This is a genomic window from Pseudomonas viridiflava (assembly GCF_900184295.1).
Classification (GTDB): Bacteria; Pseudomonadota; Gammaproteobacteria; order Pseudomonadales; family Pseudomonadaceae; genus Aquipseudomonas; species Aquipseudomonas viridiflava.
This window is the reverse complement of the sequence record NZ_LT855380.1, coordinates 3,650,001-4,111,373: the sequence shown is the minus strand read 5'-3', so window position 1 is coordinate 4,111,373 and position 461,373 is coordinate 3,650,001. Positions and strand designations below refer to the sequence as shown.

Genomic DNA, 461,373 nt, shown 5'->3' with positions numbered 1-461,373 from the left:
TGAAGTCCCGGTCCTTCCAGTAATGCTGTGGCAGTACCGGCAGTTCACCCAGACGCAGGATCAGCAGCGGATTACCGGCCCGTTTGAACACGAAGCGGATGCGGTGCCGGTCGAGAATGTCGACGCGCTGCACTTCCTGCAGGGCGGTGCGGTATTGAGGGTGACCGTCCTTGAGCAGCGTGCGGTACGAGAACGCCACGTCGTAGGCAGTGATCGGCTTGCCATCGTGAAAGCGCGCCTGAGGGCGGATGTTGAACACCACCCAACTGCGGTCTTCGCTGTATTCGACAGACTGTGCAATCAGGCCGTAACTGGAGGTCGGCTCATCGCCGGAAGGGTCGTACTGACCGGTGCCGACCATCAGCGTCTCGTTGAGCTCGTTGACGCCGTATTGCAGGAAGTTGCCGGTCGATACCGGACTGGTGCCTTTGAAGGTGTAGGGGTTGAGCGTGTCGAACGTGCCGAAGGCCATCATTCTCAGGGTGCCACCCTTCGGCGCCTCGGGATTGACCCAGTCGAAGTGAGTGAAGCTTGCCGGGTACTTGAGGACGCCAAACTGCGCATAACCGTGACTTTCGGTAATGGCTGCATTGGCGCAGAAGCTCAAGGCCAGACTGACGATTAGCAGGAAGGGACGTATCACGATCCAGGCGACTTGGGCTTTCGGGTCGCTAACAGTAACAGCTTGTCCCGACAGGAAAAAGACTGGAGAAGAGCGCATGACTGGAGAACAACAGGGTGCAGGCGTTCAGGTCAATTTCGGGCGGTAATACGGAGGCTTTCCTGGACCATGCCAATGCAGGGCATCGGCATGATCCGGAGCAGTTCCATTAGTGTGGCAGATAGACCGTGAGGGTCTGGCCGGGCTTGAGTGCCTGGCCGGTACGCGGGTTCCAGCGCTTGAGATGTTGCATCTCGACGTTGAAGCGCTTGGCGACCAGATACATCGAGTCACCTTTCTGGATCTTGTACTGCATGGATTTCTTTTCGCCATCCTTGCTGCTGGCGCTGGCAACGGCCTTGCTGCTGGTTTTGCTGTTGTCCTGCATCACCAGAGTCTGACCGATCTTGAGCTTGTGACCGGACAACTTGTTCCAGCGCTGCAAATCCTCCACGTCGACCTTGTTGGCCTGTGCGATGGTGGTCAGGTTGTCGCCGTTCCTCACTTTGTAGGTGCGGCTGCGAACAGGCTTCTCACTGCTGGCCAGTGCTTCGAACACCGGCTGCGAGGTGTTCAGGCCCGGCTTGACCGGAATGCTCAACGACTGGCCGGCTTTCAGGCGATTGCCCGCCAGCTTGTTGTTGCTCTTGATCGAACTGACGGTGACCTGATAACGGCTTGCGAGGCTTTCAAGCGTGTCGCCCCGGCGAACGCGGTAAGGCTGCCAGGCGACCAGTTCTTCCTGCTTCATGGTCGACAGGCTGGCGGTCAACAGCTGCGCCTTGGACGTCGGCACCAGCAGATGCTGGGGGCCGTCGATGGTCAGGCGCTTCTTGAAAGCAGGGTTGAGCTGGATAAGCTCGTCTTCATCGATATCGGCGGCGCTCGCCACCTTGGACAGGTCGACGCGCTTGTTGAGCTCGACGACTTCGAAGTAGGGTTCGTTGGCAATCGGGTTCAGATTGACGCCATAAGCTTCCGGCGACAGCACCACCTGTGACAGCGCCAGCAACTTGGGCACGTAATCACGGGTTTCCTGCGGCAGCGGCAGGTTCCAGTAGTCAGTCGGCAGGTTGAGCTTGTCGTTACGTTCGATGGCGCGGCTGACCGTGCCTTCTCCGGCGTTATAGGCCGCGAGCGCCAGCAGCCAGTCACCGTTGAACATGTCGTGCAGACGTGTCAGATAATCCAGTGCAGCAACGGTCGACGCTTGAATGTCGCGGCGTCCGTCGTAGAAATTGGTCTGACGCAGATTGAAGTAGCGCCCCGTCGACGGAATGAACTGCCAGAGGCCTACGGCCTGGCTGCGCGAGACGGCCATCGGGTTGTAGGCGCTTTCGATCACGGGAAGCAGGGCCAGTTCGAGCGGCATGTTTCGCTCTTCCAGACGCTCGACGATGTAATGCATGTAAAGACTGCCGCGCTCGCCAGCGTTTTCCAGAAAGGAAGGGTTGTTGGCGAACCAGAGGCGTTGCTGATCGATGCGAGGGTTCTGATCGTTACCCTGCTGCAACTGGAAACCCTGACGCATACGCTCCCAGACATCCTGAGGCGGTGCCTGCGGGGTGGCAGTCTTGTTGGTCAGAAAGATGGGTTTTTGCTTGATGCCGGTGGCCAGATTCGGCGCGCGGTATGAGCTGGAAGAATCGACGTGGGCTGTGCTCTGACAGCCGACCAGAAGCGCACTCGCTGCTACAGCCACGGCCTGGGCCAACCGAGTCAATGCGTCCGAATTTACAGGCTTGCTAATAGATGACGACATTGTTCGGGGGGTACATCCAGACGAAAATGTCGGGCGATTCTAGAAAGCGTGCTGCCGCTGGTCAACCTTTCAGAATTTTATTGCGATTTGACGGTCGCTTCAGAACTTGTCTTTCCATGCCCTCAAGCGGGCAAAGACCGCACTCTGCGAGGTGTTTTCCACGCCGGCCCGTTCGTCCGCTTTTTCTTTAACGGATGTTTCATGGGTACGCAGGAAGGGGTTGGTGCGTCGTTCAAGCGCCAGATTGGAAGGCAGGGTGATACGATTTTTCTCACGCAACTGAATGACCTCGGCAAGACGCTCGGCGATATCCTTGTTGTCGGGCTCGACGGCCTGAGCGAACTTGAGGTTGCTCAGTGTGTACTCGTGGGCGCAATAGATCAGGGTGCTGTCCGGCAGGGCGGCCAGTCGGCCGAGCGATGTATGCATCTGCTCCGGTGTGCCTTCAAACAACCGGCCGCAGCCTGCTGCAAACAGGGTGTCGCCGCAGAACAGCAGCGGCCGGGTGGCGTCATCGTGGTAGAAGGCTATATGGCCGAGGGTATGTCCTGGAACTGCGTGAACGGTGAAGTCCAGACCCAGCACTGTAATGACGTCATGGTCGACAAGCGCAACGTCGCGCGCAGGAATGGTTTCCGCCTGCGGCCCCGACACCGTGGCATCCGTCACTTGCTTTAGCTGCGCGACACCGCCTACGTGATCGTTGTGGTGATGCGTGATCAGGATATCGGTGAGCTGATGATCCGGGTGATCGTTCAGCCAGGCCAGCACCGGGGCTGCGTCTCCCGGATCGACCACGGCGCAGCGTTTGGCCGAAAGGTCTTGTAACAACCAGATGTAGTTGTCATTGAAAGCGGGAAGGGCATGGATCTGTATCATGGCGCAGTTCGCATCGCAGGGAACAATCGTGCATCTTAGAGTCTGTTGCCGTTGTATGCGAGCACCTCTGGAGGAGAACTCATGACCGATGAAGCGTTCGCTCAGGCTGATCCTGAGTGGCTTGCCCTGATCAGCGCCGCTCGCCAATGGCTGTCCGGCCCGCTGGGCCAGCTTCTGCTCGAAGAGGAGCGCCGGGTTCTGGAAGAGGAGCTCGGCCGCTACTTTGGCGGCTATCTTGTGCATTACGGACCGTCGGCCGAAACCCCGCCGGTGGCGCATCAGGTGCAGCGCAATGTGCGGCTCGGCGCGCCATTGCCGGGGGTCGAAATCGTCTGTGAAGAACAGGCTTGGCCGTTGAGCGAGCACGCCGCCGACGTGGTGGTGCTGCAACATGGTCTGGATTTCTGCCTGTCGCCCCATGGCCTGCTGCGTGAAGCTGCCAGCAGCGTCCGGCCGGGTGGGCACTTGCTGATCATTGGCATCAATCCCTGGAGCGCCTGGGGCGTGCGCCATGTTTTTGCCCGCGATGCTTTGCGCAAGGCCCGTTGCATCTCGCCTTCACGCGTTGCCGACTGGCTCAACCTGCTGGGCTTCGCGCTGGAGAAACGCCGCTTCGGATGCTATCGTCCGCCCCTTGCTTCGGCGGCGTGGCAGGCACGGCTTCTAGGGCTGGAAAACCTTGGCGAAGGGCGACAGAGCCCCGGCGGCGGCTTCTATCTTCTGGTCGCACGCAAGCTGGTAGTGGGCCTCAGGCCATTGCGCCAGGTGCGTCGCGAACCGATGGGCAAGCTGATTCCGCTGCCCATGGCCAAGGTCAGCCGCACCACTCAGGACTCCTGAGTCCAGACCTGCCCACGCCCGCCATGAAGCCCATCATTCTGGAAAGGTTGTAATGAGCGATAGCGTAGAACTCTTCACTGACGGCGCCTGCAAAGGCAACCCCGGCCCCGGCGGCTGGGGCGCACTGCTGGTCTGCAAGGGCGTCGAAAAAGAGCTGTGGGGCGGCGAAGCCAACACCACCAACAACCGCATGGAACTGACCGGCGCCATCCGCGGCCTCGAAGAGCTCAAGCGTCCCTGCGAAGTCACGCTGGTCACCGACTCGCAATACGTGATGAAAGGCATCACCGAGTGGATGGTCAACTGGAAGAAACGCGGCTGGAAAACCGCAGCCAAGGAACCGGTCAAGAACGCCGATCTCTGGCAGCAACTGGACGAACAGGTCAGCCGACACACCGTGAAATGGCAATGGGTACGCGGTCATATCGGCCATCCCGGCAACGAACGTGCCGACCAGTTGGCCAACCGTGGCGTCGACGAGGTGCGTGGCATCAAGCACGGCTAGACTGACATCGTCCTGTCTGCCGCAGGGTGAGGCAGGGGAACAGGCTGGCAAGGGCTGCAACATGCTAATATCGCGGCCTGCAAACGAGGCATCAGTTCATGGCATTGCAAAACACAGACAACAGATCGATCGTACTCGACACCGAAACCACTGGTATGCCGGTGACCGACGGGCACCGCATCATCGAGATCGGTTGCGTCGAGCTGATCGGCCGTCGCCTGACCGGGCGGCATTTTCACGTTTACCTGCAACCTGATCGCGAGAGTGATGAAGGCGCCATCGGCGTGCACGGTATCACCAACGAATTTCTGGTCGGCAAGCCGCGCTTTGCCGAAGTCGCCGATGAATTCTTCGAGTTCATCAAGGGCGCTCAGCTGATCATCCACAACGCGGCGTTCGACGTTGGCTTCATCAACAACGAATTTGCGTTGATGGGCGCTCACGACAAGACCGACATCACCCAGCACTGTACGGTGCTCGACACCCTGATGATGGCCCGCGAGCGGCATCCGGGGCAGCGCAACAGCCTTGATGCACTCTGCAAGCGCTACGGCGTCGACAACTCGGGTCGTGAACTGCACGGCGCCTTGCTCGACTCCGAGATTCTGGCTGACGTCTATCTGGCAATGACCGGCGGACAGACCAGTCTGTCGCTGGCGGGCAATGCGTCCGATGGCAATGGTTCGGATGGCGGGTCGAGCAATCGTGGCAGCGAAATCCGCCGCCTGCCTGCCGATCGCACCCCGTGCCGAATCATTCATGCCAGCGAAAGTGAACTGGCCGAGCATGAAGTGCGTATGTCTACGATCGCCAAGGCATCCGGCGCGCCTGCGCTGTGGGTGCAACTGCTGGAGGCCCAGGCGCAGGCTTCATCCTGACAGCAACCGGCAAAGTGGTGACATGACTGTGGCAAACCCTGCTCTGAGTATCCGCGTCGCGGACGAGTGCTTCGAGGATTACATCCTCAACAGCGAATTCACGTTTACCGTTCGCGGTTACGCAACGCCGAAGGTCGGGGAAAGCGTCGAGTCCTGGCAGGTGGAGCCGGTAGAGCCTTACCGCAAGAATTACGGCATCGACTCACAGGAGTTCTGTGATTACCGGGATTCTGCCGGCAGCTCGGTGCTGGTTGCCTGGCTGGATGGTCGCGCCGTCGGGCACATGGTGCTCAGTACCCATTGGAGCGGCTACGCCTATGTCGATGAGTTGGCCGTCGACGAGTCGGCGCGACGTCATGGCGTCGCACGGTCACTGCTGGACGTCGCCCAGTTCTGGAGTCGCAAGCGCAACCTTCCCGGCATCATGCTGGAAACCCAGAACAACAATCTGGCGGCCTGCAAGCTGTATGAGCAGTGTGGATTCGTGGTCGGCGGTGTGGACCACATGCGCTACAGGGGCATCGATCCGCAGACCCGCGAATCGGCGATCTTCTGGTACTTGATCTTCCCCCAGCCCTGATTCGCGCATGAACAGGGCCTGATGGTCGGGGTTTACTTCGGCAGGCGGGTCATTTTCACGCCGGACTGCACCAGCTCGAAATCGTCCCCGCCCAGATGCTTGACGCGGTCACCGATAGCCAGGCGATAAGTGATCACGGGCTGACCCTGAGCCTCATCGGGCTGCGACTCATGAAATTCATGCACGGGATAAACGCGACCTTCCGCATCTCTGGCATGAAATTGTCCGACGAGAACTGAAGCCATTTGCTTTGAAACCTCTGAAACTGAATATAACTGCTGGTTTACGAATTCATCGAGGGGTGTAGACCACTGATTTATAGGGGAGTTTGCCGCCTGCAAAAAAATAGTCGGCGCTTGTGTCTGCCGGGGCAGGGAATGAAAGCGCCTTCGGTTCGTCTAAACCCCTTGCGTGATCTATACCTTACCCTTTCATGAATCAGATGACGGATATTTCCATGAGCCAGATTCATTCCATTGCCGTATTGGTCGGCAGTCTACGCAAAGCGTCCATCAACCGTAAGATCGCCCTTGCTTTGGCGGAGTTGGCCCCTGCGAATTTAAAGCTGAATATCGTCGAAATTGGTGATCTGCCGTTGTATAACGAAGACATCGATGGCGAATCTGCTCCGCCTGCCTACACCACGTTTCGCGAGCAACTCGCGGCCGCTGACGGGTTTCTTTTCGTGACGCCCGAGTACAACCGCTCGGTGCCAGGTGCTCTGAAAAACGCTATCGATGTAGGCTCGCGCCCTTACGGCAAAAGTGCGTTCAGCGGTAAGCCGGGTGCGGTCATCAGTGCGTCCCCCGGCGCGATCGGCGGCTTTGCTGCAAACCATCACTTGCGCCAGTCACTGGTATTTCTGGATGTGCCTTGCCTGCAGCAGCCGGAAGCCTATCTGGGCAATGCCGGCACATTTTTCGATGAGGCCGGTACGCTGTCCGAAAAGACACGACCCTTTCTGCAGAGCTTCATCAACGCGTTCGCCGCCTGGGTTGAAAAGAATCACAAGGCCTGAGTGCCGAGCGCTGACAGGTCCCAGGTCAGGCGAGCTGACGAATTGCCTTATGTAACGCAGCCCTTCGGCTGCAATCAATAAGCTGTTTCCTTTTGTCCCTGTGCACGCTGTCGAGCAGCGTGTACAGGGCACGATTTCAAGGAAACAGTACATGCCCGCGTCACCTCCCTATTTTTTCAGTGAATCACTCAGGTCGCAGTTTGCAAGCGATGTACAGGAAGCGGCTGACGCTTCTCGAATCACCGTGGCTCAACGCGACTGGCTAACGAGACTGGCAGACACCGAAGGCCCGACATTGCCTGAGTCGGCGTTGCCCAGAGTCGATAAACTCGTACTGAGCGGCACCAGAGTGCAGTTGGCCGAACTGGCCGGTGCGCTGTTGATCAGTGATCCTGCCGATTCCGATGCTCCGGTTTTCCTGAGCACGCTGCTGTTGGGTATCGAGTCGTTCGACAATCGCGTGTCACTCCTTATGGCGTTGAAGAAGCGATTCCCGGAGGTCGATTTCGAGTCGGTTGAAATCGACGCCGAGCATGTGCAGACCCCACTGTTCGAGACGCAATCGCGCCTGATCATGATTCAGCAGGCCGCACACCTCGAGAGCCTGTTCGGACAATTGCATGCGCTGCCCGATTTGCAGAGCGTGCTGGGGCATGGGCTCAGTGCAAGGTTGCAGGCGCTGAGCCCCGAATTCCATGTCGATGTCTTCTCCCATCCTGTGCAACTGGTCGACACGACCCAGTCAATGAGTGTCGTCGGTGTCCAGCGTCTGGATGAAGTCGTGCTGGATGAATATGTTTCCCGCACGCTGCCGACCGGCCTGAAACGCCAGTATCTGGATGCGCGTGGGCGGATGTTGTCCGACGGGCAGGCGCAACGCTGCACGAATGCCATTTCGCAGACGATCAAAAATGCTGTCGGAACCTATGAGCAATCGCTGACGGATTTCTGGGCATCCACACGAAGCGATGGCCAGGCCGTTCGCGACGTTTGCGTTCAGGCGCTGACGGAATCCTTTCGTCAGCATCTGCTGTCGAGTCGCAGCAACGGCTCGTTGAGCGTGGCTGAATTTCGCCGGTTGCGCTGCCTGATACCGTCGTGCGGTACGTCGCCGCAGTCCGAATCGATCAGGCTTCGACGGCTGTCGGTCGTCGTTGGCAGCAACGAGCCGGTCAAGCTGACCGGACTGTTCATGATCGATTTCGAGCAGGGGGAGCCGAGTGGCGTTTACCTTTACTCCTTTCTGAGAGGTTTCAGGCATTTTGCCGATTCGAATCAGGTCGAGGCGTATCTGTCCCATGGCCAGGGTCGTTCCGACCTGCTGCTCTTTTCGTCCTTGAACGATCAGCCGTTGATCGAGGCGCCCGGTCAGGTCGAGTTGCATACGGAGACACTGACGGCGTCGCTCTTTCCCCATTGTCTGGACCTGATCATTGCCCTGCAAAAGCGCAGTCTCCGGTACACCCTGGGGTTGGCGACGCTCGGACATGCGAGAACACCGGTCCGGGTCGATGATGCTCTGGATATCAGAGTTCTGCTGGACGCCCGTTTGATGGGGCTGCACGGCCCGGGTCGCTGGCGCTCGGGTGAGAGTGCGTTCGAGCGTATCTGGCAAACGAGTACTGCTGTTGTGCACGATGTCAGTTTCGAATCTGTGGGTACCTGGGCCGGCAAACTGGAAAAAATGGAGCTGCTGTTCCGAGAGGTGTCACTGCTGCACCCCGGCGTGGATGGCCGCATGCGCAGTGCACTCAATTTTTATCTGGCCCTTGTGGGTGACGCCAATCTGGATTCACGCGAACTCCGCGTGGCATCCCTTTCGGGTGATGGGGACTCGATGCCCTTGCTTTCATGGGCGCTCGGAAGGGTTTGCGGGCATTCAGGCGGGGCATTGACCGGTGCGCTCGTTGTGGGTGGCGAGCTTCCTCCATCGCCCCGTTCGCTGGCGCAGAGCCTGCCTGTGACGATAATCGAGGAGATGGTCAATTGCGTGCTGGCCGATTTTGCCTCGCGTTATGAATGTCAGATTGACGAGTTCTATACGCATCAGACGCGCTATCTGAATACGTATGTAAAACCCGGTGCAGTAATGAGGCTTGTCCGGGAGTACGGCCTGCGCCTGGAGCTGACCATGCAGAGGCGTCTTGGCAAGGTCTCTGAACCGGTGCTGGACAGTCTGGAGCAGGTCCTCAACAGGCCACTGCCTGCGTTGAGGCAGGAACTGGGTCAGGCTCGAGTCGAGGCTTATACCGTGTCTGCCCGGTACGGCAGCCCGGAGCGTCGCATCGCGCTTCCCAATGTGTTCGTCTTATGCAAAAAGCAGCAAGGCGATCATCCGGTCACATGGTCGCCGACTCATGGACTCAGGAGCTTCGAATCACTGACGGCATTGAAGGCACAGATCACGCTGGAGATGACATCCTTACCCGCCACCGAATTGAGAGGGCTGTTGTCGGAGCCGGACAGGCAGGCCATGCTGGAGTACCTGAGTGGTACGCGTGCGCCTGATGTCAGGATTGATCTGCATCTCATCAGCGGGCATTTTATCGAGGCGCTGCAGGGGCAGGAGATCGAACGGCAGCGCCACACGATCACCAGCCTTTACCAGCAGGCCGTCGAGCGACAATTGGCCCCGACTGTGTTCAGCCACCTCCTGGATTCGGTAGAGCGTGACGATACCAATCGCCATGCCCTGAACCATCTGGGTGTCATCATTCAGTCGGTTGTTTACCAGACCATCGTGCCCCAGTGGATCAGCGACGCCTCGACGCAGGAACAAGTCGTTCTTATCGATATCCTTCAGCGTTTCTATGTGACCTGCGTCGCGCAGAAGGATTTTCTGTTCGGTATCCCCAGCCTCTATGAGTATTCCCGCCGACAACTGATTCTCAGGTTGATGCATGATTTTCCAGAGCAGGCCATTGACCCTGACGACATTACGGTCACCCTGACGCATTACATTCCCGCGCCGGTGCCGCCCGGCCAGATCAACGCACTGCCAGCCGCGACCGAGCGGGTCAGCGAAAGTCTTGGTGAGTACGCCGTGAACCGATTCATGTCCCGACAGGATGGGGTTCTTACGCTTGCGGCAAACAAGGGTAAGACGCTCGATCCTTCCCTTACGGTGGCCTATGTCCGTGACATGGCAGACTCGCTCGATATTGCGAAAGGTTATCGGCGTTTGCTGGGGTCGAAGCTGGTCGAGAGTGACCCCGATTACCTCGCCCGGAAAAAACTGTTCTCCGAACAGATGCCGGCGACAGGGCTGCTCAGTGCTTTTACATCGACCTTGAAGAAGGAGATGTCTGAAGACGCATTCGTCTTTATCAACCACGTTCTGAACATGCCTGACGGTCTTGCCCGTCTGTCTGCCAAGGGGCGCGAGGTGATGATCAGTCCGCTCTATCTGCTGCCGTCCAGTGAGGGGTGGGCGCCCACCACGGTCATCAATACATACATCATCGGGCCTTCCAAGTCCTCGGATACCGGCTCTGGCCCCTGGATACTTTACGCCCCTTTGAACGGAGATTTCGTATTTCGCGAATATGCCGATCTTGATGGGCTTGTGCATGATATCCGTACTTCCGCGAGCCTTCAGGCATTCATCCTTGATCGCATCGAGCCGGACCAACGCAAGATTTATGACAACGGCGGTTTTATGGAGCCGCATCTGCCGTTCAGCGTCGAGTCTTCCTTCGATCTGCCTCTGGTGCGCCCGCAGCCGGTGACGCTGCAGGTGCGACCCTACAAAGGCAATGCGCTGGACCTGTTGTTCGAAGGCACGCTGCAATCTCTGACGCTTCAAGTGCAGCAACAGACAGTGACCAGCGATGAGTTGCGAAGCACGGCAACGCGATACCTTTTCGGACTGGCTGCCGAACAGGTCATGGCGCTATTGCCGGGTCGACTGGGGGCGCTGCTCGGGGTGTTGCAGGGGCAGAGCCTGTTGAGCAGATCGGCCGCTTCGGCCGGGGAGCAACACTGGGGCCAGGCCGTGGCGGAATTCATGGCGGCCCTCTGCATGCTGATTTCTTCCGGGCTGAACGTGCAGATGGACGGCACATCGCGTTTGGATGATGACGCAGGCGATCAGTCTGCGCAGTTAGAACCCGAGGCTGAGGAGGAAGAACCTGAAGAAGTGCCACCGTTTCCCGAGTTTTCCTGGTCGAATAATTCCCTGACCCAGCAGATCCGCACCCGGTTGCGTCAGTTCGAGGTTCACGATGTCGCGCTTGAATCCCTGCATAAGGATGAGCTGTTCAACACCTACAACGATCCGGTCAGCGGGAAGAAGTATGCCGCTATCGACGGCAACGCCTATGAGTTGCGCTCCGACCGGGATGGCTGGTTCATTGCCTCAAAGGACGTGGCCGGCCCGCCAGTGGTACTGGACAAGGATCAGCGCTGGAAGCTGGATCTGCAGATGGGCCTCAAGGGCGGCGGCGGTATCGTCACGCGTCTCAAGAACAGCCAGCTCGATATCAGCATTGATGAAGCACTGGCGGTGGACTCGAGCGGCATGCTGGATATTCGCCGTACCTTCCGGGGAATGGCGCTGGCCATTGAGGAGGGGCATGCACAGGCGCAACGCTATCTGGAAAACTGTCTGGACAACCTGCGCCTCAGACTGCCGGAAAATTCGGTGGATACTCGTGCGCATAAAATCATCGGAGAGTTTTTCGGAACCGGTTCGCCTGATGCCCGGACGTATGACGTTGTCAGGCAGTCGGTGACAAAGTTGTACAACGCGCTCATGGATCCGACTCTTTCGCCCATCGACTCGCCGCGCTTCGTGGTTGGCGTCAACAGGGTCGGGCGTGAGGAATGCAGTGCCTTCGTTTTCGAAGCGGACCCCCAAAAAAGGATTTTCCTGACCGAGCAGTTCTTCCGGCTTCCTGCCTATCGGTTCAAGGTAAGGGCGATGCGCTCAGGCAGTTTCCACTTTGGTGCCCATTATCGCGCAGCCATTCTGATTCATGAGTTGTCCCATCAGGTGCTCAACACCGAAGACATCGCTTACGTTGACTCTCAGGCGCCCTTTGCCGATCTGCTGGAAGACACGGCAGGTTACCGGTTGCGCATTCGTAATCAGCAGATAGCCCTGCAGCAAAAGGTCTTGTCCTATCAGACGGATCGCAGTCAATTGTTCAAGCAGCTGGAAGACGGGCTATGGCGGGATCTGAAGCGCGCCGATGGCGATGGCAAGAAGACGATCCTGCACATCACGGGCAAAAAGACACTGGATGAAGCGCGCGACGTTTTCTACGCCGATGTCGATAAGCGTACGGACATCATGCTCAGCAATGCCGATTCACTGACGTTGCTGGTGACCTTGCTCGGCAGGGAGCGGTTCGCTCGTTAAGCGGGCGGCTCTGATGATGTTCATCAGAGCCGCCATTTCAGTTCATTCAAACCGTACAGCTCAGACCCTTGCTTCAGACCAGATAGTGGCGCAATTCCCTGGCGATCAGCAGGCGCTGGATCTCGCTCGACCCCTCGTAGATCTGGGTGATGCGTGCGTCACGGTAATAGCGCTCGACCGGGTAGTCCTCGAGATAACCATAGCCACCGTGAATCTGTATGGCCTTGGAACAGACCCATTCGGCCATTTCCGAGGCGAACAGCTTGGCCTGCGATGCTTCTGACAGGCAGGGCTGACCGGCACTGCGCAGTCGGGCCGCGTGCAGGATCAACAGGCGAGTGGCGTTGATGCGGGTGTGCATGTCGGCCAGCAGGTTGGCGATGCTCTGGTGCTCGATGATGGGTTTGTCGAACTGCACGCGTTCGCGGGCGTAGGCCAAAGCGGCTTCGAACGCGGCGCGGGCGATGCCCAGGGCCTGCGCGGCTATGCCTATGCGTCCGCCTTCCAGGTTCGACAGTGCGATGGCCAGTCCCTTGCCGCGCTCACCGAGCAGGTTGGCGGCCGGAATACGGCAATTATTGAGCGTGACCGCGCAGGTGTCCGAGGCGCGTATGCCCATCTTGTGTTCACTGCGATCCACCACGAAACCGGAATTTTCGGTGGGCACCAGGAAGGCCGACAGGCCTTTCTTGCCCAGCTCGGGATCGGTCACGGCAAACACGATGGCCAGTTTTGCCCGTTTGCCGTTGCTCACGAACTGCTTGGCACCATTGATGACCCACTCATCGCCCTGCAATTCGGCACGGGTGCGCAGGTTGTGCGCTTCGGAACCTGCGTGGGGTTCGGTCAGGCAGAAACAGCCGATGGCCTGGCCGGTAGCAAGCTTTTCCAGCCAGGCATGTTTCTGCGCGTCGGTGCCGTAGTTGAGAATTGGCCCGCAGCCGACCGAGCTGTGGACGCTCATCAGGGTGCCGGTGGCTGCGTCGGCTGCAGAAATTTCTTCGACAGCCAGCGCATAGGCCACGTAATCAATATAAGTGCCGCCCCATTGCTCGGGCACCACCATGCCCAGCAGGCCTAGCTCGCCGAGCTTGCCGACCAGTGCATCGTCGATCCAGCCGGCCTTTTCCCAGGCCTGGGCGTGCGGGGCAATTTCGTTGCGGGCGAAGTCGCGCGCCATGTCGCGAATCATGATCTGTTCTTCGGTCAATTCCAGGTCGTGCATGACTCAGGTCTCCTGGCCGCTGAAAAAACTTTCGACGTGCGCTGCACTGACGTCCTGCGCACGGTCGTGTTTCCATCGCGGCTTCTTGTCTTTATCGATGATGAGGGCACGTATGCCTTCGATCAGGTCGCCGCGCTCGAACCACTGACGGTCCAGATGCAGCTCCATGGCGAAACAGGCGTGCAGGGAAAGGTGGCGTCCCCGGTTCAGCAGTTCCAGGGTCACGGCCATCGCCAACGGCGAGTGGCCTTGCATGCGTTTGACCGTGTCCAGCGCCCATTGGCGAGTGTCGGCGATGGTCACTTCCTGCAATTGCTCAAGAATGCTCTGGATATCCGGCAGGCCGAAAAAGTGGTCGATGGCAGGGCGCAGCAGTTCCAGAGGCGGGTAGGGCAGGCGCTGGGTGCCCAGCTTGGCCATGGCGCCCTGCAGGTCCTTGAGCGGGGTCGATTTCCATTTCAGGTGATCGAGCATGTGATCGAGGCGCGGCAGCATTTCGCTGTTCATCGACCAGTTGGCCAGACCGCAGTACAGCGCGTCGGCCGCACCGATCTGGCTGCCGGTCACGCCGAGCCAGGTGCCAATCTCGCCTGGCAGGCGGGACAGAAAGTAACTGCCGCCCACATCGGGGAAATAGCCGATCGCCACTTCAGGCATGCCCAGTCGGGTGCGTTCGGTGACCACGCGCAGATCCGCACCCTGAACCAGCCCCATGCCACCGCCCAGTACCAGACCGTCCATCAGTGCCATGACCGGCTTGCGATAGCCATGAATCGTCAGGTCCAGCGCGTATTCTTCGGCGAAGAATATTTGGTGCAAATCCAGTCCGTTGCGGTGGCTCTCGTAAAGCGAGCGAATATCGCCGCCCGCACAGAACGCCTTGCCGCCCGCTCCGCGCAGCACGACGGCATAGACACCCTCGTCATCGGCCCAGGCGTCGAGCTGTTGCCTGAGCGTGCGCACCATCTCCAGATCCAGAGCGTTCAGACCTGCAGGACGATTGAGTGTCAGGTGACCAATGTGATTGCGTACTTCGACCAGAATCGCCCCCCGATTGGCGGACCGTCTGACCGGCAGGGCGGATGAAGCCTGTGAACTCATTCTGAACTCCTTGTTCGTTTGCGCTTTCTTCTTGTACGTTCCCGGCGTCGCAGCCGATCGTAGCAGTGCAAATGTGCAAAGCAAAACTGCGTTTAAGCATAGCCCCAAGTTTCAAATTGCCATCATTTACGGCGCTGTTCGACGCCGTGAGCTTTAATCCATCTGCCTGCACATGAATCATCGCGGCGCTCATGAGTATTCTGGCTGCTGTGACTGTCACACATGGAATTCCTCAAGCCCTTCAACGAATGATTTCCATGAACGACCTGCCATGAACGATTTCTCTTGAGCGATAAATACGCCCCACGCGAATGGGCGCCCCATGAACGTCCGACCATGCCGGGTTCGCCGTCGACGCCCCTGCACTCCAACGCAAGGCGCTGGGCGTTCGCGCTGGTCGGCGTGATCGTGGCGCTGACCGGCGGCCTGGGCAATGCACTGGTCATCGCCAACCTGCCTTATCTGCAGGGCGCGCTCGGCGCGACCTCTCAGGACATAGCGTGGCTGCCCGCCGCCTACATCATGACCAACGTGTCGATGAACCTGCTGCTGGTGAAGTTTCGGCAGCAGTTCGGTCTGCGTGCCTTCACCGAACTGTTTCTGGTGCTGTATGCGCTGGTGACGCTGGCGCATCTGTTCGTCAACGACATTGATTCGGCCATCGCGGTGCGGGCAGCCCACGGGATGGTTGGTGCCGCGCTCAGCACGCTGGGCCTGTACTACATGATCCAGGCCTTCCCGCAGAAATGGCGCCTGAAAGCGCTGGTGCTCGGCCTGGGCACCGCGCAGTTGGCCACACCGCTGGCGCGTCTGGTTTCCGAGGACCTGCTGCAGATTGCCCAATGGCGCGGCCTGTATCTGTTCGAACTGGGCATGGCGATGCTGTCGCTGGGTTGCGTGCTGATGCTCAAACTGCCGCCGGGGGATCGTTTCAAGGCGTTCGAAAAACTCGACTTCCTGACCTTTGGCCTGCTCGCGCCGGGGTTCGCATTGCTGTGTGCGGTGTTGTCGCTCGGTCGCATCGAGTGGTGGCTGGAAGCGCCGTGGATCGGCATTGCGTCAGCAGCGTCCATCGCGCTGATCTGCGCAGGCCTTGCCATTGAACACAATCGCAGCAACCCGTTGCTGATCACTCGCTGGCTGGGCAGCGGCTCGATTCTGCGGCTGGGGCTTGCAGTGATCCTGTTTCGCATCGTGCTGTCGGAACAATCGGTGGGTGCAGTCGGCTTTCTTCAGGCCCTGAACATGGGCAGTCAGCAACTGCACACGCTTTATCTGGTGATGCTGCTGGGCAGTGTCGCGGGTCTCGCGGTCAGCGCCCTGACCATCAATCCGGCGCACCTGATCAAGCCGTTGCTGATCTCGCTGGCGATGATGGCGGTCGGGGCGTGGATGGACAGCCATTCGACCAACGTTACCCGCCAGTCGAACATGTACCTCAGCCAGTTCCTGCTGGCCTTCGGGGGTACGTTCTTTCTGGGGCCGACGCTGGTGCTGGGCATCAGCGGCGTGCTTGCCAATCCCCGCAACATGATCAGTTTTTCAGTGCTGTTCGGGATCACGCAGAACATTGGCGGCCTGATCGGGTCTGCTGCCTTGGGCACGTTCCAGATCGTGCGCGAAAAGTTTCACTCCAGCCACATCGTCGAGCACCTGACGTTGATCAACCCATTGGTGCAGTCACGGCTGCAAAGCTACGGCGCCAGTTACGGTTCGGTGATCGCCGACCCGTCGCAACGCAACGTTCAGGGCATCCGCGCCATGGCCACGGCGGCCACCCGCGAGGCCAACGTGCTGGCGTACAACGACGTGTTCATGTTGATCGCGTTGATTGCGGTACTGACCATGGTCTGGATTTCGTTCCGGGTCATCTGGCTGAAAATGACCACTCAACCTCAGGCGCTGGCCCCTGTTGCACCAGCTGCTCCGCCTTCCGTATCACCGACCGGCGCACAACCTTCATGACCGAACCCAACACTGCGAACCCCAATCCAGACGCCGAGCGCAGCGCTGCTGCGAGTGGCGAAACCGTGAAGCGTACTGACGGACCGGCTCCTGCACCGCTGAAATCACCGGTTACCAGCCGCCCGAGTTCGCGACGCAAGCGCATCATCTCCTCAGTGCTGTTTGGCGTCGTCGCGCTGGCCGGTGTGCTGATCGTCCTCTATGCGTGGCAATTGCCTCCGTTCACCAGCCCGATCCAGAGCACCGAAAATGCGCAGGTGCGAGGCCAGACCACGTTGATCAGCCCGCAACTGAGCGGCTACGTGTACGAGGTGCCGGTGCAGGACTTCCAGTTCGTCAAAACGGGCGACCTGCTGGTGAGGTTGGATGATCGCATTTACAAGCAGCGTCTGGATCAGGCGCTGGCCCAGTTGGACGTGCAGAAGGCCTCGCTGGCCAACAACCTGCAACAGCGGCGCAGCGCCGAGGCGACCATTGTTCAGCGTCAGGCCCAGTTGCAGAACACCATCGCCCAGAGCCGCAAGAGCGCCGCCGATCTGCGCCGCAATCAGGCGCTGGTGACCGATGGTTCGGTATCGAAAAGCGAGCTGGACGTGACCCGTGCCGCCGATGCCCAGGCAAGCGCCGCAGTGGCCGAAGCCAAGGCAACCTTGCAGATTGCCCGCGAGGACCTGCAGACGGTGATCGTCAACCGGGGTTCACTGGAGGCTTCGGTCGCCAACGCCGAGGCGGCGATTCAGCTGGCACGTATCGACCTGGACAACACCCGCATCGTGGCACCCCGTGACGGTCAACTGGGGCAGATCGGTGTGCGTCTGGGGGCGTATGTCAATTCCGGCGCGCAGTTGATGGCGCTGGTGCCGGAGCGGCGCTGGATCATCGCCAACATGAAAGAAACCCAGATGGCTGACGTGCGCTTGGGCCAATCCGTGAGTTTCACCGTCGATGCGCTGGATGACCAGACCATGCACGGCCGTGTGCAGCGTATATCGCCTGCCACAGGGTCCGAGTTCAGTCTGTTGCCTGCGGATAACGCCACCGGCAACTTCGTGAAGATCTCCCAGCGGATCCCGGTGCGCATTATCGTCGATGACAACCAGCCACTGCTCGAACGGCTCCGGCCGGGGATGTCGGTGGTGGTGAGTATCGACACCGGCACCGAAGGTGACGTGCCCCCGGATCCTTTTTGATGATCGTTCCCACGCTCTGCGCTCATCGTTATACACAAGTCATCTGGCCATCCAGTGAGGCAGCAGCACTGATGCGCTTTTGTACCGCGATGTCATGAACACCGCAGATCGCGACGTGGGTGAAGGCTGAGTCCTGGCGCTGATTCGGGGGGCAATCGGCATGGATGCCGATTGAGCTGCACTGGGCCATGGATGGCCCATTTGCAGCGACCCCCGAATCAGTGTCAGGACGAAGGAACCCCGGCGAAGCCGGGGCCGGAACCGGAGCAAAAGGCTTTGCTTACTTTGGCCTCTCAAAGTAAGTCGCCGAGGGGCGAAAAGGTGACTTGAGCCATGCGCTCGGCTCACTGAATCCGCAGTCTGTGCCATTTGTGACGCGGAGCGTCACGGGCGGCATACCCACGCAGAGCGTGGGCACGATCAGTGTAGAGACAGACTTGTGTATAACGATGAGCGCTCCGCGTGGGAATGCCTCCCAGCACGCTCCGCGTCCGCTCTTGAATGTGGCGCAAATGTGTGCTCAAGCTCCAGCGTTATCCACGTCATGCGCTCGGCTCACTGAATCCTCAGTCTGTGCCATTTGCGACGCAGAGCGTCACGGGATGCATGCCCACGCAGAGCGATGGGCACGATCAGTGGTGAGGCGGATTTATGTATAAGAATGAGCGCGCCAGATGCTCATTCAGAACAAATGACTGAACACCCAGTACAACGAGCCCGACAACAGAATCGCTGCAGGCAGTGTAAGCACCCAGGCCGTTGCCAGGTTACGCAAGGTGCGCATCTGCAATCCCGAGCCATTGGCGACCATCGAGCCCGCCACGCCGGAAGACAGTACATGCGTCGTTGAAACCGGCAGACCGTACATGTCCGCCGCGCCGATGGTGAACATCGCTACCACTTCGGCCGAGGCGCCCTGGGCGTAGGTCAGGTGGGTCTTGCCGATCCGCTCGCCTACCGTCACAACGATCCGTTTCCAGCCAACCATGGTGCCCAGACCCAGCGCAATCGCGACCACGATCTTGACCCAGGTCGGAATGAAGCGCGTGGCGTCATCGATCTGTTTCTTGAAAGCTTCCAGCTTGGTCTGAGTGTCTGCGTCGAAATTTCCGACCTTGTTCTTCTCCATCACACGGATGGTTTCCGAGGTCAGGTACATGTCGTTTCGCACGTTGGTGACCGCCTCGGCGGGCACCTTGGACAGCGAGCCGTAACTGCGCACTTCATTACCGATCTTGCCCGCCATTACCGCCAGCGCCGGGATGAGGTCAGGCGTCGCCTCCTTGCTGACCAGATAATCCGAGAGCGTCTGGCGCGAATCTGCCGGGGCAGGCAGCGGGGCGCTGCGTATCAGCGCCTGCTGCGTGACCTCGGCCACTGCCGCGAATTGCGTTGCCTGATCGGCAGGCATGGTGCGGTTCAGCGCGTATGCCATCGGCAGGGTGCCGACCAGAATCAGCATGATCAGGCCCATGCCTTTCTGTCCATCGTTGGAACCGTGGGCGAACGATACGCCGGTGCAGGTCACGATCAGCAGGCTGCGGATCCACCACGGCGGCGGGGCGTTGCCTTCCGGTGCCTTGTACAGCGCGCGGTTCTTGATGAACATGCGCATGGCCAGCAACAGCAGTGCGGCGCAGCCGAACCCCACCAGTGGCGAAAGCAGCAGTGAATAACCGATCTTGGTCGCCTGCGACCAGTCCACACCGCTGGTGCCGTCACGCCCGTGCATCAGCGCGTTGGCAATGCCGACGCCGATGATCGAGCCGATCAGGGTGTGCGAAGACGACGCGGGCAGCCCCAGCCACCAGGTACCCAGGTTCCAGATGATCGCCGCGATCAACAGGGCGAAGATCATCGCGAAACCGGCTGACGAACCGGTTTGCAGAATCAGCTCTACGGGGAGCAGGGCAATGATGCCAAAGGCGACCGCGCCGCTGGACAGCATTACACCCAGAAAATTGAAGAACCCTGACCACACCACCGCAAAGCCCGGCGGCAGCGAGTGGGTGTAGATCACGGTGGCCACGGCGTTGGCCGTGTCATGGAATCCGTTGACGAACTCGAAGCCCAGCGCGATCAACAGTGCAACGCCCAACAGGATGAACGGCGTCCAGGTGGTGACCACCGTGCCCATGTCATCGACGTCCTGCTTGAGGCTGTAACCGGTGAACGCCAGCCCGGCGATGAGGATGGCGAAGAAGATCGTCATGGTCAGGCGACCGGGTTTGCGCCCGAACTGGGTTGCCGACAGGCTCGCCCCGCCAGGGGCGTCGGGGGAAAGTGAGCTGATAGCCATGTGTGCAGTACCTGATTGAAAGATTACTGCCATGGTCATTGCAAAATGTGACAGAGATGCGACACAGGTCAATTCATCGGCTATTCAGACAGGTTTCCTGATCACCGGCATCGTCATCTCACTGAAGAAGCGTCAGTAATCGCCACGCTTGCGAAAGGCCCAACGGCCCGCCACCAGGGTGAAGGTCGCGACCAGGGCCACCAGAATCCAGAAGCCTTCCGGGTCAGTGGCAAGCGGCACGCCACCCACGTTCATGCCGAAGAAACCGGCGACGATATTGATCGGCAAGGCCAGCACCGTCACTACGGTCAGGGTGAAGAGGGTGCGGCTGCTCTGCTCGTTGAGGTTGGCGGCGATCTCTTCCTGCAGCAGCTTGATGCGTTCGCCCAGCGCCGTCAGGTCGTTGATGACCAAGGACGATTCCTCGATGGACTGGCGCAGCGCCTGCACATCCTGCTCGCGCAGCCATTGTGGCGGGCGGTGCAACAGGCGCATCAGCGAGCCCGGCTCCAGCGCCAGAAGACGTTGCAGGCGAACCAGTACCCGGCGCATGGCACCCAGCTCCGAGCGGTTGTTACTCAGGCGCTGGGACAGCAATTGGTCTTCGATACGGTCGACATTGACGCTGGTCTTGCGCAGAAACTGGGTCAGCACTTCGCCTTGATCGCTCAACAGGTGAGCCAGCAGCTCCAGCGGCGAGTCGAACTGCTCGCCGCGTTTGACGGACGAGCGCAGCTTGTCCACCGAACGCAACGGTTGCAGTCGGGCTGTGATGAGCAGGCGCTGGCGGGCGCAGACCCACAGGGTGGAAATGTCGGTCGAGAGCCGGTTGAAGTCGAACACCACATCGTTGACCACCGCCAGCAGCGTGGCGTCCACATGTTCGATACGGGTCGAGCGCGAGCCTTCGTGCAGGGCCTCGAAAAACTCTTCGGGCAGTTCCAGCTGTGTCTTCATCCAGCGCTCGCAGGCGGCGTGGGAGAGATTGAGGTGCAGCCAGATGAAGTCATTGCTGTCGGTCGGGTTCTGCAGGTAATCGAGCGCTGCGACCGAGCCGATTTCCTGACCACTTTCACCGGGGCGAAAGCGGAAGCCGTAAAGCAGGCCGAACAGATCCGAGTCCTGATGATGGTGCGCGATGCTGTTGTTCATGGCAGTCCACGTGCGGCCAGGCCCGGACGGGCAGGCGAGTGCGCATGATGACAAGCGGTTATTTCATATTTGTGACGTTTTGTTACTGGATCTTTCTTTTCTCGCGAAGCTGGAACCGGGTGGGCTTCGGGACCACTCAGTGCCGATGCTGCTGTCTCTTCAACCTGCAGGTACCCCCATGAGTGACCCGATCGCCCGCGCCTCACGCGAAATGAGTATGCCCGAGTTTTCTCCGTCAGCCGGGCGGTCCAGTCCTGTCGGTAGGCTGCCTCAGGTGAACGAAAAATCTGGATCGGCTGCGTCGGGAGTCGAGTATGGCAACCCCGGCACACTGACTCAGTTGCTGAGTAGCAACATCGCTCAGGAAGAAGGCAAGTCATTATTGAAACGGCTGCTGAGCGCCTTGAGCAGCCAGTTGGCAGAACAGAACCCGCCGACGGTTCAGAGCGGCTACAAGGACATCGATCAGTCAGGCTTCAACTCGCCAAAAGCGCTCGGAAAGTGGGATGCGCTGCTTGACGGTACGCCGCCTGCTGAACGGGATAAGGCTGCGCGAGAGTTGAACAGGCCAATTGTCGTGGCCCGTATGATTGCCGAGGGCGGCCCTCAGGCGGACAAGGCCTGGGCATTTCTTGACGCCAACCCCGATCTGAAAACTGCGATGGACACCGCTCAAGGCGGCAAGGCGGATGGAAAGATTACCAAAAAGGATGCCCGAACCTTTGCCCGCAACATGGAAAAACAGGTCGAGCGCGGCACCGACAGCCTGAACGACTACCGCAAGGACAATCCCGACGCCGGCCCGCAGTCCACCGAACTGGTGCGCTCCGCTGCCATGATGATCGCTTATGAGCCCATCACCGCAGCGTCCGATCCGTCCAACGATCAGGGGGCGCAAGGTCAGAAAAAAGTCAACGGACGGACCACGAGCGTCGGGCTGCAAGCCATGAGCGACGAAAACCCCGGCCTTTCCGATCTGGCCAGAAATGCTGCCAGCACCTGGTCCCAGCCGGGCATGTTCGACATGATGGATCAGGGCAACCGGCGCGGCAAAAAGCTGGCGACGCACGCGCCGGACGGGCTGATGGTCAAGAAAGACATCAGCGCCTGGATCAAGAACAAGGCGCCTACGGATGACGAAGGCTTTTCCCGGGTGATCTCGGACGCGGCAACAGTGGGTGCCGTGGCGAAGACCGACATCAGCAGCCTTGGCAAAGACGTGTTCGCCAACCCGCAGAATTACAGTGGCGAGCAGAAGTCGGCGGTTTTGGTGGAGTTGCAGCAGGTGAGCGAGTATGTGGTCGCCGGGCGCTCGATTCGCGGCACCGAGGCCACTGAAACCGCGTTGGGCGAGAAGATCACCCAGTTGCAGAATGATCCGGATGTACAGGCGTTTCTGGGCGACAACGTCGAAAAACAGGCGCAGATGATTGTGGGCAGCGACCCGGCGCTGGCCGGGGTGGTCAACCAGACGGCTTCTGCGAAAGCCGCGTCAGGGGCAACCGGCATGTCCGCAGCGTTCGTGCCGGGCGGCAACAACCGAAACACCAACGACACCAAAGGGGATGTGAAACTCGCCGCCAGTGCCTTTCAGGAAGTGGCTGATATCGGCGACAAGATTGGCGTCAAGCGCGCCGGTTCACAGGCCGCAGTGGGTATTGGAGGACGGGTCGCAGCAGCGGTGGGCGGCCGGATTGTAGGCGCAATTGCCGGTCAGGCCGCCGGTGCTGCCGCCGCGTCAGCGATTGGCGCGGCGGCAGGTCCGGTGGGCTGGGTGGTCAGCGGTGCCATCGGGCTGGGGATGGGCATCTCGGAGATCGTCAGCTCGATCAAGGAGCGCAAGGAACGCAAGGCCTTCAGCCGTACCGTAAACCCGGTACTGGATCAGTTCGACATTCCCCGTCCCAAGTGATCAGACCATCGCCAGTGGCATTTTCCGGGTTGGCGTCGGCCAGGCGCGGTCGATATCGGCCAGGTCCTGCTCAGTCAGCCTGATCTGTTCGGCTGCGACGTTCAGGCGAATGTGCTCGGGGTCAGTCGCTTTCGGAATGGCGATCATGTTGTCCTGGCGCAGCACCCATGCCAGCGATATCTGCGCAGGCGTGGCGCTGTGGCGATTGGCGATTTCATGCAGGGCAGGGTGGTACAGCAGATCACCCGCCTGGCCGATCGGGCAGTACGCCATCAGCGGCAAGTGACGATTGGCGCTCCACAGCATCAGGTCGAACTCGATGCCACGCTGCTCCGGGTTGTACAGCACCTGATTGGTGGCGCAACGCGGGTTGTCCAGCTCGATCATGTCCGGCACGTCGAAATTGGAAACGCCCCAGGCACCGATCTTGCCTTCCTCGCGCAGACGTTCGAACGCTTCGACGGTCTCGGTCAGCGGGTACTGGCCCGGCCAGTGCAGCAGATAAAGATCGATGTAATCGGTATTCATCCGACGAAGGCTGGCTTCGCAGGCTTTTGGAATTCCTGTGCGGCTGGCGTTGTGTGGATAGACCTTGCTGACGACGAACACCTTGTCGCGTTGCCCGGCAATGGCTTGCCCTACGATTTCCTCGGCGCCGCCGTCGGCATACATTTCAGCGGTGTCGATCAGGGTCAGGCCCTGTTCGATGCCGCGACACAGCCCGGCAATTTCGGCCGAGCGTAAATGACCTTTTTCACCCATGTGCCAGGTGCCTTGACCCAGCACTGGCACGGTGCTGCCTGCCAATTCCAGTGTGCGCATGTGACCCCCTGTAGTTAGTGAACAGGTCTCAGGCAACGGGGTCTGCTGGAGGTTCCCATGCAGACCTTCCAACCGATCAATTACACGCGGAATTGCTTCAGCAGGTCGTTCAACTGTTCGCTCAGCCTTCTCAGGTGCTGACTGGCCGTGGTGGACTGTTCGGCGGCCAGCGCGGTGCTCTGCGACAGTTGCGCAGCCTGGGTGACGTTCTGGTTGATGTCATCGACCACGTGGGATTGTTGCAGCGTGGCGCTGGCGATGGAGGCGTTCAGGCCGTTGAGGTTGCGCAAGGCCTGGCTGATCGAGCTCAGGCTCTGACCCGCCTGATTGGCCTGCTCGATGGTCAGCTGCGAGGAGCGACTGCTGTCGCCGATGACCTTGACTGCCGCGTCCGAGTGCCGCTGCAGACGTTCAATCATCGCCTGGATTTCGGCTGTGGATTTCTGGGTCCGTTGCGCCAGCAGGCGTACTTCGTCTGCCACCACGGCAAAGCCGCGACCCTGTTCGCCCGCGCGTGCCGCTTCGATGGCCGCGTTCAGAGCCAGCAGGTTGGTCTGCTCGGCAATCGAGCTGATCACCTCCAGCACACCGCCAATCTGGGTGCTTTCGCTGGACAGCGTGTGCATGACTTCCACCGCCTGGCCGATCGTGCCCGAGAGGTGTTCGATCTGGCGCAGGCTGTTGTCGATGTTGACCTGACCCTGTTGCGCCTGGGATTCGGCATTGCGCATTTCACTGGCAGCGTGTTCGGCATTCTTGGCCACGTCCTGCACGCCGTAGGTCACTTCGTTGACAGCGGTGGCCACCAGATCCATCTGCTCCGATTGCTGCTGGCTGCGGTTCTGCGCCTGTTCGGCGTTGCTGCCCAGATCGGTGGATGCCTGGCCAAGTGCCACGGCAGAGTTCTGCAACTGGCCTACCACGTTGCGCAGTTTGGCGATGAAGGCGTTGAAATGAGTACCCAGTTCAGTGATCTCGTCGCTGCCATGGGTTTCCAGGGTGCGGGTCAGATCGCTTTCGCCGCTGGCAATGTTGCCCATCGCGCTGACGGCCGCTCGGAGAGGACGAACGATGCTGCGCACGATCAGGGTCAGCATCAGGATCATGACGACTACGATGCCTGCGATGAAGATCCCGGCGTTCCACATCTGCGCCTTGAACTCTGCGGCCACATCGTCCACGTACACGCCGGAGCCGAGGATCCAGCCCCAGGGCTGAAACAGCTGGACGTAAGAAGTCTTTTTCACCGGATCGGTGGCGCCGGGCTTGGGCCAGCGATAGTTGACCAGACCGGCGCCCTTGCTTTTGACGACGGTGACCATTTCGTTGAACACCGCGAAACCGTCCGGGTCTCGGATGGCCGACAGGTTCTGGCCTTCGAGCTTGGGATTGGTGGGGTGCATGATCATCACGGGCTGCAGATCGTTGATCCAGAAATAGTCATTCTGGCTGTAACGCAACCCTTTGATTTCTTTCAAGGCCTGCTGCTGAGCGGCCTCGCGGGGCATGGTGCCAGCGGCTTCCAGGCCTTGATAGTAGGTAAGAATGCCACTGGCGGTCTGGACCACGTGCATGGTCTTCTCGGCCTTGGCCTGATACAGATCGTCGTGAATCTGCTTGAGCAGGGTGGCTGCGAGGACAAAGAGCATCAGCACAGAAACGATGAGAATCAGCCATAACCGGCGGCTGATGGAAAGACTGCGCATATTCATGATCTCGACCCCATACGTTATTTTTCTTTTTCTTCTTTGCAGCTGACAGACCGACCGGCGCTAACGCCTGATCTCAGGGCCTCTCCAGCTTCTCGGCGCATCATGACCAAACATGAGATAACCGTCACATTTATTTGCCGTGTTACGGAACTATTCGAGCACCATAGCGAAAGGCTTACACCAACAGGCGTCATTGGCTCTATCGGAGGACCCAGAGTGAATGTAGGATCCAATTCAACAACTGCAGCGAAGGAACGATGCAGCGATCACGGAGGATCGGCCATTGCCAGGAGGCTACTGACAGGATGTCGGGATGGACATGTGCAGGAACGACCCGCTTCGGCGGGTTTTTTGCGTTTTGGGGAAAGCGTTTTTCGCAGCGCTACCTGTCTGGCTCACAGCCCTTGAGCACCAGACGCAGGATGGTGCGGGTCGCCGCCTCGTAATCGCTGTCTTCCAGCGTGGCCTTGCCGGTCACGGTTGCGATCTGCCAGTCGAAATCGGCGTATGTCTGGGTCGCTGCCCAGATCGTGAACATCAGGTGGTGCGGGTCGAGCGGGGCAATCTGTCCGCTGTCGATCCACGCCTGAATGCATTCGATGTTGTGCCGGGCCTGGCCGTTGAGCTGTTCGATCTGCTCCGGCGTCAGGTGCGGCGCGCCGTGCATGATCTCGCTGGCAAATACTTTCGACGCAAACGGCAGGTCTCGGGAAATCTGGATCTTGGCGCGAATGTAGCGGCTGAGTACTTCGGCCGGCACACCTTCGGGATTGAAGGGCGTGGAGGCACGCAAGATCGGCTCGATGATGCTTTCCAGCACCTCGCGGTACAGATTTTCCTTGGACTTGAAGTAGTAATAGACGTTGGGCTTGGGGACACCGGCCTTGGCGGCAATATCGCTGGTCTTGCTGGCAGCGAAGCCCTTGTCGGCAAATTCCTCGCTGGCGGCGCGCAGGATGAGTTCTTTATTGCGCTCGCGAATGCTGCTCATGAACCGGATATTCCCTTGCCTGCATGGCGGTCGCGCATGGTAGCACCGGGTTTGTGAGAGGCTCAATATTGGTAGGAGGCGCCACCACGTCTTCGACGTAGCGGCGTCGCGCAGCAAAAACCGAGCTGTGGGAGGCGGCTTGCCGGCGATTTGTCGGGAATCGGGAGCAAGGCCTGCGCATGCGGTGTGTCAGATAGAACCTTGGGGCCGCCACGCAGCCCATCGCTGCCGTCGTAACCTGCGATAGCTCCCACGGCCTGCGGGCAGAAGCAGATGGCAGTGCTTCTTCAGCAGTCAGGGTTTTGTTAAAGGCGGGCGTATGCATTTAATAAATAAGGTAGGTTCCTGATCTACGAATTTCATTCACCCAGACAGTTCTTGCTACGCTGCTGGAGTGTAATTTTCAGGAAGGTACTTCAATTTGATCACTGACCCATTTCGTGTACCCACCGATGCTGAAATCGCCAAGGCCGAGCGCAGCTTGAATTTTCCTTTTCCTGCCGCTTACATAGATTTTCTCAAGAGCGGGAGTGACGTTGCGAATGCCAGTTTCGAACCGGCCGTGATCCTCCCCGGTTCCAGCCATGTCGATTTGTTCGAGATTGCACAAGTGGCATGGAATCAATTCAAACTTCCGAAAAAATGGCTGCCCTTTATTGAAGACAATGGCGACTATTTCTGTGTTTCACAGAAAGGTGAAGTCAAATACTGGTCTCACAACGGGCCTACCAATGAGAAATGGCCGGATTTCTCGTCCTGGTTCGAGCAGGTCTGCGTGCGGTGTGAGTAAGCATTTGCAGCTCTATAGCGAAAGACTTACACGCGTAGACGTCATTGGCTCTTTGCACTGCCCCCCGGCATAGGTAGGATCCAATTCAACAGCTGCAGCGAAGGAACGGTGCAGCGATCAGGGAGGATCGACCATTGCCAGGAGGCTACTGACAGGATGTCGGGATGGTCATGTTTCGCAAAACGACCCGCTTCGGCGGGTTTTTTGCGTTTTGGGCGAAGTGATTCCGCGATTTGCGGCCGTGTGTGCGACAACCCTTTACGCCTTTACGCCTTTACGCCTTTACGCCTTTACGCCTTTACGCCTTTACGCCTTTGCGTCGGAAACTTCTATCGGGATATATCGTCTTCTTAAGGGAAGATAATGGCTCGACTGATAAAACTCCGACACCCAGCAAGGACGGCATATGAATTTCTTCAAAAAGCTTTTTGGTTCGTCGAAAACGTCTGCGCCTCAAAACACTCAGAGCACAACGCAAACTGAAGAATCGTTCGAAACGTCTTCAGACGATGCCGAGTCGAACAATCAATCCGTCCGTCAGGCCAGCAGTGAGTGCCTGGACCGCCACTGGGCAACCGTAGGCAAGGTCGAGCAAGACGTCATTGCCTACCTCATCAGTCCGAGCTTCAATGGCGGGCCACACTGGCCTTCGACCCGGCAAGCCTATCGAGTGGTGCGCCGTGACCCCGCGATCATTCTTGCCACGGACGGGTTATCAGATCCTTTTGACGATGTTGAAGGCGCAGGCAACGGGTTCGAGATGGAGCTTTTTCTGGAAACCTCCGATATTCCCGATCATGCCCGCGGAGCAGCAGGAGACGTCGATCCTTTCAAGCGCAGCTGGGCATTCGAACTGCTTGAGCATGTAGCGAAGACGGTGGCGGACGCCGGCGGTGTCACTCATCAGCTCGCACAGCACGGCGTGTTATCGCTTGAACTGCCCGGCTTCAGTCAGTCCCATTCGATGAGCGACCAGATCCCTGATCTGTTCGTGACCGAGGACGACTGTGCGGGCGTGCTGCTCGGTGGTCCCGGGCCAGACTTCTGCGTGCGGATCGAAGACATGCCGCTGTCACCCGTGACAGTGGTGCCCATCGTGCTGATCACTGCTGCGGAACTTGACTATGTACGTTCGGGCGGACGAGCGGCGCGCGAGGATCTGGTCAGTCGTTTGCAGTCTGCAGGCGTCGGTCATAAAAGCAGTCTGCAGCGCGCCAGCGTCGTATGAGACTGACCTCTGTCGCAGTGGCAGCGACGACTTGACGCAATTCGTCGCTGCCTTGCCGGCCGGTGATAAGAAAGTTCAGAGACCTATGCTTCGTGAACCTGCAGCAGTACCTTGCCATGCACATGCTCATTGGCAAGGTAATCCAGCGCTTCCCTGGCGTGCTCCAACGCAAACGTCTGCGCGATCACGACCGAGACCTCGCCAGCGTCAACATACCCGGCCATCTCGGCAAGCTCCTGGCCGCGAGGATCGGCGATGAAACGTGTTCCGGTCTTGCCGCCAGCCTGCGGATGATTGGCGTCGGGCATTTCCAGTGTCGAGACCAGCCGTCCGCCTTCGCCTAGTACCTGCCATGAACGCGACTGGGTCTCGCCACCGATCAGGTCTATCACCAGATCAAAATCTTTGCAGATGTCTTCGAAGCGTTCGGCCTTGTAATCAATGGCGCGATCGACCCCCAGCGACTCAAGAAACTGCAGGCCCTCGGCCGATGCGGTTGCGTACACCTCGGCGCCTTTGACCTTGGCAAACTGAACCGCCAGATGACCGACGCCGCCACTGCCGCCGTGTATCAGCACCTTGTGGCCCTGTTCGATATGCCCGTGCTCGACCAATGCCTGCCAGGCGGTATGGCCCGCCAGCGGCAGGCCAGCCGCGGTCTGCCAGTCCAGTGCGTCGGGAATGCGCGCCAGATGCTCGGCGGGCACGCGGGCGTATTCAGCGTAGCCACCGTCTGCCCCGATCATGCCGAATACACGGTCACCCTCATTGAGCTCCAGCACACCGTCGCCTGTCTGCACGACCACCCCGGCCACCTCACGGCCAAGGGTCAACGGCAGGCGATCTGCTTTGACTTCGGGGTACTCACCTTCACGTATCTTGTAATCGACCGGGTTGATGCCGGCCATGATGACTTTCACCAGCACTTCGCCCGGTTGCGCCTGGGGTCTTTCCACGTCCTGCAGCGACATCACGTCAGGGCCGCCAAACGCTGCAATTCTGATGGCTTTCATTATTAATCACCTCGTTGATTCAATGATCAGATGAGGGTGTAGAAAAGACACGTGCCTGGTGGTTTAGTCGGATCCGGGCATCATCGACGAACGGTGGTGAATGGCTGCGTCCCAGTGCGATGCCTCAGGCCCGGTATCGTCGATGCACGACTGCCTGACGTCTGCTCTCAGTGCGTAATGTTGCCCGCCTGATTGGCAACTTCGCTCACCGCCATCACCGCACTCTGTGTGCCTTCTCGCACGCCTGCCATTGCATCGCCTGCCGCATTGGCCAGCTGGACCCCGCGTTCTGCCGCGCCTTTGGACAGGTTGATGCTGTCCACTGCCGTGCGCGTCTCCTGAAGGATCACGGCAATCATCTTGGCGATTTCCGTGGTGGACTGGCTGGTACGACTGGCCAGTTGCCTTACTTCGTCGGCCACCACCGCAAACCCCCGTCCTTGCTCGCCCGCACGCGCGGCTTCGATGGCGGCATTGAGTGCCAGCAGGTTGGTTTGGTCGGCAATGTTCTTTATCGTGTTGACGATCTTGGTGATGTGTTCGGAGCGGTTTCCCAACTGGGCGACGAGTTGTGCGGAATGTTCGATGCTCTGCGAGATTTTCTGCATCTCGCTGACGGTGTCGTTGATGATCGTCGACCCTGATTCCACCAGCGTCTCGGTCCTTCTGCTGATCAGATAGGCCTGGGATGCGCCTTGGGACTCTTTCTCCGCTTTCTGCACACGGGTGGTGACGTCGCTGGCGAATTTGACCACTTTGTAAAGTTCGCCGTCGGCGTTGAAGACCGGGGTGTAAGAAGCTTCCAGCCAGACGGTGTTGCCTTTTTTGTCGAGCCGCTTGTAGAGACCACTTGAAAAACGACCCGTCCGCAGTCTGTCCCAGAAATCTGTGTATTGAGGGCTGTCGACAAAGTCCCGGTCGCAGAACAGCCGATGATGCTTGCCGTTCAGGTCGCTGGCCGAATATCCCATAACTTTGAGGAAGTTTTCATTGGCTTCGAGAATGTTTCCCTGTGGATCGAATTCAATCATTGCCGTCGCCAGACTCAGCGCATTCATGATGCTGCGAGCCTTCAGTGCCTGCGAAACGGTGCTGGAGATATCAATGCCGTAGAAGATGACACCGTCGATCAATCCCTTTTCGTCGCGCAGCGGCGTATAGCTGCCCTCGAACCAGACAGAAACTCCTGTTTTTGCCACTCTTCTGAATGTGCCGAAAATACACTTGCCAAGTGCGAACGCCTCTCGAAATCCGGTGCAAGGTTGTTTTCGAACATGAAAGTCAGCTTCGCTCATGCTCACGACCTGTTCGACCGTGCAGGCCAGTGCACCTGCGAACTTTTCATTGGCGTGAGTGATAAAACCGTTGATGTCGATCCTTGCCATCGCCATGGTCTGGTTAATGGCCTGCGCAATGATTTCCCGGCCGGCTGCATCTTCAGGCGAGGGGGTGACCTTATTCTTGTTTTTCTTCATTAAAAACATGCTGCTCTCCGGCATAAATAGACTGAGTGATAAAACGATCGCTATTAAAAGACATGGCCACTGGTAGAACGCGTCAAGTGCATGTCCTGCAATCGTGCAACAGAAAAAAGTGTCAGGTGATCGCCGCGTTCACGAGTTCATGATCCAGCCGATTGAGCACGGCGATGCACTCCAGCAGCCTGGCTTGACGCTGTGTGTCCACCGCAATGTTTTCCGATCCCGACAGTTCGTCGAGTTGCTGTAGGGTCAATCGGATCGAGGCCCTTGCACTTTGAATCACCAGCGTCAGGTTGAGCCTCACCTTGTCTTTCAGAGCTTCCAGTGAAGTCAGGAATCGCCTCAGATCACGCCTTGCAATCAGTGCGGGCAGGTCTTGATCGTGCCTGCTCAGGGTTTCGATGGTTTGGGCTACGGACTGGCTGATCAACGAAAACCGGTTTTCCAGGGTGCGAACTGAAAAGAGGATAGCGCTGACTTCATTGATGATCTGGTCAGTAAACTGTCGGTATCGAATAGCAGCCTCATCGTCATAACAAGTGGACTTCATCATGAACGGCTCCAGTCATCAGTTAGTGGCCTTCTGATATCTACGCTATCCCGACGCCCTGTAAGACGCTATCCCTGGGAACAATTAAACCCGCGCTTTTCTTGAAAGCGTGCGCTTTTCTTGATGTCGGACTTTCGTTACAGCGGTCACATGATCGGGATGGTTTTCTGTCAGCGTTTCCGGCGTACACTGACGCGGGTCGAGAACGCAGGGGTCATGTGGGTAAGTGGATACGTATTATTTAACCGGGCTTGAAATTCGGGACGTCGAAAGAGCCTCCGAGCACTTCCGGATTTATGACAATTTTATGTCAATTAGTCCCGGCGAACAGGGCCGCTTCGATTACTGCAAACGTGTCTGCCTGCTGGGCAACTCCTTTGTTGCCAACTCGCTGAGTCAGTCTGGCTGGGGTTACCAGACGACCAATGTCATGGACGGTTTTCTGATGACCATTCCTCACGCAGGTTCGCTCAACTGGCAGACACGGACAGGCCGTTATAAAGTTGGACCCGGCTCGATAGCGTTAGTGGATCAGCGGGAGGTGTTCCAGGCCGCGTATGCGCCTGGCGTGCGCTACACCACCCTTTATTTTGCCCATTCAGACATGCTCAAGTACCTGACGTTACTCATCGGTGCCCCTCCTAAAACACGGATCTATTTCAGTCGGGGCGCCGCCAGTACCGCACAGATCACTATCATTCTGAAGTTGGTGGATACGCTGTTCGAGGTAATGACCCACTCGCGAACGCCATTGATCAATGTGGCAAACAGTTTGAAGGAAAGTCTGATCGGTTTCGTGTTGTCCAATTTCGACAACAATTACAGCCGGGCGATGACAGGCACGTCGGCCAACACCACACCCACGCCGCATTCGATAAAGCTGGCGATGGATTTCATGGAGCACAATACCGATCCTCATCTGACGGTCGGAGAAGTGGCGGTGCACGCCGGTCTCAGCGTGCGTTCATTACAGTCCGGGTTCAAACGCTACAGGAACACCACGCCTATCGCTTTTCTCAGGTCGGTCCGGATAAACAAGGCGCGGCGTCTGTTATCCGTTTCAAGTAACAATCAAAGCCCCAGACAGGTCGCCGAACTGTGCGGATTCACCAACTATCATGTGTTCTGCAAATACTACCTTGAGGCGTTTTTTGAACACCCCAGCGTGACGGGCGGTAGAAACAGGCTGATTGATGAATGCGGCTCATCTGTTCATGAGACAGGGGGCCGGTAGTCGCATGGTGGGCTCTCCACTAACGTGGTTATCGATTACCCGTTATCAGGAGCTTACCGATGAGAACACTCGCAGCGTTATCGACCATGGCCTCGGTCCTGATGTCTCCGTTGGGCGCAAACGCCGCCGATGCGTCCAGCGGGTCGACCATGAACATTGTCCGCAAGGGCGAGCATGCGTCCATCGCGGGCGCACCGGCAACGTTTGTCGGTGCAGCCCGTATCGATCCGTTGTTTTCCGCAAGCGCACCTTCACGCGTATCCGCCGCCTACGTGACGTTCCAGCCAGGCGCTCGATCCATGTGGCACACCCATCCGCTGGGACAGAACCTGGTCGTGACCGCAGGTACGGGCTGGATACAGCAGGAGGGTGGGGAGAAGCAGGTGATCCGGCCGGGCGATGTGATCTGGACACCGCCGGGTGTCAAGCACTGGCATGGGGCGACGTCCACCACCGGCATGACGCACATGGCCATTCAGGAAGCGCAGGACGGCAAGAACGTCGAATGGCTGGAGCCGGTCACGGATGCCCAGTACGAGGCGAAACGATGACGGCCGGCAGACTGATGCTCTCGACCTTTACCGTTCTGCTCACCGCCTGTGCCGCCACTGACAAAGGACTTTCCAGCATGAATTTACCTGCAGTTCCCACGCCCGATGACGCACGCGCCGTGTCTCCGGCGCTGGCCCATAATACCGACGCCTTGCTGCTGGGCGAGGTGTGGAAACGCCCCGGTCTGTCCCCGCGCGACAGAAGCCTGGTGACCGTGGCCGTGCTGATCTCGCGAGGTCAGACGGTCGAGATGGCCTACCACTTCAATCGGGCGCTGGATAATGGCGTCACGCCGTTGGAGCTTTCGGAAACCATCAATCACTTGGCGTATTACTCGGGCTGGGGTAATGCCACGGCGACACTTCTGATCGCGAAGGATGTGTTTGCTGCTCGCAACATCGGTGCCGATCAACTGGCTCCGGTCTCGCCGACCCGGTTGCCGCTCGACGAGGCCACTGAGCAGGCGCGTGTTGAGCAGGTGGACAAGAACGTCGGTTCAGTGGCGCCTGGACTTGTCGAATACACCACCAGGACGCTGTTTCGCGACCTATGGCTGCGGCCGGGTCTGGCGCCCAGGGACCGCAGCCTGATTACCGTCAGCTCGCTGGTCGCCAACGGGCAGGTTGCGCAGGTGACCTTTCACCTCAATCGCGCCATGGACAATGGCCTGAAGCAGAGCGAAGCGTCCGAAATGCTCACGCAGCTGGCGTTTTATGCGGGCTGGCCAAACACGTTCTCGGCGGTACCGGTGTTCAAGGACGTGTTCAGCAAGCGTCAGGAAGGGTAGGAAACCGATCAGGGCAGGGCGCCCATCGGTTGCAGTTCGCGGATAAGTTCGATCAGCAGACGCAGTCCGACGGGCACCTGCCTGAAGCTTGAATAGTAAGCGTGAAACCCCGGATCCACATGCGTCCAGTCTTCCAGCACGCGCTGCAACGAGCCGGCTGCGATGTAGGGTTCGACGATGGCAGCCGGCACGTACATCAGGCCCGCGCCACGGGTGACCAACGCAACGCCGATGCGTGTCTCGTCGATCGTGACAGTGCCCGGTACCTCAACCTCCAGTGCCTGGCCATCCTTCATGAACTGCCAGTCGTAAAGCCGGGCATTGCCCAGACGAATGCGCAGGCAGCGGTGCTGTTTCAAGTCCTCGGGATGCGTCGGTGTGCCGAAACGCTGCAGGTAATCGGGCGTGCCGACCACCGCCCAGGCAATGTCGGGCGACAACCGCTGGGCAATCATGTCTTCCGGGACGGTGCCGCCAAAACGGATGCCCGCGTCATGCCCATCGCCGATCACATCGACCATCTTGTTGGTCACGGTCAGGTCGATTTCGATGTCCGGGTAGCGTTCGATGAACACCGGCAGGACCGGCCCCAACAGCAATTCGGCCCCATCGCTCAGGACATTCAGGCGGATACGTCCGGCAGGTTCGTCACGCAGCCTATTCAGGGCTTCCAGCGCCTGCCCGATATCATGCACCGGGGTACTGATCAGTCCCTGCAGTTCTTCGCCTGCCACCGTCAGCGTCACGCTGCGGGTGGTGCGGTTGAGCAGACGCACACCCAGTCGCGCCTCAAGCCCTTTCATCGCATGACTGAGGGCCGAGGCACTGATGCCGACTTCAAGGCCCGCCTTGCTGAAGCTCTGATGGCGCGCAATGGCGAGGAAATAGACGATGTCTGCCAGATTTGCGCGGCTCAGTTGCATTCAGGACTCCATGGGCGGGGTGAGGGATCAGACGGTTTCGGGCAAATGATCGATGAGTTTGTCTAGGGTGATCGGGTAGTCCCGAACCCTCACGCCGGTCGCGTTGTAGATGGCATTGGCAATCGCTGCAGCAGCGCCGGAAATGCCCAGCTCGCCCACGCCCTTGGCTTTCAGCGGCGTTGCGTACACGTCCACTTCATCGAGAAAGATCACGTCCTGATGCGGGATATCGGCATGCACCGGCACTTCGTAGCCCGCCAGGTCGTGGTTGACGAAGAATCCCAGGCGGTGGTCCACGACCAAGTCTTCCATCAACGCAGCACCTGCGCCCATGGTCATCCCGCCGATGATCTGGCTGCGGGCGGTCTTGGGGTTCAGAATCCTGCCCGCTGCGCACACCGCCAGCTGGCGGCGAATCCGTACCTCGCCTGTCGCCGCGTTGACGCCGACTTCGACGAAGTGCGCACCGAAGGTCTGCTGAGCGTAGTCCTTGGCCAAGCTGCCGTATTCCATGAAGTCCTCGGCTTGAATTTCGCCCTGCGCCGCAGCCTGAGCCAGAGGCAGGCGCGTGTCGCCTTCGCGCACTTCACCCTCGGCAAACTCGGCTTTCTGCGGATCGAGTCCCAGTGTGCGGGCCACAGCTTCTCGAAGCTTGACGCAGGCGGCATAGACGCCCGCCGTTGATGAAGCAGCGCCCCATTGGCCGCCCGAGCCGGACGATTCCGGAAACCGTGAATCGCCCAGATGCACGACCACGCGGTCCAGGTCCACGCCCATCATCTCCGCTGCGGTCTGGGCGATGATGGTGTAGGTGCCCGTGCCGATGTCGGTCATGTCGGTCTCGACCGTCACGATACCCAGACGATCGAGCCGGACGCGGGCGGCTGATTTGGTGGTCGGCGCGCCCCTGATCGCCGACGCCACGCCGATGCCGATCAGCCAGCCGTCGTGCACTTCCTTGCCCGGTACAGGGTTGCGCTTGTTCCAGCCGAACTGCTCCGCACCGGTGTTCAGGCACTCGACAAGCTGGCGTTTGGAAAAGGGCCGCGTGGGCTGTTCGGGATCGACCTGAGTGTCGTTCATGACCCGAAACTTCACCGGATCGATGCCGAGCTTATCCGCCAGCTCGTCCATGGCGATTTCCAGCGCCATCATCCCTGGCGCTTCGCCCGGCGCACGCATGGCGCTGCCTTCAGCCAGATCCAGCACGGACAGATTCAGCCGGGTCATCCGGTTGGCGCCTGCATACAGCCCGCGGGTCGATGCGGTAGCCGCTTCGGGCCTGCCGCCTGGCAGGTTGCCGGACCAGCTTTCATGGCCTATCGCAGTGAGGGTGCCTTCCTTGTCCGCCCCGATGCGGATTCGCTGAATGGTCGCCGGTCGGTGGGTCAGGTTGTTGAACATCAGCGGGCGGGGCAGGGTGACCTTGACCGGGCATCTGGCCTCGCGTGCGGCCAGCGACGCCAGCACCGCGTCGCACAGAATGGTGCCTTTGCCGCCAAAACCGCCGCCGATGTAGGGCGAAATCATGTGGATGTCTTCCTTGCGAATACCCAGCGTTTTCGCAAGGTCCCGCACCCCCCAGTTCATTTGCTGGATGGAGGTCCAGAGCGTCAGTTTGCTGCCGTTCCATTGGGCGATGGTGGCGTGGGGTTCCATCATGGCGTGGGCATGGTCGGGCGTGGAATAACGCTCATCGACCGTACATGCGGCTGCGCTGAATGCCGCCTCGAAATCGCCGATGCGTGTCTGTGCCGGCGGCCCGAAACCTGAAGGCGGTGGCGGCTTGGCTGAGTCCAGCGTCGCCGCCAATTCGAACGAGCCTGGCTCGCGAACGTAATACACCCGAAGCAGTGCGGACGCGGCTCGCGCCTGCTCAAAGGTTTCTGCGACTACGACGGCGACGGCCTGATGGTAGTGATCTACCTGAGGGTCTGCCAGTGCTCGGTCGACGTAAAACTCACCCCGATCGAGCTTGCCAGCGTTTTCGTGAGTGACGATGGCGATCACGCCGGATGCCTTGCGCGCCTCGCTCGAATCAATCGAGGAAATCCGCCCCTTGCCGATGGCCGCGCCGACCACGTAGCCGTAAGCCGGATTGCTCACGGCCGCGTTCTGTTCGTAGGCGTAGGTCGCGGTTCCGGTGGTCTTCAGCTTGCCGTCGATGCGGTCCACAGGCGCGCCGATGACCTTGAGCTGATCGATGGGATTGGTGCTGGCAGGCGTATCAAATTTCATGGTCCGGCTTCCTGATCAAACGGACTGACGTCCAGCCGCTCATGCGGGCTGACGTTGCTGGCTGAATAACGGGTTGGCTTACGCAGAGGCTTGCGTCAGTGCCAGGCCGATCGTGCGTTCCGCCAGTTTTACCTTGAAGGCGTTTTGCAGCGTCGGCTGTGCGTTGGCCAGCAACCGGGCTGCCACGGCGCGTGCTCCCTTGGGCAGGAGTGCGTCGGCCTCTTCACTGCGCCAGGGCGTGTAGGCCACGCCACCCAGCGCGATCTGACCGGTCTTGTCCGGCTGCACAATCGCCGCCACCGAGATCAGCGCAAACGCGTAGGACGCCCTGTCACGTACCTTGTAGTAAATGTGCCTGCCACCCACCGGTTTTGGCAGCGTGACGGCGGTGATCAGCTCTCCCGGCATCAGTGTGTTTTCCAGATGAGGCGTGTCGCCCGGCGCCTTGTACAGTGCCTCGACCGGAAAGCTGCGAACCTGGCCATCAGCGCCGAGGGTTTCTACTGTCGCGCCCAGTACACGCATGCCGACCGCCATGTCGCTCGGATGGCTGGCGATGCAGGAGGTACTGACGCCAATGATTGCCTGCTGGCGACTGACCCCGCCCAGTGCCGCACAACCGGCGCCGGGGCGACGTTTGTTGCACGGCTGGTTCGTGTCGTGGAAGTAGGCGCAGCGTGTGCGTTGCAGCAGGTTGCCTGCAGTGGTCGCCTTGTTGCGCAATTGCCCGGAAGCGCCTGCCAGCAGTGATCGTGAGAGCACGCCATAGTCACGGCGGACCTCGGGCGCTGCGGCCAGATCCGTATTGCGCACCAGCGCGCCGATCCTCAGTCCGCCGTCAGCGGTTTTGGTGATAGTGTCAAAGCCCAACCCATTGACGTCGATCAGGTGCTGCGGTGTTTCGATCTCCAGTTTCATCAGGTCCAGCAGGTTGGTGCCGCCTGCGATGAATTTCGCGCCGGGCTGTCTGGCCGCCGCTGCGACCGCCTGTTCCGCCGAGGTTGCGCGCTCGTAGGTGAATGACTTCATGCCGACGCTCCCGCGACTTCCTCAATCGCCTCGATGATGTTGGAGTAGGCGCCGCAACGGCAGATGTTGCCGCTCATGCGCTCGCGCATCTCCGCAGTGGAAGCGATCAGCGGGGCGCTCAGGTCCTGGGTGACATGGCTCGGGATGCCCGCCTTGATTTCATCGAGCATGGCGACGGCTGAGCAGATCTGGCCGGGCGTGCAATAGCCGCACTGGTAGCCGTCATGCTTAACGAACGCCGATTGCATCGGGTGCAGACGTTCAGGGGTGCCAAGGCCTTCGATGGTGGTAATGGTGTCGCCTTCATGCATGACGGTCAGCGTCAGGCAGGCGTTGATCCGGCGCCCCTCGACGATCACCGTGCAGGCCCCGCATTGACCGTGGTCACAACCTTTCTTGGTGCCGGTCAGGTGCAGGCGCTCGCGCAGAACATCCAGAAGCGTGGCGCGATTGTCGACGTCCAGGCTGTAGCGTCTGCCGTTGAGCGTGAACGATACATGGCTGCTGGCGGACACGTCTGCTGACCCTGCAGAGGTGTCTTGAGCCGCTTGCGCGAACTCGGTCGATGCCAACGCTGCTGTCACGGCCGATCCTGCCGTACCGATCAGAACCTGTCGCCGCGACAGCCTGAGCCCGTCGCCGGATGGAGTTCGAGGATTCATCAACATCTCCTTTTTGCGCGTGTATTGGCTGCAGCCACCTTCTTGGTTGGGTTGGAAAAGCCGCCCATGCTGTGAACATGAGGCTATGGGATAGAGCGGCGGTTGATAATGCCAGTATCCAGAATGCACTTGTGAACAGCGCTCATGAATGCCTCAGGCGTCTTTCTCGCCGAGGCTGCGGGGGCTTCCCGCGCACAGTCCGATCATCACGAAGTCCATCAGGCGGGCGAGACGCGGGCGCCAGTCGCACTGCGAGTCTCGCTGTGAGTCGATCTGCCAGATGCCGGCAATCGCCAGAAAGAAGTCATCGGTCGTGATTCCGGCGCGAATCGTTCCGGCCGCTTCGTTGGCTTTCAGCAGAAGCTCGGCGGCGTTCTGCACCGGTGCGTACCCCGACTTGCCTGGAAACTCCCGCGTGGCGGCAGCCTGGCGGATGGCGGTGGCAAGCCCTGCCTTGGTCATCGCGTATTCGGCAAGGCTGTTCATCCAGTCGCGCAGGGCCTGCTCGGGTGGTCGGTCGGCCAGATACTGTTCCGCCAGCGCTGCCACTTGCTGCATCTCGAATTGATAGACCTCGAACACCAGGTCCTCGCGGCTGGCGAAGTGCCGATAGAACGTGCCTTGGCCGACGCCTGCCTTTTTCGCGATCACGCTCAGTGCAACCGCAGGGTCGAGCGTCAGTTCGGCCACGGCGACCTTCAATATGCGTTCCCGGTTTTTTCTGGCGTCGGAACGCATTGACGTGTCGTCACTCATGGACAATCCCTTTCTTCGTATTGCAAAGCGGACAACTGTCCGGTAGTTTGCTAAAGCGGACATTTGTCCGCTTATGGCGATGACGGAGTTTACTATGAACGGTACAGGTAACACGATTCTGGTCACAGGCAGTACGTCAGGTATTGGCCTGGGGCTGGCGCTTCGGCTGCACGAGGCGGGCAACAAGGTCATCGTTGCCGGGCGACGCAAAGAAATTCTCGACCAGATTACCTCGCAACATCCCGGCATCGATTCGGTGGTGCTGGACGTCAGCAGTCCCGAGTCGATTCAACAGGCTACCGACGTGCTCGCAAGCAGCCATCCGGACCTCAACGTGCTGATCAACAGCGCAGGTATCATGCACTGGGAAGACTTGACCGACCCTGCGTACCTCGGCACGGCCGAAAACATCGTGACCACCAACCTGCTCGGCACGATTCGCATGGTGTACGCACTGACGCCCCGGCTGCTCAAGCAACCTCACGCCACCATCATCAACGTCAGCTCGGCATTGGCCTTCGTACCGCTGCCAGCAACCGCGACCTACAGTGCAACCAAGGCGGCCGTTCATTCGTTCACGCAAAGCCTGCGCGTGCAACTGGCGGACTCTTCTGTGGAAGTCATCGAGCTGGCGCCACCGGGCGTGCGCACGTCGCTGCTCGGTCAGGAAAATGACGAACGCGCCATGCCGCTGGAAGAGTTTCTGGACGAGATATTCGGTCTGCTCGAGATCAAGCCAACGCCATCCGAGCTGGTTGTCGAGCGAGCCAAGGGGCTGCGGTTTGCCGAGGCGAACGGGTCGTTCGACGAGGTGCTGACGATGCTTGCGGGCATCAAGCCGCATTGATCTTAGTGACAGGCGAGGGGAGGTTATTGTGAACGGTGACAGTCTTCGAGCCGCTTGAACTCAAGCGGCCCGAAGCGTTGAGGGTTACTGGTTACGCGTCACTCGCCACACGGTGTTGGCCAGGTCGTCCGCAATGATCAGCGCACCTTTCGGGTCGACCGTCACACCGACCGGGCGGCCTCGGGTCTTGCCATCGTCGCCACGGAAACCCGTTGCGAAGTCCAGCGGTTCGCCCGAAGGCTTGCCATTGCTGAACGGTACGAAGATCACTTTGTAGCCGACCGGATTGTCGCGGTTCCAGCTGCCGTGTTCGCCAACAAAAACGCCATTGGCAAACTTGTCGCCCATTTCCGGGATGGAGAAATCCACGCCCAGTGCGGCTACGTGCGAGCCAAGGCTATAGTCCGGTTTGATCGCGGCGGCGACTTTCTCCGGATTTTGCGGCTGGGCGCGGGTATCGACATTCTGGCCCCAGTAGCTGTAAGGCCAGCCATAGAAGCCGCCTTCTTTCACCGAACTCAGATAGTCCGGCACCAGATCCGGACCCAGTTCGTCCCGCTCGTTGACCACGGCCCACAACTGTCCGGTTTCAGGCTGGATGGTCAGCGCTGTCGGGTTGCGAATGCCGGTGGCGTAAGGCTTGTGCGCGCCCGTCGCAGCATCGATCTGCCACACCATCGCACGATCGATCTCGACTTCCATGCCGCGTTCGGTGACGTTGCTGTTGGAGCCGATGCCGACGTACAGGAAACGGCCATCCGGGCTGACGGTCAGCGCCTTGGTCCAGTGATGGTTGATGGCTGAGGGCAGGTCGGTGACTTTGGTCGGCGCGCCGCTGGCCTGGGTCTGTCCTTCCTGATAATCGAAACGCACCAGCGCGTCCTGATTGGCCACGTACAACTTGCCATCGGCAAACGCGAGGCCGTAAGGCGCGTTGAGGTTTTCGGCGAACACGGTCTTGGTTTCGTAGGTGCCGTCGCCGTCAGCGTCACGCAGCAATGTCAGACGGTTGCCGCCTTTGACCTTGGTGTTGCCCTCGGCCTTGATCACGCTGGCGATAACATCCTTCGGCTTGAGCTTGGCAGCGCTGCCACCGCGGCCTTCGGCCACGATAATGTCACCGTTGGGCAGGACCAGGGTCTGACGCGGGATGCGCAAGTCGGTCGCAATCGCGGTGATCTTGAATCCTTCAGGTACGGTCGGCTTTTGGTCGCCCCAGGCCACGGGCTCGGCAATCTTCATGCTCGGCAGCAGGCCGCGTTGCGGTTCCGGCAGTTTAGGGTCCGGGCCGCGCGCCTGAGTGCTGTCCGGCTCACCGCCACAGGCGCTCAGAAGCAGCGCCATGCTCAAGGCTGTCAGTGCGATTTGAGGTTTCATTGCTCATCTCCCGAACGCAGGTTGGTCAGTCCGATCCAGGCGGCCACGACAGCCAGCAGGGTCACGATGACTGAAAGCACCAGGCCCGAAGGCATGACAGCCCAAGCGTCCTTGGCGTGCTCGAACGCATTGACCAGCCCCAGCACCCAAGTGATCAGCAACAGCAGGAAATACAGCACCGGACGCCCGGCTTTGTGCTCGGCGCGGACCAGATTCACCAGCGCGAACAACAGCGCAAAACCACAGAACACCAGCGCCCCGGCGATCAGCCAGGCGGCGAAATTGGCCCACTGGATCTGGAAGGTCTGGTAGTAGGCAATGTCACTCAACAATGCACCAAGAAACAACGGCACGGTCCCGGCCAGCAGGATCGCGTAAAGCGGGCCTGGTGTCCTTCGGTAAGCGGGATGGGCGGTAACGGTCATAGCGGCTCCTTATCGTTCAGCGATGCCCGGCCAGGTCACGGCACGAATTTACCGGCCGCCGGGGTCGCGTTGACTGCGCATAGGAAAGGATCGTGCCGCCAAAGCGATAGTTCAGTGAGTTTTCATGTCGAAATGTGTTGAAGGATCAATGGCACCGGAAATGGGTGGCAGCCTTGTGGTAGAGCGGTTGGTTGATGTCGAAGCATGAAGCGATATCCGTCACGCCGCTTTCCAGCAGCGAATACCCGTCTGTGGGAGGCGGCTTGCCGGCGATCTGCCGGGAACCGCCAGCAAAATCTGCACGCGCGGTGTGTCAGATGCAATCTGGGGCCGCTGCGCAGCCCATCGCTGCCGTCGTAACCTCCGAGAGCTCCCACGCCCTTTGGGCAGAAGCAGACGGGCGTGCATTTTCAGTAAATGACAAAGTGTTTGATTGGAGACAGCTTGTGCCTGTTGGCCATGCGGCATTTTTTGAAGTGTTGGAACGGCCACCCAAGACAGGATGAACTGTGCTTTGGTAACTATTCAAATAGAGTTTATCGGTTACAATAGCCGCCAGAATTTCAGGAGTACTGTAATGACCCCCTCCAGCTCGACCGCCCAGCTTCCGGCCCCTTTGATACTCGCCGACCACCCCGCGCTGGATCTGCTCAACACCCGAATGATGGTTGATGGGCAGCGCCGCGATCTGCTGACCAGTCACGCGTCTGCGACTCAATGGCTTGAACAGATTGGTCTGGGAAGTGATCCGTTTGATGAACGCTTGCTCGATGAGCTGCGAGAATTGCGCGAGAGCATCGAGCAGCTTGTTCAGGCGCGTCTGGAGAACAGCGTTGCGGATCCGTCACGGTTGAATGCCTTTCTGCTCAGGGCTGTTCCGCAGTTGGCGTGGGAGCCTTCAAAGGCGCCTGAGCTGGACCGTTTCTCTCAGCCGAATGCCACGGATCGTGTTGTAGCCGAGATCGCTTTCGGGGCCGCGCAATTGCTGGCTGAAGGGGACTCATCGCTGCTGCGCAAGTGTGAAAGTCATGAGTGCTCGCTCATGTTTTACGACCGCACCAAATCGCACAAACGTCGCTGGTGCAGCATGGCGCTGTGCGGCAATCGTCACAAGGTGGCCGAGTTTCGCAAGCGCAAGCAGGAAGCAAAAGGTTAGGTCGCGTTCAAGGTTTGCAGATACTGCCCGCTATCGCATCCAGCTCGCGGTCGTAGCTGGCGCGCTCTCCGGCACTGAGGAAGCCCTGGGTCTTCACGAAACCTGCGCTGTCGGAGCGGATTTTCTCGATGCGGTTGTACAACTGGTCAGCCTGCTTTTGCGGCAGATGTCCTGCTCTGTACAGGCTACCGATGTCCGCCTGCAACACACTGGCTCGTGTCGAAACATGTGCTTCGTTTTTGTCGGTGATCGAGCCACCGGTCCTGCCTTCAAGTGCACGCTGCTCGACAAGGTTGCAGCCTGACAGAGTCGGTACGGGTTGAGCTGCAAGAGCGCTCAGGCTCAGTGTCGCAAAGGCGGCGGCTACAAGCATTCTCATGAGGGTTACCTGTCAATGCGTGGGACCGGCCGGGTCATCCCGGCCGGCTCCGATTATGCGCGATGATTCAAGGAATCAAACGCTCGCGACGCAGTTTTTCAAACACTTCGAAAAACGCATCATCACTTGCCTTGAACGCTGTGAAGCCCAGTTTGCGGCTTTTCGACATGTCGGTAACGACTTCAATCGGACGACCCAAGTCGGCATCGGTGTGCCACGGTGAGATCAGGCGATTGATATCGCCTTCCTTGAGTTGGTGTTTGCCGACGATGTCGGTCCAGGCCTTCTGATCGTCAGCCATCTGCTCTTCCAGCGGCGCGGGCTGCGCAGGGAAGTCAGCTGCCTGCAGGCCGAAGTAGTCGGCGATCTGGCCCCACATCCAGCTCCAGCGGAACACGTCACCGTTGGTGATGTTGAACGCTTGATTGGCTGCTTCAGGCGTTGTCGCTGCCCACAACTGTTGCTGAGCGAGTTGGCGGGCGTCGGTCATGTCGGTGAGGCTGTCCCACTGGACGCGCGAGCCAGGGAACACGAACGGACGGCCTGTGGCCTTGCAGATGGTCGCGTAGACGGCGAGGGTGGTCGCCATGTTCATCGCGTTGCCGACTGCCACACCGGTCACGGTGTGCGGACGATGCACGCTCCAGGTGAAGCCGTCTTTTTTGGCAGCGGCGTAGACCTCATCTTCCTGCGCGTAATAGAAATTCTCGATATCGAGGCGCGGCTGGGTTTCCCTGAACGGTGTCTGGGGCAGCGTGCCTTTGCCATAGGCTTCGAACGGGCCGAGGTAGTGTTTGAGGCCGGTCACCAGCGCCACGTGCTGCACGCTTTTGGCCGGGCGGACGGCGTCCAGCACGTTACGCACCATGGCTGCGTTGACGCGGATGTTCTCGGCTTCGGTGGCCTGACGCGACCAGGTGGTGATGAATATGTGAGTTGGTTTGAGGTCTTTCAATGCTGCGTTCAGCGACGCCGGATCCTGAAGGTCGGCAGCCACCGGAATCACGCCGGGCACGGAAGAAGGGCTACGGGAGAGGGCGGCAACCTGCCAATTGTTTTCCAGCAACAATTGCGTGATTGCGCTGCCGACAATGCCACTTGCGCCAACAACCAGAGCGGTCTGGGTCATGGGGTTTCTCCTGTGAATGAATGATCAGTCATGGAGGTTCTGAACCACTTTGTACCAGACGGTTCAATCTGATCTTCATCAGTCCGTCGAGGCAGGTTTCGCTTTGTGCCGTCGACAGCGCTCCGAGCAGTAGCGCACCTCATCCCAACAGCGCGCCCATTTTTTCCGCCAAGTGAACGGCAGCCCGCACACGACGCAGGTCTTGATTGGAAGCTCGCTCTTTTTCAAATCGACTCCCCGGCGTCCAGTCTGGCGAGCAGCGTCTGGCCTCGATTCCAAAGGGCGTCCAGCTTGGCGTCGTTCATACGGTCGAGGTTTTTGTACACCATCCCCAGGCGTTGATTGCTGCGCAGCAGGTCGCCGTGGCGCATCAGGAAATGCCAGTACAGCGCGTTGAACGGGCAGGCGTCTTCGGTGGTGCTTTCGCTCACTTTATAGTGGCAGTCGCGGCAGTAATTGGACATGCGCTTGATGTACTGGCCGCTGGCGCAGTAGGGCTTGGAGCCCAGATACCCGCCGTCGGCGTGCATGACCATGCCCAGCGTGTTGGGCAGTTCGACCCAGTCGAAGGCGTCCATGTAGATCGCCAGATACCACTCGCAGATTTCAGTCGGTGCGATGCCGGCGAGCAGGGCGAAGTTGCCGGTCACCATCAAGCGTTGAATGTGGTGCGCGTAGGCGTATTCCAGGCTTTGGCCGATGGCCTGACGCATGCAGTTCATCTTCGTGTCACCGGTCCAGTAGAACTCTGGAAGCGGTCGGGTGTTGCCGAACCGGTTGCCGGTGGCGTATTCCGGCATTCTCAGCCAGTACACGCCGCGCACATACTCGCGCCAGCCGATCAACTGACGAATGAAGCCCTCGGCGGCATTCAGGGCAATCTGCCCCGACCAGTAAGCGGCTTCCACATCGCTGCACACCTGACGCAGATCCAGTAGACCGATGTTCAGGGCGGCGCTGATGCGGGCATGGAACAGGAACGGCTCGTTGCTGGCCATGGCATCCTGATAGTCACCGAAGGCGGCCAGACCGAAATCCAGAAAGTACGCCCAGAGCGCTTGGGCATCGGCGTGGGTGACCGGGTAATCGAACGTGTCCACAGCGCCGTAGTGGCTGGCGAAGCGCTCTTTCACCAGTGTCATGACCTGCCGGGTGATGACGTCTGGCGCGAAGCGTGCGGGGTAGGGGGCGGTGACGCCTTTGGGCAGCGCCTTGCGGTTTTCGACGTCGAAGTTCCAGGCGCCGCCCACCGGTGTGCCGTCGCCATTGAGCAGCAGCCCGCTCTTGCGGCGCATTTCGCGGTAAAAGAATTCCATGCGCAACTGCTTCTTGCCCTGCGCCCAGTTCGAGAATTCGTTGCGCGAACACAGGAAGCGGCCATCGGCATGCCACTGGATCGGCAGGTCCGTGTCCCTGATCGACTGCTCCAGACGCCAGTCGCCGCATTCGGTGATGTGCACTTCGTCAGCCTGCAACAGCGACTGCCAGCGGCGCAGCTCGCCGGGCACCGAGCCTGTGTTGTCCGGATCATCGAGGGCGACGTACTGCACCTGAAAGCCGCGTTCGCGCAGGCTGTCTGCGAAGTGGCGCATGGCGCTGAAGATCAGGATGATCTTTTGCGGGTGATGCGGCACATGGGTGGCTTCTTCCATCACTTCGACCAGCAGAACCGTGTCGCATTCTGCGTTCAGATCCTGCAGCGACGCCAGGTCGAAAGACAGCTGATCGCCGAGGACAAGGCGCAGATGTTGAGGTGCTTTCATTCAGGCAGGATCCGGAAATGCAGCGAAAGGGTAATCATCAGGTATCGGCGTGGCAGCTCAGCAGGGTCAAGGCTGACAGCGTGTGGCCATCGGTGATTTCGCCTCTGAGGATCATGTGCTGAACGTCTTTGAGGCTCTTGATCATGATGTTATCCACCTCTCCGTCGGTTTCTCCGCTGACGTCGCCCGACACCTCGACGATGCATACCGACACGGCGCTGGCCAGCAGTGAAGTGTTGCTGTGCAGCTTGCCGATCTCGGTGGTTTTCAGGGCCACCATGCCGGTCTCCTCAAGCAGCTCGCGTACGGCAGCTTCGACAGCCGTTTCTCCATCGTCGATCTTGCCGCGCGGGAACTCGATGGACATCTGGCCGATGGCGCGACGCATCAGCGACGCGAGCACCACACGGCCGTCCGGCAGAACGGGCACAACCACTACGCCGTTGATTGGATTGGGCTCTTTGATGATCTTGTAGCCCTGGCCTTCGGGCCGGGTTCCGTCATTGACGTCGATAACGTCGAAGAACCGGGTGCTCAACAGGGTGGTGACAACGGGTTCTTTCGTGGGTGCGCTCATGTGCATGTCCTTGGCTGGCTCATCATGTCTTTTCAGGCAAACGAACGATCAAAGTAGAAGATTCTGCCAGGCTTGAGGTTCTCGACCGTGGCCTGGGCCTTGATGCCTTCGCCGGACTTCTTGCGCCCGGTTTCCTTTATGTAGCCTTCTTCCGTCAGCTTGATCAGCCGCTGGCGCATGCTCGACTTGAGGACCGGTCGACCCAGTGCCACTGAGTAAATGGCGGTCGCTTCCGGCGCGCTGAATTCACTCCCCAGAAACAGCAGGGGTAGGCTGGAGTAGAGCGACTTCGAATACAAACGTTCAGCGGTCTGGTCGATGAGGTCGTTGTGGTCGAAGGGCAGCAGGCTTTCGCGGCTCAACAGCGCCTGAAGCGGCACGAATTTCTGTCGCTCGTTCAGATGGGCTTCCTGATCCAGAATGGCGAGGTAGAAGGTCGAAGACGACCAGCATCTGGGATCACGAAACGCATTGCCCACGGTGCCGACCTGCTCGATATAGCCAAGCTTGACGCCGATCTTTTCCGACTCGATCAGGCGCTTCACCCCGGCGTCCATCGACACATCGCGCACTTCGCCATTGAGTACCAGGCCTGGCAGCGCCCAGCTTTCCGCGAAAGGTTCGTTGGGGCGTTTGTGCAGCAAAACTTCGAGCGCCAGGGTCTTGCGACAGTAGCGTAGGACCACGAGGTCGATGGTGTGCAGATAGTCCATTTTCGGCGGGGTGTCGTGTTCGGTCTGGCTCATGTCAAACGGCACCTGATGCGTAAATATCGTAGTTTACCGGATCAAGACCCGGCGCAATCCAGTGAGTGGGGAGTGGGGCCCCATCAAGCAGTTGCTTGCGTAAGGCAGTGCTGCGTACGCCAATCTGTTCGGGGGCGATGATCACCGAGAAGGTTTCAAGCAGCTCGGGTCCCAGGTAAAAGCCGGGCAGGGCGTCAGCCACGTCCTGACCGACTACCAGTGCGATGCTTTTCGGCGCGCAGCCTGTAGTGTTCGCAAGGCAGGTCAGCAGGTTGAAACTGTAGACAGGTCCCGGGCTCTGGCTGAAGAGTTCGCGTTCGATATCGCTGACCGACAGCTCACCGCCGCATTGATTGCGGACGTTGTCTGTGATCAGGCGCAGCCACTGAAGACGAAGGTCGTAATCCACCATGACCTTGCCATAAGGATGCTGATAAGACGGCACCACCATCGTGAGCCTAGCCTGCCGGGAGGCGTGAATCATGACATTGGCATGGCCTGCGTGGGGTGGATTGAATGCTCCACCATAGACTGCGATCTCGAACATGGCGTTCTCCTTTGAGTCAAAAAGTACACTAGATGTACTTAATGATCAATCGGCTTTTTGCATGGCATGGACACGATCATCCTTCATGAAAAGATATGTGAGGCTCATTTGAAAACAGGTTCAAATTAGTGTTGACCGCAAAGTACATCAGGTGTACTTTGTGGTCATGCAAACGAGGAACACATCATGAATGCCAACAAGATCAAGACTGCTTCGTTCGATGTCGATGCCCAAAAAAGCTTCACGCCGTTGTGCCCTGACGAGCTGCCCGTCAGCGGGGGTGATCAGATTGGTGAGGCGCTCAACTTCATGGCGACCCTTGCCCGCCTGCGTCTGGGCAGCAAGGATGCCCACGCGGTGAATGCGCCCTGGATCGTTGAAACCCATGAAGGCATGCTCCAGCCAACCGGGCTGAAGCACGCCGACCTGACCTGGGTGAGTCACTGCATACCGGGCACCGAAGGCTTCAAGTTGCTGGATGTGTTGCCTCAACCGCTCGAATACGATTACTTCGTCTGGAAGGGCGTAGAGCCGGATCTGCATCCTTACGGAGCGGTTTGGCATGATCTGGATGAAAAACTGTCTACAGGCGTTATCGAATACCTGAAAGCCAACGGCATCGAGCGCGTGATCGTTGGCGGCCTTGCGCTGGACTTCTGCGTCAAGACCACCGCCCTGCAATTGGCCAGAGCCGGATTTGTCGTGGTGCTTTATGTACCTGCCTGCCGGGGCATCAGCGAAGAGGGTTCGCTGGCGGCGCTGTCCGAGATGGCGCAAGCCGGCATTCTGATTGCCAATAATCCGCAAGAATTGACCGAACTGGCCTGAGGCCTGGGAGACAGACATGGAAAGTGTTTACGACTTCAGCAAACCGATTGTTCGTTCGCCGACTGACGACGACATGTACAAGCTGTCGATGGGTCAGGCGATCTATCACGCCTATCCCAGCGCCGATACCGAATGGGCGCTGCGGGTTCGCTCCCAGGACGATCTGACGCCGTACATCAATGAAATCCGCGAGGCAGTCGATCAGCTTCAGGAGCTGGAAAGCAGTCAGGACATGCTGCGTCATCTGCGCGGCATTCCTTACATCAGCACCGACTACATCGACTATCTGGAGGACTTCCGGCTCAAGCCGCGCTTCGTGAAAGTCGGAGAGAAAGACGGTCAGCTGGAAATCCGTGCACGCGGTCCGTGGGTTGGCGTATCGCCGTTCGAGGTCAAGATTCTGGCCATCGTCAGCGAGATCCGTAACCGCCATGTCTACCCGGATCTGTCTCTGGAGCAGGTGCGTGAAAGTCTCTACAAGAAGTTCGACTGGTTGAAAGCCAACGCCACGACAGAAGAACTGGCGGCGTTCAAGGTGGCTGACTTCGGTACGCGTCGCAGGATTTCCTACCTGGCGCAGGAAGAAGTCGTGCGCACCATGATGCGCGACTTTCCCGGTGAGTTCGTCGGCACCAGCAACATTCAACTGGCCCGCGAATTCAATATCCGCGCCGTGGGCACGCAGGCTCACGAATGGTTTCAGGCGCACCAGCAACTGGGGCCGCGTCTGGTCGACAGCCAGAAGGCGGCGCTCGATGGCTGGATCAAGGAGTACCGCGGTGATCCGGGGCTGACCCTGGCCGACTGCATCAATCAGGACGCCTTCCTGCGCGATTTCGATTCGTACTACGCCAAGCTGTTCGACGGCTGCCGTCACGACTCGGGCGATCCGCTGGTGTGGGGCGACCGCATGATCGCGCACTACGAATCACTGCGCATCGACCCGCAGACCAAGACGCTGATCTTCAGCGACGGCCTGAATCTGGGCGACAAGGCGCTGCGGATCCTGCGTCACTTCCGGGGGCGCATCAACGTTTCGTTCGGCATCGGCACCGACCTCACCAACGGCGTCGAAGGCGTGAAGCCGCTGAGCATCGTGATGAAAATGGTCAACTGCCAGGGTCAACCGGTGGCGAAGATTTCCGATGCGCCGGGCAAGAGCCAGTGCGAATCGCCGGAGTTTCTGTCGTACCTCAAGCAGGTTTTTCAGGTCAAGGAGTGAAATCATGAATACGCAAACCCGTCTGCAAACCGAGATCCAGTCAGCCCTTGGCATTGACCGAGGCATCAACGACGCTGACAGCGTGAACGCCGAAATCGCCCGACGCATCGGCTTTATCAAAGGCGTGCTGCTCGAGTCCGGTGCGAAAGCGCTGGTGCTGGGCATCAGTGGCGGGGTGGACTCGTCCACGACCGGACGCCTTTGCCAGCTCGCCGTCAACGAACTGAAAGCAGCTGGGCACGCAGTAAAGTTCGTCGCCGTGCGGCTGCCTTACAAGACTCAGGCCGATGAACACGATGCTCAGGCGGCGCTCGGTTTCATCCAGCCAGACCTGATCACCAGCGTGAACATCGCCGGTGCGGTCGACAGCGTGATGGGCGAAATCTCCATAGAAGGTCTGAAGCCAAGCCCGGAGCTGACCGACTTCGCCAAGGGCAACGTCAAGGCCCGCACCCGAATGCTGGCGCAGTATGCGATTGCCAACTTTGTTGGAGGTCTGGTGGTCGGGACCGACCACGCCGCTGAAGCTGTAATGGGGTTCTTCACCAAGTTCGGGGACGGTGCCTGCGACCTGGCACCGCTGAGTGGCCTCACCAAAGGACAGGTCCGTCTGATCGCAGGCGCGCTGGGTGCTCCGGCCCACCTTGTCAGCAAAGCCCCGACGGCCGACCTTGAAGATCTGGCCCCGGGCAAGCTGGACGAAGTGGCCTACGGCTGCACCTACGACGACATCGACAACTACCTGCTGGGCAAGGACGTGTCGGCGTCGGCTGCGGCGATCATCGAAGCGGCTTACCGCAAGACCGCCCACAAGCGTGAGTTGCCGATCTCTCCTGTCTGAAGTCTTGCGCTGATCACCGATCCATCTGCGTCGCCAATCAGTTTGACGTGATCGTTCCTCACGCAGAGCGTAGGAACGATCATCGTCGTATTCCTCCAGGAGGACTTGTGTATAACGCCGACGCGGAGCGTGGACACGATCAGTTTGAGGTGATCGTTCCTCACGCTCCGCGTGGGAATGCCTCTCGGGACGCTCCGCGTCCAGCGTACTCAACGCTTCCGACTATATGCCGTATGTACGCTTGATTTGTGTTGGTAAGAAGTTGAGCATACGCAGTGTGTATACCTGACTCGGTCTTCCTCATGTCCCAACAAGTCTTCCTTCGCGACGCCATGCGCCGTCTCAATTTCACCCGCGACGGGCTTGCCCAGCGTCTTGGTGTCTCACGCCGTGCGCTGGACAGTTGGCTGCTGCCTGACGAATCCGCCGAAATGCGCAAGATGCCGGACATCGCGCAACGCTTTGTTCTGGAGATTCTGAAGGGCAGTGCAGTTGCCGCGCAGCACGCAGACTCACGGCCGCACGGCAACGAGGAAGTTGCCCGGCACCTGCTCTCGGTCGAGACCTACACCCGAGAGTCGGTGGAAGAACTGCTGCGAATCGCCGACATGATGCAGCCGGTTGCCCGCCGCCAGAAAACCACTCGCGTGCTTGAAGGGGCCGTGCTGGCGAATCTGTTTTTCGAGGCCAGCACTCGCACACGACTGAGTTTCGCCTCGGCGTTCGCCAGGTTGGGCGGGTCGGTCTGCGATACCACCGGATTCACCTTTTCATCAATGGCCAAAGGCGAGTCTGTCGCCGACACCAGCCGCGTCATCAGCGGCTACGCCGACATCATCGTCGTGCGCCATCCCGAACTGGGCGCGGTCGCCGAGTTCGCCGAAGCCACTCACGTTCCGGTGGTCAACGCGGGCGATGGTCCGGGCGAACATCCGAGTCAGGCACTGCTGGACCTCTACACCATCCAGCGCGAATTTTCACGGCTCGACAAACTGGTCGATGGCGCACATATCGCCTTCGTCGGTGACCTGAAATATGGGCGAACCGTACACTCGTTGAGCAAGCTGCTGGCGCTCTATCGCAACCTGACCTTTACCCTGGTTTCACCCACCACGCTGGCGCTACCAGAACATCTGCTGCACTACCTGGCGGACAAGGGGCATCGCGTCGAGCAAACCCAGGATCTCGCCAACGGCTTGAAAGGGGCCGACGTGGTTTACGCAACGCGCATTCAGAAAGAGCGTTTCGCCGAACAGGAAACGCTGGAAGGTTACAGTGCCGACTTTCAGGTCAATCAGGCGCTGGTCAACGCGGTATGCGGTGCCAATACCCTGATCATGCACCCGCTGCCAAGGGACTCCCGTCCCGATGCAAACGACCTGAGCACCGACCTGAATCTCGACTCACGGCTGGCCATCTTCAAGCAGACGGACAACGGCATTGCCGTGCGCATGGCGATCTTTGCGTCGCTCCTGGGGGTTGAAGATCAGGTCCAGCGGTCACTGCGTGATGTGGGGTGGCGTGTCCCAATCTATCTGGGGCCGGATGAGGTGGTGCCTTATCGCGAGCAGTGATGGGCCATCCATGGCCGCCCGGAACAGGGTGAATCAGAACGTGTATTTGGCCGTCAACGTGAAGTTGCGCGGATCGCCATAGGTGTCTGTTGAACCCCACACCGAACTGGTACCAATCGCCGCGTAGTAGACCCGGTCGAACACGTTGTTGGCGTTCAGTTGCAGGTCCAGATGCTTGTTGACCTGATAACCGGCCATCAGGTCGGCGACGGCGTAGCTGCCTTGTTCCAGACGATAGCTGCCGTCGGTGAGGGCGATGTCGTTGTACATGCGGCTCTGCCAGTAGACGTTGCCACCAACGCGCAGTCTCTCCAGAGGGCCTTGAAAGCGGTACATCGTCGACACCTTGAACAGGTGTTCAGGCGTATCGGTGTCGAAGCGCTGGTTCTTGTTCGCCGGGTCGGCATCCTTCACGTAATGGGCGCGGGTGAAGGTGTAGCCAGCGCCCACCTGCCAGTTCTCGGTCAGTGCGCCCTGCAGCTCCATGTCGATACCCTGACTGCGCACCAGGCCTGACGCGTCGTAGCAGGTGAGCACCGGGCAGCCTGCCTGAGTCGAGGTCTGGGTTCCGAGATTGGTCTGGTCAGTGCGGAACACCGCGAGGCTGGCGTTTAGGGCGCCGTTGAAGTACTCGCCCTTGATGCCGACTTCATAGTTCTCGCCGACGACGGGCTTGAGCTGCGCGCCGGACAAGTCCTGATAGCTCTGTGGCTGGAAGATGTCGGTGTAGCTGGCATACACCGAGTAGGTGTCGTCCAGTTTGTAGATCAGGCCGCCATACCGCGTCACGTTTTTGGTGACCTTGTAGTCGCCATCGCCGGTGCGATCATCGTAGTCGTACCAATCGAGGCGTCCGCCGAGAATCATCGTCAATGGATCGGCCAGACTCAGACGTGTGGTGAGATAGACGCCTTCCTGAGTGGCGACGCTGTGCAGGTTGCCGTCACGTACGAAGTTCGGCTTCGGCGCGGCAATCGGCAGGCCGGTGTCGTAGGGGCTGTATTCCTTGCTGTCCTTGTCATAGACGCGTCGACTGGCGCCAACGACCAGTTCGTGGGTGCGGCCCAGTGCCTGGAAGGGGCCGCTGGCGAAGGCATCGAAGGCGGTCTGTTTTTCTTCGGGGCGCGACTGATACGCCGTGGTTTCCAACGGACCGTTGTAGCGCGACAGGTAGGTGCCTGAGAACAGGGCGTCCAGTGAAGAGGCGGTGCCGGCCAGATGCAGTTTCCAGTCGTTGTCGAAGCGATGTTCCAGTTCGGCGAAGACCGTATCGATCTGCAGCTTCTTCTTTTCCCAGTCGGAGCCGGGGTAGGTGGAGCGGGGCAGGTCCAGGTGGTGACCATCGGTGCCCAGCGGCAGGCCGCCCCAGAAGAAGTTGGTCTCGTCTTCCTGACGCGAATAGCCCAGCGTGGCGGTCGTGGCGTCGCTCAGATCAGCTTCGACCACGCCGTAAAACAGACCGTGGTCACTCTCTTCCTTGTCGCGAAAGCTGTTGGCGTCCTGATAGGAGCCGACCACGCGGCCGCGCAGCGTACCGCTATCGTTCAGCTTGCTCGACGCATCGAACTCGCCGCGATAGTTGTCCCAGGTTCCGGCACTGCCGGTGAGCGTGACCTGTGGCTCTGCCGTCGGACGCTTGCGCACCATATTGATGGCTGCCGACGGATTGCCAGCGCCGGTGATCAGACCGGTGGCGCCGCGAATCACTTCGACGCGGTCGAACATCGCCAGATTCGGCTGCACGCCTGCCGTGAAGCCTGAGTAAGAGGCGGGGATGCCGTCGTACATGATGTTGTCGATGTCGAAGCCGCGGGACGTGTAGGTTTGTCGGCCCGGTCCGCTGGCCTGGCTGAGGAACAGACCGGGGGTATTTCTGACCACGTCGTTGACGCTGGTCATGGCCTGGTCGTCCATGCGCTGGCGGGTGATGACCGTCACCGCTTGTGGGGTTTCGCGCATGCTCAGGGGCAGTTTGGTAGCGGTCTGCATGACGCCGGTGGTGTAGGAGCCGGAGCCTTCCGTGGTCGTGCCCAGACGGTCATCGCTGATTTCGGTAGCGCCCAGTTCCAGCGTTCCGGTCGCTTGCGCAGGTTGAGTTTCTGCAGCGAAGACCACCTGAGAGGTCGCTATCCCGATGCCGATGGCCAACAGGCATGGCGTGAAACGAAAACGGCTTTGCAGTTGCTGGCCCGACATGACCTGACACTCCCTGAACGCCTTCCGTGGCTGCATGATAATGTTGATAAGAACGATTCGCGTTAGTGTGACAGATTGTTTCTGTGGGAAAAAGCCTACGCGGACAAATACTTAACAAAATTTTCACATCTTGGGGTGGGCTAATAATCAGGGCAGGCGGGTGTTTCGAGGAAAAGGAGGGAGGTAATGAGCAGCGGGTAAAATTCAGAGTGTGTGATGCATAGGCTGAGTTATCGCGGGTCGTGGGACGCGCCACGACCTCTCCGACGTAGCGCTATCGCGTGGCAAACACCGGACCGTGGGAGGCGGCTTGCCGGCGATGCAGTCGACGCGGTTTGTCAGAAAAATCGCGTCATCGTTCATCGCCGGCAAGCCGCCTCTTATCAAACAACCTGTAAGCCACTGAAGAAACGCGGTTTTGTGGGAGCGGACCGGGCGGCGTTCCGTTTGTCCGCGAAAAGGACGGTACATCCGACGCATATGCAGTGGCTGAATACTGCATTCGCGGACAAGTCCGCTCCCACCAAGTTTGCCGCGCGACAGCGCTACGTCGAAGAGGTCGTGGCGCCTCCCACGGAGGTAGCGTTGTTTCACAACCTCACGATGTGCCTCATGAGCCAGGCATCAATCAGAACTGCCAGTCCAGCGACAAGCCCACGCCATGAGTCTTGTCACGCGAACCCAGCAGGCCGTTGTAGTCCAGGTTGACCCGCGCATCCTTGCCCAGTGCAAGACTTGCGCGGGCACCGACGACCGCAGCGTCACGGTCCATCGAAACGCTTTGCACCGCGAAGGTGTTCACGCCACTGGCGAATGACAGATGTTGATCGGAGGAGGTGTCGCTCAGGTTGTGCTGCCAGCCCAGCGTTGCCGAGACGTCCAGCTTCTGCGTGTCGTTGAGGTTGAAGCGGTTGCCTGCGCGCACACCCAGCGTGGACAGCACGGTGTCGCGCGTATCGTCACCGCCCTTGAGCGCGGTGGCACCGCCTTTCTCGGTGAAGCTGTCGCTGTCCAGGTGCACATAAGCCAGGTTGGCGAACGGCTCCAGGGCCAGCGGTTGCAGGTTCAGACGATACGCCGCTTCGGTGAAGACCTGAGTGGACTGCGCATCACGCTTGACCTTCTGACGGTCCGAGAAAGGACCGAATTGCAGATCACGCTTCACGTCGATCCGGTGCCAGCTGTGGGACGCGCCCGCTGTCAGACGCATTGCACCCTGTTCGTGCCCGATATACGCACCCAGATGGTAGCTGTCAGCCGATGCCCGCGAATGGGTGTCATCGCCCAGGCTCAACGACGTATCGCTGTAACCGGCCATTGCGCCCAGTCGCGTGTGCTCGCTGATCAGACCGTCGACGCCCGCGAGCAAGCCGCCCAGTGATGACGTCGAGTTGGCACCGTCGCTGCTGCCGCTGTTCTTGCCCCAGGCACCCAGTGCCTTGACCCAGACATTGTTGTCATCGCTGCCCGGTGCCGGCTGGTCGTACAGGCCCGCGACCCGCAGACGATCACCCACGGCATCACGCAACTGACGACTGTCATTGATCAGTTGGGTCGCGATGGCCGGATGCACTTCACCCGACAGCTGCGTGAACGCGCGACGCGCCGTGGCCGTATCCGGGCTCAACGCCACACTCTCATACACCGCGTTACCAGCGCTCAATTGCTCGATGGCCGAGGCAACGCTGCGCTGATTGGACGTCTGTGCAACGCTGGCGAAGCTGTTGCCGTTACGCTCGACGGCCAGGGTGATCCCAGTGCCGGTATAGGCCAGGTTTCCGCTCAGAAACGCAGTGTTGGTCAGCACCGAACCAAACTGACCCTGAACGCCTCCCGCTGCTTGCAGCACATCGAACGGCCGGTTGAGGATGCTGTTGGTCTGGCTGCTGCTCAACAGCGACGGGTCGGTTTCCAGTGCCAACGCCATGGTTGCACCGGTGACCGTAGCCTGACCGCCGACCACGAGTCGGTCGCTGCCAGCCGGGGACAGTTCCACCGCGTAGGTGGAGCCCGGTGCCAGCAGCAGATCGCCCGCGACTCGCAGCGTGCCGATCGAGTTGCCCGGTGCGACCGTACCGCCACGATTTGCGGTCAGTGCGCCGACGCTGCCATTGCCGCCCAGTATGCCGCTGTCATTGACGGTCACCGCCGATGCCAGTGAGCCGTTGATGGCCAGGCGACCCTGATTGACCAGCGTTGGCCCGCTGTAGGTGTTGGCACCGGTCAGCATCAGCGTGCCGATACCTTGTTTGGTCAGGCCGCCATGCCCGGAAATGGCGTTACTCCAGACATCCAGCCCGCACTGCGGACCGCTGCAGGTGCGCTGGGTGGGTTTGCCCGCGTCGACCACGGCGCCGACGCCGGGAAGATCGACGACGAACTGACTGTCGCCGTAAGCGCCGTCGATACGGAACTCGGCTGGAATATCCGCCTCGGTGACCAGCATGCTCGGGCCGTTGATTGCCTTGCCCAGGTTGATCATGCCCCAACCGTACAGCGCGTCGATGCCCGGTGCGCCGAGGTCCGTGGCGGTGGTTTTCAGTACATCGGCCACTTGCGCGCCGGTCATGTAAGGGAAGCGCTCCATCAACACGGCCATGCTGCCCGCCACGTGCGGGGCCGCCATGGAGGTGCCGTTCTTGTTGGCCCAATCGGTGGTCAGGTTTTCAAGGCTGTTGCCGTTGATCACCGAACTGAAAATGCGCGTGCCCGGTGCCGATACGCAGAAGCTGGCGGTGTAGCCGCAGCGTGACGAGAAGGTGCTGAGCGTATAGGGCGTACTCACCGCAGCGGCGGCGTTCGGGTTCACCTGCAGCGCTGCGACCGTCAACCAGTTAGGCGCGATCTCCGGCACAAAGTAGCCAAGCCCGGCCATGGCGTCGGGGTTGTTCAGGTTGTAATCGTTGCCTGCTGCGAAGATCGTCACCACGCCGCTGCGTGCGGCATCGATTGCACCCTGATAGGCGCCGCCCGGACGCGTGCCGAGGATCTGACGGATCTGGTCGAACTGCAGCTGGGCGTCCTGCACGGTGAAATGCGGAAACGCGGGATCCTTGCCACCCTGGTCGAAGCGGTCAGTGATGCCGATGCCCCAGCTGTTGTTGATCACACGAGCGCCGCTGGCGACCAGCGCATTCCAGCCGGCCTGATAGACCGCGCCATCGTTACCGAGCACGATGCCGTCTTCTGGACCCGGGTCGCCATTGTCGGCGCTGATGATCTGTGCGTTGAAGGCTACGCCATGCATGGGCCCGCCATCGCGGCTACCGCCCGCAATTCCGCCGACGTGCGTGCCGTGGTTACCCAGTTTGCCTCCGGAGTCCAGGGTCGGTGCGCCGTCGTAACGAAACGCATCGCCAGCCTTCACCGGAATATACGGGTCGGTGTATTCGCGGATGCCGCTGGTGACCAGATTGATGACCTTACCGGTGCCTGAGAACTCCGGGTGAGCGGCGTACACCGGCTGGTCGAAAATGCCCAGCTTGATGTCCTTGCCGGTATAGCCCGCCGCATAGGCCTGATCGGCATTGATGGCTCCCAGCCCCCAGTCTGCGTTGAATTCGGCACTGCGCCAGCTGGCGGCATTGCCGGATTGTCCGGCCTCGACGTAAGGCGCAGCCTGCGCAACGCTCATGGTCGCGAGGTAGACCCCCAGTGCGCCGCAGGAGGCACGGTTGATCGCTCTGATGGACTGACGAAGAGAAGTGACAGAAACCTGTCGGGTGATAAACGCATCGTTCATGAAACTACCGTCCTTAGTTGACGCACACAAAACCCCGCGCGCATGCAGGTGCATGCGCGTTGTTCTTTTTTGAAGCGAGAGGCGTTACGGAATCAGAACTGCCAGTTGAGGCTCAGCCCGACACCGTGGTTTTTTTCACGACTGGCCAGTTGGCCGCTGTAATCCAGACTCACCCGGGCGTCCTTGCTCAACGCCAGACTGGCGTGGGCGCCGACCAGTGCCGCATCGCGCACCAGCGGTGAGCTTTCGAGACCGAAGCTTGCGCCGCCGGACGCGAACGCCAGGTGTTGCTGCGAGTCGGTGTCGCTCAGGTTGTGCTGCCAGCCGAGGCTGCCCGACAGCTCGAGTTTCTGCTGGTCAGTGAGGGAGATGGTTTTCAAAGCGCGTGCGCCGAGCGTGCTCAGTACGGCATCGCGTTTATCGCGGCCTGCCGACAAGGCGGCTGCGTCGCCTTTTTCGGTGAAGCCGTCAGTGGCCAGATGCACGTAGGCAAGGTTGGCGAAGGGTTCAATCGTCACTGGCTGCAGGCGGATGCGATACGCAGCTTCCGTGAACACCTGCGCAGTCTCTGCATCGTGTTTTGTCTTCTCACGGCCACTTGCGCCGCCGACCTGAACATCACGCTTGGCATCGATACGGTGCCAGCTGTAAGCGCTGCCCAGTGTCAGACGCAGCGCGCCGATTTCATGGCCGACATAAGCGCCCAGATGGTAGCTGTCGACCGAGGCACGTGAATGTGTGCCCGAACCCATGTTCAGCGAGCTGTCGCTGTAGCCTGCGACCAGACCCAGGCGGGTGTCGTCGGCCACGTTGCCATCGACACCGGCCAGCAGACCGACAATAGACGTCGTATAGCCAGCGGTGTCATCGCGTGAATCGGTCTTGCCCCAGGCGCCCAGCGCCTTGAGCCATACATTGTCCTGCGCCGTGGTATTGCCGTCAGTGCCGAACACGCTGGCGTTCAGACGCTCGCCAACCGCATCACGCACCTGGCGACTGTCGTTGATCAGCACCGTGGCGATCGCCGGGTAAATCTCGCCGGACAACTGCTGGAAGCTGTTGCGTGCCGACGCGGCAGTGGGGGAGAGCAGCAGGTTCTCGTAAACGGCGTTTCCGGCGCCCAGTAGCTCGGCAGCCGTGGCAACTGCGGCCTGATTGGGCGTCTGCGCGACGCTGTCGAACGCGGCGGTGCGTTCGATATTCAGAGCGATGCCGGTGGCGGCGTAATCGAGTCGGCCACCCAGAAACGCATAGCTGGACGACACACTGCCAAACTGGCCGCTGACGCCGTTGGCAGCCTGCAACACATTGAACTGACGACCTTCCAGCGTTTGGCCGGAGGTGGCGCTCAGAGCGATGGGCGTTTCATCCAGCGCCAGCGTCATGTTGGCGCCTGACACATTCGCACTGCCGGTGGCAACGATACGGTCGCTGGCTGTCGGCGAAAGCTCGACCGCGTAAGTCGATCCCTGCTCGAAAACCACGTCGCCGTTGACCTGCAAGGTGCCGATGGAATTGCCCGGCGCAACGCTGCCGCCGCTGCGAGCCGTCAGCCCGCCGATCTGACCGTTACCTCCCAATGTGCCGCCAGCATTGACCTGCACGGCAGAGGTCAACGAGCCGTTGACGGACAGCAGTCCGCCATTGACCAGCGTGTCACCCCGATACGTGTTGGCACCGTCGAGAATCAGTTGGCCCGCGCCGGACTTGATCAGGCTGCCCTGGTACTGGCGCTGTGCAGCGGCGGCCGCCCGTGCGGTGCCGACGGCATAATCGGTCTGATCCTGCTGACTGGCCGTGCTGGCCACGCCGTTCTGCCAGCCTTTACTGACCAGCGTCTGTTGCCATGTGGCTTGCTCGGTGCGGTCTTCGGCCTGACGCTGGATCAGCGCCTGATCGGAAATGTTGTTGCTCCAGGTATCGGTCTGGCCTGCGCCCAGCGTTGCATCGAAGGTGCCGAGCAACTGACCCGGCCCGCGCATGGCCCGCTCCAGATTTGCCGCGCCCCAGCCCACGTTGCCGTTGGGTGCCTGGGTGACCGAACCGTCCAGTTGGGTCGCTGTGGTCAACAGCACCTGCAGCGCCTGCTCGTTGTTCATGTAGGGGAAGCGTTCCATCACCAGCGCGAGCGCACCTGTGGCGTGCGGCGCAGACATCGACGTACCGGACTTGATCCCGTAACCACCGCCCGGCACGGTGCCGTTGATCAGACGTCCGGGCGTGGTGATACACCAGTATTTGGAGATGCCGCACTGGTTGTAACGTTGACCGTTGGTGTCGTCCAGGCCCGACACGGCGAGCCAGTGACCTTCAAGATCGGGTTGAAAATACGGTAGCGAGGCCCGCACGCTGGCATTGGCATACCCGCTGTTGCCCGCGCTGAACACATTGATGACGCCCTTGCGCGAGACGTTGGCCGCTTCGTCCAGCCAGGTTCCGCGGTTGTAGTGCTGGGCATAGGCGGCACGCATGCCATCGTAGGTGGCGTAGGTCACGTCGGAGGGCTGGCTGCCCCAGCTGTTGTTGATGACGCGCACACCGGCATCGGCCAGCGCGCCATACACCGCTCGGAAATAAAGCGGGTCCGGGCTCGGCCCGAACAGAAAGCTGTCGTTCTTGTTGGTGTTGCCGACGTAAACCTGCGCGTTGTACGCCACGCCATGCACGCCGACGCCATCGCGGGCTGCGCCCATGGTGCCGGTCACGTGGGTACCGTGTGTGTCGTTGTTCGGGTTGATGGCACCGGTAACGCTGAACGGCGAGCCATCGACATAGGTGCCGCTGGCGGTCACCGCATGAAAACGCGACGGACTGGCTTCAGGGTGGGAAGGGTCAAAACCAGAGTCCAGCGCACCGATCTTCACGCCTGCGCCGGTGATGCCTGTGGCATATGCCTGTTCGGCCTGAATACGGCCAAGTCCCCAGTCGCTCTGGAACTCGGCAGACCGCCAACTGGCAGCATCGCCCAACCTGCCTTGTTCGACGTAGTCGGCGTAGGCAGAACAGCCAAACGTGAAGGAAAGTGCGCAAAGAGCGCCTGTTGCAGCAGGTTTAATAGAACAACGGACAGCACTGACGGCTTTCGACTTTTGCATCCATGCACACCTTAAACTGATTAGCTCCCTATCGAGCGCCGTAAGAACATAGTCCCCACTTACTCGCTTGGCAACAGAATTGTTTCAGAATGGATACAAGTTTATTTATATATGAATAACGCATCAGGGATTATTTTTTATCGTGATAGGCCCTTGAATTATTGAACGAATTTCCACGTCTCGGATCAGGTGGAGAGGGTGGGGTGATGGCGTTTTAGTTGCACTTGCTTCCCGTAACTGGTTCGCTGCATGTTTGCAAATTGAACGGGCGTTAATGCAGGTCTCAGGCGTCTTGTCCTTTTGTTGGACAATATTGATGCGATGGTCTATGCGCTTTGCATCGCCTGAAGTTAAAACGAAGAATGATGAGGTGAGCCGCTCCAACGCACTTGACGGTGGTGTTGTGAAAGTGGATGAATCACGTAAGTCCGGGGCGTTTTGCCATCATTTTTCTGAACCGCTTAGTTCACTTAATCGCCACGCTTATGTCTGTTACCCATCTAACGGGTGATGTTGTGAAGACTTTCGAATTTGTCACTTTTTGTTTGCTTTCGCGTTTAAATCCATGGTTATTATCGCCAGCGCTCCGGGTCACGAACCCGGGCCAAGGATTGCCATGACTACAAGCCGGGCAATCTCAGCCGATCGGGACAACCCAGGCGCTGACACCCCTGCGCAGGCCATTCCCCGTCGTTGACCCTCAAACGAAAGATGAGGTTTCAAGTGGTCACGCGGTATGCATTCTCCAGCTTCAGGGCTCTCGCGACCAACCTCGCCATAGACCCTTCCCGTACCTCAGCTGCTCGCGAGCCACGCTTTCACGCGTCTCCTGCAGGTCTGCCCTCATTCGCCGTTCAATCTGTGTCCACGCACGACAGCACATTGATCCCGCGGGCACGCGCTGCACCTTCCCCCTGATCGCTTGATCCGAACCTCTGAACCCATCCCGGCCTGCTCGTCGGGATCTGGCACCTGCCTGAGTGATCGGTGCACGGCTGCCTTCACATAAAAAATGTAGTCATGGACGGTGATTTCCGATGCTCGACAGATCTTCCTCGCGTGGGAAAAACCCTGCGCAGTTCGCTGCGTTGTCCGTACCAAACAGTTCCGGCGAGGAACAGTTGGCGGATGCACTGCAGTGGCTGGAATTGCCGCTGGACCGTCCTCGCCCGCGTGTGCACGATTTGCGCTACGACGTGCATGTGCTGGAGCTGGACGAGTCGCGGGTTCAGCTAGCTGCAGGGCTCGGTTCCGCTCATGGCTGCAGCCTGTTCACGGTCGTACTGGCTGCGTGGGCAGCAGTGCTGGCGCGGTTGTCTGGTCAGCATGAAATCACGCTCGGTACCCGCACGCCGGGTTGTGAGGCGATGCGGCTGCTGCGGGTGTCGTACACCAGCGCCATGACCTTCAACCAACTGCTCGATCACGTGCATGGCGAGCTCAATACGGCAGTCGAACCTCAGCCTGCGCGCGCCGGAGATCCAGCCGTTCAGGTGCTGTGTGTCGGTGATCATCACCAGGGTTTGCCTGCCGGTTTCGACCTTGCCTTGAGCCTTGTCGGAACGGGCAGTCGCATCGACGGGCAGTTGCACTACGCAACGGCGCTGTTTGACGCGTCGACGGTCCAGCGTTTTGCCGGCTACCTGCGCCGCACATTGCAGCAGGTCGTCAAGCAGCCTGACCAACCCGTCCTTTCGATCGACATGATGGGCGACACTGAACGTCAGCAACTGCTCCATGACTGGAACTCGGCGCAGCAGCCGTTCGACGAGAATGGTTATGTGCATGAATTGTTCGAAACACAGGTGCGTCTTCAACCTGACGCCGTTGCGGTGCGGTTCGGACAGCTGGCGCTGAGTTACGAACAGCTGAACCTTCAGGCCAACCGTCTGGCGCATTACTTGCGCAGCCTCGGTGTCGGCCCGGACGTTCGGGTCGGTATCTGTGTGGAGCGTTCGCCGGACATGTTGGTCGGTGTGCTGGCGGTGCTCAAGGCAGGCGGCGCCTATGTGCCGCTCGATCCCGGTTATCCGCAGGCCCGGCTGGCCCACATGCTGGCTGACAGCGCGCCATGTGTAGTGCTCACACAGAGGTCGGCAGATGCGGCCTTGCAGCGGGCGCTTGAAGGTTGCGCGGTGCTGCCAGCGTTGCTGGATATGGCTGAAACCGCGCCATGGGCCGCGCAGCCTGTAGACAACCCTGATCCTCGTGCGGTCGGCCTCACCGCTCGCCATCTGGCGTATGTGATCTACACCTCCGGGTCCACCGGCACGCCCAAGGGCGTCATGGTCGAGCACCGCGGGCTGCGTGCAGTGAGTGCTGCGTGGGGCCATCTTTATGACCTGCGTGCGCCGCTCAACCATCTGCAAATGGCGGGGTTTTCCTTCGACGTTTTCAGCGCCGACCTGATCCGGTCGCTGGGCTTCGGCGGCACCCTGGTGCTGTGCCCGCGCGAAACCCTGATGGACCCGCCCGCGCTCTATCGCCTGCTCAGTGAGGCCCGTATCGGTTTCGCCGATTTCGTACCGGCCGTGCTCAACCCGCTGCTGGCCTGGATCGAAAACAATGGTCATGACCTGTCGTTCATGCGCACGGTGGTCTGCGGCTCGGATATCTGGACGGCTCACAGCGCCCGGCAATTGCGCAGGCTGTGTGGCGATCAGGTGCAGATCGTTCAGGCCTATGGCGTCACTGAAGCCAGCATCGACAGCAGCTGTTTCGAGTTCGACGCCTACAGCTCGCTCGAAGGCGTCCTGCCCATCGGCCGAGCGTTGGCCAACACCCGGATCTATCTGCTGGACACGCTCGGGGCGCCGGTGCCAACGGGTGTCACCGGCGAATTGCATATTGGTGGCGCAGGCGTTGCGAGAGGTTATCTGAACCTGCCGCAAATGACTGCCGAGCGCTTCATCGAAAGCCCGTTCGTGGCGGGCGAGCGTCTGTATCGCAGCGGCGACCTGGCTCGTTATGGCGCCGATGGAAACATCGAGTTCATTGGCCGCAACGACACTCAGACCAAACTGCGTGGCTTGCGCCTGGAGTTGGGTGAAATCGAAGCGCGGCTGGCGCAGGTGCCGGGGATACGAGACAGCCTGGTGCTTGTGCGCGAGGACGAACGGGGCATCAAGGCGCTGGTGGCCTGGTTTTGCGCCGACGACGGCACGGTCCTGACGCCGCGCACGCTCCGTGAACAGTTGCAGATTCATCTGCCCGATTACATGGTGCCCGCCGCGTTCGTACGCCTGGCTGCCTTGCCGCTGACCCCCAACGGAAAAATCGACCGCACGGCGTTGCCCGCGCCGGATGCAGACGCCTTTGATCAACGTGACTTTCAGCCTGCCCAAGGGCCGCTGGAAACCGCGCTCGCAGTCATCTGGAGCGACGTGCTGGCGGTTGAACGCGTCGGCCGTGACGATCACTTCTTCGCCCTCGGCGGTCACTCGTTGCTGGTCATGCGGGTGCTGGCTCAGGTCCGGCAGCACCTGGGTCTGGAGGCATCACCCGCTGCGCTGTTTGCGGCACCGGTGCTGCATCAGTTTGCCGAACGTCTGGGCGCCCTGCAGAGCGCGGCGCGTCCGGCGATAACGGTCGTCGATCGAAGCGACACGCAAACGTTGTCGTCCGCCCAGCAGCGTCTGTGGTTTCTGGCACAGATGGAAGGCGGCAACGCGGCCTATCACATGCCGCTGAACCTGCGTCTGCGTGGCACCTTGCACGTCGCGGCGCTGGAACGCAGCTTCAATCGACTGGTGGCGCGCCATGAAGCGTTGCGCACCACGTTCGTGGCGGTTGAAGGCGAAGGGCGGCAGCGAGTCGAGGCGCCGGACTCAGGCATGCCGCTGCCGTTGATCGATCTGCGCAGTCACGCTGACGCCGAGGCGCGGCTTGTCCAATTGATGGACGAGGAGGGTGCCAAGCCGTTCGACCTGACGCGTGGGCCGTTGATGCGCGTCAGCCTGATCAGGCTGGCAGACGACGATCACGCCCTGTTGCTGACCCAGCACCACATCGTCTCGGATGGCTGGTCGGTGGGCGTGCTCACCCGCGACCTCGCGCTGCTTTACGAAGCGGCTTTGCAGGATCGCGACGCAGATTTACCACTGCTACCTGTGCAATACGTCGATTACGCCGCATGGCAAAGGCAGTGGCTGGCCAGTGACACCATTGAAGCGCAGCGGGCCTACTGGCGCGAAACGCTCACCGGCGCCCCCGTACTGCTGGAGCTGCCGACCGATCACAAACGCCCGGCAGTCCAGGATTATCGTGGCGGGTTCGTACCGCTGACCTTCGACCGAGCGCTGACGGACCGGCTCAAGGCGTTGGGCAGGCAGCAGGGCACCACGTTGTTCATGACATTGCTTGCGGCCTGGTCGCTGGTGCTGATGCGCCTGTCCGGGCAGCGCGATGTGGTGATCGGCGTGCCTTCGGCGAACCGCAGTCAGCAGGAACTGGATGGCCTGATCGGCTTCTTCGTCAACACCCTCGCGCTGCGCATGACTCAGCCGGAAAACGCTCCAGCGGCGCAATCGGTGGCGGGCTGGCTGCAACAGGCACGTCGCGTCGCCCTGGATGCGCAGGAACATCAGGAGCTGCCGTTCGATCATGTGGTGGAACTGCTCAACCCGCCGCGCAGCCTGGCGCACGGTCCGCTGTTTCAGGTGTTGTTCGCCTGGGAGCAGGATCAGGATTCGGACCTGATCCTGCCAGGTCTGGACATCAGCCCGATCCACGCCCATCAACAGGTGGCCAAGTTCGACCTGCAACTGGCGCTCAGCGAACAGGATGGACAGATCGTCGGCGGCCTCGAGTATGCGTCGGGACTGTTCGAGCCCGAGACGGTGGCGCAGTTCGGGGAATACCTGCGCCGCGTGTTGACGCAGATGGCCGATGACAGCGAGCAGTCGTTGTCGACCCTCGATCTGCTCGGCCCACAACAGCGGCGGCAGATGATCGATGACTGGAACCGCACCGAACGTGACTTCCCGGCCGCCGACTGTGTGCAGCGCTTCGAAGCGATGGCTCGGCGTACACCCGACGCCGAGGCGCTGCGTACCGAGGGGCAGACGCTGACCTACGCCGAATTGAATCGCGCCGCCAACCGCCTGGCCCATTACCTGATCGACAAAGGCGTGGGTCCTGAACAGCGCGTCGGTTTGTGTCTGGAGCGTTCGCCACAGATGGTCATTGGTTTGCTGGCGATTCTCAAGACAGGCGCCGCTTACGTGCCGTTCGACCCGGCCTATCCGCCTGAGCGTCTGTCCTTCATGTTCAGCGACGCAAGCCCGAGCCTGCTGCTCACGCAGTCTTCGCTTGTCGACGCGCTGCCACTGCCCGACAGCCATCTGCCGGTCTGCTGCCTGGACGTCGACACGCAAGACTGGGCGCAGCGTTCGGACACGGATCCGCTGGTCAGCGTCAGCCCGGACAATCTGGCATACGTGCTCTACACCTCGGGTTCGACCGGGCGGCCCAAGGGCGTGGCGCACAGCCGGCGCGCGCTGGACAACCTGATTGCCTGGCAGCTTGACGACGCACACACGCCGCGCCGGGTACTGCAATTCGCCTCGCTGAATTTCGACGTCTCGTTTCAGGAAATCTGCAGCACGCTGTGCCAGGGTGGCAGCCTGTTGTTGATGAGCGAAGCCAGCCGCAAGGACCTGGCGTCGCTGCGCTCGACACTGGTTGCAGAGGGCGTGCAACGAGCGTTCCTGCCGTTCGCCGTGTTGCAGCAACTGGCGGGCCTGACCGAGGCCGATGCGCCGATGCCGGAGGGTGGTTGCGAAATCATCACCGCAGGCGAGGCGTTGCAGGTCAACGATGAACTGCGCGCCTTTGTTCGTGGGCTCGGCGGTACACGGCTGCACAACCAGTACGGCCCGACCGAGACCCATGTGGTCAGCCAGTTCAGCCTGGTGTGCAGCGATGCCGCACACTGGCCGGACGCGCCGCCCATCGGGCGTCCCATCGCCAACACTCGGCTCTACGTGCTGGACCGCGACCTGAATCCGCAGCCGGTCGGCGTGGCGGGAGAGTTGTACATCGCCGGTGCCTGTCTGGCGCGTGGTTACCTGAACCGGCCGGACCTGACCGCCGAACGTTTTCTACCCGATCCTTTCAGCCCGCAACCCGGTGCGCGCATGTACCGCAGTGGTGATCTGGCGCGCTTCCAGACTGACGGCAACGTGCAGTATCTGGGACGCATCGATCAGCAGGTGAAGCTGCGCGGGTTCCGCATCGAGTTGGGCGAGATCGACAGCCTGCTGCACCAGCAACCCGGTGTGCAGGAAGCGGCCGTGCTGTTGCGCGAAGATGTCCCGGACGACAAGCGTCTGGTGGCTTATGTGGTCGGCAGCGCTGCCCCTGAAGCCCTGCGCAGCGCGCTGCAGCGTCACTTGCCGGAACACATGATTCCGACGGCCTGGGTCTCGCTGGCGCAACTGCCGCTGACCCGCAATGGCAAGCTGGACCGCCAGGCCTTGCCTGCGCCCGAGCGTCAGTCCGCAGCCTGCTACGAGGCACCGCGCAACGAGATCGAGCAACAGATGGCGCTGATCTGGGCCGAAGTGCTCAAGTGCGAGCGTGTAGGCATTCACGACAACTTCTTTGAGCTGGGCGGGCATTCGCTGCTGGCCACCCGGATGATCTACGCGATCAATCAGCGGATGGGCGCGCAGTTGTCCCTGAGCAGTCTGTTCAAGACCCCGGTTCTGATGGATCTGGCCGCGCAGGTACAGATCACCCGCGAAGATGACTGCCAGCCACCAGCGGCCCCGCTGCGCATCGAGCCGGATCGTGCTGCGCGTTATGAGCCTTTTCCACTCACCGATATTCAGCAGGCGTACTGGTTTGGCCGCGAAGCCTCGGTCAGCCTCGGCGGCGTCAGCGCCCACGGCTACGAAGAACTGCGCATTCCAGACCTCGACGCAGCGCGCTTCGAGCAGGCGCTCAATCGCATGATCCAGCGTCACGACATGCTGCGCGTGGTATTTCTCAGCGACGGCACGCAGCAGGTGCTGGAAACCGTACCGACCTATCACATGCCGCGCAGTGACTTGCGCGGGCTATCCGCAGACGCTGCGCTACAGACCTTGCAAGTGACCCGCGAGCGCCAGTCGCATCAGGTGCTGGACGCCAGCCGTTGGCCGTTGTTCGAATTCAGTCTGTCGCTGCTCGATGACGGTATCAGCCATCTGCATATCAGCCTCGATGCGTTGATCGTCGATGCCGCGAGCACGCAGATTCTGGCGCGTGAGTTGATGGCGTTCTATGCCGATCCGAATCAGGTGCTGCCGGAGCCGGGCCTGACGTTCCGCGACTACGTCCTGGCTGAGCACGCACTGCGCAACGAAAGCCGCTACGCGCAGGCACTCGATTACTGGCGTGAACGGGTGGCTACGCTGGCGCCTGCGCCGGACCTGCCGCTGGTGTGTCAGCCGGACAGCATTGCCCGGCCGCACTTCACCCGTCGTGACCGCGAGCTGTCGGCTGGGCAATGGTCGCAACTCAAGGCCGTTGCCAAACAGTTTGCCGTGACCCCGTCGGTAATGCTCCTGACCGCGTTCAGCGAAGTGCTTGCGTTGTGGAGTCGCCAGCCGCGCTTCACCCTGAGCCTGCCGTTGTTCAACCGCATGCCGCTGCACCCCGACGTGGATGCGATCATCGGTGACTTCACCTCGCTGGTGTTGCTGGAAGTCAGCATCGACGGCAACGCGAGTTTTACCGACAAGGCCCGCTCGGTGCAGGCGCGATTGTGGCAGGACATCGATCATTCGGCAGTCAGCGGCGTGCGCGTGTTGCGTGAGCTGTCCCAGGCCCGTGGCGTGCAGCAGACCGCGATGCCCATTGTGTTCAACAGCACGCTCTCGGAAGCTGCGCCGGAACTGGCCGAGTTCAACCTGGCCGATGCGTTGAACGCCCGGCACATGCACAGCATTACCCAGACCCCACAGGTGTGGCTCGACCACACGTTGCTGGAGCTGGAAGGGCGTTTGTTGTTCAACTGGGACAGCATCGACGAGCTGTTTCCCGACGGCCTGATCGAGCAGATGTTCGTGGCCTACAACGCACTGCTCGATGCACTGCTCGAACCTTCTGCATGGAACGCCAGCACGCCGCAACTGCTGCCGGTGGCTCGCCTGCCCGCGCCAGTCGATCTCCCGGTCGAATCGCCTCTGATGCACGAACTGTTTGACCGGCAGGCGCTGGCGACACCCGATGCGCTGGCGGTGATCGGGGTGCAGCGGCAGTTGAGCTACCGGCAATTGCGTGCAGAAGCCCAGGCGCTGGGCGCGCGGTTGCAAGGTCTGGGCGTGGTGCCCAATCAACTGGTCGCCGTGGTCATGGAGCGCGGCTGGGAACAAGTGGTCGCGACGCTGGCGATTCACTATGCAGGCGGTGCCTACCTGCCCATCGACCCGACGCTGCCCGCCGAACGTCTTCGACACATTCTGGAGCGTGCCGAGGCGAGTCTGGCCTTGACCCAGCCTGCCTTGGTGACACGCATCGAATGGCCGTCGCAGATCAAGGTGCTGACCGTGACCGATGCGGTTCCGGCAGAACAGACCCCGTTGCAGCCAGTCAGTCGCGCAGCCACCGATCTGGCTTACGTGATCTACACCTCGGGCTCCACCGGCATGCCCAAGGGTGTCGTCATCGACCACCGCGGCGCGGTCAACACACTGCTCGACATCAATCGCCGCTATGCCGTCGGCCCGGCGGATCGGGTGCTGGCGATCTCGTCGCTGAGCTTCGATCTGTCGGTTTATGACTTCTTCGGCACGCTGGCCGCTGGTGCAGCGGTGGTGCTGCTCGATCCGCAACAGGCGCTCGATCCGGCGCACTGGATGACGCTGATTCGCGAGCATCGCATCAGCCTGTGGAACTCGGTGCCCGCGTTGTTCGGCATGCTGCTGGAATACGTGGAGAGCGAGCGCGGTGAACTGCCGGCGAGCCTGCGTGTGGCGATGCTGTCCGGCGACTGGATTCCCCTGACGCTGCCCGAACGCGCCTGGGCGCTGCAGCCAGGTTTGAGTCTGAACAGCCTGGGCGGTGCAACCGAGGCCTCCATCTGGTCAATTCACTATCCGGTGCAACAGGTCGAACCGCAGTGGCGCAGCATCCCCTATGGCAAGGCGCTGGATCATCAACGCTTTTACGTGCTCGACGAGGCGTTGCAGCTTCGGCCGACCTGGGTCACCGGGCAGCTGTATATCGGCGGCATCGGTCTGGCCAAAGGCTACTGGCGTGATGAGGTGTTGAGCGCAGGCAGCTTCTTCGCCCATCCATTGACCGGCGAGCGCCTGTACCGGACCGGTGATCTTGGACGTCTGCTGCCCGACGGCAACATCGAGTTTCTGGGCCGTGAAGACACGCAGGTCAAGGTTCAGGGCTATCGCATCGAGCTGGGCGAAATCGAAGCCGTGCTCAATCGACACCCCGGCGTACAGAGCGCCGTGGTGAGAATTCTCGGTGACACGCTGGGCGAAAAACGCCTTGCCGGTTATGTGCTCAAGGACGATCCGGCATTGCAGGTCGGCGACTTCACCCAGTACCTGGCCGACAAGTTGCCAGCCTACATGGTGCCGTCGTCGTTCACCTTCGTGCAGGAATGGCCGCTGTCGTCCAATGGCAAGGTCGATAAAAAGCGCCTGCCGGAACCCGAGGAAGCACCACTGTCAGGTCCGGTTCTAGAGGTTGAGGGTGCGCAGGAAGAACGTCTGGTCGCCATCGTGCAGGACGTGCTCAAACGCTCGGCGATCAGCGCCGATGCCAACCTGCTGAGCCTGGGCGCGACCTCCATCGACATCGTCCGAATCAGCAACGCGCTGTCCGGCGAACTGCACTTCCGTCCCAATGTCGCGCAATTGCTCGCGCAGCCCACGCTGCTGAATCTGCTCGCCCTGTATCGGCAGAGCGGGTCGCAGAGCACTGCGGCGAGCCACGCTGGGGAGCGAGTGGCCCAGCCTGAGCAAACAGTCGAGAAGGTCATCGAAGACCCCGATCAACGAGCGCGTTTCAAGGCCGACCAGCGCGGCCGTCGCGCCTTCGACCGGGATCTGCCGGAAGTGCGGCTGCAACGGCCCGACGACAGCTTCTACACGCAGCGTTTCAGTGATTACCGCTCGGTGCGTCAGTACGCGACGCAGCCGGTCGAGGTCGCGGCCTTTGCCGAGTTGCTGGCCAGTCTGGCGCAGGGGCAACTGGACGCTCAGGTCAAATACCAGTTCCCGTCCGCAGGCGGTTTGTACCCGATTCAGGCCTACCTTTACATCAAGCCGCAAAGGGTCAACGGCGTGCCCGGTGGCGCGTATTACTACGACCCTGTGCAGCATCGCTTGCTGGCGCTGGGCAGCGGTGTGCTGGACCCGGACACCTACGACTACTTCGTGAACCGGCCGGTGTATGAAAACGCCGCGTTCTCGCTGTTCTTCATCGCCGACATGGCCGCCATCGAGCCGTTGTACGGCGAGCGCAGCCGTGACTTCTGCCACATCGAAACCGGTGCGATGGCGCAGTTGCTGACCATGACGGCAGCCGACTACGGCCTCGGGCTGTGTGGCATGGGGTCGCTTGAGGAACACCAATTGCCTGCGTTGTTCGATCTGGGCGCGAGCCATCGGCTGATCTATTCGATGGTCGGCGGCGTGCGGGCTGTGGGTGAGCAGCGCAGGGATCACATCGAGGCGTTTGTGTCCGATCCACACGCTGAACTGCCCGACGACTACGACATGGAAGAGGTTGAAATATGAACGCCCGTCAATTGCTGGAACTGTTCGACCGCCATGCCGTTGCGCTCGAAGTGGATGGCGACAAACTGCGCTGCAAGGCGCCGCGTGGTTTTCTCACGGACGAAATGCTCCAGGCACTCAAGCTTCACAAGCTGGAGCTGATCGCCCGGCTGAACGGGGCCGATCCGGCCGCGATTCCCCGACGCAGCGATGGGCAGGCCGACGTGCCCCTGTCGTTCTCCCAACGCCAGCTGTGGTTCCTCGACCAGCTTGAACCGGGCAGTGCGTTCTACAACGTGCCGACGGCCGTCACTCTGAAAGGGCCGCTTGATGTGACGGTGCTGGAAAGCGCGCTGAACGGGCTGGTCGCACGCCATGAAATATTGCGCACCACGTTTCGCAGCATTGACGGCGAGCCGCGTCAGGTGGTGCACGCGGCCATGCCGCTGATGCTGTCCGTGACCGATCTGCGGAGTGCCGCAGATGCCGAGCGGGAGACGATCATCAGGGCGGCCGTCGAGCACGACGCCAAATCGCCGTTTGATCTTGCTCACGGCCCGTTGTTTCGCGCTTCGCTGCTGCGCCTGGCGGACGACGAATACCTGTGGTTGTACTGCGTGCATCACATCATTGCCGATGGCTGGTCCATGGGGGTCGTGTTGCATGAAGTCGCCGCGCTGTACGGCAACTTTCTGCGAGGACAGCCCTCAAGCCTGCCACCGCTTGCGGTGCAATACGCCGATTACGCCTGCTGGCAACGGCACCGTCTTGGCGGCGGGGCGCTGGAACAACAGCTCGATTTCTGGCGGCGCACGTTGCACGACGCTCCGCCATTGCTGACCCTGCCCACCGACCGGCCACGGCCCAGAGTGCAGCGCTATGCCGGGGCGACCTTCAGTTCGTCGCTGGACGCTACGACCTTGCGCGCACTCACTTCGCTGGGCCGTGAGACCCGTGGCACGTTGTTCAATGTGCTCACGGCGGCGCTGTCGGTGCTGCTGTGGCGCTACAGCGGTCAGCAGGATCTGTGCATCGGCACGCCGTTCGCCAACCGGACTCGTCCCGAGGTCGAGCCGCTGATCGGGCATTTCGTCAACACGCTGGTGATTCGTCAGCGCCTGGACCCGCAGCAGACCTTTGCCGAATTGCTACGTGAGGTGCGCACGACGCTGCTGGACGTGCACACCCATCAGGACGTGCCGTTCGACCGGGTCGTCGAAGCGGTCAACCCGCAGCGCGATACGGCTTACTCGCCGCTGTTCCAGGTCATGCTGGTGCTGCAGAACACCCCCGGCGCTGCCGTGCAGTTGCCGGGCGTCGAGATGGCGCCGTACATCACCGGCAGCGCAACGGCCAAATTCGATCTGGCTTTCGAGTGGGTCGAGCGCGACGGCAGGCTGAACCTGCTGGTCGAATACAACACCGACCTGTTCGACGTCACCACCATCGAGCGCCTCAGTGCTCATTACCGGCATCTGCTGGAGCAGATCGCGCAGGATGCCAAGCAGCCGATTGCAGCCCTGCAATTGCTCACTGAAACAGAGCGCGAGCAGATGCTGATCGAATGGAACCGCTCGGCTCCGCTGGGGCAGGTTGCCGAGTGCGTACACAGCCTGGTCGAGGCTCAGGCCGCTGCGCATCCCGACGCCTGTGCCGTGGTTTTCGAAGATCAGTCGCTGAGTTACGCCGAGCTCAATACCCGGGCCAACCGGCTGGCGCACTACCTGCGTGAGCAGGGCGTCGGTCCTGACGTTCGCGTAGCGGTGTGCATCGAGCGTTCGCTGGAACTGCCGGTGGCCCTGCTGGCCGTGCTCAAGGCGGGCGGCGCCTACGTGCCGCTGGACCCCGATTACCCGGTCGGTCGCCTCGGTCACATGCTCAGCGACTGCCGTCCGGCCGTGCTGCTGACCCTGGGCAACGCCCGTGCGATTCTGCGGCAGGCGCAGCAGGATGCCGGTTGGGAAGCGCCGGTGTTCGACGTTCAGGCCGACGCCGGGCTCTGGGCCGGTTGCGCCACACAGAACATTGATCCGCGCAGTATCGGGCTGACCGCTGATCATCTCGCCTACGTGATCTACACCTCGGGCACCACCGGGCTGCCCAAGGGCGTCATGGTGGCGCATCGTGGCCTGAGCAATCTGCTGCTGTGGTGCCTGCAGGTCTGCGGCGAATCCGGCGCGATGCTGCACAAGATTCCGTTCGGCTTCGACGCCTCGGCCTGGGAAACCTTCTGGCCGCTGGCCACGGGCGGGCGATTGGTCATTGCGCGTCCCGGCGGGCATTTCGAACCGGGCTATCTGGCACAGGTCGTCCGTGAACAGCGGGTCACGGCCATGGTGTTCGTGCCCGCCATGCTGCAGCTGTTTCTGGACGTCGATGAAGTGACCGCGTGCGACTCGCTGACGGACGTGTTCAGCGGTGGCGGCGAACTGTCACCTGCGCTGGCCCGACGTTTTCAGGAGCGCTTGCCCAATGCCCGCCTGCACAACGTGTATGGCCCCACCGAAACCACAGTCATCAACAGCATCTGGACCCTGGAGCCCGGCGCCGAAGTGCCGGCCCGTCAGTTACCGATTGGGCGGCCCATCGCCAATAACCGCCTGCACGTGCTGGATGAGCGCGATGCGCCGGTGCCGGTCGGTGTCACCGGCCAGTTGCACATTGGCGGCGTAGGTGTTGCGCGGGGCTATCTCGGGCTGGATACGCTGACGGCCGAGCGCTTCATCGACAGCCCGTTCGTGGCCGGGGATCGGTTGTACCGCAGCGGCGATCTGGCGCGCTATCGGGCGGACGGTCAGGTGGAGTTTCTCGGCCGCAACGATTTTCAGGTCAAGTTGCGCGGCGTGCGCCTTGAGCTGAGCGAGATCGAAGCACGACTGGACATGTTCCCGACCCTGCGTGCCTGCGTGGTGCTGATGGTCGGTGATACGGCACAGAATCAACGGCTGGTAGCGTGCTATGTGGCTGACGAACCGCTGGACGAAGCCACACTGCACGCGCATCTGGCCGTGACCCTGTCCAGCGCGGTGCTGCCCAGCGCCTACTTGTGGCTGGAAAAACTGCCGTTGACCGCCAACGGCAAGGTGGACCGTGACGCGCTGGCAGCCCTGGCCGATCAGGATCTGGCCGCGCGTCAGGTCAACCTCGGCAGCCCTCGGGATCACATCGAGCTGGCGCTCTATCAGATCTGGAAGAGCCTGTTGCTGGCGCCGCAGATTGGCATTCGCGACAACTTTTTCAACGTCGGCGGCACCTCGATTGCGGCCATCAAAATGGCGTATCAGATCGGTCAGACCTTTGCCGTTGACGTGCCGGTGCGGGTGATCATGGCTCACCCGACCATCGAAGCCCTGGGCGGCTGGCTGCGCACTGGCGCCGACCTTGCCGCTGCGCAAGGCAACCTGATCGAGTTTCGCCGGGGCGAGGGGCGACGCAATGTCGTGTGCATCCACCCGGCGGGCGGAACGGCGTTCTGTTACTTGTCGCTGGCCAAGGTTCTGCCGGAGCACGTCGGAGTCTATGGCGTGCAGTCGCCGGGCCTTAATTCCGGAGAAAGCACCGAGCCGACTGTCGAAGCCATGGCCGAGGCCTACCTGCGCCTGATCGAACCGATGACCGACCGGCCGCTGATTCTCACCGGCTTGTCGTTCGGTGGGCTGGTGGCCTATGAAATGGCCCGACGCCTGACCGCAGCGGGGCATCGTCAGGTGACCGTGGTGCTGCTCGACACCCAGGGTTCGGACGATCCGGGTTTCCGGCAGCAGATCGGCACCGTGGACATGGCCGAGTTTCGCGACAAGCTGGTGCGCTTCAACGGCATGTATCCGGGCATCGAAGACGCGCAGGTCGAGCGCTATTTCCATCTCTACAACCATAACCGGCTCGCCATGGCGGCTTACGACTGCGCGCCGCACGCCGGCCGGATCGTGCTGATTCAGGCCCGCGAAGGCTTCAGTCGTCGGCAACTGCATGAACTGCGCGGCTTCTGGCGCCGCCGTGCAGGCGACGGCTATCTGGCCAGGCTGGTGCATGGCGGGCACTGGGACATGCTGGAAAGCGCTGAAGTGCATCGCGTCTCTGAGGTTCTGGGGCTCGAGCTGCAACGTTTCGATACGCAGGAGGCGAATTGATGGACATTTACAAGAGCGGTGCGCAAACCCCGGCGACCTTGCTGGGTCGTTTTGCCGGGCAGGTCCGCCGCCAGCCGCAGGCACTGGCGGTGATCGACCAGCAGACTCATCTGAGCTACGCACAACTGGCCAGCGCCAGTGAACGTATCGCTTGCGGGCTCAAGGCTCGCGGCGTAGAACCCGGCCAGTCCCTCGCGCTGTGCATGCCGCGCAGCTGGCAGTGGCTGGCAGCGATGCTGGGTGCCCTGAAGGTCGGCGCCGTGGTGGTGCCACTGGACGCGGCCAGCCCGCTTGCGCGTCGGGAACTGATGCTGGCTGATGCCGGGTGTGTCGGTCTGGTGACCCTGACGAATGATCTGGACTGGACGCCGTCGGTCTGGCAGGTGGGCGTCGAGGCGTTGCTGGATCATCCCGATCATCCCGTCCAGCTGCTCGCCGAATACTTTGCCGAGGTGATGTTCCTGTTCTACACCTCCGGCACCACAGGTGTGCCAAAAGCGGTCGAGGTCGGCGAGCGTGGTCTGCTGCGGCTTGCCGAGCCTGAGGGTTATATCGAGATTCGTGCGACTGACCGGTTCGCCTGCCTGTCCAATCCGGCATTCGATGCGTGCAGTTTCGAGGTCTGGGCACCGCTGCTCAATGGCGGCTGCTGCGTGATCATCGCTGACGACGACCTGCACGATGCGCGACGCCTCGCCGAGGTGCTCGAAACGCAGCGGGTCGACAACCTGTTCATGACGGTTTCGCTGTTCAACACCTTAAGCGCCGATTTTCCGGCCTGCTTCGCCAGCCTGCGTCAGGTGCTGATCGGCGGCGAACAGGTCAGCGCTGCTGCTGTGCGCGCCTGGTACCACGTCAATCCCGGCAGCCAGTGCCGGATCTTCAACGCGTATGGCCCTACCGAATGCACCACGTTCGCGTTGACGTACCCGATTGCCCGGAATTTTCAGGGCGATTCAGTGCCGATCGGCCGACCGTTGCCAGACACCGGACTGTGCGTTCTGGATGCCCAACAATGCGCGGTCAAGCAGGGCGAAGCAGGCGAGCTGTATCTGAGCGGCAGCGGCGTCGCGCGTGGCTACCGCAATCGCCCGCACGACACGGCGCACAGTTTCGTGCAGTTGCGCGACCCCGAAGGTACAGAACGGCGCTATTACCGAACCGGCGATCAGGTGCGGCTCAACAGCGAAGGGTTGATCGATTACCTGGGCCGCATGGATCGTCAGGTCAAGGTTCGCGGCTTTCGTATCGAGCCGGGCGAGGTCGAGCAGCGTCTGCTGGAGCACTCAGATGTTGCTCAGGCCTACGTCTGCACGCGCCGACACGCTGCTGAAGACCATCAGTTGCTGGCGTTCATTGTGCCGCGACACCCGTTGGACTATCGCGAGTTCGACACGCATCTGCGTACGCAACTCGCACCGTGGATGCGCCCGCATCAGCTGTTCGTGGTGCAGCGTTTGCCGCTGACCGCCAACGGCAAGATCGACCGCGATGCACTGCTGGCCCAGCAGTTGGCACCCTGGCGCGCGGCTGTCGAACAGCCGGGTCACGAAGCGCCTGTTGCGCAAGCGCAGTCAGCGGCGCTGGATTGGCTGCTGAGTCAGGCCCGCACCTTACTGTCGCAACCTGCGTTGTGCGCTCAGGACGACTGGCTGGGCAGTGGCGGCGATTCGCTGAAAGCCATGCGCCTGCGTTCGATGATTCGCACCCGTTGGCAGCGGGACATCACCATGAGCGCGCTGCTCAGCGAGCCGTTCGCAGCGCTCGCCGAGCGCTTGAATGCCGAGCAGAACATCGCTTCCGGTTATCCCGTAGCACCCGCCATCAGCAACGACCGGCGTCAGCCTGCAACTGCCGAACAGAGCCGACTGTGGTTGCTGCAACAGCGCACGCCGGACTCGACCGCCTACAACGTGCCGATCATCCTGAACCTGGCGAACGGGGTTCGGACTCAGGCGCTGGCCGATGCTGTGGATCGCCTCGTGGCCCGGCATTCGGCGTTGCGCATGGCGTTCGAGTCCGGTCCTGACGGGCTGTATCAGGTGGTGGCCGAGCACGGCACGCCATGCAAAGTCTTTGCGCCCGGGCATTTCACGCAGGACACTTGGCGCAGCTTTGCGACGCTGGTCTTCGACACGCCGTTCGATCTGTCGATGCCGACCCTGTTTCGGGCCTGGCTGCTGCCGTTTGCCGATGGCAGCTGTCGGCTGTTGATGAACCTGCATCACATCACCACCGATGGCTGGTCAATGAACCTGCTGTTCGATGATCTGACGCAACTGTACGAAGATGCGGCGCAGGGCCGAACCACAACCGATGCAATGCCGAACCTGACCACCCTGGAATTCGCCCAATGGCAGCGTCAGTGGCGCGTGGCCCCGCAATACCGCGATCAGCGTCGGGCGCTGGCTGAACTGCACCGTCGTCAGGACACGCCTTCATCAGCGCTTTTGCCGGTGCGTGCTGTCAGCCCGCAGGCCCGTCTGTATCGGCAGCCGCTGGGCGAGTTGCGCAGCGCCGCACTGGATCGCTTCTGCAGCCGCCAGCGCTTTACCCGGTTCGACGTGCTGTTCAGTGTCTACGCCTGGAGCCTGTATGCCCTGACCGGTTGCGAGCGGCCACGGATCGCCAGTCCGGTATCGAACCGGCCGCTGGCAGAGTTCGAGCACGCGCCGGGCATGTTCGCCAACACCGTGCTGATTCCGGCTGCGTTCAATCATGAGGTGATCTTGTGCGAGCAACTGCGCATTCAGACTGACCTCGTGCGCGAGGTGCTGGCGTTGCAGGATGTGGCTCTGGCCGATCTGGTTGAAGACCTGCGGCTGTCATCCGGTTCGGCCCTGTTCGATTTCATGTTCGTGCTGGAAAACACCGACTACGCCAGCCTCAACGACGGGCCGCTGCAGGCCACGCTGGAATTCAACGAAACGTTGCAGGCCAAGTGTCCGCTGACGTTGCTGGTGGTGCAGGGCGGATCGCAGCTTGAATGCTGGTGGGAGTACCAGAGCAGTCACTTCGATGCGGCACAGATCGACGCCATCAACATACTGTTCCAGCGTGGTCTGGACGCTCTGCTGGAGCGCCCGACCGCGACGCTGCATGACGTACTTGTACCGCATCGTTTCGGCCTGCCACCGGCCAGTGTCGGCGACCGCACCGAACCGCCATTCACGACCCTGGCCGACTGGTTCGAACATCAGGCGCTGTGCACACCGCAGTCCATCGCGCTGGTCGCTGACCAGCGCGATGTGAGTTACGCCGAGCTGAATACATTGGCCGATACCCTGGCTGCGCTTCTGGTCGAGCAGTACCCGGCGAATGATCAAACAAAAGAGCCACTGCAAGTGGTGCTGTATCTGGACGCCTCGGTCGAGCACATCGTCGCCTTGCTGGCTCTGGCCAAACTCAACCTGACTGCCGTACCACTCGACCCCGGCTATCCGCTGGCCGTTCAGCGCCAGGTGTTGCAACAGGCGCAGCCGCACTGCCTGCTGTTCAGCACCGCGACCGAAGCGGCACTGAATGAACTGGCTGTCGAGCGCTTCGTCTGCCATCGCGTTGACCTTGATGCTGCGCCGCGATCGTTGCAGCGCCCGCGACACAACGGCGAACGCCCGCTGTACACCCTGTTTACCTCGGGCTCCACCGGCACGCCAAAAGGTGTGCAGGTGCCGGACCTGACACTCTGCAACCTGCTGCAATGGCAGCGTACCCAGGGTCAGCTCCCTGCACGATCCGTTACCCTGCAATTTTCCATGCTGTCCTTCGACGTCTCGTTTCAGGAGATTTTCAGCACCCTGTGCGGTGGCGGAACCTATCACCTGATCAAACCGAGCTGGCGTCAGGATGCGCAGGCATTGCTGGATTATTTGCTCGAAGCCCGTATCGAGCGATTGTTCCTGCCCTGTGTGGCCTTGCAGCATCTGGCGCAAACCGCGGTCGGCCAGAAGGTGTACCCGCAGGCCTTGCGCGAGGTGATCACGGCGGGCGAGCAACTGCTCTGCACCGATGCACTGCGCGACTGGTTTGACGGCATGCCCCAGGCGCGCCTGTTCAATCATTACGGCCCGACCGAAACCCATGTGGTCAGCGCCTGGCGCCTGCCCGAGTCCGTTCGCGACTGGCCGTTGCGAGCACCCATCGGGCGAGCGGTGAGCAACGCGCTGTTGCTGCTGGTGGATGACTTCGATCGTCCCGTTCCTGCTGGCAATCGGGGTTATCTGCTGGTGACCGGACCGATGATTTCCCGCTGCTACCTCGCAGATCCTGCGCTGAATGCCACGCGCTTCGTCGAGCTGCCACGGCCCGATGGCAGCACGGCGTTGTTCTATCGCACGGGCGATCTGGCCTGCGCCGATGCCGAGGGGCGTTTGCACTATCTGGGGCGTGACGATCAACAGGTCAAAATCAGCGGTCAGCGTCTGGAACTGGGGCAGATTGAAGCGGCGCTGATGCAGCACCCTTCGGTGATCAATGCAGTCGTGATCTTTCAGGACGAGCCGCAGCGCCTCACGGCCTGTCTGCACCTGGACGGCACGCCGCTCGATCTTCAGGCGCTGGATCGTCAGGTGGCGCTGCACCTGCCCGCCCATGTGCGCATCAATGAATACCGCCAGCTCGACGTCTGGCCGCGCACGCCCAGTGGTAAGATTGATCGCAAGGCATTGACCGGGCTGGGCGTGGTGCTGGAACGCTCGTTTACTGCGGCACCTGCCTCGCAGCTCAGCCCGCTGGAGCAGCAGTTGACCGAGCTGTTCGTGGCGGTGATCGGACGTCCCATCGAGCCGGATCAGACGTTTTTCGAGGCCGGTGCGACCAGTCTCGGCCTGATGCGGCTGCATGCGCGCTATGCCCAGGCATTGCCGCAGGCCGTTTCGATGTCCGACCTGTTCGAACACGTCACCGTGCGGCGTCTGGCGCACCATCTGGGCAGTTCGTCATCAGCGCCGGTCACGCGCGAGCAGGGCGTCGATGCTGTCGATACCCGTGAACAACCCATGGCAATCATCGGCATGACCGTCAACGTGGCCGGTGCTAAGAATCTGGCCGAATTCTGGACGATGATTCAGGGCAATCAGGTGGGCATCGAGCAGTTTGCCGCCGTCGAGGGGCAGGTGGGCGCTCGCAGTCAGCTGGCGGGTCTGCTGGATTTCGACCCTGAGTATTTCGGCATCAGCCGTCAGGAAGCCCGTCTGATGGACCCGCAGCAGCGGCACTTGCTGATGGCCTGTGTGCAAGCGTTGCAGCACGCGGGGATGGTCCCGAAAACCGACGGTCCGCGCATCGGGCTGATCGCCAGTTGCGGCGAGACCACGTACTTCCAGCAGATGCTGCGCGAGAGCGCTGACGGCGATCTGCCTGACGGCTTTCAGATGGCGTTGCATCACGACAAGGATTTTCTGGCCACCAAGGTCGCTTATCACCTGGACCTCACCGGCCCGGCCATGAGTGTTCAGGCCGCGTGCGGCAGTTCGCTGATCGCGGTCCATCTGGCCGGTGCCCTGCTGCGTCAGGGTGACAGCGACTTGATGCTGGCCGCTGGCGTGCTGGTCGATCCGACGCTGACCGATGGCTATCGCCACCGTTCCCAGCACATCTTTTCCCGCGATGGACTGTGTCGGCCGTTCAGCGAGGACGCCAGCGGCACCATCGGCGCCAGTGGTTATGGCGTCGTGGTGCTCAAACCGCTGGCTCGCGCCAGGGCTGACGGCGACCGGATCTACGCAGTGGTCGAGGCCACGGCGCTGAACAACGACGGTCGCAGCAAGATGAGCTACACCGCGCCTTCTGTGGCGGGGCAGACGGCGGTCATCCGCGATGCCATGCGCAAGGCAGGCGTGGGCGGAACCGACATGGGCTACATCGAAGCCCACGGCACCGGCACCTTGCTGGGTGATCCGGTGGAAGTCGCGGCGTTGAGCAAGGCGTTTGGCCCTGCGCCGGCTGCCAGTTGTGCGCTGGCCTCGGTGAAAAGCCAGATCGGTCACCTGGGCGCAGCGGCAGGCGTGGTCGGGCTGATCCGTGCAGCGCTTGCGGTCTTTCACAGCGTGATCCCACCCAACCTCGGCTTTTCCCGGATCAACCCGCAGATCGACCTGGAACACTCGCCGTTCTACATCCCGACCACGTCGCGGCCATGGCCGGAAGGGCGCCGACGGCTGGCCGGGATCAGCAGTTTCGGCATTGGCGGCACCAACGTCCACGTCATTATCGGCGCCGCGCCACAGGCCGAAATCGTCCCGCAGGACGACGTGCCGTGTCTGCTGCTGTCGGCGCACAGCCGTTCGGCGCTGGAGCAGGACATGGCGGTCATCGAAACCTGGCTCAACACCTTTCCCGAACAGCGGACCGCCGTGCTGCGGCATGTGCAAACCGGGCGCCGCGCCTTGCGCTGGCGCTTCGCGATGATCTGTCCACCGAATGAAACGGTGTGCCTGCAGCCGTCGTTGATCAGGGACGTCGTGCCATCGGAGGCCCGCGTGACGGCCAGCGAGCTGTCGCCGCACGCTTTGCTGGACGCCTGGTATGGCGGGGCGACGATGGACTGGCCGACACGTTCAGCGCCACCGCCGTGGGACCTGCCGCCGTCGGCCTTCGATCTGCAGACCTATCGGTTTCAGGCATCGTCTGCTCTTGAAAAAGTTACTGAGCGACAGCCCGTGGCCGACTGGTTTTATCAACGGCAATGGCAGCGGGTGCGGCGCTTGAGTTCACGCCCGCCGGCTCAACCTCGGGAATTGCTGGTGGTGTGCAACCACGAGGCCCTCGACGAAACACTGCGCAGTTGCCTTAAAGATGTCTATCGGCGAGTGGTCGAAGTCACGGCGGGCAATGGCTTTCAGCGACTCGCCACCGACCGCTTTGTGCTGGATCCGCTGGACACCCCGGCGCTCACGCGCCTGCTCGACATTCTGGCCGGAGCGGACGGGGATCAGTCGGCACCGCTTGAGCTGGACTGGCTGCACGCCTTGCCGTTGTCGGTCACCGGCAGGGTCAATGAGCAAAGCCTGGCCGCTGCACAGTGGGCGTGTCTGGACACCGTCAGTGCGCTGTTGCAGGGCTGGGGCCAGACGCCTCGTACTCCCGCGCTGAGGTTGTGGCTGGTGTCATGGCAAGCCTGCCCGGTGTACGGCGAGGTTAAACGTCCCGAGCTGGCAGCCTTGGCCGGGATCACCGAAGTGGTGCCGCAGGAATACCCGGTGCGTTGCCACTGGCTGGACCTGAACAGCGCGCAACTGGCCGCTCGACCCGAAGCACTTGCCGCGCTGCTGGCGGATCCTGCTGCGGCACCGAGACGCATGGCCATCCGCGACCATTACCTGTGGCAACCGCATCTGCAGGCCAGCCCGGTCATGGCGTCAACCGTCGATCCCTGCCTGCTGCCGCCGGATGGCGTGTTTCTGGTGATCGGCGGCAGCGGTGGCATCGGCCGTACCTTGTGCGAGCACCTGTTACGAAACAATGGCCAGCGGCGGGTGGTGCTGCTGTCGCGTCACGGAGAGTGCCCTGAAGCGTTGCAGGCTTACCGCTCGCGCATCGATCCGGTTCAGGCCGATATCGCCGACCGGACGGTCTGGCCTCAGGTGCTAGAGCAACTCGAACGACGTTATGGCCACTTTGATGGGGTGATTCACGCTGCAGGCGTCGGTGCTGGCAGCCTGATTCGTCATCGCGACGCCAGAACGCTGTCTGAAGCCATGGCCGCCAAGACCCTCGGCATGCTGGCGGTCGAAGAGCTGATCCAGCAGATGACGCCGAAGTTCGTGCTGTATTGCTCCTCGATGGCTGCGCTGTTCGGCGGTGCCGGTCATCTGGACTACGCTGCCGCCAGCGGCACTCTGGACGGCTTCACCCATTACCACCCGAACGCCGCCAGCGATTGTGTAAGGCTCGGCATCAACTGGGACATCTGGCGTGACATCGGCATGGCCACGGGCGCTGGAGCAGGGGATGCCGTGCATCAGCGGCACATGGCGGTGGGCATGTCGGCGCAGGAGGGCTGTCAGGTGTTCGATATGGCGCTCAGCGCTCAACTGCCGCAACTGCTGATCTCGACGACGTCCATCGAGACGGCGCGACAGTTCTATCCGGTTCGACATGGCGCGGGATCGGTAGCGGCGCAACCTGTTGCTCAGGTATCTGCTTCGACGGCGCCGGGTAAAGAAGAGCAGGGCGCAGACCTTCGGACTCGTCTGCATGACTGCCTGTGCAAATGGCTCGGCGTGACAGAACTGGACGAGGACGACTCGCTTTATGAGCTGGGCGCCGATTCACTGACCTTGCTGGACCTGATCGACGAGCTGCAGGCGGCGACGGGTGTGGTGGTCGAGCTGTCCCGGTTCAGTCACAAGGTCAGCCTGCGCGAGGTGCTTGCACTGGTGCAGACCGACAGCCCCGACGCCATTGAAGCCGCCGAGGATGCCTGGGCTGACGCCGTCCGCATCGATGAGTGGAACCCGGGTGCAGGCCGCGACTGGCTGTACCTGATTCACCCGGTGGGCGGGGATGTTCAGGCGTATCGGGAACTGGTCTCGGCGCTGCATCCTGATCTGGGCGTGCGAGTGATCGCCGATCCGGCGTTGCGTTTGCCCGAACTGCCAGCCATCAGTCTGGTTGAGCGTGCACAGCGGTATGTGCGGGCGGTGCAGAATGGTCATCCTGACGGCACACACTGGCGTCTGGCTGGCTGGTCGTTCGGCGCCTGGGTTGCGCAGGCGATGTGCAGCCTTGCGCAGACTTCGGATTTGTCGCAGCCGACGCTGTACCTGATCGACCCACCCGCACCGGACGCCGGAGCCGAGCTGGCGCAGATCGACGAGCAGCACATTCGAGAGGTCTTCCAGCGCGAGTTTTCCGCGCGTCGGCCCGGCGACATGGCCTCTGAGGACACGCCGCGCTACCTGCAACGCCTGATCGTCTGCTGTCAAAACAACATGGCAAGCATGGCGGATCATCGTCCCGTGCAACTGCCTGCGACGGCGACGCGCCTGTTCATTGCCACGCAGCCCAATCCCTACGGCATGGGCAGCAAGTGGCAACCGTCAGCGCTCCAGACCGCGTGGCAGGCCCTGGTGCCGAACATGCTGAGCTGGCAGCCGCTGGACACCGACCACTACGGCATCGTCGCCAGCCCGTCGGTGCAGACCATCGCCAAGATCATCAATAACGACCTGATCGAGCACACGCACGGAGAGCGACATGAACGAACCTGACTCGCAGTTCGAAGTGGTCACCAATGATGAAGGCCAGTATTCCATCTGGCCAGCGGGCAAGCCGATGGCTGTTGGCTGGAGCAAGGCGGGCGTGTGTGGCGAGCGGCAAACCTGTCTGGACTACATCGCCGAGCACTGGACCGACATGCGTCCGCGCTCGCTGCGCGAAGGGTGACCGGTCGCATTGATCGGCCCGGCAATCGGATCTGACAACAAGAGGATGAAGGAACATGGATCAACTGGCACTCAAGGCCATCGAGCGCATCGCGGGCGCGCCACGTGCGCCGTACCACAGCATCGGCATCGACAGGCTGACGCCTGTCATTGGTGCCGAGATCAGCGGCGTGGACCTGTCACAGCCGTTGAACGACGAGCAACTCGACGAAATCCGCCGGGCGCTTCTGGAGAACCATGTGCTGGTGTTTCGTGACCAGCACCTGAGCGTGGAGCAGCACAAGGCGTTCGGTCGACTGTTCGGTGAACTGCGTGCGTTACCGGTGGACAGCATCGATGGTGATGACCCGGAACTGGTGGTGGTCCGCGCCAACGCCCAGTCACGTTTCGTCGCGGGTGAAACCTGGCACACCGACGGCACCGCCGACCTCGAACCTTCGATGGGCTCGATGCTCTACGTCAAGGAAACCCCGGCCATCGGCACGGGCGGCGACACCCTGTTTTCCAACATGCACCTGGCGATCGACATGCTGTCCCCGGCCATGCAGCAGTTCCTCGGTGGCTTGACCGCCATTCACGATGGCGAGATTCCCTGGAAGGGCTTCACACCGCCCGAAGGCCTGCCCAAAAGCGAACACCCGGTCGTGGTTCGCCACCCGGAAACCGGCAGGCCGACGCTGTTCGTCAACTCGGGTTTCACCTCGCACATCGTGCAATTGTCAGACAGTGAAAGTCAGACGTTGCTGAACATGCTCTTCGATCTGGTGGCCCGCGAACCGATTCTCAGCTGCCGAGTCCGCTGGGCACCCAACACCCTCGTGTTCTGGGACAACCGCTCCACGCAGCACCACGCAGTCTGGGACTACTTTCCCCATTCACGCTACGGCGAGCGCGTTACGATCCTGGGAACGCGGCCGAGGGCGTGAGCGTCAACCAGTGTTGCTGCCGGTTCCCGGCAGATCGCCGGCAAGCCGCCTCTTATCAAACAACCTGTAAACCACTGAAGAGATTCAATTTGTGGGAGCGGACTTGTCCGCGAAAAGGCCGGTACATCCGATGCATATGCAGTGGCTGAAAAACTGCATTCGCGGACAAGTCCGCTCCCACCAAGTTTGCTGCGCGAAAGCGCTGCGTCAAAGACGTTGTGGTGCCTCCCACAGTCCGGTGTTTTTCTATCAAACACCGGACTTCTCAAGAAACGCTGAACGCTGCTTCTGCCCGGAGGGCGTGGGAGCTCTCGGAGGTTACGACGGCAGCGATGGGCTGCGCAGCGGCCCCAACTGCAACCCATAAACAAGATCATCAAACCACTGCTCACCAATCTGATACGCCTGTGGCACGCGACGCTCAAAGGTGAAGCCGCATTTCTCCTGCAGCTTGCAGGACGCGATGTTGCCATCGGTCACGGTTGCCTCCAGCGAGTCCAGCCCGATGGCGGCGGCATAGTCGATGACGGCGTGCCAGGACTCGGTGCCGTAACCCTGGCCCTGATGCTCCGGCAACAACAGACCACCAATCTCGGCATGCCCCTGCGACAGGATACGAAAGCCGCTCACGCCCAGCTCCTGCCCGCTCTGCCTGTCGATCACCACCAGACACAGCCAGTGGTCCGACTGCGGCGTCCATGCAGGCAATCGATGATCGAAGCCTCTGCGAATCATCTCTTCGTCAATGTCTCCGAACACATACTGCATGGTCTGTGGTTCACGGTGCAGCCTGAAAAACAGCGGCCAGTCCGCCTCGACCAGTGTCCGCAGGTACAGCCGTTCGGTGTTCAACTCCAGCATCCGGTGCTCCTTGCACGTTCAGAAAGGCACAGGGTTTTTTACCCGGCGCTGCCGCATTGATCAATCAATGAATACGTACATCAGCCCTTAACAATGCCCGAGGCAACATCGCATCGTCATTTCATGCAATGAACGCTGCCGCGACGCGCGACTCTATTCATGACCGCACCACACCATTCATCACGACGATCATCGGCCTGACAGGAGCGCAAGCATTTGGATAACAGACAGTCCATGTCTTTCAGCGAGCAGGAGCGTGCCGAGGCTCGCCAGCTAAACAGGAAGCTCGCGCGCTTTCCGCGTTTCAAGATACGCAACCGCGTCATGCCCGTGCTGATCCAGTCACTGTTGCGCGTCAGCCAGATTGGCGGCGGGGGCAAGCTCACTCGACACGGACTGCAGGCCGAAAAGAAAATCGTCAGCAGCAACGGTGTCCCCGTGTCTGTGCGCATCATCAGGCCCAAGGGCCAGCCCAAAGGCGTCGTGCTCGACTTTCATGGCGGCGGCTGGGTGATCGGCAATGCGCAGATGAACGATGACCTCAACGTCGCGATGGTCAACGAATGCGAGGTGGCCGTGGTGTCGGTCGATTACCGGCTCGCCGTGTCCACGCCCGTTGAAGGGGTGATGGACGACTGTTTCTCGGCCGCTTGCTGGCTGCTGGGAGAAAGCTGCCCTGAGTTCGCGGGCCTGCCGGTGATCGTCGTCGGTGAATCCGCCGGTGGCCACCTCGCGGCCACAACCCTGCTGAAACTGAAAGAAAAGCCCGAGCTGTTGCAACGCATCAAAGGCGCGCTGCTGTACTACGGCGTCTATGACCTCACCGGAACTCCCAGCGTGCGCAACGCCGGGCCTGAAACCCTCGTTCTCGACGGCCCAGGAATGGTCGAGGCCCTGCGCCTGCTCACGCCTGGCCTGACCGACGAACAGCGCCAGCAACCCACGCTGTCGCCCTTGTATGGCGATCTTTCCGGCATGCCGCCTGCGCTGATGTTCGTCGGCGACATCGATCCGTTGCTGGACGACACCCTGCAAATGGCCGAGCGCTGGAAAACCGTGGCGGAGGTTGAGATGCACCGGCTGCCGGACTTGCCGCACGGGTTCGTTCACTTTCCGACGGCGATGTCGGGGAGGGTGCTGGCACGCAGTCGAGAGTGGCTGAGCGAAATGATCAAGCGCGAGACCTGATCCACGCACCCGGCGAGACCGGGCACGAGGATCAGCGCAGATCACGGGGATTGCACCCCGTGTTGCCTCAGGACGCGACGGTGGAGTCTTCACCGCCCGGCCAGTCCTTGATTGGAATGTCGTCGATGGTGCCATCCTTCACACCGTCGATGGCATAGCGTCTGATGCTGTCGCCCAGCACCTGCGCGAAGTCATCGGCCTTGGCCTGTTGCTGTCCTTCCCTGACCAGACCGGGAATGATCGCCCCCAGAACCGCGACGCCGCCAGCCAGGAAACCCAGCGTACCCGCTGCGGCAGCCAGCGCCGGGATGAAGCGGGGCAGGTTAGCGCCCAGCAGGCCCAGTGTACCCTCAAGGGCCGAGGCTGAACCGGAAAGCACGCCCAGAGACCCGGCAGTCACGCCAAAGCCGCCAGTCAGGTTGTCGCCTCGACGGATCGCGTTCACGCCATCGAAAATCCCGTAGGCACCTGCCGCGATATTGGCCAGACCGCCCAGGCCTTTGGCTGCTTCCTCATACTGCTTGGAGACAGCGATCGCGTTCTTGCTGTCCTTGATGTTGTCCTTGAGCTTATCGAGCTGTTCCTGAGAAAGGTTGTCAGGGTTACCTGTCAGGGTCTTTTCCCTTTGCTTGATCGCCTCGTTCATCGAGACCTGATAAGCCTTCGTACCGCCCTCGGTGAACAGCGTGGCGGCCTGCACCGAGCCGGTGGTGATGTCGACGATGTTGCGATCCGTGAGCTTACCCGAGCCCTGTGTGCCCCGTGCGATGGTCATGCCCGCCATGAACAGACCGCTGACCCCGTGAAGCACGCCGCTGCCATAGGCACCTTTGGCGTCGCCGCCGGTGTCGAACCTGGTCAGCATGTCCATCTTGTCCAGTGCCTTGGTGCCCTGGCGGAACATGTCCCAGTTACCCCTGAAGCCCGAAAGCACCTGATCGGTCGTCGCGACAGTGCCATCCTTGTTCAGCAGCAATTCCGGGGATTCCTGGCGCATCTGGTCGATCAGCTTGCGGACCTTGTCCTCGTCAAGGTCCTTGCCGCCGTCCTTGCCGAAGGCTTTTTGCATGTCTTCGAAGGTGGCGTCCTTGAAGAGGTTTTCCTGGGATATAGTCGAGAAATTGTCGTTGAGCTGCTTGTCGAACTCACCGGTAAAGGTCGGGTCCAGCGTGGCGTTGTAGAGCGCGACTTCCATGCTGAACGCACTGGCAGCCGCTTCCGGTGCGTTGGTCTTGAGCAATTCGCGCAGACGCTCGCCGGACGCCAGAGAATCCTTGTAATAGGTCTTCAGGGCTTCGCTGTGAGAGGACTTGCCCACGCCAGCCTGGATCTCTGCAGCGTTATTGATGCCCAGCATCCCTTGAAAGCTCTGAGCGGTGGCGTAGAACTGGGTCAGCGCGGCGGTCTGATCGGTCTTGCCATCCTTGGTGTTCGCCTCCCACGCCTTGTCCAGCGCCTTGCCGGACTTGATCTCGTCTTCGTAGGTTTTGCTGACCGCATCCTTGAGGCCCGGACTGGCCTCGAACAGGTCCTTCATGCCCTTAGCGCTGCTGTCCTGAAGAAACGCTGCGGTGTCGGGATCGCTCTGCAGAATGGCGATGTGGTCGCCGATATCCTTGAGCAGCTTTTCCGGTTCCCAAAAAGCGCCCGATCCATTGGCGATGGCCACCTTGCCATAATCGTCGCCCCACATGCCGGCGTTGGCGCCGTCCACCACCAGCTTCTGGGACTTTTGCAAATCCAGCAGCACCGCGACCTTTTCCTCTGCCGTGTAGTGCTCAGGGTGTTCGAACACGTCTTTGCCCAGCTTGCCGGTGTCCACGTTGCTGGTCAAGTTCCCGGATACCACGCTGGACAGCAGGCTGCTCAACGTCATGGCATCCACCGGAGCGCCACTTTTCAGGAAGGCCTGAAGGTCGCCGCTGCTGACCTTGCCGTCGGCCGATTTCGCCAGATTGCCGCTGGCCGTGTCGAGCAGCTTGAAGGCGCCGGGCTGCGACCAGAAGCTCAAGGCGTCCTTCTCCAGGCCGCCCAGCTGCGGGTTGCTGTCTTTGTAATCCTTGATGTTCTGAGCGGTGAGGGTGCCGTCGGCGCCAGTCTTGCCACGGATCGAGTCGTACATCTGCTCCAGAATCGCCGTGTATTGCGCGATCTGTTTGGAGCCCTCATCGGCGTTCTTGTTGGTTTCAACGTAGGTTTTATACCCGGCGATATCCTGACTGGCCTGCGCCTTGGGCAGGGACGAGAAACCGTACTTGCCGAAGTCCTGCAGACGTCCGGCTTCGGTGCCGTGTTTGGCTTCGCCGCCTTTGGTGAAGCCATTGATCCGTGTGTCGGCCACATCCTTGCCGGTCAGCGGTTTACCACCCTCGTCGTAGCCAACGACACGATCCATCACCTGACCCGCACGGAAAGCCGCGTCGGGATCGTTTTCGAAATCGCCCACTTGTTCCTTGAGCATGTCCTTCACGCCGCTCTGGTTACCCAGGTTCTTGAGCAGCGGATTGTCGTCAATGATGTCCTGAGCCGAACGGGTATCGCCCTCCGGCCGCACCCACTGAATGCCCGCCGCTTCGGCCTGCTCCCGCGCCGCACTGCTGTCACCGGCGCTGTCCACGTGCTTGAGCTCGCCCTTGAGATTCTCCCAGCCGTACTTGCCGAAATCCTGCAAACGACCGGCTTCGGTGCCGTGTTTGGCGTCACCGCCCTTGGTGAACCCATCGACCCGGCCGTTGCCGTCATTGCCATTCACAATGCGCACGCCGTCCTCGTTCAGCAACTCCACATGATCCAGCACCTGAACGGCGCGATACGCAGCGTCGCGATCATGCTCGAAGTCACCGACACGCTCCTTGAGCTTGTCCTTCACGCCACTCTGATTGCCCAGATTCTTCAGCACCGGGCTGGCGTCGATAATCTCCTGGGCAGATCGCTTGTCATCGCCGGGCAGCTCCCACTCGATGCCCGCGTCTTTGGCTTTGGCGCGGTCAACCGAGTTGCTCCACTGACTCTGCGAATTGGATTCCGCCGTGCGGTTCTTGGATATGTTTTCTACGGAAACGGACATGTGCAGGCTCCTTGGTAATAAACCCCGCCAGCACAGCGCCCCGTGAAAGCGACGCCGAGCACTGACCGGCTGACTGGCAGGGTAGAAAGGGGTAAGGCTCGAACAGATCCGAGGGTAGGGAGCGCACATGAGGTGGATGTGACACGGGCTGTGAAATGTTGTGAATTTACATAGGGTGGGGAGGGGGCTGTCGGCTGGTCAAGGTGGTTTGACGAGTGCTTCTGTTGCCCGATGATGGGTTTGTGAAGAGGAGCATCGGTTCGGAATGTGAAGGGCGCGGTTTGAAAGACCACTTGCTTCGGGGGGGCGTGTCAGAGGGCTTCAGGATGTGGCCTTCACCAGCACTCCACTGGTGAACCTGGCTTCCAATATTGAGGAAAACTTATCGAAGTCGTGCGCGGACTCTGGAGCCACAAACATCAGGTCACCGAAAGGCTCGGCGTAATCACTGAGGTTACCTGGAATGACATGAATCAGCGAGTGTCATTCCATCGGGGACAGTTTGAAGACGCATTGTCAGCACTCGGACGGCCGACCGGACATGAGTGGTTCTGAGTGCCCGCTATCGGCCCAAAGTGAACGTTACTAACCGTTTATAGCGATGAAAACTCGATATTTCCGAACATGTCGCACCTGGGAAAGTTAAATCAAAATTTCCCAACCTCATTAGCACTACGCATGAAATCAACAAACGCACGCAGCTTGCCTGGCATATGTTTACGATGCGGATAGTAAAGGTGAAACGCATCGTCCATGCCGCTGTGCTGCTTCAATACCTGACGAAGCGTACCGTTTTCCAACTCTGGCCTTGCGAAGTCCTCGAAAACGAAACCAATGCCCTGGCCTTGTATTGCCGCATCAAGGACGGATCTCATTTCGTCAAAGATAAAACGCCCTTGAACATCGACTTGAACCATTTGCCCGCCATCTTCGAACTTCCATTCAAAGAATCGTCCACCCACTGAATACCGTTGGCGAATGCAGTTGTGCTTCAGCAGTTGCTCCAGTGTCTGGGGCTCAGCCAAGGTGCTGAAGTAATCCGGCGCTGCCACCATAATTCTTTTTTGTGTCGCTCCCAACTGTACCGCGACCATGTCGTTCTGCACTCTTTTTCCCATGCGCATGCCGATATCGAAACCGGCATTAACGATATCGCCAAGTTGGTTATCCAGCGATACCTCGACGTTGATCAGCGGGTATTTCTCCATGAAGGCGGTCAGATGCGGTTCGATCAGGATGCGGTATGCAACGTAAGACGAGTTGAGCCGCACTGTGCCAGAGGGTTGATCTGTCACGAGCGAGACTTGTGACAACGAGTCTCTGATCAAGGCAAGCGCGGGTGCCAATGCCGCGTTCAATGACGCGCCGGCCTCGGTCAGGCTGACACTGCGTGTTGTTCGATTGAACAGTCGCACATTGAGTTGCGCTTCCACGCTTTTGATCGTGCGTGATACCGCAGTGGGCGTAACACCGATTTCTGCGGCGGCGCGTGCGAAATTCAAATGCCTGGCGGCCGCCTCGAAGGTTAGAAGACCGGGTAAATGCACCGGTGGTAGAGGCATTGAATCGTCAACGCCCTCAGCACGCGTCGGGCTCTGTATTATGACTTTTTTGATCATACTGTATCCATGCTTATGGCTATTTACGTCATTATCATTAACCACCATAGTTGATGCAGCAAGGATTTTTATCCGGCAAAACAGTTATCACTAGGAATCACAATGACACCCAACAGCCCATCAACGGACCTTTTCACGCCAATGGATTTAGGCGCCTTATCACTGGCCAACCGCATTGTCATGGCCCCGTTAACGCGCAGCCGCATGGGGCCAGAAGGCGTACCTAACGAAATGCATGCTCGCTACTACGCACAACGTGCCAGCGCTGGTTTGATCATCAGTGAAGCGACCAATATTTCCCCGCAAGCGCGGGGGTATGCGTTGACGCCAGGCATCTGGACTGAAGAGCACGTAGCAGGCTGGAAGCGGGTAACAGATGCGGTGCATGCCGCTGGTGGACTTATTGTTTGCCAACTGTGGCATGTGGGGCGTTTCTCGCATGTGGACCTGCAACCCGACGGCACGGCACCGGTAGCGCCATCGGCGATTAAAGCCGAAGGCCAGACCTTTACTGAAGAGGGGATGATGGACGTCTCCATGCCGCGAGCGCTGGAAATATCCGAGATCCCAGGCATTATCGAGCAATACCGACACGCCGCCGCATGCGCAAAAGGTGCAGGCTTTGATGGTGTGGAAGTGCACTCTGCCAATAGCTATCTGCTTGATCAGTTCCTGCGCGACTCCACCAATCAGAGAACTGACCAATATGGTGGTTCGATTGAGAATCGCACACGACTCACGCTGGAAGTCACTGCTGCAGTCGTCGAGATCTGGGGTCATGACCGCGTTGGCATTCGTCTATCGCCCGTGACGCCAGATGCAGGCAACACTCCCTTGGACAGCCAGGTAATGCAAACCTATGGCTATCTGATCGAGCAACTGAATCGCTTCCAGCTCGCCTATATGCATTTTGTCGAGGGCGCTACCGCTACGTCACGCACTGTTCCCGAAAACGTGGATCTCGATGCGTTACGTGCACGGTTCAAAGGCCCCTATATCGGCAACAACAATTACGACATCGAACTCGCCGTTACTCGCCGTGCTGAAGGCAAGGTCGACGCAGTGGCTTTCGGTCGCCCGTTTATTGCCAATCCGGATTTGGTGCGCCGTTTGAAAGAAGGTGCAGAACTCACTGTTGCGCCACGTGAAACCTATTACGGTAACGGCGCTAAAGGTTACACCGACTGGCCGACGCTCGCTGAATAAACCAACTGGGCAACACTTCAAAAGCGAGACCTTGGGCCCCAGCGCTTGGCGTCGCTATGGGTGGTCGCAGGGGGCGATCTCAATACCCGCCAAAAGTAACCGGTCTTTTTAACACGACTCGAATTAACTACCAGGAGTACAAACATGAACAAGCCTACTTATGTGCAGGAATATCAGGCCATCACCGAGGTACTGAACAAATACAACGAAGGCTGCAAACAGGCCAAAAGCAGCATCATGAAGCCAGCTTTCAGCGAGCAGGCAACGATGTTCAGCGTCGATGGTGACGGCAAGCTGACCGGCGGCCCGATTCAGACACTGTTCGATGGCATTGACAGCGCGTTCCGTCCGTCTCCAGAAGCTCAAGGTGTAATCGTCAACATCGACATCGTAGGCACCGCTGCCAGCGCACGCATCGACACCAATGACGTATCGGGCTTTTGCTTTACGGATTTCTTTAACCTGCTGAAGGTCGACGGCGAGTGGACGGTGGTCAGCAAGATCTTCCACACCCATGTCGCGCCTTGAATATCTGACTTCCTTGGCCACGCGGCAGATGAGGCTTCAACCCTATCTGTCGTGTTTTTCTTTGCAGCCGAGCGGAGCTGCAACTATGCGTCCGGCACAGCGTCCGAAATCCGCTGACTTCGTTCGCCTGGCCGCAGGCGCAACAACGTAATTTAACAGGCCGCTATTTAATGACGCACACACTCAGGCGTTAAAAGGAAACATCATGAAGCCTCTAACCTCCGCTTTCGCCCTTTCCGTCGTTGCTCTGTCGCCTGGTAGCGCCTCCGCAGCCGAACGGCCTGGCGTAGAACACAACGTGGCAAAATTCCTGCAGTCCCTTGAGGGCGGCCAGACGCTCGACAGCATGTCGCCGACCGATGCCCGTGCCGCGCTGGCGGGTGCCCAGGCCGCCTCCAACGTTGCCTTGCCGGAAGCGGAGGTCAGCGAGAAGACGATTCGCGTCAATGACAGCGACCTGCAACTGACCATCGTGCGCCCGGTTGGCAGCCAACAGAAGACCCTGCCCGCATTCATGTACTTCCACGGCGGCGGCTGGGTGCTGGGCGACTTCCCAACGCACGAACGGCTGGTGCGTGACTTGGTGTCGGGCTCTGGCGCGGTGGCGGTATTCGTTAACTACAGCCTGTCGCCTGAGGCGGGATACGGCGTTGCCATCGAACAAGCCTATGCCGCAACCAAATGGGTGGCCGAGCATGGCCAGGAGATCAATGTCGACGGCAACCGCCTGGCCGTAGCGGGTAACAGCGCAGGTGGCAATCTGGCCGCAGCTGTAGCTCTGATGGCGAACGAGAAAGGCTTACCTGCACTGCGTTCGCAGCTATTGCTGTGCCCGGTAACGGATGCAAACTTCGACACGCCGTCGTACAAGGAATTTGCCAACGGCTACTTCCTGACCAAAGACCTCATGGCGTGGTTCTGGGACAACTACACAACCGACGCCGACGCACGCAAGCAGATTTACGCATCGCCGCTGCAGGCGACGCTAGAGCAATTGGAAGGCCTGCCGCCGACGCTGATCCAGACGGCTGAATTCGATGTCCTGCGCGATGAAGCCGAAGCTTACGGCCACAAGCTCAACGCTGCGGGTGTGCAAGTGACGTCGGTGCGCTACAACGGCATGATTCACGACTTTGGGCTATCGAACGCGTTCAACCATCTGCCGGCAGTGCAAAGCGCGATCGCTCAAGCCTCGCAAGAACTCAAGACGAACCTAAGCCAGTCATTGCAAAACCCATGAACGCGCAGGTGATGACAACGCTGCGTCATTCATGACAAAAAACTCAACATTCGTTTCATCGCGAGGCTACAGCTGCACACCTATCTGGTGATCTCCCTGCCTTTTTTGCAACTGAAAGTTAATAAGCGCATTCAACCCTTAATTAGAGCAACTAGTCGATACTCGTGGAAAGATTGCTTTCAGTCTGCCCAGCTATAGCTGATGAACTGCAAACATCTCGAGACCACGGCCCTCGCACCTAAGGTGTTCCGGTTTACATCCCTTGCCTGAGCCTTAAATTTCAGAAGTTTCCGATATATAATACGCGCTACTCGATAATGAGTTCAGGATAAATATGTCAAGCGAGGAAGTTGTGCAAATTCTTACCGTTTCAGACTTCGAAAAAATGGCCGTCAGGTACTCAGCATTATTCCACTTCCGCTCCCTCAAGGACGGTCCGAAAAATATCGCGTACTGGATATCGGTCGTTTTCTTTGCCCTCATGCTGCTTTTTATGTTCAGCAGCATCGGTGTTTCGATATCAGGAGGTGAGCCAAGTACAGGTCTGGCTATGATCGCTGTTCTTTTTGAGCTTCTCGGATTGGTCGTCTGGGTGGTTTTTTATGAGCCTGTGTACAGGTATGACAAGCTTAAAAGGTCGGGAATCCCTGATTCGCTCTGCCAAAAACAGGACAGGGAAACTGTCAAAAGCATCTGGCTCAAAAAGAACCTGCCTGTCTCGCCTGACAAGTATCTTGACGTGACGAAAACCTTCTACGAGGTCCAGGGAATGCTGGTTGAGTCCAGAAAGAACAGGCAGCTGGGTGATCGGTTCCTGATGGGATTCTTCAGCCTTAAGCCGCTTCAGAGCGTGCTTTCCATTCCTGTTATTTTGGCTTTGCTGAATTTTGTTTTGAGAGTTCCAGGCGTCGAGTTCACGACGGCGAACATTGATTTTTCAGAGCTTGCAGGCAATGCTGCAAAATATTCCCTCACCCTTTTCCTTATCGCAATTACCCTGGTTTTTTCTATTGGAATGTTGTTGACGATGGTTGTCGGTATATCGGAGTTAATCGGTGAGAGGTATCGAGGTAAATGTGCTGACCTGACCAAAAAAAGGTTTGTCAGGGCTTTGCTCGAGCGGGCGGACTTGGCAGGTTAGGTGCTACGCCGGGGGCCGATTGAATTCGACCCAAACCCAAGTGCCGCCACTTTTATGGGCGGCACGTGGCGTGGCACTCACCGATTGAGGTGTCCGCATACAGTCAACCACCGCATTGCGTCCACCCGCCGTATCATTAGTAACCTACTCAGCCTTTCGGCCTGCCGCTTTCAACCATCTCTTTCCACGTCTTCACACTCGGCCGTTCCTGCATCCGCACATGCCATTCGCGTAGTGCGGTGCATTCTTCAGGTACCGCGAGTTTCACCAGCGATGAAAAGATCATCCCACCCAGCACGGCGATATCCGCCATCGAGAACTTTTCACCTGCGACAAAGGGCTGATGCTTGAGCAGTTCATCGAAATAGCGCATGCCTCTGACGGCCTTGTCGCGCATGCAGTTGCCCCATTCGGCGTTCTGGTACAGCTCGACGTCTGGACCAAGTCCCGGGGTAGCGTGGTGGAAGTAGGTGCTGACGGCGTCGAGAAATTCGATTTCCGCGCGTTTGGTCATCATGTGGATGAGGCCTTTTTCGACAGGCGTTTCGCCGGTCAGGTCGGGGCTGCCCACCAAGGAGTCAAGGTACTGAGTGATGGCGGTGCATTCGGCGATGAGGGTGCCGTCGTTCAGTTCCAGTACGGGGAGGGTGCCTGAGTAGTTGACGGCTAGAAATTCCGGTTTCTTGTGTTCGCCTGTCCACAGGTTGACGGACACGAACTCGATTTTCGAGAGCAGGCCTTTTTCGGCCAGTGCGATGCGTACACGCGCCGGGTAAGGGCCGTCGTACCAGTCGTGGATTTTCATCATTGGGATGTTTGCATGGGTAGAAGGTGCAGTTGCATGTGTCATGGTCAGTTACCTGCCTGTCAGTTGGTAGGCAAAGATTGCGCGCTCGATTTGAAGCTGTCAACACCTGCCTACCAGTTGGCAGGTAAATACTTTTGCGAGTAGAATCGCTGGCAACGATCAGATGACTGCACAAGCGAGGAGCCACACGTGAGCGAGAATGCTCGGGAATCCATATTGGCCGCCGCGAAAGCTGCGGCTCAGGTACACGGCTACAGCGGGATCAATTTCCGCAGCATCGCCGATACCGTGGGGATCAAGAACGCTAGCATTTACTACCACTTTCCCAGCAAGGCCGACCTCGGGGCGGCGGTTGCCAGACGCTACTGGCAGGACACGGCTGCTGTGCTTGAGGCGATTCGTGACGAGAACACCGATCCGACACGCTGCCTGCAGCTGTATCCGTCGATCTTTCGCATGTCGCTGGAGAACGGCAACCGGCTGTGTCTTTCCAGTTTCATGGCGGCCGAATACGAAGACCTGCCTGAGGAAGTGAAGAGCGAGGTCAAGGCGTTTGCAGATGCCAACGTGGCATGGCTTGCCCGGGTGCTCGCTGACGCGGGACTGGGAAGCGCAGAAAAATGCGAACGCCGTGCGCGTGCCATTTTCACTGCTGTGGCCGGGGCGCAGTTGATCGCCCGAACTCACCAGGATGTCGGCGAGTTTGATGAACTGATGCTCAGTTATCAGGATGCAGGGCTTTTTTCTGTGTGATCGCTGGGCCTCTTATCAAACAACACGTAATCTGCTGAATGAACACGTTTTTGTGGGAGGCGGCTTGCCGGCGATGCAGTCGACGCGGTATGTCAGGAAAGTCGCTTCATCGTTCATCGCCGGCAAGCCGCCTCCCACGGTCCGGTGTTTGCCGCGCGACAGCGCTACGTCGAAGACGTGGTGGTGCCTCCCACGGAAAAATAGCGTTTCTTCAGTGACTTATGGGGCGTTTTATAAAAGTGCCCTCAGCGTTTCAGGCTGCGCTCGTAAGCAGCCAGTACCGTCCGCTCCGATTGCACCAGATACGACTCAAGCATCTTGGTGGCCTTTTCAGGCTCTCCCGCTTCAACGCATTCAAGAATCCCGGCGTTCATGTCGATGTACGGCACGTGCAGGAACTCCGGCGCGTTGAGCAACCCGAAGGCCAGCCGCAGCTCCGCCGAGATCTGTCCATAGAACACCACCAGCCGCGGGCTGTCGGCCAGTTCGACAATGCCCTGGTGGAACATCATGTTGGCGGTACCCACGGCCACCCAGTCCTTGGCTTCACGCGCCCGCACACTGGCGTCGACCGCTTCACGCATGCGCAGCGCTCCGGGGTGCTGCGGATAGCCTTGGGCGATGGCATTGCATTCGATGAAGCGGCGCACGCGGTAGATGTCGATGATCGAGGCCATGTCCGGCTCGGCAACTGTCACGCCGCGATTGGGTTCGTGCTTGAGCAGGCCTTCACGCGTCAGCACCCTGAACGCCTCTCTCAGCGTATTGCGCGAGATGTCCAGATTTTCGGCCAGTGCCGCTTCGGACAGGCGCTGACCTGGAACCAGCTCGCCTTCGACCAGCATCCTGCGAATTTCTTGAGTGATGGATTCTCCCAGCGTACGGGCGGGAGAAGGGGGTACTGCGTCGTTCATAAGGGGTCCAGGGTGGGAAAAGCCGCGACGATATTCCCTGAGAGCTTAGTGCGTGGCAAGAAAGAAGCGCGCTGTGTGCTTCATTAGGTAGCGCCTCTGGTTCCTGAAGTAACAAATTGGTGCAATTGAGTGATCAATGGCTATAGGATTGTTCAACAATAATTCCGCTTGGCACCTACATCTCAGGCTGATTGGTTGAGTCTTGGCATGCTCATTGCTCTGCTCAGGTATCACTCACCGTAGGAATGTTGCCGTGACACAGACCACTCAAGAGTTTACGAAAGCCCGGCGCGCTTCGTTGATCGCCGCAATATTCATGATGGCGACGTCCGCCATCGGTCCAGGCTTCCTCACTCAGACGGCGACCTTCACCGCCACGCTGGGTGCTGCGTTTGCGTTCGGCATTCTGGCGTCGATCCTGATCGACTTCGTCGTGCAGCTGAACGTGTGGCGTATCGTGTCGCTGACCAAAATGCGCGCGGCCGATCTGGCCAATGCTGCTATTCCGGGCAGTGGTTACTTGCTGACGGTGTTGGTGCTGTGTGGTGGCCTGGTGTTTATGCTGGGTAACATTGCCGGTGCAGGTCTGGGCTTGAATGCGCTGACCGGCCTTGATCCCAAGTGGGGAGGCGCCTTGAGTGCGCTGCTCGCCATTGCAATCTTCTCGTCTCATCGCGCAGGCGTGGCGATGGACCGAATCATGATGGGGCTGGGCATCCTGAAAATATGCCTGATCGTGTTCGCCTGCTTCGCGACCCATCCTCCGCTGGGCGAAGCCCTGCGTCAGTCGGTGTGGCCTGACTTCATCGACTTTGCCTCGATTACCACGATTGTGGGCGGCACGGTAGGCGGTTACATCACCTATGCAGGCGCTCACCGTCTGCTTGACCGCGGCACCGTTGGTGTAGAGAACATTCAGGCCGTATCCCGCGCAGCACTGACCGGTATTCTGGTCACTGGCATCGCTCGCTACATATTGTTTCTCGCTATTCTGGGTGTGGTGGCAAGCGGCGTGGTTATCGATGTGTCTGGTAAGGGCGCAAACCCTGCCGGTCAAGCCTTCCAGGCAGCAGCAGGTGACGTCGGCATGATGATGTTCGGTCTGGTGCTATGGGCAGCGGGGATCAGCAGTGTGATCGGCGCGTCTTATACGTCGATGTCCTTCATAACGGTGTTCTCCAAGAAGATCACTGAGCGCGCTCGTCACCTTGCCACCGTGGCTTTCATCGTCATCTGCATGGCGGTGTACCTGATGATCGGCAAGCCGCCAGCGGCATTGCTGGTGTTCGCAGGTGGTTTCAACGGCCTTATCCTGCCACTGGGGCTGAGCATTTTCATGTACGTGGGCTGGGCCCGGTCTGACCTGATGGATGGCTACCACTATCCACGCTGGTTGCTGGTGCTGGGTATTCTGACCTGTCTGCTGTCGTGGTTCATGGCCTACAAATCGGCAGGCGCCATCTTTGCCTTCATCGGCGCGGCCTGATCCAAAGGAGATTTTCTGATGCGTGCAATTGACCTTAACAGCGACCTGGGAGAAAGCTTCGGCGCCTGGAGCATGGGCGACGATGCGGCGATTCTCGAAGTGGTCAGCAGCGCCAACGTGGCGTGCGGATTTCATGCCGGCGATCCGGCCGGAATACTGCGCACGCTGGAAGCCGCCGCCGCGCGTGATGTGGCCGTCGGTGCCCACGTGGCCTACCCGGACCTCGTCGGCTTCGGTCGGCGCAACATGGATGTGCCGGCCGAGCAACTCACCGCCGATGTCATCTATCAGATCGGCGCGCTTCAGGGCCTGGCCCGCAGCGCCGGGACGACAGTGACCTACGTCAAGCCTCACGGCGCGCTCTACAACACCATTGCAGACGATCCGGTTCAGGCGGCTGCGGTGATTCAGGCGATTTTGCGTATCGACCCGCAGCTCAAGCTGGTCTGCCTCGCCAATTCGAAGCTGCTTGGCTGGGCGCGTGATGCGGGTCTGACCTGTGTGTCCGAAGCCTTTGCGGACCGGGCCTACACCGCTCAAGGCACGCTGGTATCCCGCTCGCGTCCTGGTGCTGTGCTGCACGATGTCGAGCTGATCACCGCGCGCATGTTGCGTCTTGTGCGCGATGGCGTCATCGAGGCAGAGGACGGCAGCCTGATCGAGCTTGAAGCCGATTCGATCTGCGTGCACGGCGACAGCCCGGGCGCAGTGAATATCGCCCACGCCCTCAAACAACGTCTGCTTGAAGCAGGGGTCAACATTCGTGCATTTACCCGAGGTCAGCCATGAATTCCTTGAACGACGCCCGTCAGTCAGCCATTGCCGCACGTGCCCGGTATCGCGAAGGCATGGTGTCTCCCACGGCGGGCCATGCACCGGGCCTGACCCAGGCGAACATGATCTGTCTGCCGCGTGAGTGGGCCTACGATTTTCTGCTGTTCGCCCAGCGCAACCCTCAGGCCTGTCCGATTCTGGACGTCACCGAGGCGGGCAGCTACAGCACCGTTCTGGCCGAGGGCGCTGACCTGCGCACCGACATTCCGCTGTATCGCGTCTGGCGCGACGGCAAGCTGGCCGATGAAGTGACCGATGTACGTGACCTCTGGGCCGAGCATACGGATCTGGTCACTTTTCTGATCGGGTGCAGCTTCACCTTCGAGACTCCGTTGCTGGAAGCCGGTATCGATGTGCGGCACATCAGCGAGGGCTGCAACGTGCCGATGTACCGCAGCAACCGCATCTGCCGTCCGGCCGGGCGCCTGAAAGGCGAGACGGTGGTGTCGATGCGACCCATCCCGGCCGATCGGGTGGCCGATGCCGTGAAGATCACCGCACGCTATCCCAATGTGCATGGCGCTCCGGTTCATATAGGCGAGCCTGGCTTGCTCGGTATCGCGGATATTTCGCGTCCTGACTTCGGCGATGCCGTTACCATCAAGCCTGGCGAAGTGCCGGTATTCTGGGCCTGTGGTGTGACACCGCAGGCTGTGGTCATGGCGTCCGGGGTACCTTTTGCGATTTCCCACGCGCCGGGCTACATGTTCATCACCGATGTGCCCGACAGCCGCTACCACGTATAGGAGAGGATCATGCGTTTCTACCCGGTCAGCCAGGACGCGCTCCTGGTTGAATTGGCGAACCTGGACGAGACCCTTGCCCTGTTCGACTCTTTGCAGCAACAGCCCATCCATGGCGTGGAGGAACTCGTTCCCGCAGCCCGGACGGTGCTGGTGCATTTTCGTCCCGGCGCGGTCAGCCGCGAAGCACTTGCTGCGCAGATCGTCACGCGTGACGTGCACGGCAAGGCTCGCGCAGCGGGCAAGCTGATCGAAATTCCCGTGCATTACAACGGCGAAGACCTGGAAGACGTCGCCCGCGAACTGGGCATCAGCCGTGAAGAAGTGATCCGCAGGCACACCGGCAGCGATTACAACGTGGCGTTCTGTGGCTTTGCGCCCGGCTTTGCGTACCTGAGCGGCGGCCCTGAGTTCGTGGTGCCGCGCCGCAGTACGCCGCGCACCCGCATCCCCGCCGGTGCAGTGGCGCTGGCGGGCGGTTTCAGCGGCGTCTATCCACAGGCGAGTCCCGGCGGCTGGCAGATCATCGGCCTCACCGACGCCCGCATGTGGGATCTGGAGCGCGACGAACCTGCGTTGCTGCAACCGGGTTATCGGGTGCGCTTTGTGGACGCTGGTCCTGTTACCGAATCCGTTTCTGTGGCCGCACCTGCGCGTCGTCAGGCGTCTCACGCCACTGAACATTATCTGGAAGTGCTGTCGCCGGGTTTGCAGACCCTGTTTCAGGACCTTGGACGTCCCGGTCGCGCAGGGCAGGGGGTTTCGGCTTCCGGTGCCATGGACCGGGGCGCGTTGCGCGCCGCCAACCGTGCGGTGGGCAACGACCCGGCGAGCGCCTGCCTTGAAGTGCTCATGGGCGGTCTGACCTTCACCTGTCACGGTCAGACGGTAGCAGCCGTCACTGGCGCAACGGCTGCTGTGGAAGTCCTCACTGCCGAAGGCCAGCGGCTGCGTCCGGCGCTTTACACGCCGTTCGCCTTGCAGGAGGGCGATCAGGTGAGCATCGACTCGCCGTCCGCCGGTCTGCGCAACTACGTGGCGATTCGCGGCGGCTTCACGCAGGAACCGGTGCTGGGCAGCCTGTCAACCGACACCTTGGCTCAGGTCGGACCTGCGCCACTGGCAACGGGAGATCGTCTGGGCTTTCACCACACACCGGGCGGCGCGTCGGTGTCGCTCAGCGAGCAACAACCGTTCGAGATGCCTCGTTCCGATCAAGTCATCGTGCTGGATGTGGTCATGGGGCCGCGCAGTGACTGGTTCACCGCAGACGCTCAGGCTGTTCTGGCCGGGCAGACCTGGCAGGTCACGCCGCAATCGAACCGCATCGGCGTGCGGCTGGCAGGCGATCAGGCACTGGAGCGTTCGGTTCACGGTGAGCTGCCCAGCGAGGGCACGGCCGTCGGCGCGATTCAGGTGCCGCCCAGTGGCCAGCCGGTGCTGTTTTTAGCAGATCATCCGTTGACCGGTGGCTATCCGGTCATTGCCGTCGTGGCGCCGCATCACCTGGACCTGGCCGGTCAGATTCCGATCAATTCCCGCATTCGCTTCAATCCGTTGGGCGCGTTCGAGCCCGTGTGCCCAGCTCTTTCAGACGAGACCAATAACCAATGAAAAAGGTTCTGATTGCCAACCGTGGCGAAATTGCCATCCGTATCGCCCGCGCCTGCCGCGACTACGGCGTGGCCTCGGTGGCGGTATACGCCGACGCCGACATCGATGCGCTGCACGTACGCCAGGCCGACGAGGCTTACGGGCTGAATGGCGAGCGGCCTGCCGACACTTACCTGAACATCGAAAAACTGCTCGCGGTGGCGGCTCGTGCCGGTGCCGATGCTGTTCACCCAGGCTACGGTTTTTTGTCCGAGCGAGCCGATTTCGCCCGTGCCGTGATCGATGCAGGCCTGACCTGGATCGGCCCGGACCCGAGCACCATTGATGCGCTGGGCGACAAGGTCCAGGCCAGACGCATCGCCCAGAAAGTCGGCGCGCCCTTGGTGGCCGGTACTGAAGGCCCGGTCAACGATGCCAGCGAAGTGGTCGCCTTTGCCGAACAGTTCGGTCTGCCGATTGCGATCAAGGCAGCCTTTGGCGGCGGTGGTCGCGGTCTGAAGGTGGCGTGGAAGCTTGATGAAGTCAGCGAATTGTATGAGTCGGCCGTGCGTGAAGCGGTGGTGGCGTTCGGGCGCGGTGAATGCTTCGTCGAGCGCTTTCTGGACAAGCCTCGGCACATCGAAGCGCAGATCATCGCTGATCGCCACGGCCGGGTTGTGGTCGCCGGCACCCGCGACTGCTCGTTGCAGCGCCGCAACCAGAAGCTGATTGAAGAAGCACCTGCGCCGTATCTGGATGACGCCCTGCGTCAGCGCATTCATGACTCGGCCCGCGACATCTGCGCCGAGGCGGGTTATGTCGGTGCGGGCACCGTGGAGTTTCTGCTCAGCGCCGATGGCACGCTGTCGTTCCTTGAGGTCAACACCCGCTTGCAGGTCGAGCACCCGGTTACCGAAGAGACCAGCGGCATCGACCTGGTGATCGAGCAACTGCGCGTGGCAGACGGATTACCGTTGTCGTTTGAAGGCACACCGGTTCCGCGTGGTCACAGCTTCGAATTTCGTATCAACGCCGAAGATGCAGGCAACGGCTTTCTACCGACGCCGGGCTCCATCGATCTGTTTCAGCCGCCGTCCGGTCCGGGCGTGCGTCTGGAAAGCGGCGTCGAGCAGGGCTCTCGCGTGTCGCCGAACTTCGATTCGATGATTGCGAAACTGATCGTCACTGGCGCTACCCGCGAACAGGCAATCCGTCGTGCCCGCCGTGCGCTGGCCGAGTTTCGTGTCGAGGGCGTGGCGACCGTGCTGCCGTTCCATCGTGCGGTCATGGACCATGATGATTTCACTGCGGCCGACACGTTCGACGTGCACACCCGCTGGATCGAGACAGACTTTGCCGAGCAGATCACCCTGGCTCCGCGCAGCGTTGAGTCGGCTGACCCAGGCGTGTTACGCACCTTCGTCGAGATCGATGGCAAACGCCATGAACTGGGTCTTCCTGCCGCGCTGCTGCGTGGCGTCAGCGTGGGCGCAAGTGATGCCGTAATCGCACCGGCATCGGCCGAAGCGGTTGATCCGCACGCTGTCGTGACACCGGTCGCAGGCAATCTGCACAGCTGGGTGGTCAGTGACGGGGAAGCGGTTGAGGCCGGTCAGGTCATTGCCGTGGTGGAAGCAATGAAAATGGAAACATCGGTTCTGGCGCCTTGTGCCGGTCAACTGCAGATTACCGAACAGCCGGGAAGTTATCTGAACGCAAAGTTCCAGATCGGGCGCATCAACACAGATAGCTGATCAGCAACACCTTCTTTCTGCACTAACACAGTCGGGTCAATGACCCGACTGCTGCGTCGTGCCGCCAGAAATTCGTTCTACGCGTCACCGCACTGCTTATAAAAATAAAACCAATCGATTCAATCTGCCCTTATCCGGAGCATGACGGGAATGTCGATCAATAAGGCTTTTTGCTTAATCAGTACTTGTGCACTTACGTATCCACTGTTGGCCTCGGCGGACTTCATTGCCGATAGCAAGGCCAGCATGGAATTGCGCAACTTCTATTTCAACCGGGACTTTCGTAACGGGCCGCCGACCGCTCAGCGGGACGCGGCGAAGGAGTGGGCGCAAGGGGCGCTGTTTCGGGTCGAGTCCGGTTACACCGCTGGTACAGTGGGATTCGGTCTCGATGCCCTTGGCATGCTGGGTCTGAAGCTGGACGGTGGGGAGGGCTCGGGCGGCACGGGGCTGCTTCCTGCTGACCTCAGCTCCAGAAACGGCCGTGGCTCGCAGGATGAATACTCGAAACTTGAGCTGACGGCCAAGGCGAAAGTCTCCGAGACGGTACTGAAAGTCGGCTCTCTGGCGTTTCGCAGCCCGGTGGTGTCGAGCAATGATACCCGCCTGTTACCTGCTACTTTCGAAGGCGCAATGCTGACGTCCAAAGATATCAGCAACCTCAGCCTGCAAGGCGGCAAGCTGGAGCAGATCAAGCTCAACAGCTCTTCCAACTACCAGGACTTCACCGGCAACCGCATTGGCGGTACCAGTGATGACTTCACCTTTGGCGGCGGCACTTACAGTTTCAGCAAAACGCTGAGCACCAGTCTGTATTACGGCAATCTGGAGAACGTTTACCGGCAGTACTACGGCGGCGTTGTTTACGAGGTCCCGCTTGCAGATCGCCAGTCACTGAAGTTCGACCTGCGGTATTCGAAAAGCACCGAGGACGGCAACTTCCGCAACCTCGACAACCGTGCCGCCAACGGGCAAGTGTCCTACACACTGGGCAGCAGCGTATTCATGGCCGCGTACCAGCGCATGAGCGGTGATGATCCCTTCCCGTACATCGCCAACTCCGATCCGTATCTGGTGAACTTCGTCCAGATCAACGACTTTGCCAACACGCAGGAGAAGTCCTGGCAGTTGCGCTACGACTACAATTTTGTCGCACTTGGCATTCCCGGACTGACCTTCATGTCCCGCTATGTCAGCGGCGATAACGCACTGGTCGCAGGCAGTAACACCGGCAAGGAATGGGAGCGTAATACCGATCTGGCTTACGTTATCCAGAGTGGCTCGTTGAAGAACGTAAGCCTCAGGCTCAGGAACGCCACGGTCCGGTCCAACTTCGGCAACGATCTGGATGAAACACGCTTTATCGTGAGTTACACACTGCCGTTGTGGTGACAGATTTTCGAGACGCTCACCTCATGTAACAAACATCAGGCTGTGGGAGACGCCACTAAGTCGAAGGCGTGGCGGCGCCTCCCACACGGTGAACAACCCGGCACCCTGGTGACAGAAACTGTCCGTCTGCCCATTTACCATGGCGCGGACAAGGCAAAATCCTGGACGAACGATTGGCGCAGCGGAGACTGTTTCTTGCCTTGGCAAATGAACCAGTAGCTGATCGAGGAAATCCATCATGTCCAGTGTCGAGCCGCTTGATCCGTCGTTTCCGTTGAGCCAACAGATGGGGATCGATGCCGCACCCATCGTGTTGGTCAATGTTTGCACCCTGTCACCTGAAGATGAAGCAGCCTTTCTGGTCGCATGGGCAGCAGACGCCGCTTTCATGAAACGCCAGCCCGGTTTTATCTCGACGCAACTTCATCGTGCATTGGGCGATAGCCCGACCTATCTCAACTACGCGGTTTTCGAGTCCGCAAAAGCCTGGCGCACTGCTTTCAAGCACCCGGAGTTCCGCGAGATCGCCAAGGCTCATCCGCCGTCTGCCGTGTTTCGTCCGCATCTGTTTCAAAAAGTCGCTGTAGCCAATTTGTGCACAGCCTAGCGATTGCAATCTGTTGCCGTTGAATGACAGCCCGGGTAGATCACTGTCCCGGCGGTTTTTTACGCTGTAAGAGGAATGCATATGAAAGCTGTTCAGTTCAATGAATACGGTGGCACCGAGGTATTGAAGATCGTCGACATAGAGCCACCTCGCCCAGGCGCAGGTGAAGTGCGAATCAAGGTGCTAGCCGTCGGGGTCAATCCCATTGATTGGAAGATACGATCGGGCTACATGCATGACTTCATGCCCGTGACCTTTCCCGCCGGTGTCGGCTCGGAAGCAGCAGGCGTGATTGACGAGGTCGGCGAGGGCGTTTCAGGATTTGCGGTCGGCGATACCGTCTTTGGTTACGGACGGAATACGTTGGCGGAGCAGGCCGTGTTGAGAAGCTGGGCGCATGTGCCGCGCAGCATGCCAATCGATGTGGCGGGTGGTTTACCGGTCATTGTTGAGACGGCGACTCGCATTCTCGACCACGTCAAAATCAAGGCCGGTGAAACACTACTGATAACGGGCGCTGCGGGCGGGGTCGGATCGGCTGCCATCCAGATCGCACTGCATCGCGGCGCAATCGTGATTGGCACGGCGAGCGCTCCAAAGCATCCGTACATTCGCAGTCTGGGCGCTGTTCCGACGAGCTACGAACCCGGCCTTACCGAAAGGCTGCGCATGTTGGCGCCCAACGGCGTAGACGCCGCACTCGACCTGGCAGGGGCCGGCACGATAGCCGAGCTGGTGGCGATTGTCGGCGATGCTGATCGTGTTGTTTCCATTTCTGATGTAACGGCCCCGCAGCATGGCGCGGCGTTCTCAGGGAAATCGCTCGATCATCCCGAGCAGGCGTTTGCAGAGGCGGCGCAACTGTACGAGGTTGGATCACTCGACCTGCGCATCGAGCAGACCTTTGCGATGGAACAAATCGCCACCGCGCAACAGATCAGCGCCGCCGGGCATGTCACCGGCAAGCTCGTCATAACGATTCCTTGATCGAATCATCGAATCATCGACTCGCGGCCTGCATACGCAGGCCGCGACAGGTGTCGTATCTTTCGAGTCGAGTCGAGTCGAGTCGAGTCGAGTCGAGTCGAGTCGAGTCGAGTCGAGTCGAGTCGCACGGAGCACGGATCACGACAATTGTGATTCTCTGCTCGTCCGGACGCAGAGAGTTGAAATCCACGTCATACCCCGACAGAATCGCGCCCCGATCCGGCCAGTGCGTGCGGACGTTTTGATGAAAGGGGTTGCCGTTGAACGAACAGACATTGTCCATGCGCCTGGAGCGCGTGGCGGCGCACGTGCCTGACGGCGCGCGGCTGGCCGACATCGGTTCTGATCACGGCTACCTGCCGGTGGCCCTTATGCGTCGTGGCGTAATTGACGTTGCGGTAGCGGGCGAGGTGGCCGTCACACCGTTTTGCGCGGCCCAGCGTGTGGTGCACGAAAACGGTTTCGAACAACGGATCACTGTTCGCCTGGCCAATGGTCTGGCAGCCATCGAGCCGCACGACGGCATCACCGCGATCAGCCTGTGCGGCATGGGCGGCGAGACCATTCGCGACATCCTCGAAGCGGGCAAAGCGCGCCTGAGCGGCACCGAACGCCTCATCATGCAGCCAAACGGGGGCGAGCAACCGCTGCGCCTATGGCTGATGGAAAACGGGTACCGTATCGTCTGCGAAGAAGTGCTGCGCGAGAACCGCTTCGACTATGAAATCATCATCGCCGAGCACACCGGCCCGGTGATCTATACCGCAGAAGAGCTGTACTTCGGCCCGCTACAACTGCAGACACGCAGCCCGGCGTTTCTGGCCAAGTGGCAGCGCTTGCTGCAGCAACGGCAGAAAACCCTGACCAGCTTCGCCAAGGCGAAACAGGGCGTGCCTGAAGAGAAGCTGCAGGAGATCGAGCGGCAGATTCGCTGGATTGAAACGATACTGAGGGTTGTCACGCCCAGATGACTTTGCTTCTTGGCCTGGGGGCGGTGGTTGATCTGCGGAGGCGAAGTGTTGGACTGGAGGCTTTCGACTCGGCAACAGGTCGTTGAAAGCGTCTATGGATCTCGGGTTTTACGCTTTACCTGCTCATTTGCTCCATCATCAGCGGGGCAGGAATGGATAGCGTGTTGGTGTAATAAGTCTTGTACCCGTAAGCGGTAATGCGCACCCTGCACGGTATCGTGTCTTGCTTCGCGATCAACGGCTTTATAGCTTCATAGTCGTTCTGATTGCGCTGATCACCTTCAGGGGTAGTGTAATAAAAGACAAGATCAGAAACGAAGCCGTATGAGGTTTTCGTCCGACGTGTCGCTTCTACTCTTCCCTCTGCTTTTATATTTAATGGACGTGCCGAGGAAACGTCAGTGCCGTGCTCCAGAGAACATATGAGCATAGGGGTAAGTTGGTTGGCCTTCTCATAAGTACTGAATGCGTTCAGTAGATCGATATTCGACGAGAAGTTAACGGCGTAAAGATTTTTTTGGCCGGGTCCATAAGAAGATAAAGTCAGGTTGGCGGGCGGAACATCAGCCGTCTTGGTGCAGGCAGTGCACAGCAGCGCTGCAAGAAATATGAAGTTGTGCTTTTTAGTCATTGGCCAAAAATACCGTTTATGGATTCAAAAACCAGGTCGCACGCCGATTTTTTCCCCTGAACGGGTTCGATGAACATCCTGTCTGCAGAGGCGTGATGAATATCAGCGGTTTTATTCAGCGTTGTTCCGCCGGATATAATCCAGCGCTCTCCAAATTCTGCAACGCCGTCGGAGGAGTCGGGAACACTGGCGTTTGCTAAAATATTGATCCAGGTTTCAGCAATGGGCTGGGGCTCGGATTTATAAATATCAGAGCCTAGCCACACCCAAAAACCTTCTCCTACGGGGTCGAGTGTTACCAAAAACTTTATTTTGTAACCGGCCTCCGACAATATGCGCGACACGTGCGCTCCGTTCCATCCTCCAAGACTGTGGCCAATGATGTAAATAGGGCAAGATTTGTCAGGGATTTTTTTAGTAAAATACGTTTGAATGTCCCCGGCGCCTTTTGCATCTTTGTAACTTCTGAGCCAGCTGGTGTACTTTGATGACAGCTTGCTGTTGGCGCTTATTCTCTGGTCCAGAATGTTTCTGGCGCCATCGATATTGTGGAACGCACCCTGAAAGTAATATTTTTCCTGATCTGCAGCTCCGCCGATAAAGAAAACAATCGCTTTCTTTGTCGCAATCGGAACAGTTTTTACCGTGCTGTCATTTGCGGCTGTCAAAGTGTGTGTTTTTGCCAGCGTTGCTGTTTTGCCGTTCGGAAGAATGACTTGTTCTGCCTCCATATCTCAGTCCTCCACAAAAAGCTTTATTTGTTCAGCGCAATGGGCGCTTATCATATGCGTAAAACCCATGGAGTCGCTTGCGCCATGTTCGAACCTGCCGTCCGCGCGCTGGATGGTGTAGCCATGATTAATCATCGGTTCACCGGTAGACTCGTTGATCAGTCTGATCTTGTCATTGAAGGGCACAGGCATTGGAACTAATCCACTGAACGGCACAGGGGTGTGCGTATCCCCAATGATGACCGTCCCCGATCCGCCTATGATGACATTGCCATGGCTACCGGTACTGCCCAGCGTAGCGGCGTTCAAGCCGTTTATGAATACGGTTGAGCTTACCGCTCCTGTAATCGGGCTTCCACACGCGGATTTATCGTTGAGGCGAGCGGCAGGAAGGCCATCGAAAAATACATTGGGGGAACCGCCCACTATCGGGTTGATGCCGTGACTAGGAAGCGGGCAGCTAGTAGGGTCTGTCGCGCGTGCTGCAGGTTTTCCACTCATAAGAAATCCGTTTCAAGGTGTCGAGAAAGTGTCTAGTTAGCTACCTTAAGTGAAAGGCTTTGGCTTCTCTACTACCGCGCTAAGCTACCTGTGGAACATTGGTTAGACAATGGATATTTCAGGTCTCTAGCGACTGCGGCTCAACATATGGAGCCGGGAGGTGTTCCGGGTTGAGGAGGGTCAATAAATTCAGTCATGGGCCATGCGCCCCCCACCCCGGCTGAAAAAATTTTTCGATGTTGCAGTTCTATGGATTTTGTGTGTTTACGTTAGGCCGAAGCTTAAATGTGGTCCTGCGCTTTAGCCCCAGGTTGCACATGAGCAGGCTTCTATCCGATGAGCACTAAGCTTCGACCGCGTTCGAAACGGCAAGGGCGTACAGGAAAGTTTTGGTTTTTGCATTGTCGCTTGAGTGACACCCGTTTTTTTGCGGTATTGGCCGCGACGTAGTTTTGGTCGATCAGGAAGATTGTAATTAAGTATGAGTATCTTTTGGAATCTCACAGCGCTAGAGCCCAAGACAAATAGCCCCAGCCGCCACCAGTCCGCAAACGGCCCAGCGCTTCGCGCTCATTTCTTCGCCCAGAAACATCTTACCGATCAGCGCCGCGAACACCACGCTGGTCTCGCGCAAGGCCGACACGCCGCCCATGGCGCCTGACTGCATGGCCCAGATCACGATGCCGTAGGCGGCGATGGACACCAGTCCACCGAGCGCCGAAGAGCTGACAGCGGCGGGATGCTTTTTCAAGGACGCGGCCAGTTCGTTGAGCCCACGGCTCGCTACAAACAGCAACGGCATGGCCCAGAACGACATGAACATCCAGGCGGTGTAGGCCAGCGCCTGCCCCTGCGATTGCCGCACGCCGATGCCGTCGATCACGGTGTAGAGCGCGATCAGCACGCCGGTGGCAAGTGCAGCCAGAACGCCGGAGCGGGAGACATGGCGGTCCAGGAAGGCGAGCGTGAGAATGCCGCCCGATATCATGACGATCCCCAAGACATGCACAGCGCTGAGGGTTTCGTTGGCAAACAACGCAGCACCGAGCGTTACGAGCAGCGGGGAAGAACCTCGTGCTATCGGATAAGCCACCGCCAGATCACTATTGCGATACGAGCGCACCAGACTGATGTTGTAGACGATGTGCACCAGCCCGGAGGCCAGCAGATAGGGCCATGCCCCGGCGGCTGGCAAGGGCAGCATTATGACGGCCACGGTCGCCACCGACGCGATCATGATGCCCATCCAGGCCATGGACAGATGGCGGTCGCGGTTGCCGTGCAGCATGGCATTCCAGCCTGCATGGAGCACGGCAGCGAGTAGAACCAGACCGCCTGCGTAACTGAGCATGGTGTTTTCCGAGTGGGCAGTGCGAAGGAGGCGCCAGAAGCAAAGGCAGTGTTTATCTGTTCGGCAAAATATCTATCTTAGTACGGCCTGACAAACCAGATAAATTGGCTGCTCACGTTAGCTTGGCTATTGCGAATGAAACGAGAATTGCCCCCGCTCAATGCCTTGCGCGCTTTCGAAGCGGCTGGCCGTCTGGGCAGCTTCAAGGAGGCCGCAGCCGAACTGCATGTCACGTCCGGAGCGATCAGTCAGAGCGTTCGTCTGCTTGAGGACTGGCTGGGCTCGGCGTTGTTTGAACGACACAACCGTCGGGTCGTTCTGACTGCGGCCGCCAGAGCGTATCTGGCTGAAATCGGGCCGTTGCTTGAACAGATCGCGCTGGCGACGGCGCGGTTCGGCTTGCCTGATCCGGCCCCGCGCACGCTGCTGGTGAATGCCCTTGCGACCTTCACGTTGCGCTGGCTGGTGCCGCGACTTGATGCGTTTCGCGCCAAGCATCCCGGCATCGATGTGCAGGTGCATACCTCGAACAAGGCCGTGGAAAGCCTGAAGGAGCCCTACGACATCATCATTCGCGGTGGGCCGGACACGCTTTATGGCTATCGGACCCGCGTATTCCTGCGTGAAGACAGAATTCCTGTGTGTAGCCCGGCGCTTCTGAAGCGACTGCCGTTGAATACCCCAGAGGACCTGAGACACCACACGCTGCTACATACCTCCAGCTTGCCAAGGTTGTGGCCTGACTGGCTGGCGAGCGCCGACGTTCCGGCATTGCAGCCAGCTGCGGGCGTGGTGTTCGATCACTTTTATCTGACCTTGCAGGCTGCCATCGACGGATTGGGCATCGCGATGGGGCCCGCGGCGCTGGTTGCCAGTGACCTGCAGGCTGGAAGGCTGGTGACGCCCTTTGCCGGGCCGCGCCTCAAGTCGCGCAGTTACTGCGCCTATGTGCCTGACGAAAAACTGGACGATGAAACGGTGCAGTTGTTCTGTGCGTGGCTGGAGGGGCAGGGTGACGGTTGAGTAAAGGGCTGCCCGTGTCAGCAGGTCTCACCCCGGACGTTGCAGGGCAGTATCTCCAGCGCACGCCACTCTTTGATCATCTGGCGACGATTGCGCGTGTAGCGTTCGGTCAGGACCTGCGCTTCTGCAATGTCGTCCATGTCGATAATCCGGTATTTGCTGTCACCTTCGCACCACGCCGCCAGATGACGCCTGGACTCGATGAAGCCGAGCATGATCGGCCAGATGGTCTGCGGATCCTTGGGCGCATGTTCGATTGAAAGCGTGATGCTCAGCTTGCACTGATCACGCAACGCACGGCGGATCTCGCTCAGGTCGATGGTGGATGAAGCGCTGAACGGCCTGCTGATGTAGAACGTCTCGTCCTCCAGCGTCGGCCGCATCTCCACCGGCAGAACGGCACTTATCTTGGCCAGGGCGTTTTTCACGGCGAAGGCGAATTTGTCGTCGGTCTGGCGGCTGACCCACTGCGCGCCAATCATCAAGGCTTGAATTTCCTCCTCCGTGAACGACAGCGGAGGAAGCAGAAAACCGGGCTTGAGGATATAGCCCAGGCCCGGTTCTCCCTCGATGTCGGCTCCCATGCCTTGCAGGGTTGCGACATCACGGCGGATGGTGCGCAGCGAAACGCCCAGCTCCTGCGCGAGGGACGCCCCCGAGACGGTTCTGCGATGTCGGCGAAGCGCTTGCATCAATTCAAACAAACGATGACTTCTGGCCATGCCTACTCCATCGCGATAACACCTTTGCCACCGAATTTGCGTCCTTGTTCAATGTCGGTGATCAGGTTGATCGCGCTACTCAAGGGAACGACTTCACCCACCGGGACCCTGAATCTGCCCTGGCTGGCGGCTTCGGCCAGCTTATCCAGAATCTCGGCGCGTGGCGAACCTATGATGGGCTTGAGCCTACGGTCGAAGAGGGCATGTATGAATTTGCCGGGGCTGGGGTTCAGGTCAAGGAATACGCCGCCGGGCCGTAACATCGCAAGGCCTTGAGATACGCTCAGGGTGGCCGCGGTGTCCAGCACCACATCAAAACGGGTGCTGATGGCTGAAACAGGCGTCGTCCGATAATCGTAAACCGTATCCACACCCAACGCCCTGGCCTTCTGGATATCCCTGGCGCTGCAGCTGCCTGAGACGGTGGCACCTAGATAACGCGCAATCTGCACCGCCGCTTCGCCGACCGCGCCCGAGCAGCCGTTGATGAACACGTGCTGGCCTGCCTGCAGCTTTGCCTTGTCGACCAGTCCGTTCCAGGCCGTGATGCCCGGCGTGCCGATGCAGGCGGCATCCTCGAACGAGAGCGACTCGGGTTTTATGGCCAGAAAGGCTTCCTTGGTCACGACTGCCTGAGCAAACGCGCCGCTTTCCTTGAAACGGGCCAGTCCCATTACTGCGTCGCCTACCTTGAGCCGAGTGACGTCCGCGCCAGCCCTGATAACCGTGCCCGAAAAATCCATGCCCATCGCCCGAGGAAAGGTCTTGCCGGTGACAATCTTCATGACCCCGCTGCGCAATTTCCAGTCAATCGGGTTGATGGCGGCGTACCTGACCTGCACCGCCACTTCGTCCTTTTCGGGGCTGGACAACTCGAAATCTTCGAGCCGCATCAACTCCGGACCGCCGTACTTGCTGTACTGAATGCGTTTCATGAGATGTCTTCCCCGTTGAGTGTGGGGATGACACTACACAGCGACAGGGACAGTTTTTGTCACCATGATGGGCGGGCTGTTGATGCGTTGATGATCGTTCCCATCGCTCGTGCGTGCTAACGACGAGCGCAGAGCGTGGGAACGATCATCGTCGCATTCCTCCAGTAGGATTTGTGTATGACGTTGAGCGCGGAGCATCGGCACGGATCAGTATTCAAACAGACTTGTGTATCACTGCAACGGCTGCTCATACCTCTGCTGAATACGCTCCAGTTCACCGGACTGACGCAGGGTTTCCAGAGCGCTGGCCCATGAGGCAACCAGTTCGTCTTCACTGTCCTGACTGAAGGCGATGTAGAGCGAGGAGCGATACAGCTCGATAGGAACCTGTCGCAGTGTTCCGGGGGCGATGTTCAGTTGTCGGCTCTGGTAGGCCACGCCCGCAGCGGTGTCGCCGATGATGATGCTGGTGCGACCGTTCAGCAGCATGCGGTAGAGCTGTACGCTTTCGGTGGCGCTTTTATCGAGGTTTCTAAAGCCCAGTGACTGCAGCATGTCGGGCAGCAGACCTGCGTGCCGGGTGGTGATCTGCGGCGCGTGCAGCAGTTGTTCGAGCGAGGTGACTGGCGGTGCCGTTGCCAGTTGATAAGGGTGTATCGACTCTTCCAGGATGGGGCCGACCCACTTGTACAAGTGCTCGCGCTCTGGAGTGCGAAACATGGAGTACATGATGGTCCTGGGCCGCATCTTCAATATGTGACTCGCCCTCATGCTGGGCGCCAGCACGATAGTGAATTCGTGCCCGGTGACCTTCATGATTGCGCGGACTATCTCGGTGGTCATGCCGGTAAGATGACCGTTCTCTGAATAATTGTAGGGCGCCCATTCTTCAGTCACGACCTGATAGTGATCGGCCCTGGCAGGCGCGCTGAGCAACAGACACAACAGTACTGAAATCAGTGTCGAATAATTCACATGGCCTGCCTGGTGGGCTGTTCGATCACTCAGGTCGGATCGACAGTCAAGACAAGCATAGACTCAAGCGAATGGCTTGGCAGCCCGGGTGGCAGGGAAAAATATGCATTTGGATTCAGTGCCCACCGAGTTCCGGTTTATTACGGCGGCTATCGAACCGCAACATCTGCCCCCGGCGCTTGCCAGCCACCCCCGAGTGCCTTGAAGGCAGCCACGGCGGCACGGGCGGTTTCGGTCTGGGCCAGGGCTCTGGCGTCCGATGTCTGAAGCATCGTTTCGTCGGCGCGCAACACGTCGATCAGGCTGGCTGCCCCGTTCTGATAGCCCGCGAAGGACGACTGTCTTGCTGCAGTCAGTGCCTTTTCACCCCGGCTGAGAATGGTCGTCTGACTCGTGCGATTGATCAGCGACGAGAACGCATTCTCGACATCTTCGGTGGCTCGCAAAACGGACTGTCGATAAGCGGCCAGGGCTTCTGCTTCTGCGCCCTTGGCCTGGTTGATCTGCGCGTTGACGCGGCCGAAATCGAACAGCCTCCAGCGCAGTCCCAGTACGCCTGCCGACTGGCTGGCACCGCTGCTGAACAGGTTGCCGCTCGACACCGCTGTCGCACTGCCGAGCAGGGCGCTCAGCGAAAGCTTGGGGTAGTACTCGCTGACTGCCACACCGATACGGGCGCTGGAAGCGGCAAGGCGGCGTTCAGCGACCATAAGGTCAGGTCTGCGGCGCAAAAGATCGGCAGGTGTGCCGGTTGCGATGAGTGGTGGGGCGCCCGGTATCGCTTTCGCTGCCGCCAGTTTCGTGCGGTGGGTGCCAGGAGGTACGCCCAGCATGACGTCGAGGGCATTCATGGCGGCATCCAGTCCTGACTGCAGAACAGGCACGGTCGCCTGAACCTGCGCGAGTTCGCCTTCGGTCTGGCGCAGTTCGTACTCGGGTGACAGACCTCTGTCGTACAGCATCTGCACTTTCTCCAGCAGATCCTGCCGGGTCTTGACCTGCCGTTGCGCGATGTCCAGTCGCGTTTGCAACCCGCGAATCATGATGTAGGTATCAGCCGTTTGCGCTGCAATCGCCAAGCGTGTGGCCGCAACGCCCGCCTCGGATGCCTGATAGTCAGCCAGTGCGGCTTCGCGGCCGCGCCTCAGTCCGCCAAATACGTCCAATTCCCAGGCGGCGTTGAGGTTGGCTTCGTATGCATTGCCGTAGCGATCAAAGCCCGGGGTTGAGTCCAGTACCTGTCCGAGCGGCGTTTCCACTGACTGATAGGCGCGCGAAGCCTGCCCGCTGACGTTACCCGATGGCAGCAGCGCAGCAGTGGCCGCGCTGAGCCCGGCGCGCGCTTGAGTCAGCTGCGCGCTGGCCTGAGCCAGTGTGAGGTTCTGCGCCAGCGCACTGGAAACGAACTCGTTCAACAGTGGGTCGGCAAAACTCTGCCACCAGGCCGCATTATCGAGCTTGAGCGCTGTAGAATCCGGCCTTGCGTCAGGTCGAGCCAGATAATGAGCCGACACAGGAGCGTCCGGACGCTGGTAATCCGGACCTACGGCGCAGCCCGCCATCAGGCTGGCACTCATCAGTAGTGCGTACGTGGAGAGCGGGCGCATTGAGATTTCCTTGGGATGAACAATTGTGACCATATTACAATTTGGTCACTTGTTGTCAATCAGGGCTTGCGGAGCTAAGCTGGAAACATGACTAAGCATATCGATACGACCCCATCACGCGGACCGTCCGACCACAGCGTTCGCGATCAGGTCGTGGAAGCGGCCACCGAACACTTCGGTCACTACGGTTTCGAGAAAACCACAGTGTCCGATCTTGCCAAGGCCATCGGTTTTTCCAAGGCCTACATCTACAAGTTCTTCGACTCCAAGCAGGCCATCGGCGAGGTGATCTGTTCCAATCGCCTGGCCATGATCATGACCATCGTCGATGCGGCAATCGCAGATGCGCCAACCGCCTCGGAGAAGCTGCGGCGCCTGTTCCGCGCGGTTGTCGAGGCCGGTAGCGATCTGTTCTTTCACGACCGCAAGCTGCACGACATTGCCGCCGTCGCCACCCGTGACAAGTGGCCGTCCGCGCTAGCGCACGATGCCCGTTTGCGCGAACTGATCCAGCAGATCGTTCTTGAAGGGCGTGAGTCCGGCGAGTTCGAGCGCAAGACGCCACTGGATGAAACCGTTCATGCCATTCATCTGGTGATGCGTCCCTACATCAGCCCGGTCCAGTTGCAGTACAACCTGGATATCGTGCCCACAGCCCCCGTGCATCTGTCCGCGCTGATACTGAGAAGCCTCGCCCCATAACGTTGTGACTATTGACTAAATTGGTCACTATCTAGAGAATCGGATTCCTGCTCACCTTAAAAGTTAGGGATCCCATGCTCCGGCTCATACCTGCAACGCTCGCCGTTTGTGCTCTGCCCTTCGTTCTGACCGCGTGTGGCGACTCGTCGAGCGTGCGCGATCCTCGTACGCAACCTCCGTTGGTGAGAAGCGCCGCGGTTGCGAGCGCCAGTGACGGCGCTCGTTCGTTCACAGGCGTGGTGGTCGCTCGCGTGCAGAGTGACCTCGGGTTCCGAGTCTCCGGGAAGGTTCTGGAACGTCTGGTGGACACGGGGCAGACCGTCAAGCGCGGCCAGCCGCTCATGCGTCTGGACCCGGTCGATCTTGGTCTTCAGGCGCAAGCCCAGCAGCAGGCTGTGGCAGCTGCCGTGGCGCGGGCAAAACAAACGGCAGACGACGAAGCCCGCAACCGGGATCTGGTCGCTGCCGGCGCCATTTCCGCATCCGCCTACGACCGGATCAAATCGCTGGCTGATACGGCCAAAGCCGATCTCAGTGCTGCGCAGGCGCAGGCTGCTGTCGCACGCAATGCCACCGGCTATGCGGTGTTGCTGGCCGATGCCGACGGCGTCGTGGTCGACACCCTCGCAGAGCCCGGACAGGTCGTCAGCGCAGGGCAGCCGGTGGTGAGACTCGCCAAGTCGGGTCAGCGTGAGGCCATTGTCCATTTGCCGGAAACGTTGCGGCCTGCAGTCGGTTCTGCAGCGCAGGCGCGGATGTACGGAAACAACGCCGAGGTGGTCCCCGCGAAACTACGGCTGCTGTCCGACTCGGCCGATCCACTGACCCGAACCTTTGAAGCCCGTTACGTACTCGACGGTGCCAACGCCGTCGCTCCGTTGGGTTCGACTGTCACGCTCGAGATTGATGATGGCAAGACCTCCATGCAAGCGCTCGCGGTGCCCATTGGCGCCCTTCATGACGCAGGCCAGGGGGCAGGCGTGTGGGTGATTGCCGGAACACCGACAAAAGTGTCATGGCGCGGCGTGCAGTTGCTGGGCCTGAGCGACGATTCAGCCCGAGTGACAGGTGGCTTGAAGCCCGGCGAACAGATCGTGGCGCTCGGTGCCCATCTGCTTCACGAGGGCGAAGAGGTGCTGGTGCTGCAACCGAGTACTGTCGTTGCCGGAGCGAAGCCATGAGCTCGGGCCGTTTCAACCTCTCGGCGCTGGCCGTTCGCGAACGGTCCATCACGTTGTTTCTGATCTTCCTGATCGGCGTCGCTGGTACGCTCTCCTTCTTCAAACTGGGGCGCGCCGAAGACCCGCCGTTCACGGTCAAGCAACTGACGATCATTTCGGCATGGCCCGGCGCAACCGCACAGGAAATGCAGGATCAGGTCGCTGAGCCGCTTGAGAAGCGCATGCAGGAACTGAAATGGTACGACCGCAGCGAGACCTACACTCGCGCCGGTCTGGCGTTCACCATGGTCTCGCTGCAGGACAAGACTCCGCCGTCCCAGGTGCAGGAAGAGTTCTATCAGGCGCGAAAGAAAGTTGGCGATGCAGCGAAGACTCTGCCGGCAGGCGTGATCGGTCCGATGGTCAACGACGAGTTCTCGGACGTGACCTTTGCGCTCTTTGCCTTGAAGGCCAAGGGCGAACCGCAACGCCTGCTGGTGCGCGATGCCGAAGCCCTTCGTCAGCGGTTGCTGCACGTACCCGGCGTGAAGAAGATCAACATCGTTGGAGAGAAGGCCGAGCGCATTTTCGTGTCGTTCTCCCACGAGCGGCTCGCTACGCTGGGTGTTTCGCCGCAGGACATCTTTGCTGCGCTCAATACCCAGAACGTATTGACGCCTGCGGGCTCCATCGAGACCGATGGGCCTCAGGTGTTTTTGCGTCTGGATGGCGCGTTCGACAAGCTCGAGAAAATCCGCAATACACCGATTGCCGTGCAGGGCAGAACCCTCAAGCTGACGGACGTCGCGACCGTCGAGCGCGGTTATGAGGATCCTGCCACGTTTATGGTCCGCAGCCAGGGTGAGCCCGCCTTGCTGCTGGGCGTCGTGATGCGCGATGGCTGGAACGGGCTTGACCTCGGCAAGGCACTGGATGCCGAGACCGCCAGCATCAACGCGGCCATGCCGTTGGGCATGACGCTTTCCAAAGTCACCGACCAGTCCGTGAACATCGCTTCATCGGTCGATGAGTTCATGATCAAGTTCTTCGTCGCGCTGTTGGTGGTGATGCTGGTCTGTTTCCTCAGCATGGGCTGGCGAGTGGGCGTGGTGGTGGCGGCTGCCGTACCGCTGACTCTGGCGATTGTGTTCGTGGTCATGGAAGCGACGGGCAAGAACTTCGACCGCATCACCCTGGGCTCGCTGATTCTGGCGCTGGGCCTGTTGGTGGATGACGCGATCATCGCCATCGAAATGATGGTGGTGAAAATGGAGGAGGGCTACGACCGCATCAAGGCCTCGGCCTACGCCTGGAGTCACACCGCAGCGCCCATGCTCGCCGGTACGCTGGTCACGGCGGTCGGTTTCATGCCCAACGGTTTTGCCCAGTCCACGGCGGGCGAATACACCAGCAACATGTTCTGGATCGTCGGCATCGCGCTGATTGCGTCCTGGGTCGTCGCCGTCGTGTTTACGCCTTACCTGGGCGTGAAGTTGCTGCCTGACATCAAGCCGGTCGAAGGCGGTCACGCCGCGATTTACGACACGCCACACTACAATCGTTTCCGCCGGATTCTGGCTCGGGTCATCGCTCGCAAATGGCTGGTCGCAATCGTGGTGATCGTGACCTTTGTCGTCGCGGTGCTGGGCATGGGGCTGGTCAAGAAACAGTTCTTCCCGACCTCGGATCGCCCGGAAGTGCTGATCGAAGTGCAGATGCCGTACGGCACCTCCAACGAGCAGACCAGCGCCACCACGGCCAAGGTCGAGGCGTGGCTGCATAAGCAGGACGCGGCGAAGATCGTGACGGCCTATATCGGCCAGGGCTCGCCGCGTTTTTATCTGGCGATGGCGCCTGAATTGCCCGATCCATCGTTTGCCAAGATCGTCGTGCTGACGGACAGCCAGGAATCGCGTGAAACGCTCAAGCACAGCATTCGCGAAGCAGTCGCGCAGGGGCTGGCACCCGAAGCGCGGGTGCGGGTGACACAACTGGTGTTCGGGCCGTATTCGCCGTTTCCGGTCGCGTACCGTGTTGCCGGTCCCGATCCTGACAAACTGCGCGAGATTGCGCAGCAGGTACAGACTGTCATGCAGGACAGCCCAATGATGCGCACCGTCAACACGGACTGGGGCTCGCGCGTACCGACGCTGCATTTCTCGCTGAATCAGGATCGCCTGCAGGCCGTCGGGCTGACGTCCAGCGCGGTCGCCCAACAATTGCAATTCCTGCTGTCCGGTGTGCCGATCACCTCGGTGCGCGAAGACATTCGCTCGGTCGAGGTCATGGGCAGGGCTGCCGGGGATATCCGTCTGGACCCGGCGAAAATCGCAGGCTTTACCCTCGTGGGTTCCGGTGGTCAGCGCATTCCGCTCTCGCAGATCGGCGAAGTCGGCGTGCGCATGGAAGACCCGATTCTGCGTCGTCGTGACCGTCTGCCCACCATCACCGTGCGCGGCGACATTGCCGAGCATCTGCAGCCGCCGGATGTGTCATCGAAGATCATCAAGGAGTTGCAGCCGATCATCGACAACCTGCCGGCCGGTTACCGCATTGATCAGGCCGGTTCGATCGAGGAGTCGGCCAAGGCGACCGTGGCATTGCTGCCGCTGTTCCCGATCATGATTGCGGTCACCTTGCTGATCATCATCCTGCAGGTGCGTTCGATGTCGGCGATGGTCATGGTGTTCATGACCGCGCCACTGGGGCTCATTGGTGTAGTACCGACCTTGCTGCTGTTCAATCAGCCATTCGGCATCAACGCGCTGGTGGGGCTTATCGCGCTGTCCGGCATTCTGATGCGCAACACGCTGATTCTGATCGGGCAGATCGACCAGAACGAAAAGGATGGGCTTGATCCTTTCCATGCCGTGGTGGAAGCCACCGTGCAGCGAGCGCGTCCGGTGCTGCTCACGGCACTCGCCGCGATCCTGGCGTTTATCCCGCTCACGCATTCGGTGTTCTGGGGCACGCTGGCGTACACACTGATCGGCGGCACGCTGGGCGGTACGGTCATGACCCTGGTGTTCCTGCCAGCCATGTATTCCATCTGGTACAAGATTCGCCCCGATCAAGAGCCGCAGGCTTCGCAACCCGTATCCACTGACGCACCTATGACGAGGACCTGAGCATGAACAATCACCAAGGACAAAAGCGCATTGTCGTCACCGGCTGCGGAGTGGTCGGGCCGTTGGGCTGCGGTGCAGAAGAAGTCTGGCGCAGGTTGCTGGAAGGACAGTCAGGTATCCGTGCGCTCGACGACGCGGTCAGTGACGGCACAGGCGTCTCGGTCGCAGGCCAGGTGCCGACGCTTGAACACGATCCGATCGCAGGTTACGACCCGGATCGCGTGATCGCGCCGAAAGAACGCAAGAAAATGGACCGCTTCATCGAATTCGCGCTGGTGGCTGCGCACGAGGCGTTGGAGCAGTCCGGTTGGCATCCTGAAACCGAGGCAGAGCAGCAACGCACGGCCACCATCATTGCCTCCGGCGTCGGCGGGTTCGGGGTGATTGCCGATGCCGTACGCACGACAGACACGCGTGGACCACGTCGCTTGTCGCCGTTCACTGCGCCGTCGTTTCTGGCCAACATGGCAGCGGGGCATGTCTCGATCCGCTACGGTTTCAAGGGGCCGCTGGGCGCGCCGGTGACGGCCTGCGCAGCCGGTGTGCAGGCGATTGGCGACGCAGCGCGGCTGATCAGAAGCGGCGAGGCGGATATTGCGATTTGCGGCGGGACCGAAGCGGCAATCGATCGCGTCACGCTGGGTTGTTTTGCCGCTGCGCGGGCACTGTCCACCGGGGTTGCCGACCGGCCTCAGGAGGTCTCGCGCCCGTTCGACCGGGACCGCGACGGGTTCGTCATGGCTGAAGGCGCAGGGCTGCTGGTCATCGAGTCGCTGGAGCACGCGTTGGCACGAGGCGCGATGCCGATTGCAAAACTGGTGGGATACGGCACCAGCGCCGACGCCCACCACCTGACCGCAGGCCCCGAAGACGGCAATGGCGCGCGCCGGGCCATGGAGCAGGCGCTGCGTCAGGGCAGCGTGGATCCTTCAGAGGTGCAGCATATCAACGCCCACGCCACCTCGACACAGGTCGGCGACAAAGGTGAGCTTGCTGCGATTCAGGCGGTGTTCGGTGCAGGCGCCAAGGTCGCGATCACCTCGACCAAGTCCGCCACCGGGCATCTGCTCGGTGCCGCAGGCGGGATCGAGGCAGTGTTCACTGTTCTGGCGCTGCGCGACCAGATCGTACCGCCGACACTGAACCTCATCCACCCGGATGAAGCGGCCGATGGCCTGGATCTGGTGGCGCTGACCGCCCGCAAGATGCCGATCACCCATGCGCTGTCGAACGGGTTTGGTTTTGGTGGCGTGAATGCCAGCGCGTTGTTTCGGCGGTGGTCGTAGCTACTGTATGGAACGTCGTGTTGATCCACAGCGAAACCTGACGGTGAGAAATGTCTTTGTGTCTGACACGGCTCGGTCTGGCAACGAACATCGGACTGTGCGAGGAGGGGCTTGCCCGCGATGAGCGGTAACGCGGCTTTCCTGATACACCGAGTCGACTGCATCGCCAGCAAGCCGCCTCTTATCAAAAAACCTGTAACTCATTGAAGAAAAATGATTTGTGGGAGCGGACTTGTCCGCGAATGCTGTAATTCAGCCGATGAATATTCATCGGATGTACAGGCCTTTTCGCGGACAAGTCCGCTCCCACCTAGTTTGCTGCGCGACAGCGCTACGTCGAAGAGGTCGTGGCGCCTCCCACACAGATCGCATTATTCAGCGTAGCAAGTCAGTTTTAACCAAGAGAGCCATCAATGAACAACGTGACGGATAACGATGTGAACGTGGCACCCACAGGCAAGGTGATTGCACTGCTGGCGGGCCTCTCGGCCCTCAGCATCCTGTCCACCAATATCATCCTGCCTGCCTTTCCCGAGATGGCAGCCCAACTGGGCGTGTCGTCACGCGAACTGGGGCTGACGTTTTCCAGCTTCTTCATCACCTTCGCTCTGGCCCAACTGGTCGTCGGCCCGTTGGCGGATCGCTACGGACGAAAGAAGCTGGTGCTGGGCGGTCTGTCGGTCTTCGTGATCGGCACGGCAGTGTGCGGCTTCGCCCAGTCGTTCGAGATACTGATCGTCGGACGCGTGATCCAGGCACTGGGGATATGCGCAGCCGCAGTACTGGCCCGAGCTATTGCGCGGGACCTGTTTCAAGGCGAAGCACTGGCGCGAGCGATGTCGCTGATCATGGTTGCGACCGCCGCAGCGCCTGGCTTCTCGCCATTGCTGGGTAGCGTGCTGACGACCGCGCTGGGATGGCGCGCGATCTTTGTCATCGTCGCAATTGCCGCGCTGTCGGTCGCGCTGATTTACAGCCGTACGCTGGGCGAAACGCTGCCAGCCTCCAGCCGCGTTTCGCGCTCGGTGCCTGAAGTGTTCGTCGCCTACGGCCAGCTGATGCGGGACCGTCGATTCATCTTGCCTGGTCTGTCGGTGAGCCTGTTGATGAGCGGGCTGTTTGCCTCTTTCGGCGCTGCACCAGCGATTTTGATGATCGGGATAGGGCTGACGTCTCTGGAGGCAGGGTTCTACTTCGCTGCCACCGTCTTCGTGGTCTTCACCGCAGGCATCGCAGCTCCCAGGCTGGCCCACCGATTCGGCATTCGGAACGTCACCGCGACAGGCTTCGCCATTGCACTGTTCGGCGGACTGTTGCTGTTGCTGGGGCCGGTGAACCCGAGCCTGGGCACCTACACCTTGTCGATGGTTATCTTTCTGTGGGGCATGGGCCTTGCCAATCCGCTGGGCACTGCCATCACCATGGGACCTTACGGCGCACAGGCAGGGCTCGCCTCAGCGCTGCTGGGCTTTCTGACCATGGGCTGCGCGGCGGTTACCACGTGGCTGGGATCGGCACTGACCTATCCGGCCGTGACCACACTGGGCGGGATTCAGGTGGTGGTGTGTGGTGTGGCGTTGGGGGTGTTTGTGGTGAGCGGCGCAAATACAAAGCAGACAACTTGAACGGCGGCTAATCGTAATAGTTGAAGACGCATGCAGTGGCTCTAGGTCATGGCCTTCCGTCAAGCCTGCCTAAAGTTTCCAGCGTTGAGTCGATAGCATGATGATGTGTCATTCATTCGACGGAAGACAGGAATCTAGCATGCGCTTAAGAAATCTCAACGTAGCTCCCCGAGCTGCCCTGTTTTTCGCACTGATCATCGCTCTGGTGTTCGTGCTGGGCGCATTCGCCGTGGTGCAAATGGGCAAGCTGAGGGACGCTGAAAAAGACGTCGAACTCAACTGGATGGCCAGTATCCGACAGACGGCCTTGATGAATGCTACGGTCCTTCGCCTGAGGCTTGAAACCCAGCGTGGTCTTGCTGATCCTCAATCCATTCAAAAGACCATCGAGAGCTTCCCTGGCTACCGCAAGGCGTTCAATGATGCGGTGACAAATTATGAGCCACTCATTGCAGACGAAAAGGAGCGGTCGGTTTATACACCGGTAAAAACCAGTGCCGATGCCTACTCCAAGCAATTGGAGCTTCTCGAACCTTTGATGAAACAGGGTGATATCCCGGCAGCGGTCAAGTTGGTCAGTACCGGCATTCGCCCGCTCACGAACGCGATGGAAGATCAGATCAAAGACCTCACCAACTACAACAACGAAGGCGCCGCTCAGGCCGGGCAAACCGCCACTGATCTTTATGAGAATGGGTTCTGGCTTGTTGTAGGACTCATCACGGCTGTCGTTATCCTGACGATTAGTTTTGCACTCCTGCTGACGAGAAGTATTACTTCACCCATCAACGATGCCTTGTCCGTCGCAGAGCGCATCGCAGCCAGTGACCTCTCCAAGGAAGTGCTGGTCAGCGGGACTGATGAAGCCGGGCGACTATTGAAAGCACTGGCGCAGATGCAGGCAAACCTTCGCACCACGATCATGCAGATATCCGATTCATCCAACCAACTGGCGTCCGCCTCGGAAGAGATGACAGCGGTTACCGAAGAATCCAGTCGTGGTCTTGTTGCCCAGAATGACGAGGTCAATCAGGCCGCAACGGCAGTCACCGAAATGAGCGCGGCGGTGGACGAGGTCGCTCGTAACGCCGAATCCGCTTCCGAAGAGTCGAAACGCACCCAGGGTTATACCGAAGAAGGCTCGGCTCGAGTGGCTCAGACATTGAAGTCGATTCAAAAGCTGAACGGTAACGTTGAAAACACCAGTGAACAGATTCAAGGCCTGTCGAATCGTGCCCAGAGCATTTCCAAGGTGGTCGAGGTGATTCGAGCGATTGCCGAGCAGACCAACCTGTTGGCATTGAACGCTGCCATCGAAGCCGCCCGTGCAGGCGAGCAGGGGCGTGGGTTTGCGGTGGTAGCGGATGAAGTAAGAGCGCTGGCCCATCGCACCCAGGTGTCGACACAGGAAATCGAACAGATGATCGCGGCGATTCAGACCGATTCCGATCTGGCAGTGAAAGCGATGAACACAAGCAAGGATCTGGCGACCGAATCGCTGGGCGTCGCTCAGGAAGCCAGTACTTCGCTGGACCAGATCGCCAAGGCCATTGTTCAGATCAACGAGCGCAACCTCATGATCGCAACAGCCTCCGAAGAGCAGTCCCATGTCGCCCGCGAAGTTGACCGCAACCTGGTCAGCATCCGCGAACTCGCCACCCAGAGCGCCGCAGGCGCCAGCCAGACGGCCAGCGCTTGTGGTGAAATGTCGAAACTGGCGGTTAATCTTAATCAGTTGGTGAACCGGTTCGTGGTGTGATCATTATTTCGCGGGGTTGGTTGTATGGACGCCCGGTCTGATTGAGTCTTAGAGATTTTCTGGAACAGGAGTGGGAATTTGCCATGAGGGTTTTTTGCCCTCCTGGCTGTCGAATGTGCGACGCGCCTTGCGGAAGTCGGCGACTTTTTCGACTACTCAGGTTCGGATAGGGGACATACGGAGCCGCGGCCGCATGCGTCACCCAGAAACAATCATGGGGTAGTATCGATGGTAGTGGCGTTGCTCAAAGCTTGGTAGACAAAGCGTCATTTGCCTGGCAAGTGCCCCAGACGGTATCGAGGAGCCACGGATGGATACGATATTGAGTGCCGAAGAGCTGGTCAGAATAGCAATGACCAATTCCGCAAATTCGGAAATCATGTCCCGTTTGCCTTCACTTGGCTTGAGTCAGTGCATGCTCACTGCGGGCTGTCTGTTCCAGGCTGTCTGGAATCATCAGGCGCAGTTGCCGCCAGACTGGGGGGTAAAGGACTACGACGTTTTCTACTTCGATACCGAACTGTCCTGGGAGGCGGAAAACGAGGTCATCACCTCAGCTAAACATCTCTTTCATGATCTGGGCGTCAATGTCGACATCAAGAATCAGGCACGCGTCCATCTTTGGTATCACCAGCGGTTTGGCAGGGATTGTCCTCAACTCCAGTCGACCCGGGACGGTATTGATCGCTACCTCATTGCAGGCACCTGTATCGGGCTGGATGTCGAAACGGGCGACGTTTACGCACCTTTTGGTCTGGACGATGTGGGGCAGGGGCTTCTCAGGATCAATCCCGGCAATGCCCATCCCGACCTGTTCGATCAGAAGGCGAAGAGTTACCAAACCCGCTGGCCTTTTCTTCGGATTATGGAAGCCGATTTGTCATGAGAGGTGTTGTATTTCAGTAGGCAAACACTCAGTCCCAATCGGATAGCACACGGTTGCGTAACCGTTCGGCCACGTCACCTATTCGTTCTCAAACAAACTGGCGTTCAGGTCGTTGCACCTCGCTATCTTAGCGACAGAAGCGATGTTATCCATGAGTGTTCAAGTGAACACCACCGTCTTTAATGCTTGGTTCGAGAGCATGACTTCTCCGGACACTAACGTTAATACCCGCACTGCAATCGTGTTGCGAGCGTATGCAAGAACACGCCTGCCACGTACTGATTCTCTTACGCTTGCATAAGCTCTCTCTCGTTGAATACCTCGTACTTTCTAATATCACCGTGCATCCGCCCCTGCCATTTTCTGATGAACTGAGCAGTATCGACGGAACCAAGGTGTGCGCTGAGTGCGCGTTGGTCAGTCCAACGTTCCAATAAGATCAAACGTCCGGCCCGCTGATCATCTATCCCCGCGTCATAAGAGATATTTCCCTCACGCTGCCGCGTGGCGAGGGAAAGAACATGAAAATCAGCCAGAAATTGGGACAGATCAGTTGGAGCGACGTAGAGGTTACCCGTAATTATTAGCATGTGGTTCCTTCAGCGACGGCCCCAACCCTGCAGAGAGTATTTGGTCGGGGCATCGGTTACTCAGATGACAAGCACGACCTTACCCTGAATGCTGCCCAGTGACGCTCGCAGGTGGGCAGCCGAGGCTTCGGCCAATGGGAATGTGCTGTCAATCACGACACGAATGCTACCGTCGTCGAGCAAGCGCCCGGCCTCTGCTAATTGGGCACCATTGGAGTGCACCTGTGTCGAGGAAACAGTGACCCCTGAATTAGCTGCTTGATCATGTCCCGAGAAGCCTAGAGGGTTGACCAGGAAGAGCGAGCCTCCCTGTTTGATAACGCTCAGAAAGCGTTCCATATTCCGGCCGCCGACAGCGTCAATGACGACATCAACATCACTTGCGACTGTTTCGGCCGCGACGTTGGTGTAGTCGATGAACTCATCGGCTCCCAGGTCGCGAACAAGTCTTTCATGCTTCCCTGAGGCGACTGCTATTACGCGCGCGCCTTTCCATTTGGCAATTTGCACTGCCAAGTGCCCAACCCCACCTCCAGCGCCATTAACCAAAACCGTTTTGCCTTCCAGTGAGACAGGTGTATGTCGGAACGATTGGAATGGGTTCGGCGAGTCATGACCAGGGTTAATCAAAAACTGCCAGGCAGTGAGCAGAGACATTGGCGCACCGGCTGCCTGTACATGATCTATACCATCGGGTTTCAAGGCCAGTTCGGATACGGCGACGCGGACGTATTCAGCATAGGCGCCACTGCCCTTCATCAGGTCTGCCGGGAAACGCACCATTGCGTAGACTTCATCACCCACGCTTAGCCCGGACACCTCGTTGCCAATCGCTGCAACAACGCCCGATATATCAGTGCCGAGGATCAGCGGGAAGGTTGGATCCGGCTGCCATTCAGGCGGCAGCGACCGAAAGCCATCTCGCAGGTAGAGATCTGGCGGGTTGAGACTTGCTGCGTTTATGCGAACCAAGACTTCACCGGGCCCCGCTGAGGGCCGAATAACATCTTCATAGCGCAAGACTTCGGGGCCGCCGAATTCGTGTAATTGCACCGCTTTCATCATGTCGATCATCATAATCTCGTTCAGAGAATCACTTGGATGACAGAGGTTATGATGATCCGGCGAGGTTGATAATAGGGCTCTGATTCGCTTTAATGTTGCCATGAAGGCACAAATTGGTCTCGAAAGCCTGACAGGCTTAATCGCGTTCGCCCGCGCTGGTTCTCTAGGTAGCTACACCGCCGCAGCTCGCTCGTTAGCGGTCTCTCCGTCCGCGATAAGCAAAAGCGTGCAGCGGTTGGAGCGTCATTTCGGCGTATCTCTCTTCACGCGTACGACACGTTCCTTGACGCTAACAGCGGAAGGCCGAGACCTGCATGAGCGTGCGCTACAGCTGCTGCGTCATGCAGAGGAGATCGAACAGGTCGCAAAGTCGGCACGTTCCGAACCATCAGGAACACTATGTATCGTGACATCACTCCCTATCGGTTTGCACATGATCGTCCCGGCTATTACACAGTTTCGCGAACGTCACCCTAAGGTGATAGTTGACTTGCGGCTGAGCGATCACTTCGTGGGCCTGGTTGAGGAGGGGGTTGATCTTGCGATCCGTATCGGTGACCTTGCGGATTCATCCCTCCTTTCCCGCCGACTCTCGCCATACAAGCTCTCCTGCTACGCCTCGCCAGATTATTTAGCGAGGTGCGGAACCCCTGGGCATCCGGATGAACTGGTGGCGCACGAAACGGTAAGTTTGCGTTATCAAAGCACGGGGCAAGTGTTTCGCTGGCCGATTCGAATCGGGGATAAGGAGATTGAGATATTGCCCTCATCGTCATTGATCGTTGATGCCAGTGAAGCAGTTATAGTGGCAATTGCAGCCGGCGCAGGCATTGGAATGGCAGCCAGCTTTATGGCTGCTCCTTGGGTGAAACGCAAAGAGTTAATCCCGATTCTGTCCGACTTTGCGATAGACCGGCACAACATCACGGCCTTATGGCCAGCGAGTCGCCGCACTAATCCGGCTGTGCGTGCTTTCCTGGATGTGCTGATCGAAACGCAATGAGCTACCGCACGTCGTTAGTCTTCGAGTGCGACGCTGGCACTTGCGGGGTTGGACAAATGACTTGGCCGGCCGTACACCACGGCTTTGCATCAAAGACGATCAATACTTCCCCCTGATATTCAAGGCCCAACCATTGGGTAGTGCTTGATGCGGCATGAATGGCTTTGACCGTCGCCTTTGCACACACCATCCAGATACCGGTAGTCGACGCGCACAGACTGCCCTTTTTTGGGCCACTGCCGACGCGGCAGCTCGTTCTGGTAGTCCCTGGTTTCTGGCGTAAACGTGAGGATGGTTCCTTCCATCGGGCACTCTACAGCGGGCGATGTCGTACGTGCCTTTAATACCTGTGCCTGTAATGTCGGATAAGGCTTTTTCAATTCATCGGTGATGCGAAGTTCCATACTGCAAATTTGCCACGTTGATGCCTGTGCAGATTCGCACAGCAAGAAGAGGGGCAAGAAAAACAACACGCTGCGTGTCGCATGACGATTCATCATTTACGCTGCCTTGAGCATCGATGTTCGGGGCATTATCAGGCTCGTGTCCATCGAATCATGGAATGGTTTTGACGGTGTGATTGAGTGCCAGTCGCTTGTTGGTACAAGACATACGCAGGCTGGCGGATCAATGAAGGACCCTGCGGCTTTCCCCGATCCTGATTCTATCGAGCGCTCGGTTCAAGGCATCCAGGGCGTCGAGCAGGGCTTTTGCCTCAGCCTCCCGGCCATCGCCCCACAGGCGTTCAGCCATCGTGTTCAGCGCCTGGATGGAGTGCTCGATATCAGCAGCAGTCGCTGCTTTGGTTTGAGATTTCTTTGGCATTGATTGACCTTACTCCGGCGCGTTGCTTCATCCGTCTCGGCGCGATTACATCACACACCAGAACATGAAGTTGAGGACAGACCAAAAGGTTGAGTTCGAGGGCATCAGTACGCTTCATAAGCGCGGCCTGCTCCTGGGCGCGAGGTCAGCCTTTACTGCGAGGCTATGGACAGGCAACACCCTCTCGAGTCTGCCGCTTGATCCATAGAGTATGACCTCTGATTGCTTCTGTTTCCCTGGACCATGACTCGGTGGCCCGGTAGCAACTGCCTTTGTAGTGAACAACGAACGTCCGTGGATAACCTTCAGGCTCATCTCCATCCAGACGCATGTCTGGATCTGGCGAGGTCACTGAGCTGTACGGCATGCAGGCTGCCAGCATGATCGATGAAAGTGCCAATGCTGCTTTTTTCATTTAGGTCCCAATCGATTCGTCGCTCAGCCTCTTCCCGCACATTCATCACCTTCAACTTCTACACACCGGAAGACAACCCTGGAACGGGATTTAGCACACTTACGGCCAGCGCTTGTTGATCATTGGTCATGGGCATTGGCGCTCAGGCTATCCCACAGCCCCATTATTTGAGTGACTGCAGCATCCAGCGTGTCATGCGAAACACCGTCGCGCGCCAGTGTCGACAAGCCCAGCATGAAACTGTCGAACACGGCAGCAAGTGTCTCCGGCATCACTGTTCTCGGCAATTCCCCCGCTTGGATAGCGCGTTCGACACAGGCAACCAAGGCTGCACGGTTCATGTCTCTCGCCCGTGCGAGGGGGGCGGAGATGGTCTTGCTCTCTTCCGAGCAAGCGCTCATCAAGCCGAGCGACACCAGACACCCCTTTGGATGATCGGGCTCGCATTGCATTTTTGCGGAGCGGCGAAGGGTGAATTCGATTGCTTCTCTGGGTGGCAAAGTCTGATCAAACAGGCTGTCGGTAACCCGACCGTGGGTGGTGAGGTATCGCTCCATCACCTCGGTGAACAAGGCCTGTTTCGAGCCGAACGCGGCGTAAAAGCTGGGCGCGGTGATGCCGCCACCGATGCTCGCCTTGAGCTGGCTTAGGGAGGTAGCGTCGTAGCCGTGTTCCCAGAATAAATGCATTGCCTGAGTGATTGCCGCGTCTCGGTCGAACGTACGCGGGCGGCCCATTTGTGCCATGTCGGATCTCCACCAAAGGGACTTAGATACTAATTGATACATAAGTCGTTGACCACCTGGATGCTTCTCCCTATATTTATACCGATCAGTATATTACTCGGAGGATGACATGGCGACAGATGAGCAGCAGGGCGGAAAACTTCCGTTGGGAGCATTACTGGCCTTGGCGATGACAGGTTTCATCTGCATCGTGACCGAGACTTTGCCTGCCGGATTACTGCCTGAGATCGGCAGTGGGTTGGGCGTCTCGCCGTCGTTTGCGGGGCAGATGGTGACGGTTTACGCACTCGGATCGTTGCTGGCGGCGATACCGCTGACCATCGCCACGCAAAGCTGGCGTCGCAGAACGGTGTTGCTGCTGCCGATTCTCGGCTTTCTGATATTCAATTCCGTCACGGCGCTGTCCTCGAACTACTGGCTGACGCTGGTCGCAAGGTTTTTCGCGGGCGCCTCTGCGGGCCTGGCCTGGAGCCTTATTGCGGGCTATGCACGACGCATGGTGGTGCCTCAATTGCAGGGCCGGGCCATGGCGATAGCGATGGTGGGAACACCCATCGCGTTGTCGCTCGGGGTGCCGTTGGGAACCTGGCTGGGTGGCTTCATGGGCTGGCGCATGGCGTTCGGGTTGATGTCAGGCATGACGCTGGTCTTGATCGCTTGGGTGCTGATCAAGGTGCCGGACTATCCGGGTCAGTCTTCCTCTGAGCGAATGGCATTGCGTCAGGTCTTTTTCACACCGGGCGTGCGCTCTGTGCTGGGCGTCGTTTTCACCTGGATGCTGGCGCACAACATTCTTTACACCTACGTCGCTCCTTTTGTTTCCGAGGCCGGATTGGCAAAAGACGTCGATGTGGTGCTGTTAGTATTTGGTATTGCTGCGCTGCTGGGCATCTGGGTGACGGGGCGTCTGGTTGATCGTCACCTGCGAACGACCGTATTGGCCAGTCTCGCGACCTTCGCTGCAGTGTCGATTTTCTTCGGTTTGTTTCCGGGCTCTGCCTTGGCTATTTACGTAGGGGTTTTCATCTGGGGCCTGACGTTTGGCGGCGCGGCGACGCTGCTGCAAACAGCTCTGGCCGACTCGGCAGCGGAGGGCGCTGACGTTGCGCTGTCGATGAATGTGGTCGTCTGGAACAGCGCTATTGCAGGCGGGGGAATAGTGGGTGGCGTGTTGCTCGACCAATGGGGCGCAGGATCATTTCCCTGGGTCCTGTTGGTGTTGCTGCTGGGTGGTCTGGTCATAACCTCGCGAGCGCGAGTGCATGGCTTCACCCAAGGTGTCAGGCAGTCCGGTCAAGTGGTGGCTGGCCACTGATGTGCAGGCAGCATTGCGCTGCCTGCCATAGCTTCCCTATTACCGAACGTTCTTGTCCAGAAACTCCCGAATCACAGGAATGATTTCCTTGCCGTGGGTTTCAAGGGCGAAGTGTCCGGTGTCATAGAAGCGAATGTCTGCCTTGGGAATATCACGCTTCCAGGCCTCCGCTCCGGCGGGAAGGAAGAACGGATCGTTCTTTCCCCAGACCGCCAGCAAAGGCGGCTGATACTTGCGGAAGTAATCCTGAAAGGTCGGGTACATCGCAACGTTCGAGGCGTAATCCAGTACCAGGTCGAGCTGAATATCGGCATTACCCGGCTTCGATATCTGGAGTCCTTCCAGCGTGTAGCCGTCCGGCGATACTAAACTCTTGTCAGCGACCCCTTCGAGGTATTGCCACTTGATCGATGCTGGTGTCGGGAAGTCATGCAAGGCTTCCCGGTTCTTTTGCGTTGGTTCGTGCCAGTACTTCTGGATCGGCGCCCAACTATCGCCCAGTCCTTCCTCATAGGCGTTGCCGTTTTGGGAAATGATGGCGGTCACTCGCTCAGGGTGAGCAACAGCCAGACGCCAGCCGACCGGGGCGCCATAGTCATGCACCATCAATGCGTATTTATCGAGCTTCAGCTGTTCAGTGAACTGGCCGATGGTCTTCGCCAGTTGGCTGAAAGTGTAGCTGTACTCGTTTTTCGCTGGCGCTTCGGTGAAGCCAAACGCTGGCAGATCCGGCGCAATCACGTGGTAATGATCGGCCAGTTCTGGAATCAGGTCGCGGAACATGAACGATGAACCCGCGAAGCCGTGGAGCAACAGAACCGTGGGCGCGCTGGGGTTGCCTGCTTCACGGTAGAACACCTTCACATTACCAACCTGTTCGTAGCGGTAATGAACCGAGTGGCTCGATTCGGCGGAATGGGCACCGCCAGCAAGCAGGGACGCGGCGAGTCCGGCTGCTGCGATCGATTTGGGAGAGGTCATGACGGCTTCCTGTGTAACCATTAAAGTTGAGTTTTTAGGTTACGACTAGGCATGTAACCTGTCAAATACAATTTATTGGTTACTGATCGTCATGGATTCCATCAGGGCTAGCTCAAGAGGGCGGAGATGCCCCCGAGCGTGCTCTACGCAAAGAGTCCTGGCTTTTCGAAAGCCACAGCAAGGCCTTACACTGAAAAAGTCCACTGAATAGGCAAGGAAGAACTGATGCTGGAGCAGACGTTTGAACATCTGCTGGAGACAGCCATGGCAGACCTGATGGCCAAGCAGGAGCAGCTCAGTCATGATTATGGGCTGGGTAACATGGCTCGCTGGTGGCTGGATCAGGAGGCTGCTACGGTCCAGTTTTTCGATGAAAACGACCGGCTGGCGGTTGAAGGGCAGATCATCAACATAGGCTCTTTTTCACCCAGGCACGGCAGTTGGCTGTGGGCCTGGAGTAATCCAACGGTGCTCACCGCACTTCGTGAAAAAGCCCTGCCGCTGAAGCAACTGCAAGCCATCTCTGGCGCTGAGTGTTTTGGTGCAGAACAGGCCATCCAGTTGGAAGATGAGTCCATGGCCTGGGAGCTGGCTGCCGTCGCGGTTCACCATTTGAACGCACTGGGTTGCTATCGAGCGCCAACGTCATCTGACGGCCCCGTTATCTTTCTGGCCATCACTCACTTGAGGCATATCAGCCACTGACCGATTGCGGCAAGGCATGCAGTGCCGCTTCGCTACGGCCCCTGTCCATCAGTCCTTACTGTCGACCTTGTAGCGGTCAAAATTCTGGATATGCTCGTCAAGATTGTCCTCAAGCATCATTCGATACTGCTCACAGAAGTACTTGACGATTTCCTCCCGCGCTTCGGCCATTTCAGTTCCGGATTTAAAGCTGCGTGAAGTCACCCATGCATTGAATCGCGTAGCGCCGAAGGTCATCGAAGCGCTTACCTTGCCGAGGTCTTCGGGCTTGTCGATCTGCTGGTTTGCCAGACTGATATGAGCATCAGCCCGGTCATAAAATACTTGGTCGGTTTTCTGCGTCATGGATAGTTGCCTGTCTGCGATGTTCGATCATTCAGTGGTGTGATGCAGCGTTTGATGCGTGCCCGAAACGGGGTACACAGTGCCATAAGTTGGTTTGTCAGGCGCGGTAGCCGACACTGCTGTATCGCCCGCCGCCGACACTTATAGGTCATGTAATTTCATCTGAATGCCTATGAGGGTCGTGCCGTGCTGCGTCGGCGGATCCATGCAGCCGAGTGATAGCCGCCGCCTGCGGTGAATACAATAGCGAACAACCCTGTTAACAGGGTCGCGCCCCATAACGCGCCGCGATCTTCAATGATTGCAGTACCGGACGGATTTTCGGGGCGGTAGCGTACGGTCACTGAATCTCCCGCCTCATAGCCGAATATAAGCCCGCTTTCGGGATAGCTGATCACCCTTCCAGTGGCGTCGGTGAACTCGATTTGCGGGTGGCTGCCGCCCGAGTTCAGAGCGCTGACATGACCTTCGGCGCGTTGCGCTTGGGCCAGAAAGCCAAGCCGGTCCTGGCCCAGCCATAGGGCGATGAAAAGCAGGCAAAGACCCAGCGGTATGAAAATCAGCGCCCTGAGCAGAGTGCTTTGGTTGGAAGGGGGTGTGGAGGTCATGGCAGGTCCCTTGCTTCATCCTTAACGGTGGGTATTACAATGAGGTCTCCGAAACCTGTCAACGAGATCCAGGGCGGAGGCCCCATCAATGAAGCCGCTCGAGATTCAACAGATCACGCAACTCCCGTCGCAAATCCACATGTTGGAGATGCAGGCAGCCGAGGAGGGCTTCAGATTTCTGACACGCTTGATTGTCGAGTGGGGCAGTGGCGCCAATCGTTTTGACGCGCCAGGCGAATGCCTCATGGCCGCCTCGCTGGACGGTTGCCTTATCGGCATTGGAGGCGTTTCAGTTGATCCTTACATGCAGAACGGCGTGGGCAGGCTCCGAAGGCTCTATGTTTCACCCGTAGCAAGGAGGCAAAACGTCGGACGAGTGTTGGTTGAAAGGCTTGTTGAGCATGCCGCTGGATACTTTCGTATCGTGCGGCTTTACACCGACACAACTGACGGGGATGCCTTTTATTTGCAATGTGGTTTCAGGAGAACGAATGAGGAGGGTGCCACCCATATCATGGAGCTTGGTCGTTAAGTTCTTCGATACAGTTCGTTGCGATCGGATGGGGCAAGCTTTCGGAGAACCTCTGGCTCGACCCCCACTCTTGAGTGGTTGAATCGAGCATTCATTTCAACAAGCCAGCCCTACGTCAAACCTTCGATTTCGCTTGACCCACATGTGAAATACCGTTGCATTATTGAGTCTGCCTCCCCGCCTCGAGGTTTACCAGAGTATCCATGATCCCAATCAACCCGCTGGCCATGATGGTCGGTTTCCTGATTTTTATCTTCTCTCAAGTCTTGCTCGGGTTACTGATTGCCTGCCTGCTGGCCTTCTTATTTCCGCGTTGCAGGCGCTACATGCTGGCGCGGCGTTGGCGTTTTGGTTTGATGATTTTGTTCCTGACGCTTGCCAGCGTGCCCTACGTCTGGAGCGAGGTTACTGAGTGGCGTGACTGGCGTGCACATAATCCGCGGCTTGAACATGAAGAGGTGTTGGGCGACCTCGTGCTGCCAGCGGGTACGCAGGTCCGGCTGGAGTATCTGGAGCCGTTCAACGACTTGAGTGGCAATCCGGTGCCTTATGGTCTGCGGAGCCTCAAGCAGGCGAACTTCGACCGTACGCCAGGCAACGTCATGGGGCTACGTGTACGTAGTCTTGAACTGTGGCAAGGCCAAGGTTCGGCGACGGTCGAGACAATGGCGGCCAACGATCTGCAAGGCTGGAAGTGCGCGCCGGGCGACGTCGAATTCCGCTTCCCGTTCGGGGCCCCTTTCAACTTTTCCGAGTGGCGCCTGTACGGTTGCACGCTGGCGCCAGGCAGCACGCTGGGCGGCATTGTCTGGACGGGACCCGTGAAGGTGTTTTCCACGGAGAACGATGGCTGGGAGGCAAGAGCCGAGGATACCTCTACCTCCATGCTGGGGATGGAACTGCGCTGGCTGAGCATGCGGCTGAACAGGCCTTATGGTGATGTGCTCGGATGGGACGGCGTATTGAATCGCGAGGCTGACTTCGGCCCTGTTCACTATCCCGTCGGCACTGAGGTTCGTCGCTATCGCCAGGCTTTACTCTTCAGTCCGCCACTGGAAACGTCAGCCCTGGATCGTCGTACGGGAACGTCCATCGAGGCCGACCATTCAGTCTTGCAGCGCGTTTCAGGTGAAGTGCTGGGTATACGCCCGAACACACAGGAGGGTTTACAGTCCTTCGAGAATATCGCGATTCCGTGAGGCACAACGTCGCTTTTCATGGCCTTTGCAGTGATTTCAAGCGCGGTGTATCAGGGGGCAGCATGGTAATTGGATACCGGTTCGAGCGTACCGGGCAGGGTGATCTACACATCCACACACGCAACAGACTGATGGATGGAATAGCGTCCGGGGCTGGATCAAGTCCAGTCCCTGAAAGGCGGGCGGCAAGAAGAGAGCAACCGCGCATGCAAACCTATTTCTTCAGCGCCCTGGCCTCTGCAGCGAGGCACTCCAGGGCAAACTGCTCTGTGTACGTCATCTGAATCGGAGTGGTTTCACCCTTGACGGTTCTTTCGCCTTCCAGGATGTACTTGATGCGCTTGTCAGTGACCCCGATACGTTTGGCGATCCACGACGGTGTCTGGCCGATGCGTGAAATCAGCTTGTCGGCGTATTCGGTGGAGGGGTTGTAGTGTTCTGCGTTGGGTGTCATGTGAAGTCCAGACAGGAAGGTTGGGCGATGTGCGTTGGAGTTGTGTGCAACACGGTGCGCTATTTGTTGGATTGTGTCTGCAACGCTGAACCAACTTCGTTATTCAAAAGCGTCCTGAGCGTTGGCGCTTTAGCCGCAATCGCTCTGGAATAGGATGGTTCACCCTAAACCCCGCCCGCCATCACCCCCAACGCCACCGACGTCGCGGCCGTCCGCGTCTCGACCCCCAGCTTGATGTAAATATGCTCCAGATGCTTGTTCACCGTCCGTGGACTCAGTTGCAGGATGTCGGCGATGTCCTTGTTGGTCTTGCCGCACGATACCCAGCGCAGGACTTCGATTTCGCGGTCGGTCAGTTGGAAGCGGCTTGAAAGTTTTCCGTAGGCGGGTTTGTCGTCGAAGCTGGCGGGTTGCGAGGCGTTGCGGGCCGATTGCAGGATGCGTGCGGTGCGCAGGTGAGAAGCGACGCGTGCCAGGACTTCAGTGCACTGTATGGGTTTGGTCACGTAGTCGATGGCGCCTGCTTCGAAGCCTTGCACCACATGTTCGCTGTCGGTGAGGGCGGTCATGAACAGCACCGGGATGTTGGCCGTGTCAGGTTGGGCCTTGATCTGGCGGCAGGTCTCGAACCCGTTCATGCCGGGCATCATGGCGTCGAGCAGGATCAGATCGGGTCGGCGGCGCTGGATGCGGGTCAGCGCGCTGTGGCCGTCCAGCGCGACCAGCACCATGTAGCCCGCTTCGTCCAGCGCATCGGAGAGCAGTGCCAGGTTGTCGGGCACGTCGTCGACGATGAGGATTATGCCGTTTTCAGCGGCTCGGGTCATTGCGTCCATGGAGCGCCTCTTTCAATTGGTGGCTGAGTTCATCCAGGCGAAAGCCTGAAGCCAGGGTGCGCAACTCGGCGACGAAGCCGCTACTGCCTGCGCCATCACGCTCGATTGCATCGAGTTTTTGCTGAATGCCCCGGACGTAGCCCAGGCCACACAATTCATAAAGTTCTTCGAGGTCCATCCGCGATGGCAGTACGCGGGGAGAGGGCGCAGGTGTCGGAGCGTTGTGCGCGCGACGCAGCCAGGTCAGTTGCAGATGATGTTGCAAGCGGTCCAGCAGTCGTTGCAGGTGCACAGGTTTGGGCAGGTAGTCGTTGCACACCTGCAGGTTGCGCTCCTTGTCGTCGGCGAACCCGCTGGCGTTGGCCGACAGCACAATGATCGGCGCCTGGGACAGGGCGTTGCGACGGATCAGACGGCTGGCGGCCCAGCCGTCCATGTCGGGCATGGAGAGGTCCATCAGGATCAGGTCAGGGTGCAGCAGCGAAACCTGTCTGATCGCCTCCTGCCCGTTGGCCGCCTGCGCGACGTCAAAACCGAGAGGCGCGAGCATGCCGCTGATGACCTTTCGGTGTTCGATGTGATCGTCCACCACCAGAATCAGCCGCCGTGGCCCTTCGTAGCCAATGAGGTCATGGTCCACGGCGACGACTGCCTTGGGCACGCGGACTTCAGAGAGGAACAGCCGCACCTGAAAACGTGTGCCCTCATCCGGCTGGCTGGTGACCGACAGCGCGCCGCCCATCAAAGCGGTGAGCATGCGAGTAATCGTGAGGCCCAGGCCGACGCCGTTGTCCTGACGCACCAGTCCGCCGCGCTCGAACGGCTGAAAGATCCGTTCCAGCTGTTCCGGGGCGATGCCGATGCCGGTGTCGATGACGTCGAAAATCGCGGTCTCCAGACGATAGCTGACCCGCAGGCAGACCTCGCCGCTGTCGGTGAAGTTGATCGCGTTGCCCAGCAGGTTGATCAGGATCTGGCGCACGCGCTTTTCATCGCCGCGCACCACATCCGGCATGCGTCCGACCAGCTCCATGCGCAGGGTCAGGCCTTTGTCCCGTGCCGGGCCGGTGAACATCTTCTGCAGGTCATCAAGGAATTCCCGAAAGAGGATTTCCGAAGGCTCCAGACGCAGTTTGCCAGCCTCGATCTTGGCCACGTCGAGCAGGCCGTCGATCAACGACAGCAGGTGCGAACTGCTGCGCATGATGGTCGCCAGTGAGTCCTGATGCTTGCTTGGCGTGGCGGCATCGCGTTGCAGAATCTGGGTGAAGCCGAGAATGCTGTTCAGCGGCGTGCGCAGCTCGTGGGACAGGCCGGTGACGTAGCGGCTCTTCGCCGCGTTGGCCGCTTCCGACGCCTCCTTGGCTTCCTGCAAGGCCTGATCGGTCTTGTGGTGGGCTTCGATTTCCTGCATCAGCAAAGCGGTCTGGCGTTCGGACTCTTCCAGCGCCACGCGACGGCTCTCCCGCGTCAGCACCACCCACCAGGCCAGCACACCGGCGAAGACGCAGCAGGTCAGAAAGGCCTTGAGGAACGCCAGCATCAGCGTGTGGTGAGCCTGTGGCGATTGGTCGGTGAGGCCGTGTGAAACCTGGCTGTAGATCAACGCCAGCGCGCCCGACAGGCCGAGCACCAGCACGCTCAGCAAACCCAGGTACTGCATGAGGCGGGTGTGCAGGTAGCGGCGGGGCAGGCGAGGCAGCAGGCGGCCGATCAGGTCTTCGAACTGCATGGACAGTCGCGAGCGGGTCTTGCACTGATCTCCGCAGCGGGCATCCAGCGAGCAGCACAACGAGCAGATCGGCGAGCCGTAGGCCGGGCACCAGGCCATGTCCGGGGATTCGAAAGCGTTGTTGCAGACGCCACATTGCAGGCTCGCCTGCCGACCTGTCGGGAAGAGCAGCAGCGGGTCGCTGTCACGCGCCAGGTAGTAGCGGCCCTTGGTCAGCCAGGCGATCAGCGGCGCGGCGATCATCGCGGTGGTCAGTGAAATCAGTGGCGGCGCGGCTCTCGCCAGTTCACCCAGCGCGCCGAAGTGAGCGCAGATGGACAGCAGCGACGCGATAAACATCGCACCGACGCCCACCGGATTGATGTCGTACAGGTGCGCACGCTTGAACTCGATGTGCCTGGGTGACAGGCCCAGTGGTTTGTTGATCACCAGATCGGCCACCAGCGCACCGATCCAGGCGATGGCGACGTTGGCGTACAGGCCCAGCACTTCTTCAATGGCGTCGAACACGCCCAGTTCCATGAGGATGAGCGCGATGGCGACGTTGAACACCAGCCAGATCACACGTCCGGGGTGGCTGTGGGTGACGCGGGCGAAGAAGTTCGACCAGGCCAGCGACCCGGCGTAGGCGTTGGTCATGTTGATCTTGATCTGGGAAATGATCACGAACAGCACCATGGCCGCGAGCGCCCATTCCGGTGACAGGAACACGTAGTTGAAGGCCACCAGATACATCTGTGTCGGCTCGGCTGCGCGTTCGATGGGCACCTGATGTTGCAGGGCGAGAAAGGCCAGAAACGCGCCGGCCATGATCTTCAGGCCTCCGGGGATCACCCAGCCGGGGCCGGCCATCAGCAGCGCGGCCCACCAGCGCTTGCGGTTGCGACGGGTTTTCTCCGGCAGGAAACGCAGGTAGTCGACCTGCTCCCCGATCTGCGTCACCAGCGAAAGGGCGACGCTGAAGGCTGCGCCAAACAGCAGCAGGTTGAAGGTGCCGCCTTCGCCTTCGCGACCGGCGAACGAGGTGAGGTCCGCGAGCGCGTCCGGGTTTTTCCAGATCACGAACACGTAGGGCACGATCAGCAGGGTCAGCCACAAGGGTTGCGACCACATCTGCAGGCGGCTGATCAGGGTGATGCCGTAGGCCACCAGCGGAATGACGATGATCGAGCAGATCACGTACGCCAGCGCCAGCGGAATGTGGAAATACAACTCCAGCGCCAAAGCCATGATCGCCGCTTCCAGGGCGAAGAACAGGAACGTGAAGCTGGCGTAGATCAGTGACGTGATGGTCGAGCCGATGTAGCCGAACCCTGCGCCGCGGGTCAGCAGGTCCATGTCCACGCCATAGCGCGCGGCGTAATAGCTGATGGGCAGACCGGTCAGGAAAATCACCACCGCCATGGCAATGATCGCCCACAAGGTGTTGGTAAAGCCGTAGCTCATCACCAGCGCGCCGCCGATGGCCTCCAGTGCCAGAAACGACACGGCCCCGACCGCGGTGTTGGCGATACGGAATTCCGACCATTTGCGAAACGATTTGGGCGTAAAACGCAGGGCGTAGTCTTCCATGGTCTCGTCGGCGACCAGCCGGTTGTAATCGCGGCGCACTTTGATGATGCGTTGAGAGCCAGAGGGGCGCACTGAGTGGATTCCTGAGGGTTAATGACTCACGCAAATCCCTGTACGTTGCCGACGTGGGTGGGAGGCAGCAACTTCTGTGCCTGTATGGCAGCAGCATTCGTGGGAGGCCCTACCACGTCTTCGACGCAGCGCGGTCTCGCAGCAGACACTGGACCACAGAAAAATAGCGTTTCTTCAGTGGGTTACAGGATGTTTGCCAGTAGGCGGCGTTTCGGCGATCTGTCAGGCATCGGCAGCAGAACCTGCACATGCGCTGTGTCAGCGGTAATCAGGGGCCGCTGCGCAGCCCATCGCTGCCGTCTTACGCATGTCTACTTTCAGCAAGATGACGCTCCGCACAGGCGCAATCATGCCCTTGATCCTGCCGCCACGCCCTACGTCAAATGACGTATGCCGATACGTCATGCTGCGTATACCCCGTTTTCGGCGTCACGCTCATTCTTGCTCCTACTCGCGACGGCTCTGACCGGCCTCGCCGCGACTCACCAGCACAGGAGCGGGAACATGGATTCACGACAGACAGGCCCCATACGCTTTTTTCCCCGACGCCTGGCGTTGGGTGCGGCAGCGCTCTCGCTGATTGCCGCCAGTGTGTTCAGCCAGGCGACCCTGGCCGATGAAGCCAATACCACCGGACTTGCCGTGACGGCCACCGAAGTGACCGTCGGCCAGTTGCACTCGGCCACTGGCACCATGGCGATCTCCGAGACCGGCTCGATCCAGGCCGAGCGGCTGGCCATCGACCAGATCAACGCGTCGGGCGGCATCCTAGGGCGACAGATCAGGATCGTTCAGGAAGACGGTGCGTCGGACTGGCCGACCTTCGCCGAAAAAGCCAAGAAGCTTCTGGTCGGCGACAAGGTGGCGGCCGTGTTCGGCTGCTGGACCTCGGCCTCACGTAAGGCCGTGCTGCCGGTGTTCGAGAAGGAAAACGGTCTGTTGTACTACCCGACCTTCTACGAAGGGCTGGAACAGTCGAAAAACGTGATTTACACCGGCCAGGAAGCCACCCAGCAGATTCTCGCCAGCCTCGACTGGATTGCCAAGGAGAAGGGCGCCAAGACCTTCTACCTGATCGGCTCGGATTACATCTGGCCGCGCACCTCCATGAAGATCGCCCGCAAGCACATCGAGAATGTCCTGCACGGCACGGTGGTCGGCGAAGACTATTACCCGCTGGGCAACACCCAGTTCGGTTCGCTGATCAACAAGGTCAAGTTGAAGAAGCCCGACGTGGTGTTCGCCGCTGTCGTGGGCGGCTCCAACGTGGCGTTCTACAAACAGCTCAAGGCCGCAGGCGTGACCTCGGCCAAACAAAACCTGCTGACCCTGTCGGTGACCGAGGATGAACTGCTGGGCATCGGCGGTGAAAACATGCAGGGCTTCTATGCCTCGATGAAGTACTTCCAGAGCCTCGACAACCCGAACAACAAAGCCTTCGTGGAAGCGTTCAAGGCCAAGTACGGCAAGGACTCGGTGATGGGTGACGTGACCCAGGCTGCCTATCTCGGACCCTGGTTGTGGAAGGCCGCCGTCGAGAAAGCCGGCAGTTTCGACGTCGACAAGGTGGTTGCAGCTTCGCCAGGCATCGAGCTGAAAACCGCACCGGAAGGTTACGTCAAGGTTCACGAGAACCATCACCTGTGGAGCAAGACCCGCATCGGCGAAGTCCAGGCTGACGGCCAGTTCAAGGTGATCTACGAGTCGGACCTGATCGAGCCCAATCCTTTCCCCAAGGGTTACCAGTAACAGCGGCTGCCTGAGCGCTGTGTACCGGAGCGGGGCTGTCTGCAGCGTCAAGCCGACAGCCTCGTGACCACCGTCATTCACCCTTGGAGACCACCATCATGGAATGGCTATCGGAATTTGGTGCCATCGCGGCCATGCAGGGGTTCAACGGTCTGTCCGTGTTCTGCGTACTGCTGTTGATGGCCTTGGGGCTGGCGATCATTTTTGGCCAGATGGGCGTGATCAACATGGCCCACGGTGAGTTTCTCACCATCGGCGCCTATACCACGTACGTGCTGTCGACGCTGGTGCAGACCTATCTGCCGTGGATGCAGCCGTACTACTTTTTCTTCGCCATTGCGCTGTCGTTCGTGGTGGCCGGATCGATTGGCTGGGTGGTGGAGCGGGTGATGATCAGCCGTCTCTACCATCGGCCGCTCGACACCCTGCTGGCGACCTGGGGTCTGTCGCTGGTCATGCAACAGGCTTTTCGCTCGATCTTCGGCGCGCGTGAAGTCAGCGCCACGCCGCCGGAATGGCTGATGGGCGCCGTGAACCTGACCGATGCCATCGAGATTCCGCGCAACGGCCTGTTCGTCATGGGCCTCAGCATCCTGATGACCGGTGGCATTTTCCTGATGCTCTACCGCACCCGCTGGGGCCTGCACGTTCGCGCCACTGTGCAAAACCGCATCATGAGCCGCGCCGTCGGTATCAATACCCGTCAGGTCGATCGCATGACTTTCGCGCTGGGCTGTGGGGTGGCCGGTGTTGCGGGGGCGGCGTTCACCACCATCGGTTCCACAGGGCCCACGGCCGGTTCGCTGTACATCGTCGACACCTTTCTGGTGGTGGTGTTCGGCGGCGCGCAGAGCCTGTTCGGCACCATCGCTTCGGCGTTCGCGATTGCCCAGGCGCAGTCGATTTCCGAGTTCTTCATGAGTGGCTCGATGGCCAAAGTGCTGACGTTGTCGGCCGTGATCCTGATCCTGCTGATGCGCCCGCAAGGCTTGTTTTCCAGCAAAGTCCGCAAATAGAGGCCGAACGATGAACGCGCTCAACAAAATGCTCGGTGGCCGTCAGGGTGTGATCGGCCTGCTGATCCTCGCTGCCCTGATTCTGGTGGTGTTTCCGCTGACCCTGGATGCCTTTCGCCTGAACATGGTCGGCAAGTACCTGACCTACGCCTTCGTCGCGGTCGGACTGGTCCTGTGCTGGGGCTACGGCGGCATTCTCAGCCTGGGGCAGGGGGTGTTTTTCGGGCTGGGCGGCTACTGCATGGCCATGTTTCTGAAGCTGGAAGCGTCGGACCCCGAGAGCACCAAAATCCAGTCCACTCCCGGCATTCCGGATTTCATGGACTGGAACCAGATCACCGAACTGCCGTGGCTGTGGGTGCCGTTTCACAGCTTCACCTTCACCGTGATCGCGGTGGTGCTGGTGCCGGTCATCCTCGCGCTGATCATCGGCGCCGCGTTGTTTCGGCGGCGGGTGGGCGATGTGTACTTCTCCATCGTGACCCAGGCCATCGCGCTGATCCTGACCGTGCTGATCATCGGTCAGCAGGGCCTGACCGGCGGGGTAAACGGCATTACCGACCTCAAGACGCTGTTGGGTTGGGACATCCGTGGTGACGGCGCGAAGCTGGCGCTGTACTTCATCAATGCCGCGCTGCTACTCGGCTGCATTCTGATAGGCAAATTCATCCTCTATTCCAAACTCGGTCGACTGCTGATGGCCATGCGCGACAAGGAAGAGCGGGTGCGCTTCTCGGGCTACGACGTGGCGGCGTTCAAGGTCTTCGTCTACTGCGTGGCGGCCGGGTTCTCCGCAATCGGCGGGGCGATGTTCGCGTTGCAGGTGGGCTTCATGTCGCCTTCGTTCGTCGGCATCGTGCCGTCCATCGAGATGGTCATCTTTGCCGCCGTCGGCGGGCGCATGTCGCTGCTGGGTGCGGTGTACGGCTCGCTGCTGGTGAATTACGGCAAGACCTACTTCTCCGAATCCTTCCCTGAGCTGTGGCTGTACCTCATGGGCGGCCTGTTCATCGCGGTGGTCATGTACTTCCCCAACGGCCTGGCGGGTCTTTGGGAAAGCCACGGTCGCAAATGGCTGGGCAGATTCGGGTCCAGAGCTGCGCCAGTCAGGAAGGCGTCCACACCCCCGGCCACCGAAAAACAACCCGCCCGCCCGTTGGAGACCCAGCCATGAGCAGCCCGACAGGCTTCCAGATGAACAAGCCGGTGCTGGCCATCGAAGGTCTTACCGTGTCATTCGACGGCTTCAAGGCGGTCGATGATCTCAACCTGTACATCGACCGCAACGAGGTGCGCGTGGTGATCGGCCCCAACGGTGCGGGCAAGACAACCGTACTCGACCTGATCTGCGGTAAGACCCGCGCTACCGGCGGCAGCATTCAGTTCAAGGACCGCGAACTGACCCGGATGAACGAGTACGACATCGTCCGTGCAGGCGTGGGGCGCAAGTTCCAGACCCCGTCGATCTACGACAACCTCAGCGTGTTCGAGAATCTGGAAATGTCCTTTCCCGCTGGCCGCAGTGTGTTCGGCGCGCTGTTCTTCAGGCGCTCCAGCGAAGTGCTGGAGCGGGTCCGGCAGGTGGCCGCCGACATTTTTCTCGGAGACCTGCTGCAACAGCAGGCCGGGCTTCTGTCCCACGGCCAGAAGCAGTGGCTGGAAATCGGCATGTTGCTGATGCAGGACCCGGAACTGCTGATGCTCGACGAGCCCGTCGCCGGCATGAGCGTCAGTGAACGTGCGCAGACCGCCGATCTGTTGAATCGCATCAGCCAGGGCCGCTCGGTGCTGGTGATCGAGCACGACATGGAATTCGTCAAGAGCATCGCCCACAAGGTCACGGTGCTGCACCAGGGCAAGGTGCTGGCCGAAGGCAGCATGGAGTCGGTGCAGAAGAACCCGAAAGTCATCGAAGTCTACCTGGGCCATTGAGGAGCACCGCATGTTCACGATTCAACAACTGAGCTGTGGCTATGGCCAGAGCCAGATTCTTCATGACCTGAACCTCAACGTCGAGAAACAGGAAATCGTCGCGGTCATGGGCCGCAACGGCATGGGCAAGACCACGCTGTTCAAGAGCCTGATGGGCATCCTGCCGCAATGGGGCGGGCAGGTGCAGGTGGATGGCGTGGACGTGTCGGCGATGGAAACCCATTCGCGGGTCGGACACGGCATGGCCTATGTGCCGCAGGGTCGCATGATCTTTCCGTCGATGAGCGTGCTGGAAAACATCCAGACCGGACTGCCCGCGTCAGCCAACGGCAAGGTGCCGGAGGACCTGTACGCACTGTTCCCGGTGCTGTTCGACATGCGCGCCCGCCGTGGCGGCAACCTGTCCGGCGGGCAGCAACAGCAATTGGCAATCGCCCGTGCGCTGGCGACCAACCCCAAGGTGCTGCTGCTCGACGAGCCGACTGAAGGCATTCAGCCGTCGATCATCAAGGACATCGCCCGCACCCTCAAGGAAATCCGCAGCCTGCGCAACCTGACCATCGTGGTCTCCGAGCAGGTGCTGTCGTTCACCCTGGAAATCGCCGACCGGTTCCTGGTGATCGAGAAGGGCCGCTTCGTGGTCGAGGAGGCCCGCGCCAATGTCGACGAAGCGACGATCAGTCGCTACCTGTCGGTGTAGCCCTTGAACCTTGTGCCCTCTTTTTAACTGCAGTGACTTTACCTAACGATCGAATTGAACCGAGACCGCAGGAGAACCGCCATGACCGAAACCCTGATCAAAGTCGACCTGAACCAGCCTGTCACCGAGAACGAGCAGATTCACAACCGCTGGCACCCGGACATTCCGATGGCCTGCTGGGTCAAGCCGGGTGACGACTTCATTCTCGAAACCTACGACTGGACCGCTGGTGCGATCAAGAACGATGACGATGCCAGCGACGTGCGCGACGTGGACCTGACCACCGTGCACTACCTGTCCGGCCCCGTAGGCGTGCATGGCGCCGAACCCGGCGACCTGCTGGTGGTGGACCTGCTGGATATTGGTGCCCGCGCGGATTCGCAATGGGGCTTCAACGGCTTCTTTTCCAAACAGAACGGTGGCGGCTTTCTGACCGAGCACTTCCCGTTGGCGCAGAAATCCATCTGGGATTTCAAGGGCATGATGACCAGCTCGCGGCACATCCCTGGCGTCGAGTTCGCCGGGCTGATCCACCCCGGTCTGATTGGCTGCCTGCCTGACCACAAGATGCTCGCCGAATGGAATCGCCGCGAGCAGGAACTGATCGACACCGACCCTGATCGCATTCCGGTGCTGGCCTGCCCGCCGTTTGCCGCGACTGCTCATCTGGGCAAGCTGAAGGGGCCGGCCCGTGACATGGCTGCCGCGACCGGAGCACGCACCGTGCCGCCTCGCGAGCATGGTGGCAACTGCGACATCAAGGACCTGTCCCGGGGTTCGAAAGTGTTCTTCCCGGTCTATGTCGACGGCGCGGGTCTGTCGGTGGGTGACTTGCACTTCAGCCAGGGCGACGGCGAAATCACCTTCTGCGGCGCCATCGAAATGGCCGGCTGGGTGCACATGCGGGTCGAATTGATCAAGGGCGGCATGGCCAAGTACGGGATCAAGAACCCGGTCTTCAAGCCCAGCCCCATCGTGCCGAATTACAACAACTACCTGATTTTCGAAGGTATCTCGGTCGACGAGGCGGGGCAGCAGCATTACCTGGACGTGAACGTCGCCTACCGGCAGGCGTGCCTGAACGCGATCAATTACATGACCAAGTTCGGCTATTCACCTGCGCAAGGTTATTCGCTGTTGGGTTCGGCGCCGGTTCAGGGCCATATCAGTGGCGTGGTGGACGTGCCAAACGCCTGCGCGACGCTGTGGCTGCCGACCGAGATCTTCAAGTTCGATATCAACCCGAATGCCAATGGCCCGACCAAGTTCATCGATGGCACTGTCGATTTGCCGATTGCTCAGGACAAGTAGGTTCCACGGTGCGCACCGCTCGTGAAAGACGAGCGGTGTTCTTCCGCACTGTGTCGATCTCAACTCAGAGGAATGCAGCATGCCCATGTACGAATACGACTGCCCCCACTGCGGCGACTTCACGTCACTGCGACCCATGGCCGAAAGCGCGCTGCCCTGTGAATGCCCGGCGTGCGGCGCGTCCAGCATGCGCGTGATCCTTTCGGCCCCCGGCTTGAGCACCATGGCAGGCAACACCCGCAACGCCATCGCCCGCAACGAGCGCAGCGCCCATGAACCGAAAACGCTCGATCAATACAAGGAAAGCCGTGGCCACCCGAGCGGTTGCAGTTGCTGCGGCCCTACGACCCGACCGGTCCCGACCAAGGCGAATCCACATGCGCTGAAAGGCAAACCAGCGGGGCGGCCTTGGATGATCAGTCATTGAGTGCCAGTTTCGAGTCGCGGGTATCGCCTGGTGCATGAATTTTTGATTGGAAAACTATTGTGGGAGATGCCCCTGTGTCTCTGACACAGCGCTGTCTTGCAGCAAACACTGGGTCGTGGGAGGCGGCTTGCCGGCGATGCAGTCGACGCGGTGTATCAGGAAAACCGCGTCATCGTTCATCGCCGGCAAGCCGCCTCCCACAGTTCCGTGTTTGCTGCGCGACAGTGCTACGTCGAAGACGTAGTGGCGCCTCCCACGGTCAGATCTCTGCTGCGTGAAACAACCTCATCGACATATTGAATTTCTGACACCGCACGCGAGTCATTGATGGGTAAGCGCCAGACCCTTATCCCTCTCAAGGACCGACGATGACCTTCTTCATTTTTCTTCTCGCCTGCGCAGCCGCCGCGAGCACCGGCATCATCTTCAAGCCCGGGCAATGGTACGAATCGCTGACCAAGCCGAGTTTCACGCCGCCGAACTGGCTGTTCCCGGTGGCCTGGACAACCATCTACCTGCTGCTGGCCTGGGCCGGTTATCGCCTGAGTCTGATGCCAGGAAGTCAGCAAGTGCTGGCGTTGTGGGCTGCGCAGATCGCGTTGAACACGCTCTGGACGCCGGTGTTCTTCGGTGCGCACAAGTTGTTGGCCGGGATGGTGATCATTACGCTGCTTTGGCTCGTTGTAGCGGCCATGTTGGTGATGGCGTTGCGTCTGGATGTGATCACTGGACTGATGCTGTTTCCCTATCTGGTCTGGCTCTGCGTGGCGGCTGCGCTGAATTTCTCGATCCTGCGCAACAATCGCTGAGACCTGCTGAACAGTCACCAGGCGTCACAGGACGCCTGGCTGACTCGCTCCCTTATTTTGCGAACGAATACTCGCCGCCTTTTTCCAGCGCCGCGCGATAGGCCGGTCTGGCCTGGAATTTCTCGACCCAGGCCGCTAGGTTCGGGTAAGTCTGCAGCTTGCCACGGGCCTTGGCGAGTTCGCCGATGAAGCTCATCTGAATGTCGGCACCGGTCAGCTCTTCGCCCACCAGATAAGGCGTCAGGCCCAGCGTGTCGTTCAGATAACCGAGGTAGTTGGCGACTTCCGATTCGATACGCGGATGCAGCGGCGCGCCTGCATCGCCCAGGCGTCCGACATACAGATCAAGCATGAGCGGCAGCATCGCCGAGCCTTCGGCGAAGTGCAGCCATTGCACGTACTCGTCATAGGTTGCACCGGCAGGGTCCGGTTGCAGACGGCCTTCGCCGTGACGACGGATCAGGTAGTCGATGATGGCGGCGGACTCGATCACCACATGAGGGCCGTCCTGAATCACCGGCGACTTGCCCAGCGGATGAATCTCCTTGAGCTCAGGTGGCGCCAGGTTGGTTTTGGCATCACGCTCGTAACGCTTGATCTCGTAGGGCAGGCCCAGCTCTTCCAGCAGCCAGAGAATGCGTTGCGAGCGCGAGTTGTTGAGGTGGTGAACAGTGATCATGAGGGCTCCGCTGTGCAATAGGGTGTAAGGAGCAGACTGCTGGGTTATCGCAGAGTGCCCTGAAATGATGCTTGTTCGGCGACACGGAGTCTCAGGCGTCGGCACAGGGCGGAACGAGCCAGTCCACGATGCCGAACATCCTGAAAGCGTTTTACGTGTCGATCAGTTCGCGCACTCTGGCTGCCAGCGTATCGATCGAAAAAGGCTTGGTGAGCACTTCCATTCCTGGCCCCAGACGGCCTCCGCCAATGACTGCGTTTTCGGCATAGCCCGTGATGAACAGGGTTTTCAGGTCCGGCCTTACTTCACGTCCCGCGTCGGCCATCTGCCGCCCGTTCATGCCGCCGGGCAGACCGACATCGGTAATGAGCAGGTCGATGTGCACATCGGACCGCAGTACTTTCAAGCCAGCGATACTGTCTCCTGCTTCGATCAGGCTGTAGTCCAGACCGCCCAGCACATCCATCAGCAACATACGCACGCTCGGTTCATCGTCCACGATCAGAATGGTTTCGCCGGACTGTGTCGGCGCTGCGGACGTGTTGTCGATCTCATATGCCTGCTTGTCCGCGCTACCGTGGTAGCGGGGCAGGTAGATGCATATCGATGTTCCCAGCCCGACGGCCGAGCATATGCGCGCCTGACCACCGGACTGTCTGGCGAACCCGTAAATCATGGACAGACCCAGTCCGGTGCCTTGACCGATGGGTTTGGTGGTGAAGAAGGGGTCGAATGCCTTGGCGATGATGTCCGGCGGCATGCCGGTGCCGGTGTCTGTCACGGTCAGCGACAGGTAGTCACCTTCCGACATCTCATGAGCCCTGGCCGTGTCAGGATCCATCCACACATTGGCGGTCTCGATGGTAATGCGTCCGCCGTTTGGCATGGCATCACGGGCATTGATGCAAAGGTTCAGAAGGGCGTTTTCGAGCTGGCTGGCATCGACCAGCGTCGGCCAGACATCGACTGCACCCACTGTCTCGACGGTAATGCTGGGCCCCACCGTACGCTGGATCAGCTCGCCCATGCCTTCCATCAGCATATTCACATCGGTGGGGCGCGGGTCCAGGGTCTGCCTGCGGGAAAATGCGAGCAGGCGGTGAGTCAGCGAGGCGGCTCGCCGGGCGGCGCCTTGCGCAGTCAGGATGTACTTTTCGGTTTCCTGCCATCGGCCCTGCGATGTTCTCAGCGCGATCAGTTCCAGAGCGCCCGAAATACCCGCCAGCAAATTGTTGAAGTCGTGGGCCAGGCCGCCGGTCAATTGCCCGACGGCTTCCATTTTCTGTGACTGGCGCAGTTTCTCTTCGGCCTGCATCAGCTCGACCGTTCGTTCTGCTACACGCTGCTCCAGGGTTTCATTGAGTGCGCGCAAGGCGGCGGTCGCGCGATCGCGTTCGGCTTCCACGGAGCGTCGTCCCTCGACATCAATGACGACCCCGGGCAGGCTTAGCGCAGTGCCGTCTTCGGCGAGATCCACGCGTCCGTTCGCTTCGATCCAGTAATACTTTCCGTCGGCGCGGCGTACACGGTACTGGTGAGCGTAGGCGCCGCCTGTCTTGATGGCCTCGTCGATGGCGGCCTTCAGCCTGGCTCGGTCTTCGGGGTGCACCGAGCCGATCACCTGCTCCATTGTGAGACCTTCATGCCCAAGCGCGGGGTCAAGGCCGAACGCACGCGAGAAGGCTTCATCAATGGTCAGGCTGTCTCCTGGCACGTCCCAGTGCCAGGTGCCTATGATCGCGCCTGCCGCCAGGGCAAGCTGCACACGCTCGACGTTCTGTCGCGCGACGGCTTCGCTGATGCGCAGACGGTCCTGAGCATTTCGCCGTTCGGTCACATCGCTGAAGATGATCGCGATCTGCCTGTCGGCGGGGTCTCCGACGCTGACCGCGCGGACATCGAACCAGCGCTTGAACGCTTCGGCGTAGTTCTCGAAGGTCGCGGGCTCTCCGGTCTTGGCAACGTGTCCATACGTCTCGAACCAGAAGCGCTCCAGGTCCGGCGCAAACTCGGTGACCCATTTCCCGCGCAGGTTGACGCCTGCCTGGCGCTCGAATGCCGGGTTGGCTTCCACGAAACGGTAATCGATCGGTCGGTCATCGTCATCGAACTTCACTTCCACAATGGCGAACGCGGATTCGATGGTCTCAAGAATGGTTCTGAAGCGTTGTTCGCTCTGACGCAGTGCGGTCTCGGCCTTGCGCATTCCCGACATATCCAGCATCGCGCCGATCATGCGAACCGCCTGGCCTTCGGTATTGCGCAGGACATGGCCCCGATCAAGGACATCGGCGTAAGTGCCGTCGTTGCGGCGGAAGCGGTACTCGTGCGACCACGCGGTATCGGTGCCGTCGATGACTTGATGAATCGACGCGTAGACGTGTGCACGTTCATCCGGATGGAGCTGGGAAAGCCACCATTCTCCCGTCACGTCCACCGAGGCGAGCGGGTGCCCGTACGCGTCTTCAAGCGCGTCATTCCATAGCACCTGATTGGCTTGCAGATCCCAGTCCCAGATGGCATCGCTGGTCGCTTTGGCGGCCAGTCGATAACGTTCCTGAGTATGTTCGGCGGTCTTGCCTGCAAGGTTCTTGAGCATGCCTTCGGGCGTCGACTCAAGACCTGCGTCCTCAATGACCCTGCGCAAGCGCGCGACTTCAGTCTCCAGCTCTTCATGAGTCAGATCTTTCAAACTTTACACTCTCGTTTCGTAATAACGGCCTTTGCTCAAAAACACCGGCGCTTTGAAAGGCCGTCGGCATTATCCGTGCTTTATGTCATTAATCATATAATCGTGCGGGAGAGATTTGCAGGGCTACCGGTCATCTGAAAAAGGTTCGTCCTGATAAGTTAAATAAAACTTAATACTTGCTCGGGGCCTGTAAACAAAGGCGTGCACGTCATACCTATCAATTGATCAGTTATATCGATCACGTTAGCCATCAAGTTAGCGAGTTGCGCGCCGATTCCTGTGCATTACGAAAAATCGAGGCACACAGGCTATGAGCGCTAAATGGTTGGACAATCTTAACGTCAGTAAAAAGCTCGCTTTGGGCTTTGCGGCGATTCTGCTGGGGGTGCTGACCGTTACGGCCATTGGTTACTCAAGCACCAATCTGCTGATCGAGCGCCTGGGCAAGAGCAGCAAGATCGCCGAAATCAAGGATGACGTCCTGAATGCACGTATTGCCGCGCAAGCCTATGCAACCGGACCCACCGCTGCCGGTGTGCAGGTCTATGGCACTGCGCTGGACACCCTGAGTCGCAGCGTCGAGCAGGGACTGAATGTGTTCGTCGTATCGAGCAACCTGCAGAAACTGAAAAGCATCAAGGAACAGGTCGGCGGTTTGAAGCAGACTTTCGATCAACTGGTCAGCATCAACCAGAAAGTCGATGACGCGCTCAAACCGCTGATCAAGGTGTCGGACGAGGTCAGTGCGACTTTCGAAAACCTGTTGCAGAAAACCATCGACGACACTTTGCGTGCGCCGAGTGAGACCGGTATCCAGCAGGTCAAGATCGCCGGTGATCTGCGCAACGGCATGACCAATTTCCGTCTGATCTTTCGCCGTTACCTGAGCATTCCGACTGCCGACAACCGTCAGGCAACCTACAACGCCGCCGATGCGTTGATCGCCCAAGTGGCCGCTGCACGCAGCCAGCTGCCGGTGGAAGCCAATGGCGCAGTAGACACCGCATTGAACGCCCTGAAGCAATACAAAGTGCTGATGGCGTCCATTTCCGAAATGCTGCAGCAGACCGATCAGATCCGCAGCACCCTGCAACAACAGTCCATCGCTACAGCGGCCAGTGCCGATGAGCTGGCCGCCGCGCAGGTGGTCAGTGCCAAGCGTGAACAGAACACCGCTGTCATGCAGCTCTTGAGCGTGGCCCTGGTGGTGTTGCTGATAGGCATCTTCGCGGCCTTCGTCATTACCCGTCAGATCACCGTGCCGTTGAACGACACCGTGATTGCCGCCCGTCGCATCGCTGAAGGCGACCTGACCCAAGACACCGCTACCACGCGTCAGGACGAACTGGGTCTGCTGCTGAACACCATGCAGCACATGACCGTCTCGCTGCGCGGGCTGATCGGTGGAATCGGCAACGGCATCACGCAGATCGCGACCGCTGCCGAAGAACTTTCGGCGGGCAGCGAACAGACCAGCGCTGGCGTGGCCCAGCAGAAGAACGAAGTCGACCAGGTCGCCACGGCCATGAACGAAATGGCGTCGACTGTCCAGGAAGTCGCCCGCAACACTGAAGACGCTTCGAAGGCTGCGAAACAGGCGAGCGAACGTGCGGCCCACGGCAGCAGCGTGGTGCAGCACGCCACACGCGAAATCGGTCAACTGGCGGGAGAGGTCAAGGAACTGGGCCAGGCCATGCAGCGCCTGACCGAAGACAGCGGCAAGATCGGCAGCGTGATCGACGTGATCAAGGCGGTCGCCGAACAGACCAACCTGCTTGCGCTCAACGCCGCCATCGAAGCGGCACGTGCAGGCGAACAGGGTCGCGGCTTTGCCGTCGTGGCCGATGAAGTACGTTCGCTGGCGCAGCGCACCCAGAACTCCACCACCGAAATCGAAGCGCTGATTCAGGCGCTGCAGCAGGGCACCGGCGCAGCCGCAGGTCTGATGGACGCCAGCCTGCAACGCACCGAAGGCACCGTGGTGCTGGCGCGTCAGGCCGAGCAGGCACTGGTGGAAATCAACCAGTCGATCAGCACTATCGAGCAGATGAGCCAGCAGATTTCGGCATCTGCCGAACAGCAGAGCGCTGTGACCGAAGAGATCAACCGCAGCGTGCTCAGTGTCCGCGACATCGCCGATCAGTCGGCAGCGGCCACCGAGCAAAGTGCAGCCTCGACTGTGGAACTGGCCCGTCTGGGCAGTGATCTGCAGAACATGGTTGCGCGGTTTCGTATCTGAGGTCTGAAGAGGGGGCTTGCGGCGAGATCGCAAGCCCCCTCTTATCAAACAAACTGCAACCCACTGAGTTTACTGCGCGACTGCATTACGTCGAAGACGTGGTGGCGCCTCCCACAGTCCTGTGTTCGCTTTGATACAGCACTGTGTCAGGGATAAAGGGCGGGACATCTACCCGGCCGCTTCAGCCTTATGCCTCTCAGCCCTGACCACTACCCATATACCCAGCCCCGACACCAGCATGCCTGACGCCATCCGCCATGACAGCGGTTCGTCGAACATCATCCAGGCCAGCAGCATGGTCACTGGCGGGCTGAGGTACAGGACGCTCGCGACCCGGGTTTCGGAAGCCCGGCGCAGGCAGACCCAGTAAAGCCCGTAGCCACCCAAAGTGGACAAACCTGCAGTCCACGCCACGCTCAGTGCAAACCCTGTGCTGGGTATCGGTGCCAGTCCGCCTTGTACGCCTTCGATAACGGCGAAGACGATGCCGGACACGCAACATTGCAGCCATAGATTCGGCAGCAGCCCCATGGTTTGCGAAGCGGTCAACCGCTTACGCCAGAGGGTTGCCACCGCCAGCGACAGCATGCCCAACAATGGCAGGCCATAAGCCCATAACGGCGCTTTACCCCAGGCCAGTGCACCTTGTGTTGCAATCACTACGCCCAGCAGACCGATCGCCAGTCCGACCCAGACTCCCCAGGCCAGTCGCTGGCCCAGAAACAGCGCTGCCAGCAGCGCCATCCCGATGGGCAGCAGGTCGGCGAACAGCGCCGCGAGCCCGGCCGGAACGCCTAGCGCGATGCCCTGGGTGATGCCCGCCAGATAGCCCGTCATGGCCAGCAGACCGATGCCTGCATTTTTCAGCAACACGGCAGGCGAGGTCTGCCGCAACTGCCGGAACACAAAGGGCAAAAGAATCAGGCAGACCAGCACGCAGCGCCAGAACACCACCAACAACGGCGGGGCGTAATCGATCGAGAAGCGGGCACCGATGAATCCGGAACTCCACGTCAGGATCAGTCCCGCTTCGAGCAGCGGCAACGGTAGGGATCGCCGACCATCAGGTCGCAGGGTTTCACTGTGTTTTATCGATAGGTGCTGGTTCATGCCCACAGACTACGAAACAGGCGTAATCTAATAAATCAAAATAAACGACATCAGTTATTCACGAAGATTGAATTATGACGCCGACGCTCGATATCGAACTGATCAGAACCTTTCATGCCGTTGCCCGGATCGGCAAATTCTCGGCTGCAGCTGATCAACTGCATAAAAGCCCGGCTGCTGTGAGCGTGCATGTCCAGCGTCTTGAGGCCGTCGCAGGCGGTCGCTTGCTCAATCGCGACAACCAGTCGGTTTCTCTCACTGCGCTGGGCAAACGGCTGTTGTTGTCCACGACCGAGCTTCTGGCGACTCACGACCGGGTGCTCGCCGACCTTCACGGCACCCGTCTGGCCGGACGCATCACCCTGGGCGTACCGGATGAATACGCCACTCATGTCATCCGCGACATCCTGCCGACGTTCATCGCAGCCTGGCCCAATGTGGTGCTGGAACTGAAAACCGCACCCAGCTACGCCCTGCGCGAGCAGGTACAGCGCGGCAAGCTTCAGGCGGCTGTGTTGGCGTTGCCCAAGGGCGAGGCGAGCGACGATGCGCAGATGCTGGTATCGACTCGCCCGGTGTGGGTCGGACCACAAGGGCAGTCTCTGCAGACGTCTGAAGTGCTCCCGCTGGCGGTGCATGCCGCGCAATGTCCGTATCGGCAAGCGATGCTCGAGTCACTCGGTGAATGTGGCCGCAAGGTGCGTATCGTGCTGGAAAGTCCTTCCAATCAGGCCGTCAAGGCCTGCGTGGAAGCAGGGTTGGGGATCAGTCTGATCGACCGTTCCCGAGTCACCGAGGGCATGCAGATACTGGAAGGGCTGCCCGAGATCGCCGAGCATGACGTGGTTTTTCTGAGGTCGCCGGGCTCGCGGATGGATGAAGCGGTAGACCTATTGGGCAATGCCATGCGCCAGTCTTTCCGGCTTTAGCGAGGCATGCCCTCAAGCACTGCCCTGGACAAGATTCGCCAGACGCGAAGCAATGTCCTGACGGCGGAAGGGCTTGGCCAGAACCTCGAAATCATCCGTCGGCACCGGCTTGGCATTGGTGTAGCCGGTGATGATGAGAATCGGCAGGTCGTTGATGCGCTGGCGTATCTGCCGCGCCAGTTGAACGCCGGTGATGTCGGCCATGACGTAATCGGTGACCAGCACATCGGGCCTCAGGCCTGCATCAAACAGGTCCAGCGCCACTGCGGCGGAGGGTGCTTCGGTGACCTGATAACCCAGATCCTGCAAAAGGTGCGCGGTGCTGTCCCTGACCAGGTCTTCGTCATCGACCAGCAGCACATGGACGGAACCCTTGAGCAGCGGAGTCTCCAGTGCCCTGGATTCTGCCTGCATGACCGGACTGCTGGCCACTGGGAGCCAGAGCGTCACTTCGGTGCCCTGACCGGGTTTGGAGCGAATGTCGAACTCGCCGCCCGATTGCAATGCCAGCCCCTGGACCATCGACAGGCCCAACCCGGTGCCTTTGCCAACGCCCTTGGTGGAATAGAAAGGCTCCACGCAGTGCTTGAGGGTGTCTTCGCTCATGCCACAGCCGTTGTCGCTGACAGTAAGCCGCACATGATTGCCGGTCCTGGTTTTCAGCGAATCGGCCCGCGCGCTGATCTTCACACGGCCACCTTCTTCCAGTGCGTCACGTGCGTTGACCGTCAGGTTGAGGATCGCCAGTTCCAGTTGGTGTGGGTCGACAAATACGGCCGGCAGACTGTCGGGAATATCGACTTCGACGACGATCATCGGCCCCAGCGAGCGCTCGATCAGGTCTTTCAGTTCTGCGACCAGGCCTTCAAGCCTGATCGCCTCCGGCACGAGCGTCTGGCGCCGCGCAAACGTCAGCAGCCTGCCGACCAGCGTGCGGGCGCGGTCGGCCGCCAGCATGGCGCTGTCGAGCAGCTTCGTGGAGCGTGGGTCTTCCACCCGGCGGCGAACCAGTTCCAGCGACGCCATGATCGGTGTCAGCAAATTGTTGAAGTCGTGCGCAACCCCGCCACTGAGCTGACCGACCATCTCCATCTTGCGAGACTCATGCAATTGGGCGAGGGCTTTTTCGCGCTGGGCGAGCATCGTTACCACGCGCTGTTCGAGGCTTTCGTTCAGGTCGCGCAGTGCGCGTTCGGCACGCGCCTGATTGATCCACAGCCAGGCCTGCTTCGCGGCTTCCTGGGCAAGATCCAGCTCGTGATCGCCGAAGGTACTCGTGATCGACGGCTGGATGGTCAGCACCGCCTCGAGTTTTCCGTGCAGCACCACTGGCACGTAGATTGTGCACGGCGGTTCGCTGACGGTGTAGCGAGCCATCCTTGTATTGGCAGGAATGATCGGGCTGGCCGCGATTTCATGCAGCACAGCGCGGTCAGCGCGCAGGTCCGCTGACATGCTGTCCGTCCATTCGGGCAGGTGCCGGATCTCGGACGATGAATCATTCGGGTCCGCCGGCAGTGTCTTCAGGTGAGAGCCGTCATCGTCAATCCCGATGAGTGCGATGTGCTGAACCGCCAGTTCACCCCTGAGGCGGCTCAGCACATGGCGCTCGATGGCGCAGGGATCGGAAGTTGAGGGCAATGTTCGGCCCAGCTCGATCAGGAACGCCTGACGCCGTTCGAATTGCACGCGCTCGGTGGTTTCCGTAACGATGCACAGCACGCCACCAATCGAACCGTCAGCCTCGCGAACAGCGGAGTAGGACACATTGAAGTAAACGGTTTCTCCGGCACCGAAGCGCTTTATATAGAACGGACGGTCCTTGGCCGAGAATGTTTTTCCCGTGTCACGAACACCCTGCAGCAGCGGTTCAAGGTCATCCCAGAGCTCGCCCCAGTTCTCGATGGCAGGACGGCCCAGCGCGCCGGGGTGTTTATCGCCAATGCTTGGCGCATACGCATCGTTGTACAGCGCGATGAACTGCGGCCCCCAGAACACCACAATCTGTGCGTGCACCGGCAGGGCGGTGGCGATCAGATTCTTGAGGCAGTCGGACCATTGCGAGGGGTGCCCCAGAGGCGACTGATTCATCACCGCCGTTTGCAGAAGCGCACCGATCTCTGCGCCCTCTTCGGGAAAGCACAGTGCTTCAGCGTTGTTTGACTGGGGTGAGTTGAGGTTATCCATCGACCTTGACGCTCTGGTAAATAGGCTGAGCTTGCGCGGTTAGAGCGTACAAGTGCGCCGAGCGTTCACTGGTTAGTTGAATTTTAGCGGTCGATGTTGCGGATCGGGTCGGAACTGATAGTTACTGCAAGCAAAGAATAGGTGCGTTCAGTCCTGGACACTTCCATATGAATGTATCGAATGAAAAACCCGCGATATTCGCGGGCTTTCGATAACGTCAAAACGCTCGCAGGCAGCCTTCAACCGTCCTTGAACAGAAAGCTGTAGGCGTTCAGCGCCGGGACGCCGCCCAGGTGGGCGTAAAGGACCTTCGAGCCTTCGGGGAATTCGCCGTTGCGGACCATGTCGATCATGCCGTGCATGGATTTGCCTTCGTAGACCGGATCGGTCAGCACGCCCTCAAGGCGCGCGCACAGGCGGATGGCTTCCAGCGTGCCGTCGTTGGGCAGGCCGTATTCGGGGTAGGCGTATCGGGTGTCGAGCACAACGTCGTCGGCGGTGATCTCACGGCCCAGCTCGACCAGCTTCGCAGTGTTCTGGGCGATGCGCAGCACCTGTTCGCGGGTCTTTTCCGGCTTGGCCGAGGCGTCGATACCGATGACCCGCTGCGAGCGTCCGTCGGCGGCAAAGCCCACCAGCATGCCCGCGTGGGTGCTGCCAGTCACTGAGCAGACCACGATGTAATCGAACTTGAAGCCCAGTTCTTCTTCCTGCTGACGCACTTCATCGGCAAAGCGTACGAACCCCAGACCGCCAAATGGGTGCTCCGAACAACCCGCTGGAATCGGGAAGGGCTTGCCGCCGCTCTCGACCACATCGGCCATGGCCTTTTCCCAGCTTGGACGGATACCGATGTCGAAACCTGCCGAATCCAGACGCACATCGGCGCCCATGATGCGGGACATCTCGATGTTGCCGACCCGGTCGTACAGCGCATCGGAATAATTGACCCAGTTTTCCTGAACCAACACGCACTTCATGCCCAGATGCGCTGCCACGGCCGCGACCTGACGGGTCTGGTTGGACTGGATGCCGCCAATCGATACCAGCGTGTCGTAGCCGCCCTCGATGGCTTCAGGCACCAGATATTCCAGCTTGCGCGTCTTGTTGCCGCCAAAGGCCAGCCCGCTGTTGCAGTCCTCTCGCTTGGCATACAGCTCGACCTTGCCACCCAGGTGTTCGCTCAGGCGTTTGAGTGGTGTGATGGGCGAGGGGCCGAATGTCAGAGGGTAGCGCTTGAACTTGCTCAGGTTCATATCGAGTCTCCGTTGAGAGGTGAGGCCAGGCATGAGGGGTTAACGCTGTGCCTGAAACAGGTCTTATCATAGGAAATAGCTGGATAACCGTGGTTGCAAAGAATTGTTCATTGACCGAATTAGCGTTAGTGTCAGTCCAGCAAAACTTTTATTTATTTCGTGGAAAGACACATGAAAGCAATAAATGAAACCGGCAAAACGCTCACGCCAGAGAAGACGCCGCCGCTGGACCGGATTGACCGCACCATTCTCAAGACCCTGCAGGTCGATGCCTCCATCTCCAACGTGGCGCTGGCGGAAAAGGTCAGGCTCAGCCCGCCGGCCTGTCTGCGGCGCGTGGAGCGGCTCAAGGAAAGTGGTGTTATCAAAGGTGTGGTGGCGCTGCTGAACGGTGAAGTGCTGGATGCCGGGATGGTGGTGCTGATCGGCGTGGTGCTGGACCGCTCGACGCCGGACTCGTTTGCGCAGTTCGAAGCGGCGGCGCAGAAGGTGTCCGGGTGCATGGAATTTCACGTCGTCACCGGCGAGTTCGACTACTTCATGCTGCTGCGCACCAGGGACAGCCAGAGCTTCAACCGCCTGCATGCCGAGCAGCTGCTGTATTTGCCGGGCGTGCGGCAGATCCGTTCGTTCATGGGCTTGCGTCAGGTATTGTCGACGACCCACATTCCGCTCTGAGGCCCGGCATGGCACGCATTGCCTGTTCAGGGGGGCGCTGATAATCTCGCCACTTGCGCAGGGACTGGACATCGCGTGCCGTTCAAGGAATGACAAACATGACGCCGATCATCGAAGCCTTATCGAAACAACCCTTTGCAGAATGCTCGCTGGTGTCGGCTCACGACGCCGAGTTTCCCCGCCATACCCATGAAGAATATGTGATCAGCGCCAACCTCTCCGGCAGCGAACGGATCTGGTATGACGGTCGATCACAGGATGTACAGCCGGGGCAGGTCACGCTCTACAACCCCATGACGGTCCAGTCTTCCCTGTTCGACTCGACAGGCGCACGCTTCATCAGCGTCCATCTCGACGCGGGACACGTTGCGTCGGTGTTCGGCGAGGTGCAGGGGCCACTGTTCGATGAAGGCGCGCTGAAGGACGATGCGCTGTTCAAGGCCATTGTCACGCTGCACGCAGCCAATGATCCTTCGCGGCGCGAGGAAGCGCCTTACGAACTGTTGGCCGAGCTTTCCAGGTTTCGCGGCGAGGCCCCGGTGATCGTGGAGCCCGATATGGCCGCCAGGGTCGTGGAATACATGCAGGACAACCTGTACGAAGACATTGATCTGCAGGACATCAGTGCCATGGCGGGCATCTCGAAGTTCCACCTGGTGCGCAGCTTCAAAATGACCAGGTCCCTGGCGCCGATGCAGTTCCTGAAACAGCTCAGGCTGATCGAAGTGCGCAAACGGCTGCGTCGGGGCGATGCAGCGGCCCGGGTCGCAACCGAGTTGTACTTCTACGACCAGGGACACATGTGCAATTCGTTTCGCAAGGTGATGGGCATTTCGCCGATGCGTTACGCCTCAATGCTCAAAGACGGGCTGCGGGCTGACAAACTCCATGTAGCCGGAAACCACAACGTATAACGTGAAATAGGCGAAAATCAGCGCCGATGCGATGTAGGTCCATCTCAGCATCTTCTCGCCCAGCAGTTGCCCGCCATGGTAGGCCAGGCCGCACAGCACCAGCGTCCAGAAGACCCCGGCGCTGAAAAAGCCCGAGAGGAACAGGATCGAACTGTTCATGTCGACGCCCTGTTTGGCGATGATCGCGCCACCGACTGCGGCGAACCACAGGATTGCGCTGGGTGACGACATGGCCAGCACGATTCCCTTGGAGAACAGCGCGAAGTTGGTGCGACCCCACTGCGTTTGCGAACCACTGACGCCGGCCTTTACCCGTATGGCGCTGGCGACCATCTTGAAGCACAGGTAGGCCAGTACCGCCGAACCGCCCAGCCACAGTGCCCAGCGCACTGCCTCGTACTGCAGCAACACCGCCATGCCTGCCAAGGCAAGAATCGCATAGACCATGTCGCCGATGCAGGTCCCGAAACCGAGCCACACACCTTGTCTGAAGCCGCGCTGCATCGACAGGGTGATCATGGCCATGTTGGCCAGGCCGATCTCCAGGCACAGCGACAGACTCAGTAAAAAACCGTTGTAAAACTCCACTTACTTGCTCTCCAGCAGGGACTGTTCATAAAAAAGGGATGTTTCGCACAGCGACAGTCCGAACAAGACATCCGTGTTTCTGGCGTGATGTACGCCATAGGTTCTCAGGAAACGCTCGAAGGTTTCCAGATTGTCGGACATGACGGCATCAAGCAATGTTTTGGCGATGCGCATCATGGCGGCCGGAAAGGCTGTGCAATCAATGTGGATCCTGCCTGGCGTAATCACCGACAGCACGCCTGCATCTTCAAGCATTTTCAGCTGCGCGTAGGCGGCGCCTGCATCTGGAAACTGTTCCGGGCCGCGCCGCAGGTAGCGGAACAACTCCAGAACATAGAACCGCACCATTTTGTCAGATTCCAGTTCAAGACAGTCGGCGATATCGGGCGTGAGGGCGAGCAGGAAACCGAACACGTCAGCCACCGTTTCCTGAGCGACCATCGAGCCCCAGCGATCATGACGGCTAAGGCGACGGTAATCGGTGGCGGGCAAGACGATGGAATGCCCCAGATCGTGGCCCCGGAACCAGCTCATCATGTAGCGCTCGATGTCCTGAGCTGCAGGGAGGTCATCATCGGTCCAGCCAAAGATGCCTTTTTGCTCCAGCGAAATCTGCTGGTAGAGACTCAGGTAGGTGTTGGCGAAGACTATGGTTCGTTTGACGGGCGAGTACTTGATGCCCTGATCTTCGGGCATGAAATAGGCGAAATGTTTGGGAAACGTGTCGGCCTCGCCGCCGATGGCGATCAGATCGATGATCTTGTACGAGCAGGCAGGTAGCTGTTGGAGCTCGGCGCCGAGCTGCCGGGAAAGCCTTGCGACGCTGCTGTCGAGGTAATGATCGACGATGTTGGAGACCGCCTGAAGCCTCAGGTTCGGCGTGCCGAAGAACGCCGAAAAACCGGTCTCCCGGGATTTTCCCAGCCAGGTCGACAAAGGGCCGACGTAGCTCACCAGTTCCTGCTCATCGAGCCCCGCCAGTTGGGCGCCGGTGTCCTTTATCCAGACCGAGCCCATCAAGCCCTCGGCGATCAGGCCCATCGCTTCACGGGACGCTTCGTCTGCCAGTTGCCCTGACGCCGTCGCCAGATGGTTGGCAATCGTCACCAGAATGGTCTGCACCAGCATCGAATCCTTCTCGCCTGCGCGCTCCAGTTCGCGAATCAGGTTGGCCTGCCGCACCAGTTGGCTCAATGCGCTGGTCAGCGTGGGGGAAAAGTTTTCAGGCTTCTCGAGCCGAACGGCCCGGATGATGTGTTGTTGTCGTTTGGGCCAGAAAATGCTGTTCATGATCGCTCCCTGTCAAGAACGGCAATCAGAACAGTCGGGACATGGCTGGGTATTGGAAATAATTGCTGTAAGGCACCAGACTTGAGCGTGTGCGACCAAACGTTCCCGCGCGCTGCGAGTCAGAGTGATGTGACTGACTGTAGCCTGTGATTCAATACGCGCCGTTTTGTTTTTCTACTTGCTCAAGGACTTTGATTTTGGCTGCTGGAAGCTTGCTTACCCTGCTTGACGATATTGCCACCCTGTTGGATGACGTGGCGCTGGCCACCAAGAAAACCGCAGGTGTGCTGGGTGATGATCTGGCGCTCAATGCGCAACAGGTGACTGGCGTGTCGGCCGACCGCGAATTGCCGGTGGTTTGGGCGGTTGCCAAGGGTTCATTGCTCAACAAGGCGATTCTGGTGCCTGCTGCGCTATTGATCAGCGCCTTCGCCCCTTGGGCGATCCTGCCGCTGTTGATGATCGGCGGTGCGTTTCTGTGCTTCGAAGGCTTTGAGAAAATCGCGCACAAATGGCTGCACAAGGAGGGCGCCGACGAACACGAACAGCGCAAACAGGCCACGACCGATGCGTCGGTGGACATGGTGGCGTTCGAGAAAGAGCGTATCAAAGGCGCGATTCGTACGGACTTCATCCTTTCGGCGGAAATCATCGTGCTGGCACTGGGCGTGGTGGCGGCGCGGCCGTTCATGGATCAGGTTGGGGTGCTGGTTATCGTGGCGGTGCTGATCACGGTCGGCGTCTACGGTCTGGTGGCCGGTATCGTGAAGCTGGATGACCTGGGTCTGTATCTGAAGAAAAGCGCCAGTTCGTTCGCGCAGAAACTCGGCGCTGGCCTGTTATGGCTGGCACCGGTGTTGATGAAACTGCTGTCGATTCTCGGCACGGCGGCCATGTTCATGGTCGGTGGCGGGATCCTGGTCCACGGCCTGCCATTCGCCCACCACTGGGTGGAAGGCGTGACGGCAAGCGCTGCGGGTGCAGTCGGTGGATTGTCAGTGATCATCCCAACGCTGATCGACGCCGTTGCAGGCATCATTGCCGGTGCTGTACTGGTAGTGATCGTCACGTTCGCGGGCAAGGCGTGGAAGGCTGCGCGGGCGTAGCATTGATCAGGGATGGAGTGCCAATGGGACGCGGAGCGTCCCGGCTGCATACCCACGCAGAGCGTAGGCACGATCGGCGCGTTGATCGTTCCCATGCTCTGCGCTCATCGTTATACACAAGTCATCTGGCCATCCAGTGAGGCAGCAGCACTGATGCGCTTTTGTAGCGCGATGGCATGAACACCGCAGATCGCGACGTGGGTGAAGGCTGAGTCCTGGCGCTGATTCGGGGGGCAATCGGCATGGATGCCGATTGAGCTGCACTGGGCCATGGATGGCCCATTTGCAGCGACCCCCGAATCAGTGTCAGGACGAAGGAACCCCGGCGAAGCCGGGGCCGGAACCGGAGCAAAGGACTTTGGCTACTTTGGTCCCTCAAAGTAGCGCGCCGTAAGGGCGCAAAGGTGACCTGAGCCGGGCGCTCGGCTCACTGAATCCGCAATCTGTGCCATTTGTGACGCGGAGCGTCACGGGCGGCATGCCCACGCGGAGCGATGGGCACGATCAGTGTCGAGGCGGACTTATGTATAACGATTGATCGTTCCCATGCTCCGCGTGGGAATGCCGCTCAGGACGCTCTGCGTCCCGGCGGGCTATCAGAAGAACACTTTCACCAGCAGGCTCGCGGTGTTCTGGTCGGTGTCGAACGAGCCGGTGTCCTTGATGCCGTATTTGTTGGTCCAGTAGTCATACTCGATACCGACGTACAACTGCCGCTCCGGGTAGTTGAGTGCCTTGCCCAAGTCGTATTTGATCTGTGGGTTGAAGTGCAGGTTGGAGTGGTAAGTGCCGCGCGACGTCTCGTCGTTATCCACCACCCAGTCCATGAAGCCGTCGATCAACACATCCGATTTGCCCACTGGAATGGTGTACGACCACACCGGCGTGATCTGCCATACGCCATCGCCCGGACGATTGCCTTCGGTGTGGCGCTGGTAGAAGTTGAGCTGGAAATAATCGAAGCCCGGGATCTTCAGGTCGAACGCAGGACCGATCAGGTAGGACTCGTTATCGCCTTCACCGAACTCGTAAGTGGCTGCCAGCAGCACATCGGTGATAGGTCCGAACTCGAACTTCTGTCCGAAGATCTTGCCCATCGACAGGCGCGGAGAAATCTCGCCGTAGTAGGTGTTATCGCCCGCGTTCGCATCTTTCTTGCCGTTGTAGAAGATCTTGTCGACGAATAGAAAGTTGTCGCCGTATTTCCAGCTGTCCGCATGTTCAAAGGTGAAGGTCTGTTGTATCTCAGGGTTGACGGTAAAGTCCCGTCCATTCAGATAGGTCAGGCTGTTGCTCTGCCACTGGAAGATATCCCCGGCCATTGCGGGTGCAGCGGCCAGCAGACTGCTGGCCAGTAACACGCTGGAAAGTGTGCGGTTCATTCGGTGTATCCCTTGAGTAAGATCATGATCGAGCAGACCGGCGCTCTGAGTGGCACCTTGTCCGGGGGTGTAATAATTTGTCTGTTTGGTCAACTTCCACTAGTTAGCAAGAGCTGCGCCAATCGCCGAAAAAAAGCCGACATAATACGAAAACCGCCACATTAATGTCGGTTTTGGTTGTTTTCTGGAATGCCAGACGCTGGAATGCACAGCCTGCTGGCAGGGATGTGCAATCGACTTGGATAAAGCAGGCCGTTATCGGCCTATTTTGCAGCGGCGGCGGAGGATACTGGCTCGCGCCATCCCGCTCAAGTGCTCCAGCGCAGGGCGGCTGGAGCGAAAACGGGGCGGCCGTCGCGCAGAGGGCCGCCCGGGTGAATCAATCCAGCTTCGCACCCTGATCGATCCAGGCACCGACCAGGTCGCGCTCCTGTTGGGTCATCTGCGTGATGTTGCCCAGCGGCATGATCGGTGAGCTGACGGCCTGGGCCTTGATTCGTTGCGCCTGCTGCTGAATCTGCTGCGGCGTATCGAACATCACCCCGGCAGGTGCGACGCTGAACAACTGGCTGGTGGGGCTGGCCGAGTGGCAGACAGTGCAGCGTTGCCGGATCACGTCGTGGACCTGACTGAAACCTGCACCCGCAACCTTGGCTGGTTCCGGCTGGGCAGGTGCTGCGACCGGTTCCGGCGGCTTCTCATCGGCGCGATGCCCACCCACGGCCGTTCCGGGCAACGGTTGGTAGACAATCTTCGTCGCCTGCGGCGGTTGCGCGGGGCCGGTGACGTACGCCAGGCAAAGCATGCCCAGCGCGGCCACCGGCAGTGTCCAGGCGAAGCGATGGCTGTCATGGCGGGTATTGAAATAATGGCGTACCAGCACCGCCAGCAGGGCGATGCCCGCCAGGATCAGCCAGTTGTATTCGCTGCCGTAAGTGCTCGGGAAGTGATTGCTGATCATGATGAACAGCACGGGCAGGGTGAAGTAATTATTGTGCCGTGAGCGCAGCAGCCCCTTGGCCGGCAGGCTCGGGTCCGGCGTGCGGTTTTCGGCGATGGCGGCGACCAGCGCACGTTGCGCCGGCATGATGATGCGGAATACGTTGCCGACCATGATGGTGCCCATGATCGCCCCGACATGCAGGTACGCGCCGCGGCCGCTGAACACCTTGCTGAACCCGTAGGCTGCCGCGACCAGCAGAATGAACAGGATCAGGCCCAGCAGGGCAGGGCGTTTGCCCAGCGCCGAGTCGCACAGAAAACTGTAGATGAACCAGCCGACGAACAACGAACCCAGCCCGATGTGCACGCCTTCCGCGCCCGACAGGCTGCTGCCCGGTGCCAGCAGGTACAACGTCGGGTTGGCATAAAACACCACGCACAACAGGGCCACGCCCGACAGCCAGGTCGAATAGGCTTCCCATTTGAACCAGTGCAGGTTCTCCGGCATGGTCGGCGGGGCGAGCTTGTATTTTTCCAGGTGATAGATGCCGCCACCATGGATGGCCCACAGATCACCCGAAAGCCCGTCGCGCGGGTTCTTGCGGTTGAGGTTGTTTTCCAGCCAGACGAAGTAGAACGATGCGCCGATCCAGGCAACGCCCACAATCATGTGAATCCAGCGTATGCCCAGATTCAGCCATTCCATCAAATGTGCAGCCACGGTGCTTACCTAAATACCTGTCACCACTTCACGGGTGCTCAGGCCCTTCCTGGGAGTCGGGATCGAGCACCAGCAACTGGTGCTCTGCAAAGTAATGCTCATCGCAGTTATTGCCGGTTCCACTGCGATCAACCACCAGGAAATCATCCCGCTTTTCGATCGTCAGCACCGGATGGTGCCAGACGCCGCGATGGTAATTGATACCCTGCCTGCCGTTGGAGACGAAGGCACGGGTCAGCTCTGATTCAGGTGCATCGCCAAGTGGCGCGACCACGATCAGAAAAGGGTTGCCGAGCAGCGGTATGAACGCCTGACTGCCCTGCGGATGACGCTCCAGCATGGTGATGGTCAACGGCATCGGCAGCGCCTCGGCGCGGAAGATGCTGATGATCGCCTTGTCGTCCGGCTGCGCGGTCTCAACCTCCGCCAGACGATGAAAGCGCATGGTCGAACCGTTGTTGATCATGAAGTGATCGCTGCCATCGGTCTCGATCACGTCACCGAACGGCGCGAAGGCTTCCTTGGTCAACGGCTCGATTATCAGTTTGCGCATGCGGGTTCTTCTGTTCTCAATGTGATGACCGTTTCCACGCTCTGCGTGATAACACCGCTTCATAATGTGACGCAGAGCGTCACCGCCTGAATGCACACGCCAGGTGCACACGTCTTGCTGCAACCGCCTCCCACGAGGTATGCATTCAGTCGGGCACTCTCTCAACGCTGAAGCTTACCGCGACACTTTGCCCAGCAACCGCAACCGGCTGACGCCGCCATCCGGGAACACGTTCAGGCGGATGTGGGTGATCGGTCCGATGGCTTTGACCTGCTCGGCAAACTCGTGCTCGGCGTGCATGGTCAGTTTCTGGCTGGGCAGCAGTTCGCGCCAGAACAGGCTCTGGGTTTCGATCTGGCTATCGGTTCCGCCTTTCACGAACGCACCCTGGATCGAGCAGCTGTCCGGGTAGTTGCCTTTGAAGTGCAGGGTGTCGACGATGACTTTCTCGACTTCGCCCGGATGCCCCAGCGCCACGATCACCCAGTCATTGCCCGGCGTGCGGCGGCGGGCGGTTTCCCAGCCGTCACCCATGTTCACGCCACGGCCCGGATTGAGAATGTTGCTCATGCTGCCGTAGTGCTCGTCCGAGCAGGCAATCGAACGCCCGCCATTGAGCGCTGCCACCAGATCGATCTGCTCGCCATCACCCACTGTGGTCCAGTCGCGATGCGGCACGCCATGCACGCGCAGGCGTGCAACGCCGCCGTCCGGGTAGATGTTGAAGCGCAAGTGGCTGAACGGCTGGTCGTGGCTGATTTCGTGGTAGTGATGACTGTTGCCTTTCAGCTCCACTGACGGCAGCACTTCGGTCCATGCCGTGTTTTCGTCCGGTTCGCCGGTGGCCAGAAAGCAGGCTTCCAGCGAGGCGGACGGCGGGAAGTTGCCGGTGAAGAACGAGGTATCGATGTCCACGCCCTTGATGGTGCCCGCCACGCCCAGGCGAATGACCGCGCTGTCGTAACCTTCGAAACGTTTGCGGCGCGATTCCCAGCCGTCCATCCACTTGCCGTTGTCGTCGAACACGCCTTCCTTCCAGACCGCAGGCGTCGGCTGGAAGAGGCGGTTGGCATCGGCGAACCAGTCGTCGGTCACGGACAGAACCTTCGTGCCCAGACGCGCGTCAGCCAGGTTCACGAACTTCTCGAACGGTGCGGCGTAAACTTTCATGCTTCTTGTCTGCCTTCTAAACGTTGGATGAGCGCGGCGCCTGAAGCGCCTGCAAACGGAACAGTGCGATTTTGTTGATCTCGGCCAGGGCGCAAGCGAACTCGGCCTCCGGCGAGTGGTGGAGACGTTGTTCGAACGCCGCCAGTATCTTGTGCCTGTCGCTGCCCTTGACCGCCATGATGAACGGAAAGCCGAAGCGGGCCTTGTAAGCCTCGTTCAACTCGGTGAAGCGCTGAAACTCTTTCGGCGTGCAGAGGTGGATGCCTGCGCCTGCCTGTTCATTGCTGCTGGCCTCGGTCAATTCGCCCTGAACGGCGGCCTTGCCGGCCAGGTCCGGGTGAGCGTTGATCAGTGCCAGTTGTTGCGCCTGTGTGGCGCCAAGCAGGATATCGCTCATGCGCGCATGCAGGCTTTCAATCTGATCCAGCGCCGCCAGCGTCCCTTGGTCGTAAGCCTGCTGCGCGACCCAGGGAGAATGTTCGTAGATATCGCCGAAGGCGGCGATGAACGCGTCGCGGCCCATTGTCGACGGGGCAAAACCTGAAAAGTCGGTCATTGCGTCGCCTCGGCCGTGAACGGATGCTCGGCGTGCCAGTGACGGGCGATGTCGACGCGGCGCGTGAGCCACACCTGCTCATGGCCTTTGACGTATTCGATGAACCGTTTGAGTGCGGCAAGGCGGGCAGGGCGGCCGATCAGGCGGCAGTGCAGGCCGATGGAAAGCATTTTCGGTGCCTCTTCACCTTCGGCGTACAGCACGTCAAACGCATCCTTGAGGTACTGGAAGAACTGTTCGCCATTGTTGAAGCCCTGCACCTGTGTGAAGCGCATGTCGTTGGTGTCCAGCGTGTAAGGAATGACCAGATGCGGTTTGCCGGTCGGGTTGTTCGGTTCCCAGTAGGGCAGGTCGTCGTCGTAGGTGTCGCAGTCGTAGAGAAAGCCGCCTTCCTCCATCACCAGCCGCCGGGTGTTCGGGCCGGTGCGCCCGGTGTACCAGCCTACTGGACGCTCGCCGCTGATTTCGGTGAGGATGCGGATCGCCTGGCGCATGTGTTCGCGCTCCTGGGCCTCGTCCATGTTCTGGTAATCGATCCAGCGATAGCCGTGGCTGCAGATCTCGTGGCCGTCGGCAACCATGGCGCGGATCACGTCCGGATGACGCTGCGCGGCCATCGCCACGGCAAAGATCGTCAACGGGATATCGAACTGTTTGAACAGCTTGAGAATGCGCCACACGCCCGCGCGGCTGCCGTATTCGTAGAGCGATTCCATGCTCATGTTGCGCTGGCCCTGCAGCGGTTGCGCGGCGACCATTTCGGAGAGAAACGCTTCGGATTCCTTGTCGCCATGCAGGATATTGCGCTCGCCGCCTTCCTCGTAGTTCAGCACGAATGACAGCGCGATACGCGCATTGCCCGGCCAGCGAGGGTGAGGCGGGTTGTTTCCATATCCGATCAGGTCGCGGGGGTAGTCGGCGCTCACTGCTGGCTTCCTTATTGGCGATAGGCGTGAAATCAGGTCGGGTGCGGGTAAAGGCAGGGCGCCCGCAGTGCGAGGATTGTATACAATTTATTTTTGAAATTGTAACCTCGCTCCCTGTCATCAACCGCGATGACTACGGTGCGAAAATCTGCAGGATCTCTACAGGCAAGAAACAAGCAAGAAACCTGCCTGACTGGTCAGCTTAATCAGAAAAACCTGATTGATTTCCTTCGCTTCACTGATTTCAAAGCAATTCGGCCGGATTGGCGCGTTCAAGGCTCTATGGTTTCGGGCCTAGCGTGTACAGGATTTTCGAAAAGTGTCTTAATCGCTGACAACAGCGCCCCGACGAGCACTTTGTTGGTGCGGTATCGTCGCAACGATCACGACAAGGAGCAGCGCCTTGGGAAAATTGACCACACACGTTCTGGATGCCGCGCATGGCTGTCCCGGTGCGTCCATCGTCATCGAGCTCTACCGCATTGAAGGTGAACAGATGCTCAAGGTTGCCAGCGCCGTCACCAACAGCGACGGTCGCTGCGACGCACCGTTGCTGCAGGACGGTGAGTATCGATCCGGCGTTTACCAGCTGCATTTCCACGCGGGCGATTACTACCGGGCAAGAGGCGTGGTGCTCAACGAGCCGGCCTTTCTCGATGTGGTGGTGTTGCGCTTCGGCATTGACGCAGGTCAGGCCCACTTCCATGTGCCTCTGTTAATCTCGCCCTACAGCTACTCGACGTACCGGGGCAGCTGATACTCGCTTGCCCGCGCACACTGCGGGCTTTTTTCTGCGCGCCGTTCAGTCGCCAGACGTGAGCACGCCTTTCCGGTTTTGCCCTGTGTACAATGCGCGCGTTGCGACGCCGTCATCCATCCGCGCCCGAGTGCCCATGAACGATCAGTCCCTGCCTCTCAAGAAACCGACGCGACCTGCCAAGGCTGGAAGCAGCCTGACTCAGGACGATATTGTTTACGCGCACATCTTCGACGCCATCCTTGAGCAGCGTCTGGCGCCGGGCACTCGACTGAGCGAAGAGGCACTGGGCGAGATTTTCGGTGTGAGTCGCACCATCATCCGCCGCGCCTTGTCGCGTCTGGGTCATGAAGGCGTCGTGCTGCTGCGCCCCAATCGTGGTGCCGTGGTCGCCAGTCCCAGCGTCGAGGAAGCCCGTCAGGTGTTCTTCGCCCGGCGCATGGTGGAAAAGGCCATCACCGAGCTGGCTGTCGAGCACGCCACGGCCGCGCAGCTCGCGCAGTTGCGCCAGATGGTGAGCGATGAGCGCGACAGCTTTTCCCGCGGGGATCGAGGTGCGGGCATTCGTCTGTCCGGCGAGTTCCACCTGCAACTGGCCGTTGCGGCCCGAAATGCGCCGCTGATCAGCTTCCAGCGCAGCCTGGTTTCCCAGACTTCACTGATCATTGCCCAATACGAAACCGGCAACCGCACGCACTGTTCCTACGACGAGCACAACCAGTTGATCGATGCGATCGAGGCGCGGGATGCGGCGCTGGCGGTCGAGTTGATGATGCACCACATGGACCACATCGACAGCAAACTCAACCTGGACGAAGACGCGAGTTCGGATGATCTGCAGGCCGTGTTCTCGCACCTGCTGGGCAAGAAGAAGCCCAAGGCCAGCTGAAACGCAATCAGCCTGTCTGTTGCTGCCTCAGGGCCTGCGCCTGACGGTACATATAAATGCTCAGGCCCAGCCCGCTCAGCGACGCGAGCGCGGCGAACAGGAAGATCGAGACAAAGCCGAAGCCAGCTGCAATCGCCCCGGCCAGCGGCCCGGTGATGCCCAGCGACAAGTCGATGAACAGCGAATAGGCACCCACCGCAGCGCCACGGCTGGACGCCGGCACCAGATTGACCGCCTCGACGCCCAGCGCCGGAAACACCAGCGAAAAGCCGAACCCGGTCAATGCTGCACCCGCCAGCGCCAGGCCGGGGGTGGGTGCCATCCACAGCAGCAACAGGCCCAGGGTCTCGACTGACAAGCAGACGATTGCCACCCGAAAGCCACCCAGCCGATTGATCAGATTGCCGAACAGCAAGCGCGCCGCAATGAAACTGCCGCCGAACAGGGTCAGGCACAGTGCGGCGTTTGGCCAGTGATTGCTGGCGTAGTAGAGGGTGATAAAGGTCGCGATGGTGCCGAAGCCGATACCGCCCAGTGCCAGGCCCATGCCGTGGGGAAAGACGCGTCCCAGCACATGTATGAACGGCAGGCGCTCACCGTGCACGATGGGTGCACCGGGTTTCTTCCAGGTCAGCAGCAGCCCCATTGCGCACAACAGCATGATGCTCACGCCAACCGTCCACAGACCCAGTTCATTCACCATCCAGACGCCCAGCGGGGCACCGATGGCCAGTGCGCCGTAGCTGGCGATACCGTTCCAGGAGATCACCTTGGCGGTGTTCTGTGCGCCGACCCTGCCGATGCCCCAGCCAATCGAGCCGGAACCCACCAGACTCTCCGCGCTGCCCAGAATCACCCGGCCAATCAGCAATACAACCAGGCTCGCCATCGGCCACGCTTGCAGCCAGATGGGCACCAGCATGAACACGCCGCTTAAACCACAGCCCGCCAAGCCAAGCTGGACGGCTTTCTTGCTGCCCAGATTATCGATGATGCGACTCGCCCAGGGGCGGCTGATCAACGTAGCGAGGTACTGCACACTGATGACGAGACCGGCTATCACTGCGCCAAAACCCAGGTCGCTGTGGACATAACCGGGCAAAACCGCCAGCGGGATGCCGATGTTCAGGTAGCCAATGAAGGTGAACATGACGATGGAAACCACCGTCAGCGTGATAGCCATCGGGGTTTGCGGTGCAGCAGTGTTTGTCTCGGGCATGGAGAGAGGTTTCATTCTGATCATGAAGTGGACGTGTGGCGTTCAAACGGTGCAATTGAAAAGCGTGCGCGGAAAATCCTTAGCAAGCTCTCGATGTGATCATCATACGGCGCATCGGACGATGCTGGTAACAGATTGCAATAAATCTGTAGGGCAGGGGGGATGTGCTTCTAAATTGAAGGGCAGATCAGGCGCCGGAAGGTGCAACCAGATGCGTGGTCACCAGTGCAGCCAAGGCGTTTTCCTGGGTGCCGAATCGGGCCAGCAGGGCTTGCTGCTTTTCCGGGCTCAGGCGCGACCAGATCTCGATCATTTTTTCAGCAGTGCCGATCAGTGCGCTGGCCTGTGTTTCGGTGAAATCGCTCATGGGTGTGTCCGTGTGCCTCTCGCTGGTTTTCCAGGCGTATTGAAAATCGGCAGAACCGTTTTTCGATACGCCTGAAAACAATCGCCTTCAGTCTTTGCTTCGGGCTTTTTGGCTGTCTTGAGCCGAGGGTGCAGCTTTCATTGCGGCAGGTTGACCAAGCTCCTGTTGAGCCAGAGTCGACTGCTTTGGTTCCTGTTGGCCTGGTGGGAAGTTAGGGATTTCATGCATCGTCATCGCTCCTCGCAAGGGGTTGCAGATAGAACCGTGCTTTAAAAAAGCATGCGCAGGATACCCCACTGAAAATGACAATCCCGATATTTTTTTCAACTGATTGACTGAGTGGCGAAACAAAAAAAGGATTTTACTGTCTTGGGCGAGTTGGCTGGCAATAGGCCTTTATGGGATGGCTCACTGCCGGTATTGGGGCCGCAACCAATAGGCTGCCGGTTCAACGCAGTGTCCCAGCGAACGACAAATTGTGGTCCGGTGTTTGAAGATCAGAAGCGAGAGGCGCCCTTTACCCTTTACCCTTTACACACCGCCGCAATCGCCTGCGCCAGCTGATCCAGACGGCTGGCATCGATACCGGCCATGTTGGCTCGTCCGTCATTGACCATGTACACGCTTTGCTCCTCACGCAGTCTGGTGACCTGTTCGCCGGTGATGCCGGTATAGGAAAACATTCCGCGCTGCTGTGCGATGTGAGCAAAACGCTCGCCCAGCCCCAGCGGCGTCAGAGCCTCGACCAGCCCGCTGCGCAGTTGCGCCACGCGCTGACGCATCTCTTCAACCTCGTCGGACCACAGGCTTTTCAGCGCGGGATCGCCCAGAATCTCGGCCACCACGGCAGCACCGTGATCGGGTGGGTTCGACCAGAGATTACGCGCGATGCTTGCCAGCTGACTGCGCACATCCAGCAGCTTTTGTGTCTCGTCGGTGCAGACGATCAATGCGCCGGTGCGCTCGCGGTACAGGCCAAAGTTCTTCGAGCACGAGCTGGTGATCAGCAGTTCCGGCAATGCTTCGGCGAACAGACGGACCGCCCAGGCGTCTTCTTCCAGTCCGTCACCAAAGCCTTGGTAAGCGAAGTCGATCAACGGCAACAGCTCGCGGCCCTGCACGATCTTCAGCACTTCACGCCAGTCGTCGTGAGACAGGTCAAAGCCGGTAGGGTTGTGGCAGCAGGCATGCAGCAGCACCACATCGCCCTGCGGAACCTGACGCAGCGCGTCGAGCATGCCATCGACGTTCAGCCGGTTATCGCTACCCACGTACGGGTAATGATCCACCTTCAGGCCAACCTTGTTGAAGATCGTTTCATGCAGCGGCCACGTCGGGTCGCTCAGCCAGATACCCTTGCCGGGCAGGCACTGCGCGATGAAGTCTGCCGCCAGACGCAACGCGCCGGTACCGCCCGGTGTCTGGGTAGCGCCTGCACGCTTTGCCTTGATGAGCGGCGAATCGCCGCCCAGCACCAGTTCGCTGATCAGCGTGCCGAAGCGCGGATCACCGTGGCTGCCGATATAGGTTTTGGTCATCTGCCGGTCGACCAGCCGCTGTTCTGCGGCTTTCACTGCGCGCGGCACCGGCGTCTGGCCTTGTGAATCCTTGTAGACACCCACGCCCAGGTCGAACTTGTCGGGGTTCGCATCATTGGCGTAAGCCTCGATCAGACCCAGAATCGGATCGCCCGGTACACGCTGGATGTCCCTGAAATGCATTATTTGCGTCCCTCGGCGTTTTTGGCCACCTCGTCAGTGCGGGCAGCCATGATGAAGTCATTGCGGTGCAGCCCTTTGATCGAGTGGCTCCACCAGGTCACGGTCACTTTGCCCCATTCGGTCAGCAGACCCGGATGATGACCTTCAGCTTCGGCGATTTCACCGACAGCGTTGGTGAAGGCCAGGGCAAATTTGAAATTCTTGAACAGGAAGACTTTTTCCAGCTGCATGACGCTGTCGCGCACTTCGATGTTCCAGTCCGGAATCTGCCTGAGCAGTTCAGGCAGCTCGGCTTCGCTGACTTGTGGCGCGTCGGCACGGCAGGCTTCGCAGTGGGCTTGGTTGAGTGTAGTCATGAACAGGATTCCTTATGACGCGTGGCTGCCGATCAGGCGATCAGGCCGCGTGGTTTTTAGGTTTGGGCGGAAATTTTGGAGCATGCAGACCCATCTGCATACCGCGTTCGACCAGCCCCATGATGTCTTCCTGCGCCAGATCGAACAGGCGCTTGAGGTCGGGCAGAACAAAGTACACCGGTTGCAGGGTGTCGATGCGATAAGGCGTGCGCATCGCTTCGAGCGGGTCGAACGGCTGATGCTCGGGCTCCGATGACAGGCTGTACACCGCTTCCTTGGGTGAAGACAGGATGCCGCCGCCGTAGATTTTGCGTCCCTGTGGCGTGTCCACCAGGCCGAACTCGATGGTCATCCAGTACAGGCGGGCCAGATAAACCCGCTGTTCCTTGGTCGCGCTCAGGCCGAGCTTGCCGTAGGTGTGGGTGAATTCAGCGAACCAGGGATTGGTCAGCAGCGGGCAGTGACCGAAGATCTCGTGAAAGATGTCGGGTTCCTGCAGGTAGTCCAGTTCTTCTTCAGTGCGAATGAACGTCGCGACCGGGAAGCGCTTGCTGGCCAGCAGTTCGAAAAAGGTCTGGAACGGAATCAGCGCGGGCACGCGTTCGACCTGCCAGCCGGTAGTCGCTCCCAGCACCTTGTTGATTTCGCCCAGTTGCGGAATCCGGTCGTGGGGCAGGCGAAGCTGCTCGATGCCGTCCAGATATTCCTGACAGGCACGGCCTTCGATGACTTTCATCTGGCGAGTGATCAGCGTGTTCCACACCGCGTGTTCGGCGGCCGGGTAATCGATGAAACCCTCTGCGTCGGGCTCACGCGCTACGTAGTGCGTCTGGGCCATGCTGGTCTCCTGAAGAGCGCTGTTGTTGTTATGGGGCTGCTTTCTGTGCGAAGCGCAATGACCCAGAAATAGCGCAAATCCCGCGTGACGTCAGCGGGCTGCTTCGTGCGGCCTCGGTAGTTTGCACGCTCAAGCGTAACGAAAACTTTACGAATGCTTTGTCGGTCAAGCGAATCGTGGTCCTGAGAGCCCTTCATTGCGCTGGGCTGTCACGTATTCTTGACGGTAGACTTCGTGCTACAACAAAAACACGTCCCGAGGAACGAGCATCCATGCGCATCAAGGTCCATTGTCAGAATCGCATCGGCATTCTTCGCGACATTCTCGACCTGCTGGTTGCCTACGGGGTCAACGTGGCCAGAGGCGAGGTGGGTGGTGAGCATGGCGATGCGATTTACCTGCACTGCCCGAACCTGATCAACATGCAGTTCCAGGCCTTGCGTCCCCGGTTCGAGGCGATTACCGGGGTATTCGGCGTCAAACGCGTCGGATTGATGCCCAGCGAACGACGCCACATGGAGCTGAATGCCTTGCTGGGCGCGCTGGAATTTCCGGTGCTGTCCATCGACATGGCCGGTGCCATTGTGGCCGCCAACCGGGCAGCGGCCCAGTTGCTGGGCGTGCGGGTCGACGAAGTGCCAGGCATTCCGCTGTCGCGCTATGCCGAGGATTTCGACCTGCCCGCGCTGGTGCGCGCCAACAAGTCGCGGATCAATGGATTGCGCATCAAGGTGCGCGGTGATGTGTTTCTGGCGGACATCGCGCCGTTGCAGTCAGAGCATGATGACAGCGAGGCGATGGCGGGCGCAGTGTTGACGCTGCACCGGGCGGACCGGGTAGGCGAGCGCATCTATCACGTGCGCAAGCAGGAATTGCGCGGTTTTGACAGCATCTTTCAGAGTTCGAAGGTCATGGCTGCGGTGGTGCGTGAGGCGCGCCGCATGGCACCGCTGGATGCGCCTTTGTTGATCGAAGGCGAGACCGGAACCGGCAAGGAGCTGCTGGCCCGCGCCTGTCATCTGTCGAGCCCACGCGGCCAGTCGCCGATGATGGCGCTGAATTGCGCGGGACTGTCCGAGTCCATGGCCGAGACCGAATTGTTCGGCTACGACCCCGGTGCGTTCGAAGGCGCACGCGTGGAAGGGCGGCTGGGTCTGTTGGAGCTGACGGCGGGCGGCACGCTGTTTCTCGATGGCGTCGGCGAACTGAGCGCTCGTATGCAGGCCAAGTTGCTGCGCTTCATTCAGGATGGCTGCTTTCGCCGCGTGGGCAGCGATGAAGACATGTACCTGGATGTGCGTGTGATGTGCTCGACGCAAGTCGATCTGTCCGAACTCTGCGCCCAGGGTGTTTTTCGGCAGGACCTTTACCACCGGCTTAATGTGCTGACCCTGCACATTCCGCCGCTGCGCGAGTGCCTGGATGGTCTGACGCCTCTGGTCGAGCACTTTCTCGATCAGGCCAGTCGCCAGATTGGTTGCGCTTTGCCGGGAATTGCACCTGCCGCCATGAAACGACTCAGCCAGTATCACTGGCCGGGCAATGTGCGGCAGCTGGAGAATGTGTTGTTTCAGGCCGTTTCGTTGTGCGACGGCACACAGGTGCAGGCCGAACATATCCGGCTGCCCGATTACGGCGTGCGGCAGACACTGACCGATGTTTCTCTGGATGGGGGACTTGAAGCCATTGTCGGGCGTTTTGAGAAGTCGGTGCTCGAGCAACTTTACGCGCAGTATCCCAGCAGTCGGCAATTGGGTAAAAGACTGGGTGTTTCACATACAACCATTGCCAACAAGTTGCGCGGATATGAAGTGGGCAAGCACATTGAATAGCACGCGTGTTGTTTGAAAACCCTGCGCCTCATGTAAGCATTTCAGGAGGCGCCTCGCATCGTTATCTGCACAATAATCTGCGAGGCGTCGCGCCAGTCAAGCCAGTGTCAGCCGTTGCTGCAGCCGTTACCCATTACCTGATAACTCATGATGTGCTGCTTGCCCTGCGAGTCTTCGTAGACCATGCGGGCCGGGACGACCTGACAGACATTGGGGATCTGGCTGGTGGAAATGACCTTGGCGATATCCAAGTGAGTGCCGTATTTATATTCCTCGACGCGTGTCTGTTGCGCGGCAACCTTGGTTTGCGATTCTTCGGCCATGGCCAATGTACTGAGACCGCAAAGTGCCAGAATCGCGAATGAAGCTTTCATTGCTGTTTACCTTCTTGAGTGCGAGCGAATGCGCCTGACGAATAATCGAATTCAGGAAGCATTACAATTGATTTGAACCGTGCCTGTGTGGGGGCTGTTGGTGTTTGCCATGTTGGCGGAAGTGATTCTAGGCTTCTGACTGCGCGACATATATAAAGGCTTTTGATAAGCCTTTTTATCGAAACGGTAACAATCCGTTTATGGCGCCTGCGGTCATGGCATGTGTGCAGGCGTGGACGAAGCGGCCCCGGCCGGTAAGACCAACGTCGAATGGTCCTGTAAGGTAGGTCGGGATACAACGGACTCATAAAACAACAACTATCCACCGAGGTAACCAAGATGAGTGCAGCTTCCCTGTACCCCGTCCGCCCAGAAGTCGCAGCGAACACGCTGACGGATGAGGCAACCTACAAGGCCATGTACCAGCAGTCGGTGGTCAATCCCGATGGTTTCTGGCGTGAGCAGGCCAAGCGCCTCGACTGGATCAAACCCTTCACGAACGTCAAACAGACTTCCTTCGACGATCACCGCGTCGACATCAAATGGTTCGCGGACGGCACGCTGAACGTGGCCTACAACTGCCTGGACCGTCATCTGGAAGAGCGCGGCGACAGCATTGCGATCATCTGGGAAGGTGACGATCCTTCCGAACACCGTGAAATCACCTACCGCGAACTGCACGCCGAAGTCTGCAAGTTCGCCAACGCCCTGCGCGGTCAGGACGTGCACCGTGGTGACGTCGTGACTATCTATATGCCCATGATCCCCGAGGCTGTGGTCGCCATGCTGGCGTGCGCCCGGATCGGAGCGATCCACTCGGTGGTGTTCGGCGGCTTCTCGCCGGAAGCGCTGGCTGGCCGCATCATCGATTGCAGTTCCAAGGTCGTCATCACTGCTGACGAAGGTCTGCGTGGCGGCAAGAAAACCCCGCTCAAGGCCAATGTCGACCGTGCGCTGACCAACCCTGAAACCAGCAGCGTGCAGAAAGTCATTGTCTGCAAGCGCACCGGCGGCGAGATCGAGTGGAACCGCCACCGCGACATCTGGTACCACGCGTTGCTGGAAGTGGCATCGAGCACCTGCGCGCCGAAGGAAATGGGCGCTGAAGAATCCCTGTTCATCCTTTACACCTCCGGTTCCACCGGCAAGCCCAAGGGCGTGCTGCACACGACCGCCGGTTATTTGCTCTACGCGGCACTGACTCACGAACGCGTGTTCGACTACAAGCCGGGCGAGATCTACTGGTGCACGGCAGACGTGGGCTGGGTCACCGGCCACAGCTACATCGTCTACGGCCCGCTGGCCAACGGCGCGACCACACTGTTGTTCGAAGGTGTGCCGAACTACCCGGACATCACCCGCGTGTCGAAAATCATCGACAAGCACAAGGTCAACATCCTCTACACCGCACCGACCGCCATTCGCGCCATGATGGCCGAGGGTACGCGTTCGGTTGAGGGCGCTGACGGTTCCAGCCTGCGTCTGCTGGGTTCGGTGGGCGAGCCGATCAACCCCGAAGCCTGGGGCTGGTACTACGACACCGTGGGCAAGAAAAACTGCCCGATCGTCGACACTTGGTGGCAGACCGAAACCGGCGGCATCCTGATCAGCCCGCTGCCGGGTGCGACCGCGCTCAAACCGGGCTCGGCAACACGTCCGTTCTTCGGCGTGATTCCGGCGCTGGTGGACAACCTGGGCAACCTGATCGAGGGCGCGGCCGAGGGCAATCTGGTGATTCTCGATTCCTGGCCGGGTCAGTCGCGTTCTCTGTATGGCGATCACGACCGCTTCGTCGACACCTACTTCAAGACGTTCCGTGGCATGTACTTCACCGGTGATGGGGCGCGTCGCGACGAAGACGGTTACTACTGGATCACCGGTCGCGTGGACGACGTGCTCAACGTTTCCGGCCACCGCATGGGGACTGCCGAGATCGAAAGCGCGATGGTCGCGCACCCGAAAGTCGCCGAAGCGGCGGTGGTCGGTGTGCCGCATGATCTGAAAGGGCAGGGCATCTACGTGTACGTCACGCTCAACGCCGGTGAAACGGCAGATGAAGCGCTGCGCATCGAACTGCGCAACTGGGTGCGCAAGGAGATCGGTCCGATTGCCTCGCCTGACTTCATCCAGTGGGCGCCGGGCCTGCCGAAAACCCGCTCGGGCAAGATCATGCGCCGCATCCTGCGCAAGATCGCGACCGGTGAGTACGACGCCTTGGGCGACATCTCCACCCTGGCCGATCCAGGTGTTGTCCAGCACTTGATCGAAACCCACAAGGCCATGAGCGCCGCCTGATACCCCACTGATCATTCCCACGCTCCGCGTGGGAATGCCTCTCAGGACGCTCTGCGTCCCGGCTGCATGCGGTCGCTGAGCATCTGCACGATCAGCTTCTGATTTTCCAGCCGGGATATATCGACCTGTTACGCGTCTACCCGCTGTTTCTCCCGCCTGCTTCCTTGTGGGACATTCGTCCCATTATTTGTAGGAATATGCTGCGCCTCAAGACGATTCTCCAAGGCGATCACACGCTGGGCTTGCCGGATTAGAAGGCTTTGCCAATAATGGGCGCGCTTTTTGCTGTATTGATCGGTTGGATATGATCCGCTGGATCACCTGATTTCAGCTTCGTCAACAGGGTCAAGGTGCTTTTCAGGCGCTTCTGTAACTTGTTGTCGCATTGAAGAAATATCGACTTCGAGCCTGTCGTTAAAATGCCCCTCACTCGTCAGAGGCCGGTGAACCGAAACACGGTATCGGATGCCTGATGTCGCTCTCTCTGGATGGTCCTTTCGCATAATGGGCGCTGCCCACTCTGCCACTTGTCGTGCTTTACCGATGGAGTTCTGTAAATGAAAAAGCTCATGCTTATTGGCGCGCTGGCGTTGTCCGTGCTTGCCCAGCCGACATTCGCTGACGAAAAGCCGCTGAAAATCGGTATTGAAGCCGCGTACCCTCCGTTCGCCTCCAAGGCACCGGACGGCAGCATCGTCGGTTTCGACTACGACATCGGCAATGCGCTGTGTGAAGAAATGAAAGCCAAGTGCACGTGGGTCGAACAGGAATTCGACGGCCTGATCCCTGCGCTGAAAGTCCGCAAGATCGACGCGATCCTGTCTTCGATGTCCATCACCGAAGACCGCAAGAAGTCTGTGGACTTCACCGGCAAGTACTACAATTCCCCGGCCCGTCTGGTCATGAAGGAAGGCACCACGGTCAGCGACAACCTGGCTGAGCTCAAGGGCAAGAAGATCGGCGTGCAGCGTGGTTCGATCCACGAGCGTTTCGCCCGTGAAACGCTGGCGCCTCTGGGTGTCGAAGTAACGCCATACGGTTCGCAGAACGAAATCTACCTGGACATCGGCGCCGGCCGTCTGGACGGCACCGTGGCTGATGCCACCCTGCTGCAGGACGGTTTCCTGAAGACCGACGCTGGCAAGGGTTACGCATTCGTCGGCCCGTCGTTCACCGACCCGAAATACTTCGGTGACGGCATCGGCATCGCTGTGCGCAAGGGCGACAAGGCCAACCTTGACCGTCTCAACGCTGCCATCGCTGCAATCCGTGCCAATGGCAAGTACAAGGCAATCCAGGACAAGTACTTCGATTTCGACATTTACGGCAAATAAAACCGCCGCAAGGTACTGACCGAAATGGCGCAAACAGACTCGCTGGCTTGCGCCATTTTTTATTCCACGCTTGAGGACCGCACATGATGTTGAAAGGCTACGGGGCTGTGATCCTCGAAGGTGCCTGGCTGACGTTGCAGTTGGCGCTGTCATCGATGGCCCTGGCGATCGTTCTCGGTCTGATCGGCGTGGCGCTTCGTCTGTCGCCGGTGCGCTGGCTGGCCTGGTTGGGCGATCTGTACAGCACCGTGATTCGCGGTATCCCCGATCTGGTTTTGATTCTGCTGATCTTCTATGGCGGTCAGGACCTGCTCAATCGTGTCGCACCGATGCTGGGTTTTGAGGATTACATCGATCTCGACCCGTTCGCGGCCGGCATCTGCACCCTGGGCTTCATCTTTGGCGCCTACCTGTCCGAGACCTTCCGTGGCGCGTTCATGGCCATCCCCAAGGGGCAGGCCGAGGCGGGCATGGCGTATGGCATGAGCAGCGGCAAGGTGTTTTTCCGCATCCTGGTGCCGCAGATGATCCGTCTGGCGATTCCCGGTTTCACCAATAACTGGCTGGTCCTGACCAAGGCCACCGCGCTGATTTCCGTGGTCGGTCTGCAGGACATGATGTTCAAGGCCAAGCAGGCGGCGGATGCCACTCGCGAACCCTTCACTTTCTTTCTCGCGGTCGCGGCTATGTATCTGGTGATTACCAGTGTTTCGCTGCTGGCCCTGCGTTATCTGGAAAAACGCTACTCCGTGGGCGTCAGGGCGGCTGACCTATGATTTTCGACTACAACGTCATCTGGGAAAGCCTGCCGCTGTACTTCGGCGGCCTGTTGGTGACCCTCAAGCTGCTGGCGATTTCCCTGGGTTTCGGTCTGCTTGCAGCGCTGCCTCTGGGGTTGATGCGGGTCTCGAAAAACCCATGGGTGAACATGCCAGCCTGGTTGTACACCTACGTGATTCGCGGCACGCCGATGCTGGTGCAACTCTTCCTGATCTATTACGGACTGGCCCAGTTTGAAGCCGTGCGTGAAAGCGTGCTGTGGCCATGGCTGTCCAGCGCAACGTTTTGCGCCTGTCTGGCCTTCGCCGTGAATACCAGCGCCTACACCGCGGAAATCATCGCAGGCAGCCTCAAGGCAACGCCTGCCGGGGAAATCGAAGCGGCGCGGGCGATGGGCATGTCGCGCTCGAAAATGTACCGTCGCATCCTGCTGCCTTCGGCCCTGCGCCGGGCGCTGCCGCAGTACAGCAACGAAGTGATCATGATGCTGCAGACCACCAGTCTGGCGTCCATCGTGACCCTCATCGATATCACCGGCGCGGCCCGTACGGTCAACGCCCAGTTCTACCTGCCTTTCGAGGCGTACATCACCGCAGGCGTTTTCTATCTGTGCCTGACATTCATTCTGGTGCGACTGTTCAAGATGGCCGAACGTCGCTGGCTGGGCTACATGGCCCCACGGAAGGTCTGAAATGCAAAGAGTCGATCATGTATTGCCGTGGAGCACCCTCGGCACCCAGCGCCAGTTGAGCGTCTTCAGTTTCGGTTCCGGCGAGCGCAAGGCCTATATTCAGGCCAGCCTGCACGCCGATGAACTGCCGGGCATGCGCACTGCGTGGGAGTTGAAGAAACGCCTTACCGAGCTTGAGCAGCAGGGCGCGCTGAAAGGCATCATCGAACTGGTGCCGGTCGCCAACCCGCTGGGCCTCGGTCAACTGCTGCAAGGCGCGCATCAAGGGCGTTTCGAGTTCGGCAGCGGCAAGAACTTCAATCGCGACTTCACTGAATTGAGCGAACCGGTTGCCGAGTTGCTGGAAGGGCAATTGGGCGACGATCCGCGCGCCAATACTCAGTTGATTCGTCAGGCCATGAGCGCAGTGCTCGAGCGTCTGCCTGCGCCGCAATGCGAGCTGCAGGGCATGCAGCGGATTCTGCTCAAGCACGCCTGCGTCGCCGACGTGGTGCTCGATCTGCACTGCGACGCCGATGCCGCGCTGCACATGTACGCGCTGCCCCAGCACTGGCCGCAGTGGCGTTCGTTGTCGGCGCACCTGAACGTCAAGGTCGGGTTGCTGGCCGAGGACTCGGGCGGCAGCTCATTCGATGAAGCCTGTTCGTTGCCATGGCTGCGACTGTCGCGAATCTTCCCGCAGGCGCAGATCCCGCTGGCCTGTCTGGCGACCACCATCGAGTTGGGCGGTCAGGCCGACACCGGCAGGCCCGAAGCCGAAGCCCATGCCGAAGGTATTCTGGCGTTTCTGGCCGAGCAGGGTTTTATCAGTGGCGACTGGCCTCAGCCCGCACACGACGCCTGCGAAGGCATGCCGTTCGAAGGCACTGAATTGCTCTACGCGCCGCATCCCGGTGTGGTTACGTTCCTGCGCGCCCCTGGTGAGTGGGTCGAGCCCGGCGAGCCGCTGTTCGAAGTTATCGATCCGCTGTCCGATCAGGTCAGCACCCTTTGCGCGAATACTGCCGGTGTGCTGTTTGCCATCGAGCGGCTTCGCTACGCTCAACCCGGTTTCTGGCTGGCCAAAGTGGCGGGGCGCACGGCGCTGCGTCAGGGACGCCTGCTCAGTGATTGATCGTTCCGAGAGAAACCAAAGCATGAACAAACTGGAAGTCCAGGACCTGCACAAGCGGTATGGCAGCCATGAAGTGATCAAGGGCGTGTCCCTGACGGCCAGCGCTGGCGATGTGATCAGCATCATCGGCTCCAGCGGCTCGGGCAAAAGCACGTTTCTGCGTTGCATCAACCTGCTCGAACAGCCTCATGCGGGCAAGATTCTGCTCAATGGTGAAGAGCTGAAGCTGGTCCCGAACAAGGACGGCGGTCTGAAGGCGGCGGACGGCAAGCAGTTGCAGCGCATGCGCTCGCGCCTGTCCATGGTGTTCCAGCATTTCAATCTGTGGTCGCACATGACTGCGCTGCAGAACATCATCGAGGCGCCGGTGCATGTGCTGGGCGTTCCGAAGAAGGAAGCGCTGGAAAAGGCCGAGTATTACCTGGCCAAGGTTGGCGTCGGGCACCGCAAGGATGCCTATCCGGGGCACATGTCCGGTGGCGAGCAGCAGCGCGTGGCGATTGCCCGCGCGCTGGCGATGGAGCCTGAGGTGATGCTGTTCGATGAGCCGACGTCGGCACTCGATCCTGAGCTGGTCGGCGATGTGCTCAAGGTCATGCAGGGTCTGGCGCAGGAAGGCCGGACCATGGTGGTGGTGACCCACGAAATGGGCTTTGCCCGTGAAGTCTCCAACCAGTTGGTCTTTCTGCATCAGGGCGTGGTGCTGGAACGTGGCGACCCGCGTGAAGTGCTGGCCAATCCGCAGACCGAGCGCCTGCAGCAGTTTCTGTCCGGCAGCTTGAAGTGATGAGTGGCACCGCTTCGGCGGTGCCTTTTTGCAACAGAACAGGGCATGCTGCGCGACACGCGACATGACCTGGAGATTCCAGATCGAGCCTGTTCATGGGCTTGGCTTTTGCGGCGATACGTATCGGATGTCCCAATGACTGCCCATCGAATAGGTTTCCTTGTCTGGCCTGGCACCAAAGCCCTGACCCTGGCGCTTGCCGAGGAAGCCTTGCGCATGGCCCAGCGCGTGCACCCTGAAGTGGTCTACGAGCTGTCGTTTCTGCAGGCCGAACCTGCCGATCCCGCCGCTACCGGCGGCTGGCAATTGCCGGGCGAGCCCTGGGCCGGGCGTCTGGACGGGCTGGACAAGCTGTTTCTGCTGGCGGACGAGCCACCTGCTCCAGTGGCATCGGTGCTCGGCAGTGCCCTCAAGCAATTGGTGCGTGCCGGCTGTTCGATTGGCGGTCTGTCGGCGGGCGTTTACCCGTTGGCGCAACTCGGGTTGCTCGACGGCTATCGCGCCGCTGTGCACTGGCGCTGGCAGGACGATTTCAGCGAGCGCTTCCCGAAAGTCATCGCCACCAGCCACTTGTTCGACTGGGACCGCGACCGCCTGACGGCCTGCGGCGGCATGTCGGTGCTCGATCTCTTGCTGGCAGTGCTGTCCCGTGATCATGGCGCTGAACTGGCGGGTGCGGTTTCCGAAGAGCTGGTGGTGGAGCGCATTCGCGAGGGCGGTGAGCGTCAGCGCATCCCGTTGCAGAACCGGCTGGGTTCCAGTCATCCGAAGCTCACCCAGGCGGTGCTGCTGATGGAAGCCAACATCGAAGAGCCCCTGACCACCGATGAGATTGCCCAGCATGTCTGCGTGTCGCGTCGTCAGCTGGAGCGCATCTTCAAGCAGTACCTCAATCGCGTGCCCAGCCAGTACTACCTGGAACTGCGCCTGAACAAGGCACGCCAGATGCTGATGCAGACCAGCAAATCGATCATCCAGATCGGCCTGTCCTGTGGTTTCTCCTCCGGGCCGCACTTCTCAAGCGCTTACCGCAACTTCTTCGGCGCCACACCCCGTGAAGACCGCAACCAGCGACGCAGCAGCAGCCCGTTCGAGCTTTCTCCGGTGCCGGCCGAGCGCGGCTGAAACACCTCTGTCACGGCGGCGCATCAATCTGCGCGCGCCGACAGCGCCGGGCCAGACACCCGCCCCCCAATCGGTTTAAACTGCGCCTTTGTGACGCAATATGTCGCATTGCCGAAAACCTTGAAAAAACACGGTTTTGCGTTGTAACAAGTTGTCGCCTGGCGGCAAGGTCGAAGCCGAATCTGTCCTTACAATCTTTCTATCGCTCGCCAGTTTCAGGCAGGCGTTCCTCATCAGGAGACTCCGATGTCCGTTGAGCATGCTGCGGTGCAACGCGCCGATTTCGACCAGGTAATGGTCCCCAATTACGCGCCGGCCGGGTTCATTCCCGTACGTGGCGCGGGCTCCCGAGTCTGGGACCAGGCGGGCCGTGAGCTGGTGGACTTTTCGGGCGGGATCGCCGTCAACGTTCTGGGCCACTGCCACCCGGCGCTGGTCGGTGCCTTGACCGAGCAGGCCAATAGTCTGTGGCATGTGTCGAACGTCTTCACCAACGAGCCGACCCTGCGTCTGGCCAAAAAGCTGGTGGACGCGACCTTCGCCGATCGCGTGTTCTTCTGTAACTCCGGTGCCGAAGCCAACGAAGCGGCCTTCAAGCTGGCCCGTCGTGTGGCGCATGACCTGTACGGGCCTGAGAAGTACGAGATCATCGCCGCCGTGAACAGCTTTCACGGTCGCACGCTGTTCACCGTGAGCGTCGGCGGTCAGCCGAAATACTCCGACGGTTTCGGCCCGAAGATCACCGGCATCAGCCACGTGCCTTACAACGACCTTGAGGCGCTGAAAGCGGCGGTCTCCGACAAGACCTGCGCGGTAGTGCTGGAGCCGATTCAGGGTGAGGGCGGTGTGCTGCCCGGCGAGCTGGAATACCTGCAAGGCGCGCGCAAACTGTGTGACGAGCACAAGGCCCTGCTGGTGTTCGACGAAGTGCAGAGCGGCATGGGTCGTAGCGGCCATCTGTTCGCCTACATGCATTACGGCGTGACCCCGGACATTCTTTCCAGCGCCAAGAGCATTGGCGGCGGCTTCCCGCTGGCGGCCATGCTGACCACCGACAAACTCGCCAAACACCTGGCCGTCGGCGTACATGGCACCACGTATGGCGGCAATCCGCTGGCCTGTGCAGTGGGTGAGGCGGTGATCGACGTCGTCAACACTCCTGAAGTGCTGGCGGGCGTCAAGGCCAAGCACGAGCGCTTCAAGACCCGTCTGGAAAAGATCGGCCAGCAATACGGTGTATTCACCGAAGTGCGCGGCCTCGGTCTGTTGATCGGCTGCGTGCTGTCCGATGCCTGGAAAGGCAAGGCCAAGGACTTCTTCAATGCGGCCGAAGCCCAGGACCTGATGATTCTGCAGGCCGGCCCTGACGTGATTCGTTTCGCGCCAAGTCTGGTGATCGAAGACGCCGACATCGACGAAGGCCTGAACCGCTTCGAGCGCGCCGTCGCCAAACTGACGTCCTGAGTCAACGCGTTATCTGCCGGTGCCCGCCAGGGCGGGCACCGGCCTCTTATCTGGCACCCTGCGGGCAAGACGCCGCGTGGTGCTTTTTTTAGCGCCGGTCGTTCCGGCCTGTGGATCTACAAGGAGTGGCACCATGCTGGTGATGCGCCCCGCGCAAATGGCTGATCTGGCCGAGGTTCAACGCCTCGCCGCCGACAGCCCGATTGGTGTCACGTCCTTGCCCGACGATGCTGGCCGCCTGAGCGACAAGATCGGCTCCTCGGAGGCTTCGTTCGCTGCAGAAGTCAGCTTCAACGGCGAAGAGACCTACTTCTTCGTGCTGGAAGACAGCGAGAGCGGACAACTGGTGGGTTGTTCGGGCATCGTCGCCTCGGCGGGTTATTCGGAGCCGTTCTACAGCTTTCGCAACGAGACCTTTGTACACGCGTCTCGCGAGTTGAAAATCCACAACAAGATTCACGTGCTGTCGCAGTGTCACGACCTGACCGGTAACAGCCTGCTGACCAGCTTCTACGTCGTGCCTGAACTGGTCGGCACGCCGTGGTCTGAGCTCAACTCCCGAGGCCGCCTGCTGTTCGTCGCCAGTCATCCCGAGCGCTTTGCCGATTCGGTGGTGACAGAGATCGTCGGCTACAGCGACGAGAATGGCGACTCGCCGTTCTGGGACGCCATCGGTCGTAACTTCTTCGACCTCAACTATGCCGCCGCCGAGCGTCTGTGCGGGCTGAAAAGCCGCACCTTCCTCGCTGAGTTGATGCCGCATTACCCGATCTACGTGCCGCTGCTGCCCGATGAAGCGCAGGAAGCCATGGGACAGGTGCACCCGCGTGCGCAGATCACCTTCGACATCCTGATGCGCGAGGGCTTCGAAACCGATCACTACATCGACATTTTCGACGGCGGTCCGACCCTGCACGCACGGGTCTCCGGCATTCGTTCGATTGCCCAGAGCCGTCTGGTGCCGGTGAAGATCGAGGCGGGCGCCAACAGCGGCAATGCCAGCGATGTCGGCCGGGGCGGACGTCCGTATCTGGTCGCCAATGGTCTGCTGCAGGATTACCGCGCCGTGCTGCTGGAGCTGGACTGGGCGCCTGGTCGTCCGGTGGTGCTGAGCCTGCAGGCCGCCGAAGCGCTGGGTGTCGGTGAAGGTGCCAGTGTGCGGATCGTGGCGGTCTGAGTCAGACCTGCGAAAGCTGTTAAGCGAGTTTCGAGGCTCTTGAGAGCCGCTGAGGAGATAACATGATCGTTCGTCCCGTACGCAGCAGTGATCTGCCCGCGCTGATCGAATTGGCGCGCAGCACCGGTGCCGGTCTGACGACCCTGCCAGCCAACGAGCAGCGCCTGGCGCATCGTGTTGGCTGGGCTGAAAAGACCTTTCGCGGCGAAGCCGAGCGGGGCGATGCGGACTACCTGTTCGTGCTCGAAGACGATGAAGGACGCGTGGTGGGTATCTCGGCCATTGCCGGTGCCGTCGGCCTGCGTGAGCCCTGGTACAACTACCGGGTCGGCCTGACCGTCAGCGCGTCGCAGGAACTGAACATCTATCGCGAGATTCCGACGCTGTTTCTGGCCAACGACCTGACTGGCAACTCGGAACTGTGCTCGCTGTTCCTGCGCAGCGACGCCCGCAATGGCCTCAACGGCCGCCTGCTGTCCAAGGCGCGCATGCTGTTCATTGCCGAGTTTCCGAAATTGTTCGGCAACAAGATCATCGCCGAAATGCGCGGCATGTCCGACGAGAACGGACGTTCGCCGTTCTGGGAAAGCCTGGGCCGACACTTCTTCAAGATGGAATTCAGCCAGGCCGATTACCTGACCGGTGTCGGCAACAAGGCGTTCATCGCCGAACTGATGCCCAAGTTTCCGCTGTACACCTGTTTTCTGTCCGAAGATGCCCGCAACGTAATCGGCCGTGTACACGCCGACACCGAGCCCGCGTTGACCATGCTCAAGGCTGAAGGCTTCAGTTATCAGGGCTACGTCGACATCTTCGACGCCGGGCCGGCTATCGAATGCGAAACCGGCAAGATCCGGGCGGTACACGACAGCCAGGCGCTGGTGCTGGCCATTGGTACGCCGGGCGACGATGCGCCACAATTTCTGATCTACAACCGCAAGCGCGAGGACTGCCGCATCACAGTCGGACCGGCGCGCTTTGCCGCAGGCACCCTGGTGGTCGATCCGATGACCGCCAAACGCCTGCGCATGAGTGCTGGCGACAACGTGCGGGCAGTGCCGCTGTCGGCGGCGCGGGAGGGAGTCTGATGAGTACGCTGTATATCGCAGGTGCCTGGCAGGCCGGGCAGGGTGAGACCATCACGTCGTTGAACCCGGTGACCCAGCAGGTGCTGTGGTCCGGTCAGGGCGCGACGGCCGGGCAGGTCGATCTGGCGGTGCAGGCTGCGCGACAGGCCTTTCCGGGCTGGGCGCGGCGCTCGTTGCAAGAGCGTATTGACGTGCTCGAAGCCTTCGCTGCACGTCTGAAACATCACGCTGACGATCTGGCGCGCTGTATCGGTGAAGAAACCGGCAAGCCGCTGTGGGAGTCGGCTACCGAAGTAACCACCATGGTCAACAAGGTCGCCATCTCGGTCCAGAGCTATCGCGAGCGGACCGGCGAAAAGAGCGGCCCGCTGGGCGACGCCACTGCGGTGCTGCGCCACAAACCGCACGGTGTGGTTGCCGTATTCGGTCCTTACAATTTCCCCGGCCACTTGCCCAACGGTCACATCGTGCCTGCGCTGCTGGCCGGTAATACCGTGCTGTTCAAACCCAGTGAACTGACCCCGAAAGTCGCCGAGCTGACCGTCAAGTGCTGGATCGAAGCCGGGCTGCCAACCGGTGTGCTCAACCTGCTGCAGGGTGATCGTGAAACCGGCATCGCGCTGGCCGCCAATCCGGGTATCGACGGGCTGTTCTTCACCGGTTCCAGTCGCACTGGCAATGCGTTGCATCAGCAGTTTGCAGGCCGTCCGGACAAGATCCTCGCTCTGGAGATGGGCGGCAACAATCCGTTGGTGGTCGATGAGGTCCAGGACGTGGACGCTGCGGTGTACACCGTGATCCAGTCGGCTTTCATTTCCGCCGGTCAGCGTTGCACCTGTGCACGCAGGCTGCTGGTACCTCAGGGCGAGTGGGGCGACGCCTTTCTGGCCCGTCTGGTGGCTGTCAGCGAAACCATCGAAGTCGGCTCGTTCGATCAGCAGCCTGCGCCGTTCATGGGCTCGGTGATTTCGCTGGACGCCGCGCTTGGCCTCCTGGACGCCCAGCGCATCCTGCTGGCCAAGGGCGCCGTGTCGCTGCTTGAAATGCGTCAGCCGCTGGCCCAGTCTGCCTTGCTGACCCCCGGCATCATCGATGTGACGGCAGTCAGCGAGCGTTCCGACGAAGAGTTGTTCGGCCCGCTGTTGCAGGTGATTCGCTACGCCGATTTCGACGCGGCCATTGCCGAAGCCAACGACACGCACTACGGCCTCGCAGCCGGTCTGCTGTCGGACTCCGAAGCGCGCTATCAGCAGTTCTGGCTGGAAAGCCGCGCCGGTATCGTCAACTGGAACAAGCAGTTGACCGGTGCAGCCAGCAGTGCGCCATTTGGTGGTGTGGGTGCGTCGGGCAATCATCGCGCCAGCGCCTATTACGCCGCCGATTACTGCGCGTATCCTGTGGCATCCCTTGAAACCGGTAGCCTGACGCTGCCGACCACGCTGACTCCGGGCATCAGGCTGAGCTGACAGTGCGCGAACGATTGCTTATAAAAACAGATCCACGGAGCCTTGCCGATGAAATCCTGTGAAGTGAATTTTGACGGTCTGGTCGGGCCTACCCACAACTACGGCGGGTTGTCCTACGGTAACGTCGCGTCCCAGAGCAACAGCCAGCAATGCTCGAACCCGCGTGAAGCAGCCTTGCAGGGGCTGGCCAAGATGAAGGCGCTCATGGATTTGGGGTTCACCCAGGGTGTGCTCGCACCGCAGGAACGGCCTGACGTGGCGGGCCTGCGTCAACTGGGTTTCACTGGCTCCGACGAACAGGTGATCGAGAAGGCCGCACGGCAGGACATGCCGTTGCTGGTCGCCAGTTGCTCGGCGTCAAGCATGTGGGTTGCCAATGCCGCGACTGTCAGCCCGAGTGCCGATACAGCCGACCGCCGTGTGCACTTCACGGCCGCCAACCTCAATTGCAAGTACCACCGCAGCATCGAGCATCCGACCACCAGCCGCGTACTGGGCGCGATGTTCGCCGATTCTCGGCACTTCGCCCATCACGCTGCCTTGCCTGCCGTCGCCCAGTTCGGTGACGAGGGCGCGGCGAACCACACGCGGTTTTGCCGGGACTACGGGGAGGCGGGTGTGGAGTTTTTCGTGTTCGGGCGCAGCGCCTTTGACACCCGCTATCCCGCGCCACAGAAATACCCGGCCCGGCAGACGCTGGAGGCCTCGAAGGCCGTTGCCCGTCTGCATGGACTGAGCGACGAAGGCGTGGTCTACGGCCAGCAGAATCCGTCGGTGATCGATCAGGGCGTGTTCCACAACGATGTGATCGCGGTCGGCAACGGCGAGGTGCTGTTCTACCACGAGGACGCATTCCTCCACACTGACTCGATGCTGGACGAACTGCGCGACAAGCTCGCCCGTGTCGGAGGCCAGTTAAGGGCGATCTGCGTGCCACGTGCCGAGGTCTCGGTGTCCGATGCGGTGCGCTCTTACCTGTTCAACAGTCAGTTGCTGTCGCGCCCTGACGGCTCGATGCTGCTGATCGTGCCGCAGGAATGCCAGGCCAACAGCAGCGTCTGGAACTACCTGCAACGCCTGATCACTGATGACAGTCCGGTGGCCGAAGTGAAGGTGTTCGACCTCAAGCAGAGCATGCAGAACGGCGGTGGTCCGGCCTGCCTGCGCTTGCGGGTGGCGCTCAATGAAACCGAGCTGGCGGCCGTCAATCCCGGCGTGATCATGACCGCGCCGCTTTACGAAACCCTGACGCAGTGGGTCGACCGGCACTACCGGGATCGCATGAGCGAAAGCGACCTGGCCGATCCCCGATTGCTGAGCGAATGCCGAACGGCATTGGATGAATTGACGCAAATCCTTAAACTGGGCGCCGTTTATCCTTTTCAACTCGTTTGAAACCTGCGCGTCGAGCCACGGCCCGACGCATGATTTTCCCTTTCAAGAGCATTCCGAACATGAGCGACGCCCTGCAGTTAATCCTCGAAGACACCGATGGCACCCAGCTGGAAACCTCCTGCACCCGCGTTGCCGTCATCTGGCAGGGCAAGGAATTGTGGATTCAGCAGGACGGCCGTGGCCAGCTGCTGATCGGTGTTGACGTCGAAGAAGACGACGCCGAATACGCCAACCTGCTGCTGCGTCCATTGGCCACCAATCTGGTCAGCCTGCAGCTGGAAATGGAACCGGCCGACATGGGCGCCGAAGAAGACGGCCATGTGCACGGTCCTGACTGCAACCACTGAAACAACCCGTAAGGAAGCGCCATGCTCGCTCTCGGCAAACTGCTTGATTTGACCCTGGCCGGACGTGAGCCGGCGGAAAAGACTCAACTGACCGTCGAAGGCGTGCGCATGCGCTGGCTGGGCGAGGGGGCGCTGGAAGTTCGCCCGCCCGAGGCTCGTGACAACGGCACTGACCTGCTGCTGTCAGCCGGTATCCACGGCAACGAGACAGCCCCCATCGAGCTGCTGGATCAACTGATCCGCAGCATTGCGCGTGGCGACCTGAAACCACGCGCACGTATTCTGTTCCTGTTCGGCAACCCCGAGGCCATGCGCCGCGGCACACGCTTCGTCGAGCAGGACGTCAACCGGCTGTTCAACGGCCGTCACGAACAAAGCGGCGGTTCCGAGGCCTTGCGGGCCTGTGAGCTCGAGCGGCTGGCGGCAAGCTTCTTCAAGCTGCCGGACCGCTACCGCCTGCATTACGACCTGCACACCGCGATCCGGGGCTCCAAGATCGAGCAGTTTGCGCTGTATCCCTGGAAAGAAGGCCGCAAGCATTCACGCCGCGAACTGGCCCGATTGCGCGCCGCAGGCATGAGCGCGGTGCTGTTGCAGAACAAGCCGTCGATCGTGTTCAGCGCTTACACCTACGATCAGCTGGGTGTCGAAGCCTTCACCCTGGAACTGGGCAAGGCCCGGCCGTTCGGTCAGAACCAGCAGGTCAACCTAGAGCCGCTGCGAGCGAGCCTTGAGCAGTTGATCGAAGGCACCGAGCCCGAGCCGGACGATTCGCTCGACGGCCTGCAACTGTTCAGCGTGGCACGGGAAGTGATCAAGCGCAGCGATGCCTTCAAGTTTCATCTGGCTGATGACGTGGAGAACTTCTCGCCGCTGAAAAAAGGCTTCGTGCTTGCTGAAGATGTGAGTGATTCACGCTGGGTGGTGCAGGAAGAGGGCGCGCGGATCATCTTCCCGAACCCGAAGGTGAAGAACGGCTTGCGGGCGGGGATTCTGGTGGTGCCGGTGGCAGCGGAAGGGTTGGGGCTGGCGTGACAGGCGTTCAAACTCCGGTGGGCACAGCCTGCCTCGCTGAATGAACTCTATAGTGTGGGAGGCGGCTTGCCGGCGATGGCGTCAGGCCAGTCACAGCCGCGTGGCCTGAAAAAACGCTTCGCCGGCAAGCCGCCTCTTATCAAACAACCTGTAAACCACTGAAGAAACTGGATTTTGTGGGAGCGGACTTGTCCGCGAAAAGGCCAGTACATCCGACGCATATGCGGTGGCTGAAATACTGCATTCGCGGACAAGTCCGCTCCCACCTAGTTTGCTGCGCGACAGCGCTACGTCGAAGACGTGGTGGGGCCTCCCACAGGTTGCATTCACCCCCGCACATGCACCCGTTCACCCGCCGACCAGGTTTCCTTGACGGTCCTGTCATCGCCGAGGGTCATCAGCACGAACAGAATCTCTTCAATGTCCTTCGCCTGCTTCAAGCGGTAGGACAGCAGCGGCGTGGCGTTGTAGTCCAGCACCACGAAATCCGCTTCGTTGCCGACCTTGAAGCTGCCGACCTTGTCCTCCAGGCGCAGCGCCCGTGCGCCACCGAGTGTCGCGAGGTACAGCGACTTGAGCGGACTCAACCGTGCGCCCTGCATCTGCATGACCTTGTACGCCTCGTTCAGCGTCTGCAGGATCGAAAAGCTGGTGCCGCCACCGACATCGGTGCCCAGACCCACGTTGACCTTGTGCTTCTCGGTCATCGGCAGGTTGAACAGGCCGCTGCCCAGAAACAGGTTCGAGGTGGGGCAGAAGGCGACGGCCGAGCCGGTTTCTGCCAGTCGCGCGCACTGCGCGTCGCACAGGTGCACGCCGTGGGCAAACACCGAGCGTTCGCTCAGCAGGTTGAAGTGGTCGTAGACGTCCAGGTAGTGCTTGCGCTCCGGGAACAGCGCCTTGACCCATTCGACTTCCTGCAGGTTTTCACTGATGTGGGTCTGCATGTACAGGCCGGGGTATTCCTGCAGCAGTTTGCCCGCCAGCGCCAGTTGCTCGGGGCTGCTGGTCGGGGCGAAGCGCGGGGTAACGGCGTAGCTCAAACGACCTTGCCCATGCCAGCGCTCGATCAGCGCCTTGCTGTCTGCGTAGCCTGACTCGGGGGTGTCCACCAGATAGTCCGGCGCGTTTCGGTCCATCATCACCTTGCCGGCAATCATGCGCAGGTTGAGCTGTTGCGCGGCGCTGAAGAACGCCTCGACCGACTCCTTGTGCACGCTGCCGAACACCAGCGCCGTCGTGGTGCCGTTGCGCAGCAGTTCCTTGATGAAGATATCCGCGACCTGCGCCGAATGCTCAGGATCGGCGAACTGGCGCTCGCAGGGAAAGGTGTAAGTGTTGAGCCAGTCCAGCAGTTGCTCGCCATACGCACCGATCATGCCGGTCTGCGGCAGGTGGATGTGAGTGTCGATGAAGCCGGGGGTGATGAGGGCGTCCGGGTATTCGATCAGCTCGACATCGTCATCCAGGTTCGCCAGCAGGTCTTCCGCGTGGCCGAGCGAAGTGATGTAGCCGTTTTCGACGACCATCAGGCCATCCGTGAAGTATTCGAACGACGCTTCCGGCCCGACGTCGGCGGGGTCGGCAATGCTGTGAATGATGGCGGCGCGATAGGCTTTACGGGACGTAACTGAACTCATGGGCATCTCATGACGACCTGCTGCGACGCGAGGCGGGCAGCAGTTTGGCGATAGGTTGGGTGTTGGCGCTTTGCTGGCCGAAGTCTGCGTTGTAGGTGGCGATGACCTCGGCGGCGATGGACACGGCGATTTCAATGGGCAGCTTGCCTTTCACTTCAGCGAGCCCCATCGGGCAGCGCATGCGTTGCAGCAGGCCGGGTTCGAAACCGCGTTCACGCAGCCGGTGTTCGAACTTGACCCGCTTGGTGCGCGAACCGATCAGGCCGAAGTAGCCGAAATCGCCACGCTTGAGGATGGCGGCGGTCAATTCAAGGTCGAGCTGATGGTTGTGGGTCATGACGATGCAGTAACTGCCTGCAGGCAGATTCGCGACTTCATCCACCGGTTCGTCGTTGATGATCTTTACGACGCCATCAGGCATCGATTCCGGGAATTCGTTCTCGCGGGAATCGATCCAGCGTACACGGCAGGGCAGGCTGGCCAGCAGCGGCACCAGCGCGCGGCCCACATGCCCGGCGCCGAATACGGCAATCTGCGCGACCGGCTCGCCCATGGGCTCGAACAGCAGCACGTTCACGCCGCCGCAGCATTGGCCCAGGCTCGCGCCCAGGTTGAAGCGCTCCAGCCGGGTCTGCCGTGTGCCGCTGGCGAGCATTTCGCGGGCGATCTCCATGGCCTTGTATTCCAGATGCCCGCCACCGATGGTGTCGTGAATCCGCTCGGCACTGACCACCATCTTCGAACCGGCATTGCGCGGCGTCGAACCCAACTCCTCGATGATCGTCACCAGAATCCCAGGCTCGCCACGGGTCTGCAGTTCGGCGAGGGCGCTTATCCAGTTATTCATGGCTGCACCACGGAGCGTGAGGAACGATCAGTAGGGATCACAGGCATGCGGTTTTCCCCAGCTCGCGCATCTGTTCGCAGCCCCACAACACTTTCTCTGGCGTGGCGGGCGCGTCGATGCGGGGTTGGTGGCGGTAGTCGCCCAGACTGGCCACAGCGTCCTTGATCGCGCACCACGCGGCAATGCCCAACATGAACGGCGGTTCGCCCACGGCCTTGGAGTGGAATACCGTGTCTTCAGGGTTCTTGCGGTTTTCCACCAGTTTGACCCGCAGGTCCAGTGGCATGTCGGCCACGGCGGGAATCTTGTACGAGGCGGGTCCTGTGGTCAGCAGTTTGCCCTTGGCGTTCCACACCAGCTCTTCGGTGGTCAGCCAGCCCGCTCCCTGAATGTAGCCGCCTTCGACCTGACCGATGTCGATGGCCGGGTTCAGCGAGGCGCCGACGTCATGCAGGATGTCGGTGCGCAGCATCTTGTATTCGCCCGTCAGCGTGTCGACGATCACTTCCGCGCAAGCCGCGCCAAAGGCGAAGTAGTAGAACGGCCGCCCCCGCGCCTGGCTGCGATCATAGAAAATCTTCGGTGTCTTGTAATAGCCGGTGCTGGACAGCGAAACCTGACCCATCCACGCCAATTGAGCCAGCTCTGCGAACGACAGCAGCGTCTCGCCAGCCCGCACATGGCCATTGCGAAACTCGACCTGACTTTCCTCGATCTTGAAATGTTTCGCGGCAAACTCGACCAGTCGCTGCCTGAGGATTTCAGCCGCGTTCTGCGCGGCCTTGCCGTTGAGGTCGGTGCCGCTGGACGCAGCAGTGGGCGAGGTATTGGGCACCTTGTCGGTATTGGTGGCGGTGATCTGGATGCGCTCGATATCGACCTGAAACACCTCGGCCACCACCTGCGCCACCTTGACGTTGAGCCCCTGGCCCATCTCGGTCCCGCCGTGGTTCAGGTGAATGCTGCCGTCGGTGTAGATGTGGATCAACGCACCGGCCTGATTGAGAAAGCTGGCGGTAAACGAAATGCCGAACTTGACCGGGGTCAGCGCCAGGCCTTTCTTCAGAATCGGGCTGCTGGCGTTGAACGCGCGAATCGCTTCACGGCGCTCGGCGTACTCGCAGCTCTGCTCAAGATCGGCCGTCATTTCTTCCAGCAGGTTGTGCTCGACCGTCTGGTAATAGTGGGTGACGTTGCGCTCGGTCTTGCCGTAATAATTGGCCTTGCGCACCGCCAGCGGGTCCTTGCCCAGGTAGCGGGCGATGCAATCCATGACTTCCTCAATGGCGACCATGCCTTGCGGGCCGCCGAAACCACGATAGGCAGTGTTGGATGCCGTGTGGGTCTTGCAGCGATGGCCGTTGATCGTCGCTTCGCCCAGGTAATAGGCGTTGTCGGCGTGAAACATGGCGCGGTCGACGATGGAGGCCGACAAGTCAGGCGAATAACCGCAGTTGCCAGCCAGGTCCAGTTCGATGCCCTGCAGGCGACCGTTGTCGTCGAAACCCACGTTGTACTCGATGTAGAACGGGTGGCGCTTGCCGGTCATTATCATGTCTTCGACACGTTGCAGGCGCATCTTGGTCGGCTGGCCGGTGAGGCGCGCCACCACGGCGCACAGGCACGCAGGGCTGGCCGCCTGGGTTTCCTTGCCGCCAAAGCCGCCGCCCATACGCCGCATGTCGACCACGATCCGGTTCATCGGAACGTCCAGCACTTCGGCGACCAGTTTCTGGATTTCGGTAGGGTTCTGGGTCGAGCTGTAGACGATCATGCCGCCATCTTCGGTGGGCATCACCGAGGCGATCTGTGTCTCCAGGTAGAAATGCTCCTGCCCACCGATGTGCAGGCTGCCTTGCAGGCGGTGGGTCGCGCCTTGCAGCGCGGTCGCCGAATCGCCGCGCTTGTGGGTGTGGCTGTCGAGCACGAAATGCTTCTGGCGCAGGGCCTGCACCACATCCAGTACCGGTTCCAGGTCTTCGTACTCGATCACGGCGGCCATCGCGGCCTTGCGGGCGGTGTCCAGATCACGTGCGGCCACGGCCAAAACCGGCTGACCGACGAACTCGACCTTGTCGATGGCCAGCAGCGGATCGCCAGGCAACAGCGGACCGATGTCTTTCAGGCCGGGGATGTCCTCATGAGTGATGACGATCCGCACGCCTTCAATAGCATGACACGGCGCAGTGTCGATGCTGATGATGCGTGCATGCGCACGATCCGAAAGCCGCGCATACACGTGCAACTGATTGGGGAATTCCAGCCGGTCGTCGATATATACGGCCTCGCCGGACACATGTTTGTCGGCGCTGTCGTGTTTGACACTGCGCCCTGCGCCGGTGGTGATTCCCTGTTGAAAGAGATCGGCCATTTCGGCCTGGGTCTTTTGCGGGGCTTGATCAGACATAGTGAGTCACCCGCGTCGGTGTATGAGGCGTCTGCAACTCGATGAAGCATTTGCGCAGCAGGTTGCGGGCGCTCAGCAGACGGTATTCCTTGCTGGCGCGAAAGTCCGACAGCGGCGTGAAGTCGTCACCCAGCGCGGCGCAGGCGTGCTCGACGGTCTCGCTGTTCCAGCGCTGACCCATCAATGCCTGCTCGCAGGCTGATGCACGTTTTGGAATCGCAGCCATGCCGCCGAATGCAACACGCGCTTCTTCGATGACACCGTCGCTGATCTGCAGGCGGAACGCGGCGCAGACGGCGGAGATATCGTCGTCCAGCCGCTTGGAGACTTTATAGGCCTTGAATACCTGACGGGCATTGGCAGTCGGCACGATGATTTTTTCGATGAACTCGCTTTCCTGACGCGCCGTGACCTTGTAATCGATGAAGTAATCTTCCAGCGCCAGCGTGCGCTGGGTGTCGCCTTTGCGCAGCACGATTTGCGCACCAAGGGCGATCAGCAGCGGCGGGGCGTCGCCGATGGGTGAAGCGTTGCCGATATTGCCCCCCAGCGTGCCCTGATTGCGAATCTGCAACGACGCGAAGCGTTGCAGCAGTTCGCCGAAGTCGGAGTATTCGGCTTCCAGTGCGGCATAACAATCAGTCAGCGGCGTGGCGGCACCGATCTCCAAGCGATCCTCGAAACGCTCGACGCGCTTCATCGCCTCGATGTGGCCCACGTAGATCATCACCGGCAGTGGCTTGTGAAACTGGGTGACTTCCAGTGCCAGGTCGGTGCCGCCCGCCAACAGGCGAGCCTGAGGGTGGGCGTCGTACAGGTCGGCGAGGTCGGCCACGGTCAGCGGGATCAGGCAGCGTTTTTCGCCGTCGTTCAGCTCGCCTGTCTGCTGCGGGGTGATGGCGCGCAGGCGCTCGATGGTCTGCGCCTGACGCTGGTCGAACTGATCGGGCTCACGCTGCCCGCACGCCTGTTCGGCAGCGGCCAGAATCGGGCGATAACCCGTGCAACGACACAGGTTGCCAGCCAGTGCTTCGTGGGCCTGATGCGCATCGGCCTGATCGCTGTTCTTCTGCAGGGCAAACAGCGACATCACGAAACCCGGCGTACAGAAGCCGCATTGCGAACCGTGGCACTCGACCATGGCCTGCTGCACGCTGTGCAGGCGGCCCTGGTGTTTGAGGTCCTCTACGCTGATCAACTGCTTGCCGTGCAGCGAAGCCACAAACGTCAGGCATGAATTGAGGCTGCGATAGCGCAGTTGTTGCGCCCCTGTTGCGTCGGTTTGCAGCTCTCCCACCACAACGGTGCAGGCGCCGCAGTCACCGCTGGCGCACCCTTCCTTGGTGCCGGGCTTGTGTGCCTGCTCGCGCAGGTAGGTCAGCACGGTCATGTTCGGATCGAGGGTTCGCTCGGTCTTTAGCTCTTGGTTCAAAAGGAACTGAATCACGGCGTAATGCCCTCAATTGGCTTCCATCGGACATGTCGATGAATCTATCAGCTTTGTTTATTGGGTCAATTTGTTTCTGACTTTCGGGTCAGGAAATCAGGTTTTCGGCACCTCTGCCGATCAAAAACGTCACACCTGTTGAATCGCCTGTCAGGCAATGGTCGAGGTTTTGCGTGTTTCGTGCCAGATTCGAGGAATGTGGCCCTGCGCCATGCCCTTGGGTTGCGATACACTCCGCCTCTTGTACGAAGAACTGGTTTTTGAAGGATACTCATGACGTTCAAGGCACCGGACAGCCTCGCTGAGCAGATAGCCCATCACCTTGCAGAACGGATCATCCGCGGTGAACTCAAGCCTGGAGAGCGGATTCAGGAGCAAAAGGTCACGCAGGCGTTGAACGTCAGCCGTGGTTCCGTGCGCGAAGCATTGCTGATTCTGGAGCGCCGCCATCTGGTGGCAATCCTGCCGCGTCGTGGTGCGCAGGTCACGGTGCTCAATGCCCACAACGTCACCAGTCTGTGCACGCTGATGAGTGAGCTGTACATTCTGCAGGCCAATGCCGTGGCCGAGCACTGGAAGACCGAGGCGGACCTTGCGCCGTTTGTGGCCATCCAGGAGCGTCTTCGGGCCAGCCTGGAGAGCCAGGACGTGAAGGCATTCGTCGAAGAAAGTTTCAATGTCATGCGCGCGGCGTATCCATTCGCCAATAACCCGTATCTGGAGGAAACCATCGAGAATCTGCAGCCGTCCATGAGTCGCAGCTATTTCCTGGCCCTCGAGCAGCGCAAGGCGGAGATGAGCGATTACCTCGAACTGTTCGGGCAATTGCTTGAAGCCGTCGTTGCGCGCGATCTGGCGCAGATTCGTGTGGTGCTCATCAACTATGGCCAGCGCAGTTGTCAGTTGGTGCTCGCTGCATTGACGGCAGGCTGACCCCATGCGTCTGAAGTGCATCAAGCTGGCGGGGTTCAAATCCTTCGTCGACCCCACCACGGTGAACTTCCCCAGCAACATGGCGGCCGTTGTCGGCCCCAATGGTTGCGGAAAATCCAACATCATCGACGCCGTGCGCTGGGTCATGGGCGAAAGTTCGGCCAAGAACCTGCGCGGCGAGTCGATGACCGACGTCATCTTCAACGGTTCGACCAGTCGCAAGCCGGTCAGTCAGGCCAGCATCGAGCTGGTGTTCGACAACTCCGACGGCACACTGGTGGGCGAATACGCTGCCTATGCGGAAATTTCCATTCGCCGCAAAGTGACCCGCGACAGCCAGAACAGCTATTACCTCAACGGCACCAAATGCCGTCGTCGTGACATCACCGACATCTTCCTAGGGACTGGTCTGGGGCCACGCAGCTACTCGATCATCGAGCAGGGCATGATCTCCAAGCTGATCGAAGCCAAGCCCGAGGATCTGCGCAATTTCATCGAGGAAGCGGCGGGCATTTCCAAGTACAAGGAACGCCGCCGTGAAACCGAGAACCGCATCCGCCGTACCCACGAGAACCTGGCGCGCCTGACCGACCTGCGCGAAGAGCTGGAGCGCCAGCTCGAGCGTTTGCATCGTCAGGCCCAGGCGGCCGAGAAGTATCAGGAATACAAGACCGAAGAACGCCAACTCAAGGCGCAGTTGTCGGCGTTGCGCTGGCAGGCGTTGAACGAACAGGTGGGTCAGCGCGAAGCCGTGATCGGTGGTCAGGAAGTCGGCTTTGAAGCACTGGTCGCTGATCAGCGCAGTGCCGATGCCAGCATCGAACGATTGCGTGACGGCCATCACGACCTCTCCGAACGCTTCAATCTGGTGCAGGGGCGCTTCTATTCGGTGGGCGGCGACATCGCCCGCGTCGAGCAAAGCATTCAGCACGGCCAGCAGCGTTTGCGTCAGTTGCAGGACGACTTGCGCGAAGCCGAGCGCGCCCGCCAGGAAACCGAATCGCACCTAGGGCACGACACCACGCTGCTGGCCACACTCAGCGAAGAGCTGGAGATGCTCGAGCCCGAGCAGGAGATGACCAGCGCGGCCGCCGAAGAATCGGCCATCGCCCTGGAAGACGCCGAAGCCGCCATGCACGGCTGGCAGGAAAAGTGGGATGTGTTCAATCAGCAGTCCGCCGAGCCGCAGCGTCAGGCTCAGGTTCAGCAGTCGCGCATCCAGCAATTGGAACAGAGCATGGAGCGGCTGGCCGAGCGCCAGCGGCGTCTGGGCGAAGAGCGTCAGTTGCTGGCTGCCGACCCTGAAGACGCGGCGATTCTGGAACTGAGCGAAGACCTCGCCACCCGTGACATGACCCTCGAAGAACTGCACATGGGCGAAGAGCAGGCAGTCGAGCGTCTTGAACAATTGCGCGAAGCCTTGCAGCGCGCCAATCAGGACCAGCAGCAGGCGCAAGGCGAGTTGCAGCGCCTCAATGGCCGACTGGCTTCGCTTGAAGCCCTGCAACAGGCCGCCCTCGACCCTGACACCGGCACCGCCGAATGGCTGCGCGATCAGCACCTGGATCAGCGCCCGCGTCTGGCGGAAAGTCTCAAGGTAGACGCCGGTTGGGAAATGGCCGTCGAAACGGTGCTTGGCGCTGATTTGCAGGCCGTACTGGTCGATGACTTCGACGGGCTGGACGTGGCGAACTTCCAGCAGGGCGATCTGCGCCTGCTGAGCGCTGGGGCCGATACCCAGCGCGTCGCAGGCAGTCTGCTCGACAAAGTTGAAAGCGATATCGACCTGTCGGCCTGGCTGGGGCAGGTGATCCCGGTCAACGACCTGGACGAGGCGCTCGCCCGGCGTGGTCAACTGGCGGCGGGGCAGAGCCTGATCAGTCGCGACGGCTACTGGGTCGGGCGTCACTTCCTGCGGGTAAGACGTGCCAGCGAAGCGCAGAGCGGCGTGCTGGCTCGCGGTCAGGAATTGCAGCAGCTCGGTCTGGAACGTGACGAGCGCGAAGCGACGCTGGCCGCGCTGGAAGAACAGCTGTTGAGCCTGCGCGAACAGCAATCGCAACAGGAAGAATCAAGAGAGCAACTGCGCCGTCGCGTGCAGGACGAGACGCGTCAGCAGAGCGAGCTCAAGGCGCAGCTGTCGGCAGCCAAGGCCAAGGTCGAACAGCTGACGCTACGCCGTACCCGTCTGGATGAAGAGCTGGCCGAGCTGGGCGAGCAACGCGCGCTTGAACATGAACATCTGGGTGAGTCACGTCTGGAATTGCAGGACGCGCTCGACGCCATGGCGCTGGATACCGAACAGCGGGAAGTGCTGCAGGCTCAGCGTGACAGCCTGCGCGAACGGCTTGACCGTGTGCGTCAGGAAGCCCGGCTGCACAAGGACCGCAGCCATCAACTGGCGGTGCGTCTGGGCTCGCTCAAGGCGCAGCACGACTCGACGCGTCAGGCGCTGGAGCGTCTGCAGATGCAGTCCGAGCGCCTGACGGAAAAGCGCGAGCAATTGAGCCTCAACCTGGAAGAGGGTGAGGCACCGCTGGAAGAACTGCGGCTTAAGCTGGAAGAATTGCTTGAGCGGCGCATGGTGGTCGATGACGAGATGCGCATCGCCAAGAACGCGCTGGAAGACGCTGACCGCGAGCTGCGTGACGCCGAGAAACGCCGCACCCAGGCTGAGCAGCAGTCGCAGTTGCTGCGTGGCCAGCTCGAACAGCAGCGCCTGGAATGGCAGGCCCTGACAGTACGTCGCAAGGCCTTGCAGGACCAGTTGCATGAAGACGGCTACGACCTGCACGGCGTCCTCGCCACGCTGACCCCGGAAGCCAGCGAACAGGCCGCCGAGCTGCAACTGGAAAGTCTTGCCGGCCGTATTCAGCGCCTCGGCGCGATCAACCTGGCGGCCATCGACGAGTACCAGCAGCAGTCCGAGCGCAAACGCTATCTGGATGCCCAGGACGCCGATCTGGTGGAGGCGCTGGAGACGCTGGAGAACGTGATCCGCAAGATCGACAAGGAGACGCGAAATCGCTTCAAGGAGACCTTCGATCAGATAAATAGCGGAATTCAGGCACTTTTCCCAAAAGTTTTCGGTGGCGGCTCCGCTTATTTGGAACTGACGGGCGAAGATTTACTCGATACAGGGGTGACAATCATGGCGCGTCCCCCCGGCAAGAAAAACAGCACGATTCATTTGCTGTCCGGCGGGGAAAAGGCACTGACTGCACTGGCATTGGTTTTTGCCATTTTCAAACTCAATCCGGCTCCGTTCTGCATGCTCGACGAGGTCGATGCACCACTGGACGATGCCAACGTCGGTCGATATGCCCGGCTCGTGAAGGAAATGTCACAAACCGTGCAGTTCATCTATATCACCCACAACAAGATCGCCATGGAAATGGCTGATCAACTGATGGGTGTCACCATGCATGAACCCGGCTGTTCGCGGCTGGTTGCGGTGGATGTGGAAGAGGCCATGGCACTGGTGGATGCCTAGATCGAGACCGGTGTTTTTCCCGGGAAAACGGCTTGTGGATGCCTGAAAGTGTGACGGTCGTGCGGTAGATATCAATTTGCGCACCAAAGAGGTGTAACAGACGGTGTAAAGTTACCTTTGGTCGTGCTAGTTTAGCGGCTACTTTTTATTTTTCCGTGGGCAAAATGCCAGTCAGAACATAGACTTGGCACCACGTATTAAAGGGGTTTAGGCCCTTATTTTCAGAATTCTTCATTAGAGGCACTGGATTACATGGAAATCGGTCTGCGCGAGTGGCTGATCGTCATCGGCATAATTGTCATTGCCGGTATTCTCTTCGATGGCTGGCGCCGTATGCGCGGCGGCAAGGGAAAACTGAAATTCAGGCTGGACCGGAGCTTTTCCAACCTTCCGGACGACGAGGAACCGAGCTCGGCCGAAGTGCTGGGGCCGCCCCGTGTGCTGGATACGCATAAAGAGCCGCAACTGGACGAGCACGACCTGCCGTCGATGAGCGCCAGCCCGCGAGACAACGTTCGTGAGAACGCTCGCGAGGCCAAGCGCAGCAACAGCGACAAGAAACGCAAGGGCGAGCCGCAACAGGGCGATCTGAATCTGGACATGGGCGGTCCGAGCCTGTTCACCGGCCGTGACGACGACTTCCCGGACGACAAGCCGACCCACATCATCACTGAAGAAAAGGACCTGCCTCCGGTCGAGGAAGTACTGGTCATCAGCGTTATCTCGCGCAGCGAAAGCGGCTTCAAGGGTCCGGCCTTGTTGCAGAACATTCTGGAAAGCGGCCTGCGTTTCGGCGAGATGGACATCTTCCATCGTCACGAAAGCATGGCGGGCAACGGCGAAGTGCTGTTCTCCATGGCCAATGCGGTCAAGCCGGGCGTTTTCGATCTGGACGACATCGACCATTTCAGCACCCGTGCGGTGAGCTTCTTCCTGGGGCTGCCGGGTCCTCGTCATCCGAAGCAGGCGTTCGACGTCATGGTGGCGGCAGCACGCAAGCTGGCTCATGAGCTGGACGGCGAGCTGAAAGATGACCAGCGCAGTGTGATGACCGCGCAGACCATCGAACACTACCGCCAGCGCATCGTCGAATTCGAACGCCGCGCCCTGACTCAGCGTCGCGGCTGAGTCTGCTGTGCCAGCCCTTGTTGAACCGCATTCGCTGTGTTCGGCAAGGGCTGGAGACCGGTACAACAGAACCACCCGATCGAGCAGCCCAGGCTGCTCTTTTGTTTTTTGAGAGAACACCGTATGAAGGCCGTCGAAACCCGAATCCTGGAACTGCGCGCAGAGCTGGATCAGCACAACTACCGCTACCACGTTCTGGATGAGCCCAGCATTCCCGATGTCGAGTACGACCGCCTGTTCCACGAGCTGAAAGCGCTGGAAGCCGAGAACCCGCATCTGGTCACGCCTGATTCGCCCACGCAGCGGGTCGGCAGTGCGGCCCTGTCGGCGTTTACCCAGGTGCGTCATGAAATGCCGATGCTCAGCCTGGGCAACGCCTTCGAAGAAAACGACATGCACGAGTTCGACCGTCGGGTGACCGAAGGTCTGGACCTGCCCGAAGGCAGCCGCAAGGTTCAGTACAGCTGCGAACCCAAGCTCGACGGTCTGGCGGTCAGCCTGCTGTACCGCGACGGCGCGCTGGTCCGTGGCGCGACGCGGGGCGATGGGGCGACCGGCGAAGACATCAGCGTCAATGTGCGCACCGTGCGCAATATCCCGCTCAAGCTGCATGGCACCGGCTGGCCTGAAGTGCTGGAAGTGCGGGGTGAAGTGTTTATGTCCAAGGCCGGTTTCGAACGGCTCAACGCCAGCCAGCTGGAAATCGGCGGCAAGACCTTCGCCAACCCGCGCAACGCCGCAGCAGGTAGCCTGCGTCAGCTGGACTCAAAGATCACTGCCAACCGCCCGCTGGAATTCTGTGGTTACGGCCTGGGGCAGATCTCCGCCGAAGTGGCCGACACCCATGTCGGCGTACTCAATCAGCTCAAGGAATGGGGTGTGCCGGTCAGTCGCGAGCTCAAGCTCGCCAACGGCATCGAAGAGTGTCTGGCCTATTACCACGACATCGGCGAGCGACGCCTATCGCTGAGCTACGAGATCGACGGCGTGGTGTTCAAGGTCAACAAACTCGCCGATCAGCGTGAACTGGGTTTCCGCGCCCGCGAACCGCGCTGGGCGATTGCCCACAAATTTCCGGCCATGGAAGAGCTGACCGAACTGCTGGACGTTGAATTCCAGGTTGGACGCACTGGCGCAGTGACACCGGTCGCGCGTCTCAAGCCGGTCAAGGTCGCCGGTGTGACGGTTGCCAATGCGACGCTGCACAACATGGACGAAGTGGCGCGCCTGGGTCTGATGATCGGCGACACGGTGATCATTCGCCGGGCCGGTGATGTGATTCCGCAAGTCGTGCAGGTGGTCATGGAGCGTCGTCCCAAGACTGCCAAGCCTGTCGAAGTTCCGAAGACCTGCCCGGTGTGTGGCTCGCATGTCGAACGCACCCAGCTGGTCAAGCGCAGCAAGGGCAAGGAAACCGTCAGCGAAGGTGCGGTTTACCGCTGCGTCGGTCGTCTGGCCTGCGGCGCGCAGCTCAAGCAGGCCATCATCCATTACGTGTCGCGTCGTGCCATGGACATCGAAGGTCTGGGTGACAAGACCATCGAGCAACTGGTGGACGAAAAACTCATCGGCTCGCCCGCCGATCTGTACAAGCTTGAGTACGAGCAGATCATCGACCTGGAGGGTTTTGCGAAAATCTCCAGCGAAAAACTGCTCAAGGCAATTGCCGACAGCCGTCAGCCGACGCTGTCGCGCTTCATCTACGCGCTGGGCATCCCGGATGTCGGCGAGGAAACGGCCAAGGTGCTGGGTCGTTCGCTGGCGTCGCTGGAGCGGGTCAAAAAGGCCTTGCCGGAGGTGCTGACTTACCTGCCGGACATCGGCATGGAAGTCGCTTACGAGATCCACAGCTTCTTCGAGGACGAGCACAACCGCAACGTGATCGACGCGCTGCTGGGCGAGTGCGGCCTGCAACTGCAGGATCAGGGTGAGCTGGGCGCCGAATTTGCCGCTAGCACCACCCTGGATGGACTGATCGACAAGCTGCACGTGCCTTCGGTAGGTCCGGGTGCTGCGCTGAAGCTGGCCGAGAAGTTCGGCACGCTGGACGCGATCATCGGCGCGGACTGGCTGGACATGCGCCAGGCGCTGCCTGAAAAGCAGGCCAAGGCCGTACGCGATTTCTTTGACGACACCGCCAACGCCGAGCGTGCACGTGCCATCGAGGCGCAGCTCAAAGAGTTCGGCATGCACTGGCGCAGCGAGAAAAAAGCCGTGGAAGGCTTGCCGCTGGCCGGGCAGACCTGGGTGCTGACCGGTACGCTGGAGCGCATGAGCCGCGACGTCGCCAAGGAGAAGCTCGAAAGCCTGGGCGCCAAGGTGTCCGGGTCAGTGTCGGCGAAGACCCACACCGTCGTCGCAGGGCCGGGGGCGGGGTCGAAGCTGACCAAGGCCAATGAGCTGGGCCTCACCGTTCTGGATGAGGATGCATTGCTGGCGCGCCTGACCGAGCTGGGTGTGGTGGTGGATTGAGGGTTCAGTACTGTCGTTGATCGTGCCCATCGCTCCGCGTGGGCATGCCTCCCGAGACGCTCCGCGTCACATTCAAGAGCGGACGCGAAAACCTGCGTCTTTCGCCTTTATTCACTGACCCGAATAATATTTTGAACCCCTGAAGCCCCTACATGATCTAGTCCATGCAAGGCCCACGGGAGATCGCCATGTATCGCTTTTTCGAGCAACTGAGTTCACGTATCACCGCGCCTTTCGTCGGTGAGACCAAACGCAACAGTAAAGTCTGGCAGTGCCAGTGCGGACAGTCGGTGTTTTTCCCCAATACCCAATGCCTGGCGTGCTCGGCAGCGCTGGGCTATCTGCCTGAGCAGGGGCGTATTGCGGCGCTGGAGCCTGGGGCTGAGCCTACTACGTGGCGTCTGAGCGATGATCCGGATGCAGGCGTTTATCGGCGCTGTGCCAACCTCGACACGCCAGCGGCCTGCAACTGGCTGTTTCCGGCCCACAACATGGGTGAGTTTTGCGTTGCCTGCAGCCTGAACCGTACCATTCCAGACCTTTCGGTACCGGAAAACGGCGAGCGCTGGCGTAAGGTCGAGACTGCCAAGCGGCGTCTGGTAGCGCAGCTGATTTCGCTGGGGCTGCAGGTCATTCCCAAGACAGTCGATGAAGAAGCCGGTCTGGCCTTCGACTTTGTCGGCGTCGATCTGGAAGGCAATCTGCCAACCACCGGTCACGCCAACGGCCTGATCACGCTGAACATCGAAGAAGCCGACGACGCACACCGCGAAGCCATGCGCGTGCAGATGCATGAACCCTATCGCACCTTGCTCGGCCATTTCCGTCATGAAGTCGGGCACTACTATTGGGACCGGCTGATCGCCAATACCTTTTGGCAGGAAAGCTACCGCAACCTGTTTGGTGACGAGCGAGCCAGCTATGCCGACGCGTTGGATCACCACTACAAGAACGGCGCGCCTGACAACTGGCAGGAAAGCTTCGTCAGTGCGTACGCCACCATGCACCCGTGGGAAGACTGGGCCGAAACCTGGGCGCATTACCTGCACATGATGGACGCGGTCGACACGGCGCTGGGCTTCGGCATGAGCGCCCGCGATATGGAACTCGATTATCAGCCGTTCCCGCTGGAAACGCTGTTCGACCCACAACACCCTGGCGGCCCGGCATTCCTGTCGTTCGTCAACGCCTGGATCGAACTGGCCAGCATGCTTAACGAACTGTCACGCAGCATGGGTCAGCCTGATTTCTACCCGTTCGTGCTGCCGCCCGCGGTCATCGCCAAACTGCACTTCATCCATCTGGTGATTCAGGATGCCGGTGGCAAGGCGGACGAGGTGTTGCAGGCGCAATAAACGCGGACCGTAGGAGCGCGCTTGCCCGCGATGACATTGGCGCGGTGTATCAGGTGATCCGCTTCATCGTTCATCGCCGGCAAGCCGTCTCCCACGAGAGCGTGCGCCAGCTTTAAAGCTTCAACACCAGCCGTCGCTCAAAGCCTATCCGTCCGCGATAGGCTTCGCCGGTATCAATCCAGCCTTGTCCGACATACAAACCGATTGCCGCTGCATTGTCGGCATCCACCGACAGCATCAGTTGCTGGATGTCCGGCCACTTCAGGCTCAACGCTGCTGGCAACGCCTTCAGGCACACCTTGCCCAGTCCTTTGCCCTGTTCTCGACGATCAATCTGCAACGCGTGCAAGGTCGCGGTCGCGTCCTCCAATGCCCAATGCGGCAGGCAATCCCCACGCTTGAGCATGAAAAAGCCCTTGGGCACTTCATCAACCAAAAACACGAAGCCTGCGATGTCAGCGCTGGGATTGACCAGCAGGGTATTGAGCGCAGCGTGGATATCGCCCGAGAACTGGATCTGTTCCGGCGCGATCTGGAGCGTTTCGAGCTGTCGGCATTGAGTCGGCGTAAGTGCTTCGTAGCTGACCAATCGAGTCTGCATGGGCAACCTGTCGGCTGATGATGATCGGAAGGGCAGGGTACAGGATCATTCTGCCTCTCTTCCAGCGCTCGGAGCTCGTCCCGGCCCCGTCACACAAGTGCTTGAGCCTGATCGAAATTTTTATCCAAACCAGTGGTTGTAAACTCGCTCCAGACCGGTACAATGGCGCGGCTCGCCAACTGGTGAGCGTCGTTATGGTGACCCCATCGGTCCCCCCGCAACGATTACCCGTGAACCTGGTCAGATCCGGAAGGAAGCAGCCACAGCGGGAACATTGTGTGCCGGGGTGTGGCTGGTGGGGGCACCACCTTAACGAACCTCTGTCGGTCCTCGACGCAGCAATATACCCAGCCTCTGTCCAAGCACTCGATCTGGATCTTCCGTTCAGTCATGTCGTCGCATCAGCCATCGATATCCGTTCCCTGGATAATCGACGCCAACGCTCAGTGCATCTGTCTTCCTACAGCCCACCCTCAAGAAATATCCGGCGGCGTTCCTTGCGGCCTATGTTCTCGTGTTTGCAGACGTCATAAAGCGCTTCGAAGCGGCTCATCTCGACGTCATCACACTGGGTCATTCGATAAATCAGGCTGTCGTAGTCCGCTTCGGTAATGAACTTGTACAAGCCGCGTCGATAGAGAAAGCCCGTTTGAAAGGCCAGCGTTTCGGCAGAGTAGGGTGTCGGCCCGACAAAGCAGTTTTCCATGTCGATGACTTTCATCGGTTCGGCGTTGTTCTCGTCGAGCATGATGTTCAGCGCGGAGAAGTCCATGTGGTAGATGCCCTTGGCATTGCTGCGTTGCAGCAGCTCAAGTGCATGTTCCACGAACCACTGAACGCGTTGCGGATGTTGCTCAAGCCAGTCCTGGCCGTCGCAATAGCCGTCCAGCAGTTCGGTCAGCAGCAGGGTTTCCTGTACAAGGCCCAGACCGCGGCGGATGTAACCGAAGCCGATGATGGAAGGCGAGGGTATCCCGCGCTGACTGGCGGCCAGGGTGTTGTGCAGTTCTTCCACTGCCCAGTCATATCGGCCGTCGGCGGTCTGTCGCCCGAGCGTCACGCGCAAGCGGGATTTCAGGCTTTCCAGCAATTGGGATTTGGCAAATAGCCGGGTTTCGCCGGCCAGTAGCGGTCCGCTGATGCGCTTGCGGGATTTGCTCTTGGGCTGGTCGAACCAGCGGCTGACGGAGTCGAGCAGTTCGGCGGAAGGTGGCTGGTTGAAGTGAAAGGTTGCGTTCTCCACCTGATGCGTATGCAAAAAGCTGGAAAGTGCTGTCGATACCGAAAGCATGATCGAGTCCATTCCGGGTGTGCGTGAAAGGCTGAGTGGTTCAGCTCTGAATATGTAAGGCAGTAACTAGTGTCTTGCGATTAGTTGAAGCATTGTCTTTTTGTTCGACAATTCGGGCTGTTAATGGTGATGTTCACGCTTTCAGTGCATGAGTGCGATGAGTGCCCAATTATATGCCGTAAGCGCTCTAGGCTGCTCCTTACAGGACGCCTGAGCGAGGCGTATCGGCAGGTTTCAGCAGATCCTTAGTTCAAGTTTGCCTATTTGTCTGCAAATTTTCCGCCAATGCAGATGGTTGGATGAATGTACAGAAAATTGCACTGAACGCCTTGGCACTAATGCCACCTAATCCTCTACGCGTCGCTTGAAACCGTGTTACGGCAAGGGGCATATCAGGTCGCTGCGGGTGTCAAAGGCTTTTCGGTCGGGCGTCTCGCAGCCATGCAGCCGGGGGACCTAATGGAACATGACATCATCGTCTTTTTTACAGACTCGCAATTTCTGGGCATATCGCTGGCAAACTGGATTCTGGCTATCGTCGCTTCGACGCTGAGCTTCATTCTGGTTCGCGGTGCGATCGGCTTTGTGTTGCGCAAGATCCGCACACGATCCTCCGCGCCCAACGCGCATTTGAGTTACATCGCCGTCGAGGTGTTATCCGGCACCAGCAATACACTGATATTGCTGGCGTCACTGCTGATCGGCGTCGGCATGCTCGACCTGCCGGAGCGCTGGCTCGGACGTGTCAGCAGCCTGTGGTTCGTGGTCGCGGCGTTGCAGGTCGGGCTGTGGGCGAATCGGGCGATTGCGCTAGCGCTGTATCGTTATTTTGCACGGCACAGCACAACCAGCACCTTTCAAGGCAGTGCGCTGGCGACCTTGAGCCTCTGGGGCGCGAAGGTGCTGTTGTGGGCCACGGTGCTGATGGCGATGCTGTCCAACGTCGGGGTCAACATCACGGCGTTTGTGGCCAGTCTCGGCGTGGGCGGTATCGCCGTGGCGCTGGCGGTACAGAACATTCTCGGTGATGTCTTCGCCTCGCTGGCCATCGCGGTGGATAAACCGTTCGAGATTGGCGACTTCATTGTCGTGGGTTCGCTTTCAGGTACCGTCGAACACGTTGGCCTGAAGACCACGCGCATTCGCAGTCTGGGCGGCGAGCAGATCGTCATGGCCAATGCCGACATGATCGGCAGCACCATTCAGAACTACAAGCGGTTGCAAGAGCGGCGCATCGTCTTCGATTTCAGGCTGACGTACGATTGTTCCGTTGACCAGGTGCGTGAAGTACCGAAGAAGGTCGAAGAGATCATTCGCCGCCTGAAGAACGCGCGTTTCGACCGTTCGCACTTCCGCAGTTTTGGCGAGACGTCGCTGGAGTTCGAGACGGTCTACATCGTGCTCGACCCCAGCTACAACGTCTATATGGACGTGCAGCAGACGATCAATCTGGAAATCATGGAAGCGTTTGCCGACATGGATGTGCGTTTTGCCTTCCCGTCACGCACGGTGTATGTGGCGTCCCTGCCCGAGTCCAGAGCGTCGAAGCGGACCGCTCTGGAAATGGACAAGGCTCAGGCCTGACAGCCGATTCAGGCTTTGTGATGGTTGCTGAATTGCAAGGCGTTGGTGAGGTCGCCCATAGGCTGCTGGCCCCGGGCGACCATTGCGTCGTCGCGACGCTTGAGGCCGTCGAGCTTTTCCAGGCCGTGAACGCGAGTGATCAGGCGCAGGATCGACGCGGTGTCGTAAACGGTGTGGTCGACCGTGCCTTTGCGGGCAAACGGTGAGATGACCAGCGCCGGAATCCGTGTGCCGGGGCCGAAACGGTCGCCCTTGGGCGGTGCAACGTGGTCCCACCAGCCGCCGTTCTCATCCATGGTGATCACAATCACCATATTTTCCCATTGCGGACTGTTACGCAGCACCTTGACCACACGGTCTATGTGTCGGTCGCCCGACGCCACGTCGGCATAGCCTGCGTGCATGTTCAGGTTGCCCTGAGGCTTATAGAAGGTAACGGCGGGCAGCTTGCCTGCTTGGGCATCGGCCAGAAAACGATTGGTGCTCGCTTCGTCACCCAGGCCACCATCACGCAACCGGCGTTTACGCTCGGCAGGGTTCTGCGGGCCTTGCTTTACGAAGTAGTTGAACGGCTGGTGATGGTATTGAAAGTTGGGGATCTTCGGGATACCGGTGGAATCCTTGAATTCATCCAGCGTGACCTGCCAGGCGCCTGCGTACCACGCCCAGTCGATGTCCTTCTTCGACAGCTTGTCGCCGATGTGCTCATGATTCTGCGGTACCAGCACGTTGGCCAGATCCGGTTTGGAATAATCGGGGTTCTGCGGGTCGCGCAGCCAGGTCGGCCAGTAGGGCGGGGCCAGGGTGTTGACCGCATAGTTATCCGGGGTGATCGCGCTGGGGCCAAATTGCGGCGGTCCTTCCATGGCGCTGGCGGGGGATTTGTCCAGCGGCTTGAGGCGCGGGTCTTCCGGGTTGTCGCTTTGCAGCGTGGCGATCTGCGATTTGGCGGGCGAGTTGGCGGCATCGGGATAGATCGGCGCCGTTGCTGAAATCAGGTACTGGTGGTTGAGGAACGAGCCACCGAAAGCGCCCTGAAAAAAGTTGTCGCACAGCACGAATTCTTTCGCCACGTCCCACAGTCGCAGTGAGTATTGCGTCTGCGCATATTGGCCCATGGTCAGTCCGCCGGAATCGGCCCAGGCCACGAAACGGTCGTTCTTGCCTTCGTTGATCTGCATCTGGTTTTGATAGAACACATGCCACAGGTCACGGGTGACCAGGCTCAGCGGCAGGTCTTCATTGTTCGGACCCTTGAGCGGGAAGGGCGCGTTGGGCAGGTTTTCCTGAAACTGCACGCCAGCCGGGTAGGTCACGCCATCGACGCTCTGCGGACCGACCTGCAGCACGCCGCCCCAGGCGGGCGGCAGTTTGCTCAGCAGACTGCCATCGCGGTCACGTTGTTCATAATCAGCGGCCTTGAGGGAAGACAGCGGCTTTTCCACGCCTGGAAAGTTGCCGAACAGGTTGTTGAAACTGCGGTTTTCCGCGTAGATCACCACGACTGTCTTGACGTTGTCGCGCAGGGCCTTGTCCAGGGCTGCGCCGGTCAGGTGCTTCTCGGCTGCGGCAGGTGGCTTTTCACCGGCGGTGACGTAACTGCTCAGCGTAACGCCTGCGCCCAATGCTGCCATGCCGCCCAGAAAGCGACGACGGCTGGGGTGGAGGGTGGACTCGTCGTCGGGTCTGTCGGTCATCGCGAATACCTGTCTGAATTATGTGTTACCAAAGATTTCAGGCGAGCGTAGCGATGGAATATGACGCTATTGCTACAGCGCGAACAGCCTCTATTGATGAAAACATGTTCACGAACGGGCAAATTCGGCCGTCAGGTCACAATAAGCAGGACACCGGATGCAATTTTGTCCCTGCTCGGCTAGCATTGGCGGTCTTCCGCTTACCAGTCGCGACGGTTTTCAATGAGTTATCAGGTTCTTGCACGTAAATGGCGTCCGCGCTCGTTCCGCGAAATGGTCGGCCAGACACATGTGTTGAAGGCCCTGATCAACGCGCTCGACAGCCAGCGCCTGCACCACGCCTATCTGTTCACCGGCACGCGCGGTGTGGGCAAGACCACCATCGCGCGCATCATTGCCAAATGCCTGAACTGCGAAACCGGCATTACCTCAACGCCTTGCGGCGTCTGTTCGGTGTGCAAGGAGATCGATGAGGGTCGTTTCGTCGACCTGATCGAGATCGACGCCGCCAGCCGTACCAAGGTCGAAGACACCCGTGAATTGCTCGACAACGTGCAGTACGCGCCGAGTCGCGGACGCTTCAAGGTCTACCTGATCGACGAAGTGCACATGCTGTCCAGCCACTCGTTCAACGCCTTGCTCAAGACGCTTGAAGAGCCGCCGCCCTACGTCAAGTTCATCCTGGCGACGACCGATCCGCAGAAGCTGCCCGCGACCATTCTGTCGCGCTGCCTGCAGTTTTCCCTGAAGAACATGACGCCGGAACGTGTGGTCGAGCATTTGACCCACGTGCTGGGTGTCGAGAACGTGCCGTTCGAAGACGACGCGCTGTGGTTGCTGGGCCGCGCCGCCGATGGTTCGATGCGCGACGCCATGAGCCTGACCGATCAGGCGATTGCCTTCGGTGAAGGCAAGGTCATGGCTACCGATGTGCGCGCCATGCTTGGCACGCTGGACCATGGTCAGGTGTTCGATGTGCTGACCGCGTTGCTGGAAGGCGATGCACGTGGCGTGCTTGAAGCCGTGCGCCATCTGGCCGAGCAGGGGCCTGACTGGAACGGTGTGCTCTCGGAAATTCTTAACGTGCTGCACCGCGTGGCGATTGCCCAGGCGCTGCCCGAGGGTGTCGACAACGGTCACGGCGACCGTGATCGCGTCCTCGCTCTGGCGCAGGCGCTGCCGGCCGAAGACGTGCAATTCTATTATCAGATGGGCCTGATCGGCCGACGTGACCTGCCTCTGGCGCCCGACCCGCGTGGCGGTTTTGAGATGGTGCTGCTGCGCATGCTGGCGTTCCGGCCGGCCGATAGCGAGAACGCGCCGAGGCAGCCGCTAAAGCCGGTGGGGATCAGCCAGGCCACGGCTGATTCCCAAAGGGCAGTGGCCGATGCGACACCTGTTGCATCGGTGGCTTCCCAACCGCCTGTGATGGCAGCGCCCGATCCCGCCTTTGAAGCGACGGTGCCCGCGCCTGAACCGGCTCCGGTCAAAGCTGCGCAGGTGAAGCCTGAGCCTGAACAGGCTCAACCCGCGCCGCCAGCGCCTGCCGAAGAAATCGATCTGCCCTGGAACGAACCGAAAACGCCCGTTGCCGATGTAATACCTGAGCCTGTCGCCGAGCCCGCCGAAGCGCCGGTTGCCGAACCCGTTCTGGAAACCCTCGGCGAACAGCCTGATCTGACGCCCATGCCGACGCCTGCGCCCGCAAGTCCCGTACCGGACGCGCCGCAGGTCGAGGAACAACAGGTGCAGGAACAGCCTGCCGAAGAACCCCAGCCGGTTGCCGAGCAGGCTGTCACTCCGACCATGCTCGAAGCCATTCCGGATGTGGCGTATCTGTCAGCTCCGATGGACCGCGACGACGAGCCGCCACCGGACGATGACTATGTTGAGCCGGATGTGGACATCGACCCTGCGTCCTACGCTTACCTGGACGAGCTGGCGCATGAGAGCGTCGGTGACGCCGAACCGGTCGAACCCGAGCCGACGCCTGCCGCCATGCCCGCCACGGGCCTTGCGCTGGAATGGCTGGAGATGTTTCCCGGCTTGCCAATCTCCGGTATGACCGGCAGCATCGCCGCCAACTGTACGCTGATGGGCAAGGAGGGCGATCACTGGTTGCTGCACCTCGACCCGGCGCACAGCGCGCTGTTCAACTCGACCCAGCAACGTCGTCTGAACGACGCGTTGAACCAGTTCACGGGCCGCACGATCAATCTGTCTATCGAGCTGATCAAGCCCGAGCAGGAAACCCCTGCCCAGGCCGCGTCGCGTTTGCGTGCCGAGCGCCAGCGCCAGGCCGAGGCCTCGATTCATGCCGATCCGTTCATTCAGCAGATGCTGCAGCAGTTTGGCGCGATGATTCGAGAAGATACGATCAAGCCTGTGGATGCTCCGGCAGCGCAGACTCAATAACTGACGGCACGGCGCTTCGCGCGCTGCGCAAACGAACCATCCATATTCGAGGAGATATCCCATGATGAAAGGTGGCATGGCTGGCCTGATGAAGCAGGCCCAGCAAATGCAGGAAAAAATGGCCAAGATGCAGGAAGAACTGGCCAACGCGGAAGTCACCGGTCAATCGGGCGCAGGTCTGGTGAGCGTTGTGATGACCGGTCGTCATGACGTCAAGCGCATCAATCTGGATGACAGTCTGATGCAGGAAGACAAGGAAGTGCTGGAAGACCTGATCGCCGCCGCCGTCAACGACGCCGTGCGCAAGATCGAACAGGCCAGCCAGGAAAAGACCGCCTCCATGACCGCCGGCATGCAACTGCCGCCAGGCATGAAGCTGCCGTTCTGACGGTTGCTGTTGCGGGTATCAATGCCAGGCCATGTGCCTGGCATTTTTTTGGGCCGCAGGATTGTGCCGGGCACTGAAACATCTGTGCGACCAGACAAATGGGACGCGGAGCGTTCCGGGCTGCGTACCTACGCAGAGCGCTCATCGTTATACACAAGTCCGCCTCAACACTGATCGTGATGATCGTTCCTACGCTCTGCGTGGGAATGCCTCCCGTGACGCTCCGCGTCACAAATGGCATAGACTGAGGATTCAGTGAGCCAGGCGCATGACGTGGGTAACGCTGGAGCTTGGGCGCGCATCTGCGCCACATTCGAGAGCGGACGCGGAGCGTCCTGAGCGGCATTCCCACGCGGAGCGTAGGAACGATCAGCGTGATCTCAAGCACGCTGATCATGCCCACGCCTGTGCTCAGCGTTATACCCGAGTCTTGCTGCGACCACGGACTACTGTGGGAGGCGGCTTGCCGGCGATGCTTTTTCTGAAGCGACCTATCAGCGACTGAACGGACGCAATCGCCGGCAAGCCGCCTCCCACGGGGTATGCATTCAGTCAGATGCTTACGTTTTGGCCCCCGTTTTGCGCGTCTTGCGGACTTGTGTATAACGACGAGCGCAGAGCATGGGCACGATCAGTGTGAAGGCGATTCCGGCTGAAACGTCCGCTGGCGGGCTTACTCCGCGCCAAACCCGACAATTGCCTTCGTCTCCAGATACTCCTCAAACCCTTGCACCCCGTACTCGCGCCCGTTGCCGGAGCGTTTGTAGCCGCCGAACGGCGCCATCGGGTTCCAGGCCGGGTAGTTGAGGAGCACTTGACCGGCGCGGATCCGGGAGGCCACGGCTCGAGCCTGCTGCAGGTCCTGGCTTTGCACATGCGCGCCCAGCCCATAGACCGTGTCGTTGGCGATGGCCACCGCTTCATCCACTGTCTCGTAGGCGATCAGGCACAGCACCGGGCCGAAAATTTCTTCCTGAGCGATGCGCATCGACGTGTTCACGTTGGAGAACACGGTAGGGCGGGCATAGAAGCCTTTCTCGAAACCCTCGACACGACCCGGACCGCCGCAGATCAGCTTTGCGCCTTCGCCAAGCCCCGCTTCGATCATCGCCTGCACGCGATGAAACTGGGCCTCATTGGCAATCGGGCCCAGCACTGTGATGTCCGACTGTGGATCGCCGACAATGATCGCGTTGGCGGTTTCGATGGCCAGCGCTTCGACTTCCGCCAGACGATTTTTCGGCACGATCATGCGCGTCGGTGCACTGCACGACTGGCCGACGTTGCGGAACGCCGCCATGACGCCCAGCGGCACGGCCTTGGCGAAATCAGCGTCGGGCAACAGCACGTTGGGGGATTTGCCCCCCAGTTCCTGCGTGACACGTTTCACGGTCGGAGCGGCCGCCTGGGCGACCAGGGCACCTGCGCGATTGGAGCCGGTGATGGAAATCATGTCGATGTCAGGGTGCGCCGCCATCGCGCCGCCGACTTCCGGGCCGCTGCCATTCACCAGATTGAACACCCCGGCAGGCAGACCCGCGTCGTGTACCAGTTGCGCGAACAGCAATGCGCTCAAGGGCGACAGTTCGCTGGGCTTGAGTACCACGGTACAACCTGCGGCAATGGCCGGAGCAACCTTGGCGGTGATCTGATACAGCGGCCAGTTCCATGGCGTAATAAGACCGCAGACCCCGATGGGCTCACGCTGAATCGCCGTGCTGCCTTCGACGGTCTGGAACGCATAGGTGCTCAGCAAATCCCGCGCAACCCGAACGTGCTCGGCCGCCAGCGGCACCTGCATCGCCCGCGCCGAACTGATGGACGCGCCCATTTCCAGGGACAACGCCTGCGCCAGGTCCTCCTTGCGCTCGATGATCAGTTCATGGATGCGGCCAATCACCTGAGCCCGCACGTCTGCCGGAGTGCCGGACCAACCGGCAAAGGCCGCTCGTGCCGCTGCCACAGCGCGATCCACGTCGGCCGCTGTACCGCTGGCGACGTGTGCGACAACCTCTTCGGTGGCCGGATTGATCACCGGCAGCGTCGCCGCAACTGCGGGAGAGCACCAGCGGCCATCGATGTAAAACTGCTGCGCCGTGTGCGGATCGACGCGATGGCTGTTCGGGGAATGTATGGTCATCCAGCGGGCTCCCTGGAGCGAGAAAAGATCGGCGGCAGCAGACGGCCCGTGAAGGCCAATCCGTTTCATATCAATAAGCTAACAAAGCGATCTGGATAAAAAGCGCCGATCTTGAAGGCTGCGAAGAATAATCTGCTGTATGCGGGCCGCTAAGCGCATGGAGCTGTTTTTGGCACGCGTACCAGCGCTTCGATCTCGATCAGATAGCCATGGTGCAACTCTGGAACGGGAACCACGGCGCGGGCCGGGCGATGCTCGCCCAGATATCGGGCGTAGATCCGGTCGAAGGCGGGCCAGTGTTTGACGCCTGCCACGTAGACCGTAACCTTGATCACGTTCTCGATGCTGCATTCGGCAGCCGTGATAATCGCCAGCAGGTTGTCCAGCGCGATGGCTGCCTGGACCTCGAACGGCTCGTCGACGCTGTGGCTGCCGTCGGCGCGTATCGGCAATTGCCCCGAGACGTACAGCGTGTCCTGATGCCGAACGGCCTGTGAATAATGCCCGCCCGGCGATGCGGCATGAGGTGTATGGATCAACTCGATTTCACCAGCCATGCAAGCGACTCCAGGTGTGCACGCTGCCTTCGGCATCCAGCGCGTGATAGTCAGGGAATTGCGCGCCGGTGGCGCACGCGTGGTTGGGCAGGATGCGCAACCGACTGCCGATCGGGAAGCGCTCAGTGATATCGCCGCAGTCCTCGGCCGCCAGGGTAATAATGCCGTGTTCCTGATTGGCGCCGGTCACGCACGCGCCTTCGATCCAGTCGCCGCTTTCGGTGCAGGCCTGGCCGTAGCCGAAATCCTGGCGCTGACGCTGTGTGCCGCGGTCACGGCTCATGGCCATCCAGCCCGCGTCCACGATGATCCAGCCCTTGTCCTGCTGGTGACCGATAACTGTGGTCAGTACGCTCAGCGCAAGCTCATCGGCCGCGCAGACGCCGATGTTGTGCATCACCAGATCGAAAAACACATAAACCCCGGCCCTGACCTCGGTCACGCCTTCCAGGCTCTGCGCCGAGAGGGCTGTGGGCGTGGAGCCGATACTGACCTCGGGGCAGGGCAGTCCGGCGTCACGGATGCGCCCGGCAGCACTGACGCACAGAGAGCGCTCCTGTTCGGCCATCGCCTCTAATGCTTCGGGCGTATCCAGATCGTAGCTGGACCCGGCGTGTGTCATTACGCCACGCAATTGCATGCCGCCTTCGATCAGCAATCGCGCCACCGCTACCAGTGTCTCGTCATCGGCCGCCAGACCGGAGCGATGGCCGTCGCAGTCGATCTCGATCCACACCTCGAAACGCTCGTCGTGCTCCTGCCCGAACGCAACGATGTGCTGCGCAGCAACGACGCTGTCAGTCAGGATGCTCAGGCGGCAGCCCTTGCGGCGCAGGGCGAATGCCTGATGCAGTTTGCCGGGTGCCATGGCGACGGCGTAGAACACATCGTCGATCCCGTTGGCAAAACAATATTCGGCTTCTTTAAGTGTCGAGACCGTTACGCCGCAGGCACCGGCGGCCAGTTGCGCCTCAATGACCGGCAAGGATTTGCTGGTCTTGACGTGCGGCCGCAGGCGTACGCCGAGGTTATTCATGCGTTGCTGCATGCGCTGGATGTTGTGCTGCATGCGTGACACGTCGATCAGCGCGATGGGCGTATCAAGGGACGGCGGTAAGTTGGGCATCAGAGAGGCTGACATGTGTTGCGCTCGTGTGGCTGGGTACGCATTCACTCTACTGTTCGATAATGAAGCTGTGGTTCAATCAGCCTTCATCAATCCTTAAGCTGAGCTGAATGATTGCCATCGAAGATTTGCGTCTGGCGGTAACGCTGTCGCGTTGTGAGTCACTCAGTGCGGCGGCCAGAGTGCTTAACGTTTCGCCACCGGCGTTGTCGATGCGGCTACGCAAGCTGGAAACGCAACTGGGTATTACGTTGGCCAACCGGGATGCCCGCCGCTTGAGCCTGACTGCCGATGGCGAGCGCTTCGCCCGGGAAAGCGCGCATTTGCTGGAACAGCTGGAAGCGCTGCCGGAGTCTTTCAAACAGCGTGACGAACGCCTGGTCGGCACGCTCAGGCTGGCCGCGCCCTTCGGCTATGGCCGCCAGCGTATCGCGCCGCTGCTGGCGCGCTTCGCCAGACTGCATCCACAACTGCGCCTGCACCTCGACCTGCGTGAAACGCCCTGGCCGGATCGACATGACAGTGATGCCGTGATTCATATCGGCAGCCTCAACGACAGCCTGTGGATCGCCCGCACGCTGGCACACAACAACCGCTGGCTGTGCGCCAGCCCTGGGTATTTGGAGCAACACGGCATTCCTGCCTCGCCTGATGAGCTGGCAGGTCATCGCTGCATCTGTATCCGGGAAAACGACGAAGACGTGACCCTCTGGCACATGAGCAAAGGTGCTTCGAAGAAGACATTGCGTATCGAGCCGGCGCTGCTGACCAACGACGGCTCTGTCGCCCGCCGCTGGGCCGAGCAAGGGCTGGGCATCGTGCTCCGCTCCCAATGGGACGTCAGCGACGCCATCGCCAGCGGCGCACTGGTGCGCGTGCTCACCGACTGGCAACTGACCAGCGCCCCCATCAATCTGCTGGTGCCGGTCCGCAAACAACGCAGCGCGCGGGTGCAGGCGCTGATGGAGTTTCTGGAGATGGCGTTGAAGGTGTGATCAGCGGTTGTAATTCACTGAATGAGCTTTTGCCCGAAGGGTGTAGGAGTTCTCACAGGTTACGACGGCAGCGATGGGCTGTGCAGCTCACCCAGGTTGTATCTGACACTCCGCATGTGCAGGTTTTGCTGCCGGTTCCCGGCAGATCGCCGGCAAGCCGCCTCTTATCAAACAACCTGTAAACCACTGAAGAAACGAGATTTTGTGGGAGCGGACCGGGCGGCGTTCCGTTTGTCCGCGAAAAGGCGGTACATCCGACGCATATGCAGTGGCTGAAATACTGCATTCGCGGACAAGTCCGCTCCCACGACGCCCGGTGTTTGCTGCGCGACAGCGCTACGTCGAAGACGTGGTGGGGACTCCCACACTCCGGCGTCGCAGCACCGGCTATTGGTCGCACCCGTTCAACCCCGAATTGACGCTGGCGGTAACGCGCGGGTATAAACCGCGTCTTGTGTTTTTGTCGGACTTTTCTTCATGAGCTTCAGCCCTCTGATTCGCCAGTTGATCGATGCCTTCCGCGTGCTGCCGGGCGTTGGTCAGAAAACCGCGCAGCGTATGGCGCTGCAGTTGCTGGAGCGTGATCGCAGCGGCGGTTCGCGGCTGGCGCTGGCCTTGAGTCAGGCAATGGAAGGTGTCGGCCACTGCCGTCTGTGCCGCACGCTGACCGAAGAAGAACTTTGCCCGCAATGCGCCGACGTGCGTCGCGACGACACGCTGCTCTGCGTGGTCGAAGGACCGACGGATGTCTACGCCGTGGAGCAGACCGGCTATCGCGGCCGCTATTTCGTGCTCAAGGGCCATCTCTCGCCACTCGACGGTCTTGGCCCCGAGGCCATCGGCATTCCACAACTGATGGAGCGTATTGCCGGGCAGGGCACGTTCACCGAAGTGATCCTGGCGACCAACCCCACCGTGGAGGGCGAGGCCACTGCTCATTACATCGCCCAGTTGCTCAACCAGAAAGGCCTGATCGCCTCGCGCATCGCCCACGGTGTGCCGCTGGGTGGCGAGCTGGATCTTGTGGACGGCGGCACGCTGGCGCATTCGTTTGCCGGGCGCAAGCCGATTGCGATGTAATCACCGTTTTGCCGTTGCGGGTTTTTGGCCTTAACGCCGCGGCGTAATATCCCGCTCCACCGGCGGTGCGTCCGGGTCCTGACCTTCGGGAAACTTGCCCCGCAAATGCCACGCAAACGCGATGATTTCGGCGATGGTGCGGTACAGCGGTTCGGGGATGCTGTCGCCCAGTTCGAGACGGGCCAGCAGTTTGACCAGTTCGGCGTTTTCGTAGATGGGGACTTCGTATTCGCGGGCGATGTCCAGAATGGCTTCGGCCAGTTGGTCGTCGCCCTTGGCGCTCAGGGTTGGGGCGCTTTGGCCGTCGTAGCTGAGTGCGATCGCCTGGCGCGGTGTGTCGTCGGTTCTGCTCATCAGGCGTTCTCGTCAATCCAGCGTTGTTCCAGAGCCGTTCGCGGGCCCTGGGGTGGCGTGCCATGGTTGCAGGCCAGTTCGCCGACGGCCAGGCCGCAGGCGATCAGCCTTTCGCGCAAATGCCCCAGTTCCTGGCCGATCAACGCTGCGCTGTCGGGTCGCTCGGCCCACAGCTGGCTTGATAACGTGCCGCGTAATAATTGGGCATGAACCTGCATCGGCCCCAGCGGTTCGAGATCGAACGCCAGATCGACCTTCCAGAGCTTTTCCCGTGTTTCCTGAACTTCGCCGTCCGCCTTTTCGTGGGAGGCTTCTTCGTCCGGCTTGTCCTCGCGCTGCACTTTGACCTGCAACGGCACGATGTCGTGGGCGTTGCGCATCGGCACTTCCATTTGCCAAGTGGTGACCTGCGTGCCGTCGGCGTTGGTGCGGGTCTGGTCCAGCCCGCCAAGTTGATGGCTTTGCACGCGGGAAACAGCAGCCGCGGCAAGCTTGAGCAGGATTTCCAGATCCTCTTCCTTCTCGCCGCCACTGACCGAGCGCGAGGGCAGCGGAAAGACGCTCGGCTGGGTGCGCGCTGCGACAAGGCCCAAAGTGCCCAGTGCGTTGCGAATGGCGTTGGGCATGACCCGCGCCAGGGTATTGGACGCTGCTGCTGCGTTATAGGTGCTGTTGTCTGGCAGGCCCGGCAGGATCTGCGCGATGAGACGCGTCAGGCTGGCTTTAAGGTCCGGCACCTGCATCGGATTCATGCCCGCCTGCAGTTTCGCCTCCAGAAACAGGCCGCTGGCGTTGAGAGCCTGGGCGACGGTTCTGGGCGATGTCATCTGTTCGACATCCGGGATGTCGGCCAGCAATTGGTTGATGCTGGCCTGTAGGGGCGCGCTGATTGCCGGACTGTTGCGCGGCAGGTTTTGCAGGGCGTTGAACAGGTTTTCCAGTGAGCCCTGACGGCTCTGCTGGGTGGCCAGTTGCTGTGCCACGGCCAGTTGGTCGAAGCGGCCGGGCAGGGCGACGAAGTTCAGGGCCTGATTGCTCTGCACCTGAGCGCTGAGCAGACTGCCGACTTTCAGCGGCTGCGGGCTGTCGATGGTCAGGCTGGCGCCTGCCTGTACGGTGTTCAGCAGCATCACGATCGAGCGATAAGTGGCTGGCGCAGCGGCTGCGGTGGCCGCGGGCATGTTGGTCAGCTGGCTGACCGCCTGAGCGATGACCTGAGTGGTCAACACCTTGCCCTGCAACAGCGTGCCGACCGGCAGTTGTCGGGTGTCGATACTGGTCAGCGAATTTTTCAGAGCGCTGTTGAGCTGCTGCAAGGTCAGCGTCAACTCGTTGGGCGAGGCCTGTGTCAGTTGTAACAGGCTGCCGGGCGTGAGCGGCACGGCGCTGCTGACGGGCAGGTTGGTCTGGGTGCCGTTGGCGAGGATCAGTTTGAGCAGCAACTGGAAATTCTGGTCGACTTGCTTGAGGGTCAGTACTTCGGCTTCGGCGGTCTGGCCTTCCGGTATCAGCTGGGCTGAAGCCTGCAGCAATGTCAGGACCTGTGCCTGGGTGATGTTGGCGCGTAGCTGTGCAGTCGTCGGGACCGCTGCGGGAACGCTGGTGATATCGCCTGTCATTGAATATTCGACCTGAGGAAATTGCCCCTTGGGTGTCAGGACTCGTATGTATAATACCGACCCAAAGCGGTCTGGCCGTCATTAAGTTCCCTTCATGTAACGGCCGCTTCATGCTCGACTTGAACTGCCATTTCCTCCGTTTGTGCTGTTATCGGCGCATTTCGAGACAACGCGATACTGGAAGCGCTCGATGACTGCTGTGACTCCACTTCTGCACGCCACTGCGCTGACTTGCGAGCGCGACGGACGGCTGTTGTTCGAGAACCTTGATCTCGCGCTGAAGGCTGGCGACCTGCTGCAGGTCAGCGGTCCCAATGGCAGCGGCAAGACCAGCCTGTTGCGCATGCTGTGCGGGCTGATGCAGCCCACAGAGGGGCAGGTGATGCTCAACGGCCATGCGCTGGACCGTCAGCGTCCGCAGCTGACCGGTCTGTTGCTGTGGATCGGTCATGCGTCAGGGCTCAAGGAGCTACTGACGCCGCTGGAAAACCTGTCCTGGCTGTATGCGTTGCAGGGAACTGGCGAGCCTGCCGATTTCGAGCAGGCCCTGGAGACGGTCGGGTTGAGCGGTTTTGAAGACGTGCCTTGCCACGCCTTGTCGGCCGGCCAGCAGCGTCGCGTTGCACTGGCTCGCCTTTATTTGCCGGGTCCTCCGATCTGGATACTCGACGAACCCTTCACTGCGCTGGACCAGCAGGGCATCAACCAGTTGGAAGCCTGTCTGGCTGAACACTGCGCGCGGGGCGGCGTCGTGGTGCTGACCACTCATCATGTGCTGGACCTCAAGCCTGCCGGTTGTCGACAACTGGATCTGGGAAGCAGACCGGCATGAGCAATGTGTTCATCCTGTTGCTGCAGCGCGAGGCACGACTGTTGGCGCGGCGTCCGGCAGAGCTGGCCAATCCGCTGGTGTTCTTTGCCATCGTGATTGCGTTATTCCCGCTGGCCGTCGGGCCGGAGACACAATTGTTGCAAACCTTGTCGCCGGGGCTGGTCTGGGTGGCGGCGCTGTTAGCCGTGCTGCTCTCGCTGGACGGGCTGTTTCGCAGTGATTTCGAGGACGGATCGCTGGAACAGTGGGTCCTTTCGCCGCACCCTCTGGCCCTTCTGGTTCTGGTCAAGGTACTGGCACACTGGGTCTTTTCCGGGCTGGCGCTGGTGCTGGTGGCGCCGGTGCTGGCCTTGATGCTGGGGTTGCCGGGACACTGCCTGCCGGTGCTGATGCTGTCGCTGCTGCTGGGTACGCCGGTGTTGAGCCTGCTGGGTGCGGTGGGTGCCGCGCTGACCGTCGGGCTCAAGCGTGGCGGACTGTTGTTGGCGCTGCTGATTCTGCCGCTGTACATCCCGGTGCTGATTCTGGGCAGCGGGGCGTTGCAGGCGGCCTTGCAAGGTATGCCCGCGACCGGTTATCTGCTGTGGCTGGGCAGCCTGACGGCACTTGCGGTTACCCTGACACCCTTTGCGATAGCCGCTGGCCTGAAGATCAGTGTCGGCGAATAATTGAGGTTCCGGGGCCTGCCCGTCAGGCGCCCGGTAAAACCCTGGATGCACCGTGATGAAAAGCGCTTCCCTCAAAAAGAGCAGCATCGGTTGGGCCTGGTTGCACCGGCTCGGCTCGCCGAAAGTCTTCTACGGCCTCAGTACGCGCCTGTTGCCGTGGTTGAGCATCGCGGCGCTGTTGCTGATCGGCATCGGAGTGGTCTGGGGACTGGCGTTCGCGCCGCCGGACTATCAGCAGGGCAACAGCTTTCGCATCATCTATATCCACGTGCCTGCGGCGATGCTGGCGCAATCCTGTTACGTGATGCTGGCGATCTGTGGCGTGATCGGGCTGGTGTGGAAGATCAAACTGGCGGACGTCGCGCTGCAGTCGGCCGCGCCTATCGGCGCATGGATGACCGCTTTGGCGCTGGCGACCGGTGCGATCTGGGGCAAACCGACCTGGGGCGCCTGGTGGGTGTGGGATGCTCGCCTGACATCCATGCTGATTCTGCTGTTTCTGTATTTCGGGCTCATTGCCTTGGGCAACGCGATCAATAACCGTGACAGCGCGGCCAAGGCCTGTGCGGTGCTGGCGATTGTCGGGGTGGTGAACATCCCGATCATCAAATATTCGGTCGAATGGTGGAACACGCTGCATCAGGGCGCGACCTTCAGCCTCACTGAAAAGCCGGCCATGCCTGCCGAAATGTGGCTGCCGCTGCTGTTCACCGTTCTGGGTTTCTATTGCTTCTTTGGTGCGGTACTGCTCATGCGCATGCGTCTGGAAGTGTTGAAACGCGAGTCGCGAACCCAGTGGGTACAGGCCGAAGTCCTGCGTTGCCTGGGTCCGTCGGAGCGCCTTTCATGAGTTTTGATTCGTTCGGCGATTTCCTCGCGATGGGCCGCCATGGACTGTTCGTCTGGTCGGCGTATGGCCTCTGTCTGCTGGTGCTGCTCGTCAACGTCGCGCTGCCGGTGGCGGCGCGTCGTCGCTATCTGCAACAGGAGGCGCGTCGTATGCGTCGGGAGAAGCGCACGTGAATCCGCTGCGCAGAAAGCGTCTGTTGATCATCCTGGCCATCGTGGCGGGGATAGGCCTGGCCCTGACGCTGGCCCTCAGCGCGCTGCAGGAAAACATCAATTTGTTCTACACCCCGAGCCAGATTGCCAACGGCGAAGCGCCTGTCGATACCCGCATTCGGGCGGGTGGCATGGTCGAGAAGGGCTCGTTGCAACGCTCGGCGGACTCGCTCGACGTACGCTTCGTCGTCACCGACTTCAACAAGTCGGTGACCATCACCTACCGGGGCATCCTGCCGGACCTGTTCCGTGAAGGGCAGGGCATCGTCGCGCTGGGCAGGCTGAACGCGCGAGGCGAGGTGGTGGCCGATGAAGTGCTGGCCAAGCACGACGAGAAGTACATGCCGCCGGAAGTGACCAAAGCGTTGCGCGACAGCGGCCAGGCCGCACCGGCTGCGTCTTCCACCCCATCGAAGCAGGGTTGACTGATGATTCCCGAACTCGGCCATCTGGCCATGATTCTGGCGCTGTGCTTTGCCCTTGTGCAGAGCAGCGTGCCGCTGATCGGTGCCTGGCGCGGTGATCCACTGTGGATGAGTCTGGCGCGTCCTGCGGCGTGGGGCCAGTTCAGCTTTCTGATCTTTGCCTTCGGTTGTCTGACTTACGCCTTCATGATCGACGACTTCTCGGTCGCTTACGTTGCACAGAACTCCAACACGGCGCTGCCCTGGTTCTACAAATTCAGTGCCGTGTGGGGCGCGCATGAAGGCTCGCTGCTGCTCTGGGCACTGATCCTGGGCGGCTGGACCTTTGCCGTATCGGTATTTTCCCGACAATTGCCACAAGTGATGCTAGCGCGAGTGCTGGCAGTGATGGGCATGATCAGCCTCGGCTTTCTGTCGTTCCTGATCCTCACCTCCAATCCGTTTGCGCGAATCCTGCCGCAGATGCCTGTCAACGGTCGCGATCTCAACCCGTTGTTGCAGGACATCGGCCTGATCGTGCACCCGCCGATGCTCTACATGGGCTATGTCGGTTTTTCCGTGGCCTTCGCCTTTGCCATCGCCGCCTTGCTCGGCGGGCGACTGGATGCCGCCTGGGCGCGCTGGTCGCGACCCTGGACGCTGGTGGCCTGGGCGTTTCTCGGCGTCGGAATCACCCTGGGTTCGTGGTGGGCCTACTACGAACTGGGCTGGGGCGGCTGGTGGTTCTGGGACCCGGTGGAAAACGCCTCGTTCATGCCCTGGCTGGTGGGCACTGCCTTGATCCACTCGCTGGCGGTCACCGAAAAACGCGGCGTATTCAAGAGCTGGACCGTGCTGCTGGCCATCGCGGCGTTTTCCCTGAGCCTGTTGGGGACCTTTCTGGTGCGCTCCGGGGTGCTGACATCGGTGCATGCGTTTGCCTCCGATCCGGCCCGTGGTGTGTTCATTCTGATCTTCCTGTTGATGGTGGTGGGCGGCTCGCTGACCTTGTTCGCCATCCGCGCGCCCGTGGTGAAAAGTCAGGTCGGCTTTGGTCTGTGGTCGCGGGAGACGCTGCTGCTGGGCAACAATCTGGTGCTGGTGGTCGCGGCGTCGATGATTCTGCTCGGCACGCTGTACCCGCTGGTGGTCGATGCCATGAGTGGCGCGAAGATGTCGGTCGGGCCGCCGTATTTCAATGCGCTGTTCGTGCCGTTGATGGCCCTGCTGATGGTGGTGATGGCCGTGGGGGTGCTGGTGCGCTGGAAAGATACGCCGGTCAAATGGCTGCTGGGCATGCTGACCCCGGTATTGATCGGCAGCGCGGTATTGGCGGTGATTGCCGGGCTGGCGCTGAGTGATTTCCAGTGGGCCGTACTGGCCACCTTCATGCTGGCGGCCTGGGTGCTGCTGGCCGGGGTGCGCGATCTGCTGGACAAGACGCGTCACAAGGGCCTGATCAATGGCGCACGCGGCCTGCATCGCAGTTACTGGGGCATGCAACTGGCGCACCTTGGCATTGCCGTGTGCGCGCTGGGTGTGGTGCTGTCGAGCCAGAACAGTGCCGAACGCGACCTGCGTCTGGCGCCGGGTCAGTCCGTCGAGCTGGGTGGCTACGTATTCGTTTTCGACGGCGCAAAGCACTATGAAGGGCCGAATTTCACCTCGGATCGCGGCACGATCCGGGTTTTGCGGGATAGCGAACAGGTCACGGCGTTGCACCCGGAGAAGCGCCTGTACACCGTGCAGCAATCGGTGATGACTGAGGCGGGTATCGATGCCGGTTTCAGCCGTGACCTTTACGTCGCGCTGGGCGAGCCGCTGGCCGATGGCGCATGGGCGGTGCGGGTGCATGTGAAACCGTTCGTGCGCTGGATCTGGTTCGGCGGCCTGCTGACCGGGTTGGGCGGCGTGCTGGCGGCCACTGATCGGCGTTATCGCGTTAAAGTCAAAGGCCGGGTGCGTGACGCGCTGGGCCTGTCGGAGGCCGCCGCATGAGGCGCTGGATCATGGTGTTGCCGCTGGTGGTCTTTCTCGGCGTGGCAGCCGTTCTGTTTCGAGGCTTGTACCTGGACCCTGCCGAGTTGCCATCGGCGCTGATCGACAAGCCGTTCCCCGACTTCACCCTGCGTGAAGTGCAAAGCGAACGCACGTTGACCCGCGCCGACCTGCTGGGCAAACCTGCGCTGGTCAACGTCTGGGCGACCTGGTGCATCGCCTGTCGCGTCGAGCACCCTGTGCTCAATCGGCTGGCGCAGCAGGGCGTGCTGATCTACGGCGTCAACTACAAGGACACCAACGCCGATGCTCTGAAATGGCTGAAGGATTTTCATGATCCTTATCGCCTCAATATTCGTGATGACCAAGGCTCGCTGGGCTTGAACCTTGGCGTGTACGGCGCGCCGGAGACCTTTCTGATCGATGCCAAGGGTGTCATTCGTCATAAGTACGTCGGCGTAATCGATGACACGGTCTGGCGCGAGCAACTGGCCGGGCTGTATCAGGCGCTGGTCGACGAGGCCAGACCATGAACCGCTCACTAAGCGCTGTGCTGTTGGTGCTTGGCCTTGCGATCAGTGGTCTCGCTCACGCTGCCATTGACGCCTATACCTTTCGCGACGAAGCCGAGCGCGCCCGCTATGCCGAACTGACTCGCGAGTTGCGTTGCCCCAAGTGCCAGAATCAGGACATCGCCGATTCCAATGCGCCGATCGCCGCAGACCTGCGCAAGGAAATCTACCGCATGCTGGGGGAAGGCCGGAGCAATCAGCAGATCATCGATTTCATGGTGGATCGCTATGGCGACTTCGTGCGCTATAAACCGGCGCTGACCGCCAGAACCTGGTTGTTGTGGTTCGGTCCGGCAGGCTTGCTGCTTGGAGGGCTGGTGGTGATGGCGGTGATCGTCAGACGACGTCGCAACCTGACTGCCGGGCAGGTCGATACGCTGTCCGATGAGGAGCGGCAACGCCTCGCCCATTTGCTGGATGAACACCGAAAATGATCGATTTCTGGATGGCGACCGGACTCTTGCTATTGGTGGCGCTGGGCTTCCTGCTAATCCCGGTGTTGCGCGGTCAGCGTGCGCAGCGCGAGGAGGACCGCACAGCGCTGAACGTTGCGCTGTATCAGGAACGGCTCAGCGAGCTGCAAGGTCAGCAGGAAGAAGGCGTTCTTTCAGCCATGCAGATCCAGAGCGCCCGTGACGAAGCGGCGCGAGAGTTGCTGGCTGACACCGAGGGGGCCGAAAAGGCCCGAACCGCACGGCTTGGCAAACCCTGGCTGTTGCTGGCGGCAGTACTGGTTCCGGTGTTGGGCATGGGCGCTTATCTGCAGCTTGGCGCCAGCGACAAGGTCGAACTGAGCCGCGAATTCTCTCAACCGCCCACCTCGCTGGCCGACATGACCCAGCGTCTGGAGCGTACCGTACAGGCTCAGCCCGATTCGTCCGAAAGCCTGTATTTTCTGGCGCGCAGCTACATGGCGCAGAACCGTCCGGGCGATGCGGCGCAGATGTTCGAGCGCGCTGCTGGCCTCGCCGGGCGTCCACCGGAACTGCTCGGACAATGGGCGCAGGCGTTGTACTTCGCCAGCGACAAGCATTTCACGCCGCAGGTGCAGGCCCTGACCGACGAAGCGCTGAAGGCCGATCCCAAAGAAGTCACCAGCCTGGGTTTGCTGGGCATCGCGGCATTTGAAACCGAGCGCTATCAGGCGGCGGTCGATTACTGGACCCGGCTTCTTAACGTACTGCCTGCGCAGGACCCGTCGCGCTCGGCACTGGAAGGCGGCATCGCCCGTGCCAGGGAAAACCTGAAAACCGGCGCGAAACCGGCGCTGGCTGCAAGCAGGGCTGCTTCTATAAAAGTACGGGTCGATCTGGCGCCTGCCTTGAAAGACAAGGTCCAGCCACGTGACAGCGTGTTCATTTTCGCCCGTGCTGTCGATGGCCCGCCCGCGCCGCTGGCGGTCAAGCGCATCACGGTTGCCGAGCTGCCCGCCGAGGTCGAACTCAGCGATGCCGACGCAATGATGCCGCAGCTGAAACTGTCGAACTTTCCGCAAGTCCAACTGGTAGCTCGCGTGTCCCGCGCAGGGCAGCCGACCACCGGTGAGTGGGTCGGCCGCGGCCAGCCACTGGCCAGCGACAGCGGGGCGCAACAGGCGTTGATCATCGACAGCCCTGATAAATAGACAGCCAGAGAAGAAGAGAGCCCGCTTATGTACCGCACTGCACGTATCACCTTGTTGGGTCTGGCCCTGGGCTTGAGCGCCTGTGCGGTTCAGCCACCGGCCCCGACGAGTCAGGAACCGATTCAGTCATTGCCCGGTGGCCAGCAGCCCGGCGCTCCGCGTCCCACTCCGACGCCGAACAAGCCACCCGTCAAGGCGCCGTCCAGTGGTCCGAAAACGTCGGCCAGCTTCGCGCCACCGCCGGGCGGCAACAGTCATTGGGATGCGCGCATGGGCGTGTACGTAATGGATGACCAGAGCAACACTTTCTATCGCCAGCGTACTTACTACCAGTGGAACAACGGTTGGAGCTGGGCGACCAGCCCGAACGGACCGTGGCAGCCGACCGATGCCAGCGGCGTGCCGGCAGGTCTGGGGCGTCAGTTCAGCAACTGAGTTCCGCAAATGAAAACGGCGACCCTGAGGGTCGCCGTTTTCATTTGCATGGGGCGGTTTATCTGCCGGGGTTATTTGCCCGAATAGATCTGGTCGAACACGCCGCCGTCGATGAAGTGGGTCTTCTGCACGGTGCGCCAGTCACCGAAGGTTTTCTCCACGGACAGGAAATCCACCTTCGGGAAGCGGTCCTTGTACTTGGCCAGAATCGCTGGGTCACGCGGACGCAGGTAGTTGCTCGCGGCGATTTCCTGACCTTCTGGCGACCAGAGATACTTCAGGTATTCTTCGGCCAGAACGCGCGACTTCTTGCGGTCCACGACCTTGTCCACCACGCTCACCGGCGGCTCGGCTTCTGCCGATACGGAAGGGTAGACCACTTCGAACTGATCACGGCCGAACTCGCGGGCGATCATCTCGGCCTCGTTTTCAAAGGTCACCAGTACGTCGCCGATCTGGTTGGTCATGAAGGTAGTCGTTGCGCCACGGCCACCGGTGTCGAGTACCGGCACATGCTTGAACAGCTTGCCGACAAAGTCTTTTGCAGCTGCTTCATCGCCACCGTTTTTCAGGGTGTAACCCCACGCCGACAGGTAGGTGTAACGGCCGTTACCCGAGGTCTTGGGGTTTGGCACGATGACTTCCACGCCGTCCTTGATCAGGTCCGGCCAGTCTTTCAGCGCTTTCGGGTTGCCCTTGCGCACGATGAACACCGTGGCGGAGGTGAAGGGCGCGCTGTTGTTCGGCAGACGGCTGACCCAGTCCTTGGGCACCAACTCACCGTTGTCAGCCAGGGCATTGATGTCGGTGGCCATGTTCATGGTAATCACGTCAGCCGGCAAGCCGTCGATGACCGAACGCGCCTGCTTGCTCGACCCGCCGAAGGACATCTGCACAGTCACGTCTTCGTTTTTCTCGGCTTTCCAGTGCTTCTGGAAGGCGCTGTTGTAGTCCTTGTAGAAGTCGCGCATCACGTCATAGGAGACGTTGAGCAGTGTCGGTGCGGCCTGGGCGGCGCTGGAAAGGGCCAGGCCTGCGGCCAGTAGCGAAGCGGCGAAAAGTCTGTTCACTGCGAAGTCCTTTGAGTGTGGATCATTATTGTCTGATGGCTTAATGCCGCGACACTAGCAGTCGCGCATCGCTGTGCCTAAATACCAAAAACGTCTGTGCTTATGCCTGATTTACTTCCCTGGGGAACAGCTGATTGCCGCACCGTGAGCAGAAGGCGGCACCATGCTCGTGGAATTTCTTCGCGCACACCGGGCAATCATGCTTCAGTTGTTCGCCGCGCATGGCATTGGCCAGTTCGGCGGTGAATATACCGGTGGGCACGGCGATGATCGAGTAACCGGTGATCATCACCAGCGAAGAGAGCATCTGACCGACCGGCGTCTTGGGCACGATATCGCCGAAGCCTACTGTCGTCAGGGTGACGATAGCCCAGTAGATGCCCTTGGGAATGCTGGTAAAGCCGTGTTCCGGGCCTTCGATCACATACATCAGGGTGCCGAATACCGTGACCAGCGTCGAAACGGTCACCAGAAACACGATGATCTTCTGTTTGCTGCCGCGCAACGCCGCCAGCAGGTAGTTGGCCTGACGCAGGTACGTACCGAGCTTCAAGACCCTGAAGATTCGCAACATGCGGACGATCCGCACGATCAGCAGGTACTGCGCATCGCTGTAATAGATCGCCAGCACGCCCGGCACGATGGCCAGCAGGTCCACCAGCCCGTAGAAGCTGAAAGCGTATTTAAGCGGTCGCGGCGAGCAGTACAGCCGCAGAATGTACTCAACGGCAAAAATCGCGGTGAAGCCCCATTCCACCCAGGCAAACACCTGCGAGTAATCGCGGTGAATGCTCTCGATGCTGTCAATGATCGTGACCAGCAGACTGAGCAGGATGAGGACCAGCAAGACCTTGTCGAAGCGCCGCCCGGCAGGCGTGTCAGCCTCGAAAATAACGATATGCAGCCGCTCGCGGCGGCTGAGAGAGGCGTCCATGGTGCATTCCGAGTCTGAAGATCGGGTGAGCCTAGGAGCATTGGGGGTTGGAGTGCAAGCTGTGGTGTCAGATGACTGATTTGCGTCGCACTCTGGAGCGTCCTGAGAGGCGTTACCACGCTGGAGCATGGGAACGATCGGTGGTCTCAAGCACACTGATCGTGTTCATCGCTCCTCGCTCATCGTTATACACAAGTCATCTGGCTATCCGGAAAGACAGCGGCACTGGCGTGCTTTTGTAGCGCGATGGCATGAACACCGCAGATCGCGACGTGGACGAAGGAACCCCGGCGAAGCCGGGGCCGGAACCGGAGCGAATGACTTTGGCTACTTTGGTCCCTCAAAGTAGCGCGCCGTAAGGGCGCAAAGGTGACCTGAGTCGGGCGCTCGGCTCACTGAGTCCGCAATCTGCGTCACATTCTCACGGGTTATTTGCCCGCCACTTGATCCTTCTCCCAACCCCCACCCAGCGCCAGGAACAGGTTGATCTGGCCCATGGCGACCTGGGTGTTGGCTTCGGCCAGTTGGGCACGGACATCGGTGTAGGTGCGGGTGGCCTGCAGGTCGGCCAGGAATGATGCGCGGCCGGCCTGGTAGAAACGGTGGGTCTGGTCGGCGGCCTCCTTGGCCGATTGCTCGGCGTCTTTCAGGGCGTCGCGGCGGTCGAGCAGGGCGGTGTACTGGGCCAGGCCGGTCTGGGTTTCGCGGATGGCGTTGAGCACCACGCCGTCAAAGCGGGCCAATGACGCTTGTGCCGAGGCTTCAGCCTGATGGATGCGGGCGCGTGAGCCGTTGGACGGGATGGTCCAGCTCAGCAGCGGCCCGAAGCCCCAGCGATTGGCCGCCGGTTTGCCCAGGTTCTCGATCATGCCCACGGTGCCGATATTCGCGCCGATGCTGATGTCCGGGTACAGCTCGCCCGTCGCAACGCCGATCTGTGCGGTGGACATCGCCAGATGCCGTTCCGCCTGACGAATATCCGGGCGGCGCTTGAGCAGCGCGGCGCCATCGCCTACCGGCATGACCTGTGCGATGTGCGGCAACTCATTGCAGGTGCTGACGCCCGCAGGCAACTGCTCGACAGGCCGGGCCAGCAGCATCGACAGACGGAACAGCGCCGCCTGACGCTGCGCTTCGTAGCGCGGCAGTTCGGCGCGCAGGGACTTGAACTGGGTCTGGGAGCGGGTGACTTGGGTTTCATCGCCACGCCCGGCATCGCGCAGGCGCTGGTTCAGCTTCACGCTCTGCTGTTGCAGGTCCAGCGACTCGCGGGCGATGTCGTGCTCTTCATTGGCGGCGCACACCTGCGTATAGGCGCGCACCACGTCGGCGACCACGGTGATGCGGGCGGTGTCTGCCGCCGCCTGAGTGGCATCGATGTTGGCCTGCGCGGCTTCGATGCCACGCTGCAGAGTGCCGAACAGGTCGAACTGATAAGACGTGGTCAGGCCGATATCGCCGACATTGGCCACCGGCACTTTGTCGGGCAGCAGAAAGGCTTCCCCCGACTCCTGCAAACGCTGTGCGCCGATCTTGGCGCTGTTGGTAAAGCCCCCTGCGGCGTCAGCTTCGGCACCCTGATAGCGCGAGCGTTGCAGGTTGGCGGCGGCAATGCGCAGGTCGGTGTTCGACGCCATGGCCTGACGCACCAGCTCATCCAGTTTCGGGTCCTGATACAGCCGCCACCAGTGCGCAGGCACCGGGGCCGACACGCTGTTCACCGACTGGCCCGCCAGTTCGCCCTGCAAGTCCGGGCGGTTGATCGCGCTGTCTTTCGGCAACTTATAGTCTGGCCCGACCATCTGGCAGGCCGACAGCAGGGCGCTGAAACCCAGCACCATCAGGCGAGGAGCCCGTTTCATCGTGTGGCCTCCCGAGTGTCTTCGATGATCGACACGGTCGCCGTCCGCCCGGCGATCATGCGGAAATCCTTGGGCACATCGTCAAAGGCAATCCGCACCGGAATACGCTGGGCCAGTCGCACCCAACTGAACGCTGGGTTGACGTTGGGCAGCAGGTTCGAGCCGCTGGTGCGGTCGCGGTCTTCGATGCCCGCGACGATGCTGACCACGTGCCCGGTCAGCCGCGCGTTGTCACCGATAACCCGGATGTCCACGCCCTGGCCGACATGAATGCCGTCCAGTTTGGTTTCTTCGAAATAGCCGTCGATGTGGAATGACGCAGCATCCACCACCGACAGCACCGGGCGTCCGGCGCTGACGAACTCGTGTTCGCGAGGTGCGCGGTCGTTGAGGTAGCCGTCCACCGGGCTCTTGATCACCGAGCGGTCCAGGTTCAGCTGCGCGGCGTCCACCGCCACGCGTGCTTCGCCCAGTGCTGACAATGCGCGGGCTTCGCGGGACTGGCTTTCTTCCAGTTGCTCGCGTGCCACCAGATTGCCGAGACCACGGTTGCGTTTGTTCTCGCGGCGCGCCTGTTCCCACGTTTCCTGGCGTTCGGCCACGGTGGCCTGGGCTTGACGCAAGGCCAGGCGGAAGCGGTCCTGGTCGATGGTGAACAGCACCTGGCCTTTGTGCACCGGCTGGTTGTCGGTGACCTCGACCTTCTGGATCAGCCCGGACACGTCCGGAGCGATTTGCACGATGTCAGCGCGAATGTGACCGTCGCGGGTCCAGGGTGCGTACATGTAGTACATCACCATGCGCCAGACGACGACGGCAGCCAGAGTCACCACCAGCAGGGTCAGGACCACGCGGCCCAGAGTCAGTATCGGTTTTTTCATGTCATCAGGTATCGACTGAGAGTATCCACGGCGCCGAGCAACAAAGCGTATAGACCTACGTTGAACAAAGCCCGGTGCCAGACCAGACGGTAGAAGTGGGCGCGCGACAGTACGGCATGCACGCCGAGAAACAGCAGATAGGCGATGCCCATCATGGCCAGAAAAGTGGGGATGAAGATCCCGCTGATGTCCAGATCGCCGATCATAAAGGCGCTCCATCGATGTTATGCGGCAGTTGTTCGGTCAGCTCGTCGGCCACGGTGACGATCTCCACGCCCGGCAGCAGGGCCAGACGCAGACCGCTGAGCGCGTGCAGCAGGTGGACGCGGGCCGGGTTGTCGCCCATGTCCTGATCGGTCAGCGAACGGCGTGCGCGGTCCATGAGTATCAACAGGCCCCGTGGTGCAGGCAGACGCTCACCGGCCTTGGTGCAGTGCCGGAAATAGCCGCTGACTTCGTCGATGACCTGGCGCAGCAGCACCTGTGCCTGCGGTGTCGCACGGCGGGTGTAGGCGAGCAGGTCGAGCATGTTCAGCGCGACGCGCAGTTCACGCAGGGCGATGCCGGTGTCCTGCGCGGTCAGGGTCAGGCGCGGCAGTTGCTGCATCAGGCGATCGAGCATTTGCACGCCCATGCGCCGGTGTTCGGCCAGGGTCGAGTCTTCGCTGAGGCTGGCGATGTCGCGCCAGCTGAAGCGGGTCAGGCGCTTGACCGCGAGGTCCACACCGAACGGACGGAACACCAAGGTCCAGATAAACGCAAACAGCAGACCCGCCGGTCCGGCCAGATTGGAGTTGAGGAAGTTCAGGAAGTCCGCATCGTAGGCGCTCTGGATGCTGATGAATGACGAGGTGTTGACGATGGTCAGCAGCGTGCCCAGAAAGAAGCGTGGCTGTACGGTCAGCGTGCCGACGCAGATGAAGGGCACCGAAAACGCCAGCACCAGCATCGGAAAGTCATGCAGGTTGGGCAGGACCACGAACAGGTACAGGCTGGCGAACACCACCGACAGCATGGTCCAGAAAAAGAATCGATAGATCTGCGGCGCAGGGTCGTCCATGGCGGCAAAGAAGCTGCACGACACGGCGGCCAGCGCCACGGCACTCGCGCCATCCTTCCAGCCCAGCAGAATCCACAGCACCGACGCGACGATGATCGCCAGCACGGTCGAGGCCACTGAATAAAGCATCAGGCCACGGTCCAGAAAGGGTGTCAGCCGACCCAGACGCCAGTGGCGATAGACCGCACGCCATTGCGACTGATCGTCGGTCTTGATCGCGTATTGCAAGGTGCGGCAGTCCTGCCAAAGGTCAATCCATTCGCCCAGCCGGAACAGCACGTTGGACAGCAGCAATTGATCACGGTCGTCCAGTTGCGCGGAGTCCGGTTGCAACTGCTCCATGGATCGATGCAACTGCTGCCATTGTTCCTGTTGCGGACCGTTGGCGGTGTTTTCCAGCCAGTTGCGGGTTTCCAGCAGCAGGGGCGACAGGCTGGCGAGCAGTTCCGGCGTGCGCCGTTCCAGCGCCCACAGCGCATCGTCGAGGGCGTCGATGACCGGTAGTAGGTGAATCATGCGGCCGCGCAATTCGTGAGCATTGCGCACGGTCTGTTTGCGAGCACCTTCGTGGCTCAACTGGCCGATCATCATTTCCAGCGAGTTGAAGCTGCCGACCATCGAATTGCGCAGGGTGCCGATCTCTTCAGGCTCGCAGGTGCGGCTCAGGAAACGTTCGCTGTAGCTCGCTGCATCGCTGAACCACTTTTCCGTGGTCGCCTGAAACACCGGAGCCAGGCGTCTGGGCCAGAACATGGCACCGACCACGGCGGCGCAGATGATGCCCAGAAAGATCTCTTCGGTACGCGACACCGCGATCTCGAATACCGCTTGCGGGTTGTCCACCACAGGCAGGGAAATCAACGGCATGGTGTAACCCGCCAGCATCAGCGCGTAGCTGTTGGCGGTGCGCAGGTGCAGCGACAGAAACAGCAGCGTGCCGGTCCATAGCCCGACCACCACCGCGAGCAGAAAAGGAGTCTGCACGAACATCGGCACCAGCAGCACCGACGCCGCAGCACCTGCCAGCGTACCGGCAGCGCGGTACAGCGCCTTGGAGCTGGTCGGGCCTACGAACGGGCTGGACACGATGTAGACGGTGGCCATGGCCCAGTAGGGGCGTGGCATTTCCATCAGCAACGCAATGTAGAGCGCCAGCATTGAGGCGCCGAAGGTGCGCACGCCATAAAACCAATCGCGTGCCGGCGGCACACTAGAGAAAAAGCCCTTCATGGCTGTGCACCGTGATCTGCGCCTGCCGCTTCGGAAAACGCCTGGAACACACGCAACGCAGCGTCAAGGTCTTCAGGGTCGAGATTTTTCAGTACGTCGGCACGCAAACGCGTCAGCTCGGTTTCAATCGAACCAGCCAGTTCGCGGCCCTTGTCGGTCAGGCTCAAGGCCTTGGCGCGACGGTCGTTGGGGTCTTCAGTGCGGCAGACGATACCGGCCTTGCACAACTGATCCAGCAGGCGGACCAGGGTCGGGCTCTCCATTCCGGCGGCGTGCGCCACTTTGACCTGATGCACGCCGTCTCCCAGCCGCGCAATGGCCAGCAACGGCCCCGCGCAGGCTTCGGAAATACCGTAGGTGACCAGCGTGGTCTGGCAGTTGCGTCGCCAGTGGCGTGACGCCGCAACCAGACCGCTGCTGATCGCCCTGTGAAGCGCATCGACAGACATGGAAAGCAACCTGAAATTTAGTTAGGAGCGATATTGTTAGCGAGGATATTAGTAGCTTGCTAACTAATATCCCGTAACAACTTGTTTCAGTCAACCTCGGATCGCTCAACGGTGTTTTTCAGACAACGGAGGAATCGGGGATGTGATGTCGACCGCAATACCTCGATAAACGGTCGTGCGTAGTAAACCAAAACCAGGAAAAGTTCCTTGCTATCGAAAATAATCGATACCGTTCGTCGGTAAATGGCGCTTCAAATCATCAATTTTCGGGGTCTTCTTTCAAAAAAATGACGCCATGCCGAAATGACAAGGTCCGCCCAGACCGATGCGTTCAGGTCAAAACTGGCAAATGGCTTTCTTTCGGAAATTGACATCAAAATAGTGGCTTTGACACCCGAATGACGTTTTGTTGGCGCCAATGCTTTGTCGAGCCTGTTTAAAAAATAAACGATTCAGCCGATAGTCTGGATGAACCGAACGGGCCAGGGCGCCCGTTCCAGAGCCCTTCTGCTGATGCGCGACGCGCACCTTGCGAGCAACGCCATGATCGATCTTGCCACTTGGAATCTGTCCGTCCCTGTCGGGACTCCCGCGACCATCATCGAAACCCCGAAATTGATGAAGGGCTATCAGGACGGTTATTTTCGCTCCGGCGATACGCTGTTCTTCTGGGCGCCCGTGACCGGTTCCACCACCGAGAACGCCAAGTACCCCCGTTCTGAGCTGCGTGAGACGACGGCCGACGGCAGGGCGTTCAACTGGAACTACTCCAGCGCCGACAATTTCCTGCGTGCCACGCTGGAAGTGGACCAGGTGCCGTCCAGCGGCAAGATTGTGATCGGTCAGATTCACTGCTACCAGAGCACCGAGCCATTGCTGAAGGTGGAGTACCAATACAAGGAGAAATTGCAGACCGGCAACATCGTCGCCAAGTTTCGCCGGACCCCGGATTCGGAAATCGAGGTCATCATCATTGCCCAGGGTGTGCCGCTCAATCAGCGTTTCAATTATGCGATCAACCTGTCGCCTTCAGGTGATCTGACGGTCAACGCTTTTGATGCCGTCTGGGTAGCCAAGCTCGATTCAGCGTGGAGCACCAAGCTGTTCTACTTCAAGGCCGGGGTCTACACCCAGGACAATACCGGCTACACCACTGAAGGTGGTTCGGCGACGTTCTACAAGCTGGCCATCGCTCACGAGAAGAAATGATCCAGCCTGCGGGGCCAGTCACGTTGCCGGGAATATCAGGCTGAAACAGATACGCCCGGCGGCGGGTTGCGCGACCTCGACCCGCCCGCCGTGCAGGTGCATGATCGCGGCCACAATGGCCAGTCCCAGGCCGTTGGAGTCCGAGCGTTGATGGCGTGAGGCATCGCCACGGTAGAAGCGGTCGAACAGGCGCGACAGACTGGCTTGCGGCAATTGCGGCCCCTGATTTTCCACATCGATTTTCCATTCCCCGTCCAGCGCAGCAACGCGCATCAGGACCTCGCTGTTCTCGTCGGCATAGCGGATGGCATTGGCGACCAGATTGCTCAACGCACGGCGCAGCAGAATCGGGTCGGCCTGAACAGTGCCCTGGCCGCTGGGGATCAGGGTCATATTGCGTTCTTCGGCCAGTCCTTCGAAATAACCGGCCACTCGGTGCAGTTCTTCGTTCAGGTCCAGCGGTTTGCGCTCCAGCGCAGACTGGGCTTCGTCGGCACGGGCCAGAAACAGAATGCTTTCCACCAGCCGGGAAATCCGCTCCAGTTCTTCCAGATTCGAGGCCAGCAATGCCTGATAGTCGTCGGCGCTGCGGTTCTGGCGCAGTGCGACCTGACAATGCCCCATCAGCGAGCCCACCGGCGTGCGGATCTCGTGTGCCAGGTCGGCGGAAAACTGGGTCAGGCGACGATAGCCGTCATCCAGCCGGTCGAGCATGGCGTTGAAGGCGTCGCTCAACTGTTGCAACTCGACGGGGGTGTCCTGGCTGTCCAGCCGGCTGTGCAGGCTGGCTGGCGTGATGGCGGCCGCATGGGCTGCCATACGGCGCAGTGGCCGCAGACCCCGCCGAAGCAGCAGGTAGCCGAGCAGGGCCGTGACCAGAAAGGCCAGCGCCATTGCTGCGTAGATACGCTCGCGGAAGGTCGCAAGCATGGCCATTTCCTTGACCATCAGGTGCGCGGCCTGCAAACGCACTTCGACCCCGTTGGACATCACTTGCACGGCCGCCGCACGCAGAGGCACACCCTGCAGGCTCAGGCCGCTGCGCAGGTCTTCGACGCGCAGGGCTTGATCCTGGGCAACGGTTGGCAGCTCCGGTAAAGGCGCTCGTTGCGGGTTGACCGAGATCACCGGCGTCTTGCCGGGTTCGCCAATGATGAAAATGTCTTCCTCGCTGTCGAGCATGTTCTCGAACAGTTGCGGGCTGCCCTTGAGGTTGTCCATGGTCAGGTCGTAGCGCAGCAGCTTGCGAAAATGATCCAGGCGCGCCAGCACCGCGTGGTCGGAGCGCTGCATCACGGTCTGCTCGATGGATTGATACAGATAAAGTCCGGCACCGCCGACCGTGAGCATCGCCACCAGCGCGAACGCCAGGGTCGAGCGCAGCGTCAGGGAAGGTTGGCGTCTGCGCTGCATGGCCGCACCTCGCACACGTAACCGATGCCGCGCACGGTGTGGATGAGCTTGACCGGGTAGGGCAGGTCAATCTTGCTGCGCAGGCGTTTGATGGCGACATCCACCACGTTGGTATCGCTGTCGAAATTCATGTCCCAGACTTCGGAGGCGATCTGGGTGCGCGACAGCACATCGCCTTCGCGGCGCAGGAACAGGTGCAGCAGGGCGAACTCCTTGTTGGTCAGCACGATCACCTGTTGCTGACGCGTGACCCGACGACGCAGCAGGTCCAGTTCGAGGTCGGCCAGGTGGAAATGATCGGCCTCACGCACCACGCCACGGCGCAGGATGGTGCGAATGCGCAGCAGCAGTTCGGTGAACGAGAACGGCTTGACCAGATAGTCGTCGGCACCCAGTTCCAGTCCGCGAATGCGGTCCTGCAACTGATCGCGGGCGGTCAGAAACAGCACCGGCACGTCCTGCCGGGCGCGCAGCACTTCGATGATCTGCCAGCCGTCGATGCCGGGCAGCATCACGTCGAGCACGATCAGGTCGTAGCGGTTTTCCAGCGCAAGGTGCAGGCCGTCGGCACCGTGCTGGGTCCAGTCGACCTTATAACCGGATTCGCCCAGGCCCTTCTTCAGGTACTCCCCGGTCTTGGTGTCGTCTTCGATCAGAAGGATATGCATCTCAATGTCCGCTACGCTCTGCAGGCGCCCTCAGCGCGCCGATGCCGAAGTCTAACCAGTTGCCGGGAAGGTGTCCGGCGAATGACAAAAATGTCATTGCCCGGTCATTCTGCGGTGCCGGTAGCGGTGTAAAGATGCGTCCAGACCCCTCTGCCAAGGAATTACCGATGAAGACTGCACTGTCCACTACGTTCGGCCTGTTGCTGCTCAGCGCCGCTGTCATGACTCAGGCCGCCGACATGCCGGTGGTCAAGCCGATGCGCGGCACCGTCGACAGCCTCCAGGCCGATACGCTGAATTTCACCACCCGCGCCGGTCAGCATCAGAGCATCCAGCTGACCGACAAGACCGGCATCCGCCTGGTGTCCAAGGCCGATCTGGAAACCATCAAGGCTGACAGCTTTGTCGGCTCGGCAGCCATTCCTCAGGCTGACGGCACGCTGAAAGCACTGGAAGTGACCGTCTTCGAAGCCAGCCTCAAAGGCAGCGGCGAAGGTCACTACGGTTGGGAAAACGCCGACGGCAGCACCGGCACCATGACCAACGGCACCGTCGGCACGCTGTCCAAGGCCAATGGCCGCACGCTGACCGTTCAGTACAAGGGCGGCGAGAAGCAACTGGTGGTGCCGGAAGACGTGCCGATCGCCTACGTTGAACCGGGCCAGCGCAGCGAGCTGAAAGCCGGTGCCAAGGTTGTGCTGTTCCCGGCCGATGACGGCAAATCCGCACGCGGCGTCGCGGTGGGCAAGGACGGGTTCACGCCTCCTATGTAATCGCCTTTGACGAGCACAACGGCAGGCGACTTCGGTCGCCTGTCTGCCTTGTCGTTCTGCATCGCCTCATGTCGAGGAACACGACTATGAAAACCCGCCCGATCCATCCCTGGCCGGTGCGCCTCACGCACTGGGTCAACGCCGTGGGCATGGTCTGCATGTTCATGAGCGGCTGGGCCATCTACAACGCGGCACCGCTGATGCCGTTCACCTTTCCCAAATCCCTGACCCTCGGCGGATGGCTGGGCGGTTCCATTGCCTGGCATTTCGCGGTGATGTGGCTGTTGGTCATCAACGGTCTGATCTATGTGCTTTATGGCCTGTTCAGTCGGCACTTCAAGCGCGACCTGCTGCCGGTACGTCCCAGCGAAGTGAAGCGCGACGTAGTGGACGCCTTGCGTTTCAAGCTTGCGCACATCAAGGGTCAGTACAACGCCGTGCAACGCCTGCTGTACTGGCTGGTGCTGGCCATGGGTGTGCTGGTGGTGGTGTCGGGTCTGGCGCTGTGGAAACCGGTGCAGTTTCAGGAACTGGCCAATCTGCTGGGCGGTTATGACTTTGCCCGCTGGGTGCACTTCGGTGCCATGACGGCCATCGGCGCGTTTGTCGTCGTCCACCTGGCGCTGGTGTTGCTGGTGCCGCGAACCCTGTTGCCGATGATCACCGGCGGCCGCCAGCCGAACGAAGACGGAACTGCCAAACCATGAACGAGCCACGCAAACGCATGACCCAGCGCATTCGGCTGGAGCCTGCGCAACAGACGCAATTGATCGATATCCAGCGCCGTTCCTTTCTGCGTGCCGGTCTGACCGTGGGTGCCATGTCGATGCTGACTGGCTGCAACCTGCAGGACGGCGATCAGGTCGACAAGGCGCTGTGGGCCATGTCGCGCTGGAACGACCGGGTCCAGGCCTGGCTGTTCAACGGCCAGAAACTGGCGCCGACCTACAGCAAGGCGCAGTTGACCAATCCGTTTCCGTTCAACGCGTTCTATCCTGAATACAACGTTCCGGAGCTTGATCTGGCCGACTACCGTCTCGCGGTGTCCGGGCTGGTGCGCGACAAGCAGCCGTGGACGATCGAAGCCTTGCGCAAATTGCCGCAACGCACGGACATCACCCGGTTGATCTGCATTGAAGGCTGGAGCGCGATAGGGCAGTGGGGCGGCGTGCCGCTGAAGACCTTTCTGGAGTACATCGGCGCAGACACCACTGCGCGGTTTGTCGGCTTCAAGTGCGCCGACCGCTACTACTCGAGCCTGGACATGCCGACTGCATTGCACCCGCAGACGTTGCTGGCGCTGGACTTTGGTGACGTGGCCCTTTCGCCTGATTACGGCTACCCGCTGCGCGTGCGGGTGCCGACCAAGCTGGGCTTCAAGAACCCCAAACACATCGTCGAGATCTTCGTCAGTAACGAGAATCCGGGCGGGTATTGGGAAGATCAGGGGTACAACTGGTTCAGCGGGATCTGAGGATTATCGCGGTGTGAGCAGGTGCTGCGTTCGCGTGAAAATGTGACGCGGAGCGTCACGGGCTGCATACCCACGCGGAGCATGGGCACGATCGGTGTCGAGGCAGACGCTGATGATCGTTCCCAGGCTCTGCGTGGGAATGCCTCCCAGGACGCTCCGCGTCCGCAGCTGAATGTCAGTTCAGCCCCAGTTTGCCGCGCAGGGTGGAGAGGTCTTCGGCCAGGGTGTTGACCGGGCCGACGAGGGCCTTGCGGTCGTTCTCCTTGACCTTGTCGTAGGTTTCAAAGCCGCCGTCCTTGGTCTTGTACTTGGCCAGGATCTTCTCCACGGTGGCGAAGTTCTTGTCGACCTTGCCGGCGAATGCCTTGTCCTGCTGTTCGATCTGCGGGCGGAACAGGTCGACGATTTTCTTCGCGCCGTCGATGTTGCCCTGGAAGTCATACAGGTCGGTGTGGCTGTAACGGTCTTCTTCGCCGGAAATCTTCGTTGCCGCCACTTCTTCCAGCAGCGCTGCCGCACCACCGACCACTTTCTCAGGCGGGAAGGTCAGGTCGGCCACGCGCTTTTCCAGGTCCTTGACGTCGCTCATCAGCTTGTCCGCGATAGGGCCTTGGTCTTTCGTGGTGTTCTGCGAGAACAGCGCGTATTCCAGACGATGGAAACCGGTGAAGTCTTCAGCCGTCACGCCTTGCTCATGATCGTCGACCCGTGAGTCGATGGACGCGTCCAGGTCACTGAACAGTTCGGCAATCGGCTCGACGGATTCGTAGAACACACGCGTCGGTGCATACAGCTTCCTGGCAGTCGCCAGGTCGCCTTTCTTCACCGCGTCGGTGAATTTCTGTGTGTGGCTGACCAGTTCATCGATGTTCTCGGTGACGTAGATCTTGTAATCCGAAACCGGGCCGACCAGATCCAGCGGCGCCGTGGCAGCGAAGGCGGCCAGCGGAGTCTGGAGCAGGCCAAGGGTCAGCAGCAAAGCCAGAGGCGTCTTTTTCATGGTGCTCTTCCGGGTGAGGAGGTTGAAGGTCATGCGGTTTGGGTTTTCGATACGGCCGCCAGCAAGGAGCGTCCGATGAAGTCTTTGTCGTCGGTCACGCCCGGCAGGGTGAAGAAATAGCCGCCACCGACCGGCTTGAGGTACTCCTCGAGCGGCTCGCCGTTGAGGCGGTTCTGCACGGTGATGAAGCCTTTTTCCAGGTCCGCCTGATAACAGATGAACAGTAACCCCATGTCCAGCTGACCGTTCTTGTTCACGCCGTTGGAATAGTTGAACGGGCGACGCAGGATCAGGTTGCGCTGGGTCTCTGCGGTGCGAGGGTTGGCCAGACGGATGTGCGAATCCAGACGGGTCTTCTTGCCTTCCGGGTCGGCGGCATAGTTGGGCACGTCGGTTTCGACCTTGCCGTCCATGGGCGCGCCGGTGCTTTTGGTGCGGCCGAAGATCGACTCCTGTTCCTGCAAGGGGGTCCGGTCCCAGCGCTCGACGAAATTGCGGATGATGCGCACGGCCTGATAGCTGCCGTTGGCGGCCCAGGTCGGTTCGTCGCTGCCCGGTTGCACCCAGACCAACTCGTTCATGGTCTTCTGGTTATTGGAATCCGGGTTGGCCGAACCGTCCCGGAAGCCCAGAAAGTTACGGGCGCTTTCAGGTGGCTGACCGGGTTTCTTCGGTGCCTGAGGCGGGACGGTGCCTTCCTGTTTCCAACGCACCAGCAGCAGGTCGGGCAGGTTCTTGACGATGTCGCGCAGCGCATGGATGTTGCTGTCGGCAGTGTTGGCGCAGAACTGGATGCTCAGGTCGCCATGGCAGCTGGAGGGTTCCAGCGCGTCGTTGGGAAAACCGACCATGCGGCTCAGGCGCAGGGGTTTCACGTCGGTCAGGCCGAAGCGTTCATCGAACAGCGATTCGCCCACCGACACGGTGATGGTCAGGTTATCGGGCGTGACAACCGGTCCGAGGATGCCGGAGTCCAGCGGTGGCAGTTTCGGATCGACATCCGGCACCGGGCCGCCCGTCATCAGGAAGGCGATGCGCTCGTTCAGGGTGCGGAACAGGCGCTCGAGGTCTTCGCGATCCGAGGCCAGCACGTCGAACGCCACAAACATACCGGCAGCGGGGCGCGGGTTAACGATGCCGGTCTGGTGCAGGCCGTGGAACGCGTTACGGTCCTCGGTCTTGTCGCTGTTCGGCGCTTCGGTGACTTGCGCGGGGGCTGCGGCCAGAACATTGCCGCTCAGGCTGCTGCCGGCCAGTGCGGCCCCGGCAGCGCCGAGACCCATCAGAACGCGACGGCGCTGAATCGAGGCGGGTGCATTATTGGCGTCGGGAGTTTTCATGAGGCTGTGCTGTGCTCCTGATGGGCGGAATCGGTTCGGTTCAGAGGCCGGACAGGCCGAGTGCCGGGTCGATGGTGTTCAGCGCGTCGGCCAATGCCGCTGCCTTGGTCGCGATCTGCTTGCGCTGTCCGGCATCGACCTGGTCGTAAGGGCGATAGCCGTCGTCGGTCTTCAAAGCGTCCAGCGTGGTGTCCAGATCAGCCATGGCCGCATCGATTTTCTGCAATTGATCGCCTGCGCTTTTGCTCAGCAAGGGGCGCAGCAGATCGACCACCTTGCGCGTCCCTTCCAGATTGGCGGCGAAGCCATTCAGATCGCTGTGGCTGTAACGTTCTTCTTCACCGCTGCTGCGCACATCGGCCAGGCTGCGCATGTTGCGAGTGACGATGGCGGCAAGTTGCTCCGGGGCCAGCGACTGGGCCAGCAATTGTTGCTTGAGCTGGGTCACGTCGGTCTGCAGACGCTGCGCCACCGGGCTCAGGCCCTCGACACTGTGCTGCTCGAACAGGGCGTATTCGATACGGTGGAAGCCACTGAAGCCCGGGTCCTGCTCGCGTTTTTCGTAGTAATCGGCGCGGGCGTTGATGGCGTTGTCCAGCTCGGCCAGACGCTGTGCGGCGGGGGCGATGCGCTGGTAAGCGGCACGCGCTGGCAGGTAGGCGGCTTGCGCGGCGCTCAGGTCGCCCGCATCGATGGCCTGCTGCAGGCCGGTGACAGCCTTGATCAGCGCCGAGCCCTGCAGGCTCAGGTACACGCGGTATTCGGACAGCGGACCGATGAAGGCGGTCATCGAGGGACGTGCCTTGGCCTTGGCGTCGGACTCGGCGGTAGGCGTCACGTGCAGCGTGCCGCGCGGGTTGCTCAGCAGACCACACGTGATGGCGTAATCGCCAGGCGCCAGGTTGGCATTGATCACCTGGCTCAGGCCGGGCGCAATGTTTTCCCGTTCTTCGATCACCAGTACGCCATCCAGAATTTCCCATTCGACGGCGCGTTCCGAGCGGTTGACGATGCGAAAAGCGTTCTGGCCTGCCGCCACAGTGAGGGCATTCGGCTCGCAGTTGTGGGCGTGAATGTTGACCACGGTTTCAGTGCCTGCATTGGCGGCGCGCTTTTTGGCGGCCACCTGCGAGGCGTAGTAGAACAGCCCGCCCGCAGCGATCATCAGGATCACGGAACCGGCGACTGCCAATCGCAGGACACGGGGAGGCCGGGCTTTCTCGGAAGGCCCTGAGGGACGGTTCGACATGGGTGCCCTTATTCGTTCGTCACGGAAGATGAATGTTGCTGCAACGGTGTGCGGCCGGACGGGGCGTGCGGCAGGAAAAACAGCACCAGCGCCCCGATCAGGTAAATGAGGTAGACACTCAGGGTGCTGACCGTCGGTGCGTCCTGGTAACCGAACATGCCAGCCAGCACCGAGCCGGTCGGACCGTCCATCGGCAGCCAGGCGCTGATGTCGAAGACCACGTCCTGCAAGTGGTTCCAGACGCCTGCTTCATGCAGAGCCTGCACTGAGTTGGCCAGGATTCCAGCTGCCACGATCAGAATGAACAGGCCGGTCCAGCGGAAAAACAGGCTCAGGTTCAGGCGCATGCTGCCGCTGTAGATCGCCACACCAAAGCCGACGGCCAGCAGCAGGCCGAGCAGGGCGCCCAGTGGTGCGCCGGAGCCTTCGCTCTGCTGGAACACGGCGAGCAGGAAAAAAACGGTTTCCAGACCTTCACGGGCCACGGCGAAGAACACCATGGCGATCAGCGCGTATGTCTGGTTTTTCGAGCCGGTGAGGGCAGCGTCCAGCGATTCATGCAGCGCGTGCTTGATCGAACGCGCCACCTTGCGCATCCAGAACACCATCGAACTGAGGATGCCTACGGCAATCAGGCCGACGATGCCTTCGAACAGTTCCTGCTGCTTCTGCGGAAACTCGGCGCTCATCAGCTCCAGGCCTCCGCCGACGAACAGCGATAGTGCGACTGCCAGGAACACACCGATCCAGACGGCGGGCATCCACTCGCCACGTCCGGTCTGTTTCAGGTAACTGGCGATGATGCCAACGATGAGCGCGGCTTCGATGCCTTCGCGCAGCATGATCAAAAACGGAACGAGCATATTTCACCGGGTTGAGACTGAAGGCACACTGGTTTCTACGGCCTCGGCAAACAGATAGGCCGGACACAATGCGTAACATAATGATACTCATTCTTGAATGGAGAAAGTTGTTTTTCGTCCGAAAGTCGTTTTTGCGATGTCGTTCAGGCGAGGTTCAGGTTTTTGAGGCGGGGCGTGGGAACTCCCTGAAAACGTCCGGGTTTGCAGAGTCCGGGGGCGATGCGGCACAGTGGATTGGCCTCGCATTGCGCTTTTTTATGGACTATCAGAATGTCAGCAGAACCGGAAATGCCCATTGCCCATGTTCAGGCCACTGAAATGCTCAAAGCAGTGGATGGGCGCTGGCAATCGTTGATAGACCATGTCGGCCCTTGCCTGCATCCGGTCACTGCTGCGCAGGACCCGTATCAGGCGCTGGTCAAGGGTGTCGCGTATCAACAGTTGCACGCCAGGGCGGGTGACGCGATGGTCACGCGCCTGTGTGCGCTGTTTCCGGCTTCACGTTTCCCTGAACCGCAGGCGCTGGCTGAACTCGATGATCAGGCGTTGCGAGGCTGTGGGTTCTCGGCGTCCAAGTGCCGGGCGATCAAGGCGATTGCCGCTGCCAGAGTCAGCGGTCTGGTACCGGATGTGGTTGAGGCGCTGACTTTGAGCGACGAGGAACTGATCACTCGTCTCACCGAACTGCCGGGAGTAGGCCGCTGGACGGTCGAGATGATGCTCATCTACGGACTGGGCAAGCTGGATGTGATGCCCGCGAGTGATTTCGGCGTGTGCGAGGGCTATCGACGGCTGTACGGCCTGGAGCTCAAACCCACACCGAAGGCCATGGCTGTGCTTGCCGAACGGTTCGCGCCATTTCGAACCGTTGCGGCGTGGTATCTGTGGCGTGTGCCGGTCGACTTCGCGGCTGGCGAGCAGGTTCCTGAAGCCTAGGGTTTGCAGTCGAAGCACTGCACCTGATTCAGAATCCGGTACGCCAGTTTCACCCGTTCCTCGTTCGGGTAGTTTCGGTTGGCCAGGATCACGATGCCCAGTTGCTGCTCGGGGATGAACGCGACGTAGCCGCCAAAGCCGTTGGTGGAACCGGTCTTGTTGACCCAAGTGTTGGATTGCGCCGCAAGGGGCGGGGTGATCGGCTCGGCTTTCTGAGTTTGTAGAACCATGTTGCTGGCATTGCCTTCAAGCAGCGTGTCGAGCTTCACCGGCATCGGGTACTGCTCCCAGATCAGGTCCTGAGTCATGCCGCCGACTTTGAAATAACCGGTTCGGGTGTCCTTGAGCGCTTGTTGCAGGGGCGCGTCGTACTGGCCCCGGCCCATGTTGGCCTCGATAAAGGCCAGCACATCGCGGCTGCTGGACTTCACGCCGTAAGCTTCGGATGCCAGCACGCCGGGGTTGACCCTGACCGGCTCATCAAGCTTGTTGTAACCCTGTGCGTAGCGCGACATCTGCTCTTCGGGCACGGTGAGGAAGGTGTTCTTCAGGCCCAATGCCGGAAACAGGCGTTGCTGCATGGCGGCGTCGAACGGCACTTTCATGCTGCGCGCCGCAACCAGCCCCAGCAAACCGACGCTGGGATTGGCGTAGCTGCGGTAGGTGCCGGGCAGGTAGTCGGGTTGCCAGGCCTTGAAGTAGGCCATCATCTGTCCGGTGGTCTGGACCCTGTCGGGAAACTGCAGCGGGAAGCCGCCCGCCGTGTGGGTGCCAAGATGGAAAATCGGCACCTTGCCCAAGCGCGTGTCACGCAATTGCGGCACGTAGGTATCGATGCGCTTGGTCAGCGATAACTGTCTGTTGGCCTGCGCCCAGGTGGCGAGGGTTGCGGTGAAGGTCTTGCTGATTGAGCCCAGTTCGAACAGCGTGTCCGGGGTGATGGCTTGAACGGCATCCTTCGACGCTTTGCCGTAGGTGTAGAACTGTTGCTTACCGTTGTGGGTAATGGCAATCGACAGGCCCGCGATGCCGTTTTCCTGCATGACTTTGCTGGCGGTTTCCCGCACGAAGTCATCCAGTTTCGGGTTCTGTTCCTGGGCAAGCGCGAGCGAAGAAGTCAGCGTGAGGCTGGTCAGCAGCACGGTCTGCAATGACCGCTTTTGATTCCATTGCATGAAAGCATTCCTTGTTTTTAGGGGTAAGTCTGTTGTTTACGAAGTACTGAAGAAACCCCGTATTTGTGGGGGCGCCACCACAATGTGGGGTTTGCCAGGACGCGACTCAACAGGCCTCGCTAGTCAAAACCTCTCTCATCATCTCCACGAACCGATTCGCCGCGGGGCTCAGGGTCTGTTCGGTGCGGGTGATCAGGCCGATTTCCCGGCTGACGCCGGGGTGGTCGATGGGCACCTGAACGGTGTCAGACCGGCCTTCGTCGGCCGACTCCGGGAGCAGGGTCATGCCCAGCCCCTGGCGCACCAGCGCCAGGACGGTCGACATGTAGTTGGCCTCAAGGCCCGGCACCAGAGCAAGCCCTTCATCGGCGAACAATTGCTCGACCCGCTCGCGCACGCTGCTGTCGCGTCCGGTCAGAATAATCGGCTGGCCCGCCAGATCGGCCAGGCTGACTGACGCTCGTGTGGCCAGCGGGTGAGCGGCGGGGACGAACAGCCGCAGCCGGTCCACCATCAGGCCTTCGAACTCCAGCCCGTGGCTCATCCGGGCGCGAACGCCGAGTCCGAAATCGACTTCGCCTTCACGCACCAGCGCGTCGATACGTTGCGCCACAACATCGCGCAGGCGCACTTCGATGCCGGGAAACCGGGTGCGGAATTCGCGCAGGATGATCGGCAGCGAGCTGGAGCACATCGAGGGCAGGGCGGCGAGGGTCACCACGCCCCGGCGCAACGCCGCCAGGTCCCGCGAACCGCTGACGATGTTGTCCAGATCCAACAGCAGCTTTTCCATGGGCTGCAAATTGTTCTGTCCCGCCGCCGTCAGGCTGACGTGGCGTGGGCTACGTTCCAGCAGCGCAACGCCCAGCCACTCTTCCAGTTGCTGGATCTGAACGGTCAGCGCGGACGGCGAGAGGTTCAGCTCCACCGCAGCCTTGGTAAAGCTGCCGCTGTGAGCGACGGCCAGGAACGCCCGGATGTGCTGGATCGAATTCTTCATGGGCTGGCGATGCTCGCAATCAATGTTCTGTTTTTTGGAATGAGAGGTGCTGAACATTTCAATTTACAAAGCATAACGCCGTTTCGATACTCGTTGAAAACAACAACAGCTCGTCCCGCCGCACATGGGTCAGGGATGACAAGGAAATTCCCCATGCTCGCCACCCTCGGTGTCATTACCATCCTCTGCCTGCTCGCGGCTGTCATGAGCAAGCGTCTCTCGCCCCTCGTTGCGCTCATTGCGTTGCCCATCATCGCGGCCCTGATCGGCGGCTTCGGTCTGCAGACCAGCGCCTTCATCATCACCGGCATCAAGAACGTCGCGCCAGTGGTGGGCATGTTCGTGTTCGCCATCCTGTTCTTCGGGGTGATGACCGATGCGGGCATGCTCGACCCTATCATCGACCGGATTCTCAAGGCCGTCGGCACACGCCCCACGCGAATCGTCATGGGTACGGCGCTGCTGGCGTTGCTCGTGCATCTGGACGGTTCCGGCGCGGTGACCTTTCTGGTGACTATCCCGGCGATGCTGCCGCTCTACACGCGGCTGGGCATGGACAAGCGCATTCTGGCCTGCGTCACGGCAATGGCGGCGGGGGTCAACTTTCTGCCCTGGACCGGTCCGGTACTGCGCTCGTCTGCGGCCTTGCACGTGCCGGTGGCGGACCTGTTTCAGCCGCTGATTCCGGTGCAGATTGTCGGTCTCGCCTTTGTCTTCGCCTGCGCCTGGTTTCTGGGCCGACGTGAAGAGCGGCGTCTGGGTCTCGGCGCGGGAGCGCAGGTGGATGTGGTGCCCAAGCGGGTGTTGACCGAACAGGAAGAGTTGCTGCGTCGGCCGCGTCTGTTCTGGGTCAACCTGTTGCTGACTATCGCCGTGATGGGCGTGATGATCTCCGGTGTCGTCGATCCGGTGGTGATGTTCATGCTCGGCACTGTCGTTGCGCTGTGCCTCAACTACCCGAACGTCGATGCCCAGCGCACCCGCATCGATGCTCACGCCAAGACCGCGCTGACCATGGCCAGCATCCTGCTCGCGGCCGGGGTCTTCACCGGCATCATGCAGGGCACCGGCATGCTCAAGGCGATGGCCGAAGTGGCGGTGCATCAGATTCCGGCAGGCCACGGCAAGCTGATCCCGATGGTGGTGGGGTTCATCTCGATGCCGCTGAGCCTGTTGTTCGACCCGGACTCGTTCTATTTCGGCGTGATGCCAGTGATTGCCGAGGTCGGCAAGGCCTTGGGCGTCGAGCCGTTGCAAGTGGCCCAGGCTTCGCTGTTGGGTGTGCACACCACCGGCTTCCCGGTCAGCCCGCTGACGCCCGCAACCTTCCTGCTGGTGGGCCTGTGCAAGATCGAGTTGGCCGATCACCAGCGCTTCACCATCCCTTTCCTGTTCGCAGCCTCGGTCCTGATGACCCTGACTGCCATGCTCCTGGGAGTGTTCTGAATGAAAACCCTGCGCATCGGCTCCGGCGCCGGTTACTCCGGCGACCGCATCGAGCCCGCCGTCGAGCTGGCCGAACACGGCGAGCTGGATTACCTGATTTTCGAATGCCTGGCCGAGCGCACCATTGCGCTGGCGCAGCAGGCCCGATTGAGCGACCCCGACGCCGGTTACGATCCGCTGCTGAGCGAGCGCATGCGCCGAGTGCTGCCCTTTGTCGGGCGCACTGCCGGTTCGCGCAGGTTGCGGGTCATCACCAACATGGGCGCGGCCAACCCCTTGGCGGCAGCGCGGGAAGTGCGGCGCATCGCGGCCGAGCTGGGTTTGTCAGGGCTCAAGGTCGCGGCCCTGACCGGTGATGACGTACTGGATGCATTGCAGACCGATGCTTCTAGGCTGATGGACAACGGCATGACGCTGGCTTCGCTGGGAGACCGGCTGATCTCGGCCAACGCTTATCTGGGCGCCGAAGGCATCGTGCAGGCGCTCGAAGCCGATGCCGACGTGGTAATCACCGGTCGCGTGGCCGACCCGTCGCTGTTTCTGGCACCGCAGATGTTCGAATTCGGCTGGGCTGCCGATGACTGGACCTTGCTGGGACGCGGCACGCTGGTGGGTCATCTGCTCGAATGTGCGGGGCAGATCAGCGGGGGCTACTTTGCCGATCCGGGTTTCAAGGACGTGCCGGACCTGGCCCGACTGGGCTTTCCGCTGGCAGACGTCAATGCAGCAGGGCAGGCGACGATCACCAAGGTTGAAGGCTCGGGCGGACGGATCGACACCGCGACCTGCACCGAACAGCTGATCTATGAAGTGCATGACCCGGCGGCTTACCTCACGCCCGACGTGAGCGCTGACTTTTCCGGGGTCAGCTTCCACGCAGACGCAGAGAACCGGGTACAGGTTGCCGGAGCGGATGGCCGTGCGCGGCCCGAGACCCTGAAGGTGTCGGTCGGCTACCTGGATGGCTGGATCGGCGAAGGGCAGATTTCCTACGGCGGGCCCGGTGCGCTGGCGCGGGCGCGACTGGCGCGCGAAGTCGTGCTGGAGCGTTTGAGGCTGACGGGCGTGATTGTCGAAGACCTGCGTGCCGAATTGATCGGCGTCGATGCCTTGCATGGCAGCGAGCTGGGTTCGCGCGCCACGGCCGAGCCCTGGGAGGTGCGTTTGCGCATTGCTGCGCGTTGCATTGAGCGCAGCGAGGCCGTTCGGGTCGGCAATGAAGTCGAGACCTTGTACACCAACGGACCGTATGGCGGCGGCGGGGCGACCAAGGCAGTGCGTCAGGTGGTGGCAGTCGCTTCGCTGTTTATGCCGCGTGAGGCGGTCAATCCCGTGATTCATCTGGAGGATTCGATATGAACGGTCCCATCAGACTTCAAGAGCTGGCCCACTCGCGGACCGGCGACAAGGGCGATACCTCCAACATCTCGGTCATCGCTTACCGTGCAGAAGACTACGCGAGGCTGTGTCAGGCGCTGACCGTTGATCGGGTGACGGCGTACTTCTCGCAGTTGCTCGACCCGCAAGCCGGGCCGATTCGGCGTTACGAGCTGCCTAATGTGCGTGCCCTGAATTTCGTGATCCCCGGCGTGCTACGCGGCGGAGTGACCCGGTCACTGGCACTGGACGCCCATGGCAAGGCGCTGGGTGCTGCGTTGCTGGACATCGAAATTGCCTGACGTTACAGAGCCTGAATGGTCAGGCTGAACCCTTGCAGCAGTGGCCGGTAGAGACGTGTTTGCGTAACATGCCCCCTTTTTCGCATCGCTGCGGGCTGTTCCGCAGGCGTCGTTCAGGTCAGTCATGAAAACAATCCGTCTACGCGCCGAAGTCCTGGCAGGGCTCACCACATCCTTTGCGCTGGTGCCCGAGTGCATCGCCTTTGCGCTGGTGGCGCACCTCAATCCGCTGATGGGCCTGTATGGCGCGTTCATCATCTGCACGTTGACGGCGCTGTTCGGCGGGCGACCGGGAATGGTCTCGGGGGCTGCTGGGTCGATGGCCGTGGTCATCGTGGCGCTGGTAGTGCAGCAGGGCGTTCAGTATTTACTGGCGACGGCATTGCTGGGCGGTCTGTTGATGATCCTGTTCGGCGTCTTGCGCCTCGGCAAGCTGGTGCGGCTGGTGCCTTATCCGGTGATGCTCGGCTTCGTCAACGGCCTGGCCATCGTCATCGCCATGGCCCAGCTGGAGCATTTCAAGGTCGGCGAAGCCTGGCTGAGTGGGACGCCGCTGTACGTGATGCTGGGGCTGGTCGCGCTGACCATGGCCGTGGTCTATGTGCTGCCGCGTGTGACCCGCGCCGTGCCGCCTGCGCTGGTCGCGATTCTCGGCGTCGGCCTGGCGGTGTATTTCCTTGATCTGCCGACCCGGACGCTCGGCGACATGGCCCACATCGCGGGTGGTTTGCCGATGTTCAACCTGCCGGACATTCCGTGGAATCTGGACACCCTGCGCATCATCGCGCCGTACGCGATCCTGATGGCGCTGGTCGGCCTGCTGGAAACCCTGCTGACCCTCAACCTGACGGACGAAATCACCGAAACCCGAGGCTATCCGGACCGCGAATGCGTGGCGCTGGGCGCGGCGAACATGGTGTCGGGTGCGTTCGGCGGCATGGGCGGCTGCGCGATGATCGGCCAGACCGTCATCAACCTCAGCTCCGGCGGACGGGGCAGGGTGTCCGGGATTGTCGCGGGCATGATGATTCTGATGTTCGTGCTGTTTCTGTCGCCGCTGATCGAGCGCATTCCCTTGGCGGCGCTGGTCGGTGTCATGTTCGTGGTGGCCCAGCAGACCTTCGCTTGGGCCTCGCTGCGCGTGCTGCGCAAGGTTCCGGTGAACGACGTGCTGGCGATCATTGCCGTGACCGTCGTGACGGTGCTGACCGATCTGGCGACGGCCGTGCTGTTCGGCATTGTCATCGCTGCGATCAACTTCGCCTGGCAGCAGGCCCGTGAGCTGTACGCCGACAGCCATGTTGAAGCCGACGGCAGCAAGATCTACCACCTGCACGGCACGCTGTTCTTCGCCTCGACTACACCCTTTCTCGACAAGTTCAACCCGGCCGAAGACCCGGCGCAGGTCACGCTGGACTGCCGTCACTTGAGCTTTGTCGACTATTCGGCCATCGCTGCGCTCAAGACTCTGCGCGAGCGCTATGCCAAGGCGGGCAAGCATCTGCGTGTGGTGCATCTGTCCGAGCGCTGCAAACGGCTGCTCAAACGTGCGGGCGTGCAGCACGCCTGAACCTGTATATGCTAAGTGTCTTTCCTGTTGTCGAAGGTGCGTGATCGATGAGTGCCGTGTCTCCTCTGGATGCCTACGAACGTGCGGTCCAGCGTGGTTTTCAGCCCGATGAGGCGCAGTTGCAGGCGGCCCGTCAGCTTCAGGCCTGCTACCTGGCGCTGACTGAACGGCGTGGCCGGGCACAGGGTGTTTATCTCTGGGGGCCGGTCGGGCGCGGCAAGACCTGGCTCATGGACCGTTTCTTCGAAAGCCTGAGCGTTCCGGCCCGGCGTCAGCATTTTCATCACTTCATGCGCTGGGTGCACAAACGCATGTTCGAGCTGATCGGCACACCGCATCCGCTGACCGTGGTGGCCAGGGAGCTGGCGCGTGAAGTGCGGGTGCTGTGTTTCGACGAGCTGTTCGTCACCGACATCGGCGATGCCGTGATTCTCGGTGGCCTGTTGCAGGTCATGTTCGAGGAAGGCGTGGTGCTGGTCTGCACCTCCAATCAGCCGCCGGATCAGCTGTACAGCCACGGTCATAACCGTGAGCGCTTCATGCCTGCGATTGTCGCCATTCAGAAATACATGAACGTCGTCGCGGTCGACGGCGGCGAGGACCATCGTCTGCATCCCGGCCAGTTGCACCAGCGTTACTGGGTGGCCGAAGCCGGACGTCCCAGCGCCCTGCAAGGGATTTTCGACACGCTCAGCGCCGGGCAGCCGATCCACGATTCCCAGGTCATGCTCGGCTACCGCAGCATCAATGTGGTTCAGCATTCCGACACGGCGGTGTGGTGCCGTTATCGGGATCTGTGCGAACAACCGCTGGCGGCGATGGACTTCATTGCCCTGTGCGACCGATTTTCGGTGATCCTGATCAGCGAAGTGCCGTCCTTGAGCGCAGCACAACGCGAATCGAAAATCGCCCGTGGCACCGAGGATGGTGTTGAGCAGGTGGCGGCGGGGGACCGGGAATTGCCGCAGTTGTCACCTCACGACGACGGCGTGCGGCGCTTCATTGCGCTTGTGGACGAGTGCTATGACCGGCGCATTCCGCTGTATGTCGAAGCGCAGGTGGCGATGGATGCGTTGTACACCGAAGGCTATTTGTCCTTCGCGTTCCGCCGCACCCTGAGCCGTCTTCAAGAGATGCAACTGGAGCGTTTCACCGAGCACTGAGGCTCAGGCGGCATCCCGTCGGCGCTGGGCCAGCATGTGTTTGGCGCCTTCCAGAATCAGCACGCCCACCGCGATCCAGATCGGTATGTAGGTGAGCATTTCGTCAGGGCTGATACTTTCGCCCAGCAGCAGCGCAACGCCCACCAGCAGCACCGGCTCGACGTAGCTGAGCAGCCCGAACAGACTGAACGGCAGCAGACGACTGGCGATGATGTAACTGACCAGCGCCGAGGCACTGATGATGCCCAGCACCGGAATCAACAGATAGAGAATGGGCGTCTGCTGGATCGCGAGCGGATGCCCGTTGGCGATGAACCACAGGCCGATGGGCAACATGAACAGCATGTCGAACCACAGCCCGCCCAGGTTATCGGTCTTGAGTCTGCGCCGCAGCACGAAGTAAAGCGGATAGCCCCCGGCGACCAGCAGCGTTTCCCACGAGAAACTGCCCAGTCGCCACAGCTCGTGGCCGACGCCGATCGTCGCAAAGGCTGCCGCGATCTTCTGCAGGTAGGACAGGTGTTCGCCGTACACCACGCGGCCGGTGAGAATCATGCTCAGCGGCAGCAGGAAATAGCCGAGCGAAACTTCGAGGCTGCGACCATGCAGCGGTGCCCACATGAAGATCAGCAATTGTGCGCCCAGCAGGACCGACGAGAGCAGCAGCCCGAAGAACAGCGCCGGTTGCTGGCGCAATCTGGCGGCGAGTGCACGCACCAGCTTCCAGTCGCCACTGATCAGCATAAACAGCGTGGCGCAGGGCACGGTCAGCAGCATTCGCCAGCCGAAGATTTCCTGGCCGTCCAGTGGCTTCATCAGCGAGGTATAGAAATACATGACCCCGAACAGCACTGAAGCCAGAACCGACAGCACGACACCTTTGTACACAGCGGCCTCTTGGGTCTATCAATAAGACGCTCTGCCCCGGTTTGGGGCAAACGGCTGCCAGTTTAGTGTGCGGACGGGCAAAAAGCTTCAGTGCAGACGGACTATCACGCTGCCGGCTTCAGAAATCGCCACAGGATGTCGGACTCGAAGTCCTTGATCACGCTGCGGGCGCCTGCTTCGCGAAGCTGCTGTTCCTGCAACCCGGAGAGCATCCCGAAGGTATGAATGCCCGCGGCGTGCGCCGATTGCACGCCTGCCAGCGAGTCCTCGAAGGCAATCGCCTCGTCTGCACTGACGCCCAGTAATTCCAGAGCGGTGAGGTAGGGCATGGGGTGCGGTTTGCCGCGAGCCAGCTCGCCGCCGATCACAATGGTCTCGAAACGATCGACAATGCCCAGTCCGGTCAGCATGGCCATGGCGTTCTCCCGTGGCGCATTGGTGACCACGGCGGTTTTCAGCCCGAGTTGCCCGGCATGGTCGAGAATGCGCAGCACGCCCGGGACGGGGATGGTTTCGCCAAGCTGGTCGCGAAACAGGGCTTCTTTCTCGGCCGCCAACGTTGTGTAGTGCGAGGCGGGCATATCGGGAAACAGACCGCCGAAAATCATGTCGTCCGGGAAGCCCATGACATTGGCTTTGTAATAGCTGATATCCATCGAGCGATCCCAGCGTGCCAGCAACTGGTTGTAAGCATTCAGGTGCAGTTCATCGGTATCGATGAGGGTTCCATCCAGGTCGAACAACAGCGCACGAAGGGCCATTGAGTGTTACTCCTTTGAAGGGGCAGTGGTGCCGCCGAAAGCCCAGGCGCCGCGAAGCGCCGGCACCCACGGCAACATGAGAAGCGGGTAGATGATCAACAGGCTGAAGGCGGCCTCGACGCCGATCCGCTCGGATAATAGCCCCAGCAGAAACGGCGCCAGCAGCAACGCGACGCCGACCGCCTGAGATGCCTGGGTACTCAACGCAGAGCTTGCGTGGGGCGCGATGCGCATCGCAGAGCCCAGAATCAGCGGGAAGAAGTTCCCGAGGCATGCGCCCAGCACAAAGGTGAAAACCGCAGTGCCCGCCAGACCCTGAATCAACGACAGCACCAGCAGTGTAGCGATGGCGCTGAAGATCACCGTGGTCAGCAGCGTCAGAGGCGATACGCGACGCAGTGCGAAACTGCTGGCCAGACGTCCGCAGACGGTGCCGGCAAAATAAAGACTCATCAGGGTCGCAGCCACCGAAGCGCTGGTTTGCACGTGCGTCTTCATGTATTCCGCACCCCAGAAACCCACACCCCATTCGGCCGAGATGCCGAGAATCACCAGTGCCCACAGGCTCAAACGCGTCAGGCGTGACGCAGGCAGCCCGTCTATGTTCTCTGTACTCGCGCCAGTCGCGGCCTTTGAAGGAGAGGTTCGAACCTCGGTTCGATGGATGTCCGACGGCACGCAGAACATCAGCAAGGCCCATGCGCTGATCAGCAGCGGAGCGGTGCGCCACGACAGCCCGATGGCAGTTGCTCCGCCCACCAGCAGCGCGCCCCCTAGCACACACAGCCCGGCCACGACGTGGGCTTCCACCAGTTTCGCCGCGGCCTGCTCGCCATAGCGCCTGCCGAGCATGGCTTGTCCGACCGCCATGACCAGCCCGCCGGAAAAACCCAGTACCACACTGCCGGGCAGTGTCATCGGCAAGCCTGCCGCCACGGCAAAGAACCCGCTGGCCACGATGATCGAGCCTATCGCAATGCGCCCCGTGCCGATGGCTGAAGTCCTGCGCTCAAGCCAGCGATACGGCACGCCGATCAGCACCAGACCCAGCGCATAGGCGGCGAAGTGCAGGCCGGTCCAGCGCAGGTCGAGACCGAATTCGTCGCGCAGAAAGGGCATCAAGGGACCGAGCATGCCCTGCTGCGCCCCGAACAGGCCGAACATCAGGTAGATCGACCATGGTCGTCCCTCCGCCCTGGATGAGGCGAGGGCTTGAGTCGACTCAGGCTGCGCCATCCCGCTCATAGGCCTGCCCCGGTGTCGAAGAGTGCCTGCCAGCGTGCGCAGCGTTCAACCTTGGCGTGGCTGGCTGCTATGGCATCCAGCGGCTCGGGACCGGTCGCTGCCAGCGTGTCGCTCGATGAGCCGCCGACCACGACCTTGCCATAGCGTCGGCTGATGGCGGCAGCATCGTCCGAGAGCATCCAGCCGAGCGCCAGGCTGGCCTTGACGGCGTGCTGCGAACCTTCGCGGCAGCCGAACGCCTCGAACTCATAACGTTGCGCATCTGCCGGTACGCACCAGCGCAGCGACGGGTGCTGCAGCGCGGCGCGTGTGGCGGCGGTGGACACCGTGACGCCCACCCACGCCCGGCCGTCGAGCACCGCTTCTATGGGGGCAGTCGAAGAACCGCTGATGGCAGGTTGCAGGCGGGCTATATCCGCCAGCCGCGCCCAGGCCTGTTCGCCGTAATGCTCAAGCAGTGCACTGAGGTGCAAATAGCCTGCGCCGGAGCGGCCCGGATCGGGCAGGGCGATGCGTGTCGACCAGGCAGGTGCGCACAGGGCTTCCCAGCACAGTGGCGGTTCCAGGCCATTGGCAGCGAGGACCCGCGGGTCGTAACAAAAGACGGGCACGAAGCCTGACGGGCTGAACCAGCGTCGGCCTGCATCGACAGCGTTCGGCGGCAGGCTCGACACATCGAGTGCATCAAGGACCCGCAGCCTTGAGGTCAGTGCAGGATCGAGGAGCGCAGTGGCGGCGGTGCCCAGCAGCAGGTCCCAGTCGCCGGCCGTGCCGTCGATTACCCGTTCGATCAGTTCGGACGTGGACCAGCGCGACAGGCGCACAGGCATCCCGGCATGCGCCTCCATTCCCGCAATGAATTCCGCGAGCTCGGCGTGCTCCATCGAGCTGATAGCGATCAGTTCATCCATGCGCAGGGTCACTCCAGCAGTCGGTGCAGTTTGGCGTACTGCAGCAGCATGATGGTTTTGCCGTCGCAGATGTCGCCGGTGTCGATCATGGCCAGTGCCTCGTCCAGTGGCAGCTCCAGCACTTCGATTTCTTCGCCTTCACCTTCAAGGCCCCCTCCGGCGCTCAGCCGGTCTTCGTCAAAGTATTCGCCGACGAAGAAATACAGCCGTTCGGTGACCGATCCGGGGCTCATGAAAGCCTCGAACACCTTGCGCACTTCCTGAATGCGATAGCCGGTCTCTTCCTCGGTTTCCTTGCGGATGCAGGTGTGGGGATCATCGCGGTCCAGCAGGCCGGCACAGGTTTCGATGAGCATGCCGTCGTGTTCGTTGACGAACGCAGGAAACCTGAATTGCCGGGTCAGCACGATGGTCTGTTTCAGCTTGCTGTACAGCAGGATGGTCGCGCCGTTGCCCCGGTCATAGGTCTCGCGGCTCAGGGTGCTCCACGTACCGTTGCGGCCGAGAAAGTCGTAGGTGGTCTTGCGCAGCACGTACCAGTTGTCCGACAGCACATCGACCTGCCTTATACGCACGCGATCCTTGGTGGCGATGGTCCCTGTCATGGCTTGGCTCCCAGGTGGGTGGCGTTCGGGGCAACGGTCAGCAGGCGCGCGATCATTTCTGGATCACGATGCTGCGGGGCGGTCATCACCGCCGTGTCCAGCGCATGATCACAGCCGTATTCGCAGGTGCCCTGGTGCTCGCCCAGACGCGTGACGGCTTCGGTGACCAGACGCCGTGTCAGCGTGAAGGTGTCGGCCATCCGTTCGGCCACCAGCGTCGCGTTCACGTCTTCGTGAGCTTCGTGCCAGCAGTCGAAGTCGGTGGGGATGGCGATCATCGCGTAGCAAAGCTCGGCTTCGCGCGCCAGCTTGGCTTCCGGCATGGCGGTCATGCCGATCACGGTGCCGCCCCATTGACGGTAAAGATGGGATTCGGCGCGGGTCGAAAACTGTGGCCCTTCCATGACCACATAAGTCCCGCCATTGAGCGCCTGCACGTCGGCGGTCTGGGCGCTGGCTGCCAGCACGGCGCGCATCCGGGAACAGACCGGATCACCAAACGGCACATGGCCGACCAGCCCCGGACCGAAGAACGTCTTGTTGCGCTGGATCGTGCGGTCGATGAACTGATCGATCAGCACAAAACTGCCCGGCGGCGCATCGTGGGTCAGGCTGCCCACCGCGCTGACCGATAACAGCTGGGTGCAGCCGACGCTGCGCAGGGCGGCAATATTGGCTCGCACGTTGATGAACGACGGCGGGATGGTGTGCCCGATGCCATGGCGCTGCACGAACGCGACCGGCACGTCGTTGAGCGTGCCCAGTGTGACGGGAGAGGAGGGTTTGCCGAATGCGGTTTCGCATTCCACTTGCTGGATGTCTTTCAGGCCGGGCAATTGTTGAAGCCCGCTGCCGCCGATGATGCCGATCCGTTGAATCTGCCGGGATGCCGATGAGTTAGTCACACGCTGCCTCTCGTCTTCAGGGTGGTTTCAGGTTGTCCGGTGTTTGCGACCAGACGCTCGTACAGTTCGGAAAGCGCCGTGGGTGCACTGCCGCGTCGCAGCAACAGGCCTTCGCTGGCGTTGTTGCTGTAGCGTGGCTCATGGATTTTCAGGTGACGGTCTATCGCTGGCAGGTAGTTCCAGCGAACGCCCGGGTACAGTGAGTGCGCCAGATGATAGGCATCGGACGTGGGGGCAATGAAGACGCGGATCAGCCAGCCGGTCAGACCGAAATAATCGGTTGGACGGCCTGCGAGGTACTCCAGGTCGCGCCGGTCGCGTGAAGTCCCCTCGACAAACCAGCGATGCTCCGTGAGCAGCGATACCCAGGCGAACACCGGGTAGGAGGTCAGCAGTGGAACCAGCCAGCCAAACAGCACACCTTTCCAGCCGCCCGCCCAGTAAAGCAGCGCAGCGACGGTCAGCAGGCACACCACACGGACCACGGTGGTCAGATGCGAGTGGTTCAACAGGCTGCTGCGGGCCATGGTCGTCAGGTTGACCCAGGCGCCACGCGGCGTTAGCGGATAGAGCAACAGCGCGTAGAAACCGCCGGGAGAAATACCGGCGACGTAGCCCCCTGCATGGACCCTGGCCCGGTTGGGGTCGAGGCTCGGATGATTGGGGTTGCGATGGTGTTCCAGCGTATGGGTCTGATGGCGGCTGCGCATGTCGCGCTTGAAGGCCGGGAACTGATAGAACACATTGCTCAGCCACCATTGCCATTCATGATTGGGACACAGCGCGAAGTGCACGGCATTGTGTCCGAACTCCTGCAGGGCGCGCAGGCGTCCGCCGGTCCAGAGCACCACCGCCAGCCACATCAGTGGCGTCGAATAGAGCGAGGCCAGCAGTACGGCGGCCACGATGTCCAGCCATGTCCAGAGGAACGGCAGCGGCGCGAACCAGCCGTCCAGTGGCCGGTAGTACTGTTCCTTGCGGCCGGGCGTTCGCGGGATCAGCTTGAGCAGACGCAGGATGCGCGTGCTGTCACGGTAATAGAAGGCAACCAGCGCACGCAATAACAAGGCCGTGGCGATCAGGCCGATCAGAACCGTCTGTGAAGTTTGCACGGTCATGCGCTCCCGGTTTCGGTTTGCACTGCATGGGCAGGGGCGAAATGTTCGAGCAGCTCGCCCAGATTCTGGAACAGCGGGGCACCGCTGATACGCAGACGCTCGATGTCTTGATGGCCGGTCGAGACCAGCACCGGCGACCAGCCCACCGCACACGCGACGTCGAAATCGTGCAGCGTGTCGCCGATGAACAGGGTCCTTGACGCCGGTGTACCCAGCGTCTGCTGCAGCACCAGCGCCTCGGCGGTCTTGCTGGTGGCCTGGTTATGGCTCAGCCCGACAACGTGCTCGAAGCGGTCATACAGACCCTTGGCCTTGAGCGTCTGCACCAGCACATCGCAATGCGATGCCGACAGGATTGACACGCCAATGCCGGCGCGCATGGCAGCGTCGAGAAACTCGATCACATAAGGCTGCAGCGGGCACTCGGCCACGTGGGCATCGAAGTGTTCGAGGTAACGCTGGACGATGGTCGGGAAGGGCACGCGGTCCAGATCGAAACCCAGCGCCGCGTAGAAACCGGCAATCGGGAAGTCGAAACGCGCCCGGTATAGGTCAGCATTGATGGGGGCGACATCGTAATGCTCGCCGCACCGGTTGACCGCGAAAACCGCCAGGTCGATGTCGTCGATCAGGGTTCCGTTCCAGTCGAACACCACGTGTTCGATGCCGGAAAAGTTCAGGGAGTCGTTGGTCATTGTCGGGTGTTCCAGGGCAAGAGAGCATTGAGCGCGATGCGCGAGGCAATGGCGGGGGCGTAAAGCCGGCCGGGCTCTACCACCAGATTGGTCACGCCTATCTGGGTTTCCAGCGCACGGCGATTGCTCGCCGAGAGTCTGCCCAGTCCCGCGCCGTACCAATGGTCGAAACGGGTACGCCAGGTGCGTTCCCCCGACGTTTCCGGAAAGCGGAAGTCTTCGGTGGTGGCCATGTTCCAGGCGCCGTCGACCACGGCGCACAACAGCCCCTGCAACTGGTGACAATCCAGCGAGCCTTCCAGCAGCGCCTCCAGCCGGGAATCGATGCAATCGGCTTCGAGTGCGGCAATGGTCATGCCCTGGCTGTACAAGGGATTCATGCTGCTCAAGGCGTCGCCTGCGACCAGCAATCCTTCTGGCCATTGCTCGAGCCGGTCATAGTGAGTACGGCGGCTGCCGGGCATCTTGAAGGTGAATACCTCGGACAGGGGTTCGGCTTCGCGGATAACGTCATGGATGTCCGGCACCGGAAGATCGGCGAGGGCTTGCAGAAAGTCGTCCGGGTCCTTGCCCGGAAAGTGGCCGAACCAGCCGCCGGTGGTCACCATCCAGCGGTCCCCTTCAATGGGGCTGATCACGCCCATCGAACGTTGGACCGGGGCCTTGGGCAGCACCAGCAGGACTTGCCATTGCTCGGCGAACGCGGGGATTCTGCGATAGATGCGCGACGCGTACCCCAGTTCGGTCTTGACCACGCTGTTCTGCACCGTGCCAAAGCCCGCCTCCTTCAGCCACGACGGCAGATGCGTGCCGCGGCCGCTCGCGTCCACCAGCAGATCACAGGACAGGCTGCGCTCGCCTGTGCCGTCGTCGATGAACACGCCGCGCACATGGCGTTGATCGTTGTCACCGGCAAACTCGATGCGGGTGACCCGCGTACCGGACAGGATGTCCACCTGCGGCACTGTCGTCAGGCAACGGCGCAACTGATTGTCGATAAGCCTGCGGCTGCAGTAATGGGCGTTGATACCGCTGCGATAGCGGTTTTTCCAGCGCCCGCCCTGGAACCACTTCACGTCATGGCCCAGGTCTGCCACCTGAGCACCGCCTTCCTCGAGTGCGCTCAGGATGCCGGGAAAGATCCCTTCGATGATCTGCTTGCCGCGCAACAGCAGCAGGTGAACATGGTGTTCCTGTGGAATGCTTTGACGCGGCCCGGTCTCGTCGTGGAAGTCGCTTTTCTCGATCACCGTGACACGCTCGAAACGGCGTGCAAGCACGGCGGCAGTCAGGCAGCCGGTCACACTGCCGCCGATCACCACTGCATGCCTGGCACGTGAAGCCGGTTCAGTTCGGGGAGTAGTCATTGAGCACCTTGGCCATGTAATGCAGGTCGTCGTCCGTCAGGCTCGGGTGCAATGGCACCGTCGTCAGAGAACGCAGCAGCCTGGCAGCGTTTGGGCAGTCGCGGTGATAACGGTTGAGCATCGGCATCTGGTACAACGGCTGATTGTTGTACTTGCCGATGTCCGATTCGATGCCGTGCCGTTGCTGGTAGTGCACCAGCTGACGTCCGTCATGCCCGACCGATTGCAGCAACAGTGAATAGCCATTGGTTTCGCCATGCCTGACCAGTGGCAGCTCGCGGAACACCGGATTGTTCAGCAGGCCCAGCAACCGCGTGCGGTTATCCAGACGCCGCTCCCGGTGCGCTGCAAGGTTTCGTGAGCGCGCCAACCCGAGCGCAGCCTGCAGGCCGCCCAGTTTCAGATTGATGCCCAGGGTCTCGCCGGTCAGGTTGCCGAAGCGAGTGTAGGCGCGGATACGGTGGGCCCGCTGATCGTCGTCGGTCATGACGAAGCCGCCTTCACCGGTCGATATGAACTTGCAGTCGTGGGTGCTGAAGCAACTGATGTCCCCGTGCTGCGCGAGCCAGGTTCCCTGCAGACGCGTCATGTGAGCATGGGCCAGGTCCTGAATCAGCGTGATTCCGGCGTCTTTCGCAAACGCCCAGGTCTCGTCCGAACGGATCGGATAACCCCACATCGGCACTTCGATGACGGCACAGGTCCGCTCGCTGATGCAGCGTCGCAGATCCTGCGGGTCAAGCCCGAAGCTGTCGGGCGCGACGTCGCAGAACACCGGCACCAGCCCGAGCGAGAGAATCGGCAGCACCGTACAGATGGGGCCGGTCGGTGCGACGATGACTTCGTCGCCCGGCCTGAAATCGACCCCGGCCAGCGCAGCGGTGACCGAGGCTGCGCCCGACGACACAGCAATCACATGACGAATGCCGTACAGCGTGGCGAGGGCGGCCTCGTACTCTTCGACCACCGGCGAGGTCCCGGTCAGGCCCGAGCGCAGGGCTCGCTCCAGTTCGCGCAAGTCGTCGGGCGAGTCCATGGCGCCTTTCTGCGTCAGGGTTCGCAAGCTCATGACGACACCTTCATCCCCACCAGATCCCACAGTGCATCGTCTGCGAAGACCCGGTCCACCATTCGCCGGAAGTTGGGAAACATCTTCAGATCGGCCGTCTCCTGAAGGCTGAAGAACCGCGCATGCTCGACTTCTCTGTCGTCCGGGCAGGCACGCAGACTGGTCGCCGTGACGTAGATCAGGTCCAGGTGATAATGCGGCCCGCGCTTGTCGTCGATGTACTCGCACAGCACACGCCACGGCTGATGCAGCACGGTGACGTCGGTTTCGAGGTCTGCAAGCGTTTCGTCGCGCTCACCCAGCAGTTGGGCGTGGATGCCGGTCTCTTCGAAAATCTCCCTCAGCACCGCCTCGTCAGGCGTTTCACCCTGCTCGATATGGCCGCCCGGATAAAGCCAGACGCCCAGCTTGCGGTGATGCAGCAGCAGCATCTTCCGGTCCGGGTTCAACACGAACCCGGACGCCGTGAAGTGCCGATCCAGTTGTGAGCGATCGAGAGGTTCGTTCATTTAGACGGCACCGTACTGGTTGATGCGCTCGGCCATGTAATCCAGTTCGGCGTGGGTGATATCCGGGTGAACCGGAATGGTCGTCATGCCCGCCAGCAGGGCCTCGGCATTCGGGCATTCGTTGCGGTACTGCGCCAGCGCCGGAAATTCGTACAGCGCCTTGCAGCCATAGCGTTTGATGTCGGAGGGAATACCGGCGTCATCAAGGTAGTCAATGAACGCACGATTGTCGGCAAAGTGCAGTTCAAGGTTGAGAAAGTAATAGTTCGGCTGGCCGCCCTTGATGATGGTCTTCTCGCGCACTTTGCTGTGATCGAGCTTGCCGAGAAAGTACGCCGCATTCGCCCTGCGCTTCTCGATCTGTCCGGACAGCGAGGCCAGACGGCTGCCACCCAGCGCTGCGGGCAGTGCAGCCAGTTTGTAGTTGAGACCGAAATCCTTGCCGTTGAGGTTGCCGAAACGGCTGTAGTCACGGCAGCGTTTGGCCAGGGCATCGTCGTCGGTGAGGATGAAGCCGCCTTCGCCGGTCGCCAGTGGCTTGCGTTCATGAGTACTGAAGCATGAGATGTCGCCGAACCGGGACAGCGGCTGACCGTTGAGCGTCGTGCCGTGGGAGTGGGCCAGGTCGAGGATGAGCTTGATGCCCAGCGCTTGAGTCAGGCTGTGCAATTCATCGACTTCGCTCGGATAGCCCCACATCGGGATGTCTATGATTGCTTTGGTCTGCGGGGTGATGCGTGCCTTGATCGATGCCGGATCCGCACCGAAACCATGGCTGCGGGTGTCGACGAAAATGGGGTTGGCGCCGGCAGCGATGATCGGATAGATGGTGCACAGCGGGCAACTGGGCGTGAGCAGAACATCGTCGCCCGGACCTACGCCTGAGGCATAGATCGCAACGCTGAGTGCTGCGCCACCCGAGGACACGGCGATGGCATGCTGCGCATCGAACCAGGTCGCAAGCTTGCTCTCGTACTCACCGACCACATCGCTGGTGCCCGACAACGGGCGTTCGAGTGTCTGCTGCATGGTCAGCAGGTCGTCGGCGTATACCGGACGGTATTTATCCGAAACGGGCGGGCGTGCGGTCACGGCATTTGAAAGATTGGCTGACATTTTACAGGCTCCGAAACAGGCGTTGATGGGCGAGGGGTCAGGCGCTGAGGGCAAGGTCGGGACGAACGGCATCGGCGTCGCAGATGCTCTCGATGACCCGGTAGGTCGGCCGCAGGCTTTCGAAGCTCGCCTCATAAGCCGTCTTGTTGCGCACGGCGGCGAAGAATTTTTCCAATTCGCCGAAATAACCACTGCGCTCGTAGCCCGAATCCAGCGGGCCTGGCTGCCAGGCGCCGCGCCAGCGTTTGCCTGCACCGGTGGCGCTGGTGCCGTGTACCGGCTCGTGCATGGTGATGTTCCACAGGTTGTTGAGCTCGACCATCATCGAGTTCGAACTGACGATCTTCATGTCGAATTCGAAGTAAGGGAACATGGTGCCGCTGAGCAGGCTGACCGTGGCGCCGGTGGTGAATTGCAGCTCCAGGCTCACCAGCAGCGAATCGCCATGACGCTGTACGCGTGACTCGATATTGCGCAATTCGCCGCCGCCAAAGGTGACGCCCAGATCGATGGTGTGGATCGCCTGCGCCAGCAGGAAAGACCGCAGGGTCGAATCCAGCCCCCACAGCGGTGAGGTCGGTTTGCTTGCGTAATGATTGAGCTGGATATGCACGATCTCGCCGAATTGCTCGGTACCGGTCATCTGTCGCAACTGGCCCATGGGTTTGGCGAACTTGAAGTTCATGCCGACACCTGTGACCACGCCGGAGCGATGGCTGGCCTCAATCAGTTCTTCCAGTTCGGCAAGGGTGAAGCAAGGCGGTTTTTCAACGAAAACGTGAACGCCTCTGGCCATCGCCTTGAACGCGAGATCCCGGTGCGCCTGAGGCGGGCAAGCCATGACCACCGCATCGAGCTGGGCGGAGGTCAGCATCTCGTCGAAGTTGTCGGTGATCATGACGTTCGATACGAAGCGATTGATCTGCTCGGCGCGGCCACGGTCGCTATCGCAGACCGCGACAATACGGATATCCGGCATTTGCAGAAGTGTGGGCAGCAGGTTTTCCTGCATCTGTGCGCCAAGACCAACGATGCCAACTTTGAGTCCAGTCATAATCATCTCCTCATCGGTAAAATCGGATGTATTCATTGGAAAACACGGGCGAACGCGTGCACGAAATCCTCTCGGGCTGCCTTGGGAGCAAGCCGATCAGGTTCAGCGTTCGGTCAAGTCGGTAAAGCGGGCCGGGTTGTCCTATATCGTGGAATCACGCCGGTGGCGGAGCCTGCCCTCGTGTGTTGCAGCCCGAGCCGGGGCAGGTGTTGTCGTCTGTCGGGTTTCAATCGCTGATCTGGCACGCGCCTCGCCAGTGGAGTTGTTCAGTTCTAACGTCCTCAATTGCAGGGTTTTCGCCAGCCGGGAGCGCAGCGATGCGTCAGCGTTCCGGTCAGGGGCAGGGCACTTGAAGACGGTTGCAAAGTACTGATGTGTTGCCTTGAACGAGGACGTTTCGCTGTCTGAGTGAAGCGTAGCCATAAACCAGTCTTCCTTGAATTGCAGGTTCTTCCCTGGCGCGGTCGATGCTTCGTGATGAAGCCGTCGCAGCAGACTGTCGCACCGGTTACGTGCGAAACTGAATCTATATCGACGCTTATTGCATGGCAACCTGCGCTCATAGAACCAAAGATTATTAAAAGACGTTATATGACTTATGTATTTGAATGAGATAGGCGCGTGGGCTTAACGATGCTTATGATTAATAACAAGTTTCTGTTTTGATCAATGAATACTGGCGTTTGGCCTAATTTGATAACATGTGTATTTGATTTTTAAGGCATGACCTCATAATTTTTAGACTTGCATTTATGTTGTAAACCCGCAGTTAACTCTTTTTATACGGATCGTCACTTGTGCTGACGGCATCCGGCCTCAACAAGGAGCATGCATGACTTCTTTCAGCACCGTAGCCCAGGATGCCAAGGCACGGGCCGAACAGTCTTCGACGCGTATTGCGTTTTTCATTGCCGGTTTCAGTGTCGCCTCGTGGGCTCCACTGGTGCCTTATGCCAAACAGCGGATGGGGCTCGACGAGGGCACGCTGGGCCTGTTGCTGCTTTGTCTGGGTGTGGGTTCCATCATCGCCATGCCGCTGGCCGGGGCGCTGGCCGCGCGATTCGGTTGTCGGCGTCTGCTGGTTATCTCGACGCTATTGATTTGTCTGTGCCTGCCGCTACTGGCGACCGTATCGAGTCTGCCGTTATTGATCGCTGTGCTGTTTCTGTTCGGTGCCAGCATGGGCGGCGTGGACTGCACGGCCAACGTGCAGGCAGTGATTGTCGAGCGGGCCAGCGGCAGGACCATGATGTCGGGTTTCCACGGCCTGTTCAGTCTGGGCGGTATCGTCGGCGCGGCCGGTGTCAGCGGTCTGCTGAGCCTGGGCATTTCGCCGTTCGCATCGATGCTGGTCGTGGTCGCTCTGACGCTGCTGGCGCTGGCCAAGGCCGCGCCCAATCTGTTGTCCTATGGCAGTCGCTCTGACGGCCCGGCGTTCGCCATTCCGCATGGCGTGGTGCTGTTCATCGGGCTGCTGTGCTTCACGGTGTTTCTGGCCGAAGGTGCAATGCTGGACTGGAGCGCGGTGTTCCTGACGTCGTTGCGCGGTGTCGAGGCTTCCTACGCCGGACTGGGCTATGCGGTGTTCGCCGCGACCATGACGCTGGGACGGCTGTTCGGCGATGCGATCGTGCGCCGAGTCGGTTCCAACCGGGTGATTATCCTTGGCGGATTGTGCGCAGCGGCAGGTCTGGCCGTGGCCACACTGATTCCGGCCTGGGAAGCGGCGTTGCTGGGGTATGCACTGGTCGGCGCAGGTTGCTCGAACATCGTGCCGGTGTGTTACAGCGCGGTTGGCCGGCAGAAAAGCATGCCGGAAAGCGTGGCAATCCCGGCAATCACTACCGTCGGTTACGCCGGGATTCTGATCGGGCCTGCTGCCATCGGCTTCATCGCCCATGTCAGCAGCCTTGAAATCGCTTTCATGATCGTCGCCGTGATGCTGCTGGGCGTGGCGATCGGCGGGAGCAAATTGAGGACCTGAGCCTCAGAGCCTGCGCGCCATGCCCGACACGCGGATCGAACTGCCGGTCTGCTGTGGTATCTCGGCGCGCAGGCGCGAACGGCTGCCCATGTCCTCGCCCTGCAGAATGTCGATCATCCCGCCGTGTGGCCAGCCGATGTCACGCAGATAGCCCGCCAGTGCCGCCGTGGCCGCGCCAGTCGCCGGGTCTTCGTATATGCCGCCAAAGGCAAACGGATTACGGGTATGGAAAAACTGTTCGCTTTCGGCATAGGCCAGCAGAATCGTGGCCCAGCTTTCGCGGACCATCAGGTCATGCCCGGCCTGTTGGTCGTACTGCATGGCCTTGAGCGTTGCCCGGCTGTTCAACGCCAGAATCAGATGTCCCGCTCCGCCATTGATGTAGGCAGGCGGAATGCGAGCGTCCAGATCGTCATGGCTGTAACCGAACAGCGCCAGTGCTTCGTCCAGCAGTTCCGTACTGACCGGCTTGCTGTGCGTGGCAGGTGATTGCAGCGCAGCCGAGGTCAGCGAGCCCTGGGCATGACCTTCGACGGTGATCTGTGCGTGACTGAGCGTGAGGTTGAACACCCCGTCGCCTTGCTGAGCGGCCAGTGCAGCGCCAAGGGCGATGGTGGCGTGACCGCAGAACGGCACTTCGGCCAACGGCGAAAAATAACGCACTCGCCAGCCACCTTCTACAGGCGCGGCAAATGCGGTTTCGGAGAAACCGACCTCGGCGGCAATCTGCTGCATGACCTGATCGTCAGGCAACGCATCGCCAATCCATACCCCAGCCGGGTTACCGCCTTGATCCCCATCGCTGAACGCAGCCAGTTTGAGTATTTCAGTCGCCATTGTTGCGGGTCCTTTGCCGTTGTCATGGCCTGACAGTGTGCTTCAGATACGAGGCGTTAATCCAACCAGAAATCCTTATCCGGTGCATCTCTGGGCTTGATGGATGACCCGCCCTCAAACCGCCTCGCATTTCGACAGACGTCGTTGCATAACCCGCTCGCGCACTTTGTCGTAGGCCCAGTTGAACAGCATGGTGTAGGGCAGGAACATCAGCAGCAGGCCAATATCCAGCACGAACGCTTCGAACAGGCTGATCGACAGCCACCAGGCGGCCAGCGGGACGACCGCCAGAATCAGACCGCCCTCGAAACCCAGTGCATGCAGCGCACGTGTCATCAGACTCATGGCAAATCCGAACCGGGCGCGCAGACGGTCGAACAGCGCGTTGTAAACCATGTTCCAGAGCATGGCGACGGTGGAGATCATGACCGTCATCGCGCCCATCATGGTCAGCGAGTGGTTCATCAGCCAGGCCAGCAGCGGGGCGACCAGAATCACACCGCCCAACTCGAACAGGCCGGCGTGCAGGATGCGCTCCTTGAGGGATTTGTTCGGTACCTGAGTCTGTTCAGAGGTGTTCGTGAGAGTGCGGCTCATGACGCGTCGGTCCTTTGTGCTCATTCGTGACAGCATTATCATCGGTCTTTTCGTTAAGCTGAAAATCATTACCATCGGTAAAACCGATAGAGGTTGCTCATGAGTTATTCACCCGAAGCGCTTGAAGCCTTCGCCCAGATCGCCGCGCTGGGCTCGTTCAGTGCGGCGGCTCGGCGGCTGGGAAAGAGCCAGTCGACCATCAGCGAAGCGATTGCCCGACTGGAGATCGATCTGGGGCTGGAGCTGTTCGATCGCTCGTCACGTCAGCCGGTGCTGACCGAAGCGGGCAAAGTGATGCTGGGTCGGGTCGATGACGTGTTGTGCGCTGCCGACCGCTTGCGTCGGGCCGCAGGAAGACTGGTCGAGGGCGTCGAGCCGAGGCTGACGCTGGTGTTGTCGGACGCCAACCAGTTTGCCGACTTCGAGCGGTTGATGGCCGAGCTGGACCAGCGCTTCCCGGAGTTGGAGATGGAATGCGTGTTTGCCGAGCATGGCGATGCGATCAGTCTGGTGCAGTCGGGCAGGGCGTCGCTGGGTCTGCTCTCGGCGCAGTCCAGTTACCCGCCCGAAATCGGCCATGCGACCATCGATGAGTGCGCCGATTTCGGTCTGTTCGTGTCGCACAAACATCCGCTGGCCGCGCTGGAACGGGTCAATTACCAGCAACTGGCGCGCTATCGGGCTCTGCGCCTCAACACGCTGGTCGAGCAAAGCATACCCACCGATGACCTGCCCACCAGCGGCCATAGACACTGGTCGGCGCCCAATTACCTGCTGCTGATGGACATGGCCGCATTCGGCTTCGGCTGGTCGGCGTTGCCGCGCTGGCTGGTGTCGCGCTATTCGGGCGGGTTGCTCAAGGAACTCAACGTATCCGGCTGGCCGCGTCGTTCGGCAGTGGATGTGATCTGGTCGTTCCAACGCAGTCTGGGCCCGGCCGGTTCATGGCTGCTGGATTCGCTTGTGCCATTTGCCGGGGAATGAACAGGCCTCAATAGTGAGGCTTCGTGCATCAGGTTCGGAACCGTCTGACATATAACTTCGAGCGTGTCCTTTAGCGTCGTCACCCCTGCATCCCGCAGGTGATAAAACAAAGGACCCCGCATGATTCCCTCCGCACGCCAGGGCGACCTGCACGTCTGCCCGATACCCGGGCACATTCCAACACCCATCGTCAGTGCATCCAGCGATGTGCTCGCCAACGTCATGAACGTCGCGCGGGTCGGCGACGTTTGTGCCTGCGGTGCCGTGATCGTCGCGGGCTTCCCGTCGATTCTGGTCAACGGCCGCCCCATGGCCCATCTGGGCAGCCCCACCAGCCATGGCGGAATGATCGTCGCCGGCAGCCCGGATGTGATGGGTGGCTTCAGTGCGGGTGGTGACGGTGGGGCGCGCGTTGTGGATTTTTCGCGGCTTGGGATGTTGCACGATGATGGTTCCGTGGATGAGGCCAGGCTGGATGCGTTGGTGAATGATCCTGAGTTGTTGGGCAGGGCTGGCAGCGGAGGTCATGAATAAGGTGCTAGGGGTGGGCGTATCGGATTGGGAATGTGGCGTGCGGGTCCATGAATGTTACGGCGGGGCAAATTTCAAATGCCAGTGATCGTTGATATTTTTCATATGCCGGAATTAATGTATGCGGTATAGAAAGCCAGGCCTTGGTTTTAAGTCTGTCTGCTGCATTATGTTTCTAGTCTCTCCTTTGGTCGTGGTCAGTATTATCACCCCCGATGCATGGCTCCATTATCCGGTCGAGGCAAAAAAAACGTTAGGGTTTATCTTGAATACCAATCATCGGATTTACAGAGGGACGCTTTATCCGGGCGAAAGCTCTTTTGATTGGGGCGAAATATTGCGCAATGACGGTTTTTTTATGAGGCTTGAATGGTGGGGGAGCACGGCGGGACGACAGTGCGTTGTAATTACCCCAACACTAAGGGGTACCGATATCTATCTTGATGCCGAAGGCGCTGTCGACACGAGCGCCGGGAGTGGCACTGATCTGGAATTGCTTAAGCCTTGCCCGTATGAGAAAAGTCCATGGTGATTCGCGCCTTTCCGATAGCGGGTCTCCATTTGGTTTGAAGTTGGGGTTGTCCGAGTGCTATTCAAAAAATGTATATGCAACAATCCGAACCACACACGCTGATGGACGCCAGATTCAAATGCCTGATGCTGCTTTCACCTTTCGCGGTGTGGCAAGTATCTACGCCAGATGTGACGCTTCATTACTCTGAAAACGCAACGAGCGAGTTGAGTTATATCTGGAATACCCATCACCGTACCTTCAAACGCCGTTTGCTTCCGGGCGAAACGACGGGTGATTACGGAGCGATTTTTCAGGACGAGGACTTCTTCATGGAGGTTTATTGGTGGGACAGCGGGAACATCAGCGGCTGTGTCCGAATCGATCCCAAGTGGCCTGAGACGCACATCTACCTGAAAGCTGATGGTCGAGTCGATACATCGCCTGCAGGTGGCACGGATGTGGATCGCCTGTATCCGTGCCTCGGGAGCGATGTTTAGCGTACGGAATTGTATTCGCAGGTGTGCCCGGTTTCGTCACGGGGCTCTCTGTCGGTGACCACTGCCATTCGCTACTGAGAGCCTGAAATCAACTGACGAGTTGGCCCTGATCGGGCGGCTTCAGGCCAGATTCGAGCAATGGCCGACTCGTGACCACTTCATAATCGGGTTATAACGGGGTGGAGTTTCCTTCATGAGTGAATCGGACATGGCATTCGACTGGCACAGCGATCTGATTACCCGCGACACCGCAGTAGATGCGCACTATCGAAATACCCAGAACGTACGGCGTTTCATGACCGAACAGTGCGGGCCGCAGTTCAGGTTTGATCGCGCCTTCATGGCCTGGATCATCGACGGCGAACCCAAGCGCATGGGGCAGGTGGTGGACGAGTGGCTGCGCAGGCGTTCGGTGGTTGATTGAAGACCTGTTGTCGCTCTGAAATGTGACGCAGAGCGAGACGGGCGGCATGCCCACGCGGAGCACTCAGCGTTATACACAAGTCCGCAAGACGCGCAAAACCGGGGCCAAAACGAAAGGGACTGACTGAATGCATACCCGTGGGAGGCGGCTTGCCGGCGATGGTGTCCGTTCAGTCACTGATAGGTCGCTTCAGAAAAAGCATCGCCGGCAAGCCGCCTCTTATCAAACAACCTGTAAACCACTGAAGAAACTGGATTTTGTGGGAGCGGACTTGTCCGCGAAAAGGCCAGTACATTCGACGCATATGCGGTGGCTGAAACACTGCATTCGCGGACAAGTCCGCTCTTATCAAACAACCTATAACTTACTGAAGAAACTGGGTTTTGTGGGAGCGGACCGGGCGGCGTTCCGTTTGTCCGCGAAAAGGCCGGTACATCCGACGCATATGCGGTGGCTGAAACACTGCATTCGCGGACAAGTCCGCTCCCACGACGCCCGGTGTTTGATGCGCGACAGCGCTACGTCGAAGACGTGGTGGCGCCTCCCACAGTCCGTGGTCGCCCCGCGTCCGCTTGGGGCGGCGACACGAAGCATCAGGACACCGCTGACTTTTCCAGCCATAAATCGCCTTTAGTTTTGCCAGCGGGCCGTTTTTCTCGTAGCGTGCTCGTGCCGGCCTGTTGAATGGGGAAACGGCAACGACCCTTCTCCCAGGTACAGCCGCTTTGACCCCGACCGAACTGCAACATCTTCAGAGCCGCTTGAAGGCTCTGGAGGACGAAAATGCCCTGCTCAAGGAGCGCCTGAGCGTCAACGGTCGCGAGGCCGAGGATGCGCTGGCGCTGTCTCAGGAGCGCTACCGCTTTTTGTTCGACGCCATGGACGAAGGCTTTTGCGTCATCGAGTTTTTCGACGGCCCTCATGGCCCGCTCAGCGATTACATTCACATCGAGGCCAACCCGGCTTACGAGTACCACGCAGGTATCCCCAACGTGGTCGGCAAGAAACTGCGCGAGATGGTGCGCGAAGAGGCCGATGACTGGGTGAGGTTCTACGGACAGGTGCTGGCGACCGGCGAACCGATCCGCTTCGAACGTGAGCTGGAGGCGACCGGCCGCTATCTGGCGCTGACGGCGTTTCGCATCGAACCGGCCAGCCGCAAACAGGTTGCGGTGCTTTTTCAGGACATCACCGCACGCAAGCGTGCCGAACGTGCGCTGCAACACCTCAACGAAACCCTTGAAGCCCGTGTTGTTGAAGCGGTGGCCGAGCGTAATGTGCTGGCCGATGTGGTCAACGGCACCAACGCGTTCATTCATGTCATCGACTCCAACTATCGCTGGATCGCCATCAATGGCTCGGCGTCACGTGAGTTCGAGCGGCTGTTCGGCGTAAGGCCCAAGGTCGGCGACAGCATGCTGGAGATGCTCAATGATCGGCCCGAGAGCCAAGCCGGTCTGCATCAGCGCTGGGCTCGTGCTCTGTCAGGCGAGGATTTCGCCATCAGCGTCAACTTCAGTGATTCCAATGATCCCGCCAGTCATTTCGAGATGCGCTACAGCAGCTTGCGCAATGCTGACGGCCAGCCGATCGGTGCCTATCTGTTTGCCTACGACGTCAGCGAGCGGCGCCGTGAGCAGGAGCGCCTGACGCAAGCCGAAGAAGCCTTGCGCCAATCGCAGAAAATGGAAGCGGTCGGCCAGTTGACCGGCGGCATCGCCCACGACTTCAACAACCTGCTGACGGGGATCACCGGTTCGCTGGAACTGCTCAAGAATCGTCTCAGCCAGGGCCGTTTCACTGAAATTGACCGTTACGTGGCTGCCGCTCAGGACGCCTCCAAGCGCGCCGCCTCACTGACTCATCGCCTGCTGGCGTTCTCCAGACGGCAGACCCTGGACCCAAAGCCGGTCGATATCAATCGACTCGTGGTGGGCATGGAAGAGTTGATCCGCCGCACGGTCGGGCCGCACATTACCGTGGAAGTCGTGACCTCGGTCGGGCTGTGGTCAACCTTCATCGACGCGCCGCAACTGGAAAACGCGCTGCTGAACCTGTGCATCAACGCCCGGGACGCCATGCCGAGAGGCGGACGGATCACCATTGAAACCGCCAATAAATGGATCGATCAGCGTGGGTCGCAGAGCCGTGACCTTTCGCCCGGCCAGTACCTGTCGCTGTGTGTCAGCGACACCGGCACGGGTATGACGCCCGAGGTGATAAATCGCGCCTTCGATCCGTTCTTCACCACCAAGCCGCTGGGGCAGGGTACCGGTCTCGGCCTGTCGATGGTGTATGGCTTCGTGCGCCAGTCCGGCGGACAGGTGCGGATCTATTCCGAGCCGGATCAGGGCACCACGATGTGCCTCTACCTGCCGCGTCATTATGTGGGTGCACCTGAAGAGGTAGAGACCGTCGAGGCGTCCGAATCGCTGAAAACCCAGAGCCTGCGAACCGTGATGATCGTCGATGACGAGCCCACGATCCGCATGCTCGTGGCCGAAGTGCTTGAAGACCAGGGCTACATTCCCATCGAAGCGGGCGAGGGCGCATCGGCGCTCAAGGTGTTGGAATCCGACAAGCGCATCGATCTGCTGGTGACCGACGTGGGCTTGCCGGGCGGCATGAACGGCCGCCAGCTGGCCGACGCAGCACGGGTCATCCGTCCTGACCTGAAGGTGCTGTTCATCACCGGGTATGCGGAAAACGCCATCATTGGCAACGGCCATCTGGACCCTGGCATGTGGGTGCTGACCAAGCCCTTCACCATGGAGGCACTCGCCAGCCGGATCTACGAAATGATCGAGCGCGAGGACTGACTCCGCGATCTGCCGCCTTCCCGGCTCGCACGTTCCGGTCACTGTAAAATCACGGTGTCCGGAACGTTGCGCCGTTAAGAAAGACTATGAAACTCTGGCGCGCCAACCTTTCGTCGCACGCGCTTGGTTCTTTCGAATCTTTCTATCCGATTGCTGCCTCTCAACCCTTGATGGCGATGATGTTCGCTAAGTCGTCGACTCGTCTCTGACGGTCGTTAGCTGATTTTGCCCAAACAAAACCAAGCTTTACGCCTGAAAGGGGAGAAATCATGTTTCTTCACAATAAACGTTTGCAGTACACGGTTCGTGTCTCTGAGCCCAACCCCGGTTTGGCCAATCTGTTGCTGGAGCAGTTCGGAGGTGCCCAGGGCGAACTGGCTGCCGCCAGCCGCTATTTCACTCAAGCGCTGTCCGAAGACGATCCCGGCCGCAAGGATCTGCTGTTCGACATCGCGACTGAAGAACTGAGCCATCTGGAGGTGGTGGGGTCCATCATTGTCATGCTCAACAAGGGCGCCAAGGGCAAGATTGCCGAGGGCATCCAGGCTGAGGGTGAGTTGTATCGGGAAATCAACGGGGCAGGAAATGACTCGCACATCACCAGCGTGCTCTACGGCGCGGGCGCACCGCTGATCAACTCCGCAGGGGTGCCGTGGACGGCGGCCTACGTCGATACCATCGGCGAGCCGACGGCCGATATGCGCTCCAATATTGCCGCCGAGGCGCGGGCCAAGATCGTCTACGAACGCCTGATGAACGTGACCGATGATCCCGGGGTCAAGGATGCGCTCGGATTTCTGATGACGCGGGAAATAGCCCACCAGCTTTCCTTCGAGAAAGCCCTGCACTCGATTCAGCCGAACTTCCCGCAGGGCAAGTTGCCAGGCATGCCGGAGTTCAGCCGCAAGTACTTCAATATGTCGAACGGCGACGCGAGCCCTCGTGGTCCGTGGAACAGCGACGAGGAGTTCGAATACGTCGAGCATCCGCTTCCCGCCGTCGATGGCGGAGACGGAACGGCGTCGGTCATGCTCAGCGAGGATGATGAAGCCACATTGATGGTCATGAAGCAGCGGACGCAATCTGACCCTTCTGCAGAGGTACCGATCACAGGGGCCGAATTGGGCTCGGGAGAGATGCCTGGCTCTCTGGGGAGCGGCAACGGTCAGGTTTGATCGAGCGGAGTCGATAAAAACTGCTGTCCTGATGGGATGGCAGTTTTCCATCGAGCAGCTAGCCGATGATCGTGTTTCAGCGGGTCGGCATCACCTGAAACTCACCTTTGGACAAGCCTTGCACGTCGTTGCCCATGCTGTCGCGCAGGCTCAGGTCGGCACCCTTGTCGGTCAGCTCCTTGAGCACTTCGGTACGCTTGAACAGTGCCGCGTACATGGCGGCCGTCTGGCCGGCGTTGTTGGTCAGGTTGGCTCCGCAATCGGCCTGTACGAGGCGTTTGGCGATGCTCAGCTCACCCTTGAAAATCGCACCCATCAGGGCGGTATTGCCGCGTTTGTCCTTGGCGCAAGGGTCGGCACCCGCGTCGATCAGGCGTACTACAGAATCTTCATGGCCGTGATATGCCGCGAGAATAAGGCCGGTATAGCCTTGTTCGTCCCGGACATTGACGTCGTAATGCGCTTCGATGAAGGTGTCCAGCATCGGATTGTTGCCTTCCCGCGACGCATCGAAGAACAGTGTGCGCAACTGGCTGGCAGTCTGCTCGGCGGTCAGGTTCTGGGCGGGTGTCGATTGGGCGGGCACGGGTTGCTCGGCATGAGCAACGGCAGTCAACAGCAGCAGTCCGTAAAGAAGGGTTTTCACTGGCGTTCTCCTGGTCTGGCCTGAACCGCCCCGGCTTTCAAGCACCGGGACGGCACATCAGGTCATCAGTCTTTGAGGCTGGCAGCCAACGATTTGACTTTGCCCAGATCGCCCTTGGCCACTTCGGTTACCCGAGTGCCGTAGGTTGGATCGGCCTTGTACAGGTACGACAGCATGATGTTCTTGCTCTCGGTGTCGGTATCGGCCAGCGACTCACCGAAGCTCTGGACCAGGTCGGTCTGCTCTTTCGGGCTGTACGAACGATACAGATCACCGGCCTGCTTGAAGTTCTGCTCACGCGTAATCTTCGCCTGCTGGGTGGTGCCGCTGATTGGCAGCTGGCTGTAGCGTGCGCTGTCCACGGAAGGACGCGGCTCCAGACGGCTTGGCTCGTAGTTGACACCGCTGGTGGTGTGGCCGGAGTTCATCGCACCATCCTGGTTGCCATTATTGATGGCGACTTTAGGCTGGTTGACCGGCAGGCTCAGGCCGTTGGCGCCCAGGCGATACATCTGGGTGTCGGCATAAGAGAACACGCGACCTTGCAGCAGGCGGTCTTCCGACGGCTCGATGCCAGGCACCAGGTTGGCCGGGGCCATGGCGACCTGCTCGGTTTCCTGGAAGAAGTTGTCGACGTTCTTGTTCAGGACCATCTGACCGATTTTCTTCTCGGGGACGTCGGGCCATATCTTGGTAGCGTCCAATGGATCGAAGTCGAACTTGGCCAGTTCTTCAGGCTTGAGCACCTGAATGTAGAGGTCCCATTTCGGGAAATCGCCTTTCTTGATCGCGCCGACCAGATCGTTGGTCAGGTGGCTGTAGTCCTTGGACTGGACCTTGGCGACTTCGTCCGGATCAAGATTCTTGATGCCTTGCAGGGTTTTCCAGTGGAACTTGACGTAGTGCACTTCGCCTTTGGCGTTGACCAGTTTGTAGGCGTGCACACCGTTGCCGTCCATGAAGCGGTAGCCGGCTGGCGTCCCTTCGTTGGAGTAGAGCAGGGTCAGGGTGCGGGTAGCTTCAGGCACGTGGGAGAAGAAGTCGAAGCGACGTGAGTCATTGTCCAGGTTGGTGCGTGGATCAGGTTTGAAAGCATGCACCATGTCCGGGAACTTGATGGCATCGCGGATGAAGAAGGTCGGGAAGTTGTTGCCTACCAGGTCCCAGTTACCGTCTGCCGTGTAGAACTTTGTCGCGAAGCCGTGCGGGTCGCGCAGGGTTTCAGGCGAGTGGTTACCGTGCACCACGGAAGAGAAACGTACGAAGACCGGGGTTTTTTCGCCGGACTTGAAAACGGTCGCCTTGCTCAGGTCGCTGATGTCGGCCGATGCGGTGAACTCGCCTTTCACGCCTGTACCACGGGCATGCACCACACGCTCCGGGATGCGTTCGCGGTCGAAACGCTGCAGTTTCTGCAGCAGTTGAACGTCCTGCAGCAGCACCGGGCCCTGGGCACCTGCTGTCTGGGAGTTCTGGTTGTCCCCGACCGCCGCGCCATTGTCGCGGGTCAGGGTGTCGGCTGCGTAGGCGGCCGGAATGCTGATAAGGCCGACTGCTGTTAAACGAACCATGTTTCTGGACCAGTTTAATAACGGCATTTTGAATCCCTCATATTTTTTTAGTAGGCGACGCCATGTTATGCGCGCGGGAGGAAAGTGGGCGATTATAAAAATCAATCGGGGTGATTGAGATAAATACTGGTGCCGGAAGGGAACCGAGTGTCTGGTTGTCTTGAAAGTAGTGTCGGCCGTTTAAAGGGTAGTGGCATTAAATATTAATTCATGTAGTTCAGTGGCTTTATATTGAGCTACTAATACTATAAGCTTATGATAATTATGGATTTATTAAATTAAACAGTGCCACTATGTACTGCATTTCAGAGGGTGGTTTTTCGGTTAATGAAAACCAGTCGCATTGTTCATAAATAAGGATTTTGGCGTAAAACTTTAAGTTTTAGAACGAGCGTCCCAGAGTAAAGAGCGTTTATTGTTTGGAGTGGTGGCTCATTGATGTTGGTTTTTCATGTCCACAGCTTGCACTAAGAAATAAGCTGTAACAGTTCTGTCGGTAATAACTAAGTCAGACGTTGGCATGGAAACTCCGATTGAAGCTCTCTGGTTCGGCTCACGACCCTGGCGGGTTATCATGTCGCGCCACCTGCCTCAGGCAAGCCTCACCCTCGGAGCCAGACGTTCAATGTCCACTGTCATGCTGTTGCAAAGCCCGCCGCCGGAATTCATTCGAAGCCAGATCCAACAGATGGTGGTCGATTACGTCACCGATATCAGTCTGGTTGCCATCTCGCCGATCAATCCGCTGTATAACCTCTATCAGTACGGGGTCGGTTACGAGGTGCATCTGTACCTCAATGCAATGGACGGCTCCGGCAGCATGGCCGTCGAACTGATCGTAGCCCTGGATGACGAGGACCCGGAAACGGTATTGGGTTTTCTGTTGTATCTGCCGGTGCAGGGCGATCAGGAGGCGTGCGCGGTGACATACCTTGCAGTCAGGGAAAGCCATCGCGGTCAAGGCATCGCGCGCTCGATGCTGGAGAAGATGGTCGGCCGATACCCGCATGCAGAGTTGTACTGCGTGGTCGACAAGGTGCCGTATTTCGAGTCGCTGGGCTTTCAGGTGTTGGGCGCGCGCGGACCGCACGTGATCATGAACACTCGTGATCACGGCACCGAAGGGTTGCTCGCAGTGATGGACATCGCGCCGATCTACAGCTCGGTGGAAGTGCGGCAGATTCACGCCTACCTGCTCAAACAGCACGGAGACAAGGCGATGGCTGATGCCGAGAAAGAACGGGACCGACGCCTTGACCGGATGACGCAGGAGGCGAAGGCCTTTGTCGAGCAGCATCGAGGACAGCATGGGACACAGCAGCCGATTCTGCTTCACTGATCATCAACCACCAGCGTCTGGCGGGGCCCGAATGAGTGTTTCGCAGCATCTTATGCCGATGTGTAATTAATTTTGCGGCGTGTTGAACGTTTGCGAGATGAGTGAAGTCACTATGACATCATTGCTGAGTGCTAAATCATTTCAGCTTAGTCGTCATCCCTCATCTCGCAACGGTCCACCCTATGAATATCCTGCGTCAGTTCAAGTTTTCGACCAAGCTTCTCTCGGCGTTCATCATCTGTGCGCTTATTACACTGGCTGTGGGTGGGTTGGGCATGACGGGCGTGACCCGTCTGGGCAATGCGCTGGAACAGACGTTTTCCAACAATCTGGTTTCGGTCGGCAACACCAATGAAACGCTGACCAGCATGACTGCCCATAACCGTGGCTTGTATCGCCTGCTGGACGCTCAGGACGGCGGTGTATCGGAAACCGACAAGGAGCGTGTTCGCCAGGCACTGGCCGACGACCTGGCTCGCGCTCAGAAAGTGTTTGCCGCTTACCGTGCGACGCCGCTTGAAGACGACGAACGTGTAGCTGGCGATCAGCTTGAGCAGATGTTGCCTGCCTACATTGCGGGTTCGCAGCAAGTGGTCGAGATGATGAGGGCCGGTGATCTGCAGAACGCCAGGACCCGCCTCAACGCCCTGTCCACCGAAGGGTTTGTGAAAATTCGCGCTTATCTGCGCACCATCATCGATTCCAACAACCGCCAGATCAAGGAAGGCGCTGTAGCGGCTGCGGAGCTGAGAAACAAGTCCGTGATGATGCTGGAAATCGGCGTCGTGATCGCGTTCATCGTGGCGATTCTGCTGGGCATCTTCATCACCCGCATGATTACCCGTCCGCTGGCAGTTGCCGTGGTCAGCGCCCAACGCATCGCTGGCGGTGACCTGACCCAGCCGATCGTCTCCACCAGTAGCGATGAAGCCGGGCTGTTGCTCGATGCCCTGTCGAACATGCAGGACGGTTTGAAAGGCACCATTCAACAGATTGCCAGTGCTTCCGATCAATTGGCCTCGGCGGCGGAAGAATTGAGTGCTGTGACCAACGAGAGCACCCGTGGGCTGACGCGTCAGAACGATGAAATCCAGCAGGCGGCGACGGCCGTCAATCAGATGACGGCCGCCGTTGAAGAAGTGGCGCGCAATGCTGTGTCGACTTCTGAAGCCTCGAAGACCGCAACCGAAGATGCTGTGGATGGTCGCGGACAGGTGGATCACACCGTCAAGGGCATCACCACCATGGTGCATGAGATCACCGAGTCGACCGAGGCGGTTTCCGAGCTGGCCGGGCATGTGCGCGAGATCAGCAAGGTGCTGGACGTGATCCGCAGCATTGCCGAACAGACCAACCTGCTGGCACTCAACGCGGCCATCGAAGCTGCACGAGCAGGCGAGCAGGGTCGCGGTTTTGCGGTGGTGGCCGACGAGGTGCGCGCACTGGCTCATCGCACCCAGGCGTCGACTGTGGAAATCGAAGGCATGATCAGCACCGTACAGTCGGGTGCCGACGGCGCCGTGGCAGCCATGGGCAAGAGCCTGTCGCTGGCCACTCATACTCAGGAACAGGCCCTGCGCGCCGGTACTGCGCTGGAGAAAATCACTCAGGGTGTCGCGACCATCAACGAGCGCAATCTGGTGATCGCCTCGGCGTCGGAAGAACAGGCCCAGGTGGCCCGCGAAGTGGACCGCAACCTGCTGAACATTCAGGACCTCTCGACCCAGAGCGCGGCCGGTGCCGACCAGACCAATGCATCGAGTCAGGAGCTTTCGCGACTGGCGACGTCCTTCAATGGAATGGTGGCGAAGTTCAAGCTCTGATGGGGCAGATACCTCGGCTCCCGCTGAAGAAATGCACTATCTGCTGCATCTGATGCGGGTGGCGCCTCCCACAGTTGGATATCTGTGCAAGAACACCATTTTCCCAGCCGCTACGGTTCTCTGCCTGCCTGATCGCAATAATCCCGGCACCGTCCGCAAAAAGCAGTTGCATCTCACCGGGTCAGGTCGCGCATGATAGGCGCACTCAATCCGTCGGAGATTTTCATGGGGTCCATCACGTCCGTCCTGCGCGTAGCGGTACTGTCACTCGGGGTTCTTGTCGCCCAGTCGGCTCTGGCCTCTGACGAGACGCAACTGATTGACTCGCTCAATGCCTGGCGCGGTCAGGTGCAGCGCTGTGGTGATCAGGTGTCCATGGAGCTGCCGCCGCTGGTCAGTGACCCGCGTCTGATCCTGCCCGCCAGTGGCGGGGTGGACCTGCAACAGGCACTGTCGCGCGCGTCCTATCCGATGGTCACCGTGCAGGCCATCAGCCTTTCCGGGCCGCGTGATGCGGCGTCGGCGCTGAAGGCCGTGCAGGAAAGCTTCTGCAAGGTTGTGCTCGATCCGCAGTTCATCGATATCGGCGTGAGCCGCGAAGGGCAGGATTGGCGCATTGTGCTGGCGCGCTCGCTGGTCGCGGCGCGTCTGGGAGACTGGCAGGCCGAAGGTCAGAAGGTCCTGGAGATGATCAACGTCGCTCGCACTACGCCACGCCAATGCGGGACACAGGCGTTTCCTGCCACCACACCGCTGGCCTGGAACGCCACGCTGGGTACGGCGGCTCAAGCTCATTCCCAGTCCATGGCCAACAACAATTTCTTCGATCACAAGGACCGGGAAGGGCGCATGCCCGGTGATCGGGCGGAGCTGGCTGGCTACATCGGTCAGCAGGTGGGCGAAAACATCGCTGCCGGTCAGGACACTGCACGCAAGGTGGTGGATGGCTGGCTGGCGAGCCCCGGACATTGCGCGAACCTGATGAATGCCGGGTTCCGTGAACTGGGGGCGGCTTATGCAACCGATCCCAAGAGCGATGCAGGCATCTACTGGACCGCAATGTTCGGCACGCAGCAGTGAAAGCCTTCACTCGCTGCGTGCACGTAGCTGACGTTTAGAAGCGGAACGCCTGACGGCCGATCAGCAGCCATTGGCCGTTCTGCTTTTGCCAGATCTGGAAGTTCTCGATTTCGGTCGGCACCACCTTGCCACTGTTCACGGCCTGAGCCGAGAAGTGATTGCGCACCAGCGCGACATCGCCAGACATGGTGATCTTCTGGTTAAGCATCTTCAGGTCATTGAAGGCACTCTTGCCGGTTTCAATGTCGGCAATGAACGCCTGCTTGTCCTGAATGTTGCCGCTGGAATGCCCGTAGGTGAGGTTGTCGGCGGTCAGCGCCTGAAGCTGCGCTATGTCCTTGTGCCACATGGCCTGGGTCAGCTTGTCCACCGCCTGTGCCACATCAGCCTCATCGGACGGCGCGGCGACGACGTAGCCAGTGAACAGGCAGACAAATCCTACGAGCAGTTTGAGCTTTCTCATGTGCATTCCTTTTTATTGTCATTGTTGGGTGGCCAGAACATGCGCTTGGCATGGCATGGCCTGACAGACAGCATGTTCGTCTGTCGTCGTACAACTTAGACGAGGGGCGTATTTCTGACAAGTAGAGGCTGCTTGCAGACTGAACGATGAGCAGGAAGAGGCTGGAGCGAGGGGAGAGGCCGGGAACCAGGTTCCCGGCCAAAGGGGTCAGACGACGCGGAACTGTTTGGTCAGGCGGCTGAGGTCAGCGGCCAGCTTGGTCAGCTCAGCTGTGGCAATGGCGGTCTGGCTGGAGCCTTCGGAGGTCTGGCTGGACAGGTCGCGAATGCTGACCAGACTGCGGTCCACTTCACGCGCCACTTGAGCCTGTTGCTCGGCAGCGGTGGCGATCATCAGGTTGCGTTCGTTGATCTGGCTGATCGAGTCAGTGATATCGAGCAGTGCCTTGCCTGCGCCATTGGCCATGTCCAGGGTCTTCTGAGCCTGGAAGCTGGTCTGCTCCATGGCGGTCACCGCATTGCCGGTGCCGGATTGAATCGAACTGACCATCTGCTCGATCTCCCGGGTCGACTGCTGGGTGCGGTGAGCAAGCGCGCGCACTTCATCCGCGACCACAGCAAAGCCTCGACCCGCCTCACCGGCGCGTGCGGCTTCGATGGCAGCGTTGAGCGCCAGCAGGTTGGTCTGCTCTGCGATTGCGCGGATCACGTCCAGCACTTTGCTGATATCGGTTGCCATGACCGCCAGACCCTGGACCTCTGTCGAGGTGACTTGAACCTTGGACACCATCAGGTTGATCGCTGAAACCGTTTCATCGACCTGAGCACGTCCGGCCATGGCTGCGGTGCTGGATTGCGATGTCACTTGCGAGGCAGAGGCCGCGTTGCTGGCCACTTCCTCGACCGCAGCACTCATCTCGTTGACCGCCGTTGCAGCCATTTCGATTTCATTGCTCTGACGCAGGATGGTGCGCGATGCATCCTCGGTCACGGCATGCATTTCTTCGGAGGTGGCCGCCAGTTGAGTCGACGAGTCGCCGATCAGGGTCAGCGCACTGCGCAGATTGGTCTGCATGGTCGCCAGTGCGGCGATCAGCTTGGCCGCTTCGTCGCTGCCCTGAACCGTGATGTTCTTGCTCAGGTCGTTGGCGGCAATGCGTTCGGCTATTTTCAGTGATTCGCCAATGGGGCCGGTCAGGCTGCGGGTATAGAGCCAGGCAAGAATCAGCGTGGTAGCAACGCCCACAGCGATGAAAATGCCAACCAGCCACAGTGTCTGACTGTAAGCCGATTCAGCGGTATCACCGGCTCTCTCGGCTTTTTTGTCGTTGATGCCGATCAGGTTCTTGAGCGAGGACTCAACCTGATCCGCAGCACTTTTCATCTCGTTATTCGATATGGCGACTGCGGTGTCCAGGTCTCCTGCGGCGACAGAGGCCAGATAACGGTCCTGATTGACCTGATAGTCGGCGTTGGCTTTGTTGAGTGCGTCGAATGCTTCGCGCCCTTGTGGCGTTACGATCAGTTTGCTCAGCGAGTTCGAATAGTCGGCGATCAGGACTCGCGCCTGTTTGATGTCGCTCAAGGCCTTGGTCCGACGATCCTGCGGCTCCAGCGGATTGCGCAGGCGGGCGTTGTTACCCCGGATACCGACAAATTCACGGTCCAGCATACCGAGCAATTTCACGCTGGGCAGCACATTGGTTTCGATGAATTTTTCCGCTTCGTTGAGAATCGCGGCTTGTCGCAACGAAAGCAGTCCCAGGGCGACAATCATGAGGCAGAACAAACCGAAGCATAAAGCCGAGCGAGGTGCGAGGTTGAGTTTGCGCAAAAACATGTGCCTTCTCCATGGGTGATTAGAAAGCCTATCGCCTGCATGGAGCTTTTCTTGATGACAAGTGCAATATAAGGCGCTCCGCGCATCGGTAAAGCCCAGCGGCTGGAGATGCGCGGTCTCTGGAAAAGATCGCCTGAAGCGTCAGGCAGAGGGGTAGTCAGCTATGCGTGGCGGCAACTCAACGTTGGCCCATGCCCAGCAGGAAGGTTTCCACCGCCCGATCTACCATGGTGCGAATCTGCTCGCAGCTCAGTGGCTGCGGGCTTTGCTGATAGAGTCGGATTTCGGTTTCTGCGGTCAGCAGCGAAGTCAGTTGAAGTGCTGCAAGGTCAGGGTCGATTTTGCGAAGTTGTCCGTTCTGCATGGCCTGGGCCATTAGAGTGGAGATGGTTTGCATGCACTGGCGTGGCCCGGATTCATAGAACATCATGCCGATTTCAGATCGACCCGACTCGGCGACCACCATGCGATACACGTCCAGCGCTGTGTTGTCGTTGATCAGCATTGCCAGCATTCGCTCGCCAAAACGGCTGAGCAATCCCCTGAGGTCAAGAGCCTTTTCGCTGTAGGTCGCAAGTTCTGATACTGCCTCTGCCAGGTGAGCCGTGGCATGTCGATTCACAACAGCGATGAAGAGATCTTCTTTTGACGGGAAGTAGCTGTAGATCGTTGCCTTGGAACCGCCCATTCGTTTGGTGACTTCGTTCATCGACGTGCGCTCGTAGCCCATTTCGAGGAAAACGCTGGCTGCCGCATCAATGATGGCTTCACGGCGAGCTTCGGTACGCACCTTCATTTAAATCCTCAATCCTTCAGGGAATCTTCGTTTGTCTGTGTAACGCAAATTAACATGGACTAAAACTGAACCGTTCGGTACGATTTATTCCGTCTCCGTGGAGCTTACTGGAAACGAAGCCTCAAATAAACGCCGCCGCATCAATGCCGAGCCGGCAGATGCCTGAGCCCCAAAGCTTCTGGCCCCTACTACCGTGTTGACCGAATCGTGGAGTGAGCAGACCTGTGAACATCATCGACTTCAAGAAGCCTCGCAACCCATCCGTTCGTGAAGTGGCGATTGCCAGGGCACCGTTGCTGGAGAAAGTCCTGTCGATCACGTTGAAGACGGATGCGCCTACGCTCATGGGAATCTGCAGCGATGGCCTGCGCAGCAACAGCTCCATCATCGGCGGCGAGTTCGAAGGTGAAAGCATTCGGGGTTCGGTGCTGCCAGGCGGCAGTGATTTCTTTGTCGAGCTGTCGAGCGAACTTGCCTTTTTCAACGCACGCTTCACGTTGCGAACCCGGACGGGCGAGTTGATCAATGTCGAGAACAAAGGGGTTCTTGTCATGGACGAAGTCGGGCAGGACCAGCTTCAGAACGGGGTATGGCCCATTTCCGACGGGCACTATCAATGCACCTGCACACCGCAGTTTCAGGTGCCACTGGGGCCAAACGACTGGCTGGAGAAAAGCGTGTTCATCGGCAAGGTCGACTATCTGTTCTATAACGAGAAGGTGATGAACATCTACCGGATCAAGTACTGAGCAGGTTCTTGTATCGGGTCGTCTTCAGCCCCTCCGACTGAATGCATACCCCGTGTAGACGGTTCGTCGGCGATGGCGTCCCTTCAGTCACCGATATGTCGCTTCACAAGACGCATCGCCGGCAAGCCGCCTCCCACAGTCCCCTGGTTGCAGCAAAACTTATGTATAACCATGAGTGGCCAGCCCGAGGTGCAGCTCCCACTTTTTCACCCCTTCGCCTTACTCCGTCCTGCGCCGTCTCTTTGCTCCGAAGAGCAGGCACGCCTGAAACAAATTGGTTACAATCCCGGTCGCGATAGCACAGTGCTATCTCTGCTTGCATGCCATGGACCGGCTACGCCCGTGGCATGCCATCAATATTTGCTTCGGGTGCCGTCTGGTGCGACACCTTCAAGGACGTTAAATGAACAAGCTGCAGTACGCCGCCATCGCACTGATGGGGTTGGTGTTGACCGGGTGTGTCTCCTTTGTGCCCGCAGGGCCCATTGGTCTTCCGGTCAAGGCCGTCGAGAATACGTTGCCGGTCGGGGCAATGATCAAGGATGTGAAGATCACTGATCCGGCCATCGATGAACTTCAGAAGCGAAACATCAGTTCACAGCTAACGGCGCAGATCGGCGCCCACGTCGAGCGTGGCGAGTATTTCCAGAAGATGATCGTTTTCCCGGCAAAACTGGGCGAAAAGGATGTCGAGCTGGCTTTCAATTTCACTTCTCTCAAAGGCAAGCGTACGCCACACCCGGCGTATTTCCCCGGCGCTCTGTTGACGCTGACGATCTGGATCTGGGTCAACGGTCCGATCTACGTCGATACCTATGATCTGGCGGCGGAACTGCGTATCAACGACAGCCATGGCAAGCAGTTGGCGCTTTCGCAAAAGACGTTCAAGCGCGACGTGAACACCGGGCTCTGGGACCGCGATTATTTCAACCCTTCGATGGGGGCCAATCAACTGACTGAACTGGTTGAAACGCTGCTTGTAGATGCCACCGGCCAATTGCCTCGTTGAAAGGGATATTTCGAATGAACAAGTTTTTGATGCTGTTGGCTGTGCTGTTTTCACTGTCGTTGCAAGGTTGCATGACCTATTCGCACCATGAGTTGGCGCAGGCTTCGCAATGGCCTCCTGCAACATCGACCAAGGTCAAACCATCGGCCTATCTCAAGGTGCAGGCCGAATATGCGTTGAACGAAGATCGCGCCAATAGCGGCACTAACATCGCTGCGCTGGAAAAGCTGTTGAAAGAAGAGCTGCAGGGCAGTCAGCGTTTCAGCAAAGTGAGCGTCGAGCGGGAGCCCTCCGATCTCTACGTCACGGCAACCCTGCGCAATCACGAAGAGGGCAGCCTTGGCCTGGCATTCCTGACCGGCTTCACGTTTTTCCTGATCCCCAACAAGGTCGACAACACCCTGTCGCTGGAACTCACCTTCCGCGATGGCGAGGGCAAGAAACTGGGGCAAGTCAGCAAGCAGGAAAAACTCACCACCTGGATGCACCTGGTGCTGATCTTTGCCCTGCCGTTCAATGAGTCGAGCGACAAGGTCATCAGGGATCTGGCGCGCAGCGCGCTTGAAGACGCCGCGGGTAAAGGTCTTATCTGAGCAGGTTGAAAGGGCTGGAGCTGCTCCAGCCCTTTCACCATCGTCAGAAGGTGACGCTGGCGCTGAGCCGCGCGGTGCGCGGCTCACCCACGTTGACCTGCAACTGGCTGCCGGTACTGGATGGGTAATACTGCCTGTCGAACAGGTTGTCCACGTTCAACTGCAGGCGGGTCTTGTAACCGGCCATTGGTACATCCCAGCGCAGAAACGCATCGGCCACGGTGTAGCTGCTCATGTAGAACGAGTTGGCGTCATCCCCGGCTCGCTCACCTACGTAGCGTGCGCCGCCACCGGCATGCCAGTCGCCCAGACCCGAAGGCACCTGCAGGTGATGGGTGAGGTACAGGCTCGCGGTGTGCTTTGGTGCCTGGCTCAGGCGATTGCCTTCGTTGCTCGGGTCGTCCAGCACTTCGGTATGGGTGTAAGCGTAGGTGCCGATCATGTCCCAGCGCTCGGCGATGCGACCGGTCACATCCAGCTCCACGCCTCTTGAACCGACCTTGCCGGCCGCCTCGCTGACGCCCGTCACGCCGGTCGGCGTGACGACGTTCTTCTTCTCGATGTCGAACACCGCCATGTTGAAGTCCAGGCCTGGCGCGAGCGCATATTTGGCCCCGACTTCATAGCTGCGACCTTCTTCCGGGTCGAAGGTGGTGCCATCGTCGTTCACGTCTTGGTTGGGCACGAACGAGCGGCTGTAGTTGCCGTACAGCGACAGGTCTTCGTTGACCTTGAACACCAGCCCGGCCATGGGCAGGAACACGTCATCATTCTTGTCCAGATTCACAGCGCGGCTGGAACCCAGACCCTGGGCGATGTATTGATCGTAATGCTGATAGCGTCCGCCGAGTACCAGAATCCAGCGGTCATTCAGGTGCCAGTTGTCTTTCACATAGAGCGAAGACGAGGTCAGCTGATTGCTCAGGTTGCTGGTCGGCTGGCTGACCACGCTCGGTTCAGCGAGGCTGCCGTACACCGGATTGAAAATGTTGAAACCATTCTGTGCGGTGTTTCGGTACGTCTTGCCACGAAACTTGTCGGAGTCTTCCTGCTCGGCACCGATCAGCAGGTCATGCTCCTGACCCAGAAATTGCTGCTTGCCGATGAAATCCCAGCTGGCATAACGCGTTTCATAATCGTAATGCCCGCCGTTGGCCTGGCGACGCAGTACGCCGGTGCTGGACAAGGTGCTGGGCTGCGCGATGGAAAGGCTGTAACGGTCATTGTTCCAGCCATAGGTCAGGCGGGTCTTCCAGTCATCGCTGAGCTGGTATTCAAAACGCGCAGTCGCGGTTTCGCTGATGCCGACGGTGTTGGCCCATTTCTCGTCCAGGCGCTTGTTGTAGCTGATATCGGCTGGATGACCACCGCTGAAAACGGTGCCGCGGTCGAACGGGCTGACGTAATCGTTGTACTCGTAAGCCAGCGTGAGGCTGGCGCGCTCGCCGGTCCATGAGAGGGAAGGGGCAATCAGCGTGTGCTGATCAACGCCGTAGTTGCGCCAGTAATCTTCGCTCTGACGTTCGGCAACCAAGCGGTAAGCCAGGCCGCTGTCGCCCAGCGGACCGGTGGTGTCCACTCCGAAACTGCCGCCACCTTCGCTGAACGCCGAACCGCTCAACGTTGTGCTTTGCACGTACTGCGGCTGTTTGCTGATCACGTTGATCACGCCGCCCGGTTCCATCGCGCCGTACAGCAGTGAAGCCGGGCCTTTGAGCACTTCGACCCGGTCAGTGGTCGCACTGAAGTTCTTCGACACCACCGAGCGCACGCCATCACGCAGGATCGAGCCATCGTCATTGGTGCCGAAGCCGCGCTTGACCAGCGAGTCCTTGGTGTTGCCTAGCGTGTTGCCCTGACTGACGCCACTGACGAACTTCATGGCGTCGTCCAGCGAGCGTACGTTGTAATCGGCAATGGTCTGAGGTGTCACCACATTCACCGACTGCGCTTCTTCCTTGAGCGGCACGTCACTCTTGCTGGCGGTACTGGCGCTGCTTGCGCTGTAGCCTCCCTCGCTCTGGGTGGCGGCCGATACCTGCGTCGCGGGCAGTGTTGCTGCGCCTGCGGCATGGGCCGTACCGCCAGACCACACGGCCAGGGAAATTGCGGACAGCAGAAAAGGACCGGGGCGGCGAGGGCGATGGAAGGTGTTCAAAGGAAGTGCTCTGTCAGGACGTTAATAGCAATAATTGTAATTTGATATTAATTCTCATGTAAATGAGGGAATTGTCTGACGGGCTTTGTATTGAGCTCCTACGCTTTTGTGTCGGGATCGAAAGGGATCCGCTTGCCCATGCTGATCAGGGGTTCCTGAACGTACCCAAGCGACTCATAGAAAGCCTGCACCCCTTCATTGCTGGTACGAATCTGCAGATTGATCTTGAGGCAGCCAAGCTCGATCAACGCCAGTTCTGCATGCCTGATCAAGGCGGTTCCCAGCCCGCGTCCACGCTGGGCGGGATCGACCGCAACCGAGTAGAGCCAGCCCCGGTGGCCGTCATAGCCCGCCAGCAGCGTGCCAGCCAGACGGCCTTCAACGATGACCACAAAGAACAGTCGGTCTTGCGCAGCCAGCTTCATGTCGATCGACAGATCCGGGCGGTTGTGCGGTGCGTCGTCGTTGAATACGGCTGTCCACAGGTCGATGACCGCCTGGCGATGCTGGTCGTTCGAGTACTCGATAACGCAATGCATGGCGCACTCCTGAAAAAGGGAACGCCGACGCTAATGCCTGCCGCCACTGCTGTCTATTCGGGACGTTACCTGTGCAGGTATTTTTTTTCGGGGCTTCAGCCTGCGTGTTTCTGCATGTCGCCCTTTTTGCTGACCTGAGGTAACGACGAGGGCGTTTTCAGTAACGTCTGTATGGCCTGACTGTACGCCTTGCTGCCCAGCCGCATGCTGTTGTTGTGCGTACCGCCAGGCACCAGCAGCAGGTTCTTCGGCTCCCGGGCGGCCTCGAACAACTCTTCGCTGAAACGGGCCGGGACGTAGCGGTCATCGGTGCCATGCACGATCAATACGGGCATGTGAATGTCGGCGATCTTGTCGACTGAATCGAATTTCTGCGACAACAGCCAGCGGACCGGCAGCGAAGTGTTGGCGATTGCGGTGGCGACGTCAGCCAGATTGGTGAAGGTGGACTCGATGATCAGGCCGCGTGCTGCCACTGGCGTCTCGTCCTTCTCTGCTTCACGACCCAGTTCCGCAGCCAAGTCCACGGCGACCGCTCCGCCGAGTGAATGACCATAGATCACCCGACGTTGCGGGTCCGGCTGCAGTTGCTTGAGGCGTTCCCAGGCAATACGTGCATCCTCATAGACGGTCTTTTCGGAGGGCAGTTGGCCCATGCTCTGGCCGAAGCCCCGGTAATCAATGGCCAGAATTGAAAACCCCAGCGCCCTGAGCTGTTCGATGCGAAACAACTGGCCCGTCAGGTTCCAGCGTGAGCCGTGCAGATACAGCACTGCCGGTGCATCCTTGCGTGGCGCAGGCCACCACCATGCATGAATGTTCTGCGAGGTGCCGAAATCGGCAGCCTTGAGATCCAGCTCCTGAACATCGGAGGGCAGGCCGCTGTACCAGCTGGCGGTGCCCGGCTCGATGCGGAACACCAGTTCGCGCTCCTTATGCTCCAGCACCGCGCAGCCGACCGGCAGTCCGACAATGATCGCGATCATGCATAACCATCTGAAAGGCCGTGCCTTGAAACGGTCGAGGGAGAAAGAGGGCATGAGGAATGTGTTCCGGTAAACAAAATGAAATAAATGCCGTTTCCGTCCAGGCGTTGCAATAGCCGACGGGAAATATCGGTTACAGGATATTGCGCCGTTGGCCGGTTGATCGAGAAGGGCCGCGCCATGGTGTTCGCCCTGAGTGGGAGACGACCTTGGAAGGGGTTCCCTCTCGGCGCGATCTGCTGATAGCGACAGATCGCCTTAAGATCCTGAACGCCTCGTTATTCAGAGACTTGCATCAGCCAGCTTCAGGGCGACGCGACAATCAGGCGTTTTTAGTCCGGTTTGTTATTGAATTAGCCCTTTTTGATAGCCCCGGATTATGCTGTAGGCGCAAGGGCGCTGTATTTCTGTCGCCTGGAGGCGCCGAAATCACAGTTTCATGGCTAACCTGCTCTGTAGGTTCTTCAATTTCTTCAAGAGGTTACCGCTCAATGTTTCTACATCGCCCCCTGGAAGAAAAAGACATTCCGATCGTCTGCGAGCTGCCCCAGAATGCCGACGAGCTGTTCTACATGTTCCCCCGGGCCACCTATCCCTTCACGCCGGCCCAGTTGGTGGACGCGTTGGAGACCCGCTACGACTCCACCGTGATCGAAATGGACGGCGAAGTGGTGGGTTACGCCAATTTCTCACGCTGTGATTTTCGCGACCGCTGTGCGCTGGGCAACGTAATCATCGCCCCCAAGGCCAGGGCAAGAGGCGTGGGACGCTACATGATCAGTTGCATGATGGACATTGCCTTCGACAAGCACGAAGCCACCGAGCTCATCGCATCCTGCTACAACCATAACGTTCCGGGTCTGCTGTTCTATCCGCGCATGGGTTTCCGTCCTTATGCCATTGAAGAACGACGTGACAAGCAAGGTGCGCGGGTTGCGGTGATCCACTTCCGGCTGCCCCGATCCGTGGAATGACGCCTGATACTGATCGTGCCCATCGCGCTGCATGGGCATGCATCCCGTGACGCTCCGCGTCACAAATGGTACAGACTACGGATTCAGTGAACCGGGCGCATGGCTCAGGTTACCTTTTCCCCTCGGTGACTCACGTCCAGTGCAAGCCGCCTGCACGGTCAGAAAAGCGTGCTTGAGGTGTTTCATAAGTGAACAGCCATAATCGATTTCGTGACCGTTCGTCACTCCAAGATCATGTCAAAGCCCGCGCAATATCCCTTTAATGACGCAGATCATGCCTTTCGCCGCTTGAACGCCTACAGTGAATCGTTTTTTCTGACTTTAGTTACAAATAAACACGTTTGTTGCGGCAAGGCGTGATCTACGCTGCACATTGCCGAGTCGATAGAGGCTGGCGTATAAAGAGTGTCAAGGATCAAGTAAGTGGCGACAATTAATTGGCAGGCAAGGGTGTGCCGGGTTTCAGTTAATTTATTATAAATAGCGACAGTAATCTGCTGGAGTCCGGCAGCGCTTACACAATAAGGAGATAGAAAGATGATCGCGAGTGGACTGTCTACTCTGGAACTGCGCAGTATCGTCGAAAGTGCGTTTTTACCGTTGCGTTGTACCTGTACGATCGCACCGGACTATTGCATGACGGTGCAGGTCAACGACCCGGATTCAGGCCGGGTTGAATTGCTGGTGACCGGTATCTCTGCGCACAGGTTGAAAAGCCTTCGCGACATATCGAATCTGGTCTCGGAACTGCGCAGCGAATTGCGTGACGAGCCTGACCACCAAGGTATCCGGCAGAAGCAATACCGTACGGCCTGATCACATCTGCGTTGGTGTGGTCTGTTCCTTATAGCTGCCCGGTTCCGATCTGCTCAGGTCGGGCCCTCCTCCTTTTGAAGCGCAGGACGTCCTCATCCGGGTTCGTCCTGCTTCACGTCATCATCTGTTTCATTCCGCTCGCGATGTCCCTTTCAGTCAATAAGTCGGCGCTGGATTTTTGTAAGTTTTGCTGAGCGTCATGAAGAAAATAAAAGTCGTTCATTGTGTCCTTATGAAAGCCACCCTGAGTGTTTTTCACCTGGCTTAACTGTGTGATCTTTTAAAATCAGGTACTTGCAACGGGTGAGGTCAGGGCGGATGCTGCAGTGGCTTATTTGACACTTTGTGGTTTCTTTGCAACTATCATTTCAACCCGCCCGCTTCGTTGTGCTTAAACCCTTCTGATTAATGCCTCGCGTTTGAACCTCGTTCGAAGGTTTGGCGGTAGCGTGGTGCGTTTTTTTCCTGCGGCTCGAGTGTCGAGCAGACTGCAGACACTGATCAGTGTATGTAACAGCTCATGTCCATTGATAAAAACAGCGGAGCCTTCAGCCGAGTTCTGGTGACGCTGCACGTGCGCTGTTTATTGTGTTGTGGGGTTCTCTTTTTAAATTGTGCATGGACGCTGGTTTGCAGTGTTGGCCAGGTATTCGATCATCCAGAACTTCTGGAATGCACCAACGTTTGGCTATGACGATGGAGCATCATCATGTTTGAAAAATCCTTGGAAACAGTCTGCGGTTGTGTCGTCGGCGGAGCAGGGCTTGCCGGTATGGGCTTTCTGTTCAATGCCTTGAAAAGCGGCACGCTGGCGGAGATTGCTGCAAGTGGACTGACGGTCATCGATGCCAGCGACAGACCCGGTACCGGTGCGCTGGGGCAATACCGGATCACTGCCAACTCGGTAGGAGACGTTTTCATCGATTGCCTGCGTGACCCGGCCCTGCGCGAGATCTTCGAGCCATTGGAGTATTCACCGGCCTATTGGCGTATTCGTGGTCAGGCCCAAAGTGCGCCTCAGTTGTCTGATGTGGGCCAACTGATGGTCGAAGCCTCGCGACTGGTGTTGGAGCACTTGACGCGCTGCTACGGGGTGAAGGTCTGGCATGGCACGACCATCACCGAAGTGATCAGCGAGGATGACGAGTTTTGCCTCAAGGTAGAGACGGAAGGCTGCGCCAGACTCGTGCGCTGCCAGACGCTCGTGCTCAACCTCGGCGGACGTCAGGATCCGCAGCACCTGATCGACAGTCTTGCGCAACAGGGGCTTTCACTGTCACCGGCCACCAATATCCAGAGTGCCGACCGGCTGCTGCGCATGAATGCGGTTCAGTTGCGCGAAGTGTTTGCGCTGGCGCTGGCCAGCGGTAGCCGTATCACTGTTGTCGGCGGTTCGCACAGTGCCTTTTCCATGCTGGAGAACCTCGCCGATGCTCTGGAGTTCGCAGGGCTGGAAGAGCTGACGCTGATCCATCGAACCCGGATCAGGCTGTTTTACGAAAGTGCCGAGCAGGCAGAAGCTGCGGGCTATGTGTTCGACTCTCAGCTGGATGTCTGTCCGGTTTCCGGGCGCATCAATCGCTCCGGCGGGCTGCGCTACCGGGCGTTGGACATTGGTCGCGAGGCGTTGAAGCACGGTCGTATCGGTAAAACCGGTGTGCGTGTGCAGTTGTTGCAGACCAGTGACGGTCCCGCCGGAGCATTCGAAAAGGCCAGACTCGCATTGGCCGAGTCCTGTGTGGTGGTGCAGTGTTCCGGCTATCAACCGCAGTTGCCTGTGATGCGCCATGGTGACGGCAGCCTGATCACCCTGCGTGAGACCAAGGGTGGCCTGGACTCTGATCAGGCGGGCTGCCCTATGGATCAGAACGGACGGCGATTGAAAGGGCTTCACCTGTTCGGCCTGGGTGCTGGGCTGGGGGCTGATCCTCAGCTGGGCAGCGAGCCTTCGTTCGACGGCCGAATCTATGGCGTCTGGCAGTTTCATCATGATGCCAGTCGTGTGGTGATTCAGGCCGTCACGGCGCGATTGCAACAAAAGGCCTCTGCCGTCGATACTTCATGTCTGGCCGGGTTCCTGCAGCTGGAACCGCGTTTTCAGGCCTGATGGCAGGCGGGGTGTGGGGCAATGTCCCTGAGCCAGGGTGCTCGAATGCCGCCAGCGTTCTGTAGAACAGCACAACCAGGAGATTCAGGGCCATGCGTATCTTGATCGTTGGGGCAGGGGCTGTCGGTGGCTATTTCGGTGGCCGACTGTTGGAGGCCGGGCGTCAGGTGTCCTTTCTGGTCCGGCCGGGCCGGGCGGAAGAGCTGGACCGTGACGGGCTCGTGGTGCGCAGTCCACAGGGCAACTTTCAGTACCCGTCGCCTCCTTACGTGCTTGCCAACCGGCTTGCCGATCCTTTCGACCTGATCCTGCTCAGTTGCAAGGCTTTCGATCTGGACTCCGCAATGGACGCCTTCGAGCCTGCCGTGGGGCCGGAGACGTTGATCCTTTCACTGCTCAACGGCATGGCCCACCTTGACCGCCTGACCAAGCGCTTCGGCAAGGACGCTGTGCTGGGCGGGCAGTGTCTGATTTCCGTAGACCGCGACTCGACCGGTGCGATTCTGCACCTGAACGAGATGCATCAATTGTCATTCGGCGAGCTGAGTGGCGCGTTGACCCCGCGAATTCTGCGGGTTGCCGAAGCCCTGGCCGATGCGGGTTTCGAAGCCAACCTGAGTCAGCACATTGTGCAGGCCATGTGGGACAAGTGGTGTTTCATCGCCACGCTGGCGGCGATTACTGCAAGCATGCGCGCATCGGTCGGCGATGTGCTGGACGCAGGTGGAGAGGGTTTGATCCTGAAAGCACTCTCCGAATGCGCAGTGATTGCGCTGGCTGCCGGTTACCCGCCGGATGCAAAGGTCCGTCAGCGCCAGGTCGAGTTGCTGACTGCGCGTGGCTCGACACTCACGGCCTCGATGATGAGGGACATCGAACGGGGTACACCCACAGAGGTCGAACAGATTCTGGGCGATATGCTGATCAGGCGTAACGCGCTGGGTGTCGTTTCGAATGAACTGTCGGTGCTGGACGTTGCCTGCACTCATGTCAGGGCGTACGAAGCACGCCGTATTCGGGAACAGCCGTGAGGTCTGAAATCGTCACGGTTACCCCTGCATTCAAGTAGTCATTTGGAGGTGCTACTCATGCCAGTCAAACACGATTTGTTCGCGGATTTGAGCTTGACCCGAGACGAGGTTGCCGAGCGGGGCAGGCGGGACGCTAGGCTGCAGCAATTGCTCAATGACTATGAGAGCGCCGACGTCGAGGTGCTTAATGCCGAAAAAGGGTCGGCGGGCGGTATCGGTGATGACGCGTTGAGGACACTCAAGGAAAAGCGTCTGCTTGTGAAGGACCGGATCGTCCAGCGTCTTTCCGAAATATAAACGGCTTCGCTGCCTGAACAACAGCTGGCCAATCATGAAAACGGCCCCTCCGAGGGGCCGTTTTCAGTGCTCCATCATACCCTCAACCGAGTCCCGGCGATGTGGGACGTTCACTGGCGAAAGACGCGCCTGTACCGTTGCCATCGTGCTCTGTCCCGGGCAGGTTGCTGTAGCTGCTGGAAGTAGGCGGCGACGACGAAGGTGAAGACAGAGAACCGCTTTTACCCCTCAGTTTTTCCCGTGCCTGCCTGACGATCTGTTGCTCCTTCGTCGTAACAGGCAACGCGGCACCGATCAGCGCTCCCACCGCAATACCCATGGCTGCCAGCGTCAAAGGCTGCTCGTTGACTAGTTGCCGTGTACTGCTCTTCATGTGCTCACGTTTCTCCTGGAATGTAAGGTCTGCGTCCTGCCAGGAGTCGGAGCTGCCGGAACTGCCCGAAAAGGTGTCGCGCACGCTGTGGGTCATGTGGGACGTCTTGTCCTTGAACGTGCTGGCCTTGTCCTTCATATGCGACACGGTTTCCTGCACCCGGGCCTTGGCGCTTCCCAGACTGTCGCTGACCGAGCCAGCCATGCTGCCAGCGCGCTCTGTGACGCTGCCAAGGACCGAAGAACCGTTGGACGAGCCGCCCGTTGCCGGACGATTGTTACCCATCATCATCCAGAGCACGCCGACGGTGGTAAGCACGGCAGGCACTGGATTGGCCTTGACGTTGTTGCCCAGATTGCCGAAAAACTCCCCACCGTTGTCCTTCACATAGCCCAGCGCCTGATCGACCAGTTGACCGGGCGACATTTTCTTTTCCAGCGCATCGACGATGTTGCCGATGCTGGAGCGTTGCTGATCGATTTCCCGCTCCAGGGTTTCCGGGCTCTTTTTCGATTCTTCTTCAAAATGTTCTGGTGTGTCGAAGCTGCTGTCGATGCTCATGAGACTTTCCTCTGAATGGCTTCCTTGTCTTTTTGCAGGGTGCTGGTGGTGCGCTCGGGAATCAGGTTCGAAGCGTCGAGTTTTTTATTGCCCGCCTGAACCATGAAGAAGCCGATGACCAGAGCCGCAACACCGACGATCAGTGCCGCGAGCCAGGGTTCCATGACGTAGCTCAAGGCATAGACGGCGGCCATCAGCACCATGATCAGGCCGCCCAGCATCACGACGGCACCCATACCGACGGTGGTGGCTGCTTGCTTGGTCGCCTGAATCGACTCACGAAATTCCGCCTTCACCAGCGCCATTTCCTTGGTCACCAACGCAGGCACTTCATGCGCCAACTGGCGGATCAGACTCAGCACCGACGTTTCATTTTCAGGGTTTCTGTCCTGCTGAGTATTGGGTGGGGTACTCATCACACGTCTCCTTTGGACAAGCCGGACCTGGACGAGCCGTCACGCGTGACTTCATCGTCCAGATCGTCGTTGAATTCGGTCATGGGCGGACTGTCAGGAATCCCTGTTCCGGGGCGCGCGCTGTGCACAACGTCATTGTCGTGTGGGTGGGTCGCGGCCATCTCTTCGGCGGCCAGCGCCGACGGGCTGATGGGATCATAAGGGGCCGACGAGTCGACATCCGTCAGATCACTCTGATTCGACGACCCGGATGTCGACGGATCTGATGCCGATGTACCCGATGTCGAGCTTCCAGACATTGGGCTGTCAGAAAAGCTCGTGTCGGAGGTCGCGTCGTTCGAAGAGGTGGACGCTTTCAGCAGCCGCGACAGACCCAGGCCAAGCGCCACGCTGCCGCTGATGAACAGGACCGGATTTTCCCGGGCGAGCCTGCCTGCATCCTGCAACAGTTGCTCGGCGTTCTTGCTGCGCAGGTTGTCGGCGAGCCGGGTCATCGCTTGCGCCATGTCAGTGACGTACCCCGACAGGCCCAGGGTGTCATTGCTGTCAATCTGCTGCGCCGCCGACTGAGCGTTCTGCGCAAGGTTCTCTATCTGCTCTGCAGCGCTGTCGCGGTACTGCTCGAAGTGTTCGCCTCCCTGTCGGGCGACATTTTCTGTGTTGCCATGTGCGTTGCGCTGGTCGTCATCCTGCAGTCCGTGCAGGTGATCCTGGCCGCTCGTGCTGCCGGTATGGGCATTGCCGCTCATGGAAGTTTCGTTGGTAGTCACCATCATCATTCACCGTTTTCTGTCCCCAGATAAAGAGAATGCTCGGCTCACTGCGTACTACGGGCTGGCATTGATGTGCTCGCTTGCAGAGAGTCGACTGGTGTTTTTTTGGCGATGTTCCGAGAGGGTGACAAATGGTAGTGCCGCAGTGGGCAGCGAAACGGCGGGCATAAAAAACGGCGTCATGAGAGACGCCGTACGGCTGATGACCTGCCGCAAGAGCAGATCAGCATTGAATAAGGGGGTGTCGCGAGGGAGTTATTGTGGGTCCTGGTTTGGAGCCAGTTCTGCCTGAATGCGTTTGTAGATCTCTTCACGGTGTACAGACACATTTTTGGGTGCGTTGATGCCCAGCCGGACCTGAAGCCCTTGAACGCCAAGAATCGTCACGGTGATCTCGTCACCGATATTTATGCTTTCGCCAACTTTGCGAGTGAGTATCAACATAATCTTTTCCTTGATGGCCTCTTGAAAATGCCTCTCTCAAGAGGCTGGCGTTTGCCTTTGCGTGGTGATTGTTGCCGAGTGCATCCAAATGCATCCGCCATAAGACGTTGCGGTGGTGAATTTAATTCCCTCGGTTCATTTTCTTGTCATCGGGATTTGCATCCACGGCACGACGAGTGCGCCAATTCTGCCCGTTTTGGCCTGAGAATGCCCGTATTTACTGGTGCAACTTAAAAAGTAACGTGATCAGGCGCACAAATCGGGTTTGCCATGACTGTGCTGGAGGCGATTGAGCGGCCTGATCCCGCGTTGTTCCTAAGCGTAGGCATGACTTTGAAACATTGCCTGAGCTTTCCGAAAATTCAACTGAAAGCGTTGTAGGCGCTCGTAGGAAACAGCTTTCAGACAGGTTTCGCAGACGCGCATCGAATCGCTCTGTCATGTTGTCGGCAGCAAACGCAGGTTATGTAGGGGCGGGCTGGGTCAGGAAGATAATAAGGGGGACAGGCGGGAAACACGGAAGGGCAGAGCGGTGACGTTTTGCACCTTTGCAGGCCTGCTGGCCCGCAAAGGTGCTGGACGTTTTAAGCTTAAAGCGCCATGGATAGCAGCATGATGAAGATCAGGCCGACAACCGAGAGGATGGTTTCCATCACGGTCCAGGTCTTGAAGGTTTCGGCTACCGTCATGTTGAAGTACTGCTTGACCAGCCAGAAGCCTGCGTCGTTCACGTGCGACAGGATCAGCGAGCCCGCGCCGGTGGCCAGCACCAGCAACTCGCGGTTCACGCCTGGAATCAGGCCCACGACCGGCGCCACGATGCCTGCACCGGTGATGGTGGCGACAGTCGCCGAACCGGTTGCCACACGAATCACCGCCGCCACCAGCCAGGCGAGCATGATCGGGTTGATCTGCGCCTGCACCGCCATGTGGCCGATCACGTCACCCACACCGCTGGCGACCAGCATCTGCTTGAAGCCACCGCCGGCACCGACGATCAGTACGATGGCGGCGACCGGGGCCAGGCTCTGGTCCAGCAGTTTCATGATCTTGGTACGGTCGAAACCGCGTGCGGCACCGAAGGTGTAGAACGCCAGCAGCAAGGCCGCGAGCAGGGCAGTGATCGGGTGACCGATCAGGTCCATCCAGATGCGGAACATGTTGCCTTCCGGCAACGCAACGTCAGCGAAGGTCTTGAGCAGCATCAGGAACACGGGCAGCAGGATCGTCACCAGCGTAATGCCGAAACCTGGCAGGTTCTCGGTGCTCGATTCCTTGGCGATCTGATCCATCAATTCCTGTGACGGTGTGCCGGGAATGTATTTGGAGATCCACTTGCCGTAGATCGGGCCTGCAATGATTGCGGTCGGTAATGCGACGATCAGGCCGTAGAAAATGGTTTTGCCGATGTCAGCGCCGAAGATGCCGATGGCCAGCAGCGGACCCGGGTGCGGCGGAACCAGACCGTGCACGGCCGAGAGGCCTGCCAGCAACGGGATGCCGATCTTGACGATGGACACACCGGTGCGACGCGCGACGATGAAGACCAGCGGGATCAGCAGCACGAAGCCGATTTCGAAGAACAGCGGGATGCCCACCAGAAACGCAGAAAACATCATCGCCCAGTGGACTTTCTGTTTACCGAAGGTACGGATCAGGGTCTGCGCAATCTGATCCGCGCCACCCGAATCGGCCATCAGCTTGCCGAGCATGGTGCCCAGCCCGAGGATGATGCCGACAAAGCCCAGTACGCCGCCGAAGCCGTCCTGGAAGGATTTCATGACTTTTTCCACCGGCATCCCGGAGGTCAGGCCGAGGAAGCCAGCCGCCAGGGTCAGCGCGACGAAAGGGTGGACCTTGAATTGGGTGATCAGCAGCACAAGGCCGACGATGGTCACCAACGCATCGACTAGCAGAAACGTCTCGTGGGTCATACCGAACATGGGTGTCTCTCCGGTTATTATTCTAGGGTGCTACCAGCAACTGCTAGCGCCATCCGTGCTTCGTGTGTGCAAGACAGCGCTGTCTTTTGCACTCACGCCTTTATCAGGCGTGGGAGTCTTTCCACCAGGCTGCCGCTTGCGTGCCAATCTCTTCGATGGACTGGGTTGCATCAACCACCAGTGTCAACGGTTCGCCGTACGGAGGCTCGAGCGTTGCAAACTGGCTGTCGACCAGACTTGCCGGCATGAAATGCCCCGGGCGGTGCGAGCAACGTTCGGCAGCGAGTTCTTTGGTCAGTTCCAGAAAAACGAAACCCAGACCCGGAACGGCGTCGCGCAGACGCTGGCGATAAATCAGCTTGAGGGACGAGCAGGTCAGGACAGGGTGTTCGCCACGGGCGAGCGCCGCGACCATTTCTTCACCCAGGCGGGTCAGCCAGCCGGCACGGTCGTCATCGTTGAGGGGGGTTCCGGCGCTCATCTTCTCGATGTTGGCCGGTGGATGGAAGGCATCACCTTCGATGAGGCGACCTCCGCTCTTGAGGGCAATCTCGGCACCCACAGCACTTTTGCCGCAGCCCGAAACACCCATCACCACGAGGGCGGAAATAGCAGTTTTCGCAGTTGTCACAGTAGGCACCTCATCTGGAGACAGCGCTGTCTTTATCCGGTGGACATCTTGTCCAGCCTGAGCTGTTCCAGTTCTTGTCGTTGTTTTGGGTTCAACAATACACATCGGAGGCTGTTCTCCGTGGCGACCCGGCGCGGGCGGCAAATGTGAAACCAGCGATAAAGCGTTGTCACGGTCCATGAGACAGCGCTACCTTATGGGGCATTCGACACATTTGGCAACCCCTATGTTAGTTGGCAACGCATGATACGCATTGGTTCCCGCTCTACCGGCCGTCCGACCCTCAACGAAGTTGCCCGCCTTGCCGCGGTTTCCCCCATTACCGCATCCCGTGCATTGCGTGGCGTCACGACCGTGGCGCCGGAACTGGTGGAAAAGGTCCGTGCCGCAGCTCAGAGCCTGGGCTATGTCGCCAACCCCGCAGCGCGGGCACTGGCGTCGTCCTGCAGCCAGACCGTGGTGGTGCTGGTGCCATCGCTGTCCAACCAGCTGTTCATCGAGACGCTTGAGGCGATTCAGGATGTGTTGCGCCCTCGTGGTCTGGATGTGGTGATCGGCAACTATCACTATTCCCCGGAGGAAGAAGAAAAGCTGCTGCGCAACCATCTGGTCAACCGGCCACGGGGCATTCTGCTCACCGGTTTCGACCGCACACCTGCATCGCATCAGATGCTGGAAGCCAGTGGCATTCCCTGCGTGCACATGATGGAGCTGGACCCTCGTCAGGGTGCCTACAGTGTCGGCTTCTCCCAGGAACAGGCGGGTGCTCAGGCAGCCCTTCATCTGCTCGGCCGTGGACGCACGCGGCTGGCCTACATGGCGGCCCAGCTCGATACGCGCGTATTGCAGCGCGGCGCGGGCTTTCGTCAGGTTCTGGAAGACGCCGGCCTGTTCGATGCCGAACTGCAAGTCACGACTCCGTTGCCATCGTCGATTGGCCTGGGCGGCGAACTGTTCGCCCGGCTGCTGGATGAGCACCCTGATGTCGACGGCATTTTCTTCTGCAACGATGACCTGGCGCAGGGCGCGTCACTGGAGGCCTTGCGCCTTGGCGTCGCCGTTCCGCAACGGGTCTCTCTGGTGGGTTTCAACGACCTGCCGGGCTCGGCACACATGGTGCCGCGCCTGACTTCCATCCGCACGCCGCGACAGGAAGTGGGCCAGCACGCCGCGCAGTTGCTGCTGGGTTTGCTCGACGGCGTACCCCAGCAGGCAAAGGTTGATCTGGGGTTTGAACTGGTGGTTCGCGAGAGTTCATGATTCAACCCTGGGCAAATTGCTGACCAATGGTGAACGGCCTTTACAGGCCTCACAGGCTTCGACGCCAGCCCCCGATGGCGTTGCCTTTCAACCCTGGAAAGCGCTTTTTGCCACCACTTTCAGCCCGCCTCAAACTGTCATTTCTGTCAGTACCCAACCCGTCCCGGCCAGTATTCAATGACCTGAGGTTTTTGGATCCGGGTGGCATAAGTGCAGTCGCCACATCGTTCGTTGATGGGGCCGTACCTTCCTATCTTTCCCCCATCGTGGCGGTCTCGCGAGACCTATTCACAGGTGAGTGACATGCACAAAAAAGCATCTCAGGACGTAAACGCTTTTACCCACATGGCAGATCCGGACGGCGCAGGAGTACCGCTGGACGTTGCATGGCTGACAGGCATCATTGCGCTGGGTTTCGTGCCCAAGGAAATCGTCATCAGCCCCGATGAAAAGACGCTCTATGTGTCTCATGAAAACGGTAGAGAAATCAGCGTGGTCGATGTCGAGACATCGAGCGTGGTGAGCTGTATCAAGGGGGCCGGGGCGGGCGATATCACCCTCAGCCCCGATGGCAGTCGGCTCTACACGGCAGGCTATAACAAGTGCTTCGTGATCAATACCCTCACGCGCGAGGTGATCAGGGTCATTCCCTCGGGCAGCGTCAACAGGATCGTCTGCAGCCTGGACGGCCGGTTCATTTATCTGTCGTTCCAGTATGCACCGGGCGGGCTGATCCGCCAGATCGAGACGGAGCACTACAGCGTCGTCAACGATTTCGATCTGGGTACCTTGTCCAATGCCTCGCTGGCACTTGGCGTCAGTCCGGGAAACGACCGTGTATATGCCTCGGCACTGGTGGATGGCATCGGCACGACAGCCGTCTCCGCGATCGGTACGATCAGTTACCTGCAGCACGATATTCTTGGCTTCACCGATCCCAGGTCACTGGCAGTCAGTTCGGACGGAACCCATTTGTACGTCGGTGGCATTGATGAGGTATACGTGGTCGATGCGACCACATGCAGAATGTTCTACCGCGAGAAAATCGGCGCACAGGGCTATCCGGTCAGCATCATCGGCATCACGCCGGATGACCGTTACGTGTACGCGGTTTATACCTGCAACTTCGATGTGTACAGAATCGACACGGTCAAGGGAACGGTCAGTTGCGTGGCCTTCTTCCCGTCTATGGGAGGCTCGGTGCTGAACGGGGCAGGTACCCGCCTGTACAGCACTCACACCGACATGAACTGGATCTCCATCTACACGCTGTAGCGTTACCGGCACCGATCCCGCCGCCACCAGCGCTTCGAGAATTTTCCGCCAGACAAACGCCGAATGTTTCTCCTGGCACCGCGCACGGGCCAGAGAAATATTCGGCACTGCAGTGCGGGCGATCTACGGATGCTTCCTGTCCTTGAACGCCAGTCTTGACTCATGCAGCAACGGCTCGGTGTAACCGGCGGGTTGCTCGCAGCCTTTGAATACCAGATCGCAGGCAGTCCTGAACGCTGACGAATGCTTGAAGTCCTTCGCCATGGCCTGGTAATGCGAGTCTCCGGCGTTCTGCTTGTCCACCACCTTGGCCATGCGCTCCAGCACGCTTTGCACGTACTGGGCATCGACCACCTTGTGCAGCAGCCAGTTGGCCATGTGCTGACTGGAAATGCGCAAAGTCGCGCGGTCTTCCATCAACCCGACATCGTGGATGTCCGGCACCTTGGAACAGCCCACGCCCTGTTCTACCCAGCGCACCACGTAGCCGAGCAGACCCTGTGCGTTGTTCTCCAGCTCTTCGCGAATCTGCTCCAGCGTCCATTGCGGATCGGCGACCACCGGGATGGTGAGCAGATCGTCGAGCAGTTGTTCCCTTACGTCCTCCAGATTCACCTGTTCAAGCGTCTGCTGAACAGCACGCACGTCGACCCGGTGATAGTGCAGGGCGTGCAGGGTCGCGGCCGTCGGCGATGGCACCCAGGCCGTGGTGGCGCCAGACTGCGGATGGCCGATTTTCTGCTCCAGCATGTCCGCCATGCGGTCCGGCATCGCCCACATGCCCTTGCCGATCTGCGCGCGTCCTCTCAATCCGCAGGCCAGTCCCACCAGTACGTTGCTGCGCTCATACGCCCTGATCCACGGCGCGTTTTTCATCTCGCCCTTGCGCAGCACCGGACCTGCCTGCATGGCGCTGTGAATTTCATCGCCGGTGCGGTCCAGAAAGCCGGTATTGATAAACGCGACCCGCGCCGAGGCCGCTTCGATGCACGCCTTGAGGTTGACGCTGGTGCGCCGCTCCTCGTCCATGATGCCCATCTTCACGGTATGGCGAGGCAGCTTGAGCACGTCCTCAATCCGGTTGAACAGTTGATCGGCGAACGCCACTTCGTCCGGGCCGTGCATTTTCGGTTTGACGATGTAGATACTGCCTGCGCGGGAGTTGCCGCGTCGTTCGAGGTCGTGAAGCGCAATCAGGCTGGTCATCACGCCGTCCAGAATGCCCTCGGGAATCTCATGCCCGTCGTGGTCGATGATCGCCGGGTTGGTCATCAGATGGCCGACGTTACGAATGAACAGCAGTGAACGGCCGCGCAGTTTGAGTTCGCCGCCATTCGCTGCCTTGTAGGACCGATCCGGATTGAGGGTGCGAGTGACCGGCTTGCCACCCTTGTCGAGGGTGGCGGCGAGGTCGCCCTTCATCAGGCCCAGCCAGTTGCGGTACACCTGTATCTTGTCGTCGGCGTCCACTGCAGCCACCGAGTCTTCACAGTCGATGATGGTTGACAGTGCCGACTCCAGCAGCAGGTCCTTGATTCTGGCCACATCGCTGCTGCCGACCGGGTGGCGTGGGTCGATCTGGATCTCGATGTGCAGGCCATTGTTCTTGAGCAGGATCGCGTCAGGCTTGCCTGGCTCGCCCTGAAAACCGACGTACTTTTCCGGCTGCTGCAGGACGGTCTGGGTGCCATCGGCCAGCGCGATGCGCAACTGGCCGTCTTCGATGCGGTAATTGCGGGCGTTGATGTGGCTGCCGTTGGCAAGCGGCGCGGCTTCGTCGAGCAGTTCGCGGGCGAACACAATGACCTTGGCACCGCGTAGCGGGTTGTAGCCTGCGCTGATTTCGGCGCCGTTGGAGGTATCGATGGCGTCAGTACCGTACAGCGCGTCGTACAGCGAACCCCAGCGGGCATTGGCTGCATTCAGCGCGTAGCGTGCATTACTGGCAGGAACCACCAGTTGCGGGCCTGCCTGTTCGCTGATTTCCAGATCGACATTGGAAGTCGTTGCCTTGACCTGCTCCGGCACCGGGCGCAGGTAGCCGATGGCGGTCAGAAACTCGCGGTAGGCGGGCATGTCGCTGATCGGGCCGGGATGCTTTTTGTGCCAGGCGTCCAGTTCGGCCTGCAGGCGCTCACGCTCGGCCAGCAATTCGCGATTGCGCGGGGCCAGTTCGTGGACCAGCGCATCGAAGCCTTCCCAGAACGCTTCCGGGTCCAGTCCGGTGCCAGGCAGGACTTCTTCCTCGACGAAGCGTTGCAGATTGACGGCCACCTTGAGGCGTTGGCATTTGATGAAGTCGGTCATGAGGAAAGGTCCTTGGTTAAGGTTCTGATCGTGCCAATGCTCCGCGTTGGCAAGCATCCTGTGAGGCTCTGCATCACGCTCAAGAGCGGACGCGGAGCGTCCTGGGCGGCGTTACCACGCTGGAGCATGGGAACGACCTGTTTAAGGTGTCGGGCCCTCAATCCGCATTCAGCGCCGCGATACCTGCCTTGGCGACCTGGGCATCCTGATCGGCCTTCACGCCGGATACGCCGACCGCGCCGATCACTTGGCCGTCGACGATCACCGGCACTCCGCCTTCCAGGGACGTCAGCAGCGGGGCGCTGAGAAACGCCGTGCGGCCGCCATTGACCATCTCTTCGTAGCCCTTGGATTCGCGTTTGCCCAATGCCGAGGTTCGGGCTTTTTCGATGGAGATGTAGCTGCTGATCGGCGAGGCGTCGTCCAGGCGTTCGAACGCCAGCAGGTGGCCACCGTCGTCGACGATGGCAATCGCCACCGCCCAGCCGTTGGTGTGGGCTTCTTCACGCGCAGCGACGAGCATCTGGCTGACTTCGTTCTGGGTCAAAACGGCTTTGATTTTCATATGTTCTCCTGAGAAGGGGGATGGAACTGTTCAGTGGGTTCCGTTGAGTGCCTGATCGATCAGCTCGATCCAGTGCCGCACCGGCGTTCGATTGGCGCTCGTCAGATGCGTCTGGCAACCGATGTTTGCCGTAGCGATCACCTGAGGTTTGCCGCTTTCCAGCGCGTTCATGCGGTTGTCGCGCAACTGGCGGGCCAGGACCGGCTGGGTGACCGAGTAAGTGCCTGCCGAGCCGCAGCACAGATGGCCATCCGGTACAGCGGTCAGGTTGAAGCCTAGACGAGTCAGCACCCGTTCGACCTCGCCACCCAGCTTTTGCGCATGCTGCAAGGTGCACGGGCAATGGAGTGCCAGCCGCGTGTCGGTTTTGATGCCCAGCGTTTCCAGAGGTTCGTCGCGCAGCACTTCGACCAGATCCCGGGCCTTTGCACTGACTTGCGCGGCTTTCTCGGCGTAGGCCGGGTCGTGACGCAACAAATGGCCGTAATCCTTGACGAACGCCCCGCAGCCACTGGCCGTCTGGACGATGCTCTGCGCGCCGGCTTCGATGGCTGGCCACCACGCGTCGATATTGCGCCGGGCACGGTCCAGCCCGGCTTCCTGCGCATTAAGGTGGTAATCCACCGCACCGCAGCAACCCGCTTCGCTGATCGGCGTGACGCTGATGCCGAGGCGGTCCAGCACGCGTGCGGTGGCCGCGTTGGTGTTGGGCGACAGCGCCGGTTGCACGCAGCCTTCCAGCATCAACACCTGACGTGCCTGGCGAGTGACCGGACGGACGCCTGCCGGGTGAATCGTGTCTGGCAGTTTGTCTTTCAACATACCCGGCAGCAGCGGGCGAAACGTGGTGCCCATGCGGGTCAGCGATTTGAACAGGCCCGCGTTGGGTACCACGTTGCGCAGGCCTTCACGCAGCAGCCGTTGACCCAACGGACGGGGCACGGCGGCATCGACGACAGCGCGGCCGATGTCCAGCAGATTGTGATAATCGACGCCCGACGGGCAGGTGGTCTCGCAGTTGCGGCAGCTCAGGCAACGGTCCAGGTGCAACTGGGTTTTCTCGGTGACTTCATTGCCTTCCAGCACCTGCTTGATCAGATAGATCCGTCCTCGTGGACCGTCCAGCTCATCGCCCAGCAACTGGTAGGTCGGGCAGGTGGCGTTGCAGAAACCGCAGTGCACGCAGCTGCGCAGAATACGTTCGGCTTCTTCGGCGCGGGGCAGTTGTCTGGCCTGTTCGCTCAGGGTGGTCTGCATGGTTCAGAGCTCCGCGTACAGTCGGCCGGGGTTGAAGATCCCTTGCGGGTCCAGCCTGGCTTTGAGTTGATGGTGGTAGCGCAGCAGCGGCGTGGCCAGGGGTTGGAACGGGCAGTCATGGTGCCCCGGCGTATAGCAGGTCGCATGCCCACCCACAGCGATGACCATGGCGCGAATGGCCTCGCCGCTGGCATCGGATTTCAGCCAGCGCTGTCCTCCGGCCCAGTCGATGAGCTGCTCGCCCGGCAGATCCAGCACACCGGTATCGGCCGGCACACAGAGCCGCCACAGCGCGCGCGAGTCATCGAAGAACGGCAGGCGCTGTTCATTGAGCGCCTGCCAGTAGGTCGGCTCTAGCTTTTCGCCACCCAGTCTGTCGTGTGCAGCGGCCACCGAGCCTTCGCCGCCCTCAAGACGCAGGCGCAATATGTTTCCATCATGGCTGGCGGCGCTGATCGGCATCGGCTGCTGGCCCCATTCCGTCAGGCTCATCAGCGCGCGGGCACTGTCCATTTCCAGCGCAATACTGCTGCACAGGCGCGGCCTTGGCAGCACCTTGAGCGACACCTCGGTCAGTACGCCCAGACAACCCATGCTGCCTGCCATCAGACGCGAGACGTCGTAGCCCGCCACGTTCTTCATCACTTCGCCGCCGAAGCGCAGGTGCTTGCCATGGCCGGTGATCACACGGGTGCCCAGTACGAAATCGCGTACCGAGCCGCTCCACGGCCGACGCGGGCCGGACAGCCCGGCCGCGACCATGCCGCCCAGCGTGGCATTGCCGAAGGTCGGTGGTTCGCAGGGCAGCATCTGACCGGCATCTTCAAGCGTCTGCATCAGTTCGCTCAACGGCGTACCGGCACGCGCGGTGATAACCAGTTCGGTCGGGTCATAACTGACGATGCCGCAGTGAGGACGAGTGTCGAGCACCTCGCCTGACACTTCACGGCCGAGAAACGCCTTGCTGTTGCTGCCCTGAATGCGCAGTGGTGTGGCGTCGCGCAAGGCGTGGTTGACCTGATCGAGCAGGCTGGCGCTGGCGTCTCTGTCCTGTGCAATCATCAGAAGCGCTCCAGATCAGGGAAGGGCAGTTGCCCGGCATGCACATGCATCGCGCCGAACTCTGCACAGCGATGCAGTGTCGGGATGTTCTTGCCGGGGTTGAGCAGACCGCTGGCATCGAACGCGGCCTTGATCGCATGAAACAGGGTCAGTTCATCGCTGTTGAACTGCGCGCACATCTGATTGATTTTCTCCCGCCCGACGCCGTGCTCGCCGGTGATGCTGCCGCCGACCTTGACGCACAGTTCGAGAATTTTTCCGCCCAGTTCCTCTGCGCGCGCAAGCTCGCCGGGCTGATTGGCATCGAACAGAATCAGCGGGTGCATGTTGCCGTCTCCGGCATGAAACACGTTGGCCACGCGCAGGCCGTAGTGTTCGGACAGTTCGCTGATACTGCGCAGCACGCCGGGCAATTCACGACGCGGGATGGTGCCGTCCATGCAGTAATAGTCCGGCGACAGGCGGCCCACCGCCGGAAACGCGTTCTTGCGGCCGGCCCAGAAACGCACACGCTCGGCTTCGTCCCTTGCCTGACGCACTTCTGTGGCGCCAGCCAGCGTCAGCACCTCGCGTACCCGTTCGCAGTCATCGTGGACATCGGCTTCGACACCGTCCAGCTCGCACAACAGAATGGCTTCTGCGTCGACCGGATAGCCTGCGTGAATGAAATCTTCAGCGGCGCGGATCGCCAGGTTATCCATCATCTCCAGCCCACCGGGAATGATGCCCGCTGCAATGATATCGCCCACCGCGCGCCCGGCTTTTTCCACTGAATCGAACGCTGCCAGCAGCACCTTGGCGACCTGTGGCCTGGGCAGCAGTTTGACGGTTACTTCGGTGATAACGCCGAGCATGCCTTCCGAGCCCGTGAACAGCGCAAGCAGGTCGAAGCCGGGGGAATCCAGCGCGTCGCTGCCCAGCGTCATGTATTCGCCTTCGACGGTGAGAATCTCGACCTTGAGCAGGTTATGCACGGTCAGGCCGTATTTGAGGCAATGAACGCCGCCTGCGTTTTCAGCCACGTTGCCGCCGATGGAGCAGGCAATTTGCGAAGAGGGGTCTGGCGCGTAGTACAGGCCATGCGGCGCTGCGGCCTGGGAAATGGCCAGATTGCGCACGCCAGGCTGGACGCGGGCCAGACGGGCAGCAGGATTGATCTCAAGAATCCGGTTGAAACGGGCCATTACCAGCAGCACGCCTTGCTCCAGCGGCAATGCACCGCCTGAAAGCCCGGTGCCAGCTCCGCGGGCGACCACCGGCACGCGTCGTTCGTGGCACATTCTGAGCAGCGTCTGCACTTCTTCGATATGGCGCGGCAGTACCACCAGCAACGGCGTGGTGCGGTAGGCGGACAACCCGTCGCACTCGTACGGCCGCAGCTCTTCGGCGCGGTGCAGAATGTCCAGATCGGGCAACTGCTGTTGAAGGTCGTGAAGCAACTGTTGCTTGTCCACAACAGGCAGTACGCCGTCGAGGCGTTCGTCGTAAAGAATGTTCATCAGGCAACCCAGGATTGTTTTTATCGGGCTAGCGGTTGACTTGCATCATTGAGGTTGCGAGACGTAGTGTCTATGGCGTAAAGCGCTGGTCGAACCAGTTTTTGAGCATCTGATTTCCGATATTGTTTTTTTGGTCTATATAAATCAAATGCTTGTTTTGTATTTGAACTGGTCGGCGCTCGCTCGACTTTACTGGTCATACCAGTAGGCTTGTCCACGCTTCATTGGGCCGCACGTAACGTACTGACTGAACGCGCCTCCCACAGAAAAGATAGCGTTTCTTCAGCGGAGACCTTATGAACAACGAACCCACGCCAAGACCTGCCCAGGTCGCAGACGTGGTCTGCGAGCGGATCGAGCGGCTGATTGTCGATGGCGTGCTGAAGGTCGGGCAGTTGCTGCCTTCCGAACGACGCCTCACCGAAAAGCTCGGTGTGTCGCGAACCGCGTTGCGCGAAGGTCTGAAGCTGTTGCGGGCGCGTGGCATCATTGAAACGAGGCAAGGCAAGGGGTCATTCGTCGCTCGGATGAATGCAGATCAGCACACCTCGCCGCTCATGCACCTGTTCGGCTCACAGCCGCGCACGCTCTATGACCTGTTCGAAGTGCGCAGCCTGCTGGAGGGCGAGTCGGCGCGGCTGGCGGCATTGCGTGGCACCGATGCGGACTTCGTGCTGATCACCCGCAGCTACGACGCACTGGTCGCCGCGCAAGGTAACGAGCTACCGGCCAGCGAGCATGCGCGCCTTGATCACGCCTTTCATCTGGCCATCTGCGAAGCTTCACACAATCCGGTGCTGGTGCAGACCCTGCGTTCGCTGACCGATCTACTCCTGAATACGGTATTTGCCTCGGTCAACAACCTGTATCACCGTGAGCCACAGAAGCGCCAGATTGATCGCCAGCATGCCCGTCTGTACAACGCCGTCACCGGCCGTCTGCCGGAACAGGCGCGCAAGGCCGCGCTGGCGCACATTCAGAGTGTCAGCGATAACCTGCGCGAGATTGAAAATGAAGAGCAAAGGCTGGTCCGCGCGACGCTGCGGCTGGAGGGCTGGACCTGAGCTAACACAGACGTGTGTTGACATGCGTTCAGTGATCACGCAGTTTACGCATTACGTAAGTTGATTACGAAAAATGACGATTAAAATAACAACAGGCAACGCCAGGTGCGTTCCAGCAGGTGGCTTCGGTGGATCTGTTCACTTATTACCGTTCGACGTCCAGCTACCGGGTGCGTATTGCGCTGGCCCTCAAGGGGCTTGAGCCTGCGGCAATTCCGGTCAATCTGATTCGCGACGGCGGCGAGCAGCACACTCTTGAATACCGCACGATCAATCCGCAGGGCAGGGTGCCCGCGCTGCGCCTGGACGGCGGTGAAGTGATCACACAGTCGCCTGCCATTATCGAATACCTTGAAGAACGCTATCCGACACCTTCCCTGCTGGCCGGCGACCTGACCCTGCGTGCCCGTCAGCGTGCGGTCGCCGCGATCATCGCGTGCGACATCCACCCGTTGCACAACGTGTCGGTGCTCAACCGGTTGCGCAGCCTTGGCCAGGACGAACAGGTCGTTTCAGACTGGATAGGCCACTGGATCAGCGAAGGCCTCAATGCAGTAGAACAGTTGATCGACGGCGACATTTTCTGTTTTGGCGACACGCCCGGTATCGCCGATGTGTACCTGCTGCCCCAGTTGTATGCGGCGCATCGCTTCAATGTCGACCTCGACGCCTTTCCCAGGATTCGTCAGGTGGAGCAGCGAGCGTTGCAGCATCCGGCCTTTTTGCAGGCGCACCCTGATGCACAATCGGACAAGCCGGAGTAGGCTGGCCTTATGAAGATTCTTGGACTGCAACTGATTTTCGGTGACTTCCTCGCCCGCAGCGTGCGAGGCATTTCGTGTGCGCCGCCCGCAGGACTGTGACAGCGATCATTCTTCCGCTTACCACTTTCCTGCAAGGAGCCAGACATGGCTGATCTCTACGAAAACCCGATGGGCCTGATGGGCTTTGAATTCATCGAATTTGCCTCGCCGACCCCTAATACTCTCGAACCGGTGTTCGAGATCATGGGCTTCACCAAGGTGGCGACTCACCGTTCCAAGGACGTGACCCTGTATCGTCAGGGCGCGATCAATATCATCCTCAATAACGAGCCGCACAGCCTGGCGTCGTACTTCGCCGCCGAGCACGGTCCTTCGGTGTGCGGCATGGCGTTCCGGGTCAAGGACGCACAGAAGGCCTACAACCGCGCGCTGGAACTGGGTGCGCAGCCGGTTGAAATCGCCACCGGGCCGATGGAACTGCGTCTGCCGGCGATCAAGGGCATCGGCGGTGCGCCGCTCTACCTGATCGACCGGTTTGGTGAAGGCACCTCGATCTATGACATCGACTTCAATTTCATCGAAGGCGTGGACCGTCATCCGGTCGGCGCCGGCCTGAAGTTCATCGACCACCTGACACACAACGTTTATCGCGGGCGCATGGCGTACTGGGCGAATTTCTACGAGAAGCTGTTCAACTTCCGTGAAATTCGCTACTTCGATATCAAGGGCGAATACACCGGGCTGACCTCCAAGGCCATGACTGCACCCGATGGCATGATCCGCATCCCGCTGAACGAGGAGTCGTCCAAGGGTGCAGGGCAGATCGAAGAGTTTCTGATGCAGTTCAACGGCGAAGGCATCCAGCACGTCGCCTTCTTCACTGACGACCTGATCAAGACCTGGGACGCCCTCAAGTCCATCGGCATGCGCTTCATGACGGCGCCGCCGGATACCTACTACGAGATGCTCCAGGGACGTCTGCCGAACCATGGCGAACCCGAGGATGAGTTGAAAGCCCGAGGCATCCTGCTCGACGGTTCTTCGGACAGCGGTGAACGTCGTCTGCTGCTGCAGATATTTTCCGAAACCCTGATGGGGCCGGTGTTCTTCGAATTTATCCAGCGCAAGGGTGATGACGGGTTCGGCGAAGGCAACTTCAAGGCCCTGTTCGAATCCATCGAGCGGGACCAGATCAAGCGTGGCGTACTGACCGCCGATTGATGAGGTTGATGCCCGGTGCGTTCAGCGCCGGGCATTGCCTTCACACGGGCATCGAGCCGCCCATGCGTTCGCTGATGGCGGTTGCCGTTTCCAGTAGTCGAGTGGCCGCAATGCTCTGCGCCTGATCAGTCAGTATCGAGCCTGGCCCGACGACCGTGATCACGCCCGCCAGCTTGTTGCCCATTGTGAACAGCGGGCAGGATGCGGCGTTAATGCCAGGCATCAGCAAGCCCTGGATCTGATGCACGCCCGTTGTGCGGATCTGCGTCAGATGACGGTCGATTTCCTTCAATTGGGCAGCATTCAGGTGCGGCACTTCCTGCTCGCGCAGCAGCGTGGTTTCAGCGGCTGGCAGAAAGCTTTCGAACACCAGACCGGTGGACGAGCTGAGCAACGGCAGTACCGATCCTATCTGCGTGACCAGCGTTACCGCACCCAGCGACGGCTCGACGTACACCACGGTCGGCCCCTTGTTGCCCCATACCGCCAGAAAGCAGGTCTGATTCAGCTCGTCGCGCAGATTCGCGAGCCAGGGCGCGGCGATTTTCAGCACGTCCAGTTTGCCCAGCGATGCCAGACCGACCTGCAACGCTTCGCGGCCCAGGCCGTAATGGCTGGTGACGGTGTCCTGTTCAGCGAAGCCGCTGGCGACCAGCGCCTGCAAGTAGCGATGCACCTTGGCGGCAGGCATGCCCAGGTGTTCGGCCAGTTTCGACAGCGGCGTGGAAGGTGACAGCTCTGCGAGAGCCTTGAGCACGCCAAGGCCCACTTCAGCAGCCTGGACCTTCTGCTGGCGTCCGTTGGCCGGACTTTCGGTCTCTTGGGTCATGGGGAGTGCGCCAGTCTGGAAAGGCAGCTTTATAGCTTGACCAGCCTGCAAACTCAAATTACGTTATGCGTAATTGCCTTACGCTTGCTGTTACGCTTTTCAGTCGCTCGACCCATAACAACAAGAGGTCCAGATGCCTGCACACTTCCCGCAACAGCCGCTGACCTATCAGACCGGCTTCGGCAATCAGTTCAGCAGCGAGGCGCTGCCCGACGCGTTGCCCCTCGGACAGAACTCGCCGCAGAAGCATCCGTTGGGCCTTTACGCCGAGCAGTTGTCTGGCACGGCGTTCACGGTATCGCGTGACGAAGCGCGGCGCAGCTGGCTCTATCGCATCAAGCCGTCTGCCGCGCATCCTGCCTATCAACGCATGACACGACAGATCATCGGAGCCGGGCAGGGGGCGATCACGCCCAACCGCTTGCGCTGGAATGCCTTCGATATTCCCGATGACCCCACCGACTTCCTCGACGGCCTGATCGCCCTGGCCAGCACCTCGGCAGCGGATCAGGCCGAGGGCGTCAGTGTGTATGTGTATGCGGCCAACGCTCCGATGCAGCGGGCGTTCTTCAACGCTGACGGGGAATGGCTGATCGTGCCGCAACAGGGGCGCCTGCGACTGGTCACCGAGCTGGGCCTGCTGGACATCGAGCCGCAGGAAATTGCCGTAGTGCCGCGCGGCATGAAGTTCAGCGTACACCTGCTCGACGGCGATGCACGTGGCTATGTGTGCGAGAACCACGGCTGTGCGTTACGCCTGCCCGATCTGGGGCCGATCGGCAGCAATGGGCTGGCCAATCCGCGGGACTTCATGGCGCCAGTTGCCTGGTTCGAGGAACGTGACGAACCGATGGAGCTGGTGCAGAAATTCCTCGGCGAATTGTGGGCCACGCAACTGGATCACTCGCCGTTCGACGTGGTCGGCTGGCACGGCAACAACGTGCCCTACAAATATGATCTGCGCCGCTTCAATACCCTCGGCACCGTCAGCTTCGACCATCCCGACCCGTCGATTTTTACCGTGCTGACCTCGCCAAGTGCCATCCATGGACAGGCCAACGTTGACTTCGTGATCTTTCCGCCACGCTGGATGGTGGCGGAAAACACCTTCCGACCGCCCTGGTTTCATCGCAACCTGATGAACGAATTCATGGGTCTGATCGAGGGGGCCTACGACGCCAAGGCCGAAGGCTTCATGCCCGGTGGCGTTTCGCTGCATAACTGCATGAGCGCGCACGGGCCTGACAACGTCACGGCAGAAAAAGCGACCGCTGCCGAGCTCAAGCCGCACAAGATCGAGAACACCATGGCGTTCATGTTCGAGACCGGCAAGGTTTTGCGCCCCAGTCGTCATGCTCTGGACTGTTCGCAATTACAGACCGATTACGACGCCTGCTGGAACGGCATGGCCAAGACCTTCCACAAGGAACTGCCCTGATGACTACCGCTTCGAACCGCCGCAGTTGGGTGGCGTCCGCCAACGGCCACGCTGATTTCCCTCTGCAGAACCTGCCATTGGGGGTGTTCAGTCACGGAGATTCCGGCCCGCGTGGCGGGGTTGCCATTGGCGACAGCATTCTTGATCTAAAGGCTGCCGTGCAGGCCGGTGTGTTCGACGGCCCTGCAAGCGAGGTCGCCGGGGTCGCCAGCCGCGATCAACTCAACGATTTCTTTGCCCTTGGCGCCAATACGCGCAAAACCTTGCGCACGGCGCTGCTGCACTGGCTGGATGAAGCCAATCCACCTCAAGCCAACGCCGAGCAGTTGCTGCTGCCCATGAGCGACTGCAAGATGCATTTGCCAGCCAGGGTGGGCGATTACACCGATTTCTATGTCGGAATTCATCATGCACTGAACGTCGGCAAGCTGTTTCGGCCCGATAATCCGCTGCTGCCCAATTACAAATATGTGCCCATCGGCTATCACGGTCGGGCCTCGACTCTCTGCATATCGGGTACCTCGATCAAGCGCCCGAATGGCCAGACCCTTGCGGCGGGCCAGGACGTACCAACCTTCGGGCCATGCAAGCGTCTGGATTACGAACTGGAACTGGGTGTCTGGATCGGCCCGGGCAATGCGCAGGGTGAGGCCATCGATATCGGGCAGGCGAGCGAACATATCGCCGGTTTCTGTCTGCTCAATGACTGGTCGGCACGCGACATTCAGGCCTGGGAATACCAGCCGCTGGGGCCTTTCCTGTCAAAGAGCTTCGCGACCACGATTTCGCCCTGGGTGGTGACAGCGGAAGCGCTGGAGCCTTTCCGCAGCGCCCAGCCGGCGCGTCCTGAAGGCGATCCTCAGCCGTTGCCGTATCTGCTCGATCAGACGGATCAACAGGGCGGCGCACTGGACATCGAACTGGAAGTCCTGCTGCTGACGGAGAAAATGAAAGCCGCTGGCGCGCAGCCCCATCGTCTGGCCGTGAGCAATTCGCTGAACATGTACTGGACCGTGGCGCAGATGGTGGCGCATCACAGTGTCAACGGCTGCAAGTTGCAGCCAGGTGACCTGTTCGGCACCGGCACCTTGTCCGGCCCGCAGCCGGGGCAGTTCGGCAGTCTGTTGGAAATGACCGAAGGCGGGAAACAGGTGGTAGCCCTGCCCAATGGCGAGGAACGACGCTTTCTGGAACGCGGCGATGAAGTGATTCTGCGGGCACGTTGTCATCGTGCGGGGCAGGTATCGATCGGCTTCGGTGAGTGCCGAGGCATCATCGTCGGTTGATCAATGCGCCAGTGGTCAACCCGCCTTGAAGCCATCCACCAGCGAATCGGTGCGGGGCAGAAACTGCCCCCATCGTTCGGTCTGCCCGACACCGTCGGCGTAGCTCAATCGGCCGTTGACCCAGACGCGCTCGATGCCCTCGGCGGCGCGTTGTGGGTCCTTGAAATCGGCAACGTCCCTGATGCGCTGCGGGTCGAACAACACCAGATCCGCCCAATAACCTTCACGTATCAAACCGCGCTGCAGCAGTCCGAAGCGCGCAGCCGAAAGTCCGGTCATCTTGTGCACGGCGGTGTGCAGCTCGAACAGTTTGCGGTCGCGACTGAAATGCCCGAGCACCCTGGGGAACGCGCCCCACAGGCGCGGATGCGGAAAGGGATCTTCCGGCAGGCCGTCAGAGCCGATCATGGTCAGCGGATGACTGAGGATGCGCTCCACATCAGCCTCGTCCATCCCGTAATACACCGCGCCCGCAGGCTGCAACCGGCGTGCGCTGTCCTCCAGAGAAAGACTCCAGTCGGCGGCGATATCTGCCAGGTCACGTCCGCCCTGATCAGGGTGCGGTGTGGACCAGGTAATCGTGATTCTGAATGCATCTGTCACCTGCTTGAGGTCCAGCGTCGAGGAGCTGGCCGCGTAGGGATAACAGTCGCAGCCGACCGGATGACTGGCGGCAGCGTTTTCCAGGGCTGATAACAGCTGTGGACTGCGCCCCCAGTTGCCCGCGCCTGCGCATTTTAAGTGTGAAATCACCACCGGCACCTGTGCATGACGTCCAATGCGAAACGCTTCGTCCATGGCCTCCAGCACCGGCTCGAACTCGCTGCGCAGATGGGTGGTGTAAACCGCGCCGACCTCCGTCAGTTCTTCGGCAAGCTGCATGACTTCGTCGGTCTCGGCGCTGAAGGCCGATGCGTAGGCCAGTCCGGTGGACAGCCCCAGCGCGCCATTTGCCAGGCTGTCACGCAGTTGCTCGCGCATGGCGCTGATCTCGCCCGCGCTGGCGGTGCGCAGCAGGTCCTTCATGTGATTGCTGCGCAGGGCGGTGTGACCGATCAGGGCCGCGACATTGACGGCTGGCCGGGCGGCCTGCACGGCGGCACGGTAATCGGCAAAGCGTGGGTAGACGAATTCGCGGGCTGACCCGAGCAGGTTCATCGGATCAGGTGGTTCACCGGCCAGGCTGACCGGCGAAGCACTGATACCACAATTGCCGACAATGACGGTGGTCACGCCCTGGCTGATCTTGGGTAGCATCTGGGGCTTGCGGATTACCACGGTGTCGTCGTGGGTGTGCACGTCGATGAATCCGGGAGCCAGCACCAAGCCGTGGGCATCGATTTCTTCAATTGCAGAGGCGTCAGGCAGTGCACCGATGCGCAGGATGCGTCCGTCATGGATGGCCACATCGGCGCGGTAACCGGTTGCGCCGCTACCGTCGATCACAAATGCATCACGGATCAGCAGGTCGTACAGCATGTCAGTCTCCGGGGTGCTTTCGCTGCCCTTCAGGACTCGGTTGGCTTTTCGTACCAGCCAAGAAACAGATTCAAGGTCGACTCGACGATTTCGTCCTGCTTTTCCGGGCTGAGCAGGGCGGCGCCAAAGGTCACCTGCGGCCAGAACGCGAACGACTTGAGCAACGCATGCACCTGCGTGGCGGCAAAGCCCGGATCGACCGGCTTCAGTCGTCCGTCCTTTTGCGCGGCGCGAATCCAGGCGCTGAAGGTTTCCTCGCGCTCGTTGATGCGTGCCAGCCAGACCTGGGCGCGCTCGGGCGAATGGATGGTTGCTCCGACCACGACCCGTGCGAGGTCCAGAAAACTGCTGTCGTTGAGGGTGCGCATTTTGCCCGTCAACAGATCCCTCAACTGTTCGCGCAGACCGACATCGGCGTGATACACCACGTCTGATTGCGGGGGAGAGCAGTTCCAGAGACGCTGGAGGATCTCGGCAAAAAGCTCTTCCTTGCTGGGAAAGTGGTTGTAGACCGTGCGCTTGGAAACCTCGGCCCGCGCGGCGATGCGGTCCATGCTGGTGACCTCGAAACCACGGTCACCGAACTCGGCAATGGCTGCCAGGACGATGGCTTCGCGTTTCTGATCGGTGAGGCGCATGGGAGCTGTCATAGGTTCGCTTCAAACGTGCGTTTAGAGAAAATTACACTCGGCAGTTTACTTGTCGCGGTGGATCATGCAAGCTTAAAACTACACCGTGTAGTGTAATGCACTGTTACACATTTGAAGCGATGTTGTCGATGCCACATGCTTGACATCAGACTCCTGCAACGTAATAGCAGACACTTTTGCACGGCTGAGCCTCAACCTGTCCCAGGGAGTCAGCAAACCATGTCCACGACCCACCAGAAAACGGATGTCTCTTCACTGCCCGTCCTGTCTCGTCACGAGGGGCGTTATCGTAATCATGCGCCGATGAAACCGTTCAGCCTTGTTCGAACGCTGGGCATTTTCTGGGATCAGGCGTTCAACAAACCCAAGGACACCCGTCCGGCGGGCAAGGTGCCGGTGCTGCCGCTCTCGCGTCAGCAACTGCTGGCCGCGCCGGACAACACGGTGTACCGGCTCGGGCATTCCACCGTTCTGTTGAAACTGCGCAACCGCTTCTTTCTGACCGATCCGGTGTTTGCCGAGCGGGCGTCGCCGGTGCAATGGGCCGGGCCGCAGCGCTTTCACCAGCCGCCGATCAGTCTGGAAGATTTGCCGCCGATCACTGCCGTCATCCTCTCGCACAACCATTACGACCACCTGGATCGTATGGCGATCAAGGCGCTGATGGCAAAGACCGAGCATTTCATCGCGCCGCTTGGCGTGGGCGATACGCTGATCGAATGGGGTGTGCCCGCGCACAAGGTACGACAACTGGACTGGTGGCAGTCCACGGAAGTGGAGGGCATCGAGTTCGTCGCCACACCGTCCCAACACTTCTCGGGGCGTACCTTGCGCGACAGCAATCAGACGTTGTGGGCGTCCTGGGTGATGATCAACGATCAGCAACGGATTTTCTTCAGCGGCGACAGCGGTTACTTCGATGGTTTCAAGACCATTGGCGAGCAATACGGCCCGTTCGACCTGACCCTGATGGAAACCGGCGCCTATAACGTGGAATGGCCCCAGGCGCATATGCAGCCCGAAGAGACGTTGCAGGCGCACCTCGACCTGCGCGGTCGCTGGCTGTTGCCGATCCACAACGGCACCTTCGACCTGTCGATGCACGCCTGGCACGAGCCGTTCGACCGGATTCTGGCACTGGCCTGGGAGCAGAACGTGACCATCACCACGCCCATGATGGGCCAGCCGTTCTACCTGGATTATCCCTGCCGCGGGATGACCTGGTGGATGGCTGTCGATGAGGTCGCCACGTCTGAAACTGCGCCTGAATCCGAGTCTGAAGCCGCGCATGAAGGCCATGTCGCAGCCTGCAGTGGCCGTCGCCAGAGCGCCTGATCGCCAAAGGTTCGAACTGATTTATCGATAGCGCTGCCTGTTTTTTGATTTGCCCCGTGTCACTCGCCCCGGCCTAATCATCACTTCTCTAAAAGGAAGATAATGATATGCAAGGTGCTCGCGGGTCAGCTTCTCAAGGTGTCTGGTTGATGGTCGCCATCGTGTTGGTGGCGTTGAACCTGCGCCCCTCGATGGCAGCGGTCGGCCCATTGTTGTCGGCGATCAGGGTGGACATTTCGCTGGGGTTCGGCATGGCGTCACTGCTGACCATGCTGCCGGTCATGGCCATGGGGCTGGCGATGTTCGTCGGCATGGGCATTGCCGCTCGTGTCGGCTCCTACCGGACCATCACCATCTCGCTGGCGCTGATCGGTGTGGCGACACTGGCGCGGCAGTTTCTCGACTCTGCGGTTGAACTGATCTTCAGCGCCGTGCTGGCGGGGCTGGGCATTGCGATGATTCAGGCGCTGATGCCTGCACTCATCAAGTCACGCTTCAAAGACAATGTCTCGTTGTGCATGGGCCTTTACGTCACGGCGATCATGGGTGGCGCGGCGATTGCCGCGTCTTTCAGTCCGCTGATGCTCAGTCTCAGCGGCAACTGGCGTTTCGGCCTGGCGATCTGGGCTGCGCTGGCGCTGCTGGCGTTGTGTTTCTGGGTGGTTCAACGCCACGCGTTCCAGAGCAGCGGATCGTCCGCCGCACCCCGCAAACAGGCGTTTTCGCAGATGCCGAGGGCCTGGATGCTGGGCGTCTTCTTTGGTCTGGGCACTGCGTCCTACACCTGCGCCCTGGCCTGGCTGGCACCGTATTACCTTGAAAATGGCTGGAGCGAGCAGGACGCCGGACTGTTGTTGGGCTTCATGACCCTGATGGAAGTGGTGTCGGGTCTGGTGACGCCAGCGCTGGCCAATCGCAGTCGCGACAAGCGTCTGGTGCTGGCAGTTCTGCTGGGGCTGATCATGGCGGGCTTCGTCGGTCTTATCCTTATGCCGCAACAACTGAGCCTGCTATGGACCGGCCTGCTGGGTCTGGGCATCGGCGGCCTGTTCCCCATGAGCCTGATCGTCTCCATGGATCACTACGATGACCCGCAGCAGGCAGGCAGTCTGACCGCGTTCGTCCAGGGTGTGGGTTATTTGATCGCCGGCCTGTCACCCTTGCTGGCTGGCGTGATCCGTGACGTGACAGGCAGTTTCGCAGGCGCGTGGTGGTCGTTGATCGGACTGGTCGCTGTGATGCTGCTGATGGTTGTGCGTCTTGATCCGCGACACTACGCCCGAGACCTGCACGAATCGTCAGCACATGCCGGTAGTGCTGAAGGTAGGACGGCCTGATTGCGTTTTGATGTTATCTTGCTGGTGCTGATCCGGTCCTTGATCGCAGTGCCAACGAGATGACTCGATGCTCAACAGTAATGCCCTCAGAAAGCTGGACATGCAGGACCTGATGATCTTCGTCTCGGTCTTCGAGCAGCGCAACCTGACGCTGGTCTCGGAGGCGCTGAACGTCAGCCAGTCCACAGTCAGTTACTGCCTCAAGAAGCTGCGGGCCAACTTCGAGGATGACCTGTTCATCAGCACCCGCAACGGTATGCGTCCTACCCGCAAGGCCATGGCCATGCACGGCCACGTGCAGCAGATACTGCACAAGGTCAACATCTGCCATGACGGGTTGAAGCTGTTCGACCCGAGCAGCGGGCAAACCACCTTCACGGTCTGCGCTCCTGAATACTTTGAACTGCTGGTGCTGCCGCATCTGTTGCGCGGTTTCGTTGCTGCGGGCTTCTCGGTCGCGGTCAACGTTCAGAAACTGGACAGGCACTTGCCGACCGAGCGGCTCATTGACGGTCGTTTCGATCTGGCGCTGTGTTTCGGGCCGGGGTTTCACAAGGTCCCTGACAGCCTGATTGCCCAGGTGCTGCTGGAAGACGATCTGGTCTGCGTGATGGATAGCCAGTCGGCACCAGTGAGCGCGCTGATCGACCTTGAGACGTTCACCTCAAGGCATCACGTCTATCCGACGCCGTGGACCTCGGACACCAACATGGTCGATGGCTGGCTTCAGAGCAAAGGCCTGGAGCGCCACATTGTGGCCAGGGCCAACAGTTACCGGGCAGCCTTGCAGCTGCTGGAAGGTACACATTTCATGCTGGTATTACCACGGCGCATCCAGACGCTCTTGTGCAACGAGCCCTGGATAGCCGTTTACGAGTTGCCACCTGATCTGCCGGGCTTTAGCCTGGACATGGTATGGAGCGCCCACGCCGATCAGGACGAAGCCAACGGCTGGTTCCGCGAACAGGTGGTCAAGGTGTGCGCCGAGCAGGGTCTGCTCTGATCAGCGGTCTTTCTGCGGATCAGGCTCGGTTGCAGGCCGTGGCTGCTCGCCCTTTTCGTTGAGCTGCTTGTTCTTCTCGCCCACTTTGCCAGCGTTCTCCGGCTTGTGATCGAGGTCTTCGCGTTCTGATTCCTGGGTCATGACCTGCCTCCGAATGAATGGACTCTCTGGGTATTGGTCAGCAAGGCACGCCCAAGATTCGATTTATCGTGATGACGACCCGGCGACCGCCTGCGCAGTGGAGGGCCGGGTCGGCGTTATCAGCTCAACAGGGTAATCAGATCCTTGGCCGTCTGAGCCGAGCTGGCCGGGTTCTGACCGGTCACCAGCTTGCCGTCGGTGATGACATGGACGCCCCAGTCATCGGTCTTCGAATAGTCGCCGCCCAGTTCCTTCAGCATGTCTTCGACCAGAAACGGCACGACGTTGGTCAGGCCGACGCCTTCTTCTTCGCTGTTGGTAAAGCCGGTGACGCGACGGCCCTTGACCAGCGGCTCGCCATTTTCTGCACGGACCTTGCGCAGCACGCCGGGCGCATGGCACACCAGCGCATGGGGTTTGTCGGCCTTGGCGAACGCTTCGATCAGGGCGATGGATTTCGGATCTTCGGCGAGGTCCCACAGCGGACCATGGCCACCGGGGTAGAACACTGCGTCGAAGTCGTCGGCCTTCACGTCAGCCAGGCGACCCGTATTGGCGAGCGCCTGCTGGGCAGCAGAGTCTTCACGGAAACGCTGGGTTTCGGCGGTCTGTGCGTCTTGCTCATCACTCTTGGGGTCCAGCGGCGGCTGTCCACCTGCAGGCGACACCAGGGTGACTTCGGCCCCTGCGTCCTTGAAGATGTAGTAGGGCGCTGCAAATTCCTCGAGCCAGAAACCGGTTTTCTTGCCGGTATCGCCCAGTTGGTCGTGTGAAGTCAGAACCATCAGGATTTTCATGAATGTGCTCGTCATTGAGGGATTGAGAGGGTGTAGACAGGCGAAAGCGCCAAGTGTTGTGCGCAATGCTGAACGTGAATGAAACAAGGCCGGATTCGACAGTAATGCGTCGAGATCCGGCCTCGTCATGCAGCAGCGCTGATTGCCTGCGTCAGGCGCGAGCGATCACTCCTTGGTCAGGTCCACCAGCGGCTCCTGACGCACTTCGGTGTCGCGGCCTGCCTGAATGGTCTTGATCTGGCCCAGTGCCTTGTCGACGGCGCCCTTGTCCGCCAGCAGGCTGTAGCTGATCTGGAACTGACGCTGCGCTTTCGGCTCGATGGTCGGCACCAGATTCAACGAACGCTGGAAGCGGCGGTTATAGGAAAAGCTGGTGCCAGGCTCAAGACCGGTCACATAGCCCTGACCCTTGGTGTCAGTGTTTTTCCACAGCGAGAACACTGGCAACTGCTGGGTATTGAAACCTACCGCCACGCCCAGGCTGCCTGCCTTGTTGTGCAGCACGGTGACAGTGTCGCCCTTGTCATCGCCGTACGGCACGATGTTGTAGACGGTTTCGTCGTAATCCGGGGTCGGTCCGCGATAGGTCTGCCAGTCGCCCAGATCACCCTTGGCCTTTTCGTTGAACGGCGATACCTGCTTGACCGGCGCTTCGAAGCGCGCGCCCTGTTCCAGGAACGGCGTGCTGAAGTTGCTGTGGTACAGCGCCTGATATTCCTTCGGATAGTCGCCGTTGTTGGTCAGCGTGTCGTTCAGCGAGAAGCGTGTGCTGCCCGGCTCGGTGACCAGTTCGGTCTGCACCGAGAAGTCGACCTTCTTGAACGCCTGCTCCTTGAGTTCGCCCTTGAGGCGGATTGCGTAAGGCGGCTTCTCGTCAATGTGCAGCGTCACCTTGCTGGCCGGGATATTGGCTGCGCGACCATGCAGGGTCAGCAGCTCGCCATTGTCCATGCCCGGATGGCCGACCCATTCGTAGCCGCAACGGGTCACCAGTTCGTTGAACCCTTCCAGCCAGCCCAGCCCGCCGCGACCATTGAGTTCGATGAACGCCGGATTGACCACATCCTTGACCGGCGAATCCCAGCCCATGCGCACATCACCGACCGAGGCCTGCAGCACGTTCATGCCGCGCGTCGGCACCACCGAGAGCTTCATGGTGCCGTTGTCGATATCAATGATGCTCACGCCTTCCTGGCGACCGCCATGCAGGGTTCGCATGGTAATGGTGAACGGCTTGTCGGTCTTGACGCCCAGTTGCTTGCTGGTGATCTGCTGGTTCTGCGCAGGCTTGTCGGTGTCGAGCAGAACGTAGTCCCAGGCAAAGGCGCTGGAGGCGACGGAGAGGGCGCTGAGGCCCACCAGCAGGGGAAGGGTTTTCATGAGGGTGTGTCCTTCTGACTTATTGGAATTATGAGTGTGCTGGACTGGATTAAACGTTTCAGCAGTCAGCGGAGTCTAGCCAAAGTCGTGGGCGCTGTGGAGTAGAATTTACCCGGTATGAGCACGCCGTCGGTCTGGATCAATCCGATTGGCCCACCAACCGCTCGATCTGCGCCTGTTCCCATCCGCTGAGCAGACTGACCGGGTCCGTGCGCGGCCAGTCTTCGGCCGATCCCTGTCGGCCATCCGGAGTCAGGCAGTGCGGGCAACCTGTCACGCGGTTGCCCGAGATTTCCAGCGTCAGGCACCAGCCATCGATGTCGATCCGGAGCAGGTTCGACTCGCAATCATCGAGGCGGCGCAGTGAGCGAACGCCCAGCGCTGCCTCTTTCAGGCACTGATAGACCTCGCGGGCGCTCAGGGTTGGAGTGGGTGGCATGGGCGATCGCGATCAGGTTGAAAAGGGCGACCAGCATAAAAGCCGGTCGTCCTGCTGTCACTCTTCGGGTGTTTCATCGGCTGGGGCGGCACCAAACAGTGTCTCGACTTCAGGCTGTGTCTGGTTGATGGCGCCCAATTGACGAATCAGTTGGGCCTGGCGACTGCCCCGGATACCGGCCGTGGTCATGACCCCGTCACGCACGTAGGTGTAGACGCCGCTGACGGCAAACGGGGTGATGTGGCTCACGTGGGCACTGATGCCATGGGTGATTGCCTTGAAGCGTTCACTGGCATAGCAGGTGCGTCGGGTCCAGGCCGATTCGAAAGTGATTTCCATGAACACGATGTTCAGGCGCGGTTCGCTGGCGTAATGGGCGACGTCCGGCGCAGGGGGCGCGGGCTGGTCGTTGTCGTAGGGCTGCGCAAGGTGCAGGCGCAATTTGAGCACCTCGTCCAGACCGGCCAGATCGCGAGCCAGGGTGTCGATGGCTTCGCGCGCAGCGGCAAGGTTGTCGCGATTCAGATGAAAGTGCAGGTGCAGACGATCCAGAGTCGAGGTTTCGTTGGGCGAAGGTTCCGGTAAGCGATCCATCAACGTGCTCGAACCATCCGGCACGTCATAGGCCAGGGTTTCGTCGAACATGTTTTGTTCATCGGAAAACAGAATCGCGCTGGCCTTCTGGAAGCGCTGCTGGTCTTCAGCCGATAGAAAACCGATCTCCACGCCACCATCCAGCACATAGCCTTCCAGTGGCTTGACGCCTTCGATGATCGGCCACAGGTGGGCGTCCTGTTCGCGGGACAGGTGATGCTGCACGTACCAGCCAAGCCCATCGAGACGCGCGCATAAAGGGCCATGCACGTCACGCCAGTAAGTGGCGAAGAGTTCGTGGGGTACGCCGGGTCTGCGCAGTACCGTGGTGTAGGTATTGATGACGATGCGCTGGTCGTGCGCGCCGTGGTTGTCGGCGAAGTGTGAGGTGTGCATGAGTAGGCTCTGCGCTGAAGTGTCTGAATGAGGCGTTCCAGCGACCGCTTAAGTTCAAGGAATGTGCCCGGCGGGGCTCTACACGCAGTCTGCCGCAGCGGGCCAGTCGCGCTATCATCAGCGCACCTTGCCAGCGGATAGCCTTATGCAGTTGCCCGACCTGAACCTGTTGATCGCCCTTGATGCGTTGCTCGACGAAGGCAGCGTGGTTGGCGCAGCGCGGCGCATGCACCTCAGCCCGGCAGCCATGAGTCGCACGTTGACGCGGATTCGTGAGGCCACCGGCGATCCGGTACTGGTGCGTGCCGGTCGTGGGCTGGTGCCGACGCCGCGTGCGCTGGCCATGCAGGCGCAGGTGCGCGAACTGGTCGAACAGGCCGCTCAGGTGTTTCAGACCCGCGATGAAGTGGACATGAGCACCCTGGAGCGCTGTTTCAACGTGCGCTCCAACGACGTGTTCTTCGGCTCGTTCGGTGCCCATGTGCTGGAGGCGATCCGCATCGGTGCGCCCGGCTGCACCCTGCGTTTTGTGCCTGAAGGGGCTGACGACGATGACGCGCTGCGCGAAGGCAGGATCGACCTGTACATCTCGTCACGGCTCAATTTCGGTCCGGAGATCAAGATTCAGAACCTGTTCAACACTCGCTTCTGCGGTCTGGCACGTGAAGGCCATCCCATCTTCGACGGACCGATCACACCCGAGCGATTCGCCGGGTTCGATCACGTCAGCGTGTCCCGCAGAGGTCGTGCTCGCGGGCCGATCGATCCGGCGCTGGCAGAGCTGGGGCTGGAACGGCGTATCGCGCTGATCACGCCGCATTTTCACTCGGCGATTTTCGGGGTGGCCGAGTCTGATCTGATCCTCTCATTGCCCGAGCCAGTACTCTGGGGACTGAAGCAACTGGGCCTCAAGATGCGTGCCTTTGCCATTCCTCTGGCGCTGGAAACCGTGTCGGTCAATCAGGCCTGGCACCCGCGTTTCGACAAGGACCCGGCGCACCGCTGGCTGCGCCAGACCCTTAAAGAGGTGTGTTCAGTGCCCCGGCAGATGGACCTTTAACGTGGGCTGTTCTGGCACTTGGCAATGCAGGGTGAAACGAACAGATGGCCTCGCCATGCGCCTGCCACTGTCCGGGCTGCAACCAGCGTCCACATCAGCACCAGCAGGGCGACCAGCGCCATGCCGAACTGGTCGAAAAAGCCCAGTTGCAGGATCGATCCCAGTTTCAGCGTCGCCAGCGCGTACACGCCAAGCGGAAAGGTGAATGCCCACCAGCCCAGATTGAACTCGATGCCGGCCTTGAAATAACGCAGCGTGATCAATGCAGCCAACGCCATCCACCAGAGGCCGAGGCCCCAGAACAGCGTGCCGACGATGACGCCGACCCCCGCGGCCACTTCGCCGACCGACGCCAGGCCGTGTGCGGCGAACACCTGAGGCGCGTCACTGCCCATCACCAGCATGCCCAGCGCGCCTGTCCCGATAGGCCCCAGCGCCAGCCAGCTCGAGGCGGCCATGCTTTCGTGGGGCAGTTTGTGCAACGCCAGACGCAGCAACAGGATCACCAGAATGCTCAGCGCCACCGGCACCGAGTAGGCCCACAACACGTAGCTGGTGATCAGCACCGTGAATTGCGACGCAGTGTCGGTAAGGTGCGGAGTCAGCAGGCCGCCGCAGGCAGCGGCAACTTCCGCAGCCACCACGGGCAGCAGCCAGACAGCGGTCATCTTTTCGATGCTATGTTCCTGGCGGGTGAACATCATGAACGGGATCAACACGCCGCAGGCCATGGCCATCGCCACATCCAGCCACCACAGGGCTTCGGCCACCGGAATCACGCCAGCGCCCCAGCGTTCGGGTCCGAACACCAGAAGACCACTGATGATCGTCGCCAGACCCATGGGAATGGTGCCGAAGAACATCGAGACCGTCGAATGCCCGAACACCTGCCGCGCTTCATCGAAGAACAGCAACCAGCGGCTCGCGTACATCACGCTGAACAGCACGAACAGGGCGATGTTGAAGAACCACAGGGCTTCGCCCACATTGCGCAACAATGCGATGTCGCCGGGCAGTTGCGCCAGCGCCAGAGACAGGACACCGGTGCCCATGGTCACGGCAAACCAGTTGGGGGTGAATTGCCTGACAGCTTCGCGCTGGCTCGATAACGAGGCGAGGGGAGCGATGCCCTCGATAACGGTTGCAAGCCTGCTCATGACATTCTCCTGCTGACGGCCTGGGTTTATGTCATCAGTTTACGGGCGTGCGAACAATTCTCTAAACGGGTAATCTCGGTTCCAGTTACCTGTTATTCAGGTTGATCTGTGTTCGGGAGTCATCGCTTGAAACTCAACCTGCGTCAGTTGCAGATATTCTGCGCCGTCACCCAGCACGGCAGCACCGTTGGCGCAGGCCTTGCCGTATCACTTTCACAATCGGCGACCAGCGCGGCCTTGAACGAGCTGGAAAGCGCGCTGGGTACCCGGTTATTCGATCGGGTCGGCAAGCGTCTGGTCTTGAATGACAACGGACACGCATTGTTGCCTCAGGCCCGGCAGATACTGGAAAGCGCCCAGCAGATCGAAGACAGCTTTCTGTTGCCCGTTGCCGGTCTGAACACCCGGTTGCGGATCGGCTGCAGCAGCACCATTGCCAATTACGTGCTGCCACAGATCGTTGCGGCGCTGCGCACCTCGGCGCCTTCGTTGCGGGTGGATATGGACATCGGCAACAGCGCCCTGATTGCCCGCAAGGTCGCGCAATTCGAGATCGACATGGGGATGATCGAGGCACCGTGTCACCTGCCCGAGCTGATCGCCGAACCCTGGCTGGTCGACGAAATGGTCATCGTTGCCGGGCGTGATCATCCGCTGGCCGTGCAGAAACAAGTGTCGCTGAGTGACCTGCAACACGCCGAGTGGCTGCTGCGCGAGCCGGGTTCGGGGACGCGTGGCGAGGTGGAGCATCTGTTGCTCAGGCACCTTCACGACCTGGAAGACATGCGTCAGATGGGCAGCTCCGAAGCGATCAAACGGACCCTGGCCCAAGGGATCGGCATCAGTTGCCTGTCCCGTCGCGTGGTGGCTGATCTGTTGGCGAGCGGCGAACTGCAGATCCTCAACAGCCCCTTGCCACCGCTGACCCGCCGGTTCTTCCTGATTCGTCACCGCGACAAGTTTGTCTCGACCAGCCTGCAGCGATTCAGTGCGCAGTGCAGCGAATCAGCGGGTGAGGCGTGATCCGGGGAAAACCTGCCTCTTGTCAAACACTGTAATTTACTGAAATGCACGCACACCTGCTTCTGCCCGAAGGGCGTGGGAGCTCTCGGAGGTTACGACGGCAGCGATGGGCTGCGCAGCGGCCCCAGGATGCATCTGACACACCGCGTGTGCAGGTTTTGCTGCCGGTTCCCGGCAGATCGCCGGCAAGCCGCCTCCCACAGTTCGGTGTTTGCCCCGTGAAAGCGCTGTTTCAGGCCTGATCAATCACGACCCGCCACGGCTTCAGCCACAGCGCCAGACCTATCAGCAAAAGCATGCCATACGCAGCGCTGAGCCCCAGTTGCAGCCAGGTGTTCTGCAACGGATGCAGCACCAGCGCAGCTACGACCATCAGTCCCGTAGCCAGCAGCCAGTGGCTGCGCCACGGAAGAGCGCTCAGCAGCGACTGGCGGCGCATCAGCAGAATGCCGGTCACCAGCGCGCCGCCCAGCGCGGCGATGGCGATGCCGGTCAGGCCGAACATCAAGGGCAGCACGCCCAGCAGCACGGCGTTGCACAGGCTGCCGATCAGTTCGCAGTTGAGCGGCAGGCGCGTGTCACTGGCGGCGTAGGCGTAACGCGCCAACAGCGCATTCCAGGCCCCGAACATCAGCGGCACGGCAAACCATGCGAGCAACCCCGGCAGCGGACCGTCATGGGTCTGGTTGGGCAACAGCAGCACGACCAATGCGCCCGCTGCGCCGATCAGACCGGCGACAGCAGGCAGGGTCAACAGAGTGGCGCTGCCCAGTCCACGCTTCAACAGGCCGAGGCGTTGATCGCCCGCGCTGCCGCTCATCAATCCCAGCAACACCTGATTCAGACTCATCAAGGCGATCAGAGGCAGGTTGATCAGTTTGCGCGCCAGATTGACCCAGGTGACGGCGCCTTCACCCAGCAACGATGCGACCATCCGTTCCAGCAGCGCCAGGCCCTGACTGGCCAGGTTACTGCTCAACAGCGGCCCGATGCGTTGCAACAGTTCGCGCACCACGCCTGCTTCGGCCTGCCACTGCCAGGGCCGCCAGCCGGAGCGATACAGGCTCGGCAACAGCACGCCCGGCATCAGCAGACTGCCCAGCACGCAGGCACTCGCCAGTCCCGTGGGAGTGGCGGCATGACCGAGAACAGCGAGATAGATGACCGGCGGCAGGTTGAACAGCAATGAACCCAGCCCGGCCAGCACAAAACGCGATCGCGCCTGCAACGGTACGCACAGCAGGCCGTGCAGCATGAAGCCGGGCGCGCACCAGGCCAGCCAGCGCAGTCCGCTGCTCGCCTGAGCGTAACCGTCTGCATCCAGCCCCGGCCCGATCAGGCGCACCAGCAGACCGGCACCCAGCGCCAGCAGAGCGCTGAGCAGGACGCCCGCCAGCGTCAGGCGCGGCACCATTGCGCCCAGCCAGCGTTGTTGTCCGTCCGCCGAGCGTTGCTGATACAGCGGCAGGGCAGCGGCGCTGAGCAGCCCGGCGGCCAGCGACATGCGCAGGGCTTCGGGCAGAAACATCGACACCAGAAACGCGTCGCTTTGCCCGCCAGCGCCCCAGGCGGCAACCAGCAGCCACTCGCGGGCGAAGCCTGCGGCCAGTCCGGTGAGGGTGGCCAGTGTCAGCCACAGTGTCGAACCCAGCATCGTCGTCGTTTCTGTCAGTGAAACAGGGTGAACAGGCCTTTGCCGCCCACCTTGTAATTGAGATTGCGGGCGCGCTCGCCTTTGATTTCAGCATTCGGCCCGCTGACAATGGCGTAGGGCGGCACCGGTTTGGAGACCACGCTGTTGCCGCCGACCACGGCACCTTCGCCAATGTTGGCGCCGAACGACAGCAATGCGCGGCTGCAGATCCACGCGTAGTCACCGATGAACACCGGGCCGCCGACAGCCCAGAATTCGGGCTCGTTGAGGTCGTGCCCGCCAGCGATGATCAGCACGTGGGATGCAATGGTGACGTGATCACCGATCACCAGACCGCCCCTTGCATCCAGTTGGCAATGCCACCCCACCGTGGTGTCGTTGCCGATGCGCAGGCTGTCCACGCCCAGCACTTCGGTGTTGCGCCATACGGTCGAGCCCTTGCCGATCTTCGCCCCGCCCATGCGCAGCCAGAACAGGCGCAGGGTGTGGCTGGGGATCTTGCAGATCAGGATGTTGTACACCTGCTCCCAGGTGCGCAGCATCCGGTCGCGAAGGGTCGGCCAGTTGATGCCGTACAGCGGGATCAGCGCGCCCAGGGTTTCGCTGGCCAGCAGGCGATAGAAGCGCCGGGCCAGCGGCGGCTCGATCCGCGGTTCGATGTTCAGGTAGCAGATGAACGACAGGGTGGTGTCCTTGACGCGTGTTTCGAAGCACACTTCGTTGTCCAGCATCCATTGGTAGGTGGTTTGCAACTCTTCGAGCGGCACACCCATCTTGCGGGCGTAATCAGGCAATGCGTCGCGCAGATTGTGCGAGTGCATCATGCGATGTTTCATGTGGCGGCTCCCTGCTCGGGTAAGGCGACGGGGGATGGCTGCGGTCTGGCGGCTGTGGCACGCAGGCGCCTGCTTTCGTGCAGGCTGATGCCGATGAACAACCAGAACAGCGCGACCAGTACGCTGGTAAAACTGAAATAGTGGTCAAACAGGCCGCTGCACAGGGCAGCCAGCACGCCGCTCATGCAGCCAAGGTTGATCGCGTTTTCCGGGGTCAGCACGATCCGGCCGGCTGGCGGACGCACTTCTTTCCACCAGCTGACCGTGATGGCGATGAACAGCAGCATGCCTGGCAGGCCCATCTTGTAGATGAAGTTCAGCCACAGGTTGGATATCCCGAAGTCGGTGTAACCGAGGACCGGCGGGTCGGTCTTGAAGCCGATCCCGAACGGGAAGGTGGCCATCGCATCGGGGAAATGACTGTATTCCAGAAAGCGGATCGCGGTACTGGTGTCGTCGTCGGAAAACAGACTCATCAACCGGTCCTGCAGCGGCGGATAGAACATCATCAGGACCACGCCTGCCGCCGCACCGCCCATCAGTATCCTGCCCAGATGCGGAATGCGCCGACGGGTCATCCACAGCATGACGATGACCAGACTCACCAGTGCGCCGCGCGATCCGGTCAGCAACAGCCCGAGAGCCCCCAGCGCCGCGACCGACAGGCCCAGCATGCGGGCAGAGCCGGTGCGGGTCATGCCGAAACAGAACGCCAGCGGCAACAGCATCGCCAGTGCGCCGCCAGCCACGTTGGGGTGCATCCATGGCGAGCCCATGCGGCTGGACAGTGACAGCAAGGCTTCGCCCAGCACATCGGCACCGCTGTAGCCCATGACCCTGAGGACGGGCGTGATGCTCAGGGCCGAACCGCTCAAGACGTAGATCGGAATCGACAGCAATAACAGCATCAGGGTGCCGCCGAGCAGGGCGATGACGAGTTTTTCCAGTGTCTGCAGGTCCACCAGCAGGCGCGGCACCAGAAACAGGACCGACAGGTTGAAAAGCCAGCGCACCCAATTGATCGGTCCGTTACCTTCAGCCACCACGGTCAGTTCGCCGATCAGAAACGGGAACGCGCTGAACATCATCAGCGCCACCAGCAGTCGCTCGGTGCGCAGCATCTTCGGGATTCGGGCCTGATGCTGGATCATTGCCTGCAGCAGATAGCTGCCCCAGGTCAGCATGATCAAGGCCTCGGACACCGTGGTGCGGATGCCGATCTGTACCGTGGAGTAGGGAATGAACGTCGCGATCACACCAAACAGCAGCAGCCCGCGTACCGGGCGTCTGATGATGGTGATGACCGAGGCGGCACCGACGGCCGCCAGCAATACGAACGGTACCGGCAGCATCCAGATCATCACGCCGAACAGCAGACTGAAGAACAGTCCTATGGGCATGGCCATCGGCATCAGCGAAGCTCCTCGAGCGTGGCATGCACCTGCTTGCAGAACGCGTCGAGGTTGTAGCGGGCTGCCCAGGCTTTCGAGACCTCCGGATCTTCTGCGGGGGCGTTCGACAGTGTGCCCATCAGGTGAATCAGGTTGGCGCTGTCGGTGGGTGAGAAGTGCGGGCTGTCGGGCGGTGAAATTTCATCCAGCGACGAGCCGGTCGCGACGGCCACGCGGGTGCCAACGCTCAACGCTTCAATGACCGGCAGGCCGAAGCCTTCGCACAGCGACGGTTGCCACAGACGATCCGCGTCACGGTAAACGGCGTGCAGTTCGGCGTCGCTCAAGCCGGTCAGTACGTGCAGACCCTGAAGCTGACGCTGGGCCTCGGTCAACGGTTCGTCACCACCGACCAGCACCAAATCCGGGGTGTCGACAAATTGCATGCGTGCCGTCTGCCAGGCATCGACGAACCATTTGATGTTCTTGCGCGGCTCGCGAGTGCCTACGCACAGCCAGTAGCGCTGCGGCAGTTTCAACGAGCCGATATCGGCCGCCTCGCCCTTGAAGCCCTCGACCAGCAGCGGCACGATGCGAATCTTGTCCCGCGCCTTGGGAAACAGGCGCAGGACTTCGCTCGCCGTGTAGCTCGACGGCAGCCAGACCTGATCGGCAACCCGGATCGAGTGGGCAATCGAGAGGTAGTCAGTCAGGCGATAGACACGGGCCTTGAGCCGCGATCCATGGTTGTTCTGCTGAGTGATCTGAAACACATCGTGCAACTGCAACACATAGCGCAGCCCCGCCGGTTTGCGACCCAGTGGCAGCCCCATGTTGATGTTGGCGAAGTAGATCTGGATGTCTGCGTCGCGCAGGGCGCGCGGCAGGAACACGCCCTCGAAGCGCAGCCGGTCCGGTATCCGGTGCACCGAATTCAGTGGCGTGGCCCACTGCGGCGCATGGATGAGTCGTCGGATCGGGTGGTCATAAGGCGCCACGCCGAACAGTTGCAACTGAACATCGGGGTGGGCGCGAAAGGCTTCTTCGAGTGCGAAGTTCTGGCGGCCGATACCGCTGACGGGGTAACCGGCTGCTGCGCGGTAATCAAGTCCTATACGCATGAGCGCGATCCTTGCCTGTGTGCGTGAGTCGGGTGTAGATGACTTCCAGCTGTGACGCCGAGACCGACCAGTCGTGGCGGGAGCGCACGTAGACGCGCGCGGCTTCGCCGATCCTGTCCAGGAGCATGGGCTTTTCGATGTTGTCGATGATCAGGTTCGCCAACCCTGCAGCTTCTTCGCTGCCCAGATAGTGCTCGCCGTTGGTGACGGCGAGACCGGAAACGCCCTGACTGGTGGTGATGATGGGCAGTCCGGCTGCCATCGATTCCAGCGTCTTGAGTTTCGAACCGCCACCCTGACGCAGGGGTGCGAAGAAGATTGCCGTGGTGGTCTGCAACGCGCGCAGGTCAGGTACGAATCCGAGCCATTCGATGCGTGGGTCCGGCCAGCGCTCGCGCCACGACTCAGGCATCGCGAAACCGCCGATGGCAAAGCGCACGTCGGGCGATCTGGCCCAGACCTGAGGCATGATCTCGTCCAGTGCCCATTCGATGGCGTCGATGTTGGGGCCGTACTCATAATTGCCGATGTACAGCAGGCGACGGCTCGTGCGGTCGGCATGCACGCTGGCGTAGTAGCCGCAATCGACACTGTTGACCACGAAGGACGTCGCCTTGCCGCTCAGGCGTGAGAGGACCTTGGCATCGTCTTCGGTCACGGCGACCAGTTCGCCTGCCTGACGGAACACGCGGGTTTCCCAGCGGCGGTAACGCCAGCGGTCATACACCGCGAACGCATTGGCCCAGCGCGGTATGCGCTCGTAACTGGCGGCGCCGAGGTCTGATTCGACGTTGTGCTCGGTGAGCACGAATGGTTTACCAGAGCGCTTGAGCGCCTGCTCGAACGGCTGGAAGGCATAGGTGTGCTGAAGCTGGATCACGTCCCAGTCTTCATGCAGCAGTTCTTCGAATACTTTTTCCAGCTTTGGCGCATAGCCGTTGACGCTGGCGAGCATCGGCGGCTTTGCCAGCGCGACGGCCATCAGGGTCTTGAGGCTGTGCAGAGGGCGTCGCTCAACCACGATCAAACGCTCCAGCCAAGGCTCCAGCGCCGAGCGGCAGCTGTCATCCAGCGCCGTCTTGGATTGCACCAGCAAGGTGATGCGATGGCCGCGCGCGGCCAGATTGCGCAGCAAGTGATATTCCCGGGTCTTGCCGCCGCTGGTGGTGGGCCAGGGCAGGTAGGGGAGCGTCCAGAGTATCCGCATGGTCAAGGCTTCCATTCCAGGATTTGCAGGGTCGGCTTGAGCGCCAGGGTGATGCCCTTGGTGGCGGACAAGGGAATCCGGCTGCCGGTCAGCGGGTCATGCACGATGGCGTCGTTGATGGCGGGAAAGGTCAGGCTGACGCCCGAGGCGCTCCAGACCATCAGCAGATGTTTGCCGTCTTCACGACTCCAGGCCACGGCGTACAGGTCATCGGGCACTTGGCTGACGGCGGGCGGATCAGTCGGTGTAAGGCGCGGCCCGGTAATGGTCAGAAAGTTCTTCAGTGCGGTGTAGACGGGTTTGGGGCTGGCCTGCAGATCCAGCAGGCCATAGCCCTGATCGCGGGCCGAGGCGCGCTCGTCCAGGTCGCTGAGGTTGAACAGGAAGATGCGCTGGAAATCCAGAGCGCTCATCAGGGCCAGGCGACGCAGGGTGTAGTCGGCCTGACCGGACGTGCCGATCAGTCGTTGCATTTCCACCGGGCCGTCGTAGCTCGACCAGCCCCACTCGGTGGCCCACACCTGGCTGACGCCATTGCTGTGCAGCAGGTTGTTCATGGCATTGGCACGCACCAGAAAATCCCGGTCCGGGACCGAATCGCCTTCGGGGTATTCGGAGTACGGGTGGTAGGCCGCCACGATGTTCTGTGTGCCCAGGCCACCGTCGAGCAGGCTCTGCAGCATGTAGCCCGGTGTGCTGTGCATCTGGCTGTAGTACGCCATGCCTGCGGTCACGATGGTTTTTTCCGGCAGCGCGGTCCTCAGCGCCTGGGCCGTGGTGGTCAGCAACCGGCCATAGGCTGCCGGGTCTTCCTTGGGCAGCCAGACGATATTCGGCTCGTTCCACACCTGCCAGTTGTTCACCTGCGGGTAACGCTGGGCAAGGCTCACCATGCGCGCGGCGAAGGTGGAAAAATCCTTGGGCGGATACTGGTCACGACCCGTCGCGCCGGGCGGTGCGCTGCTGGCGAAGGGCGCCGAGCCCACCATATAGGCCAGCGTGTTGTAGTGATGCGCCTTGATCGCTTCCATCGCCGCGTCCAGCTCCGACAGCGCGAACTTGTCCTTCTGCGGTTCGATGACGGGCCAGTGAATGGTCAGGCGAACCCAATTCAATCCCAGCTCGTCGAGGCGCGCCATCTGTTGCTGATAGATGTCCGGCGCAAAGTACTGGAACTGCACGTTGACGCCGAGAAAGTCCTGCCAGACCACCGGCCGCGGTGCTTTCAGGACGGTCGCGGCCTGACTGGCGGTGGCCAGCGTGGCACTGATCAGGGCGGCGGCCACGGACCGCAGGATGGTTGAACGATGCGCCATCTCAATGCACCTCGCAGGCTTGCCGGAATACGCTCTGGAATCGCTCGGCGGTGTGGCTCCAGACTCTGGCCCGACCCATCAGTGAAGCTTTTTCGGCCCATTGGGCGATGCGCTCCGGGTGAGTGCAGACGTTCACCAGCGCATCGGCCAGCCCCTGAACATCGCCCTGCGGATAGATCATGCCGTTACCGTGCGACACCTCTTCGGCGAACGAGCGCGCGTCGGAGGTGATCACGCCTCGACCGCAGGCCACGGCCCACGACAGCGCGCCGCTGGTCCCACGCAACTTGCCCAGCACCTTGAGTTTGCTCGATTCGCGGTAGGGCAGGACCATCACATGATGTGCCTGGATGACCTGCGGAATCTGCTCGGCAGGCAGGTCCAGTTGCCAGTCGATCAGGTCCACCAGACCCAGTTGACGGATGCGCAGCCGCAACTGCTCCAGATAGCTGCCGGACGGACCGAACGCCATCTCCGGCTCGCTGCCGCCCGCCAGGGTCAGGCGCACGGTCGAGCGCAGGGCGGGTTTTTCGGTAAAAACGCTGGCCAGTGCATCGAGCAGGTCTTCAATGCCCTTGCCGCGATAGATGAAGCCGAAGTACAGCAAACGCAACGGTTTCATCGGCGGTAACGGCGCCGGAGCGATGTCCATGTTGCCGTGGCTGATGACTTCCATCTGTGCAGGCTTGAGGCCCATGCGTTGGCGCAGGCTTTGGCTGCCTGCCTGGGTCAGTGTCACCAGACGGGTCATGTGCCGGGCCAGTTGGCGTTCTTCATGCAGGCACAACGGATCGGCCAGCACGGTGGCCATTTCCGGCAGTGGAGAGCGCATCCCACTGGCAATCGACAACGGCCAGGGCAGCTTTTCCCGGCGCCAGACCAGACGCTCCGGGTCATGCACGGTGGCGGTCAGCGGCAGCTTCGGGAAGCGCCGTTGCAACGCGCGCAACGCCTGGAACTCGGCCAGTCGACCGCCACCCAGTTCGGCATGCACCACGTCGATGGCGCTCCAGTCGGTTTCGGCCACACGCTGGGTGGCAGCGCGTGGATCGTTGCCGACCCCCTGCAACGGTGTCACCACCTGCAGGCCCAGTGCTTCGAGGGCCTGCCTGAGATGGCCCGCATAGTCGGCGATGCCGTTCTGCTCGGGCGGCAGCGGGGCGAGCAAGGCAATACGCATCAGCCACGGCTCCCGATACGCTTGAGAAATTTCAACACGTTCTCGGGTACTTCAAAGCGCCGACGGTTGATGATGACGCCGTCGACTTTCTTGAACGCGGTATTGAGGTTGTGCAAGGTGTCTTCGAGCATCGGCACCGTGGTGTCCTTGGCCCGCACCACCAGCAGAATCAGGTCGGCGTTGCGCAGCAACACGAAGGCTTCCTGGTTGGTGGATACCCCGGATGCGTTGATCAACACGATCTCGCCCGGCCGTGCAGGCGCACGATTTTCGGTGCGCACCTGATGCCCTTGCTCGATCAGCAGCGCAGCCAGACGCTCGATCACAAACGATACGCCGGCGCCCGCTTTCACAGAGGTGAAGCCCAGTGTCAGACCTTTCTCGTCCACCTGATCCAGCGGCAGGATGCCGTACACCCGATGCAGGTTGGAGATAAACGCAGCGCTACGTTCCTGAGCGTGTTCCAGATCGGGGAGGGTGGTCCAGACCGGCACTTTGAACGTGCTCTCGATCTTGTCGCCGTCATGGATGCGTTGATCCAGCAGGTAGAAGAAGTACAGGGCCAGCGCGCCGACCACCAGACTGAGCGGGAAGGCGAGCAGCACCATCAGCAGGCTTTTCGGGAAAACACGGCTGGGGTTGTAGGTGGCTTCTTCGATGGTCGCGATGTTGCTGATCTGGCTGTTGTCCAGCTCACGGTCGATGCGCGCCTTTTCCAGGCTGTCGGTGTATAGCGCGTAGCTTTTCTCGGCGGCATCCAGCTCGTTCTGCAGGCGCGACAGCTCAGGCTCCAGATTCAGCGCCTGTTGACGGTCGGCTTCCAGTTGGGCGATCTGGGTATTCTGCTGCGTCAATTGGGTCTGCAGACGCGCGAAGCTGGTCTGCTGGTCGGCATACACGTTCTGCATGCGGTTGTAGATCGGGTTGGGCGTGATGCTTTCCGAACGCTGGACCGTGGCGTCCTGCTCGTTGAGCAGTTTCTTGAGGTTGTTGATTTCCTCGTTCACTGCGCGGATCGGCGGCGCCTGTTCCTTGAACGAACGCAACAGTTCCTGACGCTCGACTTCCTTGCCGTTGATGCGGTTCTGCAGGTCCTGGCGGTTGGGGTTGAGGGTCAGCTCCCGTCCGGCGGACACCGTCTTGGGTTGTGCGGCTAGCTGTTTCTTCAGCAGGTCCAGCCCGGCCTTGGTTGAGGCAATGGCGCGGGTCGTATTGTTACGCTCGGTGCGTAGATCGTTCAGGCCTTGTGAAGTGTCGGCCAGGCGCTGGGAAATGCTCACAGCACTCAACTGATTCAGGTAGTTCTGAATCTGCTTCTTGTACGAAATGATGTTGTCACCGGTGTTCTTGACCTCCGATTCGTAGAACGTATACAAGCTGACGCGACCCAGGGTCTTGGTGCGTTGCAGTTGATACTCTTCGATCCAGGTTTTGAGTACGGTTTGCGCGGTGGTCGGGTCGTTCCAGGTAAAGGTCAGCTCCATGACCGACGAGCCGGGCTCGTGACGGACTTTGAAGTTCTTTTCCAAGTCTTCGGCCATGCGTTCGGCCTGAGTGCGTTGTTCGACCAGCCCGATTAATTGCAGCACGCTGCGACCAGCGCCTACCACGGCGCCGACGACGCTTTTCAGACCGTTCTTGATCGACGCCAGAACACCGGTTTCGGGTTCGGCACGGGACAGTTCAGCCAGGTATTTTTCCGATACTTTGCGCATGATCGGGCGCCCCGTCAGCATGCGCTCCTCGTCCAGCAAAGGGTCGCGCAACGCGCTGGGCACCACGATGGCCTGACGGTTGGACAGCTCGATGGGCACCGTGCTGCTGTCCCGGCCGGGCTTGACCAGCAGCAATGCGGTGGATTCGTAACGGTTGGGCAGCAGCAAGGCCCCCAGCAGCACAACGACGAAGGTCGCGACTACGGTGATCTTGACCTCACGCCTGAAAATGAACAGCAGGCGCAGCAGGTCGCGAAATGAGCGGATATTGATCATGTCTGTTTCCCTGACAATTAATTGTTGTTGCGCAGCTCGTAGTTCAGACCCAGCCCGATCGACTTCGCGAAGGGGATCAACTGGTTGAAGTACAGGGTTACGCCGTCAACCTTGTTGCCGACCGTGGATTTGGGAACGAACACGATGTCGCCGCGCTTGAGCAGAACCGGCGCCGTGGGGCCGCCTGCGCTTGCCCAGAGAAACTTGCTGTAGTCAAAGAAATAGGTCTTGTAGAGGCCGTCGTCCTCCTGGCGCAACAGGGCCACCTGAGACGCATCGGCATCGAGCGCGACACCGCCTGCACCGACAATCGCCTGGGCCAGGCTGGTGGCCACATTGACCGGCAGGGTCACCGAGTTGCGCACCGCGCCGCCCACGAACACCGTATTGCCCGGTGACTGGGAGATGTTGATGGTCAGGGCCGTTTCGCGATAGACGTTCTGCAGCTTGCTTTCCAGCAGGTCGTTGAGTTGCTGGAGCGTCAGACCGGCTGCCTTGACGGTGCCGATATACGGATAGGAAAAGGTCCCGTCGTTGAGCACCTGAAACAGCGTCAGCTCATAGATCGAGTTGGCGGTGAACGCCGAGATGGACGGCGACTCTCCGGTATTACGCACAATGCGCAAGGTGTCACCGGGGCGGATGCGCTCCGGTGGCAACGGCTTGCCCGCCAGCGCCCTGCCGGCTGCCTGGCCTGCTTCGATCTGCGCCGGATCGTCGGGCAGACCGACCCTTGAGGGTGTGTTACAAGCGCCAAGCAGCAATAGGCTGACGATCAGCATCATGCGTTTCATTTATCCTGAACTCCTTTCATGCACGAATACGGCTCCCTTTCGGGTAATAAAATCATGTGTAGGGCTACAGCCAGGTTCGTTTCGGGTGGGTCCAGTCCTCAATGTCGAGTAAAGCGGGGCCGCCATCAGCGGCCTTGCCCGTGGGAAGCGTGATCAGATTTTCACGGTCTGCTCGGGTACGCGCCCGTAGACGTCGGTAAAGCGCACGATGTCGTCTTCGCCCAGGTACTCACCGCTCTGCACTTCGATCATCACCAGATCGATAACGCCGGGGTTGACCAGTCGATGGGTAAAACCGGGCTTGATAAAGGTCGACTCGTTGGTGTCGAGCATGAACTCGCGTTCGCCATTGGTGACCCTTGCCATGCCGCTCACCACAATCCAGTGCTCGCTGCGATGGTGGTGCATCTGCAGCGAAAGCGACGCCTGCGGACGGACCACGATGCGCTTGATCTTGAAGCGCTTGCCTTCTTCCAGAACGGTGTAGGTGCCCCAGGGGCGAGTGACCGTGCGGTGCAGGCGATAGGCGTCATGGCCCTGACGCTTGAGCTCCTGAGCGATGACCTTCACGTCCTGAGTGCGTGTGCCATCGGCAATCAGCAGCGCGTCCGGGGTGTCGATGATGATCAGGTTGTCCAGACCGATACCGCCGACCAGCCGCTTGGGCGAATCGATGTAGCAATTGGTCACGTCGTGCAGCACGGTCTGGCCGTTGCACTGGTTGCCGTGGGCGTCGGCACCGCTCAGTTCGCGAACGGCTTCCCATGAGCCAATGTCGCTCCAGCCAAGTTCACAGGGCACGACCGCCACCTTGTCGGAGCGCTCCATCAGCGCGTAATCGATGGAAATATCCGGCACCAGGCCGAACGATTCGCTGTCGAGTTCGACCTGCAATTCCCGGTTTCCTTCCTTGCTTACGCTTAGCTCCAGGCAGGCCCTGACGGCGCTCAGCACATCCGGCGCGTGGGTTTCCAGCTCGCGCAAAACCGCATCGGCGCGCAGGCAGAACATTCCCGCGTTCCACAGGTGCAGGCCGCCGTCCAGATAACCCTGGGCGCTCGCCGCATCGGGTTTCTCGACGAAACGTGCAACCTGGTACGCGTCGGCATTGAGCGACTGGCCTTTCTCGATGTAACCAAAACCGGTTTCCGGCTTGGTCGGCAGAATGCCGAACGTCACCAGCCAGCCTTGCGAGGCAAGCTCTTGCGCAGCCGATACGGCGCGGGAAAAGGCTTCGATATCGGTGATCAGATGGTCGGCAGGCAGCACCAGCAGCTGTGCGTCGCCTCCGTATAAACGGGTGACATGTACTGCGGCAGCAGCAATGGCAGCGGCAGTGTTGCGCCCGAAAGGCTCGAGGATGAAATCCAGCCTGACCTTGCTTTTGTTCAACTGTCGGTAGTCATCGACCGTACGGAAATACACTTCCCGGTTGGTCACCGTCAGCAGGCGCTCGACATGGGGCAGGGCGGCCGCGCGCTTGAAGGTTTTCTGCAGCAGGCTTTCGCCGTCGGGAAGGCGCATGAACGGCTTGGGCATGGCTTCACGGGAGACAGGCCACAAACGGGTGCCGGAGCCGCCGGCGATGATGCAGGGAATGAGGGTGCTCATCAATAAGCCTCACGAGTGAAGAGCACTGCCGGAACAGTGCGCATAAGGATGTAGAGGTCGAACCAGACGGACCAGTTTTCTATGTACTCAAGATCGAACTCGACGCGTTTTTCGATTTTTTCCACGGTGTCTGTTTCCCCACGATAGCCGTTGATCTGAGCCAGTCCGGTGATGCCGGGTTTGACTCGATGTCGCGACGTGTACTCCTTCACCGCTTGCTCGAAAAGAATGCCTGCCGCTTTCGTTGCCGTCGCATGGGGGCGTGGGCCCACCATCGACATGCTGCCTGCCACCACATTGAACAGCTGTGGCAGCTCATCCAGGCTGGTCTTGCGGATGAAACGCCCGACCCGGGTGATCCTGGCATCGCCCCGGGTGGTCTGTTGCTCCGCCGTTGCATCGGCCTGGTGCTGATGCATCGAGCGAAATTTGAATACCTCAATGAGGCGGTTGTTGTAGCCGTAGCGCTTTTGCCTGAAGAACACCGGACCCGGTGAGTCGAGCTTGATCGCCAGTGCGACCAGCAGCATGAACGGTGACAGTGCGAGCAGCGCCAGCGAGGACAGCACAATGTCCTCGGCGCGTTTGATGAACGGAGACCAGCCGTTGAGCGGTACGTCCGAGGCATTGAACATCGGCAGCTTGGCCACTTCCGTGATGCGGTTATGGCTATGACGAAACGCGACCATGTCCGGCACCAGCAGCACGTTGACCGGAAACCGGCGCAGCTCGTGAATGATGTGGTCCATGCGGTTTTCGGCGGTCCAGGGCAGGGCAACCAGTACCTGGGTGACTTTCTCTTCGCGGATCAACCGCTCCAGATCACTGGTGTTGCCCAGCAGCGGCAGGTTGGCGACGGTCTTGGGCATGCGGCCGATGCGGTCATCGATGAAGCCCATCACCCCCGAGCGGATGTCCTGATGCTGGAGCAGGTACTCGGCCAGACGCATACCGTTTTCGGTGGCTCCCAGAATCACGGCGTTCTGCAGAAACACGCCTTTGCGCATCTGGTGCTTGAACAGCGCCAGCATCAGCAAACGGATAACGCAATACAGGAAGAGGCTGGCCACATACCAGAACACCAGATGGTCGTTGGAGAGGTTGCCGAACAGACCGAGGGTGCGTTGCATGAACAGCAGCAGGCCGAACGACGCCGACCAGGCGATCACGATCGAGCGCAGGCGCAGGGCGTTGCTGAACAGCGCCTCCGAATACACGCCCATGGCCTGAAAGATCAGCACCACGACAATGCCGAAGAAGACCTGCATCGCCAGGTAGTTCTGAGGTTTTTCCATCACGCCGTCCGGCATGAACGCACCCAGCAGCAGGCCGGGGAGCATGCAGGCGAGCGCATGCGCGATGCGGATACCGAACAGAAAATACTCCACCAGACTGGTGCGAGTGAGCGACAGGCTGTCTACCGGTTGCAACCTCATAATGCGTCCTTACTTCCTGTAACCCTACGGCACCCGTGCCGAATCTTCGTGTGAGCTGTGTCGTTCAAGCGCAGAGTCAAAAAAACACCTTCTTTACGGAGTTTGCTGAAGCGTAGCCAATAAGTTGTCGAACTGACGGTTTTTGAGCCTGCAATTTGTAGCTACCACTTTGTGTATATCGGCCAGTGCCCGTATTAACGTGAGAAATTTCAGCCGTTTGTGAGTGAAAACACTCAAACGGAGGGTTTCGCTGTAGTAAAGCTCATGAAACTGAAAAGGGGGAGGACCAATGTTGTGATGAACGGTGCAGGCGAGTGGCTATTAGAAAGGCAAGCTGACTTACCTCCGGATCTACGGGCGTAAACCCTCTGTCAAGAGGATCAAAAAAATATTCATCTGGACGGGCTTTTTTCAATTCGGCGGGGTCACAACCCTGCGCTGTGCCAAATGCAGTCAGGCGCTGGCAAACAAAAGCGTCGCTCATACGTGGTACTCGTACCGTTCACCAGAGGGGGTTTCATGACACAACGCAGGGCTATGCTCATTCTTCACGGCAAGCAGTCGCTCAATGAAGATGTAAGAAATGGCGTCGCCGAAAAGCGCAGGCAAGGCTGGGACCTTGATGTGCGTTTGACCTGGGAGGGAGGCGATGCCCAGCGTCTGGTCAGCGAAGCGCTGGCCGCCGGGCACCGCCATATCGTGGCAGGCGGCGGCGACGGCACATTGCGCGACATCGCCGAAGCCCTGGCGCAGGCACCGGAAACCGATACCAGCCTTACCATTCTGCCGCTGGGCACCGCCAATGACTTTGCCCGGGCCGCTGGCGTGCCGCTGGAAGTCGACCAGGCACTGGAGCTTATGGACGTTACACCGCGTCCCGTCGATCTGGGCGAAGTGGGTGGCAAACTGTTCCTGAACATGGCCACCGGAGGCTTCGGCAGCCAGGTGACCGCCAATACCTCGGAAGACCTCAAGAAGGTGTTGGGGGGCGCCGCTTACCTGTTTACCGGGCTTACCCGGTTCAGCGAGCTGCATGCCGCTCACGGTGAGCTGATCGGGCCGGATTTTCACTGGCGTGGCGATCTTCTGGCGCTGGGCATTGGCAACGGTCGGCAGGCGGGCGGCGGGCATGTGCTGTGTCCGACGGCGATGGCGGATGACGGCCTGCTGGATATCAGCATCCTGCCTGCACCTCAGGAAGTGGTCGGCACACTGAGGAGCCTGCTGGAAGGCGGACTTGGATTCGACAACATGTTCGTTCGCGCGCGTCTGCCGTGGGTCGAACTCAGGTCTGCCCAGGGACTGGAAATCAATCTGGACGGCGAGCCGCTGTCTGGCGAAGACCTGCGGTTCGAGGCACGGCCTGCGGCGCTCAGGGTGCACCTGCCGGACGACTCGCCGGTGCTCTCGACGGTATCGGGCAGTGCGCCGCAGCTCAATCGTCCAGGCTGATGATCCGCTCCCGGACGCAGAACAGCACAAGACCGGCCACATCGAAGATCTGCAGCCGCTTCATGATCTGTGAACGGTGGGTCTCCACGGTCTTGATGCTCAGATTCAGGCCGCTGGCGATCTCGCGAGTGGACTTGCCTCTCACGATCAGGCGCAGGATTTCCAGCTGACGAGCCGTGAGGTTGTATTTTTCCTGCGGCAACTCGGACTTGTCGGTGCGCTGACTCTGCAAGGCCCGGTTGATCACGGTATGGGCGATGGCCGGACTCAGGTAGCGCTTGCCGTTGCGCAAGGCTTTCAACGCCTGTTCCAGCTCGGTCGCCGTGGCGTCCTTCAGCAGATAGCCATGAGCGCCGGCTTCCAGCGCGCGCATGATGATGTCGGGCTCGGTGTGCATCGACAGAATCAGAACCTTGCAGTCCGGCTGTACCTTGACCAGATGCTCCAGTGCGTCCAGCCCGTTCATGTCCTTCATGCCGATGTCCAGCAGGATGATGTCCGGCTTGAGGCGGTGCGCGAGCCCCGACAACTGACTGCCGTCGCACGCTTCCCCGACGATGGCATAGCCGGGAATGTCCGAGACCAGAGCGCGTACGCCAGCCCTGATCAGCGAATGGTCGTCCACCAGTAACAGATTGCAGGTCATTGTGTTTTCTTGTGTAAACGGGCGCGCTCGCCCGAACGGGGCGCCCAGGGAAACATGACTTCGATTCGAGTGCCCAGCCCCGGGCCGCTGTGCAGCGACCAGGACCCATCCAGCAACATGACACGTTCACGCATGCCCGCCAGGCCATTGCCTTCAGGACGCGGGCCGGCGGCAGGCTCGAAGCCCGTGCCATCGTCGGCGATCAGTATCGACAGTCCGGCAGGTTGACGTTCGAAACGTATCACCAGATTTTTCGCCTGCGCATGGCGCAGCATGTTGGTCACCGCTTCCTGGCAGATACGGTAGGCAGCGACGGCCATCTCTTCGGGAATTCCGTTTAAGTGCTGTTTGCACTCCAGGCTCCAGTGGGTCTGGCTGTTGGCAAGAGCGCTCACCAGATGGGCGCGCAGTCCGCCTTCAAGCCCAAGGCTCGATAACTGGCGAGGATTGAGAATCGCGGAAAGGTCGCGGACTTTGCCCAGCGTTTCTGCAAGGGTTGCCTCAAGCTGCCCGGCATGAGTGTTCAATTCGGCAGGCAGTCGACGTTGCAACCAGGCCAGCTGCAACTGAGCGCCGGTCAGCATTTGGCCGATGTCATCATGAAGTTCGCGACTCAGGCGTTGCCGCTCGGTTTCCTGAACATCCAGCATTCGCTGCGCCAGTTCCTGCGGTTGCAACTGAATCAAGCGGCTGGTGCGCCAAAGATAGAAACAGATACTGGCAAAGGTGATCAGGTTGAGCGTCAGCAGGCTTGCCGGAAAATCCGAAGAGCGGATAAACAGCACCGCATTGCCCAGCGCTGCACTGGCACAGAGCGCCGCTGTGACCCACTTGACCCGGTTGGTCGTATCAAAAACCGACCTGAAAGACTGGACGACGGCATCCATATCGATTCGCGCCATTAATAGACATAGCCAATAATCGGACGGCGTGATGTCAAAGTAATATTAATCGCAGGTTCAGCTGACTGTTTGAGTATATTCAAGGAAATTGAACTCGACACTTTTGATTCCGTTTCAGCCAGACCCGCAGTCATCTCCGCTGTCACTTCCGGGAACAGCACGTCATGGGTGTCGGACAATCTTACCTTACATGCGCGTCAACCAAGCTTTTAACTGCGCAGTGTGCCGACGGAATGGATGGCATGCTGGTCAGTGAAAGCGGGGAGTATTCGCGCGCATATCTCAACGCTGACCGGGGAGGGTGTGAACGCATGATCAAAGTGCCGTGCCTTCTGCAAAGGGGATTATCTTTTCATTGAAAGAAGGTCGGCGTTTTCGTCCTGCTTATTCGCGTGCCGCATCCACGGCTTTATCTGAACAGGCCGAGAGGGCGGCCAGTCTGCCCAGCAGTTCCTGCTGTTCCTCATTGTCCATGACCAGCTCTCCGGTATTGGGGTCGAGGAGTTCCAACTGCCATGAAATAAGGGACAGGCAACGTTTGACCGTCGCCAGTGTTTCCTGTGACAGTCCGTTGGCCGCATCGGCGTCATCAAGCAGGCAACGCAATCGCCGGGTAAAGTCCGCCACACATTGAACGGATGCGTCATCAGCCTTGTTGGTCAGCGCCAACAGTGAGGCCAGCAGGCAATTGATTGCATCTTCATCGCCGCCGATCAGCTCAAGGTGTGACAGGCACTCTTCCGATTTATACAAAAGCGCCTGGGACTCGGCCAGAAACTGTTCATGTTTCTGCTGCCATTCGTTACTGCTCAGCATCCTGTATCTCCACACATCATGGACAGCGAACTCTCGCCCGCCGCGAATGGCTGACAGTTAATGTCGATTTCATTTGAAAGTCTGTAGGGCGTTTCGGAATGTATCTCAGCGATGGCGTATTGATGTGCGCCAGGGACGATCCATGTGGATCCAATCCCGCTGTCAGGACGCAAAAAACGCGCTGCTTCGTCTGCAATGGTAACCCGTACCAGCGAAACGTCGATCCCGACGGGGCTGGTCGATTGCAAGGACTGGAACGCGAACACAAGCCTGACTCCATTCGTGCAATGAGAATGGCGTCACAATAGTGGCAATGAGATAGCGATCATATCAGGCATTCCCCGATAGACATTCAGGGTAATACCTAGGGGCGAGCGCATCGACCCTGTTTATAAGGTGGAAAGCGTCAGGCGCGAGTTTGTTGTCGCACGGACACTTTCTGGAATGGCACATCAGTAAAGCATGATGTTAATGTGACATCAATGTCTGAAATTGGCTTTTCATCGCCATTAAGGTCTGGCTCGTTTCAGCCGATACACGTTAAGCAGACTCATCGTGACCAACGCTTCAGGAGCTAAAATGGCTGGCATTCTCGACACAGTAGATCAACGCACACAGCTGGTGGGCGAGAATCGCCTGGAAATTCTCATGTTCCGCCTGGCCGGTCGGCAGTTATTCGCGATCAACGTGTTCAAGGTTCAGGAAGTATTGCAGCTCCCCAAGCTCACCCTGATGCCGCAACGACACTCCTTCGTCTGCGGAGTCGTGAACCTGCGTGGCCAGACACTGCCGGTGATCGACCTGTCCCAGGCGATCGGCATGCGGCCTCTGGTGCCGGGTCCGGGCAGCACCATTATCGTGACCGAATACAACCGCTCGGTTCAGGCGTTTCTGGTGGGCGGTGTGGATCGCATCGTCAACATGAACTGGGATGCGATCATGCCGCCGCCTGCCAGTGCTGGCCGTCAGCATTACCTGACCGCGATCAGCAAGGTCGATGATCAATTGGTAGAAATTATCGATGTCGAGAAAGTGCTCGCCGAGATCGTCCCTTACAACGCCAAGGTCTCTCGCGAGAAGCTCGAAGATCCGGTGCTCGAGGGCGCGCGCGGTCGCGAAGTGCTGCTGGTGGATGACTCCAAGGTTGCCTTGGCGCAGTTGCGTGACACCCTGTCGCAGTTGGGCCTGAAGCTTCACGTTGCCAGTGACGGTCTCAAGGCGCTGAACATGCTCAAGGGCTGGGCTGACGCCGGTGAGGACGTGCACAAGAAGCTGCTGATGGTGTTTACCGACGCCGAAATGCCGGAAATGGATGGTTACCGTCTGACCACCGAGATTCGCAACGATCCGCGTCTGCGTGCGTTGTATATCGTGCTGCACACCTCGCTGTCCGGCAGCTTCAACGAATCGATGGTCAAGAAAGTCGGCTGCGACAACTTCCTCTCCAAGTTCCAGCCCGACAAGCTGGTGGAAGTGGTGCGTGAGCGCCTGATGATGCTGACTCACTGATTCACCGCCTTACCCGGACTGCCTGTAAGGTTCCTGTTCGTATAAGCTTTGCCGTTCACGTCAAAGCTTTTCGAGCCACCCAAGGAACCGTTCATGCTACGTCTGCGCGCGCTCTATCGTTTTCCTCTCAAATCCTGCAAGGCGGAAATCCTGCAACGGGCGTCGTTCGACGGCCTGGGTCTGGCAGGTGACCGACGCTGGATGCTGGTTGACGAGGGCACGGGGCGTTTTCTGACTCAGCGAGCGGTGTCGCACATGTCACAGCTGTCGGTGCTGTGGAATGCCGGTGGAGGGGTGACACTCAATGCGCCTGGCTTTGCACCGCTTGATGTCGTCGTTCCGATTGATGAGCAGGAAAACCTGCGCGGCGTGACCGTCTGGCGCGACTCGCTGCAGGTGCCTGACGCGGGCCAAGAGGCGGCCGACTGGGTCAGTCGCTTCATCGGCAAGCCGACGCGCATGGTTTACATGCCCGTCGAGCGTGCCCGCTGGCTCCCCGGCGGCTACGGATCGGTCGACAATCGTGTCAACTTCGCCGACGGCTTTCCGCTTCTGTTGATCGGTCAGGGCTCGCTCGACGATCTCTCTGCCAGGCTGGGCAGGGAGGTGGAAATGCTGCGCTTCAGGCCCAATCTGGTGATTGAAGGCGCCGAAGCCTTTGCCGAAGACAACTGGAAACGTATCCGCATCGGCGACATGCAATTCGAACTGCTCAAGCCCTGCGCCCGTTGCATCCTCACCACGATCGACCCGGCGACCGGCGATCGCAGTCTGGACCGCGAACCCTTCGCGACCCTGAAGACCTATCGCGAAGTCGAAGGCGACGTCATGTTCGGGCAGAACATGGTCAACGTCGGGCCGGGCGAGCTTGAGGTGGGTATGGAGGTAGAGGTGCTGGAGTGAAAGGGTGACTTGAGCCCTGCGTCCGGCTCACTGAATCCGCAATCTGTGCCATCTGTGACGCGGAGCGTCACGGGATGCCTGCCCACGCGGGTTATACACAAGTCGTTTGGCCACCCAGTGAGGCAGAGGCACTGATGCGCTTTTGTAGCGCGATAGTAAGAACACCGCAGATCGCGACGTGGGTGAAGGCTGAGTTCTGGCGCTGATTCGGGGGGCAATCGGCATGGATGCCGATTGAGCTGCACTGGGCCATGGATGGCCCATTTGCAGCGACCCCCGAATCAGTGTCAGGACGAAGGAACCCCGGCGAAGCCGGGGCCGGAACCGGAGCAAAAGGCTTTGCTTACTTTGGCCTCTCAAAGTAAGTCGCCGAGGGGCGAAAAGGTGACTTGAGCCATGCGCTCGGCTAACTGAGTCCACAGTCTGTGCCATTTGTGACGCGGAGCGTCACGGGACGCATGCCCACGCGAAGCGATGAGCACGATCAGTGTCCAGGCCGGCATCTGTACTGCGATGTCTGCCCCACCTCACAAATCATCAAAGAACCGTTCATGCCAGTCCACCAGCGGCTGCGGCGAATTGAGTTTCTGGCCGTAGATCACCGAGTACGACAGCACGTTCTGCACGTACTGACGGGTCTCATCGAACGGGATGCTTTCCACCCAGACATCGAAGGCCAGGTGATTGGCGCCCTTGAGCCACTGGCGCACGCGTCCGGGACCGGCGTTGTAGGCCGCAGAGGCGAGCACACGGTTGCCGTTGAACTGGCTGTGCACCGAACTCAGGTAGGCAGCGCCGAGCTGGATGTTGGTGTCCGGATCGAGCACCTGCTGGGGTGAGGCCAGCGGGATGCTGTACTTGCGAGCGGTTTCCTTGGCAGTAGCGGGCATCAACTGCATCAGACCGCTGGCACCGACGCCTGAACGCGCGTCATCCATGAAGGCGCTTTCCTGACGGGTAATTGCAAACACCCAGCTGGAATGCAGGCCGCGGATCTTGGCTTCGCGAACCAGCGTGTCGCGGTGCGCCATCGGGAAGCGGATGTCCAGATCGTCCCAGTACTGCGCCTGGCTGATGGTGCGAATCGCCGGAAAATACCACTTCAGGTCGTAGGCCAGCTTGGCCTGGGCAACCATTTCATCGCGACTGAAATGGCGACTGACGTGGTACCACTCGCGACGACCATCGACGATTTCGCCACGGTCATGAAACTCCAGCGCGCGACGGACGCCCGGCGTGTTGCGGACCTTGTTAATCAGCGCCTGGCTGAGCACCAGCGGTTTATTGTTGAGCTGGTAAGGGCTCTGGGTGCGATCGGCGGCCAGGAAGCCGTAGAAGTCACGTTCCTTGGCCACGTCCTTGTACAGCGCGGGAATCAGCGGGCTGTTGGGCTGGGCCAGTTCGAGCGCACGGGCTTCCCAGTAACGCCAGCGGTTGGTGCTGGCCAGATCCTTGGGCAGACGGCGTGCGAGTTCATAGGCGTCTTCCCAGCGGCCCAGACGCAGCAGCAGGCGCATACGCCATTCGGTCACTGTATTATCGCGCAGGTCCGGGTCATATTTGGTCATGACCTCAAGGGCACGATCATCGTAGCGGCGCGCAAGGGTCAGACCGATTTCCTTGGCGATTTCCACCTGCTCTTCACGTGAGAAGTGCATGGTGATGGCGTAGCTGTCCAGCATCGCCAGGGCTTTCTGCGGGTCCTGACGTGCCAGTCGACGCAGACCCAGGCCCACGACGTCAGACATGGCTTCATCCACCGGCACGAACTGCCCGGGGTTGTTGATCATCTCAGGCTTCTGGGCGACCGCAACCAGCAGTTTACCCTGCGGAGCGAGCGAGTTGAGGCTGTTGACCAGCGTGTTGGCCAGCGTGTAGTTGCGCGCCTGCGCCGCCAGCTTGGCGCGCTGCCAGCGTTTCTGCTCGGTCAACTGACCTGCCGCAGCCCATTGTGCGAAGAACGCGTCACAGGCAGCCGGCAGGGTCTTGCCGGTCATCCACAACTTCTCGGCACTGGCATAGCCTTCGGCGCGCTTGTTGTTGTTCAACTGGTACTGGCCATAAAGGCAGTCCAGCTCGACGAAATTCATCTTCGGGTCGTAATACTTGACGAACGGCTGCCAGTCGCCTCGCTCGGCCAGCCAGCGCAGCCAGCGCAACTTCATCCAGTTGGCCTGTGGCAGATCACCGTGCTCGGCGAGAAATTTCTCGATCTCGGCGTTGCTGGCAGTCTTCAAACGTGCAGTCAGCTCGTCGTATTCCAGATACGGTTCGAGCGGATAGTCGGCGAGGACGGTGCTGTACATCTGGTAGGGACCCAGGTCGCCCTTGGCCAGAGCCCGCTTGGCCTCGTCGTAATATTTGCGTTGTTGGGTAAGGTCTGCCGCGTGAGCAGTCTGGACGGCAGTGGCGGAGAGGAGCAGGCACGATAGAAAGCTGAACAAACGACTGCGCATGAGACTTCCGAGCAGATGAGTCGTGAAAAGTGTCGCTAGCTTAGCCTTTTGCCAGCTCATCGTGAAAGCACTGCCGACGAGCTTGACTCATGAAGAAATAATTCGCGGGTATAAGGAACGCATATGTCGACCGCTCGCATGACGAATCCCGACATCCACCGGCTATCTCAGGTAGAATGCGCGCCCGGTTTTTGGAGAAGCTCATGACCCTGCTCAAATTCAGCGATGTGTCCCTTGCTTTCGGCGCCATGCCGTTATTGGACAAGGTGTCCTGGCAGATCGCCCGTGGTGAGCGGGTGTGCATCATTGGCCGTAACGGCACTGGCAAATCCAGCATGTTAAAGCTGGTCAAGGGGGTTCAGAAGCCCGACGAAGGCGCTGTCTGGCGTGCACCCGGTCTCAAGATCGGCGAGTTGCCCCAGGAATTGCCGGTAGCCGACGGACGGACAGTGTTCGACGTGGTAGCCGAAGGTCTGGACGGCGTTGGCGCCTTGCTCGCCGAATACCATCATCTGGCCCAGAACTGCGTGACCGAGGAAGACCTCAACAAGCTCATGCATGTGCAGCAGGACCTTGAGGCCCGTGATGGCTGGCGTCTGCAGCAACTGGTCGAAAGCACCCTCAGCCGTCTGCAGTTGCCCGCCGACAAGACGCTCGCCGAGCTGTCCGGCGGCTGGCGCCGTCGTGTCCTGCTGGCTCAGGCGCTGGTGTCCGAACCCGATCTGCTGCTGCTCGACGAGCCGACCAACCACCTGGACATCGGCGCAATCGCCTGGCTTGAAGAAGCCCTCAAGGATTTCCAGGGCGCCGTACTGTTCATCACGCACGACCGGGCATTCCTGCAGAATCTGGCGACCCGTATCCTGGAACTGGATCGCGGCGGCCTGATCGACTGGAACGGCGATTACGCCAGCTTCCTCGTCCACAAGGAAGCGGCGCTGGCGGCCGAAGAAACCGCCAACGCGCTGTTTGACAAGCGTCTGGCCCAGGAAGAAGTCTGGATTCGTCAGGGCATCAAGGCCCGTCGTACCCGTAACGAAGGCCGTGTACGCGCGCTGAAAGAGTTGCGTGTCGAACGCAGTGAGCGTCGCGAGCGCACCGGCAAGGCCAATATTCAGCTCGACACCGCCGAGAAATCCGGCAAGCAGGTCATGGTGCTGGACAACGTCAGCTTCGCCCACCCGGGTGGCCCAATGCTGATCAAGGACTTTTCCATGGTCCTGCAGCGCGAAGACCGTATCGGCCTGCTGGGTGCCAACGGTACCGGCAAGACCACGCTGCTCAAGCTGATGCTCGACAACCTGCAGCCGACCGGCGGCAAGGTTGAGGTTGGTACACGTCTGGACGTTGCCTACTTCGACCAGTTGCGCCACCAGCTCGATCTGGAAAAGACCGTGATCGACAACGTCGCCGAGGGTCGTGATTTCATCGATATCGATGGCCAGAGCCGTCATGTACTGAGCTATCTGGGCGACTTCCTGTTCAGCCCTCAGCGCGCCCGTACGCCGGTGAAAGCGCTGTCGGGCGGCGAGCGTGCCCGTCTGTTGCTGGCCAAGCTGTTCAGCAAGCCGGCCAACCTGCTGGTCCTCGACGAACCGACCAACGATCTGGACGTGGAAACCCTGGAACTGCTCGAAGAAGTGCTGTTGACCTTCAAGGGCACGGTACTGATGGTCAGCCACGACCGGGCATTCCTCGACAACGTCGTGACCAGTACGCTGGTATTCGAAGGTGAAGGGAAGGTTCGCGAATACGTGGGTGGTTATCAGGACTGGCTGCGTCAGGGTGGCTCTCCGCGCCTGCTGGGCGTGGCGGACACCAAGTCGGGCAAGGCCGAGCTGGCCAGTGCCGTTGTCCAGGCTGCCCCGGTAGCCGCTCAGGAAATGCCGGTCGCCAAGAAGAAACTCAGCTACAAGCACCAGCGTGAGCTGGAAGCCTTGCCGGGTCAGATCGACGAAGTTGAGGGCAGGATGGCTGCGTTGACAGCTGAGATGGCTGCGCCGGGCTTCTACCAGCAGCCAGCCGAGCAGACCACTGCGGCATTGGCGCAGATGGAAAGCCTGCAAGGTGAGCTGGATGCCTTGCTGGAGCGCTGGGCCGAGCTGGACGAGTGATTCTCTGACGTTAAAAGCAGAAAGCCCGGATCATGTCCGGGCTTTTCGCTTTCATGCCGAGGTTATTCGGACTTCTTGAGACGTACCGCCAGCACATCGCACGGTGCGCCGTGCAGCACGTCGTTGGCGGTGGAACCGAGCAGTAGCGCAAGGCCGTGGCGGCCATGGCTGCCGATGACGATCAGGTCGCAGTCCTGCTTGCTGGCGAGTTGGTGAATTTCCTGGCGCGGCTGTCCATACACCAGATGGCTTTCGCCGGCTCTCAGGTCAGGATGAGTGATCTTCAGCTTTTCCAGTTTTTCCTTGGCCTGATCGAACTGCTGTTGTTGCAGCTGAGACAGGTCCATCGGAACGTCGCCCCCGAAGGCCATCGCCATCGGTTCGACGATGTGCACCGTGGACAGCTTCGCATTGCTCTCTTTTGCCAGCTCCAGTGCACGCTTGAGCACCGCACTGCATTCGTCGGTGAGGTCAATGGCAACCAGAATATGTTGATACGACATGAGGGTGTCCTCCGAGAGGGTTGCGATAGGGTGAGTATGGCTCTTTCGTTCGCATCTGGGCAGACCCCGTGCAAGCCACTGTTTTCAAATTGTTGTTTAGCCTGAATCGGGCGGGGGCAAGAAATATGACGGTCTGGATAGTCCTGTCAATCATTTGTGTGATGTTGAGCCCACTTGTGTGGTTGCGTCCGTCGCGTCATCAGAGCGGCAGGATGGCCTTGCGCATGGAAGCGCGGCGTATCGGCATGGCCATGCAGCTTGCGCCCCAGGAGTGGCCTCACTGGCTCCCCAGGCAGCCGCCCAGCCCGTGCGCGCAATACCATCGGCCACGCAGAAGCTCGAAGCCCGATGTCTGGACCTTTTGGCAGACGGAGCCGGGAATCTGGGTCAACCGCTGGCGCGAGCCCTGCGATGACGTCGCATTGCTGACGCACTTCAGCACGCTGCCGGATGATGTCTTCAAGGTCGAGGCGGATTCGCAAATGATTGCGGTGTACTGGGCCGAGCGGGGAGAGGCAGATGTGTTGCAGCGTATTAATGCCGTACTCAAGGCGCTGGCCTGAATACTCACCGAATCGCAGGCAATAAAAAGCCCGATAACAACATCGGGCCGGGGTTGGCCAGGCAGGCCGATAATTCCTGGTATGCCGGCACCCAGTATCTGAATGCCGGTTATCACCGCTGCGCACCCGTGATCGCAATCATCGCGGGCCTCTTGTGGCGCAGTGCGCTGACTCTAGACCTTCTGCTCTCTTTTGTCGCGTTTTTCTCGACTCCTCTCTCGAATGAGCCTCAACGGTGCAGAATCTGCGGGCTTTGAGCTGATCTTCGCATTATCACTTTGTTGAATGGTGGCAAATCAAACATCGGTTTGCTGGTCAGGAATCGCTTGTGCCTTTTCCAATCCGCCGTTTTTATGGGTGTTTTGGCGAATTGACAATTATCCGGTTTTGCCTGATGGTGTGCGTACCCAAATCAAACGGGCGTATGAAATGAGCGTTTGGTCGTCAGACGGCTCTGACAGAATCCTGGCTACCTCGTCGCAGCGGATGTACGTGTGATTTGGCGTGTTCATCGACGGCGACGTCGTAGTCCCGCTGAACGTTAAGGTTCGGCGGGTATTGTTCAGCTTCCATATTGTGGAGATCAGTTGATGATTTACGAAGGTAAAGCCATCACGGTTAAGGCTCTTGAAAGTGGCATCGTCGAATTGAATTTCGACCTCAAGGGTGAGTCCGTCAACAAGTTCAACCGTCTCACCCTCAACGAACTGCGTCAGGCAGTGGATGCTGTCAAGGCTGACGCGTCGGTCAAAGGTGTGATCGTCACCAGCGGCAAAGACGCATTCATCGTCGGCGCTGACATCACCGAGTTTGTCGACAACTTCAAGTTGCCCGAAGCCGAACTGGTCGCCGGCAACCTGGAAGCCAACCGGATCTTCAGTGATTTCGAAGACCTTGGCGTGCCGACAGTCGTCGCCATCAACGGCATCGCGCTAGGCGGCGGTCTGGAAATGTGCCTGGCGGCCGATTACCGCGTCATGTCGAGCACTGCGAAGATCGGCCTGCCGGAAGTCAAGCTGGGTCTGTACCCGGGTTTCGGCGGCACGGTTCGTCTGCCGCGCATCATCGGTGCCGACAATGCCATCGAATGGATTGCGTCCGGCAAGGAAAACGCTGCCGAAGACGCTCTCAAGGTCGGCGCTGTGGATGCCGTCGTTGCACCTGAAAAATTACAGGCTGCGGCGCTGGACCTGATCAAGCGCGCCATTTCCGGCGAGTTCGATTTCAAGGCCAAGCGTCAGCCCAAGCTGGACAAGCTCAAGCTCAACGCCATCGAGCAGATGATGGCATTCGAAACCGCCAAGGGTTTTGTCGCAGGTCAGGCCGGCCCCAACTATCCGGCACCGGTCGAAGCGATCAAGACCATCCAGAAAGCCGCGAACTTCGGTCGTGACAAGGCGCTGGAGATCGAAGCTGCGGGTTTCGTGAAAATGGCCAAGACCTCTGCTGCGCAGAGTCTGATCGGCCTGTTCCTGAACGATCAGGAACTGAAAAAGAAAGCCAAGGGTTACGACGAAATCGCAAAAGACGTGAAGCAGGCGGCTGTACTCGGCGCTGGCATCATGGGTGGCGGCATCGCGTACCAGTCGGCGGTCAAGGGCACGCCGATCCTGATGAAGGACATTCGTGAAGAGGCGATTCAACTGGGTCTGAACGAAGCGTCGAAACTGCTGGGTAACCGCGTCGACAAGGGCCGTCTGACGGCTGCGAAGATGGCCGAAGCGCTCAATGCGATTCGTCCTACGCTGTCCTACGGTGACTTCGGCAACGTCGATCTGGTTGTTGAAGCCGTGGTCGAGAACCCCAAGGTCAAACAGGCCGTTCTGGCTGAAGTCGAAGCGCAGGTGGGTGAAAACACCATTCTGGCGTCGAACACCTCGACCATCTCGATCAGCCTGCTGGCGAAGGCGCTCAAGCGCCCGGAAAACTTCGTGGGCATGCACTTCTTCAATCCGGTGCACATGATGCCGCTGGTTGAAGTGATCCGTGGTGAGAAGTCCAGCGAAGAAGCGGTGGCCACCACCGTCGCTTACGCCAAGAAGATGGGCAAGAACCCGATCGTGGTCAACGACTGCCCGGGCTTCTTGGTCAACCGTGTGCTGTTCCCGTATTTCGGCGGTTTCGCCAAACTCGTCAGCGCTGGCGTCGACTTCGTGCGCATCGACAAGGTTATGGAAAAATTCGGCTGGCCGATGGGCCCGGCGTACCTGATGGACGTAGTCGGCATCGACACCGGCCACCACGGTCGTGACGTCATGGCCGAAGGCTTCCCGGACCGCATGAAGGACGACCGTCGTTCTGCCGTCGACGTGCTGTACGAAGCCAATCGCCTGGGTCAGAAGAACGGCAAGGGCTTCTACGCCTACGAGATGGACAAGAAAGGCAAGCCGAAGAAGGTCAACGACCCGGCTGTGCTGGACGTGCTCAAGCCGATCGTTTTCGAGCAGCGTGAAGTCACCGATGAAGACATCATCAACTGGATGATGATCCCGCTGTGCATGGAAACCGTGCGCTGCCTGGAAGACGGTATCGTTGAAACCGCCGCCGAAGCCGACATGGGACTGATCTACGGTATTGGTTTCCCTCCATTCCGTGGCGGTGCGCTGCGTTACATCGACTCGATCGGCGTTGCCGAATTCGTTGCCCTCGCTGACCAATATGCCGAGCTGGGTGCCTTGTATCAACCGACCGCGAAGCTGCGTGAGATGGCCCGCAACGGCCAGAGCTTCTTCGGTTAAGCGCCTTCTGAGGAATGAACGTATGAGCTTGAATCCAAGAGACGTCGTGATTGTCGACTTCGGTCGCACCCCGATGGGCCGCTCCAAGGGCGGCATGCACCGTAATACCCGTGCGGAAGACATGTCTGCGCACCTGATCAGCAAGCTGCTGGAGCGCAACGACAAGATCGACCCGGCGGAAGTCGAGGACGTGATCTGGGGCTGCGTCAACCAGACCCTGGAGCAGGGCTGGAACATTGCGCGCATGGCGTCGCTGCTGACCCAGATCCCGCACACCTCTGCCGCCCAGACCGTGAGCCGTCTGTGCGGTTCGTCCATGAGCGCGCTGCACACCGCTGCGCAGGCGATCATGACCGGCAACGGCGATGTATTCGTCATCGGCGGCGTGGAGCACATGGGCCACGTCAGCATGATGCACGGCGTCGATCCCAACCCGCACATGTCGCTGTATGCCGCCAAGGCGTCGGGCATGATGGGTCTGACTGCAGAAATGCTCGGCAAGATGCACGGCATTACCCGCGAGCAACAGGATGCCTTTGGCCTGCGCTCCCACCAGCTCGCCCACAAGGCGACGCTGGAGGGCAAGTTCAAGGACGAGATCATCCCGATGCAGGGTTATGACGAGAACGGCTTCCTCAAGGTCTTCGACTACGATGAAACCATTCGTCCGGACACCACCCTGGAAAGTCTGGCGGCGCTCAAGCCGGCATTCAATCCGAAAGGTGGCACCGTGACGGCGGGTACGTCTTCGCAGATCACCGATGGTGCGTCATGCATGATCGTGATGTCGGCGCAGCGTGCCAAGGACCTCGGCATCCAGCCAATGGCGGTGATCCGCTCGATGGCCGTTGCCGGTGTGGACCCTGCAATCATGGGCTATGGCCCGGTACCTGCGACCCAGAAAGCACTCAAGCGTGCAGGCCTGGGCATCGCCGATATCGACTTCTTCGAACTCAACGAAGCGTTCGCTGCGCAGGCTCTGCCCGTGCTGAAAGATTTGAAAGTGCTCGACAAGATGAACGAGAAGGTTAACCTGCATGGCGGCGCCATCGCTCTGGGCCATCCATTTGGATGTTCCGGTGCGCGCATCTCCGGCACCTTGCTCAATGTCATGAAGCAGAATGGCGGCAACCTCGGGGTTTCCACCATGTGCATCGGACTGGGACAGGGTATCGCGACCGTTTTCGAACGCGTCTGATCTGCCTGACGTGATGCAAGCCGGGGCTTGATGCTCCGGCTTTTGTATTTTTGAAAAAGCGGTTTTGACCCCAATGTTAAGGCTGTGTTTCTGTTTTGAACCCGTTTCACGAGGGCTGCACCATGCAACTGCAACCAGGGCTCTACCGCCACTATAAAGGTCCGGAATACCGGGTGTTCAGTGTGGCGAAGCATTCTGAAACCGAAGAAGACGTCGTGTTCTATCAGGCGCTCTACGGTGATTTCGGCATGTGGGTTCGTCCGTTGGATATGTTCCTGGAGTCCGTCGAGGTTGACGGCGAGCAAGTCCCGCGCTTTGCTTTGGTCCAGGCCGAACCGAGCCTGTTTTCGGGTTCGTGACGCGCAAATTCACAACAGGCTGTGCTTGACCTCACCTTGTAGCCACTATATACAGCGTGGCCTTTACAAGCTCGTCATTGTCTTTCATCTAGTATTCAGGAAATTTCTGATCCATGGGCAAATCGCTGGTCATCGTGGAATCCCCGGCTAAGGCCAAGACCATCAACAAGTATTTGGGCAACCAGTACGTGGTGAAGTCGAGTATCGGCCATATCCGAGACCTGCCCACCAGCGGTTCGGCCAGTGCTGCCAAAGAGCCTGCCGCCAAGCGTGGCAAGGCCGCCGCAGGCGAGGGCCCGGTACTGACGCCGAAAGAAAAGGCGCAGCGCCAACTGGTCTCACGCATGGGCGTCGATCCGGAGCATGGCTGGAAAGCCAAGTACGAAATCCTTCCCGGCAAGGAGAAGGTGATCGAAGAGCTGCGCAAGCTCGCCAAGGATGCCGACACCATCTATCTCGCGACGGACTTGGACCGCGAGGGGGAAGCCATTGCCTGGCACCTGCGCGAAGCCATTGGCGGCGACGATAGCCGCTACAAGCGTGTGGTGTTCAACGAGATCACCAAGAAAGCCATTCAGGAAGCCTTCTCCAAACCGGGCGAGCTGGACATTGCGCGGGTCAACGCCCAGCAGGCGCGTCGCTTCCTGGACCGCGTGGTCGGTTACATGGTTTCGCCGCTGCTGTGGCAGAAAGTCGCCCGCGGCCTTTCCGCAGGCCGTGTTCAGTCGGTGGCCGTGAAGCTGGTGGTGGAGCGCGAGCGCGAAATCCGTGCGTTCAATCCCGAAGAATACTGGGAGATACACGCCGACCTGGGCACTGCCAAGGGCGCCAACGTGCGTTTCGAGGTCGCCCGTGAAAACGGCGAAGCCTTCAAGCCGTTGAACGAAGCGCAGGCCATGGCCGCGCTGGAAAAGCTCAAGGCTTCCAGCTACAGCATCGTCAAGCGTGAAGACAAACCGACCAGCAGCAAGCCTTCCGCGCCGTTCATCACGTCGACCCTGCAGCAGGCAGCGAGCAATCGTCTGGGCTACGGCGTGAAGAAGACCATGATGATGGCCCAGCGCTTGTACGAAGCGGGCTACATCACTTACATGCGTACCGACTCGACCAACCTGTCGGCCGACGCGGTGAGCATGGCGCGTGACTACATCGAAACCGAGTTCGGCAAGAAGTACCTGCCGGAATCGCCGAACGTCTACAGCAGCAAGGAAGGCGCACAGGAGGCTCACGAAGCGATTCGTCCTTCCGACGTCAACATGCACCCGTCCAAGCTGTCGGGCATGGAGCGCGACGCCGAGCGCCTGTATGAACTGATATGGCGCCAGTTCGTGGCTTGCCAGATGCCGCCTGCGCAATACCTGTCGACCACCGTCAGTGTTGCCGCCAGCGATTTCGAGCTGCGTGCCAAGGGTCGCATTCTCAAGTTCGACGGCTATACCCGCGTCTTGCCGCAAATGGCCAAGCCTGGCGACGACGACGTCTTGCCGGACATGGCGCAGGGCGAAACCCTGAAGCTGAACAAGCTCGATCCGACCCAGCACTTCACCAAGCCGCCAGCGCGTTACTCCGAAGCGAGCCTGGTGAAGGAAATGGAAAAGCGCGGTATCGGCCGTCCATCGACGTACGCAGCGATCATTTCGACCATTCAGGACCGCGGCTACGTGGCGCTTCACAATCGCCGCTTCTATTCGGAAAAGATGGGTGACATCGTCACCGGTCGCCTGTCCGAGAGCTTTGCCAACCTGATGGACTACGGCTTCACCGCCGGCATGGAAGAAAACCTCGACGACGTGGCCCAGGGGCAACGCGACTGGAAGAACGTGCTGGACGAGTTCTACGGCGATTTCCGCAAGAAGCTGGAAGTGGCCGAAGCGCCGGACAGCGGCATGCGCGCCAACCAGCCTGTCATGACCGACATTCCGTGCAAGGTCTGTGGTCGTCCGATGCAGATTCGTACCGCCTCCACCGGCGTATTCCTCGGTTGCTCGGGCTACAGCCTGCCACCCAAGGAGCGCTGCAAGGCTACCGTCAACCTGACGCCTGGCGACGAGATCGCCGAGGACGACGAGGGTGAGTCCGAATCCAGGGTTCTGCGCGGCAAGCATCGCTGCCCGATCTGCAGCACGGCCATGGATGCCTATCTGCTGGACGAGAATCACAAGCTGCACATCTGTGGTAACAACCCGGATTGCACCGGCTACGAGATCGAGAAGGGCACCTACCGGATCAAGGGCTACGAAGGCCCGAGCCTGGAATGCGACAAATGTGGCAGCGAGATGCAGCTCAAGACCGGCCGTTTCGGCAAGTTCTTCGGCTGCACCAACCCTGAGTGCAAGAACACCCGCAAGCTGCTCAAGAGTGGCGACGCGGCACCGCCGAAGATGGATCCGGTCAAGATGCCGGAACTCAAGTGCGACAAGGTTGATGACACGTACATCCTGCGTGATGGCGCTTCCGGGTTGTTCCTGGCGGCCAGTCAGTTCCCGAAAAACCGTGAGACCCGCGCACCGCTGGTGATCGAGATCGCGCCGCACAAGGACGAGATCGATCCGAAGTACCACTTCCTCTGCGAAGCGCCGAAGAAGGATCCGGACGGCCGTCCGTCGGTGATCCGTTACAGCCGCAAGACCAAGGAGCAGTACGTGCAGACCGAGGTTGAAGGCAAGCCTACCGGCTGGCGTGCGTTCTACGATGGCAGCGCCTGGAAGGTCGAAGACAAGCGTTGATCCTTGACGTCCGGCACTCACGTGCCGGACGTTCTTCCAAGGCAATGCGGTCGGGCTATGCTGGTCTTATTCGATTGTGATGGAGAGTGTTGCCATGGCTCATGAACTCTACACCCGTACCAACCAGAAGATTTATTTCGCCGGGCTGGCGCTCGAAGCGCTGGGCAAGGCCGAGAACGGTCAGGTGATCAATGCGCAGGCGTTGCAGCAGGCCGAGCGCGAATCGGTGCTGTTTCATCTGTACGGTGCCTTGCTGGGGCTGTGCCATGAGATTGCAGGCTATTACCGCCTGCCACAGGCCAACGCGCCGCGTGCAGAGCAATTGCTGACTCAGGAAGTACTGGACGCTATTGCTATCCCGGAGATGGCTGAGCTGGTCGAGCTGGCTCAGCACCGCGAGACCTGGCTGGCCAGACTGCTGGCGGCTTATAACGCGCTTTTTCAGCCGCCGCGTGCCCCCGTCAAACCCAAGGGTGACGTGACCCAGCCGATGATTGTGGCGGTGAATCTGGATGCCGAGCCGGAGCCGGAATTGACCCGTGAAGAAATGGAAAGCTGGCGCCAACAACTGAAAAGCCTGGCGGTGCGTTTCCGTGAAGGTTTGAGCGAGTGCTGAAAAGCAATGATGGAAGGACTGGCGGGCTGTTACAATGCCAGCCTATTGCGGAGTAACTGTACTGATGCCTACCTCTTTTCTTGAAATTGTCGAACTGCCTGACGGTCGCATTGAACTGCGTCGCGCTGATGACGAGGGCTCGTTGGTCACGCTGGATTTCTCTGCCGATGCCAAGGCGTTCATGCAGGGTCAGCATGTCGAGGTTGCCAAGGCCATGCTGAGCGTTGGCGTGCAAATGGCCGGTCGCCTAGCCGAAGGCGAAGTCGAAAAGGATGACGGGCCCCACGTTCTGCACTGATCGGCTCGGCTGATCAGTGACCGGGCCCTCAGCCCAGTCTGATATTCAGGCTTTGCGCTTCACCAATCCTCGCTGCACCGATCAACTGCTGGCGCGACGACGTGCTGAGTGGGTTGATCCAGCTCACCACAGTATGGCTGCGTCCCAGCCGTAGCGCCTCTCGCGTCAATTCCAATGCACTCTGAGTGCCGCGTGGCTGAAGCAGAAGAATCCTTTCCCGATTCAGGCCGGCATCGCGTAGCCATGCCTGGGTCAGGTTCGACGGCGGCGCAATGAGGGTCAGCCAGCGCGCATCGTCATCCTGACTGAGCTCGCGAAGGATGGGGGCGAGCAGGTTCATGCAGTTCCCTGCAGCACCGCGCAAGGACAGTTCGCTGAAAGGCTCTGGCTCATTGCTCCAGGGCGCTTCGACGATATCCGTGATCATCGGGGCGATGGGCTGGGCCATGAACGCCTCGAACAGCGGTAATTGCGAGTGCGGTGCTTGATGGAACTGCATAACGTCTCCTTAGCGGCGAATGACGCCGACGCTCAAACCTTCGATCACCAGATCCTGATCCTTGAGATCGACCTCGATAGGCGCGAACTCCGGGTTTTCAGCCAGCAGCCAGACCTTGCTGCCTTCACGCTTGAAACGTTTGACGGTCACTTCGTCGCCGATCCGGGCAACAACGATCTGGCCGTTGCGGGCCTCACGCGTCGTGTGCACCGCCAGCAGATCGCCGTCGAGGATGCCGATGTCCTTCATGCTCATGCCGTGCACGCGCAACAGATAGTCGGCGCTTGGATGAAAGAAGGTCGGGTTGATGTTGCAGGATTCTTCGATGTGCTGCTGCGCCAGAATCGGTGCACCGGCAGCAACACGGCCAATGATCGGCAAGCTGCTTTCGTCAGGTTTGGCTTCGAAACCGGGAATGCGGATGCCGCGTGATGCGCCCGGGGTCATTTCGATTGCGCCCTTGCGGGCAAGCGCCTTGAGATGTTCTTCAGCGGCGTTCGGCGACTTGAAGCCCAGCTCCTGAGCGATTTCCGCACGTGTCGGTGGAAAGCCGTTGTCTTCGAGGCAGCGTTTGATGAAGCCCAGGATCTCGGCCTGGCGTGGCGTCAGTTTAATCATGTCGAGCGCTCTGTCTTTTTATACAGTGACTGGGATTATATACAGTGTAAGCGCAATGGCAATCGACTATTTCGTTTTCACCGCCGAGCGGTTACAACAAGCACGAGCTTGCGCCGTGCGCGGGTGATGCAACGACCGTACTGAATGCCGGGCACTTCATCGTTTAATCCATGAATTCGTGACTGTCCGGCCACAAAATGAACGCGTTTGCTTGACAATCAGGGCGTATGATACGTATGTTTCAAACGTTCGTTTGTTAGGCAGAGAGCCATGGCACAGTCGGAAACCGTTGAACGCATTCTTGATGCTGCGGAGCAGTTGTTCGCAGAAAAGGGTTTCGCTGAAACCTCGCTGCGTCTCATCACCAGCAAGGCCTCTGTCAATCTGGCTGCGGTGAATTATCACTTCGGGTCCAAGAAAGCGCTTATCCAGGCGGTGTTCTCGCGTTTTCTGGGGCCGTTCTGCGTCAGCCTCGAGCGCGAACTGGAGCGTCGTCAGGCGAAGCCCGAGCACAAGCCCACGCTTGAAGAACTGCTCGAGATTCTGGTCGAACAGGCACTGGTCGTGCAGCCGCGCAGTGGCAATGATCTTTCCATCTTCATGCGTTTGCTGGGGCTGGCGTTCAGTCAGAGCCAGGGCCACTTGCGACGCTACCTCGAAGACATGTACGGCAAGGTCTTTCGCCGCTACATGACGCTGGTCAACGAAGCCGCTCCGCGTATCCCGCCCATCGAACTGTTCTGGCGCGTGCACTTCATGCTCGGTGCTGCGGCGTTCAGCATGTCCGGCATCAAGGCCCTGCGCGCCATTGCCGAAACCGATTTCGGCGTCAATACCTCGATCGAGCAGGTCATGCGCCTGATGGTGCCGTTCCTGGCTGCCGGCATGCGCGCGGACACAGGGGTCACCGATTCCGCCATGATCGCCGCTCAGCTCAAGCCGCGCAGCAAGAGCAGCAGCACACCTGCACCTGTCGCCGCCAAGGCCTGAGCATCGCTGAAGTCCTTCGCATTGCACAGGGCTTCAGGATCAAGCACCATGCCCGCATTGTAATCGGGCACTGGTGTGTAAGGGTTTTTCTATGAGTTCTGGCCTGCAAGGCTCCCTGATGGTCGATGTCGCCGGTACCTGGCTGACCAGCGAAGACCGTCAGTTTCTGCGTCAGCCCGAAGTGGGCGGTCTCATCATATTCGCTCGAAATATCGAGCATCCCCGTCAGGTGCGTGAACTGAGTGCCGCGATTCGCGCCATTCGGCCCGACCTGTTGCTTGCAGTGGATCAGGAGGGCGGGCGCGTTCAGCGTCTTCGTCAGGGTTTTGTGCGTCTTCCGGCGATGCGCACCATCGCTGAAAAGCGCGATGCCGAGCTTCTGGCGGAGCATTGCGGCTGGCTGATGGCGACCGAGGTGCTGGCAGTAGGGCTGGACCTGAGTTTCGCCCCGGTGCTGGATCTGGATTATCAGCGCAGCGCAGTCGTCGGTACGCGGTCCTTCGAGGGCGATCCCGAGCGTGCGGCCCTGCTGGCAGGCGCGTTCATTCGCGGCATGAACGCAGCGGGCATGGCAGCCACCGGCAAGCATTTCCCCGGTCATGGCTGGGCGGAGGCTGATTCGCACGTTGCGATCCCCACCGATGAGCGCAGCCTGGAGCAGATTCGCGCCAACGATCTGGTGCCGTTCGCACGCCTGAGTCAGCAACTGGCGGCGGTCATGCCGGCGCACGTCATCTACCCGAAAGTCGACTCGCAGCCGGCCGGCTTCTCACGCCGCTGGCTGCAAGACATCCTGCGCGACGAACTGAAATTTGACGGGGTTATCTTCAGTGATGACCTGTCGATGGCGGGCGCGCATGTGGTCGGCGATGCGGCAAGCCGTATCGAGGCCGCGTTGACGGCGGGCTGCGACATGGGGCTGGTGTGCAATGACCGTGCGGCCGCAGAGCTGGCGCTCAGCGCGGCGCAGCGCATGAAGGTCAAGCCTTCGGCGCGTATCGCCCGCATGCGTGGCAATGCCGTCGCCAGCACCGAGTATCGACAGGATCCACGCTGGCTCGCCGCGCTTGCTGCATTGCGCAGCGCCCAATTGATCGACTAAGGATTAGCAATGACTGTTTACGCGATTATCGGTGGCACCGGCCTGACCCAGCTCGAAGGGCTGAACATTCGTCAGTCTTTGCCCATGAACACGCCTTATGGCGCGCCGTCCGGCGAAATCCAGATAGGTGAGTACGCCGGACGTGAAGTGATGTTTCTTGCGCGTCATGGCCATCCGCACCGCCTGCCGCCGCATCAGGTCAACTACCGCGCCAATATCTGGGCCTTGAAGCAGGCCGGCGCCGAAGCGATTCTGGCCGTGAACGCAGTGGGTGGCATTCATCCTGCGATGGGCACCGGGCACTTCTGCGTGCCCCATGACCTGATCGATTACACCAGTGGCCGTCAGCACACCTTCTTCGCCGACGACCTGGAACAGGTTACCCACATCGACTTCAGCTATCCCTACAGCGAAGCGCTGCGCGCCCGTCTGATTGCAGCGCTTGCGGCCGAAGGCTGCGATTTCAGTGATCGTGGGGTGTACGCCTGTACACAGGGACCTCGTCTGGAAACCGTCGCCGAAATCGTTCGGCTGGAGCGTGACGGCTGCGACATTGTCGGGATGACCGGCATGCCGGAAGCGGCGCTGGCCCGCGAGCTGGAGCTGGATTACGCGTGTCTTGCGCTGGTGGTCAATCCGGCGGCAGGCAAGTCGACCGCTGTCATCACCATGGCTGAAATCGAGCAGGCCTTGCGTGACGGGATGGGCAAGGTCAAGGCAACGCTGGCGCGGGTGCTGTCGGCGCAGTAGGCCCACATTCGGTCTGCGCAGTATCAGGGCTTTCGGCGAAAGCCCTGACGTGCCGTCAGACCATGCGCTTGAGGGTATTGTCCTTGCGCACCAGGTGGTGCCAGATCGCTGCCACCACATGCAGTGCGATCACGTAGTAGAAAATCGAACCCAGCAGTTTGTGCAGGTCCTCGAAATATTCCGCCGTACGATCCGAAGTCGCGAATGGCCAGGGTATCTGCAGGTCAGTGAGCGGGACGGGCAGGGCGCCTTTTTCCACCATCACCGTCAGCAGGCCCAGTACGGGCTGAATGAAAAGAAATGCGTACAGCGCGTAATGCGAGACCGTTGCGGCCACACGTAACGCGCCTTCAAGTGGCGGGGTGATACCCGGCGGCCGATGACGACGTCGCTCGGCAACGCGGAAGAATGCCAGCGTCAGAATCAGAATGCCGACCCAGAAATGGCTCTGCACGACCAGCAGGCGATATTCCGAACCCTTGCCGAACTGACTGCGGCTGAGAATCAGCGTGTAGGCCAGTACGATCAGCGCGGCCATGACCCAGTGCAGCCAGCGGGCTTTGGAGGTGTAGCGTTGGGAGTTCGGTGCATGCACGTTCTGAATTCCTTGTCGCATTTTTCGGCAGTGTGCCTCGGATTCGGCACACTGCGTAAGAGTCTGTCAGCGGTCATGCGTTCATCGGCAGCGCAGGTGCCTGTGCCCATGCGCTGTCAGGATGCTGGTTTCCTGACGCGAGTCTCCCCGATGGGGGTGCATAAGCAAGCCTTGTGCCTCCCCGCTATTTCAACGGGTAACTGAATGTCCCTCCGGCCTGTTCGCAGTCGATTCGGGCCTGAGCCTGCTCCGGAAGATCGTAGTACCAGGTGATCACTTTCGCGTCGCTCGGAATATCCAGCGTGGCCTGTCCCGGTTCCTTGCTGGTCGACTGCTCGTTGGCCAATGCTTCCTGCGTAAGTGTCGCGCTACAGGACGCTATCGGTTTTTCAGGGCACGCCGAGACCTTTCGTTTCTGTCGGGGTCTTGAGCCCCTGTCTTCATTACTGCACGACCAGTCGATACTGCCGGGTGGCATGCGTTGAAACTCATAGCAGGTATGGCCCTGAACGACAGGGACCTGCGGGCTGGAGGACGTCGTCGTGACGTCACAGGCCTCTCCCCAGGCGATACCGGTGTAAAGCAGACACGCTGCCAGAATGACGCAACTTCCTTTCCACGACTTGATCCATGACCTGGACATCGTGTGGTTCCTCGATACGGATTTTCCCCACTGCTGTTGAAAAAATCCGAATGGGCCGGATGACCAAAGTTCCTCCTGGCTCGACGAGTGGGTGGATATGGCAAAGGAATGGCATTGCCGTTCAGCAATGGAACCTGTGCCAACGGGTGGCTTCATATACGTTGAATATCTATCCAGGAGTCAGTCTTGACCAGTGCCAATACGCCCGTCGGCCAGGCTACGCCGGTATCGGCCAGCATTTCCCTGAATGTACTGACCATGAACATGCACATGGGCTTCGGCATTTTCAATCGTCGATTCATTCTTCCCGAATTGCGTGAAGCGGTGCGCAGCGTGTCGGCTGATGTGGTGTTCCTGCAGGAAGTGCACGGCGAGCATCAGAGTCATGCCCGGAACGTGAAGGACTGGCCGACCATTTCGCAGTACGAGTTTCTGGCTGACAGCATGTGGAGTGACTTCGCCTACGGTCGTAACGCGGTTTACCCGGACGGCGACCACGGCAATGCGCTGCTCTCCAAATACCCGATCGTGAGCCACGAGAATCTCGACATTTCCATTGACGGTACGGAGCAGCGCGGACTGCTGCATTGCATTCTCGATGTGCCGAATCATGGTCATGTGCACGCGGTCTGTGTGCACCTAGGCCTGTTCGAAAGCCATCGGCGCAAGCAGCTCGGGTTGCTTGCCGAGCTGATGGGCCGTCTGCCCGATGGAGAGCCGGTGATCGTTGCCGGAGATTTCAACGACTGGCGTCAGCGTGCCGACGCCCTGTTGCAGGGAACCGGGTTGCATGAAGCCTTCGTCGAGCGCTTCGGTGCACCGGCCAAGAGTTTTCCGGCGCGCTGGCCACTGTTGAGGCTGGACCGGATCTACGTACGCAACGCCACGACCCACAGGCCCAAGGTGCTTTCCAATCGACCCTGGTCTCATCTTTCCGATCATGCACCGCTGGCGGTGGAGGTGACCTTATGAGCAACACGGCTGGCCGCAGCAAAGAACAGTGGCGCGACGGCAACTCGGTGGAGTTGCTGATCAACGGTGAGGATTTCTTTACCCGGGTGTTCGAATGCATTCGTGCCGCTCGCACTGAAGTGTTGATCGAGACCTTCATCATTTTCGAAGACCGGATCGGCGTCGGCCTGCAGGAGGCCGTGATCGAAGCGGCCAGAAATGGCGCGAAAGTCGTGATCACCGTCGATGACTACGGCACGTCCGACCTCAGCTCCGCGTTTGTCAGAGCGATGATCGATGCGGGCGTCCAGATTCAGCTATTCGACCCACGCCCGCGGTTTATGGGCATGCGCACCAACCTGTTTCGCCGTTTGCATCGCAAGGTGGTGGTGATTGACGGTGAAATCGGTTTTATCGGCGGCATCAATTACAGCGTCGATCACATGACCGACACTGGTCTGACCGCCAAGCAGGATTATGCCGTGCTGGTACGCGGGCCGATCATTCAGGACATTCATCGCAGCGCCGTGAACATGCTCAGCGATGCGGTCCGCGCCAAGCTGACGCCGATCCCGCTCAAGCTGGAGCCGGCTGGCAACGCCCGTATGCTGCTGGCCGAGCGCGACAATGCCGAGCACACGACGGACATCGAAGAACGCTACCTTGAGGCCATTCGCGAGGCGAAGCAGCGCATCACGCTGGCCAACGCCTATTTCTTCCCCAGCTACCGCTTCCTGCGCGAACTGCGCAACGCGTCGCGGCGCGGCGTGAAGGTCACGCTGATTCTGCAGGGCAAGCCGGACATGCCCTTCGTGCGGGTCTGCTCGCGTCTGACCTACACCTATCTGCTGCGCGACGGCGTGATCATTCATGAGTACAAACAGCGTGCGTTGCACGGCAAGGTCGCGCTGATCGACCAGGACTGGTCCACCGTCGGCTCCAGCAACCTTGACCCGCTGAGTCTGGCGCTGAACCTGGAAGCCAACCTGTTCATCCGTGATCAGTCGCTCAATGATCGGCTGCAGACGCATCTGATGGAACTTGCCGCAGCGCACAGCACCCAGATGAGTTTGAAGGGCGCAGCGCGTGGCCAGTGGTGGCGCGCTCCGATGATTGTGTTGAGCTTCTTTTTCCTGCGCAGGTTTCCGGCAATCGCCGGTCTGTTCCCGGTCCATGGCATGCGTCTGAAACCGTTGCGGGCGAAAGATGTGGTGCCGGAGGCCAAGGTGATTGAGCAGCAACAGGCGCACCACGAGCTGGATCAGGAGAAGACATCATGACGCAGGCAGCCAGCGCATCCTCGCAGGGCGCAAAGGGTGACAAGAAAAGTGACAAGTGGAAGTGGGCGAAACGGGCATTCAATCTGTTTTTCTTCATCGCCGTGCCGGTACTGCTGTTCCTGCTGGTCAAGAACCTGGACTGGCAGGAGGTCAAACAGGCGCTGCAATCCTACAAGCTCAGCACGCTGTTGATGGCGGCCTTCGTGGCGCTGCTCAGCTACCTGACCTATTGCGGCTTCGATGTTCTGGCGCGTTATTACACGCGCCACAAGCTGTCGATCAAGCAGATCGTCCCGGTGACATTTGTCTGCTACGCCTTCAACCTCAACCTGAGTTCCTGGGTGGGCGGGATTGCCTTGCGGTATCGGCTGTATTCGAGGCTTGGGCTGGACGTGGCGACCATCACGCGCATTCTGAGCCTGAGCCTGATCACCAACTGGCTGGGCTACATGCTGCTGGCGGGTTTCGTGTTTTCCATGCGCTTTCTGTCGTTGCCCAAGGAATGGTCGATTGGCACTGACACGCTTCAGTTGATCGGTTTCGGTCTGCTGGCGGTGTGCTTTGCGTACCTGGCGGCGTGCCGTTTCTCCAAGCGTCGCTCGTGGAAGATTCGTGATCAGGAATTCAACCTGCCTTCGATGAAGCAGGCCCTGATGCAGGCCAGTCTCGGTGCCTTGAACTGGTCGTTGATGGCGGCAGTGATCTTCATCCTGTTGCCGGAGAAAGCCTTCTATCCGGCGATTCTGGGCGTACTGCTGATCAGCAGTATCGCAGGCGTGATCACCCACATTCCGGCCGGGCTTGGTGTGCTGGAAACGGTATTCATCACACTGCTTTCACACGAGTTCTCCAAGGGCAGCCTGCTGGCTGCGCTGATCGGATACCGTGCGATCTACTTTCTGTTGCCGTTGTTGCTGGCCGTGGTGGTGTACCTGGTGCTGGAAAAGCGTGCAAAGAAAATGGGCGAAAGAAATCAGCAGCGCATGGGAGAGCAAGCCAAATCCTGAACCTGACGGGGAGGTGAAAGGCCGTACCGACGGACTTCACTTCCCCGTGGCGCGCGCCTCGTCAGTCATCGAATCCCACCTGCTCGTGTATCTCGTCCACTTTCAACTCAAGTCGATACGCCACGGCGATGAACAGTGCCTGACACAGGCACAGGGTGGCGCTGAGTGAGCGGAAGGCGAACGAACTGCCCTCGTTGACCAGCAGCACCGAGTTGGCCCGTTTGGCCAGAGGCGAGAGATTGCTGTCGGTGATGATCAGCGTCTTGGCCTGATGGTGCTGGGCGATGCGCAGGCAGTGCTGGGTTTCCTTGCCATACGGCGTGAAGCTGATGGCGATCACCAGATCGTTGGCCCGCACGCTGCGCATCTGCTCACGGTAGCTGCCTCCGAGCCCCGAGATCAGGTGGATGCGTTTGTTGGTGTGCTGCAGGTTGTAGACCAGATAGTCGGCGACCGCGAAGGAACGGCGTACACCCACGACGTAGATGTTGTCGGCGTTGACGACCAGATCCACGGCCTTTTCGAATTCCTCATCATCGAGTTCCGCACCCAGGCGTTCCAGCCCGGACAGGGTCGCGTTCACGCATTCGCGGGCAAGGTCGCCGCCGCTGGCCTTGTGCGATTTGTTGGCAATCATGCTGCGAATACGCTGCTGGTAGTTCTGCACCGGCGTGGTCTTGTGCGTATACGCTTCGCGAAACAGCGCCTGCATTTCACTGAAACCGCTGAACCCGAAGCGCTGCGAGAAGCGCACGATGGCTGACGGGTGAACCTCGCATTCCCGCGCAATATCGCTGATCCGGTCAACCATGATCCGGTCACTCTGCTGGCTCATGTAGCTGGCAATGCGTTTGAGCTGACGGGGCAGGGCGTCGTACTCGTCGGTGATCAGCCGCAACAGGCCTTCGGCGCTGGTCGGTGGCAGGTCGACGCTAGCCTCTGGCAGAGACGGCTGGTCGGTGCTGTTCATAGTCAATCCTTCTTACGTTTTTCCGGGGCATTGGCGTGTAGAGAAGCCCCGACAATAAAGGCTGCTTTTGGCAAGATTGGAACTATATCGCACCTGCCTGCCCATTGTGCCAGCACTTGCAACGGGTTATGGAAAAAATATTCCACAATAAAAAATTATAGAATAAATATTGATTGATCAGTCAGGACGTTTTAGGCTGCATTCACAAGGCACGGCGTGTACCTGATACGCGCCATGCAGGCTGATAAAAATAACAGGAGCCACCATGGGCCAGACACGCTTTGCTACCGGGCGTCAGTTGGATCTAATTTGTCTTGGACGCCTGGGCGTCGATCTTTATGCGCAGCAGGTGGGTGCCCGCCTCGAAGACGTTTCAAGCTTCGCCAAATACCTGGGCGGCTCGTCGGCGAACATCGCGTTCGGCACCGCGCGGCTGGGGTTGAAATCAGCCATGCTCAGTCGGGTCGGCGATGACCATATGGGGCGCTTTCTGGTTGAATCCCTGGCTCGCGAGGGCTGCGATGTCAGTGCTATCAAGCGCGACCCCGAGCGGCTGACCGCGATGGTGCTGCTCGGCTTGAAAGATCGCGAAACATTTCCCTTGGTGTTCTACCGCGAAAATTGCGCCGACATGGCGCTGCGCGCCGAGGACATCGACGAGGGGCAGATCGCCTCCAGCAAGGCGCTGCTGATCACCGGCACGCATTTCTCTACCGATCAGGTCTTCAAGGCCAGCATCCAGGCCCTCGACTATGCCGAAAAGCATCAGGTCCACCGGGTGCTGGATATCGACTACCGGCCCGTGCTCTGGGGGCTGGCCGGCAAGGCCGACGGCGAGACGCGTTTTGTTGCCGATCAGAACGTCAGCCAGCATGTGCAGCGCATCCTGCCGCGTTTCGACCTGATCGTCGGCACTGAGGAAGAATTCCTGATTGCCGGCGGTGCGACCGATCTGCTGAGCGCCTTGCGCACCGTTCGCGAGCACACGGCCGCCACGCTGGTGGTCAAGCTCGGTCCGCAAGGCTGCACGGTAATTCATGGTGCGATTCCGGCGCGTCTTGAAGACGGTGCGATCTATCCCGGCGTCAGGGTCGAAGTGCTCAACGTGCTGGGGGCGGGCGACGCCTTCATGTCCGGTTTTCTCAGCGGCTGGCTCAAGGATGCCAGCGATGAACGCTGCTGCCAGTTGGCCAATGCCTGTGGCGGGCTGGTGGTGTCACGTCACGCCTGCGCCCCGGCCATGCCGACGCCTGCCGAGCTGGACTATCTGTTCAACAGTCAGGAACCGATTACCCGGCCGGATCAGGATATCGGCCTGCAGCGGCTGCATCAGGTCAGCATTCCACGCAAGCAATGGAAGCAATTGTTCATTTTTGCGTTCGATCATCGCGGACAGCTTGTGGAGTTGGCGCAACAGGCGGGCCGTGACCTGAGCAGTATCGGCAGGATCAAGCAACTGTTCGTGCAGGCGGTGGAGCGGGTCGAACACGATCTGCGCAACCGCGGTGTCGAGGCTGACGTGGGACTGCTGGCCGACCAGCGTTTCGGTCAGGATGCGCTCAATGCCGCCACCGGTCGTGGCTGGTGGGTGGCGCGTCCGGTCGAAATTCAGGGCTCCAGGCCTTTGGCGTTCGAACATGGACGGTCGGTTGGCAGCAACCTGATCAATTGGCCACAGGAGCAGATCATCAAGTGCCTGGTGCAATACCACCCCGATGATGAACCGATGCTGCGCCTGGAACAGGAAGCGCAGATCAAGGCGCTGTATGAGGCTTCCAAGGTCAGCAGGCACGAGCTGCTGCTGGAAATCATCCCGCCGAAAGATCACCCCTCGACCTATCCCGACGTAATGCTGCGGGCCTTCAAGCGCCTCTACAACCTGGGCATCTATCCTGCGTGGTGGAAGATCGAAGCACAGACTGCCGCAGTCTGGCAGCAGCTGGATGCCTTGATCGAAGAGCGTGATCCGTACTGCCGTGGTGTGGTGCTGTTGGGCTTGAATGCGCCGGTCGAAAGTCTGGCGGAGGGATTTGCCGCTGCTCGCAACAGCCGCACCTGCCAGGGGTTTGCCGTCGGCCGGACGATCTTTCGCGAACCGAGCCGGGCCTGGATGGCCGGGGAGATCGATGACGCGACCCTGGTGGCCAGGGTACAGAGCACGTTCAACTGGTTGATTGAATCCTGGCGCGAAAGCCGCGCCTGAATTCAAACGTCATTGACGCCGTGATAACAACAAAAAGGTCCAGCCATGCCCGCTTCCGTATCCAATATCCGCATCGGCATCAACCCGATTTCCTGGAGCAACGATGACCTGCCAGCGCTGGGTGGCGAAACGCCGCTCAGTACAGCGCTGAGTGAAGGCAAGGCCATCGGCTACGAAGGCTTCGAGCTCAACGGCAAGTTTCCCAGGGACGCCAAGGGCGTCGGCGATGTCTTGCGGCCCTACGACCTGGCGCTGGTGTCCGGCTGGTACTCCAGTCGTCTGGCCCGTCGATCGGTGGCCGAAGAAATCGAAGCCATTGCCTCTCACGTACAACTGCTTGCCGAAAACGGCGCCTCGGTGCTGGTCTATGGCGAGGTGGCCGACTCGATTCAGGGGCAGCGTATTCCTCTGGTCGAACGACCGCGTTTTCACACCGATGAAGCGTGGCGTGACTACGCCGACAAGCTCACCGAGCTGGCCCGGTTCACGCTGTCGCAAGGTGTGCGGTTGGCGTACCACCACCACATGGGCGCCTACGTTGAATCACCCCAGGACATCGATCGCCTGATGGCGTTGACCGGCGGCGAAGTGGGACTGCTGTTCGATTCGGGTCACTGCTACATGGGCGGTGGCGAGCCGCTCGACGTGCTGAGCCGCCATATCGACCGCGTCTGCCATGTGCATTTCAAGGACGTGCGCAAGCCGGTCGTGCAGTTGGCGCGCAATAATCTCTGGAGTTTTCCGGACTGCATCATCAACGGCACGTTCACGGTTCCGGGTGATGGTGATATTGATTTTTCGGCGTTGCTCAAGGTGCTGTTGCAAGCCGATTACAAAGGCTGGCTGGTAGTCGAGGCCGAACAGGATCCAGCCGTCGCGCCCAGCTACGTCTATGCCAAAAAAGGCTATGACACGCTGCGCCAATTGCTGGCCGATGCTCGATAAGGAGGACTGGACAATGAATCTGTTGATCAAAAGCGAAGCTCAGGGTCGAGACATCGTTGCGCTACCTGAGGGCGCACTCGAGTACGTGGGCTTCTCCGCCTACCGGCTCGAGGCCGGGGACCGTCTACCGCTGAATGCAGGTGATCATGAGCTGTGTGTGGTGCTGCTCACCGGACATGCCAGTGTCAGCGGCGAAGCGCCGGGGCAGGGTGCGTTCAGTTGGGAAAACATTGGTGACCGACACTCGGTGTTCGAAGAGAAATCGCCGTTTGCGGTCTACCTGCCGCCTGACAGTCAGGCACAATTCACCGCGCTGGGGCCGGCCCATCTGGCGGTTTGCAAAGCGCCCGGCGACCGCACGAAGCGCGCCCCGGCGCGGCTGATCACACCCGACAGCATGAAGCGCAGCGTGCGCGGCAAGAACGCCAACACCCGTTATGTGTGCGACATCCTGCCGGACACCGAAGTCGCTCATTCGCTGCTGGTTGTCGAAGTGCGTACGCCGTCCGGCCATTCCTCCAGCTACCCGCCCCACAAGCATGACCTGGACAACCTGCCTCACGAGAGCTTTCTCGAGGAAACCTATTACCACCAGGTCAATCCGCCTCAGGGGTTCGTGTTCCAGCGCGTCTACACCGACGACCGCAGCATCGATCAGGCCATGGCCGTGGAAAACAGCGATCTGGTGGTCGTGCCCAAGGGCTATCACCCGGTCACCGTGCCTTATGGCTACGAATCCTATTACCTTAACGTGATGGCCGGTCCGACCCGCGCGTGGCAGTTCCATAACGATCCGCAGCACAGTTGGCTGCTGGAACTTTAATTCTCTCTTTTACATGGAGTCAGTCAGATGAGCGATTCACCGGTGATCGGCCACTACATCAACGGGCAGATGCACAACGGCGATGGCGAGCGCTACAGCGACGTTTTCAATCCGGCGCTCGGCAGTGTTCAGGCACGCGTGGCGCTGGCCAGCCTCAAGACCGTCGATGAAGCGGTTGCGTCAGCGAAAGCGGCTTTCCCGGCCTGGGCCGATCAGTCTTCACTGCGCCGCGCCCGCGTGATGTTCAAATTCAAGGAATTGCTGGACCGTCATCATGACGAGCTGGCGCAGATCATCTGCCGCGAACATGGCAAGGTATTGTCCGATGCGCGTGGCGAAGTGGTACGCGGCATCGAGATCGTCGAATTTGCCTGCGGTGCTCCCAGCCTGCTCAAGAGCGATTTCAGCGACAACATCGGTGGCGGTATCGACAACTGGAACCTGCGCCAGCCACTGGGCGTCTGCGCCGGTGTCACGCCGTTCAACTTCCCGGTCATGGTGCCGCTGTGGATGATTCCCATGGCGCTCGTCACCGGCAACTGTTTCATTCTCAAACCGTCCGAGCGTGATCCGTCTGCCAGCCTGTTGATGGCGCGCCTGCTGAAGGAAGCCGGTCTGCCCGATGGCGTGTTCAACGTGGTGCAGGGCGACAAGGTCGCTGTGGATGCGCTGTTGCAGCACCCTGATATCGAAGCGGTGTCCTTCGTCGGTTCGACACCGATTGCCGAGTACATCCATCAGCAGGGCACGGCGCACGGCAAGCGCGTCCAGGCGCTGGGCGGTGCGAAGAACCACATGATCGTGATGCCCGATGCCGATCTGGATCAGGCCGCCGATGCCTTGATTGGCGCTGCCTTCGGCTCGGCTGGCGAACGCTGCATGGCGATCTCCATCGCTGTCGTCGTGGGTGACGTGGGTCAGGCACTGATCGACAAACTGCTGCCGCGCATCGACCAGCTCAAGGTCGGTAATGGCATGAACGCCGATTCGGACATGGGGCCGCTTGTCACTGCCGTGCACAAAGCCAAGGTCGAGGGTTACATCGACCAGGGCGTCAAAGAGGGCGCGAAACTGATCGTCGACGGGCGCAACTTCAAGGTGCCGGGTGCCGAGCAGGGCTTCTTCGTCGGTGCGACGCTGTTCGATAACGTCACGCCCGACATGCAGATCTACAAGGAGGAGATTTTCGGACCGGTGCTGGGCATCGTGCATGCGCCTGATTTTGCCAGTGCGGTCGAGCTGATCAACGCTCACGAATTCGGCAACGGCGTGTCGTGCTTCACCAGTGACGGCGGTGTGGCACGTGCGTTCGCCCGTTCCATCAAGGTCGGCATGGTCGGCATCAACGTGCCGATTCCGGTGCCGATGGCTTGGCATTCGTTCGGCGGCTGGAAGCGCTCGCTGTTCGGCGATCACCATGCCTACGGCGAAGAAGGTCTGCGCTTCTACAGCCGCTACAAAAGTGTCATGCAGCGCTGGCCGGACAGTATCGCCAAAGGCCCTGAATTCAGCATGCCGACCGCCAAGTAGTTTTCTTCAACGGGAAGTGGAGAACAAAAACAATGAGCCAACCCCTGCGTTTTGCCCTCAACCGAATGGTCGCACCGCGTCTGTCGCTGGTTGATTTTCTTGATATGGCGGTCAGCCTCGGGGCCGATGCGATCGAAATCCGCAATGACCTGAAGGGCATCGAGATCGAGGACGGCACGCTGCCACAGGTAGTGCGTGAGCAGTGCGCCGCAAAAGGTGTGCGCGTCCTGTCGATCAATGCGCTGTATCCGTTCGATGTCTGGAACGATGAGCGCCATGCCCAGGTGACGAAGCTGGCGCAGTACGCCCGTGACTGTGGTGCCGAGGGGCTGGTGCTTTGTCCACTCAACGACCGTGCCGACCCGCGCAATGCCGCACAACGTGCCTCGGCCCTGCGCACCGCCTTGACGGCGCTGGCGCCGATCCTGCGCGAGCATGGTCTTCTGGGCTTCGTCGAGCCGCTGGGGTTCGAGGAGTGCTCGTTGCGCCTCAAGCGTCAGGCGGTCGATGCGATCAAGCAGGTGGGCGGGCTGGATGTGTTTCGTCTGGTTCATGACACCTTTCACCACCATCTGGCGGGCGAGGTCGAGCTGTTTCCGGAGCTGACCGGACTGGTGCACATCTCCGGCGTCGAAGACGCAGATGCGCCGCTCAACAGCATTCGCGACGGGCATCGGGTGCTGGTGGGCGAGGCGGACATTCTTGGCAATGCCTCACAGATCGAGCGCCTGCTGGGCGGCGGCTACACCGGCTACCTGTCCTTCGAGCCGTTTGCCGAGAGCGTGCATGCGCTGGACGACATCTCTCAGGCAATGTCGGCAAGCATGGGCCACCTGTCTCGCGCTGTAGCGGCGGGCTGAAAACACCTTCCACCTCAAACAACAACAAGGTGCGAGCATGAGTACTACCCGACTGACCATGGCTCAGGCTCTGGTGAAGTTTCTTGATAACCAGTACGTCGAAATCGATGGCGTGCAGAGCAAATTCGTCGCTGGCGTGTTCACCATCTTTGGTCACGGCAATGTGCTGGGCCTGGGCCAGGCACTGGAACAGGACAGCGGCGAGCTGGTTGTCCATCAGGGCCGCAATGAGCAGGGCATGTGCCACGCGGCGATCGGCTTTGCCAAGCAACACCTGCGTCGCAAGATCTACGCCTGCACCTCGTCGGTGGGGCCGGGTGCGGCGAACATGATTACGGCAGCGGCCACGGCTTCGGCCAACCGTATTCCGTTGCTGCTGCTGCCCGGTGATGTGTACGCCAGCCGCCAGCCGGACCCGGTGCTGCAACAGATCGAGCAATTCCATGACCTGAGCATCAGCACCAACGACGCGTTCAAGGCCGTGAGTAAATACTGGGATCGCATCAACCGTCCCGAGCAGTTGATGAGCGCAGCGCTCAACGCCATGCGCGTGCTAACCGATCCGGCCGACACCGGCGCCGTGACGCTGTCACTGCCACAGGATGTACAGGCCGAAGCCTGGGATTATCCTGACAGCTTCCTGCAGAAACGCGTGCACCGCATCGACCGTCGACCGCCCAGCCAGGCAATGCTCGACGACGCGCTGGCGTTGCTCGTCGGCAAGCGCAAGCCGCTGCTTATATGCGGCGGGGGCGTGCGCTATTCCGGGGCTGCGCAGGCCCTGCAGGCTTTTGCCGAACGCTTCGGTATTCCCTTCGCTGAAACCCAGGCGGGCAAGAGTGCCATCGTCTCGGCGCACCCGTTGAACATGGGCGGCATCGGCGAAACCGGCACTATCGCGGCCAATCGGCTGGCAAAGGAAGCGGACCTGATCATCGGCGTCGGCACCCGCTATAGCGATTTCACCACCGCGTCCAAATGGCTGTTCCAGAACCCGGACGTGCAGTTTCTCAACCTCAATGTCGGCGCCTTCGATGTGCAGAAGCTGGACAGCGTGCAAGTGCTGGCTGATGCGCAGGTGGCCTTGCAGGCGCTGACCGGACAGCTGGAAAGCCGCGACTACCGGGCTGCCTGGGGCGACGCACCACGAGCGGCCAAGGCCGAACTGGATGCCGAAGTCGACCGCGTGTATGCCGTGGAATATCAGCCCGAGGGTTTCGTACCGGAAATCAACGACCACATGGATCCGGCCGTGCTGCGCGATTTCATCGAGCTGACCGGCTCGTGCCTGACCCAGAGCCGCGTGCTGGGCATTCTCAATCAGAACCTGCCAGCCGATGCGGTGATCGTCGCCGCAGCGGGCAGCTTGCCCGGGGACTTGCAGCGTGCCTGGCGCAGCACCGGCGTCGATACCTATCACGTCGAGTACGGTTACTCCTGTATGGGTTACGAGGTCAACGCCGCGCTGGGTGTGAAGCTCGCCCAGCCGCAGCGGGAGGTGTTCGCGCTGGTGGGGGACGGCTCTTACATGATGCTGCACTCCGAGCTGGCCACTTCGATTCAGGAGCGGCGCAAGATCAACATCGTGCTGCTCGATAACATGACGTTCGGTTGTATCAACAACCTGCAGATGGAACACGGCATGAACAGCTTCGGCACCGAGTTCCGCTTCCGCAACGAAGAGACCGGCCAGCTCGACGGCGATTTCGTGCCGGTTGATTTCGCCATGAGCGCGGCGGCATATGGCTGCAAGACCTACAAGGTCAGCACCGCCGAACAGTTGCACGAAGCGCTGGCGGATGCACAGCGTCAGACCGTCTCGACCCTGATCGACATCAAGGTTCTGCCCAAGACCATGATTCACAAATACCTGTCGTGGTGGCGGGTCGGAGTGGCCGAGGTTTCGACCACCGGCACCACGGCCCAGGTGTACGAAAAACTCAACCAGCAACTGGCCAAGGCCCGTCAGTATTGATCAAAAGCGTTTTTGCAGACCTTCAAACAAGAACAATCATTCATACAGGACAGTGAAATGACTTTGAAACTAGGTGTGATCGGTACAGGCGCAATCGGTCAGGATCATATCCGGCGTTGCAGCAAGGCCTTGATCGGCAGCCAGGTGGTGGCCGTCACCGACATCAATCTGGAGCAGGCCGCAAAAGTGGTGAGCGATCTGGGCATCAGTGCCGAGGTGTACGCCGACGGCCATGCGCTGATCGCCGCGCCCGACGTGGAAGCGGTGCTGGTCTGCTCATGGGGTGCAACCCATGAAGAGTACGTGCTGGCCGCCATTGCCGCAGGCAAGCCGGTGTTCTGCGAAAAGCCGCTGGCCGTAACGGCGGCAGGTTGCCGACACATCGTCGAAGCCGAAATCGCAGGGGGCAGGCGCCTGGTGCAGGTCGGTTTCATGCGGCCTTACGACCACGGCTACCGCGCCCTCAAGGCAGTGATCGACAGTGGCCAGATCGGCGAGCCGTTGATGCTGCACTGCGCGCACCGCAACCCGCGGGTCGGCGAGAACTACAAGACCGACATGGCGATCACCGACACGCTGATTCATGAACTCGACGTGCTGCGCTGGTTGCTCAACGACGATTACGTCTCGGTGCAAGTGGTCTTCCCGCGCAAGACCAGCAAGGCGCTTGCCCACATGCGCGACCCGCAGATCGTGATGCTGGAAACCGCACGTGGCACACGTATCGACGTCGAGGTCTTCGTCAATTGCCAGTATGGCTACGACATTCAATGCGAGGTGGTCGGCGAAACCGGCATTGCCAAACTGCCCGAGCCGTCGCAAGTCCAGTTGCGCAGCGAGGCCAAACTGTCCAACGCGATCCTGATGGACTGGAAGGACCGTTTCATCGCCGCCTATGACGTCGAGTTGCAGGCTTTCATTGATGGAGTCACTGCTGGCACACTCACGGGCCCTTCGGCATGGGATGGCTACTGCGCCGCCGTCGCCGCCGATGCCTGCGTCCAGGCGCAGGGCAGCGGGGCGATCGTGCCGATCAGCCTGGAACAACGTCCGGTGTTTTACAACTGACCGGAGGCTGACGTGAAAGCGCCGCCTTATCAGCGGCGCCTGTTTTGAACCATTGCCAGGCTATTGCTGGACAGGAGAATGCCATGCGAACAGGACTGGTGGGTTACGGCAAGGGAGGACGCTACTTCCATGCAACGCTGATTTCGAGTTTGCCAGGCGCGACGTTCGTGGGGGTCGTCACCCGGTCACCCGAGCGCAGGCAGGAAGTGGCCAATGATCATCCAGGCGTTGCCACCTTCGACACGCTGGCTGAACTGGTAAAGGCCGGGGTCGATGTGGTGGTGATCTCCACGCCCTTGGCGTCACGTCGTGAACTGATACTGGAAGCCATCGAGCTGGGTGTGGGCGTGGTCAGCGATAAACCGTTTGCCAACGATGCTGCGCAGGCCCGCGAGCTGGTAGAGGCCGCCGAACGGCGTGGCGTATTGCTCAGCGTCTATCAGAACCGACGCTGGGATTCGGATTTTCTGACGGTGCGCAAGCTGATCGACAACCAGGTGCTGGGCACGATCAGCCGTTTCGAGTCCAGTATCGAACGTTATTCGCCGCGCTCGGTGGGCAAGGCAAGTGGCGGCGGGGTGCTGCGTGATCTGGGCAGTCACCTGGTGGATCAGGCACTGGTGCTCTTCGGACCGGTAGAGCGGGTCTACGCCGAGCTGCAGTTCGCAGGCGCCGAACGTGAGCTGGACCATACCTTCTTCGTCGCGCTGACCCATGCCAATGGTGTGGTTTCGCACCTCTCCGGCAGTTGTCTGCAGAACACCCCTAGGCCGCGCTTCAGGGTCAGCGGCTCACAGGGCTGTTACAGCGTCGAAGGGCTGGACGGTCAGGAAGACGCCGCGTTTGCCGGATTGACTCCGCGCTCCGAAGGCGAGCGCTGGGGCGTCGAGGAACATCGACGCTGGGGCTGGTTCGAGCAGGGCGATCATCGTGAGCGGGTGCCTTCTGAACGCGGCTGCTGGCTGGCGTTCTATCGCCAGTTGCAGGATGCGGTCCACGGACAGGGTCCGCTGCCTGTGGATCCGCACGATGCCGTCGCCTCGGCCCAGGTCATGGACGCGGCACGTCTGAGTTCACGTGAGGGGCGCGTCGTGGTTCTGTAACGTTTTGAGTGGATGAATAGATGCATTCGGATAGCCCGGCACCCATCAGGGAGTCGGGCTTTCTGGCATTCTCGGGCAGACAAAAGAAAAAACAGAATAAATTCTAAAATCAGTTGAATTGGAAAATATTTTCCAATAGAGTCGTTTTCAGGTTACCGACTATCGAACCCTCTGGGCTGTCAGACATGTCTGAACGTCACAGGTAGCAAGCCAACAAAAACAAGATAGGTAATGTCGATGAAAACCCCCATTTCTGGCGTACCCGCCAGCCGTTCTGCACCCCCTGCATTCTGGCTCCGGCTCATGGAGCGCTTCCTGACCCTCGTTGCAAGCGGCATGTGTGTGCGCCACAAGGATGCATTGCTGTTCTGCATTCCCGGCGCGACCGGCGTGCGCCTGCCCCGATAAGTCACCCCTTGCTTGATAGCTTCATCGCTACGTCGTTACCAAGTCCGAACAACAACAAGAATTTGGAGACAGACCTTCATGAAGACCCCGATTCGTTTCACCGCAATGGCGCTGGCGCTGATGCTCGGCAGCGGTGCCGCCCTGGCCGATATCAAGGTGGGCGTGGCCATGTCGCAATTCGACGACACCTGGCTGACCTACCTGCGCGAAGACATGAGCGCCAAGGCCAAGACCATGCCCGATGGCGTATCGCTGCAATTCGTCGATGCCCGGGCTGATGTGAACAAACAGCTCGATCAGGTCCAGGAGCTGATCGGCAAGAAAGTCGACGCCCTGATCGTCAACCCTGTGGACACCGCCGCCACTGCCAGAATCACCAAGATTGCGGTCGCGGCCGGCATTCCGCTGGTTTACGTCAACCGCCGTCCGGATGATCCCAAACTGCCTGCAGGCGTTGCCACCGTGACCTCCGACGACGTCGAGGCCGGCCGGCTACAGATGCAATATATCGCCGAGAAAATGGGCGGCAAGGGCAGCGTGATGATTCTGCTGGGTGATCTGGCCAACAACTCCACGAAAGGCCGTACCGACGGCGTGAAGGAAGTGCTGAAAAAATACCCCGGCATCAAGATCGACCAGGAACAGACCGGCATCTGGTCGCGCCAGAAAGGCATGGACCTGACTAATGACTGGATTACCCAGGGCCGGGATTTCAACGCCGTACTCGCCAACAACGACGAAATGGCAATCGGTGCGGCGATGGCCCTGAAGCAGGCTGGCAAGAAGCAGGGCTCGGTCTTCGTGGCCGGTGTGGACGGCACGCCCGACGGGCTCAACGCGATCACCAAGGGTGACCTGACGGTCTCGGTCTTTCAGGATGCCAAGGGTCAGGCCAACGGCGCTATCGATGCAGCCGTGAAGCTGGCGAAAAAGGAGACCCTGGCGTCTCAGACCATCGTCATTCCGTACCGCCTGATCACGCCTGAAAACGTCGTCACCTTCAAATAAGAACAGCCGACAGGCGGGGCGGATCCTGCGCCCCGGCCCTGTCGCTTGAGGAGCTTGTCACCATGCCCGGTTCAGCGACTGCCACCCCCACGCCCGCCCAGCGCGATTCCTCCGGTAGTGCAGGTCACGATGTCCTGAATGCCCAACCGCCTTATCTGCTGGAAATCAGCAATATCAGCAAGGGCTTTCCAGGCGTCATTGCGCTCAACGACGTGCAACTGCGGGTCCGTCCCGGCAGCGTACTGGCGCTGATGGGCGAGAACGGTGCCGGCAAATCGACCCTGATGAAAATCATTGCCGGTATCTATCAGCCCGACGCAGGCGAAATTCGCCTGCGGGGCAAGCCCGTCACGTTCGACACGCCGCTGTCTGCCCTGCAGTCCGGGATTGCCATGATCCATCAGGAGTTGAACCTGATGCCGTTCATGAGCATTGCGGAGAACATCTGGATCGGCCGTGAGCAACTCAACGGCCTGCACATGATCGACCACCGGGAAATGTTCCGCTGCACCGCCGAACTGCTCGAACGCCTGCGCATCAAGCTGGACCCGGAAGAGCTGGTGGGCAATCTGAGCATCGCCGAGCGGCAGATGGTCGAGATTGCCAAGGCGGTTTCCTATAACTCCGATGTACTGATCATGGACGAGCCCACCTCGGCCATTACCGAAACCGAAGTCGCGCATCTGTTCTCCATCATTTCCGACCTGCGTGCGCAGGGCAAGGGCATCATCTACATCACCCACAAGATGAATGAAGTGTTCGAGATCGCAGACGAAGTGGCGGTGTTTCGTGACGGTTGCTATATCGGTCTGCAGCGCGCCGAAAGCATGGACGGAGACAGCCTGATTTCGATGATGGTCGGTCGCGAGTTGACCCAGCTTTTCCCGGAACGTGAAAAACCGATCGGCGATCTGCTTCTATCGGTGCGTGATCTGCGCCTGGATGGCATTTTCAAGGACGTGTCCTTCGATCTGCATGCCGGTGAGATTCTCGGCATTGCAGGGCTGATGGGCTCGGGTCGTACCAATGTGGCGGAAACCCTGTTCGGCATCACGCCCAGCGACGGTGGAGAAATTCACTACGATGGCGCAGCGGTGCGCATCGGCGATCCTCATCAGGCCATCGGCCTGGGTTTTGCGCTGCTGACCGAGGATCGGAAACTGACCGGACTGTTTCCCTGCCTTTCAGTGATGGAAAACATGGAAATGGCAGTACTGGCCAATTACGCAGGCAATGGCTTCGTCAAACAGAAGGCCTTGCGGGCGCTGTGCGAAGACATGTGCAAGAAGCTGCGGGTCAAGACGCCGTCGCTGGAGCAGTGCATCGACACACTGTCCGGCGGCAACCAACAGAAGGCGCTGCTGGCCCGCTGGCTGATGACCAACCCCAGAGTTCTGATTCTCGACGAGCCGACCCGCGGTATCGACGTGGGCGCCAAGGCCGAGATCTACCGCCTGATCGCCTTTCTGGCCAGCGAAGGCATGGCGGTCATCATGATTTCCTCGGAATTGCCCGAAGTGTTGGGCATGAGCGATAGGGTCATGGTCATGCACGAAGGCGAAATGATGGGGATCCTGCCGCGCAGTGAAGCGACTCAGGAAAAAGTCATGCATCTGGCTTCCGGACATCGAGTCCATTGAGTTCGCAGGGCTGGCCTCGGCCAGAAGAACACGCCAGAACAAGAACAAGAGGGTAACACCATGAGCAACGCTATCTTGCAGAACAAGCCGGCCCTGGCGCCGACCAAGAACAAACGGCGACTGCCGACCGAACTGAGCATTTTTCTGGTCCTGATCGGTATCGGTCTGATCTTCGAACTGTTCGGCTGGATCGTCCGCGATCAGAGCTTTCTGCTCAATTCGCAGCGGCTGGTGCTAATGATCCTGCAGGTGTCGATCATTGGTCTGCTGGCCATTGGCGTGACGCAGGTGATCATCACCACCGGCATCGACCTGTCTTCAGGATCGGTACTGGCGTTGTCGGCAATGGTTGCCGCCAGCCTTGCGCAGACCTCGGATTTTTCCCGTGCGGTCTTTCCTTCGCTGACCGATCTGCCAGTGTGGATACCGGTGGTGGTCGGGCTGGGGGTTGGATTGCTGGCCGGTGCGATCAACGGCAGCATCATTGCCATCACCGGCATTCCGCCGTTCATCGCGACCCTCGGCATGATGGTGTCGGCCCGCGGGCTGGCGCGCTTCTACACCGAAGGTCAGCCAGTGAGCATGCTGTCTGACTCCTACACCGCCATTGGCCAAGGCGCGATGCCGGTGATCATCTTTCTGGTGGTCGCGGTCATCTTCCACATCGCACTGCGCTACACCAAGTACGGCAAGTACACCTATGCCATCGGCGGCAACATGCAGGCGGCCCGTACTTCCGGGATCAACGTCAAGCGTCATCTGGTCATTGTCTACAGCATCGCCGGTTTGTTGGCCGGTCTTGCCGGTGTCGTTGCGTCGGCGCGGGCAGCAACCGGGCAGGCCGGGATGGGCATGTCCTATGAGCTGGACGCCATCGCCGCTGCGGTAATTGGTGGCACCAGTCTGGCGGGCGGGGTGGGGCGCATCACCGGTACGGTGATCGGCGCACTGATCCTCGGCGTCATGGCCAGCGGGTTCACGTTCGTCGGGGTGGATGCCTACGTTCAGGACATCATCAAGGGGCTGATCATTGTGGTAGCGGTGGTCATCGACCAGTATCGCAACAAGCGCAAGACCAAGCGCTGAGAGCAACCTGCGCACACAAGGGCCTTCGAGGCCCTTTTGTGCGTTATAAGGTTGCTGGAACCGATTGGTTCTGTGTCGGTCAGACCCTCATCCAACCCAGCGTAATACAGGTTTGGTGCCCGGTTTTCAGGGGCTGCCGCGCAATTGTTGGCCAAAAGACTTCAATTGTGTTGCCGAGTGCGCGAGGCGGCCTTAGACTGCCGCCCCTCGTAAATTGAGTGCCAGGTGGCGCTTGGAGATCATGGCGCTTGTACGGCAACGTTGAGCCGCTCCTCAATGCACGTTTTTTTATAGAGAAATCAATGACAAAGGAAAAGTTGCTGGCCATGCCGGCCGATGACTACATGAACGCCGAGCAGCACGCTTTCTTCGTCGAGCTGTTGCAGAACATGAAGGTCGAAATCCACGAGCGAATCGAGCAAAGCCGTATCGCTATCGAGAGCCTGGATACCCCTGCAGATCCCGCCGATGCTGCTTCTGTGGAAGAAGAGCGTCACTGGCTGGTGAACGTGATCGATCGTGATCAGCGCATGCTGCCGCAGCTGGAAATGGCGCTGTCGCGTATCGCTGAAGACACTTTTGGCTGGTGTGATGACAGCGGCGAGCCGATCGGCCTGAAACGCCTGCTGATCAGTCCGACGACCAAGTATTGCATCGAAGCGCAAGAGCGCCACGAGCAGATCGACAAGCACCAGCGCCAGGCCTGATTCACAGGCAGCGGGCAGGTGTCACGAAACCGGGAGGCAAGCGATTGCCTCCCGGTTTTCTTGTGCCTGCGTTTTATTGAAAGGAATATTGCCCTTACCACCAATGGCTCATGGCAGATGGCCGGTTTCTGGCGTTTAATGAGGACAAACAACGATAAATAAACGCTTGGGGTGATGCAGCATGTCCGACAACGCTTTCGTGGCAAACCGGTCCTGGGTGCCCGTTATACAGACGCTCGCGCTGTGCCTGCTGTTGGCGGCGATCAATTTTGTCAGCGTCTCCCTTTACCTCGCCGTGCCGGTCGCCCTGTTGGTGATCTGGCTGCCACGTCTGCTGCCCGCCAACGCCGCTCGCCCCGCCGTCGTGTCTGAAGACAGCGCCATCGGTAATCTGACCCGCGATCTGTCCCGCACCACCAGCCACAACGCGCTATCCGCTGCGCAAGTCGCGTTTTCCGTGCGTCAACTGGCCGGTCGGGTGCAGTCGCAACTCGATGCTGCGGAACAAGTGGTGAGCAGCGCCGACGTCATGATCACGACAGAACGGCAGACGGCCCAGTTGAGCCAACAGGCCCTCAGCGCGGCCAGCCAGGCCCGCCAGCGCAGTGATGCGGGCAGCGTGGTTCTGAACGAATCCATTCAGCGCATGCACCGCCTGAGTCAGGGAGCGGTGGAGAGTCGTGAACTGATCGGGGCACTGAATCAGCGCAGCGAGGAAATCCAGCGCGTGACGATGGTGATTCAGTCCATTGCCAGCCAGACCAACCTGTTGGCGCTCAATGCCGCCATCGAGGCCGCACGCGCCGGCGAGCACGGGCGCGGGTTTGCCGTCGTGGCCGATGAGGTGCGCGGGCTGGCCGGTCGTACCGCCAGTGCCACGCAGGAAGTCGGGCAGATGGTTGCCGATATCCAGCAACGCACCACTCAGGTGGTCGAACAGATTCGCCAGTTGTCAGCGGATCTGGACAGTGGTGTCCAGCAGGTGGAACTGACCGGTGAGCACCTGGACAGCATTGCGCGTCTGGCGGTCGAGGTGGAGAGCCAGGTGGGTGAAATTGCCCATGGCGCACAGACCAATCAGGACCAGTTGGCAGGCCTGTTCGAAGCCGTTGAGCGCATGCGCGGCGATCTGGCCGTCAGCGACGAGCAGACCCGGCATCTGGCTAAAGCTGCCGTGCAGATGGAGGGGCAGGCCGAAACCATCAGTCAGCGTCTGGCGCAGGTCGGCCTGGATGATTACCACCAGCGCATCTACGACCTGGCCCGCGAGGGGGCGCAGCAGATCGCGGCGAAGTTCGAAGCCGACATCGAGGGGGGCACCGTCAGCCTCGATGATCTGTTCGACCGGCAGTACAAACCTATCCCGAATACGTTGCCGACGCGTTTCAATACCCGGTTCGACCGCTATACCGATCAGGTCCTGCCCGCTGTACAGGAGCCGTTGCTGTCGCGGCATGAAGGGCTGGTGTTCGCCATCGCCTGCACGCAACAGGGTTACGTACCGACTCACAACAATGCCTTCAACCAGCCATTGACCGGCGACCCTGCTGTCGACAACGCCCGTAACCGCAGCAAGCGCAAATTCGATGACCGCACCGGCATCCGTTGCGGCAGCCATCAACAGCCCGTGCTGCTGCAGACCTACACCCGCGACACCGGTGAGCTGATGCATGACCTGTCGGTGCCGATCACGGTCAAGGGTAGACATTGGGGTGGACTGAGACTGGGCTACAAGCCTGAAGCCGCAGCCTCGAAGTGACAGATAACTCACTTGCGGTTGAATAGCGTTCAAAAGGGCGGCAAACAGTTTGAATATGTTTACTGCGGTAGTTGATATATAAAAATATTGTTTCTCTATTTTTATCGGGTTTGTTTGCCCTGATTTAGTGTGAGTGTTTTATTGTTGTAGGAAGTTTCTGAAAAGTCTTTCTGTGACTTGACTGTTCTTGTGGGCTGAGCAAGCTAGTTGAATCAACGGCGTAAATAGTTGATTTGACAATCGCCGCTACTGGGAACATCTAAGGACGGAAACAGGATGAAAAATACAGGGAATGTTAAAGAAGACGCTACCGTTTCGGACGCGGCTGCACTGCGCGTCACCATACGGGCAGGCGTTTTCTTCGATGGAACAGGCAATAACCGACTCAATAGCCGGATCGGCGCGGACTGTCAGGCGCTTATGGAAGTCAATGGCGAACGGCATATCAGGGAATGTGCAGGGCGCCATTGCGATCCTTCCAGCAGTTACAGCAATGATCTGACCAATATCGCCAGGCTGGTCGATCTCTATCGTGATCAACAGATTGCCGCCAATGATGGGGGTGGACTACGGGTTTACTGGCCGATCTATGTCAGTGGCGCGGGAACGACATCGGGCAGTCGCGATTCGCTCTGGCCGGGCCAGAGTTTTGGACGTGGCCCCACGGGCGTGGTGGCCAAGGTCGAGCGGGCGATCAGAAAGCTGGACTCGCGCCTCAGAGCGTTTCCGCAACTCAATCCGGGGTGCGTCATCGAGGCGATCGAACTGGATGTCTTTGGATTCAGCCGGGGCGCCGCGTCGGCCAGGCACTTCGTGAACGAAGTGCTCAAACAGTCCGCCGGCCTGCTTGAGCCTGTACTGGGCAGCCGCAAGGTTCGGTTGAGCGAAGACTTCAGCTGGAAAAACGGCAGCGTGCGGATCAAGGTGGTCGGTCTGTTCGATACCGTCGCTGCCATCGGTAGCCTCAAGGATCTGGGCAACGTCAGTGATTCGGCCAATCGACGCGTCAACCTTTACCTGCCGCCCGATTGCGCGCAGCAGGTCCTGCATCTGGTGGCCCGTGATGAATTGCGCCGCAATTTTGCGCTGAACAGCATCAGGCCGGTGTGGCCGCGAGAAATCGTGCTGCCGGGCGCGCATGCCGACATCGGCGGTGGTTACCTGCCGCAGATGGAGGAAAGCGTAATGCTGACCCGGCCACGTGTCAGCACGCTGTATGCCGGCGATCTGCACGAATCGACGTCGGCATGGCTGCAAGCGCAGGCCGAGTTGAGCGAGATGGATGCAGAGCGCTGGATCGATCCGCTGGACACCCAGGCTTCGCTGCAGGTTCAGGTGTGTGATGAACAGTGCCGGTCTCGCGGCATGGGATCTTTCGGGGGGCGTTCGACGGTCATTGCTGTCTGTCTGCGGCGTCAGGTGTTCGGCCATCTGTCGCGAGTGCATCTGCGCGTCATGCATGCGCTGGCCTGTGACGAAGGCGTACCGTTCAAACCGATTCCCATCGTGCAGGAACTCAAGCTGCCGCCCGAACTTGAAGGCATTGCCTGCAAGCTGATCGATTATGCGCGGGGGGATCCATACACGCTGAGCGACGATGAAGAGAAAATTCTTCGCTGGCGCTACATTCATCATTCGGCGCACTGGAGCGCGGCGATAGGCAGGCTGGGCAGTCTGGGTGACGCGGTGTTCGTGCATGCGCCGGAGCCAGGCGGACGGGTGCTGCATCCCAATGTCGGACAGCATGGCTATCCTCAATAAGCCTGGGAGAGTGATGCAGGCTGACCTGCATCACTCTTTTTCGGTCAGGACTGCTTGTGCAGAAGTACGTTCAATTCGTCGACAACAGGTGCCCACTCGGCATCGGCACGCAGCTCTTCCTTGAGGAATGCTGCCTGTTGGGGGGTCCAGAATTCGGCGTCGATCAGTTTCACCTCATCGGGCAGTCGATGTCGGGCAACAAAGGCATCGATACTGTTCTCGTCATTATCCAGACCCAATTGGGCGAACAGGCCTGGCAGGTCAGGGTTGGGCAATTCCATGTCATCTCCTCGACGAGGGCGAACCCCGTACAGTCATTGGTCCTGCATCGGAGTGGTCTGCCCGGACAAGAGTTCGATGCATTTTTCCCTGGAGATGAGCCGACTTTTCTTATACGCAAGGCAAGTGCTATGTTCATACATGCAACGAGTCACTCCTCAGTGAGAATCAGGTACCCCTTACGTGTCCAGGGCGTCTCGGGTTCATCGAAGGTGATGCCTGTGCGACATCGTTTGTACAAAAGGTATATATCCCGTTGACGCTGTGAGCCGGTAGAATCCGTCGCCAGCCTGCACAGGGTACGTGGTGGCCTGCCTGGCATCCCGCAGTGCAGCGCGTCAGCAGGTCTTGGTCGCGCCATGCGGCAACACGGATGAACGACTTTTAACTGCCCGCATACCGGGCAGCATCATTTATCACGTTGGGGGTTTGTACTTTGGCTGTAAGCAACCTGGATACGCACGCGTTATTCGTGCTCGGCGATCTGCGGGCACAGTTGGTCAAGCAGTTTCAATCACGTTTTGTCTATGTCACCGAACAGTCGGCCGAAGGCATCTACATCGCAGAGATCGACACCGAGTCCGCTATGGTCGTCGATGACAAGCCGCGCCTTGAACTCAAGGTCGGTGATCATTTTCGCGCCTCTGTATTGCCGAGCCGTGAGGGTGGGAAGTTCGAAATCAGATTCCGTGAAATCAAACTGACCGTCTACGGCCTGGGCGATTACGCGTTTGTCGATACCGCTGAAGGTCACGGCATTGTGTTCAAGGAAGGTCACACGGTGTTCATGGTGTTTGCCGCCACTGAACAGCTTCAGTCCGGCATGAGCAAGACGCTCAAGACGGCTGTCGGCAAGGCTGCAAAATGGCGCAAGGGCGAACTGTCATTCAAGGCCAGCGAATAACGCTGGCATTGTGCTCGTCATCCGCCAGCGGACTCGCCTTCGTTGCGTCCGCCGCTGACTTCCGCCGGTACGTCATCGCCGGCCATGCGCTTGCGAAACAGCGCGGTTCGCGCCAGCAGCAGTGTGGTCACAGGGACTGTGATCGCCAGCAGGACAGGGATCAGCCAGGCGTGAATCACCGGCTCCGACTTGAGTGCGGAGAAGTAGATGATCGAGGCCAGCGCGACGCACCAGGCACCCAGTGTCGAAGCCAGGGCAGGCGGGTGCATTCTCTGGAAAAAGTCCTTCAGGCGCAGCAGCCCCAGTGCTCCGGTCAGGGTGAACAGGCTGCTGGCAATCAACAGCACGGCAGTCAGTACCTCGGCCCAGAAAGGCACGTTCATCGGTATTGAAGTCATTCGATTACTTCTCCGCGCAGCAGAAACTTGGCCAGGGCAAATGAGCCGACGAAGCCGAACAATGCGATCAGCATGGCGGCTTCGAAATATGTGTCACTGGCATAACGGATACCCAGCACCAGCATCATCAGCATTGCGGTGATGTACAGGTAGTCCAGCGCCAGTACGCGGTCCTGGGCAGACGGTCCTCTGATCAGCCGGATCAGGGTAATGACCATGGACAGGGCAAAGATCAGCAGGCTGATCAGAATGGCAGTGTCGAGCAGGGCACTCATTGGAAAATCTCCATCAAGGGGCGCTCATAGACGGTCTTGAAGTGCTCGATGAATTGCGCCTCGTCCTCAAGATCGAAAACATGCATCAACAGCACGCTGCGATCCAGCGCCAGTTCCGACCAGACAGTCCCAGGTACTACCGTGGTCACCATCGCCAGCGCGGCAAGGCCATGGGCGTCGTGCAGGTCCAGCGGTATCCGGACAAAGGCCGAGCGCGGCGGACGACGCTTGAGTCGCCAGACACTCACGCCGACCTGGAAGTTGGAGACCACCACGTCCCACCCGACCATCAGCAGGAATTTGAGGATGACGCCCGGCTTGCGAATGCGCACTGGCAACGGTCGCAGCGGCGCCATGAGCAACGGTGCCAGAAAGCCCAGCACGGCACCCAGCAACAGATGCCCCGGACTGATCGACAGGTTCAGCACCAGCCATAACACCCACAGGGCCAGAGAAAAAACGGGGGCGGGGAACAGGCGTTTCATGGCTGTACCTCCGGCGCGCCAGCGTTGCTGTTGGGGCCTGGCACCGGACGCGTTGCCAGAACCGACTGCACGTACTGCTTGGGTTCATGCAGGGCGGCAGCCGTGTCCTGAGTGTAGCGCAGCAATGGTTCGGCCTTGAACGTCAGGGCAACGCACAGGCCCAGCAGGATGATGATCGGCAGGCATTCGTTGCGACGCAGGATCGGCGAAGGGCGTTCGTAGGGGGTCCAGAATCGTTGGGTGCCGAGTCTGGAAAAAGCGATCAGCGAGGCCAGCCCCGAGAAGATCAGCAGGCCGATCAGCATCCAGGCAGGCGTCGACAGGGCTTCGTCCTGCGCGACGTCCAGGCCGAGCGGATTCATGAGCGCACTGAGCAGGGTCAGTTTGCCGATGAAGCCGGACAGCGGCGGCATGCCGATGATCAGCAGTGCGCAGATCACGAAACTCAGGCCCAGAAATGCCATGGTGACCGGGATGACTTGCCCGACCACGACTTTCTGCTCTTCGTCCAGGTTGGTGCCGGGCGGTGGATGCAGTGATTCCAGTGTGCGCGGCAACTGGTCGGCGTCTTCTTCCAGCGGAATCTCGTTGGCCGAGCGCGAGCGCTCGACCAGCTCGGCCAGCAGGAACATCGCGCTCAGGGCCAGCGTAGAGCTGACCAGATAGAACAGCGCGCCGGAAGTAAGGCTTGGCTGCGCGAAGCCGATGGCCGACAACAGAATGCCTGCCGAGACCAGAATGCTCAGGCTGGCCATGCGCTCCAGCCGCTGGGCCGCAATGATTGCAATGGCTGCCGTGACGATGGTTGCCATGCCGCCGTAAATCAGCCAGTCGCCGCCAAAGAACGCCGACGCCCCCGCCTGACCTGAAAACAGCAGTGTCCACAGACGCAGCAGGGTGTAGATGCCGACCTTGGTCATGATCGCGAACATCGCCGCAACCGGAGCGCTGGCGGCGGAGTAGGCGGGGACCAGCCAGAAGTTCAAGGGCCACATGCCAGCCTTGGCCAGAAACGCGGTGGCCAGAATCGCGGCCCCGGCGTGCAGCAGGCCCTGATCGGCTTCGGATACTTGCGGGATCTTGATCGCAAGATCTGCAAAGTTCAGGGTGCCTGTCACCCCGTAGATCAGGGCGGCGCCAATCAGGAACAGCGATGAGGCCAGCAGGTTGATCGAGATGTAGTGCAGACCCGAGGTGACCCTGGCGCGTCCGGAACCATGCAGCATCAGGCCGTAGGAGGCTGCGAGCAGGACCTCGAAAAACACGAACAGGTTGAACAGGTCTGCGGTAAGGAACGCGCCGTACAGGCCCATCAGCTGAATCTGGAACAGTGCGTGGAAACTGGCGCCAGCCCGGTCCCAGCGGGCCAGGGCGAACAGCAGGGCGCAGACGCCGACAATGCCGGTCAGCACCATCATCATGGCCGACAGATGATCCACCACCAGCACGATGCCGAACGGTACGCCCCAGTTACCCGGCAGGTACACGCCTATCGAACCGGTGCTGCCGGTGTCCTGGACCCAGAACAGCAGCACGATGGAGATACCCAGCCCGAGCATGCTGGAGAACAGGTTGATACGGCCCTTGAGCGGGCGACGTTTCTCGCCCAGCCACAGCATCAGCCCGGCCGTCGCCAGCGGCAGAAGGATGGGGGCAATGATCAGTTGATTCAGCCAACTCATGCCTTGGGCTCCCGGCCATCAACGTGGTCGGTGCCGGTCAGGCCTCGGGAAGCCAGCAGCACAACCAGAAACAGCGCGGTCATGGCAAAACTGATCACGATGGCCGTCAGCACCAGTGCCTGGGGCAGGGGATCGGTGTAGTTGAGCAGGTCCTGGGGAACGCCGTCCTTGATGATCGGCTCTCTGCCGATGAACAGGCTGCCCATGCTGAAGATGAACAGGTTCACGCCATAGGACAGCAGGCAGAGGCCCATCACGACCTGGAAGGTACGCGGGCGCAGCATCAGCCACACACCTGACGCGGCCAGAACGCCGATGGCGATTGCGATGACTTCTTCCATCAGAGGGCTCCTTGCGGGTTGGCGACAGGCTTGGGCAACGGGGTCGGGCGATGGCTGCGTACCGACTGGTGAGCCAGGGCGGTAAGAATCAGCAGCGTCGCGCCCACGACCACGGCATAGACGCCGACGTCGAAGAACAATGCGCTGGCGAAGTGGATATCACCCAGGATCGGCAAGTGCAGATGCGCGGTGTGGGTGGTCATGAACGGATAACCCAGCACCATCGAGCCTGCCCCGGTGAGCACGGCGCACAGCAGGCCGGTGCCCATCCAGCGCAAGGGCCTCAGGCTCATCTGTGCTTCTACCCACTGCGTGCCGGCGACCATGTATTGCAGAATGAACGCCACCGACATGACCAGCCCGGCAACGAAACCGCCGCCCGGCTCGTTGTGGCCGCGCATGAACAGGTACATCGACACGATGAAGGCGATTGGCAGCAGCAGGCGTACCAGTGCTGCCGGGACCATCATGAAGCCCAGTGCGGTGTCGCTGGCGCCGCGCGGGTTAATCAGATCGGTGACAACGTCGCGTGCCAGCAGACGCTGCTGGGCAGGTAATGGAATGCTTTCCTTGGGCGGGCGGAAACGACGCAGCAGGGCGAAGACCGTCAGGGCGACAGCGGCCAGCACGGTGATCTCGCCAAAGGTGTCGAAGCCGCGGAAGTCCACCAGCATGACGTTGACCACGTTGGTGCCGCCGCCTTCCGGAAGGGCGCGGCTGAGGTAGAACGAGGAGATGGCGTTGGGTGTCTGGCGGGTCAGCATGGCATAGGACAGGATCGCCATGCCAAGGCCGACCATGACCGCCAGCACGAAGTCGCGGATCCGGCGGGTGCGGGCTCTGAGTCGGGTGCTGGTGGCTGCGACATCTTCGTTACGACGTGGCAGCCAGCGCAGACCGAGCAGGATCAGCACAGTCGTCACGACTTCGACAACGAGCTGGGTAAGCGCCAGGTCAGGCGCGGAGAACCATACGAAGGTGATGCAGGTCATCAGGCCGCAGACGCTGACCATGACCAGTGCTGCGAGTCGGTGATACTTGCCCTGCCATGCCGCGCCGAGCGCGCAGACAATCGCAATCAGCCACAGTGTCACGAACACGCCGGAGCCCGGAATCTTCGGACGATCCCCCCAGGTCAGACCACTGAAGTACATCGGAATGAAGCCGCCCATCACGGCCGCCAGCACCAGCAGGAACAACTGCGGCTGCAGCCGGCGCGTGCTGACCTTGCGCTCGAAGCGCCGCGCCCAGTGCATCACGACCACCAGACTGCGTTCGAAGAAGCGTTTGCCGTTCAGGCGGCCTACCAGCGGCGGAACAGGAAAACGGTCGGTCTTGAGTGAGTTGCGCAGCAGCAGGTAAAGAAGGATACCGCCGGCCATTGCCACCAGACTCATGATCATCGGCGCGTTCCAGCCATGCCAGATCGCCAGGCTGTACTCGGGCAGGGTTCCGCCGACCACCGGTTGGGCGGCAGCCGCCAGTAACGGCGCGACCGACTGGGATGGAAAGATGCCGACGATGATGCAGGCCAGCACCAGAAACTCGACCGGAGCACGCATCCAGCGCGGCGGCTCATGGGGCATGTGTGGCAGGTCCTTGGCGGCCGGGCCGAAGAACACGTCGACGGTGAAGCGCAATGAATAGGCCACGCTGAATACACCGGCGATGGTTGCCACGACAGGCAGTGCGATTTCGACCCAGGCAGTGGCGGAAATGAATACGGTTTCGGCGAAGAACATCTCCTTGGAGAGGAATCCGTTGAGCAGCGGTACGCCGGCCATTGATGCGCTGGCGACCATGGCGAGCGTCGCGGTGTAGGGCAAGAGCTTTATAAGCCCGCTGAGTCGCTGGATATCCCGGGTGCCACTTTCGTGGTCGATGATGCCCGCCGCCATGAACAGCGAGGCCTTGAACGTGGCGTGGTTGAGAATGTGAAACACCGCAGCGACGGCAGCCAGCGGGCTGTTGAGGCCCAGCAGCAGGGTGATCAGCCCCAGGTGACTGATGGTCGAATAGGCCAGCAGGCCTTTCAGGTCATTCTGGAAAATCGCGGCGTAGGCGCCGAGAATCAGTGTGCAGGCGCCGGCACCGCTGACGATCCAGAACCACTGCTCGGTGCCTGAAAGGGCAGGCCACAGGCGTGCCATGAGAAAGACGCCTGCCTTGACCATGGTCGCCGAGTGCAGATAGGCCGACACCGGCGTTGGGGCGGCCATGGCGTGGGGCAGCCAGAAATGAAACGGAAATTGTGCGCTTTTGCTCAGTGCGCCGATCAGCACCAATGTCAGCATGACCGGGTACAGGGTATGGGCACGGATGGCGTCGCCGGAGGCCAGAACGCGGTCCAGATCGTAGCTGCCGACAATATGACCCAGAATCATCATCCCCGCCAGCAAGGCCAGACCGCCTGCGCCGGTGACCATCAGTGCCATGTAGGCACCGCGTCTGGCATCCGCGCGATGGTGCCAGTAGCCGATCAGCAGGAACGAGAACACGCTGGTCAGTTCCCAGAAAAACACAATCTGAATCAAGTTGCCGGACATCACCAGCCCGAGCATGGCGCCCATGAACGCCAGGAAAAACGCAAAGAAGCGGGGCACCGGATCGTCCGGTGACATGTAGTAACGGGCATATAGCGACACCAGTGCACCGATTCCCAGCACCAGCATGGAAAACAACCAGGCGAAACCATCAATGCGCAGGACGAAATTCAACCCCAGGCTCGGCAGCCAGAAATACTCTTCGCGGATGACACCGCCGTCTGCGATCTGCGGAAACCACAAGGCCATCTGAACCGCGCCGATCAGGGCGACGAGACCTGCAAGAAGGGATTCCGCGTTACGCGCGTTGTGCGGCAAAAACGCCGCCAGACAGCTGCCGATGAAAGGCAGAAGCAGTAGAACTATCAGAGACATAGGCTTCTAATCTGCGGGGAAATATCAAGCATCATACGTGCCAGACACTTCGAGACCAAAGGGACAGTTTTTCGAATTTCCTACAAAAAGTGTCTGGTGGCGTTTTGTAAGCCATCTTCGCCGGGCCTGATGTCAGTCTCAGCATCAGCCAGTGGTTTCAGTCCGCTTTTTCCACACCGTCTTCTTCGAGGGTCATCGGGTGGACGGTCGATGGCCGCCGCCGCATTTCACTGACAATCACGCCAAGCACAATCAGTGCCCCGCCCAGCAGGGCAATGCCCGGCAAACGCTCACCCGCCAGTCGTCCGACAATGCCCGCCCACACGGGTTCACCGGCATAGATCACTGTTGCGCGGGTTGGCGAAACGCTTTTCTGAGCCCAGTTCATCGCGACCTGAATCACCGCGCTCATCGCACCGAGCCCTACGGCGATGAATACCAGTAACCAGGAAAAGTCCGGCAGCCGTTCCTGGGTCGGAACGATCATCAGGAACGCCAGGATCGAGGCGGTCGCCAGTTGCACCACGGTGACCCGCCGCACGTCGACTTTACCGGCATAGGCGCTGATCATGATTATTTCGGCGGAAATGGCCACCGCGCTGATCAAGGTGGCAATCTCGCCCGGACTCATGTGCAGTGAAGCGCCCTGCGGACCTGAAAGCAGCATGAGGCCGGTGAAGGCCAGGACGATGCCAAGGCTCGGCATCAGACCCGGACGCCGCCCTAGCGCCAGCCATTGCAGCAAAGGTACGAACGGCACGTAGAGCGCTGTAATGAACGCCGACTGACTGCTGGGAATGGTCTGCAGGCCAATGGTCTGCAAGCCGTAGCCGAGCATGATTGCCGCACCGATCAGGACACCGGCCTTGAGCTCCAGCAGCGTCAGCCCGCGCATGACATTCATCGAGCACAGCGCGACGATCATGGCGGCGGCCGCGAAGCGCAGGCCGACGAAAAACATCGGACCGCTGACCGTCATGGCGTGCTGCACGAGAAGAAAGGTGCCACCCCATAGCATGGTGATGAAGATGAGTACGGCTTCCGCCTTGCTGATACGGGGTGTACGGCTGATAGACTTCATGTCGGCTCCAGATCCCACGGCCTTGCTTGTAACAAGCGGGTCGACACACAATGGCGTCGCGAAAGTGTGCAGTATAATGCGCAACGGATTCGGATGAGCACTCCCATGGACAAAGAAAATTCCCAGCGCGCGCCGGTACTGCAGCATGTCAGTCAGAACGTGCGACGCCTGCGCAACGCGGCCGAACTCAGTCAGACGGCTCTGGCAGAACGGTCCGGCGTCAGTCGGCGCATGCTGGTGGCTATCGAGGCCGGTGAAAGGAACGTCAGTCTGGCGACCCTGGATCGGGTTGCCGAAGCGCTGGAAGTGGCGTTCAGTGACTTGATTCAGGCACCAGACATTCGCGACCACAGCCGTATCAATGAACTGGCCTGGGCAGGTAGGATTCACGGCAGCAAGGCCGTTCTGCTGGCCAAGGCCAATGCGCGGCGCGAAGTCGAGTTGTGGGAGTTCTGCCTGGCGCCCGGCGACCTGTATGCAGCCGATGCCGATCCGGAAGGCTGGAGCGAGCAGGTCTACGTCGTGCAAGGGCACCTGACCATACGGTTTTCCGATGCCTTTGAGGCTCGGCAGGTCGGTCCCGGCGAGTTCTACATGTTCCCCAGTAACCAGCCACACCGTTATTGCAACGAAGGTGACGTCACGCTGCGCTTTGTGCGCAATGTGGTGCTTTAACGTACCGACCTCCATTCATTGCAACATTCGCCAGAGGCCACGTTCGATGATCGACGACCATAACCCGACCGCCGACATCCTAATTATCGGCGGCGGGCTGAGCGGCACCATGCTGGCCGTGCAATTGTTGCGCAGACCCGGAAAGCGTCGAATCCTGATTGTCGAAACCCGTGAAGAGCTGGGCCGCGGTGAGGCTTACAGTGCAACGGAGATCGGCCACACGCTCAATGGCAATGCCGCCCGCATGAGTGCCGATGCGGATGATGCAGACGACCTGACGCGCTGGCTCACCGAATACCTGGCAACCGGCGGCTGGCCCGAGGCTGCCGCGCAACGGGTGCCGGTCGCCGAGCTGTTTCCGCCACGCGGTATTTTCGGACTCTACGTTCAGCAGCGATTGAAGGAAGCCCGGGCACTGGGCGCGACCCGTGGATCGACCGTCGAGCACGTGCGCGGTGAAGTGGTGGATGTTCAGGAGCAGGCCGTCGGTGTGTCCGCCACGCTTGCTGATGGCCGCGTACTGCAAGGTCACTTCGCGGTATTGGCGACGGGTATGTATGCGGCATCGCGCACGCCGCAGCGCGAGTCGAGCGGGCTCAATGCGGCGGCGCTCGATCCGTGGGACGTCAACGTAATGCGCGAGCTCGATCCCAGAGCACGGGTATTGATCATTGGCTCCGGGCTGACGATGGTCGATGCCGTGGTATCGCTCGAACAGGCCGGACACCGGGGGCCCATTCAGGTCTATTCCCGTCACGGACTGCTGCCCCACGTGCGACGTCAGCCGCCTGAATGGCCGGATTTTCTCGGTCAGGATCACAGCATTCGCAGCCCCCGGCAGTTGGTTCGCAAGGTCCGCGAGCAATGTGAGCTGGCCATCGAGAGCGGTATCGACTGGCAAGCACCGCTCGACACGGTGCGCGCCAATATCGGTCGATTGTGGAATCAGGCCACCGACAGGCAGCGTCGGCAATTCGTCCGTCACGTGCGGCCCTGGTGGGAAAGTCATCATCATCGTTCGCCGCCGCCGAGTGCGGCACTGGTCGCGCGGCTCTTGAAGGAAGGGCGACTGAGCATCTATGCGGCATCGTTACAGGGGGTATCGACTTTGGCGGGGCAGGTGCAGATTACGCTGCGTTATCGCGGCGATGATCAGCCATCGTCAATCATTGGCGATGCGTTGATCAATTCCACCGGCATCGAATACGACTGGCGTCGCGTTGATCGTGCTCTGCCGCGTCAATTGCTGGCCAGAGGGTTGATCCAGCCGGGGCCTTTGGCGCTGGGCATCGCAGCCGATTCCCGTGGCGCCGTGCTTGATGCGCAAGGCCGTTATTCTTCACGCCTGTTCGCCATGGGTCCACCGTTGCGCGGGATGTGGTGGGAGAGTACCGCTGTGAATGATGTGGCGAGTCAGGCCAAAGCATTGGCCATCCACCTGGCAGACTGAGTCCGCAACGTTTCAGGCCTGATCCAGCAGATAAGGTCCTGCCCCGCGTTTACCCAGCTCATCGCTCTGCGTGGGCATGCCTCCCGTGACGCTCCGCGTCACAAATGGCACAGACTGTGGATTCAGTTAGCCGAGCGCCCGGCTCAGGTCACCTTTGCGCCCTTACGGCGCGCTACTTTGAGGGACCAAAGTAGCCAAAGTCCTTCGCTCCGGTTCCGGCCCCGGCTTCGCCGGGGTTCCTTCGTCCTGACACTGATTCGGAGGTCGCTGCAAATGGGCCATCCATGGCCCAGTGCAGCTCAATCGGCATCCATGCCGATTGCCCCCCGAATCAGCGCCAGGACTCAGCCTTCACCCACGTCGCAATCGGCGGTGTCCGCACTATCGCGCAAAAAAGCACGGCAGTGCGCTGTCTCACTGTATAGCCAGATGACTTGTGTATAACGATGAGAGGGCGAAGGTCCGGTCACACGGAGAGGTGCAACATCCGGTCTCCCTGCAGGGCCTCACCCGGTCTGCGCTTGTTGACGGCCAGTTCGCCGATTCGGATCAACCGGGTGCGTGTCACATTGCGTGTCAGGCCCAGCAGGCTGGCGGTGTGCACCTGATTGTGATGGCAGAACCGATACGCTGCTCTGAGCAGCGCGTCTTCGACCTTCTCATGCAGGGCGCCGGCCTGTTCTTCGAACAGCGTCTGGAATGCCCGGTTCAGCAACTGTTCCGGGGTCTCTTCCTGCTGAGTGTAATCATCCTGGCGCTCGATACGCAGGTTGGACATGCGCAGGTCGTCGCGCTGGATCACCCCGTCACGGCAAACCAGCAGGGTGTGGTGAATCACGTTTTCCAGCTCGCGGATATTGCCGGGCCAGCTGTAGGTTTTCAGCTTGTGCTCGGCTTCCGGGCTGACCCTGACCGGGCCGTTCCTGAGACGCTGGCTGTAGACCTGAATGAAATGCAGCGCCAGCGGCAGGATGTCGCCCGGCCGGTCCCGCAGCGGGCTCAGTTCCAGATTGACCACGTCCAGCCGGTAGTAGAGGTCCTCACGGAAGTGTCCGGCGTTGATGGCTTTCTCTAGCTGCACGTTGGTGGCCGCCAGCACCCGCACATCGATCGGAATGCTCTTGCGCGAACCCAGACGCACCACTTCGCGCTCCTGAAGCACTCGCAGCAATTTGACCTGCAGGCTCATGGGCAGATCGCCGATCTCGTCGAGAAACAGCGTGCCGCCATTGGCCTCTTCGAACCAGCCTGCCTTGGCGCCGATAGCACCGGTAAAGGCACCTTTCTCGTGACCGAACAGCTCGGCCTCGATCAGATTTTCGGAAAAGGCTCCGCAGTTGACCGCCACGAATGGCTTGTCGCGGCGGGCGCTGAGGGCATGGACATGACGGGCTACCAGTTCCTTCCCCGTGCCGGTTTCGCCAATGATCAACACACTGGCGTCGCTGGGTGCCACCTGCCTGACGTGCTCCAGCAGGGCTCTGGATTTCGGGTCTTCGAACACCTGCGCCGTGGCCCTGATCGAGGTGGCCAGTGCAGGCGAGTGAGGTAGGGTCAGCAGTTGCACCGACATCACTTGGCCTGCGGCGGCAGGTCGTTGGCGATCATCTCGCCGAACGGGCCGGTCAGGTTGGTGATGCCGCGTCCCGCCAGGCTGGCGTAAGGCTCCGGTAGCAGCGGGAACACCAGTTCGGCAAAGCGATAGGCTTCTTCCAGATGCGGGTAGCCGGAGAAGATGAAGCTCTCGATGCCCAGGTCCGCGTATTCCTTGATGCGCGCCGCCACTTCTTCGGGGTTGCCCACCAGTGCAGTGCCAGCGCCGCCGCGCACCAGACCGACGCCTGCCCACAGGTTCGGTGCGATCTCCAGGTTGTCTCGACGCCCGTCGTGCAGGGCAGCCATGCGGCGCTGTCCTTCGGAGTCGAAACGCGAGAAGGATTTCTGCGCTGCGGCGATGGTGTCGTCACTGATGTGTTCGATCAGCGTGCTCGCGGCCTTCCAGGCTTCTTCGCTGGTCTCGCGGACGATGACGTGCAGGCGAATTCCGAACTTCACGGTCCGGCCCTTGCGTGCCGCGCGTTCCCGCACATCAGCCAGCTTCTGGGCGACGGCGGCTGGAGGCTCGCCCCAGGTTAGGTAAACGTCAACCTGATCGGCAGCCAGGTCGTGGGCCGCGTCGGAAGAACCACCGAAATACAACGGAGGATAGGGTTTCTGGATCGGCGGGTAGAGCGCCTTGGCGTTTTGCACGCGCAGGTGCTTGCCTTCGAAGTCCACAGCTTCGCCTTGCAGGACCCGACGCCAGATTTTCAGGAACTCGTCGGTCACTTCATAGCGTTCACTATGATCGAGGAAGCTGCCATCGCCCCGATTCTCGTCCGGGTCGCCGCCGGTGACGACATTGATCAACAAGCGGCCGCCGGACAGTCGATCCAGCGTTGCCGCCATGCGCGCCGACACTGTCGGAGAAATGATGCCCGGACGAATCGCCACCAGGTACTTGAGCTTTTCAGTGAGCGGCACCAGCGCCGAGGCGATTACCCACGAGTCTTCGCATGAACGCCCGGTGGGAATCAGTACGCCGTAGTAACCCAGATCATCAGCCGCCTGCGCCACCTGCTTAAGGTAGTTGAGCGTGACTGGGCGCGCGCCCTTGGTCGTGCCCAGATAATGGCCATCGCCGTGAGTCGGAAGAAACCAGAAAACGTTCATGACAAATCCTTGAGTGGTCAGCCGGGTCAGAGTCGTTGAAGGCAACTGTTGGATCCCGGACAGCAGGTCGACAGCGCCTCGGAGTGACGCCATTTATAGACACTCAGATTTATTCCGTAAAAGAACGTTAATCCATATTTTTAGACTCTTAGGTTATATAAATAAAAGTCAGACCTTCGGGTGCCTCGCTTACACCGCTCTGGCGCTCGTCTGCCGGCCGAAACTTTGCCCACCCCGGCCTGTCACCTTTTTAAGTTCAGAGGGAGTCAGGCAATGGCAAGGGCAATCTGGAAGGGCGCGATCAGTTTCGGGCTGGTGCATATACCGGTGGCACTGATTTCGGCGACATCATCGAAAGGTGTCGATTTTGACTGGCTCGACAAGCGCAGCATGGATCCGGTGGGCTACAAGCGCATCAACAAGGTCACCGGCAAGGAAGTGTCCAGCGAGAACATCGTCAAGGGCGTCGAATACGAGAAAGACCGTTACGTGGTGCTCAGCGAGCAGGAGATCCGTGCTGCGCATCCCAAGTCCACGCAAACCATCGATATCTTCGGCTTCGTCGACAGCCAGCAGATTCCCTTGCAGAACATCGACACCCCTTACTTTCTGACCCCCGACAAGCGCGGCGAAAAGGTCTACGCCCTGCTGCGCGAGACGTTGCACGACACCAAAAAAGTAGCGCTGGCCAATGTGGTGCTGCACACCAAGGAGCATCTGGCTGCCGTCATGCCGCTGGCTTCAGCGCTGGTCATGGTGATCCTGCGCTGGCCCGCCGATGTGCGCGAGCTCGATGATCTGGACCTGAGCGATGCGGTCACCGACGTGCAGTTGAACAAGAGCGAGCGCGATATGGCCAAGCGTCTGGTCAAGGACATGAGTGCCGACTGGACGCCGGAAGACTACCGCGACACCTTTCAGGACAAAATCATGCAACTGGTCGAGACCAAGGCAAAAGAGGGCAAGATCCAGGACCTTGAAACTGATCAGGGCGAGGAAGAGCGCAAGAGCGCCGATGTCATCGATCTGACCGACCTGTTGCGCCGCAGCCTCGCGGGCAAGGGCGGCGCCAGCAAAAGCAAGGCGAGCAAACCTGCGGCCAAGGCCAAGGCGTCGGCCAGCGAATCCGCCAAGTCCAAGGCGTCCGCCACCAAAGAACCTGCCAAGCGCCGTGCGCCGGCTCGCAAGAAAACCAGCAAGGCCTCCTGAGCCGTACGGAGACATTGACCATGGCCAAGCCTGTCAGCGAATACACGCGCAAACGCAACTTCGACATCACCTCGGAGCCTGCCGAGGCGGGCAGTAAAATGCGCTCGGCAAAGGCTCATGCGTTGAGCTTCGTCATTCAGAAGCACGACGCGAGCCACCTGCATTACGATTTCCGTCTTGAGCTGGACGGCACGCTCAAAAGCTGGGCGGTGCCCAAGGGGCCGAGCCTTGATCCGACCCAGAAACGCCTGGCGGTGCATGTCGAGGATCACCCGCTGGGTTACGCCAGTTTCGAAGGCAGCATTCCCAAGGGGCAGTATGGCGGTGGCGACGTCATTGTCTGGGACCGTGGCGTCTGGGAGCCCCATGGCGACCCGCGCAAGACCTACGCTGAGGGCAAACTCAAGTTCACGCTGATCGGCGAAAAGCTCACCGGTGACTGGGCACTGGTGCGTACCCGGCTCAAGGGCAGCGGCAGCAAGGAGCAGTGGCTGCTGATCAAGGAAAAGGATTCGGTCGCCCGGCCTGCCGACGAATACGACATCATCGAGCAACAGCCGCAGAGCGTGATCAGCGGTGCGCATGTCGGCGTCGGACGGGTTCCGGCATCGAAGGCCAAACCCCGGTCGACAAAGACCAAAACCGATACGGCACCGGCCAAACCTTCCCGCATGTCTTCCCGCACCAAGGCAAAGGCCGCGCTTCCCGAATTGCTTACCCCGCAACTCGCTACATTGGTGGACGCGCCCCCTGCGGGTGAATGGCTGTACGAAATCAAGTTCGACGGCTATCGCATCCTGACGCGTATTCAGGGCGATGACGTGCGGCTTTTTACGCGCAACGGCCACGACTGGACCGAGCGGCTGCCCGAGCTGGCCAAGGCGATCAAGGCGCTGAAACTGCAGGACACCTGGTTCGATGGCGAAGTCGTGGTGCTCAACGACCAGGGGCTGCCGGATTTTCAGGCGTTGCAGAATGCCTTTGAAATCGGTCGCAGCAAGGACATTCTCTATTACCTGTTCGACATGCCGTATCTGACTGGTGAGGACCTGCGTGAGGTGCCCATCGAGCAGCGCCGCGATGCGCTCAAACAGGTGCTCGGTAAACAGCGCAGCCGTCTGTTGCGTTTCTCCGATGCGTTTCGTTCGGGGCACAAGGACATCGTCGAAAGCGCCAGCGCGATGGGGCTGGAGGGCGTGATCGGTAAGCGGGCCGGCAGTCCGTATGTCAGCAAGCGCAACGCCGACTGGATCAAGCTCAAATGTCGGCTGCGTCAGGAGTTCGTGATTGTCGGTTACACCGCGCCGCAGGGCAGTCGCTCGGCGTTCGGCGCCTTGCTGCTGGCGGTCAATGATGATGACGGTCTGGTCTATGCAGGGCGGGTCGGCACCGGTTTCACCAGTCAGACCCTCAAACAGTTGCACGATCAGTTGCAGCCGCTGGAGCGCGATACCTCGCCGCTCGACAAGAAGCTCACCTCGGCACAGGCGCGGGGTGTGCAGTGGGTAGAACCGCGACTGATCTGCGAGGCCGAATTCGCGGAGTGGACGCGGGAAGGCATTCTGCGTCAGGCAGCTTTCGTAGGATTGCGCAGCGACAAACCCGCCAGTGAGGTGGTGCGTGAGTACCCTCAGCCAGCCGACATTGCCAGCCGCCCCAAAGCTGCAAAAAGCTCCAAGACAAAAGCTTTAGAGGCTCCCGTTGCACGCAAGACGGCGCGAGGCAAGGTGAACGTCGCGGGTGTCGGCATCAGCCATTCGGACCGGGTGATCGACAGCAAGAGCGGCACGCAGAAGATCGAACTGGCCCAGTTTTATGAATCGATTGCCGACTGGATCCTGCCGTATCTGAACAATCGTCCCGTCGCGCTGCTGCGCTGCCCCGAGGGTATCGACGGCGAGCAGTTCTTTCAGAAGCACTCCGAGCGCCTGGCGATCCCCCATATCCGGCAACTGGATCGAAAGCTTGATCCGGGCCATGCCGCGCTGATGGAAATCGACACGGTTCAGGCTCTGGTCGGCGCCGCGCAAATGGGCGCCATCGAGTTTCATACCTGGGGGGCGACCAGTGATCGCATCGAAACGCCTGACCATCTGGTGCTCGACCTTGACCCGGATCCGGCCTTGCCCTGGCGCAGCATGATCGAAGCCACACAAATGGTGCTGGCGGTGCTTGAAGAACTCGGGCTTGAGGCCTTTCTGAAAACCAGCGGCGGCAAAGGCATGCACATCATTGTGCCGCTCGCCCGGCACGCTGATTGGGATACGGTCAAAGGCTTCGCCAAAGCCATCGCCGAGTTCGTGACCCAACAGCTGCCCGAGCGTTTCACCGCCACCATGGGCCCGAAAAACCGCGTCGGCCGCATTTTCGTCGACTACCTTCGCAACAGCCGTGGCGGCAGCACGGTCACCGCCTATTCGGTTCGTGCCCGGCCCGGGCTTCCCGTTTCGGTGCCGATAGCGCTCGATGAACTGGCGGGCCTTACGTCTTCGGCTCAATGGGACGTCACCAATCTGGAGCAACGTCTGCGTGAATTGAAAGGCGATCCGTGGGAGGGTTACCGTAACCGGCAGAGAATCACGCAAAAGATGTGGAAGCAGTTGGGGGCCAAGCGGTCCTGAACACTCAAAATAAAACACGTGCAGGACAGATAAGGAGAACGTCATGACGCCACCCCATCACCTGACCCGCAGAAGACTGCTCACCCTGGCGGCAGGTGTAGGCGCCGCACTGGTGTTCGACACCGCTGCCGGTGACCAGAAACCGCCGACGCTGCCATCGTCGTCCGACCCTTCATCACTTCCCTCAAAACTGACATCCGGAGGCAAGACCATGCTGACCCGAGCGATCCCCTCCAGCAATGAACCGCTGCCTGTCGTTGGCCTTGGCACTTATCGCGGTTTTGATGTGGCCACTTCCAGCCCGGCCTACAAGCAGCTGCGTCCGGTTCTCGACGCACTGTTCGCGGCAGGCGGCAGTGTGGTCGACAGCTCGCCCATGTACGGGCGCGCCGAGCAGACCACCGGGGAATTGCTGTCGATCCACGAGCCGCGATCCCCTGCGTTTCTGGCGACCAAGGTCTGGACGCGGGGACGTAGCGAAGGAATCGCGCAGATGGAGGAGTCGTTCAGGCTGCTGCAGACTGACCGGATCGACCTGATGCAGATTCATAACCTGCTGGACTGGAAGACCCATCTACCGACATTGCGCGAGTGGAAGGAGCTGGGCCGCATCCGCTACATCGGCATCAGCCACTACACCTCGAGCGCTTATGCTGACGTGGAAGCGGTGCTCAAGAGCGAGCCACTGGATTTTCTACAGATCAACTATGCCCTTGACGACCGTGACGTCGAGAAACGGATCCTGCCGCTGTGCAGGGAACGCGGTGTGGCGGTCATCTGCAATCGGCCGTTTGGTGGCGGCGGACTGTTGTCGCGGCTCAAGGACAAGCCTTTACCAGGCTGGGCTGCGCAGGTCGAAGTGAACAGCTGGCCGCAACTGGCGCTTAAATTTCTGCTGGCCAACCCCGCTGTTACCTGTGTGATTCCCGGCACCGGGAACCCGCGTTACATGGCCGAGAACGTCGGCGCCGGGTTTGGCCCGACCCTGACCGATGCGCAGCGTCAGCAGTTGATTGCCCTGGCGGGTTAATCGCAACGGTGTCCGCGAACAACATCGCGAACACCGTCTTGTGCCGTCAGCGTCTTCTACAGAATCCGGTACAGCAGACGCTCGACCCTGACACGACTCACGCGGCGCAAAAACTTGCGCACGCCTTCGGGGTAATTCGCCAGCGTGTCCAGCTCGTCGTATTGGCTGACGCGCTGGGTGTTGCGCATCAGGTGGGTGATCTCTGCTTGTCGCGGCGCAGTCCACTGACCTTGCGGATCATCGATCAGCAAGCCGTTTTCCAGGTCGAGGTTGAACGCGCGCGGGTTCAGGTTGTTGCCGGTCAGCAGGGTATAACGCTGATCGACCCAGATGCCCTTGAGGTGAAAGGTGTTGTCGCCATGCTTCCACAAGTGCACGTTCAAACGGTGCTGGGCAATGGCCTTGCGGTGCTTCTGGGTGAAACGTCGCAGGCTGATCTCATACAGATAGGGCAGGGCAGAGATCACCTTGAACGGTTCGTCCGGGTGGATGAAAAAGTCGTTGGCGGTCTTGTCGCCGATGATGATATCGACATTTACACCGCGCTTGAGCGCCCGGTTGATTTCGCGGGTCACGGCCACCGGCAGATTGAAGTAGGGCGTACAGATCGTCAGCTGGATCTTGCTGGAAGCGATCAGGTCGCAGATGGTGCGGTTCAGACCGTTGCGCGGACCGACGCCCAGCAGCGGCACGACGCGAAACTCACCGCTTTCCTTTTCGCCCGAGGAGGTGTCGTAGGCCGCACGTTTGAGGTTGCTGCGAAAGGCACGAATCTCGCCGCGCAGGCTGCGTGAACTGGGCGGAGACTGCAGGTCCAGGCGATGCACGGCCGGTGAAGGCAGTATTTCGCGCTGCACCAGATCCACGAAGCTGTCTGCCAGCGGTGCGCTCTCGATCAGGTGATAACGGTCCAGCCGGTACTTGTCGAGCTTGTGCAGGTACACGTTGTTAATGCTGGCGCCACTGTAGATGACGCAGTCATCGATCACGCTGCCCTTGAGGTGCAACACGCCAAAGAGCTCGCGGGTCTGGACCGGTACGCCGTAGATCGGTACTTCCTGGTCGTACTCCAGATTCTGCGCCTGATACCAGGTCGAATTGCCCGGCTGGCGTCCGGCACCGATCAGGCCGCGCTGCGCCCGAAACCAATCGACCAGCACCACCACTTCCAGCTCCGGGCGGGCAGTTTTGGCAGCATAAAGGGCATCGAGGATTTCCTGGCCCGCTTCATCCTGCTGAAGGTACAGCGCGATGATGTAGATGCGGCGGGTCGCCGAAGCGATCCTTTCCAGCAGGCAGCGCCGGTAGTCGGCGGCAGAGGGGACGATGGAGATTGCATCGCCCGGCAGGGCAAAACCGCGGAGCGCCGCCAGGGTCGAGCGTCGGAAGTTGGACTGCATAGGCCTCTCGATGGGATAACCAACAGCGGCTGAGCTTACACCACACAACGCATCAGGTCGCCGCCAGTGTCCTGTTTCATCTTGTGACCATGCGTTTCAAGGCGTTTCCTGGTCTCGTCGGGTTCTCCGAAACGATGGCGCAAATTGAGCGTTCGACGGACTGCCCCGCATCCTGTGCCATTTGTGACGCAGAGCGTCACGGGCTGCATGCCGACGCAGAGCATCGGCACGATCAGCGTCCTTGAGATCTCTGATCGTTCCCACGGTCCAGCGTGGTAACGCCGCTCAGGACGCTCCGCGTCCGGCCGTGATGTGGCGCAGAGCACTCATCGTTATACACAAGTCACCTGGCTATCCAGCGAAGCTGCGGCACTGATGCGCTTTTGTAGCGCGGTAGCATGAACACCGCAGAACGCGACGTGGGTGAAGGCTGAGTCCTGGCGCTGATTCGGGGGGCAATCGGCATGGATGCCGATTGAGCTGCACTGGGCCATGGATGGCCCATTTGCAGCGACCCCCGAATCAGTGTCAGGACGAAGGAACCCCGGCGAAGCCGGGGCCGGAACCGGAGCAAAAGGCTTTGCTTACTTTGGCCTTTCAAAGTAAGTCGCCGAGGGGCGAAAAGGTGACTTCAGCCATGCGCTCGGCTCACTGAGTCCGCATTCTGTGCCATTTGTGACGCGGAGCGTCACGGGCTGCATGCCGACGCAGAGCATCGGCACGATCAGCGTGCTTGAGATCTCTGATCGTTCCCTCGCTCCAGCGTGGTAACGCCGCTCAGGACGCTCTGCGTCCGCCTTTCGTCGTGAAACCCGCTCTGTATCTGCTTGCACACAAATAAACGATAACCGTTCCCAGTAACACCTGATAGCATTTCGCATTCACACAATAGGGGCGCAGTCACGGAAGGACACTGCCCGGCCCACTTTATCGTTCAGCAGGACATCTCCATGCACACCTCGCCATTTCCTTTGCGCCTGACGCTGATTGCGTTTGGCTGTTCCCTGGGTCTTCCCGTCTGGGCCGCTACCGACACGTCTGCCTCGTCAGGCGGCCCCATGGTGCTGGGCGAAACCGCGATCAGCGCTGACAAGGTCGCCCCTCAGGCGTTGCCGCCCGTTTATGCAGGTGGGCAGGTGGCTCGTGGTGGGCAGCTTGGCGTATTGGGCAGTTCGGACATCATGGACGTGCCTTTCAGCATGACCAGCTACACCGAGCAGTTGATCGAGGATCAGCAGGCCGAAGACATCGGCGACGTGTTGCTCAATGACGCCTCGGTTCGCCAGTCATCCGGCTACGCCAACGCCTCGCAGGTGTTTGTGATCCGTGGTTTCGCGCTGAATACCGACGACATTTCGTACAACGGCCTCTATGGCGTGCTGCCTCGTCAGATCATTTCGACCGACGCGCTGGAGCGTGTCGAAGTCTTCAAAGGCCCCAATGCCTTCATCAACGGCGTGACGCCAACCGGTTCCGGCATCGGCGGTGGCGTGAACCTGCAGCCCAAGCGCGCCAGGGACACACCGACACGTCGCTTCACCACGGACATCAGCAGCGACGGTCGGGTTGGCGAGCATCTGGATCTGGGTCAGCGCTTCGGTGAGGACAACCGGTTCGGCGCGCGCCTGAACCTGGCCCAGCGCGAAGGGGAAACCGGCGTCGATGACGAAGAACATCGCAGCAAGCTGTTCGCGCTGGGCCTTGATTATCGCGGCGACAACTTCCGTATATCCGGCGACTTCGCTTACCAGAAACAGCGCATCAATCAGAGCCGCAATACCGTGTTCGTGGGCAGCGGCCTGACCAGCGTGCCCCACGCGCCGGACTCCGATACCAACTACGCACCGAACTGGACCTGGACCGAAACCGAAGACACCTTCGGCATGAGCCGGGTCGAGTATGACCTCAACGATGACTGGATGCTGTATGCCGCGGCCGGTGCCAAACACACCCGTGAAACCGGTATCTATGGATCCCCGACCATCAACGATGCAGCTGGAAACATCACGGCGACGCCGTCTTTCATCCCTCATGATGAAGATAACAAGACCGCCATGGCGGGCGTCAACGGCAACCTGCAGACCGGCCCGGTCAGCCACAAAGTCAACTTCGGTCTGTCAGGGATATGGGCCGAACAGCGCAATGCCTACCTGTTCGGCGGCGGTAGCATCAACAGCAACCTTTACGATCCGGTGTCCACCACGCGTCCTGCGCTGACCGGTATCACCGCTGGCGACCTGAACGACCCCGGCATCACCGGCAAGAGCCGCATGCGCAGCGCAGCGTTCTCCGACACCCTGGGTTTCTTCGACGACCGTTTGTTGGTGACGGCGGGGCTACGTCGTCAGCAACTGCGCGTTCAGGGCTACGCCTATGGCAGCGGCCCGCGCACTTCGCTGTATGACGAGGCAATTACTACGCCTATTTATGGGGTGGTGTTCAAGCCGTGGCGCTACGTGTCGTTCTATGCCAACCGTATCGAGGGCCTGGCCCAGGGGCCGACCGCGCCGGGCAACGTGACGATCAATCCGGGCGAGATCTTTCCGCCTGCGCGTTCCAAGCAGGTCGAGGCTGGTGTAAAACTGGACATGGGCACCTTCGGCGCGAGCCTGGGCGTGTACCGCATCGAGCAACCGGCGGATGGTTATCAGGTTCAGGAAGGTAGCGGCACCCGTTATGTTCGCGATGGCGAGCAACGCAACAAGGGTGTGGAAATGAATGTGTTCGGTGAGCCGGTCAGCGGACTGCGCCTGCTGGCGGGTCTGACCCTGATGGACACTGAATTGAGCGGGACCGCAGGCGGCAGCAACGATGGCAACGATGCAGTGGGTGTGCCGACCTTCCAGTTCAACGCCGGAGCAGACTGGGACATTCCTGGCATCGAAGGCGCGGCCCTCAACGCGCGCATGCTGCGCACCGGAGGCCAGTACCTGAACGCGTCGAACACTTTGAGTATTCCGACCTGGAACCGCTTCGACCTGGGCGCACGCTACACCTTCAACGTCGCGCAAAAAGACATCACCCTGCGCGCCAACGTCGAAAACCTGATGAACAAGGACTATTGGGCGTCCACCAACGGCGGCTACCTGACGCAGGGTGAGCCACGCACCTTGAAAGTGTCGGGCACCATCGACTTCTGATCGACAACCGGCTGACCGTGTCCCATGACCCGGTCAGCCGGTCGGTCACCTCATCAGTAGCCGTTACGCTTGAGGATCGTGTCGATGCTTTCCTTGGCCGGACGGCCATAGAACTTCAACAGCTCGGCGGTGCGATTGGTGAAGAAGCCGTCCGCGCCGTCCTGGCTGATGCGCTTGAAGTCAGCCGGGTCATCCACGGTATACGGATGGATCACCATGCCTTTTTCGTGGGTCAGGTTGTTCATCCAGGGTTTGACCAGGTCCATGTAGCTCTGGTCGCCACCCTTGGCCAGTTGCGACGACGGGCCGGTGCCGATGGCGCCATGGGCCTTGGCCCAGTTGATCCAGTTCTCGAACTCTTCCGGCGACTTGACCTCCTGGGTCGCGTAATAGCTGGATTTGTCCTTCATGCCTGAATCCTTGAAGGCCACATCGGACTTGGGTTCGATGGAGCCTTTGCCGATCCACAGCAGCATGACTTTCGGCACTTTAGGCATTTCTTTCTGCAGCAGTTCCAGACTCTGCTTTTCAAAGGTCTGCAACACCACACGGCCCGGCATGTGCGCGACGTTCACATGCCCCGGCTCTGCGGCAGGGCGTTGCGCCAGCCAGCCGCGTTTGGCCAGGACTTTCTTCAGGTCGGCTTCGACGCCGGGAAACTGCGACGGCACCTTGGTTTCAATGTACAGCCCCGGCTTGTTTACGCCGCCCTCGGCAATGTCGATCACCTCATCCAGTGTCAGAATCTGCAGACCGGTGTAGCTGTCACGGGCGCGGTCCGGGTAGGCCTTGTTGAACCACGAACCGGCATCCAGCTGCTTGAGCTCGGCCAGCGTGAACGTGCTGACTGGGTCCTTGGCACGGTTCGGAAAGACCTCGGCAATGTTGGTGGTGCGCTCCAGCACATCGTCATGCAAGGCGATCAGCACGCCGTCTTTGGTGCGCTGGATATCCATCTCCAGGTAATCCGCACCCAGATCCCGCGCCAGGGTGTAGGCGGGGATGGTTTCTTCCGGCGCATCGAACGAGGCGCCCCGGTGAGCCACCACTGCGGGCCATGGCAGTCCCAGTTTTTCACTCAACACCTTGCCCGGCGCATCGGCTGCCGATGCTGCGCCTGACGACAGCATCACACCAGCAATGGCGGTGGCAGCCAGCAGTCGAGCCAGTGGCGTTCGGGTGAACCGGAAAGTGGAAAATCCTTGCATGGGCTGATGATTCCTTAATGGAGAAAACAGTTGATCGCCTCGTACCGTTCGACAGAGGCGCACCCTGAAGCATTAACAACATCGCTTTCGATACGGCAAGTGGAGTGTCGTTCCCGATTGCACGATGTCGTCCTGAATGTCATTGACCGCACCCAACGATAGCGCAACGTCATCGCTGCATGGCGCACTACGGCTGGCGCACAGTCTGTGCGCCGAATGAGACGGCTGTATGAACGCAGGCTGCGTATTCGGAAAATGTCACTCCTCAAGCGCGTCGACTCGGGTTACTGTCAGGCTTTTGATCATCAGGCAGGAGTGGGCATGACAACGGTATTGGTGCTGGTCGAGAATCTGGATACCTATCTGCGGATTCTGGAAAACAGTGGTTTCGAGCTGATTCGCGCACCGACAGCCGAGCAGCGCGCCGAAGCGATTGCCGCACACGGGCCGGCCATCAGCGCAGTCGTGACGCGTGGCCCGCTGGGCTTCTTCGCTGAAGAGATGGATGCCTTGCCCAACCTGCGCATCATCTGCGTGAGCGGCGCGGGGTATGAAAAGGTCGACCTGCCGGCGGCCGAAGCACGTGGCATCACTGTCACCAACGGCGCCGGGGTCAATGCGTCCACCGTGGCCGATCATGCGCTGGCATTGCTGCTTTCGCTGGTGCGTGACATTCCCCAGGCTGACGCCTCGGTGCGCCGCAGCGAGTGGCGCAAGGTGGTGCGTCCTTCGCTGGCGGGCAAGCGTCTGGGCATCATCGGGCTGGGCGCGGTCGGGCTGGCGATTGCCCGGCGCGCTGCGGCTTTCGACATCGGCATTGGTTATCACAATCGCAAGGCGCGGTCCGACTGCGATTACACCTGGCACGCCTCGGTGCAGGCGCTTGCCGAAGCGTCGGACGTTCTGGTCATCGCCACGCCGGGCGGCAGCAGCACCCATCATCTGGTGGGCGCCTCGGTGCTGGCGGCATTGGGGCCGCAGGGTTTTCTGGTCAATATCGCCCGCGCCAGTGTCGTCGACACAGACGCTCTGGTAGCGGCACTGCGTGAGCAGAAGATTGCCGGAGCGGCACTGGATGTATTCGACAACGAGCCGCGCGTACCCGACGTGTTCAAGACCCTGGACAACGTAGTGTTGACGCCACACGTGGCAGGCCTGTCGCCCGAGGCCTCCAAAGACAGCGTGCAGATGGTCAATGACAACCTGCTGGCCTTCTTCGCTGGCAAGCCGGTGCTGACGCCTGTTCACAGCTGAAAAGTCTTGCGTGGCTGCACGGATGGCTTGCCTGATCGCCCATTCTGCTTGCGCTGATGCCTGTCTATAGTCCTGCCCATAATGCATGACATCGACAAGGGAGCAGGGCATGGACGTAGTGAACGGGGCAGGCACAACCGTGCGAATCGGTCTGGTAGGAGACTTCAATACGCAGTTCGCGGCGCATCAGGCGATACCTCAGGCCTTGCAGATGGCGGGCGAAGCGTTGCAGGTCAAGGTCGAGGCGCAATGGTTGCCAACACCTGAGATTGGAAATGGAGAGCGGCTGACAGCGTTCGACGGCCTGTGGTGCGTGCCGGGCAGCCCTTATCAGGACATGCAGGGCGCGATGACGGCGATTCGTCTGGCGCGCGAACAGCGCATTCCGTTTCTTGGCACCTGCGGCGGGTTTCAGCATGCATTGCTGGAATTTGCCCGCAACGGTCTGGGCTGGAGCGATGCCGAACACGCTGAATCGGCCCCGGACGCCGCGAATGCGATCATTGCGCCGCTGAGCTGCTCACTGGTCGATGCACTTTCGTCGATTCATCTGTTGCCGGACACATTGATTGCCCGGGCCTACGGCAGACTGGAAATCGAGGAGCGGTATCACTGTCGTTACGGCCTGGTGCGTGAGCTGGAACAGCAGGTTTTCGGCGCTGCGATGAAAATCAGCGGGCGAGGTCCGGAAGGTGAAGTGCGCAGCATGGAACTGGAAGGCCATCCGTTTTTCGTCGCCACGTTGTTTCAGCCCGAGCGCGCCGCGTTGCTGGGCAGGACGCCAGCGCTGGTCAAGGCCTTCGTTCAGGCGTGCAGGGGTAACGCCCGATGATCGCCTCGCGTTTCCCCACGCCTTATTACGCGGTGGTGTTTACATCACTGCGCAGTGCTGATGACGGGCAGGATTATGGTGCGGCCGCGCACCGGATGATCGAACTGGCCCGGCAACAGCCCGGGTTTCTCGGGGTGGAGTCGGCGCGTGACGAAACCGGCCTGGGCATTACCGTGTCGTACTGGGCTGATGAGCCCGCGATTCGGGCCTGGAAGGCTCATGCCGAGCATGCCGAGGTACGCGAACAGGGCTGCACTCGCTGGTACCAGGCGTTCACGACGCGGGTGTGCAAGGTCGAGCGCGACTATTCGTTCTGATGCCATTCAGTCTGATGCCAGTCATTCTGATACGGCGCAGCGCTGCGTAAAGACGCTGAAACAGTGAATGCGACCCAAGGTGCTGTTTCAATTTGCGGGGATATGCCAGCATTGGGCTCTCAACACGGGAGCCCTTATGAATCACGACCTGACCCCGAACGGCACGCTGCGCATTCCGGAAGGCCTGGATGTTCCCGCGCAGGTGATCTGCCATGCCACCAGTCTGCGCAGGGCTAGCCGACGTATCTGTCAGCTGTACGACGCCGTCATGGCGCCGTGCGGCCTGCGCTCTACGCAGCGCTCGATCCTGATGCAGATCGCCCGCAATCAGGCGCCGACCATGACCGAACTGGCAACGATTCTGGTCATTGACCGCTCGGCACTGGCGCAGAATCTCAAGCCACTGGAGCGTGAAGGGCTGGTCTCGGTGGACGTCGACCCGAACGACAAGCGCAGCCGTCTGGTGCGCCTGACGCAGGCCGGTGTCGAGAAACTGCTGGAATCCCAGACGTTGTGGGAACAGGCCCAGCGCTCTTATGAAACTGCGTTGGGACCCGAACTGGCACTGGAACTGCGCACCTTGCTGGCGCAGGTTGCAGCGGCCGACTATGGCGACGAGTGCGCGTAAGTCGGCCTGTCTGCTGTCAGGGCATGACCGGTGGCGTGTAAGTCAGTGTCGTGCCCAGCGCCCACAGCAGGAACAGCACCAGCGGCGCATGAACCAGCAACTGCACGAACGAAAAGCCGATCAGATCCCGTGCCTTCAGGCCCAGCACGCCCAGCAGCGGCAGCATGTAGAACGGGTTGATCAGGTTCGGCAAGGCTTCGGCGGCGTTGTAAATCTGCACCGCCCAGCCCAGGTGATACTGCAGTTCATTGGCGACCTGCATCACGTAAGGTGCTTCGATGATCCACTTGCCGCCGCCCGATGGGATGAAGAAACCGAGCACCGCCGAGTACACGCCCATCAATATGGCGTAGGTGTCGTGGGACGCGATGCTGGTGAAGAACGTCGAGATGTAATGCGCCAGTGTCTGCGCGTCGCCCCCCTTGACCGTGGTCAGCAGTGCGGCAATCGAGCCGTACAGCGGGAACTGGATCAGCACACCGGTGGTGGTTGGTACTGCTCGCGCCACGGCATCCAGAAAGCTGCGTGGCCGCCAGTGCAGCAGCGCACCGAGCATGATGAACAGGAAGTTGTAGGTGTTCAGCCCGGAAATTGCGGTGATCGCAGGTTTTGTCGAGAACTCGTTGAACAGCCAGCCTGCGCCCAGCAGCACCATCAGAATGATCAGCAGCGGGCTGTATTCCAGCCATTCACCGGGACGTGAGCGGGCAGGCAGCGGTGGCAGGTTGAAGGCCGGGTCCACGCCGCAGGCCTTTGCGTCACGGGCGCTGTTCGGGCCGGGCGCGGTGGCGTAGGCGACGATCAGGGAAATGACCACCAGCGCCGCCAGCATCACGCCGGACTGCCAGAGGAAAATGGTTTCAGTGAAAGGAATGACGCCGGTGATTGCCAGGATCGACGGTGGCAGGCTGGCCGGGTTGGCCTGCAACTGTGCTGCCGAAGAAGACAATCCCAGTGCCCAGACCGCGCCGAGCCCCAGATAGGCTGCCGCACCGGCTGCGCGATAGTCCATGCGCAAATCGGTGCGACGGGCGAGGGCGCGTACCAGCAGACCGCCGAACACAAGGGAAAGCCCCCAGTTGAGCAAGGATGCGAGCATTGAAATCAGTGCGACCCATGCCACCGCCGAACGGCCATTGCGCGGGATGCGCGCCAGACGGTCAATCAGCCTGACCGCAGGGGGCGAACTGGCCACCACATAGCCGCCAATCACGACGAATGCCATCTGCATGGTGAACGGGATCAGGCTCCAGAATCCGTCACCGAACGCCTTGGCCGCTTCGGCAGGTCTTGCGCCGATGGCCAGCGTTGCCAGGGTAACGATCACCACCGCCAGTGCGGCGAAGACCCAGGAGTCGGGGAACCAGCGTTCAGCCCATGCGGCGCAGCGCAGGGCAAATCGGGCGGAGCGGCTTTCTTCAAGGTTGGCGGCCATCTGAGGGCGTCCTGTTGTCATTATTATTGGATGTTTTTTGGAGGGATGCGACGTTATGTGTGCGCTTGAGAATGTGACGCGGAGCGTCACGGGCTGCATGCCCACGCGGAGCGTCGGCACGATCAATTCAGCCTCACTTGATCGTTCCCATGCTCCGCGTGGAAATGCCGTTCAGGACGCTTCGCGTCCGCACCTGGATGCGGAGCGGATACCCGACAGCTATGAAATCAGAACGTCATCTCGATCACATCATCCGGTACGATCAGTTTGCCGGCGGTCTTGGCGACGATTTCTTCGATGCTCACGCCAGGCGCACGCTCGCGCAGGATGAACGCGCCGTCTTCGATCTCGAGGTAGGCCAGGTCGGTCAGCACCTTGCGGATGCAACCCGCACCCGTCAGCGGCAGGCGGCAGCGGGGCAGCAGTTTGGATTCGCCGTCCTTGGATGCATGGGTCATGGTAACGATGATGTTGTCGGCACCGGCCACCAGATCCATCGCGCCGCCCATGCCCTTGACCAGCTTGCCGGGGATCATCCAGGAGGCGATGTTGCCTTCGACATCCACCTCGAAAGCACCCAGCACCGTCAGGTCCACATGGCCGCCACGGATCATGGCGAAGGACTCGGCGGACGAAAAAATCGATGCGCCGATGCGCGCCGTGACGGTCTGCTTGCCAGCGTTGATCATGTCGGCATCGATGGTTTCTTCGGTGGGGAATTCGCCCATGCCCAGCAGGCCGTTTTCCGATTGCAGCATGACGTCGATGTCCGTCGGGACATAGTTGGCGACCAGCGTTGGAATGCCGATCCCCAGATTCACGTAGTAGCCGTCCTTGAGTTCGCGGGCGACGCGCTGAGCCATTTGTTCGCGGGAAAGTGCCATGGTCTGAAATCTCTTTGTTATTGTGTGCCGATTCCTGCTTCGTGAAGCGCCTGTTGCCCTCAGGATTTTCTGAGGGTGCGCTGCTCGATGCGTTTTTCGAAAGTGCCCTGGATCACACGGTCGACATAAATGCCGGGGGTGTGGATCTGGGTCGGCAACAGCACGCCGGGTTCGACGATTTCCTCGACTTCGACCACGGTGATCCTGCCTGCGGTGGCGACCACGGGGTTGAAGTTCTGCGCGGTATGACGATAGATCACGTTGCCGAAATGGTCAGCCTTCCAGCCCTTGATCAACGCGAAATCGCCGGTGATGGCTTCTTCGAGGATCACGTTGCGGCCATTGAACTGGCGGGTTTCCTTGCCTTCGGCAACGGGGGTGCCGTAACCGGTGGCGGTGTAGAACGCCGGAATGCCTGCGCCGCCCGCGCGGAGTTTTTCGGCAAGGGTGCCTTGCGGGGTCAGTTCGACTTCCAGTTCGCCGCTCAGCAACTGGCGTTCGAACAGGGCGTTCTCACCCACGTAGGAGGAAATCATCTTTCTGATCTGGCGGTCTTCGAGCAGGATGCCCAGACCGAAACCATCGACGCCGCAGTTATTGGAAACGACCGTGAGGCCCTTGATGCCCATGCGCTTGATCTGCGCGATCAGGTTCTCGGGGATGCCGCACAGGCCAAAGCCGCCACAGAGCACGGTCATGTTGTCGGTCAGCCCGGCGAGGGCCTCTTCGTAAGTTGCCACTCGCTTGTCGAGTCCAGCCATGATGATCCGCCTTTTATAGTTGTGACCGGCACGTGCTGCCGGAGGATCGGGTTGATTGCATCTTCTCTCGGCTGCAATGATTTGTTAATTTTGTTTTTCTGATCGATTGATAAGAAAGATAAATATATGAACGTTAAGCAGCTTCGCGCTTTCCTGGCCGTGGCGCAGTACCTGAGTTTTGCGCAGGCGGGCGAGCGGCTGAACCTGTCCCAACCGGCCCTGAGCCTGACGATCAAAAGTCTGGAGGAAGACCTTGGCGGTCAGTTGCTTACGCGCACCACGCGCAATGTCAGTCTGACGCCCGAGGGCGAGACGCTGTTGCCGCTTGCACGCCAGTTGCTGGCCGACTGGGACAATACCGAGGAATTGCTGCGCCAGCGTTTCACCTTGCAGATGGGGCGCGTGTCCATCGCGGCCATGCCGTCGTTCGCAGGCAACCTCCTGCCCGGTGCCTTGAAGACCTTCAGAGGCCGCTATCCACGGGTCAACGTGGCGGTGCATGACGTGGTCAACGAACAGGTTCTGGAAATGGTGCGTCATCGCCGGGTCGAGTTGGGCATTGGCTTCGAACCCGAATCGAGCAATGCGCTGTCGTTCACGCCGTTCTACATGGATCGATTCGTAGCCGTGGTCTCCACGGAATCGCCGCTGGCCGGACGGGCTGAAGTGTCTTGGGCCGAGCTGTTGAACGAAGATTTTATTGCTCTGCAGCGCCCGTCAGCCGTGCGCCTGCTGCTGGAACATGCCATCGAGTCGCGACACGGCAGGCTGTCGGTAGCCTTTGAAAGTCATCAACTGTCGACCATCGGGCGTATGGTCGCCAATGGTCTGGGTGTCAGCGCGGTGCCTTCGCTGTGCATTGAACAGATGCAGGAGCTCGGCGCGTGTTGCGTGCCGCTGGTAGAGCCGCGTATCGAGCGGCGTATCGGGTTGATGATGCTGGCCGATCACAAGCTGTCGGCCGCTGCCCAGGCACTGCGCGATGTGCTGATCGAGCATGCCCGTGAACAGGGGGCGTGAAAGTCGATAGCCACTATCACGGCAGTTGATTTTTGCCGTGAAAGGCCGGGGCGTAACCTTGCTTCATTCCCGAAATGAAGCCAGCCTGGAGGCCCGCCATGAACCGTTTACTTGCCCTTGCTCTTGTTCTGTCATTCACCGTCGCACTGGTCTCCGGTTGCTCGACTCACCACGCGGTCGAATTACGTCCCTACTCGGTCGAAGAGAGCCATCAACTGGCGATGGAGGACCTGAATCGTCGCGGCCTGTCCTTTGAAGAGTATGAGGCCCGCAAGGCCCAGCTCCTTGCAGACCCGCAGATCCAGCAGGTTCGTCAGTTCGACAACCAGGGTGAAATCAGCGTTGATCGTGGCACACTGAGCCTGAATCCTCAGGGATAACAGTCAGGCCCGAACGAGAATTCTGTTCGAACTGTATGGTAAGAAACTTCGTTTAACTGTCCATGTGTTTGCTGTCGATCTTTCGATAGGGTGAGTACCCGACTCACAGTTTCACAGACACCTGGATCGCGTCATGCCGTTTTCTCTGGATTTACTGCTGGCCTTTGCGCTGTTTGCCTTCGTCACTTCGGTGACCCCCGGCCCCAACAACATGATGTTGCTGGCTTCGGGCGTCAACTTCGGTTTCGGCCGGACGCTGCCACACATGCTGGGCATCAGCATCGGTTTCTTCGTTCTGGTTCTGGCGGTGGGCTTTGGTCTGGGCAGTGTGTTCAAGGCCTGGCCGATGCTCTACACCCTGTTGCGCTACGTGGGCGCTGCCTATCTGCTTTATCTGGCCTGGAAAATCGCCACCTCCGGCCCGGCCTCCGATTCCAGCGAAAGCCGCGGCGAGCCAATGAGCTTCATGGGCGCGGCACTGTTCCAGTGGGTCAACCCCAAGGCCTGGATCATGGCGATTGGCGCGATCAGCACCTACACGCCGATGCAGGGCTACTTCACCAACGTGGTCATCATCTCGGGCGTATTCGCCTTGATCAACCTGCCAAGCGTCGGCATATGGGCGGGATTCGGCAGCCTGCTGCGCAACGTGCTGCGCGATCCTGTCGGACTGCGGATCTTCAATGGCGTGATGGCGGCTCTGTTGGTGGCGTCGCTTTATCCGCTCATTATCGAGCATTGATGGCCGAAACCCTGATCGTTCCCACTCCAGCGTGGTAACGCCAGCCAGGACGCTCCGCGTCCGCGCTCGAATGTGGCGCAGAATGAAGGCCTCCCAGAGTCCTGCGTTGTGCTGCGAGAGAAAAAATCAGCCAATCACAACGCCAACTGCAAATGCCCACCCGCCGCCTTGTGCCGTGCCTGAAGCCGGTGTTGCAGGCTCAGGTAAAAGTGTTCGAGCCCTTCGTTCAGCCGCTCGGTGAGGACTTCGTCCAGCGTGCCGCCTTCCTCGGTGTCGCCATAAGTGATCTGGGTATCGATGGCGAAGATGCCGTGCAGCACTTCCTGGGATTTGAGCGCTGACAGCACAGGCTTCAAGGCGTAATCCACCGCCAGCATGTGCGCGATGCTGCCGCCGGTTGCCAGTGGCAGCACCACCTTGCCGTGCAGGGCGCGCTCGGGCAGAAGGTCGAGCAGGGTTTTCAGCGCGCCGGAAAACGAGGCCTTGTAGACCGGCGTGCCGATCAGCAGACCGTCGGCCTGCCGGACCGCTTCGACAAATTCCAGTACTTGCGGACTGTCGAATTTCGCGAACAGCAAATCTTCGGCGTTGAAGTCACGAATGCGCAACGTGGTCACACTGACGCCGTGGCTTTGCAACCAGCGGCCAGCGTGAGCCAGCACAACGCCTGAACGGGATTTTGGGGAGGGACTGCCTGACAGTGAAACAACGAGCATGCGGGAATTCCTTGCGATAAGCGTAAGGCTGTAAAGCAGCTTGTGTGCCAGCGCGCTGTGCAGTGGCTTATGCCCTTGAAACGCTGGGCCGATGGTCTTTTACCCTTGAAAGCGTTCCTTGCACTGGCTGCTGAAAAGCCGGGCAACTGTTGAACAGCTGTTGCGCCAGCAACACTTAAGGTGACTTGAACCCAGTGCCTGGATTCACTGAATCAGCAGTCTGTGACATGTGTGACGCGGAGCGTCACGGGCTGCATGCCAACGCAAAGCATCGGCACGATCGGTGTCATCACTACAAAAGGCCAAACTGCAGGCAAAAAAATCCCTGCAACCGAAGTGGCAGGGATAAGGTTCAAACGTCGAGCGGATCAGTTACGGAAGGCGGCCCCGGTCTGTACCACGCTGGCCGAGCCGAGCAGTTGGCTGATGAAGCGGCTCCACCGCGTGATGTTGGCCGGGCCTACGAACACCACATCCTGGGCCTTGAGTTCGAACTGTCCGGCCAGCAGGTAGGCCGTAGGCTTCTTGGCGTTCAGGTGATACACGGTGGACGGTGCATTGGCGAAGTTCTCTGCGCCGCGGATCACATACACCGCGTCGCCATCGGCGCTGTCCGGACTCAGGCCGCCGGAATTGCCCAGCGCCTCGAGCAGGGTCACGTTGGTGGTGGCAAACGAAATCACCTGCGGATTACGCACTTCACCCAACACATAGATCTTGTTCTTGGAGGCGCTGTTGAGGTGCAGGTAGTCGCCATCCTTGAGGAAGACCTTACTGAGTTGCGAGCCTTTGCGGTTCAGCGAGTCGATGTCGATCATGTAATCACGGCCATCACGGCGCAGCGTCAGGCCTGCCAGGTTGGCGTCGGTCAGGTCGATGCCTGCGACGCTGATGGCCTGCACCAGGCTCAAAGGAATGTTGGTGATCGACTGCGGGCCAGGGCTTTTGAACGAGCCGGACAGCAGCACGCGCTGGCTGTTGTAGCGCAGCACTTTTACGTCGACCTTGACCTCGGTGTACTGCGGCGCAAGGCCCATGCGCAGTTGTTCACGAATCTGGCTGACGGTCTTGCCGCCCGCGCGGATCCTGCCGACGTACGGGAAAAACAGCGTACCGTCGCTCAGCACCTCGCGGGTATTGGCATCCAGTTGATCCTGCGAACCGGGCGCGGTCAGCTCGGGGTGTTCGAAGACGGTCACCAGCAGTGTATCGCCAGGCCCGACGATGTATTCGGGGGTCTTGTAGTTCAACAATTCGGCGGGTAAAGCCTTGGTATCCGTAGCGGTATTCTGCTGCTGTTGCTGCAGGGTTTTCGGGCTGATATCGACCAGTTGCGCCTTGGGTTCGTCCGGGTCGCTGGTGGTGACATCGCCGGGAGTCATGTGTTGGCCGGGAGCGAATACGCACCCCTGCAGGATCAGGGAGGAGAGCAGCAGGACAGCCAGGCTTCGATTCATGGGTGTGTTCCTTCGTGACGGTGCGCCTTGCACCTGAATGATTTCGTTACGTCCATTTCCACTACCGGCAGCAGCACCGGTCCACGTCGTGATCGTTTTTAGCGCGCGCACATACCTCCCTCCGGGCAAAGGCTGCCGGAGCCGTCGTCTAGTCAATGGAATGTCAGAAGGCGTTCTTGTTGAAGAAGCCCTTGAACAGCGTCAGCAGAATGATTTTCAGGTCCAGCCAGATCGACCAGTGCTCGATGTATTCCAGATCGAACTCGACCCGTTTGCGCATCTTGTCCAGCGTGTCGGTTTCGCCACGCCAGCCGTTGATCTGCGCCCAGCCGGTGATGCCCGGTTTGACCTTGTGGCGCAACATGTAGCCGCTGACCTGTCTGCGGTACTGCTCGTTGTGGGCCACGGCATGCGGACGCGGGCCGACGATGGACATGTCGCCGCGCAGCACATTGAAAAACTGCGGCAGTTCATCCAGCGACGTGCGGCGCAGGAACGCGCCCAGCGGCGTGATTCGTGTGTCATTGCGTGTGGCCTGGCGCACCACGTCGCCATTTTCCTGCACGTTCATGCTGCGGAATTTCCAGACCATGATGGGGCGGCCGTCCAGCCCGTAACGGCGCTGGCGAAACAGCACCGGGCCTTTCGACGTCAGCTTGATGGCCAGGGCGATCAACAACAGTGGAATCGCGATCAGCACCAGAATCAGGCTGGACAGCAGGATGTCTTCAGCACGCTTGACCACGCTCCAGGCGCCGTCCATGGGCGAGTCGAAAATACTGATGCTGGCCAGCCCGTTGATGCTTTCGCTGCGGGCATGCAACAGCTCGAACATGAACACGTCCGGTATCAGATACACAGAGGCGGTGGTGTCACTGAGGCCGGTGATCAGTTCACGCAGGTGCGGTTCGGCACTGAACGCCAGGGTGATGTACACCTTGTCGATCCGGCCCTGACGGGCGTCCTCGACCAGTTGCTCGAGATCGCCGAGCACCGGCACACGTCTGCCAGTGGCACTCAGGTTCATCTGCTGCGGATTCGAGTCGTAGAAGCCCAGCAGATTCAGGCCCATCCAGGGTGCGCTGGATATCGACTGGGCCAGCCGCTCACCGACCTGGCCGGTGCCGACAATTGCCACGCGCCTAGTGTTGAAACCATGACGTCGCAGGCTGTGCAACAGCAGGCGGATCAGCAGGCGATAACCACACAGGATCGCCAGCACCAGCGCGAACCAGGTCATCTGCCCGTCATCCGGCAGGTTGTCCCGGTTGAGCAGCAGATAATCCACCGACAACAGACTGATGAAGGTCAGCGCCCAGTAATTGAACACCTTGGTCAGCTCGCGCAGGATGCGCTCGCCGCGCCAGGAGCCGTAAAGCTGGTGGTACTCGCCGACCCAATGAAACACCAGTACAGCCAGAATGATATGCAGCCAGGCCTCGGTGCTGTCGATCATTGCCAGCCGGCTTTGCCAGTACCCGATCAGTACGATGACTGCCAGATCCAGCAGGCGGTGGGCGACCGACAGCGCTGACTGATGGGCATGCAGAATGCCGCGAACGGAGGTGCGCATGACGGTGCTCGCTCAAACGGATTTGATGGGAACGACTCGGGACGGCAACTCGCTGGCAAGACTCTGCGAGGTCTGGGGTGTCCAGGGCTGCGCAGGCAGGCGGGACAGGTGTGCGGCGGCCAAGTGGTCGTCGACGAAGGCTTTGACTTCCTGCTCGAAGCGGGCAATCGAGAACCGCTCGGCGTTGGCGCGACAGGCCTGTACGGTGATTCGCGCCTGCGCGCTTTCGAACTCGTTGACTGCTGCGATCAGTGATTCAACCGTCTGCTGCGGATAGAACACCCCGGTAGGATGTGGATGGTCCAGCCCGCGAACGGTCTCCAGTGCACCGCCCTTGCCGAAGGCGATCACCGGTGTGCCGCAGGCCTGTGCTTCCACCGGACTGATGCCGAAATCCTCTTCGGCAGCGAACACGAAGGCTTTGGCGGTGCGCATGTGCTCGATCAGGACGCTCGCCGGCTGGAAACCCATCAGCGTGATGTTGGGCGCGCGGCTCGCGATGGCCTGCGCCTTGGCCAGGTCAGGCCCGTCGCCGATCATGATCAGACGTTTGTCCGGCATGGCAGCGAAGGCTTCGACAATCATCGGCATGCGCTTGTAGGGCACCATGCGCGAGGCGGTGAAATAGAAGTCGCCGCGCGTGCCGTTGGCAGTGAACCCGAGCGTATCGACCGGTGGATAGATGACCGTCGATTCGCGTCGATACGCCTTGCAGATACGTGCGCCGATAAACCCCGAGTTGGCAATGAAGGCGTCCACGCCGGCCGAGGTGCGCTGGTCCCACAGGCGGATGTAATGCAGTATCAGCCGCGCCAGCCGGCCCTTGATGCCGGTGTTCAACCCCGCTTCGCGCAGGTACTGATGTTGCAGGTCCCAGGCATAACGAATCGGTGAGTGGATGTAACTGATGTGCAATTGATCCGGCCCGCTCAGCACGCCCTTGGCCACGGCATGGCTGCTGCTGATGATCAGGTCGTAACCGGACAGGTCCAGTTGCTCGATGGCCATCGGCATCAGGGGCAGATAGCGCTGGTAGCGTTTTCTGGCGTTTGGCAGGTTCTGGATGAACGTGGTGGTGGCGACCTTGCCGTGCAGGTGAGCGCGGTCCTCATCACTCAGAAAATCGATCACGGCAAACAGATCGGCTTCCGGCCAGATATTGATCAGTGAAGCCAGCACACGCTCGGCACCGGCATAAGTCACCAGCCAGTCGTGGACGATCGCAATTCTCATGGAGATTCCTTGCTGTATTCGCTCGCTCTACTGCAGGCGCGACAGGGCGCGTCTTGACGTTGCTGTTATTGGTTCAGGGTTTGCTTGAAGAGGATTCGGGACTGATGCGCTGTTTGCCGAGCAGCGCCGGTTCAGGTTCCAGCAGGGCATCGATGCGCTGGGAAAGGCGGTGCGCGGACAATTCCCAGGAAAAGCGTTTCACGTTGTTCAGCCCGTGCAGGCGCAACGCATCGCGCAGCGGGGCGTCAACCAGTACCCGGTGCATGGCCGCCGCCATGTGGCTGACGTCCAGCGGATCGAAATACAGCGCACTGGCCTGCAGCACTTCCGGAATCGAGGCAGCGTTGGCCGCCAGCACCGGGCAGCCGCACGCCTGCGCTTCGAGTGGCGGGATGCCGAAGCCTTCGTACAAGGAGGGAAACACAAACGCGGTCGCACCCTGATACTGCTCGATCAGTTCGGCGTCGCTGAGCCGCCCCAGAAACCGAATGCGTGGATCACGGCAGGCCAGGCGTTGCAGGTTGGGGTCGGCGAAGATGCCGGTGGCGGCGCCCACAATGTGCAACTGCAAGTCGTTGTGATCCCGCAGGCTGAGAAAGGCCTGGATCATGCGGTTGAAGTTCTTGTGCGCGGCGGGCGAGGACACCGCCAGCAGGTATTTCGCGGCATCGGGCTGCACGGCGCGTGGCCGGAAGCTGTCGCTCACCGCTGCCGGCACGATCAGCACCCTGTGTTCGGGGAACCCGTAAAACTGCGAGATCTCGCCTCTGGAGAAACTGCTGCTGGTCACCAGGGTCTTGATGCGCGATAGCAGGATCGGGGTGATGGTGCGGTAGGCCAGTCGGAAAAGCCGGGTATAGCTCTGCGGAAAACGTACGTAATTGATGTCGTGGTGGGTGGCGATCTGGTTGCGGTAGAACATCGGGCCAGTGCTGCTGATCGAGATCAGCAGCGGATTTTTCTGCCGCCGCAGGTACAGCGGCAGGTCGATCTGCTCCCAGAGATGACCCTTGTTATGACCGATGCACTGTACGTTCAGCGCTTTGGCACTTTCATGCAGTTTGATGCCGTGAGGCGCGACGAACACCAGATCGCTGCGCAGCTTTTTCAGCGCCATGCAGATCTGCTCGGCATAACGCTGAACGCCACTGACGTCCTGGGTGAGAAACCGTGAATTGATAAAGATCATCTCAAGCATCCTGCAAGGTCATGGTGATGTAGGTTGGATGCGGGTGCTTTTTTGAAGGGCTTGCGGCCTTCGATCCCGTTCTTGTTGGGCGAACAGCGCAGGCCTCATGCCCAGGCTGATGATTTTTGGAAATTCGTCGATCCGGACCTGGGCCGAACAGCGGGCTTCGGTGCAGTTCCAGGGCGTCTCGGTCTCGAAGCGGCCCTTTTCCGGCCGACCGCTGTCGATCATTTCAACGTTGCCGCGCTGCACGCTGCTGGCTTCGACATGGGTCAGGCGCGCCGCGCCGGTGGTCCAGGCCACCAGAATCTGCTCCTGCCCGCGGGTAAACCTGAGCAGGTAAGTCGAATCCATTTCCTGGCTTCTCTCGGCGTCGTATCGGTAATCCAGCAGGGTCCTGCTGATGGCCTTGAGTGTTGCGTAGGCAGGCTTCGCGCTCAGGTCTTTCCTGAGCAGGCCGAAGTTCTGCTGCGGGTCGTCATCGTCAGTGCCGCTGTCGATCAGTCCGTGCCACCAAAGCCCCTTGATCTCCGGCAGCGTTCGGGCGAGGAAAAAGCTGCGGGCCAGAAAGGCGGCCTGGTGCTGTTCGCTGACGCTGCATTCACTGGTGCCGGTCGGCCAGCCCATCTCGGTCAGGTAAAGCGGCACCGGACGGGTCGCCAGTGCGCGAAGGTCGGCATCGATCCAGCGCAGCCAGGCAATCCAGCGTTCGGGCGTGTGGCGCTGTTCGGTCCGGCAATGCACATAGGGATGCAAGGACAGCCCATCCACCTGATCGAGCAGGCCGTTCTGGATCAGTCGCTCGGCGAACCCCAGCTCCATCCCGAGGCTGGTTACGGCGCCGGCCAGAATCGTGACCGGCTTTTTCTGTGCTCTGATGCGGACCACGGTTTCCTCGACCAGCGTGCTGTAGTCCTTCGCCGCCCAGGCATCGACTGGGTTTTCCCGGTCCCACTCGTTCCAGATTTCGTAAAGATCGACCCGGTTGGCCAGTTCCTGTGTGACGAAACTCACGTAGTTGCCGAATGCCTGGCGCACGACGGGATGACGCGGTTTTGCGTGGTTGTCATAAAAGGGGCTGCCGTAACCCAGCATCAGCAGCGGCCTCAAGTGATGCTGGCGAACCCTGTTCAGGTAGGCCTGCCAGACCGGATCGATGCGCAGAAAGCCGCGCCTGGGTTCGACATGCGTCCAGTAGGCACTGTCGCGTACCGAGTTGACGCCTGCGCGCTCCAGCAAATCGAGCGCCTGCGTCGGCAGGCGATCGCTGCTCATCAGTTGCGTGTCGACGCCGATGATGAATTGTTCCTCGCCCGTGGCGAAAAGGCTGGTGAACAGCCCCAGCAGAAAGACCGTCAATGATCGTCGTCGACGGGGTGCGGGTGGCTTTGACATGTCTTGTCTCAGTCGGGAAGCACGCTGCGCCGCAGGGTCTGGCGGAGCACGTGCCGATGAAGGTCACTGCGCCGGGAATGGCCCGACCCTAGACAGGGTTGTACTGACGCTGGTCGGGCGTTGTGATGCTGTCCAGCACGGTCTGGGCAAAGAGCGTCTCGTACTGGTCCAGCATCAGGTCCAGATTCAGCAGCGACGCGACGCTGTTGCGCGCTTGGGCACTGAGGCGCGCCAGCAGGCTGGGCTGCTGGTGCAGCTTGAGCATCGCCAGCCCCAGCGAATCGGGATCGTCCGGGCTGCACAACAGACCGTTGAGCTGGTCCTGGATGATTTCCTTCAATCCACCCATGCGGCTGGCGATGACCGGACGGGAATAGGCGCAGGCCTCCACCGCCACCATGCCGAAAGGCTCGTTCCAGATGGACGGCACCACCGCCACGTCGATCTGGTTGTAGAACGTTTCGGGCTTCTGATAACCGACAAAACTGATGTTCGGTGAAGTCACCATGGCCTTGAAGCGTTTCTCATCGTTGATCTGCCCGCGTCCGGCGATCTGCAGCGTCGCGTTGAATGGCAGATGCTGGAACTGATCGATCAGCCAGCCCACGCCCTTGGAATCCGACAGAGTGCCCAGATAGCCGAAGCGCAATGGCGCGTTGGTCGGCTCTGCCGTTTGCGGATCAATAATGCGCTGCTGTGGCAGGGCCATCGGGATGGGACTTGCGTTGTGCACCACGTAGCCTTTGGCGCCCTTGAAATAACCTTGGGCCTGCAAGGTGTCGAGCATGTACTGGCTGACGCCTACCACCGTGCTGACCTGGGCTGAACGCTCGTCATGGCCCTTGCGAAACTGCTTGCACATCACGCATTGGCGCTGGCAGCTGTGGCCTTTCTTGAACATGGTGCTGCTGGGGCAGAGCAGATAGAGGTCGTGAAGCACCTGAACGATGGGGCGGCCTGACGCAGTGATTTCATCCCATGCCGAGACCGACCAGCCGGTCAGGTTATGGCACACCACCAGGTCCGGCTGCTCCATCTCCATCACCTGACTAACGTACTCGCGCATGCCCACGTTGTAGCGGTCACGCAGGTGCCAGCCGAGTCGGATCAGGCGGCCGGGCCGCTGCGCCGTGAAATGCCAGTACAGGTTATGCAGACCGGCGCGGTAGACCTTGATCTGGTTGACCGCCGTCATGTGCAATCCCGGCTGATCGGTGGTGGCCAGCACGGCGACCGCGTGGCCGCGTTTCTGCAGGCCTTCGACGGTGCGCTGCAAAATGATTTCCGCGCCGCCGCCGATGTCGGGTGCGTAGAGGCTGCTGATAAAGAGAATTTTCATAGAGGATATGACCTGTTGAGGCCCAGCACGCCAGCCTCGCCATCGTTGATGGCCTGCTCGATCAGGCTCAGACGCTGTCCGGCATCACAACGCCTGGCGATCACGCGCAGCAGGCAGAAAAACACCCAGCGGTTGAGTCTGTAGAGCAGAGGGGACGACGCCCAGACGTTTTTATCGAACCAGGCCTGGTTGCGTGCGCCGTAATAGGCGCGCAGATCCGAGCCGGCCAGCAAATAGTTTTCGTAGACATTGCGGGTGCGCGCCTTGATGTTCCAGGAGTCTTCCAGGTCATCGAGCAGCGCCTCGGGCACCAGATAAATCCGCCCGCCACCGGCGGTGATCCGCCAGGTGTATTCACTGTCATCGGCGTACAGCTTCAGCGCTTCCAGCGGCAGGCCGATCTTGATGTAAAGGCTGCGGTGGGCCAGCAATCCACCGTAAGTGGCAAAGGGCAACTGCACGGTCTGCGGCACAGTGTGATCGGCCGCAGGCTTGCCCCAGGGCAGACGGCGCCAGATCTTGTAAGGCAGCTGGGCGATGTGAAAACCGAAGAAGCTGGACCTCAGTTGAACCGCGAATCGTCGGGGTACGCCTGCTGCGATGTCAGCCTGATGCGTGGGACGAAACCCGAGCACCGCCGTCTTGTCCCGGCCATCGATGACCTCTCGCTGGTGGAGATGATGGTGAAGCACTTCGATGGCGTTGATGGTAGGTGCGTTGTCGTCATCCATCAGCCAGATGTATTCGGCCCCGGCATCCAGCGCGGCCTGGATGCCGACTGAATAACCGTGTGCCGAACCGGTGTTGTGTTCCAGCCGGACGACTTCGACCTGACCCGGCCACTTGCTGCTCAGATTCTGCAGCGGCGCGACCGAAGCGTTACTGACGATGATGACCCGCTCGATCAGCGGGCTTTCCAGCGAACGGCTGACCAGCGTGTGCAGATAGTTGAAACGATCACCATAGGTGAGCGTCACCAGAGTGGTCCGGTGGGTCATGGTCTGTTTCCGGTGGTGGCGTGAAGGGGACTGTCGATGGTCGTGGTGTGAGTGGCTGGCAGGCACGCGCTTATTGAATGACGGCGATCTCATGTGAGACGCGCCACCACGTCTTCGACGTAGCGCTGTCCAGCAGCAAACCCCTGACTGTGGGAGGCGGCTTGCCGGCGATTCGGTCGACGCGGTATGTCAGGAAAAACATGTCATCGTTCATCGTCGGCAAGCCGCCTCCCACAAAAAGCCTGTTCACTCAGCAGATCACGTGTTGTTGATAAGAGGCGATGTCTGTTGCCAGACCTGGTGTTACTGCTGCACTGCGCGAACGCTCAAACCCGCGCTTCCATCCGTGCCAGACTGCTGATCGGCAGGACGACTTTCTGCTGACGTTGCAGCATGTTGAGCAGGATCACGGCGCGTTCGGTGCCGTCGGTGGCCAGGAAGATGGCTTCGACGTCGCAAAAACCACCCGCCTTGATCAGCACCGACTCGCCCTGGGTAAACACCATTCTTGGCGCCGGTGCAGACAACCGCTGGCGGATCTGCTCGATCAACTCGTCACGCACCGGCACCGGGTGTTCGCCGAAGGTGACAATGCGTGCCACTCCACGTGTCGAGCGGATCGGGTACCAGTTGTCATGCACCTGATCCATGCGGATGAACAGGTAGCCCGGGAACAGTTCCTCTTCGACCGAAGTCCGGTTGTTGCGCTTTCTTTCCCCCGACTTGAGTGGCCGGTAGCACTCGAAATGCTGGCGCTGCAAGTGCTCCTCGGCACGGGCTTCCTGGCGGGGTTTGGTCTGGATCAGATACCAGCGGGCGGGACGTTCGGATAAGGACATGGGACTCACTCCGCTGCCAGTTGCGAGGAAGGGAGAAGTGTTGGGTCCTGACCGATCCGCACGAACGGATCGTTGGCAACCTGCAGATCGTGGGTCGTGCACTGGCTCAGCAGCGCCTGAATCTGTTCCAGGCTGTTGAACATCAGCACGTCAATGATCGACAGGTCACTGACGAAGGGCTGGCCCAGTTGCGGGTACGTGACGGGGCGCATGGAGAAAAAGCGCAGCAGCAGACCGTTGCGGGCAAAGCGGTCGCGGTCGTAAAGCTGCATGCCGCCCAGCGGGTTGAGCACCGAGGTGGCGGACAGCGCGTGTGCGACCCGGATCACCCGATCCTGCCTGTCGGTACATTGGTTGATCCTCAGGTCGGAGCCGCGAATGATCGGCGTATCGATCTGCAGATAAGCGCACAGCTCACGCAAGGTGTTTTCCGCATACAGCGCCAGGTTGTGTTGCGGATGGCGGATCAATCGCTCCAGCAACGGCATCACCTGCGCAAAGTACGGCGCCCGGCGATAGTTCTGAGCGATGACATTGATCAGCCGACTGGCTTCGTCGGAAAAATTGTCGATCAGGCTGCGCTGCATGATGGGCAGCTCGAAGTGATCCTTCTTCAGCGGGAAGGTGATCAGTCGGGCCTGGCCGTTGCTCAGGATCCGGTTGCGGTTCACCCAGCCCGCCCGGATGTACTGCAGGTCGTCGCCCAGGACGAAGACATCAGCGGCTGCGATCAACTGGAAGTAGCCCAGATAGGGAAACAGGTAGGGCTGCATCATTGCTACGGTTCTGGCCATGATTAATTCCTTTTAGGGCTTGAAGAGAGCGTTATCCGGGGCGTTCACTTGTTGACGGGGTGGTAGTTGTAGCCATACGCAGCGCAGTCGTAGTCCGAGGTGGTTGCCTTGCGGACCACGGCGTTGAAGATGGCGCCTTTGATCAGAATACCGTTCTGGCCGAGCCGGCGTTTGCAGGCCTCGATCTCCTTGAGCGTGGTGATGCCGAAGCGTGCGACCAGCAGGCAGGTGCCCGCCTGACGGCCGACCAGCGTGGCATCGGTTACCGCGAGGATGGGCGGGGTGTCCACCAGGATCAGGTCGTACAACGGCGAGAGCTCGGTGAGCATCTTGTTGAAGTTGTCATGCATCAGCAGCTCGGAAGGGTTGGGCGCCGCGAAGCCGCAGGAGATAAAGTCCAGATGGCGAATCTGGGTGTGATTGATGACCTCGGTGCATTTCAGGCGGGCGGCCAGCGTGTCGGACAGACCGTGCTTGGGCTGCAGGCCGAAGATTCGGTGCAGGTAGCCCTTGCGCATGTCGGCGTCGATGAGCAGTACGCGTTTGCCGGTCTGGGCAATGATCGCTGCCAGGTTGCTGGACACGAACGACTTGCCAGCGCCAGGCGACGGGCTGGAAATCATCAGCACGTTGTTGCGCGCTTCGAGCATCGCGAAATGCAGGCTGGTGCGCAGGCTGCGCAAAGACTCGATAGCCAGTTCATTGGGCGCCGCAATGCTCAGCAGCTTTGATTCCTTGGGCGCGCCGCCGCCCTTGGTGGTTTTCTCCAGACGGTCCTGCTGGCGGGAGTAGGGCAGCGACGCGTACACCGGCATGCCGCTGTTTTCGATGACCTCGGCGCTTTCCACGCCGCGGTAGAAGGCCTGGCGAACAAAGATGATGGTCACCGCCACCAGTGCCCCGACCAGCGTGGCCAGCAGCACAACCAGCGTCTTCATCGGCTTGACCGGCCGTTCGACGTTGGTGTCGGCGTTGTCGATCACCCGCACGTTACCGATGCTTCCTGCGCGCAGAATGTCCTGCTCCTGGCTCTTGTTGAGCATCAGGGTGTAGGTCTGGCTGGTGACCTGCATGTCGCGGGTCAGACGCAGCAGTTCCTGTTGCGTCATCGGCAGGGCCTCGATCTTCTTCAGCAAGCCCTGTTTCTGCTGTTCAAGCTGGCTCATCTGACTCATCAGGCTGCGATAGGTCGGGTGTTCCTGGGTGTACAGCCGTTCGATCTCGACGCGCTTGAGCTTGAGTTCCGACAGCATCGAGTCCAGCTTGACCACCTGATCCAGCACACCTTTGGTCTCGATGCTCAGGTCCACCGATTTGGCACTGGTCTGAAAGTTGTTCAGGGCCACTTCGGACTCTTCCAGCTGCTTGCGCACCATGGGCAGTTGCGAGCGCAGGAACTGCAGGCGCTGTGCGGCTTCGGCCGAGCTGCGCTCAACGTTCTGACGCACATAGAGGTGGCTGACCTCGTCCAGAATCTTGTTGGCCTTGTCGGCGTCCTGATCCTCGATGGACAGATAAATGATCCCTGAATCCTTGCCTGCTTCGGTGATCTTCAGGCGATTCTGGTAGATCAGTGCCGAGGTCAGGGTTCGCTGGCGCGAAATGGTGAATTCGGTGCCCGGGTGCGCATGCAAGACAGCGACCTGAATTTTCACGCCGTTACCCTCGACGATCCGGTTGATGGCGCCACTGAGCAACAGGTTGTGATCGCTGTCGTACAGCGAAAACTGTCCGGGGTTACCTGCCACCAGCGTCAGCTTTTCGCCCAGCAGGGCTTCAGGCACTTCCAGCTGGAAGACATCGATTTTCTCGCCACCCCAGGCGTATTGGGTCAGGCCAAACAGCGGTTCGGCCAGCGCACCGTCGTAGTCAGGCTTGAACGTGCGATAGAGATAGGGACCGATGACCGGAAAGAAATCGGGCGTCTGGACCAGATTCAGTTTCAGGTCGTCTACCACCTTGCCAAGCAGGGCTCGGGATTTGATCAGCTCGATTTCAGTGGTGGCCTGGGACACCGACGACGGCTTGTTGTTGACCTCGGGTGTGCCCTCGATGCCGACTTTCTTCGGCTCGATTTGAATCATCGCGCTGGCCTGGAACACCGGCGTGGCGAGAATCGCATACGCAAGCCCGGCCAGGAAAAACAGGCTGACAGTCCAGATGATCAAGGCCTTGTGATCGAACAACATGCGCAAGATAGTTGCCAGATCGATCCGGGTGTCCTGGTAGTAGTCCAGGGAGGGACGGTTCATGACGGTCATTTATCTTGTTTCTCCTGACTGAAGATGGGGGAGCCAGTCATCGATGCATCGCGAGAGATGCTGATAGGTCTGTTCAAAGGCTGACTTGGGTCGTCGATACGGGTCTGCTATTTCCAGCGTGTGCTGCCATTTGCCGAGCAGGAAGGTTCTGCCGCGCACTTCCGGCGCCAGCTTGAGAATTCGCGAAAAATGCGCCTGCTCCATGAGCAGGATCAGGTCCGCCTGATGCAGCAGATGCCGGTTCACCTGTCGCGCCTCATGGCGGCGGGTCGGCACCTGATGCGATTGCAGGACGGCCTTGGCCAGCGGATCCATGGCCGAGCCGGACAGGGCGGCAATGCCTGCCGACTGAATGCGCACTTCCGGGTCTGCCAGGCGGTGACGCAACAGCGCGACAGCCATCGGGCTGCGGCAGATGTTGCCAACGCACACCACCAGCACGTTACTGAACATGGGCTTTGCCGGTGCCGGACCAGAGTCGTTTGCTCAGGTTGACGGCAAAGTTGCGCGCCACCATCAACAGCGTCTGCAGCTTATGGCGCGGCTCCAGCGCCGACAGCGACAGGCAGACCGTCTGCATCAGGAAGTATTCGTACAGTGCCTGGTTACCCAGGCGGTTGTAGTAGTTGGCCAGGCTCGAGCAGGTCTGCAGACTCATGTGCAACTTGCGTTTGTCGCTGCGCATCGAGAACACGCCGCCCGGATGCAATCGGTAAGCAGCCGGCTTGATCTCGGCGATGAACTTGCCCTTGCCGTAGGCACCCAGCAGCGACCACCAGCACAGGTCGTTCAACGGCGCGATGCGAATGTGCAGTTCGGGCGGCATGGCGCTGAACACGTTGCGAAAGCAGGTGGTCAGGGTCGAAATGCGGCGCGCCTTCTGCAGTTCCAGGCTGGTGGCGTCGGCGCGCAGATCACCTTGCAACTGAATGCCGTACTGGCCGTTCTCGTCGAATGCGAACGCGTCGTGGTAGGTAATGACGTAGTCGGGATGACTCTCAAGAAAGTCCACCTGCAGTTGCAGCTTGCGCGGGTCGGTCCAGTAGTCGTCGGCCTCGCAGTAGGCGATGTAACGCCCACGCGCCTTGGCGAACAGATTCGGTACACAGGGGATGCCCTGGCTGTACTGGTTGGTCTGTTGATAGAAGGCCCGGATGATCGTCGGGTGGCGTTCGGTGTACTGGGCAATGATACGGGCCGTGCCGTCGGTGGACGCATCGTCGTGGACCAGAATCTCGTAGCTGAACGAGGTTTGCTGGGACAGAAAGCCATCCAGCGTCTGGGCGATGAACGCTTCCTGATTGTAGGCCGGGCAAACGATACTCAGCAGCGGCGGCTGGTGCTCCGGACGCGTCGTGCCGGTTTTTTTTGCAGTGACATCCATGGCTCATGTACTCGGTTTGCTGAACAAGATGTAGATCTTCAATGCCAGTGGCTTGTAGCTCGCGGCGACCACCGCAAGGGTGATGAAGCCGCTCGCCGCCAAGGCCAGAAACAGGCTGGTGCGGCTCTGACCGGCGATCAGGTCGAACACCGGCTGACTGATGAAAAGGCCCGCTGCGGTCATCACACTGATGCGCAGGATGTCGCGCAGCCACTGACCATGAATGCCCGGTGCGAGACGTTGATGGACGATCATCGGCCAGATGGCGAACGACGCTGCACGCAGAAAGAACCAGGCCAGCGCTGCGCCGTATACGCCTTGAAAGTGAATGGCCAGAAACAGGGTCGGCACGGTGATGACGGCTGAAATGACGCTGTACCAGAGGTGCAGGTGCATCTGGCCGTAGGCGTACTGCAGGTAGAACTGAAAGGCGCTGGCCGCCATGATCGCGCTGCCCAGCGCGTACCAACTCAGGATCGGCCGGCTCCAGCGCGCGGCGTCTGCATCGCCTGTCCAGGCGAGCACCAGCGGTTCGGCATGCAGCGCAATGACTGCCGCCAGTGGAAACAGAAAGGTGCAGACGAAACGGTGGGCCGCCAGAAACAGGGCGTGCATGTCGTCGCGTCTGCCTTCGGCCATCAGTACGGTCAGGCGCGGCAGCAGGGTCTGCACCAGCGGGTTGGTCAGCATCATGATGCCGGTGGTCATCAACGCCACCAGCGAGAAATAACCGTACTGGTCCAGCGGCAGCAGACTGGACAGCAACGCCTTGTCCATCTGGGTCAGCACGATCCACAACACCGCGCTGAGCGACATGCTCGCCGCGAACGGCAGAATCGGCCTGACCCGTTGCCAGTCGAAACCGTTGGACCAGTGTGCAACCGGCATTTGCTGCCAGGCCCGGGTCGCGAAGATCAAGGCTTCGATCAGCCCCACGACGACCTGAAATTCGAAGAAGTCCTGCGGGTCCTGCGAGAACTGGCTGACCAGCACCAGGCCGCCGAAATAGCGCAGGGTGGCAATCAGCACGTTGACTGCGTTCAGCCAGGCATGCTGCTCAAGGCCCTGGATACCGCTTTTGTACAGGGTCGAATACAGCCGCAGCGCAATCACCACGCCCATCAGGCCGATGCAGTTGATCAGCGTCTGTGGTTGCAGCGTATTGGCGTTGAGCCAGTGGGTCGCAATCCACGAGCTGGCCAGGTAGATCGTCGTGCAACTGATGATCGCCATCGGCAGGAACATCAGCTCGAAGGAACGCAGCAGACGGCCCGCCGCATGTTCACTGGCAGGCGCTCCCTGTCCATGAGCCACGGCACGCACCAGGCTGGGTGACAATCCTGCGTCGAGCAGTTGCAGCCATGCCTGCAGCACGGTAAAGAACCCGATCAGTCCATAGACTTCGGCGCCAAGATGGCCGAGGTAGAAGGGCAGGATCAGAATTCCGACCAGCAGGACGTAGGCCTGACCGACGTAGTTCAGGGCGGTGTTGCGAATCACGGACCGTTTGCTGGACATGTCTATCAAATGACCTGGGCAATGACAGGGCTTTGGTAACTCAGGCGGTCCAGGCTGCAGGATTCGAGCAGGGTCTGGATGATCCGGTCCTGGTCGTCCTTGAGCAGACCGGGATAGATCGGCAGGCACAGCACGCGCTCGCTCAACGCGCGAGAGACGGGCTGCCCTGGCTGCGGTTGCAGGTACTCGAGGGTGTCGAGCGACGGATAGAAGTAGCGCCGAGGGTTGATCTCGCGCAGGTTGAGCGCCGACCGCACCTCCAGCAGCGCCTGTTCGTCACGCAAACCTATCGGGTAATAGCTGTGGTTCAGCTCGCTGTCGGCCTGCGGCTCCTGCAGGTCCAGATAGTTTTCCAGTCGCGAGGTATAGCGATGGGCAATTTCGGCTCGTTCTTCGAGGATGTTCTCGATGTTGTCCAGAATGCACAGCCCCATGGCCGCCGAGAACTCGTTGAGCTTGGCGTTGATGCCGATGCCGTCGATCTTGTCGACGTCGGCAATACCGAAATTGCACAGCAGGCACGCGCGTCTGGCCAGTTCGTCATCATTGGTGATGATCGCGCCGCCTTCGATCGTGTGGAACAGCTTGGTCGCATGAAAACTGAGCGTGCTGATATCACCCCGGTTGAGCACTGACTGACCGGCGTGACGTACGGCAAACGCATGGGCGCCGTCATACACAACCTTGAGTTTGTGCCTGCGTGCGATCTCCTCGATTGCGTCCACCGCGCACGGATTACCGAACACATGTGTGCCGACGATTGCGGTGGTGTCTTCTTCGATACGGCTTTCGATGTGCCGGGGCGAGATGTTCCAGGTGGCGGGATCGATATCGGCAAAGATCGGCCGTATGCCTTCCCACTGCAACGAACTGCTGGTCGCCACGAAGCTGAACGGCGTCGTCACTGCACTGCCACTCAGGCCCAACGCGCGGTACGCCACCTGCAGGGCGAGCGTGCCGTTATTGGTTAGGATGATGTGCCGGACCCCCAGGTATTCCTTGAGCCTGCTTTCAAGCTCGCCGGCCAGCGGACCGTGATTGGTCAGCCAGCCGCGTGCATAGATCCCCTCGACATACCGCTTGAACTTGTCGATATCACCAAGGTAAGTCTTGGTCACGTTAATCATCGAAGCCTCCATGTTCCTGTGTATCACTGTGTAGCGAGGGTTGATTCAGAGCATTGGCGATTGCCGTGTATCGGTTTCCGGAGGCGAAATGCCGGTCTGCGCGCTGACGCGTGCAGCCCGTTGCTGGGTATGGTCGAGAATCAGGCGGGTCACCCGGCTGCCACTGTGTGGGTCACCGAAATGGAAGATCGCCGTCGCACGTTTAAGACCCGTGCCGCAGGCCTGATTGGCGTGCAGCGTGCGATAACCCCAGAACAGGTAGATATCGCCGGGTTGCAGTTTCAATACCTTGGGCTTGAGCCATTCGTGCCTGATCGCAACCCGCATGGCCCAGCGCGTGAGGCGGTTTTGCAGCAGCGACTTCTCGATGATGTTGAGCGCGATGTGTTGGCGGACGTTGCGCAGATTGGGGAACAGCATCAGATCGCCGCACTCCTCTCCCTCGGTCGGGATGTAGATCGGAATCAGTGCGGTCACCAGACTGGCGTCGTAGTGAAAGCAATTGGACTCACGCAACCCCTGTTCGCCCTGAACGCAGCGCAACACAGGAAAGATCTGATCGCTGATGCTTTGCCGGTGTGCGCCATGCTCATAAAGCAGGCCCAGCAGGTGTTTGAATTCAGGCGTCGACCACAGACTGGCCAACAGACTTTCACTCAGTGCAGTTTCACCGTGATAGGCGAAGTACTCACCGGGATGCTGCGAAGCCTGTCGGTCGGTAAAGGCTCTTAACTGCTCAAGGTCGGTGTCGTTGAGTACGTTCTTTAATCGTGCGAAACCCTGGGTATCCATGTCTTGGGCCAAGTGTTGAACATGTTGCATATCGAAATCGGGTAGGCAGGGCATTCAGTGGCACCTCGGTTCAGGGGAGGCGGACAACCAAATACATACAACTGGCTGCTGAGTGGAAAAACGGTCTATCGGGCACGCTACCGCCCGAATCATGCGATCCATGCTCTACATCTATCCAACGAATGCCCACGCGACACTTTTTGAACCGACGGCACGTGGCAGATTGCTTCAGGCAATGCTACCGCCACACCGAGCGCGCTCAGTAAATGCAAGGCTTTTATGAGTCAACAGACATCCACCAGCGCCGATAAGGCACTGTGGAAACAACTAACTTCGCGGGCAGAACAACAAATAGCGACAGCTTGACAACATCCAGCGCAGTGCACTGTGGCATTAGCGTACAAACCAGGAGGTGTCTGACAGTGCTATATATTGGTAGCGTCAGCGATTCTGTCAAATTATTTCGTCAGCTTTCTGTTAAATTTTTGATAAATGGTTTCACGCAATTATTAACCCATTGATTTTATTGGGCGTCAAAAAACAAACATTATACAAAGCCTGTGAGTTGACAGTTTTCAGGCGTCTTTACAGTGCGTGATTCCTGTCAACGCAGTGATCGAAGACTGACTCAAATTAATCACTGTTTGCAGTTGTCTCAATTGACGATAAAGCGGGTTTTATTATTGGTGTGTGCCTGAAGTGACGGTGAGTGCAGTCAAGTGGGGCGTTTTGCGGGAGTGGAAGATGCGCCTGGGCATGGCGCGCTGCCGAACTTTCTGAAAACCCCGGCAGTATCGGACAGATGGCAGAGCGGCTGTCGCTGGTGGCGACCCTCTATCAATTCTCTGGAACGCAGTCTGCGATGCGTCTTATATTCATAAAAAGAATATATAAATATCATTTGATAATTTTTGGTTCTATGTTGAATCGTGCATGATGGCCTCACAGGCCTGGTTGCGATGACTCTTTAGCGAGTTCGAATATTTCATCGCACAGGCCGCGCCAGTCAGAGGAACCGTCATGAAAGAGTCAGCCCTGTATTTCGATTACGCCGCCACCACGCCTGTCGACGAGCGCGTCATCAAGGTGATGGTCGAGTGCCTGGGTCTCTCGGGCAATTTCGGGAATCCCGCTTCCAGTTCCCATGGCTTCGGACGGAGTGCTCGCCTTGCTGTTGAGAACGCTCGTCAACAGGTCGCAGGTCTGGTGGGTGCTCAGGCCTCACAGATCATCTGGACCTCCGGAGCGACAGAGTCCAACAATCTGGCCCTGAAGGGTGTCGCTCAGGAACGGGCAGGGCGCCTTGGCAAGCCCGGCGGGCACATCATTACCAGTCAGATCGAACACAAGGCTGTGCTCGATACGGCGCAGCAGCTGCAGGCAGGTGGTTTCACCGTCACGTACCTGGTGCCTGATGCCGATGGTCTGATCAGCGCCGATGCCGTCAGTGCTGCCGTGCGTGAGGACACCTTTCTGGTGTCATTGATGCTGGTCAACAATGAACTGGGAACGGTCAATGACATCGCCGAGATCGGTCGGCGGGTTCGCGGTCACGGCGCGTTGCTGCATGTCGATGCGGCACAGGGCGCGGGCAAGATCGGGATCGATCTGGGCAGCCTTGCAGTCGACCTGATGTCATTTTCCGCTCACAAGATCTACGGGCCCAAAGGCATTGGTGCCTTGTACGTCGGCCCCCGCGCGGAGCAGCGAGTTCTGGCGCAGATTCATGGCGGTGGACATGAATCCGGATTGCGTTCCGGTACCCTGGCCACCCATCAGATTGCGGGTATGGGCGCTGCGTTTGCGTTGGCAGGCGAGACGTTTGGCCAGGAACTCCTCGAAATCGAGCGCCTGAATGGCCTGCTTATCGAGCAACTGCGTGGCATTCCCGGTCTCTGTATCAATGGCAGTCCTTCAAAAAGGATTGCCCACACGCTGAGCCTCACATTTGGTAACCATGATTTGAATGCCGCTGCACTGGCGCAGCACCTCGCGTTCTCTTCGACATCGGCGTGCAATTCAGCCAAAAATACCCCCTCGCACGTATTGATTGCACTGGGTCTTAGCCCTCAGGCAGCCAGTCAGACCATCCGTCTGAGCATCGGGCGCTTTACCCGCGAGCAGGATATCCGCCGTGCTGCCGAGGCGATTCGTGCAAGCGTCATCCAGCCTGCTTTCTGGGCGGTTGCTCACGCTTGAGGAGTGCTCCATTATCTGACGGGTGATAGCAGCCATTTTCGGTCAGCAGGAGAACCAATGAGTACGCAAGCGAGCGCCAGTAACACCGTGGCAGAACGATTGGCGCTAACGCGCGCCTTGATGAGCAGGGAGCGCATCGATGCCTATCTGGTGCCGTCGGCAGACCCTCATCTCTCCGAATATCTGCCCGGTTACTGGCAAGGGCGCCAGTGGTTGTCGGGTTTTCATGGCTCCGTGGGCACGCTGATCATTACCCAGAGTTTCGCTGGCGTGTGGGCGGACAGTCGCTATTGGGAACAGGCCACCAAGGAACTGGCCGGCAGTGGCATCGAACTGGTCAAGCTGATTCCCGGTCAGCAGGGGCCACTGGAGTGGCTCGCTGATCAGGCGACTGCCGAGACCGTGGTTGCGGTTGACGGTGCTGTGCTGGCGGTGGCGTCTTCACGCACTCTGGCGAGCAAGCTGTATGCGCGCGGTGCCCGGTTGCGGACCGACATCGATCTGCTCATCGAGCTCTGGCAGGATCGCCCGGCGTTGCCGGCCAGCCCGGTCTACGAACATCTGCCGCCCCAGGCATCGGTCTCGCGCCGCGACAAGCTGACTCTGGTGCGCAAGGCGATGAGCGAAAAGGGCGCGGACTGGCATTTCGTTCCGACGCTGGATGACATTGCCTGGCTGTTCAATCTGCGCGGTTCCGACGTTTCGTACAATCCGGTGTTTATCTCGTTCACCCTGATTGGCCCGCAAAGCGTCACATTGTTTGTCGACTCGAAGAAAGTGAGCGCCGAGGTCCTTCGCCATCTGGAGCAGGATGGCGTCAACCTGATGGAGTACACGCAAATCGGTGCCGCGTTGCGTGAGCTGCCAAAGTCGGCACGGCTGCTGGTCGACCCGGCTCGCGTGACTTGCGGGCTGCTGGACTATCTGGACAGCGAAGTCACCCTGGTCGAAGGGCTGAATCCAAGCACCTTGCTGAAGTCGCAGAAGACCGAGGCCGACACCGGGCATATTCGTCAGGCCATGGAGCAGGATGGAGCAGCGCTCTGTGAGTTCTTCGCCTGGCTGGACAGCGCGCTGGGGCATCAGCCGGTCAGCGAACTGACCATCGATGAGAACCTGACTGCGGCGCGCGAACGCCGTCCGGGTTACATTTCTGCCAGTTTCGCAACCATCGCAGGCTTCAATGCCAATGGTGCCATGCCGCATTACCGTGCCACCGAAGCCGAACACGCGCAGATCGAAGGTGACGGCCTGTTGCTGATCGACTCTGGCGGACAATACCTGGGGGGCACGACAGATATCACCCGTATGGTCGCGATAGGCACGCCCTCCCTCGAGCAGAAGCAGGATTGCGCCCGCGTGCTGAAAGGCGTTATCGCGCTTTCGCGTACACATTTCCCCAAGGGCATTCTTTCGCCTCTGCTGGACGCCATTGCCCGTGCACCGCTCTGGACCGAGGGTGTCAACTACGGTCATGGCACCGGTCATGGAGTCGGCTATTTCCTGAACGTACACGAGGGGCCGCAAGTCATCGCCTATCAGGCACCGGCCACCCCTCAGACGGCCATGCTTGCGGGCATGATCACGTCAATCGAGCCGGGAACCTACAGGCCGGGACGCTGGGGCGTGCGTATCGAGAATCTGGTGATCAACCAGGATGCGGGGAAGACCGAGTTCGGTGAGTTTCTGAAGTTCGAAACCTTGACCCTTTGCCCGATCGATACGCGATGCATCGAGCTTTCGATGCTGAGTCTTGAAGAGCGGCAGTGGCTCAATGATTACCACGCGCACGTCAATCAACGTTTAAGCCCGCTGCTTGAAGGCGCTGCGCTGCAGTGGCTGCAGGCGCGAACCGCTGCGATCTGATCAAGGGTGTCGGTTGCCGCGGTCTCAGGACTTCGGCAACTCATTGCTCAGCGACGAGCCTTTTTTACACACGATGATCATGCTGCGACTGGTGTAGCCGGCCGGATTGAGGCCGAACGGGTAATCCTCCGGCTCTGCCTCTGTGTCACCCGACTTGGCGATGACCCTGAATGTCCCTGACTGGCAGGTATTGGTCGCGAGTTCGTAACATTTGGCCCAGGACGATGAAAGCCCGGAGCAGTTGATGTGAATCCCGCGCTTGGTCTGCTTGACGGGTTTCGAGGTTGCCGCACAACCCGCCATGGCCAGAACGGCCACCGCGATAAAGATGAATTTCATTCCTTTCCTTAAGCAAACCATTACTTGAGCGCCTTACGTGCCTGAGTTTCTTATTATGCGTTTCGTAGATGACACACAGACCGAATCTCGAAAATGAGATGGGCTACGGCCTAAACATGGCTCAAGCGCGTGACAATTACCAGTGCCTTGTGACTGGTTCCTGAGAAAGACGTTCAGTCCGCGGGCACCAGCTGGGGTTTAGCCGGTGTCGAGCCCAACGTCGCTCCAATCGAGGCGACGATGATTGCGCCGATGGCCAGCCACTGAGTGAGCGACAGATCCTCATGAAGAAAAATCAGCCCTGACAGCGCCGCAAATACCGGCTCCAGACTGGCGAGCGTGCCGAAGGTGCGTGCCGACATCCGGGTCAGTGCAACCATTTCCAGGCTGTAGGGCAGGGCAGTCGAGAGAACCGCGACGCCCAGTGCGGCGGGGATAAGCGAAACATCCAGCAAGGAGGCCCCCGCATGCACCACGCCAATGGGCGCTATGAAGAGGGCTGCGATCGTGACGCCCAACGCTGCGGTCTGAATGCCGTTATCTGCGCCGGCTTTCTGCCCGAACAGGATATAGGCCGCCCAGCAGATGCCTGCTCCCAATGCATAACCTGCTCCCACCAGATCGATACTTGCACTCGATTCTCCTATAGGGATGAGCAGCAGGAGGCCGATCACCGCCAGGGCCACCCAGAGAAAGTCGATTGCCTTGCGCGACGCCCACAGAGCCACTGCCAAAGGCCCCGTGAATTCGAGTGCGACGGCGATACCCAGCGGTACGGTCTGCAATGACATATAGAAGAGCATGTTCATGCTGCCCAGCGAAATACCGTAGAGCATTACCGTGCGCAACGACTTCGCCGTCAGACGCGCGCGCCACGGCCGCAATACTAATAGAAGAATCAGGCTGGCAAAGATAAGGCGCAGCGCGGTCGTTCCCTGGGCGCCGACTACCGGGAAAAGGCTCTTGGCCAGAGATGCACCGCTCTGGATCGATATCATTGCGATGATCAGCAACCCCAGAGGGAATAAAAGGGGTGCGATGTTGCTGGGTTTGGCAGACATGTCGGTAAAGCGTCCTGTCAGGGCGGTGAAGTGAGGCATGTACATGATGCTGAATAATCGCCTTTTGGGCAATATATTGCGCATCTGAGTATTCC

Annotated in this window: 387 protein-coding genes, 1 other RNA gene and 6 pseudogenes (1 of these 394 cut by a window edge); 194 read left to right on the top strand and 200 right to left on the bottom strand. The window is 60.1% G+C overall.

The features are described from left to right. The 3 genes from CFBP1590_RS18385 to gloB form a co-directional block, all read right to left on the bottom strand. Positions 1–643: the beginning of an extracellular solute-binding protein gene (locus CFBP1590_RS18385; protein ID WP_088235690.1), read on the bottom strand. 1,187 nt of this gene lie to the left of the window's left edge; the window shows 643 of its 1,830 coding nt (coding positions 1–643); it begins with the start codon at positions 641–643; its stop codon lies off the left edge, out of view. A gap of 187 nt (positions 644–830) precedes the next feature. Continuing rightward, on the bottom strand, positions 831–2,423 hold the full coding sequence (locus CFBP1590_RS18380; RefSeq protein WP_088235689.1) for a lytic transglycosylase domain-containing protein: 1,593 nt from the start codon (positions 2,421–2,423) through the stop codon (positions 831–833). A 99-nt stretch (positions 2,424–2,522) separates the two neighbouring features. Beyond that, a complete protein-coding gene (gene gloB / locus CFBP1590_RS18375) occupies positions 2,523–3,302 on the bottom strand; it encodes a hydroxyacylglutathione hydrolase (protein WP_029241492.1) in 780 nt (259 codons plus the stop codon). A gap of 81 nt (positions 3,303–3,383) precedes the next feature. Between gloB and CFBP1590_RS18370 the strand changes: the two genes are divergently transcribed. The 4 genes from CFBP1590_RS18370 to CFBP1590_RS18355 all read left to right on the top strand — a co-directional run bounded on the left by CFBP1590_RS18370 (position 3,384) and on the right by CFBP1590_RS18355 (position 6,105). Further along, positions 3,384–4,142: a methyltransferase domain-containing protein gene (locus tag CFBP1590_RS18370; RefSeq protein ID WP_004883925.1), complete on the top strand. Its 759-nt coding sequence runs from the start codon at positions 3,384–3,386 to the stop codon at positions 4,140–4,142. 52 nt (positions 4,143–4,194) lie between these two features. Continuing rightward, positions 4,195–4,647, top strand: coding sequence for a ribonuclease HI (gene rnhA / locus CFBP1590_RS18365; protein ID WP_004883928.1), 453 nt, complete (start codon positions 4,195–4,197; stop codon positions 4,645–4,647). Positions 4,648–4,745: 98 nt separating this feature from the next. Further along, the gene (gene dnaQ / locus CFBP1590_RS18360; RefSeq protein WP_025994328.1) at positions 4,746–5,525 is read left to right on the top strand and encodes a DNA polymerase III subunit epsilon; all 780 of its coding nucleotides are present in this window, start codon (positions 4,746–4,748) and stop codon (positions 5,523–5,525) included. A gap of 22 nt (positions 5,526–5,547) precedes the next feature. Continuing rightward, positions 5,548–6,105, top strand: a complete 558-nt coding sequence (locus tag CFBP1590_RS18355) for a GNAT family N-acetyltransferase (RefSeq protein ID WP_043302834.1) — start codon at positions 5,548–5,550, stop codon at positions 6,103–6,105. Between the two features lie 32 nt (positions 6,106–6,137). Here the strand turns inward: CFBP1590_RS18355 and CFBP1590_RS18350 are convergent, their stop codons facing one another. Then, a complete protein-coding gene (locus CFBP1590_RS18350; protein ID WP_004883932.1) occupies positions 6,138–6,350 on the bottom strand; it encodes a hypothetical protein in 213 nt (70 codons plus the stop codon). A 212-nt stretch (positions 6,351–6,562) separates the two neighbouring features. Here CFBP1590_RS18350 and CFBP1590_RS18345 point away from each other — a divergent pair, with 212 nt between their 5' ends. After that, complete coding sequence (locus tag CFBP1590_RS18345) at positions 6,563–7,123, top strand: NADPH-dependent FMN reductase (RefSeq protein ID WP_043302858.1); 561 nt, start codon at positions 6,563–6,565, stop codon at positions 7,121–7,123. Positions 7,124–7,274: 151 nt separating this feature from the next. Continuing rightward, the gene (locus CFBP1590_RS18340) at positions 7,275–12,485 is read left to right on the top strand and encodes a dermonecrotic toxin domain-containing protein (protein ID WP_088235688.1); all 5,211 of its coding nucleotides are present in this window, start codon (positions 7,275–7,277) and stop codon (positions 12,483–12,485) included. 73 nt (positions 12,486–12,558) lie between these two features. Here CFBP1590_RS18340 and CFBP1590_RS18335 read toward each other — a convergent pair whose 3' ends face one another. Beyond that, positions 12,559–13,710 carry an acyl-CoA dehydrogenase family protein gene (locus CFBP1590_RS18335; RefSeq protein ID WP_029241498.1) on the bottom strand — a complete coding sequence of 384 codons (1,152 nt, stop codon included), beginning with the start codon at positions 13,708–13,710 and terminating at the stop codon, positions 12,559–12,561. Between the two features lie 3 nt (positions 13,711–13,713). Continuing rightward, complete coding sequence (locus CFBP1590_RS18330) at positions 13,714–14,811, bottom strand: enoyl-CoA hydratase/isomerase family protein (RefSeq protein WP_029241499.1); 1,098 nt, start codon at positions 14,809–14,811, stop codon at positions 13,714–13,716. Positions 14,812–15,096: 285 nt separating this feature from the next. Here CFBP1590_RS18330 and CFBP1590_RS18325 point away from each other — a divergent pair, with 285 nt between their 5' ends. Together CFBP1590_RS18325 and CFBP1590_RS18320 are read left to right on the top strand one after the other, a co-directional pair. Continuing rightward, positions 15,097–16,776, top strand: a complete 1,680-nt coding sequence (locus CFBP1590_RS18325; protein WP_058430611.1) for an MFS transporter — start codon at positions 15,097–15,099, stop codon at positions 16,774–16,776. Continuing rightward, entirely contained in the window at positions 16,773–17,966 is a 1,194-nt protein-coding gene (locus CFBP1590_RS18320) for an HlyD family secretion protein (RefSeq protein ID WP_088235687.1), read from the top strand. Before CFBP1590_RS18325 ends, CFBP1590_RS18320 begins: the two co-directional genes overlap by 4 nt. A 682-nt stretch (positions 17,967–18,648) precedes the next feature. Here the strand turns inward: CFBP1590_RS18320 and CFBP1590_RS18315 are convergent. Continuing rightward, a complete protein-coding gene (locus CFBP1590_RS18315; protein WP_088235686.1) occupies positions 18,649–20,265 on the bottom strand; it encodes an inorganic phosphate transporter in 1,617 nt (538 codons plus the stop codon). 132 nt (positions 20,266–20,397) lie between these two features. Next, positions 20,398–21,417, bottom strand: a complete 1,020-nt coding sequence (locus CFBP1590_RS18310; RefSeq protein WP_025994318.1) for a transporter — start codon at positions 21,415–21,417, stop codon at positions 20,398–20,400. Positions 21,418–21,691: 274 nt separating this feature from the next. On the opposite strand from CFBP1590_RS18310, the gene CFBP1590_RS18305 reads away from it, so the two are divergent. Further along, complete coding sequence (locus CFBP1590_RS18305; RefSeq protein ID WP_160169220.1) at positions 21,692–23,329, top strand: type III effector HrpK domain-containing protein; 1,638 nt, start codon at positions 21,692–21,694, stop codon at positions 23,327–23,329. Here CFBP1590_RS18305 and CFBP1590_RS18300 read toward each other — a convergent pair whose 3' ends face one another. The 3 genes from CFBP1590_RS18300 to CFBP1590_RS18290 form a co-directional block, all read right to left on the bottom strand. After that, the gene (locus CFBP1590_RS18300) at positions 23,330–24,151 is read right to left on the bottom strand and encodes an aldo/keto reductase (protein ID WP_029242532.1); all 822 of its coding nucleotides are present in this window, start codon (positions 24,149–24,151) and stop codon (positions 23,330–23,332) included. 80 nt (positions 24,152–24,231) lie between these two features. Continuing rightward, entirely contained in the window at positions 24,232–25,863 is a 1,632-nt protein-coding gene (locus CFBP1590_RS18295; RefSeq protein ID WP_029242531.1) for a methyl-accepting chemotaxis protein, read from the bottom strand. Between the two features lie 382 nt (positions 25,864–26,245). Next, positions 26,246–26,854 (bottom strand): TetR/AcrR family transcriptional regulator, encoded by a 609-nt coding sequence (locus tag CFBP1590_RS18290; RefSeq protein WP_025994315.1) that lies wholly within the window; start codon positions 26,852–26,854, stop codon positions 26,246–26,248. A gap of 421 nt (positions 26,855–27,275) precedes the next feature. Between CFBP1590_RS18290 and CFBP1590_RS18280 the strand changes: the two genes are divergently transcribed. Both CFBP1590_RS18280 and CFBP1590_RS18275 read left to right on the top strand, forming a co-directional pair. Next, entirely contained in the window at positions 27,276–27,644 is a 369-nt protein-coding gene (locus CFBP1590_RS18280; RefSeq protein WP_058430616.1) for an SMI1/KNR4 family protein, read from the top strand. Positions 27,645–28,050: 406 nt separating this feature from the next. Then, positions 28,051–28,872, top strand: a complete 822-nt coding sequence (locus CFBP1590_RS18275; RefSeq protein ID WP_058430617.1) for a suppressor of fused domain protein — start codon at positions 28,051–28,053, stop codon at positions 28,870–28,872. Between the two features lie 83 nt (positions 28,873–28,955). Here the strand turns inward: CFBP1590_RS18275 and CFBP1590_RS18270 are convergent, their stop codons facing one another. The 4 genes and pseudogenes from CFBP1590_RS18270 to CFBP1590_RS18260 all read right to left on the bottom strand — a co-directional run bounded on the left by CFBP1590_RS18270 (position 28,956) and on the right by CFBP1590_RS18260 (position 31,919). Continuing rightward, the gene (locus CFBP1590_RS18270; RefSeq protein WP_088235684.1) at positions 28,956–29,885 is read right to left on the bottom strand and encodes an NADP-dependent oxidoreductase; all 930 of its coding nucleotides are present in this window, start codon (positions 29,883–29,885) and stop codon (positions 28,956–28,958) included. Positions 29,886–30,052: 167 nt separating this feature from the next. After that, positions 30,053–30,487: pseudogene (locus tag CFBP1590_RS28550) on the bottom strand (methyl-accepting chemotaxis protein); the annotation flags it as partial. Positions 30,488–30,604: 117 nt separating this feature from the next. Next, positions 30,605–31,270 (bottom strand): annotated as a pseudogene (locus tag CFBP1590_RS28545) (PAS domain-containing protein); the annotation flags it as partial. A gap of 211 nt (positions 31,271–31,481) precedes the next feature. Continuing rightward, complete coding sequence (locus tag CFBP1590_RS18260; RefSeq protein WP_057410021.1) at positions 31,482–31,919, bottom strand: hypothetical protein; 438 nt, start codon at positions 31,917–31,919, stop codon at positions 31,482–31,484. 223 nt (positions 31,920–32,142) lie between these two features. On the opposite strand from CFBP1590_RS18260, the gene CFBP1590_RS18255 reads away from it, so the two are divergent. From CFBP1590_RS18255 to CFBP1590_RS18245, 3 genes are read left to right on the top strand one after another with little or no spacing between them, the layout of a single operon-like run. After that, the gene (locus CFBP1590_RS18255) at positions 32,143–33,150 is read left to right on the top strand and encodes a helix-turn-helix transcriptional regulator (RefSeq protein WP_088235682.1); all 1,008 of its coding nucleotides are present in this window, start codon (positions 32,143–32,145) and stop codon (positions 33,148–33,150) included. Between the two features lie 59 nt (positions 33,151–33,209). Beyond that, complete coding sequence (locus CFBP1590_RS18250; RefSeq protein WP_191625386.1) at positions 33,210–33,701, top strand: (R)-mandelonitrile lyase; 492 nt, start codon at positions 33,210–33,212, stop codon at positions 33,699–33,701. Next, complete coding sequence (locus tag CFBP1590_RS18245) at positions 33,698–34,489, top strand: carboxymuconolactone decarboxylase family protein (RefSeq protein WP_058430620.1); 792 nt, start codon at positions 33,698–33,700, stop codon at positions 34,487–34,489. The genes CFBP1590_RS18250 and CFBP1590_RS18245 overlap by 4 nt, the downstream gene beginning before the upstream one ends. Positions 34,490–34,497: 8 nt before the next feature. On the opposite strand, the gene CFBP1590_RS18240 is transcribed toward CFBP1590_RS18245, so the two are convergent. From CFBP1590_RS18240 to CFBP1590_RS18220, 5 genes are all read right to left on the bottom strand, one after another. Next, on the bottom strand, positions 34,498–35,412 hold the full coding sequence (locus CFBP1590_RS18240; protein ID WP_058430621.1) for a LysR family transcriptional regulator: 915 nt from the start codon (positions 35,410–35,412) through the stop codon (positions 34,498–34,500). 27 nt (positions 35,413–35,439) lie between these two features. Further along, the gene (gene paoC / locus CFBP1590_RS18235) at positions 35,440–37,650 is read right to left on the bottom strand and encodes an aldehyde oxidoreductase molybdenum-binding subunit PaoC (protein WP_088235681.1); all 2,211 of its coding nucleotides are present in this window, start codon (positions 37,648–37,650) and stop codon (positions 35,440–35,442) included. A 78-nt stretch (positions 37,651–37,728) separates the two neighbouring features. Further along, positions 37,729–38,679, bottom strand: coding sequence for an FAD binding domain-containing protein (locus CFBP1590_RS18230; RefSeq protein ID WP_088235680.1), 951 nt, complete (start codon positions 38,677–38,679; stop codon positions 37,729–37,731). Continuing rightward, positions 38,676–39,341 carry an aldehyde dehydrogenase iron-sulfur subunit PaoA gene (gene paoA / locus CFBP1590_RS18225; protein WP_088235679.1) on the bottom strand — a complete coding sequence of 222 codons (666 nt, stop codon included), beginning with the start codon at positions 39,339–39,341 and terminating at the stop codon, positions 38,676–38,678. Before paoA ends, CFBP1590_RS18230 begins: the two co-directional genes overlap by 4 nt. Positions 39,342–39,494: 153 nt before the next feature. Continuing rightward, the gene (locus CFBP1590_RS18220; protein WP_025996375.1) at positions 39,495–40,097 is read right to left on the bottom strand and encodes a TetR/AcrR family transcriptional regulator; all 603 of its coding nucleotides are present in this window, start codon (positions 40,095–40,097) and stop codon (positions 39,495–39,497) included. A 94-nt stretch (positions 40,098–40,191) separates the two neighbouring features. Here CFBP1590_RS18220 and CFBP1590_RS18215 point away from each other — a divergent pair, with 94 nt between their 5' ends. Beyond that, on the top strand, positions 40,192–40,944 hold the full coding sequence (locus tag CFBP1590_RS18215; RefSeq protein WP_088235678.1) for an SDR family oxidoreductase: 753 nt from the start codon (positions 40,192–40,194) through the stop codon (positions 40,942–40,944). A gap of 84 nt (positions 40,945–41,028) precedes the next feature. Here the strand turns inward: CFBP1590_RS18215 and CFBP1590_RS18210 are convergent, their stop codons facing one another. Then, entirely contained in the window at positions 41,029–42,321 is a 1,293-nt protein-coding gene (locus tag CFBP1590_RS18210) for a PQQ-dependent sugar dehydrogenase (protein ID WP_057410029.1), read from the bottom strand. Further along, complete coding sequence (locus CFBP1590_RS18205; RefSeq protein ID WP_088235677.1) at positions 42,318–42,746, bottom strand: DUF2231 domain-containing protein; 429 nt, start codon at positions 42,744–42,746, stop codon at positions 42,318–42,320. The genes CFBP1590_RS18210 and CFBP1590_RS18205 overlap by 4 nt, the downstream gene beginning before the upstream one ends. 577 nt (positions 42,747–43,323) lie before the next feature. Between CFBP1590_RS18205 and CFBP1590_RS18200 the strand changes: the two genes are divergently transcribed. Continuing rightward, positions 43,324–43,902, top strand: a complete 579-nt coding sequence (locus CFBP1590_RS18200) for a CGNR zinc finger domain-containing protein (protein WP_088235676.1) — start codon at positions 43,324–43,326, stop codon at positions 43,900–43,902. 7 nt (positions 43,903–43,909) lie between these two features. Here CFBP1590_RS18200 and CFBP1590_RS18195 read toward each other — a convergent pair whose 3' ends face one another. The 7 genes from CFBP1590_RS18195 to CFBP1590_RS18165 form a co-directional block, all read right to left on the bottom strand. After that, positions 43,910–44,281, bottom strand: a complete 372-nt coding sequence (locus tag CFBP1590_RS18195) for a hypothetical protein (RefSeq protein WP_127051623.1) — start codon at positions 44,279–44,281, stop codon at positions 43,910–43,912. Positions 44,282–44,348: 67 nt separating this feature from the next. Continuing rightward, on the bottom strand, positions 44,349–45,410 hold the full coding sequence (locus tag CFBP1590_RS18190; RefSeq protein WP_088235674.1) for an SDR family oxidoreductase: 1,062 nt from the start codon (positions 45,408–45,410) through the stop codon (positions 44,349–44,351). Between the two features lie 78 nt (positions 45,411–45,488). After that, the gene (locus tag CFBP1590_RS18185; protein ID WP_088235673.1) at positions 45,489–45,638 is read right to left on the bottom strand and encodes a DUF2256 domain-containing protein; all 150 of its coding nucleotides are present in this window, start codon (positions 45,636–45,638) and stop codon (positions 45,489–45,491) included. After that, positions 45,635–47,173: a cryptochrome/photolyase family protein gene (locus CFBP1590_RS18180; protein ID WP_088235672.1), complete on the bottom strand. Its 1,539-nt coding sequence runs from the start codon at positions 47,171–47,173 to the stop codon at positions 45,635–45,637. The genes CFBP1590_RS18185 and CFBP1590_RS18180 overlap by 4 nt, the downstream gene beginning before the upstream one ends. 37 nt (positions 47,174–47,210) lie before the next feature. After that, positions 47,211–47,750 (bottom strand): NUDIX hydrolase, encoded by a 540-nt coding sequence (locus CFBP1590_RS18175; RefSeq protein ID WP_088235671.1) that lies wholly within the window; start codon positions 47,748–47,750, stop codon positions 47,211–47,213. Between the two features lie 32 nt (positions 47,751–47,782). Next, complete coding sequence (locus tag CFBP1590_RS18170; RefSeq protein ID WP_088235670.1) at positions 47,783–48,496, bottom strand: NUDIX hydrolase; 714 nt, start codon at positions 48,494–48,496, stop codon at positions 47,783–47,785. A gap of 1 nt (position 48,497) precedes the next feature. Beyond that, on the bottom strand, positions 48,498–49,043 hold the full coding sequence (locus CFBP1590_RS18165; RefSeq protein ID WP_088235669.1) for an adenylyltransferase/cytidyltransferase family protein: 546 nt from the start codon (positions 49,041–49,043) through the stop codon (positions 48,498–48,500). A 186-nt stretch (positions 49,044–49,229) separates the two neighbouring features. Here CFBP1590_RS18165 and CFBP1590_RS18160 point away from each other — a divergent pair, with 186 nt between their 5' ends. The 4 genes from CFBP1590_RS18160 to CFBP1590_RS18145 all read left to right on the top strand — a co-directional run bounded on the left by CFBP1590_RS18160 (position 49,230) and on the right by CFBP1590_RS18145 (position 53,508). Further along, the gene (locus tag CFBP1590_RS18160; protein WP_029242511.1) at positions 49,230–49,871 is read left to right on the top strand and encodes a nicotinamidase; all 642 of its coding nucleotides are present in this window, start codon (positions 49,230–49,232) and stop codon (positions 49,869–49,871) included. Between the two features lie 16 nt (positions 49,872–49,887). Next, positions 49,888–51,093 carry a nicotinate phosphoribosyltransferase gene (gene pncB, locus CFBP1590_RS18155; RefSeq protein WP_004882887.1) on the top strand — a complete coding sequence of 402 codons (1,206 nt, stop codon included), beginning with the start codon at positions 49,888–49,890 and terminating at the stop codon, positions 51,091–51,093. Between the two features lie 4 nt (positions 51,094–51,097). Then, positions 51,098–51,934: an NAD(+) synthase gene (gene nadE / locus CFBP1590_RS18150; RefSeq protein ID WP_069144522.1), complete on the top strand. Its 837-nt coding sequence runs from the start codon at positions 51,098–51,100 to the stop codon at positions 51,932–51,934. A gap of 302 nt (positions 51,935–52,236) precedes the next feature. Continuing rightward, the gene (locus CFBP1590_RS18145) at positions 52,237–53,508 is read left to right on the top strand and encodes an aspartate carbamoyltransferase (RefSeq protein WP_058430630.1); all 1,272 of its coding nucleotides are present in this window, start codon (positions 52,237–52,239) and stop codon (positions 53,506–53,508) included. A 33-nt stretch (positions 53,509–53,541) separates the two neighbouring features. Here CFBP1590_RS18145 and CFBP1590_RS18140 read toward each other — a convergent pair whose 3' ends face one another. The 3 genes from CFBP1590_RS18140 to eprS form a co-directional block, all read right to left on the bottom strand. Then, positions 53,542–55,704: a TonB-dependent siderophore receptor gene (locus CFBP1590_RS18140; protein ID WP_004882883.1), complete on the bottom strand. Its 2,163-nt coding sequence runs from the start codon at positions 55,702–55,704 to the stop codon at positions 53,542–53,544. A gap of 628 nt (positions 55,705–56,332) precedes the next feature. After that, complete coding sequence (locus tag CFBP1590_RS18135) at positions 56,333–59,446, bottom strand: autotransporter domain-containing protein (RefSeq protein ID WP_088235668.1); 3,114 nt, start codon at positions 59,444–59,446, stop codon at positions 56,333–56,335. A gap of 92 nt (positions 59,447–59,538) precedes the next feature. Beyond that, on the bottom strand, positions 59,539–62,541 hold the full coding sequence (eprS, locus tag CFBP1590_RS18130; protein WP_088235667.1) for an autotransporter serine peptidase EprS: 3,003 nt from the start codon (positions 62,539–62,541) through the stop codon (positions 59,539–59,541). Between the two features lie 1,037 nt (positions 62,542–63,578). On the opposite strand from eprS, the gene CFBP1590_RS18125 reads away from it, so the two are divergent. The 5 genes from CFBP1590_RS18125 to CFBP1590_RS18105 are packed head-to-tail and all read left to right on the top strand — an operon-like array spanning position 63,579 to position 87,710. Next, on the top strand, positions 63,579–73,289 hold the full coding sequence (locus CFBP1590_RS18125) for a non-ribosomal peptide synthetase (RefSeq protein WP_088235666.1): 9,711 nt from the start codon (positions 63,579–63,581) through the stop codon (positions 73,287–73,289). Then, positions 73,286–77,398, top strand: coding sequence for a non-ribosomal peptide synthetase (locus CFBP1590_RS18120; RefSeq protein ID WP_088235665.1), 4,113 nt, complete (start codon positions 73,286–73,288; stop codon positions 77,396–77,398). The genes CFBP1590_RS18125 and CFBP1590_RS18120 overlap by 4 nt, the downstream gene beginning before the upstream one ends. Continuing rightward, positions 77,398–86,610 (top strand): non-ribosomal peptide synthetase, encoded by a 9,213-nt coding sequence (locus tag CFBP1590_RS18115; RefSeq protein ID WP_088235664.1) that lies wholly within the window; start codon positions 77,398–77,400, stop codon positions 86,608–86,610. The genes CFBP1590_RS18120 and CFBP1590_RS18115 overlap by 1 nt, the downstream gene beginning before the upstream one ends. Continuing rightward, positions 86,597–86,785: an MbtH family protein gene (locus CFBP1590_RS18110; protein ID WP_004882868.1), complete on the top strand. Its 189-nt coding sequence runs from the start codon at positions 86,597–86,599 to the stop codon at positions 86,783–86,785. The genes CFBP1590_RS18115 and CFBP1590_RS18110 overlap by 14 nt, the downstream gene beginning before the upstream one ends. A gap of 55 nt (positions 86,786–86,840) precedes the next feature. Next, entirely contained in the window at positions 86,841–87,710 is an 870-nt protein-coding gene (locus CFBP1590_RS18105) for a TauD/TfdA dioxygenase family protein (RefSeq protein ID WP_088235663.1), read from the top strand. A gap of 318 nt (positions 87,711–88,028) precedes the next feature. On the opposite strand, the gene CFBP1590_RS18100 is transcribed toward CFBP1590_RS18105, so the two are convergent. Next, the gene (locus tag CFBP1590_RS18100) at positions 88,029–88,571 is read right to left on the bottom strand and encodes a GNAT family N-acetyltransferase (protein ID WP_058431817.1); all 543 of its coding nucleotides are present in this window, start codon (positions 88,569–88,571) and stop codon (positions 88,029–88,031) included. Positions 88,572–88,787: 216 nt separating this feature from the next. Here CFBP1590_RS18100 and CFBP1590_RS18095 point away from each other — a divergent pair, with 216 nt between their 5' ends. Continuing rightward, positions 88,788–89,759 carry an alpha/beta hydrolase gene (locus CFBP1590_RS18095; protein WP_374729004.1) on the top strand — a complete coding sequence of 324 codons (972 nt, stop codon included), beginning with the start codon at positions 88,788–88,790 and terminating at the stop codon, positions 89,757–89,759. Between the two features lie 67 nt (positions 89,760–89,826). On the opposite strand, the gene CFBP1590_RS18090 is transcribed toward CFBP1590_RS18095, so the two are convergent. Both CFBP1590_RS18090 and CFBP1590_RS18085 read right to left on the bottom strand, forming a co-directional pair. Continuing rightward, on the bottom strand, positions 89,827–92,826 hold the full coding sequence (locus CFBP1590_RS18090) for a type III effector HrpK domain-containing protein (RefSeq protein ID WP_088235661.1): 3,000 nt from the start codon (positions 92,824–92,826) through the stop codon (positions 89,827–89,829). Between the two features lie 647 nt (positions 92,827–93,473). Beyond that, positions 93,474–94,445, bottom strand: a complete 972-nt coding sequence (locus CFBP1590_RS18085) for a LysR family transcriptional regulator (protein WP_088235660.1) — start codon at positions 94,443–94,445, stop codon at positions 93,474–93,476. Positions 94,446–94,547: 102 nt separating this feature from the next. Here CFBP1590_RS18085 and CFBP1590_RS18080 point away from each other — a divergent pair, with 102 nt between their 5' ends. The 4 genes from CFBP1590_RS18080 (at position 94,548) to CFBP1590_RS18065 (ending at position 98,560) form a co-directional block, all read left to right on the top strand. Further along, positions 94,548–95,651, top strand: a complete 1,104-nt coding sequence (locus CFBP1590_RS18080; RefSeq protein ID WP_088235659.1) for an alkene reductase — start codon at positions 94,548–94,550, stop codon at positions 95,649–95,651. Between the two features lie 144 nt (positions 95,652–95,795). Continuing rightward, positions 95,796–96,179, top strand: a complete 384-nt coding sequence (locus CFBP1590_RS18075; RefSeq protein ID WP_029243944.1) for a nuclear transport factor 2 family protein — start codon at positions 95,796–95,798, stop codon at positions 96,177–96,179. A 205-nt stretch (positions 96,180–96,384) separates the two neighbouring features. Next, a complete protein-coding gene (locus CFBP1590_RS18070; RefSeq protein ID WP_088235658.1) occupies positions 96,385–97,419 on the top strand; it encodes an alpha/beta hydrolase in 1,035 nt (344 codons plus the stop codon). A gap of 334 nt (positions 97,420–97,753) precedes the next feature. Further along, the gene (locus tag CFBP1590_RS18065; RefSeq protein ID WP_032664259.1) at positions 97,754–98,560 is read left to right on the top strand and encodes a hypothetical protein; all 807 of its coding nucleotides are present in this window, start codon (positions 97,754–97,756) and stop codon (positions 98,558–98,560) included. A gap of 148 nt (positions 98,561–98,708) precedes the next feature. Here the strand turns inward: CFBP1590_RS18065 and CFBP1590_RS18060 are convergent, their stop codons facing one another. Then, positions 98,709–99,365: a glutathione S-transferase gene (locus CFBP1590_RS18060; protein WP_088236437.1), complete on the bottom strand. Its 657-nt coding sequence runs from the start codon at positions 99,363–99,365 to the stop codon at positions 98,709–98,711. Between the two features lie 192 nt (positions 99,366–99,557). On the opposite strand from CFBP1590_RS18060, the gene CFBP1590_RS18055 reads away from it, so the two are divergent. Further along, entirely contained in the window at positions 99,558–100,121 is a 564-nt protein-coding gene (locus tag CFBP1590_RS18055) for a TetR/AcrR family transcriptional regulator (RefSeq protein ID WP_088235657.1), read from the top strand. A gap of 245 nt (positions 100,122–100,366) precedes the next feature. Here CFBP1590_RS18055 and CFBP1590_RS18050 read toward each other — a convergent pair whose 3' ends face one another. Beyond that, the gene (locus CFBP1590_RS18050; protein ID WP_074454585.1) at positions 100,367–101,035 is read right to left on the bottom strand and encodes a GntR family transcriptional regulator; all 669 of its coding nucleotides are present in this window, start codon (positions 101,033–101,035) and stop codon (positions 100,367–100,369) included. 253 nt (positions 101,036–101,288) lie between these two features. Between CFBP1590_RS18050 and CFBP1590_RS18045 the strand changes: the two genes are divergently transcribed. The 9 genes from CFBP1590_RS18045 (at position 101,289) to CFBP1590_RS18005 (ending at position 111,402) form a co-directional block, all read left to right on the top strand. Next, positions 101,289–102,521, top strand: a complete 1,233-nt coding sequence (locus CFBP1590_RS18045) for an NRAMP family divalent metal transporter (RefSeq protein ID WP_004882852.1) — start codon at positions 101,289–101,291, stop codon at positions 102,519–102,521. A gap of 18 nt (positions 102,522–102,539) precedes the next feature. Beyond that, complete coding sequence (locus tag CFBP1590_RS18040; RefSeq protein ID WP_088235656.1) at positions 102,540–103,310, top strand: LamB/YcsF family protein; 771 nt, start codon at positions 102,540–102,542, stop codon at positions 103,308–103,310. Next, the gene (locus CFBP1590_RS18035; RefSeq protein ID WP_004882850.1) at positions 103,307–104,101 is read left to right on the top strand and encodes a putative hydro-lyase; all 795 of its coding nucleotides are present in this window, start codon (positions 103,307–103,309) and stop codon (positions 104,099–104,101) included. The genes CFBP1590_RS18040 and CFBP1590_RS18035 overlap by 4 nt, the downstream gene beginning before the upstream one ends. 9 nt (positions 104,102–104,110) lie before the next feature. Then, on the top strand, positions 104,111–105,712 hold the full coding sequence (locus CFBP1590_RS18030) for a 5-oxoprolinase subunit B/C family protein (RefSeq protein ID WP_088235655.1): 1,602 nt from the start codon (positions 104,111–104,113) through the stop codon (positions 105,710–105,712). Then, positions 105,709–107,445 (top strand): ATP-binding protein, encoded by a 1,737-nt coding sequence (locus tag CFBP1590_RS18025; protein ID WP_088235654.1) that lies wholly within the window; start codon positions 105,709–105,711, stop codon positions 107,443–107,445. The genes CFBP1590_RS18030 and CFBP1590_RS18025 overlap by 4 nt, the downstream gene beginning before the upstream one ends. A gap of 150 nt (positions 107,446–107,595) precedes the next feature. Next, positions 107,596–108,837, top strand: coding sequence for an OprD family porin (locus CFBP1590_RS18020; RefSeq protein ID WP_088235653.1), 1,242 nt, complete (start codon positions 107,596–107,598; stop codon positions 108,835–108,837). Between the two features lie 238 nt (positions 108,838–109,075). After that, positions 109,076–109,444, top strand: a complete 369-nt coding sequence (locus tag CFBP1590_RS18015) for an antibiotic biosynthesis monooxygenase family protein (RefSeq protein WP_058431807.1) — start codon at positions 109,076–109,078, stop codon at positions 109,442–109,444. Between the two features lie 81 nt (positions 109,445–109,525). Continuing rightward, positions 109,526–110,431 (top strand): NADP-dependent oxidoreductase, encoded by a 906-nt coding sequence (locus CFBP1590_RS18010; RefSeq protein WP_088235652.1) that lies wholly within the window; start codon positions 109,526–109,528, stop codon positions 110,429–110,431. A gap of 260 nt (positions 110,432–110,691) precedes the next feature. Beyond that, positions 110,692–111,402, top strand: coding sequence for a tRNA (adenine(22)-N(1))-methyltransferase (locus CFBP1590_RS18005; protein ID WP_029243956.1), 711 nt, complete (start codon positions 110,692–110,694; stop codon positions 111,400–111,402). A 115-nt stretch (positions 111,403–111,517) separates the two neighbouring features. Here CFBP1590_RS18005 and CFBP1590_RS18000 read toward each other — a convergent pair whose 3' ends face one another. The 4 genes from CFBP1590_RS18000 to CFBP1590_RS17985 form a co-directional block, all read right to left on the bottom strand. After that, positions 111,518–112,033, bottom strand: a complete 516-nt coding sequence (locus tag CFBP1590_RS18000) for a hypothetical protein (RefSeq protein ID WP_029243957.1) — start codon at positions 112,031–112,033, stop codon at positions 111,518–111,520. Then, positions 112,030–112,764, bottom strand: a complete 735-nt coding sequence (locus CFBP1590_RS17995) for an alpha/beta hydrolase family protein (protein ID WP_029243958.1) — start codon at positions 112,762–112,764, stop codon at positions 112,030–112,032. The genes CFBP1590_RS18000 and CFBP1590_RS17995 overlap by 4 nt, the downstream gene beginning before the upstream one ends. Before the next feature lie 3 nt (positions 112,765–112,767). Further along, positions 112,768–113,265 (bottom strand): PAAR domain-containing protein, encoded by a 498-nt coding sequence (locus tag CFBP1590_RS17990; RefSeq protein ID WP_088235651.1) that lies wholly within the window; start codon positions 113,263–113,265, stop codon positions 112,768–112,770. Positions 113,266–113,773: 508 nt separating this feature from the next. After that, on the bottom strand, positions 113,774–114,616 hold the full coding sequence (locus CFBP1590_RS17985) for an EamA family transporter (protein ID WP_088235650.1): 843 nt from the start codon (positions 114,614–114,616) through the stop codon (positions 113,774–113,776). Between the two features lie 135 nt (positions 114,617–114,751). On the opposite strand from CFBP1590_RS17985, the gene gcvA reads away from it, so the two are divergent. Beyond that, complete coding sequence (gcvA, locus tag CFBP1590_RS17980; protein WP_088235649.1) at positions 114,752–115,639, top strand: transcriptional regulator GcvA; 888 nt, start codon at positions 114,752–114,754, stop codon at positions 115,637–115,639. A 17-nt stretch (positions 115,640–115,656) separates the two neighbouring features. On the opposite strand, the gene CFBP1590_RS17975 is transcribed toward gcvA, so the two are convergent. From CFBP1590_RS17975 to CFBP1590_RS17960, 4 genes are all read right to left on the bottom strand, one after another. Beyond that, a complete protein-coding gene (locus CFBP1590_RS17975; RefSeq protein ID WP_004882838.1) occupies positions 115,657–116,361 on the bottom strand; it encodes a helix-turn-helix transcriptional regulator in 705 nt (234 codons plus the stop codon). A gap of 2 nt (positions 116,362–116,363) precedes the next feature. After that, on the bottom strand, positions 116,364–117,296 hold the full coding sequence (locus CFBP1590_RS17970; RefSeq protein WP_088235648.1) for an NAD(P)-dependent alcohol dehydrogenase: 933 nt from the start codon (positions 117,294–117,296) through the stop codon (positions 116,364–116,366). A 231-nt stretch (positions 117,297–117,527) separates the two neighbouring features. Beyond that, positions 117,528–118,271: a substrate-binding periplasmic protein gene (locus CFBP1590_RS17965; RefSeq protein WP_088235647.1), complete on the bottom strand. Its 744-nt coding sequence runs from the start codon at positions 118,269–118,271 to the stop codon at positions 117,528–117,530. 149 nt (positions 118,272–118,420) lie between these two features. After that, entirely contained in the window at positions 118,421–119,878 is a 1,458-nt protein-coding gene (locus CFBP1590_RS17960) for an efflux transporter outer membrane subunit (protein ID WP_029243964.1), read from the bottom strand. 87 nt (positions 119,879–119,965) lie between these two features. Here CFBP1590_RS17960 and CFBP1590_RS17955 point away from each other — a divergent pair, with 87 nt between their 5' ends. From CFBP1590_RS17955 to CFBP1590_RS17920, 7 genes are all read left to right on the top strand, one after another. After that, entirely contained in the window at positions 119,966–120,580 is a 615-nt protein-coding gene (locus tag CFBP1590_RS17955) for a TetR/AcrR family transcriptional regulator (protein ID WP_029243965.1), read from the top strand. 74 nt (positions 120,581–120,654) lie between these two features. Continuing rightward, positions 120,655–121,761, top strand: coding sequence for an efflux RND transporter periplasmic adaptor subunit (locus CFBP1590_RS17950; protein ID WP_029243966.1), 1,107 nt, complete (start codon positions 120,655–120,657; stop codon positions 121,759–121,761). Next, the gene (locus tag CFBP1590_RS17945) at positions 121,758–124,868 is read left to right on the top strand and encodes an efflux RND transporter permease subunit (RefSeq protein ID WP_088235646.1); all 3,111 of its coding nucleotides are present in this window, start codon (positions 121,758–121,760) and stop codon (positions 124,866–124,868) included. The genes CFBP1590_RS17950 and CFBP1590_RS17945 overlap by 4 nt, the downstream gene beginning before the upstream one ends. 2 nt (positions 124,869–124,870) lie before the next feature. Beyond that, a complete protein-coding gene (fabF, locus tag CFBP1590_RS17940; RefSeq protein ID WP_088235645.1) occupies positions 124,871–126,154 on the top strand; it encodes a beta-ketoacyl-ACP synthase II in 1,284 nt (427 codons plus the stop codon). Between the two features lie 413 nt (positions 126,155–126,567). Beyond that, a complete protein-coding gene (locus tag CFBP1590_RS17935) occupies positions 126,568–127,779 on the top strand; it encodes a multidrug effflux MFS transporter (protein ID WP_088235644.1) in 1,212 nt (403 codons plus the stop codon). Positions 127,780–127,876: 97 nt separating this feature from the next. Further along, a complete protein-coding gene (locus CFBP1590_RS17930; protein ID WP_374729002.1) occupies positions 127,877–129,538 on the top strand; it encodes a methyl-accepting chemotaxis protein in 1,662 nt (553 codons plus the stop codon). Between the two features lie 310 nt (positions 129,539–129,848). After that, the gene (locus tag CFBP1590_RS17920; RefSeq protein WP_231991741.1) at positions 129,849–130,424 is read left to right on the top strand and encodes a nucleotidyltransferase family protein; all 576 of its coding nucleotides are present in this window, start codon (positions 129,849–129,851) and stop codon (positions 130,422–130,424) included. Positions 130,425–130,711: 287 nt separating this feature from the next. Here the strand turns inward: CFBP1590_RS17920 and CFBP1590_RS17915 are convergent, their stop codons facing one another. Both CFBP1590_RS17915 and CFBP1590_RS17910 read right to left on the bottom strand, forming a co-directional pair. Beyond that, positions 130,712–131,014, bottom strand: a complete 303-nt coding sequence (locus CFBP1590_RS17915; RefSeq protein WP_029241614.1) for a putative quinol monooxygenase — start codon at positions 131,012–131,014, stop codon at positions 130,712–130,714. A 60-nt stretch (positions 131,015–131,074) separates the two neighbouring features. Next, positions 131,075–132,088: an NADP-dependent oxidoreductase gene (locus CFBP1590_RS17910; RefSeq protein WP_029241613.1), complete on the bottom strand. Its 1,014-nt coding sequence runs from the start codon at positions 132,086–132,088 to the stop codon at positions 131,075–131,077. Positions 132,089–132,179: 91 nt separating this feature from the next. On the opposite strand from CFBP1590_RS17910, the gene CFBP1590_RS17905 reads away from it, so the two are divergent. Next, a complete protein-coding gene (locus CFBP1590_RS17905; RefSeq protein WP_088235642.1) occupies positions 132,180–133,082 on the top strand; it encodes a LysR family transcriptional regulator in 903 nt (300 codons plus the stop codon). A 119-nt stretch (positions 133,083–133,201) separates the two neighbouring features. Here CFBP1590_RS17905 and CFBP1590_RS17900 read toward each other — a convergent pair whose 3' ends face one another. The 3 genes from CFBP1590_RS17900 to CFBP1590_RS17885 all read right to left on the bottom strand — a co-directional run bounded on the left by CFBP1590_RS17900 (position 133,202) and on the right by CFBP1590_RS17885 (position 135,068). After that, on the bottom strand, positions 133,202–133,579 hold the full coding sequence (locus CFBP1590_RS17900) for a hypothetical protein (RefSeq protein WP_163001131.1): 378 nt from the start codon (positions 133,577–133,579) through the stop codon (positions 133,202–133,204). A gap of 130 nt (positions 133,580–133,709) precedes the next feature. Beyond that, on the bottom strand, positions 133,710–133,907 hold the full coding sequence (locus CFBP1590_RS17895; protein WP_029241610.1) for a hypothetical protein: 198 nt from the start codon (positions 133,905–133,907) through the stop codon (positions 133,710–133,712). Between the two features lie 534 nt (positions 133,908–134,441). Next, a complete protein-coding gene (locus CFBP1590_RS17885) occupies positions 134,442–135,068 on the bottom strand; it encodes a TetR/AcrR family transcriptional regulator (RefSeq protein ID WP_029241609.1) in 627 nt (208 codons plus the stop codon). A gap of 109 nt (positions 135,069–135,177) precedes the next feature. Between CFBP1590_RS17885 and CFBP1590_RS17880 the strand changes: the two genes are divergently transcribed. After that, the gene (locus CFBP1590_RS17880; RefSeq protein ID WP_058431797.1) at positions 135,178–136,383 is read left to right on the top strand and encodes an MFS transporter; all 1,206 of its coding nucleotides are present in this window, start codon (positions 135,178–135,180) and stop codon (positions 136,381–136,383) included. 39 nt (positions 136,384–136,422) lie between these two features. On the opposite strand, the gene CFBP1590_RS17875 is transcribed toward CFBP1590_RS17880, so the two are convergent. After that, positions 136,423–137,364, bottom strand: coding sequence for an alpha/beta fold hydrolase (locus tag CFBP1590_RS17875; protein WP_029241607.1), 942 nt, complete (start codon positions 137,362–137,364; stop codon positions 136,423–136,425). A gap of 225 nt (positions 137,365–137,589) precedes the next feature. Between CFBP1590_RS17875 and CFBP1590_RS17870 the strand changes: the two genes are divergently transcribed. Next, the gene (locus CFBP1590_RS17870; RefSeq protein ID WP_058431796.1) at positions 137,590–138,069 is read left to right on the top strand and encodes a DUF6882 domain-containing protein; all 480 of its coding nucleotides are present in this window, start codon (positions 137,590–137,592) and stop codon (positions 138,067–138,069) included. 48 nt (positions 138,070–138,117) lie between these two features. Here CFBP1590_RS17870 and CFBP1590_RS17865 read toward each other — a convergent pair whose 3' ends face one another. Together CFBP1590_RS17865 and CFBP1590_RS17860 are read right to left on the bottom strand one after the other, a co-directional pair. Beyond that, positions 138,118–138,414: a DUF3144 domain-containing protein gene (locus tag CFBP1590_RS17865; RefSeq protein ID WP_088235640.1), complete on the bottom strand. Its 297-nt coding sequence runs from the start codon at positions 138,412–138,414 to the stop codon at positions 138,118–138,120. A gap of 170 nt (positions 138,415–138,584) precedes the next feature. Further along, the gene (locus CFBP1590_RS17860) at positions 138,585–139,022 is read right to left on the bottom strand and encodes a DUF3592 domain-containing protein (RefSeq protein ID WP_058431795.1); all 438 of its coding nucleotides are present in this window, start codon (positions 139,020–139,022) and stop codon (positions 138,585–138,587) included. A gap of 88 nt (positions 139,023–139,110) precedes the next feature. Between CFBP1590_RS17860 and CFBP1590_RS17855 the strand changes: the two genes are divergently transcribed. Together CFBP1590_RS17855 and CFBP1590_RS17850 are read left to right on the top strand one after the other, a co-directional pair. Next, positions 139,111–139,554 (top strand): GNAT family N-acetyltransferase, encoded by a 444-nt coding sequence (locus tag CFBP1590_RS17855; RefSeq protein ID WP_088235639.1) that lies wholly within the window; start codon positions 139,111–139,113, stop codon positions 139,552–139,554. 203 nt (positions 139,555–139,757) lie between these two features. Beyond that, the gene (locus CFBP1590_RS17850) at positions 139,758–140,753 is read left to right on the top strand and encodes a hypothetical protein (RefSeq protein ID WP_088235638.1); all 996 of its coding nucleotides are present in this window, start codon (positions 139,758–139,760) and stop codon (positions 140,751–140,753) included. Positions 140,754–140,967: 214 nt separating this feature from the next. Here the strand turns inward: CFBP1590_RS17850 and CFBP1590_RS17845 are convergent, their stop codons facing one another. From CFBP1590_RS17845 to CFBP1590_RS17835, 3 genes are all read right to left on the bottom strand, one after another. After that, on the bottom strand, positions 140,968–141,207 hold the full coding sequence (locus CFBP1590_RS17845; protein WP_025993374.1) for a hypothetical protein: 240 nt from the start codon (positions 141,205–141,207) through the stop codon (positions 140,968–140,970). A 164-nt stretch (positions 141,208–141,371) separates the two neighbouring features. Further along, positions 141,372–142,043, bottom strand: coding sequence for a response regulator (locus CFBP1590_RS17840; RefSeq protein WP_004886706.1), 672 nt, complete (start codon positions 142,041–142,043; stop codon positions 141,372–141,374). Then, positions 142,018–145,419 carry an ATP-binding protein gene (locus CFBP1590_RS17835; RefSeq protein WP_088235637.1) on the bottom strand — a complete coding sequence of 1,134 codons (3,402 nt, stop codon included), beginning with the start codon at positions 145,417–145,419 and terminating at the stop codon, positions 142,018–142,020. The genes CFBP1590_RS17840 and CFBP1590_RS17835 overlap by 26 nt, the downstream gene beginning before the upstream one ends. Before the next feature lie 504 nt (positions 145,420–145,923). Here CFBP1590_RS17835 and urtA point away from each other — a divergent pair. The 8 genes from urtA (at position 145,924) to tspO (ending at position 153,363) form a co-directional block, all read left to right on the top strand. After that, positions 145,924–147,168, top strand: coding sequence for an urea ABC transporter substrate-binding protein (gene urtA / locus CFBP1590_RS17830; RefSeq protein WP_088235636.1), 1,245 nt, complete (start codon positions 145,924–145,926; stop codon positions 147,166–147,168). A 98-nt stretch (positions 147,169–147,266) separates the two neighbouring features. After that, positions 147,267–148,184, top strand: a complete 918-nt coding sequence (gene urtB, locus CFBP1590_RS17825) for an urea ABC transporter permease subunit UrtB (protein WP_004886699.1) — start codon at positions 147,267–147,269, stop codon at positions 148,182–148,184. Between the two features lie 10 nt (positions 148,185–148,194). Beyond that, on the top strand, positions 148,195–149,358 hold the full coding sequence (gene urtC / locus CFBP1590_RS17820; RefSeq protein WP_088235635.1) for an urea ABC transporter permease subunit UrtC: 1,164 nt from the start codon (positions 148,195–148,197) through the stop codon (positions 149,356–149,358). Further along, complete coding sequence (gene urtD, locus CFBP1590_RS17815; RefSeq protein WP_004886694.1) at positions 149,355–150,116, top strand: urea ABC transporter ATP-binding protein UrtD; 762 nt, start codon at positions 149,355–149,357, stop codon at positions 150,114–150,116. Before urtC ends, urtD begins: the two co-directional genes overlap by 4 nt. 10 nt (positions 150,117–150,126) lie before the next feature. After that, entirely contained in the window at positions 150,127–150,816 is a 690-nt protein-coding gene (gene urtE / locus CFBP1590_RS17810) for an urea ABC transporter ATP-binding subunit UrtE (RefSeq protein WP_004886692.1), read from the top strand. Positions 150,817–150,897: 81 nt separating this feature from the next. Continuing rightward, positions 150,898–152,127, top strand: a complete 1,230-nt coding sequence (gene fmdA, locus CFBP1590_RS17805) for a formamidase (RefSeq protein WP_029244027.1) — start codon at positions 150,898–150,900, stop codon at positions 152,125–152,127. A 79-nt stretch (positions 152,128–152,206) separates the two neighbouring features. Continuing rightward, positions 152,207–152,554, top strand: a complete 348-nt coding sequence (locus CFBP1590_RS17800) for an FmdB family zinc ribbon protein (protein ID WP_088235634.1) — start codon at positions 152,207–152,209, stop codon at positions 152,552–152,554. A 368-nt stretch (positions 152,555–152,922) separates the two neighbouring features. Next, positions 152,923–153,363, top strand: a complete 441-nt coding sequence (gene tspO / locus CFBP1590_RS17795; protein WP_088235633.1) for a tryptophan-rich sensory protein TspO — start codon at positions 152,923–152,925, stop codon at positions 153,361–153,363. A 52-nt stretch (positions 153,364–153,415) separates the two neighbouring features. On the opposite strand, the gene CFBP1590_RS17790 is transcribed toward tspO, so the two are convergent. After that, entirely contained in the window at positions 153,416–154,042 is a 627-nt protein-coding gene (locus CFBP1590_RS17790; protein ID WP_088235632.1) for a glutathione S-transferase family protein, read from the bottom strand. 151 nt (positions 154,043–154,193) lie between these two features. Further along, entirely contained in the window at positions 154,194–156,641 is a 2,448-nt protein-coding gene (locus CFBP1590_RS17785) for a PAS domain-containing protein (protein WP_088236435.1), read from the bottom strand. Between the two features lie 403 nt (positions 156,642–157,044). Here CFBP1590_RS17785 and CFBP1590_RS28540 point away from each other — a divergent pair. Together CFBP1590_RS28540 and CFBP1590_RS28535 are read left to right on the top strand one after the other, a co-directional pair. After that, positions 157,045–158,226: pseudogene (locus CFBP1590_RS28540) on the top strand (methyl-accepting chemotaxis protein); the annotation flags it as partial. Positions 158,227–158,259: 33 nt separating this feature from the next. After that, positions 158,260–158,973, top strand: coding sequence for a methyl-accepting chemotaxis protein (locus tag CFBP1590_RS28535; protein WP_370454378.1), 714 nt, complete (start codon positions 158,260–158,262; stop codon positions 158,971–158,973). Between the two features lie 168 nt (positions 158,974–159,141). Here CFBP1590_RS28535 and CFBP1590_RS17775 read toward each other — a convergent pair whose 3' ends face one another. After that, positions 159,142–160,083, bottom strand: a complete 942-nt coding sequence (locus CFBP1590_RS17775) for a DMT family transporter (protein WP_088235631.1) — start codon at positions 160,081–160,083, stop codon at positions 159,142–159,144. Positions 160,084–160,157: 74 nt separating this feature from the next. On the opposite strand from CFBP1590_RS17775, the gene CFBP1590_RS17770 reads away from it, so the two are divergent. Beyond that, positions 160,158–161,012, top strand: a complete 855-nt coding sequence (locus CFBP1590_RS17770; RefSeq protein WP_088235630.1) for a LysR family transcriptional regulator — start codon at positions 160,158–160,160, stop codon at positions 161,010–161,012. Between the two features lie 12 nt (positions 161,013–161,024). On the opposite strand, the gene CFBP1590_RS17765 is transcribed toward CFBP1590_RS17770, so the two are convergent. Both CFBP1590_RS17765 and CFBP1590_RS17760 read right to left on the bottom strand, forming a co-directional pair. Then, on the bottom strand, positions 161,025–163,199 hold the full coding sequence (locus tag CFBP1590_RS17765; RefSeq protein ID WP_088235629.1) for a hybrid sensor histidine kinase/response regulator: 2,175 nt from the start codon (positions 163,197–163,199) through the stop codon (positions 161,025–161,027). A 239-nt stretch (positions 163,200–163,438) separates the two neighbouring features. Further along, positions 163,439–164,455 (bottom strand): 1-aminocyclopropane-1-carboxylate deaminase, encoded by a 1,017-nt coding sequence (locus CFBP1590_RS17760; protein ID WP_058432814.1) that lies wholly within the window; start codon positions 164,453–164,455, stop codon positions 163,439–163,441. Positions 164,456–164,626: 171 nt separating this feature from the next. On the opposite strand from CFBP1590_RS17760, the gene CFBP1590_RS17755 reads away from it, so the two are divergent. Together CFBP1590_RS17755 and CFBP1590_RS17750 are read left to right on the top strand one after the other, a co-directional pair. Then, positions 164,627–165,133: an Lrp/AsnC family transcriptional regulator gene (locus CFBP1590_RS17755; RefSeq protein WP_025994293.1), complete on the top strand. Its 507-nt coding sequence runs from the start codon at positions 164,627–164,629 to the stop codon at positions 165,131–165,133. A 98-nt stretch (positions 165,134–165,231) separates the two neighbouring features. Next, on the top strand, positions 165,232–166,047 hold the full coding sequence (locus CFBP1590_RS17750) for an AraC family transcriptional regulator (RefSeq protein ID WP_043304790.1): 816 nt from the start codon (positions 165,232–165,234) through the stop codon (positions 166,045–166,047). On the opposite strand, the gene CFBP1590_RS17745 is transcribed toward CFBP1590_RS17750, so the two are convergent. Together CFBP1590_RS17745 and CFBP1590_RS17740 are read right to left on the bottom strand one after the other, a co-directional pair. Continuing rightward, positions 165,985–166,635, bottom strand: coding sequence for a LysE family translocator (locus CFBP1590_RS17745; protein ID WP_025994294.1), 651 nt, complete (start codon positions 166,633–166,635; stop codon positions 165,985–165,987). The two genes, CFBP1590_RS17750 and CFBP1590_RS17745, sit on opposite strands and share 63 nt — an antisense overlap. Next, a complete protein-coding gene (locus tag CFBP1590_RS17740) occupies positions 166,636–167,925 on the bottom strand; it encodes a DUF8614 domain-containing protein (RefSeq protein WP_088235628.1) in 1,290 nt (429 codons plus the stop codon). It abuts the gene before it with no gap. Positions 167,926–168,122: 197 nt separating this feature from the next. Between CFBP1590_RS17740 and CFBP1590_RS17735 the strand changes: the two genes are divergently transcribed. Next, entirely contained in the window at positions 168,123–169,031 is a 909-nt protein-coding gene (locus tag CFBP1590_RS17735; protein ID WP_004886651.1) for a DUF808 domain-containing protein, read from the top strand. A 596-nt stretch (positions 169,032–169,627) separates the two neighbouring features. Here CFBP1590_RS17735 and CFBP1590_RS17730 read toward each other — a convergent pair. From CFBP1590_RS17730 to puuE, 6 genes are all read right to left on the bottom strand, one after another. Further along, positions 169,628–170,413 carry an outer membrane protein OmpK gene (locus CFBP1590_RS17730; protein ID WP_004888121.1) on the bottom strand — a complete coding sequence of 262 codons (786 nt, stop codon included), beginning with the start codon at positions 170,411–170,413 and terminating at the stop codon, positions 169,628–169,630. A gap of 379 nt (positions 170,414–170,792) precedes the next feature. Then, a complete protein-coding gene (locus CFBP1590_RS17725; RefSeq protein WP_058432803.1) occupies positions 170,793–172,076 on the bottom strand; it encodes a urate hydroxylase PuuD in 1,284 nt (427 codons plus the stop codon). 28 nt (positions 172,077–172,104) lie between these two features. After that, positions 172,105–172,629, bottom strand: coding sequence for an ureidoglycolate lyase (locus CFBP1590_RS17720; RefSeq protein ID WP_004888117.1), 525 nt, complete (start codon positions 172,627–172,629; stop codon positions 172,105–172,107). Between the two features lie 174 nt (positions 172,630–172,803). Further along, complete coding sequence (gene alc / locus CFBP1590_RS17715; protein ID WP_088235627.1) at positions 172,804–173,799, bottom strand: allantoicase; 996 nt, start codon at positions 173,797–173,799, stop codon at positions 172,804–172,806. Between the two features lie 16 nt (positions 173,800–173,815). Beyond that, positions 173,816–174,355 (bottom strand): 2-oxo-4-hydroxy-4-carboxy-5-ureidoimidazoline decarboxylase, encoded by a 540-nt coding sequence (gene uraD / locus CFBP1590_RS17710; RefSeq protein ID WP_088235626.1) that lies wholly within the window; start codon positions 174,353–174,355, stop codon positions 173,816–173,818. Further along, complete coding sequence (gene puuE / locus CFBP1590_RS17705) at positions 174,352–175,281, bottom strand: allantoinase PuuE (protein ID WP_088235625.1); 930 nt, start codon at positions 175,279–175,281, stop codon at positions 174,352–174,354. Before puuE ends, uraD begins: the two co-directional genes overlap by 4 nt. Positions 175,282–175,684: 403 nt before the next feature. On the opposite strand from puuE, the gene uraH reads away from it, so the two are divergent. Then, on the top strand, positions 175,685–176,038 hold the full coding sequence (uraH, locus tag CFBP1590_RS17700; RefSeq protein ID WP_088235624.1) for a hydroxyisourate hydrolase: 354 nt from the start codon (positions 175,685–175,687) through the stop codon (positions 176,036–176,038). Between the two features lie 136 nt (positions 176,039–176,174). After that, a complete protein-coding gene (locus tag CFBP1590_RS17695) occupies positions 176,175–176,927 on the top strand; it encodes a GntR family transcriptional regulator (RefSeq protein ID WP_029244304.1) in 753 nt (250 codons plus the stop codon). A 7-nt stretch (positions 176,928–176,934) separates the two neighbouring features. Here CFBP1590_RS17695 and CFBP1590_RS17690 read toward each other — a convergent pair whose 3' ends face one another. From CFBP1590_RS17690 to phhA, 5 genes are all read right to left on the bottom strand, one after another. Further along, positions 176,935–178,146 (bottom strand): MFS transporter, encoded by a 1,212-nt coding sequence (locus CFBP1590_RS17690; RefSeq protein ID WP_088235623.1) that lies wholly within the window; start codon positions 178,144–178,146, stop codon positions 176,935–176,937. Between the two features lie 187 nt (positions 178,147–178,333). Then, entirely contained in the window at positions 178,334–178,513 is a 180-nt protein-coding gene (locus tag CFBP1590_RS17685) for a hypothetical protein (protein ID WP_025994304.1), read from the bottom strand. 524 nt (positions 178,514–179,037) lie between these two features. Continuing rightward, positions 179,038–180,234: an amino acid aminotransferase gene (locus CFBP1590_RS17680; RefSeq protein ID WP_088235622.1), complete on the bottom strand. Its 1,197-nt coding sequence runs from the start codon at positions 180,232–180,234 to the stop codon at positions 179,038–179,040. After that, complete coding sequence (locus CFBP1590_RS17675) at positions 180,234–180,590, bottom strand: 4a-hydroxytetrahydrobiopterin dehydratase (RefSeq protein ID WP_025994306.1); 357 nt, start codon at positions 180,588–180,590, stop codon at positions 180,234–180,236. The genes CFBP1590_RS17680 and CFBP1590_RS17675 overlap by 1 nt, the downstream gene beginning before the upstream one ends. A 40-nt stretch (positions 180,591–180,630) precedes the next feature. Next, positions 180,631–181,428: a phenylalanine 4-monooxygenase gene (gene phhA / locus CFBP1590_RS17670; protein ID WP_088235621.1), complete on the bottom strand. Its 798-nt coding sequence runs from the start codon at positions 181,426–181,428 to the stop codon at positions 180,631–180,633. A gap of 272 nt (positions 181,429–181,700) precedes the next feature. Here phhA and CFBP1590_RS17665 point away from each other — a divergent pair, with 272 nt between their 5' ends. Beyond that, positions 181,701–183,260: a sigma-54-dependent transcriptional regulator gene (locus CFBP1590_RS17665; protein WP_058432808.1), complete on the top strand. Its 1,560-nt coding sequence runs from the start codon at positions 181,701–181,703 to the stop codon at positions 183,258–183,260. A 107-nt stretch (positions 183,261–183,367) separates the two neighbouring features. On the opposite strand, the gene CFBP1590_RS17660 is transcribed toward CFBP1590_RS17665, so the two are convergent. Continuing rightward, a complete protein-coding gene (locus CFBP1590_RS17660; RefSeq protein ID WP_058432809.1) occupies positions 183,368–183,634 on the bottom strand; it encodes a DUF2790 domain-containing protein in 267 nt (88 codons plus the stop codon). Positions 183,635–183,973: 339 nt separating this feature from the next. Between CFBP1590_RS17660 and acs the strand changes: the two genes are divergently transcribed. From acs to astE, 14 genes are all read left to right on the top strand, one after another. Then, the gene (gene acs / locus CFBP1590_RS17655; RefSeq protein WP_088235620.1) at positions 183,974–185,929 is read left to right on the top strand and encodes an acetate--CoA ligase; all 1,956 of its coding nucleotides are present in this window, start codon (positions 183,974–183,976) and stop codon (positions 185,927–185,929) included. A gap of 557 nt (positions 185,930–186,486) precedes the next feature. Continuing rightward, a complete protein-coding gene (gene aotJ, locus CFBP1590_RS17650; RefSeq protein WP_004886149.1) occupies positions 186,487–187,263 on the top strand; it encodes an L-arginine-binding protein AotJ in 777 nt (258 codons plus the stop codon). An 86-nt stretch (positions 187,264–187,349) separates the two neighbouring features. Continuing rightward, complete coding sequence (locus CFBP1590_RS17645) at positions 187,350–188,039, top strand: ABC transporter permease (protein ID WP_004886147.1); 690 nt, start codon at positions 187,350–187,352, stop codon at positions 188,037–188,039. Beyond that, positions 188,036–188,734: an ABC transporter permease gene (locus CFBP1590_RS17640; protein ID WP_004886146.1), complete on the top strand. Its 699-nt coding sequence runs from the start codon at positions 188,036–188,038 to the stop codon at positions 188,732–188,734. Before CFBP1590_RS17645 ends, CFBP1590_RS17640 begins: the two co-directional genes overlap by 4 nt. A gap of 1 nt (position 188,735) precedes the next feature. Next, on the top strand, positions 188,736–189,848 hold the full coding sequence (locus CFBP1590_RS17635; RefSeq protein WP_088235619.1) for a M14 family metallopeptidase: 1,113 nt from the start codon (positions 188,736–188,738) through the stop codon (positions 189,846–189,848). Positions 189,849–189,870: 22 nt separating this feature from the next. Continuing rightward, entirely contained in the window at positions 189,871–190,635 is a 765-nt protein-coding gene (locus CFBP1590_RS17630; protein ID WP_029244297.1) for an ABC transporter ATP-binding protein, read from the top strand. 135 nt (positions 190,636–190,770) lie between these two features. After that, positions 190,771–191,760, top strand: a complete 990-nt coding sequence (argR, locus tag CFBP1590_RS17625; RefSeq protein ID WP_025994313.1) for a transcriptional regulator ArgR — start codon at positions 190,771–190,773, stop codon at positions 191,758–191,760. A gap of 246 nt (positions 191,761–192,006) precedes the next feature. Further along, positions 192,007–193,224, top strand: a complete 1,218-nt coding sequence (locus CFBP1590_RS17615; RefSeq protein WP_088235617.1) for an aspartate aminotransferase family protein — start codon at positions 192,007–192,009, stop codon at positions 193,222–193,224. Positions 193,225–193,357: 133 nt separating this feature from the next. Further along, positions 193,358–194,401, top strand: coding sequence for an arginine/ornithine succinyltransferase subunit alpha (gene aruF / locus CFBP1590_RS17610; protein WP_004886120.1), 1,044 nt, complete (start codon positions 193,358–193,360; stop codon positions 194,399–194,401). Between the two features lie 62 nt (positions 194,402–194,463). Then, positions 194,464–195,489 (top strand): arginine N-succinyltransferase subunit beta, encoded by a 1,026-nt coding sequence (gene aruG, locus CFBP1590_RS17605; protein WP_025992932.1) that lies wholly within the window; start codon positions 194,464–194,466, stop codon positions 195,487–195,489. Next, a complete protein-coding gene (gene astD, locus CFBP1590_RS17600; protein ID WP_163004039.1) occupies positions 195,486–196,955 on the top strand; it encodes a succinylglutamate-semialdehyde dehydrogenase in 1,470 nt (489 codons plus the stop codon). The genes aruG and astD overlap by 4 nt, the downstream gene beginning before the upstream one ends. A gap of 48 nt (positions 196,956–197,003) precedes the next feature. Further along, positions 197,004–198,350, top strand: coding sequence for an N-succinylarginine dihydrolase (gene astB, locus CFBP1590_RS17595; protein WP_088235615.1), 1,347 nt, complete (start codon positions 197,004–197,006; stop codon positions 198,348–198,350). Positions 198,351–198,409: 59 nt separating this feature from the next. Beyond that, positions 198,410–198,697, top strand: coding sequence for a hypothetical protein (locus CFBP1590_RS17590; protein ID WP_004886111.1), 288 nt, complete (start codon positions 198,410–198,412; stop codon positions 198,695–198,697). Between the two features lie 21 nt (positions 198,698–198,718). Continuing rightward, positions 198,719–199,732 (top strand): succinylglutamate desuccinylase, encoded by a 1,014-nt coding sequence (gene astE, locus CFBP1590_RS17585; protein WP_088235614.1) that lies wholly within the window; start codon positions 198,719–198,721, stop codon positions 199,730–199,732. A 326-nt stretch (positions 199,733–200,058) separates the two neighbouring features. Here the strand turns inward: astE and guaD are convergent, their stop codons facing one another. Genes guaD through xdhA form a run of 4 tightly spaced genes read right to left on the bottom strand, consistent with a single transcriptional unit; the run spans position 200,059 to position 206,073 of the window. Then, positions 200,059–201,372 carry a guanine deaminase gene (guaD, locus tag CFBP1590_RS17580; RefSeq protein ID WP_088235613.1) on the bottom strand — a complete coding sequence of 438 codons (1,314 nt, stop codon included), beginning with the start codon at positions 201,370–201,372 and terminating at the stop codon, positions 200,059–200,061. A 7-nt stretch (positions 201,373–201,379) separates the two neighbouring features. After that, complete coding sequence (gene xdhC / locus CFBP1590_RS17575) at positions 201,380–202,219, bottom strand: xanthine dehydrogenase accessory protein XdhC (RefSeq protein WP_088235612.1); 840 nt, start codon at positions 202,217–202,219, stop codon at positions 201,380–201,382. A gap of 37 nt (positions 202,220–202,256) precedes the next feature. Further along, complete coding sequence (gene xdhB, locus CFBP1590_RS17570) at positions 202,257–204,626, bottom strand: xanthine dehydrogenase molybdopterin binding subunit (protein ID WP_088235611.1); 2,370 nt, start codon at positions 204,624–204,626, stop codon at positions 202,257–202,259. After that, complete coding sequence (gene xdhA, locus CFBP1590_RS17565) at positions 204,619–206,073, bottom strand: xanthine dehydrogenase small subunit (protein WP_088235610.1); 1,455 nt, start codon at positions 206,071–206,073, stop codon at positions 204,619–204,621. Before xdhA ends, xdhB begins: the two co-directional genes overlap by 8 nt. A 273-nt stretch (positions 206,074–206,346) precedes the next feature. Here xdhA and CFBP1590_RS17560 point away from each other — a divergent pair, with 273 nt between their 5' ends. From CFBP1590_RS17560 to CFBP1590_RS17540, 5 genes are all read left to right on the top strand, one after another. After that, positions 206,347–207,006, top strand: coding sequence for a GntR family transcriptional regulator (locus tag CFBP1590_RS17560; RefSeq protein ID WP_057410986.1), 660 nt, complete (start codon positions 206,347–206,349; stop codon positions 207,004–207,006). 4 nt (positions 207,007–207,010) lie between these two features. Beyond that, positions 207,011–210,499: a chromosome segregation protein SMC gene (gene smc, locus CFBP1590_RS17555; RefSeq protein ID WP_088235609.1), complete on the top strand. Its 3,489-nt coding sequence runs from the start codon at positions 207,011–207,013 to the stop codon at positions 210,497–210,499. 252 nt (positions 210,500–210,751) lie between these two features. Beyond that, the gene (zipA, locus tag CFBP1590_RS17550; protein WP_004886082.1) at positions 210,752–211,627 is read left to right on the top strand and encodes a cell division protein ZipA; all 876 of its coding nucleotides are present in this window, start codon (positions 210,752–210,754) and stop codon (positions 211,625–211,627) included. Positions 211,628–211,750: 123 nt separating this feature from the next. Continuing rightward, the gene (gene ligA / locus CFBP1590_RS17545) at positions 211,751–214,099 is read left to right on the top strand and encodes an NAD-dependent DNA ligase LigA (RefSeq protein WP_088235608.1); all 2,349 of its coding nucleotides are present in this window, start codon (positions 211,751–211,753) and stop codon (positions 214,097–214,099) included. Positions 214,100–214,287: 188 nt separating this feature from the next. Continuing rightward, entirely contained in the window at positions 214,288–215,454 is a 1,167-nt protein-coding gene (locus CFBP1590_RS17540; protein ID WP_088236434.1) for a zinc-binding metallopeptidase family protein, read from the top strand. 112 nt (positions 215,455–215,566) lie between these two features. Here the strand turns inward: CFBP1590_RS17540 and CFBP1590_RS17535 are convergent, their stop codons facing one another. Then, positions 215,567–216,055: a GNAT family N-acetyltransferase gene (locus CFBP1590_RS17535; protein WP_058431085.1), complete on the bottom strand. Its 489-nt coding sequence runs from the start codon at positions 216,053–216,055 to the stop codon at positions 215,567–215,569. Between the two features lie 204 nt (positions 216,056–216,259). Here CFBP1590_RS17535 and ffs point away from each other — a divergent pair. Continuing rightward, positions 216,260–216,356, top strand: an RNA gene (gene ffs / locus CFBP1590_RS17530) — signal recognition particle sRNA small type. Between the two features lie 159 nt (positions 216,357–216,515). Here ffs and CFBP1590_RS17525 read toward each other — a convergent pair. Beyond that, positions 216,516–217,346 (bottom strand): lipopolysaccharide kinase InaA family protein, encoded by an 831-nt coding sequence (locus CFBP1590_RS17525; RefSeq protein WP_088235607.1) that lies wholly within the window; start codon positions 217,344–217,346, stop codon positions 216,516–216,518. Between the two features lie 459 nt (positions 217,347–217,805). On the opposite strand from CFBP1590_RS17525, the gene CFBP1590_RS17520 reads away from it, so the two are divergent. Beyond that, on the top strand, positions 217,806–218,930 hold the full coding sequence (locus tag CFBP1590_RS17520) for a mechanosensitive ion channel family protein (RefSeq protein ID WP_025996929.1): 1,125 nt from the start codon (positions 217,806–217,808) through the stop codon (positions 218,928–218,930). An 8-nt stretch (positions 218,931–218,938) separates the two neighbouring features. On the opposite strand, the gene CFBP1590_RS17515 is transcribed toward CFBP1590_RS17520, so the two are convergent. Further along, on the bottom strand, positions 218,939–220,627 hold the full coding sequence (locus tag CFBP1590_RS17515) for an acid phosphatase (RefSeq protein WP_088235606.1): 1,689 nt from the start codon (positions 220,625–220,627) through the stop codon (positions 218,939–218,941). A gap of 222 nt (positions 220,628–220,849) precedes the next feature. On the opposite strand from CFBP1590_RS17515, the gene dnaX reads away from it, so the two are divergent. Together dnaX and CFBP1590_RS17505 are read left to right on the top strand one after the other, a co-directional pair. After that, positions 220,850–223,042 carry a DNA polymerase III subunit gamma/tau gene (gene dnaX / locus CFBP1590_RS17510; protein ID WP_088235605.1) on the top strand — a complete coding sequence of 731 codons (2,193 nt, stop codon included), beginning with the start codon at positions 220,850–220,852 and terminating at the stop codon, positions 223,040–223,042. Positions 223,043–223,103: 61 nt separating this feature from the next. Then, a complete protein-coding gene (locus tag CFBP1590_RS17505; RefSeq protein WP_004886053.1) occupies positions 223,104–223,430 on the top strand; it encodes a YbaB/EbfC family nucleoid-associated protein in 327 nt (108 codons plus the stop codon). Positions 223,431–224,103: 673 nt separating this feature from the next. On the opposite strand, the gene CFBP1590_RS17500 is transcribed toward CFBP1590_RS17505, so the two are convergent. From CFBP1590_RS17500 to CFBP1590_RS17490, 3 genes are all read right to left on the bottom strand, one after another. Further along, positions 224,104–225,570, bottom strand: a complete 1,467-nt coding sequence (locus CFBP1590_RS17500) for an aldehyde dehydrogenase family protein (RefSeq protein WP_088235604.1) — start codon at positions 225,568–225,570, stop codon at positions 224,104–224,106. A 149-nt stretch (positions 225,571–225,719) separates the two neighbouring features. After that, positions 225,720–226,127 carry a RidA family protein gene (locus CFBP1590_RS17495; RefSeq protein WP_088235603.1) on the bottom strand — a complete coding sequence of 136 codons (408 nt, stop codon included), beginning with the start codon at positions 226,125–226,127 and terminating at the stop codon, positions 225,720–225,722. Continuing rightward, a complete protein-coding gene (locus CFBP1590_RS17490) occupies positions 226,117–227,253 on the bottom strand; it encodes a DSD1 family PLP-dependent enzyme (RefSeq protein WP_162999713.1) in 1,137 nt (378 codons plus the stop codon). Before CFBP1590_RS17490 ends, CFBP1590_RS17495 begins: the two co-directional genes overlap by 11 nt. A gap of 110 nt (positions 227,254–227,363) precedes the next feature. On the opposite strand from CFBP1590_RS17490, the gene CFBP1590_RS17485 reads away from it, so the two are divergent. Further along, the gene (locus tag CFBP1590_RS17485; protein ID WP_058431091.1) at positions 227,364–228,248 is read left to right on the top strand and encodes a LysR family transcriptional regulator; all 885 of its coding nucleotides are present in this window, start codon (positions 227,364–227,366) and stop codon (positions 228,246–228,248) included. 477 nt (positions 228,249–228,725) lie between these two features. Continuing rightward, the gene (gene recR / locus CFBP1590_RS17480; RefSeq protein WP_004888133.1) at positions 228,726–229,328 is read left to right on the top strand and encodes a recombination mediator RecR; all 603 of its coding nucleotides are present in this window, start codon (positions 228,726–228,728) and stop codon (positions 229,326–229,328) included. Between the two features lie 30 nt (positions 229,329–229,358). Here the strand turns inward: recR and CFBP1590_RS17475 are convergent, their stop codons facing one another. Together CFBP1590_RS17475 and fliK are read right to left on the bottom strand one after the other, a co-directional pair. Then, a complete protein-coding gene (locus CFBP1590_RS17475) occupies positions 229,359–229,682 on the bottom strand; it encodes an EscU/YscU/HrcU family type III secretion system export apparatus switch protein (protein WP_029241430.1) in 324 nt (107 codons plus the stop codon). Further along, positions 229,682–231,301: a flagellar hook-length control protein FliK gene (fliK, locus tag CFBP1590_RS17470; RefSeq protein WP_088235601.1), complete on the bottom strand. Its 1,620-nt coding sequence runs from the start codon at positions 231,299–231,301 to the stop codon at positions 229,682–229,684. The genes CFBP1590_RS17475 and fliK overlap by 1 nt, the downstream gene beginning before the upstream one ends. Before the next feature lie 190 nt (positions 231,302–231,491). On the opposite strand from fliK, the gene ccmA reads away from it, so the two are divergent. The 10 genes from ccmA to CFBP1590_RS17420 are packed head-to-tail and all read left to right on the top strand — an operon-like array spanning position 231,492 to position 238,896. Further along, complete coding sequence (gene ccmA / locus CFBP1590_RS17465) at positions 231,492–232,133, top strand: cytochrome c biogenesis heme-transporting ATPase CcmA (protein ID WP_088235600.1); 642 nt, start codon at positions 231,492–231,494, stop codon at positions 232,131–232,133. Continuing rightward, the gene (gene ccmB, locus CFBP1590_RS17460; RefSeq protein ID WP_088235599.1) at positions 232,130–232,801 is read left to right on the top strand and encodes a heme exporter protein CcmB; all 672 of its coding nucleotides are present in this window, start codon (positions 232,130–232,132) and stop codon (positions 232,799–232,801) included. Before ccmA ends, ccmB begins: the two co-directional genes overlap by 4 nt. 55 nt (positions 232,802–232,856) lie before the next feature. Then, on the top strand, positions 232,857–233,651 hold the full coding sequence (locus CFBP1590_RS17455; RefSeq protein ID WP_057408397.1) for a heme ABC transporter permease: 795 nt from the start codon (positions 232,857–232,859) through the stop codon (positions 233,649–233,651). Continuing rightward, positions 233,648–233,824, top strand: a complete 177-nt coding sequence (gene ccmD / locus CFBP1590_RS17450; protein ID WP_025996941.1) for a heme exporter protein CcmD — start codon at positions 233,648–233,650, stop codon at positions 233,822–233,824. The genes CFBP1590_RS17455 and ccmD overlap by 4 nt, the downstream gene beginning before the upstream one ends. After that, a complete protein-coding gene (gene ccmE / locus CFBP1590_RS17445) occupies positions 233,821–234,288 on the top strand; it encodes a cytochrome c maturation protein CcmE (RefSeq protein WP_088235598.1) in 468 nt (155 codons plus the stop codon). Before ccmD ends, ccmE begins: the two co-directional genes overlap by 4 nt. A gap of 3 nt (positions 234,289–234,291) precedes the next feature. Next, a complete protein-coding gene (locus tag CFBP1590_RS17440) occupies positions 234,292–236,265 on the top strand; it encodes a heme lyase CcmF/NrfE family subunit (protein ID WP_088235597.1) in 1,974 nt (657 codons plus the stop codon). Further along, the gene (locus tag CFBP1590_RS17435) at positions 236,262–236,798 is read left to right on the top strand and encodes a DsbE family thiol:disulfide interchange protein (RefSeq protein ID WP_088235596.1); all 537 of its coding nucleotides are present in this window, start codon (positions 236,262–236,264) and stop codon (positions 236,796–236,798) included. The genes CFBP1590_RS17440 and CFBP1590_RS17435 overlap by 4 nt, the downstream gene beginning before the upstream one ends. Further along, the gene (locus tag CFBP1590_RS17430) at positions 236,795–237,271 is read left to right on the top strand and encodes a cytochrome c-type biogenesis protein (RefSeq protein WP_004888150.1); all 477 of its coding nucleotides are present in this window, start codon (positions 236,795–236,797) and stop codon (positions 237,269–237,271) included. Before CFBP1590_RS17435 ends, CFBP1590_RS17430 begins: the two co-directional genes overlap by 4 nt. Next, positions 237,268–238,461 carry a c-type cytochrome biogenesis protein CcmI gene (gene ccmI / locus CFBP1590_RS17425; RefSeq protein WP_088235595.1) on the top strand — a complete coding sequence of 398 codons (1,194 nt, stop codon included), beginning with the start codon at positions 237,268–237,270 and terminating at the stop codon, positions 238,459–238,461. The genes CFBP1590_RS17430 and ccmI overlap by 4 nt, the downstream gene beginning before the upstream one ends. Before the next feature lie 27 nt (positions 238,462–238,488). Further along, complete coding sequence (locus CFBP1590_RS17420; RefSeq protein WP_043304595.1) at positions 238,489–238,896, top strand: hypothetical protein; 408 nt, start codon at positions 238,489–238,491, stop codon at positions 238,894–238,896. Between the two features lie 71 nt (positions 238,897–238,967). Here the strand turns inward: CFBP1590_RS17420 and CFBP1590_RS17415 are convergent, their stop codons facing one another. The 7 genes from CFBP1590_RS17415 to CFBP1590_RS17385 form a co-directional block, all read right to left on the bottom strand. Beyond that, positions 238,968–239,966: a sulfate ABC transporter substrate-binding protein gene (locus tag CFBP1590_RS17415; protein WP_088235594.1), complete on the bottom strand. Its 999-nt coding sequence runs from the start codon at positions 239,964–239,966 to the stop codon at positions 238,968–238,970. A 100-nt stretch (positions 239,967–240,066) separates the two neighbouring features. Beyond that, positions 240,067–240,900, bottom strand: a complete 834-nt coding sequence (locus CFBP1590_RS17410; RefSeq protein ID WP_057408392.1) for an ion transporter — start codon at positions 240,898–240,900, stop codon at positions 240,067–240,069. A 428-nt stretch (positions 240,901–241,328) separates the two neighbouring features. Further along, positions 241,329–242,762, bottom strand: a complete 1,434-nt coding sequence (locus tag CFBP1590_RS17405) for an efflux transporter outer membrane subunit (protein WP_088235593.1) — start codon at positions 242,760–242,762, stop codon at positions 241,329–241,331. Then, a complete protein-coding gene (locus tag CFBP1590_RS17400; RefSeq protein WP_029241417.1) occupies positions 242,759–243,643 on the bottom strand; it encodes an efflux RND transporter periplasmic adaptor subunit in 885 nt (294 codons plus the stop codon). The genes CFBP1590_RS17405 and CFBP1590_RS17400 overlap by 4 nt, the downstream gene beginning before the upstream one ends. Beyond that, a complete protein-coding gene (locus CFBP1590_RS17395; RefSeq protein WP_003378219.1) occupies positions 243,640–243,849 on the bottom strand; it encodes a DUF1656 domain-containing protein in 210 nt (69 codons plus the stop codon). The genes CFBP1590_RS17400 and CFBP1590_RS17395 overlap by 4 nt, the downstream gene beginning before the upstream one ends. Then, positions 243,846–245,933 carry an FUSC family protein gene (locus CFBP1590_RS17390; RefSeq protein ID WP_069144446.1) on the bottom strand — a complete coding sequence of 696 codons (2,088 nt, stop codon included), beginning with the start codon at positions 245,931–245,933 and terminating at the stop codon, positions 243,846–243,848. The genes CFBP1590_RS17395 and CFBP1590_RS17390 overlap by 4 nt, the downstream gene beginning before the upstream one ends. Further along, positions 245,930–246,382 carry a MarR family winged helix-turn-helix transcriptional regulator gene (locus CFBP1590_RS17385; RefSeq protein WP_025996953.1) on the bottom strand — a complete coding sequence of 151 codons (453 nt, stop codon included), beginning with the start codon at positions 246,380–246,382 and terminating at the stop codon, positions 245,930–245,932. The genes CFBP1590_RS17390 and CFBP1590_RS17385 overlap by 4 nt, the downstream gene beginning before the upstream one ends. A 543-nt stretch (positions 246,383–246,925) precedes the next feature. Between CFBP1590_RS17385 and CFBP1590_RS17375 the strand changes: the two genes are divergently transcribed. Then, on the top strand, positions 246,926–247,591 hold the full coding sequence (locus tag CFBP1590_RS17375; protein ID WP_029241419.1) for a polysaccharide lyase family 7 protein: 666 nt from the start codon (positions 246,926–246,928) through the stop codon (positions 247,589–247,591). Positions 247,592–247,609: 18 nt separating this feature from the next. Here CFBP1590_RS17375 and CFBP1590_RS17370 read toward each other — a convergent pair whose 3' ends face one another. Together CFBP1590_RS17370 and CFBP1590_RS17365 are read right to left on the bottom strand one after the other, a co-directional pair. Further along, positions 247,610–249,004, bottom strand: a complete 1,395-nt coding sequence (locus CFBP1590_RS17370; protein WP_088235591.1) for a heavy metal sensor histidine kinase — start codon at positions 249,002–249,004, stop codon at positions 247,610–247,612. Then, complete coding sequence (locus CFBP1590_RS17365) at positions 248,977–249,672, bottom strand: heavy metal response regulator transcription factor (protein WP_004883845.1); 696 nt, start codon at positions 249,670–249,672, stop codon at positions 248,977–248,979. The genes CFBP1590_RS17370 and CFBP1590_RS17365 overlap by 28 nt, the downstream gene beginning before the upstream one ends. A gap of 167 nt (positions 249,673–249,839) precedes the next feature. Between CFBP1590_RS17365 and CFBP1590_RS17360 the strand changes: the two genes are divergently transcribed. The 3 genes from CFBP1590_RS17360 to CFBP1590_RS17350 all read left to right on the top strand — a co-directional run bounded on the left by CFBP1590_RS17360 (position 249,840) and on the right by CFBP1590_RS17350 (position 251,919). Beyond that, complete coding sequence (locus tag CFBP1590_RS17360; RefSeq protein ID WP_088235590.1) at positions 249,840–250,445, top strand: hypothetical protein; 606 nt, start codon at positions 249,840–249,842, stop codon at positions 250,443–250,445. 86 nt (positions 250,446–250,531) lie between these two features. Beyond that, on the top strand, positions 250,532–251,152 hold the full coding sequence (locus CFBP1590_RS17355; RefSeq protein WP_088235589.1) for a cytochrome b/b6 domain-containing protein: 621 nt from the start codon (positions 250,532–250,534) through the stop codon (positions 251,150–251,152). Continuing rightward, the gene (locus CFBP1590_RS17350) at positions 251,149–251,919 is read left to right on the top strand and encodes a molybdopterin-dependent oxidoreductase (protein WP_004883842.1); all 771 of its coding nucleotides are present in this window, start codon (positions 251,149–251,151) and stop codon (positions 251,917–251,919) included. Before CFBP1590_RS17355 ends, CFBP1590_RS17350 begins: the two co-directional genes overlap by 4 nt. A gap of 175 nt (positions 251,920–252,094) precedes the next feature. Here CFBP1590_RS17350 and efeO (CFBP1590_RS17345) read toward each other — a convergent pair whose 3' ends face one another. Genes efeO (CFBP1590_RS17345) through efeU form a run of 4 tightly spaced genes read right to left on the bottom strand, consistent with a single transcriptional unit; the run spans position 252,095 to position 256,371 of the window. Then, on the bottom strand, positions 252,095–252,919 hold the full coding sequence (gene efeO / locus CFBP1590_RS17345; RefSeq protein ID WP_004883841.1) for an iron uptake system protein EfeO: 825 nt from the start codon (positions 252,917–252,919) through the stop codon (positions 252,095–252,097). A gap of 29 nt (positions 252,920–252,948) precedes the next feature. After that, positions 252,949–254,259: an iron uptake transporter deferrochelatase/peroxidase subunit gene (efeB, locus tag CFBP1590_RS17340; RefSeq protein ID WP_058431107.1), complete on the bottom strand. Its 1,311-nt coding sequence runs from the start codon at positions 254,257–254,259 to the stop codon at positions 252,949–252,951. Positions 254,260–254,299: 40 nt separating this feature from the next. Continuing rightward, a complete protein-coding gene (gene efeO / locus CFBP1590_RS17335; protein ID WP_088235588.1) occupies positions 254,300–255,508 on the bottom strand; it encodes an iron uptake system protein EfeO in 1,209 nt (402 codons plus the stop codon). Between the two features lie 8 nt (positions 255,509–255,516). Further along, entirely contained in the window at positions 255,517–256,371 is an 855-nt protein-coding gene (gene efeU / locus CFBP1590_RS17330; RefSeq protein ID WP_029242212.1) for an iron uptake transporter permease EfeU, read from the bottom strand. 318 nt (positions 256,372–256,689) lie between these two features. Here efeU and CFBP1590_RS17325 point away from each other — a divergent pair, with 318 nt between their 5' ends. Then, positions 256,690–257,307, top strand: a complete 618-nt coding sequence (locus CFBP1590_RS17325) for a DNA-3-methyladenine glycosylase family protein (RefSeq protein ID WP_163005627.1) — start codon at positions 256,690–256,692, stop codon at positions 257,305–257,307. On the opposite strand, the gene ampC is transcribed toward CFBP1590_RS17325, so the two are convergent. Beyond that, on the bottom strand, positions 257,304–258,482 hold the full coding sequence (ampC, locus tag CFBP1590_RS17320; protein ID WP_088235586.1) for a class C beta-lactamase: 1,179 nt from the start codon (positions 258,480–258,482) through the stop codon (positions 257,304–257,306). The genes CFBP1590_RS17325 and ampC overlap by 4 nt on opposite strands. A gap of 106 nt (positions 258,483–258,588) precedes the next feature. Further along, the gene (locus CFBP1590_RS17315) at positions 258,589–259,482 is read right to left on the bottom strand and encodes a LysR family transcriptional regulator (RefSeq protein ID WP_058431175.1); all 894 of its coding nucleotides are present in this window, start codon (positions 259,480–259,482) and stop codon (positions 258,589–258,591) included. Between the two features lie 9 nt (positions 259,483–259,491). On the opposite strand from CFBP1590_RS17315, the gene CFBP1590_RS17310 reads away from it, so the two are divergent. From CFBP1590_RS17310 to zapE, 5 genes are all read left to right on the top strand, one after another. Next, positions 259,492–260,928, top strand: coding sequence for a CitMHS family transporter (locus tag CFBP1590_RS17310; RefSeq protein ID WP_330552847.1), 1,437 nt, complete (start codon positions 259,492–259,494; stop codon positions 260,926–260,928). Continuing rightward, positions 260,929–262,287 (top strand): acyclic terpene utilization AtuA family protein, encoded by a 1,359-nt coding sequence (locus CFBP1590_RS17305; RefSeq protein WP_088235584.1) that lies wholly within the window; start codon positions 260,929–260,931, stop codon positions 262,285–262,287. It begins immediately after the preceding gene. Positions 262,288–262,295: 8 nt separating this feature from the next. Further along, complete coding sequence (locus CFBP1590_RS17300; RefSeq protein ID WP_088236433.1) at positions 262,296–262,607, top strand: AtuA-related protein; 312 nt, start codon at positions 262,296–262,298, stop codon at positions 262,605–262,607. Positions 262,608–262,731: 124 nt separating this feature from the next. Next, the gene (locus tag CFBP1590_RS17295) at positions 262,732–264,177 is read left to right on the top strand and encodes a SulP family inorganic anion transporter (RefSeq protein WP_088235583.1); all 1,446 of its coding nucleotides are present in this window, start codon (positions 262,732–262,734) and stop codon (positions 264,175–264,177) included. Between the two features lie 47 nt (positions 264,178–264,224). After that, entirely contained in the window at positions 264,225–265,340 is a 1,116-nt protein-coding gene (gene zapE, locus CFBP1590_RS17290; protein WP_088235582.1) for a cell division protein ZapE, read from the top strand. Between the two features lie 3 nt (positions 265,341–265,343). On the opposite strand, the gene rarD is transcribed toward zapE, so the two are convergent. The 13 genes from rarD to CFBP1590_RS17225 all read right to left on the bottom strand — a co-directional run bounded on the left by rarD (position 265,344) and on the right by CFBP1590_RS17225 (position 277,583). Continuing rightward, complete coding sequence (rarD, locus tag CFBP1590_RS17285; RefSeq protein ID WP_057410220.1) at positions 265,344–266,228, bottom strand: EamA family transporter RarD; 885 nt, start codon at positions 266,226–266,228, stop codon at positions 265,344–265,346. Between the two features lie 104 nt (positions 266,229–266,332). Then, positions 266,333–266,989, bottom strand: coding sequence for an HAD family hydrolase (locus tag CFBP1590_RS17280; RefSeq protein ID WP_029242222.1), 657 nt, complete (start codon positions 266,987–266,989; stop codon positions 266,333–266,335). A gap of 6 nt (positions 266,990–266,995) precedes the next feature. Beyond that, positions 266,996–268,234 (bottom strand): MFS transporter, encoded by a 1,239-nt coding sequence (locus CFBP1590_RS17275; protein WP_088235581.1) that lies wholly within the window; start codon positions 268,232–268,234, stop codon positions 266,996–266,998. Beyond that, positions 268,231–269,145, bottom strand: coding sequence for an ABC transporter substrate-binding protein (locus CFBP1590_RS17270; protein WP_088235580.1), 915 nt, complete (start codon positions 269,143–269,145; stop codon positions 268,231–268,233). The genes CFBP1590_RS17275 and CFBP1590_RS17270 overlap by 4 nt, the downstream gene beginning before the upstream one ends. 8 nt (positions 269,146–269,153) lie before the next feature. Then, positions 269,154–269,750: a GDP-mannose pyrophosphatase NudK gene (gene nudK / locus CFBP1590_RS17265; protein WP_029242225.1), complete on the bottom strand. Its 597-nt coding sequence runs from the start codon at positions 269,748–269,750 to the stop codon at positions 269,154–269,156. Next, a complete protein-coding gene (gene mtnP / locus CFBP1590_RS17260) occupies positions 269,747–270,655 on the bottom strand; it encodes an S-methyl-5'-thioadenosine phosphorylase (protein ID WP_088235579.1) in 909 nt (302 codons plus the stop codon). The genes nudK and mtnP overlap by 4 nt, the downstream gene beginning before the upstream one ends. Further along, positions 270,652–271,767: a fatty acid desaturase family protein gene (locus CFBP1590_RS17255; protein WP_088236432.1), complete on the bottom strand. Its 1,116-nt coding sequence runs from the start codon at positions 271,765–271,767 to the stop codon at positions 270,652–270,654. Before CFBP1590_RS17255 ends, mtnP begins: the two co-directional genes overlap by 4 nt. A 2-nt stretch (positions 271,768–271,769) precedes the next feature. Continuing rightward, positions 271,770–272,468 (bottom strand): HAD family hydrolase, encoded by a 699-nt coding sequence (locus CFBP1590_RS17250; protein ID WP_088235578.1) that lies wholly within the window; start codon positions 272,466–272,468, stop codon positions 271,770–271,772. After that, on the bottom strand, positions 272,465–273,835 hold the full coding sequence (locus CFBP1590_RS17245; protein ID WP_029242229.1) for an NAD(P)/FAD-dependent oxidoreductase: 1,371 nt from the start codon (positions 273,833–273,835) through the stop codon (positions 272,465–272,467). Before CFBP1590_RS17245 ends, CFBP1590_RS17250 begins: the two co-directional genes overlap by 4 nt. Continuing rightward, positions 273,816–274,904 (bottom strand): DegT/DnrJ/EryC1/StrS family aminotransferase, encoded by a 1,089-nt coding sequence (locus tag CFBP1590_RS17240; RefSeq protein WP_088235577.1) that lies wholly within the window; start codon positions 274,902–274,904, stop codon positions 273,816–273,818. The genes CFBP1590_RS17245 and CFBP1590_RS17240 overlap by 20 nt, the downstream gene beginning before the upstream one ends. Next, complete coding sequence (locus CFBP1590_RS17235; RefSeq protein WP_088235576.1) at positions 274,901–275,413, bottom strand: NUDIX hydrolase; 513 nt, start codon at positions 275,411–275,413, stop codon at positions 274,901–274,903. Before CFBP1590_RS17235 ends, CFBP1590_RS17240 begins: the two co-directional genes overlap by 4 nt. After that, a complete protein-coding gene (locus CFBP1590_RS17230) occupies positions 275,414–276,529 on the bottom strand; it encodes a DegT/DnrJ/EryC1/StrS family aminotransferase (protein WP_029242232.1) in 1,116 nt (371 codons plus the stop codon). Between the two features lie 37 nt (positions 276,530–276,566). Continuing rightward, a complete protein-coding gene (locus CFBP1590_RS17225; RefSeq protein ID WP_088235575.1) occupies positions 276,567–277,583 on the bottom strand; it encodes a Gfo/Idh/MocA family protein in 1,017 nt (338 codons plus the stop codon). An 832-nt stretch (positions 277,584–278,415) separates the two neighbouring features. Here CFBP1590_RS17225 and CFBP1590_RS17220 point away from each other — a divergent pair. Then, complete coding sequence (locus CFBP1590_RS17220) at positions 278,416–279,567, top strand: MFS transporter (RefSeq protein ID WP_029242235.1); 1,152 nt, start codon at positions 278,416–278,418, stop codon at positions 279,565–279,567. Positions 279,568–279,570: 3 nt separating this feature from the next. On the opposite strand, the gene CFBP1590_RS17215 is transcribed toward CFBP1590_RS17220, so the two are convergent. Next, entirely contained in the window at positions 279,571–280,404 is an 834-nt protein-coding gene (locus CFBP1590_RS17215) for a PhzF family protein (protein WP_088235574.1), read from the bottom strand. Between the two features lie 114 nt (positions 280,405–280,518). Further along, entirely contained in the window at positions 280,519–281,001 is a 483-nt protein-coding gene (locus CFBP1590_RS17210) for a multidrug/biocide efflux PACE transporter (protein ID WP_088235573.1), read from the bottom strand. A 99-nt stretch (positions 281,002–281,100) separates the two neighbouring features. Between CFBP1590_RS17210 and CFBP1590_RS17205 the strand changes: the two genes are divergently transcribed. The 6 genes and pseudogenes from CFBP1590_RS17205 (at position 281,101) to CFBP1590_RS17175 (ending at position 287,945) form a co-directional block, all read left to right on the top strand. After that, the gene (locus tag CFBP1590_RS17205) at positions 281,101–281,985 is read left to right on the top strand and encodes a LysR family transcriptional regulator (protein WP_029242238.1); all 885 of its coding nucleotides are present in this window, start codon (positions 281,101–281,103) and stop codon (positions 281,983–281,985) included. A 120-nt stretch (positions 281,986–282,105) separates the two neighbouring features. After that, a pseudogene (locus tag CFBP1590_RS17200) lies at positions 282,106–282,510 on the top strand (PAAR domain-containing protein); the annotation flags it as partial. A gap of 639 nt (positions 282,511–283,149) precedes the next feature. Continuing rightward, positions 283,150–283,527 (top strand): hypothetical protein, encoded by a 378-nt coding sequence (locus CFBP1590_RS17190; RefSeq protein WP_029242240.1) that lies wholly within the window; start codon positions 283,150–283,152, stop codon positions 283,525–283,527. Between the two features lie 208 nt (positions 283,528–283,735). Continuing rightward, positions 283,736–283,951 (top strand): DUF6434 domain-containing protein, encoded by a 216-nt coding sequence (locus CFBP1590_RS17185; protein WP_029242241.1) that lies wholly within the window; start codon positions 283,736–283,738, stop codon positions 283,949–283,951. 725 nt (positions 283,952–284,676) lie between these two features. Beyond that, entirely contained in the window at positions 284,677–286,770 is a 2,094-nt protein-coding gene (locus CFBP1590_RS17180) for a PAS domain-containing protein (protein WP_162999711.1), read from the top strand. A 269-nt stretch (positions 286,771–287,039) separates the two neighbouring features. Further along, positions 287,040–287,945, top strand: coding sequence for a manganese catalase family protein (locus CFBP1590_RS17175; protein ID WP_088235571.1), 906 nt, complete (start codon positions 287,040–287,042; stop codon positions 287,943–287,945). Positions 287,946–288,021: 76 nt separating this feature from the next. Here CFBP1590_RS17175 and CFBP1590_RS17170 read toward each other — a convergent pair whose 3' ends face one another. Together CFBP1590_RS17170 and katB are read right to left on the bottom strand one after the other, a co-directional pair. After that, positions 288,022–288,591: an ankyrin repeat domain-containing protein gene (locus tag CFBP1590_RS17170; RefSeq protein WP_088235570.1), complete on the bottom strand. Its 570-nt coding sequence runs from the start codon at positions 288,589–288,591 to the stop codon at positions 288,022–288,024. 65 nt (positions 288,592–288,656) lie between these two features. After that, entirely contained in the window at positions 288,657–290,162 is a 1,506-nt protein-coding gene (gene katB, locus CFBP1590_RS17165; protein WP_043304355.1) for a catalase KatB, read from the bottom strand. Positions 290,163–290,787: 625 nt separating this feature from the next. Between katB and CFBP1590_RS17160 the strand changes: the two genes are divergently transcribed. The 4 genes and pseudogenes from CFBP1590_RS17160 to CFBP1590_RS17145 all read left to right on the top strand — a co-directional run bounded on the left by CFBP1590_RS17160 (position 290,788) and on the right by CFBP1590_RS17145 (position 294,404). Beyond that, a complete protein-coding gene (locus CFBP1590_RS17160; RefSeq protein WP_088235569.1) occupies positions 290,788–291,501 on the top strand; it encodes a GNAT family N-acetyltransferase in 714 nt (237 codons plus the stop codon). 182 nt (positions 291,502–291,683) lie between these two features. Further along, positions 291,684–292,466, top strand: a pseudogene (locus tag CFBP1590_RS28530) (MCP four helix bundle domain-containing protein); the annotation flags it as partial. After that, positions 292,461–293,324 carry a methyl-accepting chemotaxis protein gene (locus CFBP1590_RS28525; protein ID WP_374729066.1) on the top strand — a complete coding sequence of 288 codons (864 nt, stop codon included), beginning with the start codon at positions 292,461–292,463 and terminating at the stop codon, positions 293,322–293,324. The pseudogene CFBP1590_RS28530 and the gene CFBP1590_RS28525, both read left to right, overlap by 6 nt. Positions 293,325–293,549: 225 nt before the next feature. After that, positions 293,550–294,404: a CAP domain-containing protein gene (locus tag CFBP1590_RS17145; protein WP_043304541.1), complete on the top strand. Its 855-nt coding sequence runs from the start codon at positions 293,550–293,552 to the stop codon at positions 294,402–294,404. A 34-nt stretch (positions 294,405–294,438) separates the two neighbouring features. Here CFBP1590_RS17145 and CFBP1590_RS17140 read toward each other — a convergent pair whose 3' ends face one another. The 3 genes from CFBP1590_RS17140 to CFBP1590_RS17130 form a co-directional block, all read right to left on the bottom strand. Then, complete coding sequence (locus tag CFBP1590_RS17140) at positions 294,439–294,867, bottom strand: nuclear transport factor 2 family protein (RefSeq protein WP_004887223.1); 429 nt, start codon at positions 294,865–294,867, stop codon at positions 294,439–294,441. A 207-nt stretch (positions 294,868–295,074) separates the two neighbouring features. Next, complete coding sequence (locus tag CFBP1590_RS17135; protein WP_088235567.1) at positions 295,075–296,706, bottom strand: methyl-accepting chemotaxis protein; 1,632 nt, start codon at positions 296,704–296,706, stop codon at positions 295,075–295,077. Positions 296,707–296,884: 178 nt separating this feature from the next. Further along, entirely contained in the window at positions 296,885–297,502 is a 618-nt protein-coding gene (locus CFBP1590_RS17130; protein ID WP_029243784.1) for a TetR/AcrR family transcriptional regulator, read from the bottom strand. 224 nt (positions 297,503–297,726) lie between these two features. Here CFBP1590_RS17130 and CFBP1590_RS17125 point away from each other — a divergent pair, with 224 nt between their 5' ends. From CFBP1590_RS17125 to CFBP1590_RS17115, 3 genes are all read left to right on the top strand, one after another. Further along, entirely contained in the window at positions 297,727–298,251 is a 525-nt protein-coding gene (locus CFBP1590_RS17125) for a DUF3237 domain-containing protein (RefSeq protein ID WP_004887217.1), read from the top strand. A gap of 403 nt (positions 298,252–298,654) precedes the next feature. Continuing rightward, the gene (locus CFBP1590_RS17120) at positions 298,655–299,260 is read left to right on the top strand and encodes a hypothetical protein (protein WP_004887216.1); all 606 of its coding nucleotides are present in this window, start codon (positions 298,655–298,657) and stop codon (positions 299,258–299,260) included. A gap of 14 nt (positions 299,261–299,274) precedes the next feature. Next, complete coding sequence (locus tag CFBP1590_RS17115; RefSeq protein WP_029243783.1) at positions 299,275–299,853, top strand: hypothetical protein; 579 nt, start codon at positions 299,275–299,277, stop codon at positions 299,851–299,853. 43 nt (positions 299,854–299,896) lie between these two features. Here CFBP1590_RS17115 and CFBP1590_RS17110 read toward each other — a convergent pair whose 3' ends face one another. The 3 genes from CFBP1590_RS17110 to CFBP1590_RS17100 all read right to left on the bottom strand — a co-directional run bounded on the left by CFBP1590_RS17110 (position 299,897) and on the right by CFBP1590_RS17100 (position 303,590). Then, positions 299,897–301,969: a TonB-dependent siderophore receptor gene (locus CFBP1590_RS17110; protein WP_162864186.1), complete on the bottom strand. Its 2,073-nt coding sequence runs from the start codon at positions 301,967–301,969 to the stop codon at positions 299,897–299,899. Between the two features lie 140 nt (positions 301,970–302,109). Continuing rightward, on the bottom strand, positions 302,110–302,550 hold the full coding sequence (locus CFBP1590_RS17105) for a GNAT family acetyltransferase (protein ID WP_029243781.1): 441 nt from the start codon (positions 302,548–302,550) through the stop codon (positions 302,110–302,112). A 95-nt stretch (positions 302,551–302,645) separates the two neighbouring features. Beyond that, positions 302,646–303,590: an alpha/beta hydrolase gene (locus CFBP1590_RS17100; RefSeq protein ID WP_058431128.1), complete on the bottom strand. Its 945-nt coding sequence runs from the start codon at positions 303,588–303,590 to the stop codon at positions 302,646–302,648. Between the two features lie 437 nt (positions 303,591–304,027). Here CFBP1590_RS17100 and CFBP1590_RS17095 point away from each other — a divergent pair, with 437 nt between their 5' ends. From CFBP1590_RS17095 to CFBP1590_RS17075, 5 genes are all read left to right on the top strand, one after another. After that, positions 304,028–304,510 (top strand): GNAT family N-acetyltransferase, encoded by a 483-nt coding sequence (locus CFBP1590_RS17095; RefSeq protein ID WP_004887208.1) that lies wholly within the window; start codon positions 304,028–304,030, stop codon positions 304,508–304,510. A gap of 537 nt (positions 304,511–305,047) precedes the next feature. Then, positions 305,048–305,326 carry a DUF1652 domain-containing protein gene (locus CFBP1590_RS17090; RefSeq protein ID WP_029243779.1) on the top strand — a complete coding sequence of 93 codons (279 nt, stop codon included), beginning with the start codon at positions 305,048–305,050 and terminating at the stop codon, positions 305,324–305,326. A 709-nt stretch (positions 305,327–306,035) separates the two neighbouring features. Beyond that, positions 306,036–307,433: a hypothetical protein gene (locus CFBP1590_RS17085; protein ID WP_029243778.1), complete on the top strand. Its 1,398-nt coding sequence runs from the start codon at positions 306,036–306,038 to the stop codon at positions 307,431–307,433. A 92-nt stretch (positions 307,434–307,525) separates the two neighbouring features. Next, a complete protein-coding gene (locus CFBP1590_RS17080) occupies positions 307,526–308,464 on the top strand; it encodes a ketopantoate reductase family protein (protein WP_029243777.1) in 939 nt (312 codons plus the stop codon). A 57-nt stretch (positions 308,465–308,521) separates the two neighbouring features. After that, positions 308,522–308,761 (top strand): DUF465 domain-containing protein, encoded by a 240-nt coding sequence (locus CFBP1590_RS17075; RefSeq protein ID WP_029243776.1) that lies wholly within the window; start codon positions 308,522–308,524, stop codon positions 308,759–308,761. An 82-nt stretch (positions 308,762–308,843) separates the two neighbouring features. Here the strand turns inward: CFBP1590_RS17075 and CFBP1590_RS17070 are convergent, their stop codons facing one another. The 6 genes from CFBP1590_RS17070 to CFBP1590_RS17045 form a co-directional block, all read right to left on the bottom strand. Then, entirely contained in the window at positions 308,844–309,695 is an 852-nt protein-coding gene (locus CFBP1590_RS17070; RefSeq protein WP_058431130.1) for a DUF3618 domain-containing protein, read from the bottom strand. Next, the gene (locus CFBP1590_RS17065; protein ID WP_058431131.1) at positions 309,692–310,111 is read right to left on the bottom strand and encodes a phage holin family protein; all 420 of its coding nucleotides are present in this window, start codon (positions 310,109–310,111) and stop codon (positions 309,692–309,694) included. The genes CFBP1590_RS17070 and CFBP1590_RS17065 overlap by 4 nt, the downstream gene beginning before the upstream one ends. Then, positions 310,111–310,860: a hypothetical protein gene (locus CFBP1590_RS17060; RefSeq protein WP_134672675.1), complete on the bottom strand. Its 750-nt coding sequence runs from the start codon at positions 310,858–310,860 to the stop codon at positions 310,111–310,113. Before CFBP1590_RS17060 ends, CFBP1590_RS17065 begins: the two co-directional genes overlap by 1 nt. Positions 310,861–311,139: 279 nt before the next feature. Then, a complete protein-coding gene (gene csrA / locus CFBP1590_RS17055; RefSeq protein ID WP_002554157.1) occupies positions 311,140–311,328 on the bottom strand; it encodes a carbon storage regulator CsrA in 189 nt (62 codons plus the stop codon). A 590-nt stretch (positions 311,329–311,918) separates the two neighbouring features. Further along, positions 311,919–313,271: a GntP family permease gene (locus tag CFBP1590_RS17050; protein ID WP_004882666.1), complete on the bottom strand. Its 1,353-nt coding sequence runs from the start codon at positions 313,269–313,271 to the stop codon at positions 311,919–311,921. Between the two features lie 103 nt (positions 313,272–313,374). Beyond that, complete coding sequence (locus CFBP1590_RS17045; protein ID WP_004882665.1) at positions 313,375–313,863, bottom strand: gluconokinase; 489 nt, start codon at positions 313,861–313,863, stop codon at positions 313,375–313,377. 282 nt (positions 313,864–314,145) lie between these two features. Between CFBP1590_RS17045 and gntR the strand changes: the two genes are divergently transcribed. After that, positions 314,146–315,162: an HTH-type transcriptional regulator GntR gene (gntR, locus tag CFBP1590_RS17040; protein ID WP_088235565.1), complete on the top strand. Its 1,017-nt coding sequence runs from the start codon at positions 314,146–314,148 to the stop codon at positions 315,160–315,162. Between the two features lie 303 nt (positions 315,163–315,465). After that, on the top strand, positions 315,466–316,437 hold the full coding sequence (locus CFBP1590_RS17035) for a YncE family protein (protein ID WP_029243772.1): 972 nt from the start codon (positions 315,466–315,468) through the stop codon (positions 316,435–316,437). Positions 316,438–316,560: 123 nt separating this feature from the next. Here the strand turns inward: CFBP1590_RS17035 and CFBP1590_RS17030 are convergent, their stop codons facing one another. The 5 genes from CFBP1590_RS17030 to glcD all read right to left on the bottom strand — a co-directional run bounded on the left by CFBP1590_RS17030 (position 316,561) and on the right by glcD (position 323,127). Continuing rightward, a complete protein-coding gene (locus CFBP1590_RS17030) occupies positions 316,561–318,744 on the bottom strand; it encodes a malate synthase G (protein WP_088235564.1) in 2,184 nt (727 codons plus the stop codon). Between the two features lie 157 nt (positions 318,745–318,901). Continuing rightward, a complete protein-coding gene (locus CFBP1590_RS17025) occupies positions 318,902–319,309 on the bottom strand; it encodes a heme-binding protein (protein ID WP_043304383.1) in 408 nt (135 codons plus the stop codon). 30 nt (positions 319,310–319,339) lie between these two features. Continuing rightward, complete coding sequence (gene glcF, locus CFBP1590_RS17020) at positions 319,340–320,566, bottom strand: glycolate oxidase subunit GlcF (protein ID WP_088235563.1); 1,227 nt, start codon at positions 320,564–320,566, stop codon at positions 319,340–319,342. 3 nt (positions 320,567–320,569) lie between these two features. Further along, complete coding sequence (glcE, locus tag CFBP1590_RS17015) at positions 320,570–321,628, bottom strand: glycolate oxidase subunit GlcE (RefSeq protein ID WP_088235562.1); 1,059 nt, start codon at positions 321,626–321,628, stop codon at positions 320,570–320,572. Then, positions 321,628–323,127 carry a glycolate oxidase subunit GlcD gene (glcD, locus tag CFBP1590_RS17010; RefSeq protein WP_058431137.1) on the bottom strand — a complete coding sequence of 500 codons (1,500 nt, stop codon included), beginning with the start codon at positions 323,125–323,127 and terminating at the stop codon, positions 321,628–321,630. The genes glcE and glcD overlap by 1 nt, the downstream gene beginning before the upstream one ends. 296 nt (positions 323,128–323,423) lie before the next feature. Between glcD and glcC the strand changes: the two genes are divergently transcribed. The 3 genes from glcC (at position 323,424) to hppD (ending at position 326,176) form a co-directional block, all read left to right on the top strand. After that, the gene (gene glcC, locus CFBP1590_RS17005) at positions 323,424–324,191 is read left to right on the top strand and encodes a transcriptional regulator GlcC (RefSeq protein ID WP_043304390.1); all 768 of its coding nucleotides are present in this window, start codon (positions 323,424–323,426) and stop codon (positions 324,189–324,191) included. Between the two features lie 128 nt (positions 324,192–324,319). After that, complete coding sequence (gene maiA, locus CFBP1590_RS17000; protein ID WP_088235561.1) at positions 324,320–324,955, top strand: maleylacetoacetate isomerase; 636 nt, start codon at positions 324,320–324,322, stop codon at positions 324,953–324,955. A 144-nt stretch (positions 324,956–325,099) separates the two neighbouring features. Then, positions 325,100–326,176, top strand: a complete 1,077-nt coding sequence (hppD, locus tag CFBP1590_RS16995) for a 4-hydroxyphenylpyruvate dioxygenase (protein ID WP_029243764.1) — start codon at positions 325,100–325,102, stop codon at positions 326,174–326,176. 40 nt (positions 326,177–326,216) lie between these two features. On the opposite strand, the gene CFBP1590_RS16990 is transcribed toward hppD, so the two are convergent. After that, positions 326,217–327,005, bottom strand: coding sequence for an IclR family transcriptional regulator (locus CFBP1590_RS16990; RefSeq protein ID WP_029243763.1), 789 nt, complete (start codon positions 327,003–327,005; stop codon positions 326,217–326,219). Positions 327,006–327,138: 133 nt separating this feature from the next. Between CFBP1590_RS16990 and hmgA the strand changes: the two genes are divergently transcribed. Together hmgA and fahA are read left to right on the top strand one after the other, a co-directional pair. Further along, positions 327,139–328,443: a homogentisate 1,2-dioxygenase gene (gene hmgA / locus CFBP1590_RS16985; RefSeq protein ID WP_088235560.1), complete on the top strand. Its 1,305-nt coding sequence runs from the start codon at positions 327,139–327,141 to the stop codon at positions 328,441–328,443. Then, complete coding sequence (gene fahA / locus CFBP1590_RS16980; protein ID WP_088235559.1) at positions 328,443–329,729, top strand: fumarylacetoacetase; 1,287 nt, start codon at positions 328,443–328,445, stop codon at positions 329,727–329,729. Before hmgA ends, fahA begins: the two co-directional genes overlap by 1 nt. A gap of 15 nt (positions 329,730–329,744) precedes the next feature. On the opposite strand, the gene CFBP1590_RS16975 is transcribed toward fahA, so the two are convergent. Both CFBP1590_RS16975 and CFBP1590_RS16970 read right to left on the bottom strand, forming a co-directional pair. Beyond that, a complete protein-coding gene (locus CFBP1590_RS16975) occupies positions 329,745–331,208 on the bottom strand; it encodes an N-acyl-D-amino-acid deacylase family protein (protein ID WP_088235558.1) in 1,464 nt (487 codons plus the stop codon). A 29-nt stretch (positions 331,209–331,237) separates the two neighbouring features. Then, on the bottom strand, positions 331,238–331,858 hold the full coding sequence (locus tag CFBP1590_RS16970) for a TetR/AcrR family transcriptional regulator (RefSeq protein ID WP_025994549.1): 621 nt from the start codon (positions 331,856–331,858) through the stop codon (positions 331,238–331,240). A 219-nt stretch (positions 331,859–332,077) separates the two neighbouring features. On the opposite strand from CFBP1590_RS16970, the gene CFBP1590_RS16965 reads away from it, so the two are divergent. The 3 genes from CFBP1590_RS16965 to CFBP1590_RS16955 all read left to right on the top strand — a co-directional run bounded on the left by CFBP1590_RS16965 (position 332,078) and on the right by CFBP1590_RS16955 (position 335,533). Further along, positions 332,078–333,193, top strand: coding sequence for an MBL fold metallo-hydrolase (locus CFBP1590_RS16965; RefSeq protein WP_088235557.1), 1,116 nt, complete (start codon positions 332,078–332,080; stop codon positions 333,191–333,193). A gap of 107 nt (positions 333,194–333,300) precedes the next feature. Then, positions 333,301–334,530 (top strand): cyanate transporter, encoded by a 1,230-nt coding sequence (locus CFBP1590_RS16960; RefSeq protein ID WP_088235556.1) that lies wholly within the window; start codon positions 333,301–333,303, stop codon positions 334,528–334,530. Between the two features lie 67 nt (positions 334,531–334,597). Then, the gene (locus CFBP1590_RS16955) at positions 334,598–335,533 is read left to right on the top strand and encodes a LysR family transcriptional regulator (RefSeq protein WP_029243757.1); all 936 of its coding nucleotides are present in this window, start codon (positions 334,598–334,600) and stop codon (positions 335,531–335,533) included. On the opposite strand, the gene CFBP1590_RS16950 is transcribed toward CFBP1590_RS16955, so the two are convergent. From CFBP1590_RS16950 to CFBP1590_RS16930, 5 genes are all read right to left on the bottom strand, one after another. Then, positions 335,534–335,674 carry a hypothetical protein gene (locus tag CFBP1590_RS16950; RefSeq protein ID WP_004882646.1) on the bottom strand — a complete coding sequence of 47 codons (141 nt, stop codon included), beginning with the start codon at positions 335,672–335,674 and terminating at the stop codon, positions 335,534–335,536. 119 nt (positions 335,675–335,793) lie between these two features. Beyond that, positions 335,794–336,471, bottom strand: coding sequence for a type 1 glutamine amidotransferase domain-containing protein (locus tag CFBP1590_RS16945; RefSeq protein ID WP_025994546.1), 678 nt, complete (start codon positions 336,469–336,471; stop codon positions 335,794–335,796). A 165-nt stretch (positions 336,472–336,636) separates the two neighbouring features. Next, entirely contained in the window at positions 336,637–337,851 is a 1,215-nt protein-coding gene (locus tag CFBP1590_RS16940; RefSeq protein WP_088235555.1) for an aldose 1-epimerase family protein, read from the bottom strand. Between the two features lie 139 nt (positions 337,852–337,990). After that, complete coding sequence (locus CFBP1590_RS16935) at positions 337,991–338,290, bottom strand: DUF7693 family protein (protein ID WP_088235554.1); 300 nt, start codon at positions 338,288–338,290, stop codon at positions 337,991–337,993. Between the two features lie 57 nt (positions 338,291–338,347). Continuing rightward, positions 338,348–339,280 carry an EthD domain-containing protein gene (locus CFBP1590_RS16930; protein WP_088235553.1) on the bottom strand — a complete coding sequence of 311 codons (933 nt, stop codon included), beginning with the start codon at positions 339,278–339,280 and terminating at the stop codon, positions 338,348–338,350. 145 nt (positions 339,281–339,425) lie between these two features. Here CFBP1590_RS16930 and CFBP1590_RS16925 point away from each other — a divergent pair, with 145 nt between their 5' ends. Then, entirely contained in the window at positions 339,426–340,340 is a 915-nt protein-coding gene (locus CFBP1590_RS16925) for a LysR family transcriptional regulator (RefSeq protein WP_088235552.1), read from the top strand. On the opposite strand, the gene CFBP1590_RS16920 is transcribed toward CFBP1590_RS16925, so the two are convergent. Beyond that, entirely contained in the window at positions 340,337–341,497 is a 1,161-nt protein-coding gene (locus CFBP1590_RS16920; protein ID WP_088235551.1) for a TDT family transporter, read from the bottom strand. The genes CFBP1590_RS16925 and CFBP1590_RS16920 overlap by 4 nt on opposite strands. A 126-nt stretch (positions 341,498–341,623) precedes the next feature. Between CFBP1590_RS16920 and CFBP1590_RS16915 the strand changes: the two genes are divergently transcribed. Then, a complete protein-coding gene (locus tag CFBP1590_RS16915; protein WP_025994536.1) occupies positions 341,624–342,520 on the top strand; it encodes a LysR family transcriptional regulator in 897 nt (298 codons plus the stop codon). A gap of 232 nt (positions 342,521–342,752) precedes the next feature. On the opposite strand, the gene CFBP1590_RS16910 is transcribed toward CFBP1590_RS16915, so the two are convergent. The 12 genes and pseudogenes from CFBP1590_RS16910 to CFBP1590_RS27640 form a co-directional block, all read right to left on the bottom strand. After that, positions 342,753–344,174, bottom strand: coding sequence for a lipid II flippase MurJ (locus CFBP1590_RS16910; protein WP_088235550.1), 1,422 nt, complete (start codon positions 344,172–344,174; stop codon positions 342,753–342,755). A gap of 14 nt (positions 344,175–344,188) precedes the next feature. Then, positions 344,189–345,010 (bottom strand): acyltransferase, encoded by an 822-nt coding sequence (locus tag CFBP1590_RS16905; RefSeq protein ID WP_029243745.1) that lies wholly within the window; start codon positions 345,008–345,010, stop codon positions 344,189–344,191. After that, positions 345,007–346,422: an O-antigen ligase family protein gene (locus CFBP1590_RS16900; protein WP_029243744.1), complete on the bottom strand. Its 1,416-nt coding sequence runs from the start codon at positions 346,420–346,422 to the stop codon at positions 345,007–345,009. Before CFBP1590_RS16900 ends, CFBP1590_RS16905 begins: the two co-directional genes overlap by 4 nt. After that, positions 346,422–347,522, bottom strand: coding sequence for a glycosyltransferase family 4 protein (locus tag CFBP1590_RS16895; protein ID WP_043304422.1), 1,101 nt, complete (start codon positions 347,520–347,522; stop codon positions 346,422–346,424). The genes CFBP1590_RS16900 and CFBP1590_RS16895 overlap by 1 nt, the downstream gene beginning before the upstream one ends. After that, positions 347,513–348,729: pseudogene (locus CFBP1590_RS16890) on the bottom strand (glycosyltransferase family 4 protein). The gene CFBP1590_RS16895 and the pseudogene CFBP1590_RS16890 overlap by 10 nt, the downstream one beginning before the upstream one ends. Before the next feature lie 2 nt (positions 348,730–348,731). Continuing rightward, on the bottom strand, positions 348,732–350,045 hold the full coding sequence (locus tag CFBP1590_RS16885) for a cellulase family glycosylhydrolase (protein ID WP_088235549.1): 1,314 nt from the start codon (positions 350,043–350,045) through the stop codon (positions 348,732–348,734). A 1-nt stretch (position 350,046) separates the two neighbouring features. Then, positions 350,047–351,225: a glycosyltransferase gene (locus tag CFBP1590_RS16880; protein WP_088235548.1), complete on the bottom strand. Its 1,179-nt coding sequence runs from the start codon at positions 351,223–351,225 to the stop codon at positions 350,047–350,049. Then, a complete protein-coding gene (locus tag CFBP1590_RS16875) occupies positions 351,225–353,216 on the bottom strand; it encodes a GumC family protein (RefSeq protein ID WP_088235547.1) in 1,992 nt (663 codons plus the stop codon). Before CFBP1590_RS16875 ends, CFBP1590_RS16880 begins: the two co-directional genes overlap by 1 nt. A gap of 17 nt (positions 353,217–353,233) precedes the next feature. Continuing rightward, positions 353,234–354,010: a polysaccharide biosynthesis/export family protein gene (locus tag CFBP1590_RS16870; protein ID WP_029243739.1), complete on the bottom strand. Its 777-nt coding sequence runs from the start codon at positions 354,008–354,010 to the stop codon at positions 353,234–353,236. Positions 354,011–354,163: 153 nt separating this feature from the next. Further along, on the bottom strand, positions 354,164–355,621 hold the full coding sequence (locus tag CFBP1590_RS16865) for a mannose-1-phosphate guanylyltransferase/mannose-6-phosphate isomerase (RefSeq protein ID WP_029243738.1): 1,458 nt from the start codon (positions 355,619–355,621) through the stop codon (positions 354,164–354,166). Then, on the bottom strand, positions 355,621–357,057 hold the full coding sequence (locus CFBP1590_RS16860; protein WP_029243737.1) for an undecaprenyl-phosphate glucose phosphotransferase: 1,437 nt from the start codon (positions 357,055–357,057) through the stop codon (positions 355,621–355,623). The genes CFBP1590_RS16865 and CFBP1590_RS16860 overlap by 1 nt, the downstream gene beginning before the upstream one ends. A gap of 262 nt (positions 357,058–357,319) precedes the next feature. Then, complete coding sequence (locus CFBP1590_RS27640) at positions 357,320–357,541, bottom strand: hypothetical protein (protein ID WP_145958178.1); 222 nt, start codon at positions 357,539–357,541, stop codon at positions 357,320–357,322. 35 nt (positions 357,542–357,576) lie between these two features. Here CFBP1590_RS27640 and yegS point away from each other — a divergent pair, with 35 nt between their 5' ends. Then, on the top strand, positions 357,577–358,509 hold the full coding sequence (gene yegS / locus CFBP1590_RS16855; RefSeq protein WP_029243736.1) for a lipid kinase YegS: 933 nt from the start codon (positions 357,577–357,579) through the stop codon (positions 358,507–358,509). On the opposite strand, the gene CFBP1590_RS16850 is transcribed toward yegS, so the two are convergent. From CFBP1590_RS16850 to CFBP1590_RS16840, 3 genes are all read right to left on the bottom strand, one after another. Then, the gene (locus CFBP1590_RS16850; protein ID WP_029243735.1) at positions 358,493–359,155 is read right to left on the bottom strand and encodes a response regulator; all 663 of its coding nucleotides are present in this window, start codon (positions 359,153–359,155) and stop codon (positions 358,493–358,495) included. The genes yegS and CFBP1590_RS16850 overlap by 17 nt on opposite strands. Beyond that, positions 359,152–360,042 (bottom strand): sensor histidine kinase, encoded by an 891-nt coding sequence (locus tag CFBP1590_RS16845; RefSeq protein ID WP_058431158.1) that lies wholly within the window; start codon positions 360,040–360,042, stop codon positions 359,152–359,154. The genes CFBP1590_RS16850 and CFBP1590_RS16845 overlap by 4 nt, the downstream gene beginning before the upstream one ends. Positions 360,043–360,441: 399 nt before the next feature. Then, positions 360,442–360,873, bottom strand: a complete 432-nt coding sequence (locus CFBP1590_RS16840; RefSeq protein WP_088235546.1) for a hypothetical protein — start codon at positions 360,871–360,873, stop codon at positions 360,442–360,444. Between the two features lie 579 nt (positions 360,874–361,452). Between CFBP1590_RS16840 and CFBP1590_RS16830 the strand changes: the two genes are divergently transcribed. Together CFBP1590_RS16830 and CFBP1590_RS16825 are read left to right on the top strand one after the other, a co-directional pair. Further along, positions 361,453–362,382: a chemotaxis protein CheV gene (locus tag CFBP1590_RS16830; RefSeq protein ID WP_004882618.1), complete on the top strand. Its 930-nt coding sequence runs from the start codon at positions 361,453–361,455 to the stop codon at positions 362,380–362,382. 93 nt (positions 362,383–362,475) lie between these two features. Continuing rightward, positions 362,476–363,285, top strand: a complete 810-nt coding sequence (locus CFBP1590_RS16825) for an MOSC domain-containing protein (RefSeq protein ID WP_088235544.1) — start codon at positions 362,476–362,478, stop codon at positions 363,283–363,285. Between the two features lie 527 nt (positions 363,286–363,812). Here the strand turns inward: CFBP1590_RS16825 and CFBP1590_RS16820 are convergent. Next, positions 363,813–365,741, bottom strand: a complete 1,929-nt coding sequence (locus CFBP1590_RS16820) for a transglycosylase SLT domain-containing protein (protein WP_029241464.1) — start codon at positions 365,739–365,741, stop codon at positions 363,813–363,815. Positions 365,742–365,944: 203 nt separating this feature from the next. On the opposite strand from CFBP1590_RS16820, the gene CFBP1590_RS16815 reads away from it, so the two are divergent. Then, positions 365,945–367,855 carry an ATP-binding cassette domain-containing protein gene (locus CFBP1590_RS16815; protein ID WP_025993432.1) on the top strand — a complete coding sequence of 637 codons (1,911 nt, stop codon included), beginning with the start codon at positions 365,945–365,947 and terminating at the stop codon, positions 367,853–367,855. 62 nt (positions 367,856–367,917) lie between these two features. Here CFBP1590_RS16815 and CFBP1590_RS16810 read toward each other — a convergent pair whose 3' ends face one another. Then, positions 367,918–368,358, bottom strand: a complete 441-nt coding sequence (locus tag CFBP1590_RS16810; protein ID WP_004883809.1) for a universal stress protein — start codon at positions 368,356–368,358, stop codon at positions 367,918–367,920. Positions 368,359–368,483: 125 nt separating this feature from the next. Between CFBP1590_RS16810 and CFBP1590_RS16805 the strand changes: the two genes are divergently transcribed. The 7 genes from CFBP1590_RS16805 (at position 368,484) to CFBP1590_RS16765 (ending at position 376,856) form a co-directional block, all read left to right on the top strand. Next, positions 368,484–368,921: a hypothetical protein gene (locus tag CFBP1590_RS16805; protein ID WP_029241463.1), complete on the top strand. Its 438-nt coding sequence runs from the start codon at positions 368,484–368,486 to the stop codon at positions 368,919–368,921. 590 nt (positions 368,922–369,511) lie between these two features. Next, complete coding sequence (gene fadB / locus CFBP1590_RS16790) at positions 369,512–371,659, top strand: fatty acid oxidation complex subunit alpha FadB (protein WP_004883807.1); 2,148 nt, start codon at positions 369,512–369,514, stop codon at positions 371,657–371,659. 22 nt (positions 371,660–371,681) lie between these two features. Beyond that, a complete protein-coding gene (gene fadA, locus CFBP1590_RS16785; RefSeq protein WP_004883806.1) occupies positions 371,682–372,857 on the top strand; it encodes an acetyl-CoA C-acyltransferase FadA in 1,176 nt (391 codons plus the stop codon). Between the two features lie 122 nt (positions 372,858–372,979). After that, on the top strand, positions 372,980–373,216 hold the full coding sequence (locus CFBP1590_RS16780) for a DUF1653 domain-containing protein (protein WP_004883805.1): 237 nt from the start codon (positions 372,980–372,982) through the stop codon (positions 373,214–373,216). A gap of 113 nt (positions 373,217–373,329) precedes the next feature. Then, complete coding sequence (gene topA, locus CFBP1590_RS16775) at positions 373,330–375,942, top strand: type I DNA topoisomerase (protein WP_029241462.1); 2,613 nt, start codon at positions 373,330–373,332, stop codon at positions 375,940–375,942. A gap of 94 nt (positions 375,943–376,036) precedes the next feature. Next, entirely contained in the window at positions 376,037–376,558 is a 522-nt protein-coding gene (locus CFBP1590_RS16770) for a DUF6586 family protein (RefSeq protein ID WP_088235543.1), read from the top strand. Between the two features lie 64 nt (positions 376,559–376,622). After that, positions 376,623–376,856: a hypothetical protein gene (locus CFBP1590_RS16765; RefSeq protein WP_025993436.1), complete on the top strand. Its 234-nt coding sequence runs from the start codon at positions 376,623–376,625 to the stop codon at positions 376,854–376,856. Between the two features lie 28 nt (positions 376,857–376,884). Here CFBP1590_RS16765 and sulA read toward each other — a convergent pair whose 3' ends face one another. Both sulA and lexA read right to left on the bottom strand, forming a co-directional pair. Continuing rightward, positions 376,885–377,355 (bottom strand): SOS-induced cell division inhibitor SulA, encoded by a 471-nt coding sequence (gene sulA / locus CFBP1590_RS16760; RefSeq protein WP_088235542.1) that lies wholly within the window; start codon positions 377,353–377,355, stop codon positions 376,885–376,887. Positions 377,356–377,364: 9 nt separating this feature from the next. Next, on the bottom strand, positions 377,365–377,973 hold the full coding sequence (gene lexA / locus CFBP1590_RS16755) for a transcriptional repressor LexA (protein WP_004883801.1): 609 nt from the start codon (positions 377,971–377,973) through the stop codon (positions 377,365–377,367). 270 nt (positions 377,974–378,243) lie between these two features. On the opposite strand from lexA, the gene psrA reads away from it, so the two are divergent. From psrA to CFBP1590_RS16740, 3 genes are all read left to right on the top strand, one after another. Further along, the gene (psrA, locus tag CFBP1590_RS16750) at positions 378,244–378,963 is read left to right on the top strand and encodes a transcriptional regulator PsrA (RefSeq protein ID WP_025993437.1); all 720 of its coding nucleotides are present in this window, start codon (positions 378,244–378,246) and stop codon (positions 378,961–378,963) included. 91 nt (positions 378,964–379,054) lie between these two features. Next, complete coding sequence (gene nagZ, locus CFBP1590_RS16745; RefSeq protein WP_029241461.1) at positions 379,055–380,065, top strand: beta-N-acetylhexosaminidase; 1,011 nt, start codon at positions 379,055–379,057, stop codon at positions 380,063–380,065. A 9-nt stretch (positions 380,066–380,074) separates the two neighbouring features. After that, positions 380,075–380,815, top strand: coding sequence for an S-methyl-5'-thioinosine phosphorylase (locus CFBP1590_RS16740; protein WP_088235541.1), 741 nt, complete (start codon positions 380,075–380,077; stop codon positions 380,813–380,815). A 55-nt stretch (positions 380,816–380,870) separates the two neighbouring features. On the opposite strand, the gene CFBP1590_RS16735 is transcribed toward CFBP1590_RS16740, so the two are convergent. Together CFBP1590_RS16735 and CFBP1590_RS16730 are read right to left on the bottom strand one after the other, a co-directional pair. Further along, positions 380,871–381,410, bottom strand: coding sequence for a cytochrome b (locus tag CFBP1590_RS16735; RefSeq protein ID WP_080922290.1), 540 nt, complete (start codon positions 381,408–381,410; stop codon positions 380,871–380,873). A gap of 184 nt (positions 381,411–381,594) precedes the next feature. Continuing rightward, positions 381,595–382,053: a hypothetical protein gene (locus CFBP1590_RS16730; protein WP_052812521.1), complete on the bottom strand. Its 459-nt coding sequence runs from the start codon at positions 382,051–382,053 to the stop codon at positions 381,595–381,597. Positions 382,054–382,239: 186 nt separating this feature from the next. Between CFBP1590_RS16730 and CFBP1590_RS16725 the strand changes: the two genes are divergently transcribed. From CFBP1590_RS16725 to CFBP1590_RS16715, 3 genes are read left to right on the top strand one after another with little or no spacing between them, the layout of a single operon-like run. After that, the gene (locus CFBP1590_RS16725; RefSeq protein ID WP_004883795.1) at positions 382,240–383,025 is read left to right on the top strand and encodes an endonuclease/exonuclease/phosphatase family protein; all 786 of its coding nucleotides are present in this window, start codon (positions 382,240–382,242) and stop codon (positions 383,023–383,025) included. Beyond that, positions 383,022–384,284, top strand: a complete 1,263-nt coding sequence (gene clsB, locus CFBP1590_RS16720; RefSeq protein ID WP_004883794.1) for a cardiolipin synthase ClsB — start codon at positions 383,022–383,024, stop codon at positions 384,282–384,284. The genes CFBP1590_RS16725 and clsB overlap by 4 nt, the downstream gene beginning before the upstream one ends. Beyond that, positions 384,281–385,291: a lysylphosphatidylglycerol synthase domain-containing protein gene (locus tag CFBP1590_RS16715; RefSeq protein ID WP_029241457.1), complete on the top strand. Its 1,011-nt coding sequence runs from the start codon at positions 384,281–384,283 to the stop codon at positions 385,289–385,291. The genes clsB and CFBP1590_RS16715 overlap by 4 nt, the downstream gene beginning before the upstream one ends. 61 nt (positions 385,292–385,352) lie before the next feature. Here CFBP1590_RS16715 and CFBP1590_RS16710 read toward each other — a convergent pair whose 3' ends face one another. Beyond that, positions 385,353–386,261: a MurR/RpiR family transcriptional regulator gene (locus CFBP1590_RS16710; protein WP_004883792.1), complete on the bottom strand. Its 909-nt coding sequence runs from the start codon at positions 386,259–386,261 to the stop codon at positions 385,353–385,355. A gap of 265 nt (positions 386,262–386,526) precedes the next feature. Here CFBP1590_RS16710 and CFBP1590_RS16705 point away from each other — a divergent pair, with 265 nt between their 5' ends. The 15 genes from CFBP1590_RS16705 (at position 386,527) to CFBP1590_RS16640 (ending at position 405,137) form a co-directional block, all read left to right on the top strand. After that, on the top strand, positions 386,527–388,464 hold the full coding sequence (locus tag CFBP1590_RS16705; protein WP_088235540.1) for a bifunctional 5-dehydro-2-deoxygluconokinase/5-dehydro-2-deoxyphosphogluconate aldolase: 1,938 nt from the start codon (positions 386,527–386,529) through the stop codon (positions 388,462–388,464). Positions 388,465–388,509: 45 nt separating this feature from the next. Then, entirely contained in the window at positions 388,510–389,409 is a 900-nt protein-coding gene (iolE, locus tag CFBP1590_RS16700) for a myo-inosose-2 dehydratase (protein ID WP_088235539.1), read from the top strand. A gap of 13 nt (positions 389,410–389,422) precedes the next feature. Beyond that, complete coding sequence (iolB, locus tag CFBP1590_RS16695; RefSeq protein ID WP_025993035.1) at positions 389,423–390,232, top strand: 5-deoxy-glucuronate isomerase; 810 nt, start codon at positions 389,423–389,425, stop codon at positions 390,230–390,232. Between the two features lie 27 nt (positions 390,233–390,259). Beyond that, positions 390,260–391,762, top strand: a complete 1,503-nt coding sequence (locus CFBP1590_RS16690; RefSeq protein ID WP_043304455.1) for a CoA-acylating methylmalonate-semialdehyde dehydrogenase — start codon at positions 390,260–390,262, stop codon at positions 391,760–391,762. A gap of 32 nt (positions 391,763–391,794) precedes the next feature. Continuing rightward, positions 391,795–392,622 carry a TIM barrel protein gene (locus tag CFBP1590_RS16685; RefSeq protein ID WP_058431167.1) on the top strand — a complete coding sequence of 276 codons (828 nt, stop codon included), beginning with the start codon at positions 391,795–391,797 and terminating at the stop codon, positions 392,620–392,622. A 37-nt stretch (positions 392,623–392,659) separates the two neighbouring features. Then, positions 392,660–394,597, top strand: a complete 1,938-nt coding sequence (iolD, locus tag CFBP1590_RS16680; protein ID WP_088235538.1) for a 3D-(3,5/4)-trihydroxycyclohexane-1,2-dione acylhydrolase (decyclizing) — start codon at positions 392,660–392,662, stop codon at positions 394,595–394,597. 57 nt (positions 394,598–394,654) lie between these two features. Then, positions 394,655–395,665, top strand: a complete 1,011-nt coding sequence (gene iolG / locus CFBP1590_RS16675) for a bifunctional inositol 2-dehydrogenase/D-chiro-inositol 1-dehydrogenase (RefSeq protein ID WP_004883785.1) — start codon at positions 394,655–394,657, stop codon at positions 395,663–395,665. A gap of 83 nt (positions 395,666–395,748) precedes the next feature. Continuing rightward, complete coding sequence (locus CFBP1590_RS16670) at positions 395,749–396,768, top strand: Gfo/Idh/MocA family protein (RefSeq protein WP_029241452.1); 1,020 nt, start codon at positions 395,749–395,751, stop codon at positions 396,766–396,768. Between the two features lie 237 nt (positions 396,769–397,005). Then, on the top strand, positions 397,006–397,176 hold the full coding sequence (locus CFBP1590_RS27885) for a hypothetical protein (RefSeq protein WP_155400970.1): 171 nt from the start codon (positions 397,006–397,008) through the stop codon (positions 397,174–397,176). A 78-nt stretch (positions 397,177–397,254) separates the two neighbouring features. Next, positions 397,255–398,184, top strand: a complete 930-nt coding sequence (locus CFBP1590_RS16665) for a sugar ABC transporter substrate-binding protein (protein WP_029241451.1) — start codon at positions 397,255–397,257, stop codon at positions 398,182–398,184. Positions 398,185–398,246: 62 nt separating this feature from the next. Continuing rightward, entirely contained in the window at positions 398,247–399,824 is a 1,578-nt protein-coding gene (locus CFBP1590_RS16660) for a sugar ABC transporter ATP-binding protein (protein WP_004883782.1), read from the top strand. A 60-nt stretch (positions 399,825–399,884) separates the two neighbouring features. Continuing rightward, positions 399,885–400,910 carry an ABC transporter permease gene (locus tag CFBP1590_RS16655; RefSeq protein ID WP_025993042.1) on the top strand — a complete coding sequence of 342 codons (1,026 nt, stop codon included), beginning with the start codon at positions 399,885–399,887 and terminating at the stop codon, positions 400,908–400,910. A 302-nt stretch (positions 400,911–401,212) separates the two neighbouring features. Continuing rightward, positions 401,213–401,617 carry a TraR/DksA family transcriptional regulator gene (locus tag CFBP1590_RS16650; RefSeq protein ID WP_004883780.1) on the top strand — a complete coding sequence of 135 codons (405 nt, stop codon included), beginning with the start codon at positions 401,213–401,215 and terminating at the stop codon, positions 401,615–401,617. Between the two features lie 181 nt (positions 401,618–401,798). Beyond that, on the top strand, positions 401,799–403,376 hold the full coding sequence (locus CFBP1590_RS16645; RefSeq protein ID WP_088235537.1) for a methyl-accepting chemotaxis protein: 1,578 nt from the start codon (positions 401,799–401,801) through the stop codon (positions 403,374–403,376). A gap of 276 nt (positions 403,377–403,652) precedes the next feature. After that, positions 403,653–405,137 (top strand): T6SS phospholipase effector Tle1-like catalytic domain-containing protein, encoded by a 1,485-nt coding sequence (locus CFBP1590_RS16640; protein ID WP_043304460.1) that lies wholly within the window; start codon positions 403,653–403,655, stop codon positions 405,135–405,137. Positions 405,138–405,181: 44 nt separating this feature from the next. Here the strand turns inward: CFBP1590_RS16640 and CFBP1590_RS16635 are convergent, their stop codons facing one another. Further along, the gene (locus tag CFBP1590_RS16635; RefSeq protein WP_088235536.1) at positions 405,182–405,418 is read right to left on the bottom strand and encodes a DUF2789 domain-containing protein; all 237 of its coding nucleotides are present in this window, start codon (positions 405,416–405,418) and stop codon (positions 405,182–405,184) included. A 434-nt stretch (positions 405,419–405,852) separates the two neighbouring features. Here CFBP1590_RS16635 and CFBP1590_RS16630 point away from each other — a divergent pair, with 434 nt between their 5' ends. After that, positions 405,853–406,320, top strand: coding sequence for a hypothetical protein (locus CFBP1590_RS16630; RefSeq protein ID WP_029241447.1), 468 nt, complete (start codon positions 405,853–405,855; stop codon positions 406,318–406,320). Positions 406,321–406,337: 17 nt separating this feature from the next. On the opposite strand, the gene CFBP1590_RS16625 is transcribed toward CFBP1590_RS16630, so the two are convergent. The 7 genes from CFBP1590_RS16625 to CFBP1590_RS16595 form a co-directional block, all read right to left on the bottom strand. Further along, complete coding sequence (locus CFBP1590_RS16625; protein WP_088235535.1) at positions 406,338–406,718, bottom strand: Na+/H+ antiporter subunit G; 381 nt, start codon at positions 406,716–406,718, stop codon at positions 406,338–406,340. Next, complete coding sequence (locus tag CFBP1590_RS16620) at positions 406,715–406,993, bottom strand: K+/H+ antiporter subunit F (RefSeq protein ID WP_004883774.1); 279 nt, start codon at positions 406,991–406,993, stop codon at positions 406,715–406,717. The genes CFBP1590_RS16625 and CFBP1590_RS16620 overlap by 4 nt, the downstream gene beginning before the upstream one ends. Then, positions 406,990–407,478, bottom strand: coding sequence for a Na+/H+ antiporter subunit E (locus CFBP1590_RS16615; RefSeq protein ID WP_043304463.1), 489 nt, complete (start codon positions 407,476–407,478; stop codon positions 406,990–406,992). The genes CFBP1590_RS16620 and CFBP1590_RS16615 overlap by 4 nt, the downstream gene beginning before the upstream one ends. Then, on the bottom strand, positions 407,475–409,160 hold the full coding sequence (locus CFBP1590_RS16610; protein ID WP_088235534.1) for a monovalent cation/H+ antiporter subunit D: 1,686 nt from the start codon (positions 409,158–409,160) through the stop codon (positions 407,475–407,477). The genes CFBP1590_RS16615 and CFBP1590_RS16610 overlap by 4 nt, the downstream gene beginning before the upstream one ends. Next, positions 409,157–409,501, bottom strand: coding sequence for a Na+/H+ antiporter subunit C (locus tag CFBP1590_RS16605; RefSeq protein ID WP_004883771.1), 345 nt, complete (start codon positions 409,499–409,501; stop codon positions 409,157–409,159). The genes CFBP1590_RS16610 and CFBP1590_RS16605 overlap by 4 nt, the downstream gene beginning before the upstream one ends. Then, complete coding sequence (locus CFBP1590_RS16600; RefSeq protein WP_088235533.1) at positions 409,501–412,419, bottom strand: monovalent cation/H+ antiporter subunit A; 2,919 nt, start codon at positions 412,417–412,419, stop codon at positions 409,501–409,503. Before CFBP1590_RS16600 ends, CFBP1590_RS16605 begins: the two co-directional genes overlap by 1 nt. 157 nt (positions 412,420–412,576) lie before the next feature. After that, entirely contained in the window at positions 412,577–413,500 is a 924-nt protein-coding gene (locus CFBP1590_RS16595; RefSeq protein WP_088235532.1) for a DMT family transporter, read from the bottom strand. A gap of 105 nt (positions 413,501–413,605) precedes the next feature. On the opposite strand from CFBP1590_RS16595, the gene CFBP1590_RS16590 reads away from it, so the two are divergent. Continuing rightward, positions 413,606–414,175, top strand: a complete 570-nt coding sequence (locus CFBP1590_RS16590) for a helix-turn-helix domain-containing protein (RefSeq protein ID WP_029241443.1) — start codon at positions 413,606–413,608, stop codon at positions 414,173–414,175. 46 nt (positions 414,176–414,221) lie between these two features. After that, complete coding sequence (locus CFBP1590_RS16585) at positions 414,222–415,625, top strand: FAD/NAD(P)-binding protein (RefSeq protein WP_088235531.1); 1,404 nt, start codon at positions 414,222–414,224, stop codon at positions 415,623–415,625. Positions 415,626–416,091: 466 nt separating this feature from the next. Here CFBP1590_RS16585 and CFBP1590_RS16580 read toward each other — a convergent pair whose 3' ends face one another. Both CFBP1590_RS16580 and ssuD read right to left on the bottom strand, forming a co-directional pair. After that, positions 416,092–417,198, bottom strand: a complete 1,107-nt coding sequence (locus CFBP1590_RS16580) for a sigma-54 interaction domain-containing protein (RefSeq protein WP_088235530.1) — start codon at positions 417,196–417,198, stop codon at positions 416,092–416,094. Continuing rightward, a complete protein-coding gene (gene ssuD / locus CFBP1590_RS16575; protein ID WP_004887000.1) occupies positions 417,198–418,337 on the bottom strand; it encodes an FMNH2-dependent alkanesulfonate monooxygenase in 1,140 nt (379 codons plus the stop codon). Before ssuD ends, CFBP1590_RS16580 begins: the two co-directional genes overlap by 1 nt. 273 nt (positions 418,338–418,610) lie before the next feature. Here ssuD and ku point away from each other — a divergent pair, with 273 nt between their 5' ends. From ku to CFBP1590_RS16560, 3 genes are read left to right on the top strand one after another with little or no spacing between them, the layout of a single operon-like run. Then, positions 418,611–419,546: a non-homologous end joining protein Ku gene (gene ku / locus CFBP1590_RS16570; protein WP_069144403.1), complete on the top strand. Its 936-nt coding sequence runs from the start codon at positions 418,611–418,613 to the stop codon at positions 419,544–419,546. A 20-nt stretch (positions 419,547–419,566) separates the two neighbouring features. Continuing rightward, entirely contained in the window at positions 419,567–422,167 is a 2,601-nt protein-coding gene (gene ligD, locus CFBP1590_RS16565) for a DNA ligase D (protein WP_088235529.1), read from the top strand. A 43-nt stretch (positions 422,168–422,210) separates the two neighbouring features. Continuing rightward, a complete protein-coding gene (locus CFBP1590_RS16560) occupies positions 422,211–423,197 on the top strand; it encodes an aldo/keto reductase (RefSeq protein WP_088235528.1) in 987 nt (328 codons plus the stop codon). Positions 423,198–423,253: 56 nt separating this feature from the next. Here the strand turns inward: CFBP1590_RS16560 and pssA are convergent, their stop codons facing one another. Continuing rightward, positions 423,254–424,597 carry a CDP-diacylglycerol--serine O-phosphatidyltransferase gene (gene pssA, locus CFBP1590_RS16555; protein WP_029241257.1) on the bottom strand — a complete coding sequence of 448 codons (1,344 nt, stop codon included), beginning with the start codon at positions 424,595–424,597 and terminating at the stop codon, positions 423,254–423,256. A gap of 950 nt (positions 424,598–425,547) precedes the next feature. Here pssA and CFBP1590_RS16550 point away from each other — a divergent pair. Continuing rightward, positions 425,548–427,737 carry a TonB-dependent receptor gene (locus CFBP1590_RS16550; RefSeq protein ID WP_088235527.1) on the top strand — a complete coding sequence of 730 codons (2,190 nt, stop codon included), beginning with the start codon at positions 425,548–425,550 and terminating at the stop codon, positions 427,735–427,737. Positions 427,738–427,790: 53 nt separating this feature from the next. Here the strand turns inward: CFBP1590_RS16550 and CFBP1590_RS16545 are convergent, their stop codons facing one another. Further along, positions 427,791–428,945 (bottom strand): glycerophosphodiester phosphodiesterase, encoded by a 1,155-nt coding sequence (locus CFBP1590_RS16545; protein WP_088235526.1) that lies wholly within the window; start codon positions 428,943–428,945, stop codon positions 427,791–427,793. Between the two features lie 321 nt (positions 428,946–429,266). Between CFBP1590_RS16545 and CFBP1590_RS16540 the strand changes: the two genes are divergently transcribed. The 4 genes from CFBP1590_RS16540 to CFBP1590_RS16525 all read left to right on the top strand — a co-directional run bounded on the left by CFBP1590_RS16540 (position 429,267) and on the right by CFBP1590_RS16525 (position 431,976). Continuing rightward, positions 429,267–430,199: a 2-hydroxyacid dehydrogenase gene (locus CFBP1590_RS16540; protein ID WP_088236430.1), complete on the top strand. Its 933-nt coding sequence runs from the start codon at positions 429,267–429,269 to the stop codon at positions 430,197–430,199. Positions 430,200–430,308: 109 nt separating this feature from the next. Continuing rightward, positions 430,309–431,031: a CTP synthase C-terminal region-related (seleno)protein gene (locus tag CFBP1590_RS16535; RefSeq protein WP_088235525.1), complete on the top strand. Its 723-nt coding sequence runs from the start codon at positions 430,309–430,311 to the stop codon at positions 431,029–431,031. Next, positions 431,028–431,348: an antibiotic biosynthesis monooxygenase family protein gene (locus CFBP1590_RS16530; protein ID WP_088235524.1), complete on the top strand. Its 321-nt coding sequence runs from the start codon at positions 431,028–431,030 to the stop codon at positions 431,346–431,348. The genes CFBP1590_RS16535 and CFBP1590_RS16530 overlap by 4 nt, the downstream gene beginning before the upstream one ends. A gap of 136 nt (positions 431,349–431,484) precedes the next feature. Beyond that, positions 431,485–431,976 (top strand): MarR family winged helix-turn-helix transcriptional regulator, encoded by a 492-nt coding sequence (locus CFBP1590_RS16525; RefSeq protein WP_004887046.1) that lies wholly within the window; start codon positions 431,485–431,487, stop codon positions 431,974–431,976. A gap of 16 nt (positions 431,977–431,992) precedes the next feature. Here CFBP1590_RS16525 and CFBP1590_RS16520 read toward each other — a convergent pair whose 3' ends face one another. The 3 genes from CFBP1590_RS16520 to CFBP1590_RS16510 all read right to left on the bottom strand — a co-directional run bounded on the left by CFBP1590_RS16520 (position 431,993) and on the right by CFBP1590_RS16510 (position 435,056). Beyond that, positions 431,993–433,411 carry a short-chain fatty acid transporter gene (locus CFBP1590_RS16520; protein ID WP_029241263.1) on the bottom strand — a complete coding sequence of 473 codons (1,419 nt, stop codon included), beginning with the start codon at positions 433,409–433,411 and terminating at the stop codon, positions 431,993–431,995. Between the two features lie 227 nt (positions 433,412–433,638). Continuing rightward, positions 433,639–434,295 (bottom strand): CoA transferase subunit B, encoded by a 657-nt coding sequence (locus CFBP1590_RS16515; protein ID WP_029241264.1) that lies wholly within the window; start codon positions 434,293–434,295, stop codon positions 433,639–433,641. A gap of 59 nt (positions 434,296–434,354) precedes the next feature. Continuing rightward, positions 434,355–435,056, bottom strand: coding sequence for a CoA transferase subunit A (locus CFBP1590_RS16510; protein WP_004887055.1), 702 nt, complete (start codon positions 435,054–435,056; stop codon positions 434,355–434,357). Between the two features lie 126 nt (positions 435,057–435,182). Between CFBP1590_RS16510 and CFBP1590_RS16505 the strand changes: the two genes are divergently transcribed. From CFBP1590_RS16505 to CFBP1590_RS16495, 3 genes are all read left to right on the top strand, one after another. Then, positions 435,183–436,076 carry a LysR family transcriptional regulator gene (locus CFBP1590_RS16505; RefSeq protein WP_088235523.1) on the top strand — a complete coding sequence of 298 codons (894 nt, stop codon included), beginning with the start codon at positions 435,183–435,185 and terminating at the stop codon, positions 436,074–436,076. A gap of 98 nt (positions 436,077–436,174) precedes the next feature. Further along, positions 436,175–436,456, top strand: coding sequence for a hypothetical protein (locus tag CFBP1590_RS16500; RefSeq protein WP_029241266.1), 282 nt, complete (start codon positions 436,175–436,177; stop codon positions 436,454–436,456). A gap of 133 nt (positions 436,457–436,589) precedes the next feature. Continuing rightward, entirely contained in the window at positions 436,590–437,198 is a 609-nt protein-coding gene (locus CFBP1590_RS16495; protein ID WP_029241267.1) for a LysE family translocator, read from the top strand. 134 nt (positions 437,199–437,332) lie between these two features. Here the strand turns inward: CFBP1590_RS16495 and ssuE are convergent, their stop codons facing one another. The 16 genes from ssuE to CFBP1590_RS16415 all read right to left on the bottom strand — a co-directional run bounded on the left by ssuE (position 437,333) and on the right by CFBP1590_RS16415 (position 455,843). Next, positions 437,333–437,914 (bottom strand): NADPH-dependent FMN reductase, encoded by a 582-nt coding sequence (ssuE, locus tag CFBP1590_RS16490; RefSeq protein WP_088235522.1) that lies wholly within the window; start codon positions 437,912–437,914, stop codon positions 437,333–437,335. A 368-nt stretch (positions 437,915–438,282) separates the two neighbouring features. Then, complete coding sequence (locus tag CFBP1590_RS16485) at positions 438,283–439,371, bottom strand: polysaccharide biosynthesis/export family protein (protein WP_004887073.1); 1,089 nt, start codon at positions 439,369–439,371, stop codon at positions 438,283–438,285. 163 nt (positions 439,372–439,534) lie between these two features. Beyond that, positions 439,535–440,944 carry an undecaprenyl-phosphate glucose phosphotransferase gene (locus CFBP1590_RS16480; RefSeq protein ID WP_069144392.1) on the bottom strand — a complete coding sequence of 470 codons (1,410 nt, stop codon included), beginning with the start codon at positions 440,942–440,944 and terminating at the stop codon, positions 439,535–439,537. A gap of 12 nt (positions 440,945–440,956) precedes the next feature. Next, complete coding sequence (locus CFBP1590_RS16475) at positions 440,957–442,177, bottom strand: glycosyltransferase family 4 protein (RefSeq protein WP_088235521.1); 1,221 nt, start codon at positions 442,175–442,177, stop codon at positions 440,957–440,959. A gap of 73 nt (positions 442,178–442,250) precedes the next feature. Then, entirely contained in the window at positions 442,251–443,366 is a 1,116-nt protein-coding gene (locus tag CFBP1590_RS16470; RefSeq protein WP_088235520.1) for a glycosyltransferase family 4 protein, read from the bottom strand. Between the two features lie 18 nt (positions 443,367–443,384). Beyond that, positions 443,385–444,761 carry a hypothetical protein gene (locus CFBP1590_RS16465; RefSeq protein WP_231991734.1) on the bottom strand — a complete coding sequence of 459 codons (1,377 nt, stop codon included), beginning with the start codon at positions 444,759–444,761 and terminating at the stop codon, positions 443,385–443,387. A gap of 88 nt (positions 444,762–444,849) precedes the next feature. Further along, complete coding sequence (locus tag CFBP1590_RS16460) at positions 444,850–446,100, bottom strand: glycosyltransferase family 4 protein (RefSeq protein WP_058432100.1); 1,251 nt, start codon at positions 446,098–446,100, stop codon at positions 444,850–444,852. Further along, the gene (locus tag CFBP1590_RS16455) at positions 446,097–447,098 is read right to left on the bottom strand and encodes a glycosyltransferase (protein WP_088235518.1); all 1,002 of its coding nucleotides are present in this window, start codon (positions 447,096–447,098) and stop codon (positions 446,097–446,099) included. Before CFBP1590_RS16455 ends, CFBP1590_RS16460 begins: the two co-directional genes overlap by 4 nt. A 326-nt stretch (positions 447,099–447,424) precedes the next feature. After that, the gene (gene rfaH, locus CFBP1590_RS16450; protein ID WP_088235517.1) at positions 447,425–447,937 is read right to left on the bottom strand and encodes a transcription/translation regulatory transformer protein RfaH; all 513 of its coding nucleotides are present in this window, start codon (positions 447,935–447,937) and stop codon (positions 447,425–447,427) included. 5 nt (positions 447,938–447,942) lie between these two features. Further along, positions 447,943–448,731 carry a WbqC family protein gene (locus CFBP1590_RS16445; protein ID WP_058432102.1) on the bottom strand — a complete coding sequence of 263 codons (789 nt, stop codon included), beginning with the start codon at positions 448,729–448,731 and terminating at the stop codon, positions 447,943–447,945. Between the two features lie 44 nt (positions 448,732–448,775). Then, positions 448,776–450,992, bottom strand: coding sequence for a polysaccharide biosynthesis tyrosine autokinase (locus CFBP1590_RS16440; protein WP_088235516.1), 2,217 nt, complete (start codon positions 450,990–450,992; stop codon positions 448,776–448,778). Then, entirely contained in the window at positions 450,993–451,445 is a 453-nt protein-coding gene (locus tag CFBP1590_RS16435; protein ID WP_004887099.1) for a low molecular weight protein-tyrosine-phosphatase, read from the bottom strand. Beyond that, positions 451,435–452,376, bottom strand: coding sequence for a glycosyltransferase family 2 protein (locus tag CFBP1590_RS16430; protein ID WP_088235515.1), 942 nt, complete (start codon positions 452,374–452,376; stop codon positions 451,435–451,437). The genes CFBP1590_RS16435 and CFBP1590_RS16430 overlap by 11 nt, the downstream gene beginning before the upstream one ends. A gap of 3 nt (positions 452,377–452,379) precedes the next feature. Next, the gene (locus CFBP1590_RS16425; protein WP_088235514.1) at positions 452,380–453,894 is read right to left on the bottom strand and encodes a lipopolysaccharide biosynthesis protein; all 1,515 of its coding nucleotides are present in this window, start codon (positions 453,892–453,894) and stop codon (positions 452,380–452,382) included. 5 nt (positions 453,895–453,899) lie between these two features. Then, positions 453,900–455,021: a DegT/DnrJ/EryC1/StrS family aminotransferase gene (locus CFBP1590_RS16420; RefSeq protein WP_088235513.1), complete on the bottom strand. Its 1,122-nt coding sequence runs from the start codon at positions 455,019–455,021 to the stop codon at positions 453,900–453,902. Between the two features lie 45 nt (positions 455,022–455,066). Further along, positions 455,067–455,843 carry a hypothetical protein gene (locus CFBP1590_RS16415; RefSeq protein ID WP_231991731.1) on the bottom strand — a complete coding sequence of 259 codons (777 nt, stop codon included), beginning with the start codon at positions 455,841–455,843 and terminating at the stop codon, positions 455,067–455,069. 990 nt (positions 455,844–456,833) lie between these two features. Here CFBP1590_RS16415 and CFBP1590_RS16410 point away from each other — a divergent pair. Both CFBP1590_RS16410 and CFBP1590_RS16405 read left to right on the top strand, forming a co-directional pair. Beyond that, complete coding sequence (locus tag CFBP1590_RS16410; protein ID WP_088235511.1) at positions 456,834–458,012, top strand: cysteine desulfurase family protein; 1,179 nt, start codon at positions 456,834–456,836, stop codon at positions 458,010–458,012. A 57-nt stretch (positions 458,013–458,069) separates the two neighbouring features. Further along, positions 458,070–459,878 carry an aminopeptidase P family protein gene (locus CFBP1590_RS16405; RefSeq protein ID WP_088235510.1) on the top strand — a complete coding sequence of 603 codons (1,809 nt, stop codon included), beginning with the start codon at positions 458,070–458,072 and terminating at the stop codon, positions 459,876–459,878. Between the two features lie 24 nt (positions 459,879–459,902). On the opposite strand, the gene CFBP1590_RS16400 is transcribed toward CFBP1590_RS16405, so the two are convergent. Both CFBP1590_RS16400 and rhtA read right to left on the bottom strand, forming a co-directional pair. Beyond that, the gene (locus CFBP1590_RS16400; protein WP_004887113.1) at positions 459,903–460,217 is read right to left on the bottom strand and encodes a hypothetical protein; all 315 of its coding nucleotides are present in this window, start codon (positions 460,215–460,217) and stop codon (positions 459,903–459,905) included. A 173-nt stretch (positions 460,218–460,390) separates the two neighbouring features. After that, entirely contained in the window at positions 460,391–461,278 is an 888-nt protein-coding gene (rhtA, locus tag CFBP1590_RS16395; RefSeq protein WP_029241287.1) for a threonine/homoserine exporter RhtA, read from the bottom strand. Positions 461,279–461,373 lie beyond the last annotated feature (95 nt).

Bases quoted from the DNA above. Each gene is read 5' to 3' on its own strand.
- CFBP1590_RS18380 (WP_088235689.1), bottom strand. From the start codon at position 2,423: ATGTCGTCATCTATTAGCAAGCCTGTAAATTCGGACGCATTGACTCGG.
- gloB (WP_029241492.1), bottom strand. From the start codon at position 3,302: ATGATACAGATCCATGCCCTTCCCGCTTTCAATGACAACTACATCTGG.
- CFBP1590_RS18370 (WP_004883925.1), top strand. From the start codon at position 3,384: ATGACCGATGAAGCGTTCGCTCAGGCTGATCCTGAGTGGCTTGCCCTG.
- rnhA (WP_004883928.1), top strand. From the start codon at position 4,195: ATGAGCGATAGCGTAGAACTCTTCACTGACGGCGCCTGCAAAGGCAAC.
- dnaQ (WP_025994328.1), top strand. From the start codon at position 4,746: ATGGCATTGCAAAACACAGACAACAGATCGATCGTACTCGACACCGAA.
- CFBP1590_RS18355 (WP_043302834.1), top strand. From the start codon at position 5,548: ATGACTGTGGCAAACCCTGCTCTGAGTATCCGCGTCGCGGACGAGTGC.
- CFBP1590_RS18350 (WP_004883932.1), bottom strand. From the start codon at position 6,350: ATGGCTTCAGTTCTCGTCGGACAATTTCATGCCAGAGATGCGGAAGGT.
- CFBP1590_RS18345 (WP_043302858.1), top strand. From the start codon at position 6,563: ATGAGCCAGATTCATTCCATTGCCGTATTGGTCGGCAGTCTACGCAAA.
- CFBP1590_RS18340 (WP_088235688.1), top strand. From the start codon at position 7,275: ATGCCCGCGTCACCTCCCTATTTTTTCAGTGAATCACTCAGGTCGCAG.
- CFBP1590_RS18335 (WP_029241498.1), bottom strand. From the start codon at position 13,710: ATGCACGACCTGGAATTGACCGAAGAACAGATCATGATTCGCGACATG.
- CFBP1590_RS18330 (WP_029241499.1), bottom strand. From the start codon at position 14,811: ATGAGTTCACAGGCTTCATCCGCCCTGCCGGTCAGACGGTCCGCCAAT.
- CFBP1590_RS18320 (WP_088235687.1), top strand. From the start codon at position 16,773: ATGACCGAACCCAACACTGCGAACCCCAATCCAGACGCCGAGCGCAGC.
- CFBP1590_RS18315 (WP_088235686.1), bottom strand. From the start codon at position 20,265: ATGGCTATCAGCTCACTTTCCCCCGACGCCCCTGGCGGGGCGAGCCTG.
- CFBP1590_RS18310 (WP_025994318.1), bottom strand. From the start codon at position 21,417: ATGAACAACAGCATCGCGCACCATCATCAGGACTCGGATCTGTTCGGC.
- CFBP1590_RS18300 (WP_029242532.1), bottom strand. From the start codon at position 24,151: ATGCGCACACTGGAATTGGCAGGCAGCACCGTGCCAGTGCTGGGTCAA.
- CFBP1590_RS18295 (WP_029242531.1), bottom strand. From the start codon at position 25,863: ATGAATATGCGCAGTCTTTCCATCAGCCGCCGGTTATGGCTGATTCTC.
- CFBP1590_RS18290 (WP_025994315.1), bottom strand. From the start codon at position 26,854: ATGAGCAGCATTCGCGAGCGCAATAAAGAACTCATCCTGCGCGCCGCC.
- CFBP1590_RS18275 (WP_058430617.1), top strand. From the start codon at position 28,051: ATGAATTTCTTCAAAAAGCTTTTTGGTTCGTCGAAAACGTCTGCGCCT.
- CFBP1590_RS18270 (WP_088235684.1), bottom strand. From the start codon at position 29,885: ATGAAAGCCATCAGAATTGCAGCGTTTGGCGGCCCTGACGTGATGTCG.
- CFBP1590_RS18260 (WP_057410021.1), bottom strand. From the start codon at position 31,919: ATGATGAAGTCCACTTGTTATGACGATGAGGCTGCTATTCGATACCGA.
- CFBP1590_RS18250 (WP_191625386.1), top strand. From the start codon at position 33,210: ATGAGAACACTCGCAGCGTTATCGACCATGGCCTCGGTCCTGATGTCT.
- CFBP1590_RS18245 (WP_058430620.1), top strand. From the start codon at position 33,698: ATGACGGCCGGCAGACTGATGCTCTCGACCTTTACCGTTCTGCTCACC.
- CFBP1590_RS18240 (WP_058430621.1), bottom strand. From the start codon at position 35,412: ATGCAACTGAGCCGCGCAAATCTGGCAGACATCGTCTATTTCCTCGCC.
- paoC (WP_088235681.1), bottom strand. From the start codon at position 37,650: ATGAAATTTGATACGCCTGCCAGCACCAATCCCATCGATCAGCTCAAG.
- CFBP1590_RS18230 (WP_088235680.1), bottom strand. From the start codon at position 38,679: ATGAAGTCATTCACCTACGAGCGCGCAACCTCGGCGGAACAGGCGGTC.
- paoA (WP_088235679.1), bottom strand. From the start codon at position 39,341: ATGAATCCTCGAACTCCATCCGGCGACGGGCTCAGGCTGTCGCGGCGA.
- CFBP1590_RS18220 (WP_025996375.1), bottom strand. From the start codon at position 40,097: ATGAGTGACGACACGTCAATGCGTTCCGACGCCAGAAAAAACCGGGAA.
- CFBP1590_RS18215 (WP_088235678.1), top strand. From the start codon at position 40,192: ATGAACGGTACAGGTAACACGATTCTGGTCACAGGCAGTACGTCAGGT.
- CFBP1590_RS18210 (WP_057410029.1), bottom strand. From the start codon at position 42,321: ATGAAACCTCAAATCGCACTGACAGCCTTGAGCATGGCGCTGCTTCTG.
- CFBP1590_RS18205 (WP_088235677.1), bottom strand. From the start codon at position 42,746: ATGACCGTTACCGCCCATCCCGCTTACCGAAGGACACCAGGCCCGCTT.
- CFBP1590_RS18200 (WP_088235676.1), top strand. From the start codon at position 43,324: ATGACCCCCTCCAGCTCGACCGCCCAGCTTCCGGCCCCTTTGATACTC.
- CFBP1590_RS18195 (WP_127051623.1), bottom strand. From the start codon at position 44,281: ATGAGAATGCTTGTAGCCGCCGCCTTTGCGACACTGAGCCTGAGCGCT.
- CFBP1590_RS18190 (WP_088235674.1), bottom strand. From the start codon at position 45,410: ATGACCCAGACCGCTCTGGTTGTTGGCGCAAGTGGCATTGTCGGCAGC.
- CFBP1590_RS18180 (WP_088235672.1), bottom strand. From the start codon at position 47,173: ATGAAAGCACCTCAACATCTGCGCCTTGTCCTCGGCGATCAGCTGTCT.
- CFBP1590_RS18175 (WP_088235671.1), bottom strand. From the start codon at position 47,750: ATGAGCGCACCCACGAAAGAACCCGTTGTCACCACCCTGTTGAGCACC.
- CFBP1590_RS18170 (WP_088235670.1), bottom strand. From the start codon at position 48,496: ATGAGCCAGACCGAACACGACACCCCGCCGAAAATGGACTATCTGCAC.
- CFBP1590_RS18165 (WP_088235669.1), bottom strand. From the start codon at position 49,043: ATGTTCGAGATCGCAGTCTATGGTGGAGCATTCAATCCACCCCACGCA.
- CFBP1590_RS18160 (WP_029242511.1), top strand. From the start codon at position 49,230: ATGAATGCCAACAAGATCAAGACTGCTTCGTTCGATGTCGATGCCCAA.
- pncB (WP_004882887.1), top strand. From the start codon at position 49,888: ATGGAAAGTGTTTACGACTTCAGCAAACCGATTGTTCGTTCGCCGACT.
- nadE (WP_069144522.1), top strand. From the start codon at position 51,098: ATGAATACGCAAACCCGTCTGCAAACCGAGATCCAGTCAGCCCTTGGC.
- CFBP1590_RS18145 (WP_058430630.1), top strand. From the start codon at position 52,237: ATGTCCCAACAAGTCTTCCTTCGCGACGCCATGCGCCGTCTCAATTTC.
- CFBP1590_RS18140 (WP_004882883.1), bottom strand. From the start codon at position 55,704: ATGTCGGGCCAGCAACTGCAAAGCCGTTTTCGTTTCACGCCATGCCTG.
- CFBP1590_RS18135 (WP_088235668.1), bottom strand. From the start codon at position 59,446: ATGAACGATGCGTTTATCACCCGACAGGTTTCTGTCACTTCTCTTCGT.
- eprS (WP_088235667.1), bottom strand. From the start codon at position 62,541: ATGCAAAAGTCGAAAGCCGTCAGTGCTGTCCGTTGTTCTATTAAACCT.
- CFBP1590_RS18125 (WP_088235666.1), top strand. From the start codon at position 63,579: ATGCTCGACAGATCTTCCTCGCGTGGGAAAAACCCTGCGCAGTTCGCT.
- CFBP1590_RS18120 (WP_088235665.1), top strand. From the start codon at position 73,286: ATGAACGCCCGTCAATTGCTGGAACTGTTCGACCGCCATGCCGTTGCG.
- CFBP1590_RS18115 (WP_088235664.1), top strand. From the start codon at position 77,398: ATGGACATTTACAAGAGCGGTGCGCAAACCCCGGCGACCTTGCTGGGT.
- CFBP1590_RS18110 (WP_004882868.1), top strand. From the start codon at position 86,597: ATGAACGAACCTGACTCGCAGTTCGAAGTGGTCACCAATGATGAAGGC.
- CFBP1590_RS18105 (WP_088235663.1), top strand. From the start codon at position 86,841: ATGGATCAACTGGCACTCAAGGCCATCGAGCGCATCGCGGGCGCGCCA.
- CFBP1590_RS18100 (WP_058431817.1), bottom strand. From the start codon at position 88,571: ATGCTGGAGTTGAACACCGAACGGCTGTACCTGCGGACACTGGTCGAG.
- CFBP1590_RS18090 (WP_088235661.1), bottom strand. From the start codon at position 92,826: ATGTCCGTTTCCGTAGAAAACATATCCAAGAACCGCACGGCGGAATCC.
- CFBP1590_RS18085 (WP_088235660.1), bottom strand. From the start codon at position 94,445: ATGATCAAAAAAGTCATAATACAGAGCCCGACGCGTGCTGAGGGCGTT.
- CFBP1590_RS18080 (WP_088235659.1), top strand. From the start codon at position 94,548: ATGACACCCAACAGCCCATCAACGGACCTTTTCACGCCAATGGATTTA.
- CFBP1590_RS18075 (WP_029243944.1), top strand. From the start codon at position 95,796: ATGAACAAGCCTACTTATGTGCAGGAATATCAGGCCATCACCGAGGTA.
- CFBP1590_RS18070 (WP_088235658.1), top strand. From the start codon at position 96,385: ATGAAGCCTCTAACCTCCGCTTTCGCCCTTTCCGTCGTTGCTCTGTCG.
- CFBP1590_RS18065 (WP_032664259.1), top strand. From the start codon at position 97,754: ATGTCAAGCGAGGAAGTTGTGCAAATTCTTACCGTTTCAGACTTCGAA.
- CFBP1590_RS18060 (WP_088236437.1), bottom strand. From the start codon at position 99,365: ATGAAAATCCACGACTGGTACGACGGCCCTTACCCGGCGCGTGTACGC.
- CFBP1590_RS18050 (WP_074454585.1), bottom strand. From the start codon at position 101,035: ATGAACGACGCAGTACCCCCTTCTCCCGCCCGTACGCTGGGAGAATCC.
- CFBP1590_RS18040 (WP_088235656.1), top strand. From the start codon at position 102,540: ATGCGTGCAATTGACCTTAACAGCGACCTGGGAGAAAGCTTCGGCGCC.
- CFBP1590_RS18035 (WP_004882850.1), top strand. From the start codon at position 103,307: ATGAATTCCTTGAACGACGCCCGTCAGTCAGCCATTGCCGCACGTGCC.
- CFBP1590_RS18030 (WP_088235655.1), top strand. From the start codon at position 104,111: ATGCGTTTCTACCCGGTCAGCCAGGACGCGCTCCTGGTTGAATTGGCG.
- CFBP1590_RS18025 (WP_088235654.1), top strand. From the start codon at position 105,709: ATGAAAAAGGTTCTGATTGCCAACCGTGGCGAAATTGCCATCCGTATC.
- CFBP1590_RS18020 (WP_088235653.1), top strand. From the start codon at position 107,596: ATGTCGATCAATAAGGCTTTTTGCTTAATCAGTACTTGTGCACTTACG.
- CFBP1590_RS18015 (WP_058431807.1), top strand. From the start codon at position 109,076: ATGTCCAGTGTCGAGCCGCTTGATCCGTCGTTTCCGTTGAGCCAACAG.
- CFBP1590_RS18010 (WP_088235652.1), top strand. From the start codon at position 109,526: ATGAAAGCTGTTCAGTTCAATGAATACGGTGGCACCGAGGTATTGAAG.
- CFBP1590_RS18000 (WP_029243957.1), bottom strand. From the start codon at position 112,033: ATGACTAAAAAGCACAACTTCATATTTCTTGCAGCGCTGCTGTGCACT.
- CFBP1590_RS17995 (WP_029243958.1), bottom strand. From the start codon at position 112,764: ATGGAGGCAGAACAAGTCATTCTTCCGAACGGCAAAACAGCAACGCTG.
- CFBP1590_RS17990 (WP_088235651.1), bottom strand. From the start codon at position 113,265: ATGAGTGGAAAACCTGCAGCACGCGCGACAGACCCTACTAGCTGCCCG.
- CFBP1590_RS17985 (WP_088235650.1), bottom strand. From the start codon at position 114,616: ATGCTCAGTTACGCAGGCGGTCTGGTTCTACTCGCTGCCGTGCTCCAT.
- gcvA (WP_088235649.1), top strand. From the start codon at position 114,752: ATGAAACGAGAATTGCCCCCGCTCAATGCCTTGCGCGCTTTCGAAGCG.
- CFBP1590_RS17975 (WP_004882838.1), bottom strand. From the start codon at position 116,361: ATGGCCAGAAGTCATCGTTTGTTTGAATTGATGCAAGCGCTTCGCCGA.
- CFBP1590_RS17970 (WP_088235648.1), bottom strand. From the start codon at position 117,296: ATGAAACGCATTCAGTACAGCAAGTACGGCGGTCCGGAGTTGATGCGG.
- CFBP1590_RS17960 (WP_029243964.1), bottom strand. From the start codon at position 119,878: ATGCGCCCGCTCTCCACGTACGCACTACTGATGAGTGCCAGCCTGATG.
- CFBP1590_RS17955 (WP_029243965.1), top strand. From the start codon at position 119,966: ATGACTAAGCATATCGATACGACCCCATCACGCGGACCGTCCGACCAC.
- CFBP1590_RS17950 (WP_029243966.1), top strand. From the start codon at position 120,655: ATGCTCCGGCTCATACCTGCAACGCTCGCCGTTTGTGCTCTGCCCTTC.
- CFBP1590_RS17945 (WP_088235646.1), top strand. From the start codon at position 121,758: ATGAGCTCGGGCCGTTTCAACCTCTCGGCGCTGGCCGTTCGCGAACGG.
- fabF (WP_088235645.1), top strand. From the start codon at position 124,871: ATGAACAATCACCAAGGACAAAAGCGCATTGTCGTCACCGGCTGCGGA.
- CFBP1590_RS17935 (WP_088235644.1), top strand. From the start codon at position 126,568: ATGAACAACGTGACGGATAACGATGTGAACGTGGCACCCACAGGCAAG.
- CFBP1590_RS17930 (WP_374729002.1), top strand. From the start codon at position 127,877: ATGATGATGTGTCATTCATTCGACGGAAGACAGGAATCTAGCATGCGC.
- CFBP1590_RS17920 (WP_231991741.1), top strand. From the start codon at position 129,849: ATGGATACGATATTGAGTGCCGAAGAGCTGGTCAGAATAGCAATGACC.
- CFBP1590_RS17915 (WP_029241614.1), bottom strand. From the start codon at position 131,014: ATGCTAATAATTACGGGTAACCTCTACGTCGCTCCAACTGATCTGTCC.
- CFBP1590_RS17910 (WP_029241613.1), bottom strand. From the start codon at position 132,088: ATGATCGACATGATGAAAGCGGTGCAATTACACGAATTCGGCGGCCCC.
- CFBP1590_RS17905 (WP_088235642.1), top strand. From the start codon at position 132,180: ATGAAGGCACAAATTGGTCTCGAAAGCCTGACAGGCTTAATCGCGTTC.
- CFBP1590_RS17900 (WP_163001131.1), bottom strand. From the start codon at position 133,579: ATGAATCGTCATGCGACACGCAGCGTGTTGTTTTTCTTGCCCCTCTTC.
- CFBP1590_RS17895 (WP_029241610.1), bottom strand. From the start codon at position 133,907: ATGCCAAAGAAATCTCAAACCAAAGCAGCGACTGCTGCTGATATCGAG.
- CFBP1590_RS17885 (WP_029241609.1), bottom strand. From the start codon at position 135,068: ATGGCACAAATGGGCCGCCCGCGTACGTTCGACCGAGACGCGGCAATC.
- CFBP1590_RS17880 (WP_058431797.1), top strand. From the start codon at position 135,178: ATGGCGACAGATGAGCAGCAGGGCGGAAAACTTCCGTTGGGAGCATTA.
- CFBP1590_RS17875 (WP_029241607.1), bottom strand. From the start codon at position 137,364: ATGACCTCTCCCAAATCGATCGCAGCAGCCGGACTCGCCGCGTCCCTG.
- CFBP1590_RS17870 (WP_058431796.1), top strand. From the start codon at position 137,590: ATGCTGGAGCAGACGTTTGAACATCTGCTGGAGACAGCCATGGCAGAC.
- CFBP1590_RS17865 (WP_088235640.1), bottom strand. From the start codon at position 138,414: ATGACGCAGAAAACCGACCAAGTATTTTATGACCGGGCTGATGCTCAT.
- CFBP1590_RS17860 (WP_058431795.1), bottom strand. From the start codon at position 139,022: ATGACCTCCACACCCCCTTCCAACCAAAGCACTCTGCTCAGGGCGCTG.
- CFBP1590_RS17855 (WP_088235639.1), top strand. From the start codon at position 139,111: ATGAAGCCGCTCGAGATTCAACAGATCACGCAACTCCCGTCGCAAATC.
- CFBP1590_RS17850 (WP_088235638.1), top strand. From the start codon at position 139,758: ATGATCCCAATCAACCCGCTGGCCATGATGGTCGGTTTCCTGATTTTT.
- CFBP1590_RS17845 (WP_025993374.1), bottom strand. From the start codon at position 141,207: ATGACACCCAACGCAGAACACTACAACCCCTCCACCGAATACGCCGAC.
- CFBP1590_RS17840 (WP_004886706.1), bottom strand. From the start codon at position 142,043: ATGGACGCAATGACCCGAGCCGCTGAAAACGGCATAATCCTCATCGTC.
- urtA (WP_088235636.1), top strand. From the start codon at position 145,924: ATGGATTCACGACAGACAGGCCCCATACGCTTTTTTCCCCGACGCCTG.
- urtB (WP_004886699.1), top strand. From the start codon at position 147,267: ATGGAATGGCTATCGGAATTTGGTGCCATCGCGGCCATGCAGGGGTTC.
- urtC (WP_088235635.1), top strand. From the start codon at position 148,195: ATGAACGCGCTCAACAAAATGCTCGGTGGCCGTCAGGGTGTGATCGGC.
- urtD (WP_004886694.1), top strand. From the start codon at position 149,355: ATGAGCAGCCCGACAGGCTTCCAGATGAACAAGCCGGTGCTGGCCATC.
- urtE (WP_004886692.1), top strand. From the start codon at position 150,127: ATGTTCACGATTCAACAACTGAGCTGTGGCTATGGCCAGAGCCAGATT.
- fmdA (WP_029244027.1), top strand. From the start codon at position 150,898: ATGACCGAAACCCTGATCAAAGTCGACCTGAACCAGCCTGTCACCGAG.
- CFBP1590_RS17800 (WP_088235634.1), top strand. From the start codon at position 152,207: ATGCCCATGTACGAATACGACTGCCCCCACTGCGGCGACTTCACGTCA.
- tspO (WP_088235633.1), top strand. From the start codon at position 152,923: ATGACCTTCTTCATTTTTCTTCTCGCCTGCGCAGCCGCCGCGAGCACC.
- CFBP1590_RS17790 (WP_088235632.1), bottom strand. From the start codon at position 154,042: ATGATCACTGTTCACCACCTCAACAACTCGCGCTCGCAACGCATTCTC.
- CFBP1590_RS17785 (WP_088236435.1), bottom strand. From the start codon at position 156,641: ATGCTCAAGAACCTTGCAGGCAAGACCGCCGAACATACTCAGGAACGT.
- CFBP1590_RS28535 (WP_370454378.1), top strand. From the start codon at position 158,260: ATGAACGAAATGGCGTCGACTGTCCAGGAAGTCGCCCGCAACACTGAA.
- CFBP1590_RS17775 (WP_088235631.1), bottom strand. From the start codon at position 160,083: ATGAACCAGCACCTATCGATAAAACACAGTGAAACCCTGCGACCTGAT.
- CFBP1590_RS17770 (WP_088235630.1), top strand. From the start codon at position 160,158: ATGACGCCGACGCTCGATATCGAACTGATCAGAACCTTTCATGCCGTT.
- CFBP1590_RS17765 (WP_088235629.1), bottom strand. From the start codon at position 163,199: ATGGATAACCTCAACTCACCCCAGTCAAACAACGCTGAAGCACTGTGC.
- CFBP1590_RS17760 (WP_058432814.1), bottom strand. From the start codon at position 164,455: ATGAACCTGAGCAAGTTCAAGCGCTACCCTCTGACATTCGGCCCCTCG.
- CFBP1590_RS17755 (WP_025994293.1), top strand. From the start codon at position 164,627: ATGAAAGCAATAAATGAAACCGGCAAAACGCTCACGCCAGAGAAGACG.
- CFBP1590_RS17750 (WP_043304790.1), top strand. From the start codon at position 165,232: ATGACGCCGATCATCGAAGCCTTATCGAAACAACCCTTTGCAGAATGC.
- CFBP1590_RS17740 (WP_088235628.1), bottom strand. From the start codon at position 167,925: ATGAACAGCATTTTCTGGCCCAAACGACAACAACACATCATCCGGGCC.
- CFBP1590_RS17730 (WP_004888121.1), bottom strand. From the start codon at position 170,413: ATGAACCGCACACTTTCCAGCGTGTTACTGGCCAGCAGTCTGCTGGCC.
- CFBP1590_RS17720 (WP_004888117.1), bottom strand. From the start codon at position 172,629: ATGCGCAAACTGATAATCGAGCCGTTGACCAAGGAAGCCTTCGCGCCG.
- alc (WP_088235627.1), bottom strand. From the start codon at position 173,799: ATGAAAGTTTACGCCGCACCGTTCGAGAAGTTCGTGAACCTGGCTGAC.
- uraD (WP_088235626.1), bottom strand. From the start codon at position 174,355: ATGACCGACTTTTCAGGTTTTGCCCCGTCGACAATGGGCCGCGACGCG.
- CFBP1590_RS17695 (WP_029244304.1), top strand. From the start codon at position 176,175: ATGAACGATCAGTCCCTGCCTCTCAAGAAACCGACGCGACCTGCCAAG.
- CFBP1590_RS17690 (WP_088235623.1), bottom strand. From the start codon at position 178,146: ATGCCCGAGACAAACACTGCTGCACCGCAAACCCCGATGGCTATCACG.
- CFBP1590_RS17685 (WP_025994304.1), bottom strand. From the start codon at position 178,513: ATGAGCGATTTCACCGAAACACAGGCCAGCGCACTGATCGGCACTGCT.
- CFBP1590_RS17680 (WP_088235622.1), bottom strand. From the start codon at position 180,234: ATGCATTTCAGGGACATCCAGCGTGTACCGGGCGATCCGATTCTGGGT.
- CFBP1590_RS17675 (WP_025994306.1), bottom strand. From the start codon at position 180,590: ATGACTACACTCAACCAAGCCCACTGCGAAGCCTGCCGTGCCGACGCG.
- phhA (WP_088235621.1), bottom strand. From the start codon at position 181,428: ATGGCCCAGACGCACTACGTAGCGCGTGAGCCCGACGCAGAGGGTTTC.
- CFBP1590_RS17665 (WP_058432808.1), top strand. From the start codon at position 181,701: ATGCGCATCAAGGTCCATTGTCAGAATCGCATCGGCATTCTTCGCGAC.
- CFBP1590_RS17660 (WP_058432809.1), bottom strand. From the start codon at position 183,634: ATGAAAGCTTCATTCGCGATTCTGGCACTTTGCGGTCTCAGTACATTG.
- acs (WP_088235620.1), top strand. From the start codon at position 183,974: ATGAGTGCAGCTTCCCTGTACCCCGTCCGCCCAGAAGTCGCAGCGAAC.
- aotJ (WP_004886149.1), top strand. From the start codon at position 186,487: ATGAAAAAGCTCATGCTTATTGGCGCGCTGGCGTTGTCCGTGCTTGCC.
- CFBP1590_RS17645 (WP_004886147.1), top strand. From the start codon at position 187,350: ATGTTGAAAGGCTACGGGGCTGTGATCCTCGAAGGTGCCTGGCTGACG.
- CFBP1590_RS17640 (WP_004886146.1), top strand. From the start codon at position 188,036: ATGATTTTCGACTACAACGTCATCTGGGAAAGCCTGCCGCTGTACTTC.
- CFBP1590_RS17635 (WP_088235619.1), top strand. From the start codon at position 188,736: ATGCAAAGAGTCGATCATGTATTGCCGTGGAGCACCCTCGGCACCCAG.
- CFBP1590_RS17630 (WP_029244297.1), top strand. From the start codon at position 189,871: ATGAACAAACTGGAAGTCCAGGACCTGCACAAGCGGTATGGCAGCCAT.
- argR (WP_025994313.1), top strand. From the start codon at position 190,771: ATGACTGCCCATCGAATAGGTTTCCTTGTCTGGCCTGGCACCAAAGCC.
- CFBP1590_RS17615 (WP_088235617.1), top strand. From the start codon at position 192,007: ATGTCCGTTGAGCATGCTGCGGTGCAACGCGCCGATTTCGACCAGGTA.
- aruF (WP_004886120.1), top strand. From the start codon at position 193,358: ATGCTGGTGATGCGCCCCGCGCAAATGGCTGATCTGGCCGAGGTTCAA.
- aruG (WP_025992932.1), top strand. From the start codon at position 194,464: ATGATCGTTCGTCCCGTACGCAGCAGTGATCTGCCCGCGCTGATCGAA.
- astB (WP_088235615.1), top strand. From the start codon at position 197,004: ATGAAATCCTGTGAAGTGAATTTTGACGGTCTGGTCGGGCCTACCCAC.
- CFBP1590_RS17590 (WP_004886111.1), top strand. From the start codon at position 198,410: ATGAGCGACGCCCTGCAGTTAATCCTCGAAGACACCGATGGCACCCAG.
- astE (WP_088235614.1), top strand. From the start codon at position 198,719: ATGCTCGCTCTCGGCAAACTGCTTGATTTGACCCTGGCCGGACGTGAG.
- guaD (WP_088235613.1), bottom strand. From the start codon at position 201,372: ATGAGTTCAGTTACGTCCCGTAAAGCCTATCGCGCCGCCATCATTCAC.
- xdhC (WP_088235612.1), bottom strand. From the start codon at position 202,219: ATGAATAACTGGATAAGCGCCCTCGCCGAACTGCAGACCCGTGGCGAG.
- xdhB (WP_088235611.1), bottom strand. From the start codon at position 204,626: ATGTCTGATCAAGCCCCGCAAAAGACCCAGGCCGAAATGGCCGATCTC.
- CFBP1590_RS17560 (WP_057410986.1), top strand. From the start codon at position 206,347: ATGACGTTCAAGGCACCGGACAGCCTCGCTGAGCAGATAGCCCATCAC.
- smc (WP_088235609.1), top strand. From the start codon at position 207,011: ATGCGTCTGAAGTGCATCAAGCTGGCGGGGTTCAAATCCTTCGTCGAC.
- zipA (WP_004886082.1), top strand. From the start codon at position 210,752: ATGGAAATCGGTCTGCGCGAGTGGCTGATCGTCATCGGCATAATTGTC.
- ligA (WP_088235608.1), top strand. From the start codon at position 211,751: ATGAAGGCCGTCGAAACCCGAATCCTGGAACTGCGCGCAGAGCTGGAT.
- CFBP1590_RS17540 (WP_088236434.1), top strand. From the start codon at position 214,288: ATGTATCGCTTTTTCGAGCAACTGAGTTCACGTATCACCGCGCCTTTC.
- CFBP1590_RS17535 (WP_058431085.1), bottom strand. From the start codon at position 216,055: ATGCAGACTCGATTGGTCAGCTACGAAGCACTTACGCCGACTCAATGC.
- CFBP1590_RS17525 (WP_088235607.1), bottom strand. From the start codon at position 217,346: ATGCTTTCGGTATCGACAGCACTTTCCAGCTTTTTGCATACGCATCAG.
- CFBP1590_RS17520 (WP_025996929.1), top strand. From the start codon at position 217,806: ATGGAACATGACATCATCGTCTTTTTTACAGACTCGCAATTTCTGGGC.
- CFBP1590_RS17515 (WP_088235606.1), bottom strand. From the start codon at position 220,627: ATGACCGACAGACCCGACGACGAGTCCACCCTCCACCCCAGCCGTCGT.
- dnaX (WP_088235605.1), top strand. From the start codon at position 220,850: ATGAGTTATCAGGTTCTTGCACGTAAATGGCGTCCGCGCTCGTTCCGC.
- CFBP1590_RS17505 (WP_004886053.1), top strand. From the start codon at position 223,104: ATGATGAAAGGTGGCATGGCTGGCCTGATGAAGCAGGCCCAGCAAATG.
- CFBP1590_RS17500 (WP_088235604.1), bottom strand. From the start codon at position 225,570: ATGACCATACATTCCCCGAACAGCCATCGCGTCGATCCGCACACGGCG.
- CFBP1590_RS17495 (WP_088235603.1), bottom strand. From the start codon at position 226,127: ATGGCTGGTGAAATCGAGTTGATCCATACACCTCATGCCGCATCGCCG.
- CFBP1590_RS17490 (WP_162999713.1), bottom strand. From the start codon at position 227,253: ATGCCCAACTTACCGCCGTCCCTTGATACGCCCATCGCGCTGATCGAC.
- CFBP1590_RS17485 (WP_058431091.1), top strand. From the start codon at position 227,364: ATGATTGCCATCGAAGATTTGCGTCTGGCGGTAACGCTGTCGCGTTGT.
- recR (WP_004888133.1), top strand. From the start codon at position 228,726: ATGAGCTTCAGCCCTCTGATTCGCCAGTTGATCGATGCCTTCCGCGTG.
- CFBP1590_RS17475 (WP_029241430.1), bottom strand. From the start codon at position 229,682: ATGAGCAGAACCGACGACACACCGCGCCAGGCGATCGCACTCAGCTAC.
- fliK (WP_088235601.1), bottom strand. From the start codon at position 231,301: ATGACAGGCGATATCACCAGCGTTCCCGCAGCGGTCCCGACGACTGCA.
- ccmA (WP_088235600.1), top strand. From the start codon at position 231,492: ATGACTGCTGTGACTCCACTTCTGCACGCCACTGCGCTGACTTGCGAG.
- ccmB (WP_088235599.1), top strand. From the start codon at position 232,130: ATGAGCAATGTGTTCATCCTGTTGCTGCAGCGCGAGGCACGACTGTTG.
- CFBP1590_RS17455 (WP_057408397.1), top strand. From the start codon at position 232,857: ATGAAAAGCGCTTCCCTCAAAAAGAGCAGCATCGGTTGGGCCTGGTTG.
- ccmD (WP_025996941.1), top strand. From the start codon at position 233,648: ATGAGTTTTGATTCGTTCGGCGATTTCCTCGCGATGGGCCGCCATGGA.
- CFBP1590_RS17440 (WP_088235597.1), top strand. From the start codon at position 234,292: ATGATTCCCGAACTCGGCCATCTGGCCATGATTCTGGCGCTGTGCTTT.
- CFBP1590_RS17435 (WP_088235596.1), top strand. From the start codon at position 236,262: ATGAGGCGCTGGATCATGGTGTTGCCGCTGGTGGTCTTTCTCGGCGTG.
- CFBP1590_RS17430 (WP_004888150.1), top strand. From the start codon at position 236,795: ATGAACCGCTCACTAAGCGCTGTGCTGTTGGTGCTTGGCCTTGCGATC.
- ccmI (WP_088235595.1), top strand. From the start codon at position 237,268: ATGATCGATTTCTGGATGGCGACCGGACTCTTGCTATTGGTGGCGCTG.
- CFBP1590_RS17420 (WP_043304595.1), top strand. From the start codon at position 238,489: ATGTACCGCACTGCACGTATCACCTTGTTGGGTCTGGCCCTGGGCTTG.
- CFBP1590_RS17410 (WP_057408392.1), bottom strand. From the start codon at position 240,900: ATGGACGCCTCTCTCAGCCGCCGCGAGCGGCTGCATATCGTTATTTTC.
- CFBP1590_RS17405 (WP_088235593.1), bottom strand. From the start codon at position 242,762: ATGAAACGGGCTCCTCGCCTGATGGTGCTGGGTTTCAGCGCCCTGCTG.
- CFBP1590_RS17400 (WP_029241417.1), bottom strand. From the start codon at position 243,643: ATGAAAAAACCGATACTGACTCTGGGCCGCGTGGTCCTGACCCTGCTG.
- CFBP1590_RS17395 (WP_003378219.1), bottom strand. From the start codon at position 243,849: ATGATCGGCGATCTGGACATCAGCGGGATCTTCATCCCCACTTTTCTG.
- CFBP1590_RS17390 (WP_069144446.1), bottom strand. From the start codon at position 245,933: ATGAAGGGCTTTTTCTCTAGTGTGCCGCCGGCACGCGATTGGTTTTAT.
- CFBP1590_RS17385 (WP_025996953.1), bottom strand. From the start codon at position 246,382: ATGTCTGTCGATGCGCTTCACAGGGCGATCAGCAGCGGTCTGGTTGCG.
- CFBP1590_RS17375 (WP_029241419.1), top strand. From the start codon at position 246,926: ATGATCGATCTTGCCACTTGGAATCTGTCCGTCCCTGTCGGGACTCCC.
- CFBP1590_RS17370 (WP_088235591.1), bottom strand. From the start codon at position 249,004: ATGCAGCGCAGACGCCAACCTTCCCTGACGCTGCGCTCGACCCTGGCG.
- CFBP1590_RS17365 (WP_004883845.1), bottom strand. From the start codon at position 249,672: ATGCATATCCTTCTGATCGAAGACGACACCAAGACCGGGGAGTACCTG.
- CFBP1590_RS17360 (WP_088235590.1), top strand. From the start codon at position 249,840: ATGAAGACTGCACTGTCCACTACGTTCGGCCTGTTGCTGCTCAGCGCC.
- CFBP1590_RS17355 (WP_088235589.1), top strand. From the start codon at position 250,532: ATGAAAACCCGCCCGATCCATCCCTGGCCGGTGCGCCTCACGCACTGG.
- CFBP1590_RS17350 (WP_004883842.1), top strand. From the start codon at position 251,149: ATGAACGAGCCACGCAAACGCATGACCCAGCGCATTCGGCTGGAGCCT.
- efeO (WP_004883841.1), bottom strand. From the start codon at position 252,919: ATGAAAAAGACGCCTCTGGCTTTGCTGCTGACCCTTGGCCTGCTCCAG.
- efeB (WP_058431107.1), bottom strand. From the start codon at position 254,259: ATGAAAACTCCCGACGCCAATAATGCACCCGCCTCGATTCAGCGCCGT.
- efeO (WP_088235588.1), bottom strand. From the start codon at position 255,508: ATGTCGAACCGTCCCTCAGGGCCTTCCGAGAAAGCCCGGCCTCCCCGT.
- efeU (WP_029242212.1), bottom strand. From the start codon at position 256,371: ATGCTCGTTCCGTTTTTGATCATGCTGCGCGAAGGCATCGAAGCCGCG.
- CFBP1590_RS17325 (WP_163005627.1), top strand. From the start codon at position 256,690: ATGCTCAAAGCAGTGGATGGGCGCTGGCAATCGTTGATAGACCATGTC.
- ampC (WP_088235586.1), bottom strand. From the start codon at position 258,482: ATGCAATGGAATCAAAAGCGGTCATTGCAGACCGTGCTGCTGACCAGC.
- CFBP1590_RS17315 (WP_058431175.1), bottom strand. From the start codon at position 259,482: ATGAAGAATTCGATCCAGCACATCCGGGCGTTCCTGGCCGTCGCTCAC.
- CFBP1590_RS17310 (WP_330552847.1), top strand. From the start codon at position 259,492: ATGCTCGCAATCAATGTTCTGTTTTTTGGAATGAGAGGTGCTGAACAT.
- CFBP1590_RS17305 (WP_088235584.1), top strand. From the start codon at position 260,929: ATGAAAACCCTGCGCATCGGCTCCGGCGCCGGTTACTCCGGCGACCGC.
- CFBP1590_RS17295 (WP_088235583.1), top strand. From the start codon at position 262,732: ATGAAAACAATCCGTCTACGCGCCGAAGTCCTGGCAGGGCTCACCACA.
- zapE (WP_088235582.1), top strand. From the start codon at position 264,225: ATGAGTGCCGTGTCTCCTCTGGATGCCTACGAACGTGCGGTCCAGCGT.
- CFBP1590_RS17280 (WP_029242222.1), bottom strand. From the start codon at position 266,989: ATGGCCCTTCGTGCGCTGTTGTTCGACCTGGATGGAACCCTCATCGAT.
- CFBP1590_RS17275 (WP_088235581.1), bottom strand. From the start codon at position 268,234: ATGAGCGGGATGGCGCAGCCTGAGTCGACTCAAGCCCTCGCCTCATCC.
- CFBP1590_RS17270 (WP_088235580.1), bottom strand. From the start codon at position 269,145: ATGGATGAACTGATCGCTATCAGCTCGATGGAGCACGCCGAGCTCGCG.
- nudK (WP_029242225.1), bottom strand. From the start codon at position 269,750: ATGACAGGGACCATCGCCACCAAGGATCGCGTGCGTATAAGGCAGGTC.
- CFBP1590_RS17250 (WP_088235578.1), bottom strand. From the start codon at position 272,468: ATGACCAACGACTCCCTGAACTTTTCCGGCATCGAACACGTGGTGTTC.
- CFBP1590_RS17245 (WP_029242229.1), bottom strand. From the start codon at position 273,835: ATGACTACTCCCCGAACTGAACCGGCTTCACGTGCCAGGCATGCAGTG.
- CFBP1590_RS17240 (WP_088235577.1), bottom strand. From the start codon at position 274,904: ATGAGCTTGCGAACCCTGACGCAGAAAGGCGCCATGGACTCGCCCGAC.
- CFBP1590_RS17235 (WP_088235576.1), bottom strand. From the start codon at position 275,413: ATGAACGAACCTCTCGATCGCTCACAACTGGATCGGCACTTCACGGCG.
- CFBP1590_RS17230 (WP_029242232.1), bottom strand. From the start codon at position 276,529: ATGTCAGCCAATCTTTCAAATGCCGTGACCGCACGCCCGCCCGTTTCG.
- CFBP1590_RS17225 (WP_088235575.1), bottom strand. From the start codon at position 277,583: ATGACTGGACTCAAAGTTGGCATCGTTGGTCTTGGCGCACAGATGCAG.
- CFBP1590_RS17220 (WP_029242235.1), top strand. From the start codon at position 278,416: ATGACTTCTTTCAGCACCGTAGCCCAGGATGCCAAGGCACGGGCCGAA.
- CFBP1590_RS17215 (WP_088235574.1), bottom strand. From the start codon at position 280,404: ATGGCGACTGAAATACTCAAACTGGCTGCGTTCAGCGATGGGGATCAA.
- CFBP1590_RS17210 (WP_088235573.1), bottom strand. From the start codon at position 281,001: ATGAGCCGCACTCTCACGAACACCTCTGAACAGACTCAGGTACCGAAC.
- CFBP1590_RS17205 (WP_029242238.1), top strand. From the start codon at position 281,101: ATGAGTTATTCACCCGAAGCGCTTGAAGCCTTCGCCCAGATCGCCGCG.
- CFBP1590_RS17190 (WP_029242240.1), top strand. From the start codon at position 283,150: ATGGACGCCAGATTCAAATGCCTGATGCTGCTTTCACCTTTCGCGGTG.
- CFBP1590_RS17185 (WP_029242241.1), top strand. From the start codon at position 283,736: ATGGCATTCGACTGGCACAGCGATCTGATTACCCGCGACACCGCAGTA.
- CFBP1590_RS17175 (WP_088235571.1), top strand. From the start codon at position 287,040: ATGTTTCTTCACAATAAACGTTTGCAGTACACGGTTCGTGTCTCTGAG.
- katB (WP_043304355.1), bottom strand. From the start codon at position 290,162: ATGGTTCGTTTAACAGCAGTCGGCCTTATCAGCATTCCGGCCGCCTAC.
- CFBP1590_RS17160 (WP_088235569.1), top strand. From the start codon at position 290,788: ATGTCCACTGTCATGCTGTTGCAAAGCCCGCCGCCGGAATTCATTCGA.
- CFBP1590_RS28525 (WP_374729066.1), top strand. From the start codon at position 292,461: ATGCAGGACGGTTTGAAAGGCACCATTCAACAGATTGCCAGTGCTTCC.
- CFBP1590_RS17145 (WP_043304541.1), top strand. From the start codon at position 293,550: ATGGGGTCCATCACGTCCGTCCTGCGCGTAGCGGTACTGTCACTCGGG.
- CFBP1590_RS17140 (WP_004887223.1), bottom strand. From the start codon at position 294,867: ATGAGAAAGCTCAAACTGCTCGTAGGATTTGTCTGCCTGTTCACTGGC.
- CFBP1590_RS17135 (WP_088235567.1), bottom strand. From the start codon at position 296,706: ATGTTTTTGCGCAAACTCAACCTCGCACCTCGCTCGGCTTTATGCTTC.
- CFBP1590_RS17130 (WP_029243784.1), bottom strand. From the start codon at position 297,502: ATGAAGGTGCGTACCGAAGCTCGCCGTGAAGCCATCATTGATGCGGCA.
- CFBP1590_RS17120 (WP_004887216.1), top strand. From the start codon at position 298,655: ATGAACAAGCTGCAGTACGCCGCCATCGCACTGATGGGGTTGGTGTTG.
- CFBP1590_RS17115 (WP_029243783.1), top strand. From the start codon at position 299,275: ATGAACAAGTTTTTGATGCTGTTGGCTGTGCTGTTTTCACTGTCGTTG.
- CFBP1590_RS17105 (WP_029243781.1), bottom strand. From the start codon at position 302,550: ATGCATTGCGTTATCGAGTACTCGAACGACCAGCATCGCCAGGCGGTC.
- CFBP1590_RS17100 (WP_058431128.1), bottom strand. From the start codon at position 303,590: ATGCCCTCTTTCTCCCTCGACCGTTTCAAGGCACGGCCTTTCAGATGG.
- CFBP1590_RS17095 (WP_004887208.1), top strand. From the start codon at position 304,028: ATGTTTCTACATCGCCCCCTGGAAGAAAAAGACATTCCGATCGTCTGC.
- CFBP1590_RS17090 (WP_029243779.1), top strand. From the start codon at position 305,048: ATGATCGCGAGTGGACTGTCTACTCTGGAACTGCGCAGTATCGTCGAA.
- CFBP1590_RS17085 (WP_029243778.1), top strand. From the start codon at position 306,036: ATGTTTGAAAAATCCTTGGAAACAGTCTGCGGTTGTGTCGTCGGCGGA.
- CFBP1590_RS17080 (WP_029243777.1), top strand. From the start codon at position 307,526: ATGCGTATCTTGATCGTTGGGGCAGGGGCTGTCGGTGGCTATTTCGGT.
- CFBP1590_RS17075 (WP_029243776.1), top strand. From the start codon at position 308,522: ATGCCAGTCAAACACGATTTGTTCGCGGATTTGAGCTTGACCCGAGAC.
- CFBP1590_RS17070 (WP_058431130.1), bottom strand. From the start codon at position 309,695: ATGAGCATCGACAGCAGCTTCGACACACCAGAACATTTTGAAGAAGAA.
- CFBP1590_RS17065 (WP_058431131.1), bottom strand. From the start codon at position 310,111: ATGAGTACCCCACCCAATACTCAGCAGGACAGAAACCCTGAAAATGAA.
- CFBP1590_RS17060 (WP_134672675.1), bottom strand. From the start codon at position 310,860: ATGAGCGGCAATGCCCATACCGGCAGCACGAGCGGCCAGGATCACCTG.
- csrA (WP_002554157.1), bottom strand. From the start codon at position 311,328: ATGTTGATACTCACTCGCAAAGTTGGCGAAAGCATAAATATCGGTGAC.
- CFBP1590_RS17050 (WP_004882666.1), bottom strand. From the start codon at position 313,271: ATGTTCGGTATGACCCACGAGACGTTTCTGCTAGTCGATGCGTTGGTG.
- CFBP1590_RS17045 (WP_004882665.1), bottom strand. From the start codon at position 313,863: ATGGGTGTTTCGGGCTGCGGCAAAAGTGCTGTGGGTGCCGAGATTGCC.
- gntR (WP_088235565.1), top strand. From the start codon at position 314,146: ATGATACGCATTGGTTCCCGCTCTACCGGCCGTCCGACCCTCAACGAA.
- CFBP1590_RS17035 (WP_029243772.1), top strand. From the start codon at position 315,466: ATGCACAAAAAAGCATCTCAGGACGTAAACGCTTTTACCCACATGGCA.
- CFBP1590_RS17030 (WP_088235564.1), bottom strand. From the start codon at position 318,744: ATGACCGACTTCATCAAATGCCAACGCCTCAAGGTGGCCGTCAATCTG.
- CFBP1590_RS17025 (WP_043304383.1), bottom strand. From the start codon at position 319,309: ATGAAAATCAAAGCCGTTTTGACCCAGAACGAAGTCAGCCAGATGCTC.
- glcF (WP_088235563.1), bottom strand. From the start codon at position 320,566: ATGCAGACCACCCTGAGCGAACAGGCCAGACAACTGCCCCGCGCCGAA.
- glcE (WP_088235562.1), bottom strand. From the start codon at position 321,628: ATGATTGCACAGGACAGAGACGCCAGCGCCAGCCTGCTCGATCAGGTC.
- glcD (WP_058431137.1), bottom strand. From the start codon at position 323,127: ATGAACATTCTTTACGACGAACGCCTCGACGGCGTACTGCCTGTTGTG.
- glcC (WP_043304390.1), top strand. From the start codon at position 323,424: ATGAACAACGAACCCACGCCAAGACCTGCCCAGGTCGCAGACGTGGTC.
- hppD (WP_029243764.1), top strand. From the start codon at position 325,100: ATGGCTGATCTCTACGAAAACCCGATGGGCCTGATGGGCTTTGAATTC.
- CFBP1590_RS16990 (WP_029243763.1), bottom strand. From the start codon at position 327,005: ATGACCCAAGAGACCGAAAGTCCGGCCAACGGACGCCAGCAGAAGGTC.
- hmgA (WP_088235560.1), top strand. From the start codon at position 327,139: ATGCCTGCACACTTCCCGCAACAGCCGCTGACCTATCAGACCGGCTTC.
- fahA (WP_088235559.1), top strand. From the start codon at position 328,443: ATGACTACCGCTTCGAACCGCCGCAGTTGGGTGGCGTCCGCCAACGGC.
- CFBP1590_RS16975 (WP_088235558.1), bottom strand. From the start codon at position 331,208: ATGCTGTACGACCTGCTGATCCGTGATGCATTTGTGATCGACGGTAGC.
- CFBP1590_RS16970 (WP_025994549.1), bottom strand. From the start codon at position 331,858: ATGACAGCTCCCATGCGCCTCACCGATCAGAAACGCGAAGCCATCGTC.
- CFBP1590_RS16965 (WP_088235557.1), top strand. From the start codon at position 332,078: ATGTCCACGACCCACCAGAAAACGGATGTCTCTTCACTGCCCGTCCTG.
- CFBP1590_RS16960 (WP_088235556.1), top strand. From the start codon at position 333,301: ATGCAAGGTGCTCGCGGGTCAGCTTCTCAAGGTGTCTGGTTGATGGTC.
- CFBP1590_RS16955 (WP_029243757.1), top strand. From the start codon at position 334,598: ATGCTCAACAGTAATGCCCTCAGAAAGCTGGACATGCAGGACCTGATG.
- CFBP1590_RS16950 (WP_004882646.1), bottom strand. From the start codon at position 335,674: ATGACCCAGGAATCAGAACGCGAAGACCTCGATCACAAGCCGGAGAAC.
- CFBP1590_RS16945 (WP_025994546.1), bottom strand. From the start codon at position 336,471: ATGAAAATCCTGATGGTTCTGACTTCACACGACCAACTGGGCGATACC.
- CFBP1590_RS16940 (WP_088235555.1), bottom strand. From the start codon at position 337,851: ATGAAAACCCTTCCCCTGCTGGTGGGCCTCAGCGCCCTCTCCGTCGCC.
- CFBP1590_RS16935 (WP_088235554.1), bottom strand. From the start codon at position 338,290: ATGCCACCCACTCCAACCCTGAGCGCCCGCGAGGTCTATCAGTGCCTG.
- CFBP1590_RS16930 (WP_088235553.1), bottom strand. From the start codon at position 339,280: ATGCACACCTCACACTTCGCCGACAACCACGGCGCGCACGACCAGCGC.
- CFBP1590_RS16925 (WP_088235552.1), top strand. From the start codon at position 339,426: ATGCAGTTGCCCGACCTGAACCTGTTGATCGCCCTTGATGCGTTGCTC.
- CFBP1590_RS16920 (WP_088235551.1), bottom strand. From the start codon at position 341,497: ATGAGCAGGCTTGCAACCGTTATCGAGGGCATCGCTCCCCTCGCCTCG.
- CFBP1590_RS16910 (WP_088235550.1), bottom strand. From the start codon at position 344,174: ATGCTGGGTTCGACACTGTGGCTGACACTGGCCACCCTCACCGGACTG.
- CFBP1590_RS16905 (WP_029243745.1), bottom strand. From the start codon at position 345,010: ATGAAACATCGCATGATGCACTCGCACAATCTGCGCGACGCATTGCCT.
- CFBP1590_RS16900 (WP_029243744.1), bottom strand. From the start codon at position 346,422: ATGCCGATGGCCATGCCCATAGGACTGTTCTTCAGTCTGCTGTTCGGC.
- CFBP1590_RS16895 (WP_043304422.1), bottom strand. From the start codon at position 347,522: ATGCGTATAGGACTTGATTACCGCGCAGCAGCCGGTTACCCCGTCAGC.
- CFBP1590_RS16885 (WP_088235549.1), bottom strand. From the start codon at position 350,045: ATGGCGCATCGTTCAACCATCCTGCGGTCCGTGGCCGCCGCCCTGATC.
- CFBP1590_RS16880 (WP_088235548.1), bottom strand. From the start codon at position 351,225: ATGCGTATTGCCTTGCTCGCCCCGCTGCCGCCCGAGCAGAACGGCATC.
- CFBP1590_RS16875 (WP_088235547.1), bottom strand. From the start codon at position 353,216: ATGATCAATATCCGCTCATTTCGCGACCTGCTGCGCCTGCTGTTCATT.
- CFBP1590_RS16870 (WP_029243739.1), bottom strand. From the start codon at position 354,010: ATGAAACGCATGATGCTGATCGTCAGCCTATTGCTGCTTGGCGCTTGT.
- CFBP1590_RS16865 (WP_029243738.1), bottom strand. From the start codon at position 355,621: ATGAGCACCCTCATTCCCTGCATCATCGCCGGCGGCTCCGGCACCCGT.
- CFBP1590_RS16860 (WP_029243737.1), bottom strand. From the start codon at position 357,057: ATGAGGTTGCAACCGGTAGACAGCCTGTCGCTCACTCGCACCAGTCTG.
- CFBP1590_RS27640 (WP_145958178.1), bottom strand. From the start codon at position 357,541: ATGAGCGACGCTTTTGTTTGCCAGCGCCTGACTGCATTTGGCACAGCG.
- yegS (WP_029243736.1), top strand. From the start codon at position 357,577: ATGACACAACGCAGGGCTATGCTCATTCTTCACGGCAAGCAGTCGCTC.
- CFBP1590_RS16850 (WP_029243735.1), bottom strand. From the start codon at position 359,155: ATGACCTGCAATCTGTTACTGGTGGACGACCATTCGCTGATCAGGGCT.
- CFBP1590_RS16845 (WP_058431158.1), bottom strand. From the start codon at position 360,042: ATGGATGCCGTCGTCCAGTCTTTCAGGTCGGTTTTTGATACGACCAAC.
- CFBP1590_RS16840 (WP_088235546.1), bottom strand. From the start codon at position 360,873: ATGCTGAGCAGTAACGAATGGCAGCAGAAACATGAACAGTTTCTGGCC.
- CFBP1590_RS16830 (WP_004882618.1), top strand. From the start codon at position 361,453: ATGGCTGGCATTCTCGACACAGTAGATCAACGCACACAGCTGGTGGGC.
- CFBP1590_RS16825 (WP_088235544.1), top strand. From the start codon at position 362,476: ATGCTACGTCTGCGCGCGCTCTATCGTTTTCCTCTCAAATCCTGCAAG.
- CFBP1590_RS16820 (WP_029241464.1), bottom strand. From the start codon at position 365,741: ATGCGCAGTCGTTTGTTCAGCTTTCTATCGTGCCTGCTCCTCTCCGCC.
- CFBP1590_RS16815 (WP_025993432.1), top strand. From the start codon at position 365,945: ATGACCCTGCTCAAATTCAGCGATGTGTCCCTTGCTTTCGGCGCCATG.
- CFBP1590_RS16810 (WP_004883809.1), bottom strand. From the start codon at position 368,358: ATGTCGTATCAACATATTCTGGTTGCCATTGACCTCACCGACGAATGC.
- CFBP1590_RS16805 (WP_029241463.1), top strand. From the start codon at position 368,484: ATGACGGTCTGGATAGTCCTGTCAATCATTTGTGTGATGTTGAGCCCA.
- fadB (WP_004883807.1), top strand. From the start codon at position 369,512: ATGATTTACGAAGGTAAAGCCATCACGGTTAAGGCTCTTGAAAGTGGC.
- fadA (WP_004883806.1), top strand. From the start codon at position 371,682: ATGAGCTTGAATCCAAGAGACGTCGTGATTGTCGACTTCGGTCGCACC.
- CFBP1590_RS16780 (WP_004883805.1), top strand. From the start codon at position 372,980: ATGCAACTGCAACCAGGGCTCTACCGCCACTATAAAGGTCCGGAATAC.
- topA (WP_029241462.1), top strand. From the start codon at position 373,330: ATGGGCAAATCGCTGGTCATCGTGGAATCCCCGGCTAAGGCCAAGACC.
- CFBP1590_RS16770 (WP_088235543.1), top strand. From the start codon at position 376,037: ATGGCTCATGAACTCTACACCCGTACCAACCAGAAGATTTATTTCGCC.
- CFBP1590_RS16765 (WP_025993436.1), top strand. From the start codon at position 376,623: ATGCCTACCTCTTTTCTTGAAATTGTCGAACTGCCTGACGGTCGCATT.
- sulA (WP_088235542.1), bottom strand. From the start codon at position 377,355: ATGCAGTTCCATCAAGCACCGCACTCGCAATTACCGCTGTTCGAGGCG.
- lexA (WP_004883801.1), bottom strand. From the start codon at position 377,973: ATGATTAAACTGACGCCACGCCAGGCCGAGATCCTGGGCTTCATCAAA.
- psrA (WP_025993437.1), top strand. From the start codon at position 378,244: ATGGCACAGTCGGAAACCGTTGAACGCATTCTTGATGCTGCGGAGCAG.
- nagZ (WP_029241461.1), top strand. From the start codon at position 379,055: ATGAGTTCTGGCCTGCAAGGCTCCCTGATGGTCGATGTCGCCGGTACC.
- CFBP1590_RS16740 (WP_088235541.1), top strand. From the start codon at position 380,075: ATGACTGTTTACGCGATTATCGGTGGCACCGGCCTGACCCAGCTCGAA.
- CFBP1590_RS16730 (WP_052812521.1), bottom strand. From the start codon at position 382,053: ATGTCCAGGTCATGGATCAAGTCGTGGAAAGGAAGTTGCGTCATTCTG.
- clsB (WP_004883794.1), top strand. From the start codon at position 383,022: ATGAGCAACACGGCTGGCCGCAGCAAAGAACAGTGGCGCGACGGCAAC.
- CFBP1590_RS16715 (WP_029241457.1), top strand. From the start codon at position 384,281: ATGACGCAGGCAGCCAGCGCATCCTCGCAGGGCGCAAAGGGTGACAAG.
- CFBP1590_RS16710 (WP_004883792.1), bottom strand. From the start codon at position 386,261: ATGAACAGCACCGACCAGCCGTCTCTGCCAGAGGCTAGCGTCGACCTG.
- CFBP1590_RS16705 (WP_088235540.1), top strand. From the start codon at position 386,527: ATGGGCCAGACACGCTTTGCTACCGGGCGTCAGTTGGATCTAATTTGT.
- iolE (WP_088235539.1), top strand. From the start codon at position 388,510: ATGCCCGCTTCCGTATCCAATATCCGCATCGGCATCAACCCGATTTCC.
- iolB (WP_025993035.1), top strand. From the start codon at position 389,423: ATGAATCTGTTGATCAAAAGCGAAGCTCAGGGTCGAGACATCGTTGCG.
- CFBP1590_RS16690 (WP_043304455.1), top strand. From the start codon at position 390,260: ATGAGCGATTCACCGGTGATCGGCCACTACATCAACGGGCAGATGCAC.
- CFBP1590_RS16685 (WP_058431167.1), top strand. From the start codon at position 391,795: ATGAGCCAACCCCTGCGTTTTGCCCTCAACCGAATGGTCGCACCGCGT.
- iolD (WP_088235538.1), top strand. From the start codon at position 392,660: ATGAGTACTACCCGACTGACCATGGCTCAGGCTCTGGTGAAGTTTCTT.
- iolG (WP_004883785.1), top strand. From the start codon at position 394,655: ATGACTTTGAAACTAGGTGTGATCGGTACAGGCGCAATCGGTCAGGAT.
- CFBP1590_RS16670 (WP_029241452.1), top strand. From the start codon at position 395,749: ATGCGAACAGGACTGGTGGGTTACGGCAAGGGAGGACGCTACTTCCAT.
- CFBP1590_RS27885 (WP_155400970.1), top strand. From the start codon at position 397,006: ATGAAAACCCCCATTTCTGGCGTACCCGCCAGCCGTTCTGCACCCCCT.
- CFBP1590_RS16665 (WP_029241451.1), top strand. From the start codon at position 397,255: ATGAAGACCCCGATTCGTTTCACCGCAATGGCGCTGGCGCTGATGCTC.
- CFBP1590_RS16660 (WP_004883782.1), top strand. From the start codon at position 398,247: ATGCCCGGTTCAGCGACTGCCACCCCCACGCCCGCCCAGCGCGATTCC.
- CFBP1590_RS16655 (WP_025993042.1), top strand. From the start codon at position 399,885: ATGAGCAACGCTATCTTGCAGAACAAGCCGGCCCTGGCGCCGACCAAG.
- CFBP1590_RS16650 (WP_004883780.1), top strand. From the start codon at position 401,213: ATGACAAAGGAAAAGTTGCTGGCCATGCCGGCCGATGACTACATGAAC.
- CFBP1590_RS16645 (WP_088235537.1), top strand. From the start codon at position 401,799: ATGTCCGACAACGCTTTCGTGGCAAACCGGTCCTGGGTGCCCGTTATA.
- CFBP1590_RS16640 (WP_043304460.1), top strand. From the start codon at position 403,653: ATGAAAAATACAGGGAATGTTAAAGAAGACGCTACCGTTTCGGACGCG.
- CFBP1590_RS16635 (WP_088235536.1), bottom strand. From the start codon at position 405,418: ATGGAATTGCCCAACCCTGACCTGCCAGGCCTGTTCGCCCAATTGGGT.
- CFBP1590_RS16625 (WP_088235535.1), bottom strand. From the start codon at position 406,718: ATGACTTCAATACCGATGAACGTGCCTTTCTGGGCCGAGGTACTGACT.
- CFBP1590_RS16620 (WP_004883774.1), bottom strand. From the start codon at position 406,993: ATGAGTGCCCTGCTCGACACTGCCATTCTGATCAGCCTGCTGATCTTT.
- CFBP1590_RS16615 (WP_043304463.1), bottom strand. From the start codon at position 407,478: ATGAAACGCCTGTTCCCCGCCCCCGTTTTTTCTCTGGCCCTGTGGGTG.
- CFBP1590_RS16610 (WP_088235534.1), bottom strand. From the start codon at position 409,160: ATGAGTTGGCTGAATCAACTGATCATTGCCCCCATCCTTCTGCCGCTG.
- CFBP1590_RS16605 (WP_004883771.1), bottom strand. From the start codon at position 409,501: ATGGAAGAAGTCATCGCAATCGCCATCGGCGTTCTGGCCGCGTCAGGT.
- CFBP1590_RS16600 (WP_088235533.1), bottom strand. From the start codon at position 412,419: ATGTCTCTGATAGTTCTACTGCTTCTGCCTTTCATCGGCAGCTGTCTG.
- CFBP1590_RS16595 (WP_088235532.1), bottom strand. From the start codon at position 413,500: ATGAAGTCTATCAGCCGTACACCCCGTATCAGCAAGGCGGAAGCCGTA.
- CFBP1590_RS16590 (WP_029241443.1), top strand. From the start codon at position 413,606: ATGGACAAAGAAAATTCCCAGCGCGCGCCGGTACTGCAGCATGTCAGT.
- CFBP1590_RS16585 (WP_088235531.1), top strand. From the start codon at position 414,222: ATGATCGACGACCATAACCCGACCGCCGACATCCTAATTATCGGCGGC.
- CFBP1590_RS16580 (WP_088235530.1), bottom strand. From the start codon at position 417,198: ATGTCGGTGCAACTGCTGACCCTACCTCACTCGCCTGCACTGGCCACC.
- ssuD (WP_004887000.1), bottom strand. From the start codon at position 418,337: ATGAACGTTTTCTGGTTTCTTCCGACTCACGGCGATGGCCATTATCTG.
- ku (WP_069144403.1), top strand. From the start codon at position 418,611: ATGGCAAGGGCAATCTGGAAGGGCGCGATCAGTTTCGGGCTGGTGCAT.
- ligD (WP_088235529.1), top strand. From the start codon at position 419,567: ATGGCCAAGCCTGTCAGCGAATACACGCGCAAACGCAACTTCGACATC.
- CFBP1590_RS16560 (WP_088235528.1), top strand. From the start codon at position 422,211: ATGACGCCACCCCATCACCTGACCCGCAGAAGACTGCTCACCCTGGCG.
- pssA (WP_029241257.1), bottom strand. From the start codon at position 424,597: ATGCAGTCCAACTTCCGACGCTCGACCCTGGCGGCGCTCCGCGGTTTT.
- CFBP1590_RS16550 (WP_088235527.1), top strand. From the start codon at position 425,548: ATGCACACCTCGCCATTTCCTTTGCGCCTGACGCTGATTGCGTTTGGC.
- CFBP1590_RS16545 (WP_088235526.1), bottom strand. From the start codon at position 428,945: ATGCAAGGATTTTCCACTTTCCGGTTCACCCGAACGCCACTGGCTCGA.
- CFBP1590_RS16540 (WP_088236430.1), top strand. From the start codon at position 429,267: ATGACAACGGTATTGGTGCTGGTCGAGAATCTGGATACCTATCTGCGG.
- CFBP1590_RS16535 (WP_088235525.1), top strand. From the start codon at position 430,309: ATGGACGTAGTGAACGGGGCAGGCACAACCGTGCGAATCGGTCTGGTA.
- CFBP1590_RS16530 (WP_088235524.1), top strand. From the start codon at position 431,028: ATGATCGCCTCGCGTTTCCCCACGCCTTATTACGCGGTGGTGTTTACA.
- CFBP1590_RS16525 (WP_004887046.1), top strand. From the start codon at position 431,485: ATGAATCACGACCTGACCCCGAACGGCACGCTGCGCATTCCGGAAGGC.
- CFBP1590_RS16520 (WP_029241263.1), bottom strand. From the start codon at position 433,411: ATGGCCGCCAACCTTGAAGAAAGCCGCTCCGCCCGATTTGCCCTGCGC.
- CFBP1590_RS16515 (WP_029241264.1), bottom strand. From the start codon at position 434,295: ATGGCACTTTCCCGCGAACAAATGGCTCAGCGCGTCGCCCGCGAACTC.
- CFBP1590_RS16510 (WP_004887055.1), bottom strand. From the start codon at position 435,056: ATGGCTGGACTCGACAAGCGAGTGGCAACTTACGAAGAGGCCCTCGCC.
- CFBP1590_RS16505 (WP_088235523.1), top strand. From the start codon at position 435,183: ATGAACGTTAAGCAGCTTCGCGCTTTCCTGGCCGTGGCGCAGTACCTG.
- CFBP1590_RS16500 (WP_029241266.1), top strand. From the start codon at position 436,175: ATGAACCGTTTACTTGCCCTTGCTCTTGTTCTGTCATTCACCGTCGCA.
- CFBP1590_RS16495 (WP_029241267.1), top strand. From the start codon at position 436,590: ATGCCGTTTTCTCTGGATTTACTGCTGGCCTTTGCGCTGTTTGCCTTC.
- ssuE (WP_088235522.1), bottom strand. From the start codon at position 437,914: ATGCTCGTTGTTTCACTGTCAGGCAGTCCCTCCCCAAAATCCCGTTCA.
- CFBP1590_RS16485 (WP_004887073.1), bottom strand. From the start codon at position 439,371: ATGAATCGAAGCCTGGCTGTCCTGCTGCTCTCCTCCCTGATCCTGCAG.
- CFBP1590_RS16480 (WP_069144392.1), bottom strand. From the start codon at position 440,944: ATGCGCACCTCCGTTCGCGGCATTCTGCATGCCCATCAGTCAGCGCTG.
- CFBP1590_RS16475 (WP_088235521.1), bottom strand. From the start codon at position 442,177: ATGAGAATTGCGATCGTCCACGACTGGCTGGTGACTTATGCCGGTGCC.
- CFBP1590_RS16470 (WP_088235520.1), bottom strand. From the start codon at position 443,366: ATGATCTTTATCAATTCACGGTTTCTCACCCAGGACGTCAGTGGCGTT.
- CFBP1590_RS16465 (WP_231991734.1), bottom strand. From the start codon at position 444,761: ATGTCAAAGCCACCCGCACCCCGTCGACGACGATCATTGACGGTCTTT.
- CFBP1590_RS16460 (WP_058432100.1), bottom strand. From the start codon at position 446,100: ATGAAAATTCTCTTTATCAGCAGCCTCTACGCACCCGACATCGGCGGC.
- CFBP1590_RS16455 (WP_088235518.1), bottom strand. From the start codon at position 447,098: ATGACCCACCGGACCACTCTGGTGACGCTCACCTATGGTGATCGTTTC.
- rfaH (WP_088235517.1), bottom strand. From the start codon at position 447,937: ATGTCCTTATCCGAACGTCCCGCCCGCTGGTATCTGATCCAGACCAAA.
- CFBP1590_RS16445 (WP_058432102.1), bottom strand. From the start codon at position 448,731: ATGGCCAGAACCGTAGCAATGATGCAGCCCTACCTGTTTCCCTATCTG.
- CFBP1590_RS16440 (WP_088235516.1), bottom strand. From the start codon at position 450,992: ATGACCGTCATGAACCGTCCCTCCCTGGACTACTACCAGGACACCCGG.
- CFBP1590_RS16435 (WP_004887099.1), bottom strand. From the start codon at position 451,445: ATGTTCAGTAACGTGCTGGTGGTGTGCGTTGGCAACATCTGCCGCAGC.
- CFBP1590_RS16430 (WP_088235515.1), bottom strand. From the start codon at position 452,376: ATGGATGTCACTGCAAAAAAAACCGGCACGACGCGTCCGGAGCACCAG.
- CFBP1590_RS16425 (WP_088235514.1), bottom strand. From the start codon at position 453,894: ATGTCCAGCAAACGGTCCGTGATTCGCAACACCGCCCTGAACTACGTC.
- CFBP1590_RS16420 (WP_088235513.1), bottom strand. From the start codon at position 455,021: ATGATTAACGTGACCAAGACTTACCTTGGTGATATCGACAAGTTCAAG.
- CFBP1590_RS16415 (WP_231991731.1), bottom strand. From the start codon at position 455,843: ATGCAACATGTTCAACACTTGGCCCAAGACATGGATACCCAGGGTTTC.
- CFBP1590_RS16410 (WP_088235511.1), top strand. From the start codon at position 456,834: ATGAAAGAGTCAGCCCTGTATTTCGATTACGCCGCCACCACGCCTGTC.
- CFBP1590_RS16405 (WP_088235510.1), top strand. From the start codon at position 458,070: ATGAGTACGCAAGCGAGCGCCAGTAACACCGTGGCAGAACGATTGGCG.
- CFBP1590_RS16400 (WP_004887113.1), bottom strand. From the start codon at position 460,217: ATGAAATTCATCTTTATCGCGGTGGCCGTTCTGGCCATGGCGGGTTGT.
- rhtA (WP_029241287.1), bottom strand. From the start codon at position 461,278: ATGTCTGCCAAACCCAGCAACATCGCACCCCTTTTATTCCCTCTGGGG.